Source organism: Streptomyces sp. NPDC050504 (assembly GCF_044458065.1).
Classification (GTDB): domain Bacteria; phylum Actinomycetota; class Actinomycetes; order Streptomycetales; family Streptomycetaceae; genus Streptomyces.
In genome coordinates this window covers 283,011-712,592 of sequence record NZ_JBITHO010000002.1, presented here as the reverse complement: position 1 = coordinate 712,592, position 429,582 = coordinate 283,011, and the positions used below count along the sequence as shown (strand labels likewise).

The 429,582-nt window shown below is 72.7% G+C and carries 365 protein-coding genes, 4 tRNA genes, 1 pseudogene and 1 riboswitch (1 of these 371 cut by a window edge); of the genes and pseudogenes, 177 read left to right on the top strand and 193 right to left on the bottom strand.

Annotation, left to right across the window (positions count from 1 at the left end; genetic code table 11):
• Positions 1-97: 97 nt before the first annotated feature.
• Together ACIBNE_RS08990 and ACIBNE_RS08985 are read right to left on the bottom strand one after the other, a co-directional pair.
• Positions 98-2,245 carry a hypothetical protein gene (locus ACIBNE_RS08990; protein ID WP_399270793.1) on the bottom strand — a complete coding sequence of 716 codons (2,148 nt, stop codon included), beginning with the start codon at positions 2,243-2,245 and terminating at the stop codon, positions 98-100.
• 199 nt (positions 2,246-2,444) lie between these two features.
• Positions 2,445-4,115, bottom strand: coding sequence for a glycosyltransferase family 4 protein (locus ACIBNE_RS08985; RefSeq protein WP_399270792.1), 1,671 nt, complete (start codon positions 4,113-4,115; stop codon positions 2,445-2,447).
• A gap of 291 nt (positions 4,116-4,406) precedes the next feature.
• Here ACIBNE_RS08985 and wecB (ACIBNE_RS08980) point away from each other — a divergent pair, with 291 nt between their 5' ends.
• The 4 genes from wecB (ACIBNE_RS08980) to ACIBNE_RS08965 all read left to right on the top strand — a co-directional run bounded on the left by wecB (ACIBNE_RS08980) (position 4,407) and on the right by ACIBNE_RS08965 (position 9,813).
• Positions 4,407-5,483 carry a non-hydrolyzing UDP-N-acetylglucosamine 2-epimerase gene (gene wecB, locus ACIBNE_RS08980; protein WP_399270791.1) on the top strand — a complete coding sequence of 359 codons (1,077 nt, stop codon included), beginning with the start codon at positions 4,407-4,409 and terminating at the stop codon, positions 5,481-5,483.
• A gap of 166 nt (positions 5,484-5,649) precedes the next feature.
• Entirely contained in the window at positions 5,650-6,975 is a 1,326-nt protein-coding gene (locus ACIBNE_RS08975; protein WP_399270790.1) for a glycosyltransferase, read from the top strand.
• Entirely contained in the window at positions 6,972-8,630 is a 1,659-nt protein-coding gene (locus tag ACIBNE_RS08970) for a hypothetical protein (RefSeq protein WP_399270789.1), read from the top strand. Before ACIBNE_RS08975 ends, ACIBNE_RS08970 begins: the two co-directional genes overlap by 4 nt.
• A 7-nt stretch (positions 8,631-8,637) precedes the next feature.
• Positions 8,638-9,813, top strand: a complete 1,176-nt coding sequence (locus ACIBNE_RS08965; RefSeq protein ID WP_399270788.1) for an acyltransferase family protein — start codon at positions 8,638-8,640, stop codon at positions 9,811-9,813.
• A 68-nt stretch (positions 9,814-9,881) separates the two neighbouring features.
• Here the strand turns inward: ACIBNE_RS08965 and galE are convergent, their stop codons facing one another.
• The 17 genes from galE to ACIBNE_RS08880 all read right to left on the bottom strand — a co-directional run bounded on the left by galE (position 9,882) and on the right by ACIBNE_RS08880 (position 34,473).
• Positions 9,882-10,850: a UDP-glucose 4-epimerase GalE gene (galE, locus tag ACIBNE_RS08960; RefSeq protein WP_399270787.1), complete on the bottom strand. Its 969-nt coding sequence runs from the start codon at positions 10,848-10,850 to the stop codon at positions 9,882-9,884.
• A gap of 75 nt (positions 10,851-10,925) precedes the next feature.
• Entirely contained in the window at positions 10,926-12,209 is a 1,284-nt protein-coding gene (locus ACIBNE_RS08955; protein WP_399270786.1) for a nucleotide sugar dehydrogenase, read from the bottom strand.
• Positions 12,206-13,816, bottom strand: coding sequence for a glycosyltransferase family 2 protein (locus tag ACIBNE_RS08950; protein WP_399270785.1), 1,611 nt, complete (start codon positions 13,814-13,816; stop codon positions 12,206-12,208). The genes ACIBNE_RS08955 and ACIBNE_RS08950 overlap by 4 nt, the downstream gene beginning before the upstream one ends.
• Positions 13,813-14,826: a Gfo/Idh/MocA family protein gene (locus ACIBNE_RS08945; protein ID WP_399270784.1), complete on the bottom strand. Its 1,014-nt coding sequence runs from the start codon at positions 14,824-14,826 to the stop codon at positions 13,813-13,815. The genes ACIBNE_RS08950 and ACIBNE_RS08945 overlap by 4 nt, the downstream gene beginning before the upstream one ends.
• Positions 14,823-15,950: a DegT/DnrJ/EryC1/StrS family aminotransferase gene (locus ACIBNE_RS08940; RefSeq protein WP_399270783.1), complete on the bottom strand. Its 1,128-nt coding sequence runs from the start codon at positions 15,948-15,950 to the stop codon at positions 14,823-14,825. The genes ACIBNE_RS08945 and ACIBNE_RS08940 overlap by 4 nt, the downstream gene beginning before the upstream one ends.
• Positions 15,951-16,300: 350 nt before the next feature.
• On the bottom strand, positions 16,301-20,404 hold the full coding sequence (locus tag ACIBNE_RS08935) for a ribonuclease E/G (protein WP_399270782.1): 4,104 nt from the start codon (positions 20,402-20,404) through the stop codon (positions 16,301-16,303).
• Positions 20,405-20,642: 238 nt separating this feature from the next.
• Positions 20,643-21,425, bottom strand: a complete 783-nt coding sequence (locus ACIBNE_RS08930) for a TIGR03936 family radical SAM-associated protein (RefSeq protein ID WP_399270781.1) — start codon at positions 21,423-21,425, stop codon at positions 20,643-20,645.
• Positions 21,426-21,814: 389 nt separating this feature from the next.
• The gene (locus tag ACIBNE_RS08925; RefSeq protein ID WP_399270780.1) at positions 21,815-23,776 is read right to left on the bottom strand and encodes a TIGR03960 family B12-binding radical SAM protein; all 1,962 of its coding nucleotides are present in this window, start codon (positions 23,774-23,776) and stop codon (positions 21,815-21,817) included.
• Positions 23,777-24,068: 292 nt separating this feature from the next.
• On the bottom strand, positions 24,069-25,580 hold the full coding sequence (locus ACIBNE_RS08920; RefSeq protein ID WP_399270779.1) for a CHAD domain-containing protein: 1,512 nt from the start codon (positions 25,578-25,580) through the stop codon (positions 24,069-24,071).
• 39 nt (positions 25,581-25,619) lie between these two features.
• Positions 25,620-26,813 (bottom strand): rod shape-determining protein RodA, encoded by a 1,194-nt coding sequence (gene rodA / locus ACIBNE_RS08915; protein ID WP_399270778.1) that lies wholly within the window; start codon positions 26,811-26,813, stop codon positions 25,620-25,622.
• Positions 26,813-28,996 (bottom strand): penicillin-binding protein 2, encoded by a 2,184-nt coding sequence (gene mrdA / locus ACIBNE_RS08910; protein ID WP_399270777.1) that lies wholly within the window; start codon positions 28,994-28,996, stop codon positions 26,813-26,815. The genes rodA and mrdA overlap by 1 nt, the downstream gene beginning before the upstream one ends.
• Complete coding sequence (gene mreD, locus ACIBNE_RS08905) at positions 28,993-29,649, bottom strand: rod shape-determining protein MreD (RefSeq protein WP_399270776.1); 657 nt, start codon at positions 29,647-29,649, stop codon at positions 28,993-28,995. Before mreD ends, mrdA begins: the two co-directional genes overlap by 4 nt.
• A 16-nt stretch (positions 29,650-29,665) precedes the next feature.
• Positions 29,666-30,610 (bottom strand): rod shape-determining protein MreC, encoded by a 945-nt coding sequence (gene mreC / locus ACIBNE_RS08900; RefSeq protein WP_399270775.1) that lies wholly within the window; start codon positions 30,608-30,610, stop codon positions 29,666-29,668.
• A 141-nt stretch (positions 30,611-30,751) separates the two neighbouring features.
• Positions 30,752-31,771, bottom strand: a complete 1,020-nt coding sequence (locus tag ACIBNE_RS08895) for a rod shape-determining protein (RefSeq protein WP_399270774.1) — start codon at positions 31,769-31,771, stop codon at positions 30,752-30,754.
• A gap of 335 nt (positions 31,772-32,106) precedes the next feature.
• Positions 32,107-32,520, bottom strand: a complete 414-nt coding sequence (ndk, locus tag ACIBNE_RS08890; protein WP_399270773.1) for a nucleoside-diphosphate kinase — start codon at positions 32,518-32,520, stop codon at positions 32,107-32,109.
• Positions 32,521-32,614: 94 nt separating this feature from the next.
• Complete coding sequence (locus tag ACIBNE_RS08885) at positions 32,615-32,953, bottom strand: DUF4233 domain-containing protein (protein ID WP_399270772.1); 339 nt, start codon at positions 32,951-32,953, stop codon at positions 32,615-32,617.
• 5 nt (positions 32,954-32,958) lie between these two features.
• The gene (locus ACIBNE_RS08880) at positions 32,959-34,473 is read right to left on the bottom strand and encodes a bifunctional folylpolyglutamate synthase/dihydrofolate synthase (RefSeq protein WP_399270771.1); all 1,515 of its coding nucleotides are present in this window, start codon (positions 34,471-34,473) and stop codon (positions 32,959-32,961) included.
• A gap of 100 nt (positions 34,474-34,573) precedes the next feature.
• Here ACIBNE_RS08880 and ACIBNE_RS08875 point away from each other — a divergent pair, with 100 nt between their 5' ends.
• Positions 34,574-35,581, top strand: a complete 1,008-nt coding sequence (locus tag ACIBNE_RS08875) for a rod shape-determining protein (protein ID WP_399270770.1) — start codon at positions 34,574-34,576, stop codon at positions 35,579-35,581.
• 152 nt (positions 35,582-35,733) lie between these two features.
• Here ACIBNE_RS08875 and ACIBNE_RS08870 read toward each other — a convergent pair whose 3' ends face one another.
• Positions 35,734-36,885, bottom strand: a complete 1,152-nt coding sequence (locus ACIBNE_RS08870) for a sensor histidine kinase (RefSeq protein WP_399270769.1) — start codon at positions 36,883-36,885, stop codon at positions 35,734-35,736.
• Positions 36,886-36,985: 100 nt separating this feature from the next.
• On the opposite strand from ACIBNE_RS08870, the gene ACIBNE_RS08865 reads away from it, so the two are divergent.
• The 4 genes from ACIBNE_RS08865 to ACIBNE_RS08850 all read left to right on the top strand — a co-directional run bounded on the left by ACIBNE_RS08865 (position 36,986) and on the right by ACIBNE_RS08850 (position 41,599).
• Entirely contained in the window at positions 36,986-38,230 is a 1,245-nt protein-coding gene (locus ACIBNE_RS08865; protein WP_399270768.1) for an ATP-binding protein, read from the top strand.
• Entirely contained in the window at positions 38,227-38,955 is a 729-nt protein-coding gene (locus ACIBNE_RS08860; protein WP_399270767.1) for a response regulator transcription factor, read from the top strand. The genes ACIBNE_RS08865 and ACIBNE_RS08860 overlap by 4 nt, the downstream gene beginning before the upstream one ends.
• A gap of 168 nt (positions 38,956-39,123) precedes the next feature.
• Positions 39,124-40,248, top strand: a complete 1,125-nt coding sequence (gene wecB, locus ACIBNE_RS08855; RefSeq protein ID WP_399270766.1) for a non-hydrolyzing UDP-N-acetylglucosamine 2-epimerase — start codon at positions 39,124-39,126, stop codon at positions 40,246-40,248.
• Between the two features lie 7 nt (positions 40,249-40,255).
• Entirely contained in the window at positions 40,256-41,599 is a 1,344-nt protein-coding gene (locus ACIBNE_RS08850; protein WP_399270765.1) for a glycosyltransferase, read from the top strand.
• Positions 41,600-41,660: 61 nt separating this feature from the next.
• On the opposite strand, the gene ACIBNE_RS08845 is transcribed toward ACIBNE_RS08850, so the two are convergent.
• Positions 41,661-44,282 carry a valine--tRNA ligase gene (locus ACIBNE_RS08845; protein WP_399270764.1) on the bottom strand — a complete coding sequence of 874 codons (2,622 nt, stop codon included), beginning with the start codon at positions 44,280-44,282 and terminating at the stop codon, positions 41,661-41,663.
• 138 nt (positions 44,283-44,420) lie between these two features.
• Between ACIBNE_RS08845 and ACIBNE_RS08840 the strand changes: the two genes are divergently transcribed.
• Positions 44,421-45,386: a hypothetical protein gene (locus ACIBNE_RS08840; protein WP_399270763.1), complete on the top strand. Its 966-nt coding sequence runs from the start codon at positions 44,421-44,423 to the stop codon at positions 45,384-45,386.
• Positions 45,387-45,485: 99 nt separating this feature from the next.
• Here ACIBNE_RS08840 and ACIBNE_RS08835 read toward each other — a convergent pair whose 3' ends face one another.
• The 6 genes from ACIBNE_RS08835 to ACIBNE_RS08810 form a co-directional block, all read right to left on the bottom strand.
• Positions 45,486-45,776 (bottom strand): hypothetical protein, encoded by a 291-nt coding sequence (locus ACIBNE_RS08835; protein WP_399270762.1) that lies wholly within the window; start codon positions 45,774-45,776, stop codon positions 45,486-45,488.
• Positions 45,777-45,947: 171 nt separating this feature from the next.
• The gene (gene clpX, locus ACIBNE_RS08830; RefSeq protein WP_399270761.1) at positions 45,948-47,243 is read right to left on the bottom strand and encodes an ATP-dependent Clp protease ATP-binding subunit ClpX; all 1,296 of its coding nucleotides are present in this window, start codon (positions 47,241-47,243) and stop codon (positions 45,948-45,950) included.
• A 147-nt stretch (positions 47,244-47,390) separates the two neighbouring features.
• Positions 47,391-48,071 (bottom strand): ATP-dependent Clp protease proteolytic subunit, encoded by a 681-nt coding sequence (locus ACIBNE_RS08825; protein ID WP_399270760.1) that lies wholly within the window; start codon positions 48,069-48,071, stop codon positions 47,391-47,393.
• A gap of 47 nt (positions 48,072-48,118) precedes the next feature.
• On the bottom strand, positions 48,119-48,739 hold the full coding sequence (locus ACIBNE_RS08820; RefSeq protein ID WP_399270759.1) for an ATP-dependent Clp protease proteolytic subunit: 621 nt from the start codon (positions 48,737-48,739) through the stop codon (positions 48,119-48,121).
• A 249-nt stretch (positions 48,740-48,988) separates the two neighbouring features.
• Positions 48,989-50,377, bottom strand: a complete 1,389-nt coding sequence (gene tig / locus ACIBNE_RS08815; RefSeq protein ID WP_399270758.1) for a trigger factor — start codon at positions 50,375-50,377, stop codon at positions 48,989-48,991.
• A 126-nt stretch (positions 50,378-50,503) separates the two neighbouring features.
• Positions 50,504-50,580, bottom strand: a tRNA-Pro gene (locus tag ACIBNE_RS08810).
• Between the two features lie 130 nt (positions 50,581-50,710).
• On the opposite strand from ACIBNE_RS08810, the gene ACIBNE_RS08805 reads away from it, so the two are divergent.
• Positions 50,711-50,784 (top strand) — tRNA-Gly (locus ACIBNE_RS08805).
• An 89-nt stretch (positions 50,785-50,873) separates the two neighbouring features.
• On the opposite strand, the gene ACIBNE_RS08800 is transcribed toward ACIBNE_RS08805, so the two are convergent.
• The 3 genes from ACIBNE_RS08800 to ACIBNE_RS08790 all read right to left on the bottom strand — a co-directional run bounded on the left by ACIBNE_RS08800 (position 50,874) and on the right by ACIBNE_RS08790 (position 54,603).
• Positions 50,874-51,068, bottom strand: a complete 195-nt coding sequence (locus ACIBNE_RS08800) for a hypothetical protein (protein ID WP_399270757.1) — start codon at positions 51,066-51,068, stop codon at positions 50,874-50,876.
• A 200-nt stretch (positions 51,069-51,268) separates the two neighbouring features.
• Complete coding sequence (locus tag ACIBNE_RS08795; RefSeq protein WP_399270756.1) at positions 51,269-53,743, bottom strand: ABC transporter permease; 2,475 nt, start codon at positions 53,741-53,743, stop codon at positions 51,269-51,271.
• Positions 53,743-54,603 carry an ABC transporter ATP-binding protein gene (locus ACIBNE_RS08790; RefSeq protein WP_399270755.1) on the bottom strand — a complete coding sequence of 287 codons (861 nt, stop codon included), beginning with the start codon at positions 54,601-54,603 and terminating at the stop codon, positions 53,743-53,745. Before ACIBNE_RS08790 ends, ACIBNE_RS08795 begins: the two co-directional genes overlap by 1 nt.
• A 234-nt stretch (positions 54,604-54,837) precedes the next feature.
• Between ACIBNE_RS08790 and ACIBNE_RS08785 the strand changes: the two genes are divergently transcribed.
• A complete protein-coding gene (locus ACIBNE_RS08785) occupies positions 54,838-56,058 on the top strand; it encodes a cation:proton antiporter (protein WP_399271270.1) in 1,221 nt (406 codons plus the stop codon).
• A 24-nt stretch (positions 56,059-56,082) separates the two neighbouring features.
• Here the strand turns inward: ACIBNE_RS08785 and ACIBNE_RS08780 are convergent, their stop codons facing one another.
• Complete coding sequence (locus ACIBNE_RS08780; protein ID WP_399270754.1) at positions 56,083-57,228, bottom strand: PP2C family protein-serine/threonine phosphatase; 1,146 nt, start codon at positions 57,226-57,228, stop codon at positions 56,083-56,085.
• 106 nt (positions 57,229-57,334) lie between these two features.
• Here ACIBNE_RS08780 and ACIBNE_RS08775 point away from each other — a divergent pair, with 106 nt between their 5' ends.
• A complete protein-coding gene (locus ACIBNE_RS08775; RefSeq protein WP_399270753.1) occupies positions 57,335-58,570 on the top strand; it encodes a GNAT family N-acetyltransferase in 1,236 nt (411 codons plus the stop codon).
• A 232-nt stretch (positions 58,571-58,802) separates the two neighbouring features.
• Here ACIBNE_RS08775 and ACIBNE_RS08770 read toward each other — a convergent pair whose 3' ends face one another.
• Complete coding sequence (locus ACIBNE_RS08770) at positions 58,803-59,612, bottom strand: Fpg/Nei family DNA glycosylase (protein ID WP_399270752.1); 810 nt, start codon at positions 59,610-59,612, stop codon at positions 58,803-58,805.
• A gap of 6 nt (positions 59,613-59,618) precedes the next feature.
• Positions 59,619-60,110: a ribose-5-phosphate isomerase gene (locus ACIBNE_RS08765; RefSeq protein ID WP_399270751.1), complete on the bottom strand. Its 492-nt coding sequence runs from the start codon at positions 60,108-60,110 to the stop codon at positions 59,619-59,621.
• A 172-nt stretch (positions 60,111-60,282) separates the two neighbouring features.
• Here ACIBNE_RS08765 and ACIBNE_RS08760 point away from each other — a divergent pair, with 172 nt between their 5' ends.
• Positions 60,283-61,761: an amino acid permease gene (locus ACIBNE_RS08760; RefSeq protein WP_399270750.1), complete on the top strand. Its 1,479-nt coding sequence runs from the start codon at positions 60,283-60,285 to the stop codon at positions 61,759-61,761.
• Here ACIBNE_RS08760 and ACIBNE_RS08755 read toward each other — a convergent pair.
• Entirely contained in the window at positions 61,725-63,524 is a 1,800-nt protein-coding gene (locus ACIBNE_RS08755; RefSeq protein WP_399270749.1) for a protein kinase, read from the bottom strand. The genes ACIBNE_RS08760 and ACIBNE_RS08755 overlap by 37 nt on opposite strands.
• Positions 63,525-63,790: 266 nt before the next feature.
• Here ACIBNE_RS08755 and ACIBNE_RS08750 point away from each other — a divergent pair, with 266 nt between their 5' ends.
• Both ACIBNE_RS08750 and ACIBNE_RS08745 read left to right on the top strand, forming a co-directional pair.
• Complete coding sequence (locus ACIBNE_RS08750; protein ID WP_399270748.1) at positions 63,791-64,468, top strand: hypothetical protein; 678 nt, start codon at positions 63,791-63,793, stop codon at positions 64,466-64,468.
• Between the two features lie 100 nt (positions 64,469-64,568).
• Complete coding sequence (locus tag ACIBNE_RS08745; protein ID WP_399270747.1) at positions 64,569-65,993, top strand: FAD-binding oxidoreductase; 1,425 nt, start codon at positions 64,569-64,571, stop codon at positions 65,991-65,993.
• A gap of 4 nt (positions 65,994-65,997) precedes the next feature.
• Here the strand turns inward: ACIBNE_RS08745 and ACIBNE_RS08740 are convergent, their stop codons facing one another.
• Positions 65,998-66,585: a biotin transporter BioY gene (locus ACIBNE_RS08740; protein ID WP_399270746.1), complete on the bottom strand. Its 588-nt coding sequence runs from the start codon at positions 66,583-66,585 to the stop codon at positions 65,998-66,000.
• 267 nt (positions 66,586-66,852) lie between these two features.
• On the opposite strand from ACIBNE_RS08740, the gene ACIBNE_RS08735 reads away from it, so the two are divergent.
• The 4 genes from ACIBNE_RS08735 to ACIBNE_RS08720 all read left to right on the top strand — a co-directional run bounded on the left by ACIBNE_RS08735 (position 66,853) and on the right by ACIBNE_RS08720 (position 71,733).
• Positions 66,853-68,223, top strand: coding sequence for an amino acid permease (locus ACIBNE_RS08735; protein WP_399270745.1), 1,371 nt, complete (start codon positions 66,853-66,855; stop codon positions 68,221-68,223).
• 140 nt (positions 68,224-68,363) lie between these two features.
• Complete coding sequence (locus ACIBNE_RS08730; RefSeq protein ID WP_399270744.1) at positions 68,364-69,788, top strand: amino acid permease; 1,425 nt, start codon at positions 68,364-68,366, stop codon at positions 69,786-69,788.
• A gap of 174 nt (positions 69,789-69,962) precedes the next feature.
• On the top strand, positions 69,963-70,973 hold the full coding sequence (locus ACIBNE_RS08725) for a 2-hydroxyacid dehydrogenase (RefSeq protein WP_399270743.1): 1,011 nt from the start codon (positions 69,963-69,965) through the stop codon (positions 70,971-70,973).
• Positions 70,974-71,088: 115 nt separating this feature from the next.
• The gene (locus ACIBNE_RS08720) at positions 71,089-71,733 is read left to right on the top strand and encodes a superoxide dismutase (RefSeq protein ID WP_399270742.1); all 645 of its coding nucleotides are present in this window, start codon (positions 71,089-71,091) and stop codon (positions 71,731-71,733) included.
• 134 nt (positions 71,734-71,867) lie between these two features.
• Here ACIBNE_RS08720 and ACIBNE_RS08715 read toward each other — a convergent pair whose 3' ends face one another.
• Both ACIBNE_RS08715 and ACIBNE_RS08710 read right to left on the bottom strand, forming a co-directional pair.
• The gene (locus ACIBNE_RS08715) at positions 71,868-72,698 is read right to left on the bottom strand and encodes a hypothetical protein (protein ID WP_399270741.1); all 831 of its coding nucleotides are present in this window, start codon (positions 72,696-72,698) and stop codon (positions 71,868-71,870) included.
• 632 nt (positions 72,699-73,330) lie between these two features.
• The gene (locus ACIBNE_RS08710) at positions 73,331-73,975 is read right to left on the bottom strand and encodes a DsbA family protein (RefSeq protein ID WP_399270740.1); all 645 of its coding nucleotides are present in this window, start codon (positions 73,973-73,975) and stop codon (positions 73,331-73,333) included.
• A gap of 116 nt (positions 73,976-74,091) precedes the next feature.
• On the opposite strand from ACIBNE_RS08710, the gene pepN reads away from it, so the two are divergent.
• Entirely contained in the window at positions 74,092-76,629 is a 2,538-nt protein-coding gene (gene pepN / locus ACIBNE_RS08705; protein WP_399270739.1) for an aminopeptidase N, read from the top strand.
• A 378-nt stretch (positions 76,630-77,007) separates the two neighbouring features.
• Complete coding sequence (locus tag ACIBNE_RS08700; RefSeq protein WP_399270738.1) at positions 77,008-78,060, top strand: hypothetical protein; 1,053 nt, start codon at positions 77,008-77,010, stop codon at positions 78,058-78,060.
• On the opposite strand, the gene ACIBNE_RS08695 is transcribed toward ACIBNE_RS08700, so the two are convergent.
• The 4 genes from ACIBNE_RS08695 to ACIBNE_RS08680 all read right to left on the bottom strand — a co-directional run bounded on the left by ACIBNE_RS08695 (position 78,036) and on the right by ACIBNE_RS08680 (position 80,629).
• Positions 78,036-78,509, bottom strand: coding sequence for an NUDIX hydrolase (locus ACIBNE_RS08695; RefSeq protein WP_399270737.1), 474 nt, complete (start codon positions 78,507-78,509; stop codon positions 78,036-78,038). The two genes, ACIBNE_RS08700 and ACIBNE_RS08695, sit on opposite strands and share 25 nt — an antisense overlap.
• Positions 78,510-78,546: 37 nt before the next feature.
• On the bottom strand, positions 78,547-79,065 hold the full coding sequence (locus tag ACIBNE_RS08690; protein ID WP_399270736.1) for an HPP family protein: 519 nt from the start codon (positions 79,063-79,065) through the stop codon (positions 78,547-78,549).
• Positions 79,062-79,952 (bottom strand): pyridoxamine 5'-phosphate oxidase family protein, encoded by an 891-nt coding sequence (locus tag ACIBNE_RS08685; protein ID WP_399270735.1) that lies wholly within the window; start codon positions 79,950-79,952, stop codon positions 79,062-79,064. The genes ACIBNE_RS08690 and ACIBNE_RS08685 overlap by 4 nt, the downstream gene beginning before the upstream one ends.
• 221 nt (positions 79,953-80,173) lie before the next feature.
• A complete protein-coding gene (locus ACIBNE_RS08680; RefSeq protein ID WP_399270734.1) occupies positions 80,174-80,629 on the bottom strand; it encodes a VOC family protein in 456 nt (151 codons plus the stop codon).
• Positions 80,630-80,764: 135 nt separating this feature from the next.
• Between ACIBNE_RS08680 and ACIBNE_RS08675 the strand changes: the two genes are divergently transcribed.
• Positions 80,765-81,316, top strand: a complete 552-nt coding sequence (locus tag ACIBNE_RS08675; RefSeq protein ID WP_399270733.1) for a CGNR zinc finger domain-containing protein — start codon at positions 80,765-80,767, stop codon at positions 81,314-81,316.
• Positions 81,317-81,559: 243 nt separating this feature from the next.
• Here the strand turns inward: ACIBNE_RS08675 and abc-f are convergent, their stop codons facing one another.
• From abc-f to ACIBNE_RS08620, 11 genes are all read right to left on the bottom strand, one after another.
• The gene (abc-f, locus tag ACIBNE_RS08670; protein WP_399271269.1) at positions 81,560-83,104 is read right to left on the bottom strand and encodes a ribosomal protection-like ABC-F family protein; all 1,545 of its coding nucleotides are present in this window, start codon (positions 83,102-83,104) and stop codon (positions 81,560-81,562) included.
• Positions 83,105-83,303: 199 nt separating this feature from the next.
• A complete protein-coding gene (locus tag ACIBNE_RS08665; RefSeq protein ID WP_399270732.1) occupies positions 83,304-84,695 on the bottom strand; it encodes a sensor histidine kinase in 1,392 nt (463 codons plus the stop codon).
• Positions 84,692-85,420: a response regulator transcription factor gene (locus tag ACIBNE_RS08660; protein ID WP_399270731.1), complete on the bottom strand. Its 729-nt coding sequence runs from the start codon at positions 85,418-85,420 to the stop codon at positions 84,692-84,694. The genes ACIBNE_RS08665 and ACIBNE_RS08660 overlap by 4 nt, the downstream gene beginning before the upstream one ends.
• 95 nt (positions 85,421-85,515) lie before the next feature.
• Entirely contained in the window at positions 85,516-86,508 is a 993-nt protein-coding gene (locus ACIBNE_RS08655) for a S1C family serine protease (RefSeq protein WP_399270730.1), read from the bottom strand.
• Positions 86,509-86,632: 124 nt separating this feature from the next.
• A complete protein-coding gene (locus tag ACIBNE_RS08650) occupies positions 86,633-86,830 on the bottom strand; it encodes a DUF3099 domain-containing protein (RefSeq protein WP_399270729.1) in 198 nt (65 codons plus the stop codon).
• Positions 86,831-86,921: 91 nt separating this feature from the next.
• Positions 86,922-87,209, bottom strand: coding sequence for a DUF1416 domain-containing protein (locus ACIBNE_RS08645; RefSeq protein WP_054232391.1), 288 nt, complete (start codon positions 87,207-87,209; stop codon positions 86,922-86,924).
• Positions 87,210-87,250: 41 nt separating this feature from the next.
• The gene (locus tag ACIBNE_RS08640; RefSeq protein ID WP_399270728.1) at positions 87,251-88,096 is read right to left on the bottom strand and encodes a sulfurtransferase; all 846 of its coding nucleotides are present in this window, start codon (positions 88,094-88,096) and stop codon (positions 87,251-87,253) included.
• Between the two features lie 147 nt (positions 88,097-88,243).
• The gene (locus ACIBNE_RS08635) at positions 88,244-88,327 is read right to left on the bottom strand and encodes a putative leader peptide (RefSeq protein WP_369689033.1); all 84 of its coding nucleotides are present in this window, start codon (positions 88,325-88,327) and stop codon (positions 88,244-88,246) included.
• 229 nt (positions 88,328-88,556) lie between these two features.
• On the bottom strand, positions 88,557-89,246 hold the full coding sequence (locus ACIBNE_RS08630) for a DUF2993 domain-containing protein (protein ID WP_399270727.1): 690 nt from the start codon (positions 89,244-89,246) through the stop codon (positions 88,557-88,559).
• A gap of 158 nt (positions 89,247-89,404) precedes the next feature.
• Positions 89,405-90,655 carry a hypothetical protein gene (locus ACIBNE_RS08625; protein WP_399270726.1) on the bottom strand — a complete coding sequence of 417 codons (1,251 nt, stop codon included), beginning with the start codon at positions 90,653-90,655 and terminating at the stop codon, positions 89,405-89,407.
• Positions 90,656-90,665: 10 nt separating this feature from the next.
• On the bottom strand, positions 90,666-90,920 hold the full coding sequence (locus tag ACIBNE_RS08620) for a MoaD/ThiS family protein (RefSeq protein WP_399270725.1): 255 nt from the start codon (positions 90,918-90,920) through the stop codon (positions 90,666-90,668).
• 566 nt (positions 90,921-91,486) lie between these two features.
• Here ACIBNE_RS08620 and ACIBNE_RS08615 point away from each other — a divergent pair.
• The gene (locus tag ACIBNE_RS08615; protein ID WP_399270724.1) at positions 91,487-92,269 is read left to right on the top strand and encodes a response regulator transcription factor; all 783 of its coding nucleotides are present in this window, start codon (positions 91,487-91,489) and stop codon (positions 92,267-92,269) included.
• A 24-nt stretch (positions 92,270-92,293) separates the two neighbouring features.
• Positions 92,294-93,316 carry a LacI family DNA-binding transcriptional regulator gene (locus ACIBNE_RS08610; RefSeq protein WP_399270723.1) on the top strand — a complete coding sequence of 341 codons (1,023 nt, stop codon included), beginning with the start codon at positions 92,294-92,296 and terminating at the stop codon, positions 93,314-93,316.
• A 61-nt stretch (positions 93,317-93,377) separates the two neighbouring features.
• Here the strand turns inward: ACIBNE_RS08610 and ACIBNE_RS08605 are convergent, their stop codons facing one another.
• On the bottom strand, positions 93,378-93,743 hold the full coding sequence (locus tag ACIBNE_RS08605) for a DsrE family protein (protein ID WP_399270722.1): 366 nt from the start codon (positions 93,741-93,743) through the stop codon (positions 93,378-93,380).
• A 304-nt stretch (positions 93,744-94,047) separates the two neighbouring features.
• On the opposite strand from ACIBNE_RS08605, the gene ACIBNE_RS08600 reads away from it, so the two are divergent.
• The 3 genes from ACIBNE_RS08600 to ACIBNE_RS08590 all read left to right on the top strand — a co-directional run bounded on the left by ACIBNE_RS08600 (position 94,048) and on the right by ACIBNE_RS08590 (position 96,132).
• Entirely contained in the window at positions 94,048-94,620 is a 573-nt protein-coding gene (locus ACIBNE_RS08600) for an FABP family protein (protein WP_399270721.1), read from the top strand.
• 110 nt (positions 94,621-94,730) lie between these two features.
• Positions 94,731-95,156 carry a Fur family transcriptional regulator gene (locus tag ACIBNE_RS08595; protein ID WP_399270720.1) on the top strand — a complete coding sequence of 142 codons (426 nt, stop codon included), beginning with the start codon at positions 94,731-94,733 and terminating at the stop codon, positions 95,154-95,156.
• A 10-nt stretch (positions 95,157-95,166) separates the two neighbouring features.
• Positions 95,167-96,132: a YgfZ/GcvT domain-containing protein gene (locus ACIBNE_RS08590; protein WP_399270719.1), complete on the top strand. Its 966-nt coding sequence runs from the start codon at positions 95,167-95,169 to the stop codon at positions 96,130-96,132.
• A gap of 46 nt (positions 96,133-96,178) precedes the next feature.
• Here the strand turns inward: ACIBNE_RS08590 and dtd are convergent, their stop codons facing one another.
• Positions 96,179-96,604 (bottom strand): D-aminoacyl-tRNA deacylase, encoded by a 426-nt coding sequence (dtd, locus tag ACIBNE_RS08585; RefSeq protein WP_399270718.1) that lies wholly within the window; start codon positions 96,602-96,604, stop codon positions 96,179-96,181.
• A gap of 125 nt (positions 96,605-96,729) precedes the next feature.
• On the opposite strand from dtd, the gene ACIBNE_RS08580 reads away from it, so the two are divergent.
• Positions 96,730-97,353 carry an ABC transporter substrate-binding protein gene (locus ACIBNE_RS08580; RefSeq protein WP_399270717.1) on the top strand — a complete coding sequence of 208 codons (624 nt, stop codon included), beginning with the start codon at positions 96,730-96,732 and terminating at the stop codon, positions 97,351-97,353.
• A gap of 46 nt (positions 97,354-97,399) precedes the next feature.
• Entirely contained in the window at positions 97,400-98,371 is a 972-nt protein-coding gene (locus ACIBNE_RS08575) for an asparaginase (RefSeq protein WP_399270716.1), read from the top strand.
• A gap of 108 nt (positions 98,372-98,479) precedes the next feature.
• On the opposite strand, the gene ACIBNE_RS08570 is transcribed toward ACIBNE_RS08575, so the two are convergent.
• Positions 98,480-99,454: a zinc-binding dehydrogenase gene (locus ACIBNE_RS08570; protein WP_399270715.1), complete on the bottom strand. Its 975-nt coding sequence runs from the start codon at positions 99,452-99,454 to the stop codon at positions 98,480-98,482.
• Positions 99,455-99,581: 127 nt separating this feature from the next.
• Here ACIBNE_RS08570 and ACIBNE_RS08565 point away from each other — a divergent pair, with 127 nt between their 5' ends.
• Positions 99,582-100,307 carry a TetR/AcrR family transcriptional regulator gene (locus ACIBNE_RS08565; RefSeq protein ID WP_399270714.1) on the top strand — a complete coding sequence of 242 codons (726 nt, stop codon included), beginning with the start codon at positions 99,582-99,584 and terminating at the stop codon, positions 100,305-100,307.
• A gap of 32 nt (positions 100,308-100,339) precedes the next feature.
• Positions 100,340-102,472, top strand: coding sequence for a HelD family protein (locus ACIBNE_RS08560; RefSeq protein ID WP_399270713.1), 2,133 nt, complete (start codon positions 100,340-100,342; stop codon positions 102,470-102,472).
• Positions 102,473-102,562: 90 nt separating this feature from the next.
• Here ACIBNE_RS08560 and ACIBNE_RS08555 read toward each other — a convergent pair whose 3' ends face one another.
• The 3 genes from ACIBNE_RS08555 to ACIBNE_RS08545 form a co-directional block, all read right to left on the bottom strand.
• Positions 102,563-103,009 (bottom strand): pyridoxamine 5'-phosphate oxidase family protein, encoded by a 447-nt coding sequence (locus ACIBNE_RS08555; protein WP_399270712.1) that lies wholly within the window; start codon positions 103,007-103,009, stop codon positions 102,563-102,565.
• 55 nt (positions 103,010-103,064) lie between these two features.
• Positions 103,065-104,564, bottom strand: a complete 1,500-nt coding sequence (locus ACIBNE_RS08550) for an MFS transporter (protein WP_399270711.1) — start codon at positions 104,562-104,564, stop codon at positions 103,065-103,067.
• Between the two features lie 101 nt (positions 104,565-104,665).
• A complete protein-coding gene (locus ACIBNE_RS08545) occupies positions 104,666-105,148 on the bottom strand; it encodes a MarR family winged helix-turn-helix transcriptional regulator (RefSeq protein WP_399270710.1) in 483 nt (160 codons plus the stop codon).
• Between the two features lie 322 nt (positions 105,149-105,470).
• On the opposite strand from ACIBNE_RS08545, the gene ACIBNE_RS08540 reads away from it, so the two are divergent.
• The 6 genes from ACIBNE_RS08540 (at position 105,471) to ACIBNE_RS08515 (ending at position 110,935) form a co-directional block, all read left to right on the top strand.
• Complete coding sequence (locus ACIBNE_RS08540) at positions 105,471-106,625, top strand: alkene reductase (RefSeq protein ID WP_399271268.1); 1,155 nt, start codon at positions 105,471-105,473, stop codon at positions 106,623-106,625.
• Between the two features lie 123 nt (positions 106,626-106,748).
• A complete protein-coding gene (locus ACIBNE_RS08535; RefSeq protein ID WP_399270709.1) occupies positions 106,749-108,035 on the top strand; it encodes an NAD(P)/FAD-dependent oxidoreductase in 1,287 nt (428 codons plus the stop codon).
• An 83-nt stretch (positions 108,036-108,118) separates the two neighbouring features.
• On the top strand, positions 108,119-109,105 hold the full coding sequence (locus ACIBNE_RS08530) for an RNA polymerase sigma-70 factor (RefSeq protein WP_399270708.1): 987 nt from the start codon (positions 108,119-108,121) through the stop codon (positions 109,103-109,105).
• 108 nt (positions 109,106-109,213) lie between these two features.
• Positions 109,214-109,720 carry a helix-turn-helix domain-containing protein gene (locus tag ACIBNE_RS08525; protein WP_399270707.1) on the top strand — a complete coding sequence of 169 codons (507 nt, stop codon included), beginning with the start codon at positions 109,214-109,216 and terminating at the stop codon, positions 109,718-109,720.
• A gap of 33 nt (positions 109,721-109,753) precedes the next feature.
• Positions 109,754-110,374 (top strand): hypothetical protein, encoded by a 621-nt coding sequence (locus ACIBNE_RS08520; protein WP_399270706.1) that lies wholly within the window; start codon positions 109,754-109,756, stop codon positions 110,372-110,374.
• A 216-nt stretch (positions 110,375-110,590) separates the two neighbouring features.
• Positions 110,591-110,935: a DUF2516 family protein gene (locus ACIBNE_RS08515; RefSeq protein ID WP_399270705.1), complete on the top strand. Its 345-nt coding sequence runs from the start codon at positions 110,591-110,593 to the stop codon at positions 110,933-110,935.
• Positions 110,936-110,988: 53 nt separating this feature from the next.
• Here the strand turns inward: ACIBNE_RS08515 and ACIBNE_RS08510 are convergent, their stop codons facing one another.
• From ACIBNE_RS08510 to ACIBNE_RS08500, 3 genes are all read right to left on the bottom strand, one after another.
• Positions 110,989-112,401: a PP2C family protein-serine/threonine phosphatase gene (locus ACIBNE_RS08510; RefSeq protein WP_399270704.1), complete on the bottom strand. Its 1,413-nt coding sequence runs from the start codon at positions 112,399-112,401 to the stop codon at positions 110,989-110,991.
• Between the two features lie 207 nt (positions 112,402-112,608).
• Positions 112,609-113,673, bottom strand: coding sequence for an NlpC/P60 family protein (locus tag ACIBNE_RS08505; protein WP_399270703.1), 1,065 nt, complete (start codon positions 113,671-113,673; stop codon positions 112,609-112,611).
• Positions 113,674-113,912: 239 nt separating this feature from the next.
• Positions 113,913-114,713 carry a class I SAM-dependent methyltransferase gene (locus ACIBNE_RS08500; RefSeq protein WP_399270702.1) on the bottom strand — a complete coding sequence of 267 codons (801 nt, stop codon included), beginning with the start codon at positions 114,711-114,713 and terminating at the stop codon, positions 113,913-113,915.
• A 169-nt stretch (positions 114,714-114,882) separates the two neighbouring features.
• Here ACIBNE_RS08500 and mshA point away from each other — a divergent pair, with 169 nt between their 5' ends.
• Together mshA and ACIBNE_RS08490 are read left to right on the top strand one after the other, a co-directional pair.
• Positions 114,883-116,247 (top strand): D-inositol-3-phosphate glycosyltransferase, encoded by a 1,365-nt coding sequence (gene mshA, locus ACIBNE_RS08495; protein WP_399270701.1) that lies wholly within the window; start codon positions 114,883-114,885, stop codon positions 116,245-116,247.
• Positions 116,240-116,728, top strand: coding sequence for a YbjN domain-containing protein (locus tag ACIBNE_RS08490; RefSeq protein WP_399270700.1), 489 nt, complete (start codon positions 116,240-116,242; stop codon positions 116,726-116,728). Before mshA ends, ACIBNE_RS08490 begins: the two co-directional genes overlap by 8 nt.
• A gap of 63 nt (positions 116,729-116,791) precedes the next feature.
• On the opposite strand, the gene ACIBNE_RS08485 is transcribed toward ACIBNE_RS08490, so the two are convergent.
• The 3 genes from ACIBNE_RS08485 to ACIBNE_RS08475 form a co-directional block, all read right to left on the bottom strand.
• Positions 116,792-117,583, bottom strand: a complete 792-nt coding sequence (locus tag ACIBNE_RS08485) for a M48 family metallopeptidase (RefSeq protein WP_399270699.1) — start codon at positions 117,581-117,583, stop codon at positions 116,792-116,794.
• 13 nt (positions 117,584-117,596) lie between these two features.
• Complete coding sequence (locus ACIBNE_RS08480) at positions 117,597-121,238, bottom strand: type I restriction endonuclease subunit R (RefSeq protein ID WP_399270698.1); 3,642 nt, start codon at positions 121,236-121,238, stop codon at positions 117,597-117,599.
• A 129-nt stretch (positions 121,239-121,367) separates the two neighbouring features.
• The gene (locus tag ACIBNE_RS08475) at positions 121,368-121,688 is read right to left on the bottom strand and encodes a hypothetical protein (RefSeq protein ID WP_399270697.1); all 321 of its coding nucleotides are present in this window, start codon (positions 121,686-121,688) and stop codon (positions 121,368-121,370) included.
• Between the two features lie 571 nt (positions 121,689-122,259).
• Here ACIBNE_RS08475 and ACIBNE_RS08470 point away from each other — a divergent pair.
• Complete coding sequence (locus tag ACIBNE_RS08470; RefSeq protein WP_399270696.1) at positions 122,260-122,574, top strand: putative quinol monooxygenase; 315 nt, start codon at positions 122,260-122,262, stop codon at positions 122,572-122,574.
• A 2-nt stretch (positions 122,575-122,576) separates the two neighbouring features.
• A complete protein-coding gene (locus ACIBNE_RS08465; protein ID WP_399270695.1) occupies positions 122,577-123,815 on the top strand; it encodes a helix-turn-helix domain-containing protein in 1,239 nt (412 codons plus the stop codon).
• A 413-nt stretch (positions 123,816-124,228) separates the two neighbouring features.
• Here ACIBNE_RS08465 and ACIBNE_RS08460 read toward each other — a convergent pair whose 3' ends face one another.
• From ACIBNE_RS08460 to ACIBNE_RS08440, 5 genes are all read right to left on the bottom strand, one after another.
• Positions 124,229-125,422, bottom strand: coding sequence for a restriction endonuclease subunit S (locus ACIBNE_RS08460; RefSeq protein WP_399270694.1), 1,194 nt, complete (start codon positions 125,420-125,422; stop codon positions 124,229-124,231).
• The gene (locus ACIBNE_RS08455; protein ID WP_399270693.1) at positions 125,412-128,150 is read right to left on the bottom strand and encodes an N-6 DNA methylase; all 2,739 of its coding nucleotides are present in this window, start codon (positions 128,148-128,150) and stop codon (positions 125,412-125,414) included. The genes ACIBNE_RS08460 and ACIBNE_RS08455 overlap by 11 nt, the downstream gene beginning before the upstream one ends.
• 122 nt (positions 128,151-128,272) lie before the next feature.
• Positions 128,273-129,016 carry an RloB family protein gene (locus tag ACIBNE_RS08450; RefSeq protein ID WP_399270692.1) on the bottom strand — a complete coding sequence of 248 codons (744 nt, stop codon included), beginning with the start codon at positions 129,014-129,016 and terminating at the stop codon, positions 128,273-128,275.
• Positions 129,016-130,293 (bottom strand): ATP/GTP-binding protein, encoded by a 1,278-nt coding sequence (locus ACIBNE_RS08445; protein WP_399270691.1) that lies wholly within the window; start codon positions 130,291-130,293, stop codon positions 129,016-129,018. Before ACIBNE_RS08445 ends, ACIBNE_RS08450 begins: the two co-directional genes overlap by 1 nt.
• A 69-nt stretch (positions 130,294-130,362) precedes the next feature.
• A complete protein-coding gene (locus ACIBNE_RS08440; protein ID WP_399270690.1) occupies positions 130,363-131,685 on the bottom strand; it encodes an MDR family MFS transporter in 1,323 nt (440 codons plus the stop codon).
• A 148-nt stretch (positions 131,686-131,833) separates the two neighbouring features.
• Here ACIBNE_RS08440 and ACIBNE_RS08435 point away from each other — a divergent pair, with 148 nt between their 5' ends.
• Both ACIBNE_RS08435 and ACIBNE_RS08430 read left to right on the top strand, forming a co-directional pair.
• Entirely contained in the window at positions 131,834-132,592 is a 759-nt protein-coding gene (locus ACIBNE_RS08435) for a phosphoglyceromutase (protein WP_399270689.1), read from the top strand.
• 10 nt (positions 132,593-132,602) lie between these two features.
• Positions 132,603-133,238 carry a histone deacetylase gene (locus ACIBNE_RS08430; protein WP_399270688.1) on the top strand — a complete coding sequence of 212 codons (636 nt, stop codon included), beginning with the start codon at positions 132,603-132,605 and terminating at the stop codon, positions 133,236-133,238.
• A gap of 139 nt (positions 133,239-133,377) precedes the next feature.
• On the opposite strand, the gene ACIBNE_RS08425 is transcribed toward ACIBNE_RS08430, so the two are convergent.
• Both ACIBNE_RS08425 and phoU read right to left on the bottom strand, forming a co-directional pair.
• Entirely contained in the window at positions 133,378-133,527 is a 150-nt protein-coding gene (locus ACIBNE_RS08425; RefSeq protein WP_399270687.1) for a hypothetical protein, read from the bottom strand.
• A gap of 157 nt (positions 133,528-133,684) precedes the next feature.
• A complete protein-coding gene (gene phoU, locus ACIBNE_RS08420; RefSeq protein WP_399270686.1) occupies positions 133,685-134,365 on the bottom strand; it encodes a phosphate signaling complex protein PhoU in 681 nt (226 codons plus the stop codon).
• A gap of 195 nt (positions 134,366-134,560) precedes the next feature.
• Here phoU and ACIBNE_RS08415 point away from each other — a divergent pair, with 195 nt between their 5' ends.
• Together ACIBNE_RS08415 and ACIBNE_RS08410 are read left to right on the top strand one after the other, a co-directional pair.
• Positions 134,561-135,844 carry a sensor histidine kinase gene (locus ACIBNE_RS08415; protein ID WP_399270685.1) on the top strand — a complete coding sequence of 428 codons (1,284 nt, stop codon included), beginning with the start codon at positions 134,561-134,563 and terminating at the stop codon, positions 135,842-135,844.
• The gene (locus ACIBNE_RS08410; protein ID WP_226734322.1) at positions 135,841-136,521 is read left to right on the top strand and encodes a response regulator transcription factor; all 681 of its coding nucleotides are present in this window, start codon (positions 135,841-135,843) and stop codon (positions 136,519-136,521) included. Before ACIBNE_RS08415 ends, ACIBNE_RS08410 begins: the two co-directional genes overlap by 4 nt.
• Positions 136,522-136,612: 91 nt before the next feature.
• Here ACIBNE_RS08410 and ACIBNE_RS08405 read toward each other — a convergent pair whose 3' ends face one another.
• Positions 136,613-137,293, bottom strand: coding sequence for a DUF461 domain-containing protein (locus ACIBNE_RS08405; protein ID WP_399270684.1), 681 nt, complete (start codon positions 137,291-137,293; stop codon positions 136,613-136,615).
• Between the two features lie 639 nt (positions 137,294-137,932).
• On the opposite strand from ACIBNE_RS08405, the gene ACIBNE_RS08400 reads away from it, so the two are divergent.
• From ACIBNE_RS08400 to ACIBNE_RS08370, 7 genes are all read left to right on the top strand, one after another.
• Positions 137,933-138,415, top strand: a complete 483-nt coding sequence (locus tag ACIBNE_RS08400; protein ID WP_003953493.1) for a CarD family transcriptional regulator — start codon at positions 137,933-137,935, stop codon at positions 138,413-138,415.
• Between the two features lie 401 nt (positions 138,416-138,816).
• The gene (gene ispD / locus ACIBNE_RS08395; RefSeq protein ID WP_399270683.1) at positions 138,817-139,566 is read left to right on the top strand and encodes a 2-C-methyl-D-erythritol 4-phosphate cytidylyltransferase; all 750 of its coding nucleotides are present in this window, start codon (positions 138,817-138,819) and stop codon (positions 139,564-139,566) included.
• Complete coding sequence (gene ispF / locus ACIBNE_RS08390) at positions 139,556-140,044, top strand: 2-C-methyl-D-erythritol 2,4-cyclodiphosphate synthase (protein ID WP_399270682.1); 489 nt, start codon at positions 139,556-139,558, stop codon at positions 140,042-140,044. The genes ispD and ispF overlap by 11 nt, the downstream gene beginning before the upstream one ends.
• A gap of 96 nt (positions 140,045-140,140) precedes the next feature.
• Entirely contained in the window at positions 140,141-140,545 is a 405-nt protein-coding gene (locus ACIBNE_RS08385) for a PPOX class F420-dependent oxidoreductase (RefSeq protein WP_399270681.1), read from the top strand.
• Between the two features lie 91 nt (positions 140,546-140,636).
• Positions 140,637-142,040, top strand: coding sequence for a cysteine--tRNA ligase (gene cysS / locus ACIBNE_RS08380; protein WP_399270680.1), 1,404 nt, complete (start codon positions 140,637-140,639; stop codon positions 142,038-142,040).
• 100 nt (positions 142,041-142,140) lie between these two features.
• On the top strand, positions 142,141-143,100 hold the full coding sequence (gene rlmB, locus ACIBNE_RS08375) for a 23S rRNA (guanosine(2251)-2'-O)-methyltransferase RlmB (protein ID WP_399270679.1): 960 nt from the start codon (positions 142,141-142,143) through the stop codon (positions 143,098-143,100).
• A gap of 138 nt (positions 143,101-143,238) precedes the next feature.
• Complete coding sequence (locus ACIBNE_RS08370; protein ID WP_399270678.1) at positions 143,239-144,795, top strand: DoxX family membrane protein; 1,557 nt, start codon at positions 143,239-143,241, stop codon at positions 144,793-144,795.
• A 99-nt stretch (positions 144,796-144,894) separates the two neighbouring features.
• Here the strand turns inward: ACIBNE_RS08370 and ACIBNE_RS08365 are convergent, their stop codons facing one another.
• From ACIBNE_RS08365 to ACIBNE_RS08355, 3 genes are all read right to left on the bottom strand, one after another.
• Positions 144,895-145,602, bottom strand: coding sequence for an NDP-sugar synthase (locus ACIBNE_RS08365; RefSeq protein WP_399270677.1), 708 nt, complete (start codon positions 145,600-145,602; stop codon positions 144,895-144,897).
• Between the two features lie 32 nt (positions 145,603-145,634).
• A complete protein-coding gene (locus ACIBNE_RS08360) occupies positions 145,635-146,048 on the bottom strand; it encodes a hypothetical protein (RefSeq protein ID WP_399270676.1) in 414 nt (137 codons plus the stop codon).
• A 262-nt stretch (positions 146,049-146,310) separates the two neighbouring features.
• On the bottom strand, positions 146,311-147,447 hold the full coding sequence (locus ACIBNE_RS08355; RefSeq protein WP_399270675.1) for an ABC transporter ATP-binding protein: 1,137 nt from the start codon (positions 147,445-147,447) through the stop codon (positions 146,311-146,313).
• A gap of 183 nt (positions 147,448-147,630) precedes the next feature.
• Here ACIBNE_RS08355 and ACIBNE_RS08350 point away from each other — a divergent pair.
• The 3 genes from ACIBNE_RS08350 (at position 147,631) to ACIBNE_RS08340 (ending at position 150,721) form a co-directional block, all read left to right on the top strand.
• Positions 147,631-147,704, top strand: a tRNA-Thr gene (locus tag ACIBNE_RS08350).
• A 107-nt stretch (positions 147,705-147,811) separates the two neighbouring features.
• On the top strand, positions 147,812-148,864 hold the full coding sequence (locus ACIBNE_RS08345; protein WP_399270674.1) for a hypothetical protein: 1,053 nt from the start codon (positions 147,812-147,814) through the stop codon (positions 148,862-148,864).
• Positions 148,865-149,131: 267 nt separating this feature from the next.
• Positions 149,132-150,721: a hypothetical protein gene (locus ACIBNE_RS08340; RefSeq protein ID WP_399270673.1), complete on the top strand. Its 1,590-nt coding sequence runs from the start codon at positions 149,132-149,134 to the stop codon at positions 150,719-150,721.
• 247 nt (positions 150,722-150,968) lie between these two features.
• On the opposite strand, the gene ACIBNE_RS08335 is transcribed toward ACIBNE_RS08340, so the two are convergent.
• Positions 150,969-152,360 (bottom strand): NAD(P)/FAD-dependent oxidoreductase, encoded by a 1,392-nt coding sequence (locus ACIBNE_RS08335; RefSeq protein ID WP_399270672.1) that lies wholly within the window; start codon positions 152,358-152,360, stop codon positions 150,969-150,971.
• A gap of 89 nt (positions 152,361-152,449) precedes the next feature.
• Between ACIBNE_RS08335 and ACIBNE_RS08330 the strand changes: the two genes are divergently transcribed.
• Together ACIBNE_RS08330 and ACIBNE_RS08325 are read left to right on the top strand one after the other, a co-directional pair.
• Positions 152,450-153,340, top strand: coding sequence for an aminoglycoside phosphotransferase family protein (locus ACIBNE_RS08330; RefSeq protein WP_399270671.1), 891 nt, complete (start codon positions 152,450-152,452; stop codon positions 153,338-153,340).
• Positions 153,341-153,374: 34 nt separating this feature from the next.
• Positions 153,375-153,848 carry a GNAT family N-acetyltransferase gene (locus ACIBNE_RS08325; protein ID WP_399270670.1) on the top strand — a complete coding sequence of 158 codons (474 nt, stop codon included), beginning with the start codon at positions 153,375-153,377 and terminating at the stop codon, positions 153,846-153,848.
• 106 nt (positions 153,849-153,954) lie between these two features.
• Here ACIBNE_RS08325 and ACIBNE_RS08320 read toward each other — a convergent pair whose 3' ends face one another.
• Together ACIBNE_RS08320 and ACIBNE_RS08315 are read right to left on the bottom strand one after the other, a co-directional pair.
• Positions 153,955-154,953 (bottom strand): zinc-binding dehydrogenase, encoded by a 999-nt coding sequence (locus tag ACIBNE_RS08320; RefSeq protein WP_399270669.1) that lies wholly within the window; start codon positions 154,951-154,953, stop codon positions 153,955-153,957.
• Positions 154,954-155,000: 47 nt separating this feature from the next.
• Positions 155,001-156,191 carry an NAD(P)-binding protein gene (locus ACIBNE_RS08315; RefSeq protein WP_399270668.1) on the bottom strand — a complete coding sequence of 397 codons (1,191 nt, stop codon included), beginning with the start codon at positions 156,189-156,191 and terminating at the stop codon, positions 155,001-155,003.
• A gap of 149 nt (positions 156,192-156,340) precedes the next feature.
• Here ACIBNE_RS08315 and ACIBNE_RS08310 point away from each other — a divergent pair, with 149 nt between their 5' ends.
• On the top strand, positions 156,341-157,030 hold the full coding sequence (locus ACIBNE_RS08310) for a pentapeptide repeat-containing protein (protein WP_399270667.1): 690 nt from the start codon (positions 156,341-156,343) through the stop codon (positions 157,028-157,030).
• A gap of 207 nt (positions 157,031-157,237) precedes the next feature.
• On the opposite strand, the gene ACIBNE_RS08305 is transcribed toward ACIBNE_RS08310, so the two are convergent.
• From ACIBNE_RS08305 to ACIBNE_RS08295, 3 genes are all read right to left on the bottom strand, one after another.
• Complete coding sequence (locus ACIBNE_RS08305; RefSeq protein WP_399270666.1) at positions 157,238-157,738, bottom strand: hypothetical protein; 501 nt, start codon at positions 157,736-157,738, stop codon at positions 157,238-157,240.
• Between the two features lie 238 nt (positions 157,739-157,976).
• Positions 157,977-158,627 (bottom strand): response regulator, encoded by a 651-nt coding sequence (locus tag ACIBNE_RS08300; protein WP_399270665.1) that lies wholly within the window; start codon positions 158,625-158,627, stop codon positions 157,977-157,979.
• Positions 158,624-159,766 (bottom strand): sensor histidine kinase, encoded by a 1,143-nt coding sequence (locus tag ACIBNE_RS08295; RefSeq protein ID WP_399270664.1) that lies wholly within the window; start codon positions 159,764-159,766, stop codon positions 158,624-158,626. The genes ACIBNE_RS08300 and ACIBNE_RS08295 overlap by 4 nt, the downstream gene beginning before the upstream one ends.
• Before the next feature lie 258 nt (positions 159,767-160,024).
• On the opposite strand from ACIBNE_RS08295, the gene ACIBNE_RS08290 reads away from it, so the two are divergent.
• The 3 genes from ACIBNE_RS08290 (at position 160,025) to ACIBNE_RS08280 (ending at position 163,196) form a co-directional block, all read left to right on the top strand.
• Positions 160,025-160,582 carry a heme-binding protein gene (locus ACIBNE_RS08290; RefSeq protein ID WP_399270663.1) on the top strand — a complete coding sequence of 186 codons (558 nt, stop codon included), beginning with the start codon at positions 160,025-160,027 and terminating at the stop codon, positions 160,580-160,582.
• Positions 160,583-160,649: 67 nt separating this feature from the next.
• Complete coding sequence (locus tag ACIBNE_RS08285; RefSeq protein ID WP_399270662.1) at positions 160,650-161,795, top strand: hypothetical protein; 1,146 nt, start codon at positions 160,650-160,652, stop codon at positions 161,793-161,795.
• A gap of 24 nt (positions 161,796-161,819) precedes the next feature.
• A complete protein-coding gene (locus ACIBNE_RS08280; RefSeq protein WP_399270661.1) occupies positions 161,820-163,196 on the top strand; it encodes a M1 family metallopeptidase in 1,377 nt (458 codons plus the stop codon).
• Between the two features lie 36 nt (positions 163,197-163,232).
• Here the strand turns inward: ACIBNE_RS08280 and ACIBNE_RS08275 are convergent, their stop codons facing one another.
• A complete protein-coding gene (locus tag ACIBNE_RS08275; protein ID WP_399270660.1) occupies positions 163,233-164,873 on the bottom strand; it encodes a M4 family metallopeptidase in 1,641 nt (546 codons plus the stop codon).
• 293 nt (positions 164,874-165,166) lie between these two features.
• Positions 165,167-165,742: a TerD family protein gene (locus ACIBNE_RS08270; RefSeq protein WP_399270659.1), complete on the bottom strand. Its 576-nt coding sequence runs from the start codon at positions 165,740-165,742 to the stop codon at positions 165,167-165,169.
• 180 nt (positions 165,743-165,922) lie between these two features.
• Between ACIBNE_RS08270 and arfB the strand changes: the two genes are divergently transcribed.
• The 5 genes from arfB (at position 165,923) to ACIBNE_RS08245 (ending at position 170,826) form a co-directional block, all read left to right on the top strand.
• Positions 165,923-166,351: an alternative ribosome rescue aminoacyl-tRNA hydrolase ArfB gene (gene arfB, locus ACIBNE_RS08265; RefSeq protein ID WP_399270658.1), complete on the top strand. Its 429-nt coding sequence runs from the start codon at positions 165,923-165,925 to the stop codon at positions 166,349-166,351.
• Positions 166,352-166,462: 111 nt separating this feature from the next.
• Complete coding sequence (locus ACIBNE_RS08260) at positions 166,463-167,497, top strand: ROK family protein (protein ID WP_399270657.1); 1,035 nt, start codon at positions 166,463-166,465, stop codon at positions 167,495-167,497.
• The gene (gene nagA, locus ACIBNE_RS08255; RefSeq protein WP_399270656.1) at positions 167,497-168,642 is read left to right on the top strand and encodes an N-acetylglucosamine-6-phosphate deacetylase; all 1,146 of its coding nucleotides are present in this window, start codon (positions 167,497-167,499) and stop codon (positions 168,640-168,642) included. Before ACIBNE_RS08260 ends, nagA begins: the two co-directional genes overlap by 1 nt.
• 116 nt (positions 168,643-168,758) lie before the next feature.
• Positions 168,759-169,685 carry a 1-phosphofructokinase family hexose kinase gene (locus ACIBNE_RS08250; RefSeq protein ID WP_399270655.1) on the top strand — a complete coding sequence of 309 codons (927 nt, stop codon included), beginning with the start codon at positions 168,759-168,761 and terminating at the stop codon, positions 169,683-169,685.
• Positions 169,686-169,980: 295 nt separating this feature from the next.
• Positions 169,981-170,826, top strand: coding sequence for a ketose-bisphosphate aldolase (locus ACIBNE_RS08245; protein ID WP_399270654.1), 846 nt, complete (start codon positions 169,981-169,983; stop codon positions 170,824-170,826).
• Between the two features lie 65 nt (positions 170,827-170,891).
• On the opposite strand, the gene ACIBNE_RS08240 is transcribed toward ACIBNE_RS08245, so the two are convergent.
• Together ACIBNE_RS08240 and cdgB are read right to left on the bottom strand one after the other, a co-directional pair.
• A complete protein-coding gene (locus ACIBNE_RS08240) occupies positions 170,892-171,914 on the bottom strand; it encodes a carbohydrate-binding protein (protein WP_399270653.1) in 1,023 nt (340 codons plus the stop codon).
• Between the two features lie 65 nt (positions 171,915-171,979).
• Entirely contained in the window at positions 171,980-173,629 is a 1,650-nt protein-coding gene (gene cdgB / locus ACIBNE_RS08235) for a diguanylate cyclase CdgB (RefSeq protein WP_399270652.1), read from the bottom strand.
• 308 nt (positions 173,630-173,937) lie between these two features.
• Between cdgB and ACIBNE_RS08230 the strand changes: the two genes are divergently transcribed.
• Complete coding sequence (locus ACIBNE_RS08230; RefSeq protein WP_399270651.1) at positions 173,938-174,495, top strand: flavin reductase family protein; 558 nt, start codon at positions 173,938-173,940, stop codon at positions 174,493-174,495.
• 38 nt (positions 174,496-174,533) lie between these two features.
• Here the strand turns inward: ACIBNE_RS08230 and ACIBNE_RS08225 are convergent, their stop codons facing one another.
• Positions 174,534-175,427: an SIS domain-containing protein gene (locus ACIBNE_RS08225; protein WP_399270650.1), complete on the bottom strand. Its 894-nt coding sequence runs from the start codon at positions 175,425-175,427 to the stop codon at positions 174,534-174,536.
• A gap of 233 nt (positions 175,428-175,660) precedes the next feature.
• On the opposite strand from ACIBNE_RS08225, the gene ACIBNE_RS08220 reads away from it, so the two are divergent.
• The 3 genes from ACIBNE_RS08220 (at position 175,661) to otsB (ending at position 178,261) form a co-directional block, all read left to right on the top strand.
• Entirely contained in the window at positions 175,661-176,926 is a 1,266-nt protein-coding gene (locus tag ACIBNE_RS08220) for an extracellular solute-binding protein (RefSeq protein ID WP_399270649.1), read from the top strand.
• An 83-nt stretch (positions 176,927-177,009) separates the two neighbouring features.
• Entirely contained in the window at positions 177,010-177,357 is a 348-nt protein-coding gene (locus tag ACIBNE_RS08215) for a DUF3263 domain-containing protein (protein WP_399270648.1), read from the top strand.
• 70 nt (positions 177,358-177,427) lie between these two features.
• Complete coding sequence (gene otsB, locus ACIBNE_RS08210; RefSeq protein ID WP_399270647.1) at positions 177,428-178,261, top strand: trehalose-phosphatase; 834 nt, start codon at positions 177,428-177,430, stop codon at positions 178,259-178,261.
• Between the two features lie 166 nt (positions 178,262-178,427).
• On the opposite strand, the gene ACIBNE_RS08205 is transcribed toward otsB, so the two are convergent.
• Together ACIBNE_RS08205 and ACIBNE_RS08200 are read right to left on the bottom strand one after the other, a co-directional pair.
• Positions 178,428-179,831: a trehalose-6-phosphate synthase gene (locus ACIBNE_RS08205; protein ID WP_399270646.1), complete on the bottom strand. Its 1,404-nt coding sequence runs from the start codon at positions 179,829-179,831 to the stop codon at positions 178,428-178,430.
• A 78-nt stretch (positions 179,832-179,909) separates the two neighbouring features.
• Entirely contained in the window at positions 179,910-180,848 is a 939-nt protein-coding gene (locus ACIBNE_RS08200) for a glucosyl-3-phosphoglycerate synthase (RefSeq protein ID WP_399270645.1), read from the bottom strand.
• A gap of 164 nt (positions 180,849-181,012) precedes the next feature.
• Positions 181,013-181,140, top strand: a riboswitch (SAM riboswitch).
• Between the two features lie 17 nt (positions 181,141-181,157).
• On the opposite strand from ACIBNE_RS08200, the gene thrC reads away from it, so the two are divergent.
• From thrC to ACIBNE_RS08175, 5 genes are all read left to right on the top strand, one after another.
• Entirely contained in the window at positions 181,158-182,450 is a 1,293-nt protein-coding gene (thrC, locus tag ACIBNE_RS08195; RefSeq protein WP_399270644.1) for a threonine synthase, read from the top strand.
• Positions 182,451-182,485: 35 nt separating this feature from the next.
• Positions 182,486-182,764, top strand: coding sequence for a MoaD/ThiS family protein (locus ACIBNE_RS08190; RefSeq protein WP_399270643.1), 279 nt, complete (start codon positions 182,486-182,488; stop codon positions 182,762-182,764).
• Between the two features lie 419 nt (positions 182,765-183,183).
• Entirely contained in the window at positions 183,184-183,387 is a 204-nt protein-coding gene (locus tag ACIBNE_RS08185) for a cold-shock protein (RefSeq protein WP_005315736.1), read from the top strand.
• A gap of 342 nt (positions 183,388-183,729) precedes the next feature.
• Positions 183,730-185,352, top strand: a complete 1,623-nt coding sequence (groL, locus tag ACIBNE_RS08180) for a chaperonin GroEL (protein WP_399270641.1) — start codon at positions 183,730-183,732, stop codon at positions 185,350-185,352.
• 229 nt (positions 185,353-185,581) lie between these two features.
• The gene (locus ACIBNE_RS08175; RefSeq protein ID WP_399270639.1) at positions 185,582-187,027 is read left to right on the top strand and encodes an alanine/glycine:cation symporter family protein; all 1,446 of its coding nucleotides are present in this window, start codon (positions 185,582-185,584) and stop codon (positions 187,025-187,027) included.
• 66 nt (positions 187,028-187,093) lie between these two features.
• On the opposite strand, the gene ACIBNE_RS08170 is transcribed toward ACIBNE_RS08175, so the two are convergent.
• The 7 genes from ACIBNE_RS08170 to ACIBNE_RS08140 all read right to left on the bottom strand — a co-directional run bounded on the left by ACIBNE_RS08170 (position 187,094) and on the right by ACIBNE_RS08140 (position 195,972).
• Positions 187,094-188,773, bottom strand: a complete 1,680-nt coding sequence (locus ACIBNE_RS08170) for a hypothetical protein (RefSeq protein WP_399270637.1) — start codon at positions 188,771-188,773, stop codon at positions 187,094-187,096.
• Positions 188,763-190,466 (bottom strand): hypothetical protein, encoded by a 1,704-nt coding sequence (locus ACIBNE_RS08165; RefSeq protein ID WP_399270635.1) that lies wholly within the window; start codon positions 190,464-190,466, stop codon positions 188,763-188,765. The genes ACIBNE_RS08170 and ACIBNE_RS08165 overlap by 11 nt, the downstream gene beginning before the upstream one ends.
• 159 nt (positions 190,467-190,625) lie before the next feature.
• Complete coding sequence (locus tag ACIBNE_RS08160; protein ID WP_399270634.1) at positions 190,626-191,540, bottom strand: S1 family peptidase; 915 nt, start codon at positions 191,538-191,540, stop codon at positions 190,626-190,628.
• 107 nt (positions 191,541-191,647) lie between these two features.
• Entirely contained in the window at positions 191,648-192,352 is a 705-nt protein-coding gene (locus ACIBNE_RS08155) for a hypothetical protein (protein ID WP_399270633.1), read from the bottom strand.
• Between the two features lie 79 nt (positions 192,353-192,431).
• Positions 192,432-193,877 carry a PTS transporter subunit EIIC gene (locus ACIBNE_RS08150; RefSeq protein WP_399270631.1) on the bottom strand — a complete coding sequence of 482 codons (1,446 nt, stop codon included), beginning with the start codon at positions 193,875-193,877 and terminating at the stop codon, positions 192,432-192,434.
• Positions 193,878-193,981: 104 nt separating this feature from the next.
• Complete coding sequence (gene murQ / locus ACIBNE_RS08145; protein ID WP_399270630.1) at positions 193,982-194,959, bottom strand: N-acetylmuramic acid 6-phosphate etherase; 978 nt, start codon at positions 194,957-194,959, stop codon at positions 193,982-193,984.
• Between the two features lie 77 nt (positions 194,960-195,036).
• Positions 195,037-195,972 (bottom strand): MurR/RpiR family transcriptional regulator, encoded by a 936-nt coding sequence (locus tag ACIBNE_RS08140; RefSeq protein WP_399270628.1) that lies wholly within the window; start codon positions 195,970-195,972, stop codon positions 195,037-195,039.
• 103 nt (positions 195,973-196,075) lie between these two features.
• On the opposite strand from ACIBNE_RS08140, the gene ACIBNE_RS08135 reads away from it, so the two are divergent.
• Positions 196,076-196,453 carry a hypothetical protein gene (locus tag ACIBNE_RS08135; RefSeq protein ID WP_399270626.1) on the top strand — a complete coding sequence of 126 codons (378 nt, stop codon included), beginning with the start codon at positions 196,076-196,078 and terminating at the stop codon, positions 196,451-196,453.
• Between the two features lie 4 nt (positions 196,454-196,457).
• Positions 196,458-196,718 (top strand): DUF4031 domain-containing protein, encoded by a 261-nt coding sequence (locus ACIBNE_RS08130; protein ID WP_399270625.1) that lies wholly within the window; start codon positions 196,458-196,460, stop codon positions 196,716-196,718.
• Between the two features lie 88 nt (positions 196,719-196,806).
• On the opposite strand, the gene ACIBNE_RS08125 is transcribed toward ACIBNE_RS08130, so the two are convergent.
• Positions 196,807-197,346 carry a GNAT family N-acetyltransferase gene (locus ACIBNE_RS08125; protein ID WP_399270623.1) on the bottom strand — a complete coding sequence of 180 codons (540 nt, stop codon included), beginning with the start codon at positions 197,344-197,346 and terminating at the stop codon, positions 196,807-196,809.
• Positions 197,347-197,497: 151 nt separating this feature from the next.
• Here ACIBNE_RS08125 and ACIBNE_RS08120 point away from each other — a divergent pair, with 151 nt between their 5' ends.
• Complete coding sequence (locus ACIBNE_RS08120; RefSeq protein ID WP_399270622.1) at positions 197,498-198,709, top strand: Cmx/CmrA family chloramphenicol efflux MFS transporter; 1,212 nt, start codon at positions 197,498-197,500, stop codon at positions 198,707-198,709.
• A 169-nt stretch (positions 198,710-198,878) separates the two neighbouring features.
• Here ACIBNE_RS08120 and ACIBNE_RS08115 read toward each other — a convergent pair whose 3' ends face one another.
• Positions 198,879-199,454: a GNAT family N-acetyltransferase gene (locus ACIBNE_RS08115; RefSeq protein ID WP_399270621.1), complete on the bottom strand. Its 576-nt coding sequence runs from the start codon at positions 199,452-199,454 to the stop codon at positions 198,879-198,881.
• A gap of 7 nt (positions 199,455-199,461) precedes the next feature.
• Positions 199,462-200,121, bottom strand: coding sequence for a hypothetical protein (locus tag ACIBNE_RS08110; protein ID WP_399270620.1), 660 nt, complete (start codon positions 200,119-200,121; stop codon positions 199,462-199,464).
• 117 nt (positions 200,122-200,238) lie between these two features.
• Between ACIBNE_RS08110 and ACIBNE_RS08105 the strand changes: the two genes are divergently transcribed.
• Positions 200,239-201,660: an MFS transporter gene (locus ACIBNE_RS08105; RefSeq protein WP_399270619.1), complete on the top strand. Its 1,422-nt coding sequence runs from the start codon at positions 200,239-200,241 to the stop codon at positions 201,658-201,660.
• Positions 201,657-201,782, top strand: a complete 126-nt coding sequence (locus ACIBNE_RS08100; protein ID WP_399270618.1) for a hypothetical protein — start codon at positions 201,657-201,659, stop codon at positions 201,780-201,782. Before ACIBNE_RS08105 ends, ACIBNE_RS08100 begins: the two co-directional genes overlap by 4 nt.
• Here the strand turns inward: ACIBNE_RS08100 and ACIBNE_RS08095 are convergent.
• The 4 genes from ACIBNE_RS08095 to ACIBNE_RS08080 form a co-directional block, all read right to left on the bottom strand.
• Positions 201,769-202,692 carry a phosphotransferase family protein gene (locus tag ACIBNE_RS08095; RefSeq protein ID WP_399270617.1) on the bottom strand — a complete coding sequence of 308 codons (924 nt, stop codon included), beginning with the start codon at positions 202,690-202,692 and terminating at the stop codon, positions 201,769-201,771. The genes ACIBNE_RS08100 and ACIBNE_RS08095 overlap by 14 nt on opposite strands.
• A gap of 588 nt (positions 202,693-203,280) precedes the next feature.
• Complete coding sequence (locus tag ACIBNE_RS08090) at positions 203,281-203,934, bottom strand: tetratricopeptide repeat protein (protein ID WP_399270616.1); 654 nt, start codon at positions 203,932-203,934, stop codon at positions 203,281-203,283.
• A 147-nt stretch (positions 203,935-204,081) separates the two neighbouring features.
• Positions 204,082-204,264 (bottom strand): DUF397 domain-containing protein, encoded by a 183-nt coding sequence (locus tag ACIBNE_RS08085; RefSeq protein WP_399270615.1) that lies wholly within the window; start codon positions 204,262-204,264, stop codon positions 204,082-204,084.
• Positions 204,261-205,115: a Scr1 family TA system antitoxin-like transcriptional regulator gene (locus ACIBNE_RS08080; RefSeq protein WP_399270614.1), complete on the bottom strand. Its 855-nt coding sequence runs from the start codon at positions 205,113-205,115 to the stop codon at positions 204,261-204,263. Before ACIBNE_RS08080 ends, ACIBNE_RS08085 begins: the two co-directional genes overlap by 4 nt.
• A 120-nt stretch (positions 205,116-205,235) precedes the next feature.
• Here ACIBNE_RS08080 and ACIBNE_RS08075 point away from each other — a divergent pair, with 120 nt between their 5' ends.
• Together ACIBNE_RS08075 and ACIBNE_RS08070 are read left to right on the top strand one after the other, a co-directional pair.
• The gene (locus ACIBNE_RS08075; RefSeq protein WP_399270613.1) at positions 205,236-205,682 is read left to right on the top strand and encodes a hypothetical protein; all 447 of its coding nucleotides are present in this window, start codon (positions 205,236-205,238) and stop codon (positions 205,680-205,682) included.
• 149 nt (positions 205,683-205,831) lie between these two features.
• On the top strand, positions 205,832-206,155 hold the full coding sequence (locus ACIBNE_RS08070; RefSeq protein ID WP_399270612.1) for a hypothetical protein: 324 nt from the start codon (positions 205,832-205,834) through the stop codon (positions 206,153-206,155).
• A gap of 41 nt (positions 206,156-206,196) precedes the next feature.
• Here ACIBNE_RS08070 and ACIBNE_RS08065 read toward each other — a convergent pair whose 3' ends face one another.
• Positions 206,197-207,129 (bottom strand): AraC family transcriptional regulator, encoded by a 933-nt coding sequence (locus ACIBNE_RS08065; protein ID WP_399270611.1) that lies wholly within the window; start codon positions 207,127-207,129, stop codon positions 206,197-206,199.
• A 92-nt stretch (positions 207,130-207,221) separates the two neighbouring features.
• On the opposite strand from ACIBNE_RS08065, the gene ACIBNE_RS08060 reads away from it, so the two are divergent.
• Both ACIBNE_RS08060 and ACIBNE_RS08055 read left to right on the top strand, forming a co-directional pair.
• A complete protein-coding gene (locus tag ACIBNE_RS08060; protein ID WP_399270610.1) occupies positions 207,222-208,142 on the top strand; it encodes an MBL fold metallo-hydrolase in 921 nt (306 codons plus the stop codon).
• A 63-nt stretch (positions 208,143-208,205) separates the two neighbouring features.
• Positions 208,206-209,231: pseudogene (locus ACIBNE_RS08055) on the top strand (MFS transporter); the annotation flags it as partial.
• A gap of 80 nt (positions 209,232-209,311) precedes the next feature.
• Here the strand turns inward: ACIBNE_RS08055 and ACIBNE_RS08050 are convergent.
• The 3 genes from ACIBNE_RS08050 to ACIBNE_RS08040 all read right to left on the bottom strand — a co-directional run bounded on the left by ACIBNE_RS08050 (position 209,312) and on the right by ACIBNE_RS08040 (position 212,286).
• Positions 209,312-210,403, bottom strand: coding sequence for a helix-turn-helix transcriptional regulator (locus ACIBNE_RS08050; protein ID WP_399270609.1), 1,092 nt, complete (start codon positions 210,401-210,403; stop codon positions 209,312-209,314).
• A 199-nt stretch (positions 210,404-210,602) separates the two neighbouring features.
• Positions 210,603-211,292 (bottom strand): copper homeostasis protein CutC, encoded by a 690-nt coding sequence (locus tag ACIBNE_RS08045; RefSeq protein ID WP_399270608.1) that lies wholly within the window; start codon positions 211,290-211,292, stop codon positions 210,603-210,605.
• Positions 211,293-211,371: 79 nt separating this feature from the next.
• Positions 211,372-212,286 (bottom strand): hypothetical protein, encoded by a 915-nt coding sequence (locus ACIBNE_RS08040; protein WP_399270607.1) that lies wholly within the window; start codon positions 212,284-212,286, stop codon positions 211,372-211,374.
• A 205-nt stretch (positions 212,287-212,491) separates the two neighbouring features.
• Here ACIBNE_RS08040 and ACIBNE_RS08035 point away from each other — a divergent pair, with 205 nt between their 5' ends.
• Together ACIBNE_RS08035 and ACIBNE_RS08030 are read left to right on the top strand one after the other, a co-directional pair.
• Positions 212,492-214,750, top strand: a complete 2,259-nt coding sequence (locus tag ACIBNE_RS08035) for a heavy metal translocating P-type ATPase (protein WP_399270606.1) — start codon at positions 212,492-212,494, stop codon at positions 214,748-214,750.
• A complete protein-coding gene (locus ACIBNE_RS08030; RefSeq protein WP_399270605.1) occupies positions 214,747-215,040 on the top strand; it encodes a metal-sensitive transcriptional regulator in 294 nt (97 codons plus the stop codon). Before ACIBNE_RS08035 ends, ACIBNE_RS08030 begins: the two co-directional genes overlap by 4 nt.
• Before the next feature lie 195 nt (positions 215,041-215,235).
• Here ACIBNE_RS08030 and ACIBNE_RS08025 read toward each other — a convergent pair whose 3' ends face one another.
• Positions 215,236-217,362 (bottom strand): HelD family protein, encoded by a 2,127-nt coding sequence (locus tag ACIBNE_RS08025; RefSeq protein ID WP_399270604.1) that lies wholly within the window; start codon positions 217,360-217,362, stop codon positions 215,236-215,238.
• Positions 217,363-217,675: 313 nt separating this feature from the next.
• Here ACIBNE_RS08025 and ACIBNE_RS08020 point away from each other — a divergent pair, with 313 nt between their 5' ends.
• Positions 217,676-217,876, top strand: a complete 201-nt coding sequence (locus ACIBNE_RS08020) for a hypothetical protein (protein WP_399270603.1) — start codon at positions 217,676-217,678, stop codon at positions 217,874-217,876.
• Between the two features lie 48 nt (positions 217,877-217,924).
• Here the strand turns inward: ACIBNE_RS08020 and ACIBNE_RS08015 are convergent, their stop codons facing one another.
• Positions 217,925-219,562, bottom strand: a complete 1,638-nt coding sequence (locus ACIBNE_RS08015) for a DNA repair helicase XPB (protein WP_399270602.1) — start codon at positions 219,560-219,562, stop codon at positions 217,925-217,927.
• A gap of 121 nt (positions 219,563-219,683) precedes the next feature.
• Between ACIBNE_RS08015 and ACIBNE_RS08010 the strand changes: the two genes are divergently transcribed.
• Positions 219,684-220,235: a VanZ family protein gene (locus ACIBNE_RS08010; RefSeq protein WP_399270601.1), complete on the top strand. Its 552-nt coding sequence runs from the start codon at positions 219,684-219,686 to the stop codon at positions 220,233-220,235.
• Here ACIBNE_RS08010 and ACIBNE_RS08005 read toward each other — a convergent pair.
• Positions 220,198-222,879, bottom strand: coding sequence for a helicase-associated domain-containing protein (locus ACIBNE_RS08005; RefSeq protein ID WP_399270600.1), 2,682 nt, complete (start codon positions 222,877-222,879; stop codon positions 220,198-220,200). The genes ACIBNE_RS08010 and ACIBNE_RS08005 overlap by 38 nt on opposite strands.
• A gap of 101 nt (positions 222,880-222,980) precedes the next feature.
• On the opposite strand from ACIBNE_RS08005, the gene ACIBNE_RS08000 reads away from it, so the two are divergent.
• Positions 222,981-224,300, top strand: coding sequence for a hypothetical protein (locus ACIBNE_RS08000; protein WP_399270599.1), 1,320 nt, complete (start codon positions 222,981-222,983; stop codon positions 224,298-224,300).
• Between the two features lie 412 nt (positions 224,301-224,712).
• On the opposite strand, the gene ACIBNE_RS07995 is transcribed toward ACIBNE_RS08000, so the two are convergent.
• The 4 genes from ACIBNE_RS07995 to ACIBNE_RS07980 all read right to left on the bottom strand — a co-directional run bounded on the left by ACIBNE_RS07995 (position 224,713) and on the right by ACIBNE_RS07980 (position 229,093).
• A complete protein-coding gene (locus ACIBNE_RS07995) occupies positions 224,713-225,663 on the bottom strand; it encodes an ABC transporter substrate-binding protein (protein WP_399270598.1) in 951 nt (316 codons plus the stop codon).
• A gap of 471 nt (positions 225,664-226,134) precedes the next feature.
• Entirely contained in the window at positions 226,135-226,980 is an 846-nt protein-coding gene (locus ACIBNE_RS07990; protein WP_399270597.1) for an ABC transporter ATP-binding protein, read from the bottom strand.
• Positions 226,977-228,089, bottom strand: a complete 1,113-nt coding sequence (locus tag ACIBNE_RS07985) for a FecCD family ABC transporter permease (RefSeq protein WP_399270596.1) — start codon at positions 228,087-228,089, stop codon at positions 226,977-226,979. Before ACIBNE_RS07985 ends, ACIBNE_RS07990 begins: the two co-directional genes overlap by 4 nt.
• A complete protein-coding gene (locus ACIBNE_RS07980; RefSeq protein ID WP_399270595.1) occupies positions 228,086-229,093 on the bottom strand; it encodes a FecCD family ABC transporter permease in 1,008 nt (335 codons plus the stop codon). The genes ACIBNE_RS07985 and ACIBNE_RS07980 overlap by 4 nt, the downstream gene beginning before the upstream one ends.
• Positions 229,094-229,229: 136 nt before the next feature.
• On the opposite strand from ACIBNE_RS07980, the gene ACIBNE_RS07975 reads away from it, so the two are divergent.
• Positions 229,230-229,874 (top strand): HAD family hydrolase, encoded by a 645-nt coding sequence (locus ACIBNE_RS07975; protein ID WP_399270594.1) that lies wholly within the window; start codon positions 229,230-229,232, stop codon positions 229,872-229,874.
• Between the two features lie 43 nt (positions 229,875-229,917).
• On the opposite strand, the gene ACIBNE_RS07970 is transcribed toward ACIBNE_RS07975, so the two are convergent.
• The gene (locus ACIBNE_RS07970) at positions 229,918-230,163 is read right to left on the bottom strand and encodes a hypothetical protein (RefSeq protein WP_399270593.1); all 246 of its coding nucleotides are present in this window, start codon (positions 230,161-230,163) and stop codon (positions 229,918-229,920) included.
• A 153-nt stretch (positions 230,164-230,316) separates the two neighbouring features.
• Between ACIBNE_RS07970 and ACIBNE_RS07965 the strand changes: the two genes are divergently transcribed.
• On the top strand, positions 230,317-230,700 hold the full coding sequence (locus tag ACIBNE_RS07965; RefSeq protein WP_399270592.1) for a cold-shock protein: 384 nt from the start codon (positions 230,317-230,319) through the stop codon (positions 230,698-230,700).
• Between the two features lie 326 nt (positions 230,701-231,026).
• Here the strand turns inward: ACIBNE_RS07965 and ACIBNE_RS07960 are convergent, their stop codons facing one another.
• Genes ACIBNE_RS07960 through ACIBNE_RS07945 form a run of 4 tightly spaced genes read right to left on the bottom strand, consistent with a single transcriptional unit; the run spans position 231,027 to position 234,404 of the window.
• Positions 231,027-231,890 carry a 1,4-dihydroxy-6-naphthoate synthase gene (locus tag ACIBNE_RS07960; RefSeq protein ID WP_399270591.1) on the bottom strand — a complete coding sequence of 288 codons (864 nt, stop codon included), beginning with the start codon at positions 231,888-231,890 and terminating at the stop codon, positions 231,027-231,029.
• Positions 231,883-232,512, bottom strand: a complete 630-nt coding sequence (locus ACIBNE_RS07955; protein ID WP_399271267.1) for a futalosine hydrolase — start codon at positions 232,510-232,512, stop codon at positions 231,883-231,885. Before ACIBNE_RS07955 ends, ACIBNE_RS07960 begins: the two co-directional genes overlap by 8 nt.
• A gap of 11 nt (positions 232,513-232,523) precedes the next feature.
• A complete protein-coding gene (locus ACIBNE_RS07950) occupies positions 232,524-233,030 on the bottom strand; it encodes a DUF2771 domain-containing protein (protein WP_399270590.1) in 507 nt (168 codons plus the stop codon).
• A 27-nt stretch (positions 233,031-233,057) separates the two neighbouring features.
• Positions 233,058-234,404: an MFS transporter gene (locus ACIBNE_RS07945; protein WP_399270589.1), complete on the bottom strand. Its 1,347-nt coding sequence runs from the start codon at positions 234,402-234,404 to the stop codon at positions 233,058-233,060.
• 311 nt (positions 234,405-234,715) lie between these two features.
• Between ACIBNE_RS07945 and ACIBNE_RS07940 the strand changes: the two genes are divergently transcribed.
• Positions 234,716-235,750: a DUF3027 domain-containing protein gene (locus ACIBNE_RS07940; RefSeq protein WP_399270588.1), complete on the top strand. Its 1,035-nt coding sequence runs from the start codon at positions 234,716-234,718 to the stop codon at positions 235,748-235,750.
• 405 nt (positions 235,751-236,155) lie between these two features.
• Here ACIBNE_RS07940 and ACIBNE_RS07935 read toward each other — a convergent pair whose 3' ends face one another.
• From ACIBNE_RS07935 to ACIBNE_RS07915, 5 genes are all read right to left on the bottom strand, one after another.
• Positions 236,156-236,998 carry a hypothetical protein gene (locus tag ACIBNE_RS07935; protein WP_399270587.1) on the bottom strand — a complete coding sequence of 281 codons (843 nt, stop codon included), beginning with the start codon at positions 236,996-236,998 and terminating at the stop codon, positions 236,156-236,158.
• Positions 236,995-237,654: an RNA polymerase sigma factor gene (locus ACIBNE_RS07930; protein ID WP_399270586.1), complete on the bottom strand. Its 660-nt coding sequence runs from the start codon at positions 237,652-237,654 to the stop codon at positions 236,995-236,997. The genes ACIBNE_RS07935 and ACIBNE_RS07930 overlap by 4 nt, the downstream gene beginning before the upstream one ends.
• A gap of 114 nt (positions 237,655-237,768) precedes the next feature.
• Positions 237,769-239,475 carry an LAETG motif-containing sortase-dependent surface protein gene (locus ACIBNE_RS07925; RefSeq protein ID WP_399270585.1) on the bottom strand — a complete coding sequence of 569 codons (1,707 nt, stop codon included), beginning with the start codon at positions 239,473-239,475 and terminating at the stop codon, positions 237,769-237,771.
• 217 nt (positions 239,476-239,692) lie between these two features.
• Positions 239,693-240,202, bottom strand: coding sequence for an NUDIX domain-containing protein (locus ACIBNE_RS07920; RefSeq protein ID WP_399270584.1), 510 nt, complete (start codon positions 240,200-240,202; stop codon positions 239,693-239,695).
• 5 nt (positions 240,203-240,207) lie between these two features.
• The gene (locus ACIBNE_RS07915) at positions 240,208-240,564 is read right to left on the bottom strand and encodes a hypothetical protein (RefSeq protein ID WP_399270583.1); all 357 of its coding nucleotides are present in this window, start codon (positions 240,562-240,564) and stop codon (positions 240,208-240,210) included.
• A 713-nt stretch (positions 240,565-241,277) separates the two neighbouring features.
• Here ACIBNE_RS07915 and ACIBNE_RS07910 point away from each other — a divergent pair.
• The 4 genes from ACIBNE_RS07910 to ACIBNE_RS07895 all read left to right on the top strand — a co-directional run bounded on the left by ACIBNE_RS07910 (position 241,278) and on the right by ACIBNE_RS07895 (position 247,225).
• On the top strand, positions 241,278-242,129 hold the full coding sequence (locus ACIBNE_RS07910) for a helix-turn-helix domain-containing protein (RefSeq protein ID WP_399270582.1): 852 nt from the start codon (positions 241,278-241,280) through the stop codon (positions 242,127-242,129).
• A complete protein-coding gene (locus tag ACIBNE_RS07905; RefSeq protein ID WP_399270581.1) occupies positions 242,104-242,316 on the top strand; it encodes a DUF397 domain-containing protein in 213 nt (70 codons plus the stop codon). Before ACIBNE_RS07910 ends, ACIBNE_RS07905 begins: the two co-directional genes overlap by 26 nt.
• 539 nt (positions 242,317-242,855) lie before the next feature.
• A complete protein-coding gene (locus ACIBNE_RS07900; RefSeq protein ID WP_399270580.1) occupies positions 242,856-246,062 on the top strand; it encodes a molecular chaperone Hsp90 in 3,207 nt (1,068 codons plus the stop codon).
• 158 nt (positions 246,063-246,220) lie between these two features.
• Positions 246,221-247,225, top strand: a complete 1,005-nt coding sequence (locus ACIBNE_RS07895; protein WP_399270579.1) for a hypothetical protein — start codon at positions 246,221-246,223, stop codon at positions 247,223-247,225.
• Positions 247,226-247,313: 88 nt separating this feature from the next.
• On the opposite strand, the gene ACIBNE_RS07890 is transcribed toward ACIBNE_RS07895, so the two are convergent.
• From ACIBNE_RS07890 to thpR, 3 genes are all read right to left on the bottom strand, one after another.
• On the bottom strand, positions 247,314-249,977 hold the full coding sequence (locus ACIBNE_RS07890; RefSeq protein ID WP_399270578.1) for a hypothetical protein: 2,664 nt from the start codon (positions 249,975-249,977) through the stop codon (positions 247,314-247,316).
• Between the two features lie 193 nt (positions 249,978-250,170).
• A complete protein-coding gene (locus ACIBNE_RS07885) occupies positions 250,171-252,588 on the bottom strand; it encodes an HAD-IC family P-type ATPase (protein WP_399270577.1) in 2,418 nt (805 codons plus the stop codon).
• A gap of 287 nt (positions 252,589-252,875) precedes the next feature.
• Complete coding sequence (thpR, locus tag ACIBNE_RS07880) at positions 252,876-253,466, bottom strand: RNA 2',3'-cyclic phosphodiesterase (RefSeq protein WP_399270576.1); 591 nt, start codon at positions 253,464-253,466, stop codon at positions 252,876-252,878.
• Between the two features lie 97 nt (positions 253,467-253,563).
• Here thpR and ACIBNE_RS07875 point away from each other — a divergent pair, with 97 nt between their 5' ends.
• The gene (locus ACIBNE_RS07875) at positions 253,564-254,151 is read left to right on the top strand and encodes a Uma2 family endonuclease (protein WP_399270575.1); all 588 of its coding nucleotides are present in this window, start codon (positions 253,564-253,566) and stop codon (positions 254,149-254,151) included.
• A gap of 60 nt (positions 254,152-254,211) precedes the next feature.
• Here ACIBNE_RS07875 and ACIBNE_RS07870 read toward each other — a convergent pair whose 3' ends face one another.
• Together ACIBNE_RS07870 and ACIBNE_RS07865 are read right to left on the bottom strand one after the other, a co-directional pair.
• Entirely contained in the window at positions 254,212-255,543 is a 1,332-nt protein-coding gene (locus ACIBNE_RS07870) for an MFS transporter (protein WP_399270574.1), read from the bottom strand.
• 28 nt (positions 255,544-255,571) lie between these two features.
• Positions 255,572-255,949 (bottom strand): MarR family winged helix-turn-helix transcriptional regulator, encoded by a 378-nt coding sequence (locus tag ACIBNE_RS07865; protein WP_399271266.1) that lies wholly within the window; start codon positions 255,947-255,949, stop codon positions 255,572-255,574.
• Between the two features lie 307 nt (positions 255,950-256,256).
• Between ACIBNE_RS07865 and ACIBNE_RS07860 the strand changes: the two genes are divergently transcribed.
• Entirely contained in the window at positions 256,257-256,445 is a 189-nt protein-coding gene (locus ACIBNE_RS07860; RefSeq protein WP_399270573.1) for a ribbon-helix-helix protein, CopG family, read from the top strand.
• Here ACIBNE_RS07860 and ACIBNE_RS07855 read toward each other — a convergent pair.
• Positions 256,438-257,892, bottom strand: coding sequence for an NCS2 family permease (locus tag ACIBNE_RS07855; protein WP_399270572.1), 1,455 nt, complete (start codon positions 257,890-257,892; stop codon positions 256,438-256,440). The genes ACIBNE_RS07860 and ACIBNE_RS07855 overlap by 8 nt on opposite strands.
• A gap of 176 nt (positions 257,893-258,068) precedes the next feature.
• Between ACIBNE_RS07855 and ACIBNE_RS07850 the strand changes: the two genes are divergently transcribed.
• Complete coding sequence (locus ACIBNE_RS07850; RefSeq protein ID WP_399270571.1) at positions 258,069-258,338, top strand: DUF2530 domain-containing protein; 270 nt, start codon at positions 258,069-258,071, stop codon at positions 258,336-258,338.
• A gap of 40 nt (positions 258,339-258,378) precedes the next feature.
• On the opposite strand, the gene ACIBNE_RS07845 is transcribed toward ACIBNE_RS07850, so the two are convergent.
• The gene (locus ACIBNE_RS07845; RefSeq protein ID WP_399270570.1) at positions 258,379-259,386 is read right to left on the bottom strand and encodes an aldo/keto reductase; all 1,008 of its coding nucleotides are present in this window, start codon (positions 259,384-259,386) and stop codon (positions 258,379-258,381) included.
• Between the two features lie 182 nt (positions 259,387-259,568).
• Here ACIBNE_RS07845 and ACIBNE_RS07840 point away from each other — a divergent pair, with 182 nt between their 5' ends.
• Complete coding sequence (locus ACIBNE_RS07840; protein ID WP_399270569.1) at positions 259,569-260,156, top strand: hypothetical protein; 588 nt, start codon at positions 259,569-259,571, stop codon at positions 260,154-260,156.
• A 190-nt stretch (positions 260,157-260,346) separates the two neighbouring features.
• Entirely contained in the window at positions 260,347-261,069 is a 723-nt protein-coding gene (locus ACIBNE_RS07835; RefSeq protein ID WP_399270568.1) for a PH domain-containing protein, read from the top strand.
• Here ACIBNE_RS07835 and ACIBNE_RS07830 read toward each other — a convergent pair.
• Positions 261,035-261,721 carry a GDSL-type esterase/lipase family protein gene (locus tag ACIBNE_RS07830; RefSeq protein WP_399270567.1) on the bottom strand — a complete coding sequence of 229 codons (687 nt, stop codon included), beginning with the start codon at positions 261,719-261,721 and terminating at the stop codon, positions 261,035-261,037. The two genes, ACIBNE_RS07835 and ACIBNE_RS07830, sit on opposite strands and share 35 nt — an antisense overlap.
• A gap of 59 nt (positions 261,722-261,780) precedes the next feature.
• On the opposite strand from ACIBNE_RS07830, the gene ACIBNE_RS07825 reads away from it, so the two are divergent.
• Positions 261,781-262,812 (top strand): WD40 repeat domain-containing protein, encoded by a 1,032-nt coding sequence (locus ACIBNE_RS07825; protein ID WP_399270566.1) that lies wholly within the window; start codon positions 261,781-261,783, stop codon positions 262,810-262,812.
• Between the two features lie 63 nt (positions 262,813-262,875).
• On the opposite strand, the gene ACIBNE_RS07820 is transcribed toward ACIBNE_RS07825, so the two are convergent.
• Positions 262,876-263,718: a TetR/AcrR family transcriptional regulator gene (locus ACIBNE_RS07820; RefSeq protein WP_399270565.1), complete on the bottom strand. Its 843-nt coding sequence runs from the start codon at positions 263,716-263,718 to the stop codon at positions 262,876-262,878.
• A gap of 138 nt (positions 263,719-263,856) precedes the next feature.
• Here ACIBNE_RS07820 and ACIBNE_RS07815 point away from each other — a divergent pair, with 138 nt between their 5' ends.
• Together ACIBNE_RS07815 and ACIBNE_RS07810 are read left to right on the top strand one after the other, a co-directional pair.
• A complete protein-coding gene (locus tag ACIBNE_RS07815; protein ID WP_399271265.1) occupies positions 263,857-264,837 on the top strand; it encodes an ATP-binding cassette domain-containing protein in 981 nt (326 codons plus the stop codon).
• The gene (locus ACIBNE_RS07810) at positions 264,834-265,658 is read left to right on the top strand and encodes an ABC transporter permease (protein ID WP_399270564.1); all 825 of its coding nucleotides are present in this window, start codon (positions 264,834-264,836) and stop codon (positions 265,656-265,658) included. Before ACIBNE_RS07815 ends, ACIBNE_RS07810 begins: the two co-directional genes overlap by 4 nt.
• Before the next feature lie 6 nt (positions 265,659-265,664).
• Here the strand turns inward: ACIBNE_RS07810 and ACIBNE_RS07805 are convergent, their stop codons facing one another.
• The 8 genes from ACIBNE_RS07805 to ACIBNE_RS07770 all read right to left on the bottom strand — a co-directional run bounded on the left by ACIBNE_RS07805 (position 265,665) and on the right by ACIBNE_RS07770 (position 273,443).
• Positions 265,665-266,285 carry a Uma2 family endonuclease gene (locus ACIBNE_RS07805; RefSeq protein ID WP_399270563.1) on the bottom strand — a complete coding sequence of 207 codons (621 nt, stop codon included), beginning with the start codon at positions 266,283-266,285 and terminating at the stop codon, positions 265,665-265,667.
• Between the two features lie 149 nt (positions 266,286-266,434).
• A complete protein-coding gene (gene serC, locus ACIBNE_RS07800) occupies positions 266,435-267,553 on the bottom strand; it encodes a phosphoserine transaminase (RefSeq protein ID WP_399270562.1) in 1,119 nt (372 codons plus the stop codon).
• Positions 267,554-267,668: 115 nt separating this feature from the next.
• Entirely contained in the window at positions 267,669-268,916 is a 1,248-nt protein-coding gene (locus tag ACIBNE_RS07795) for a cytochrome P450 (protein WP_399270561.1), read from the bottom strand.
• Positions 268,913-270,172, bottom strand: a complete 1,260-nt coding sequence (locus ACIBNE_RS07790; RefSeq protein WP_399270560.1) for a cytochrome P450 — start codon at positions 270,170-270,172, stop codon at positions 268,913-268,915. The genes ACIBNE_RS07795 and ACIBNE_RS07790 overlap by 4 nt, the downstream gene beginning before the upstream one ends.
• The gene (locus ACIBNE_RS07785; protein WP_399271264.1) at positions 270,169-270,735 is read right to left on the bottom strand and encodes a GTP-binding protein; all 567 of its coding nucleotides are present in this window, start codon (positions 270,733-270,735) and stop codon (positions 270,169-270,171) included. The genes ACIBNE_RS07790 and ACIBNE_RS07785 overlap by 4 nt, the downstream gene beginning before the upstream one ends.
• 58 nt (positions 270,736-270,793) lie before the next feature.
• The gene (locus ACIBNE_RS07780; RefSeq protein WP_399270559.1) at positions 270,794-271,159 is read right to left on the bottom strand and encodes a DUF742 domain-containing protein; all 366 of its coding nucleotides are present in this window, start codon (positions 271,157-271,159) and stop codon (positions 270,794-270,796) included.
• Positions 271,156-271,563, bottom strand: coding sequence for a roadblock/LC7 domain-containing protein (locus ACIBNE_RS07775; protein ID WP_399270558.1), 408 nt, complete (start codon positions 271,561-271,563; stop codon positions 271,156-271,158). The genes ACIBNE_RS07780 and ACIBNE_RS07775 overlap by 4 nt, the downstream gene beginning before the upstream one ends.
• The gene (locus ACIBNE_RS07770; protein WP_399270557.1) at positions 271,560-273,443 is read right to left on the bottom strand and encodes an ATP-binding protein; all 1,884 of its coding nucleotides are present in this window, start codon (positions 273,441-273,443) and stop codon (positions 271,560-271,562) included. Before ACIBNE_RS07770 ends, ACIBNE_RS07775 begins: the two co-directional genes overlap by 4 nt.
• A gap of 302 nt (positions 273,444-273,745) precedes the next feature.
• Between ACIBNE_RS07770 and ACIBNE_RS07765 the strand changes: the two genes are divergently transcribed.
• Positions 273,746-276,553, top strand: a complete 2,808-nt coding sequence (locus ACIBNE_RS07765) for an FAD-binding and (Fe-S)-binding domain-containing protein (protein ID WP_399270556.1) — start codon at positions 273,746-273,748, stop codon at positions 276,551-276,553.
• A 30-nt stretch (positions 276,554-276,583) separates the two neighbouring features.
• Here the strand turns inward: ACIBNE_RS07765 and ACIBNE_RS07760 are convergent, their stop codons facing one another.
• Complete coding sequence (locus ACIBNE_RS07760) at positions 276,584-277,447, bottom strand: LysR family transcriptional regulator (protein ID WP_399271263.1); 864 nt, start codon at positions 277,445-277,447, stop codon at positions 276,584-276,586.
• A 312-nt stretch (positions 277,448-277,759) separates the two neighbouring features.
• Here ACIBNE_RS07760 and ACIBNE_RS07755 point away from each other — a divergent pair, with 312 nt between their 5' ends.
• On the top strand, positions 277,760-278,737 hold the full coding sequence (locus ACIBNE_RS07755) for an EamA family transporter (RefSeq protein ID WP_399271262.1): 978 nt from the start codon (positions 277,760-277,762) through the stop codon (positions 278,735-278,737).
• Between the two features lie 64 nt (positions 278,738-278,801).
• On the opposite strand, the gene ACIBNE_RS07750 is transcribed toward ACIBNE_RS07755, so the two are convergent.
• From ACIBNE_RS07750 to ACIBNE_RS07740, 3 genes are all read right to left on the bottom strand, one after another.
• Positions 278,802-279,215: a hypothetical protein gene (locus ACIBNE_RS07750; protein ID WP_399270555.1), complete on the bottom strand. Its 414-nt coding sequence runs from the start codon at positions 279,213-279,215 to the stop codon at positions 278,802-278,804.
• Positions 279,216-279,277: 62 nt separating this feature from the next.
• Positions 279,278-279,712 (bottom strand): DUF4259 domain-containing protein, encoded by a 435-nt coding sequence (locus tag ACIBNE_RS07745; protein ID WP_399270554.1) that lies wholly within the window; start codon positions 279,710-279,712, stop codon positions 279,278-279,280.
• A 114-nt stretch (positions 279,713-279,826) separates the two neighbouring features.
• The gene (locus tag ACIBNE_RS07740) at positions 279,827-280,861 is read right to left on the bottom strand and encodes an NAD-dependent epimerase/dehydratase family protein (protein WP_399270553.1); all 1,035 of its coding nucleotides are present in this window, start codon (positions 280,859-280,861) and stop codon (positions 279,827-279,829) included.
• Between the two features lie 281 nt (positions 280,862-281,142).
• Between ACIBNE_RS07740 and ACIBNE_RS07735 the strand changes: the two genes are divergently transcribed.
• The gene (locus tag ACIBNE_RS07735) at positions 281,143-281,964 is read left to right on the top strand and encodes a DUF6585 family protein (protein WP_399270552.1); all 822 of its coding nucleotides are present in this window, start codon (positions 281,143-281,145) and stop codon (positions 281,962-281,964) included.
• A gap of 30 nt (positions 281,965-281,994) precedes the next feature.
• Here ACIBNE_RS07735 and ACIBNE_RS07730 read toward each other — a convergent pair whose 3' ends face one another.
• From ACIBNE_RS07730 to ACIBNE_RS07715, 4 genes are all read right to left on the bottom strand, one after another.
• Positions 281,995-282,342, bottom strand: coding sequence for a DoxX family protein (locus ACIBNE_RS07730; RefSeq protein WP_399270551.1), 348 nt, complete (start codon positions 282,340-282,342; stop codon positions 281,995-281,997).
• A gap of 219 nt (positions 282,343-282,561) precedes the next feature.
• The gene (locus ACIBNE_RS07725; protein WP_399270550.1) at positions 282,562-282,717 is read right to left on the bottom strand and encodes a hypothetical protein; all 156 of its coding nucleotides are present in this window, start codon (positions 282,715-282,717) and stop codon (positions 282,562-282,564) included.
• Complete coding sequence (locus tag ACIBNE_RS07720; protein ID WP_399270549.1) at positions 282,714-283,274, bottom strand: hypothetical protein; 561 nt, start codon at positions 283,272-283,274, stop codon at positions 282,714-282,716. Before ACIBNE_RS07720 ends, ACIBNE_RS07725 begins: the two co-directional genes overlap by 4 nt.
• 138 nt (positions 283,275-283,412) lie before the next feature.
• Positions 283,413-284,663, bottom strand: a complete 1,251-nt coding sequence (locus ACIBNE_RS07715; protein ID WP_399270548.1) for a helix-turn-helix domain-containing protein — start codon at positions 284,661-284,663, stop codon at positions 283,413-283,415.
• 764 nt (positions 284,664-285,427) lie between these two features.
• On the opposite strand from ACIBNE_RS07715, the gene ACIBNE_RS07710 reads away from it, so the two are divergent.
• The 9 genes from ACIBNE_RS07710 to ACIBNE_RS07670 all read left to right on the top strand — a co-directional run bounded on the left by ACIBNE_RS07710 (position 285,428) and on the right by ACIBNE_RS07670 (position 296,961).
• The gene (locus ACIBNE_RS07710; protein WP_399270547.1) at positions 285,428-286,264 is read left to right on the top strand and encodes a TIGR03084 family metal-binding protein; all 837 of its coding nucleotides are present in this window, start codon (positions 285,428-285,430) and stop codon (positions 286,262-286,264) included.
• A gap of 73 nt (positions 286,265-286,337) precedes the next feature.
• Positions 286,338-287,978 carry an acyclic terpene utilization AtuA family protein gene (locus ACIBNE_RS07705; RefSeq protein WP_399271261.1) on the top strand — a complete coding sequence of 547 codons (1,641 nt, stop codon included), beginning with the start codon at positions 286,338-286,340 and terminating at the stop codon, positions 287,976-287,978.
• 360 nt (positions 287,979-288,338) lie between these two features.
• A complete protein-coding gene (locus ACIBNE_RS07700; RefSeq protein WP_399270546.1) occupies positions 288,339-289,937 on the top strand; it encodes an acyl-CoA carboxylase subunit beta in 1,599 nt (532 codons plus the stop codon).
• Complete coding sequence (locus ACIBNE_RS07695; RefSeq protein ID WP_399270545.1) at positions 289,934-291,937, top strand: acetyl/propionyl/methylcrotonyl-CoA carboxylase subunit alpha; 2,004 nt, start codon at positions 289,934-289,936, stop codon at positions 291,935-291,937. Before ACIBNE_RS07700 ends, ACIBNE_RS07695 begins: the two co-directional genes overlap by 4 nt.
• Positions 291,934-293,070 carry an acyl-CoA dehydrogenase family protein gene (locus ACIBNE_RS07690; RefSeq protein ID WP_399270544.1) on the top strand — a complete coding sequence of 379 codons (1,137 nt, stop codon included), beginning with the start codon at positions 291,934-291,936 and terminating at the stop codon, positions 293,068-293,070. Before ACIBNE_RS07695 ends, ACIBNE_RS07690 begins: the two co-directional genes overlap by 4 nt.
• Before the next feature lie 48 nt (positions 293,071-293,118).
• The gene (locus tag ACIBNE_RS07685; protein WP_399270543.1) at positions 293,119-294,696 is read left to right on the top strand and encodes a 4-coumarate--CoA ligase family protein; all 1,578 of its coding nucleotides are present in this window, start codon (positions 293,119-293,121) and stop codon (positions 294,694-294,696) included.
• Positions 294,693-295,427, top strand: a complete 735-nt coding sequence (locus tag ACIBNE_RS07680; RefSeq protein WP_399270542.1) for an enoyl-CoA hydratase family protein — start codon at positions 294,693-294,695, stop codon at positions 295,425-295,427. The genes ACIBNE_RS07685 and ACIBNE_RS07680 overlap by 4 nt, the downstream gene beginning before the upstream one ends.
• On the top strand, positions 295,415-295,999 hold the full coding sequence (locus tag ACIBNE_RS07675; RefSeq protein WP_399270541.1) for a TetR/AcrR family transcriptional regulator: 585 nt from the start codon (positions 295,415-295,417) through the stop codon (positions 295,997-295,999). The genes ACIBNE_RS07680 and ACIBNE_RS07675 overlap by 13 nt, the downstream gene beginning before the upstream one ends.
• An 83-nt stretch (positions 296,000-296,082) precedes the next feature.
• Positions 296,083-296,961 (top strand): ABC transporter substrate-binding protein, encoded by an 879-nt coding sequence (locus ACIBNE_RS07670; protein WP_399270540.1) that lies wholly within the window; start codon positions 296,083-296,085, stop codon positions 296,959-296,961.
• A 254-nt stretch (positions 296,962-297,215) separates the two neighbouring features.
• Here the strand turns inward: ACIBNE_RS07670 and ACIBNE_RS07665 are convergent, their stop codons facing one another.
• Positions 297,216-298,319 (bottom strand): citrate synthase 2, encoded by a 1,104-nt coding sequence (locus ACIBNE_RS07665; protein WP_399270539.1) that lies wholly within the window; start codon positions 298,317-298,319, stop codon positions 297,216-297,218.
• Between the two features lie 269 nt (positions 298,320-298,588).
• On the opposite strand from ACIBNE_RS07665, the gene pdxH reads away from it, so the two are divergent.
• Together pdxH and ACIBNE_RS07655 are read left to right on the top strand one after the other, a co-directional pair.
• Entirely contained in the window at positions 298,589-299,281 is a 693-nt protein-coding gene (gene pdxH / locus ACIBNE_RS07660; RefSeq protein WP_399270538.1) for a pyridoxamine 5'-phosphate oxidase, read from the top strand.
• Between the two features lie 387 nt (positions 299,282-299,668).
• On the top strand, positions 299,669-301,021 hold the full coding sequence (locus tag ACIBNE_RS07655; RefSeq protein ID WP_399270537.1) for a PAS domain-containing protein: 1,353 nt from the start codon (positions 299,669-299,671) through the stop codon (positions 301,019-301,021).
• A 177-nt stretch (positions 301,022-301,198) separates the two neighbouring features.
• Here ACIBNE_RS07655 and ACIBNE_RS07650 read toward each other — a convergent pair whose 3' ends face one another.
• Positions 301,199-301,954 carry an SIS domain-containing protein gene (locus ACIBNE_RS07650; protein WP_399270536.1) on the bottom strand — a complete coding sequence of 252 codons (756 nt, stop codon included), beginning with the start codon at positions 301,952-301,954 and terminating at the stop codon, positions 301,199-301,201.
• A gap of 145 nt (positions 301,955-302,099) precedes the next feature.
• Here ACIBNE_RS07650 and ACIBNE_RS07645 point away from each other — a divergent pair, with 145 nt between their 5' ends.
• The gene (locus ACIBNE_RS07645; RefSeq protein WP_399270535.1) at positions 302,100-302,792 is read left to right on the top strand and encodes a metal-dependent transcriptional regulator; all 693 of its coding nucleotides are present in this window, start codon (positions 302,100-302,102) and stop codon (positions 302,790-302,792) included.
• Between the two features lie 490 nt (positions 302,793-303,282).
• Positions 303,283-304,152: an alpha/beta fold hydrolase gene (locus tag ACIBNE_RS07640; protein WP_399271260.1), complete on the top strand. Its 870-nt coding sequence runs from the start codon at positions 303,283-303,285 to the stop codon at positions 304,150-304,152.
• Between the two features lie 125 nt (positions 304,153-304,277).
• Here ACIBNE_RS07640 and ACIBNE_RS07635 read toward each other — a convergent pair whose 3' ends face one another.
• The 3 genes from ACIBNE_RS07635 to ACIBNE_RS07625 all read right to left on the bottom strand — a co-directional run bounded on the left by ACIBNE_RS07635 (position 304,278) and on the right by ACIBNE_RS07625 (position 307,582).
• Positions 304,278-305,885: a transporter gene (locus tag ACIBNE_RS07635; RefSeq protein WP_399270534.1), complete on the bottom strand. Its 1,608-nt coding sequence runs from the start codon at positions 305,883-305,885 to the stop codon at positions 304,278-304,280.
• Positions 305,882-306,769: an ABC transporter ATP-binding protein gene (locus ACIBNE_RS07630; RefSeq protein WP_399270533.1), complete on the bottom strand. Its 888-nt coding sequence runs from the start codon at positions 306,767-306,769 to the stop codon at positions 305,882-305,884. Before ACIBNE_RS07630 ends, ACIBNE_RS07635 begins: the two co-directional genes overlap by 4 nt.
• A 135-nt stretch (positions 306,770-306,904) precedes the next feature.
• Entirely contained in the window at positions 306,905-307,582 is a 678-nt protein-coding gene (locus tag ACIBNE_RS07625; RefSeq protein WP_399270532.1) for a bifunctional DNA primase/polymerase, read from the bottom strand.
• Between the two features lie 295 nt (positions 307,583-307,877).
• On the opposite strand from ACIBNE_RS07625, the gene ACIBNE_RS07620 reads away from it, so the two are divergent.
• Positions 307,878-309,272, top strand: coding sequence for a transcriptional regulator (locus tag ACIBNE_RS07620; protein ID WP_399270531.1), 1,395 nt, complete (start codon positions 307,878-307,880; stop codon positions 309,270-309,272).
• Positions 309,273-309,467: 195 nt separating this feature from the next.
• Here the strand turns inward: ACIBNE_RS07620 and ACIBNE_RS07615 are convergent, their stop codons facing one another.
• Positions 309,468-310,049, bottom strand: coding sequence for a hypothetical protein (locus ACIBNE_RS07615; RefSeq protein WP_399270530.1), 582 nt, complete (start codon positions 310,047-310,049; stop codon positions 309,468-309,470).
• A gap of 36 nt (positions 310,050-310,085) precedes the next feature.
• Between ACIBNE_RS07615 and ACIBNE_RS07610 the strand changes: the two genes are divergently transcribed.
• A complete protein-coding gene (locus tag ACIBNE_RS07610; RefSeq protein WP_399270529.1) occupies positions 310,086-311,261 on the top strand; it encodes a hypothetical protein in 1,176 nt (391 codons plus the stop codon).
• A gap of 129 nt (positions 311,262-311,390) precedes the next feature.
• Here the strand turns inward: ACIBNE_RS07610 and ACIBNE_RS07605 are convergent, their stop codons facing one another.
• Positions 311,391-312,692, bottom strand: a complete 1,302-nt coding sequence (locus ACIBNE_RS07605) for an ABC transporter substrate-binding protein (protein ID WP_399270528.1) — start codon at positions 312,690-312,692, stop codon at positions 311,391-311,393.
• 183 nt (positions 312,693-312,875) lie between these two features.
• Between ACIBNE_RS07605 and ACIBNE_RS07600 the strand changes: the two genes are divergently transcribed.
• Together ACIBNE_RS07600 and purU are read left to right on the top strand one after the other, a co-directional pair.
• Positions 312,876-313,313, top strand: coding sequence for a hypothetical protein (locus ACIBNE_RS07600; protein WP_399270527.1), 438 nt, complete (start codon positions 312,876-312,878; stop codon positions 313,311-313,313).
• A 77-nt stretch (positions 313,314-313,390) separates the two neighbouring features.
• Positions 313,391-314,242, top strand: a complete 852-nt coding sequence (gene purU, locus ACIBNE_RS07595; RefSeq protein WP_399270526.1) for a formyltetrahydrofolate deformylase — start codon at positions 313,391-313,393, stop codon at positions 314,240-314,242.
• 66 nt (positions 314,243-314,308) lie between these two features.
• On the opposite strand, the gene ACIBNE_RS07590 is transcribed toward purU, so the two are convergent.
• Both ACIBNE_RS07590 and ACIBNE_RS07585 read right to left on the bottom strand, forming a co-directional pair.
• On the bottom strand, positions 314,309-315,529 hold the full coding sequence (locus ACIBNE_RS07590) for a maleylpyruvate isomerase N-terminal domain-containing protein (protein WP_399270525.1): 1,221 nt from the start codon (positions 315,527-315,529) through the stop codon (positions 314,309-314,311).
• Entirely contained in the window at positions 315,526-316,104 is a 579-nt protein-coding gene (locus tag ACIBNE_RS07585; RefSeq protein WP_399270524.1) for an RNA polymerase sigma factor, read from the bottom strand. The genes ACIBNE_RS07590 and ACIBNE_RS07585 overlap by 4 nt, the downstream gene beginning before the upstream one ends.
• Before the next feature lie 228 nt (positions 316,105-316,332).
• Between ACIBNE_RS07585 and ACIBNE_RS07580 the strand changes: the two genes are divergently transcribed.
• Positions 316,333-316,707 (top strand): STAS domain-containing protein, encoded by a 375-nt coding sequence (locus tag ACIBNE_RS07580; RefSeq protein ID WP_399270523.1) that lies wholly within the window; start codon positions 316,333-316,335, stop codon positions 316,705-316,707.
• A gap of 151 nt (positions 316,708-316,858) precedes the next feature.
• Entirely contained in the window at positions 316,859-317,377 is a 519-nt protein-coding gene (locus ACIBNE_RS07575; RefSeq protein ID WP_399270522.1) for an EF-hand domain-containing protein, read from the top strand.
• 395 nt (positions 317,378-317,772) lie between these two features.
• On the opposite strand, the gene ACIBNE_RS07570 is transcribed toward ACIBNE_RS07575, so the two are convergent.
• A complete protein-coding gene (locus tag ACIBNE_RS07570; RefSeq protein ID WP_399270521.1) occupies positions 317,773-319,314 on the bottom strand; it encodes a class I adenylate-forming enzyme family protein in 1,542 nt (513 codons plus the stop codon).
• Between the two features lie 157 nt (positions 319,315-319,471).
• Between ACIBNE_RS07570 and ACIBNE_RS07565 the strand changes: the two genes are divergently transcribed.
• From ACIBNE_RS07565 to ACIBNE_RS07550, 4 genes are all read left to right on the top strand, one after another.
• Complete coding sequence (locus ACIBNE_RS07565; RefSeq protein WP_399270520.1) at positions 319,472-320,662, top strand: amidohydrolase family protein; 1,191 nt, start codon at positions 319,472-319,474, stop codon at positions 320,660-320,662.
• Entirely contained in the window at positions 320,662-321,795 is a 1,134-nt protein-coding gene (locus tag ACIBNE_RS07560) for an acyl-CoA dehydrogenase family protein (RefSeq protein ID WP_399270519.1), read from the top strand. Before ACIBNE_RS07565 ends, ACIBNE_RS07560 begins: the two co-directional genes overlap by 1 nt.
• 8 nt (positions 321,796-321,803) lie before the next feature.
• The gene (locus tag ACIBNE_RS07555; RefSeq protein ID WP_399270518.1) at positions 321,804-322,718 is read left to right on the top strand and encodes an acyl-CoA dehydrogenase family protein; all 915 of its coding nucleotides are present in this window, start codon (positions 321,804-321,806) and stop codon (positions 322,716-322,718) included.
• 422 nt (positions 322,719-323,140) lie between these two features.
• A complete protein-coding gene (locus ACIBNE_RS07550; protein WP_399270517.1) occupies positions 323,141-323,620 on the top strand; it encodes an ATP-binding protein in 480 nt (159 codons plus the stop codon).
• Positions 323,621-323,728: 108 nt separating this feature from the next.
• On the opposite strand, the gene ACIBNE_RS07545 is transcribed toward ACIBNE_RS07550, so the two are convergent.
• Positions 323,729-324,655 (bottom strand): cyclase family protein, encoded by a 927-nt coding sequence (locus ACIBNE_RS07545; protein WP_399270516.1) that lies wholly within the window; start codon positions 324,653-324,655, stop codon positions 323,729-323,731.
• A gap of 96 nt (positions 324,656-324,751) precedes the next feature.
• Between ACIBNE_RS07545 and ACIBNE_RS07540 the strand changes: the two genes are divergently transcribed.
• The 4 genes from ACIBNE_RS07540 to ACIBNE_RS07525 all read left to right on the top strand — a co-directional run bounded on the left by ACIBNE_RS07540 (position 324,752) and on the right by ACIBNE_RS07525 (position 329,295).
• Complete coding sequence (locus tag ACIBNE_RS07540) at positions 324,752-325,666, top strand: SDR family NAD(P)-dependent oxidoreductase (protein ID WP_399270515.1); 915 nt, start codon at positions 324,752-324,754, stop codon at positions 325,664-325,666.
• 132 nt (positions 325,667-325,798) lie between these two features.
• Positions 325,799-326,932, top strand: a complete 1,134-nt coding sequence (locus ACIBNE_RS07535) for an acyl-CoA dehydrogenase family protein (RefSeq protein WP_399270514.1) — start codon at positions 325,799-325,801, stop codon at positions 326,930-326,932.
• A complete protein-coding gene (locus ACIBNE_RS07530; RefSeq protein ID WP_399270513.1) occupies positions 326,929-327,981 on the top strand; it encodes an alcohol dehydrogenase catalytic domain-containing protein in 1,053 nt (350 codons plus the stop codon). The genes ACIBNE_RS07535 and ACIBNE_RS07530 overlap by 4 nt, the downstream gene beginning before the upstream one ends.
• 90 nt (positions 327,982-328,071) lie before the next feature.
• Positions 328,072-329,295: an MFS transporter gene (locus ACIBNE_RS07525; RefSeq protein WP_399270512.1), complete on the top strand. Its 1,224-nt coding sequence runs from the start codon at positions 328,072-328,074 to the stop codon at positions 329,293-329,295.
• A gap of 64 nt (positions 329,296-329,359) precedes the next feature.
• On the opposite strand, the gene ACIBNE_RS07520 is transcribed toward ACIBNE_RS07525, so the two are convergent.
• Complete coding sequence (locus tag ACIBNE_RS07520; protein ID WP_399270511.1) at positions 329,360-329,794, bottom strand: VOC family protein; 435 nt, start codon at positions 329,792-329,794, stop codon at positions 329,360-329,362.
• A 10-nt stretch (positions 329,795-329,804) separates the two neighbouring features.
• Positions 329,805-330,842, bottom strand: a complete 1,038-nt coding sequence (locus tag ACIBNE_RS07515) for a GlxA family transcriptional regulator (protein ID WP_399270510.1) — start codon at positions 330,840-330,842, stop codon at positions 329,805-329,807.
• A gap of 95 nt (positions 330,843-330,937) precedes the next feature.
• Between ACIBNE_RS07515 and ACIBNE_RS07510 the strand changes: the two genes are divergently transcribed.
• The 3 genes from ACIBNE_RS07510 (at position 330,938) to ACIBNE_RS07500 (ending at position 334,235) form a co-directional block, all read left to right on the top strand.
• Entirely contained in the window at positions 330,938-332,335 is a 1,398-nt protein-coding gene (locus tag ACIBNE_RS07510) for an MFS transporter (RefSeq protein ID WP_399270509.1), read from the top strand.
• Between the two features lie 418 nt (positions 332,336-332,753).
• Complete coding sequence (locus ACIBNE_RS07505) at positions 332,754-333,161, top strand: hypothetical protein (RefSeq protein WP_399270508.1); 408 nt, start codon at positions 332,754-332,756, stop codon at positions 333,159-333,161.
• A gap of 204 nt (positions 333,162-333,365) precedes the next feature.
• On the top strand, positions 333,366-334,235 hold the full coding sequence (locus ACIBNE_RS07500) for an alpha/beta hydrolase (protein WP_399270507.1): 870 nt from the start codon (positions 333,366-333,368) through the stop codon (positions 334,233-334,235).
• A gap of 84 nt (positions 334,236-334,319) precedes the next feature.
• Here the strand turns inward: ACIBNE_RS07500 and ACIBNE_RS07495 are convergent, their stop codons facing one another.
• Positions 334,320-334,937, bottom strand: coding sequence for a flavin reductase family protein (locus tag ACIBNE_RS07495; RefSeq protein WP_399271259.1), 618 nt, complete (start codon positions 334,935-334,937; stop codon positions 334,320-334,322).
• A 151-nt stretch (positions 334,938-335,088) separates the two neighbouring features.
• Here ACIBNE_RS07495 and ACIBNE_RS07490 point away from each other — a divergent pair, with 151 nt between their 5' ends.
• Positions 335,089-336,069 (top strand): hypothetical protein, encoded by a 981-nt coding sequence (locus tag ACIBNE_RS07490; protein WP_399270506.1) that lies wholly within the window; start codon positions 335,089-335,091, stop codon positions 336,067-336,069.
• Here the strand turns inward: ACIBNE_RS07490 and ACIBNE_RS07485 are convergent.
• The 3 genes from ACIBNE_RS07485 to ACIBNE_RS07475 form a co-directional block, all read right to left on the bottom strand.
• Entirely contained in the window at positions 336,066-336,842 is a 777-nt protein-coding gene (locus ACIBNE_RS07485) for an enoyl-CoA hydratase/isomerase family protein (RefSeq protein ID WP_399271258.1), read from the bottom strand. The two genes, ACIBNE_RS07490 and ACIBNE_RS07485, sit on opposite strands and share 4 nt — an antisense overlap.
• A gap of 119 nt (positions 336,843-336,961) precedes the next feature.
• A complete protein-coding gene (locus ACIBNE_RS07480; RefSeq protein ID WP_399270505.1) occupies positions 336,962-339,196 on the bottom strand; it encodes an acetate--CoA ligase family protein in 2,235 nt (744 codons plus the stop codon).
• 518 nt (positions 339,197-339,714) lie between these two features.
• Positions 339,715-340,977, bottom strand: a complete 1,263-nt coding sequence (locus ACIBNE_RS07475; protein WP_399270504.1) for a flavin-containing monooxygenase — start codon at positions 340,975-340,977, stop codon at positions 339,715-339,717.
• Between the two features lie 219 nt (positions 340,978-341,196).
• Between ACIBNE_RS07475 and ACIBNE_RS07470 the strand changes: the two genes are divergently transcribed.
• Positions 341,197-341,649: a DoxX family protein gene (locus tag ACIBNE_RS07470; RefSeq protein WP_399271257.1), complete on the top strand. Its 453-nt coding sequence runs from the start codon at positions 341,197-341,199 to the stop codon at positions 341,647-341,649.
• The gene (locus ACIBNE_RS07465; RefSeq protein ID WP_399270503.1) at positions 341,646-342,083 is read left to right on the top strand and encodes a Zn-ribbon domain-containing OB-fold protein; all 438 of its coding nucleotides are present in this window, start codon (positions 341,646-341,648) and stop codon (positions 342,081-342,083) included. Before ACIBNE_RS07470 ends, ACIBNE_RS07465 begins: the two co-directional genes overlap by 4 nt.
• Positions 342,084-342,108: 25 nt before the next feature.
• Here the strand turns inward: ACIBNE_RS07465 and ACIBNE_RS07460 are convergent, their stop codons facing one another.
• On the bottom strand, positions 342,109-342,765 hold the full coding sequence (locus ACIBNE_RS07460; RefSeq protein WP_399270502.1) for a pyridoxal 5'-phosphate synthase: 657 nt from the start codon (positions 342,763-342,765) through the stop codon (positions 342,109-342,111).
• A gap of 97 nt (positions 342,766-342,862) precedes the next feature.
• A complete protein-coding gene (locus ACIBNE_RS07455) occupies positions 342,863-343,510 on the bottom strand; it encodes a TetR/AcrR family transcriptional regulator (RefSeq protein WP_399270501.1) in 648 nt (215 codons plus the stop codon).
• A 155-nt stretch (positions 343,511-343,665) separates the two neighbouring features.
• Between ACIBNE_RS07455 and ACIBNE_RS07450 the strand changes: the two genes are divergently transcribed.
• Positions 343,666-344,517: an SDR family NAD(P)-dependent oxidoreductase gene (locus ACIBNE_RS07450; protein ID WP_399270500.1), complete on the top strand. Its 852-nt coding sequence runs from the start codon at positions 343,666-343,668 to the stop codon at positions 344,515-344,517.
• Positions 344,518-344,660: 143 nt separating this feature from the next.
• On the opposite strand, the gene ACIBNE_RS07445 is transcribed toward ACIBNE_RS07450, so the two are convergent.
• Entirely contained in the window at positions 344,661-345,830 is a 1,170-nt protein-coding gene (locus tag ACIBNE_RS07445) for a thiolase C-terminal domain-containing protein (RefSeq protein ID WP_399270499.1), read from the bottom strand.
• Positions 345,831-346,025: 195 nt separating this feature from the next.
• Here ACIBNE_RS07445 and ACIBNE_RS07440 point away from each other — a divergent pair, with 195 nt between their 5' ends.
• Positions 346,026-347,297 (top strand): acyl-CoA dehydrogenase family protein, encoded by a 1,272-nt coding sequence (locus ACIBNE_RS07440; protein WP_399270498.1) that lies wholly within the window; start codon positions 346,026-346,028, stop codon positions 347,295-347,297.
• The gene (locus ACIBNE_RS07435) at positions 347,297-347,797 is read left to right on the top strand and encodes a nitroreductase family deazaflavin-dependent oxidoreductase (RefSeq protein WP_399270497.1); all 501 of its coding nucleotides are present in this window, start codon (positions 347,297-347,299) and stop codon (positions 347,795-347,797) included. The genes ACIBNE_RS07440 and ACIBNE_RS07435 overlap by 1 nt, the downstream gene beginning before the upstream one ends.
• Before the next feature lie 165 nt (positions 347,798-347,962).
• Here ACIBNE_RS07435 and ACIBNE_RS07430 read toward each other — a convergent pair whose 3' ends face one another.
• Positions 347,963-348,610: a TetR family transcriptional regulator gene (locus tag ACIBNE_RS07430; protein WP_399270496.1), complete on the bottom strand. Its 648-nt coding sequence runs from the start codon at positions 348,608-348,610 to the stop codon at positions 347,963-347,965.
• Positions 348,611-348,990: 380 nt separating this feature from the next.
• Between ACIBNE_RS07430 and ACIBNE_RS07425 the strand changes: the two genes are divergently transcribed.
• Together ACIBNE_RS07425 and ACIBNE_RS07420 are read left to right on the top strand one after the other, a co-directional pair.
• Entirely contained in the window at positions 348,991-349,812 is an 822-nt protein-coding gene (locus tag ACIBNE_RS07425) for a VOC family protein (protein WP_399270495.1), read from the top strand.
• 167 nt (positions 349,813-349,979) lie between these two features.
• Entirely contained in the window at positions 349,980-352,463 is a 2,484-nt protein-coding gene (locus ACIBNE_RS07420; RefSeq protein WP_399270494.1) for a PQQ-binding-like beta-propeller repeat protein, read from the top strand.
• A 427-nt stretch (positions 352,464-352,890) separates the two neighbouring features.
• Here the strand turns inward: ACIBNE_RS07420 and ACIBNE_RS07415 are convergent, their stop codons facing one another.
• Positions 352,891-353,256: a hypothetical protein gene (locus tag ACIBNE_RS07415; RefSeq protein WP_399270493.1), complete on the bottom strand. Its 366-nt coding sequence runs from the start codon at positions 353,254-353,256 to the stop codon at positions 352,891-352,893.
• Between the two features lie 138 nt (positions 353,257-353,394).
• Between ACIBNE_RS07415 and ACIBNE_RS07410 the strand changes: the two genes are divergently transcribed.
• The gene (locus ACIBNE_RS07410) at positions 353,395-353,769 is read left to right on the top strand and encodes a PadR family transcriptional regulator (RefSeq protein ID WP_399270492.1); all 375 of its coding nucleotides are present in this window, start codon (positions 353,395-353,397) and stop codon (positions 353,767-353,769) included.
• The gene (locus ACIBNE_RS07405; protein ID WP_399270491.1) at positions 353,766-354,350 is read left to right on the top strand and encodes an HAAS signaling domain-containing protein; all 585 of its coding nucleotides are present in this window, start codon (positions 353,766-353,768) and stop codon (positions 354,348-354,350) included. Before ACIBNE_RS07410 ends, ACIBNE_RS07405 begins: the two co-directional genes overlap by 4 nt.
• 317 nt (positions 354,351-354,667) lie before the next feature.
• Here the strand turns inward: ACIBNE_RS07405 and ACIBNE_RS07400 are convergent, their stop codons facing one another.
• The 4 genes from ACIBNE_RS07400 to ACIBNE_RS07385 all read right to left on the bottom strand — a co-directional run bounded on the left by ACIBNE_RS07400 (position 354,668) and on the right by ACIBNE_RS07385 (position 357,622).
• A complete protein-coding gene (locus ACIBNE_RS07400; RefSeq protein ID WP_399270490.1) occupies positions 354,668-355,159 on the bottom strand; it encodes a hypothetical protein in 492 nt (163 codons plus the stop codon).
• Positions 355,160-355,269: 110 nt separating this feature from the next.
• On the bottom strand, positions 355,270-356,034 hold the full coding sequence (locus ACIBNE_RS07395; protein ID WP_399270489.1) for an enoyl-CoA hydratase/isomerase family protein: 765 nt from the start codon (positions 356,032-356,034) through the stop codon (positions 355,270-355,272).
• Complete coding sequence (locus ACIBNE_RS07390; protein WP_399270488.1) at positions 356,031-356,468, bottom strand: Zn-ribbon domain-containing OB-fold protein; 438 nt, start codon at positions 356,466-356,468, stop codon at positions 356,031-356,033. The genes ACIBNE_RS07395 and ACIBNE_RS07390 overlap by 4 nt, the downstream gene beginning before the upstream one ends.
• Positions 356,469-356,473: 5 nt before the next feature.
• Positions 356,474-357,622 carry a lipid-transfer protein gene (locus ACIBNE_RS07385; protein WP_399270487.1) on the bottom strand — a complete coding sequence of 383 codons (1,149 nt, stop codon included), beginning with the start codon at positions 357,620-357,622 and terminating at the stop codon, positions 356,474-356,476.
• Positions 357,623-357,717: 95 nt separating this feature from the next.
• On the opposite strand from ACIBNE_RS07385, the gene ACIBNE_RS07380 reads away from it, so the two are divergent.
• Together ACIBNE_RS07380 and ACIBNE_RS07375 are read left to right on the top strand one after the other, a co-directional pair.
• Positions 357,718-359,334, top strand: coding sequence for a FadD3 family acyl-CoA ligase (locus tag ACIBNE_RS07380; protein WP_399270486.1), 1,617 nt, complete (start codon positions 357,718-357,720; stop codon positions 359,332-359,334).
• Between the two features lie 95 nt (positions 359,335-359,429).
• Entirely contained in the window at positions 359,430-359,822 is a 393-nt protein-coding gene (locus ACIBNE_RS07375) for a (2Fe-2S) ferredoxin domain-containing protein (RefSeq protein WP_399270485.1), read from the top strand.
• Positions 359,823-360,257: 435 nt separating this feature from the next.
• Here ACIBNE_RS07375 and ACIBNE_RS07370 read toward each other — a convergent pair whose 3' ends face one another.
• From ACIBNE_RS07370 to ACIBNE_RS07360, 3 genes are all read right to left on the bottom strand, one after another.
• Positions 360,258-360,437, bottom strand: coding sequence for a hypothetical protein (locus tag ACIBNE_RS07370; protein WP_399270484.1), 180 nt, complete (start codon positions 360,435-360,437; stop codon positions 360,258-360,260).
• A gap of 119 nt (positions 360,438-360,556) precedes the next feature.
• The gene (locus ACIBNE_RS07365) at positions 360,557-360,802 is read right to left on the bottom strand and encodes a hypothetical protein (RefSeq protein ID WP_399270483.1); all 246 of its coding nucleotides are present in this window, start codon (positions 360,800-360,802) and stop codon (positions 360,557-360,559) included.
• 309 nt (positions 360,803-361,111) lie between these two features.
• Entirely contained in the window at positions 361,112-364,165 is a 3,054-nt protein-coding gene (locus ACIBNE_RS07360; RefSeq protein ID WP_399270482.1) for a BTAD domain-containing putative transcriptional regulator, read from the bottom strand.
• 154 nt (positions 364,166-364,319) lie between these two features.
• On the opposite strand from ACIBNE_RS07360, the gene ACIBNE_RS07355 reads away from it, so the two are divergent.
• Positions 364,320-365,540: an amidohydrolase family protein gene (locus ACIBNE_RS07355; protein WP_399270481.1), complete on the top strand. Its 1,221-nt coding sequence runs from the start codon at positions 364,320-364,322 to the stop codon at positions 365,538-365,540.
• A 55-nt stretch (positions 365,541-365,595) separates the two neighbouring features.
• Here ACIBNE_RS07355 and ACIBNE_RS07350 read toward each other — a convergent pair whose 3' ends face one another.
• From ACIBNE_RS07350 to ACIBNE_RS07340, 3 genes are all read right to left on the bottom strand, one after another.
• Complete coding sequence (locus ACIBNE_RS07350) at positions 365,596-365,967, bottom strand: DUF4259 domain-containing protein (RefSeq protein WP_399270480.1); 372 nt, start codon at positions 365,965-365,967, stop codon at positions 365,596-365,598.
• A 71-nt stretch (positions 365,968-366,038) separates the two neighbouring features.
• Positions 366,039-367,784 (bottom strand): RICIN domain-containing protein, encoded by a 1,746-nt coding sequence (locus ACIBNE_RS07345; RefSeq protein ID WP_399270479.1) that lies wholly within the window; start codon positions 367,782-367,784, stop codon positions 366,039-366,041.
• A 68-nt stretch (positions 367,785-367,852) separates the two neighbouring features.
• Positions 367,853-368,227 carry a VOC family protein gene (locus ACIBNE_RS07340; RefSeq protein ID WP_399270478.1) on the bottom strand — a complete coding sequence of 125 codons (375 nt, stop codon included), beginning with the start codon at positions 368,225-368,227 and terminating at the stop codon, positions 367,853-367,855.
• A gap of 121 nt (positions 368,228-368,348) precedes the next feature.
• Between ACIBNE_RS07340 and ACIBNE_RS07335 the strand changes: the two genes are divergently transcribed.
• From ACIBNE_RS07335 to ACIBNE_RS07295, 9 genes are all read left to right on the top strand, one after another.
• Positions 368,349-368,762 carry a PaaI family thioesterase gene (locus ACIBNE_RS07335; RefSeq protein ID WP_399270477.1) on the top strand — a complete coding sequence of 138 codons (414 nt, stop codon included), beginning with the start codon at positions 368,349-368,351 and terminating at the stop codon, positions 368,760-368,762.
• Between the two features lie 321 nt (positions 368,763-369,083).
• Complete coding sequence (locus ACIBNE_RS07330; RefSeq protein WP_399270476.1) at positions 369,084-370,187, top strand: peptidase M10; 1,104 nt, start codon at positions 369,084-369,086, stop codon at positions 370,185-370,187.
• Between the two features lie 10 nt (positions 370,188-370,197).
• Positions 370,198-370,593 carry a DUF6281 family protein gene (locus tag ACIBNE_RS07325; RefSeq protein ID WP_399270475.1) on the top strand — a complete coding sequence of 132 codons (396 nt, stop codon included), beginning with the start codon at positions 370,198-370,200 and terminating at the stop codon, positions 370,591-370,593.
• A gap of 311 nt (positions 370,594-370,904) precedes the next feature.
• Positions 370,905-371,810, top strand: coding sequence for an LLM class F420-dependent oxidoreductase (locus ACIBNE_RS07320; protein WP_399270474.1), 906 nt, complete (start codon positions 370,905-370,907; stop codon positions 371,808-371,810).
• Positions 371,811-371,819: 9 nt separating this feature from the next.
• Entirely contained in the window at positions 371,820-372,641 is an 822-nt protein-coding gene (locus ACIBNE_RS07315; protein ID WP_399270473.1) for an SDR family NAD(P)-dependent oxidoreductase, read from the top strand.
• Positions 372,642-372,741: 100 nt separating this feature from the next.
• A complete protein-coding gene (locus ACIBNE_RS07310; RefSeq protein WP_399270472.1) occupies positions 372,742-373,860 on the top strand; it encodes an LLM class flavin-dependent oxidoreductase in 1,119 nt (372 codons plus the stop codon).
• 115 nt (positions 373,861-373,975) lie between these two features.
• Positions 373,976-375,718 (top strand): amidohydrolase family protein, encoded by a 1,743-nt coding sequence (locus ACIBNE_RS07305; RefSeq protein WP_399270471.1) that lies wholly within the window; start codon positions 373,976-373,978, stop codon positions 375,716-375,718.
• Positions 375,715-377,196 (top strand): aldehyde dehydrogenase family protein, encoded by a 1,482-nt coding sequence (locus ACIBNE_RS07300; RefSeq protein ID WP_399270470.1) that lies wholly within the window; start codon positions 375,715-375,717, stop codon positions 377,194-377,196. The genes ACIBNE_RS07305 and ACIBNE_RS07300 overlap by 4 nt, the downstream gene beginning before the upstream one ends.
• A 218-nt stretch (positions 377,197-377,414) precedes the next feature.
• Positions 377,415-378,980 (top strand): APC family permease, encoded by a 1,566-nt coding sequence (locus ACIBNE_RS07295; RefSeq protein ID WP_399270469.1) that lies wholly within the window; start codon positions 377,415-377,417, stop codon positions 378,978-378,980.
• 57 nt (positions 378,981-379,037) lie between these two features.
• Here ACIBNE_RS07295 and ACIBNE_RS07290 read toward each other — a convergent pair whose 3' ends face one another.
• Both ACIBNE_RS07290 and ACIBNE_RS07285 read right to left on the bottom strand, forming a co-directional pair.
• Entirely contained in the window at positions 379,038-379,367 is a 330-nt protein-coding gene (locus tag ACIBNE_RS07290) for a putative quinol monooxygenase (protein ID WP_399270468.1), read from the bottom strand.
• A gap of 126 nt (positions 379,368-379,493) precedes the next feature.
• Complete coding sequence (locus ACIBNE_RS07285; RefSeq protein ID WP_399270467.1) at positions 379,494-380,204, bottom strand: IclR family transcriptional regulator; 711 nt, start codon at positions 380,202-380,204, stop codon at positions 379,494-379,496.
• A 202-nt stretch (positions 380,205-380,406) separates the two neighbouring features.
• On the opposite strand from ACIBNE_RS07285, the gene ACIBNE_RS07280 reads away from it, so the two are divergent.
• Positions 380,407-381,612, top strand: coding sequence for a serine hydrolase domain-containing protein (locus tag ACIBNE_RS07280; protein ID WP_399270466.1), 1,206 nt, complete (start codon positions 380,407-380,409; stop codon positions 381,610-381,612).
• Between the two features lie 28 nt (positions 381,613-381,640).
• Here ACIBNE_RS07280 and ACIBNE_RS07275 read toward each other — a convergent pair whose 3' ends face one another.
• Entirely contained in the window at positions 381,641-382,846 is a 1,206-nt protein-coding gene (locus ACIBNE_RS07275) for a hypothetical protein (RefSeq protein WP_399270465.1), read from the bottom strand.
• A gap of 118 nt (positions 382,847-382,964) precedes the next feature.
• Positions 382,965-384,443 carry a CehA/McbA family metallohydrolase gene (locus tag ACIBNE_RS07270; RefSeq protein ID WP_399270464.1) on the bottom strand — a complete coding sequence of 493 codons (1,479 nt, stop codon included), beginning with the start codon at positions 384,441-384,443 and terminating at the stop codon, positions 382,965-382,967.
• A gap of 150 nt (positions 384,444-384,593) precedes the next feature.
• Between ACIBNE_RS07270 and ACIBNE_RS07265 the strand changes: the two genes are divergently transcribed.
• The 4 genes from ACIBNE_RS07265 (at position 384,594) to ACIBNE_RS07250 (ending at position 392,848) form a co-directional block, all read left to right on the top strand.
• Entirely contained in the window at positions 384,594-385,421 is an 828-nt protein-coding gene (locus tag ACIBNE_RS07265) for an LLM class F420-dependent oxidoreductase (RefSeq protein WP_399270463.1), read from the top strand.
• Positions 385,422-385,717: 296 nt separating this feature from the next.
• On the top strand, positions 385,718-388,297 hold the full coding sequence (locus ACIBNE_RS07260; protein ID WP_399270462.1) for a bifunctional FO biosynthesis protein CofGH: 2,580 nt from the start codon (positions 385,718-385,720) through the stop codon (positions 388,295-388,297).
• A 216-nt stretch (positions 388,298-388,513) separates the two neighbouring features.
• Positions 388,514-391,579 carry a tetratricopeptide repeat protein gene (locus ACIBNE_RS07255; RefSeq protein ID WP_399270461.1) on the top strand — a complete coding sequence of 1,022 codons (3,066 nt, stop codon included), beginning with the start codon at positions 388,514-388,516 and terminating at the stop codon, positions 391,577-391,579.
• A gap of 138 nt (positions 391,580-391,717) precedes the next feature.
• Positions 391,718-392,848, top strand: coding sequence for an ADP-ribosylglycohydrolase family protein (locus ACIBNE_RS07250; protein WP_399270460.1), 1,131 nt, complete (start codon positions 391,718-391,720; stop codon positions 392,846-392,848).
• A 22-nt stretch (positions 392,849-392,870) separates the two neighbouring features.
• Here ACIBNE_RS07250 and ACIBNE_RS07245 read toward each other — a convergent pair whose 3' ends face one another.
• The gene (locus ACIBNE_RS07245) at positions 392,871-393,653 is read right to left on the bottom strand and encodes an SDR family oxidoreductase (protein ID WP_399270459.1); all 783 of its coding nucleotides are present in this window, start codon (positions 393,651-393,653) and stop codon (positions 392,871-392,873) included.
• 83 nt (positions 393,654-393,736) lie between these two features.
• On the opposite strand from ACIBNE_RS07245, the gene ACIBNE_RS07240 reads away from it, so the two are divergent.
• Positions 393,737-394,588 carry a hypothetical protein gene (locus tag ACIBNE_RS07240; protein WP_399270458.1) on the top strand — a complete coding sequence of 284 codons (852 nt, stop codon included), beginning with the start codon at positions 393,737-393,739 and terminating at the stop codon, positions 394,586-394,588.
• Positions 394,589-394,705: 117 nt separating this feature from the next.
• On the opposite strand, the gene ACIBNE_RS07235 is transcribed toward ACIBNE_RS07240, so the two are convergent.
• The 3 genes from ACIBNE_RS07235 to ACIBNE_RS07225 all read right to left on the bottom strand — a co-directional run bounded on the left by ACIBNE_RS07235 (position 394,706) and on the right by ACIBNE_RS07225 (position 397,003).
• On the bottom strand, positions 394,706-394,897 hold the full coding sequence (locus tag ACIBNE_RS07235) for a DUF397 domain-containing protein (RefSeq protein ID WP_399270457.1): 192 nt from the start codon (positions 394,895-394,897) through the stop codon (positions 394,706-394,708).
• 212 nt (positions 394,898-395,109) lie between these two features.
• Positions 395,110-395,979: a helix-turn-helix domain-containing protein gene (locus tag ACIBNE_RS07230; protein WP_399270456.1), complete on the bottom strand. Its 870-nt coding sequence runs from the start codon at positions 395,977-395,979 to the stop codon at positions 395,110-395,112.
• Between the two features lie 268 nt (positions 395,980-396,247).
• Positions 396,248-397,003 (bottom strand): GPP34 family phosphoprotein, encoded by a 756-nt coding sequence (locus ACIBNE_RS07225; RefSeq protein WP_399270455.1) that lies wholly within the window; start codon positions 397,001-397,003, stop codon positions 396,248-396,250.
• Between the two features lie 650 nt (positions 397,004-397,653).
• On the opposite strand from ACIBNE_RS07225, the gene ACIBNE_RS07220 reads away from it, so the two are divergent.
• Both ACIBNE_RS07220 and ACIBNE_RS07215 read left to right on the top strand, forming a co-directional pair.
• Entirely contained in the window at positions 397,654-399,849 is a 2,196-nt protein-coding gene (locus tag ACIBNE_RS07220) for a D-alanyl-D-alanine carboxypeptidase (RefSeq protein WP_399270454.1), read from the top strand.
• Between the two features lie 183 nt (positions 399,850-400,032).
• Entirely contained in the window at positions 400,033-401,871 is a 1,839-nt protein-coding gene (locus ACIBNE_RS07215; RefSeq protein ID WP_399270453.1) for an MFS transporter, read from the top strand.
• Positions 401,872-401,948: 77 nt separating this feature from the next.
• Here the strand turns inward: ACIBNE_RS07215 and ACIBNE_RS07210 are convergent, their stop codons facing one another.
• A complete protein-coding gene (locus ACIBNE_RS07210) occupies positions 401,949-403,019 on the bottom strand; it encodes a polyprenyl synthetase family protein (RefSeq protein ID WP_399270452.1) in 1,071 nt (356 codons plus the stop codon).
• Between the two features lie 415 nt (positions 403,020-403,434).
• Between ACIBNE_RS07210 and ACIBNE_RS07205 the strand changes: the two genes are divergently transcribed.
• Positions 403,435-405,594, top strand: a complete 2,160-nt coding sequence (locus tag ACIBNE_RS07205; RefSeq protein WP_399270451.1) for an MMPL family transporter — start codon at positions 403,435-403,437, stop codon at positions 405,592-405,594.
• Positions 405,595-405,733: 139 nt separating this feature from the next.
• Positions 405,734-406,246: a hypothetical protein gene (locus ACIBNE_RS07200; RefSeq protein ID WP_399270450.1), complete on the top strand. Its 513-nt coding sequence runs from the start codon at positions 405,734-405,736 to the stop codon at positions 406,244-406,246.
• Positions 406,247-406,313: 67 nt separating this feature from the next.
• Here ACIBNE_RS07200 and ACIBNE_RS07195 read toward each other — a convergent pair.
• Positions 406,314-406,386: transfer RNA gene (locus ACIBNE_RS07195), tRNA-Arg, on the bottom strand.
• Positions 406,387-407,397: 1,011 nt separating this feature from the next.
• The gene (locus ACIBNE_RS07190) at positions 407,398-417,162 is read right to left on the bottom strand and encodes a polymorphic toxin-type HINT domain-containing protein (RefSeq protein ID WP_399270449.1); all 9,765 of its coding nucleotides are present in this window, start codon (positions 417,160-417,162) and stop codon (positions 407,398-407,400) included.
• Between the two features lie 449 nt (positions 417,163-417,611).
• On the opposite strand from ACIBNE_RS07190, the gene ACIBNE_RS07185 reads away from it, so the two are divergent.
• The 4 genes from ACIBNE_RS07185 (at position 417,612) to ACIBNE_RS07170 (ending at position 424,272) form a co-directional block, all read left to right on the top strand.
• Complete coding sequence (locus ACIBNE_RS07185; RefSeq protein WP_399270448.1) at positions 417,612-419,516, top strand: tachylectin-related carbohydrate-binding protein; 1,905 nt, start codon at positions 417,612-417,614, stop codon at positions 419,514-419,516.
• Positions 419,517-419,679: 163 nt separating this feature from the next.
• Entirely contained in the window at positions 419,680-420,498 is an 819-nt protein-coding gene (locus ACIBNE_RS07180; protein WP_399270447.1) for a hypothetical protein, read from the top strand.
• A 289-nt stretch (positions 420,499-420,787) separates the two neighbouring features.
• Positions 420,788-422,446, top strand: coding sequence for a D-glucuronyl C5-epimerase family protein (locus ACIBNE_RS07175; protein WP_399270446.1), 1,659 nt, complete (start codon positions 420,788-420,790; stop codon positions 422,444-422,446).
• A 161-nt stretch (positions 422,447-422,607) separates the two neighbouring features.
• Complete coding sequence (locus ACIBNE_RS07170) at positions 422,608-424,272, top strand: class I adenylate-forming enzyme family protein (RefSeq protein ID WP_399270445.1); 1,665 nt, start codon at positions 422,608-422,610, stop codon at positions 424,270-424,272.
• A gap of 34 nt (positions 424,273-424,306) precedes the next feature.
• On the opposite strand, the gene ACIBNE_RS07165 is transcribed toward ACIBNE_RS07170, so the two are convergent.
• The gene (locus ACIBNE_RS07165; RefSeq protein ID WP_399270444.1) at positions 424,307-425,575 is read right to left on the bottom strand and encodes a M6 family metalloprotease domain-containing protein; all 1,269 of its coding nucleotides are present in this window, start codon (positions 425,573-425,575) and stop codon (positions 424,307-424,309) included.
• A gap of 294 nt (positions 425,576-425,869) precedes the next feature.
• Between ACIBNE_RS07165 and ACIBNE_RS07160 the strand changes: the two genes are divergently transcribed.
• Positions 425,870-426,526, top strand: coding sequence for a TetR/AcrR family transcriptional regulator (locus ACIBNE_RS07160; protein ID WP_399271256.1), 657 nt, complete (start codon positions 425,870-425,872; stop codon positions 426,524-426,526).
• A 76-nt stretch (positions 426,527-426,602) separates the two neighbouring features.
• Positions 426,603-428,093 (top strand): MFS transporter, encoded by a 1,491-nt coding sequence (locus ACIBNE_RS07155; RefSeq protein ID WP_399270443.1) that lies wholly within the window; start codon positions 426,603-426,605, stop codon positions 428,091-428,093.
• Positions 428,094-428,133: 40 nt separating this feature from the next.
• Here the strand turns inward: ACIBNE_RS07155 and ACIBNE_RS07150 are convergent, their stop codons facing one another.
• On the bottom strand, positions 428,134-428,700 hold the full coding sequence (locus tag ACIBNE_RS07150) for a MarR family winged helix-turn-helix transcriptional regulator (protein WP_399270442.1): 567 nt from the start codon (positions 428,698-428,700) through the stop codon (positions 428,134-428,136).
• A 109-nt stretch (positions 428,701-428,809) separates the two neighbouring features.
• On the opposite strand from ACIBNE_RS07150, the gene ACIBNE_RS07145 reads away from it, so the two are divergent.
• A protein-coding gene (locus ACIBNE_RS07145) for a dioxygenase (protein ID WP_399271255.1) crosses the window boundary here: on the top strand, positions 428,810-429,582 show its 5' portion. It continues 1 nt past the right edge of the window; the window shows 773 of its 774 coding nt (coding positions 1-773); the start codon lies at positions 428,810-428,812; only part of the stop codon is in view: it crosses the right edge, with 2 bases visible at positions 429,581-429,582.

Below are 429,582 nucleotides of genomic sequence, written 5' to 3'. Positions count from 1 at the left end.
GGTGCCCCCCCGCGCGGTTAGCACCCCGGGCGTTAGGGGGGGGGGGGGCGCCCCCCCGGGCGGGGGGCGGCGCCTCACTCGTACGTACGCGCCGTGCCTACGCCTGCGCGGGCAGCAGCAGCCTGTCGAACTCCTGGCCGACGACCGACCAGTCCCACATCGACAGCGCGTGCTTGGCGGCGGGCTCGGTGGCCGCGCGCCAGGCCTCCTCGGTGCCCGTCAGGGCGAGGATGCGGTCGGCGGCCTCCCGGGGCGTGGCGACGACCCAGTCGGCCGGGAAGAGCGTGCGCGGGCCGTTCTCCAGGGACGCGAAGAAGGGCCAGTCGCGGACGACCGGGAGCGCGCCGCTGACCGCGCCCTCGACGAGGCCGCAGTGGAAGGACTCGCGCACCGAGCTGCTGAGGATCACGCCGACGTCGGTGAGCGCGCCGGGCACGTCGGAGGTCTGGCCCACGCGGTGCACCGCGCCCGCCGCCTCCAGCTCCTCCAGCTCGGGCTGGAGCAGGTTGTCGTAGGCGCGCACGACCGGACCCGCCTTGCGGTTCAGGCCCTCGCCGATGATGACCAGGCGGTAGCGGTCGTCCTTCTGGCGCAGCAGGCGCAGCACTTCGAGCGCCCAGCGCGGGTCCTTGGCGACGGCGCTGACGCCGACCAGGCCGAGGGCGAAGCGCACGTCGGCGTCCGTCTTGTCCTGCTGGAAGCGGACCAGGTCCATGGCGTTGGCGATGACGTGCCGCGCGGGCGCGCCGGGGCCGCCGAGCTGCGGCAGGACCCGCTCGACCAGCTCGCGCAGGTGGTCGCTGACCAGGATCAGGTCGTCGATCCGGGTGAAGTCCACGACGTGCGGCCAGAACGCGAACGCCTCGTAGCTGTGCAGGCGCAGCACCATGCGGGTGGTGCCGGGGTCGATCGCGGTGAACAGGCCCGCCGCGTTGGTGCACCAGTCGATGAAGACGGTGTCGGCCCAGTCCAGGTGGGGGCGCAGGGCCTCCTCGACCTTCTCCCTGAAGGGGAGCTGGCCGCCGAGCGCGTGCTCCATGATCCGCTTGATGCCGCGGACCAGCGGGCGCAGCGTCTCGTCCTCGTTGACGTCGAGGTAGCGGATCTCGACGTTCGGGTGGTTCTCGTACCGGTCCCTGATGGACTGCAGGAAGGCCGCGTTGGCGTACGTGGTGACCAGCAGCCGCAGCGGGCGGTCCGTCGGCGCGGGGACGGCGGGCAGCGCCCGGCCGCGCGGGGCGGACAGGGCCTTGAAGGCGGCGCTGCGGCGGAAGGCCGCGAGGTAGGCGTCGGGGTCCTTGGCCATCGGCGAGGAGACCCCGTCGAAGTGGATCCCGCGGTTGAAGGCGAGCGCGAAGGCGGTCGACAGCTGGTCGGCGGCCTTGGAGACGTCCTTCTTCTTGAACCGCTCGTCGGCGACGGTCAGCGCGGCGGCGATGGCCTTGTCGCGCAGCTTGGGGTTGTCGTGGCCGCGCGCCAGGTCGGCGCGGGCGGCCTCGGCGAGCAGCGCGGCCTGGAGCGTGCGGTTGGCGGTGCGGTCGGCGGCCTGGTCGAGGACCATCGTGGCGCCGGTCCTGCGGCCGCCCTTGGCCATGGACAGGCTGACGCGGCGGGCCAGCTTGGCGCGCATCCGGTCGGGCACGCGGGGCGCGACGACGGCGGTGCGCCAGGCCTTGGCGCCGATCGCGGTGCGCATCACGGCGGGCGAGGAGGCGCGGCGCAGCACCATGCCGGCGCCCTGGCGGACGGCGCGCTTGGTGGAGCGGGCGGTCACGGCGGGCGAGGGGACGGTGCGCACGACGTCGCGCAGCGCGTAGTGCAGCGGGTTCTCGGCGCGGGCCTCCAGGGCGCGCAGCGCGGGGGCGACGCCGAAGACCGCGTCGGCGCGGCGGTTGTGCTGGGCCAGGCGCCAGACGGTGTACACGGCGTTCTGGTCGAGGGCGACGAGGACCTGGGCCTTGCGGGCGTGGCGGCGGGTCCACTGGTCGCGCTCGACGCTCACCCAGGTGCGGCGCGGCGGGGGCAGCTTGGCGGTGCGCTTGGCGAAGGCGGTGCCGCGCTCGGCGGCGGCCTCGTTCAGCGAGCGGAAGTCGAGGCCGCGCAGCGAGCCGTCCAGCTCCAGCGCGTCCCGGTCGAAGAGCCCGGCGAGCTGCACGGTCGCTCCCACGGCCCGGAACTTCTCCACGGAGGCTTTGAGCATAGAGAGCGTCGGCACCGCGCCCGCGATCAGAAGTACTTGGGTCATGCGAGGAGGTCCTCCGTGTGTTCTGCGTCGTGTTCCGGGTGGGAGCCGAGGGTCTGTGCCGGGGCCCGGGGGTTAGGCACCGGGCCCCGGGAGCCCGTGTCAGACACGGGCTCTGAGGGCGTCGGCCCGGCCGAAGACGGCGGAGCGGTGCTCCGGGGCGCCTTCGGCCGGGCCGACGGGGCAGTTCACAGCCGCCCTGTCACACACCGCTCTCCTGGCCGGAGGGCCGCAGCGCCGGGGCCGGGGCGGCCTTCTCGGCGGCCGCCGCGGGGCGCGCCGCCCTGGGCGCGGCCTCGGTGCCGGGCAGCAGCCGGCTGTAGATCGTGTCGAGGACCTCCGCCTGGGCCTCCCACGTCCACTTCTCCAGCAGACCGGGCTTGTCGTAGGCGGCGCGGTAGCGCTCGGGGTCGGCGAGCACGGCCTTGACGGCGCGGACGTAGTCCTCGGTGTCCTGGGCCTTGAAGACCTCGCCCTGGCCGGTCCTGTTGACCATCTCGGCCATGGTCTTGATGTCGCTGACCACGAGCGGCAGACGGGCCTGCGAGTACTCGAAGAACTTGTTGCTGAGCGCCAGCTCGTGGTTGGGCAGGTGCAGCAGCGGGCTGACCGCGGCGTTGGCCGTGGACAGGAACTCGGGCACCTGCCAGTGCGGCACGAACGGCAGGACGTGGACGCGGTCCTCGACGCCCAGCTCCTCGACCAGCTTGAGGATCTTGGCGGTGGCCGGGAAGGGCTTGCCGGGCGGGGTGGAGACCAGCGCGACGTGGACGTCGGGCATCAGCTTGAGGCCCTCGATCATCGTCTCGACGCCGCGGACCGGGTTGATGCCGCCGCAGAACGCGAGCAGCGGGACGTCGGGGCCGATGCCGCACATCTCGCGCAGGTCCGGCGTCGGGTCGGCGGCCGCCTCCTCCTCCGGGTCGGGGTGGCTGACCGGGGCGTTGAGGACGACGTACGGCGTCTCCTTGAGGCCGTGGCCCTCGACCAGCAGGTCGGCGAGCGACGGCGAGACGGTGATCACGGCGTCGGCGAAGACGGCGTGCTCCTTCTCCCAGGCGACGTGGCCGGGCAGCCAGCGCTCGTGGTGGGAGTGCAGTCCCGGCACGAACTCGTGGGCGTCCCAGACCAGCTTGACCGGGTAGCCGGCGGCGCGGCCGCGGACGGCGGCGCGGGCGCCGACGCCGAGCATGCGGAAGTCGTGCGCGTGGATCAGGTCGGGCTTGAGGTCGTCGATGTGCTTGGCGAACGCCAGCTCGTAGTCCCACAGGTAGGGGAGCATCTGGCGCCAGGCGCGCTCGCCCATGACGGTCTGCCACACGTTGGTGATGACGCGGTCGATGGGGGCGTCGAACTTGGCGCGCTTGCGCTTGGTGCGGCGCATCATGCCGGAGCGCAGGGCGACCCACTTGCCCATGGCCTTGGCGGTGACCTTGGGCACGATGAGGCGGGCCGCGCTGCCGCTGGCGCTGCCCTTGCCGGGGCCCTGGGCCTGCGACTGGGCCTTGGCCGCCGCGGCGCGGAAGCGCAGGTCCGCGCGCCACGCCTTGACCGCCTGCTGGCGGTAGGCGGCGATCTGCGGAGTGCGGTAGGCGAGCGGGTTGCGCAGGCGCGGGCCGCGCAGGTCCTGGCGGCGGTGCGAGAGGGGGCTGGGCTTGGGCACCAGGCGGACCTCGGCGTCGCCGATCTTCCAGCTCTGGATCTCGCGCGTCGGGGAGACGCCGAAGAGGATGACGTCCCAGCCGGCCTCGGCGGCCGAGCGGGCCGACTTCTGCACGCGGGAGTCGTTGCGCACCCCGTTGTCGACCAGCATCACGATCCGGCCTCGGGAGCCCCTGGGCCTGGTCTGCCCGTCGGTGGTGTCGAGCTCCATATGTTGTGTGCCTTTCATGATTCTGAGAGGTCTGGCACTTCAGGAGCCCGCCCGACTCGGTCGGGCCTGCAACACCAGTGCCGTTCGAAGCGGGCGTCTCGTGCATTGCACATGGGCGCAAACGGCACGGCCACAAAACCCGGCCGCATCAAAGCATAGCGCCCCTCATCCGACCAACGAGCAGCCCCCCGGACCGCCCCCGGAGGCGGCCGGGGGCCGTCCGGCACGCCCGTATGATCGGAGACCTCTCGTACGTCTGTTATTCGAAGCTTCCTTGAAGGAGCACCGCACGTGAAGGTCCTCAGTGTCGTAGGGGCGCGTCCCCAGCTGGTCAAACTCGCCCCCATCGCGGCCGCCTTCGCCGGCACGCCGCACCAGCACGTCATCGTGCACACCGGCCAGCACTACGACGCCAACCTGTCCGACGTGTTCTTCTCCGGCCTGGGCATCCCGGACCCCGACGTCCACCTGGGCGTGGGCTCCGGCGGCCACGGCGAGCAGACCGGTGCGGTCCTCGCGGCGATGGACAAGGTCCTGGAGGCCGAGAAGCCGGACTGGGTCCTGGTCTACGGCGACACCAACTCCACGGTGGCGGGCGCCCTCTCCGCGGTGAAGCTGCACTACAAGGTCGCGCACCTGGAGGCGGGCCTGCGCTCCTTCAACCGCCGGATGCCCGAGGAGCACAACCGCGTCCTCACCGACCACGCGGCCGACCTGCTGCTGGCCCCCACCGAGGAGGCCATGCGCCACCTCGCCAACGAGGGCCTGACCGAGCGCTCCACGCTCGTCGGCGACGTGATGGTCGACGTCTGCCTGCGCATCCGCGACGCCGTCCTGGCCGGCGAGCACCCGCGCCCGCAGCTGCCCGAGGGCATCGACCCCGAGGCCCCCTACCTGGTGGCGACGCTGCACCGCCCCGACAACACCGACGACCCCGAGCGCCTCGCCGCCATCGTCGGCGCGCTCGCGGCCCTGCCGGTGCCGGTGGCCCTGCTGGCCCACCCGCGCCTGGTGGCCCGCGCCGAGCAGCACGGCATCGACCTGAACCAGGGCGCGGTCCGCGTCGGCGCCCCCCTCCCGTACGCGGGCCTGGTCGCCGCCGTCCTCGGCTCCGCCGGTGTCGTCACCGACTCGGGCGGCCTCCAGAAGGAGGCGTTCCTGCTGGAGCGCGCCTGCACCACGATCCGCCCGGAGACCGAGTGGGTCGAGACCCTCGAAGGCGGCTGGAACCACCTGGTCCCCGACCCGCACGAGACCCCGGAATTCACCGCGCTCGCCACGCGTCCCGCGCCGACCACCCCGCGTGGTACGCCGTACGGTGACGGGAACGCGGCGGTGCGCGCCGTCCAGGCGATCACCGAGCGCTGAGCCGCCGCGCCGCCGGCCGCCGTGCACCGCAGTCCCCTTCTCTCCATCCATCCTCCCGGAGCACCCCTTGCGTAACGTGATCAAGCGACTCAGGCCGCCCGGCCCGGGTGGGGCCCCGTCCCGAACCAGGACGACGGGACCCCAGCCGAGCGGCATCCGGCCGCACATGATCTACCTCGCCATCGGCTTCCCGCCGGCGGCGAAGAGCTGTGCGTACCGGATGCGCGAGACCGCGAACCAGTTCGTCGAGCTGGGCTGGGACGTCACCGTGCTGACCATCGCGGAGGAGTCCTGGGAGCGCGAGTACGGGCTCGACCACACGCTCTCCGACCCGGTCGACCCCCGGGTGCGGATCGTGGAGCTCCCGCTCGCCAGGGAGGACCTGGAGACGGACATCAGGGTGTTCTCCGAGGACCGTGCGCTCGCGCCCATCAAGTGGATGACGCGGGAGCGCAACCGGCACCTGGAGCACTTCCCCGAGCCGGTGTTCGGCGGCTGGCGCGAGGCGCTGGAGCAGGGCGTCCTGGACATCCACCGGGAGTTCCCTGCGGACATGCTCGTCGCGAGCTGCGCGCCGTACGTCAACCTGGCCGCGGCCTGGAAGCTGTGGGACGCGCACAAGATCCCGTACGCGATCGACTTCCGCGACGGCTGGTCGGTGGACGTCATCGGCGGCGGCGAGGCCTTCGCCCGTGACTCCGTCTCCGGCGAGTGGGAGGCGCGCGTCCTGGGCGACGCGGTCGAGATCTGGTGCGTCAACGACCCGATCGCCGACTTCTACCGCGAGCGCTACCCGGAGCTGGCCGAGCGCGTGCAGGTCGTGCGCAACGGCTTCGACCCGGACAGCGTGCCCGCGGTCAAGGGCGCGGCCGACCCGGAGAAGGGCCTGACCTTCGGCTACCTGGGCTCGGTCAACTTCAAGCCCGCGTTCCTCGCCACGGTCCTGGAGGGCTGGCGCATGGCCCGCGAGCGCGACCCGCTCGTGGCGCGCTCGCAGTTCGAGATCCGCGGCCACATCGGGGCGGGCGCGAGCCGCGAGGCCAACGCGCACATGACCCTGATCCGGCAGGCCGAGGCCGACAACGTCGTCTTCCGCGGCCCGGTCGCCAAGGCCGAGGTCGCCGCGACGTACGGGCGCTGGGACGCGCTGGTCCTGATGCTCGTCGGCGGGCGCTTCGTGACGTCCGGCAAGGTGTACGAGTTCATGGCGTCCGGGCTGCCCGTGCTCTCCGCTCACGAGGAGGACCACGACGCGTCGTACGTCCTGGAGGGCCACCCGATGTGGACCGGGGCCTACGGCCTGGACTCGGAGAAGCTCGCCGAGTCCTTCGTCCGCGCCGCCCACATGGCGGTCGAGGCGACCGAGGAGCAGCGTGCCGCGGCCCGCGCGCACGCCGACAAGTTCACCCGAGGTGTACTGATGGCCCCCGCGGCCCGTCATCTCACCGAGGCCGTACGACCGGCCCTGCTGTCAGAGGGGAAGCGGGCATGACCGCGGACAAGAAGAACAAGGGGCTGCCGGACTCGGTGGCCCGCAAGGCGATCAGCTCGAAGGTGCTGCGCAACCCCGTGGGCGCGCGCGCCTGGCGGCTCGCCGTGGGGGCCCCCGGTCTCCCCGAGGACGTCCGCTTCAAGCTCGCCCGCCAGGTCGGCGGCGGCCTGGACAAGGCCAACCGGCCCAGCGGCGCGGTCCTCGCGCTGCGCGCCGCCGCCCAGCAGACCACCGACCCGCGCCGCCGGGCCGACCTGCTCGGCGAGGCCGCCCGCGTCGAACTGGCCCGCGGCAAGGTGCCGCGCGCGCTGGAGGCCGCGGTCCAGGCCGAGATGGCGTTCGCCGACCGCAGGTTCACCGCGTCCGACACGCAGCGGGCCGCCGCGTCCGCCGTCGCCGCGCTCCAGCTGGCGTTCCACCGGGTGCTGCACTTCGACCGGACGACGTCGCCGCTGGCCCGCGACCCGCACGCGTTCCTGGCGCCGCTGCACCGCAGCTCGACCATAAGGGCGCTGTCGCGCGGCGCGGGCCGGGCCTCCGCGCCCGCCCCCGCGCCCACCGACCGGCCGCTGCGGCTGCTGTTCGTCACGCGGGGCAACACCACCTTCCTGAAGCAGGTCCAGGAGCACTACGCGGCCCACCCGGACGTCGAGGTGCGCAACCTGGACCTCGGGGCGGAGCCCGCGCTCGACAAGCTGGCCACCGCCATGACCCGGCTCGCCGACCACCGCCTGGGCGGCGACCGGGAGTTCGGGCGGCAGGCCGAGGAGCTGCTGCGCCCGCACCTGGACTGGGCGGACACCGTCTTCGTCGACTGGTGCCTGGGCCCCGCCGCCCTGTTCACCGCCGTCGACCCGGGCACGACCCGGATCGTGGTGCGGCTGCACAGCGCGGAGGCCTTCAGCCCCTGGCCGTACCTGGTGGACTTCTCCCGCGTCGACGACCTCGTGTTCGTCGGGGCGCACCTGCGCGACCTGACGCTGGCGACGGTGCCGCAGCTCAAGTGGGACCCGTACCCGCGGATGCACGTCGTGCACAACGCCATGGACCTGGCGTCGTTCGTCCGCCCCAAGTCCGCGGACGCCCGCTTCACGCTGGCCCTGACCGGCATCTCGGCGGTCGCCAAGGACCCGCGCTGGGCCGTCGCGGTCGCCCGGACCCTGTACGCCAAGGACAGGCGCTACCGCCTGCTGCTCATCGGCGAGGACGTCGACGCCAAGCTCAGCCCGGCCTCGCGCGCCTACGCCGAGCGCTACGAGAAGGACCTCGAAGAGCTGGAGGCCGCGGGCGTGGTCCGCCGCATCGGCCAGGTCGACGACGTCCCCGCGGCCCTCGCCGACGTCGGCGTGATCCTCAGCACGTCGGTCCGCGAGTCCTTCCACTGCGCACTGGTCGAGGGCGCGGCCAGCGGCGCGATCCCGGTCGTCCGCGACTGGCCGTTCTTCGCGGCCAAGGACAACGGCGCCCGCACGCTGTTCCCCGAGGACTGGGTCGTCGGCAGCGTCCGCGAGGCCGTCGCCCGCATCCAGGAGCACACCGCGGACCAGGAGACCTGGCTGAAGACCGGCCAGGAGGCCTCGTCCCACGCCCTGACGTCCTGGGACTGGCCCGTGGTCCGCGAGGACTTCGACCGCCTGCTGCTCCCCCGGCGCTGAGCGTCCGGTGGGAAGACGGGGCATTCAGCCCGCCGCCCCGGCGGCGAGGGGCCGCGACCGGCTCCCCTCGCTGACCGGGCTGCGGTTCTGGGCGGCGCTGCTGGTGGTGCTCTACCACCTGTCGCGCCAGGTCGGGACCGTACCCGGGCTCAGCGACACCGTCTGGTACGGCCGCAGCGGCGTGACGTTCTTCTTCGTCCTGTCGGGCTTCGTGCTCGCCTGGACGTACGACGGGGCGAAGGTGCCCGCCAAGGTCTTCCTCTGGCGGCGCTTCGCCCGCATCTGGCCGCTGCTCGCCGTCAGCGTGGGGCTCTCGGTCGGCGTGTGGGCCTGGATGGGCCGCGACGTGCCGCTCTCCGCGATCGCCGCGACCCTACTGCTGGTCCACGCGTGGTTCCCGGACCCCGTGCTGTACACCGGGGGCAATCCGGCGGCCTGGTCGCTCACCGACGAGGCCTGGTTCTACCTGATCTTCCCGGCCCTGCTGGCGCTGCTCGCGGGGCGCAGGGCCAGGGTCTGGGCGTGGACGGCCGTCGCGGTGCTCGTCGCGACCGCCGTGCTGTGGCCCGCGCTGTCGGGCCTCTCCCCCGCCGACCGCAGCTGGGCGCTGGACTACCTGCCGCTGACCCGTTCGCTCCAGTTCGTGCTGGGCGTGGTGGCAGGGCTCGCGGTGAAGCGCGGCTGGCGCCCGCCCGTCCCGCTGTGGGCGGCGGTCGCGCTGGTCGCCGGCTGGCACCTGGCGCTGATCCCGTGGTCGGACGCGGTGCCCGACGCCCTCTGGTACAGCCCGTACACCGCCTCGCAGTGGCTCTCGGCGCCGCTGTTCGCGGCGCTGATCTGCGCGGCGGCCCGCGCCGACCTCGACGGACGGCGCACCGGGCTCGGCGGCGCCTGGGCGATCAAGCTGGGGCACTGGTCGTTCGCCTGGTACCTGGTGCACGAGATCGTGCTCAGGGCGGCCGTCTTCCACTGGGGCAGGCCCGCGCCCGGCGGCGACACCGCGGTGTTCTGGCTGGGCGTGCTGACGGTCAGCCTGGCGCTCGCCGCGCTCTGCTACCGGTTCGTGGAGCACCCCGCCGAGCGGTGGCTGCGCCGCATCGGCCCGTCCGTGCCGCGCCCCGCGCAGGCCGGTCCGCCGCCGGTCCCCGCGGCGCGCGCCGAGCAGCGCGCGGGACGGGTCTGAGAGCCGTCGCGCACGTACGGAGAGGGGCCCCGGAAGACGTCTTCCGGGGCCCCTCTCCGTACGTCGTCCTACGGGTGGCGCAGGCGCCAGCCCGCCCAGGCCGACTCCACCATCGCGCGTACGTCGTGCCGTGCCGTCCAGGAGAGTTCGCGGGCGATCAGGGCGGCGGACGCGACCACGCTGGCCGGGTCTCCGGGGCGGCGGGCGGTGACCTCGGGTTCGAGGTCGCCGCGGCCCGTCACCTCGTGGATGATCCCGATCATCTCGCTGACGGAGACGCCCTCGCCGCGCCCGATGTTGAGCGTGAGGGCCGCCCCGGGGTCGGCGGCGAGCCGGTCGGCGGCCGCCACGTGCGCGGACGCGATGTCCTCGACGTGGACGTAGTCGCGCACGCAGGTGCCGTCCGGGGTCGGGTAGTCGTCGCCGAAGATCCGCGCGGGCTCGTCGGCCTCCAGCCGTTCGAAGACCATCGGTACGAGGTTGAAGGCGCCCTCGTCGCCCAGCGCGGGCTCCGCCGCGCCCGCCACGTTGAAGTAGCGCAACGAGGCCGTGGCCATGCCGTGGACCCGGCCCACCGCGCCGACCAGCCACTCCCCCGCCAGCTTGGTCTCGCCGTAGGGGTTGATCGGCGCGCACGGGGTGCCCTCGGTCACCAGGTCGACGTCGGGCATCCCGTACACGGACGCCGACGAGGAGAACAGGAAGCGGCGCACGCCCGCCGCGGCGGCCCCGTCGAGGAGGACCCGCAGGCCCTCGACGTTCTCGCGGTAGTAGTACAGCGGTCGCGCGACCGACTCGGCCACCCGCTTCTTGCCCGCGAGGTGCACGACGCCGGTGACGGCGTGCGCGCGCAGGACGCGGTCGACGGCTTCCGGGTCGAGGACGGTGCCCACGTCCAGCGGGACGCCGTCCGGCAGGCGCTCCGCGCGCCCCGTACTCAGGTCGTCGAGGACCACGACGCGTTCGCCGCGGTCCGTCATCGCCTTCACCACGTGGGAGCCGATGTAGCCGGCGCCGCCAGTAATCAACCAGGTCATGGGGAGAACCATCTGCAGGTCGGCCCTGCCCCACAAGTGCGCGGGGCAGGGCCGGAGTTCGTGCCGAGGAAAGGACTAGCCGCCGATGACGACGCGGCGGACGCCCTCCCAGCGGGCCGGGTCCGTGGTGCGGCGGCCGTCGACCAGGACGGTCACGTCGGGCAGGTCCGAGGAGGCGAGCTCCTTGTACTCGACGTGGTCGGCCTGGAGGATCGCGGCGGTGACGGTCTCGCCCCGGTGGGGGGCGAGGCCGTGCGCGGCCAGCTCCTCGTCCGTGTACATCGGGTCCGAGACGAACGGCACCGCGCCGCGCGCCTTCAGGGCCTCGACGGTGCCGAAGACGCCGGAGAACGCGGTCTCCTTGACGCCGCCGCGGTAGGCGGCGCCCAGCACGAGCACGTTCACGTCCTTGAGGTCGCCGTAGGCGGCGGCCAGCAGGTCGACAGCGTACTCGGGCATCGCGGCGTTGGCCTCGCGGGCCGAGCGCACGACGGTCGCCTCCGGGTCGTTCCACAGGTACATCCGCGGGTAGATCGGGATGCAGTGGCCGCCGACGGCGATGCCGGGCTGGTGGATGTGGCTGTAGGGCTGCGAGTTGCAGGCCTCGATGACCTTCAGGACGTCGATGTCGTTCTGGTCGGCGAAGCGGGCGAACTGGTTCGCCAGGCCGATGTTGACGTCGCGGTAGGTGGTCTCGGCGAGCTTCGCCAGCTCGGAGGCCTCGGCGGTGCCCAGGTCCCACACGCCGTTGGCGCGCGGCAGGTCCTCGCGCTCGTCGAAGTCCAGGACCTTCTCGTAGAACTCCACGCCCGCCTCGGCGGACGCCTCGTCGATGCCGCCGACGAGCTTGGGGTAGCGGCGCAGGTCGGCGAAGACGCGGCCGGTGAGGACCCGCTCCGGCGAGAAGACCAGGTGGAAGTCCTGGCCCGCGGTGAGGCCGGAGCCCTTCTCCAGCATCGGCGCCCAGCGGGTGCGGGTGGTGCCGACCGGGAGGGTGGTCTCGTACGAGACGAGGGTGCCGGGCTTCAGGCCCTTGGCGATCGCCTCGGTGGCGTTGTCCATCCAGCCGAAGTCCGGGGTGCCCTCGGCGTCCACGAAGAGCGGGACGACGACCACGACGGCGTCGGACTGGGCGACGGCGGCCGCGGTGTCGGTCGTCGCGGACAGCAGCCCGGCGTCGACGGTCTCCTTCAGCAGGCGGTCGAGGTCGAACTCGCCGGGGAAGGGCTCGGTGCCGGCGTTGACCAGCTCGACGACCTTCTCGTTGACGTCGGCGCCGATGACCTTGTGGCCCTTGGCGGCGAACTGGACGGCGAGCGGCAGGCCGATCTTGCCGAGCGCGACTACACAGATATTCATCGGGTCAGTTTCCTCTTTACACGGGACAGCAGTGTGCGGACGCGCCTGCCCGTACCGGGCTCGGGCCCCCACAGGGGCGCCGTCGTGATGACCAGGCGTCCCTTGGAGTTGGAGTTGGCGGAGATGCGGTACGGGATGGTCTCGCGCCAGCGCCTGGCCAGCGGGAGCGGGACCCCGCGGGTGGGCACCGGGATCTCGTACGTCGAGCCCGCCACGTCCAGGTAGACGCGGACGCCGAGCTTGACGCTGCGGGGCTGGACGGGGATGCGGGCGAGCAGGACCGTGGAGGACCCGTCCGCCTCGCTGCCGAACTCGCCCACGGGAGCGGGGAGTTCGCTGCCGGCGGGCAGGCGGCGCCCGCCGGGCTTGTCGGCGCTCTTGGGCATGGCCTTGTCGGCGAGCCTGAGCACGGCCGACCCGGTCTCGCCGGCCACCCCGACCCGTACCGAGAGGGAGACGGCCATCTTCTCGCCGTCCTGGTCCCAGTCGGCCGAGACCAGCGAGGTGCCCTCGGCGAGCGCCGTGTGGGCCGGTTCGCCGATCAGCTCGAAGGTGCGGTCGGGCAGGCCGAGCAGCGGATCGCGGAAGCCGGGGTAGCGGGCGTACGCCCGGCCGTCCTCCAGGAGGAGCGGCGCCTCGCCCATCCGGATCGCCTCGCCGAGCTTGTCGACGGCGCCCAGCCGCGCGAGCGCGATGCGCACCCGCCGCTTGACGTCCATGGCGTCGCGCAGGGTCTCGGTGAAGTAGGCGTCGGCCAGTTCCGCTATGCCCGCGCAGATCTCGGTCTGCGTACGGCGCTCCAGGTCCAGGAAGTCGTCCTGGACGAGCTTGGCCAGCTCCCAGGTGAAGTGGCGCACCAGGACGTGGTCGCGGCCGGGGCCCGGCTCGATGAGCTCCGCGGCGTGGTGCATGATCCGCGCGGTGCACTGGAGCCGGGAGAGGTGGTCGGCGCGGTACGTGATGTTGCTGGCGTCGCCGCGCTTGACCGCGTAGTAGAACGTGTAGTCGCCCAGGACCGAGATCTTCGCGGCGCGCACGCACGCCTCGATCGTGAACGGCTGGTCGGAGCCGACCGGCAGGTCCTCGGGGAAGCGCAGGTGGTGCTTCTCGACCAGGTCGCGCCGGAACAGCTTGGTGTTGGCCAGGGCGTAGGGCAGGTCGGACGTGTAGAGGTCGATGTCCGGCTTGTTGCCCTTGTACAGCTTCTGGCGCACGTAGCGGCCGTTCGTACCGACCATCTTGCCGACGACGACATCGCTGCCGTGCTCGTCGGCGCAGGCCACCATCCGCTCCAGCGCCTCTTTGCCGAGGTAGTCGTCGGAGCCGATGAAGTACACGTAACGGCCGGTGGCCACCTCCAGGGCCCGGTTGCTGGGAGCAGCCGGGCCGCCGGAGTTGGCCTGATGGATCACCTTGACGGTGTCCGGGTACTTTTCCGCGAAGCGGTCGAGTTCCCGGCCACTGTCGTCGGTCGAGCCGTCGTCGACGGCCACGACTTCCAGCCTGTCACGCCCGATGCTCTGGTTCACCAGCGAGTTCAGACACTCGGTGAGGTACGGCATCGTGTTGTAGACGGCTACGACAACGGTGACATCGGGTGTGGTCAACTGGCCACGCCCTCCGCATCAAGTCGCACGGTCTGTCCGCTGTCGGCCGACGCGATGACGGCTTCGGCGACCTCGACCGTGCGCAGACCCTGGCGGAGCGTGCAGATGTCGTCGGACTTGCCCAGTACGGCGTCCCGGAACAGCTCGTGCTCGACGAGGAGCGGCTCGCGCTTCGGGATGGCGTACCGGATCATGTCGCCCTCGGAGACGCCGCGGAAGGCCCGCAGGGCCTCCCACTCGGTCGCGACGGCGGCGTTGGAGTAGAAGGTCAGGTCGGCGGTGAGGGTGTCCGCGATGAAGCAGCCCTTCTCGCCGGTGACCGAGGTGAACCGCTCCTTGAGCGGGCTCAGCCAGTTGACCAGGTGGTTGACCATGGTGCCGTCGGAGAGCTGGCCCACGGCGGACACCATGTCCTCGTGCGGGCGGCCGCTCTTGTGGACGGTGTGCGCGGCGATGGAGCGGTACTCCTGGCCGGTCACCCACGCGGTGAGGTCGATGTCGTGCGTGGCGAGGTCCTTGACCACGCCGACGTCGGCGATGCGGTGCGGGAAGGGGCCCTGGCGGCGGGTGACGACCTGGAAGACGTCGCCCAGCTCACCGGCCTCCAGGCGGGTGCGCAGCGAGCGCAGCGCGGGGTTGCAGCGCTCGATGTGGCCGACGCCCGCGGTCAGGCCGCGGGACTCGAACGCCTCGACGAGGCGGCGGGCGCCCTCGACGGTGGAGGCGACGGGCTTCTCGATGAGCGCGCCGATCCCGGCGTCGGCGAGCTTGAGGCCGACCTCCTCGTGGAGGTGGGTCGGGCAGGCGACGACCGCGTAGTCGACGCCGGCCTCGATGAGCTCCTCGACGGTGGAGAGCACGGGCGCGCCGTTGGCCGCGCCGAACTTGTCGCCCATCGGGTCGACGACGCCGACCAGCTGGACGCCGTCCAGGCCCGCGAGCACGCGCGCGTGGTGGCGGCCCATGGAGCCCAGGCCGACCAGTCCCGCCCGCAGCACTGCCTCGGTCACAGGTTCTCTCCCAGCTCGTTCACGGCGGCGACGATGCGCTCCAGGTCGCCCTGGCTCAACGACGGGTGCACCGGAAGCGACACGACCTCGGCGGCGGCGCGCTCGGTGACCGGCAGGTCCCAGTTGCGCCCGGCCTTCTGGTCCGGCTCCCAGTACGGCTTGAGCCGGTGGATCGGGGTCGGGTAGTACACGGCGTTGCCGATGCCGGCCTCGGTGAGCCCGGCCATCATGGCGTCGCGGGCCTCGGCGCCGCCCCGCACGCGGATCGTGTACTGGTGGTAGATGTGGCGCGCGCCCTCGGCGACGATCGGCGTCACGACGTTCGGCGCGGTGATGTTCGCGGAGAGGTACGCGGCGTTGGCGATGCGCTGCTCGGTCCAGCCGCCGACCTTGGCGAGCTGGACGCGGCCGATCGCGGCGTTGACGTCCGTCATGCGCATGTTGGCGCCGACGATCTCGTTGGCGTACCGCTGCTCCATGCCCTGGTTGCGCAGCAGGCGCAGGGTGCGGGCGATCTCGGCGTCACCGGTGGAGATCATGCCGCCTTCGAGGCTGTGCATGTTCTTCGTCGGGTAGAAGCTGAACGTGCCGCCGGTGCCGAACGCGCCGACCGGGGTGCCGTTCAGGGCCGCGGCGTGGGCCTGGCAGGCGTCCTCGACGACCGCGAGCTTGTGCTTGTCGGCGATGGCCATGATCTTGTCCATGGCGGCCGGGTTGCCGTAGATGTGCACCGGCATGATCGCGGCGGTGCGCGGGGTGATCGCGGCCTCGACGGCGGCCGGGTCCAGGTTGAAGCTGTCCTCCTCGACGTCGGCGAAGACGACGTCGGCGCCGACGAGGCGGACCGCGTTGGCGGAGGCCGCGAAGGAGAAGGACGGGACGATGACCTCGTCACCCGGGCCGATGCCCATGGCCATCAGAAGCAGGTGCAGCGCGGAGGTACCGGAGTTGACGGCGACGCAGTGGCGTCCCGCGACCAGCTCGGAGAACTCCTCCTCGAAGCCCGCTACTTCCGGGCCCTGCACGACGCGGCCGGTGCGCAGCACCCGTACCGCGGCCTCGATCTCTTCTTCACCGATGATCGGGCGGGCAGCGGGGATGGGCTGCTGCTCGTTGCTCGGCATTGGACGTCCTCCTTGAACACCGCAAGAGCTCTATGTGGCAGAGGTCAGGGGCGCGGACGTCGCATGAGGCCGCCGCGGACCCCTCCGGCGCAGTGCCGACGCCCTACCGAGGAATCTGGGACCGGTTTGTGTCCCTGTAACCGGACCGGTCGCCGACCGCACAGTCTCCGGGTGGAGAGCGAGGACGGCAGCGACCGCCGTCACATTATCAGGAATTTCTTTGTCAATTTCGGGGGTGTTAAGGGCCCTCCGCATCGATTCCGAAACAGAATCTGTGCCCCGCCCTAGCTTATCCAGGACGGGGCACAGATTGTTCAGCGGTCGCTCACCGAGCGTTCCGCCGATGTGCTTCAGCTCTCGTCGGAACCGGCCGACGCGGCCTTGGCGGAGACCGCCGCCGACTTCTGTTCGGCCGCCGCGGTCTTCTTGGCGGCCGTCTTCTTGGTGGCCGCCTTCTTGGCCGTCGTCTTCTTCGCGGCGGTCTTCTTGGCGGCGGTCGTCTTGGCCGCCGCGGTCTTGGCGGTGGCCGTCTTCTTGGTGGCCGCCTTCTTGGCCGTGGCCTTCTTGGCGGTCTTGCGGGCCGCCTTCTTGGCCGCCGGGGCCGCCTCGGCCTCGGGGGCGTCGGTGGCCTCCGCCGCCGGAGCGGACTCGGCCTTCGGCTCCTCGGCCGCGGGCTCCTCGGCCTTCGGCGCGGAGTCGACCACGATGACCGCGGCCTCACCGCCGCCGGCGGGCGAGCTGGCCGGAGCAGTCACCTTACGAGTGACACGGCGACGGCCGCGCGACGGCGCCGCCTCGACCACGGGGGCCTCGGGCTCGGCCTCGACCACGGGCGCCGGAGCCTCGGCCGCCTCGGCGACAGGAGCCGCCTGGGCCTCGGCAACAGGAGCCGCCTCGGCGACGGGAGCCGTCTGGGCCTCCTCGACCGGAGCCGGGGAACCGGCGGGGGCGGTCGCCTTGCGGGTCGCCCGACGGCGGGTCCGCTTGGGCGCGGCGTCGGCCTCGGGAGCCTCGGCCACCACGGGGTCCTCCACCGCGACGGGCTCCGCCGCGGGCTCGGCCACCGGGACGACGGCCGGAGCGGGCGCGGCCTCGACGACGGGCGCCGCGGTCTCCACCACGGCCTCCGCCTCCGCCGCGACCTCCTCGGCCACCGGCTTCGGCGCGCCCGCGGGGGCGGTCGCCTTGCGGGTGGCGCGACGACGGCCCCTGCCGCGCGTGGCGGCGGCCTCGGCCTCGGCCGGGCTGGAGTAGAACTCCTCGTCCGGCGCGACCGGCTCTTCGAGCGCCTTGGGCTCGGCCACCTCGGCGGCGACCTCCGCCTCGGTCTCGTACTGCTCCTGCGCGTCGTGCTCGTGGGCGTGGTCGTGCTCGCCCGCGCCCTTGCCGCGCTTCTTGGCGCGCTTGCCGTTGCCGCCGCCGGTGACGGCGGGCTGCTCCATGTGCACGATGACGCCGCGGCCGTTGCAGTGGACGCAGGTCTCGGAGAACGACTCCAGCAGGCCCTGGCCCACCCGCTTGCGGGTCATCTGGACCAGGCCGAGCGAGGTGACCTCGGCCACCTGGTGCTTCGTGCGGTCCCGGCCCAGGCATTCGAGCAGGCGCCGCAGCACCAGGTCGCGGTTGGACTCCAGCACCATGTCGATGAAGTCGATCACGACGATGCCGCCGAGGTCGCGCAGCCGCAGCTGGCGCACGATCTCCTCGGCCGCCTCCAGGTTGTTCCTGGTGACGGTCTCTTCGAGGTTGCCGCCCTGGCCGGTGAACTTGCCGGTGTTGACGTCGACGACGATCATCGCCTCGGTCTTGTCGATCACCAGCGAGCCGCCCGAGGGCAGCCAGACCTTGCGGTCCAGCGCCTTCATCAGCTGCTCGTCGATGCGGTACGTGGCGAAGACGTCGACCTCGCTCGTCCACTTGGAGAGCCGGTCCGCGAGGTCGGGCGCCACGTGGTTGACGTAGCCGTGGATGGTCTCCCACGCCTCGTCACCGCTGACGATGACCTTGGAGAAGTCCTCGTTGAAGATGTCGCGGACGACCCGGACGGTCATGTCCGGCTCGCCGTACAGCAGGCTCGGCGACGAGGTCGAGATCTGCTTGGACTTCTTCTGGATGTCCTCCCACTGCGCCTGGAGCCGCTCGACGTCGCGGCGCAGCTCGTCCTCGCTCGCGCCCTCGGCGGCGGTGCGCACGATGACGCCCGCGTCCTCGGGGACGATCTTCTTGAGGATGGTCTTCAGCCGCGCCCGCTCGGTGTCGGGGAGCTTGCGGCTGATGCCGGTCATCGAGCCCTCGGGGACGTACACGAGGTAGCGGCCCGGCAGCGAGACCTGGCTGGTGAGGCGGGCGCCCTTGTGGCCGATCGGGTCCTTCGTCACCTGGACGAGGACGGACTGGCCGGACTTGAGCGCGGACTCGATGCGGCGCGGCCCGTGGGCCATGCCGAGCGCCTCGAAGTTGACCTCGCCCGCGTACAGGACGGCGTTGCGGCCCTTGCCGATGTCGACGAAGGCGGCCTCCATCGACGGCAGGACGTTCTGCACCTTGCCCAGGTACACGTTGCCGACGTAGGAGGTCGACTGCTCCTTGTTGACGTAGTGCTCGACGAGGATGTTGTCCTCGAGGACGCCGATCTGGGTGCGCTCGCCGCTCTGGCGGACGACCATCACGCGCTCGACGGCCTCGCGGCGCGCCAGGAACTCCGCCTCGGTGATGATCGGCACGCGGCGGCGGCCCTGCTCGCGGCCCTCGCGGCGGCGCTGCTTCTTGGCCTCCATGCGGGTCGAGCCCTTGATGGACTGGACCTCGTCGAAGCCGGTGCCGGCCTCTTCCTTCTTGCGGGGCTCGCGGACCTTGACGACCGTGCGCTCGGGGTCGTCGGAGCCCGACTCGCCGTCCACGGCGGCGTCACCGCTGCGGCGGCGACGGCGACGGCGGCGACGGCTGCTGCTCGTGCCGGCCGAGGTGGCGTCGTCGGTGGCCTCGTCGCCGTGGTCGCCCTCGGCGTCGTCGCTCTCGTCGGCGTCGTCGTCCTCGGCCCGGACCTCGCCGGACTCGTCCGCGTCCACGGCATCGCCGCGGCGGCGGCGACGGCCACCGCGACGGCGGCGGCGCGAGGGACGGTCGCCGTACTCGTCGTCCTGGTCGTTGCCCTCGGCGTCCACGGCGTCGGCGTCGGCGGGCTCGGTCTCGGCACCGGCGTCCGCGTCGGCGGTCTCGACGGCGACGGGCTCGACGGCGGCGGTCTCGACGGCCACCGGGGCGGCCTCGGCCTGCTCGGCGGGCTCGCCGCGGCGCCGACGACGGCGGCGACCGCCGCCCGTACCGGCCTCGACGACGTCGGCGACGGTGACCGTGACGGTCTCCTCGACCTCCTCGGCCTCCTCCTCTTCGAGCACCGGCTCCACGCGCGCGGCAGCGGCAGCGGCGGCGGCAGCGGTCTCCGGCGTCTGGAACATCGGCTCGGTGAAGACCGGGGCCTGGAAGACGGCGACGGCGGGACGGGCGGCCCTGCGGCGCGTACGGCCGCCCCGCTCCTCCTCGGCGTCGGACTTCGCGGCCTGCTCCTGGCCCGCGCCCCGGCTGAACTCCGGAGTGCCGGCGGGCGCGGCGGCCCTGCGGCGGGTACGGCCGCGCGGGGCGGCGTCGGCGACGGGCTCGGCCTGCTCGGTCTCGGCGGCCTTCTCCGTCCCGGCCTTCGCGGCCTTGCGGCTCCGCGCGGTCTTCGCGGCCTTGGCGGGCTTCTCGGCCTTCTCCGCGGCGAGCTCGTCGGCGACGGCCTCGGGCAGGCTCTCGCCCGCCGCCGCTGCCGCCTCGTCGTCCTCGGTGGACTCGACGGACACCGCGGACGCGGCGGTGTCGGCGGACGCGGCCGTCTCCGTGACGGACGTCACCTCCGCCGGGGCGGGCGCACCCGCGGGCGAGGTGGCCTTGCGGGTGGCGCGGCGGCGGACGCGGCCCTTGGGCGCGTCATCGGCCGGGGCCTCGTCGGCGACGGGCACGGCCACCGGCTCGGCGACCTGCTCGGCCGGGGCGTCGGCGCTCTGGGGCGCGCCCGCGGGGGCGGTGGCCTTGCGGGTGGCGCGGCGACGGGCACGCGGCGGAGCGGCGTCGGCGACGGGCTCGGCGGCGGCCTCGGCCGCGGCGGGGGCGGGCGCGTCGGCGGCCTCGGCCTCGACCGTGATCGCGGTCCCGGCTGCCTTCGGCGGACCCGCGGGCGAGGTGGCCTTGCGGGTGGCGCGGCGGCGCGGGCGCGCCGGGGCGGCCTCGTCGGCGGCATCGGCGGCCGGTATGGCCGGAGCGGCGGCCTCGGGCTCGGGGGCCGCGGCGGCGGCGCCGGTCACCGGCGGGCCCGCGGGGCGGGAAGCGGCACGGCGACGGCGGCGCGGCGGCAGCTTGTCGCCGGGGCCTTCCTGCGGTGCGTGGACGCTCTGTTCGTTCTCGTTGTCGAGCATGCGGGCGGTTCTCCCGTCACGCTCCCGGGCGCCGCGCCTGGTTCCGGTCCGGCGGCGCTTCCCCGCGTACGGATACGCGGGGGCCGCTGTCCGGGGCGCGGGCGCCGCACGGGAGCTGATGTCTGGCTCGCCGGTTCCGTACGCGGTATTGCGTACGGCCTGGCGAAAGTCTCCTGGTCAGTGCGCTGCCCGACCCAGGTGGCTCCCGGATACGAGGGCTGCGCCAACAACGACTGCCCTACGCGGACGCCGCCCCTTCGGGCGCCTTCGCGGCGGCGGCCGCGGCTGCTGTGGGTGAAGCTGCCTCGGTCGCCTCGCGGTCGGGCGCGAGCGGGTCGGTCACCGTGCCGGACTCCTCGTCGAAGAGCCCCTGCGCCAGCCTGGTCACCGCTGCGGGGACCGGCGGCGCCAGGTCGGCCACAGCTCGGAGACCGGACAGGACGTCGTCGGGTCGTACGGCAGGTGTCAGATGCCGAACAACCAGGCGCAGTATCGCACAGGCCCCGACGCCCGGCCTATCAGCTGCGGATTCCGCTGCCCACAGGTCGGCGACGGCACCCCGGCAGTCGAAGGTGCGGATGCCGTTCTTGGTCTTGCGCTGGACCTCGACGGCCTCGGCCGCGAGGAACGTCGACACGGCCTTCTCGGCGTCCTCGACGGGCACGCCTTCGAGGCGCAGCTCCCAGACGGAGGCCTGGAGGCGGTCGGCGAGTCCCGACGTGCGCGCCTCGACGGCGTCGACGATGTCGAGCCCGGTGGGCAGCGACTCGTCGAGCAGGGCCCGCAGGGTCTCGGGGTCGCGGCTCGCGGTGAGCGCGATCTCCAGGTACTCGGCCTCGGAGCCGGTACCGGTGGGGGCGGCGTTGGCGTACGACACCTTGGGGTGCGGGGTGAAGCCGGCCGAGTAGGCCATGGGCACCTCGGCACGCCGCAGGGCGCGCTCGAACGCGCGCTGGAAGTCACGGTGGCTGGTGAACCGGAGGCGGCCGCGCTTGGTGTAGCGCAGTCGGATGCGCTGCACCGCAGGTGCGGGCGGCGGGCCTTCGGGCTGTCGCTTGCCCAGGGGTTCTTCTCCTCGGTGCGGGGCGGGCGCGGTGGCGCGCCGCCCTCGAAACTGGTGACCGTCCCTGGGGGTGCCGCCCGGCTCGCACCTGCTCGCGCAGGGAGATCTCGGGTGCGGGCGCCGCGCCTGGGACAGTGGCTCTACCACCCAGAGTACGCGCCTCGGCCCGTCGCGGTTCCACGGGCACCGCCTGCCGGGGTCCTTTGACGAGTGCGTGCCGGGCGTCGCGGCGGGGCCGGACAGGTGAACTCTCCGACGGGCCCGGCGCGTTCCCGCCGCCTCCCCGAACGCCGCTGGCCCCTTCCCCGAGCGGGAAGGGGCCAGCGGTCCGGGACGCGAACGGGCGGTTAGTGGGCGTGACCGCTCGTGGCGGGCGCCGGGGCCGCGTTCTTGACCGTCAGCGGGAGCAGCTTCTTGCCCGTGGGGCCGATCTGGATGGACGTGTCCATCTGGGGGCACACGCCGCAGTCGAAGCACGGGGTCCAGCGGCAGTCGTCGACCTCGGTCTCGTCGAGGGCGTCCTGCCAGTCCTCCCAGAGCCAGTCCTTGTCGAGACCGGAGTCGAGGTGGTCCCAGGGCAGGACCTCCTCGTAGGTGCGCTCACGGGTGGTGTACCAGTCGACGTCCACGCCGAAGGAGGGCAGCGCCTTCTCGGCGCAGGCCATCCAGCGGTCGTAGCTGAAGTGCTCGCGCCAGCCGTCGAAGCGGCCGCCGTCCTCGTAGACCGCGCGGATGACGGAGCCGACGCGGCGGTCGCCGCGCGAGAGCAGGCCCTCGACGATGCCGGGCTTGCCGTCGTGGTAGCGGAAGCCGATGGAGCGGCCGTACTTCTTGTCGCCGCGGATCTTGTCGCGCAGCTTCTCCAGACGGGCGTCGGTCTCCTCGGCGGAGAGCTGCGGGGCCCACTGGAAGGGGGTGTGCGGCTTGGGCACGAAGCCGCCGATCGACACCGTGCAGCGGATGTCGTTCTGGCCGGAGACCTCGCGGCCCTTGGCGATCACGTTGACCGCCATGTCGCCGATCTGGAGGACGTCCTCGTCGGTCTCGGTGGGCAGGCCGCACATGAAGTACAGCTTGACCTGGCGCCAGCCGTTGCCGTACGCGGTGGCGACGGTGCGGATCAGGTCTTCTTCGCTGACCATCTTGTTGATGACCTTGCGCATGCGCTCGCTGCCGCCCTCGGGGGCGAAGGTGAGGCCCGAGCGGCGGCCGTTGCGGGTCAGCTCGTTGGCGAGGTCGACGTTGAAGGCGTCCACGCGGGTGGACGGCAGCGAGAGGCCGATCTTGTCCTCTTCGTACCGGTCCGCGAGGCCCTTGGCGATGTCGCCGATCTCGGTGTGGTCGGCGCTCGACAGCGAGAGCAGGCCGACCTCCTCGAAGCCCGTCGCCTTGAGGCCCTTGTCCACCATCTCGCCGATGCCGGTGATGCTTCGCTCCCGCACGGGGCGCGTGATCATGCCGGCCTGGCAGAAGCGGCAGCCGCGGGTGCAGCCGCGGAAGATCTCGACGGACATGCGCTCGTGGACGGTCTCCGCGAGCGGGACGAGGGGCTGCTTGGGGTAGGGCCACTCGTCGAGGTCCATGACGGTGTGCTTGGACACGCGCCACGGCACGCCGGACTTGTTGGGCACGACGCGGCCGATGCGGCCGTCGGGCAGGTACTCGACGTCGTAGAACGCCGGGATGTAGACGCTGCCGGTCCTCGCGAGGCGGAAGAGCACTTCCTCGCGCCCGCCGGGGCGGCCCTCGGCCTTCCAGCCGCGGATGATCTCGGTCATGTCGAGCACGGCCTGCTCGCCGTCGCCGATGATCGCCGCGTCGATGAAGTCCGCGATCGGCTCGGGGTTGAAGGCCGCGTGGCCGCCCGCGAGGACGATCGGGTCGTCGAGCCCGCGGTCCTTGGACTCCAGCGGGATGCCCGCGAGGTCCAGGGCCGTGAGCATGTTGGTGTAGCCCAGCTCGGTGGAGAAGCTGAGCCCGAAGACGTCGAAGGCGCCCACGGGACGGTGCGTGTCCACGGTGAACTGCGGCACCGCGTGCTCGCGCATCAGCGCTTCGAGGTCGGGCCAGACGCTGTACGTGCGCTCGGCGAGGACGCCCTCGCGCTCGTTCAGTACCTCGTAGAGGATCATGACGCCCTGGTTGGGCAGGCCCACCTCGTACGCGTCGGGGTACATGAGCGCCCAGCGGACGTCGCACTCGTCCCACGGCTTGACGGTGGAGTTCAGCTCTCCGCCCACGTACTGGATGGGCTTCTGCACATGCGGGAGCAGCGCTTCGAGCTGTGGGAAGACCGATTCGGCAGACATCTCCGGACCTTCGTGGCTGACGGGGGGACGACTATTCAGCGTAACCCGGTCGAGCGCCGTCCCTTGCATCGCGCGGTGCGGCGGGGGCCGTGGGCGTCGTCCGCCCGGTGGCCGGCCCGCCCTCGGGGCCGGTGGGACGCGCGGCGCGTGCCCCGCTCTCGCGCGGTTCCCCGCGCCCCTGACGGGGCGCCCGTGCGGAACGTGCCGGGTACGGCGGACCGCCCAGGAGCGCGGGGAACCGCGCGACCGGCCCACCACCCGGCCCGCAGGGCACCAGCCGCCCCTGACCCCCTCAGAGGCGCGCCCCGCGCGCGCCCTCCCAGACTTCCGGCAGCTCACGCTCCCGCTCCGCCGCCGCGCGCTCCTCCCGCCCGTACAGCAGCCCCCAGGTGAACGCCGACTCCCCCGCCGCGTGCGCCTGGACCGCCAGCCCCCGCAGCGCCTCGCGCGCCACCACGCTGTCCTGGTGGTCGCCCAGCACCTGCTGGACGGACTTCATCGCCTTGGCGAACCCCTTCGCGGGCCCGCCGAGCGCGGCCCGCGCCGCCTCCCCCGCGTACCGCGCGCGCTTCGCGGCCTTGCGGGCGTCGTGCAGGGCGAGGTCCCGCTCCTGGCCCGGCGACAGGGCCAGCGCGTGCTCGACGCGGCCCGCGAGCCGCTCGTAGTCGCGCACGACGGCCTTCGTCAGGGTCTTCTCCGGCGCCCCGGACGCGCCCCGCAGCAGCGGCGGGTCCGCGAGCAGCGCGTCCAGCGCCCGCAGGATCTCCAGGTACCGCTTGCTGTCGAGCACCGCGACCGTCCTGCGGCGCGAGCCCGAGCGCCGGGCGGTGGACCAGATCCGCAGGCGGCCCCTGACCGGGCCGAGCAGCAGGGTGCGGGGCAGCTCCGCGACCCGGCCCCGGAGCCGCGCGGTCAGCACCTCCTGGTCCCGGTCCACGCCCAGCTCGCCCGCGAGCCACTTCAGCTCCTCGCCCAGCGGGTCGGTGACGCCCCGGTCGAGGACCTTCTCGTACGTGCGGAAGGCGCTGCGCAGCCTGCGGGTGGCGACGCGCATCTGGTGGACGGAGTCGGGCAGGTCGCGGCGGACGGCGGGGTCCAGCTCGGTCAGGGCGGCGACCTGCTCGGCGAGGTAGGCGACGACGTGGTCGCCGGCGGTGCGGGGCCGCCCGGCGCGGCGCACGCGCGGCACGGGGTGCAGCCCGGTCTCGTGGAGCGCGCGGCCCAGTTTGGACTCGGAGCCCGAGGGCCGTACGCCCGCCTTGCGCAGCCGCTTCTCGACGCGGTCGAGGAACGCGGGGTCGACGTCGTCGGCCAGCTCGACCTCGATCTCGGTCCAGGAGGCGGCCCCGTCGGCGGCGTCCGGGGCCGCGAGGTTCTCGGCGCGCACGGTGTCCAGGCTCAGCTCGGCCAGCAGCCTGCCGTCCTCGTCGACGAGGTGGCGGACGTCGCGCGAGGAGCGCAGCCGCATGACGGGGACGACCTCGTCGCCGAGCAGCCGGGAGCGGACGAGTCCGGCGAGGCCGCGCGGCAGGGTGGTGCCGAGGGGGGCGCGCACCTCGTCGCGCACGCCGGGGGCGACGGGGAGCTTGAGGTGCCAGCCCGCGTCGGCGCCGCCGGTTCTGCGGCGCAGGGTGATGGAGTCGGCGGCGAGGCGCAGGCCCGCCGTGTCGTAGTAGGTCGCGTCCAGGTCGACGACGCCCTTGTCGACGACGGACGCGACCCCGGCCACCTTGGTGAGGTCGGGCAGCCGGGTCGCGGTGTTGGCTTCGTATTTCCGCTCGATCTCGCGCTTCGTCTCCGCCATGACGTGAATCTAGACGGCCGGAGGGCGGATGTGCAGGGGTCAGGCCGCTATCGGTCGCTGCACCCTGATCGACTGGAGCAGTCCGATCGCCACCCATACGGCGAACATCGAGGAGCCGCCGTAGCTGACGAAGGGCAGGGGCAGTCCCGCGACCGGCATGATGCCGAGCGTCATGCCGATGTTCTCGAACGCCTGGAAGGCGAACCAGGCGATGATCCCGGCGGCGACGACCGTGCCGTACAGCTCGGTGGTCTCGCGGGCGATGCGGCAGGCGCGCCACAGGACGACGCCGAGGAGCACCAGGATGAGGCCCGCGCCGAGGAAGCCCAGCTCCTCGCCCGCGACGGTGAAGACGAAGTCGGTCTGCTGTTCGGGGACGAACTGTCCGGTGGTCTGGGAGCCCTTGAAGAGTCCGGTGCCGGTCAGTCCGCCGGAGCCGATCGCGATGCGCGCCTGGTTGGTGTTGTAGCCGACGCCCGCCGGGTCGAGCTCGGGGTTGGCGAAGGCGGCGAAGCGGTTGATCTGGTACTCGTCGAGGAGGCCGAGGACCGTGACGAGCACCGCGCCGAGCACGCCCGCGCCGATCAGGCCGAGCACCCAGCGGTTGGAGGCGCCGGAGGCCAGCAGCACGCCGAGCACGATCATCGCTATCACCATGACCGAGCCGAGGTCCGGCATCAGCATGATGATCGCTATGGGCAGCGCGGCCAGGCCGAGCGACTTGGCCACCGTGCGGTGGTCGGGGTGGAGCTGGTCGCCCGCGTCGACCCGGGCGGCGAGCAGCATCGCCATCCCGAGGATGATCGTGATCTTGGTGAACTCGGAGGGCTGGAGGGAGAACCCGCCGCCGACCACGATCCACGCGTGCGCGCCGTTGATGGTCGCGCCGAGCGGGGTGAGGACCGTGAGGACCAGCAGGACCGAGAGTCCGTAGAGGATCGGCACCGCGCCGCGCAGGGTGCGGTGGCCGAGCCAGATCGTGCCGATCATCAGCGCGAGGCCGATGCCGGTGTTGAGGACGTGGCGGAAGAGGAAGTAGTACGGGTCGCCGTTGTTGAGCGTGTCGCGGTTCCTGGTCGCCGACCAGACGAGCAGCGCGCCGATGCCCGAGAGGGCGAGCGCCGAGGCGAGCAGCGGCCAGTCGAGCCTGCGCAGCGTGGAGTCGCGGGCGGTCAGCCGGGACCAGGAGGAGCGCTGGGGGGCGTAGCGCGAGACGGAGAATCCGCCGGCCATCAGTCACGCCTCCAGGTGGGTGGGGGTCCGGCCAGGGGCTGGTTGCCGCCCTGCTTCTCGGGGACCTGCTGGCTCTTGGGGTCGTACGGCTTGATGACCGGGGCGTCGATCGAGCCGTCGGCCTCGATCGTCGGCAGGGCCTTCTGCGGCCGCGGCAGCAGGGCGCGCTTGAGGTCCTGGTTGCCCGCGTCGTCGAGGCCGTAGAGGGCGTCGTAGATGTTGCGCACCGCGGGGCCGGACGCGCCGGAGCCCGTACCGCCCTGGGAGATCGTCATGACGATCGAGTAGTCCTTGGTGTAGGTGGCGAACCAGGAGGTCGTCTGCTTGCCGTAGACCTCGGCCGTACCCGTCTTGGCGTGCATCGGGATCTTCTCCTGCGGCCAGCCGCCGAAGCGCCAGGCGGCGGTGCCGCGGGTGGCGACGCCCGCGAGCGCTTCCTCTATCAGGTCGTGGGTGGCCTCGTTCATCGGCAGCCTGCCGTGCGACGTGGGCGCGATCTCCCTGACCTTCTTGCCGTCGGCGCTGACGATCGCCTTGCCGACCGTGGGGTTGTAGAGGGTGCCGCCGTTGGAGATGGCGGCGTAGATGGTGGCCATCTGGATGGGGGTGACGAGGGTGTCGCCCTGGCCGATGGAGTAGTTGACGGAGTCACCGGCGCGCATCTTCATGCCTTCGAGGCAGTTCTCGTACGCGATCTTCTCGACGTAGTCGCCGTCCTTCTTGCCCTGCTTGCACCAGCCGTCCTTGTTGGCCTCCCAGAACCGCTCCTTCCACTGGCGGTCGGGGACGCGGCCCGAGACCTCGTTGGGGAGGTCGATGCCGGTCTCCTTGCCGAGGCCGAACTGGTGGGCGGTCTTGTAGAACCAGTCCTTGGCGTCCTTCTTCGGCTTGTTGCCGCCGTCCTTCTGCCACTGCTGGTGGGCCAGCGCGTAGTAGACGGTGTCGCAGGAGACTTCGAGGGCCCCGCCGAGGGTGATGTTGCCGTGGCCCTGGGACTCGAAGTTCTTGAAGACCTGGCCGCCGATGGAGTACGAGGAGGGGCAGGGGTAGCGGCCGTTGAAGTCGTACCCGGCGTTGACGGCGGCGGCCGTCGGGATGACCTTGAAGATCGAGCCGGGGGCCGCCTGGCCCTGGATGGCGCGGTTGAGCAGCGGGTAGTTGGAGCTCTTGCCGGTGAGCTTGGCGTAGTCCTTGCCGGAGATGCCGCCGACCCAGGCGTTGGGGTCGTAGTTGGGCAGCGAGGCCATGGCGACGACGCGGCCGGTCTTCGCCTCCATGACGACGACGGCGCCGGAGTCGGCCTTGTAGTTGCGGCCCGTGTTGTCGTCGAACTCGTCGCGGGCCTTCTTCATGGCCTGGTTCAGCTCGTACTCGGCGACGGCCTGGACGCGGGCGTCGATGGAGGTGACGAGGTTGGCGCCGGGCTCGGCCTTGTCGCTGGCGGCCTCGCCGAGCACGCGGCCGAGGTTGTCGACCTCGTAGCGGGTGACGCCCGCCTTGCCGCGCAGCTGCTTGTCGTAGGTGCGCTCCAGGCCCGAGCGGCCGACCTGGTCGGAGCGGAGGTAGGGCGAGTCGGTGTGCTGGGCCTTGGTGATCTCGTCGTCGGTGACGGGCGAGAGGTAGCCGAGCACCTGGGCGGTGTTGGCCTTGCCGGGCGCGGTGTAGCGGCGCACGGCGGTGGGCTCGGCGGTGATGCCGGGGAAGTCCTCGGCGCGCTCGCGGATCTGCAGGGCCTGCTGGGTGGTGGCCTCGTCGGTGACGGGGATCGGCTGGTAGGGCGAGCCGTTCCAGCAGGGCTGCGGGGTCTTGGAGTCGCAGAGGCGGACCTTGTCCATGACCTCCTTGGGCGTCAGCCCGAGCACCCCGGCGAGCCGGGTGAGGACGCCCTTGCCGTCGTCCTTCATCTTCATCAGCTCGGTGCGGGAGGCCGAGACGACGAGCTGGGTGTGGTTGTCGGCGAGCGGCACGCCCCTGGCGTCCAGGATGGAGCCCCGGACGGCGGGCTGGACGACCTGCTGGACGTGGTTGTTCTTGGCCTCGTCGGTGTACTCCTGGCCGTTGCGGATCTGGAGGTACCACAGGCGTCCGCCGAGCGTGAGCAGCAGCGAGAAGACCAGCACCTGGATGATCACGAGCCGGATCCGGACGCGGGGCGTCCGGCCCGTCTCGGGGATGTTGCTCACAGGCGCTTCACTCCCTTGATGCGTCCGACGCGGGACTTGGCGGTCTTCACGCGCATCCCGCCGCGCTGGCTGCCGATGCGCAGCCCGGTGCCGGAGGCGGAGAGCCAGCGGGACGACACGTCGACATCGCCGCTGGTGTCGGCGAGCGGGTCGTTCTCGGTGCGTCTGGCCAGCGCCATGATCAGCGGCACCGTGAAGGGCGCCAGCAGCAGGTCGTAGACGGCCGCGGTGAGCAGCAGCGAGCCGATGCCGACGTGCCGGGCGGCGGTGTCGCCGACGAGGGCGCCGACGAGGGCGTAGAGCAGGGTGGAGCCGATGGCGGCGGCCACGACCACGGCCATGGGGCCCGTCGCGGACTTGAGCCGGCCGTTCTCGGGGCGGACGAGTCCGGCGAGGTAGCCGATGACGCAGAGGACCAGCGCGTAGCGGCCCGCGGCGTGGTCGGCGGGCGGGGCGAGGTCGGCGAGGAGTCCCGCGCCGAATCCGATGAGGGCGCCGCCGACGTGCCCGTACACGAAGGCGAGGCCGAGGACGACCAGCAGGAGCAGGTCGGGTACGGCGCCGGGGAGTTGGAGGCGGGCGAGCACGGACACCTGGATGACCAGGGCGACCACGACGAGGGCCGTGGAGAGCAGCATCCGGTTGAAGCGCATGACGGCGGATCAGCTCCTACTGCTGGTCGTTCCGGCCGAACCGGTCTTCGGGCTCGGGCGTCACCGTGACCGTGACGGTCGGTGCGGGCTTCGGCTTGGCGGGCTTGGGCGGCAGGACGGAGTCGCGGGGGTTCTCGCGGGGGGCCTGGACGACGACGCCGACGATGTCGAGCTTGGTGAAGCCGACGTACGGGCGGACGTAGATGTCGCGGGTGAGCGCGCCGCCCGAGGGGTCGACGCGGACGACCTCGCCGACGGGGACGCCGGGCACGAACGGCCTGCCGTTCTGCGAGCCGAAGGTGACCAGCCGGTCGCCCGGCTTCACCTTGGCCTTGCCGTTGAGCATCTCCACGGAGAGCGGCCGGTCGCCCTGGCCGGTGGCGAAGCCGAGTTCGTCGGTCTTCTCCATGCGCGTGCCGACGGTGAAGTCGGGGTCGTTGGCGAGCAGGACGGTGGCGGTCGAAGGGCCGACGGTGGTGACCCGGCCGACGAGCCCTTCGCCGTTGATGACGGTCATGTCGCGCTTGATGCCGTCGGCGGAGCCCGCGTCGATGGTGACGGTCCAGGAGAAGCCCTGGGCCGCTCCTATGGCGACGACCTCGGCGGCCTTGATCTCGTACTGCCCCGCGCCGGCCTTCTGGAGCATGGAGTCGAGCGCGCGGACCCGGCTGCGGTTGCGGTCGTCGCTGCCGAGCTTCGCCTTGAGGGCGGCGTTCTCGCGTTCGAGCCCGGCGATGCGGTCGTGGCGCTCGCCGGAGTCGCGTACGGCACCGACGGCGTTGCCGATCGGGTCCACGGCGGCCGCGACGCCGTTCTCGACGGGGCCGAAGACGGTGGCGGCGGCCTGCCTGGCGCCGTCGACCGGTGACTCCTCCCCGCCTCGGATGTCCACCGTGATCAGTGCGAACGCGATGGCGATCAGCAGCACCAGGAGCAGCCGGCTCTCTCGTGTGTCCCTCACGTGCGGCGGCCGTGCCTTCCTCGTAGGAATTTCTCGGTCTGTACGTCTGTGTGTGTCGGTGCGCACGCGGGCGCACGTCCCTGTATGTCAACGATCCGCCGTACGGGTTGGCAGCCCCGTACGGCGGATCGAATGCGCGCGTTATCTGCGGGGCTGGGCGTCCAGCACCTGCTGGAGCGCCTCGAACTCCTCGACGCACTTGCCGGAGCCGAGCGCGACGGAGTCCAGCGGGTCCTCGGCGATGTGGATCGGCATGCCGGTCTCGCGGCGCAGCCGCTCGTCGAGGCCGCGCAGCAGGGCGCCGCCGCCGGTGAGGACGATGCCGCGGTCCATGACGTCGCCGGACAGCTCCGGCGGGCACTTGTCGAGCGTGGTCTTCACCGCGTCGACGATGGCGTTGACCGGCTCCTCGATGGCCTTGCGGACCTCGGCGGCGGAGATCACGACGGTCTTGGGCAGCCCGGAGACCAGGTCGCGGCCGCGGATCTCGGTGTGCTCGTCCTGGTCCATGTCGTACGCGGAGCCGATCGTGATCTTGATCTGCTCGGCGGTGCGCTCACCGAGGAGGAGGCTGTACTCCTTCTTGATGTGCTGGATGATCGCGTTGTCCAGCTCGTCGCCCGCGACGCGGATGGACTGGGCGGTGACGATGCCGCCGAGCGAGATCACGGCGACCTCGGTGGTGCCGCCGCCGATGTCCACGACCATGTTGCCGGTCGCCTCGTGGACCGGGAGCCCGGAGCCGATCGCGGCCGCCATGGGCTCCTCGATGATGTGCACCTGACGGGCGCCTGCCTGGGTGGACGCCTCGATGACCGCGCGGCGCTCGACGCCGGTGATGCCGGAGGGCACGCAGACGACGACGCGCGGGCGGGCCAGGTAACGGCGCTTGTGGATCTTCAGGATGAAGTAGCGGAGCATCCGCTCGGTGATCTCGAAGTCGGCGATCACGCCGTCCTTGAGCGGACGCACGGCGACGATGTTGCCGGGCGTGCGCCCGATCATCTTCTTCGCCTCGGAACCGACGGCGAGAATGCCGCCGGTGTTGGTGTTGATGGCGACGACGGACGGTTCGTTGAGGACGATCCCGCGACCCCTGACGTACACCAGCGTGTTGGCGGTCCCGAGGTCGACAGCCATGTCACGGCCGATGAACGACATTGAGTTCCTGTTCCCCATAAGGATGCGTCGGGCCTTCCAAGTGAAGCGGTAATGGCTTGTTTGGCAGGCGATGTGGGTGTCTTGGAGCGTCTTGGACCGAGTGTCGCGGACCTGTGCGGCCCGGTCCGGACCGGAGGCTTCCATCGTAGTGCCGCCTGCGCGACCACGCGCGAGGGTCCTCCGCCATTGTGGGCGGAACAGGTACCCGTTCCACTAGTGGTGACGTTGTGTCGGGGGGATGCGTTCCCGACTTCGGCATCCATATGCCGAAGGGCGACCGAATTAATTCGGTCGCCCCAGGGTGGCCGACGCTATTCGGCTGACGTGGTGAAAGGTCAGACGAGGCCGGGGAAGAAGATCTTGAGCTCGCGCTCGGCGGACTCCTCGGAGTCCGAGGCGTGAATGAGGTTCTCGCGGACGATGGTGCCGAAGTCGCCGCGGATCGAACCGGGGGTGGCCGCGATCGGGTCGGTCGGGCCCGCGAGGGTGCGGACGCCCTCGATGACGCGCTCGCCCTCGACGACGAGCGCGACGACGGGGCCGGAGCCCATGAACTCCATCAGCGGCTCGTAGAAGGGCTTGCCCTTGTGCTCGCCGTAGTGCTGCTCCAGGGTCTCCTGGGAGAGGGAGCGCAGCTCCAGCGCGGAGAGGGTCCAGTTCGCCTTGCGCTCGATGCGGCCGATGATCTCGCCGATCAGGCCTCGGCGTACGGCGTCGGGCTTGAGCAGGACGAGCGTGCGCTGGCTCACGGTGCGGGCTCCCTAGGGTGTGGTGCGGTGCGGAATCGCGGTGCGACTGAGGGTACCTGGGGCAGGGGGGTCCGCCCGCGGCGGGCCGGGAGGGTTACGCCTCCGCCCGCGCCGCCCAGCGGGCCTTCGCCTCGTCGACCTTGCGTCCGTAGTGGACCGAGGCCCACCACAGCCCCCCGAAGACCAGCCCGAGGAAGAACATGATCGGCACCACGAACCCCGCCGCGACCAGCGCGATCTGCAGCGCCCAGCCCAGCTGGACGCCCCCGGGACGGGTGATCACGCCGCAGAGCAGCACCGAGAGCAGCATCGCCACCCCGCACACCGTCCACACCGTCGCCTGCGTGAGGTCGTCGGACTTCATCGCGACGAGCCCCGCGAAGCCGATCACGAAGAACTCGCCGATCAAGGTGGAAGCGCAGAGCGTGCGCATGCGGATCAACCCCTCCCGAGCAGCAGGCGCGCCTCGCCCACCGTGATGATCGAGCCGGTCACCAGGACGCCCGCCCCGGCGTACTCCGCCTCTTCCTCCGCGAGCGTGATCGCCGCCTCCAGCGCGTCGTCCAGGCGCGGCTCGACGACCACCCGCTCGTCGCCGAAGACCTCGACGGCGACCGCGGCCAGTGCGTCCGCGTCCATCGCGCGGTGGCTGGAGTTCTGCGTGACGACGATCTCCGCGAAGACCGGCTCGAACGCTTCGAGCAGCCCGCGCACGTCCTTGTCGTCGCTCGCGCCCACGACCCCGATGAGGCGCGAGAAGTCGAACGCCTCCTGGATGCCCGCGGCGGTCACCAGCGCGCCCGCCGGGTTGTGCGCGGCGTCCAGCACGACGGTCGGCGAGCGGCGCACGACCTCCAGGCGGCCGGGCGAGGTGACGGACGCGAACGCCTTGCGGACCGTGTCGACGTCCAGCGGCCTGGCGTGCTCCGCGCCGATCCCGAAGAACGCCTCGACCGCGGCGAGCGCCACCGCCGCGTTGTGCGCCTGGTGGGCGCCGTACAGCGGGAGGAAGACCTCCTCGTACTCCCCGCCGAGGCCGCGCAGCGTCAGCAGCTGGCCGCCGACGGCGACCTCGCGCGAGACGACGCCGAACTCCATGCCCTCGCGGGCGACCGTCGCGTCGACCTCGACGGCCTTCTTCAGCATCACCTGCGCCGCGTCGACCGGCTGCTGGGCCAGGATGACCGTCGCGCCCTGCTTGATGATCCCGGACTTCTCGCCCGCGATCTCGGCCGGCGTGTTGCCCAGGCGGTCCGTGTGGTCCAGCGAGATGGGGGTGACGACGGCCACCGAGCCGTCGATGACGTTGGTCGCGTCCCAGCTGCCGCCCATGCCGACCTCGACCACCGCGACGTCCACCGGGGCGTCGGCGAAGGCCGCGTACGCCATGGCGGTCAGGACCTCGAAGAAGGAGAGCCGGTACTCCTGCGCGGCGTCGACCATCTCGACGTACGCCTTGACGTCCTCGTACGTCTCGACGAACCGCTCGGCGGGGATCGGGGCGCCGTCCAGGCTGATGCGCTCGGTGATCGACTGGACGTGCGGCGAGGTGTACCGCCCGGTGCGCAGCTCGAACGCGCCGAGCAGGCTCTCGACCATGCGGGCCGTGGACGTCTTGCCGTTCGTCCCCGTGATGTGGATCGAGGGGTACGCCTTCTGGGGCTCGCCCAGCACGTCCATCAGCGCCGCGATCCTGGCGACCGAGGGCTCCAGCTTGGTCTCGCCCCAGCGGCCCGCGAGCTCCTGCTCCACGGCGCGCAGCGCGCGGTCGACCTCGGGGTCGGCGGGGCGGGCCGGGACGGCGTCGGCCTGCGGGGGGCCCGAGCGGGCGCGCAGGGTGCGGCTGCCCGCCTCGATCACGGCGAGGTCGGGATCGCGGTCGGTCTCGGCGTCCACGATGTCGTCGAAAGCGTCGTCGGACGCGCGGTCGTCGTGCGGGGGGAGGTCACTCACGGGACCAGTCTACGTAGGACCACCGACAGGACCTTCGACCCGCCCGGTTCGGGACTTTCGGCGCACCGCGGCCGGACGCTCCCCGGCAGACTTGGCGATCATGGACATAGGCATCGATCTCGGGACCGCCAACACCCTGCTCTACGCCCGCGGCCGGGGCATCGTGCTCAACGAGCCGTCCGTGGTCGCCGTCGAGGAGGGCCGGGGCACGGCGCTGGCGGTCGGCACGGAGGCCAAGGAGACCATCGGCCGCACGCCCGGCTCGATCACCGCGATCCGGCCGCTGCGCGACGGGGTGATCAGCGACTACGAGGCCGCCGAGGAGATGCTGCGGCACTTCGTGCGCAAGGCGGTGCCGGGGCGGCGCCCGCGCACCCGGATGGTGGTGTGCGTGCCGAGCGGGATCACTCCGGTGGAGCGGCGGGCCATCGTGCACGCGGCGAAGAGCGCGGGGGCGCGGGCCGTCCACCTGATCGAGGAGCCGATGGCGGCGGCGATCGGGGCGGGGCTGCCGGTCTCGGACCCGCGCGGCTCGATGGTGGTCGACATCGGCGGCGGCACGACCGAGGTCGCGGTGATCTCGCTGGGCGGGATCGTCACGTCGCGGTCGCTGCGGGTGGGCGGGGACCGCTTCGACTCCGCGATCACGGAGTACGTGCGCCGGGAGCACGGGCTGCTCATCGGGGAGCGCACCGCGGAGGACATCAAGATCGCGATCGGCTCGGCGTGGCCCGTGCCGGGGGACGCGGAGCCGGCGGAGCGGACGTTCACCGTACGGGGCCGGGAGAAGGTCGCGGGCCTGCCGAAGACGCTGGCGCTGACGGTGGCGGAGGTGCGGGGGGCGCTCGACGAGCCGGTGGAGGCGATCGTCTCGGCGGTGCGGGCCACGCTGGAGGACTGCCCGCCCGAGCTGTCGGGCGACGTGATGGAGCACGGCATCGTCCTGACGGGCGGGGGCGCGCTGCTGCCGGGGCTCGACCTGCGCCTCGCGTCGGGGACGGGGATCCCGGTGTTCGTGGCGGACGATCCGCTGGACTGCGTGGCGCTGGGGTCGGGGAAGTGCGCGGAGGAGTACGACACGCTGACGAAGGCGCTGCGCGCGTCCTGAGGGGCGCGGGGGCGGGGTTCGGTGCGGGTTCCGCTGCGCGGGGCCGGTGGGTACGCGCGGCATCTGCCCCACCCTCGCGCAGTTCCCCGCGCTCCTGAAGGGGCGCGGGGAACTGCGCGACCAGCCCATCCCCGCCCCGCAGGGACCGCCCCCTACGGGAGGCCCGTGGGGAGCGTGGCGACCACCACGTACACGCCATCCGCCGCGCCCGCGAGCAGCGTCCCGCGCTGGCTCTCCACCCGCTCCCGCATCGACAGCATCCCCGTCCCGCTGGACACCGGCACGTGCGGCGGCGCCGCCCGGGGCAGGGCGTTGCGCGCCTCGATGCGCAGGTGGCCGCCGTCCACGGCGATGGACACCGACACCCGCTCCCCCGGCGCGTGCTTCGCCGCGTTCGTCAGGCACTCCTGGACCACCCGGTGGACCGCCGCCTGCCGCAGCGGCGAAAGGCCGTACGCCGCGTCGTCGACCTTCAGGTCGACGGGACTGCCCATGCGCTCGTTGCGCTCGGCCAGCTCGTCCAGCCCTTCGAGGCCGGGCGTCGACCCGCTGCCCCGCTGCACGATCGTCTCGTTGAGCATCAGGTGCGCCCGCCGCGCGGTCTCCGCCAGCTCCTCCAGGTCCCGCTCCCCCGCCGTGCCGCGCGCCCTGCGCACCAGCACCTCGGCGCTGATGGCCAGCCCGGACAGCTCGCGGCCGACGAAGTCGTGGACGTCACGGGCGACCGAGACCCGCTCGTCCTGCACGGCCTGGAGCGCCACGGTCTCCGCGCGCTGCGCCGCCAGCTCGCGCACCAGGTCCTGCCGGTTGGCCGCTATGCCGACGCCCGCCGCGAGGACCCCGATGGGCACCACCAGGCTGAGGAAGTCGCTCAGCGACTCGCCCCGGTGCGGCGGCCAGCCCGGCGTGAGGTAGAAGCCGTAGGCCACGGCGACGTACAGCACGGTGGCGACGCTGCCCGCGGTGCGCCCCCGGTAGCGGCCCAGCGAGTAGAGCGCGAACTGGATCAGCGTCAGCTCGTGCAGCCATCCGAGGAAGACCAGCGCGACCAGGTACGGCACCCACGGCACCGCGCGCCGCACCAGCAGCGTCGCCGAGCCCACCGCGAGGGTGAGCGTGGCGGTGATGCCGGTGAGGGAGTTGTCCGCGCGGGCGAGGCCGGGGATGTCCAGGCCCATCAGCGCGAAGCAGCTGACCGCCGTGAGCACGTCGAGGGCGCGGGGCTCACCGGCCCAGCGGTCCACCCGCAGCCGGACAGCCCGCACGGCCGTGCGGAGCGCGAGGGGTGCGGGGACGTGCGGCATGCTTCCCATCATCCAGGGCTTTTGACCCCTATCGAACTCACTTAAGACCCATAGCGCGTGATATCAGGCACTTTCCTGTTCACTCTGGTTTAACTGTTGTATGCCCGGTGCTCAAGGTCCGCTCTCCCAGGAACAGCTGCGGCTGCTCACCGCGACCCTCGAAGCGATGCCCGAGGGCGCGCTGATCGTCTCGCCCGATCTGCGCGTCGTCGCGGTGAACCGCCGGTTCACCCAGCTGTTCGGACTGGACGGCGCCGTCGACACCTCGTACGGCGCACCGACCGACCCGCTCGTCGCCCATCTGGTCGCACACCACCTCCCCCACAGCGGCGAGATGGTCGAGCTCTACCGGCAGAGCCTCAAACGGACCGCCACCGCCAGGTCCCAGGTCTCCCGGCTCGCCGAGTACCGCGTCCGCGACGGCCGGATGCTCCGCCGCCACCTCAGCCCCGTCCGGCTCGGCGGCGCCCCCGACGGCACGCTGCTGGGCCACCTCTGGCTCCTGGAGGACATCACCGACCGGCAGGCGTACGAGGACGAGCTGCGCCACCACGCCGGCGTGCTCGGCGACCTGGCCCGCGAGCGCGCCACCTTCACCGCCCGCACCCTGCACGAGCTGCGCACCCCGCTCGCCACCGTCCTCAGCTTCTGCGACCTCCTCCTGGACCCGGCGACCGGCCCCCTCACCACCGACCAGAGCGACTTCCTCACCGCGATCCACCGCAACGCCCGGCGCCTGCGGGACGCCCTCGACGGACTGCTGCACACCTTCGCCGACGACCACGCGAGGCCCCTCGCGGTCTTCGCGCCGTTCTCCGTGCCCGCGCTGGTGACCCGCGTCGCGCTGCACGCCCTGGGCCGCAGCGCCGGCTCCCCCGCCCCCTTCGTCTCCGTGAGCTGCGAGGAGGGCCCCGAACCCGTCGGCGACGAGGACCTGCTGGAGGACGCGGTCACCGCGCTGGTCAGCAACGCCGTGAAGTACACCCCGCGGGACGGCTCCGTGGAGATCACCGCGAGACCACTGCCGACCGGCCAGTGGGAGGTCGTCGTGGCGGACGACGGCATCGGCATCCCCGTCGAGTTCCAGGAGACCGTCTTCGAGCCGTTCGTACGGGCCTCCAACGCGCGCCGCTCGGAGTACCCCGGCACGGGCCTGGGCCTCAGCACCGCCCAGGACGCCGTCCGGCTGCACGGCGGCTCCCTGTGCGTACGCAGCAAGGAGGGCGTCGGGAGCGTCTTCACGATGCGGCTGCCGTTCAGCGCGGCGGTCCCGGCGGAGGCCAGGGAGCCGCGGCGGAGCAGGGAGCGCCGGGAACCGCGGGAATCCCGGGACTCCACGGCATGACCCGACTGCTCGTCGTCGAGGACGACCCCGACCTCGCGCTGGCCCTGCGGTTCCTGCTCACCCGCGCCGGGTACGAGGTGAGCCTCGCCGCCGACGGGCGCGAGGGGCTGCGCAGGCTCTTCGCCGACCGGCCCGCGCTGGTCCTGCTCGACCTCGTGCTGCCGGGGCTCGACGGCTGGGACGTCCTGGACCGCGTCCGCGACCTCACCGACCTGCCCGTGCTGATCGTCTCCGGCCTCGGCGAGAGCGCCGACCGGGTGCGCGGGCTGCGCGCGGGCGCCGACGACTACCTGGTGAAGCCCTTCGACAACACCGAGCTGCTGGCCCGCGTCGAGGCGCTGCTGCGCCGCTGCGGCCCCGCCCAGTGGGCCGGGCACTTCGTCGAGGAGGGGCTGCGGCTGGTGCCCGAGCGGCGCACGGTGGTGTGGCGGGGCCGCGAGATCCGGCTCAGCGACATCGAGTACCGGCTGCTCCAGGTGCTGGTCCGCAACCGGGGCCGGGTCGTCACCACCGCGCGCCTGCTCGACCAGGTGTGGGACGACCCGGACGCCAGCGGCAGGGACCGGGTGAAGTTCGCCGTGCTGCGGCTGCGCCGCAAGCTCCAGGTGGACGAGGCCGACCCGGCGTCCGACCCGCTGGAGGCCGTACGCGGACTGGGCTACCGCTACAAGTCCCGGCCCGGTGCGGACCAAGGACCCTGGCAGGGCCCCGACCAAAGTCCCTGACCAAGGTCCCGTTCCGGGCGTACGGGCGGCCCGGCAACCGTTCGGCAACCGTCCTCCATCCGCCCCCGCTACCCGCCCCCGGCAGGCTGCTGTGCCTCACAGCCCCCACCGACCCGGCAGGCCCGCCCCGCCGGCGCCCGGCCGGGCCCGCACGATCCGGAGCCCCCGTTGCCCTCCCCCCTGCCGCCCCGCAGCGTCGCCGTCGTCCTCGGCACCCGCCCCGAGCTGGTCAAGCTCGCCGAGCTGATCCGCATCCTGGGCCCCGCCGCCCGCGTCATCCACACCGGACAGCACTACGACGACGAGCTCTCGGGCCGCTTCCTCACCGAGCTGGGCCTGCCCGAGCCCGAGTTCCTGACCGGCGTCGGCGGCTCACCGCGCGCCGGGCAGATCGCCACCGCGCTGGGCGCGCTCGACGCGCTGTTCGCCGCCGACCGGCCGCACGCCGTCGTCGTGCAGGGCGACACCAACGCCGCGCTGTCCGGCGCGCTCGCCGCCAACGCCCGCTCCATCCCGCTCGTCCACATCGAGGCCGGGCTGCGCAGCCACGACCGGCGCATGCCCGAGGAGCACAACCGGGTCCTCATCGACCGGCTCGCCGACCTGCTCTGCGCCGCGACCCCCGACAACCGCGCCAACCTGCTCGCCGAGGGCATCTCACCGGCGCGCATCGAGCTGACCGGCAACACCGTCGTGGAGGCCGTCCAGCAGCAGCTGCCCGGCGCCGACGAGCGCCGCGCGCTCCTGGAGCGCCACGGCCTCACGCCCGACGGCTACGTCCTGGCCACCGTGCACCGCCCGGAGAACACCGACGACCCGGCCGCGCTCGGCGCCGTGCTCACCGAGCTGGCCGCCGTCGCCGCCGACCTGCCCGTCGTGCTCCCGCTCCACCCGCGCACCCGCGCCCGCGTCGAGGCCGAAGGGCTCGCCCCGCTCCTCGCGGGCCTCACGGTCCTCGCCCCGCTCGGCTACGGCGAGTTCCTGGCCCTGGCCCGGCACGCCGCGCTGCTCGTCTCCGACTCCGGCGGCGTCCAGGAGGAGACCACCGTCCTGGGCCGCCCCCTCGTCGTCGTGCGCCGCTCCACCGAACGCCCGGAGGCCATGGGCACCTTCGCCGAACTGGTCTCCCCCGGGCCCGAGTTGGGCCGGGCGGCCCGCGCGCGCCTCGCGGAGGGCAGGCTCGGGCTGCGCCGGCTTGAGGCCCAGCGGAGCCCGTTCGGCGACGGCACCGCGTCGCGGCGGATCGCCGAACTGCTCGCCGACCTCACCGCGCCCGCGCACGCGGCGGCCTGAGCGCCCCATGACGACCGCACTCCTGCTGCTGACCTTCCCGTACGCCCTGCTGGTCTGCTTCCTGCTGTACTGGGCCGGGGCCCGCCACGCCTACACCCGCCGCCGCCCCTCGCCCACCGCCGACCCGGCCGCCTTCGCCTGGCACTTCTTCGTGCCGTGCCGCGACGAGGAGACCGTCGTCGCCACCACGGTCGCCCGGCTGCGCACCGACTTCCCCACCGGCCACGTCTGGGTCATCGACGACGCGAGCGAGGACCGCACCGGCGCGATCGTCGCGGCGCTCGCCGAGGACGACCCGCGCGTGCACCTGGTCAGCCGCCGCCTGCCGAACGCCCGCGTCGGCAAGGGCGCCGCGCTGAACGCCGCGTACGCCCGGCTCGACGAGTACCTCCCGGCTGGCACCGACCGCGCCCGGGTGATCGTCTGCGTGGTCGACGCGGACGGCCACCTCTCCCCCGGCGCGCTGCCCTTCGTCAGCGGTACGGCGGGCTTCGGCGACCCCGAGACCGGCGGCGTCCAGGTCTCGGTGCGGATGCGCAACGTGGAGGACCCGCGCCCGCTGCCCGACAGGGGCCGGGTCCGCAACGCGTTCGCCCGGCTCCTGATCCGCATGCAGGACATGGAGTTCGCGGTCTCCAACGCGGCGATGCAGCTGCTGCGCGGCCGTACGGGCTCGGTGGGCCTGGGCGGCAACGGCCAGTTCACCCGCCTCACCGCGCTCGACCGCATCGCGGACGCGGAGCGCCGCCCCTGGCAGCGGGACGCGCTCCTGGAGGACTACGAGCTGGGCGTCCACATGATCCTGGGCGGCTACCGCATCAGCCACCTCACGGACACCTGGGTCTCCCAGGAGGGCCTGCCGCACCTGCGCCGCTTCCTCACCCAGCGCACCCGCTGGGCCCAGGGCAACCTCCAGTGCGTGCGGTACGCGGGCCGGATCACCGGCTCCCGGCACTACCGGGGGCGGGGCGTCCTGGAGACCCTCTACACCTTCTTCCAGCCGCTCGCGCACCTGGCGACGCTGCTGCTGACGGTGGTCATGCTGGCGCTGGTGGTCCTGCACGGTGACCTCGCGGCCCCGTTCGAGGCGTGGCCCCTGCTCCTGGGGCTGGCGGCGGCCTCGATCGTCCCGTTCCTGCTGTGGGGCCCGGTGTACCGCCGCGACTACGCCCCGAACCGCTCCCGCCTGGTCGCGCTCCTGTGGGGCCTGGCGCTGTGGCTGTACGCCTACCACCTGTTCCTGGCGTCGACCCGGGGCTTCGCCCGCATGCTGCGGGGCCGCAACGGCTGGGCGAAGACCCGCAGGAACGCGGAGGCCACCGGCGCGGGGCCGGTGGCCAAGGAGGCGTGAACGGGACGTACGGGAAGGGGCCCCGGACCAGTACCGGTCCGGGGCCCCTTCCCGTACGCGCCTAGGCGGACGGCAGGTTCGCGATCTGCGCGGAGATCCGCTCGATGTCGGCCTCCGCCTTCGCGAGCCGCCCCCGGATCTTCTCGACCACGTTGTCCGGCGCCTTCGCCAGGAACGCCTCGTTCCCGAGCTTCCCGACCGCCTGCGCCTTCTCCTTCTCCGCCGCGGCGAGGTCCTTCGCGAGCCGCTTGCGCTCCGCGGCCACGTCGATCGTGCCGGACAGGTCCAGCTCGACCTTCGCCCCGGCGACCGGCAGCGACGCGGTCGCGCTGAACGCCTCGCCCTCCGGCTGGAGCCGCAGCAGCTGCCGGATCGCGGCCTCGTGCGCGACGAGCGCCGTGCCGTCGAGCGTGAGGCGGGCCGGGACCTTCTGACCGTCGTTGAGCCCCTGCTCCTTGCGGAAGCGCCGGACCTCGGTGACGACCTGCTGGACCAGCTCGATCTCGCGCTCGGCGGCCCCGTCCCGGAAGCCGGAGTCCTTCGGCCACTCGGCGGTGACCAGGGTCTCCCGGCCGGTGAGCGTGGTCCACAGCGTCTCGGTGACGAACGGGACGATCGGGTGCAGCAGGCGCAGCATGACGTCCAGCACCTCGCCGAGGACCCGCCCGGAGACCTTCGCGCCCTCGCCGCCCGCGAAGAACGTCGTCTTCGACAGCTCGACGTACCAGGCGAAGACCTCGTCCCACGCGAAGTGGTAGAGCGACTCGCTCAACTTGGCGAACTGGAAGTCCTCGTAGTACGCGTCGACCTGCGCGACCGTCTCGTTGAGGCGCGACAGGATCCAGCGGTCGGTCGCCGACATCTCGGCGGCGTCCGGCAGCGGCCCCTCGATCGTGGCGCCGTTCATCATCGCGAAGCGCGTCGCGTTCCAGATCTTGTTGGCGAAGTTCCGGGACGCCTGGACCCAGTCCTCGCCGATCGGCACGTCCGCGCCGGGGTTGGCGCCCTTGGCCAGGGTGAAGCGCACGGCGTCGGAGCCGTAGGCGTCCATCCAGTCGATCGGGTCGACGGCGTTCGGGTTCGACTTCGACATCTTCTTGCCGAACTCGTCCCGGACCAGGCCGGTCAGGGCGACGGTCTTGAAGGGGACCTCGCCGTCCATCGCGTACAGGCCGAACATCATCATCCGGACGACCCAGAAGAAGATGATGTCGTGGCCGGTGAGCAGGACGTCGGTGGAGTAGAACTTCTCCAGGTCCGGGGTCTCCTCGGGCCAGCCGAGCGTGGAGAACGGCCACAGGCCGGAGGAGAACCAGGTGTCGAGGACGTCCTCGTCCTGGACCCAGCCCTCGCCGGTGGGCGCCTCGTCGTCGGGTCCGACGCAGACGACCTCGCCGTTCGGGCCGTACCAGACGGGGATGCGGTGGCCCCACCACAGCTGGCGCGAGATGCACCAGTCGTTGAGGTTGTCGACCCAGTCGAAGTACCGCTTCTCCATCTCCTTGGGGTGCAGCGCGACCCGGTCGTCGCGGACCGCGTCGCCCGCGGCCTTGGCGAGCGGCTCGACCTTGACCCACCACTGGAGGGAGAGGCGCGGCTCGACGGTGGTCTTGCAGCGCGAGCAGTGCCCGACGGAGTGGACGTAGGGGCGCTTCTCCGCGACGACCCGGCCCTGCTCGCGCAGGGCGGCGACGATGGTGGAGCGCGCCTCGAAGCGGTCCAGGCCCTGGAAGGGTCCCGGGACCGTGATGACACCGCGCTCGTCCATGATCGTCATGGACTCCAGGCCGTGCCGCTGGCCGATCGCGAAGTCGTTCGGGTCGTGGGCGGGCGTCACCTTGACGGCGCCGGTGCCGAACTCCGGGTCGACGTGCGTGTCGGCGACGACCGGGATGGTCCGGTCGGTCAGCGGCAGCTTGATCCGCTTGCCGATGAGGTGCGCGTACCGCTCGTCGTCGGGGTGGACGGCGACGGCCGTGTCGCCCAGCATCGTCTCGACGCGGGTGGTCGCGACGACGACGGTCTCGTCGCCCTCGCCGTACTTCAGCGAGACCAGCTCGCCGTCGTCGTCCTGGTAGTCGACCTCGATGTCGGAGATCGCGGTGAGACAGCGCGGACACCAGTTGATGATCCGCTCGGCGCGGTAGATCAGCTCGTCGTCGTAGAGCTTCTTGAAGATCGTCTGAACGGCGTGGGACAGGCCCTCGTCCATGGTGAAGCGCTCGCGGGACCAGTCGAGACCGGCGCCCAGGCGCTTCAGCTGGCCCAGGATCCGGCCGCCGTACTCGTCCTTCCACTGCCAGACGCGCTCGGTGAACTCCTCCCGGCCGAGGTCGTGCCGGGACTTGCCCTCCTCGGCGAGCTGCTGCTCGACCTTGTTCTGGGTCGCGATGCCCGCGTGGTCCATGCCGGGCAGCCACAGGGTCTCGAAGCCCTGCATGCGCTTGCGGCGGGTCAGCGCGTCCATGAGCGTGACCTGGAAGGCGTGGCCCAGGTGGAGCGCGCCGGTGACGTTCGGCGGCGGGATGACGATGGTGTACGGGGGCTTGTCACTGGTCGCGTCGGCGGTGAAGTACCCCCGGTCCACCCAGCGCGCGTACAGCTTCCCCTCTACCTCGGCCGGCGCGTACTGGGTCGGCAGTTCGGGGTCACTGGCTGGCGTCTGCTGAGTGTTCTCGGTCACGGGCCCAGTTTAGGGGTGTCACGGGCCGGTACTGAAACGGGAATGTTCGGTAACGGTGTGACCCCCGCCTCGCCAAGATTCGGCCGTTTCCGCGAGGATGTTCGCTACGCACGAATCCCTGGAGGGGGAACCCAGAACATGAGCTACAACCAGCCAGGCCCGTACGGCGGCCAGCAGCCCCAGCAGCCCGGCCCCTACGGCCAGCAGCCTGGCCCGTACGGCGGCGGCCAGCCGAACCCGTACGGCCAGCAGCCCCCGCAGGGCCAGCCTGGCTACGGCTACCCCCAGCAGGCCCCGCAGGGCGCCCCGCAGCAGGGCTGGAGCCAGCCCCAGCAGCCCGCCCCCTACGGCCAGCAGCCCCAGTACGGCGCCCCCGGCTTCCCCCCGCCGGCCCCGGCCCCCAAGAAGAAGACGGGCCTGATCATCGGCGCGGTCGTGGTGGCCCTCGCGGTCGTCGGCGGCGGCGCGTACTTCCTCTTGGGCAACGGGGGCGGCGCCAGCAACAGCGACGTCGCGGACAGCACCAAGGGCTACAAGCTGGCCCCCGCGGCGACGATCGGCGAATTCAAGAAGGACGCGTCCGGGGACAAGTCCGCGCCCATGTCGTCCGAGGAGAAGAAGAAAGCCGAGGAGCTCGGCGTCAAGAACCCCGTGTCGGTCGGCGCGAGCTACGCCGCGGGCACTCCTGACCCCAGCAACCCCCTCACCGGCAAGGCCCTGAACCTCCAGGGCGTCTGGGGCGACGTCACGGACCCCGCCAAGGTCATCGACGCGTCGTTCAACAAGATCGACGAGGACAAGAGCAAGGACCAGGGCGTCAAGATGGAGCGGGTCGGCAGCCCCAAGGCCGTCACCCCCTCGGGCTTCTCCGGCGCTCTCATGAAGTGCCAGGAATTCAAGATGAGCAGCGCCAAGGGCGAGCCCGTCACTCCCGGCGGCCCCAAGGAGATCAAGATCTCGGCCTGTGCCTGGGCCGACTACAGCACCTACGCGGTGGTGACCGTGGTCGACATGGCCAAGATGGCCACGGGGGGCGGCGTGTCCCAGGACGAGGTGGCCGAGCTAACCGCCAAGGCGTACAACTCCTCGCGCCAGAAGGCCTGATACGAAGGATCCCACATGAAAGGGGGGCCCGACCGCATCGCGCGGTCGGGCCCCTTCTTCCGTTCCTCTCGCAGGAAGAGCGGGAGGAAGTGATCCGGATCAGCCGTGGGCGCGCTCACAAGCCGCCATGGCCACCGACCCCGACACGCGAATGTTGATGAGCCCCCTCACACACGCCTGATTGGGGATCCACTGGAAACCAAGCTTCGTCGCCTTGTTGGCGCAAGCGTTGTACACCTTGGGACCGTCGATGTAGCCGCTGCTCTTGACATAGTTCATGCACCCGGAATACATGGCCGACGCCGGAGCCGCCATTCCGACCTGTGCAATGATCGCGGCCGCAGCGACACCGGTTGCCGCCAGCAGTCGGACAGGCTTGATCGCCCTCATCTTTTTCCCCTCGTGCAAAGCTCAAAAAACACAACGCGCACAACGAAACCCCAGGTCGACACCGAGACACAAGATCTTTTAAGCCAACTGGAGTGGCTGGCGAAACAAAGGGGGCCCGGCCGCATCGCTGCGGTCGGGCCCCCTTTCGCGTGCCTCGCGGTCTGCGGCCGCCTACGCGGACTTCTCGTGGCGGCCGTCGTTCTTGCCGATGCTGCGCGGCTCGCGCGGCACCAGCGTCGGGTTCACGTTGTCGCGGACGACGTCCGCCGTGATGACCACGCGCGCCACGTCCTTGCGGGACGGGACCTCGTACATCACCGACTGGAGGACCTCCTCCATGATCGCGCGCAGGCCGCGCGCGCCCGTGCCGCGCAGGATCGCCTGGTCGGCGATGGCCTCCAGCGCCGGGCGGTCGAAGTCCAGCTCGACGCCGTCGAGTTCGAAGAGCCGCTGGTACTGCTTCACCAGCGCGTTGCGCGGCTCGACCAGGATCTTCAGCAGCGCCTCGCGGTCGAGGTTGTGCACGCTCGTCAGCACGGGGAGGCGGCCGATGAACTCCGGGATCATCCCGAACTTCACCAGGTCCTCCGGCATGACCTCCTGGAACTGGTCGCTCGCCTCGATCTCCCGCTTGGAGCGGATCGTCGCGCCGAAGCCGATGCCCTTCGCGCCCGCGCGCGACTCGATGAGCTTCTCCAGGCCCGCGAAGGCCCCGCCCACGATGAACAGCACGTTCGTCGTGTCGATCTGGATGAACTCCTGGTGCGGATGCTTCCGGCCGCCCTGCGGCGGTACGGAGGCCGTGGTGCCCTCCAGGATCTTCAGCAGGGCCTGCTGGACGCCCTCGCCGCTCACGTCGCGGGTGATCGACGGGTTTTCGCTCTTACGGGCGACCTTGTCGATCTCGTCGATGTAGATGATCCCGGTCTCGGCCTTCTTGACGTCGTAGTCGGCCGCCTGGATCAGCTTGAGCAGGATGTTCTCGACGTCCTCGCCGACGTAGCCCGCCTCCGTGAGCGCGGTCGCGTCGGCGATCGCGAACGGGACGTTCAGCATGCGCGCGAGCGTCTGCGCGAGGAGCGTCTTGCCGGAGCCCGTGGGGCCCAGCAGGAGGATGTTGGACTTGGCGAGCTCGATCGCGTCCTCGCGACCCGCACCGCCACCGTTCTCGCCGGCCTGGACGCGCTTGTAGTGGTTGTACACCGCGACCGAGAGGGCCTTCTTGGCGGGCTCCTGGCCCACCACGTAGCCCTCCAGGAATTCGTAGATCTCGCGAGGCTTGGGAAGCTCCTCCCAGCGCACCTCGCTCGTCTCCGCGAGCTCTTCCTCGATGATCTCGTTGCAGAGGTCGATGCACTCGTCGCAGATGTACACACCGGGGCCCGCGATGAGCTTCTTCACCTGCTTCTGGCTCTTTCCGCAGAACGAGCACTTGAGCAGGTCGCCGCCATCACCGATGCGTGCCACGAGGTGCTTCCCCTTCGCCTGGGAGCGGCCTTGGTACAGCCGACTCCTGGTGCCTCATATCTGACGGTACCTTGCCTGGCCCCCCGTACGGGCCCCCCTTGGCACGGTTCACTTTGACGTGCACCGCGCCAAGGGGACGGACCGGCGTCAGGCGGCCGCGGCGGCCGTGGTCTTGCGGGTGGAGACGATCTGGTCGATCAGGCCGTACGCGAGGGCGTCCTCGGCCGTCAGGATCTTGTCGCGCTCGATGTCGTCGCGGATCTTCTCGATCGGCGTCGTCGAGTGCTTGGCCAGCATGTCTTCCAGCTGGGCGCGCATGCGCATGATCTCGTTGGCCGCGATCTCCAGGTCGGAGAGCTGCTCGCGGCCGGTGCCGCCCGAGGGCTGGTGGATCAGGACGCGGGCGTTCGGCAGGGCCATCCGCTTGCCGGGCGTGCCGGCGGCGAGCAGGACCGAGGCGGCGGACGCGGCCTGGCCCATGCAGACCGTCTGGATGTCCGGCTTCACGAACTGCATCGTGTCGTAGATGGCCGTCAGCGCGGTCATCGAGCCGCCGGGGCTGTTGATGTAGACCGAGATGTCGCGGTCCGGGTCCATCGACTCCAGGCAGAGCAGCTGCGCCATCACGTCGTTGGCCGACGCGTCGTCGATCTGCACACCGAGGAAGATCACGCGCTCTTCGAAGAGCTTCGCGTACGGGTCGTACTCGCGGACGCCCTGCGAGGTGCGCTCGACGAAGCGCGGCACGATGTAGCGGTTGTCCACCTGGGGGCCCGTGTAGAGGCCGCTCGCGGAGAAGTTCGGGGTGGTCATGTGGGTGTTCACCATCCTGGTGGCGTGGCGTTCAGTGGGCGGGGAAGTACGGGCGGCAGGGCTCAGGCGCCGGTGCCGCCGCCGCCGGGAACGCCCGAAGCGGCACTGATGATCTCGTCGATGAGGCCGTACTCCTTGGCCTCCTCCGCGGTGTACCAGCGGTCGCGGTCGCCGTCGCGGATGATGGCCTCGACGGTCTGACCGGAGTGCCGGGCGGTGATCTCGGCCATGCGCTTCTTCGTACGCAGCAGGTACTCGGCCTGGATCTTGATGTCCGAGGCCGTGCCGCCGATGCCGGCGGAGCCCTGGTGCATCAGGATGTCGGTGTTCGGCAGCGCGAAGCGCTTGCCGGGGGTGCCGCCGGTCAGCAGGAACTGGCCCATCGAGGCAGCCATGCCCATGCCGATGGTCACCACGTCGTTCGGGATGTACTGCATGGTGTCGTAGACCGCCATGCCCGCCGTCACCGAGCCACCGGGGCTGTTGATGTACAGGTAGATGTCCTTCTCCGAGTCCGCGGCGGCGAGGAGGAGCATCTGGGCGGTGATCTTGTTGGCGATCTCGTCGTCGACCTGCTGGCCGAGGAAAATGATGCGGTCGTTGAGCAGCCGGCTGTAGACCTGGTCGCCGAGGCCGCCACCGAGGGACGGGTCACCGGCGACGTAAGGCATCAGATTCGTCACGTATCCACCTGCTCGTCTCTGACGGCTCCGGCCGTCTCAGCGTCTTTGTACGGGAGGGCGGGTACTCCCCTGCCCTCCTACTCATGGACCCTAACGCGCAGGTGGGACAACGCCATCCCGCTTCCCGAACTGTTCGCTGGGAGCGCAAGGGGGCCCGGATCCGTGGTATGGGCGAGGGGCCCGGACACACGGTGTGCGTCCGGGCCCCTCGTGCGAGCTCGGGGCTCAGAGCGAGGTGGGAACCTCGGCTCAGGCCTCGGACTTCTCGGCCTCGGCGGCCTTGTCGTCGGACTCGGCGGCCTCGACCGTCTCGGCGGCCTCGTCCTCGTCGTCCTCGAGGTCGACGACCTCGCCGTTGGTGTCCTTGACCGTGGCGGCCTCGACGACGACGGCGAGCGCCTTGCCGCGGGCGACCTCACCGACGAGCATCGGGACCTGGCCGCCCTCGACGACCGCCTGGGCGAACTGGTCGGGGGACATGCCGGAGGACTGCGCGCGGCGCATGAGGTGCTCGGTGAGCTCCTCCTGGTTCACGTTCAGCTTCTCCTTGGAGACCAGCTCGTCCAGGATGAACTGGGTCTTGATGCCCTTCTCGGCCTGCTCCTTGGTCTCGGCGTCGAACTCCTCCTCGGTCTTGCCCTGGATCTCCAGGTACTTCGCGAGGTCGAGGCCCATCTGGCCGAGCTGGTGGTGCTCCAGGTTGTGCTTGCGGGTGCGGATCTCGTCCTCGAGGAGCTTCTCGGGCATCGGGACCTCGACCAGCTTCAGCAGCTCGTCCAGGACGCGCTCCTGCGCCTGGGTCGCCTGCTCGTACTGCTTCATGTTCTCGAGGCGCTTGCGGCTGTCGGCCTTCAGCTCGTCGAGGGTGTCGAACTCCGACGCCAGCTGGGCGAACTCGTCGTCCAGCTCGGGCAGTTCGCGGGCGGCGACGGCGGTGACCTTGACGGTGACCTCCGCGTCCTTGCCCTCGGCGGAGCCGCCCTTCAGCTGCGAGGTGAAGGTGGCCTCGCCACCGGCCTCCAGGCCCTTGACGGCCTCGTCGATGCCGTCGAGCAGCTCGCCGGAGCCGATGGTGTACGAGACGCCCTCGGCGACGCCGTCCTCCAGGACCTCGCCGTCGACCTTGGCCTGCAGGTCGATGGTGACGACGTCACCGTCGGCCGCGGCGCGCTCGACCGGGTTGGTGGAGGCGAAGCGGGCCCGCAGGTCCTCGACGGCCTTCTCGACGTCCTCGTCCTTGACCTCGACGGCGTCGACCTCGACCTCGATGCCGGAGTAGTCCGGGATCTCGATGGTCGGGCGGATGTCGACCTCGGCGGTGAAGGAGAGCAGCTCGCCGTCCTTCAGCTCCTTGATGTCGACCTCGGGCTGGCCGAGGACGTTGAGCTCACCCTCGTTGACGGCCTCGGTGTAGAACTTCGGGAGCGCGTCGTTGACGGCCTCCTCCAGCACAGCACCACGGCCGAACCGCTGGTCGATGACGCGGGCCGGGATCTTGCCCTTGCGGAAGCCCTTCACCGTGACCTGCTGGTTGATCTTCTTGTACGCCGCGTCGAGGCTGTCCTTGAGCTCCTCGAAGGGCACCTCAACAGTGAGCCGAACCCGAGTCGGGTTCAGGGTCTCCACGGCGCTCTTCACGGTTCGGTCTCCTTGGTGGGCTGACTTCTGGGATTCTGCCCGGTTCAGAGACACACGGGCACGCAGCTTGCATAGTAACGGCAAGCAGGAGGAGACCCACAATGCGATCTTGCTGACAAGATCGGCTGGTCGGGGTGGCGGGATTTGAACCCACGGCCTTCCGCTCCCAAAGCGGACGCGCTACCAAGCTGCGCCACACCCCGTCGGTGCGACACGTAGGGTACATGCCCTCAGGGAGTGAGTCGGCCCCATTTACGGGGTGTGCGGGGAGCGGGTGCGACCCGCTAGGATGCTCTTCGTGCCGCGGTCGCGCTGACCTGCGGTGCACTGCGTGCGGGCGTAGCTCAATGGTAGAGCCCTAGTCTTCCAAACTAGCTACGCGGGTTCGATTCCCGTCGCCCGCTCCATTCGGCTCGGGGCCGGTCCGGAGGTTCGCCTCCGGACCGGCCCCGAAGTCTTTTCCGACCGTCCGGGGTCCGAGCGTCCGGCTGTCCGGCTAGAACTTGATCTCGCTGATGGTGTCGGCCACCTGGTCGAGGAAGTTGTTTATGGTCGGCGCCATTCCGCTCGAAGCGAGGAAGAAGCCGAAGAGGACCGCGGCGACGGCGGGTCCCGCCTTCAGCGAGCCGCTGCGGATCAGCACCACGAGGATGACCGCCAGCAACACCACCGCGGACAGTGAAATGGCCACAACTGATCACACCCTCGATCGGTACACGTCGTCGGCCGGGCGCGCACCGCGCGGCACGCTCCCGCGGGGACCATCGTGCCATCAACTGGCCCTCTCCGGCTGCACGGTGACGGGATGACGTGTCCTGATATTGCCAAACACGGGTGACGCCCGGGTCCTTGGGGGACCCGGGCGTCGTGCGGGGCGCCGCCCCGGGGCTTTCAGCCGCGCGGGGCGCGCAGTGCCGCCCTGGCGGGGAGGGCGGTCGCGGCGAGGCCGAGGAGGACGACGGCCGCGGCGAAGGAGCCGTACAACACCGGTGGCACGTAGGGGGCTTCGCCGGTGAGGCCCTTCATCATCGGGACCAGGGTGGCCATCGCGATGCCGGTGCCGATGAGGATGCCGGCGGCGGCGACCAGCAGGGCCTCCCAGCGGACCATGCGCAGCACCTGGCGGCGGGTGGAGCCGACGAGGCGGAGCATGGCCAGCTCGCGGCGGCGGTCGAGGACCGTCATGACCAGGGTGTTGGCGGCGGCGACCGCGGCGAACCCGCCGAGCACCGCGGCCATCACGGTGTTGGCCCAGGCGCCGACCTCGCGCTGGGTGTCCTCGGCGGCGGCGTGGCCGGCCGGGGTGGTGACGGTGACGCCGGGCCCGGCGAGGGCCTCCAGGGCCTCGGGCTCGTCGGCACGGACCAGGACCTCGGTGGGGCGGGGGTCGGTGACGTGCGCCGCGAGGTCGGCCGCGGGGAGGGTGACCTCGGCGAGGCCGAGGCTCCTGCTGTAGACGGCGACGACGCGCGGGGCCGCCTCGGTGCCGTCGGGGAGGTGGAGCTCGATGCGGTCGCCGACCGAGACGCGGGCGGCGTCGGCGAGGTTGTCGCCGATGGCGACCGTGCGGGAGCCGGGGGTCAGGGCGGTGAGGGAGCCCTTGCCGACGCCCAGGTCCTGGACCCGGGCCAGGTCGGCGGCCGTGCCGGTGAAGCCCTGGGCGCTCCTGGTCTGGAGGCCCCGTTCCCCGACGCTGATCGAGGGCGCGACCACGGAGGTGCGCAGCAGTCCGACCGCGGCGGTGACGCCGGGCGTGTCGGCCGCGCGGGCGGTGGCGTCGGAGGTGAGGGCGCCCGTGACGACGCGGTCGGCCGTGATGCCCTCGCGCTGCTGGTTCTCGCGGGCCCGCTCCTCGCTGGAGTGCATGAAGACGAGGGTGGAGGAGAAGGCCATGGCGAGCACGATCGGGGTGATCGCGGAGGCGAGGCGGCGGGAGTTGCTGCGGGAGTTGGCGGCGGCGAGCGAGGCGGAGGCCCCGCCGCCGCGCAGGGGCAGGCCGAAGAGTCCGGCGCACAGGCGGGCGATCAGCGGGCCGAGGAGGGCGACGGCGAGCATGTAGAGCATGACGACGCCGAGCGCGGCGTTGGCGGCGTCCTCGCCGGTCTCCTGGGCGGCGACGCCCGCGAAGACGGTGCCGCCGACGAGGGCGGCGACGCCGAAGCCGGTGCGGACCCAGCCGGTCGTACGGCGTTCCACGGCGGACTCCGCGAGGGCCTGGCCCGGCTTGGTCCTGGCGGGGCGGCGGGCGGCGCAGAACCCGGCGAGGAGGGCGGTGAGGACGGCCGCCGCGGTGGCGGCCAGGGGCGGGAGGGCGGAGACCGTGAGGTCGACGGTGCCGGGGATCGCGCCCTTGTCGCGGAGCTGGCCGAACCACCAGGTGGCCAGGGCGATGCCGGGCAGGCTGCCCAGCGCGCCCGCGAGGGGCGCGACGAGCAGGGCCTCGGTGGCGATGGAGCGGCGCAGCTGGCGCGGGGTGGCGCCGATGGCCCGCAGGAGGGCGAACTCCCGGGCGCGCTGGCCGACGGAGAGGGCGACGGTGCCCGCCGCGGTGAAGACGGCGACCATGGCGGCGATGCCGCCGAAGGAGCCGCCGATGCCGGTCAGGAGTTCCTTGGCGGAGGCGAGGGCGGGCTCGCCGACGGTGCCGCGGTCCTTCCCCTCGTACACCTTGGCGCCGGTGCCCTTGAGCGCCTTCTCGACGCGGTCGGCGAGGGTCTTGGCGCCGGTGCCGGGCTCGGGGAGGACGGCGACGGCGTCGATCTGGCGGGGGTGGCCGGAGACGCGGGCGGCGTCGGCGTCGGCGAAGTGGGCGGCGTCGGAGCCGGTGAGGGCGGCGACGCGCAGGGTGCGGACGCCGGTGGGCGTGTCGACGCGGACGCGGTCGCCGGTCTTGGCGCCGGTGGCGGCGGGGAGGGCGATCTCGCCGGTGCGGGGCGGGGTGCCGTGCTGGGCGCGCTCGCCGGTGAAGGCGGTGGAGGCCCAGTTGTGGGCGGTGAGCGGGGCGCCGCCGCGGCTGACGAGGGTGATGGGGAACGCGATGTCGGGGACGGCGCGGGCGGCGCCTTCGACGGCCGCGGCCTTGGCGACCACCGCGCTGTCGAGGCGGGCCTTGTCGCCGTACGGGACGGACATCTCGGTCCTGTCCTCGCCCGAGCCGGTCGTGTAGTGCGCCTGCTGGTCGGCGGCGGCCACCACGGGCGCGGCGGCGTAGCGGCCCGCGGGGGCGGTGGCGCGTATGCCGGTCTCCAGGAGGATGCCGCAGGCGGCGACGATCGTCGAGGTGAGGAACAGGGCCACGAACGTGCCGACGAACGCGGAGGGCTTGAAGCGGACCGCCGCGCGGGCCAGGCCGTTGGGGAGGAACATCAGGCTGCCGCTCCGGCGTAGGTGTGGGGGTGGGCGTGGGCGGCGGAGGGGGCCGCGAAGCGCGCGGTGAGGGCGGCCATGCGGGCGGCGACCTGGTCGGCGGTGGTGCGCGGCAGGCTGTCGGCGATCTGGCCGTCGGCGAGGAACAGGACGCGGTCGGCGTAGGTGGCGGCGACGGGGTCGTGGGTGACCATGACGACGGTGGCGCCGAGGGCGTCGACGGCGTTCCTGAGCAGGGCGAGGACCTCGCCGGCCGTGGTGGTGTCGAGGGCGCCGGTGGGCTCGTCGCCGAAGATCACGTCGGGCCGGGTGACGAGGGCGCGGGCGAGGGCGACGCGCTGCTGCTGGCCGCCGGAGAGTTCGGCGGGGCGGCGCCCGCCCTTGTCGCCGAGTCCGACCTGGCCGAGGACTTCGGCGGCGCGGCGCCTGTCGGGCCGCTGTCCCGCGAGGCGCATCGGGAGCAGGACGTTCTGCTCGACGGTGAGCGAGGGCAGCAGGTTGAACGCCTGGAAGACGAAGCCGAGCCGGGTGCGGCGCAGTTCGGTGAGCCGGTTCTCGTTCATGCCGGTGATCTCGGTGCCGCCGAGGCGGACGGATCCGGCGGTGGGCTGGTCGAGGCCGGCGGCGCACTGGAGGAAGGTGGACTTGCCGGAGCCGGAGGGGCCCATCACGGCGGTGAAGCTGCCGCGTTCGAGGACGAGGTCGATGCCGCGCAGGGCGTGGACGGCGGAGCCTCCCCTGCCGTACTGGCGGCGGACGCCGCGCAGTTCGACGGCGGCGGTGGGGTGGCCGGATCCGGCGGTGCCGCCGTACTGGTCCGCTCCGTCGTTCCGGTTCCGCTTGCCGCGTCGCAGCCCCATGGTGTCCGTTCCCCTTTTAGCCGTTCGTGCTGGTCGATGGCTTAGACGCTACGGATCCGGGGGGTACGCGGACCATGGCGCGCGCTTCCCTGTTCATGGTGGGGGAAACCCCACCATCGTTCTTCCGTAAATCATTCGGTAAACTAATTACTGACGTCTTCTTGACGCTCCCTTGACCCTCTCTTGACGTACAGGAGGAACAGGCCCATCGGACACGCGGACACCCTCATCGCCATGGGCGGCGCCTTCCTCGCCGCCGCCTTCCTCGCCCGTCTCGGCGGCCGCATCGGCCTGCCGACCATCCCGCTCTTCATCCTGGCCGGGATCCTCCTCGGCCCCCACACGCCCGGGATCGTGCTCGTCTCCGACCCGCACGAGCTGGAGATGCTCTCCGCGCTCGGCCTGGTCCTGCTCCTCTTCTACCTGGGCCTGGAGTTCCACCTCGACGACCTCAGGACCGGCGGCCGCAAGATGGCGCTCGCCGGCGGCGCCTACCTCGCGCTGAACGTCGGCGCGGGCCTCGCCTTCGGCTTCGCGATGGGCTGGGGGACCTCCGAGGCGCTGGTGCTCGCCGGGGTGCTCGGCATCTCCTCGTCCGCGATCGTCACCAAGGTCCTGGTCGACCTGGGGCGGCTCGGCAACCCCGAGACCAGACCCGTCCTCGGCATCATCGTGGTCGAGGACGTCTTCCTGGCGCTCTACCTCGCCGCCCTCCAGCCGATCCTCTCCGGCGCCGACAGCCTCTCGGCCGCCGTGCTCGACGCGGGCAAGGCGTTCGGCTTCCTGCTGCTGCTCGCGCTCGCGGCCCGCTACGGCACCCGGGTCGTGAGCCGCCTCATCAACACCAAGGACGACGAGCTGCTCGTCATCTCCTTCCTCGGCGCGGCCGTCTTCGTCGCCGGGGTCTCGGAGTGGTTCGGCGTCGCGGACGCGATCGGCGCGTTCATGGTCGGCCTGATGCTCGGCAGCACGGCGTCGGGCGACCGGATCCGCACGCTGGTCCACCCGCTGCGGGACGCGTTCGGCGCGATCTTCTTCTTCGCGTTCGGCCTCTCCATCGACCCGGGCGACCTGCCCGTCGTGCTCTGGCCGGTGCTCGCCGCGGTGGCCGTGACGCTCGCGATGAACGTGCTGGCGGGGCTCGCCGCCGCGCGGGTGTACGGCTTCGGGGCGGGGCCCGCCGCGAACATCTCGACGACGCTGCTGGCGCGCGGCGAGTTCGCGCTGATCCTGGCGACCATGGCGGCGGGCGCGGGCCTCGACTCCAGGCTCTCGCCCTTCATCGCCGGGTACGTCCTGATCCTCGCGGTGCTCGGGCCGCTGGCCGCCGGGCGCGCGCACTGGCTGGCGCGGCTGCTGCCGGGCGGCCGGGACGGCGGGGGCGACGGGGGCGACGGTTCGGACACGGGTGCTCCGCAATCCACCCGTACCGGCGAAGTGACCTCCGTCGGTTGACGCGGCGGGCGGCGAACGGGGGGATCAGGCCCGGCGGCTGATCAGGAGCAGCGCGCGGTCGTCGTTGACGTCCTTGGCGCACGCCTCGATCAGGTGCCAGGCCGCCCCCTCGAATCCGGTCGCCACATAGCGGTCGGCCTCGCCCGTGAGCCGGTCGATGCCCTCGGCGATGTCCCGGTCGGCGGCCTCGACCAGGCCGTCGGTGAACAGCATCAGCACGTCGCCGGGGCGCAGGGTGCCCTTGACCGGGTGGAACTCCGCCCCGTCGTACACCCCGAGCAGCGGACCCTCGGCGTCCATCTCCTCCCAGCGGCCGCTGCCCGCGTGCAGTTGGAGCGCGGGCAGGTGGCCGGCCGAGAGCAGTTCGTAGTCCCCCGACTCCAGGTCGAGGACCAGGTGGATCGAGGTGGCGAAGCCCTCGTCCCAGTCCTGGCGCAGCAGATAGCCGTTGGCCGCGGGCAGGAAGCCGTGCGGCGGCAGCGAGCCGAGCAGCCCGCCGAAGGCCCCGGACAGCAGCAGCGCGCGGGAGGCCGCGTCCATGCCCTTGCCCGACACGTCGGTGAGGACGACCTCCAGGGTGCGTCCGCCGTTCGTCCTGGCCGCCACCACGAAGTCCCCGGAGAACGACTGCCCGCCCGCCGGGCGCAGCGCCATCTCGCGGTGCCAGGCGCCGGGCAGCCTGGGCAGCGCGCTCTGCACCCTGATGCGTTCGCGCAGGTCGAACAGCATGGTGCCGCCGCGCCGCCAGGGCACCCCGACGCGCGCCCTGAACTGCGCGATGAGCAGCCCGAAGAAGCCGCAGGCCGCGACGGTCAGCACCGTGCCGGGGGTGACCGTCGGCGCCCCTTCGGTGTACGGGCCGAGCTTGACCGACTCCACGATGAGCGCGACCGCGGCCGCCGCGTACAGGCCCAGCAGGCTGGCCGGGCGCAGCAGCAGTCCGCCCGCGACGATCGGCAGGACGAGCGCGGTGGGCGCGCACCACACGGGCGTCGCGAGGGTGGCCAGGGTGATCGCCGGGATCGTCAGCAGCAGCCCGGCGAACGCGATCCAGTCGGAGCCGTCGCCCCTGAAGTAGTCGACCCCGGACTTGCGCACGGCGACGCGGGCCCGGTGCAGCGCCCTGCGCGTCCGGGCCTTGAAGGAGTCTGTCGCAGCACCTTTGGCCATTGCGGGGACCTTATCCACCCCTAGGCCGTCCGTGCAGGGGTACCCCCGAGACATTGCGTTCGAAATCGGGTCGCTTCATCTACGTACCCCCTGATAGGGATGGCATATGACAACAGAGCTGCGGGTGCTGGAGCCGTCCGAATGGAAGCCGTGGTACGCCACGCTGGAGCGCGCCTTCGGCGGGGTGCCCGAGGCCGACGAGGAGAAGGAGCTCTGGGAGGCGCTGACCGAGCCCGAGCGCTCGCTCGGCGTCTGGGACGGCGCCGAGTGCGTCGCGACGGCCGGGGCCTTCTCCTTCCGGATGACCGTGCCCGGCGGGGCGCTGCTGCCCGTCGCCGGAGTGACGATGGTGGGCGTCGCGGCGACGCACCGGCGGCGCGGACTGCTCACCTCGATGATGCGGCGCCAGCTCGACGACGTGCGCGAGCGCGGCGAGTCGGTGGCCGTGCTGACCGCGTCCGAGCCCGCGATCTACGGGCGCTTCGGGTACGGGATCGCCACGCAGCAGATGTACGTGGAGATCGACACCGTGCGCACCCGGCTGAACGTGCCCGACGGCACCGACGCGGTGCGCGTGCGGTACGCGGACCCGGGCGATCCGGCGGTGCGCGCGGCGACCGAGGAGGTGTACGCGCGGCAGGTGGCGCGGCGCCCCGGGGCGTTCGCCCGCACGCCGGGCTGGGAGGCGCTGCCCTTCCTCGACCCGCCGGGCGAGCGCGGGGGCGCGTCGCCGCTCCAGTGCGTGCTCGCGGAGCGGGACGGGGAGGTCGTGGGGTACGCGCTGTACTCCGTGAAGCCCGAGTGGGCGCTGGGCTCGCCCGACGGCACGGTGCAGGTCTCGGACCTCGACGCGCTCGACCCGGCGGGGTACGCGGCGCTGTGGCGCTTCCTGTGCTCGGTCGACCTGACGGCCCGGGTCTCCGCGCGGAACCGGCCGTCGGACGACGCGGTGCAGCACCTCGTCTCCGACGTGCGGCGGGCCGGGCTGCGGCTGCGGGACTCGCTGCACGTGCGGCTCGTGGAGCTGGGCGCGGCGCTCCAGGCGCGGACCTACCGGACGCCGGTGGACGTGGTCCTCGACGTCGAGGACGCGTTCTGCCCGTGGAACGCGGGGCGGTGGCGGCTGAGCGGGGACGCGAAGGGGGCGTCGTGCGAGCGGACGTCCGACGCGGCGGACCTCGCCCTGTCGGTACGGGAGTTGGGGGCGGCGTACCTGGGCGGGGTGTCGCTCTCGTCGCTGGCCGCGGCGGGGCGGGTGCGGGAGGTTCGGGAGGGGGCGCTCGTCGAAACGGCGCGGGCGTTCGGTTCCGACGTGGCGCCCTGGCTTCCGCACGGCTTCTGACGGAGCCGTTCGCCCCGGGGGGGGGCGGGGTGCCGGGCGGCGCGGGTTCCCGTTGCACGGGGCGGGCGCCTTTCGCCTGCGGCGGGCAGCACCCCACCCCGCCCCTTCCCGAAACCCTGCGGGGCCCTGCGGGGCAGTGGGTACGTTGCGCGTGTGCCCCACCCTCGCGCCGTTCCCCGCGCCCCTTAAAGGGGCGCGGGGAACGGCCCGCGCGGCGGAACCGCGGTCCGTCTCAGGGTTGTTGGCAGCTCGGGCACCAGAAGAGGTTGCGGGCCGCCAGGGGGGCCGTGCGGATCTCCGTGTGGCAGATCAGGCACGGGAGGTTCGCGCGGCGGTAGACGTACACCTCGCCGCCGTGGTCGTCCACGCGGGGCGGCCGGCCCATCGCCTCGGGCGTGTGCTCGGGGCGGACCGTGTCGATGCGGTTGAGGCGGACCCCCTCCGCCATCAGCCCCACCAGGTCCGTCCAGATCGCGTCCCACTCGCGCCGCGTCAGGTCGCGCCCCGCGCGGTAGGGGTCGATGCCGTGGCGGAACAGGACCTCCGCGCGGTAGACGTTGCCGACGCCCGCGACGACCTTCTGGTCCATGAGGAGCGCCGCGACCGTCGTGCGGGAGCGGGAGACGCGGGCCCACGCCCGCTCGCCGTCGTCGGCCGGGCGCAGCGGATCGGGGCCGAGGCGGTCGTGTATCGCGGCCTTCTCGCCGTCCGCGAGCAGCGCGCACGTCGTGGGTCCGCGCAGGTCCACGTACGCCTCGGGGTTGGCGAGCCGCAGCCGGACCGTGTCCGTGGGCGGCGGCACGGGCGCCCCGCCGAAGTTCACCTTGCCGAACAGGCCGAGGTGGATGTGGACCCACTCGTCGCGCGGGAAGCCGAGGAAGAGGTGCTTGCCGTGCGCCTCGGTGGTCTCCAGGACCGAGCCGTCCAGCAGCGCCGCCGAGTCCGCGAACTTGCCCTGCGGGCTGCTCGCGCGAACGGGCCGGCCGCCGAACCGTTCCCGGTAGTCGGCGGCCAGCCGGTGGATGGTGTGCCCTTCAGGCATCGGGCGTCAGGCGTCCTGCTGCGGGTGGTGGGCCGGGATCGGGGGCAGCTCGCCGGTCGTCTCGTACGCCGAGAGCATCTCGATGCGCCGGGTGTGGCGCTCCTCGCCGGAGTACGGCGTGCTCAGGAAGATCTCGATGAACTTCGTCGACTCCTCGACGGTGTGCATCCGGCCGCCGACCGCGACGACGTTGGCGTCGTTGTGCTCGCGGCCGAGCGCGGCCGTCTGCTCGCTCCAGGCGAGGGCGGCCCTGACGCCCTTCACCTTGTTCGCGGCGATCTGCTCGCCGTTGCCGGAGCCGCCGATCACGATGCCCAGGGACTCCGGGTCAGCGGCCGTCCTCTCGGCGGCGCGCAGGCAGAACGGCGGGTAGTCGTCCTGGGCGTCGTAGATGTGGGGACCGCAGTCGACGGGCTCGTGGCCGTGGGCCTTGAGCCACTCCACGAGGTGGTTCTTGAGTTCGTAACCGGCATGGTCGGATCCGAGGTACACGCGCATGGTTCCGAGTGTGGCACGGCGATCTCCGGGTAGCGGTCAGCGGGGTCGGGCCCCAGCCTGGAGCCGGGCCCCGTACAACGATCCGGAAACGGGGTCTTTCGTCCCAAGCCGGTCCCGGGTTCCCATGTACGGGCTCGTCACCCGAGCGACTCGAACACGTAAGGAATCGTCCATGACCTCGCAGCCCACCCTTGCGAAGGAAGGCGGTACGGCCGGAGACCCCGGTAATCCGCAGCCTTCCGGCGGTCTCCAGGCCGGTCTCAAGAACCGTCACCTCTCCATGATCGCCATCGGCGGTGTCATCGGGGCCGGCCTCTTCGTGGGGTCCGGATCCGGCATCGCCGCCGCTGGCCCGGCGATCCTCCTCTCGTACGCGCTCGTCGGCGTCATGGTCGTCTTCGTGATGCGGATGCTCGGTGAGATGGCCGCCGCGCGGCCGACGTCCGGCTCCTTCTCCACCTACGCCGACCAGGCGCTCGGCCGCTGGGCCGGGTTCTCCATCGGCTGGCTGTACTGGTTCTTCTGGGTCGTCGTGCTGGCCGTCGAGGCGACCGCGGGCGCGGTGATCCTGGAGGGCTGGATCCCGGCCGTGCCGCAGTGGGCCTGGGCGCTCATCGTGATGGTGGTGCTGACCGCGACGAACCTCGCGTCCGTCTCGTCGTACGGCGAGTTCGAGTTCTGGTTCGCCGGGATCAAGGTCGTGGCGATCGGCGCGTTCGTGGTGATCGGCCTGCTCGCCGTGTTCGGCGTGCTGCCGGGCTCGGACAACCCGGGGGCCGGGTTCGCCCACCTGACCGATTCCGGGGGCTTCTTCCCCAAGGGGTACGGGGCCGTCCTGACCGGTGTGCTGATGGTCGTCTTCTCCTTCATGGGCAGCGAGATCGTGACGCTGGCCGCGGGCGAGTCCGAGGACCCGCAGCGGGCCGTGACCAAGGCGACGAACAGCGTGATCTGGCGCATCGCGGTCTTCTACCTGGGCTCGATCTTCGTCGTGCTGACGCTGATGCCGTGGGACTCCCCGGAGATCGTGAAGGACGGCTCGTACGTCGCCGCGCTCAACTCGATCGGCATCCCGCACGCCGGGCAGGTCATGAACGTGATCGTGCTGACGGCCGTGCTGTCCTGTCTGAACTCCGGCCTGTACACGGCCTCCCGCATGGCGTTCTCGCTCGGCCAGCGCGGCGACGCGCCGAAGGCGTTCGCGAAGGCCAACGCGCGGGGCGTGCCGACGGCGGCGATCCTCGCGTCGGTGGCCTTCGGCTTCGTCGCGGTGTACTTCAACTACGCCTTCAAGGACACGGTCTTCACCTTCCTGCTGAACTCCTCCGGCGCGGTCGCGCTGTTCGTGTGGCTGGTGATCTGCTGCACGCAGCTGCGGATGCGCGGGATCATCCTGCGCGAGTCGCCGGAGAAGCTCGTCGTGAGGATGTGGCTCTTCCCGTACCTGACGTGGCTGACCATCGGCATGATCACCTTCGTCATCGGCTACATGCTCTACCAGGGCGGTGACGCCCGCGAGCAGGTGGTGCTCTCGCTGGCCGTGGCGGCGCTGGTCATCGTGGTCGCGGTGGTGCGGGAGCGGACCGGGGCCGGTCGCGGTCCCCTGGACGGGGATCAGAGCGGCGTGAAGGACTCCGTCACCAAGTCGTAGGTGCGCAGGGCCAGGGGCTCGGTGGCGGTCTCGTACCAGATGTTGATCTGGTACGACTTCCCGCCGGAGTTGAAGCCCAGCTGGCGGCCCTTCCAGGGGGTGGCGTCCTGCTCGTCCTTGAGGAAGGCGTACTCCCAGACGATGGCGGGGCCGCCCCGGAAGGTGGTCCGCTCCAGGCGGATCCTGCGGTAGCCGGGGACGTCGTGGGAGCCCCGTTCGAAGTTTTCCCACTGCGGCAGGAGATCGCCGCCTCGTGCGAGTGCGTACGAGGCGGCGATCTCTTTTGTGCCGTCGGGCGAGTGGTAGTGCACGTTGGACGGGCTCTTGGCGCTGCGGGTCCAGCCGGGGGGCGGGGCCCAGGAGAAGCCGGTCTCGTTGCGGGCGCCTGGCGCCTGCGACGCGCCGGTGGGGGGCGGGGTCGAGGCCGGGGGTGAGGGTGAGGCTGAGGCTGGGGGTGAGGACGGGGTCGGGGACGGGGTCGGGGGTCGGGCGGTGCCCGCGACGGTCGGGGCGCGGGAGGCGCCGGCTTCGGGGGTGGAGGCGGGAGTGGGAGCGCTCGGGTCGTCGGCGGTGAGGGCCAGCACGACGGCGGCGGCGGCGGCCGCGGCTGCGGCGGTGAGGGCGAGGGCGGCGGTCAGGAGGGGCCGGGGACGACGGGGCTGGCGGGGCTGGCGGGGGGATTGAGTGCGCAGGGGGTGGGTGGGGGTCGGGTCGGGGGCGGGGGGCTTGGGGGCGGCGGGTCCGGTGGGGCCAGTGAGGGTGGTGGAGGCCGCAGGTCCGGTGGGGGCGGTGGGTTCGCCGGGTCCGGTGGGGGCTTCGCGGGCGGGGGTCAGGGGCGTGGTGTCGGGGTCGCGCGGGGGTGCGGGTCCCTCCCGCTCCCCGGGGCCCGGCGCGGGCTCCCCCGGGTCGTCCGCGTCCGAACGCGGCTGCGGCGCCGGGGCTTCCGGGGACGGGCCCCCGGCCAGTGGGGTCGCCAGTGGGGTCAGCGCCTCCGCCAGCGCTTCCAGCGTGGGCCGGGACTCCGGGGGCTTCAGGAGGAGCGCCGCCAGGACGGGGGCCAGGGGTCCCGCCTCCTCCGGGATCTCCGGCTCCTCGTACAGCACCGCGTGCAGCGTGGCGAGGGTCGTCGCGCGGGAGAACGGGGACCTGCCCGCCAGCGCCGCGCACAGCGTCGCGCCGAGCGACCAGAGGTCGGACGGCGGGCCCTGGGGCCTGCCGCCGACGCGCTCGGGCGCCATGTAGTCGGGCGAGCCCACCAGCATCCCGACCGCCGTCAGCTGCTGCGCGTCCTCCATCGCCGCGATGCCGAAGTCCGTGAGGACCACCCGGCCCGTCGGGCCCAGCAGGACGTTGCCCGGTTTGATGTCCCGGTGCAGCACCCCCACCGCGTGCACCTCCCGCAGCGCGGCCGCCAGCCCGAGGCCGATGCGGGCCGCCTCCCGCACCGAGCGGGGGCCGTCCGCCGCGATGACCTGTTCGAGGGAGCGGGACCGCACCAGCTCCATCACGATCCACAGCCGGTCGCCCTCCTGCACCACGTCGTAGACGCGCACCACGTTCGGGTGGTCGATCCGCGCGGTGGCCCGCGCCTCGCGCATGGTCCGCTCGCGGCGGATCCGGCTGTCCTCCACGTCCAGGCCGTCCATCCGCATTTCCTTGATCGCGACGGCGCGGTCCAGTACGCGGTCCACCCCGCGCCACACCTTCCCCATTCCTCCCTGGCCAATTGCGGAGTCCAGCCTGTAACGGTCGGCCACAAGCATTCCCCGAACCCCACCGCGCCCACGTCCATCGAATTGCCCCGGCATTTACTCCCACCTCCCGGAACCCGAAGAATTCCCCCACGACCAGGAAAGACAACTGAACTTATCGCGAGGAAAGCATAGTTCGACGGAATCTTGTGGAACCCTTTCCTGACCGGCGCAATCCGACGCCACAAGGGGGTTGGGAAATGCACAGCAAACGTTCTGGGTCACCCATTGGGTCGTTGGTCGCCACATTAATGTCGGCGTTTTTGATCCTTCTCTTCGTGCCTTTCGGATCGGCCTCGGCCGACGATCCGGCGCCGGGCAGCGGCCAGGGCGGAAAGCCGGGTCCCTCCGCGCCTCCCGGGCTCAAGGTCACCACCGAGCTGCCGCAGCGGATCGAGGTGGACAACAAGACGGGGAAGACCACCCTGAACGCAAAGGTCCGCAACGGCGGCACGAAGGCCAGCGGCCCGGTCACGCTCTCCGTCGTCGGCTTCGACGGGCTGCGGATCGACGCGGTCGACGGGTGCGTGCGGATCCCCGGGGCCCGGCTGCCCAAGGGCTCCAACAGCGGGTTCGCCTGCGTCCTGGACAACCTCGCGGCCGGCAAGGACCGCTCGTACGCGGTCTCGGCGACGTACGACCTCAAGAAGACCGGCAAGATCTGTCTGCCCGTCACCGTCGGCACCACCGAGCAGCTGATCTGGCAGCAGGGCCCGGTCGCGTTCGGTACGACGTCGCCGACGCCCAACGCCCCCGACACCCCGCTGCTGCTGGGCACCGAGAACGTCCCGTTCGGACCCGACCGGAGCGCGAAGCCCGCACCGCCGAAGCCGGGCGCGCTGCCGTCGACCGGCGCGCCGGACGGCACGCTGCCGCTCGCGCTCGCCGCGGCCGGTCTCCTCGTGCTCGGCGCCGCCGGGGTCTGGTGGACCTCCCGGCCCCGCAAGGACCGGTAGGAGGATCGGCGGACGGAAGTAAACCTGACGGACCCTGTCAGGTTTGAGCGGGAAGCTCTCCGTGTCAGACAGCACGACGACCTGGACGGGGAGCTTTCCCATGAGCGGCACCAGCGGCACGAGCGACACGAGCAGCAGGACCGGCACGGCGGGCACGCGCGGTACGAGTGAGCACGCTGACGGGCGGACGGTGGTGCTCCGCGCGGGCGACGCCGGGTACGCGGACGAACTGGCGGGCTTCCAGACCGGGTTCGTCCAGCGGCCCGACGCCGTCTTCGCGGTCACCGACGCCGAAGGGGTGCGCGCGGCCGTCGCGTACGCCGCCGGGCGCGGCCTGCCCGTCGGCGTGCAGGCCACCGGGCACGGGCTGCCGGGCGCGAGCGAGGGCGGGGTGCTGATCTCCACGCGGCGGATGGACGCGGTGCGCGTCGACCCCGCGACCCGCACCGCGCGCATCGAGGCGGGCGCCCGCTGGGGCCGGGTCGTCGAGGCCGCCGCCGAGCACGGCCTCGCCCCGCTGAACGGCTCGGCGCCGAGCGTGGGCGCCGTCTCGTACACGCTCGGCGGCGGGCTCGGGATCATGGCGCGGCGCTTCGGCTACACCGCGGACCACGCGCGGGCGGTGGAGTTCGTGGCCGCCGACGGGCGGCCGCGGCGCGTGACCCCCGGCAGCGACCCCGAGCTGTGGTGGGGGCTGCTGGGCGGCGGCGCCAACCTCGGCGTGGTCACCGCGATCGAGGTCGGCCTCGTGGAGGTCCCCCGGCTGTACGGCGGGATGCTCCGGTTCGACGGGGCCGAGCACGGCGAGGAGGTCGTACGGGGCTACCTGGCGTGGACCGAGGGGCTGCCCGACGCGGTCTCCTCGACGCTCTCCTCCCTCGTCCACCCGGACCTGCCCGTCCTCCCGCCGCACCTGCGCGGGCGCCACGTCGTCTCCGTGCACCTGACGTTCACCGGGAGCGCGGCGGAGGGCGAGCGGCTGGTGGCGCCGCTGCGCGCGCTGGGGACCGTACTGAACGACGAGCTGCGCGAGATGCCGTACACCGACTCGCACACCGTGCACAGCGACCCGCCCTTCCCGCACGCCTACCTCGGCGACGCCGTGGCGCTGGGCGCGCTGGACCCGGACGCGGCGGTGCGGGCGCTGGAGCTGACCGGGCCCGGGGCCGGCTCGATGCACGTGCTGAAGATCAACCACCTGGGCGGGGCGCTGTCGGCGGAGCCCGCGGCGCCCAACTCCGTACCGCACCGGGAGGCGCGCTACTCGCTGCTGGTGCTCTCCCCGCTGGAGGGCACGGACGCGGCGGCCGTACGGGCGGTGCACGCGGAGGTCTTCGCGGGGCTGGCCCCGCACGTGCTGGGACGGCTGCTGAACTACGCGTTCGGGGGCGGGGAGCACGGGACCGAGGGGCTGTACGGGGGCCCGGAAGCGCGGAAGAGGCTCGCCGGGCTGAAGTCGACGTACGACCCGGCGAACCTCTTCAGGCGGAACTACAACATCGGCCCGGGGGCCGGCGGCTCCTGAGGCGTCAGCCCCGGCGCCCGAGGAGCTTCCACGCGGCGGGCAGCGCGCCCATCGCCAGCGCGGCCTTGAGCGCGTCGCCGATCAGGAACGGGGTGAGCCCGGCCGCGACCGCCGCGCTCAGCGACATGCCGGTGGACGCCGCGAGGTAGGGGACGCCGACCGCGTACGTGATCGCGGTGCCGACCGCCATCGTGCCCGCCGTCCGCAGCACCGAGCGGTCGCCGCCGCGCCTGGCGAGCTCGCCGACCGCGGCCGCTGCCAGCATCATGCCGATGACGTAGCCGAAGGAGGCGCCGCCCCAGCCCGAGGTGCCGTTCGCGAACCACGGCACGCCCGCCATGCCGACCAGCGCGTACAGCGCGAGCGAGAGCAGGCCGCGGCGGGCCCCGAGCGAGGTGCCGACCAGCAGCGCGGCGAAGGTCTGGCCGGTGACCGGGACGGGCGAGCCGGGGACCGGGACGGCGATCTGGGCGGCGATGCCGGTGAGCGCGGCGCCGCCGACGACCAGCGCGATGTCACGGGCGCGGGCGGCCGGGAGGAGGTCGGCGAGGACCGCTCCGGAGCGGGGGGCGTTGATCGAGGCAGTGCTCATCGGGACTCCGCGGTGGGGACTGGGGACGGTGGGGACGGTGAACACCGTGACGTTAGTCGAAGGCCCCGCCGCGATCACCGTCAGCCGTCCACAAAGCGGACGTCGGGCGGTTGGTGGAGTGTTCACAACTGTCACCCCCACACCCCTCCCCCGCGTGACGCTCGTCACTGGAGGTGGCGCCACGAGTGATCGTTTTTGCGGAGGCGGGAGGGAGAGGGGGAGACTGTAGGTTCCCCATAACTCTCAGAGTGACGAGCACCGACGCACATGCACGACGCGACCACCGCCCCCGAACCCCTCGCCCACGGGTTGAAGCAGCGCCACCTGACCATGCTGGGCCTCGGCGGGGTGATCGGCGCGGGGCTCTTCGTCGGCTCCGGCGCGGGCATCGCGGTGGCGGGCCCCGGCATCGTCGTCTCGTACCTGCTGGCGGGCGCGCTGGCGATGCTGGTGATGCGGATGCTCGGGGAGATGTCGGCCGCGATGCCCGCGTCGGGCTCGTTCTCGGTGCACGCCGAGCGGGCGCTGGGCCGGTGGGCCGGGTTCAGCGTCGGCTGGCTCTACTGGTTCCTGCTGGTCGTGGTGCTCGCCGTGGAGGCGACGGCCGCCGCGCAGATCGCCCACGGCTGGGTGCCTGCGGTCGCACAGTGGGCCTGGGTGCTGGTCTTCATGGTGGTCTTCACGGCGGCGAACCTCACCGCGGTGAAGAACTTCGGCGAGTTCGAGTTCTGGTTCGCCGCGCTCAAGGTCGCCGCGATCGTGCTCTTCCTCGTCCTGGGACTGCTGGCGGTCTTCGGGCTGCTGCCGGACACCGACCCGGTCGGCCTGACCAACCTCACGGGTCAGGGCGGCTTCCTGCCGAACGGCTGGGACGGCGTCGTCTCGGGCGTGCTCACGGTGGTCTTCGCCTTCGGCGGCCTGGAGGTCGTGACGATCGCGGCCGCCGAGACCGACGACCCGGCGCGCGCGGTGGGCCGGGCGGTGCGCAGCGCGGTCTTCCGGATCCTCTTCTTCTACGTCGGCTCGATGCTGGTGATCGTGACCGTGCTGCCGTGGACCGCGCAGAAGGCGGGCCTGAGCCCGTACGTGACGGTGCTGGACGAGATCGGGGTGCCGTCCGCCGGGCAGATCATGAACATCGTGGTGTTCGTGGCGCTGCTGTCGGCGCTCAACGCCAACCTGTACGGCTCGTCCCGGATGGTCTTCTCGCTGGCCGAGCGCGGGGAGGCGCCCAAGGGGCTGCTGAAGGTGGCAGGCGGCGGGGTGCCGCGGCGGGCGGTGCTGGCGTCGGTGGCGTTCGGCTTCGTCTCCGTACTGCTCAATCTGAAGTGGCCCGACACCGTCTTCCTCTACATGCTCAACTCGGTCGGCGCGGTGCTGCTCTTCGTGTGGGGGCTGATCGCGGCCTCGCAGCTGCGGCTGCGGCGGCGGATCGAGCGCGAGAGCCCGGAGCTGCTGACGCTGCGGATGTGGGCGTTCCCGTACCTGACGTGGGTGACGCTGGCGGGACTGGCGGCCGTGCTGGTGCTGATGCTCCTCGACGACGCGGCCCGGCCGCAGGTGCTGTGGTCGGCGGGGGCGACCGGACTGGTGCTGCTGGTGTCACTTGTGCGGGAGATGTGCACGAGTCGTACGTGATTCTTCACGTTGTGTAAGTCGAATGTCCGTATACCGGTCAGCTGTTCCCTGTGAGCGGTGAGCGCCCCCAGACTGTGGGCCTTTCCGCACCCCCCGCAAGCAGCCCATGACCCGTATCAGCTAGTGAACAGGGCACGCCCATGTCTCGGACTTCCGCGCCCCCGCCGCCGACCGGCAAAAGCGAGAACAAGGTCGACTCGGCGCTCACCCACGGCCTCAAGCAGCGCCATCTGTCGATGATCGCCCTCGGCGGCGTCATCGGCGCGGGGCTGTTCGTCGGCTCCGGCGCGGGCATCGCCGCCGCCGGCCCCTCGATCGTCGTCGCCTACGCCATCTCCGGCCTGCTCGTCATGCTCGTGATGCGCATGCTGGGCGAGATGTCGGCGGCCAACCCCGCGTCCGGCTCCTTCTCGGTGCACGCCGAACGCGCCATCGGCCCGTGGGCCGGCTTCACCGCGGGCTGGGCGTTCTGGTTCCTGCTCTGCGTGGCCGTCGGCCTGGAGGGCATCGGCGCCGCGAAGATCATGGTGGGCTGGTTCCCCGACTCGCCCGAGTGGGCCTGGGTCGCCCTCTTCATGGTGGTCTTCTGCGCCACCAACCTCGCGGCCGTGAAGAACTTCGGCGAGTTCGAGTTCTGGTTCGCCGCGCTCAAGGTCGCCGCGATCACCCTCTTCCTGGTCATCGGCATCCTCGCGATCCTCGGCGTCCTGCCGGGCTCCGACGCCGACGCGCCCGGCATGACCAATCTGACCGGCGACGGCGGCTTCCTGCCCAACGGCGTCGACGGACTGATCGTCGGCCTGCTCGCCTCGGTCTTCGCGTACGGCGGTCTGGAGACCGTCACCATCGCCGCCGCCGAGTCCGAGCACCCCGTCAAGGGAGTGGCGAGCGCGGTGCGCACCGCGATGTGGCGCGTGGCGATCTTCTACGTCGGCTCGATGGCGGTCGTGGTCACGCTGCTGCCCTGGGACGACCCGAACGTCGTCAAGGCCGGTCCGTACGTCGCCACCCTCGACCACCTCGGCATCCCCAACGCCGGCGAGATCATGAACGTCGTCGTGCTGATCGCCCTGCTCTCCGCGATGAACGCCAACATCTACGGCGCGTCCCGCATGGCCACCTCGCTCGTCGCGCGCGGCCAGGGCCCCAAGGCGATCGGCACGATCTCCGGCGGCGTGCCGCGCGTCGCGGTGCTGCTCTCCTCGGTCTTCGGCTTCGGCTGCGTGCTGCTCAGCTACTGGAGCCCGGACACGATCTTCATGTGGCTGCTCAACATGATCGGCGCGATCATCCTCGTGGTGTGGTTCTTCATCGCCGTCTCGCAGCTGATCCTGCGCCGCCGCACGGAGCGCGAGGCGCCCGAGAAGCTGGTCGTGAAGATGTGGCTCTACCCGGGCCTCACCTGGGTCGCGCTGGCCGGGATGGCCGGGGTGTTCGTCCTCATGCTGCGCCAGGAGGACACCCAGAAGCAGCTCCTCGCCACGGGCATCCTGACGCTGGTGCTCGCCGCCGTCGGCTACGCGCGCCAGCGGACGCGTCCGGCGGACGCGGCGGAGCGCGCGTAACTCTTGGCGCGTAGCTCTTACGCTCGCAGCTCGTAGCGACCTCGTGCGCACAGGACCCCCGGACCGCCTCCCTCGCGGTCCGGGGGTTCGTGCGCGGGGCCCCGTACCGGCCACATCGCAGCTCGCCGCTGCACGGGGATTGACGCCCAACGGCCGCTGTTTCAGTCTCGGTTGATGCGAATCCTGGCCGCAGGAGACCACTTCGTCCTCAACTCCCTCATCGTCGACGCACTGCGCCACGACCTGCCCGACGCCTTCGAACTGCGCGAACTCACGCTCCCCTGGCCCGTCGAGCCCCACGGCAAGGTCGCCGAGGTGGACGAGGCCAGCGGTACGGAGGACGCGCTGATCGCCGCCCTCGACGGGGTCGAGGTGTGCGTGACCCAGGCGGCGCCGTTCACCGAACGCGTCCTGGCCGCGGCCCCCGACCTCCGGCTGCTCGTCGTCTGCCGGGGCGACACCGCCAACGTCAACGTCCGTGCCGCGCGGGAACGCGGCGTACGGGTCTGCCACGCGCCGGGCCGCAACGCCACGGCCGCGGCGGAGTTCACCGTCGGGCTGCTGCTCGCCGCGCTGCGGCGGATCCCCGACGCGCACAACTCGCTGATCCAGCGGCGCATCTGGGACGGCGACGCGTTCACCTACGAGCGCTGCGGTCCCGAACTGGAGGACACGCCGGTCGGGCTCATCGGGTACGGGGCCGTGGGCAGCCGGGTGGCGCGCGTACTGGCCGCGTTCGGCGCGGAGGTGGAGGTGTACGACCCCTACGTGCGCGGCGACGTGCGCGGGATGCGGGCGCCCTCGCTGGACGCGCTGCTGTCCCGGTCGCGGATCGTGACGCTGCACGCCCGGCTGACGCCGGAGACCCGGGGCATGATCGGCGCGCGCGAGCTGGGGCTGCTGCCCAGGGGCGCGGTGCTGGTGAACGCGGCGCGCGGCGCGCTGCTGGACCACGAGGCGCTGTGCGACGCGCTGGAGAGCGGGCAGTTGGCGGCGGCGGCGCTCGACGTGTACCCGCAGGAGCCGCTGTCGCCCGACTCCCGGCTGCTGACGACGCCCAACCTGACGCTGACGCCGCACCTCGCGGGGGCGAGCCGGGCGGTCGCGGAGAAGGCCGCGCGGATCGGGGCGGCGGAGGTGGCCAGGTACGCGAAGGGCGCACCGCTGCGGCACGCGCTGCCGTAAGTCCTAGGGCCGCCCTAGGACCAATGGCCGATGATCTCCATGACCCTCCTGCTGCTAGCCTGCACTTGCATATAGGTTGCAATAAGGCAGACTGCAGTCGGAGGGCTCGGAGAACATGGCCATTTACACGCTTCCTGAACTTCCGTACGACTACGCGGCGCTCGAACCGGTCATCAACCCGCAGATCATCGAGCTGCACCACGACAAGCACCACGCGGCGTACGTGAAGGGTGCCAACGACACCCTGGAGCAGTTGGAAGAGGCGCGCGACAAGGACCAGTGGGGTGCCATCAACGGTCTGGAGAAGAACCTCGCGTTCCACCTCTCCGGCCACATCCTGCACTCCATCTACTGGCACAACATGAACAGCCCGAAGGACGGCGGCGGCGGCGAGCCGACGGCCGCGGACGGCGTCGGCGAGCTGGCCGACGCGATCACCGAGTCCTTCGGCTCGTTCGCCAAGTTCAAGGCGCAGCTGACCAAGGCCTCCGCGACGACCCAGGGCTCCGGCTGGGGCGTCCTCGCGTACGAGCCGGTCAGCGGCCGCCTGATCGTCGAGCAGGTCTACGACCACCAGGGCAACGTGGGCCAGGGCTCCGTGCCGATCCTGGTCTTCGACGCCTGGGAGCACGCCTTCTACCTGCAGTACAAGAACCAGAAGGTCGACTTCATCGACGCCATGTGGCAGGTCGTCAACTGGCAGGACGTGGCGAAGCGCTACACCGAGGCCAAGGGGCGCACGCCGCTCATCACCCCGTGACCCACGGGAACCCCGTGACCCACGGGACCTGAAGCGTCCTGCTCGTGATCGTCTTCTCAACCTTCACTTGCGGACGGAACGACGGAGGGCCCCCGCGAGGACGTGACTCGCGGGGGCCCTCCTGCACGCGGGGGCTACTTCGCGCCGGTCAGCCGCACCGTGCTGAGCACCTGGCGGACCGTCGCGTCCGGCACCTCGTCCTCCACTCCGCGCACCCCGACGAAGGTCCAGGAGCCGATCGAGCCCGTGCCGTCCTCGAAGGCGAAGACCAGCGCCTTGCCGTCGGTGTCGCAGCGGCCCTCGCGCGGCACGCCCGACGAGGTCGCCGTCACCACCGTGCCCTTGAGCCCCGACGGCGTGGTGTACCGCTCCACCGGGCCGTTGGCCACCTTCTTCCTGTCGGGCTGGCTGTACGCGCCGTACACCCAGAGCGCCGAACTGCCGCGCGCCGCCTCCTCGGTGTCGCGCGCGCCCTGCTCGCGGCGGACCCCCGTCTCGGCGAGCGACGCGGCCTCGTCGCGGCCGTCGCGGTCGGTGTCCGACAGGCACCACTTCTCCTTGAACACCGCAGTGGCGGAGAAGCCGATGAGCGGCTTCTCCTCCGGGTCGCGCTCGTCGGCGACGTAGCTGGCCCAGTCGGCGGACCTGCGGGTCCACTCGGGCGGCACGTCGTAGGCGACGCCCCGCTTCGCGTCGAGCACGGTCTTCCAGCCGGACACGGCCGGCTTGAGCCCCGGGTCCGCCGCACGGGGGTTCCCGCTGACCGCCGGGGCGGGCGCGGGGCCGGGGCGCGCGGAGTCCTCGGAACCGTCGTCCCGCAGCAGCAGCCAGGCGGTCACCGCGCACGCGACGACCACGGCCGACGCGAGGACGACCGCGACGGTGGCGGCCCGTCCGCTCCCCCGGCCCGAGGGCTCGGGCGGCTGGTACGGATCCGGCTGTCGGTCCTGCTGTCCTGGCCACATGGGAAGCAACCATAGAAGGGGGCCGGATTCCGGCGGCCGCCGGGCTCCCCGGCCCTCCGGCCGGGCCCGGGACAGCGTCCGTGCCGCTTTGGTTGCGGTCGATCCGGCCGATTCGTCGCGCGACGGCGGCGGTCGGGGAGCGTGCGGCCCGTGAGACGGGAGCGCCACGGGGAGCGTCCGCTGTACGGAGGGTATGCGGAGGCCTCACTCTCCGTACGGCAGTCGGGGCCTGCGGAGGGCCCCGGGGACGACGGGCCCCGCAGGTTAATCCAGCCGAACGGCTCGCGCACCCCGGTTTCTCGACTGGATCACGACTGCTCGACTGTCAGTCCCTCCTGCCATGCTTGATACATGAACTACACACACTGCCGGAAGCAGAAGGATGTGGCGCTGGACCCCGGTTGGGACTTCACCGGATGACGACGGCCCGCCCCCGCTGACCCAGCCCACCGCTCCCACCCCGCCGTTCCCCCCACACACACCCGGCCGCCCCGTCGCGGCCGGACCACACCCCGCAGGACCGCCCCCGCCGAACCGCTCTCCCGCCGCCCCGTCCGCTCCCGGCCTCCGGACCGCCCGGCCCCGTGCCGGGGCCGGGCGGGGGCCCCGGACGCGGGGCCGGACAGCGGGGCTCACTCGAAGCTGGGGTCCGCCGTGCGCGTCCGCTTGATCTCGTAGAAGCCCGGGGTCGAGGCGACGAGCAGGGTGCCGTCCCACAGCCGCGCCGCCGCCTCCCCCGTGGGGGCGGGGGTGACGACGGGCCCGAAGAACGCGATCTGCTCGCCGTCCGCGCCGGGCACCGCGATGACCGGCGTGCCGACGTCCTGGCCCACCTTGTCGATGCCCTCCTGGTGCGAGGCGCGCAGCTCGGTGTCGTACGCGTCGGAATCGGCGTACTCGATCAGGTCCGCCGGGAGGCCGACCTCCTCCAGCGCCTCGGCGACCGCCTCCTTCACGGGGCCGCGGCCCTCGTTGTGGAAGCGCCTGCCGAGCGCCGTGTAGAGCGGGCCCACGACCGCGTCGCCGTGCTTCTGCTGCGCGGCGATCACCACCCGCACCGGCCCCCAGGCCAGCTTCAGGCCCTCGCGGTACTCCTCGGGCACCTGGTCCAGCCTGTCCTCGTTGAGGACCGACAGGCTCATCACGTGCCAGCGGACCTCGACGTCGCGGACCTTCTCCACCTCAAGCATCCAGCGGGAGGTCATCCAGGCCCAGGGGCAGACCGGGTCGAACCAGAAGTCGACGGGCGTCCTGTCCGTCGCGGTGTTCTCGGACATCTCTCTCCTCATGGGTCGGACTTGGTGAGCGCAACACCGGCGGACAGCCCGGACATTCCCGCGAAAGGTCACGTGGGAGGATCGAAGCTGTTCGAACGAGACACGAAGGAGTGCCCGTGCCCGGTGAGAATCTGTCCCGCGACGAGGCCCGCGAGAGGGCCGAACTGCTGTCCGTCGACGGGTACGACGTGGCCCTCGACCTGCGATCCGCGGTCGGGGAGAGCGGCGACGCCATCCGTACGTTCCGCTCGCTGACCACGATCCGGTTCCGCAGCGCTTCGGCGGGCGGGTCGACCTTTGTCGACCTGCTCGCGCCGAGCGTGAGCGCGGTGACCCTGAACGGCGCGGAGCTGGACCCGAAGGCCGTCTTCGACGGCTCGCGCATCACCCTGGAATCACTCGCCGAGGGCGAGAACGTGCTGGTCGTGGACGCGCAGTGCGCCTACAGCCGGACCGGCGAAGGCATGCACCGCTTCGTCGACCCGGAGGACGGCGAGGTCTACCTCTACACGCAGTACGAGCCGGCCGACGCGCGCCGGGTGTTCGCCAACTTCGAGCAGCCGGACCTCAAGGCTCCGTTCCGCTTCGAGGTGACCGCGCCCGACGGCTGGACCGTGTGGTCCAACGGGGCCGAGGAGGCGCGGGACGGCGACACGTGGCGCTTCGCCGAGACGAAGCCGATCTCCACGTACATCACGGCCGTCGTGGCCGGTCCCTACCACCACGTCACGGACACCTACCGCCGCGGCGACCTGGAGATCCCGCTCGGCGCGATGTGCCGCAAGGGCCTGGCCAAGCACTTCGACGCGGACGACGTCTTCCTGATCACCAAGCAGGGCCTGGACTTCTTCCACGACAACTTCGACTTCCCCTACCCCTTCGGGAAGTACGACCAGGCGTTCGTGCCCGAGTACAACCTCGGCGCGATGGAGAACCCGGGCTGCGTCACCTTCCGCGAGGAGTACATCTTCCGCGGCAAGGTCACCGCCGCCGCCTACGAGCGCCGGGCCAACGTCATCCTGCACGAGATGGCGCACATGTGGTTCGGCGACCTCGTGACCATGGAGTGGTGGGACGACCTGTGGCTCAAGGAGTCCTTCGCGGACTTCATGGGCTCCTTCTCGATGACCGAGGCGACCCGCTTCACCAACGGCTGGGTGACCTTCGCCAACAACCGCAAGGCCTGGGCCTACCGCGCCGACCAGCTGCCCTCCACGCACCCGATCACGGCCGACATCCGTGACCTGGAGGACGCCAAGCTCAACTTCGACGGCATCACCTACGCCAAGGGCGCGGCGGTGCTCAAGCAGCTCGTGGCGTACGCGGGCCGGGACGCGTTCCTCGAAGGCGCGCGGCGCTACTTCAAGCGGCACGCGTACGGCAACACGCGCCTGGGCGACCTGCTGTCCGTCCTGGAGGAGACCTCGGGCCGCGACCTGAAGGCGTGGTCGCGCTCCTGGCTGGAGACGTCCGGGGTCAACTCGCTGACGCCGCTGGTGACGTACGACGCCGAGGGCCGCGTCACCGAGCTCGCGGTGCTCCAGGAGGGCGACGAGCTGCGCCCGCACCGGGTGGCCGTGGGCCTGTACCGGCGGGACGACGAGGGCGCGCTGGTGCGCTACGCGCGCGCCGAGGCGGACGTCGCCGGGGCGCGGACCGTCGTGCCGGAGCTGGCGGGCCGGGAGCGGCCCGAGCTGGTCCTGGTCAACGACGACGACCTGACGTACTGCAAGGTCCGCTTCGACGCGGGCTCGCTGGAGTCGCTGCGGGCGCACCTGGGCGACATCACCGACCCGCTGGCGCGCGCGCTGTGCTGGTCGGCGCTGTGGAACCTGACGCGCGACGCGCTGATGCCCGCGCGGGACTTCATCGCCCTCGTGCTGGCCCACGCGGGCCGCGAGAGCGACATCGGCGTCCTCCAGATGCTGCACTCCTGGTCGCAGACCGCGCTCGTGCACTACGTGGTGCCCGCGTGGCGCGAGGAGGGCGGGCGGGCGCTCGCCGAAGGGGCGCTGGCCGAGCTGCGGCGCGCCGAGCCGGGGAGCCAGCACCAGCTGACGTGGGCGCGCTTCTTCGCCTCCGTCGCCTCGTCCGACGCCGACTTCCAGCTGCTCGAAGGGCTGCTCGAAGGGTCCGCGAAGATCGACGGGCTCGACGTCGACCAGGAGCTGCGGTGGGCGCTGCTGTCGCCGCTGGCCTCGCACGGCCGGGCGGACGAGGCGCGGATCGACGCGGAGCTGGCGCGCGACGACACCGCGTCAGGGAAGCGGCACCAGGTGCGGTGCCTCGCCTCGCGTCCTTCCGAGGCGGTCAAGGCCCAGGCGTGGGCGGCCGTCGTGGAGTCGGACGCGCTCTCCAACGCGCTGGTGGAGGCGACGATCGCGGGCTTCGTGCAGGCGTCGCAGCGGGAGCTGATCGCGCCGTACGCGGCGAAGTACTTCGACGCGATCGAGCGGGTGTGGACCGAGCGGTCCATCCAGATCGGCATGGACGTCGTACGGGGGCTGTACCCGGGTCTCCAGGCGTCCCCCGAGACGCTGGCCGCGACGGACGCGTGGCTGACGGCGCACGAGTCGGCGGCGCCGGCGCTTCGGCGACTGGTGCTCGAAGCGCGGGACGACCTGGCGCGGGCGCTGCGCGCGCAGGGCGCGTAGGTCGGGGACGGGGTTCCCGGGGGCGTCGTCGCCCCCGGGGCCCCGTCGCCCGGGGCGGGCCGCCTTTCGCCTGCGGCGGGCGGGGTGGCGAGCCCGCCGGGCGGGGGCGGTGCCCTGCGGGCCGGTGGAGGCTTACTCGCGCAGTTCCCCGCGCCCCTGACGGGGCCCTGTGCGGAACGGCCCCGTCCGGCACAGGTGCGCCCCTTTAGGGGCGCGGGGAACTGCGCGACCAGCCCACCACCGGCTCGCCGCCCCACCCCGTCACGCGCAGCGATCCTCGGCAGTCGAACGTGCGTACTTTAGGACGGGAACGTCCGGTTTTGTCGACGAGCGTGTAACACGCGTTAGCGGGGCCCCGTACAGCGGCATATCCCGCGCATGAACCACAACACCCCGCTCTCCCCCCGCCCCCTCCGTCACCTCTCCGAGGTCCAGAGCCGCGTGCTGAGCGCCGCCCAGCTCAAGGCGCACGGGGTCTCCGCCGCGCGGACCTCGGCGCAGTGCCGGCCCGGCGGCCCCTGGCAGCAGTTCCTGCCCGGCGTGTACCTGCTGCACCCCGGCCCGCCCACCAGCGAGGAGCGCCTGAAGGCCGTGCTGCTCTACGCGGCGGCGCGCGAGAAGGGCCCCGTCCCCGGCCAGTGCGGCGAGAACGGCGTCCGCAAGCCCGACGCGGTGATCACCGGCCTCGCCGCCCTCGCCCTGCACCGCTTCTCCTCCGCTCCCCCGCTGCGCTCGCTCGACCACATCGACGTCCTCGTCCCCCGCACCCGCCGCCTGCGCTCCACCGGCTGCGCGCGGCTCGTGCGGGCGCACGCGGTGCCGCGGGCGCAGGAGATCACCGGGGTGCCGGTCGCACCGGTGCCGCGCGCGGTCGCGGACGCGGTCGCCGAGCTGGTCGACGCCGATGCCGTACGTCGGCTGCTGACCGAGGCGGTCCGGGGCGGGCACTGCGAACCGGTCACTCTGGTACGGGAGTTGACCCGGGCCAGGCTGCTGAGCCGGCCCCACGTGGTGGACGCCGTGGAATCCATCCTCGCCGAGGGGCGGGCCATCGCCGAGGACCGGCTCTACGAGATGGTGCGGTCCTGCGGGCTGCCCGACCCGATCTGGAACGTCGACCTGCGGCTGCCCGGCGGCCCGCACCTCGGGGGCCTCGACGCGTACTGGCCCGACCAGGCGGTAGCGGTCGAGCTGGACACGCGGGCGCCCAGGCAGGACGAGGACGTCAACGCGGTCGAGCGGGAGCTCGGGGAATGGTCGGAGTACGCGCGCAAGCGCGAGCACTTGGAGCGGCTCGGCATCACCGTCGTCCACATCACGCCGAAGAAGCTGCGCGACAGCCTGGAGCAGCAGGCGACCGTCGTGCGGACCGCGCTGATGGCGTCGACGGACCGGGACCCCGCCGCCTACGTGGTCGTGCTCCCCCGGTAGCGCTCGGCGGCGCGGCCCAGCGGGGGCTTGCCCCGCCACAGGTCGAGGCCGATGTCGACCAGCTCGACCCGCTCCAGGGCGGCCACGCCGGAGAGTTCGTGCCAGGCCGCCAGGTCCGTCGAACCGCCCTGCTCCGGGCGCAGTTCGCCGCCGGTGACCCGGCCCTCGTAGACGATGCGCAGCCCCTGGAAATCGGCGAACGTCCCCAGCCTGCGGGGGTATTGGCGCTTGATGGAGTCGAGGCCGAGCAGCCTGGTCGGCTCCAGCGCGTAGCCGGTCTCCTCCGCGACCTCGCGGACCACCGTGTCGAGCGGATCCTCCCCGTGGTCCATGCCGCCCCCGGGCAGCGTCCACCGCTTGGCGCCGTCGCGCGCCACCCAGCGGGCCAGCAGGATCTTTCCGTCGCGTACGCACACGGCGTACGCGGCAACTCGCAACTCCTTGTTCATTCAGTGAGGTTAGAGCAGTGGGGCTGAAAGTTCGTGGTCAGAACCAATATGTGGGGTAGCGGCGGCCCGTCAGGCGGGAGCCCGCCGCGCCCGCCGCGACCAGCAGTGCGGAGGCCAGGGCCAGCAGGCCGAGGAAGGGCCAGGCGGGCGGGGCCTGGAGGGCGACGATCACCGCCGTGGCCGCGGCGGGCGAGTGCGGGGTGCGGGCGAGCAGCATCACGCCGAGCGCGAGCCCGCCCGCCACCGCCGCGGCCCAGGGGCCGGGACCGGCGGCGGCGAGGACCGCGAAGCCCGCCCCGGCGGAGAGGAGTTGACCGCCCAGGACGCTGCGCGGCTGGGAGAGCGGCAGCTCGGGCGCGCCCGCCACCAGGGCCATCGACGCGGCCAGCGGGGGTATCAGGAGGGGCTGGTCGAGGAGGGTCCCGATGCCGACGAGCGCGAGGAGGGCGAGGGTGCTCAGCGCGGTGGCGGCGAGGGCCGCGGGGACCGCGGTGCGGGGGCGGGCGCGGGACGGGGCGGGGTGCCCGGTGGGGGCGGTGGTCTGCACTGCGGTCACTGCTGTGTTCCTTGCGGTACGGGAGGGTTGACGGGCGAGTACGAGGGCGGCGACCAGCGGAGGGGGCTGGCCGCCGGGGTCTCGACGACCTCGTCGACCGCGAACCGGGTGGTGCGGCCCGTGTCGGTGTAGTCGGTACGGGCCGTACCGGTCAGCTGGAGCGTGGTGCCCGTCTCCCAGTCGAGGAAGAGCAGTCCGGTGCGGGGGTCGCGCTCCAGGTTGCCGAGGGTCAGGAACATCGCGTTGCCCGGGTAGTCCTGCCAGGTCAGTTCGGAGGGGGACGCGACCCGGACGAAGCCGGGGTTGCCGCCGCGGTGGCTGGCGTCGACGCCGTCGGCGGTGCCGGTGCCGATGAAGAAGGTGTCGGCCGCGCGGAGGAACGCCCGCTGGTCGGGGGTGAGGTGCGGGGTGCGCCGCGCGGCGGGGGCGGCGGCGGGGGTAACGGGGGCCGGGTCCAACAGCTCGCGCTTCTGGAGGTACTTGGGGCAGTTGGCGAAGACCCGCTCGGCTTCGACGGTGAGGCCCCGGGGGGACGGGGACGCGATGCCGTTGAGGCGCATGCGGCGCCTGGTGCGGGGGTCGAGGGCGATCGTGCCCACGGGGGTGCCCGCGGGGAGGTCCCGGGCCGGGTGGGACGCGTCCTCGACGGCCACGGACACGGTGTGCGGTCCCGTGGCCCGTACGAAGCCGGGGGCGCCCGTGAGGAGCGAGGTCCACATGCGGCCGTCGGGGGCCGCCGCGGCGAGGACCAGCATGGGCTGGAGTTCGAGGAAGGCGGCGGCGACGGGTTTGATGCCGGGGCCTATGGAGCGGCCCACGTGGGCGGCGGCGTCCCGCACGCCCACTCGGTCCTGCACGGCGAGGGAGCCGTGGTGGTACGCGGTCATGGACGGTGTCCGTTCGTCGTATGGGGTTCCGTCGCGCAGGGGTGGGTGGGTACGTGCGGCACCTGCCCCACCCTCGCGCAGTCCCCCGCGCCCCTATCGGGGCGCCCGTGCTGGACGGCCCCGGTGCGGCGGACCGCCTAGGGGCGCGGGGAACTGCGCGACCGGCCCGCCGCCGGGCCGCGGGTGATCGCCCACCCACCCACCCGTTCGCGGGGCAACGTCTAGAAGAACCCGCACGTGGGCGCCGATTCCTTGGGCGCGCCAGCGCCCTCCGCGCCGGTCGCCGCGTAGATCTCCAGGCGCGTGCCGTCCGGGTCGTGGAAGAAGATCCCGCCGGACGCCGCGCCCTCGCGGTGGGCGACCACTCCCTCGTAGGCGAACTTCACGCCCTCCTCCTTGAGGCGCGCCTCCGCGGCCCGTACGACCTCGATCGACTCGGCCTCGAAGGCGAGGTGGTGCAGGCCCGCGCGCGTCGGGTCGTACGCCGCGTCCGCCTGCTCCCAGAGCGTGACGACGAGGCGGCCGTTCTGTCCGAGGAAGGCGAAGCGGCTGCCCTCCTCCTTGCCCTCGTTGAGGAGTTCGAGGCCCAGCGCCAGCTCGTAGAAGGCGATGGAGCGGGAGATGTCGGTGACGTTCAGGCCGACGTGGCCGGTGGACAGCGTGCTGGTCGCGCTCATGGGACGCCTCTCTCGATGTCTGCCCGATGCCGTTCGGGGCTAACCGTTGAAAGTGACTTTAGAGGTTAGAAGTCGAGGGCGTCAACCGGTCACGTAGCCTTGAGGGGTTAGCCGACAGCCGGAAGGGAGCCCTCCATGATCGCCGCGCCCCACGCAGCCGACCCCCGGCCGCTCATCGGAGAGCCGCTCTCCCTCGACCTGCTCAACACCCGGTGGAACCACGACGGGACGCCCCAGGACCTGCTCACGGGGGTGGAGGGGCTGGCCGTCTGGCTGGCGAGCGCGGGGCTCGCGGAGCGGTTCGCCGCGGACGGGCCGACGCTGGAGCGCACCCGCGTCGCACGGGACGCGCTGCTCGCGGCGGTGGACGGGCCCGGGGACGGGGCGAGCCTCGCGCGGGTGGACGGGGTGCTCGCGCACGGGCGGATCAGGGCGACGCTCGACGCGGCGGGGCCCGGGGAGCGGGCGGAGTTCGCGGAGGCGTCGTGGGGGCCGGGGTGGAGTGCGGCGCGGGACTACCTGGAGCTGCTGCGGGCCGCGCCCGACCGGATCAAGGCGTGTGCGCACGAGGCGTGCATCCTGCACTTCTTCGACACCTCGCGGAACGGGACGCGGCGGTGGTGCTCGATGGCGGCGTGCGGGAACCGGGCGAAGGCCTCGCGGCACTACGCGCGGACCAAGGGGTGACGGGGGTCGAGGGGGGGGCGCCGCGCCCCCCCCCCCCCCCCCGGGGGCCGGCCCCGCGCCCCCCCCCCCCCCCCCGCGCCCCCCCCCCCCCCTGGGGGGGGTGGGCCCCCCGCCCCCCGCCCCCCCCCCACCCGCGCCCCCCCCGGGGCGGGCCCGCCGGGGGGGGGGGGGGGCCGCCCCCCCCCGGCGGCCCCCCCCCCCCCGCCCCCCCTCTTTTCCCTACGGGAGTTCCTGCGGGTTTCCCTACGGGAGTTCCAGCCGCTTCCCGGTGAAGCCCGCCCGCAGCCGCCTGTCGTGCGAGACGACCACCAGCGTGCCCGCGTAGTCGGCCAGCGCCGCCTCCAGCTCCTCCACGAGCAGGGGCGCGAGGTGGTTCGTCGGCTCGTCGAGCAGCAGCAGGTCGTGCTCGTCCGTGACCAGCCGCGCCAGCTCCAGCCTGCGCCGCTGTCCGACGGACAGGTCCCGCACCGGCACGGTCAGGTCCGCCGCGCGGAACAGCCCGAGTGACAGCAGCTCATCGGCCCGCTCCTCGCCCCCGAACGCCGCGAGCAGCGTCCGCCCGTCCTCCGGCGCCGCCACGTCCTGGCGCAGGAACCCGACCCGCTCGGGGCGGCGGACCTCGCCGCCCGCCGGGGCCAGTTCGCCCGCGAGGACCTTCAGCAGCGTCGACTTGCCCGCCCCGTTGGCCCCGGTGACCAGCAGCCTGCCGCCCGCTGCCAGCTCCAGGGAGACCGGTCGCAGCCTGCCGGGCACGACGACGTCGTGCACCGCCACCGCGCCGGCCGCGCCGCCCCCGATCCGGGCCGCGAAGCGCAGCGGCTCGGCCGGAGCCGCCACCGGGTTCCCGGTCAGCCGCTGGAGCTGTTCCCTGGCCGAGCGGATCCGGCTCATCGCGCCGTGCGCCCGTGACCTGGCCCGGAAGGCGCCCGCGCCGCTGAACGCGGCCGGGGCCTTGCGGGGGATCGCGGAGAGCAGCCCGATGTTGCGGTCGGCCAGCTCGGAGTGGCGGGCCACCTCGGCCTTCCACCGCTCGTGCTCGCGCTCCTGGGCGGCGCGCGCTGCGGCCTTCGCGGCGAGGTACCCCCGGTAGCCGTTGCCGTAGCGGCGGACGGTCTTCGCGTCGCCGTCCACCTCCAGGACGGTCGTGGTGACCCGGTCCAGGAACGCCCGGTCGTGGGTGACCGCGACGAGCGTGCCCCGGTGGCCGCGCAGGTGCCGCTCCAGCCAGCCGACCGCCTCGTCGTCGAGGTCGTTGGTCGGCTCGTCGAGCAGCAGCAGCTCGGGCGCCGACGCGAGGGTCGCGGCGAGCGCGAGCCGGGAGCGCTGCCCGCCGGAGAGCGTGGCCAGCGGCCGCGTGCGGTCCAGCGGGCCGCGCTCGCCGATCCTGCTCAGGATCACCTCGACGCGGCGGTCGGCCTCATGTCCGCCGCGCGCCTCGAACTCGGCGAGCAGCTTCTCGTACGTCGTACACGCTTCGTCTCCTTCCAGTCCTTCGGTCTCCAGCGCGCGGATGCGGCGCTCCAGCGTGCGCAGCTCGGCGAGCGCGAGGTCGATCGCGTCGCCGACGAGGGCGGTGCCGGGCAGGTCCAGCGTCTGGGCCAGGTGTCCGACGCCCCCGGGCGCGGTGACGGTGAGGGTGCCGTTGTCGGGGAGGTCCTGTCCGGCGATCAGACGCAGGAGCGTGGACTTCCCCGAGCCGTTGTCACCGATCACGCCGACCTTCTCGCCGGGGCGGACGGTGAACGAGGCGCGGTCGAGGACGACGCGGTCCTCGTACCGCTTGCTCATGCCGTCCGCGGCGAGCTGCGCGACGGGGGCGGTGGTGCGGGCGGTGGTGCGGGCGGCGGGGGCAGCAGGAGCACGGAACAAGTGGGACCTCTTCCCTGGGGGACATTTACTTGATGAGACGAGACGGTCCGTCTCGCTTCATGGATGTGAAGGTAACAGCGCCCGTGCCCCCGCGCAAGACCTTCTTCTAAAAAACTTTCTACGGCGTCCCCGGCGGTGGCGTCGGCGCCCCCGGCAGCCGTAGCGCCACGACCGTGCCGACCCCGTCCGGCGCGGGGCCGAGCCGCACCTGGCCGCCCGACTGCTGGACCGTACGGGCCACGATCGACAGGCCGAGCCCCGAGCCCGGCAGCGCGCGGGCGGACGGGGAGCGCCAGAACCGCTCGAAGACGTGCGGCAGCTCGTCCGCCGGAATGCCAGGACCGTGGTCCCGCACCGTCAGTTCACCGCTCCGCAGCGCCACCTCGACCGTCCCGCCGGGCGGCGAGAACTTCACGGCGTTGTCCAGCACGTTCACCAGCGCGCGCTCCAGCGCCGCCGCGTCCGCCCTGACGAACCACGGCTTCAGCTCCGCCGCGAACGTCAGCTCAGGGCCGCGCAGCCTGGCCCGCTCCAGCGCCGTGCCCACGACGTCGTGCAGCGCGACGACCGCCAGCGGGCCGTGCGCCGCCGCGTCCGGCCGCGACAGCTCCTGGAGGTCCCCGATCAGCGAGGCCAGCTCGGTCATCTGCGCCTTCACCGACGCCATCAGCGCCTTGCGGTCGTCCGGCGGGATCGCCCTGCCGGTCTCCTCGCTGCGCGCCAGCAGCTCGACGTTCGTACGCAGGGAGGTGAGCGGGGTCCGCAGTTCGTGCCCCGCGTCCGCGATCAGCTGCGCCTGCCGGTCGCGGGACGAGGCGAGCGCGGCGGTCATCGAGTTGAACGACCGGGACAGCCGGGCGATCTCGTCCTCGCCCTCGACCGGGATCTGCACGGCCAGGTCCTCGGTGCGCGCCACGTGCTCCACGGCCCCGGTCAGCCGGTCGACCGGGGTCAGCCCGGTGCGCGCCACCCACAGCCCGGCGGCCCCCGCGCCGACGACGCCGATCCCGGAGAGCAGGAACAGCATCCACGCGAGGGAGGACAGCGGGTCGTCGACCTCGCTCATGGGGCGCGCCAGGGAGAAGGCGACGCCCCGCATGTCCGTCCGCTGGGTGTAGACGCGCATGGACTTGCCCGAGGAGTCCTTGGTGGTGTGCAGCGCCTCGTCCAGCTCGCCGTCGGCCACGGCGACGTCGCTCCGCTGCACGGGGACCGCCGCCGCCTGCCGGAACTGGCAGTACCGCCCGTCCGCGTACACCAGCTGCACCGTGTACGCGCTGGGGAACGGCAGCGCGGAGACCGCGCCCTGCGTGGCGCACGAGGCCCGCATGCTGCTCGTCGCCGCGGCGTCGAACTTGGCGCCCCGCAGCGCGTCGTCCAGCTGCTCGGTCAGCTGCGCCCGCGTCACGAACCAGCAGGACGCCGCGACCGCCGCGACCGCCACCGCCACCGCCGCCGTCACCAGCAGCGCGAGCCGGGAGCGCAGCGGCAGGGACCTGAGCCGTCTCACTCGGCGCCCTCCGCGCGCAGCGCGTAGCCGACGCCGCGCACCGTCTGCACGAGGCGCGGCTCGCCGCCGGCCTCGGTCTTGCGGCGCAGGTACATCACGTACACGTCGAGGGAGTTCGACGAGGGCTCGAAGTCGAAGCCCCACACGGTCTTGAGGATCTGCTCGCGGGTCAGCACCTGCCGGGGGTGGGCCAGGAACAGCTCCAGGAGCGTGAACTCGGTACGGGTCAGCTCCACGCGCCGCGCGCCCCTGGTCACCTCGCGGGTCGCCAGGTCCATCCGCAGGTCGGCGAAGGCCAGCACGTTCTCGTCGGCGGGCGCGTCCGCCGCGGCCCTGGCGTACGCGGAGCGGCGCAGCAGCGCGCGGATGCGGGCGAACAGCTCGTCCAGCTCGAACGGCTTGACCAGGTAGTCGTCGGCGCCCGCGTCGAGCCCGGTGACGCGGTCGCCGACGGTGTCGCGCGCGGTGAGCATCAGGATGGGGGTGGTGGACCCGGACTGCCGGACGCGGCGGGCCGCGGTCAGCCCGTCCATGCGGGGCATCTGGACGTCGAGGACGATCAGGTCGGGGGCGTGGGCCGCCGCCTTGGCGAGGGCGTCGAGGCCGTCGACGGCGGTCTCGGTGTCGTACCCCTCGAAGGCGAGGCTGCGCCGCAGGGCCTCGCGCACGGCGGGCTCGTCGTCGACGATGAGGATGCGGTCGCGGTGGCCTTCGCCTTCAGTCATGGTCCAAGGCTCGCACGCGGCGGGGGCGGGTACGGCGGGGGCGGGTACGGCGGGTACGGCAGGGGCGGGCACGGCGGGGCCGGGTACGGCGTCGGTCACACGTTGCCGCCGCTGCCGCCGCTCCCGCCGCTCCCGCCGCGCAGGCCCGCCAGGTCGGCCTTGACGGTGTCGACCGGGATGGCGAAGCCGAGGCCGACGCTGCCCGCGGTGGAGCCGGAAGCGGAGCTGGGGGAGTACATCGCGGAGTTGATCCCGATGATCTCGCCGGCCATGTTGATCAGCGCGCCGCCCGAGTTGCCCGGGTTGAGCGAGGCGTCCGTCTGGATGGCCTTGTACGTGGTCTTGGAGTCGCCGGTCTCGCCGTTGAACCGCTGCCCGCCGAACTCGAAGGGCCAGCCGTCGCCCGCCCGCCGCTGGTCCTGCTGCTCCTGCCCCTGCCCGTCGTCCTTCTTGACGGTGACGTCGCGGTCGAGCGCGGAGACGATGCCGCTGGTGACCGTGCCGGTCAGGCCCTCGGGGGAGCCGATGGCGACGACCTGGTCGCCGACCTTCACGCCGCTGGAGCTGCCGAGCTCGGCGGCCTTCAGGCCGGTGGCGCCGCGCAGCTTGATCAGCGCGAGGTCCTTGTCGGGGTCGGTGCCGACGACGTCCGCGGTGTACGTCCTGCCGTCGCTGGTCCTGACCTTGACGGTGTCGGCGCCCGCGATGACGTGGTTGTTGGTGACGATCTCGCCGTCGGCGGTGATGATCACGCCGGAGCCGGTGGAGGCGCCGGATGCGGTCGCGGCGTTGATCTCCACGATGCTGGGCGAGACGGCCTGGGCGACGCCGGTGACGGTGTTGCTGCTGGTGCGGGAGACGTTGGTGCCGCTGATCCCGGTGGACGCGTCGCCCCCGTGCCGGTCGGTGAGGCTTCCGACGAGGGTGGCGGTGCCGCCCCCGACGGCGGCGGCCGCGATGGCCACGGCGGCGAGCAGGGCGAACGGCTTCTTCACGCGGGGTGCGGGCGGGTACCCGGGAGGGGGCGGGTACGCGGAGGGCTGCGGCTGGTGGGGCGGCTGGGGCTGCGTTCCGTGGAAGTCCGTCATGGATACGACGATGCGCGCGGAAGATGAGAGCTCCCTGAGGACCCCCTGAGAAGCCCGACAGAACCAGATGCGCCCGGGACGGATCCCGTCCCCCGGGCAACGGGGTCCGGCAGGGGACCCGGCCCTACTCGTCCCACCAGTGGTCGTCCGGCCCCCGCCGGTTCGCGACGATCGCCGCGACCGGCGGAATCACCATCGCGACCACGCACATCCCCACCGCCACCGGCACCGACCAGAGCCGCACGAAGGCCCAGGCGGAGACGAAGAGCAGCAGGCATCCGCCCATCAGGAGGAAGTAGGCATGGCGCCGCCGTGCGTACATGCCTCCACAGTACGACCGAAGGGCCGCACCCGGATCCAAGTGGCGTCCAACCCCCTGGGGTGCGGCCCTCCGGCCTGCTCGTGGAAGGGACTCAGACGGCGATCGCGACCTCAGCGAGCCCGCCCGTCTGCGCCACGACCGTACGGTCCGCCGTGCCCCCGGGCACCAGCGCGCGCACGGTCCACGTGCCCTCCGCCGCGTAGAAGCGGAACTGGCCCGTCGCCGAGGTGGGCACCTCGGCCGTGAACTCGCCGGTCGAGTCCAGCAGCCGGACGTAGCCCGTCACCGGCTCGCCGTCGCGGGTCACCTGGCCCTGGATGGTGGTCTCACCGGGCTTGATCGTCGAGGCGTCGGGGCCGCCGGCCTTCGCTCCGCACATGGTGTTCTCCTGAGGGGTAGGGGGAGTGTCGAGGAAGGTGGTTACTTGTTGGCGCCGAGCTCGATCGGGACGCCGACGAGGGAGCCGTACTCGGTCCACGAGCCGTCGTAGTTCTTGACGTTCTCCACGCCGAGCAGCTCGTGCAGCACGAACCACGTCAGGGCCGAGCGCTCACCGATGCGGCAGTAGGCGATCGTGTCCTTCGCGAGGTCGACCCGCTCGTCCTCGTAGAGGGCCTTCAGCTCCTCGTCGGACTTGAACGTGCCGTCGTCGTTGGCGTTCTTCGACCACGGGATGTTGCGCGCGGACGGCACGTGGCCGGGGCGCTGCGACTGCTCCTGCGGGAGGTGCGCCGGGGCGAGCAGCTTGCCGCTGAACTCGTCGGGCGAGCGGACGTCGACCAGGTTCTGGTTGCCGATCGCGTTCACGACGTCGTCGCGGAAGGCGCGGATCGAGGCGTCCTGCGGCTGGGCCTTGTACGCGGTGGCCGCGCGCTCGGGCACCTGGGAGCCGTCGACCAGGTCGCGGGAGTCCAGCTCCCACTTCTTGCGGCCGCCGTCGAGGAGCTTCACGTCCTGGTGGCCGTAGAGCTTGAAGTACCAGAAGGCGTACGAGGCGAACCAGTTGTTGTTGCCGCCGTAGAGCACGACCGTGGTGTCGTTGGCGATGCCCTTGGCCGAGAGGAGCTTCTCGAAGCCCTCCTGGTCGACGAAGTCGCGGCGGACCGGGTCCTGGAGGTCCTTGGTCCAGTCGATCCGGATCGCGTTCTTGATGTGGTTCTTCTCGTACGCCGAGGTGTCCTCGTCGACCTCGACGATGGCGACCTTCGGGTCGTCGATGTGGGCCTCGACCCAGTCGGCGTCTACCAGGACGTCGCTGCGGCTCATGTCTGTTCTCCTCCGGGGCAGTTGCGGCGGTGGTGCGCGTGCGGCTGTACGGGGTACGCGAAAGGGACGCGCGTACGGCGGTACGGAGCAGCCCCGTCCCGATCGGGACCAGGGCGCGGGGAACGGAGCGCGGGGAGGCGGCTTCCGTCAGACGGTGCGACAGAGCATGGCGGCGACGCGGCACAGGTCTACTGCCCGCCGCTTCGTGAGGTCCGCCTGTCGCTGCTGCATACGTCCGATCGTAGGGACGTGCGGGCGGACATGTCACCGGTGTGTCGGATTTTGAGACGCGATCGTCCGGAATGCGGGACGAGGGAGGGGTTCCGGGACCCCTCCCTCGTGTCGTGACGGGCCGGTACGGGCCTGCCATCTGCGGATCGGACGCGACCGTCTCAAAAAGCGGACGCCGGGGATCCCGCGGGCCCTCCGGAGGCGTTCGGGCGCGGGCGCTCGGCTCAGCTCAGCTCGCGAGCGAGACGTCCTTGCCGGTGACCGTGATGACGATCCCGTCGGCCGTCGGCTCGACGGACGAGAGCTTGAGGCCGATCGGCAGGCCGCCGATCCTGCTGTCGAAGTCGGTCTTCTCGCGGACCAGGTTCTCCACGCCGGGGATCTCGCCCGCGGGGATCTTGTCGGCGCGCACCCGGATCGTGCTGCCGTCGGCCACGCTGACCGTCGAGAGCACGCTCTGTGACAGCGCGCGGTCCTTGACCCGGATCTCGCCGGACACCTTGACCTTGCCGTCGCCGCCGTAGGAGACGGTGAAGCCTTCCTCGGACGCCTTGGTCAGCTCCTCGTACGAGATGCGCGCGGTGCCCTTCGCGCGGGCCGCGACGGCGCCGGAGAAGTTGCCCTTGATCTCCACGTCGTTGAGCACGGCCTCCAGCTTCCCGATCAGGACCCGCTGGCCCGACGCGGTGGCCTCGACGTCGGTGAGGTCCACCTCGACCTCGTCCAGCTGACGGCCCGCGGCCTGGGTGAGGAAGGGGAAGCCCTTGATGGAGACCGAGGCCGAGCCCGACAGGTTCTGGGTCTTCTTGATCTGGTCGGCGACCTCGGACTCGGCGAACCAGACGGCCGCGCGGTCGGCGGCGACGAAGAGGCCGCCCAGGACCACGGTGATGACCAGCAGTATTCGCAGTGCGCGCATAGGTGACGAGTCCCCCGCTGTTGTGGTGCGTGCCGACCGTCGGCGTGCGCGAGCCTAACGTTCCGGCTCTCGCGCGCATCCGACGGAGAAAGACGAACGGGCCCCGCGAGCGGTTCCTCGCGGGGCCCGCGGGCCTCGTGGTGCGGCGGCCCGCCGGGTCAGGCGATCGCGCGGCCGATCAGGTAGACCGCGGGGGCGGCGACGGCGAGGGGCAGCGCCACTCCGGCCGTCATGTGCACGAACTTCGACGGGTAGTCGTAGCTGGCCACCCGCAGCCCGATCAGCGCGCAGCCGCCCGTCGCGAGGCCGAGCAGCGCGCCCTGCGAACCCAGGTCCGTCAGCCCGCCGACCGCGATGCCCGCGCCCGCGGCGGCGGCCAGCGCCACCAGCACGGAGACCGCGCCGGGCAGCGGCACCGCGCGGGCGAGCGTCGCCACGGCCACCGCGGCGCAGCCGACGGTCACCGCGTCCGCGTCGGCCGCGAGGTGCCCGGTCGCGACGATCGCCAGCGCCGCCGAGACGACGGTCGCCATCAGCCCGTACATCCGCTCGTCGGCCCCGGCCCGGGAGCGCAGCTGGAGCACGAGCGTGAGCAGCACCCAGACGCCGAGCGTGCCGACGATCGCGGCGGGCGCGTGCTCCCGGCCGACGCCCAGCAGGACGGCGTCGGCGGTGAAGCCGCCGAGCGCGGCGAGCGCGATGCCCTGGCGGGCGGGCCACATGCCGTTGAGCCGGAACCAGCCGGCCGCGGTCAGGGCCTGGAGCAGGACGAGCGGGACCAGCAGCCCGTACTGCCCGAGGGCCGCGCCGCCCGCCATCAGCAGACCGAGCGCGGCGGTGAGCGCGGCGGGCTGCATGCCGGGCGCGATGATCGGCGACCGGCCTTCGGCACGGGCGCGCTGGGCGTCCGTGATCCGGGCGTTGCCGCCGACGGTGGGCGGGCTGTAGGCGGGGCCGCTGTCCGCGGGCACCGGCACGGGCGTGGGCTCGGGCGCGGGCTCGTACGTGGTCGCGGGCTCGGGCGCGTACGCGGGCTCGTAGGAGGCCCGAGTGCCGTACGCGCTCTGCGGGGCCTCGGGCGGAAGGGGGTACGAAGCGGCGGGGGCCGGGGCCTGGGGCGGGAGGTAGGCCGTCTCGTCCACGAGCGGGGCGGCGGAGACCTGCGGCTGGTACTGGGTGTCCCAGGTGGGCCCCGACCAGGTCTGGGCGGCTCCGGAGTCGTAAGGCCCGTGCCCGTTGCCGTGCCCGTTGTCGCCGTGCCCGTTGTGCGGGGCCTGCGCCTGGGGGTCGTAGTACCCCTGCTGTCCGTACCTCTGCTGCTGGTGCTGCTGGTACTGGTGGTGCTGCTGCGCCTGCTGGGGGTCGTACGGCTCATAGGGCTCGTACGGGTACTGCTGGTCGTTGCTCATGATGTGCGGCTCACCCTCCTGCGAACGGCGGGAGCACCTCGACCGTGCCGCCCTCGGCCAGCCGTACCGTCTCATGTTCCCGGGTCCCCACGGGGTTCCCGTCAACGAGGAACGAGCACCGCAGCAGCACGCGCGTGAGCTCCCCCGGGTGCCGCCGCCTGACGCCGTCGAGCGCATCGGCGAGCGTCTCGGCCGCGTACGGCTCCTCCGCGGTGCCGGCCGCGGCCTTCGCCGCAGCCCAGTAGCGGATCGTTCCCGCTGCCATAGCCGCACTTCCTTTCGTCCGGCTACCCATGATGGGCCACGGGCGGGGCGCCGCCGACGGTTCCGCGGACACGGCGCTCGCCGCGGTCTCGGCCACCGGCCGCGCCTCCGTGCGCCCCCTGTGCGCCATCGGGGGCGTTCCGGAGGAGCGGGGTCCGGCGCCCGGAAGATCCGGAAGGCGCGGCCCCGGATCGGGGCGGATCGGCGTATCCGCAGATGGGAGCGGGTTCGCGAGGGGCGGCTTCGGCCCCTTCCGGCTTCCTACCGGACGGCCGGGACGTGATCCAGGAAACATTCGGAGTGTGAAATGGGACTCCTGGCGCGGAAGCAGCGTGGGCTAAGCTCGTCCGCGAAGGATCCGGGCAGCGTTGCCCCCGGGTCCTTTTGTGTTTACGGCCTGTTGTAACAGACAGGTGAACTCGGCTCCCGGGGCGCGGGGGCCACAGCCGTACGAGCGCAGTACAAGCAGTGCCGCATATGTCCTCGCAGGGACCGAGGAGGAACCGACGTCATGGGCAAGCGATCCGCGCACGATTCCAGGCCGACCACCCGGGCGGGGGGTCGGCGATGAGTTCTCTGCTGCTGCTGACCAACGCCCTCCAGCCGTCGACCGAGGTGCTTCCCGCCCTCGGCCTGCTGCTGCACAGCGTGCGGGTCGCCCCCGCGGAGGGCCCCGCCCTCGTGGACACCCCCGGAGCCGACGTCATCCTCGTCGACGGCCGTCGCGACCTGCCGCAGGTGCGGTCGCTCTGCCAGCTGCTGCGCTCCACGGGCCCCGGCTGTCCGCTGGTCCTGGTGGTCACCGAGGGCGGCCTGGCGGCCGTCACCGCGGACTGGGGCATCGACGACGTCCTGCTGGACACGGCGGGCCCCGCCGAGGTCGAGGCGCGGCTGCGGCTCGCGACGGGCCGCAGGCAGCTCGGCTCGGACGACTCCCCGATGGAGATCCGCAACGGCGACCTGTCCGTGGACGAGGCGACGTACAGCGCCAAGCTCAAGGGCCGGGTGCTCGACCTCACCTTCAAGGAGTTCGAGCTGCTGAAGTACCTCGCGCAGCACCCGGGCCGGGTCTTCACGCGCGCCCAGCTCCTCCAGGAGGTGTGGGGGTACGACTACTTCGGCGGTACGCGGACGGTCGACGTGCACGTACGGCGGCTGCGCGCCAAGCTCGGGCCCGAGCACGAGTCCCTGATCGGCACCGTGCGCAACGTCGGCTACCGCTTCGTCACGCCCGAGAAGCCGGAGAAGTCCGAAAAGCCGGTGAAGGCGGCGAAGAAGGAGGCCCCGGCGCGGGCCGACGAGCACGCCAAGGTCCCCGAGGATGCGGGCGTACGCCCTGCCCAGGGGTAGTTCCATCCGCGTAGACTGCCGCGCGTGGCCAAGGTGACGCGGGACGATGTGGCGCGACTGGCGGGGACTTCGACCGCGGTCGTCAGTTACGTCATCAACAACGGACCCCGGCCGGTCGCCCCGGCCACGCGCGAGCGTGTCCTCGCCGCGATCAAGGAGCTGGGGTACCGGCCCGACCGGGTCGCCCAGGCGATGGCCTCCCGCCGCACGGACCTCATAGGCATGATCGTCCCGGACGCGCGGCAGCCCTTCTTCGGCGAGATGGCGCACGCGGTCGAGCAGGCCGCCGCCGAGCGCGGAAAGATGGTCCTGGTCGGCAACTCCGACTACCGGGGCGAGCGCGAGGTCCACTACCTGCGGGCCTTCCTCGGCATGCGGGTCTCCGGCCTCATCCTGGTCAGCCAGGGCATGAACGAACAGGCCGCGTCCGAGATCGAGGCGTGGGACGCGCGGGTCGTGCTGCTGCACGAGCGGCCCGAGGCGATCGACGACGTGGCCGTCGTCACGGACGACGTCGGCGGCGCGCAGCTGGCGACGCGGCACCTGCTGGAGCACGGGCACGAGTACGTCGCGTGCCTCGGCGGCGTCGAGTCGACGCCCGCGGTGGGCGACCCCGTCGCGGACCACGTCGAGGGCTGGCGCCGGGCCATGCAGGAGTCCGGGCGGTCCACGGAGGGCCGGCTGTTCCAGGCCCCGTACAACAGGTACGACGCCTACCAGGTGGCCCTGAAGCTGCTCGCGGGGCCCGAGCGGCCGCCCGCGATCTTCTGCTCCACGGACGACCAGGCGATCGGGGTGCTGCGGGCCGCGCGCGAGCTGCGGATCGACGTGCCGGGGGAGCTGGCGGTGGCCGGGTTCGACGACGTGAAGGAGGCGGCGCTCACGGATCCGCCGCTGACCACCGTCTACTCGGACCGGCCCGCGATGGCACGGGCGGCGGTGGACCTCGTCCTGGACGACGCGCTGCGGGTCTCCGGCTCGCGCCGGGAGCGGTTGAAGCAGTTCCCCTCGGCCCTGGTGGTCCGCCGCTCCTGCGGCTGCGGCTGAGGGATCCCCACGCCCCCGAAGGGGCGCGGGGAACCGCGCCGGAGGCGGGGGACCGCCCCGCCTAGTACACGAGCGACTTCGTGTCCTCGCCCATTACCTCCTGCACGAACACCTGCGCCCCCGCGATCCGCGCCCCCGCGATGAGGTCCTTCTCCTCGACCCCCCGCCGCGCCGCGCACTGCGTGCACACCGTGATCGTGCCGCCCCCCGCGAGGATCCCCGCGATCAGGTCCGGCAGCGGAGCGGCGTGCGGCAGTTCGAACTCCTCGGCCTTCCCCGGCAGCGCGAACCACGTCGACTCGCCGGTCAGCCAGAGCGAGACCCGGACCCCGCTGGCCGCGGCCACCGCCGCGACCGTGAACGCCTGGGAGCAGCGCTCGGGGGCATCGGCCCCCGCGGTCACCTTGAGCACGAGCTTCTTAGCCATGCCGTGAACTGTAATCGGCCCCGGGACGGCCTCCGCCGCGCCCCGGAACCGCCCGCGCGGCCGACCTCACAGAGAGCGCCGGGCCCCAACCCATTAGGCTGGGACCCGGCCGTAAGACCCAGCCCCGATACCGCTCACGCGAGGAGCATCCCGTGCTTGAGGCATTCTTCACTTCCCTGCTGGTCCTGGTCTGCGTCGGCGTCCTCGCCTTCTCCGGCCTGACCGTGAAGAAGCTGTACCAGGGTCAGCGCTAACCCCCCGTACCTGTACCCGTACCCCACACAGATCGCCAGAGCAGCCACTCATGATCGAGATTCCGTCCGACCTGAACCCGGGCCTCGTGCCCCTCGCCTTCCTCCTCGGGACCTGGGAGGGCGCGGGCGTCACCGACTTCCCCGGCGCCGAGAAGGCGAACTTCGGGCAGTCCGTGACCTTCAGCCACGACGGCCGCGACTTCCTGGAGTACGTCTCGCACTCCTGGATCCTCGACGCCGACGGCAACAAGGTGAAGCCGCTGGAGTCCGAGTCCGGCTACTGGCGCATCGACGCCGACCGCAAGGTCGAGGTCGTGATGGTGCGCGACCAGGGCATCGTGGAGATCTGGTACGGCGAGCTGGCCGACCAGAAGCCGCAGATCGACCTGGTCACGGACGCCGTCGCGCGCACCGCGGCCTCCGGCCCCTACACCGGCGGCAAGCGGCTGTACGGCTACGTGAAGAGCGACCTGATGTGGGTCGGCGAGAAGGCCACCCCCGAGGTCGAGCTGCGGCCCTACATGTCGGCGCACCTGAAGAAGGTCGTCACGCCCGAGGACGTCGCCGCGATGGCCAAGAGCCTCGGCGACCTCCCGGACGACGGAATCGCCTTCTTCAAGTAGCCCGCCCGCTTGTGGACCGCCCACAAGCGGCCCGCCCCGAAGCGGATCGCGCTCAAGCGGATCGTGTTCTTCCCGGGGGGCGAAGGGCCCGCCGCGCCTAGACTGGGCGCGTGGAGAGCACCGACTGGAAGAGCGATCTGCGGCAGCGCGGCTACCGGCTGACACCGCAGCGGCAGCTTGTCCTGGAAGCGGTGGACGCGCTGGAGCACGCCACCCCGGACGCCATCCTCAGCGAGGTGCGCAAGACGGCGTCCGGGGTGAACATCTCCACGGTCTACCGCACCCTGGAGCTGCTGGAGGAACTGGGGCTCGTCTCGCACGCCCACCTCGGGCACGGCGCGCCGACCTACCACCTCGCCGACCGGCACCACCACATCCACCTGGTGTGCCGGGACTGCACGAAGGTGCTGGAGGCGGACGTCTCGGTCGCCGCCGAGTTCGCGGCGAAGCTCCGCGCGGGGTTCGACGGCTTCGAGACGGACATGAAGCACTTCGCCATCTTCGGCCGCTGCGGGGACTGTTCGAAGCGGTCGTAGGCTTCTTCGTATGAAGAGCCCTCTGCTGTCACTGCCCGGTGCCGTCCCCGCCGAAGGCACGGACGAAGGCGTCGCCGCCCACTACGGCGAACTGTTCCGCGAGCAGCGCGCCCTCGCCGAAGGCGCCGGCCTGGTCGACCTCTCCCACCGCGGCGTCGTCACCGTCACCGGCGACGACCGGCTGAGCTGGTTGCACCTGCTGCTCACCCAGCACGTCAGCGAGCTGCCCGCGGGGCGGGCCACCGAGGCGCTGGTGCTGTCCGCCAACGGCCACATCGAACACGCGGTGTACCTCGTGGACGACGGCGCGACGGTGTGGCTGCACACCGAACCGGGCAAACAGCAGGAGCTGATCGCCTACCTGGAGTCGATGAAGTTCTTCTACCGGGTGGAGGTCGCCGACCGCACCGCGGACTTCGCCGTCGTGCACCTCCCGGCGGGTTCCGTCGCGGAGGTCCCCGCGTCCGTCGTCGTGCGCGAGACGCCGCACGGCCGCGACCTGTTCCTGCCGCGCGGGGACCTGGAGCCGTACGCGAAGGAGAACGGCCCGCTCGCCGGGATCTGGGCGTACGAGGCGCTGCGCGTCGAGGGGCACAGGCCCCGGCTCGGCTTCGAGACCGACCACCGCACCATCCCGCACGAGCTGGGCTGGATCGGCACCGCCGTGCACCTCCAGAAGGGCTGCTACCGGGGCCAGGAGACCGTGGCCCGCGTCCACAACCTGGGGAAGCCGCCGCGCCGCCTGGTCTTCCTGCACCTGGACGGCAGCGACGTGCACCTGCCGCCGCACGGCACGCCCGTACGGCTCGCGGCCGACGGGCCCGAAGGCCGTCAGCTGGGCTTCGTCACCACGGCCGTGCGCCACCACGAACTGGGGCCGATCGCGCTGGCCCTGGTGAAGCGGAACGTCCCGGTGAACGCGCCGCTGCTCGCGGGGCAGACGGCCGCGTCCCAGGAGGTCGTGGTCGAGCCGTAGGGCCGTAGAGCTGTAGAGCCGTAGGGCCCTTCGGGGCCCGAGGGCCTCAGACGTCGATGACCAGCGTGAACGGGCCGCTGTTCGTGAGCGAGACGCGCATGTCCGCTCCGAACCGGCCCGTTTCCACGCGCGCACCCAGCGCCCGCAACCGCGCCACGACCTCGTCCACCAGCGGCTCGGCGACCTCGCCCGGAGCCGCCGCGTTCCACGTGGGCCTGCGCCCCTTACGGGCGTCCCCATACAGGGTGAATTGCGAAATAACGAGCAAGGGGGCATTCAGGTCGGAACACGACTTCTCGCCCTCCAGGATCCGTACGGACCAGAGCTTGCGGGCAAGCTGTGCCGCCTTGTCCGCCGTGTCCGTGTGCGTGGCTCCGACCAGCACACACAGCCCTTCGCCGACGATCTCGCCGACCGTCTCCCCGTCCACGACGACGCTCGCGCCGTCCACCCGTTGCACCACCGCACGCATGCGGATCAGCCTAACCGGGGCTGAACGGGTGTAGAGCGCCTGCGTCGAGCCCGTCCGGAGTGGCACGATGCACTGCACGCGGCGGCTGCGACGTCAGCGCCGCACCGGTCGAGGGGACGGACACCATGAGCACAACTGGCGCCGGGCGGCCGCCCGGTCCCGTACCGGCGTCGCGCGGCTTCGCGGACCACACCGACGCGGCGGGCGCGGAGGCCGCACCGCCCCTGCGGACGCCCCACCAGCGCAGCGGCGAGGCGCTGCCGTCGGCCAGGGAGCACGACCTGAAGCAGCTGCGGCTGCCCGAGCTGCGGGTGCTGCGCCGCGACTCGCAGCGCGACGAGGCCGACCTCAGCTACGTGCGGCGGCTGCTGCACGGGCGCATCGACATCCTCAGGGCCGAGCTGGGACGGCGTACGGGACCGCAGGCGCCGGTCGTCGACCGGCTCTCCGAGATCCTCACCGACGCCCCCTCCACGCACCGCCAGTCGGCCCGGCACGTGACGCTGTCGACGCCGCGCAGCGAGGAGTACCGGCTGCTGGCCGCCGAGATGCTCGCCGAGGTCGAACTGTCCGACCTCGGTGCCCGCACGGACGAGGAACTGCACCAGGGGATGGGCCGCCTCGTCCGCTACGAGCAGCAGGTTTCCCGCAGCAGGCAGCAGCTCCAGCGCACCGCCGACGATTGCAGCGCGGAGATCGCGCGCAGGTACCGTGAGGGAGAAGCGCAAGTAGACGACCTGCTGACCTGAAACGACCTTTCCGGGGCGGGGCGTCCGTTCCGGAAGGCCGAGCACCATGACCTCCTCCACCGCCGACGTCCCCGGCATAGCCCCCGTACTCGCCGAGGTCGTCAGGTCCGGCTTCGTGGAGGGCCGCCACCGGGGCTCCCTGGTGGTGCTGGCCGCGGACGGCTCGGTCGAGCTCGCGCTCGGCGACCCCGCCGCGCCGGTCTTCCCGCGCTCCGCCAACAAGCCGATGCAGGCGGCGGCGGTGCTGCGCGCGGGCCTCGACGTGCTCTCGGGCGAGCGGCTGGCGCTGGCCGCCGCCAGCCATTCGGGCGAGCCCTTCCACCTGGATCTCGTACGGAAGATGCTCGCCGGGTTCGAGCTTCCCGAGTCCGCGCTCCAGACCCCGCCAGACCTGCCGCTCGACCCGGTCGAGGCGGAGCGGTACCTGGCCGAGGGGCAGGTCAGGGACCGGATCACGATGAACTGCTCGGGCAAGCACACGGCGATGCTGGCGGCGTGCCGGCTGCGGGGCTGGGACCGGGCGACCTACCTCGCGCCCGACCACCCGCTCCAGCGGCTGGTCCTGGAGTCGGTCGAGTCCGCCGCGGGCGAGAAGGTCGCGGCGGTGGGCACCGACGGGTGCGGGGCGCCGCTGATGGCGATCAGCCTGACGGGCCTCGCGCGCGCCTTCCGCGCCTTCGTGCTGGCGGACCCCGCGTCGCCCGAGGGGCGGGTCGCGGCGGCGATGCGGGCGCACCCGGAGTACGTGGCGGGCACCCGGCGCCCCGACACCTGGCTGATGCGGGCGGTGCCCGGCGCACTGTCGAAGATGGGCGCGGAGGCGGTCCAGGCGGTGGCCCTCCCGGACGGCCGCGCGCTCGCCTTCAAGATCGAGGACGGTGCGGGGCGCGCGCTGGGCCCGGTCCTGGCGCGGACGCTGGGACTGATGGGCGTGACCGATCCGGTGCTCGCGCGGATCGGCGAGGCGGGACTGATGGGCGGGGCGGAGCGGGTGGGGGAGATCAGGGCGGCGTTCTGAGGGGGACGAGGAGTACCAGGGGTACGGGAGGCCGGGGGTGGCCCCCGTGGCCCGGGGCGGGGCCTTCGCCCGGGGCGGGGCCCTGTCGATTCCGTTCCGTACGGAGTGCTACGGGACCGTGAGCACGACCTTTCCCAGCAGGCCGCGCCCCTCGATCGCCGCGTGCGCCGCCCCCGCCCGCTCCAGCGGGAACGTTCCGCCGATCACCGTCCGCAGCCGCCCCGCCGCCGCCTCCGCGAGCGCGCGGGCGGCCAGCCGGGAGCGGTCCGCCTCCGACAGCTGCACGTCCCCGATGCCGAGCACCGCGATCCCGCGCCGCTCCGCGTCCGCCGCGTCGACCCGCGCGAAGTCCCCGGTGGGCGCGCCGTGCGCGGAGAACCGGCCGCCGTCGGCGGTCAACGCGTACGCGGCGCGCCCCACTTCGCCGCCGACCCCGTCCAGCACGACGTCCGCGCCCGCACCGCCCAGCGCCTCCCGCGCCGCCTCCTGCCAGCCCGCGCGCCCCGTGTCGACGGCCGCGTCGGCGCCCAGCTCCCGTACGAGAGCCAGCTTCCGCCCGCCCCTGGCCAGCGCCACCACCACCGCGCCCGCCGCCTTCGCCTGCTGGACCAGGAGCGTGCCCATGCCGCCCGAAGCGCCCACGACCAGGACGCGCTCGCCGGGCCGCACGGCGACCAGTTCCAGCAGCCGCGCGGCGGTCACCCCGTCGTGCACGAGCGCGGCGGCCTGCTCGTCCGCCAAGCCGTCCGGCACCGGCGTGAGCCCCGCCGCGGGGGACACCGCCAGCTCCGTGTAGCTCCCGTCGGTGACCGACGAGGAGACGACCCGGCGCCCGATCCAGCCGGGGTCGACCCCCGCGCCGACGGACCTGACCGTCCCCGCGACGCCGCTGCCGGGCACGTACGGCGGTTCGAGCCGGAAGTAGTCGCCCAGGTCGCCCGCCCGCAGCTGGGTCTCCAGGAAGATCGTGTCCACGGCGGAGACCGCGATCACGACCTCGCCGGGGCCCGCGGCCGCGTCGGGGACCTCGGTGGGGACCAGGACCTCGGGACCGCCGAACTCCGTTGCATGAATGACGCGCATGATTCCCGCTCCTCGTAAGGACGTTGACGGCGCTGGTGAGCGCCGCTGACGCGCCGAGTCTGAAACATCAAGCGCGGTTGAGGTCAAGGGGCGTTCCGGCTGACCCGGGCCGTGCCATGCTCGTGGCATGAGTGGTGTGCCAGGTCTTCGCGAGCGCAAGAAGCAGCAGATGTACCGGACGATCTCGGAGACCGCGATCGGTCTCTTCCTGGAGAAGGGCTTCGACGGGGTGTCCGTCGCGGAGATCGCCGAGGCCGTCGGGGTCTCCAAGCCGACCCTCTTCCGCTACTTCCCCGCGAAGGAGGACATGGTCCTGCACCGGTTCGCCGACCACGCCGACGAGGCGGCCAGGGTCGTCGGAGGCAGGGCGGCGGGCGAGACCCCACTTGCCGCGCTGCGCCGCCACTTCCTCGCGCGACTTGAGGCGCGCGACCCCGTGACCGGGCTCAGCGACGAGCCCGCCGTGCTCGCCTACCTGCGGCTGCTGTACGGCACTCCCGCGCTGCTCGCGCGGATGTACGGCTACCGGACGAGGTCCGAGGAGGCGCTGGCCGGGGCGCTGGGCGGCGGGGTCGCGGCGCGGCTGGCGGCGGGGCAGATCGTGGCGGTGCAGCGGGTGCTGGCCGAGGAGAACTGGCGGGCGATCGAGGCGGGCGCGAGCGTCGAGCAGGTGCACGGCGTTGCGGTGGAGGCCGCCGAGCTGGCCTTCGTGCAGCTGGACGCGGGGCTCGCCGGGATGCCGGGCGCGGGGTCCGGCGATGGGCCCGGCACCGGGTCCGGCGGTGGGCCCGGCACCGGGTCTGGCGGTGGGCCGGGCGGAAGGCCTTTCGTGGAGTTTTCCACAACCGAGTAACTTTTTTTACTCGGTCACGTTATCTTTGGTGCATGACAGCACTCGATCGTGAGCTCATCAGGGAGCGGGAGTACCACGACGCCTGCCGTGCGGCCCTGACCGGCATGGTCGAAGGGGCCTCGGAGCGGGTCGTGACCGGCGAGAACGCCTTCGCGTCGGGTGCCGACGCCGAGGTGCTCGGCTATCAACTGCGCAGCTGGGCGAAGGAGTTGCGGGAGCTGCCCGAGGGTCCGCTCTTCTTCGGCAGGCTCGACTTCCGGCCGGACGGGTCTGAGGGGGGCGAGGGCGGGGCCCCGGGCGGGGCCCCGGGCGGGCGGGGCGAACACGCGGGGCAGAGCTACCACATCGGTCGCCGCCGCATCAGCGAGCACCCGGCCGCGCCACCGCTCGTCGTGGACTGGCGGGCGCCGGTCTCGCGCGCCTTCTACCAGGCGGGGGCGCGTGATCCACAGGGTGTGGAGGTGCGGCGCAGGTTCGGCTGGGCGCCGTTCAGCAAGGGGGCGTCGGACGACCTGACGGGCCTGGAGGACGAGCGCCTGGACGGCGAGCCGCCGGGCGGGCCACCGCCGGGCGGGGCGTCGTCGGACGGGGTGCCGCTCGGCGGGAGCGCCATCCTCGCGCGGGAGATCGAGCGCCCCCGCGTCGGCCCCATGCGCGACATCGCCGCGACCATCCAGCCGGAGCAGGACGATCTCGTACGGTCCGGGCTCGCCCGGTCCCTCTGCGTGCAGGGCGCTCCGGGCACGGGCAAGACCGCCGTGGGGCTGCACCGCGCCGCGTACCTCCTCTACACCTACCCGCAGCGCATCCAGCGCTCGGGCCTGCTGGTCCTCGGCCCCAACCGCACGTTCCTGACGTACATCTCCGAAGTGCTGCCCTCGCTCGGCGAGTTGGACATCCGCCAGTCCACCGTGGACGACGAGATCGCCCGCCACCCGGTGCGCGCGGTGGACGAGGAGGCCGCCGCCCGCGTCAAGCACGACGCCCGGATGGCGGGGGTGCTGCACCGCGCGCTGTACGGCAGGGTCGGGGCGCCGACCGAGGACGTCGCGGTGCCCGACGGCTCGTACCGCTGGCGGATCGGCGTCGACGAACTGGCCAGGATCGTGGCCGAGGTGCGGGCCGAGGCCCCGCCGTACGGAGTGGGGCGCGAGCGGGTCCGCGGCCGCGCCGTCCGGGCCCTCCAGCTCCAGGCGGAGCGCCGGGCCGGGCCGATGGGCAACGTCTGGGTGCAGAAGGTCGGTCGGGCCCGCCCGGTCTCCGCGTTCGTCGACGCGGTGTGGCCCAAGGTCCGCCCGGAGGAGGTGCTTTCGGAGTTCCTGGCCGACCCCGCCGACCCGGAGCTGACGGCCGCCGAGCGGGCCGCGCTGCGCTGGGCGAGGCCGCCGCGCTCCTTCAAGTCGGCGAAGTGGACCGCCGCCGACCTGGTCCTCCTGGACGAGCTGGCCGGACTGATCGAGCGGCCGGACGGATACGGCCACATCGTGGTGGACGAGGCGCAGGACCTCTCGCCGATGCAGGCGCGGGCGGTCGCGCGGCGGGCCGGGTTCGGCTCGCTGACCGTTCTCGGGGACCTGGCGCAGGGCACGACGCCCTGGGCGGCGGACAGTTGGCCCGAGCTGTTGCGCCACCTGGGCAAGGAGGACGCGGAGCTGGTCCCGCTCACCACCGGGTTCCGGGTCCCGGCGGTGATCGTCGACTTCGCGAACAGACTGCTCGGCTCGCTGGGGGTCGACGTGGAGCCCGGTCGCTCGCTGCGGGCGGACGGCGAGCTGCGGATCAGACCGACCGGGGACCGCACGGCCGAGACGGTCACGGCGGTACGGGAGGGGCTGGCCCGGGAGGGTTCGATCGGCGTGATCGCGGACGCCCCGCAGGTGGCGGGGTTGCGCGCGGCGCTGGAGGCGGCGGGCATCCCCACGTCGTCGCCGGACGGCCCCGCCGCGGCGCAGGCCCGGGTGACGGTACTGCCCGCATCGGTGGCCAAGGGGCTGGAGTACGACCACGTGGTGGTGGTCGAGCCGACGGCGATGGCCGAGGCGGAGGCGCGCGGCGCCCACCGTCTGTACGTGGCCCTGACCAGGGCGGTCTCCCGGCTGGACGTGGTGCACGCGGACCCGTTGCCCGCGGCGCTCGCGGGGCCGCGGGCAACGGGTCCGCGTTAGGGGCGCGGGGCTGTGTCTGAGGTGCGGCTCCGCGGCGTGAGCGCGAGAGCGGGCACGCGCCGGGCGAACCCACCCGCCCGTCCCCGCGTCCTAGGGCGCGACCGCGCCGGGCACGGCCAGAGCGGTCCCGTAGAGGCGCCCGACCTGGATCGTGATCCAGACACGACGATCAGGAAGGAGGGCCCCGTCCTTCACCGGACCCCCGTCCCCCACCCCGTCCCCCACCACGTCCCCGTCCAACTCCTCGATCCTCGCCTCTCCCTCGGCCACGGCGAACGACCAGGGGTCGGGCCCGGCGATGTGCAGCGCGACGCGCGGCTCGCGCAGTATCTGCCGGACCTTCAGACGGTCCGCCGTGGCGGAGATCCGCAGGGTGCGGGCGTCCGCGTCCCAGGTGTAGACGACGGTCGAGAGATGGGGGTGACCACTGCGCTTGACGGTGGCGAGCGTGCCGAACTGCTGGCGCTGCACGAGGCGTACGAGCTCGGCGTCGGAGAGGGAGCGAGGAGCGGGGCCGGGGTTCTCGGTCTTGGCCATGGCGTGACGAACCTTTCGGTGGAGAGGAGATGAGAGGAGAGGAGAGACAGCCGGGTCAGGCGACGGTCATGTGAGGGGACGCGGCCTCCGGGAGTGCCGCAGCCTCCGAACCCTCCGTCGCGCCCCCGGTGCGGCGCAGCACGGTCAACGCCACACCGAAGGCGACGACCAGCAGCCCCGTGCCGACGGCGAACGCCAGGTGGTACCCGCCGGTCAGTGCCTCCGCCTCCGGGAGCCCCCGGGAAGCGAGGCTCTCCGTGCGCGACGCGGCCAGCGTGGAGAGGACGGCGACGCCCAGCGCCATGCCGATCTGCTGCGTGGTGTTGAAGAGCCCGGAGGCGAGCCCGGCGTCCTCCTCGCCGGCGCCCGACATGCCGAGCGCGGTCAGGGCGGGGAGCGCGAGGCCGAAGCCGGCCGCGAGGAGCATCACGGGCAGCAGGTCGACGGCGTAGTTCGCGTGGACGGGAAGGCGGGTGAGGAGACCGAGGACGCCGACGAGCATCGCGAGGCCGGTGAGCAGCACGGCGCGTTCGCCGAAGCGGCCGATCAGCCGGGCCGAGGCGCCGAGCGAGACCGCGCCGATCACCGCGGCGGCGGGGAGCATCGCGAGGCCGGTCTCGGCGGCCCCGTAACCGAGGACCTTCTGGAGGTGGAGGGCGACGAGGATCTGGAAGGAGAAGAGCGCGGCGACCATCAGCATCTGGACGAGGTTGGCGCCCGCGACGCTGCGGGAGCGCAGGACGCGCAGCGGCATCAGCGGGGTGCGGGCGGTGGCCTGGCGGGCGAGGAACGCGACGAGGAGCAGGACGGAGACGGCCCCGAGGCCGAGGGTGTGCGGTGAGGTCCAGCCGTACTGCTCGACCTCGACGACGGTGTAGATGCCGAGCATCAGACCGGCGGTGACCAGCAGCGCGCCCAGCGCGTCGGCTCCGGCGCGCGGTCCGAGGCCGCGGTCGGCGGGGAGCACCCGCAGGGCGAGAACGATCGCGGCGGCGCCGATGGGCAGGTTGATGAAGAAGATCCAGTGCCAGCTCAGGGCATCGGTGAGGACGCCGCCGAGCACCTGCCCCAGGGAGGCCCCGGCGGCTCCGGTGAAGCTGAACACGGCGATGGCGCGGGCGCGTTCGCGCGGTTCGGTGAAGAGCGTGACGAGGATGCCGAGGCCGACGGCGGAGGACATCGCGCTGCCGACGCCCTGGAGGAAGCGGGCCGCGATGAGGACGCCGGGTCCGGTGGCGGCCCCGGCGAGCAGCGAGGCGGCGGTGAAGACGGCGGTGCCCGCGAGGAACATCCGCTTGCGGCCGATGAGGTCGCCGATGCGCCCGGCGAGGAGGAGGAGGCTGCCGAAGGCGATCAGGTACGCGTTGACGACCCAGCTCAGCCCGGCGGGCGTGAAGCCCAGGTCGTCCTGGACCGCGGGCATCGCGACGGTGACGATCGAGCCGTCGAGGACGGTCATCAGCAGGGCGCTGGCGAGCACTCCGAGAGCGAGGTTCCGGGAGCGGGCGGCGGATGGAGGTGCGGCGGGCGGAAGGGGCGCGGTGGACGCGGACATCTCGGTCTCTCCTGTCGTGGGAGGGCAACAGGAGAGACCGTAGCAGATAGTTCCGTTGCAGACTATCTATCTCGGATTAAGTTGTGGGGCGGGTGGCCCGCTCAGCGCTGGCGGGCCCTGCGGGCCTGGGCGGGGGAGCTCTCCGGCGTGCCGAGGTGGCCCTGGGCCAGGCCGGTGAGGGCGCGCAGCAGCACGACGCGGTCGGCGTCCGGGACGGCGCCGAGGGCCCGCTGGTGCACGCCGTCGGCGATCCTCTGGCTCTCCGCCGCGACGGCGGCGCCCGCCTCGGTGACCGCGATGATCCGGGCCCGGCGGTCGGTGCTTGAGGGGCGGCGCTCGGCGAGGCCCGCCTTCTCCAGGGCGTCGACGGTCACCACCATCGTGGTCTTGTCCATGTCGCCGATCTCGGCGAGCTGCGCCTGGGTGCGCTCCTGCTCCAGGGCGTGGACCAGGACGCAGTGCATCCGCGCGGTCAGCCCGATCTCGGCGAGGGCCGCCGCCATCTGGGTGCGCAGGACGTGGCTGGTGTGGTCCAGGAGGTAGGAGAGGTCGGGCTCGGTGCGGGCGGGAGTCAGGGCGGTCATGTCTGCCAGGGTAACCATTCGGTCCGTGGCGGATTATCCGTAAGCGGACATTCGGCGAGGCGGGGTGGGGCGAGGCGGGGCGGGATGGGATGGGGTGGGGCGTCAGTGGACCGTCAGCGGCCCCGAAGCGCCCGCGAGCAGAGTCGTTCCCGTCAGACAGCGAGCACCGCGCAGCAGGGAGCAGACCATGACCGAGTACGCCGCCCAGGAGACCACCGCAGCCGCCGCCGTAGCCACCGTCGCCGCCGCGAGCACCGCGACCGCGTCCCGGCTGTTCGAGCCCGCCCGGGTCGGCCGCGTCGACCTGCCGAACCGCCTGGTGATGGCCCCCATGACCCGCAACCGCGCGGCGGCCGACGGGGTGCCGCTGCCGATGATGGCCACGTACTACGCGCAGCGCGCCACCGCCGGGCTGATCGTCGCCGAGGCGTCCACGCCGAACGCCGTCGGCCAGACGTACCCGAACATCACCGCCATCCACACCGACGCGCACGTCGAAGGCTGGCGGAAGGTCACCGACGCCGTGCGCGACGCGGGCGGCCGGATGTTCCTCCAGCTCCAGCACGGCGGCCGGGTCGGCCACCCCGACAACAGCGGCCACGTCCCGGTGGCGCCCTCGCCCGTACCGCTCCCGGAGCCGATCCACACCCCGGGCGGCCTCCAGGAACCGGTCGTTCCGAGGGAACTGACCGTCGAGGAGATACGCGCCACGGTGGCCGACTTCGCGGCGGCGGCGCGCCGCGCGGTCGACGCGGGCTTCGCGGGGGTCGAGGTGCACGCGGCCAACGGGTACCTGCTCCACCAGTTCCTCGGGCAGGGCAGCAACCGGCGCACGGACGAGTACGGCGGCCCGGTCGCGCACCGCGTCCGGTTCGTCGTGGAGGTGGTCGAGGCGGTCGCGGCGGAGATCGGCGCCGAGCGGGTCGGGGTGCGCGTCTCGCCGGGGAACACCGTCAACGGCATGGCGGAGGGGGACACGGAGGAGATCTACCGGGCGCTGGTCGCGGAGCTGGCCGAGATCGGTACGGCACCGGGCGTGGGCCGGGGCGCGGGGCAGGTGGCGGAGCCGGTCGCGGGGCCGGGGGCCGTCGCCGGGGGACTCGCGTACCTGCACCTCGTCTGGGCCGACCCCGACGAGCCCCTGTTCCACACGATCCGCGCCGCCTGGCCCGGCACGCTCATCGCCAACCCCCGCCTCCCGTGGGACGCCTTTCCCGAGGACGGCGGCCGCCCCGAGGCCGAGCGGCTGCTCGCCGAGGGCGCCGACCTCGTCTCGCTGGGCCGCGCGTTCCTCGCCAACCCCGACCTGGTGGCGAGGCTGCGGCAGGACGCGCCGCTCAACCCGCTCCAGGGCAAGGGCCTGATGTACGTGGGCGGAGAGGCGGGCTACACCGACTACCCGACGCTCCCCGCCCCGACCCCTGTCCCGGCCCCCGCCCCCGTCCTGGCCCCCGCCCCCGCGCCCAGGGCGGCGTGACCAGCGCGCCGGCCCGCCGCCCCGCCCGTCCGGGTGACCTGCGCCACAACGCGTCACAGGTTCGTGCCCCCTGGTGTCTTGAGGGCGAACCCGCGAAAGCGGCCCCTGAAAACGGAGGACACCATGGCTGAGAACGTGCAGGGCACCGACGTGGTCGCGAACGCGCAGGGCGGCACCGCCGTGGTCGTGATCGGCGGCGGGTACGCGGGCGTGATGGCGGCCAACCGACTGACCCAGCGGGCCGACGTGACGGTGACCCTGGTCAACCCGCGCCCCGCCTTCGTCGAGCGGATCCGCCTGCACCAGCTGGTCGGCGGCTCGCACAGCGCGGTCGTCGACTACCGCAAGGTCCTGGCCGAGCGCGTACGGCTGGTGGTCGACACCGTCACGCGGATCGACGCGGCCGGGCGCACCCTGCGGCTGGCGGGCGGCGACGAGGTCGGCTACGACTACCTGGTCTACGCGGTGGGCAGCGGCAGCGCCGACCCGCGCGTGCCAGGGGCGGCCGAGTTCGCGTACCCGATCGCGACCCTGGAGGAGGCGGAGCGGCTGCGTCCGGCCGTCGCCGCCGCGCCCGCTTCGGCCCCCGTGACGGTCGTCGGGGGCGGCCCGACCGGCATCGAGACCGCGGCCGAACTGGCCGAGGAGGGCCGCGCGGTGACCCTGGTCTGCGGCGACGTGCTCGGCCCCTACCTCCACCCGAAGGGCCGTCGCGCGGTCGCCGGTCGGCTCGCCGCGCTCGGGGTGACCGTGGTCCAGGGGGCGGACGCGAAGGTGGCGGAGGTGACGCGGGACGCCGTACGGCTCGCCGACGGGCGGCGGTTGGCGAGCGCGGTGACCATCTGGACCGCCGGGTTCGGCGTGCCCGACCTGGCCGCGCGCAGCGGGCTGAGCACGGACGAGCTGGGGCGCCTGCGCACGGACGAGACGCTGACGAGCGTGGACGACGCGCGCATCGTCGCGGCCGGCGACTCGGCCGCGCCTTCGGGGCTGCCGTTCCGGATGAGCTGCCAGGCGGCCGTCCAACTCGGCCCGCAGGCCGCCGAGACGGTGCTGCGCGGCATCGCGGGGGAGCGGCCCGCGCCGATCGACGTGGCGTTCGTCAGCCAGTGCCTCAGCCTGGGGCGTCGCAAGGGCCTCCTCCAGCTCGCGTCGAAGGACGACGTGGCGAAGAAGACCCACGTGGGCGGCTGGACGGGCGCGCGGATCAAGGAGCTCATCTGCAAGGGGACCGTGTGGCAGCTGGGTTACGAGGCCCGCAAGCCGGGCGTCCGCACCTGGTGGGGCAAGGACCCCAAGCGCGCGGAGCTGCTGGCGGCGGCGGGCGCGGACGGCACGGACGGCATGAACGGCACGGACGGCGTGGAGGGCGCCGGGGCCCGGCGGGTGCGCGAGGGGCAGGCGGCTTAAGGTCAACGGGCCCTGGCCGAAAGCCGATAGCCGGTGACCGAATGTCGCGGTCGGGGCCGAACGCCGACGAAAAGGACCCAGCAGTGGACACACCCGTGAACGCCCCCGAGGACAGAACCGGAAACGGAACCGGAACCGGAACCGGCAAGGGCACCGGAACCGGAACCGGGAGCGCGAACGACCGCGCCACCGAAGCGGCGACGGAGAGCTTCGTCGCGTACCGGAACCTGCTCTTCACCGTCGCGTACGAAATGCTCGGCTCGGCGGCCGACGCCGAGGACGTGCTCCAGGAGACCTGGCTGCGCTGGGTCCAGGTCGACGCGGAGCAGGTGCGGGACGAGCGCGCCTACCTCGTGCGGATCACGACCAGGCAGGCGCTCAACCGGCTGCGCACGATGTCGCGCCGCAAGGAGGCGTACGTCGGCCAGTGGCTGCCCGAGCCGCTGCTCACCGCGCCGGACGTGGCGGACGACGTCGAGCTGGCCGAGAGCGTGTCGACGGCGCTGATGCTCGTACTCGAAACGCTGTCGCCGACCGAGCGCGCCGTCTTCGTCCTGCGCGAGGTGTTCGACGTCGACTACGCGGAGATCGCGGCGGCGGTCGACAAGACACCCGACGCCGTACGCCAGATAGCGCACCGCGCCCGCAAGCACGTCGACGCCCGCCGCCCGCGCGGCCCGGTCTCCCCGGTCAAGACGCGCGCGGCCCTCGCCTCCTTCCAACGTGCCCTGGAGACGGGAGACTTGCAGGGCCTCCTGGACGTACTGGCGCCCGATGTCGTCCTCGTGTCCGACGGCGGCGGATTCAAGCAGGCGGCGCTGCGCCCGATCATGGGCGCGGACAAGGTGAGCCGCTTCATCGCCGGCGGCCTCGCCAAGTTCGGCGTGGTGTTCACCATGGAGCACACGACGGCCAACGGCGGCCCGGCCCTGGCCGTCCACATCGACGGCGAACTGGACGGCATCATCACGGCCCGCATGGACGACACCGGCATCACGGGCCTGTACTACGTCCGCAACCCCCAGAAGCTGACCGCGGTCGAAACGGAAACCCCCCTGACGCGCCACTGAACCGGACGGCCCGGCGGAACGCCCCCGCCCCGCCGGGCCCGAGTGGCGTGGCGCACTTTTGCAAGCGGGTGCTTGCAAGAGTTAGCGAGGGTGGTGCACCATCGGGGCATGGCATCACTCAACGTCGGCAGTCTCGGTGAGTACCTGCGGGAGCAGCGGCGCAGCGCGCAGCTGTCGCTGCGGCAGCTCGCCGATGCCGCCGGGGTGTCCAACCCGTATCTGAGCCAGATCGAGCGCGGCCTGCGCAAGCCGAGCGCCGAGGTGCTCCAGCAGGTCGCCAAGGCGCTGCGGATCTCCGCCGAGACGCTGTACGTACGGGCCGGGATCCTGGACGAGAAGGAGCGGGACGAGCTGGAGACGCGCGCCGTCATCCTGGCCGACCCCTCGATCAACGAGCGGCAGAAGCAGGTGCTGCTCCAGATCTACGAGTCCTTCCGCAAGGAGAACGCGCTCGACGCGGCCGCGGCCGCGGCAGAGGGCGCACCGGGCACGCCGGGCGCACCTGGCGCACCGGGTGAGGACACCGCCGAAGACGGCCCCCGTACGGCCGGCCCGGGTGATGCCGACCGCGCCGGGAGCGGTCGCACCGAGAGCGCCACGCGCGACACGGACTGAACCACAGATCTGCGATCCGGGAGGACCACCCTCATGGCCATCATCGACGACCTGCGCAAGACCCTCGCCGACCCGACCCCCCTCTACTTCGTCGCCGGTACGGCCGACCTCGCCGCCCAGCAGGCGAAGAAGCTCGCCGAGGAGGCGCCCGAGCGCTTCGAGCGGGTGCGGCAGACCGACCCCAAGGCCGTGCAGGAGAAGGTGACCAGCCAGGCCAAGGAGGCCCAGGCCACCTTCCAGGCCAAGGTCACCGAGGTGTTCGGCGCGTTCGACACCGACCTGAAGAAGCTCGGCGAGACCGCCCAGGACCTGGCGCTGCGCAGCGTCGGCGTCGCCGCCGAGTACGCGGTCAGGGCCCGCGAGACGTACGAGAAGGTCGCCGAGCACGGCGAGCAGGCCGTGAAGCAGTGGCGCGGCGAGGCCGCCGAGGAGATCGCCGAGATCGCGGTCGCCGTCGAGCCGGACGCCGAGTCCGACGCCGGGTCCGACGCCGAGTCGAAGGGCGGGACGGCCAAGGCCGAGGACGAGGCCGCCCGGGACGAGGCGGTCGAGGGCGACGCCGCCGAGAGCGCTCCCGCCGCGAAGAAGGCGCCCGCCAAGAAGACCACCGCCCGCAAGACCGCGGCCAAGAAGACCGCGCCCTCGGCCGAGTAGTTCCGTCGGCCGAGTGGTCCCGCCCGCCTCGCGGTCCCGCCCGGTACCGCGCGACGCGGTGCGGTGCGACGCGGCGCGAAGCGGTGTGACGCGGTCCGACGCGGTCCGGCGCGGCCGGGGCGAACGCCCCCCGGGCACCTTCCAGGGTGCCCGGGGCGTTCAGCGGGTACCTTGGCCGCGAGGCGCTTTACCCACTCTTGAGGCGGTGCACTTCACATGCTGCGCGAATCGTTCGACTTCGGTCTCTGGCTGATCCTCGACCTGCTCTTCCTCGGCTGCGCCGTGGTCGCGCTGATCATGGCCGCAGTGGCCCGCGAGGACGCGTACCGCGCCGCCGACAAGCAGACCAAGAACTTCTGGCTGATCATCCTGGGCATCACGACCGCCGTGAACCTGATCCCGCTGGGGCCCATGGCGCTGACCCTCCAGCTCGCCGGTCTCGTCGCGTCGATCGTCTTCTTCGTCGACGTGCGCCCCGCGCTCAAGCGGGTCTCGGGCGGCGGCCGGCGCGGCGGCTCCAGCAGCGACGGGCCCTACGGCCCCTACAACGGCGGCCGCTGAGCCGAGCCGGGGCCGATCCGGAAACCGCGCCGGGGGCCGCGCCGAGGGTTGATTCAGAGAGCCGGGCCGATGGCCGATCCGGCCGGTCGCCGCGTCGACCCGGCCGCCGTGGGCCCCCGGTCCAGCAGCAGGAGCGCCACGTCGTCGGTCAGCTCCCCGCCGTTCAGCTCCCGCACCCGCGCCACCGCCGACTCCAGCAGCTCCTCGCCGCGCAGCCCGCGCGCCAGCTGCCCGTCGATCATCTCGACCATGCCGTCCTGGCCGAGGCGCCGGTTCCCGTCCCCGATCCGGCCCTCGATCAGGCCGTCGGTGTACATCAGCAGCGACCAGGCCCCGCCCAGCTCCATCTGGCGGCGCGGCCAGCGGGCGTTCGGCAGCAGTCCCAGGGCCGGTCCGCCGTCCTCGTACGGCAGCAGCCGCGCGGCCTGGCCGTGGCGGGCGATCAGCGGCGCGGGGTGGCCCGCCAGGCAGACGCCCGCGCTCCTGCCGTCGGGCGCGATGTCGACCGTGCAGACGGTCGCGAAGATCTCCTCGCTCTCCCGCTCGTGCTCCAGGACCTGCTGGAGGGTGGAGAGCAGCGCGTCGCCGCAGAGCCCCGCGAGGGTCAGCGCGCGCCAGGCGATGCGCAGCTCGACGCCGAGCGCCGCCTCGTCGGGGCCGTGCCCGCAGACGTCGCCGATCATCGCGTGGACCGTGCCGTCGGGCGTGCGGACCGTGTCGTAGAAGTCCCCGCCGAGCAGGGCGCGCGAGCGGCCGGGCCGGTAGCGGGAGGCGAACCGCAGCGACGAGCCCTCCAGCAGCGGGGTCGGCAGCAGGCCGCGCTCCAGCCTGGCGTTCTCCTCGGCGCGCAGCCGCGACTCGGTGAGGGCGCGCTGGGCGTGGTCGGCGCGCTTGCGCTCGACCGCGTAGCGGATGGCGCGGCCCAGCTGGCGGCCGTCCAGCTCGTTCCTGAAGAGGTAGTCCTGCGCGCCCGCGCGCACGGCCGCCTCGGCGAGCTCCGCGCCGTTCTCGCCGGTGAGGGCGAGGACCGCGTGGTGCGGGGCCAGGCGCAGCACGTGCCGCAGGGCGCCGAGGCCGTCCCTGCCGCAGTCGGCGGGTGCGGGCAGCGCGAGGTCCAGCAGGATGCAGTGCACGTCGTCGGTGAGCAGCCGCTCGGCCTCGGTGAGGTTGCGGGCGGCGCGGATGCGGATGCGGATCCGGGTGCCCGCGGCGTCGAGCAGCTCGGGGACGGTGAAGGTGCCCGCGGGGTCGTCCTCGATCACCAGGAGGGTGAGGTCGCCCGAGGGGCCCTGCGCGCGGGTGCCGTCGTGCTCCCCGTGGCGCTTCGGCGCGGCGGGGGTGGCGGGTGCGGCGGCCGTGGTCAGTGGCGGCGGTGGTGGTGGCGGTGGTGCGGGCATGGGGCTGGTGGTCCTTCCCTCCCCCCGAGGGCGTGCGGGGGCACAGGTCTGGACCCCGCCGAGGGACATTAGCGGTACGGGGCTCGGATGCGGAACGGAGCGCGGGGCGAGGATGGTGGCATATGCCGCGTCCCGTGACGGATCAGGCGGGGCGGGGGCGTGGGCGGCCCATGACAAAGATCACGGCGCGTACGGGGCACGGGGGAGCCCCCGCCCCCGTCAGGAGCCCCGCCCCCGTCAGGAGTCCAGCCCGCTCCCGCCAGGAGCCCCGCCCCGCTAGGGGCGGACCACCCCGAGGATCGCCATGGACCCCGCCCCCGCGACCGTCACGTTCCGGCCCGGCCTCGGGGAGTGGATGATCGAGCCGCTGCCGATGTACATGCCCACGTGGCTCGCGTCCGCGTGGTAGATGATCAGGTCGCCAGGGCGCATGTCGCTGACGTCGACGCGCGGCAGCAGCCGCCACTGCTCCTGCGAGGTCCGCGGGATCGGCTGCCCCGCCGCCGCCCACGCCTGCTGCGTGAGACCGGAGCAGTCGAAGGTGTCGGGACCCTCGGCCCCCCACTCGTACGGCTTGCCGATCTGCGCCGTGGCGAAGGCGATCGCGGCCCTGGCCCGCGCGGTCGCGTTCGCCCCGCTGCCGCCGATGTCCTTGAGCACCCCGGAGCCGAGCCACGCCGCCTGTGCCCGGGACGCGCTGTCGCGCTCCAGTTGGGCCAGGCGCGCCCGCTGCTCCGCGGCCAGCTCCGACTCCAGCTTCTTCGCCGCGGCTATCTGCTTGTTGATCTGCTTCTTGGCCTTCGCCTGCCGGAGCCTGGTGTTCTCCAGCTTCTGCCAGTTGGTGCTCGCGTCCGAGGTGTACGTCTTCAAGTCCTCCTGGGTCTGGGTCAGTTGACCCAGGAGGTCCTTCGCGGCCTTCTGGCTCTGCTGGGCGAGGTTCACCCCGTCGAGGAAGAGCTTCGGGTCCCCGGAGAGCATCAGCTGGGCGCCCGCGGGCAGTCCGCCGCTGCGGTACTGGGCGCGGGCCTGCGCGCCCGCCTGGTTCTTCAGCGCGGCGATCCGCTTCTCGCCGTCCACGATGGACTTCGCGAGCTTGACGATCTCGCCCGACTGCTTCTTCGCCTGCTCCTCGGCGAGGTTGTACGCGTCCGTGGCCGCGCCCGCCTTCTGGTAGAGCGTCTCCATCTCCAGACGCACTTCCTCCAGGCTCTTGCCCGAGGCCGGGGGCGAGACGGGGGGCGGCGGGGGCTCGGCGGCCGCGATGCCCGCCGACGACACCAGCACGGTCAAGGCGCACGCCGCCGTGAGCGCGGCGGCAACTGCGGTACGGCGACGTTCCACCGATCCCCCTCCAGTTCCAGGCGAATTGAACAAACGCCACAAAAGTAAGAAATCCAATATCTGACTAACCGTCAGTAACTTATTGGGTCAGACGTGATGGTGCCATGCCCCCGGACAAAGAAACAGGGGTCGGTGGCATCGCACGGGTCGCCCGGTGCGTCACGTTCCCACGTGTGGGACGAGTGATGGGGGTGTGGCGTTCCCCCGGTGACGTTCGTCCGGGGAGGTTTGTCCCGCGTTCAACGGGCGTTCGGCCGCAGGGCCGCCCAGGCCACGGTGATCTCACCCTGGCGCAGGCGCCGCGCCCCGCCCCCGTGCGCCCCGTCCGCCAGCGGCCAGTCCGCCGACAGGTCGCGCGCCGTCCTGAGCCACCGCTGCCGCGCGCCCAGCGAGGCGTACGGGGCGGCCGCCGCCCACGCCCGGTCGAAGTCCCGCAGGAAGGCGTGGACCGGCTCGCCCGGCACGTTCCGGTGGATCAGCGCCTTGGGCAGCCGCTCCGCGAGGTCGGACGGGCGGTCCAGCGAGCCGAGCCGGGTCGCGAACGTCACCGTGCGCGGCCCTTCCCCGTCCAGCGCCACCCACACGTGCCGCCGCCCGATCTCGTCGCAGGTCCCCTCGACGAGCAGCCCGCCGGGGGCCAGCGCCCGGCACAGCCGCGCCCACACCTCGGGCACCCGCTCCTCGTCGTACTGCCGCAGCACGTTCGCCGCCCTGATCAGCAGCGGCGGCCGGTCGAGCGGCAGCTCGAAGCCGCCGTGCCGGAAGGTCAGCCCGTCGCGCTCGTACGGCTTCGCGGCGGCGACCCGCGCGGGCTCGATCTCGATGCCGGTGACCTCCGTGCGCGGATCGGCCCCCGCGCGCAGCCGCGTCAGCAGTTCGACGGCGGTCCAGGGCGCGGCGCCGTACCCGAGGTCGACGGCGAGCGGCGGCGCGGCGCAGCGGCGCAGGGCGGGGCCGTGGACGGCGGCGATCCAGCGGTCCATGCGGCGCAGCCGGTTCGGATTGGTGGTGCCGCGGGTCACGGTGCCGACGGGGCGCATAGTGCGAGGGTACGCGCCCAACCGGAACGTAATGATTCGGCAAAGCGGTGGCGGGGTCGGAAATGAAAGGAAGCATTCCGCTGTTCGAGGTCTCGGAGGGGGCGCGTGCGCCCCGTCCGTGCCGTGCCCGGAGCCAAGGCCCATGCCTGGAGCGAGGAGGACCGACCACGTGAACCAGTACGTGTCCCGGCTCGGCGGCAGCATCGTGGCGCCACGCATCCGCTTCCCCGGCCAGCACCTCGCCCACGGCAGGGGCGGCCGGCACAGGCCCCGGCGCATCGCCATGCTCAGCGTCCACACCTCCCCCCTGCACCAGCCCGGCACGGGCGACGCGGGCGGCATGAACGTCTACATCGTGGAGCTGGCCAGACGCCTCGCCGACCTCGGCATCGAGGTCGAGGTCTTCACCCGCGCCACCGCCGGCGGCCTGCCGCCCACCGTGCAGCTCGCGCCCGGCGTCCTCGTGCGGCACGTCGACGCGGGCCCGTACGAGGGACTGGCCAAGGAGGAGCTGCCCGCCCAGCTCTGCGCCTTCACGCACGGCGTGATGCAGGCCTGGGCCGGCCACCGCCCCGGGTACTACGACCTGGTCCACTCCCACTACTGGCTCTCGGGCCACGTCGGCTGGCTCGCCGCCGAGCGCTGGGGCGTGCCGCTCGTCCACGCGATGCACACCATGGCCAAGGTCAAGAACGCCGCGCTCGCCGAGGGCGACACCCCCGAACCCGCCGCGCGCGTCATCGGCGAGACCCAGATCGTGCGCGCCGCGGACCGGCTGATCGCCAACACCGCGGGCGAGGCGGAGGAGCTGGTCGGCTTCTACGACGCGGACCCGGCGAAGGTCGCCGTCGTGCACCCCGGCGTGAACCTGGAGCGCTTCCGCGTCGCCGACGGCCGCGCCGCGGCCCGCCACCGCCTCGGGCTGCCGCAGGACGCGCTGATCCCGCTCTTCGCGGGTCGCATCCAGCCGCTCAAGGCGCCCGACGTGCTGCTGCGCGCGGCGGCCGAGCTGATCGACCGGGACCCCTCGCTGCGCCGGCGCATGGTCGTGCCCGTCGTCGGCGGGCCCAGCGGCAGCGGCCTCGCCAAGCCCGAGGGCCTGCAGAAGCTGGCCGCGCGGCTGGGCATCGCGGACGTGGTCCGCTTCCACCCGCCGGTGAACCAGGACGGGCTCGCCGACTGGTTCCGGGCCGCTTCCGTGCTGGTCATGCCCTCGTACAGCGAGTCCTTCGGGCTGGTCGCGATCGAGGCGCAGGCGACCGGCACGCCGGTGGTCGCGGCGGCGGTCGGCGGCCTTCCGGTGGCTGTACGGGACGGGGAGACGGGCTTCCTGGTCGAGGGCCACGACCCGGCGGACTACGCCACGGCCCTGCACCGCTTCGTGGCGGACCCCGCCCTCGTCGACCGGATGGGCGCGGCGGCCGCTTCGCACGCGAAGGCGTTCGGCTGGGACGCGGCGGCGGCGGCCACGGCGGAGGTCTACACCGACGCGGTGCGCGAGCACCGCCGTCACGTACGCTCGCACCATGGCTGAGGCACGGGACATCCTCGAAGCGACCCTGAAGGACGCGGAGCTGGAGTGGGAGAGCCCGAAGCCCGGCTCGTACGTGGTGAAGCTGCCGGGCACCCGCAAGCTCTCCACCACGGTCTCGCTGATCGTCGGGAAGCACTCGCTGTCGCTGAACGCCTTCGTGATCCGCCACCCCGACGAGAACGAGGCGGGGGTCCACCGCTGGCTCCTGGAACGGAACCTGCGGCTGTACGGGGTGGGGTACGCGGTCGACGGCCTGGGTGACGTCTACCTGACCGGCAAGCTCCCCCTGTCGGCGGTGACCCCCGCGGAGATCGACCGGCTGCTCGGGGTGGTCCTGGAGGCGGCGGACGGCGCGTTCAACACGCTGCTCGAACTGGGGTTCGCGAGTGCGATCCGGCGGGAGTACGAGTGGCGGGTGTCGCGCGGGGAGTCCACGCGAAACCTGGACGCGTTCACCCACTTGACGCGCCCGCGTGCCTGACGCGGCAGTATGAGCCGAACAGCCCGCACGGTTGACAAACCGCCACTAGAGCACCGGAAGGGCTCAGGGGCCGCCTCCCAGCCACACCCGCCGCCCCATCTCGTCCAGCTCCGCCTTGAGCTGCTCGCACTCCGGAATGGCCCGGCGGAGCAGCCGCCAATAGTCCGGCCCGTGCCCGGACACCCGAATGTGGGCCAACTCGTGCGCGATGACGTAATCGACCAGCCGTATCGGGAGCTGGAAGACGGCCCAGTGCAGTGCCATCTCGCCTTCCTGCCCGGCTCTCCCGGGCAGGAAGGTACCCCACCGCTGGCCGAGATCCCGCACCTTCACCACGGGCTCGGCGACGCCGAGGCGCCCGGCCCACGGCTGGAGCCGGCCCCGTGCCCAGTCCGCCCCCACCCGCCGGTACCAGCCGACGAGCGCCGTCCGCCCGACCACCGGATCGGTTGCGTCGGCCCTGGCCAGTTGCAGCCGTCCGGCCCTCAGCCGTACGCCATCCCCCGCGTTCTGCCCGTCCACCAGCAGCAGCCGGTAGGCCCGTCCCAGATAGCGGAACTCGGTCCCGTTCAGTAGTTCCCGCGAGGGGTGGGCGGGCCGGAACCGGTCCCGCAGGCGTGCCTTCTCCGCGATCCACCCCGCGTGCGCCTCCACGAACTGCCGGGCACGCGCCTCCCCGCATTCCACCGGGGCGCGTAGCGTCACTGCCCCGTCCCGTTCGACGGTCAGACCCAGCCGGGTGCGCCTGGTTGTCACTCGGACCCGTAGAACCACCTCTCCGACGGTGAGGAGGTCACCGTCGGAGAGGTGGCGGGCAGGCAGGGCGGCAGGCATCAGCGGATCGGAGGACGGCACGCCGCCATTGTGCCTACCGCTCGCTCTTGAACGCCTGAAGGTGTTCCTGGACGTGATTCACGATGTGCCGGGCGACCACCTTCACCTCCACCTGCGTGTCACCGGTCGTCGCGCTCAGTCCGTCCCCGCGGAGCCGCTCGGTCAGATGGGCGGTCAACAGGGTCACATGCTTGGACTTGCCCTGGTACGAAACGGGCCGCACCGTCTTGCGGACCACCTCGTACACTCCCGCCGACAACCTGCGCAGCTCGGCCGGTTCCGGCTCCACGATCGAGGGAGCGGCGTCGATCCCGCCCTTCAGCCAGCTGTGTACGCGCCTTTCCAGCGGCCCCGCCCCGGCCAGCAGCGGATCGTCCTCCTCTTCCTTCCTGGCCTGGTCGATCAGCTTGGCCAGCTCGTCCACGCGCCAGCGGGCGTCCATGTTCTCCAAGACGTCCTTGAGCGCCTTGGACAACGCCCGGTACTTCGTCTCGTCCTCCCGGCGGGTGTGCTCCTCCAGGTGGAAACGGAGCGCGTGCTCCATCTCGGCCGCCGCCTCACGTGGGTCCTCGATGTCCCGTACGTCGGAGTCGAACGCCGACGAGAGGATGGACACCGGCGGAATGACCTGGGTGATCTCCGGAGCCTCCAGGTGCTCAGCGATGAGCGCACGCACCTTGCGCCCGTAGTCCCGCAGCGGGAAGCCACCGCCGGGAGTGTCCCGGTAGTGCTGGCGGACGCGCTGCTGGAGCAGTGCCCACCGGGTGGCGTCTTCGAGGAAGGCGAGCGATTTCTCGTGCGGCAAGACGAGCTCCAGGAAGCCGAGGAAGTCCTTCAGACGCTTGTCGAAGAGAGCCCGGTCGTTCTCGTCGTTCAAGGCGAGCATGGCGCGCGCCCGGCCGCCCCGACTGTCCAGGTCGGTGATGTCCATGCCGGAGAGGAATTCGCGAACCTTCGTGGCCGCCGTCTGGGCGTCCACGATCGCTTTCTCGATGCCCGGCAGGCTCGCCCGTACGGCAGTGGCTTCCCTGCCGTACCCGGACAGGGCGTCGCTCAACGGGGCGAGCACCCCGTAGTAGTCGACGACCAGGCCGCCCTCCTTGCCGGGCGCGGGCCGGTTCACACGGGCTACGGCCTGCAACAACTCGGCGTCCCGGATCGGGCGGTCCAGATACAGCACCTGCTCGATCGGCGCATCGAAGCCGGTCAACAGCATGGACTTCACGATGAGGAAGGCGACCGGGGCGTCCTCGGGAATCCCAGGCCGTACGGGCGGGTCCGGAACGGCCTTGCTCCACGGCAGGCCGGCACCGGCGGCCGGGCGCGCAGGGGCGGGCTGAGCCACGTGCGTGAGCGCCCAGGGGTTGTCCCGGGGAAGCTCCGGCAGGTCTTCGAGGAACCGTTCGATGTGCGCCTGCTGCCGGGACTCGTCCGTCCACTGGCTCCAGCCGCCGTCCTTCTTCTTCCCGGCGGAGATGACCGGTACGAACTCCATCCGCCGGATGACGGCCTGGTTCCGCCAGGCCCAGTACAGGACCCGGTCCTCCGGACTGAATTCCTTCAGCGGCACTCCCCTGAACCGCTCGGGAAAGCGCCCGTCGGGCGCGAACACGGCCACCCGCTCCAGCAGTTCCGCCCGGGCCTCGTTCAGCGCGTCCCGGTAGGCCACCACCGCCGGGCGGCTGACCGCCGCCACCTGCGCCTTGAACCCGTCGGGCAGAACCCGGGTCACATAGTGCTCCAGCATGTCCTTCGCCTTCGCCCGGATCATCGGCAGGGACTCGGCGACATCGCGCTCGGTGGGCTGGCTGTACTTCTTCCGGAGAGCCTTGCGCTGCTCTTCGGTCCGGTCGGCGATCAGGTTCTCGAACTTGACGTCGAGCGCCTCGCCCTTGCGTACGTCGGCGGGCCCGGTCCGGCCTTCGTACCGGATCGGGACGACGACCTTGTCGAGCTCGGCCTCCGCCATCTTGTACGTGTCGATGAACGGCCCGAAGATCCGCTCGGTGTCGCGGAGCTTGCCCTCCATGATCGGAGTTCCGGTGAAGCCGATCCGTGCCGCGTTGGGGGCGGCCTGGCGCAGGCAGGCGTGCAGCATCGAGGTGTGCGAGCGGTGCGCCTCGTCAACCAGGACGAGGACCTTCGTACTGTCCGTGCACAGGGGGTAGTAGGGCGGTACGACGACCTGCCCCGCCTTCTCGGAGCTGCCCTGCGCAGCTTCCGCTGCCTGCTTCTTGCGTGCCTTTCGGTACTCCTCACCGAACTCCCGGTCGTCCCCGCCGTCCTGCCCAATGCTCCCGGGGAAACCAAACTTCTGGATCATCGAGAAGATGACATGGCGGCCACCATCCCGCAGCATCCCCTCGATCTCGTTCCGCTTCTGTGCGGTCTTCACCGACCGCCCGCCGCCGGTCCTGATGGCCGCGTCCAGCTGCCGCTGGAGCTGGGTGCGGTCGGTGACCACCAGCAGCGTGAAGGAGTTCAGCTCCACATCCCGGCTCATATGCAGCCGTCGCGCCAGGAAAGCCATGGTGAGGCTCTTTCCGGAACCCTGGGTGTGCCAGATGACCCCACCGCGCTCGTCATGCGTGGCACCCGGATCGAGCGGCGTACGACGCTCACGCAGCCGCGCCACCATCTTCTCCACGGCGCGGTACTGCTGATGCCGGCAAACCACCTTGATCTTGGGCGCCCCACCGCTGGCTCCGGTACCGCCACCGTCCCGCTTCTTCTTCGCCTTCTTCTGCTTCAGCGGCATCGGAAATACGTAGTGCCGCAGGATGTTGAGCAGATTCACTGGCTTGAGGACGGCAGCCACCAGCATCTGCTGCTCACTCGGCTCCTCCCCGGCCTCCAACAGCCGCGGCTCACAGCCCACCTGCCGCAGTGCGTTCCTGAGGTCGCCCACCTTCTCGTAGTCCGGCTCCACGCTGCGCCACGGCGCGTAGTCCCGCTCCCGCGAGGTGATCGTCCCCAGGTACGCGGTCTTGCCGGATGCCGCGATCAGCAGCTGCACGGTCCGGAACAGCTCCGGAATGCCACGCGGCGCGGTGCGCGTATCGCGCTCCTCCTCGTCGTGCTCCGGCTGGAGTCCGGCGTACGCACGCAGGTCCCGTACGGCAGCCCGGACCGGATTCTGAAGGTCCGGGCTCTTGCACTCGACGACACCCACCGGAATACCGTTGACGAACAGCACAAGGTCCGGAATCTCCTCGAACCCGGCGGCGGTCCGCACGCGCAGCTGCGAGACCACCAGAAACTCATTGCGGCTGGTGGCCTTCGCCTCGTCCTCGATGTCCCAGTCGATGTACTGGACGAAGACGTCCTGCGCCTTGAGCGCGGCAGGCCCGCGCATCTTCTTCGAGCCGTGCAGCAGCAACTCGGTCGCCGCGAAATTGCCTTCCTTCAGGTTCCGCCCCTGCGGCCCGATGTCGGTCCCCGCGAGGTCGGCGATCGCCTGCGCGGCCTGCACCTCCTCGACCCACTCGGCGTCGGTCTCGGCTATCCGGTTGACCCGCCGCACGGCAGCACGCAGCCGTCTTTTGAGGAGTACGTCCGTATACGCGCGCCCCTCGTCAGCGAGATCCTTGCCCCGCACATGAGTCCAGCCCATCGACTCCAACTGCTGGATGAACGGGCCCTCGACCTCGTCCCGCTCGACCTCACTGCGCGCCACGCCCCGCACCCTCCGCCGCTTCTTCACGTGGAGCCATTGTGCGGCAGAGGCACGGAAGCTGAACGTGATCACACCAAACCGAGGCCACCGGGATGCGGACCGGTGACCTCGGCGGACGTACGGCTTGCCCTACTCGACCTCTTCCTCGCCTGCCGTCTCCGGGCCTTCGGGAAGCCGCGCTCCCCTGCTCTCCGCGACCCGTACGGCGTCGGACAGCGCCTCGGTCAGTCGCGCGGACAGAAACCGGAGCTGGGCGGCGTCGACCTTCGGGTCGTCGATCAACTCCCTTGCATGCCCAAGAAGTTCATTCCCCATCCCCAGCTGTACGGCCTCGACCTGATCGGCGATCCGCGACACGTACCCGCCCGCGTCATCGGTGAGCACGTAACAGGGCTTCCCCTCCGGTCCGGCCCACGGCAGCAGCCGCGCGATGCGCTCTTCGGTACCCATCAGGCGGCCCCCACCCAGTGGATGTCCCGCGTATCGAGATCGATCCCGAAGGTCGCGAACCAGAGCGCTTGCCGTCGCTGCTGCCGCAGCCGGTCCTCGTTCGTCACGTGTTCTTCGTGAGACCGCAGATACGGGCGTACGAGGAACGAGTCCTCGCCCCGCAGTGGTGGGGCCGGAGCGGGAGAGGGTCGGGTCGCGCCCAGGAGTACGGTGCGGTGATCCGGGGCCTGTGCACGGCGGGCGCGGTACGCCACTCCCACGCGCCTGTGCCGCCCTCGGGCGGGGATGAGCAGCCTCAGCAGCTGCTTGAAGAATCGGGCGATACCTTGGTACATGTCGACCTGCTTTCTCAGGTTGTCCATGCCTCCGGGCCGTTGACGCGGCCGCGGGGGTTTTGCGTAGGTACACGTGGCACGCGGTGACGCCGCCCGGTAGCTCGCCCACAGGGAGGTCACCCTGCATGCCGCCACGGCTACGAGTGTACTAGCAGAAACTCTGCGAGTTGAGAAATTCTACGACTCGTAGCCTAGTTGTGCGCCTGGCAGACTCGTCAGGACGAGGAGGAGGGCTCATGAGCATGGGATATGCCTTGGTGGTGCGCTTCGTGCTGCACGATCAGCGGGCAGCAACCGCCTTTGACCAGTTGTGTGTTCGAACCTTGGAGGGCATCAGAGAAGCCGAGCCCGGAACGTTGTCGTACGTGATCCACGAGCCGGTGGGCGAGCCGCTCGTCCGCGTCTTCTACGAGCTGTACCGGGACCGCTCTGCGTTCGAGGCGCACGAAGAGCAGCCGCACACCCGGTACTTCCTCAAGGAACGGGAGCAGTACCTCTCCGAGGTCGAAGTAACGTTCCTCAACCAGATCGACGGAAAGGCGGCGGCGTAATCGTGTCCTCGGAGAGACGCCGGGCCTTCGGTAGGCGAGTGGCCGAACTGCGAGGGCAGCGTGGTCTCACGCAGATCGAATTGGCTGCCCGGATTGGGCGCACGGCAAGCTGGATGTCCCAGGTGGAACGGGGAATCCAGCCGGTCAACCGACTTGATGTGCTACGGCTGCTCGCGGACGGTCTCGGTGTCTCTCTTCAGATACTCCAGCCCGAGGCAACCGGCTCCGCTGAGCCCGGACCCGCGGACGGGAGTACGCCGAGCGACCTGGACCAAGCTCGCTTGTTGATCTCCGGGCACGCAGCACTCGATGTGCTGCTCATTCCGCGCGAGGACACCCGTCCTGAACTGTTGTCGGAATTGCGTGAGGAGGTCGACGAGATCTGGGAGCTCACGCATGCCGGTCGCTTCGCCGAACTGAGCGCGTCTCTCGGGCTGTTGGTGCCTCGCCTGGAACGCGCTACCCGCACTACGTCCGCTGCGGACCAGCAGACGGCTCACAGCCTGTTGGCTCGTACCTACCAGGCACTTGCAGCCGCTTTCGTGCGACAAGACGAAGGCGACGCGGCGTGGGTAGCGGCAGACAGGGCGATCAGGCAGTCCGAGCTGGCCGGCGACCCGCTCGGAGTCTTCGTCGGCGTTTTCCGTTTGGTCCACGCCTTCGTGCGGCTCCAACACCTGGACCAGGCCGAGCACGCGGCGGCCACCGCCCTCAATGCCCTTGCCCCACATGCTGAACCTGACACGACGCCGCCCGAGGAGCTGTCGGTACTCGGCTCGCTTCACCTTGCGTTGGCGCTGGTTCATGCGCGAGCCGGAGAGCGGACGAGCGCACGCAGCCAGGTCGACAAGGCGCGAGCGGTAGCAGCACGCATCGGTGCCGAACGGAACGACTTCAATTTGGAGTTCGGCCCGGCCAACGTTGAGGTCCAGGCGATCTCCACGGCAGTGGACCTGGGAGACGCCGGAGAGGCCCTCGACCTCGCCAAGAACTTCAACTCCGAACCACTCTCCGCCGAACGCCGCTCCCGCCTACTCCTGGACGTCGGCCGCGCGCACGCCCAGCGCCATCAGGGCGGCGACGCGCTGGAGTGTCTGCTGCGGGCGGAGGAGATCTCCCCCGATTTGATCCGCGGGCATGTGGCTGCGCGGAACGTCATTCGCGAACTGATGTTGCTGGAGGGGCGGGGTGCTTCGCCGGAGCTGAGAGGCCTGGCGGAGCGGGCGGACGCGATGGCGTGATCCAGCGGGTACGCAATGTCAGTACCAGTCAAACTCGACCTGTGAGCCCGCCAGATCGTCTCGAAACTATCTTTCTGAGCCACGAGTTTCGGTCTTAAATATTCCTCGAAGAGAAACGGGCAGTGCTTGGCCTTGCTGTCCATGGAAGAGGAGTGTGGCCCATGGGGAAGAATGTAGCTCGCTACAAGAAGGCTCTGTTGCGGCGTGCAAGGTTGATTGCTTCCCAGGTCGGAAGCGGAATGGGGCAGGCGATAGGGTCAGGTCTGATCCTGGTTGCACTGACTGGTGGCTCGCAAACGGTTATTGCAGTGAACTCGGTAAATTGCGGCATCCAGTCGGCGTCCCTCGGTTAGTCGGTTTGCGATTGGTGAATGAGTTTATCCCCCCTCTCTGTCGCAGGGGGGATAAACCGGTTAGTGATCCATCAGGAGATCAGCCAAGATTCCATTTCTGATTGCTTTGAGCTTTGCCTGCTCAGATCGCATGGCGGCTTGGTGCTCTTTTGCCGCTTCGGAAAATTCGATAACAGTTCGTTGGGTTGCGGGTGGAGGGCAGGGGATCGGCATTTCTTTTAGTTGCGTGGAGTTAATTGATGCCAGATTGGTCGTCTGTTTGGCGACCTTCAGAAAGTATCGACGCCCAGGCCGGGAAGATGTGTAACGTTCGAGGAAGCGTGGGTCCAGAGGTGACTCGCAGGTGACTCGAAATACGTGATTCTGGTGGAGGCACGGGTCGATCCTTCCATCCCACAGGGCGCCTCGTCCCAATTTGTCAATATCTCCCCCTTCGGTGAGTAGGAGATCTCCTTTTTTGACTCGGTATCTCTCGACTTCGCTGCTGAGTACCTGGGTCGACTTCATGTCGGTGCAGTCGATGTGTCCATCTTGGACGTTAGCCACGCGCAAGTAGGGGAGGCTGATAGCGGCACCTGCTGGGATGTCGCGACCTAGAGTTACTCCGCCAGACACTCTGGCGATGTTGCTCAGGAGGGTGTACTGGGATGCTGGAATTTTGGCAATTAGCTGCTCGATGGCTTCTGAGGAAATAAGAGACCTTTTGTGGGTCTCTGTGCTGATGAGTAGCTCGCTTTCTGTGAGTGATTTAGAGATCTTTGCGATTCTATTCTGATGTTCCATCGGGATGACCGGGAATTGCAGGGCGGAGAATCGGTCTCCGCCTAGATGTGCGATGCTCGTGGTCTTCTTGGCGATAGACGCAAAGACGCCAGTGGCGAGCCAGTGGCTGAAGATGATCTGTGCGTAGTTGGGGAGCACTTGCGGGCCCGGCCTGAATCTCACCAGAGTGTTCTGGAAGCAGAAAGCCCCCGCCGGCCCGTCGTAAATTGCGCTGCGGCCGACGAGTTCGAGACTTTGCCCCTCGTTCAAGAGGATGTCTCCAGGGCGAAGGCTGTACGTCTTGCGCTCAGCAGACGTGAACCCCATCGTGTTCACGTCGGAGTAGTCGATACGGCCGTCGAACACGTTCGCCACGCGCAGGTATGGGTACTGCTGCCCGGTGGTCCGGCTGGCTGGGGAGAGCTGCTTGCCCATGCGAACTTCGCCGAGTTCCCGGATCGGGACCCAAGTGACCTCAGAATTAGTCCGCATAACCGAGCTCCTTCAGGAAGTCCTCCAGCGTTGCGGTAGCCTTCGCGCGCCGCGCTTCGATGTCTCGCAGCGACACCACGTACTTCTCCTCCCATGCTTGGTAGGCCGTTACCAATTCACGTCGCCTGCGAGACATGTGACCTTCCAGCTTTGACGCGAGGTCGGCGCGGAGGATTCCCAGGACTACCCCGCGCTCGCCCCGCGCCTCTGCCAGTGCGACGCGTGCCTGCGTCAAGCCGGGATCGGGGAGGGCCTTCGTCGGCTCGGGAGGTACGTCCATCAAGGCCTGCTGGGCGTCCGAGGGGGAGGGCGTCGATGCTGCGGCAGCAGGTTTCTTCGGGTGGTGGGCCGACTCCAGAGGCCAGAAGTCGTTCTCCAGCTTCTTCACCGCCGCGTTGGCCTTCGTACGGTCCTTCTTCAGGGCGGCCAGGTCCTCCGCGCTGAGGAGCGGTACGGGCAGGGCCAGGTCCGCGTCCGGTGAGGAGTCCGATTCGTCAGAGGCGGAGGCAGAGGCGGAGTCGGAATCAGGGTCGGTGTCCGCTGCCGACGCCGCAGCGGCTGCAAACGCCGCCTCCGCCTCCTGCGCCTGCTTCCACTTCCCGTCCAGCTCCGCCTTCCGCGCGTCCGCCTCCGCCAGCTGACGCAAGAAATCGGGGGCGATGGCCGCGACCACCTTGTGGTCGTACGCCTGCCGCCGCTCCGCCCCCGTCCGCTTGCGCGTGCCGCCCGTTCGTGGGTCGCGGTCGGGCTGGAGCATGCCCTCGACCGTTTCGACCCAACCGTTCACGACTTCCCCGAAGCCGTTCCCGGCCAGCGCCATCAGCTCGTACTTCGCCTCGTGCCACCAGCCCGCGACCGCGCCCGCCAGCGCGTACCGGTCGAGCAGGCCGACCTTGCCGAGGCGCTGCGTGAAGGTGCTGATCAAGTCGGCTCGCAGGCGGGCGAGTTGGGCCTTGCGCTCGCTGTCCGTGCGGTCGTCCTCGGGGCCCTCCGGCGGAGCCAGATTCGCGATGGCGTCCGATTCCGTCGTCCACCACTCCTCGAACGCCTCCAGCAGCTCCTTCTCGCGCGGTGCCGCCAGCTCGGCCAGCCGGGCTGCGTCCGGACGTTCGCCCTCCGGCAGGAAGTCGACGTACGCCTCGCCGTCCGCACGCGGGACGAAGAGGGCGGTGTTTCGGATTCCGTACGCTCCGAGGATTTCCGATCGCGCCTCGATCTCTGCGACGGGCACCCCACCCTGTAGGTGTGCGCGTACGTCCTGCGGTTCTGGCGGCGGGGTGTTGTCCACGTACCGGCGGATGTTGAGGTTGTAGTTGTTCTCGCGGATTTCGTCGAGCGGGACCAGGCGCGCGAAGTCGGTCCCGTGCTGGCCCGGCTTCGTCGCGTGGTCCGTGGCGTGGAAGGTGGAGACGATCTTCTCGACGTGTTCGGGGAGCAGGATGTTCTGTGCGCGCTCGGAGTGGAATTCGCGGTCCGCGTTGATGAAGAGGACGTGACCGGCCCGGTCGCTCGTCTGCGGCTTGCCGCCCGCACGCAGGACGAGGACGCACGCCGGGATGCCCGTGCCGTAGAAGAGGTTCGGGGCGAGGCCGATGACCGCCTCGATCAGGTCGGCCTCGATCAGCTTCGCCCGGATCTTCTCCTCCGTGCTGCCCCGGAAGAGCACCCCGTGCGGCATGACCGTGAAGACGGACCCCTCGGCGTCTGCCGCCATCGCCAGCATGTGCTGGAGGAACATCAGGTCGGCCTTGCCGCGCTCCGACGTCTCCCCGTACGACATCCGGTCTTTGATGTCTTCGATCGCGGAGGCGTCGTAGTCCATCGAGAAGGGCGGGTTGCTCAGCACGAGGTCGAAGTCGCGCTCCTCGTGCAGGGGATTACTGAGGGTGTCCCCGGTGTGCAGCTCGAAGTCGTGAGCCCCGTGGAAGAGCATGTTCATGGTCGCCATCACCCATGAGCCGCTGTTCGCGTCCTGGCCGGCGAGGAAGAGGTCCTCCGAGTCGCCGCCGTGCTCGTCGATGTACTCCTTGGCGTGGATGAGCATTCCGCCGGAGCCGACGCACGGATCGTAGATCTTCATCTTGGCGTGCGGTCTGGCCAGCTCCACCATCATCCGCACCACCGCACGCGGGGTGTAGAATTCGCCGCCCTTGCTGCCCGCCGAGTCCGCGAACTCCTTGATCAGGTACTCGTACGCCGCACCGATCATGTCGGGGAACTCGAAGTCCTCGCCGCGTAGCCGCAAGGTATTGAAGTGCTGGATCAGGGCCGCCAGCCGCTGGTCGGCGAGCTTCGCCGAAGCGGCGCCGCTGCCGGAGCCGCCGCCGATGCGGTTGAAGTTCACGTGCTGGAAGAGTCCTGCCAGCTTTTCGTTGCCCTCCTGGGCCTCCAGCTTGTCCAGCGCATCCCGGAGGTAGGAGGTGGCAATGTCATCGACCGCCCCCAGCAGGTGCTCCCAGCGGGCCTTCTCCGGTACGTACAGCACACGGCGGACGACGTACTTGTCGACGTTCTCGGCCTCCTTCGCGGCAGCCTCGGGAGAGACCCCACGGGCGAGCTCCTCGTGGAGGATTTCCTCGTGCGCGGCCTCGAACTCGTCATTGACCCGCTTCAGGAACAGCAGGACGAAGATGAAGTCCTTGTATTCGGCGGCATCCATGGTGCCGCGCAGAATGTCCGCCGCCGCGAAGAGGTGGCGCTCAAGTTGGGCGAGCGTGAGCTTTGCCACGGAAGGAAGCTCCCTGCGCTGTTGTCCGGTGGTCTTCGTACGGGCGGAAGCGTACGGCCGACCGGCCCCGGCAGGGAAACTCTCCGCAGTGATGCGTAATGCGTAATCCGTGACGCGAGCGTCTAGTAATCCGTGACGCGCAGGCCGTCCTCCACGAAACGCCAGACGTCCGTGTAGGGGTCGCGCCGGCTGTGGGGGACGTGCGCGGCGTGCTTAGCGTTGATCCGCTGGGCGCGCTGCTTGGCCAGCTTGTACCCGTCCTTGATCTGTTCGGTACGCACGATCTTGGCCTGATCCTTGGTGGTGAAGAAGGGAAGCCGCTGGGCGGCGGCGTCGCAGTTCCGGCCAAACGTGCTCGTGTAGTCCTGGTGGTGCAGCAGTCGCCACAGCTCGAAGCAGGGGTGGGAATAGGCGACCCGCAGGCTCGCGTCCCTGATGTCGTCCACGCCCTCGGCCTTCCACTCCTCATCGACCCGGCGCATGATGTCGTCCACGCCTTTGTGGTCGTCCCGGTCGAAGAGACACCACACCGTGGTCCACCGGTAGCCTGTGGGCGGCTTGGGCCACCTCTCCTTTCTCTCCTTGCGCTTCTCCTCGCGCAGCTTGTCCAGGGCCTGGTCCAGGAGGTCCAGCGGCTTGCGTGAGTGCCGTGAGTTCTTCGGGCCCTTAGTGCCACCGTGAGTGCGCTCGTCGTTGGCGATGTGCACGGAGAGACGTACCGAGGGGTCACGCCACTGGCGGACGATGTCGACGTACTGGGGCTCGGTGACCGTGCCCTCGGTGTACACCCACACCGTGGGCTGCCGCAGGGACGCCCGCTGCTTGCGGTCCGTCGCCGAATCCTTGCCTCTAGCCCGTGCTGCCATCAGTCCCGCTCCGCCCCCATCGTGGCTGCCTTGTCCGCCGTGGAATCCGTGAGGAGACGCGTCGCCAGCAGACGGCGGGCCACCTGACCCTCGGTGACATCCGGTACCGCACCGAACGACCCCGCCAGATACGAACTCATCAGGTCTTCCAGCTCACCGGGCTCGGCCGCTGTCAGCGGATACAGCTCGGTGGCACCGTTCTGGTCCTTCTCCGTCAGCCACACCTGCCCGGGGTCCAGCAGCCGGCCTCCCGCCGGGGTGCGCAGCAGCGACGGGTCGTGCGAGGTGAAGACCAACTGCGCGCCGCGCGGGTTGACGTCCGGGTCGTGGAAGATACGTACGACCTCGGCTGCGAACCGGGGGTGCAGGCTGGCGTCGAGTTCATCGACCAGTAGTACCGCCCCTTCCTCCAGGGCGAGCAGCATCGGGCCCAGCAGTGCGAACCAGGACCGGGTTCCGTACGACTCAAGGTTCCAGTCGAGCAGCGTGCCTGAGCCGTGCAGGAGCTGGACAGTGGGCGGCCGGCCCGGTTCCTGGTCGATCTGCGTGCCGCTGATGCCGAGGTCCGCCACCCGCAGCAGTTCCTCGATACGCAGTCGCGACTGCTTGCTTTCCTGGAGGCGGCGCGCGGTGAACTGCTCGCGCTCGCGCCGCTCGGTCTCCGGAGTGATCAGCCACAGATTGCGCTCGAACCAGTGATAGAGCGGCGAGAGCTGGGGGTGGTTGTCCGTGGCGGCACGGGAGAGGAAGAGCGCGTTGGACCGGGTGGTACGGGCCAGCAGCGCGCGATCCTGAATGCGGCCACCGGGGAAGTCGTACTCCTCCGGGCGTGCGGCGTCCCGGTCGAGCCAGACCTGGCGCCGTCCCTTCGGATACGAGTGCAGCCACTCCGCCTCGACGCGGGTGGCACCGAGCTCGAAACCGTAGGTCCAGCGAATGCTGTCCGCATCGAGGAAGTCGACCTCGTAGAAGGAGGTGTCGTCCGCCGACTTCTCGTCCAGCGCGAACTCCTCGCGCGGGATGCCCCGGTACGACGTCCACCTGGAATACGAATCGAGGACGGCGTCCCGCATTCTGGAGAGTGCGGTGAGGACGTTGGACTTGCCCGACGCGTTCGCGCCGAAGATGCCGACCAGCGGGTAGACCTCAAGAGTCTTGCCGTCCGATGTCTCCACCCCGTGGGCGGGACCTGGCGGGTGGCCTGCGGGAACGGTGAAGGACAACTCCTGCTCGTCGCGCAGGGACCGTACGTTCGCCACACGGAACCTCAGCAGCACAGCGCCCTCCTCTCCTCGCGCACAGGCTAGTGGCGTAGGCAGCGTCCTGCCCACTGGGAGTGGTGGTGATCAGGCTGGCTGGGCCTCCGCTTTTTGGCCTCCAGTTGTTGGCGACTGCGACACCAGGACTGTGTTCTGGTTGTTCTGGTTCTCAACGACGTCCATCGGCAGCCTCCGCAGCAGCACCCAGAACCCCACCGCCGCCACGCTCCCGATCGCCGCGCACAGCGCCCACAGCCAGCCCGCCCCGAGCCGGTCGATCACCGTGCCCGACACCAGCGGGGCGAGCATCGCGGCGACTCCCCAGGCCATCGTGTACATGCCCTGGTAACGCCCCCGCCCGCGCGTCGGCGAGAGCCGCGCCACGAGTCCGGCCTCCGTCGGCGAATTGATCATCTCGCCGAGCGTCCACACCAGCACGGCCACCGCGTACAGCGCCATCGAGGACCCGGCGAAGGCCGTGAGCCCGAAGCCGTACCCCGCGAGCAGCGCGGAGACGACCAGCGGCCCCCGGGGTTCGCGGTGCTGGATGAAGCGCGTGACGGGGATCTGGAGGGCGACGATCAGCAGACCGTTGAGCGCGATCACGGTCCCGTAGTCCGAGCTGCTGAACCCCTCCTCGCCCATCACGATCGGCAGCGCGACCCCGCCCTGCTGGAGCACCAGCGAGACCAGGAACGACAGTCCGACGACGCTCATGAAGCGCCCGTCGCGCAGCACGGTCCCGAGCCCGACCGAGGGCTCGCCGCCCGGATCGCCCTTCGCCGCGCCGGCCCCCGCCACCCCGCCCTCGGCCGCCGGCCGCGTCTCGGGGATCTTCACGAACACCAGCACCGCGCACACCATCGTCAGCACGGCCTCGCCGAGGAACCCCGCGAGGTAGGAGTACTCCGCGACGAACCCGGCCCCGGCCGCCGACAGCGCGAACCCCAGGTTGAGCGCCCAGTAGTTCAGGGAGAACGCCCGCACGCGGTCCTCGGGCGGCAGCAGGTCCGCCATCATCGCCAGCACGGCGGGCCGCGAGGCGTTGCTCGCCACGCCGACCAGGCACGCGACGGCGGCGATGGCGACCGGGTGCTCCATGAACCCCAGCAGCGCCACGGACACCGCCGTCGACGCCTGCGCGACCACCAGCGTGGGCCGCCGCCCGAGCCGGTCGGCCATGACCCCTGCGCCGATCGCCGCGACGATGCTGCCGAGCCCGTACAGCGAGGCGACGAGCCCCGCGTACGCGGCGGAGTAGCCGCGCTCGACGGTCAGGTACATGGCCATGAAAGTCGATACGAAGGCGCCGAGCCGGTTCACCAGCGTGCTCGTCCACAGCCACCAGAACTCCCGTGGCAGTCCGGACACGCTCTCCCGTACGGCCCGCGCCATACCGGCGACAGACATGGTGGTCCCCCTGAGCGACGAGAAGTGAGTGATGTAAGTGGTGCAACCGCGATGCGCACATTACTCACGCGGGGGCCCCGACCGCCAGACAATTGACGGCAACCGTCAAGCGTCGCCCGCCTCTCCGGGGTCGATTACGCTCGTACGCATGGCCGACGCACCGTACAAGCTGATCCTCCTCCGCCACGGCGAGAGCGAATGGAACGCGAAGAACCTGTTCACCGGCTGGGTGGACGTCAACCTCACCGAGAAGGGCGAGAAGGAGGCGGTCCGCGGCGGTGAGCTGCTGAAGGCCGCGGGGCTCCTCCCCGACGTGCTCCACACCTCGCTCCAGAAGCGCGCCATCCGCACCGCGCAGCTCGCGCTGGAGTCCGCGGACCGCCACTGGATCCCGGTCCACCGCAGCTGGCGCCTGAACGAGCGGCACTACGGCGCGCTCCAGGGCAAGGACAAGGCGCAGACGCTCGCCGAGTTCGGCGAGGAGCAGTTCATGCTCTGGCGCCGCTCGTACGACACCCCGCCGCCGGTCCTTGAGGACGGCACGGAGTTCTCGCAGTCCGACGACGCGCGCTACGCGGCGATCCCGCCGGAGCTGCGCCCCCGCACGGAGTGCCTGAAGGACGTCGTGGAGCGCATGCTCCCGTACTGGTACGACGGCATCGTCCCGGACCTCCTCGACGGCAGGACGGTCCTGGTCGCCGCCCACGGCAACAGCCTGCGCGCGCTGGTCAAGCACCTCGACGGCGTCTCGGACGAGGCCATCGCGGGCCTGAACATCCCGACGGGCATCCCGCTCTCCTACGAGCTGGACGAGAACTTCAAGCCCCTCAACCCGGGCGGCACCTACCTCGACCCGGACGCGGCCGCCTCCGCCATCGAAGCGGTCAAGAACCAGGGCAAGAAGTAACGCGTACGCCATGGGGCTCCCGGGCGCGCAACCCCCGCGCCCGGGAGCCCTCCCTCCGGCGGACCGCCTCTGGTACGCCGCGTACGGCTCCAACACTCATCTGACCCGCCTCGCGCGCTACCTCGCGCACTGCCGCGACCGCACGCCGCCCGTGTGCTCGCGCGCCCTCGAACTGCCGGGGGCTGTCTACTTCGCGACCGAGTCGGCGGTGTGGGGCGGCGGCCGGGCCTTCTACGATCCGGCGGCCGACGGGCGGGCGTTCTTCCGGGCGCACCTGATCACCGCGGGGCAGTTCGCCGACGTCGCGGCCCAGGAGATGTACCGCGCACCGGGTGCGGACCTGGACCTCACCGCCGTACTTGCGCACGGGCGCGCGACGCTGGGGGAGGGGCGCTACGAGACGCTGGTCCGCGCCGGGACCCTGGACGCGCTGCCCGTGCTCACCTTCACCGCGCCCTGGCGCGCCGCCGACGTCGACCCGCTGCCGCCGTCCGCCGCCTACGCCCGGCACATCGCGCTCGGCCTGCTGGAGGCCGGCGCCTGGAGCGCGGCCGAGGTGGCGGCGTACGTCGCGGGCCGCCCGGGAGCGGCCGGGCACTGGAGTCCGGAGGCGGTGGCGGAACCGCTGGCCCGCCCGGAGCCGTAGCCGCGGGCCCGACTCCGGGCAGCCGGAGCCGGATCCGGAAACCCGACCCCGCCCCGAGCCGTAGCCGCGGGCCGGGGCGCGTACGGCGAAGGGCCCCGTCCTGGTGTGGACGGGGCCCCTCGCGACGCACCGCGACGAATCAGCCGCAGCAGCCGCCGCACTGGCACGGCGCGCCCGACTGGCAGCCGCACCCGCAGCCCGAGCCGCAGCCGCAGGCGCCGAGGACCGTCAGGTGCACCACTTCGACAGAGGTCTCCGACTGGGGGTCGGTGATGGGGGAATCGGCCATGGGGTCCCTCCCGGGTGGGCAGTCAGAAGTTGCCTTGCCCATTGCATGCCCGTTCTCCCGGGCGCATCAACGGCGCACTGGGTCAGGACCCCGACGAGCCCCCGCGCGCGCCCCCTCGGGGCCGCCCCTCGGGACCGCCCCTGGGGAAACCCGTTCCTCAGGCGCCCTCGACCTGCGCGGTCGGCGCCTGGAGCTCGTCCGCGTGCTCGCCCGTCACCAGGTACACCACGCGCTTGGCCACCGACACCGCGTGGTCCGCGAACCGCTCGTAGTAGCGGCCCAGCAGCGTCACGTCGACGGCCGTCTCGATGCCGTGCTTCCAGCGGTCGTCCATCAGGTGCTGGAAGAGCGTCCGGTGCAGCAGGTCCATCTCGTCGTCGTCCTGCTCCAGCTGGAGCGCCAGGTCGACGTCCTTGGTGATGATGACCTCCGCCGCCTTCGCCATCAGGCGCTGCGCGAGCTGACCCATCTCCAGGATCGTCGCGTGCAGGTCGCGCGGGACGGGGGAGGCGGGGAAGCGCAGCCGCGCGAGCTTCGCGACGTGCTGCGCGAGGTCGCCCGAGCGCTCCAGGTCGGCGCTCATGCGCAGCGACGTCACGACGATGCGCAGGTCGGTGGCGACCGGCTGCTGCCGCGCCAGCAGGGCTATGGCCCGCGCCTCCAGGTCGTGCTGGAGGTCGTCGACCTTCTGGTCCGCCGCGATCACGTTCTCGGCGAGCTTGAGGTCGGCGTCGAGCATGGCCGTGGTGGCGCGCCCGATCGCGGACCCGACCAGCCGGGCCATCTCGACCAGGTCCTCGCCGATCGAATCCAGTTCCTCGTGGTACGCGTCACGCATGGGTGTCGTCCCTCTCTTGGTACCGCCGTACGGGGCCCTTCGACCCCCACGCTCCCACGTTCGGCCCCGCACGCGTCCGGTTCCGGCATCCCAGGTGAATCACCCCTTGCCCTTCGGTGAACTCTGGGCGACGAGTGTTCGAGCAGCCCCTCGTATGGCTGGGAGAGTGTCGGCGACCCCGCATAACCTGGACACATGGACGTGAACGCGGCGGTCGCCGCAGCAGCAGCGATCGCCGGGTTGTGCACCGGCGTCATCGCCATGCTGGCGTTCCGCTGGAGCGAGCGCGACCAGGCGCGGCCGACCCGCACATCCCTGCACACCGATGCCGTACTGCCCCCGGGCGTGGACACGGTCCTTTCGGTGCTCAGGTCGTCGGCCGTCGTCCTCGACGAGAGCGACTCCGTCGTGAAGGCCAGCTCGGCGGCGTACGCCCTGGGCCTGGTCCGCGGCGGCAAGCTCGCCGTCGAACCCATGCTGCACATGGCGCGCGACACCCGGCGGGACGGCGAGATACGACAGGTCGAGCTCGACCTCCCCAGACGCGGCACGGGCCGCGGCGAGGCGCTGGCGGTCTCCGCCAGAGTCGCCCCGCTCGGCTCCCGGCTGGTCCTGCTACTGGTGGAGGACCTGACGGAGGCCCGCCGCATCGAGGCGGTGCGCCGCGACTTCGTGGCGAACGTCAGCCACGAGCTCAAGACCCCGGTCGGCGCGCTCTCGCTGCTCTCCGAGGCCGTCATGGACGCCTCGGACGACCCCGAGGCGGTCACCCGCTTCGCGGGCCGCATGCAGATCGAGGCGACCCGGCTGACCAACCTCGTACAGGAACTGATCGACCTCTCCCGGGTCCAGAACGACGACCCGCTGGAGGACGCCGAGCCCGTCCGGGTCTCCGAGCTGGTCGCCGAGGCGATCGACCGCTCCCGGCACCCGGCGTCGACCAAGCAGATCACGATGGCCGCGGGCGGCTCGGGCGAGCTCTACATCTGGGGGAACAGGGGCCAGCTGGCCGCCGCCCTGGGCAACCTCGTGGAGAACGCCGTCAACTACTCCCCGGCCCGCACCAGGGTCGGCATCGCGGCCCGGCGCGTCCCGGCGCCGGGCGGCGACCTCATCGAGATCGCGGTCACCGACCAGGGCATCGGCATCTCCGAGAAGGACCGCGAGCGGGTCTTCGAGCGCTTCTACCGCGTCGACCCGGCCCGCTCCCGCGCCACCGGAGGCACCGGCCTGGGCCTGGCGATCGTCAAGCACGTGGCCGCCTCGCACGGCGGGGAGGTCACCGTCTGGAGCTCCGAGGGACAGGGCTCCACCTTCACCCTGCGGCTGCCGGAGGCCGGTGCCGTACGGGACCGCTCTTCGGGATCCTCCCGCTCATCCCGGTCCTCCGGGGATCCGACGGCTCGCGACGAGGCCGCCGCCGACCCCTCGGACCACACCACCTACGAACCGCTCCCTGCCCCGGAGGTCCTTCCGTGACCCGAGTGCTTGTCGTCGAGGATGAGGAATCCTTCAGCGACGCCCTGTCCTACATGCTCCGCAAGGAGGGCTTCGAGGTCGCCATCGCGGCCACCGGGCCCGACGGGCTCGACGAGTTCGAGCGCAACGGCGCCGACCTCGTCCTCCTCGACCTGATGCTCCCCGGCCTGCCCGGCACGGAGGTCTGCCGCCAGCTGCGCGGCCGCTCCAACGTCCCGGTCATCATGGTGACCGCCAAGGACAGCGAGATCGACAAGGTCGTCGGCCTGGAGATAGGAGCCGACGACTACGTCACCAAGCCCTTCTCCTCGCGCGAGCTGGTCGCCCGCATCCGCGCGGTGCTGCGCCGCCGCGGCGAGCCGGAGGAGGTCACCCCGGCGGCCCTGGAGGCCGGCCCGGTGCGGATGGACGTCGACCGGCACGTGGTGACGGTCGCGGGCGCCAAGATCGACCTCCCGCTGAAGGAGTTCGACCTCCTGGAGATGCTGCTGCGCAACGCGGGCCGCGTGCTCACCCGCATGCAGCTGATCGACCGCGTGTGGGGCGCGGACTACGTGGGCGACACCAAGACCCTGGACGTCCACGTGAAGCGCCTGCGCGCCAAGATCGAGCCGGACCCGGGCGCGCCGAGGTACCTGGTGACGGTCCGCGGCCTGGGCTACAAGTTCGAGCCGTAAATCGACATCGCGCATGCGCAGTGCGTACGTGAAGGGGGGCGCCCCGCAGGAATCCTGCGGGGCGCCCCCCTTCACGTACGCGGGTACCGGGTCAGTGGCCCGCGCCCTGGGTCGCCGTGGAGCCGTCGGACGGCTTGCCGGACTCCCCGCCGGCCGCCGGGCTCTCGCCCTCGCCCGGCTTGGTGGAGGCCGCGTCCGACGCGCCGCCGGAGGGCTTCGCCGTGCCCGACGTCGGCTTGGCCTCGGGGGCCTTCGGCAGGCTGGTCGGGCCGACGCCCTCGAAGTAGCTGGTGGCGGGCACCACGAGGGCCCGCAGCTGCACGTTGCCCGTCTTGCTCAGCTGGAAGACGACGCGCTGCGCGACGCCGTTCTTGGCGGCCTCGCTGCCGTTCTCGATCACGGCGGACGCGTTGCCCTTGCCGCCGATCGCGACGGAGCCGCCCGCGGGGACGATGATGGGGCCCTTGCCCTTGGCGGCGCTGAGCTTCACCGTCGCGCTGGTGCCCGGCAGCGAGATGGAGTCCAGGGTCTCCGGCTCCTTGCCGTTGTTGAAGATCGTGCCGGTGACGACGGCGGGGCCCGCGGCGTCGGCCTTGGGCTGGGTGACGACCGTCACGTTCTGGATCTTGATCTCGTCGACCGCGGTGGCGGCGGCGTCCGGCTTGACGCCGAGCGTCTGCGCGTCGTTGCCCGCGCCGCAGGCGGAGAGCGAGGCGATCGAGATCGCGATGGCGGTGGCGGCGAGGGCGCCGCGTCGAAGGCTGCGGCTCACGGCGGCGGCAACTCCTTGGACGTACGGACGGGGAGGGTGCGGGCGGCCGGGTTAAAGCCGTCCTAAGTAACTGTCAGCTCGCTTAGGTTACCGAGCCTCCTCGCGGCCCCCGCACCCGACCCGCCCCCCGAGTCGCACCGCGTCCCGAACCGGCGGCGCACGGCTCCCGGGCACGGTGCGGATCCCGCGATTTAGCGTGCCGTTCACATAACGCCGCAGTTCAAACGACTGTTCATCGGACCAGCGCGCCAGTGATCAATTAGCCGGAAGGCGGGGAAGGTGCGGAAGGGCCCGCGCATTCACCTCGGAAAATGCCCTGCTTGATCAATTCCTATGCCACGCGGATGTCATACGCGCGCTTGCACGACATCCGAACGGAGTACGGGAAGATCCACCGGGGGAAACCGGCAAAACGGGACGTTCGACCCCTTCGTGCGCCGGTCGGGTGTGTGCGGCACGTCCGTTTGGGCCCGCCCGGACAGCCGCTCCGACCTGCGAATACCCCCTTCCGGAAGGCCTCCGCAGCACGTTCCTGTTGCTGTTGTCAAGCCCCGAGATATGCCCTGACCTGCGAAAACGCCATTCAGAAGAAGCCGTATCCGTGTTACCCTGGATAGCCACGGAAGGGGTACCTGTCACATGACGTTCAAGGTTGGCGACACCGTGGTCTATCCCCATCACGGGGCCGCGCTGATCGAGGCCATCGAAACTCGCCAGATCAAAGGCGTGGACAAGACCTACTTGGTGCTCAAGGTCGCCCAGGGCGACCTGACTGTTCGTGTACCAGCGGACAATGCGGAGTTCGTCGGTGTACGCGACGTCGTCGGTCAGGACGGGCTGGACCGGGTCTTCGAAGTGCTGCGCGCGCCGTACGCGGAAGAGCCCACGAACTGGTCCCGTCGCTACAAGGCGAATCTCGAAAAGCTCGCGTCGGGCGATGTCATCAAGGTCGCCGAAGTAGTGCGTGACCTGTGGCGCCGTGAGCGTGAGCGCGGTCTCTCCGCAGGTGAGAAGCGCATGCTCGCGAAGGCGCGACAGATTCTGGTGAGCGAGCTGGCCCTCGCTGAGAACACCAACGAGGACAAGGCCGAGGCCCTGCTCGACGAGGTCCTCGCGTCCTGACAGCAGAAGCACCCTGACAGCCGTGCATCGCCACTGCCGTCACGGTGCCGATTCTGATTGCCGCGGTGCCCGCCGACCCGCTGTGTGCCCCTCTCCCCGGGATTTCCCCCGGGACCCCTGGGAAACCCACTCTCCCCCGGAGCCTCTCCCGCAGAGGAAGCTTCTCCTGTGGAGCGTGGGACACAGTCGTTGCCGGGCACTGCGGCATGTTCGTATTTCGGCCACGGCGTTCGGGTGCGTTCGGGTGTTCTGTGTGCCGGGCTCGGGCCGCAGGCTCGACCGGTCGTCACGGAAGGGTCCGGTCAAGGCATCGTGCCCGGCACGCTTGAGGCCATACCCAAATCGGCTGCGGCCACAAACCTGTGGGCAGAAACCTGCCAAATCTCCACGGAGTGCACCCGATGTCTGACGTCTCCGATGTACCGCGGCAGGGCCGTACCGCCGCTGTGATCCCCGCCGCCGGCCGGGGCGTGCGCCTCGGTCCGGGCGCCCCCAAGGCACTGCGCGCGCTGAACGGCACCCCCATGCTCATCCACGCGGTGCGCGCCATGGCGGCCTCCCGCGCCGTCTCCCTCGTGGTCGTCGTCGCCCCGCCGGACGGCGCCGCCGAGGTCAAGAACCTCCTCGACGAGCACGCGCTGCCCGAGCGCACCGACTACCTCGTCGTCCCCGGCGGCGCGACCCGCCAGGACTCCGTGCGCGCCGGCGTCGAGGTGCTGCCCGAGGGCGTCACCACCGTCCTCGTCCACGACGCGGCCCGCCCGCTGGTCCCCGTCGACACGGTCGACGCGGTGATCGAGGCCGTACGGGACGGGGCGCCCGCCGTCGTCCCCGCGCTGCCCCTCGCCGACACCGTCAAGCAGGTGGAGCCCGCGGCCGAGAAGGGCGCGCCCGAACCGGTCGTCGCCACTCCCGAGCGCGCCAGGCTGCGCGCCGTACAGACCCCGCAGGGCTTCGACCGCGACACGCTCGTGCGCGCGCACCGGACCGTCACCGGCGACGTGACCGACGACGCGAGCATGGTGGAGCAGCTCGGGCTGCCCGTCGTGGTCGTGCCGGGGCACGAAGAGGCGTTCAAGGTGACCAGGCCGCTGGACCTCGTCCTGGCCGAGGCGGTACTCGCACGGAGGAGGGCCAACGATGGCTTCTAGCAACCTGCCGCTCGTCGGCATCGGCACCGACATCCACGCCTTCGAGGAGGGCCGCGAGCTGTGGCTCGCCGGGCTGCGCTGGGAGGGCGAGGGCGACGGCCTGGCCGGCCACTCCGACGCGGACGTCGTCGCGCACGCCGCCTGCAACGCGCTGTTCTCGGCCGCCGGGATGGGCGACCTCGGGCAGCACTTCGGGACCGGGCGCCCCGAGTGGTCCGGCGCCTCCGGGATCACCCTGCTGACCGAGGCCGCGCGCATCGTGCGCGCCGCCGGGTTCGAGATCGGCAACGTCGCCGTGCAGGTCGTCGGGGTCCGCCCCAAGGTCGGCAAGCGGCGCGACGAGGCCCAGAAGGTGCTCTCCGAAGCGGTCGGCGCGCCCGTCGCGCTGTCCGCCGCGACCAGCGACGGCCTCGGCTTCACCGGGCGCGGCGAAGGGCTCGCGGCGATCGCGACGGCCCTCGTGGTCCGTACGGACTGATTTGGCCGACAATGACGGTGGGTCGCGGGGGAGCGCGGCGGTCGGCCCGGGTAGTCGTACAGGGGTCAACCACCGAGCATCCCCCGGAGGCCCACCATGTCCGCCGCACTCTCCGACGACCTCAAGGCGCTCCTCGACACCCCGGTCTTCGTCTCCGTCGCCACGATCCAGCCCGACGGCAGCCCGCAGGTCTCCCCTGTCTGGGTGAAGCGGGACGGCGACGACGTGCTGATCTCCACCACGATCGGCCGCCGCAAGGAGCAGAACCTGCGCCGCGACCCCCGCGTCACCGTCCTGCTCCAGCCCTTCGACGCCCCGTACACCTACGCGGAGATCCGCGGCACCGCCAGCATGACCACCGAGGGCGGCCGGGAGCTGATCGACGAGCTGTCGCTGAAGTACACCGGCAAGGAGTACGCCGATTTCAACCCTTCGTCCGTTGACGACGCCCAGCGCGTGGTCGTCCGGGTGACGCCCAGGAAGATCGTCGGCTCGATCTGATCGGTACCCATCGGGAAATTGGGTCACAAAGTTGTCCCGCGGCCCGGGAAAGGGTCGCGGGGCACTGCGCCGGGCCCACTACCCTTGAAGCGTGACTATTCGCCTGTACGACACCAGCGCCCGGCAGATCCGTGACTTCTCCCCGCTCGTCCCGGGCTGCGTCTCGATCTACCTCTGTGGCGCGACCGTGCAGGCCGCCCCGCACATCGGCCACATCAGGTCCGGGCTGAACTTCGACATCATGCGCCGCTGGTTCGAGTACCGCGGCTACGACGTCACGTTCGTGCGCAACGTGACCGACATCGACGACAAGATCATCGCCAAGTCGAAGGACCAGGGCCGCCCCTGGTGGTCGATCGGTTACGAGAACGAGCGGGCCTTCAACGACGGCTACGACGCCCTCGGCTGCCTGCCGCCCACCTACGAGCCGCGCGCGACCGGGCACGTCACCGAGATGGTCTCGATGATGCAGGGCCTCATCGAGCGCGGGCACGCGTACGAGTCCGACGGCAGCGTCTACTTCGACGTGCGCTCCTTCCCCGAGTACCTCGCGCTCTCCCGGCAGGACCTGGACAAGATGATCCAGCCCGCCGAGGACGGCATCAGCGGCAAGCGCGACCCGCGCGACTTCGCCATGTGGAAGGCCGTGAAGCCGGGCGAGCCGCACTGGGAGACCCCGTTCGGCCCCGGGCGCCCCGGCTGGCACCTGGAGTGCTCGGCCATGGCGCACAAGTACCTCGGCTCCGCCTTCGACGTCCACGGCGGCGGCCTCGACCTGATCTTCCCGCACCACGAGAACGAGATCGCCCAGGCCAAGGCCTTCGGCGACGACTTCGCGAAGTACTGGGTGCACAACGCCTGGGTCACCATGAGCGGCGAGAAGATGTCGAAGTCGCTCGGCAACTCCGTGCTGGTCAGCGAGATGGTCAAGCACTGGCGCCCCATCGTGCTGCGCTACTACCTGGGCACCCCGCACTACCGCTCGATGATCGAGTACAGCGAGGAGGCCCTGCGCGAGGCCGAGTCCGCGTTCGCGCGCATCGAGGGCTTCGTCCAGCGGGTCGTCGAGAAGGCCGGGGGCGTGGTCGCCCCGGCCGACGAGGTCCCGCCCGCCTTCGCCGAGGCCATGGACGACGACCTCGGGGTGCCGCAGGCGCTCGCGGTCGTCCACACCACGGTCCGGCAGGGCAACAGCGCGCTGGCCGCCGACGACAAGGAGGCCGCCATCGCGCGGCTCGCCGAGGTCCGCGCGATGCTCGGCGTCCTCGGGCTCGACCCGCTGGCCCCGCAGTGGGCGGGCGGCGCGGGCGACCAGGGCGAGGACCTGCACGGCGTCGTCGACACGCTCGTACGCCTGGTGCTCGAACAGCGCCAGTCGGCCCGCGAGCGCAAGGACTGGGCCACGGCGGACGCGATCCGCGACCAGCTCCAGCAGTCCGGGCTCGTCATCGAGGACAGCCCCGACGGCCCCCGCTGGACGCTCGGGCCGCGTTAGTCCCGCCCCCGCGATGTGCCGCCCGGTCCGCCGGGCGGCACACTTCATTTACGTACACACGCTTGCACACGCTTTCGCAGCTTGAGGAAACAGGTAGGTCATGGCCGGGAACAGCCAGCGCAGGAACCGCCGCACGTCCAACAAGAAGGGCGCCACGGTCGGCAGCGGTGGCCAGCGTCGCAAGGGCCTGGAGGGCAAGGGCCCGACGCCGCCCGCCGAGGCCCGCAAGAAGCACAAGAAGAACCGCATCGCCACCGCCAAGGCGAAGCACGCCGCGAACCGCCGCCCGGCGCCCCGCCGCGGCGGGGTCAAGGGCACGTCCGAGATGGTCGTCGGCCGCAACCCGGTCTTCGAGGCGCTGCGCGACGGCGTTCCCGCGACCACGCTCTACGTCCAGCAGTTCATCGACAACGACGAGCGGGTGCGCGACGCGCTCCAGCTCGCGGCCGAGCGCGGCAACGTCAACCTGATGGAGGCGCCGCGCCCCGAGCTGGACCGCATGACGAACGGCCTCAACCACCAGGGCCTCGTCCTCCAGGTGCCGCCGTACGAGTACGCGCACCCCGAGGACCTGGTGGAAGCCGCGCACGACGCCCACGACGAGCCGCTGATCGTGGCCCTCGACGGGGTCACCGACCCGCGCAACCTCGGCGCGATCGTCCGTTCGGTCTCCGCGTTCGGCGGCCACGGCGTGGTCGTGCCCGAGCGCCGCGCCGCCGGCATGACGGCCGGCGCCTGGAAGTCCTCCGCGGGCACCGCCGCCCGTACGCCGGTCTCCCGCGTCACCAACCTGACGCGCGCCCTGGAGAGCTACCAGAAGGCCGGGCTGACGGTCGTGGGCCTCGCGGCCGACGGCGAGCACACCGTGCAGGACCTGGAGGCGCTCGGCGGCCCCGTCGTCATCGTCATCGGCAGCGAGGGCAAGGGCCTGGGCCGTCTCGTCGGCGAGACCTGCGACTACCTGGTGCGCATCCCGATGCCGGGCGGCGCCGAGTCGCTGAACGCCGGTGTCGCGGCGGGCATCGTGCTGTACGAGGCTGCGGCGCGCCGCAGGGGCTAGCCGGAAGCGGGGGGCGCGCGCCTTCGTGCGCGCGCCCTCGGCGTGCTGCGGCACGCCCCGTGTCGCAGCGTGTCTTGACTGGCCTCGGACACTATTCGGGCGTCAAGGCAGTGTCCTAAACACAAGTCACTCGGTTAGATGAGTGTGGACACCAGAACACCCGGGTTCGACGAGCAGCCCGCACTGAGCATGATCAAGGTGGACTGCGACCCCGCGCAGGTCATCGTCAATCACGCCAGCTTCCGCGTGCAGCTCGCGCCGAGCGCTGCCGCCAAGGTTCCGGCCATGGGGCGTCGCCGGGCGCCCGTCGTGTGGAGCGGGAAGTCCGAGCCGGGGGACCCCGCGGCGTCGGGCCTGCTCCAGGCCGTGCGGAACAACGCGACCGCGAGGGCGACCGCAGGCGCGACCGCCACGGCGACCGCGACCGCCACGCGGTACGGCGGTGGCGGCGCGTACGAGGGCGACACGCAGGTCATCCCGCGCATCGACGACACCATGCCGACGCCGCTGGTGGGAGGCGGCTCCGGCACGGGACCGCTGCTGCCGCCGATGCGGCAGGCCGTCGGGGCGTACGACGACGAGGTGACGGTCGTCGGGGGAGCGCCGGGGAGCGGGGCGCACTCCAGCGACGACGACAACGACGACGACCGGGCGCGGCACGCGTACTACCCCGGGCGGCGGATGAACCTCGGCGTGGTGCTCCTGCCCATGCGGGTGTTCCTCGGCTTCATCTCCATCTACGCGGGCATGGGCAAGCTCTGCGACCCCGTCTACTTCGACGGCGGCGAGCGCGGCTCCATGGTCAAGTGGCTCAACTCGCTGCACCCCTGGGCGCTGGCCGAGCCGCTGCGGGACTTCGCGCTCTCGCACCCGGTGGGCGCCGGGCTCACGGTGGCGTTCCTCCAGGTCGTGGTGGGCGTGCTGACCGTCCTCGGGCTCTGGCAGCGGGTCGCGGCCTGCGTCGGGACGCTGCTGTCGGCGGCGCTGCTGATGACGGTGAGCTGGAAGACGGTGCCGGTGTACGACGCGCCGGACATCATCTACCTGGCCGCCTGGTCGCCGCTGATCATCGCGGGCGCCCCGGTCTACTCGGTCGACGCGCGGCTCGCCGGCGAGGCGTGGCGGACCCTCGGTCCCCGCTCCGAGCTGTGGGACCTGCGGCGCCGGGTGCTGCGGCGCGGCGCCGTGATGGCCGCGGTGGTCGTCGGTCTGACGCTGCTGATCGGTTCGGTACTCGGCGGCGCGGTGCGCTCCGCGGACGTGGTGACCGTGCCCGGTCCCAACGACGACCCGACCAACCACCTGCCGGGCGCCCCGCTGCCGCGCGAGACCGGCGAGCGGCGGGCCTCCGAGGGTCCTTCGGGCGAGCCGCGGGACGAGGAGGAGACGCCGGAGCCGACCGCGAGCAGCAGTGGCGCGGGCGCCCCGTCCGACGAGGAGTCCGAGCCGAGCGAGGACACCGCGCGGGAGGGCGGCGGGCAGTCGTCCGCCGGTCGGCCCAGCGAGACCCAGGGCACCGGGACGGGCCCGGCGCGGCAGGAGCAGGAGAGCGCGCCCGAGCCGCCGCAGCAGCAGTCGGAGCCGGAGCCGCCGCCGTCCAGCGCGGGTCCCACGTCCAGCGGCGGCACCGGCGGGTCGGACTCGCCCGACGACGGGGACGACGCCCCGGGCCCGATCGGCGGGCTGCTGGGCTGAGGCCCGCACGGACAGCAGGACCCACGCATGCGTAAGGGGCGCCGACCACTGGTCGGCGCCCCTTACGCATGCGGGTCGTTCAAGGCCCTGTACGGCCGCTCAGGAGGCCAGCTCCTTGGCGGCCTCGGTCAGGTCCTTCGCGGTGTCGATCGCCCGCCAGTACGCGCCCTGCGGCAGCGGGAACCCGGCGAGGCTGCGCTCCCTGGCGAGGCGCGGGAAGGTGGTGCGCTCGTGGTCGCCCGTGTCGGGCAGCAGCGGGGTGAACGAGGGGGCGAAGACGTAGACGCCCGCGTTGATCAGGTACGGGGACGGCGGCGACTCGATGAAGTCGGTGATGTGGCCGAACGCGTCGGTCTCGACGGCTCCCCAGGGGATGCGGGGCCTGGCCAGGGCGAGCGTCGCGGTGGCGTCGCGCTCGGCGTGGAAGGCGGCCATCTCGCGGAGCGAGAACCGGGTCCAGATGTCGCCGTTGGTGGCGTACCAGGGCTGGTCCGGGTGGGGGAGGTGGGCCGCGGCGTACTTGAGGCCGCCGCCGCGGCCGAGCGGCTCCGTCTCGACGACGGTGGTGACGCGCAGGGGGAGGTCGGCGCCCGCCAGCCACTCCTGGAGGACCTCAGCGAGGTGGCCGCAGGAGACGACGGCGTCCGTCACGCCTTCGGCGGCGAGCCAGGAAAGCTGATGGCCGATGATCGGGGTCCCGGTTCCCGGGATCTCGACCATCGGCTTGGGGCGGTCGTCGGTGTACGGGCGCAGTCGCGAGCCCTGGCCGCCCGCCAGGACCACGGCCTGCGTCGGATACGTAAGCATGCAGGCACGATATGCGGTGCTCGGGGCAGGGGTCAGCTGGCCTTCGCGACGGCCGACGCGAACGAGGTGTCGCAGACGGGCCGGGAGTAGGAGTGGGCGCGGGCGGGACCGTACTGCTGGACGGCGGCGCGGCCCAGGGCGCGGGCGATGGACATGCAGTGCTTGGCGAGCGAGGGGCGATCCTCTACGGTGCGCTGGAGGCTCGTCAGCGCGCTGCCGGGGTCCTTCTCCTGGAGCTCGACCAGGAGCCGGTCGCGCAGGACGTCCTGCGGGGCGCGGGGCTTGGCGGCGACGGACACGTCCGTGGATGATGCGGTGAGCATCGAGCTGTCGGAGTTGCTTCCCGCCCACGGGACGTAGGTGACCGCGAGCGTTCCTGAGAGCACCAGGACGACGGGCAGGACGAGGGCGAGGGTTCGGCCGATTCGGCGGGCTGTGTGGGTCACGCGAGTGAGCGTAGCGCTCAGTGGTGATATGGCGACATTTAGTCACCCCTGCGGGGGATGGTTCGACTGCCGCTTTCGAATCGGGTGTTGACGCACAGCGGTCGAAATGGGCGTTCTGCCGGGGTATTTGTCTACAGCCGCTAAACATACGTACGGCCCCGCACCGGACAAGTGCGGGGCCGTGCGCGAGAACTGACGGAGCCTCGGGAAGGCCGGGGCCGCCGGGGCGGCGGGCCCGGGGGCCCGCCCGAGCCGCCTTCGGTCAGTCGGCCAGGCGCTCGCCGGTCGACGTCGAGAAGACGTGGATCTCACCCGGACGCGGGACGACGTGCAGCTGCGCGCCCTTGTCGGGCACCTGGCGGCCACCCACACGGACGACGAGGTCCTTGTGCTCGCCGCCGACCTCGGCGGAGCCGTACACGTAACCGTCGGCGCCGAGCTCCTCGACGACGTTGACCGAGACGGCCAGGCCCGCCGGGGCGTCCGAGGACTCCTTGGACAGGGACTTGGCGGCGCCGCCGTTCAGCTCGACCACGTCGAAGTGCTCGGGGCGGACGCCGACCGTGACGGTCGTGTCGCCCTTGTCGGCGGCGGCCGACAGGGCCTCGCGGGAGACCGGGACGACGCTGTTGCCGAACTTCACGCCGCCGTCGGTGATCGGGACCTCGACCAGGTTCATCGCCGGGGAGCCGATGAAGCCCGCGACGAAGAGGTTGGCGGGGCGGTCGTACATGTTGCGCGGCGAGTCGACCTGCTGGAGCAGACCGTCCTTGAGCACGGCCACGCGGTCGCCCATGGTCATGGCCTCGACCTGGTCGTGGGTGACGTACACCGTGGTGATGCCCAGGCGGCGCTGGAGCGAGGCGATCTGCGTACGGGTCGAGACGCGGAGCTTGGCGTCGAGGTTCGACAGCGGCTCGTCCATGAGGAAGACCTGCGGCTCGCGGACGATCGCGCGGCCCATCGCGACGCGCTGGCGCTGACCGCCGGAGAGCGCCTTGGGCTTGCGGTCGAGGTAGTCCGTGAGGTCGAGGATCTTCGCGGCCTCCTCGACCTTCTTGCGGATGTCGCTCTTGTTGACGCCGGCGATCTTGAGGGCGAAGCCCATGTTGTCGGCGACGGTCATGTGCGGGTAGAGCGCGTAGTTCTGGAACACCATGGCGATGTCCCGGTCCTTCGGCGGCAGGTGCGTGACGTCGCGGTCACCGATGCGGATCGCGCCGCCGTTGACGTCCTCCAGGCCCGCGAGCATGCGCAGGGAGGTGGACTTGCCGCAGCCGGAGGGGCCGACGAGGACGAGGAACTCGCCGTCCTCGGTCTCGATCTCCAGCTGGTCGACCGCGGGCTTCGTCGAGCCCGGGTAGATCCGGGTGGCCTTGTCGAACGTGACGTTTGCCATGGCTGTGCGTCTCCTTCACCGGCAGGAACGTGCCGGACGATCCGAGTAAGGGAGTGAAGTGGTTTAGTCCATTTGGGCGGACTGGCAGTTGACGCTACCCGGCCGGTTCCGTTCTGTCAGTACCGGAGAGGTGACGAAATTTTCGGCCACCTGGCGAGGTCGGGCGGTTACACTTCTCGCGCTGCCTCCTTAGCTCAGCTGGCCAGAGCACCGCTCTTGTAAAGCGGGGGTCGTCGGTTCGAACCCGACAGGGGGCTCTGCGCGAAACGCCCCGAACCGGGTTGCCTCCCGGCGAAGGCGTTCCCACCGGCCCCGGACGCGTCGTCGTCCGGGGCCGGTTTCGTGATCGGTTCGACGCCGGACCATGACGGAGGCCACCGTGGACGACGCGATGCGGACGAACTCCTACCCGGGCCGCTGCACCAGGTGCGGCGCGGGGGTCGAGGCCGGGGCAGGTGTGCTTCTTCGCAGCGTGTGGGGCGGGCGGGTGCTCTACCACCCGGACCACGCGCCGGTCCCCGATGCCGACGGCACCACGTCGGACGTCTCCGCGCTGCGTCCCAACCGGCGGGACGGCGAGTGCGAGACCTGCGGCTCGACCGTTGCCGCAGGGCTGGGAGTGCTGGTGAGGACGGTGTTCGGCGGCTGGGAGGTCTACCACCGCGAGCACGTCCGTGAGCCCGCGCCGCCGCCCCGCAGTTGTCGCGAGGGATGGCACCGGCGCCGCCTCCTGTCCCTGGACATCGCCACCACCGGCAACCGCTACGGCGTCGACCGGATTCTCGGCGCGGCCGTTCGCGCCAGTGACGGAACGCGCCGGTCCTGGCTCCTGGATCCGGGCCCCGGACCGGTGTCGGTCGCGCCGTCGAAGGGCCACGGCATCTCGGTGGAGCACGCACGGACCGACGGGCAGCCCGCCGCCGACGCGCTGGAAGACCTGGCGACCGTGCTCGCCGCGCACCTGGCGGGCAAGGAGGTCCTCGTTGCCTGGCACGCCCCTTTCGTACTCACCACGTTGGAGAGCGAACTGCTCAGGCACGGACTCGTGCCGTTGGCCGACCGCCTGGCCAACGGGCTGTCGCCGGTCTGCGACCCGCTCGTCCTGGACCGGCACGCCGAACCCTTCCGGACGGGAGGGCGCGCACTGGAAGCGGTCGCCGAGTGGTACGGCATCCCGCACGAACGACCGGGGGATCCCGCCTGCGACGCTCAGACCGCACTCGTCCTCGCACAGGTGGTCGCGGCCTGCCATCCGGCGGTCGGCCGCCTGTCCCGCCCCGCGCTCCACCGGGAACAGGTGCGGTGGCACGAGCAGTACGTACGGGAGGCCGGAGCGCGGCGTCCGGGCGGGAAGGGGGACCGCTGGCCGCTGGCAGAGGTCCGGGTGCTGGACTGGGAGGAGCACCGTTCCGTATGACGCGTGGCGGTCCGGCGAGGGCGTCGCGCTAACGGGGTGACGCACCGGTAACAAAGGTCTGGTCAGGGGGAGAAGGGGCAGGCTAGCCTGTGGCCCCCTACCCCGCTCGTGCGGCGGGGGCACCGGTTCGAAGCCGGTTACGGGTCAGGCGCGAAGGCCCCACCCTGTGCGCAGGGTGGGGCCTTTTCACGTCTCCGCAGTTCGTGTGCGTTCGTTCCGACCGATTCCGCCGACGCGCTGTCGGCGCCGCCATCCCCAGAAGGTGTTGTGACCAACCAGGCCATACGAAGATCCATCGCAGCCCTCACCCTGACCGGCGCCACCGTCGCGACCGGCCTCGTCCTGCCCTCCGCCGCCCAGGCGGCCGGCTGCGCCTCGCCCAAGCTCACCGGGCTCTCCGCGCCGACCCCCTTCGAGGGCGGCAAGACCGTGGTGTTCCGTGCCGCGCTCGACTGCGCGCCCAGGGCCGAGACCTGGGTGGCGCTCAAGTCCACGTCGGCCGCCGTCGAGGCGCCCGCGCGCATCCGCTTCAAGGCGGGCCGCTCCGTCGTCACCTTCACGGTGCCCACGGCCCTGGTGAAGGCGCCGGTCGACGCGACCGTCAAGGGCACGCTCCGCAGTAGCTCCCGCACGACGCCCGTACGCCTGCTGCCGCAGTGCGCGACGCCGCGCGTGGTCGCCGTCTCGCTCAAGGCCACCGCCGCGTACAGCGGCGACCGGATCCCCGGCGCGGTGCGCCTGGCCTGTGCGCCCTCGCGCGGACCGATCACCGTCTCGCTGTCCAGCGCGCCCATGACCTCGGTGCTCACGCCCAAGGCCGTCGTCGTGCCGGTGGGCAGCAAGTACGGCTACTTCACGGCCGTCGCCGGTGAAGTGCGCGACCTGCGGGACGCCGAGCTGACCGCCAGGACCCCGGGCACGCCGGGCAAGCCCGACTCCCTGGTGACCACGCGGCTCGCGATCAGCCCCGGGCTCATGCACTTCGGCGGCGCCGACGAGGTCGTCGGCGGGCGCGCCTTCAAGATCCGGGCCAGCCTGACGGGCACGGCGCCCGCGAACGGCACGAAGGTCGCGCTGCGCAGCTCCAGCCCGCTGGTGAAGGTGCCCGCGGCGGTGACCGTCTCGCAGGGCAACACCGACGCCACGGTCTCCGTCGAGACGCTGCCCGTCGAACGGGAGACGACGGTCACCGTGACCGGCACGCTCGGCACCGTCACCGAGTCCTTCCGGATCGTCCTCCACCCGCAGGCCTTCGACCCCGGCGCCTGGTCGCTCGACGGGTCGTACGGGCTGCTCGTCGGCGAGAGCGCGGAGTACCGGGTCGCGATCTCGAACCCCGCTCCCGCCGGGGGCCTGAAGGTCGCGCTGCGCGAAGAGCGGGGCGTTTCGTGGGTGCACGTGCCCGCACAGGTCGTGATTCCCGGGGGCGCGAAGTCCGCGACGTTCTCGGTGACCGTGGACCCGAACGCCAAGACCGGGCGGCACGACGGGCCCGTGATCACCGCGGCCGTGCCCGGTGGCGGTGAGCGCACGATCCAGCCGTCGATCCTGCCGCGGCTCCTGAGCGTCACCGGGGCGCCCGCGGTCGTCGAGGGCGGCAAGTCCTTCGACCTGACCGCGACGTACACCTCCGGGTCGGAGCGGGGGCTCTCGCTCAACGTCACCAGCAGCGGGTCCGCCGCGCGGGTGCCCGCCGCGGACGAGTGGGGGACCGTGAACGACCGCGGGGAGGACGGGACGTTCACGTTCTCCGTCGCCACGGAGGTCGTGGCCGTGGACACGCGGGTGAACCTGCTCATCACCTACCCGGGCAAGACGGTCGTCGTGCCGCTGCTCGTGAAGGCGCCGGTCGCCTAGGGGTGGTGGGGTGGGGTGGGGTGCCGTTTCGCCTGCGGCGGGCGGTTCCCCACCCCGCCCCTTCCCGAAACCCTGCCGGGGGCTGGGTGGGGGGTTCTGGGGCGAGCACGCTCGGGTGGGTGGGTTGGTGCGGCGTGTGCCCCACTCTCGCGCAGTTCCCCGCGCCCCTATCGGGGCGCACCTGTGCCGGGCGTGCCTGTGCCGGGCGTGTCTCTGTTGGGCGTGTCTGTTGTTGGGCGCTCTTGTTTTAGCGGCCCGAGATTTTGTCTGCCGCTCTTGCCACTCTGTTCGTCGTCGTTGTCGTCGACGTGGACTCCTTGCGGTCCGCGTAGCGGTACGCCGCGTACATCGTCTGGACTCCCAGCCAGCGCAGCGGCTCCGGTTCCCACTTGCGGACCTTGTGGTTGACCCACGGGAGCGTCGTCAGGTCCGTCGGGCCCGACTGGCCCGAGTCCTGCTGGATCAGGTCGCGCAGCGTCCGCGCCGCGAGGTTCGCCGTGGCGACGCCCGAGCCGACGTAGCCGCCCGCCCAGCCCAGGCCCGTGGAGCGGTCCAGGGTGACCGTGGCGCACCAGTCGCGCGGCACGCCCAGGACGCCCGACCAGGCGTGGGCGATGCCCGTGCCGGCGAGGGCGGGGAAGAAGGCGACCAGGATGTCGCGCAGCGCCTCCACCGTCGCGGCCTGCGTGCGGCCGTCGTTGTCGGTGCGCGAGCCGTAGCGGTACGGGACGCCGCGCCCGCCCAGCGCGATGCGGTCGTCCGCGGTGCGCTGCGCGTACATGTAGGCGTGCGCCATGTCGCCGAGCGTCTCGCGGCCCTCCCAGCCGATCCGCTCCCACAGCTCCGCCGGGATCGGATCGGTGACGACCATCGAGGAGTTCATGGGCAGCCAGGCGCGCTTCTGGCCCTTGAGCGCCGCCGTGAACCCCTCGGTGCAGCGCAGTACGTACGGGGCGCGGACCGTGCCGTACGGCGTGACCGCGTGCTTGGGGCGGATCTCCGTGACCGGCGTCGACTCGTGGATCGTCACGCCCAGCGCCTCGACGGCGTCCGCCAGGCCCTTCGCGAGCTTCGCCGGGTGCAGCCGGGCGCCGTGCGGGGTCCACGCGGAGCCGACCGCGCCCGTGACGCGGATCCGTTCGGCGGTCTCGCGGGCGCCGAACAGGAGGCGGTCGTCCTCGCCGTACGCCAGCTCCGCCTCGTGGAAGGCGCGCAGGCGGGCGAGTTGGGCGGGGGTGCGGGCGACTTCGAGCACGCCGCCCCGGTGCACGTCCGCGTCGATCTCCTCCTCGGCCGCGACCCGGACGACCTCGTCGACCGTGGCGTTCATGGCCCGCTGGAGGCGGGTCGCGGACTCCTTGCCGTGCAGGCGCGCGTAGCGGTCGCGGCCCGCTACGCCGTTGTAGAGCCACCCGCCGTTGCGCCCCGAAGCGCCGTACCCGCAGAACTTCGCCTCCAGCACGGTGATGTTGAGGAAGGGCACGGCCTTCTTCAGGTAGTACGCCGTCCACAGTCCGGTGTAGCCGCCGCCGACGACGCAGACGTCGGCCGAGACGTCGCCTGACAGCGGTTCGCGGGGTGCGGGGGTGCCGTCCTGGGCGTACCAGAAGGAGATTCCGCCGTTGATCGTGCTGGTCATGGGGGTTTTCGTACACCTGAGCCCCCGCGGATGTCCAGGGTCGGGGAAATCGGGATGAGGCGGGGCGCGGACCTTCGTACGATCCGGGGGTGATCGACATTCCGGAAGAACTCGCACGGACTCAGATCGACATCAACGGCGCCGAGGGGCGCGCCTTCGTCGAAGGGCTGCCCGAGCGGGCGGCGCACTTCCTGGACCGGTGGGGCCTGACCGTCACCGGACCCTCCATGCACGGGATGGCCTCGCTGGTGCTGCCCGTGACGCGCACGGCGGACGGGGTCCGTGCCGCGCTCAAGATGCAGATCCGCGACGAGGAGTCCGAGGGGGAGCCCGTCGGACTGCGGATCTGGGACGGGAACGGGATCGTACGGCTCCTGGACGACGACCCGGAGACCGGCACCATGCTGCTGGAGCGGCTGGACGAGAAGCGGCACCTGTCGGCGGTCGCGGACAGCCGGGAGGCCGTACGGATCCTCGCCGAACTGCTGGCCCGGCTGGTCGCCGTTCCGGCGCCCGCGGGGATGCGGACGCTGGGCGACATCGCCGGGCAGATGCTGGCGGACGTGCCGACGGCGCTGAAGTCCGTCGAAGACCCGGAACAGCGGCGCCTGTTGGAGGATTGCGCGGCCGCCGTACGGGAGGTGGTGGGCGAGCCGGGCGACCGGCTGCTCCACTGGGACCTGCACTTCGACAACGTGCTGGCCGCCGAGCGCGAGCCGTGGCTGGCGATCGACCCGAAGCCGCTCGCCGGGGACCCCGGGTTCGACCTGTGGCCCGCGCTCGACAACCGCTTCGAGGCCGGTGAGGTGCTGTGGCGCTTCGACCTGATGACCGAGGTGCTGGGCCTGGACCGGGAGCGGGCGAAGGCGTGGACGCTGGGGCGGCTGCTCCAGAACGCGCTGTGGTGCGTGGAGGACGAGGACGACTTCGAGGAGAGCGAGTTCGAGATCGCCCGACGGCTGCTGGGGCGGCGGGGGTAGCGGGCGCGACGCGGGCCGCGGGTAGCCTGCGCCCATGATCCGTACCGCTACCCCCGCAGACGTGCCCGTGATCCTCGACATGATCCGTGAGCTGGCCGACTACGAGAAGGCGCTGCACGAAGTGCGCGCCACCGACGAGCAGTTGCGCGCCGCGCTCTTCGGCGAGCGGCCCGCCGCGTACGCGCACGTCGCGGAGAACGGGGCGGGCGAGGTCGTCGGGTTCGCGCTGTGGTTCCTCAACTTCTCCACCTGGCGCGGCACGCACGGCATCTACATGGAGGACCTGTACGTACGGCCGGGGAACCGGGGCGGCGGGTACGGCAAGGCGCTCATGGCCGAGCTGGCGCGGATCTGCGTCGAGCGCGGCTACGAGCGCCTGGAGTGGTCCGTACTGAACTGGAACGCGCCGACCATCGACTTCTACAAGGCGCTCGGCGCGGTCGCGCAGGACGAGTGGTCGGTGTACCGGCTCACGGACGGGGCGCTCGCGGAGTTCGGCGGCGCGTAGGGGGCGGCGGTTCGCGGGAGGGCCCGCGGTATACGAGAGGGCGGGCCCGCGGGATGCGAGGGGGCCCGGTCCGGACCCCTGTGCCGGACCGGGCCCCCCGTCCCGCTCAGGGCACCAGCACGACCTTGCCCATCGTGCCCCGGGTCTCCAGCGCGCGGTGCGCGGCGGCCGCGTCCGCGAGGGGGAAGCGCTGCACGGCGGGGCGCGCCCGGCCCGCCGCGAGGTCGTCCAGCGCGCGCAGTTCGAGGTTGCGCACGCTGCCGCCCGCCTTCTCGATCATCACGGGGCCCAGCACCGACTCCGACGTGATGGCGCGCTCGGCCAGCTCCTCGTCCGTGAAGGTCAGCGGCTCGCCGTCGTGCGGGCCCTGCCCCGACCAGCCGAACACCACGTGCTGTCCGCCCACGCCGAGCAGGTCGACGGCCGCGCGCCCGGTGTCGCCGCCGACCGAGTCGAAGACGACCGTGGCGGCGCGCCCGCCCAGGAACGCGCGGACCCGCTCGGGCCAGTCGGGGAGCTTGTAGTCCACGGCGAGGTCGGCGCCGTTCTCCGTCACGCGGGCCACCTTCTCGGGGCCGCCCGCGAGGCCGACGACGGTGGCGCCCGCGTTCTTCGCGTACTGCACGAGGAGGGTGCCGATGCCGCCGGCGGCCGCCGGGACGATCGCCACGGACTCCGGGGTCAGCTCGGTGAACTGGAGGATGCCGAGCGTCGTGCGGCCCGTGCCGATCATGGCGACGGCCTCGCCGGGGTCGACGCCTCCGGGCAGTTCGTGCAGCCGGTCGGCCTCGGTGACGACGAGGGCGGCGTAGCCCCCGGGGTTCATGCCGATGTGCACGACGACGTGCTTGCCGAGCCAGGCGGGGTCGGTGCCGTCGCCGAGCGCGTCGACCGTGCCCGCGACCTCGCGGCCGGGGATCGTGGGCAGCTCGGCGGGGGCGGGGAAGGGGCCCTGCATGCCCTGGCGCAGCGCGGTGTCCAGCAGGTGCACCCCGGCCGCCGCCACGGCTATCCGGACCTGGCCGGGGCCGGGGACGGGGTCGGGGACCTCTTCGTAGGAGAGGTTCTCGGCGGGGCCGAAGGCGTGGAGGCGGATGGCGTGCATGACTGGCTCCCCTGATGTCCGGTGGTTACGGAGATCAGCTTCCGACCTCAAGCGCGCTTGAGGTCAAGCCTCTTCGTGCGGATCGCGAGGGTCGCCGCCTCGATGCCGCTGTTGAAGGACACCTCGGTGAGCAGTCCGGGCGCCGCGACCTGGTCGCCCGCCAGGTAGATCCCGTTGCCCCGGTCGATCGCCGGGCGGTCCCGCCAGGTCGTGCCGACCGGGTCCACCGCGCCCGTACGGCCGTTGCTCACCGACTCCCTGCGCCACACGACGCGCTCGCGCCAGCCAGGGAACCCGGCGTCCAGCAGGCGCTCGGCGCGGGCCGTGCCGTCGGCCTTCGACTCGTCCGGCGCGATCGGGACCTGCCCCTGGACCAGCGACTCGCCCTCCGGCGCGAGCGTCCTGTCCTGGGCGGTGAAGCGCTCGATCCAGCCGGGCGCGTCCAGGTCCGACACGACGAACGGGTCCCCCTTGCGGGTGCGCAGCGCCAGGTCGATCAGCATCGTGCGGCCGCTCGGCCAGGTCAGCGAGGGGTCGTCGAGGATGCGGCGGGCCGCGCTCAGGGTGGTCGCGACGATCACCGGGTGGTCGTCGGGCAGTTCGTCCGGGCCGATCCGGCTGCCCGTCTCGATCCGTACGCCCATGCTCCACGCGTGGTCGGCCATCCGTTCGACGAGGTTGCCCCAGCCGCCGCGCGGGTAGTGCGCCTCGGGCGGGAGGGCGGTGGCGCGGCGGAACCGCTCCTGTACGAAGCGGGCCGAGAGGGAGCCCGGGTCGTGGTGGAAGAGCGCGACGCCGACGTAGTGCGCGGCGGCCCGCGCGCCCTCCGCGCCGACCTGCTCGGTCGCCCAGGTCAGGAAGTCCGTGTCGACGGGCGCGGACTCCGCCGTGCGGCGGGTCAGGCGGAGCATCGCGAAGGGCGGTACGCGGTGCAGGGTGCCGTTCCTGTGCAGCCTCAGCCGCATGCCCTCGGCGGGCGGCAGGGGCGCCATGGGGCCGAGGAGCCCGCGCTGCTTGAGCCAGGTCCAGTGCGGGCCGCCGTTGTAGAGGGCGTGCGGGCCGTCGTTGGTCAGGTACGGGCCGTCGGCGGTACGGGCCCGGCCGCCCAGGGTGCGGTGGGCCTCGTGCACGGTCACTTCCGCGCCGGACTCGGCGGCGGTGATGGCGGCGGTGAGACCGGCGAAGCCGCCGCCGACGACGGTGACGCGGGTGCGGTCCTGGGTGCGGGCGCGGTGCATGGGGTGTCTCCTGCGGGCTCGTGGGGCGGACGGTCGGTGGTTGGTGCGGTGGTTCGTGGCCGGTTTCCGGGTGGTTCACGCATGGGACGGGCGGGGGCCCGGATTTGTGACACGGATGGACTGTCAGTGGCGTACGTCACGATGGGGGCATGGCACAGAAGAAGGCGGTTCCCCCGGTACGGCGGCCGGACGTACGGCTTCCGCCGCTCGTCCCGCACGACGGAGGGCCGCTCGTGCCCGACGGGGACTACGACGGCGTCGAGTTCGCGGGGCTCGACCTGTCGGGGCAGTCGGGACCCGGAGCCCGCTTCCTGGACTGCGCGCTGCGGGAGTGCGCGCTGGACGGGGCTGAGCTGGGGCGGGCCCGGTTCATCGACAGCGTGCTGTCGGGCGTACGGGGCGTGGGCACGGACCTCGCGGAGGCGTCGCTGCGGGACGTGGAGGTGCTGGACGCGCGGCTGGGCGGGGTGCAACTGCACGGCGCGGTGCTGGAGAGGGTCGTGGTGCGCGGCGGCAAGGCGGACTTCCTGAACCTGCGCGGGGCCCGGCTGAAGGACGTGTCGTTCGAGGGGGTGGTGCTGGAGGAGCCGGACTTCGGGGGCGCGGTGCTGGAGCGAGTGGAGTTCCGCGAGTGCGTGCTGCGCCGGGTCGACTTCGCCGGGGCGCGGCTGAAGGACGTGGACCTGCGCGGGGCGGTGGAGGTGGACGTGGCGCGGGGGGTGGACCGGCTGTCGGGGGCGGTGATCAGCACGGGGCAGTTGTGGGAGCTTGCGGGGGTGTTCGCGGCGGAGCTGGGTGTGCGGGTGGAGGAGTCAGGGGCGGGGGGAGGGGGACGGTAGCGGTTGCCCGGGGGCGCTTTTCGCCTGCGGCGGGGCTTGTGGGCTTCCTGGGCCCCGGGGCGGGTGGGTTCGCCCGGCGTGTGCCCCACTCTCGCGCAGTTCCCCGCGCCCCTGAAGGGGCGGACCTGTGCTCGCGCCCGCGCGGCGGAGCCGCACATCGGACACAGTCCCGCGCCCCTGTCGGGGCGCACCTGTGCGCGGCGGGGGCTACGGAATGCGGGGGAACTTTGCCTGGAGGGTCCAGATCACCGGGTTCTCCGCCAGGTCCTCGTGCATGTCGGACAGGTCGGCGAGCAGGTCGTGCAGGAAGTCGCGCGCCTCGCGCCGCAGCACCTGGTGGTTGAAGGTGATGGGCGGCTCGTCGGCCTTCATCCAGTCCGCCTCGATGTCCACCCAGCCGAAGCGGCGCTCGAAGAGCATGCGGTCGCTGGACTCGGTGAAGTCCAGCTCCGCGTACTGGGGGCGGGAGGCGCGGCTGCCCTTGGGGTCCTGGTCGAGCTGCTCGACGATGTCGCAGAGCGCCCAGGCGAAGTCCAGGACGGGCACCCATCCCCAGGCTGTGGACACCTCGTGGTCCTTCTCGGTGTCCGCGAGGTAGACGTCGCCGCAGAAGAGGTCGTGGCGCAGGGCCCGGGTGTCCGCGCGGCGGTAGTCGGTTTGCGGGGGGTCGGGGAAACGGTTGGAGAGGGCGTAGCCGATGTCGAGCACGTAGGGATGGTGTCACGGAGGGGAGGTGCGGTGCGCGGTGCGGGTGGGCTGGTGGGCGGGTGTTCTGGGGCGGGCCCGCTCGCGCCGGGTGGGCACGTGCCGCGTGTGCCCCACTCTCGCGCAGCCCCCGGCACACCACCCCCGTGACCGGGTCACCCCGTCCACCCAGGGGCGCGGGGAACTGCGCGAGCAACCCACCACCGGGCCGCAGGTGCAACGAACCTCCACCCGCCCCGCCTCACCCCAGCAGCCGCTGCTCCTTCGCCACCGCCACCGCTCCCGCCCGCGTGTCCACGCCCAACTTCGCGTAGATCCTGCCCAGGTGCGTCTTCACCGTCGCCTCGCTGATGAACAGCGCCCGCGCGATCTCCCGGTTGCCGAGCCCCTGCGACAGCTGGCCCAGGATGTCGCGTTCGCGGTCCGTGAGCGTCGGCAGCGGCTCGCGCATCCGGGCCATCACCCGGCTCGCGACCGGCGCGGAGAGCGCCGTCCGCCCCTGCGCGGCCGAGCGGATCGCCGCGAACAGCTCCTCGGGCCGCTCGGCCTTCAGGAGGTACCCCGTGGCGCCCGCCTCGATCGCCCGGGTGATGTCGGCGTCCGTGTCGTACGTGGTCAGCACCAGCACGTGCACGCCCGTCGGCGCGATCCGCCGCGTCGCCTCGACGCCGTCGATCCCGGCCCCGAGCTGGAGGTCCATCAGGACCACGTCGGGCCGCAGCTTCGCGGCCAGCGCCACCGCCTCCTCGCCGCTGCCCGCCTCGCCGACCACGTCGATGTCCGGCTCGCTGCCGAGCAGCGCGAGCAGACCGGCGCGCACGACCACGTGGTCGTCGCACAGGAGGATGCGTACGGGAGGTACGGGCTGCGCGGGCGGAACGGACTGCGTCATGAGGTCTCCAAGGGGATCGCGGCGGAGACTACCGTCCCCTCGCCGGGCGCCGATTCCACGGTCAGGGTGCCGCCGAGCTGCTGGACGCGCGCCCGCATCGCGGGCAGGCCGTGGCCCCGTACGCCGGGCCCCGCCGTCGCCTGCGCGAAGCCGCGCCCGTCGTCCGCGACGTCCAGCACCACCTGGTCGTCCAGGTGGGTGAGGGTCACGACGACGGACGCGGCGCCCGCGTGCTCGACGGCGTTGGCCACCGCGCCCTGCGCGATCCGCAGCAGCGCCGACTGGGCGCGGTCGGGCAGCGGCGCCTGCGGGACCCCGTCCTGCTGGAAGCGGACGGACAGCGCTTCGGTCGACTCGCGGGACGCCAGCGCGCGCAGCGCCTGTGCGAGGCCGCCGCCCTCGGCGAGGTCCGCGGGGGCCAGGTCGTGGACGAAGCGGCGGGCCTCGGCGAGGTTGCGCTCGGCGATGGACCCGGCCGTACGGACGTGGCGGCGCGCCGTCCCCGGGTCGGTCTCCCAGAGCCGGTCCGCCGCCTGCAACAGCATCTGCTGGCTGGACAGGCCCTGGGCGAGCGTGTCGTGGATCTCCATGGAGAGCCGCTGCCGCTCGGCCAGCGTGCCCTCCCGCCGCTCGGTCGCCGCCAGTCGCTCCGACTGGCGCCGCATGTGCAGGAAGACGGCGGTCGCGACGGCCGCCACGGCGGGCGGCGCGATGACCAGGTTCGGGTCGAAGCCGTCGGCGAGCTGGAGCTGGGCGGTCACCACGAACGCGGTGAGCAGCACGACCAGCAGCAGCGCGGGGCGCGGGCTGAGCGTCGCCAGGCCCGTGTAGAACAGCGGGACCGCGCACCACGCGAAGCTCGGCGCCATGACGACGAGCACCACCCACGCGGCGACCACCGCGATCAGCCAGACGTGCCGGAAGCGCGGCCGGGGCGTGGGTTCCAGCAGGTAGAGCAGGGACAGCGCGGCGCTCAGGCCGATGATCCAGGGGGTGTGCGGGTCGCCGGGGTGGCGCAGCAGGAAGCGGATCAGGGACGCGCCGAGCAGCAGGAAGAACGCCGCGTGCATGACGGCGGCGAGCCACCGCCCGTCCGGGTCGGCCGGGGTCCGGCCCGCGTCTTCCGTACTCCCCTGCACCCTGCCGCTCCCTCGCGATTTCCGTTCGCACCTGCGCCGAACCGGTGCTGACCTGCACCTATCCCTCCATGGTGACCCGGGCGGACCACCCCCGCATCAACCGATCGGCTGACCGAAGGCAGCCGGTCCGCCGACCGTGGGGCCCCGGTACCGGACCCAGGATGGATCTCAGAGCGAAACGCCCCGGCGCAAGAGCTTCCGGCGCAAGAGCCCCCTGCCGGTGCCCGTCAGCGTCCCGATCCTCCCCAGGAGCCCACCATGAAGAAGACCTCCTTCCGCACCCGTGTCATCACCGGCGCCGTCGCCGCGGCCGCCCTCTCCGCCGGCACCTTCGGCGCGATGTCCGCGAACGCCTCCGCCCCCGCCGCGGCCCCGGCCGCCGCGGTCAAGGCCGACGCCTCGAACCGCAACCTCGTGCAGTCGACGCACCTGACCGTGGCCGCCGCCACCAAGGCCGCCCAGGCCACCCTCGACGCCGCCAAGAAGGAGAACCAGCGCGTCTCCGTGGCCGTCGTCGACCGCAACGGCAACACCATCGTCACCCTGCGCGGCGACGGCGCGGGCCCGCAGTCCCCCGAGTCCGCCGTGAAGAAGGCGTACACCGCCGTCTCCTGGAACGCCCCCACCTCCGAGCTGGTCAAGCGCCTGGAGCAGGCCCCGAACCTGAAGGACATCCCGGGCACCCTCTTCCTCGGCGGCGGCGCCCCGGTCCAGGCCAAGGGCGCCCCGATCGCGGGCATCGGCGTGGCGGGCGCCCCGAGCGGCGACCTGGACGAGAAGTTCGCCCAGGCGGGCGTCGCCTCCCTCAACCGGTAAGCACGCAAGGACAGTACGGACAGTACGGACAGGCACGGAGAGATACGGAGAGGTACGGAGAGACATGATGAGTACGCGTCGCGCCGGAACGCTTCTTCTCGCCGCCCTCCTCCTGTCCGGCTGCGCGACCGGGAACGGCGGCGGGGGCGGCGGTGACAGCGCGGCGGCCGCCTCCGCCGCGCCGTCCAGCCCCGCCCCCGCCCCCACCCCCGATCCCTCCCCTGGCGTGCGGACCCCCGAAGGCACCCTCCTCGTCGCCGACTTCGGCGGCGACACCGTCACCTTCGTCGACCCCGCGCGCGGCCCCCTCGCCTCGGTGCGCGTCGGCACCGCCCCGTACGGCCTGGCCGTCGGCGCGGACGGACGGGCCTGGGTCGCCACGGCCGAGGGCGTCGCGATCGTGGACACCACGACCCGCGAGAACCTGGGCCGCGTCCCGTACGAGACCGGTTCGGGCCCCGCCACGACCGGCGAGTACCGGGGCGGCGGCATGGGCATCGCGCTCTCGCCCGACGGCGGGCGGGCGTACGTCGGGGTCAACGTGCCCGGCGGGAAGGGCGTGCTGGAGGTGATCGACACGGCGTCCCGCCAGGTCACGGACACCGTGCCGGTCGGCCGCCGCCCCTTCGACGTGGACGTCTCGAAGGACGGCCGCGAGGTGTACGCCACGGGCCACGACTCGTACGACGTCACGGCCGTGCGCACCGACACGCTCAAGGGCCGCCGCCTGGTCGTCGCGCCCTACGGCGAGCAGGGCCTCGGCTCCTGGCTGAAGCCGCACTACGCGGTGGTGCGCCCGTCCGACGGCCGTCTGCTGCTGCCCTTCGAGGGCGAGCGGCTCGCGGTCCTCGACCCGGGTACGGGACGCGTCACGATCGAGCGGATGACCGCGGGCGTCCACCAGCACGGCGCCGCCCTCACCGCCGACGGCACGCTGCTCGCGGTCGGCGCGGACGAGGGCGGCGAGGGCTCGCTGACGGTCCGCGCGCCGGACGGCGAGGAGCGCGTGATCGGGCTCGAAGGGCCGCACGAGGACGTGGCGGTCTCGAAGGACGGCCGCACGGCGTACGTCACGGGCGGCTTCACCCGGGACGGCTACTGGAACGGGATCACGGTCGTGGACCTGGAGAGCGGCGACGCACGGCGCCTCGCGGCGGGCGCGCGGCCCCTGGGAATCGCCGTCCTACAGCGGACAAGCGGCCACTCCGCGTGACATTCCGCGCATAGGATCTTTCGTGTGACTCGTCGAACCCTCGTACCCTTCGTCGCGGCCCTCCTCCTGGTCACCGGCTGTACGGGCGGCACCGGCGGCGTCACGGGCAAGCCGGGCGCCGCGGGCCTGCGCGACCCGTACTTCCCGAAGCTGGGCAACGGTGGCTACGACGTACGGCACTACGGCCTGACCCTCGACTACGACCCGGACGGCAACGTGCTGAAGGGCACCGCGCTGATCACCGCGGTCGCCACGCAGGACCTGAGCGCCTTCAACCTCGACCTGGACGGACTGACCGTGCGGGGCGCCGAGGTCGACGGCGCGCGGGCGTCCGTCCAGCGCGCGGGCCGGGAGCTGACGCTGCGTCCGAAGAGGGACGTGCGGAAGGGCCGGACGTTCACCGCGCTCGTACGGTACGAGGGCGAGCCCAAGGCGCTTCCCGACGAGGGCTGGCGCGAAACGTCGAACGGGGCGGTGGCGCTGGGCCAGCCGACCGGGTCGACGACCTGGTTCCCCGGCAACCACCACCCCAGCGACAAGGCCGCGTACGACATCACGGTGACCGTCCCCAACGGGTACACGGCCGTCTCCAACGGCGAGCTGCGCGAGAAGGCGGTGGGGGCGCGGACGACCTCCTTCGTCTGGCACGAACCGGGCCCGATGGCGAGCTACGTGGCGACGGTCGCCGTGGGGAAGTACGCGGTCCAGGAGGGCAGGGCCGCCGGGGTGCCGTACTACACGGCCGTCAACCCCGAGCTTGAGGCCCGCGGGTCCGCGTACCTGGCGAAGCTGCCCGCGGCGATGGAGTGGGGCATCGAGAACTTCGGCCCCTACCCCTTCACCACCACCGGCGCGATCGTGGACGAGGACCCGGACGTCGGGTACGCGCTGGAGACCCAGACGAAGCCGTTCCTCCCGGAGGGCACGGACGAGTCGACGTTCGTCCACGAGCTGGCCCACCAGTGGTTCGGCAACTCCGTCACGCCCAGGACCTGGCGGGACATGTGGCTGAACGAGGGCTTCGCGACGTACGCGGAGTGGCTGTGGGCCGAGGACTTCCACGGCAGGCCGGCGGGGAAGTCCTTCGCGGAGGCGTTCGACGACGAGGACAACTGGGCCTTCCCGCCCGCCGATCCGCCGAACGCCGCCGAGCTCTCCGACCCCCCGGTCTACGCCCGGGGCGCGATGGTCGTCCACCGGCTGCGCGAACTGCTCGGCGATGACGACGCGTTCGGCGCGCTGGTGCGGGGCTGGCTGAAGGAGTACCGGCACGCCAACGCCTCGACCGAGGACTTCACCGACTACGTCGCCGAGCACACCGACGCCTCCGACGAGGAGCTGGACGAGCTGTGGGACACCTGGCTGTACGGCGAGGAGCGCCCCGCCCCGCCAGGGGAGTGACGGGGCGGGGCGCCTCCTCGGGTCAGCGGCGGTGCGTCACTTCACGTTGACCGCGGTCCACGCCGCCGCGACGGTCCGCGCCTCGGTGCCGTCCGCGCCGTACAGGTCGTTCGCCGCCTTCAGGGTCGCCTCGCGGGCGGCCTTGTAGTCGGTGGTCGAGGTCATGTACGCCGACAGCGCCTTGTACCAGATCTTGTACGCCTTCTCCCGGCCGATCCCGGTGACCTCCGAGCCGTCCTTGGTCGGGGAGTCGTACCGCACGCCGTTGATCTCCTTCTGCCCGCTGCCCTCGGCCAGCAGGTAGAAGAAGTGGTTGGCGATGCCGGACGAGTAGTGGACGTCGACGTTCCCGGCGTTCTCGTCCCAGTAGTCCAGCGATTGGCCGTCCTTGCTGGGCTGGTCCATGTACCGCAGCGGCGAGCCGTCGCCGTTGATGTCGATCTCCTCGCCGACCAGGTAGTCGCCGACGTCCTCCTTGTTGTTCGCGAAGAACTCGACGGAGGAGCCGATGATGTCGCTGGTCGCCTCGTTGAGGCCGCCGGACTCGCCCGCGTACTCCAGGTTGGCGGTGGCGGAGGTCAGGCCGTGGGTCATCTCGTGGCCCGCGACGTCGATCGAGGTCAGCGGCTTCTTGTCGCCCTCGCCGTCGCCGTACGTCATGCAGAAGCAGCTGTCGTCCCAGAAGGCGTTGACGTACGCGTTGCCGTAGTGGACCCGGCTGTACGCGGCCCTGCCGTCGCCCGCGATGCCGTTGCGCTGGAGCTCCGACTTGTAGAAGTCCCAGGTCAGCGCGGCGCCGTAGGCGGCGTCCACGCCCGCGGTCTGGGCGTTGGCCGGGGTGCCGTCGCCCCACTTGTCGTCGTCGTCCGTGAAGAGCGTGCCCTTGCCGCTCTGCCCGTGCTTCAGGTCGTACGTGGAGTGGCCGCCGCGCCCGGCGTCGGTGAGCGCGAAGCCGCCGCGCTTGCCCTTCTTGATGCCGGGTGAGGTGCCGAGGGTGACGGTGCCGCTGTACTGGCTGGTGCCCTCGCCGGTCATGACGGCCTCGAAGCGGCGCAGTTCCTTGCCGGTCGCGGCGTCCGTGACGACGTGCAGCTTGCTGGGGGTGCCGTCGTGCTGCGTTCCCGTCTTCACCGTCTCGTACGCGAGGACGGGCTTGCCGTCGCGCGCCCAGACCACCTTGCGGGCCCCGGCGGCGGACGCGGTGGTGCGCGCGGCGGCGGTGGTCGGCGCGACGGTGGTGGTGGGCACGGATATCGGCGCGTCGGTGGCCCTGTCGACGCCCTTGACCCTGCCGTTCTTCGCGGTGTGCGTGACGAGGTCGCCGCCGAGGACGGGCAGGCCGGCGAAGGTGCGCTCGTAGCGGGTGTGGACGGTGCCGTCGGCGTCCTTGACGACGTCGCGGACGACCAGCTCCTCCTTGCCGCCGAGCCCGATGGTCCGGGCGGCGGAGGGGGCCTGCTCCTGGGCGGCGGCGATGGCGGCGGCGCGCGGGGACGCGGCGAGGGGGAGGGCGGAGGCGCCGGTGGGGGCGGCGGCCTGCGCGGTGGCGGCGGTGGTGGCGGGGGTGGTGGCGGTGTCGGGCGCGGCGGTGGCGGTGCTCTGGACGGCCACGGTGACGACCATGGCCGCGGAGGCGATGAGGGCAGCGCTGAGCCGGGTGTTCTTGTGGGGGGTCATGCGGTCTCCAACACTTGTTTCGTGGGGGGTTGTTGGGAACGTTGGTGCGTGCGGGAGACAGTGCCACCGAGGTCGTCGATTGTCAGTGGACGTACAAGTTATTTGACCAGCTCTTGTCCGAGGGGCGGTGCGTGATGTCCGTTATCCGGCGGTCGGCCCGGAAAAGGCCGTCTGGCCTGGACCTTTGAGCGGGTGTCAGGGCCCGGGGAACGGCCGAGGGGCCCCGGTCGGCGAACCGACCGGGGCCCCTCGGGGGGTACTGCTCAGGGGTACCGCTGGTGACGCGCGGCGACTCAGACGCTGACGCCGAAGTCCTGCGCGATGCCCGCGAGGCCGGAGGCGTAGCCCTGGCCCACGGCGCGGAACTTCCACTCCGCGCCGTTGCGGTACAGCTCGCCGAAGACCATGGCGGTCTCGGTGGCGGCGTCCTCGCTCAGGTCGTAGCGCGCGAGCTCGGTGCCGCCGGCCTGGTTGATGATGCGGATGTAGGCGTTCCGCACCTGGCCGAAGTTCTGGCTGCGGTTCTCGGCGTCGTAGATCGAGACCGGGAAGACGATCTTGTCGACGTCGGCCGGGAGGCCCGCCAGGTTGACGTTGATCTGCTCGTCGTCGCCGTCGCCCGCGCCGGTGACGTTGTCACCGGTGTGCACGATGGTCTGGTCCGGCGTCGACTTGTTGTTGAAGAAGACGAAGTGGGCGTCGGAGTAGACCTTGCCCTGCGTGTTCACCGCGATCGCCGAGGCGTCGAGGTCGAAGTCCGTGCCGGTGGTGGTGCGGACGTCCCAGCCGAGGCCCACCGTGACGGCGGTCAGGCCCGGGGCCTCCTTGGTGAGCGAGACGTTGCCGCCCTTGGACAGGCTTACAGCCATGGGAGTCCCTTTCCTCGTTCTCGTGTGTCGGGCTTCGTGCCGTCACGAAGCTACCGTCACCCCTCCTAACGCACGCGGAGGACCCCGGGGTTCCAGGACCCTTTACTTTCTTTACGTTTCCTGTGCGGCCCGGGGCAAAAGGGGATGACGCCGCCCCGGGCGGGCGGGGAACATGGAGGCATGTCCGGTCCCTATGTCATCCGCGGCTCCGTCACCCTTCCGGAGTCCGAACTCACCTGGCGCTTCTCCCGCTCCTCAGGGCCGGGCGGCCAGCACGTCAACACCAGCGACTCCCAGGTGGAACTCCGCTTCGACCTCGCGGCGACCGACGCCCTGCCCCAGGTCTGGAAGGACCGCGCCCTGGAACGCCTCGCCGCCCGCCTGGTGGGAGGCGTGATCGCGGTGCGCGCGTCCGAGCACCGCTCCCAGTGGCGCAACCGCGAAATGGCGGCGGTGCGCCTCGCGTCCCTGCTCGCGGAGGCCACCGCGCCCCCGCCGAAGGCCCGCCGGGCGACGAGGATCCCCCGGGGCATCAACGAACGGCGGCTGCGGGAGAAGAAGCAGCGCGGCGACACGAAGCGCGGCCGCTCGGCCCGCGGCTGGGACTAGCCCGGCCCGCCCCCGACCCGCCGCCACCCCGCCCCCGATTTTGTATGCGACCGCAACAATCCCGGGCAGGTGGACTAGACCTTTCATGGGCGAACGCGCAAACTGTCCCCCGTGAGACACGTCATCGCCCTCGATGTGGGCGGCACCGGCATGAAGGCCGCCCTCGTCGGGTCGGACGGCACCCTGCTCCACGAGGCGCGCCGAGCCACCGGCAGGGAGCGCGGCCCCGAAGCGGTCATCGAGACCATCGTGGACTTCGCCGCGGAGCTCCGCGCGGTGGGGGAGGAGCGGTTCGGCACCGCCGCGGAGGCGGCGGGCGTAGCCGTGCCCGGCATCGTCGACGCCGAGAACGGCATCGCCGTCTACGCCGCGAACCTCGGCTGGCGCGACGTCCCCCTGCGCGACCTCCTCAGCGCGCGCCTCGGCGGCGTCCCCGTGGCCCTCGGCCACGACGTCCGCACGGGCGGCCTCGCCGAGGGCCGGATCGGCGCGGGCAAGGGCGCGGGCCGCTTCCTCTTCGTGCCCCTGGGCACCGGCATCGCGGGCGCCATCGGCATCGAGGGCCGCATCGAGGCCGGCGCGCACGGCTGCGCGGGCGAGATCGGCCACGTCGTCGTCCGCCACGGCGGCACCGAGTGCGGCTGCGGCCAGCGCGGCTGCCTGGAGCGGTACGCCTCCGCCTCCGCCGTCACCCTCGCCTGGGCCGGGGCCAGCGGCGACCCCGACGCGGACGCCGCCGACTGCGCGAAGGCCGTGGAGTCCGGCGACCCCCGGGCCGTGCGCGTGTGGCAGGACGCGGTCGACGCGCTCGCCGACGGACTCGTCATGGCGCTCACCCTGCTGGACCCCGACACGCTGATCATCGGTGGCGGACTCGCCGAAGCCGGGGAAACCTTGTTCACACCGCTGCGGGCCGCGGTCGAGGAGCGGGTCACGTTCCAGAAGCTGCCCACCATCGTCCCCGCGGCCCTCGGGGACACCGCGGGCTGCCTGGGCGCGGGCCTGGTCGCCTGGGACCTCGCGGCGGAGACGAACGGCACCACCGAACCCGTGACCACCGATCCCGCGACCACCGCCCCCGCAACCCCCGACCCCGGCACCACCGATCCCGGAAACGGACACGACACCACGGAGGTACGCGCCTGATGGCCACCAGCAAGGTTCTGTCGGGCGCCCGCGTGGTGCTGCCCACCGGCACGGTCGACGACGGCCGCGTCATCGTCGACGGCACCCGCATCGCCGGCTCCGCCCCCGAGGGCGCCGAGACCGTCGACCTCGCGGGCCACTGGCTCGTCCCCGGCTTCGTGGACATGCACAACCACGGCGGCGGCGGCGCGTCCTTCACCTCGGGCACCGTCGACGAGGTGCTCCAGGGCATCCGCACGCACCGCGAGCACGGCACGACCACCGTCGTGACCTCCCTGGTCACCGGCGACATGGACTTCCTCACGCAGCGCGCGGGCATCCTCTCCGAGCTGGCCGAGCAGGGCGAGACCGCGGGCATCCACTTCGAGGGCCCGTTCATCTCGCCGTGCCGCAAGGGCGCCCACGACGAGACCCTGCTGCGCGACCCCGACCCGGCCGAGGTCCGCAAGCTGATCGACGCGGCGCGCGGCCAGGCCAAGATGGTCACGCTCGCCACGGAGCTGCCCGGCGGCATCGACTCGGTGCGCCTGCTCGCCGAGCACGGCGTGCTCGCCGCGATCGGCCACACCGACGCCACGTACGAGCAGACCGTCGAGGCGATCGACGCGGGCGCCACCGTCGCCACGCACCTCTACAACGCGATGCCCGCCATCGGCCACCGCGCCCCGGGCCCGGTCACCGCCCTCCTGGAGGACGAGCGGATCACCGTCGAGCTGATCAACGACGGCACCCACCTGCACCCCGGCGCCTTCCAGCTCGCGTACCACCACGCGGGCGCCGGCCGCGTCGCGCTGATCACCGACGCGATGGACGCGGCGGGCTTCGGCGACGGGCACTACGACCTGGGCCCGCTCGCGGTCGAGGTCAAGGACGGCGTCGCGCGCCTCGTCGAGGGCGGCTCCATCGCGGGCTCGACCCTCACCCTGGACACCGCGTTCCGGCGGGCCGCGACGATCGACCGGATCCCCGTCGAGTCCATCGTCCAGTCCATCTCCGCCAACCCGGCGAAGCTGCTCGGCGTGTACGACCGGGTGGGCTCGCTGGAGCCCGGCAAGGACGCCGACCTGGTGGTCCTGGACGCGGACTTCGCGCTCAAGGGCGTGATGCGCAAGGGCGAGTGGATCATTAAGCCCCAAGTGGCCTGATTTCGCCCCGAATTACGGCAAGACGGCTGGCCCTGACCCCTGGGCCAGCCGTCTTCTTTTTGGCATGATCGGGCCCCGTAGGCGACCGGGTACCGAGGTGTGCGGGGGTGTGGCGGGTGATCCTCACGGTCACGCTCAACACCGCGCTCGACATCACGTACCGCGTCCCCGCCCTGCTCCCGCACGCCTCGCACCGCGTCGACGAGGTCACCGAGCGCCCCGGCGGCAAGGGCGTCAACGTCGCCCGCGTGCTGGCCGCCCTCGGCCACGAGGTGACCGTCACCGGCTTCGCGGGCGGCGCCACCGGCGCCGTACTGCGCGAACTGCTCGACCCGCTGCCGGTGCGCGACGCGCTCGTCCCGATCGCCGGGACCACCCGGCGCACCCTCGCCATCGCCGACGCGAAGACCGGCGACACGACGCAGCTCAACGAGGCGGGCCCCACGGTCACGCCCACCGAGTGGGCGTCCTTCACGCTCTCCTACGGCGAACTCCTCGCCGACGCCTCCGTGGTGGCCCTCTGCGGCAGCCTCCCGCCCGGCATCCACGTCGCGGCGTACGCGGAGCTGATCCGCCAGGCGCGGGCGGCGGGCGTGCCCGTGCTCCTGGACACCAGCGGCGATCCGCTGCGGCGCGGCATCGCGGCCCGCCCCGACCTGGTCAAGCCGAACGCCGACGAACTCGCCCAGCTCACCGGCTCCCGCGACCCGCAGCGCGCCGCGCGCGACGCGCGGGGGAGGGGCGCGCGGGCGGTGGTCGCCTCGCTCGGCCCCGAGGGACTGCTGGCGACGACCCCGGACGGCACCTGGCAGGCCCGCCCGCCCGCCGCGGTGCGCGGCAACCCCACGGGCGCGGGCGACTCGGCGGTGGCGGGCCTGCTGGCGGGCCTGGTCGCGGACGAGCCGTGGCCGCAGCGGCTGCGGCGGGCGGTGGCGCTGTCGGCGGCGACGGTACTGGCGCCCGTGGCGGGCGAGTTCGACGCGGCGGCGTACGAGGGGCTGCTCTCCCGGGTCGCGGTGACCGAGCATCCGTCACCGCTGTGAGGCAGGGGGTTGCTTCTACGGGCCCCGTCGCCCGGGGCGGGCCGCCTTTCGCCTGCGGCGGGCGAGTCCCCGACCCGCCCCTTCCCGAAAACCCGCCGGTGGCGAGCCCGCTTTCGCGGGGTGAGTACGCGCGGCGTGTGCCCCACCCTCGCGCAGTTCCCCGCGCCCCTAACGGGGCGCGAGCCCCGTAGGGGCGCGGGGAACTGCGCGAGCAAGCCACCACCGGCCCGCCCCGCACCCCCACCCCACCCGCGCCCCGCGAAAAGCACCACCCGCACGGAGTGAAAGGCCCACCATGCCCCTCGTCACCACCGCCGACCTCATATCGACCGCCACCGCCGCCCGCCAGGGCCTCGCCGCGTTCAACGTCATCACCCTCGAACACGCCGAGGCGATAGCCGAGGGCGCGGAAGAGGCCGGCGCCCCCGCCGTGCTCCAGATCTCCGAGAACGCGGTGAGGTTCCACGGCGGCGACCTCACCGCCGTCGCCGCCGCCACCGCCGCGGTCGCCAGGGCCTCGTCCGCGCCCCTCGCCCTCCACCTCGACCACGTCGTCTCGGTCGACCTCCTGGAGCGGGCCCACGCGGCGGGCTTCGGCTCGGTGATGTTCGACGCGTCGAAGCTCCCGTACGGCGACAACGTGAAGGCCACGGCCGAGGCCGTCCGCTGGGGCCACGAGCGCGGCATCTGGATCGAGGCCGAGCTGGGCGAGGTCGGCGGCAAGGAGGGCGAAGCGCCCCTGGACGCCCACGCCCCGGGCGTCCGCACGGACCCCGCGGAGGCCGCCGCCTACGTCGCGGACACGGGGGTGGACGCCCTCGCGGTCGCGGTCGGCTCGTCCCACGCGATGACCGAACGCACCGCGTCCCTGGACCACGGCCTGATCGCCGCCCTGAAGTCCGCGGTCCCCGTCCCCCTGGTCCTGCACGGCTCGTCGGGCGTCCCCGACGAGGAGATCCGCAGGGCGGTCGCCGCGGGCATGGTCAAGATCAACGTGGGTACGGCCCTGAACACCGCGTTCACCACCGCCGTACGCGCCTTCCTGGCCGCCGACCCCACCGCGGTCGACCCCCGCAAGTACCTCGCCCCGGCCCGCACCGCGATGACCGAAACGGTGGCGGGTTTCCTGCGTCTGCTCTGAAACGGGACGGGCCCCCGTTCCCCGGCCGGGGAACGGGGGCCGTCGCCTGCCCGGACGGGCACGGCCTAGCCGTGACCCTTCGTCAGCCAGACCTGGTCCAGGTTGACCTCGCACTGGTCGCCCTGCTCGCAGGAGAGCTTCAGGGTGTTCTGGCCCTTGCTGAGCTTCACGTAGGAGTAGGTCCTCGTCCAGCCCTTGTCCCAGGCGCCGTCGGGGGCGTTCGCGAAGTTCTTCATGTTTATGCCGCGCGGCTGCTCGGAGTTGACCGTCAGGGACGTCTTCGCGTCCTTGCCGGGCACGCCGTAGGTCACGTGCAGCGTGTAGTCGCCGTCCTCGGGTGCGTCGAAGGTCCACGAGGCCGACGCGCCGACCGAGTTGAAGCCGCCGACGTAGGCGCCGTCCGCGCCCTTCGCGCCCGTGATGTCGCGGGCGAGCGCCGCGGTGCCGCCCAGCTTCAGGGTCGCCGCGTCCTGCCTGGGCAGCTCCGCGGGCTCTTCCTTCTTCTTGTCGGACGAGGACGGGGCGGGCTTCGGGGACTCCTTGACCTCGGTGCCCGCCGAGGACTTCGTCTCGTCCTTCTTGTCCTTGTTCTTGTTGCTGTTGTTGATCAGGGCCACGCTGATGCCGATCACCACGACCGCGACCACCGCGACCGCGCCGATCAGCAGGCCCTTGGTGTTGGGGCCGCCGCCGCGCGGGGCCGGTGCCTGACGGGCGGGCTGCTGGCCGCCGTAGGTCTCGGGCGCCGCGTACTGCGCGGTGGGCTGCCCGTACCCCTGCTGGCCCTGCTGTCCGTACGCCTGCTGGCCCTGCGGCCCGTATCCCTGCTGGGACGGGAGCTGGGCGTGCGGCTGGTGGTGGCCGTACTGCCGCTCACCGACCGTGCGGACCTGGTTGTACGAGGTCCTGGGCACTCCGGGCTGCTGCTGGCCGCCGCCGACCGGGCCGGGGTAGCCGTAGCCGCCACCGCCCTGGGGCGGCTGGGCGCCCGCCGCCTGTCCGTCCGCGTACAGATAGCCGAACGGATCATCGTCCTCAGGCGTGCTCGCGCCGTTGCTTCCGTTGTTACCGGGGCCTCCGGCCGTCATCCTGGGTCACTCCTCACCATGGCTCGCCAGCCGTCGCCGACCGGGCTGAGCCTACCCCGAACGCCTCAGCCCGCCCGGCGGTGCACCTTCGACCTGGAACGCTTCTCGACGTACATGCGCTGGTCGGCGGAGCTGAGCACCTCGTCGACCGACATCCCGCAACTGGCCCAGCCGATGCCGAAACTGGCCCCGACCCGGACCACCCTGCCGTCGACCCGCAGCGGCGGGATGATCGCGTTCCGCAGGCGTACCGCCAGGTCAGCGGCGTCCGCAGTGCCGAGGCCGTCGGCCAGGACCACGAACTCGTCGCCGCCGAGCCGGGCGACCGTGTCCCCGTCGCGCACCCCGGCCGTGAGCCGCCGGGCGACCTCGGCGAGGACGCCGTCCCCGGTGTGGTGCCCGAACCTGTCGTTGATCGACTTGAAACCGTCGAGGTCGCAGAAGAGCACCGCGAGGCCCTTCGCGCCCTCCTCGGCGCCGACCTCGTCCGGCGCGACCGTGTGCACGTGGTGGTCGTAGCCGCCCGCCGGGTCGTGGCCGTAGTCGTGCCGCTGGCCGTCCTGGCCCTCGTACGCCCCGCCCTCGTACGCCGCGTCCAGCGCCTCCACCGGGGTCGCCGTCACCGAGTGCGGCCGCTCGCAGAGCCGGGCGCTGAGGCGGGCGCGCAGCTCGGCGTTGTTGGGCAGTCCGGTGAGCGCGTCGTGCGAGGCGCGGTGCGCGAGCTGGAGCTCGTGGCGCTTGCGCTCCTCGATGTCCTCGACGTGCGTGAGCAGGAAGCGGGGGCCGTCGGTGGTGTCGGCGACGACGGAGTTGCGCAGGTTGACCCAGACGTACGTGCCGTCGCGCCGCCCGAGCCGCAGCTCGGCGCGCCCGCCCTCGGCGGAGGTGCGCAGCAGGGTGCCGATGTCCTCGGGGTGGACGAGGTCCGCGAAGGAGTAGCGGCGCATCACGGACGCGGGGCGGCCCAGCAGGCGACAGAGCGCGTCGTTGGTGCGCAGCAGGCGGCCGTGCTGGTCGCCGCCCATCTCGGCGATGGCCATGCCGGACGGGGCGTACTCGAAGGCCTGCCGGAACGACTCCTCGGAGGCGCGCAGGGCCTGCTGCTCGCGCTCCAGGCGGACCAGTGCACGCTGCATGTTTGCTCGCAGACGCGCGTTGCTGATCGCAATCGCGGCCTGGGAGGCGTACATCTGGAGCGCCTCGCGGCCCCACGCGCCGGGTTTGCGGCCGCCGCGCGGGCGGTCGACGGAGATCACGCCCAGCAGCTCGGGGCCGCGGCCGCCGGAGGTGTACATGGGGGCGTAGAGGCGGTCGGCCGGGTGCCACTCGTCCTCGAAGCGCGGTTCGGGGCCCTCGGTGTGCCACTGCGGGACGTCGTCGTCGTTGAGGACCCAGCCGTCGGTGTGCGGGATGTACCGCAGGTCGCCCCAGCTCTCGCCCATGACGAGCCGCCGCTCCCAGGACGCGCGGGAGCCGACCCGGCCGGAGATCAGGGCCTCGGCGGTCTCGTTGCCCGCGAAGGCGGCGACGACGAGGTCGCCGTCAGGCCTGACGAGGTTGACGCAGGCCAGCTCGTACCCGAGGCCGGTGACGATGCCGTCGGCCACGGTCTGCAGCGTGTCCGCGAGACTGCGGGCAGTGTTGAGGTCGGCTACGACCTGGTGCAGCTGCCGCAGGGTCGCAAGACGGACGTACGGCTCCGACTCGGCCTCCATTGCTCGCACTCCCCGAGACCTCGACAGCAACTCCAGTTTTGATATCGGTGTTCTTGTTGCAGTGTCCCCGCCACTGAATCACAGCGAGCTGTCCACTCGGTACACAGGGTCAACAAATACCTCCCTCTGTGACTCAAGTCACAACTCAGGGTGAGGAGTTGGAAACGGTGCGTGGGAGCGCTCCCCGCGGCGGCCCGATGTGTTGTGAACGCAAAGCGGCAAAGGAGGGCCGTCGGCGGAGGTCCTAGGACCCGGTTGGTCCCCTGGTCCGATGTGCCCCGCGGGCGGCCGGGGCTAGCTTGTGCGACGTGCCGCAGACGACCACCGCCTCCGTGTCCACCGGAATCCCCCATCCTGATGGGGTGAGCAACGACGAGTTCCGCGCCGCCATGTCCCGGCTGGCGGCGGGTGTGGTGCTGGTGACCGCGCACTCCCCGGACGAGGGGCCGTACGGCGAGGACGTCGGCATGACCGCGACCGCCTTCATGTCGGTGTCCCTGGACCCGCCCCTGGTGCTGGTGAGCCTGCGGAACGGCTCGCGCATGGACGACCTGCTGGACGAGCAGCCGCTGTGGGCGGTCTCGGTGCTGTCCGAGAGCCAGCGGCACATCGCGGGGCGCTTCGCGATGAAGGGGCGCGTGAGCGACCGGCTGCTGTTCGAGGACATTCCCTACGTACGGGGCGAGGTGAGCGGCGCGCCGCTGGCGGGGGGCGCGCTGGCGAACCTGGAGTGCAGGACGCAGGAGCGGGTGGCGGCGGGGGACCACACGCTCGTGATCGGCCGGGTGCTCGGGGTGCGGCTGCCGCAGGACGGGGACGGCGGCCCGCTCACCTACTTCCGGGGCCGGTACCGGCAGCTGGGGTAGGCCCTGGGCCCCTCGCGGGGGCCCGGGGCTCCGCCCGGTCAGGAGAGGATCACGCTGCGCGTCAGGTTCTTCGGGCGGTCCGGGTCGTAGCCCCGCTCCTCCGCCACCGCCACGGCGAGCCGCTGCGCCCGTACGAGGTCCGCCATCGGGTCCGCGCCCTCCAGGGCGACGAGCGTCCCGCCCACCCCCGCGACGTCCGCCGCCATCCCCTCGGGCACCTCGCCGAACACCCACGCCACCCGCCCCGGGCCGGTGATCGAGATCGGGCCGTGGCGGTACTCCATCGCCGGGTACGACTCCGTCCACGCCCCCGCGGCCTCGCGCATCTTCAGACCGGCCTCCTGGGCCAGCCCGTACGTCCAGCCGCGCCCCAGGAACGTCCACTGCTCGGCCGTGAGCGCCGCCTCGGGCAGCGCCTGGGCGATCGCCGCCTCCGCGTCCACCGCCGCGTCCGCCACCGACTTCACGCCGGGGACCTCCCCGAGGCCCGCCCGCAGGAACGCCAGCGCGGTCGTCGCGAACCGGGTCTGGACCACCGACTCCTCGTCCGCCCAGTCGAGCACCGCGACCGCGTCGGCCGCCTCCATGACGGGCGTCTTCGGGTCGCCGGTCAGCGCGACGGTGGGGACCGTGCCCTTCAGCGCGCGGAGCAGGTCGAGCACCTCCGTCGTCGTACCTGACCTGGTGATGGCGACCACCCGGTCGTACCGCCGCCCGAGCGGGAACTCCGACGAGGCGAACGCGTCCGTCTCGCCCTGCCCCGCGGCCTCGCGCAGGGCCGCGTACGCCAGGGCCATGAACCACGAGGTGCCGCACCCGGTGACGGCGACCCGCTCACCGGCCCGGGGCAGTCCGTCGAACTCGGCGGCGTACTCGGCGGCGCGGCGCCAGCAGGCGGGCTGGGTGGCTATCTCTTCTGCGGTACGGGACATGCCGTGCGACTCCTCGGGCGGTGCTGGCGGATCTCGGAACGGGTTCAGGACGTGGATAACAGCCCCTTCGGCGCCGCCGCAATGGACTTCCCCGCGCGGCACATGGACCTTGCGGAGCCGTCCGGGACCAGGGGGGCGCCTTGGGCGAAGTGCTGCCCGTGGTGTAGACCTCATATTCGAGAGTGCTTGGAAAAATTCGGCTTGTCCGATCGGTGAGGGTAGGAAGTGCAGCTGTGCAGCGGCGTTACTTGGGTCTGACCGCGGCGGTGGCCGCACTGGGCATGTCGGTGACACTCGCGGCCTGTGGCGGCGACAGCGGTCCGGAGGACGTCACGCTCAAACTCGTCGCGGCCGACTACGACCTGACCGGCGGCGACACGACCAAGCAGTACTGGGCGAAGCTCACCGACGCGTACGAGAAGAAGAACCCCGGCATCAAGATCGACGTCCAGATCCTCCCGTGGACGGACGTCGACGCGAAGGTCAAGGCGATGGTCGAGGCGGGCGACGCCCCGGACATCGCGCAGATCGGCGCGTACGCGGACTACGCGGCGGCCGACAAGCTCTACAAGGTCGACGACCTGCTCTCCATCCCCGTCCAGGCGAACTTCCTGGCGCCGCTCGCCGACGCGGGCGAGATGCGCAGGGCGCAGTACGGGATGCCGTTCGTCGCCTCGACCCGGCTCCTCTTCTACAACAAGGCGCTGTTCGAGAAGGCGGGCATCGACGCGCCCGGCAGCTGGGAAGAGGTCGTCAGCGGAGCGGAGAAGCTCAAGGGGAAGGGCGTGAAGACGCCGTTCGCGCTGCCGCTGGGGCCCGAGGAGGCCCAGGCCGAGACGCTGATGTGGCTGCTGAGCAACGACGGCGGGTACATGGACGCCACGGGCACGTACACGATCGACTCGACCCAGAACGTCGAGACGTTCGAGTGGCTGCAGAAGAACCTCGTCGGCAAGAAGCTGACGGGCCCCGTCGCGCCGAGCAAGCTCAACCGGAAGCAGGCGTTCGCCGCGTTCGCCGCGGGCGAGGTCGGGATGCTCAACGGGCACCCCTCCCTGCTGAAGGAGGCGGCGAAGAACAAGATCGAGGTCGGCAAGGTGGCGATGCCCACCGCGGACGGCGATCCCAAGTCGACGATGGGCGTCGCCGACTGGATCATGGGCTTCAAGGAGAAGGGCCACGAGAAGCAGATCGGGCACTTCCTCGACTTCGTCTTCGAGGACGAGAACGTCCTCGCCTTCGCCGGCCAGAACGACCTGCTGCCGGTGACGGCGAGCGCGTCGCGGCAGATGGAGCAGGACCCGGAGCACAAGGACCTCAAGGAGTTCCTGGAGGCCCTGCCCAACTCCCAGCTGCCCCCGGTCGGCAAGACGTCGTGGGCCCGGGTCCAGGAGCTGGTCAAGCGGGACATCGGCAGGACGGTGGAGCCGGGCGGCGACCCCAGGACGGTCCTCCAGGGCATCGCGAGGGCGGCGACGACCGCGGAGAACGCGGAGTAGGCGAGGAGTGGGCGCGGAGCGGGTGTGGGGCGGGTACGGAGCGGGTGTGGGGCGGGTGCGGGGCGCGGAGTAACTTGGCCGGTATGAACCCCGGCCCCGAGTCACCCGACCCCGCGCTTCCCGGGGAACCCCAGGCGCCCCCGGTTCCCCCAGAGGATCCGGCAGCTCCGGCGGATCCGGCAGCTCCGGCGGGCGGTCCCGGGGCGCGCGGGCTCTCCGGGCGGGAGCTCGGGGTGCTCGGGGTCGAGCGGGAGTCCTGGACCGGGCCGGGGGCCAAGGAGCGGGCCGTCAGGGAGCGGCTGGGGATGTCGCCCACCCGGTACTACCAGCTCCTCAACGCCCTCCTCGACGACCCCAGGGCCCTGGCGCACGACCCCGTCACCGTCAACCGGCTGCGGCGCGTGCGGGAGGCCAGGCGCGGACTCCGCTGAGCGGCGCCCCGGCCTGCCGGGTGGGGCGGTGCCATGGCCCTGTCCCCGCGGGCGCCGATAGGGTCGGCCCATGGGCAGCATCCCCTTCCTGGAACCGTCCACCCCCGCCGGCCGAGAGGCCCTCGCGGCGATCGTCGCCCGGCCCGGCCGCGCCGTCGTCGCACTCGACTTCGACGGCACCCTCGCGGAGGTCGTGCCCGATCCCGAACGGGCCCGCGCCCACCCCGGCACCGTGCCCGCGCTCGCCGCGCTCGCCCCGAAGGTCGCGTCCGTCGTCGTCGTGACCGGGCGCCCCGCGGGGGTCGCGGTGCGGTACGGCGGCTTCGCCGGGGTCGCGGGGCTGGAACACCTCGTCGTGCTCGGGCACTACGGCGCGGAGCGCTGGGACGCGGTGACGGGAGTGGTACGGGCGCCCGCGCCGCACCCGGGCGTCGCGTCCGTCCGGGCCGAACTCCCCGGATTCCTCGACCGGTTCGGGGCGTGGCGGGGCACCTGGATCGAGGAGAAGGGGCGGGCCCTCGCGGTCCACACCCGGCGCGCGGCCGAACCGCAGGCGGCGTACGAGGCGTTGCGGGGGCCGCTGGCCGAACTCGCCGCGCGGCACGGGCTGATGCTCGAACCCGGCAGGCTCGTCCTCGAACTGCGCCCGCCGGGGACGGACAAGGGCGTGGCGCTCGCGGAGTACCTCAAGGAGGCGGGCGCGGAGTCCGTGCTCTACGCGGGGGACGACCTGGGGGACCTGCCCGCGTTCGGGGCGGTGGAGAAGCTGAGGTCGGACGGACTGCCGGGGCTGCTGGTGGCGAGCGACACGGTGATCGCGGAGCTGGCCGCGCGGGCGGACGTGGTCGTGGACGGCCCCGCGGGGGTGGTCGATCTTCTGGAGGGCCTGGCGGCGAGGCTCTAGGGGGGGCCGCTGCGCGGGGCAGTCCCCACCCCGCCCCTTCCCGAAACCCTCCGGGGGCCCTGCGGGGCGGTGGGCACGTTGCGCGCGTGCCCCGCTCTCGCGCGGTTCCCCGCGCCCCCCGATGGGCGCGGTCTTCGGCGCCCCCGGGCCCCGTGAAGGCCCCGGCCTAGCTCGCCCCCGGGGCCTCCAGGGCCTTCAGCTGCTCCAGGAACCACTGCTGCGGCGGCAGCGCGGTGGCCGCCGCCACCAACCCCCGGTTCCGCCCCGCCCGCTCCTCCGCCCCCATCGACAGCGCCGCGTGCAACGCCTCCGCCGTCCCGCTCACGTCGTACGGGTTCACTCCCACCGCGTCCGCGCCCAGCTCCTCGTACGCCCCCGCCTCCCGCGAGAGCACCAGCGCGCACCCCTCGTCCGAGACGACCGGGATCTCCTTCGCGACCAGGTTCATCCCGTCCCTGATCGGGTTCACCAGCGCGACGTCCGCGATCCGGTACGCCGCCAGCGACCGTGCGAAGTCGTCCTTGACGTGCATCACGACGGGCGTCCAACTCGGCGTCCCGAAGGTGGAGTTGATGTCCGCGGCCACCCGCGCGACCTCCGCCGTGTACTCCCGGTACACCGCGAGGTCCTGCCGCGACGGATACGCGAACGCCACGTGCACCACGCGCCCGCGCCACTCCGGCCGCCTCTCCAGCAGCTCCCGGTACGCCAACAGCCCCCGCACGATGTTCTTCGACAGCTCGGTGCGGTCCACCCGTACGATCGTCCGCCGCGCCGTCCCGTCCCGCGCCGCGCCCACCTGCTCGCGCAGCGCCGCGATCCGCTCCTCCACGTCCGCCTCGCGCGAGCGCGCCCGCAGGAACTCCGCGTCCGCGCCGAGCCCGTGCACCCCGATCGCGGTCCCGCCGGTCCCGCCCGCCAGCGCCGTACAGCACGCGGTGAACGCGTCCGCCCAGCGGTGGGTCAGGAATCCCAGCCGGTCCGCGCCCAGCATGCCCCGCAGCAGCTGCTCCGCGACGTCGTCGGGCAGCAGCCTGAAGTAGTCGACGGGCGCCCACGGCGTGTGCGAGAAGTGGCCGATCCGCAGGTCGGGGCGGAGGGCGCGGAGCATGCCGGGCACCAGCGCCAGGTGGTAGTCCTGCACCAGCACCGACGCGCCCTGCCCCGCCTCCTGGGCCAGCGCGTCGGCGAAGGCGCGGTTGTACGCCTCGTACGCCGCCCACCGGCGCCGGAACTCCGCGTCGAAGACCGGTTCCCGCGGCGTCTGGTACAGCATGTGGTGGACGAACCAGAGCACCGAGTTCGCGATGCCGTTGTACGCGGCGGCGTGCACGTCGGGGTCGATGTCGAGCATCCGGACGCCGGGCTCGGCGGCGCCCGAGCGGACCGCCGCCCGGTCGCCGTCGGTCAGCGCCGAGCACACCCAGACCGAGCCGTCCGAGCCCACCGCGCTGAGCCCGGAGACCAGGCCGCCTCCGCCGCGGCGGGAGCGGAGGGTCCCGTCGCCGTCGAGGGAGTAGGTGAGGGGGCCGCGGTTGGACGCGACGAGGATCCGGGCAGCAGCAGCCATGTGCCGAAACCTAGCCCGTGGGGCTTCCCCCCAAACGTGGCGGCGCCCCGCCCCTCGCGGGGCGCCCCGCCCCGGGGGCTACGCGGCCCGGCGCTTCGCGTATTCCGGGACCTCCCGCATCGGCGGCCTCTCCTCCGTGTCCACGGCGTGCGTCCGCGGCACGAAACCGTCCTCCCCCCGCTCGAACTGCGTCAGCGCGGGCCGCACCAAGTGCCCCCGGGACAACCGCAGTTGCGCGGTCCGGTAGATCGCCGCCGCCATCCGCCCCAGCGCCTGGCTGTCCTGGTGGCGGTGGATCCGCACGCCCACGTCGACCTGTGCCAGCGCGTCGAGCCCGACCGTGTGCAGCGCGTCCACCAGCAGCCCCAGCTCCACTCCGTAACCGACGGGGAAGGGCAGCTGCTCCAGCAGCTCCCGCCGCGCCGCGTACTCACCGCCCAACGGCTGTACGAAACCCGCCAGTCGGGGCCAGTGGAGGTTCAGCAGCGGGCGCGCCACCAGCTCGGTGACCCGGCCGCCCTGACCTGCGGCGGCGCCGAACGGCCGGTCGTACATCGCCTTGACGAAGGAGACGTCGGGGTCGGTGAGGAGCGGCCCGACGATCCCGGACACGAAGTCCGCCGAGAAGTCCTTGAGGTCCGCGTCCACGAAGGCGACCACGTCCCCGGTCGTCACCAGGAGCGACCGCCACAGGACCTCGCCCTTGCCCGGCACGGCGGGCAGCGCGGGCAGGATCGCGTCGCGGTGCACCACCCGCGCGCCCGCCGCCGCGGCCACCTCCGACGTCCGGTCGGTCGAACCGGAGTCGATCACCACCAGCTCGTCCACCAGGGGGACCGCGTCGACCAGCTCCCGGCGGATGGTGCCGACGATCTCGCCGACCGTCTCCTCCTCGTTCAGCGCGGGCAGCACCACGCTGATTTTCGTGCCCCGCTTGGCGGCCATCAGGTCGCCCAGCGAACGGTCGGCCGCCGCCCAGGAACGCCTGGTCAGCCAGTGCTCCACCTCTTCGAGCACGTCCCGCACTCCCTGCTGTGTGATCGCCGTGTGACCCATCTCGCGGTCCGGACGGCTGTCTCGACCGTCCGGGGCTTCGGTTACAGTCTTGAACAACGCGAACGGCCACCGCATGTCGGGGGTCGGTACGCCGACAAACGCCCGAGCCCCGCTCGGTGCCACAGCGCTCATCCAGAGGGACAGAGGGAACGGCCCGTTGAAGTCCCGGCAACCCTCCCGCCGACCGCGAGGTAACGGTGGGGAAGGTGCCAATTCCGGCTCGTGGCGAAGCGCGTCACGAGGAAGATGAGGAGAAAGGGCCTCGCCATCATGGCTGTGCAGACCGTCGCGGAGAACACCACCGCCACCCCCGTAGACCTCGGCCCCGCCGTCGCGCTGTCCTGCCGCGAGTGCGGCGAGCGCTTCGAGCTCGGTCCGATCTTCGCCTGTCAGCTCTGTTTCGGACCGCTTGAGGTCGCCTACGACCTGCCCGTCGGGGACCCGGACGCGCTGCGCGCCCGGATCGAGGCCGGTCCGAACAGCATCTGGCGGTACGCGCCGCTGCTGCCGGTCCCCGCGGACGTCGCCGAGAAGCCGAACCTGAACCCGGGCCTCACCAAGCTGGTCAAGGCCGACAACCTCGCCCGCGAGCTGGGCGTCACCGGCGGCCTGTACGTCAAGGACGACTCCGGCAACCCGACGCACTCCTTCAAGGACCGCGTCGTGGCCATCGCCGTCGAGGCCGCCCGCGCCTTCGGCTTCACCACGCTCTCCTGCTCCTCCACGGGCAACCTCGCCGGTGCCGTCGGCGCCGCCGCCGCCCGCGCCGGCTTCCGCTCCTGCGTCTTCATCCCGCACGACCTGGAGCAGGGCAAGGTCGTCATGGCCGCGGTGTACGGCGGCGAGCTGGTCGGCATCGAGGGCAACTACGACGACGTCAACCGCTTCTGCTCCGAGCTCATCGGCGACCCGCTGGGCGAGGGCTGGGGCTTCGTGAACGTGAACCTGCGGCCGTACTACGGCGAGGGCTCCAAGACCCTCGCGTACGAGATCTGCGAGCAGCTCGGCTGGCGCATCCCGGACCAGATCGTCATCCCGATCGCCTCGGGCTCGCAGCTCACGAAGATCGACAAGGGTCTCCAGGAGCTGATCGGGCTCGGGCTCGTCGAGGACCGGCCGTACAAGATCTTCGGCGCCCAGGCGGAGGGCTGCTCGCCGGTGTCGACGGCCTTCAAGGCCGGTCACGACGTCGTACGGCCCCAGAAGCCGAACACCATCGCCAAGTCGCTGGCGATCGGCAACCCGGCCGACGGCCCCTACGTGCTCGACATCGCGCGCCGGACCGGCGGTGCGGTGGAGGACGTGAACGACGAGCAGGTCGTGGACGCCATCAAGCTGCTGGCCCGCACCGAGGGCATCTTCGCGGAGACCGCGGGCGGCGTGACGGTCGGCGTGACGCGCAAGCTCATCGAGGCGGGCGTGCTGGACCCGGCGCTCACCACGGTCGTGCTGAACACCGGCGACGGTCTGAAGACGCTGGACGCGGTGGCGGAGACGTCGCAGGCCACGGCGACGATCAAGCCGAGCCTGGACGCGTTCCGCGCGGCCGGCCTCGCGCACTGACAATCCCCCCAGCAGCAGGAACGGAGAAACCCGACATGAGCGTGAACGTCCGCATCCCCACCATCCTCCGCACCTACACCGGCGGTCAGTCCGAGGTCTCCGCCGAGGGCGCGACCCTCGCCGAGGTCATCGAGGACCTGGAGAAGAACCACGCGGGCATCGCCGCGCGCGTCCTGGACGACCAGGGGCAGCTGCGCCGCTTCGTGAACGTGTACGTGAACGACGACGACGTGCGGTTCGAGCAGGGCCTGGGGACCGCCACGCCGGACGGCGCGGGCATCTCGATCATCCCGGCGGTCGCGGGCGGCTGCTGAGCCGTTCCGCGGTACCTCAGAGTCACCGGCATTGCCCCCTCCGCGAGAGAAGCGGAGGGGGCAATTCTGCATGGTTGAAGGCGGTAGAGTTGGGAACTAACGCTTCCCTCGGGCGTGTTGTCGGCGCGTGAGTGCGCCCGGCGCACATGGGAAAGCGGCCTCGCTGCGACAAGAAGCAGCCAAAGTGCGCGTGCGATTTGCCCCTTGGGTCCCTGATGTCCGGGCCGACTTGCCCTGGAACATGGGGAGTTCTCCTCATTCGGCCGTTCGGTCATGCCCAGAATTCTCGTCCGATTGACCTGTTGCAGAGGGCAGTTGGGCAGATACATTCAGCCGCGGTCGACGCGTTCCGACGCAAGGTCTGACCCGGGTCCGCGAAGTGCGGTCCTGTGCAAGGGCCAGTAATAGGGGAGTTAGGCATGGCTCAGGGCACCGTCAAGTGGTTCAACGCGGAGAAGGGGTACGGCTTCATCGCGGTCGACGGTGGTGCGGATGTTTTCGTCCACTACAGCGCGATTCAGATGGACGGTTACCGCACCCTTGAAGAAGGTCAGCGAGTCGAGTTCGAGATCTCGCAGGGCCAGAAGGGTCCGCAGGCGGACATGGTCAAGCTCGCCGTCTGATCTCGGCGCGATCGGCCACCGGCGCGAATCGTTCCGTGGGCCCGCACTCCGTTGATACGGAGTGCGGGCCCACGCGCATGTCCGGGGGCCTTTCCCGGCGGTCCGCGAGGTCCCCGTCCCAGGGGGTTTAGGGGGGCGGATGTGGACACTCGCTTGCACTCGCATGGGTCGAGTGCTAATCATTGGCGTTAGCACTCTCCAGGTGAGAGTGACAGAACTTGGATCGGTTCGGTGAGGTCCGGACGCCGGGTGGGGCAGGGAACCACGCGGCGCGCGGGCCGTCCGTCGCGGGCACCGGGAGCGATCCGGAGCAATCCACCCCGTCCGGGAGGACCACTTCACATGGCCAAGATCATCGCGTTCGACGAGGAGGCCCGGCGCGGTCTCGAGCGTGGCATGAACCAGCTCGCCGACGCCGTCAAGGTCACCCTTGGCCCCAAGGGCCGCAACGTCGTCCTTGAGAAGAAGTGGGGCGCCCCCACGATCACCAACGATGGTGTGTCCATCGCCAAGGAGATCGAGCTGGAGGACCCGTACGAGAAGATCGGCGCCGAGCTGGTCAAGGAAGTCGCCAAGAAGACGGACGACGTCGCCGGTGACGGTACGACCACCGCGACCGTCCTCGCCCAGGCGCTCGTCCGCGAGGGCCTGCGCAACGTCGCCGCCGGCGCCAACCCGATGGCCCTCAAGCGCGGCATCGAGAAGGCCGTCGAGGCCGTCTCCGCCGCCCTGCTGGAGCAGGCCAAGGACGTGGAGACCAAGGAGCAGATCGCTTCGACCGCCTCCATCTCCGCCGCCGACACCCAGATCGGCGAGCTCATCGCCGAGGCCATGGACAAGGTCGGCAAGGAAGGCGTCATCACCGTCGAGGAGTCGCAGACCTTCGGTCTGGAGCTCGAGCTCACCGAGGGCATGCGCTTCGACAAGGGCTACATCTCGGCGTACTTCGCCACCGACATGGAGCGCATGGAGTCGGCTCTCGACGACCCGTACATCCTGATCGTCAACTCCAAGGTCAGCAACGTGAAGGACCTCCTTCCGCTGCTGGAGAAGGTCATGCAGTCCGGCAAGCCGCTGCTGATCATCGCCGAGGACGTCGAGGGCGAGGCCCTGTCGACCCTGGTCGTCAACAAGATCCGCGGCACCTTCAAGTCCGTCGCCGTCAAGGCCCCGGGCTTCGGCGACCGCCGCAAGGCCATGCTCCAGGACATCGCCGTCCTCACCGGCGGCACGGTCATCTCCGAGGAGGTCGGCCTCAAGCTGGAGAACGCCGGTCTCGACCTGCTCGGCCGCGCCCGCAAGGTCGTCATCACCAAGGACGAGACGACCATCGTCGACGGTGCCGGTGACAGCGAGCAGGTCCAGGGCCGCGTCAACCAGATCCGCGCCGAGATCGAGAACTCGGACAGCGACTACGACCGCGAGAAGCTCCAGGAGCGCCTGGCGAAGCTCGCCGGCGGCGTCGCCGTCATCAAGGCCGGTGCCGCGACCGAGGTCGAGCTCAAGGAGCGCAAGCACCGCATCGAGGACGCCGTCCGCAACGCGAAGGCGGCCGTCGAGGAGGGCATCGTCGCCGGTGGTGGCGTCGCGCTGCTCCAGGCCACGGCCGTCTTCGAGAAGCTGGAGCTCTCGGGCGACGAGGCGACCGGCGCCAACGCCGTGAAGCTCGCCCTGGAGGCCCCGCTCAAGCAGATCGCCGTCAACGGTGGCCTTGAGGGCGGCGTCGTCGTGGAGAAGGTGCGCAACCTGGCCGTCGGCCACGGTCTGAACGCCGCCACGGGCGAGTACGTCGACATGATCGCCGAGGGCATCCTGGACCCGGCGAAGGTCACGCGCTCCGCGCTGCAGAACGCCGCGTCGATCGCCGCGCTGTTCCTGACCACCGAGGCCGTCATCGCCGACAAGCCGGAGAAGGCGTCCGCCGCCGCTCCGGGCGGCATGCCGGGCGGTGACATGGACTTCTGAGCCTCCTCGCAGGCTCGGTAGGACCACGAGGGCGGCACTTCCCGTACAGGGAGGTGCCGCCCTTCGGCGTACCCGGAAAGGGGCGGGCCTGGGCAAACCCGTGCATGCTGTGAGAAGGACGACCCGCACCTTTCGCCCCGAGAGGACCAAAGGCCCTGTCACTGGCCGTAAGGCCCTTGTGAGACTTCAGCGACGCCGCCCCCTGCCCGCGACTCCGAGGTTCCGCCACGTGTCTTCCTTCGACTCACTGATCGTCGACGTCAACGACGTCTTCTGGACGTACCTGCTGATCCCGCTCGTCGTGGTCGCGGGGCTCTACTTCACGATCAGGTCCAAGGCCGTGCAGCTGAGGCTCTTCCCGGAGATGCTGCGCGTACTGAAGGATCCGGCGCCCGCGGGCAGGGACGGGCGCAAGGCCGTCTCCTCCTTCGGCGCGTTCACCATCTCCGCCGCCGCCCGCGTCGGCACCGGCAACATCGCGGGCGTCGCCACCGCCATCACGCTCGGCGGCGCGGGCGCGGTGTTCTGGATGTGGGCCATGGCCCTCGTCGGCGCCGCCTCCGCGTTCGTCGAGTCGGTGCTCGCCCAGCTCTACAAGGTCCGCGGCGCCGACGGCGAGTTCCGCGGCGGCCCCGCGTACTACATGCGCAAGGGCCTGGGGAAGCCCTGGCTGGGCGCCCTCTTCGCGGTCGTCATCACCGTGACCTTCGGCTTCGTCTTCAACGCCGTGCAGTCCAACACCATCACCGCCGTCGCGGGCGGCTCGCTGGGCGCCGCCGACTCGGACTGGTTCGCCCCCGTCTGCGGCCTCGTCGTCGCGGGACTCCTCGGGCTGGTGGTCTTCGGCGGCGTACGGCGCATCGCCTCGGTCACGCAGCTGCTCGTGCCCGTCATGGCCGTCTGCTACCTGCTCCTGGGCATCGCCGTCGTCGTCCTCAACGTCGAGGACGTCCCGCGCGTCCTCGCGGACATCGTCGGCGGCGCCTTCGGCGTGCGGGAGGTCGCGGGCGGCGCGGTCGGCGCGGCGATCCAGCACGGCATCAGGCGCGGCATGTTCTCCAACGAGGCGGGCCTGGGCTCCGCGCCCAACGCCGCCGCGACCGCCGACGTCACCCACCCCGTCAAGCAGGGCCTCGTACAGTCGCTCGGCGTCTTCTTCGACACGCTGCTGATCTGCTCGATGACCGCGTTCATCATCCTGACGACCAACCCCGAGCTGTCCGGCAGGCAGGGCGCCGACCTCACGCAGACCGCGCTGACGACCACGCTGGGCGGCTGGGCCGGGCACGCGCTGACCGCCATCGTCTTCATGCTCTGCTTCTCGACGCTGATCGGGAACTACTACTACGGCGAGTCCAACATCCGCTTCATGACGCGGCGCGCGTGGATCCTCCCCTCGTACCGCGTCCTGGTCCTGGTCACCGTCGTGCTCGGCGCGCTCGGCTCGGTGAGCGTGGTGTGGAACCTCGCGGACGTCTTCATGGGCGTGATGGCGCTGGTGAACCTGCTCTCGATCCTGCCGCTCTCGGCGGTCGCCCTCCGCCTCCTCGACGACTACCTCGCACAGCGCGCGGACGGCCTGGACCCGGTCTTCACCAACGACCGGCTGCCCGGCCTGCCCGGCACCTCGGAGTGCTGGGACCGGGAGGGCGCGCGGGAGGACGCGCGCGTCTAGGCACGGGTACGGGAAAGGGCGGCGCCCCTCGGCAGGGGCGCCGCCCTTCGTCACGTCCGCGTCCGGTCAGCGCACGTCGACGAAGTCACCGACCCCGGTCGAGTCGAAGTGCGTGGCGTCGCCCAGGTACTGGATCAGCCACGTCCCGTCCACGCCCGCCTTGCCGCGCAGCGACGTCCTGCCGTGCGCGCCCGACGTGCCCTTGGTGACCAGCTTCCACTTCGTGGTGCCCCTGGCCCGGAACCACAGCTGGACCGGCTTGCCCGCCATGGCCTTCCACTTCGTGCCGGACCGCTCGGCGAGCACCCCGGTGACCGTGACCGTCGCACCCTTGCGGACCGGCTCGGGCGCCGCGTTCACGGAGGTGACCCTGGTCGCGGTGCGGGACATCCGGAACACCTGGCTGGAGCTCTCCGCGTACTCGTCGGTCGTGGGGTGGTACACCCGGTAGTAGCCGGAGGTGCCGCCCGAGCCCCTGACGGTGAACGACTCGTTGAGCCAGTGGTTCATGCCGGTGAGCGCGGCCTGTCCGACGCCGAGCACCTTCCAGCCGGTCCTGCCGTCCGCGGAGCGCTCGACCCGTACCTTCTCGTGCCCGTACTCGGGGCCCGTCGTCTGGTAGGTGGCGCGGAACAGCCCGCTCACGGTGACCTGGCCGTTCGCCGCCAGCGTGGCGCGCAGGGCCTGGACGGTCGACTCCCTGGGCATCACCAGCGGGCCCTCGGCCGAGCCGGCGAGGAAGCCGTTCTCCGGTGCGATCCGCCAGTTGTCGACGCGGAGGCCGGGGAGCGCGGGGAGCCGTACGGTGAAGCGGCCCCCGGCGTCCGTGACGATCCGCTGGCTGTACGCGCTGCCGCTGCCCCGGCCGATCGTCGCCCGCAGGGCGAGCCCCGCCGCGGGGGCCGTGCCGTCGAGCACCTGCCCGGTGACCGTGGCCTGCTGGCCCGGCAGGACGCGCGTGCGGTCGGCGGTCGCGGTGATCGTGACGGGGTGGCTCCGGTAGTCCCACACCCTGCTCTCGGTGGTCGAGGTGCCGTGGACCTGCGCGCCGTTCTCGGTGAACGTCGCCCGGAACGTCCCGGCGGGGCCGTCCAGCGGGTACTCGCCGGCGGTGAACTGGCCGCTGTCCGAGGTGACGGCGGTGCGGCCCGCGGCATCCTCCTGGTCGGTGCGCCGCACCTCGACCGTACGGCCGGGCAGCGCGACCTCGTCGCCCGAGCCGGGCTGGACGCCGACGAGCCTGCCCTGCGGGCGCGCGGTCGGGTCGTCGAGGCCGGGGGTGCCCACGGCGAAGGAGAGCACCGGGCGCAGCGTGAAGTCGAGCGTGCCCGCGTCGCGCCGGGTGAGGGTGTTGCCCTTGCTGTCGGTCGCGGTCACGTCGATCGCGTACGCACCGAGTTCCGGCAGCGGGCCGCCGTCCTCGGTGAGCTTCAGCGGCGCGCCGTCCGGGAGGCCGAACCTGCCCCTGTCCCAGGGGGATTCGGTGAGGGCGGGCAGTTCGGCGACGACGGCGTCGCCCCTGCGGAGCCGCGCGGACACCTCGGTGAGCACGGCGCCGTCGGCGTCCGTCCAGGCGGCGACGGCGAAGGAGCCGCGCTGGCTCGGGTGGGTGAGGGCCGCGCCGATGCCGACGGTCGCCGGTTCGGCGGCGAGTGCGGTGGGCGCGGCCGCGAACGTCAGGGCGCCCGCCGCCAGGGACAGTGCCAGGGCGGAGGCGACGAGGGGGATCCCGCGGTCAGCGCGCATCGATGTACTTGCCCTTCGTCTCGCTGTAGAAGTGGCCGCCCGCGGGCTCGGTGATCACGGCCCAGGTGGCGTCGCTGTAGGCCGTGCCCCCGAGGCGGTACTTGCCGCCGCTGCCGGTCTTGCCCTTGGTGGCCCAGTACCAGGTGTTCTCGCCCCTCGGCTTGACGACGAGCATCACCTTGGCGCCGACGTACGGCTTCCAGACGCCGCCGACCTTCCGCTGGAGCACGCCGCTCGCGGTCAGCGGGCCGTTGACCCGCGGGCGGTCGGGCGTGAAGGAGTACGAGGAGAACCGGGTGAGCGTGCGGGACAGGTGCACGGCCCTGCCCGCGGCGGCCGTGAGCCAGTCCGACTCGGCGTGGTACACGCGGTAGTACGCGGAGACGTAGCCCATCGTCTCGACGGTGAAGGGGCAGTGGCCCGCGGTGCCCGATTCGAGCGTGCCGGTCTTCAGGTTCTGCCAGTGGCGCCCGTCGAACGAGATCTGCAGCTGGACCCGGTTGTCGTCCCAGCAGCTCCCGGTGAGCCTGCCGACCGCCTTGACCTCGCCGTAGGGCGACAGCGTGATCTTGACGTTGGTGAAGGCGGCGGGCCGGGGGACCGCCAGCTGGCTCCAGTCGTGCGTGGGGGTGTAGCTGTCCCCGAGGTACAGGGAGGGCCGCAGGAAGGTGTACACGCCCTCGGTGCCCGCGTAGCGGGGCCTGGCGGCGTACGCGAACGAGCCGTCGGCCGCCGCCGGGGCCCCGCCGATCGTCTCCACCGAGTCCGGGTGCTGCCCGTCCGGCGGGCGCTGGGCCGAGACGACCGGCGCGCCCGCGAAGGGCCGCCAGCCCTCGGCGGTCAGCCGCTCGACGCGGCCCGACACCTTGGTGGTTCCGCCGAGGAGGAGCCGGCGCTTGTCGATCCGCGTGCCGATCCGGTACTCGGTCCTGGTGACCGTCACCGCGGGCACCGGGTACGCGTCCGTCGGGACGGTGTCGGCCGCGGGCTCGACGACGGTGGCAGTGCCGCCCCTGATCTCGGCGTTCGGCGTGAACGGCAGCGAGAAGGCGCCGTCCGCGCCGGTGACGGTGGTGGCGGTGACCTTCCGCCAGTCCCTGCCGTACGTGGAGAGCACGACCTTGACCTTCGTGCCCGCGCGGGCGGGCGTGTGCTCGCCGGTCGACGGATCGGCCGTGGTCGCCCTGCCGGAGAGCGTCACGTCGCGGTGGTCGTAGTCGGTGCTCGCCCGGTCGAAGGAGAGCGCGGAGACGCCGGTGCGGAGCTTGTGGCTGTACGAACCGCCGTTCCAGTGCTGGACCTTGCCGTCCCACAGCCGGTAGTCGACGCTCACCGGGTAGTCGCCGAGCGCGGTGCCCTCCGGGAGCCGCACGGGGTTCCGGGTCGTCCAGCCGCTGGGCCGTTGGGTGGTGGAGTCGTAGTCGTGCCAGTTCAGTTCCTCGCTGGTGGCGAGGACGGGGGCACCGGGCTGGTCGGAGGCGAGGACGCTGACCTTCGCCCAGAGGGTGTTGTACGGCAGCCCGACGTCGAGGCGGCCGTCGTCGAGGGTGGTGGTGCGGGTGACGTCCGCGGGCGCGGGCGCCGCGTGCGCGGCGGGCGCCGTGACGAGGGCGGGCGCAGCGAGGCCCGCCGAGAGCGCGAAGACGGTTGCCGCACGCACGAGGGCGTGCGGCAGCGTGCGCGTTGAGCGCATGGAAGGGACCCCCCACAGGTCATGAAGCGGTCACCGGGTCGCGGCGACCGCGAACGATCGTGTGCGATCGCGTGCCCGAACGATAGCGGGGGGCGGGAGGGGTTTCGCGGGGCGGGTGGGGTACCGCCCTCCGTGGGCGAACCCCACCCACGCGCGCGGTCAGTTCACGTTGCCGTGCGGCCCCGCCGCCGTCCTCGCGAACGCCGCGGGCCGGTTGTGCTTCATGGTCTTGTGGATCCACCCCGCGTAGGCGGGCGCGCTGGTGTACAGGCCGGGCCCGCCCGAACACGGCACGTTCGGGGCGCCCGGCCCCGAAGTGACCCCAATCAGCTCCCACTTCCCGTCCCGGCCCTTCTGCACCTGCGGCCCGCCCGAGTCCCCGAAGCACGCCATCGCCTTGGGCACGGTGCTGATCGTGCACAGCCGGGTCCGGTCCGCGTACCCCGGCGCGCACTCGGACGCCGCGCCCCTGCGGGTGTTCAGCTCCTGGAGCCTGTTCGGGAAGGTGAACTCCCCGTCGACCGTGGTGCCGAAGCCGATGAGCCGGGTGGGCGTGCCGGGCTTCCCCGGCCGCGCCGCGATCCTGATGGGCGTCTCGCGGACCGGCCTGTCGAGCCTGATCAGCGCGAGGTCGTCCTTGTTGGCCTTCTCGTTCTCGCCGTTCACGTAGCCGGGGTGGGCGATGATCCGGTCGATCTTCCGGACCGTACCGCCCGACTTCCGCTGCTCGCTGCCGATGCGCACGATGCCGTCCAGCTTCAGGCCCTCGACCTTCACGCAGTGCGCCGCGGTCAGCACCCACTGCGGGTCGATGAGGGAGGCGCCGCAGTTGCCGTCGAAGAGCCCCTGTTCGGGGGCGGACTCCGGGATCACCGCCATGAAGGGGTACTTCTCGGTGGAGTCGGTGCCGTTGACGATGGCGCTCGCACTGCTGACGGTGAGGGTGGTGCAGGCCGCGGCGGCGAGTGCGGTGACGGCGAGGGCGCGGGTGGTGCGTCGGCTGAACACGTCGGTCCTTTTCGGTCGGGGGATCCGTATGTGTTCAGCCTGGTCGGGCGGGGCGCGCGGAACCATCCGGGCAGCGGGAGAGCGGAGGGTGCAGCCAGCTCCCCTGTTGTTGCGGGAGGTGGAACCCCCCCTGTCGCGGGAGGTGGACCGCCCGGCGCCGCATGCCCCCGGACTCACGCCCCCGGCAGTGCCTCCGGCCATTCCTCCGGCGCCTCTCCGAACGCCCGCCGTCCCGCCTTCACGGCGAACGCGGCGACGGCCGCGTTCGCCCCGCCGCCGATCACCGCGCCGATCCCGAACGGCGCCACCCGCCCCAGCACGATGATCCCCTGCTTGGTCCCGTACTTCGTGACGAAGTTCCGCCCCAGGACCTTGTTGATCTGGCGCAGCGTCTCGACGGGCACCTTGGCCACGATCTGGCGCCCCCAGTGCTGCCCCGTGCGCTCGGCGACCTTGGTGATCGTGGCGGTGCCGCTCCCGCCGAGCATGATGCCCATCACGATGGTCCTGCGGCGCTCGACCTCGTCGATGGGCACGCCGTGCACCTCGGCGATCGACAGCGCGAAGAGGGCGCTCAGTTCGAGGGACGACAGGGTCTCGCCCGCCGACAGGGCCAGCGCGACCCCCGTGCCTACGCCGGGCGCGGCCGCGGTTCCGCCGACCGCGGCGCCCGTGCCCGCCAGCGCGCTGACGTACATCCGCTCCAGGGTGCGGACCACCTGGGCCGGCGTCGCTTCCGGGTTCCGCTGGCGGGCCCGTGCGATGTTCTTGCGCACCAGGGGGCTCTGGGCGGCTATCGCCCGGTCCAGGAGGTCGAGGGCGCGCTGCCCGTGCCCGGCCGGGGTCGGGTCCGGCTCGCCGGGGGCATCTGTCGTCATGCGGTGAACTCCCCAAGTCGTCGTGTTCCGCACGAGTTTCCCACTCAGCCGGGCGTACGGATCCGACGGAACGCCTCCCTCAGGCGAGCGCCGGGGGCGCGGGCTTCGTTCCGGGGGCCGCGTCGAACTCTTCGAGCATGTCCTTCGTGAAGCCGAACCAGTACGTCGCCAGGAAGCCGGTGACGTATCCGGCCAGCAGGCCGCCCGCGTAGACGGCGGCCGTCGTGCCGAGGCCGCGGTTGCCGTCCAGGAGCGGGAAGAGGGCCCAGCCGGAGGGGCCGATCGCCGCCGAACCGACCTTGTCGCCCAGCATGTTGAAGAGTCCGACGAACGCGCCGCCGACCGCGCCGCCCGCGCAGGCCGTGACGAACGGGCGGCCCAGCGGGAGGCTGACGCCGTAGATCAGCGGCTCGCCCACGCCCAGGAGGCCCGCGGGCAGCGCCGACCTGATCGTGCGGCGGATCGAGGGGTTGCGGGGCAGTCTGACGTAGACGGCCGCCGCCGCGCCGACCTGGCCCGCGCCCGCCATCGCGAGGACGGGCAGGAGGACGGTGTACCCCTGCTGCTCGATGAGCGTGGTGTGGATCGGGATCAGGGCCTGGTGCAGGCCCAGCATGACGAGGGGGAGGAAGAGCCCGCCGAGTACGAGGCCGGCCACCGCGCCGCCGTTCTCCAGCAGCAGGTTCGCGAAGTCTCCGACGGCGGTGGAGACTTCGCCCGCGAGGAACATCAGGCCGAAGACCGTGACGAGGCCGGACACCAGGACCGTGAGGGTCGGGGTGAGGAGGACGTCCAGGGACTCGGGGACGCGGCGGCGGCACCACTTCTCCACGCGCACCGCGAGCAGCGCGGCGGCCAGCGCGCCCAGCACGCCGCCCTGGCCGGGCGAGAGGTGCCGGCCGAACGCGTCGATCCTCTCGACGCCGGGGAAGACGACGATCGCGGCGACCGCGCCGCCCAGGACGGGCGTGCCGCCGAACTCCTTCGCCGTGTTGTGGCCGACGAAGACCGCGATCAGCGCCATGAAGCCGCTGGAGATCGCGGCGAGCGCCGGGGTCACGGACGGCAGTAGGCCCAGGTTGACCAGCAGGCCGTTCAGTCCCGCGATGACGCCGCAGCCGATGAGGGCGGGGATCAGCGGGACGAAGACGTCGGCGACCTTGCGGAGGAAGAGTTTGAAGGGAGTCGCGTTCCTCGCCGTGCGGGCCGCCTTGATGGCGGCGCCCCGCACGGCGAGGCCGTCGGCCGTCGCGGGCGCCGCCGCGCGCTCCGCCTCGACCAGCGCCTCGAACTCCGGGGTGACCCGGGCGACGGTGCCGGGGCCGAGCACGATCTGGTACGTGTCGTCCTCGACCACGCCCAGGACGGCGGGGAGCGCCTTCAGCGCCTCGTCCTGGACGAGCGAGCGGTCCCGCAGGCCGAGGCGGAGCCGGGTCATGCAGTGTGCGACGGCGGTGACGTTCGCCCCGCCGCCGACGAGCGGAAGGATCGCGGCGGCGGTGGCGCGGTTCTTGTCTGGTGCCATGGTGCGTGGTGCCTTGCTGTGCTGTGGGGGGAGGGGCCGTGCGGTGGGGAAGGGCCGTGCTGTGGGGAGGGGCGTGGCCGTGGGGGAGGGCGGGGGCGCGCGGGTCAGGGGGCCGTGCGCAGTGCCTCGCGCAGGTGGCCCCGGCTCGCGGCGAGGCGGCTCGCGGCCTCGGGCGCGTCCACCCCGCCCAGGAGCACCAGGATCGCGTTCTTCACCTCTCCGTCGGTCGCGGTCAGCGCCGCCTCGATCTCCGCGTCGGACGCGCCCGTGGCGAGCGCGACGATGCGCCGGGAGCGGGCGCGCAGCTTCTCGTTGGAGGCCCGCAGGTCGACCATCAGGTTCCCGTACGTCTTGCCGAGCCTGATCATCGTGACCGTCGAGATCATGTTGAGCACGAGCTTCTGCGCCGTGCCCGACTTCAGGCGGGTGGAGCCGGTCAGCAGCTCGGGTCCCACGACGACCTCGACGGGGTGCTCGGCCGCGGCGCCGAGCGCGCTGTCCGCGTTGCAGGACAGGCCGATGGTGAGGGCGCCGACGGCGCGGGCGTGCTCGACGGCGCCGACGGCGTAGGGGGTGCGGCCCGAAGCGGAGATGCCGATGACGGTGTCGTCGGCGGTGAGCTTCAGGGCGGTGAGGTCTTCGGCGGCCAACTCCTTGGAGTCCTCGGCGCCTTCGACGGCCCTGGTCATTGCGCCTGGGCCGCCCGCGATGAGTCCGACGACCTCGGCGGGGTCGGTGTTGAAGGTGGGCGGGCACTCGGACGCGTCCAGCACGCCCATCCGTCCCGCCGTGCCCGCGCCCGCGTAGACCAGCCGTCCGCCGCGCGCCATCCGGGCCGCGGTGGCGTCGATCGCGGCGGCGATGGCGGGCAGGCACGCGGCGACGGCCGCGGGCACGGTCGCGTCCTCGGCGTTCATCAGCCGGGCGATCTCGGCGGTCGGCAGCCGGTCGATCTCGGCCAGCTCGGGGCGGAACGCCTCGGTGGTGAGGGTGTCGAGCTGGGCGCGCAGCCCGGCGTAGGTGGGGTCGGTGGTGGACGTGACCTGGGCCTGTTCGGCGGCGGCCGGGTCGGTGGTGGTCATGTGACGCTGCTCTGCTTTCTGATCCTGGCTGCTGCGAGTGGGGGGTCTCAGTCAGCGGTACGGACGTGCGGGGCGGTTCAGCGGGTGCGGGGGCTGTGGCGGTGCGCGAGTGCTTCGTACGAGGAGGCCAGCGCGGGCGCCGCCGTGTCGTACGTGCGCTGCATGACGCCGACGAACAGGCAGTCCACGACGAGGAGTTGACTCGTGCGGGACGACATGGCGGCCGGGCGCAGCTCGCTCTCGCGGGCGGTGGAGGTGGTGAGCACGTGGTCGGCGTACTGCGAGACCGGGCCGTCGGGGCGGCCGGTGATCGCGACGGTGGTCGCGCCCCGGTCGAAGGCGACGCGCAGCGGTTCGATGGCGTCCCCGGTCGAGCCGGAGTGGGTGATGGCCAACGCCACGTCTCCGGAGCGGAGTTGGACGGCGTTGGTGACGGCGAGGTGCGGGTCGCTGTGGGCGTGCGCGACGAGGCCGATGCGCAGCAGCTTCTGGGCGAGGTCCTGGCCGACGAGGGCGGAGGCGCCGACGCCGTAGATGTCGACGCGGCGGGCCGCGGCGACGGCGGTGACGGCCGCGCCGAGCTGGACGGTGTCGAGCCCGGCTGCGGTGTCGGCGAGCGTCTGCTGTTCGTCGTACGCCAGCTTGGCGACGACGTCGGCTATGGGGTCGTCGAGCGCGATGTCGGCGGTGACCGCGGGCGCGCGGCCCGACTGCTGCTGGGCGGCGAGGCCGGCGAGGGCGAGGCGCAGGTCGCGGTAGCCGGGGTAGCCCAGGATGCGGGCGGTGCGCACGACGGTGGCCTCGCTGGTGCCGGTGAGTTCGGCGAGGCCGGTGACCGTGAGGGCCGCGCAGCCCGCGGGGTCGCCCGCCACGGCCTCGGCGACGCGCTGCATGGAGCGGGTCATGGAGGGGGCGAGGGTGCGGACCTTCGCGGCGAGGGCGGCGGGGGCGGGGACGGCGTGGGCGGCGGTGCCTCCCGGCTCGCTGAAAATTTCCTTCACTTTGTCGGTCACTATTGAAAGGTATTTTCAGAAAGGGCGGCGGGTCAACCCCTCCCGGGTCCCCGATCCCACCGGGACTGGTGGCCCCCGCCGCGCCGCGCGCGACAATGGCCCCATGAGCGACACGGATGCCAAGGGCACCTCGGACCCCCTGGAACAGGCGCTGCACCGCGCACGCGCGCTGGTCCTCGCCGACCTGACGGCGCGCGACGTGGCCCAGGCCGACGTCGTCTCGCTCGTCGAGGACGCGGTCACGCACCGGCGCTGGTGGGTGGAGCAGTGGCCGGAGGGCGTCGCGTACGTCACCGGGCTCGTCGCGCAGGACGTGCAGGACGCCCTTCTGGAGAAGTACGGCCGCTGGCCGCTGTGCCCGGTCTGCGACGCGGGCGGTCCGCACGCGCTGGAGGTCGAGCCGGAGCTGGGGGCCGATCCGCACTGGGTGTGCGCCAAGGCCGCGGTGATCGTCGCGCCGGTGGGCGGGCTGGGGCGGTGACGCGGTGACGCTCTACATCGATCCGCCGACGTGGCCCGGACACGGGCGGCTCTGGTCGCACCTGGTGAGCGACGCGTCCTTCGAGGAGCTGCACGCCTTCGCGGCGTCCATAGGGTGCCCGCCGGTCGCCTTCGAACGCGACCACTACGACGTGCCCGCGGCGCGGTACGGGGCGGCGGTGGCCGCGGGGGCGGTGGAGGTGGGCTCCAAGGAACTCGTACGGCGCCTCACCGAGGCGGGGCTGCGGCGCAGGAAGTTCGCGTAGCGGGCGGGGCGTAGCGGGCGGGGCGGGGCGGGGCGGGCGCCGCGCCGCGCCCCGCCGAACGGGGCGCGGCCGCGCCGGACGGCCCCGGTCAGGCCCTCCGTACCGCGAACCACTGCTCCGCCCCGTACTCCTCGAACCGCTCCACCTCCACGAACCCCAGCTTCTCCGCCAGCCGCACCGCCCGGCCGTTCGCGCTCTGCGTGGTGAGCACCACCGGCTCCCCGGGCAGCGCCCCCGCCACCCAGTCGAGCGCCCCGGCGCACGCCTCCGACGCGTACCCCCGCCCCCACGCCTCCGGCAGGAGCAGGTACCCCAGCTCGACCTCGTCCCCCTCCGGGCGGACACGCCCCCTGCGCTCCTTCCCGCGCCGGTCGAGCGTGATCACGCCGACCATCTCCCCGTCCAGCTCCACCACGAACAGGCCGAAGCGCTGCCCCGGCACCCGGGGCATCGCACGGTCCAGCTCCTCGCGCGGCCGCGCGCCGCCGACGTACGTCCCCACCTCGGGAGACGAGAACAGCTCGACGAACGCCGTACGGTCCCGGGCCTCCGACGCACGGAGCACGAGCCGTTCGGTGCGTATCGGGGCGGGCGGCCAGGTCGCTGTCACCGCTTCGTGATCAGTCATGGCGGGGAATCTAGCCGAGGCCCCGGGGCGCCCGCGCAACACAACGTTCACGTACCGGCCACCCTGTCCGGGAATGTGTCCCCGCTCCTGTCCTGTTGAACCGTTCATGCCCGCTCCAGCCCCCGTCGACCGCGCAGGTCACCGCACCCCCATGCCCCTCGCCGTGTACATCCTCGGCCTCTCCGTCTTCGCGCTCGGCACGAGCGAGTTCATGCTCTCCGGCCTCCTGCCGCCCATCGCGGACGACATGGACGTCTCCATCCCGCAGGCCGGCCTCCTCATCTCCGCCTTCGCGATCGGCATGGTCATCGGCGCCCCGCTGCTCGCCGCCGCCACCCTCCGCCTGCCGCGCAAGGCGACCCTCATCGCGCTGATCACCGCGTTCGGCCTCGGCCAGGTCGCGGGCGCGCTCGCCCCCTCGTACGAGGTCCTCTTCGCCTCCCGCATCGTGAGCGCCCTCGCCTGCGCGGGCTTCTGGGCGGTCGGCGCGTCCGTCGCCGTCGCGATGGTCCCGGTCAACCAGCGCGCCCGCGCCATGGCCGTGATGATCGGCGGCCTCTCCATCGCGAACGTGCTCGGCGTCCCCGCGGGCGCCTTCCTCGGCGAGCACCTCGGCTGGCGCTCCGCGTTCTGGGCGGTCGGCGCGGCCTCCGCGGTCGCGCTCGTCGGCATCGTCACGAAGATCCCGAGCATCCCGCTGCCCGCCGAGCAGCCGCAGCTGCGCCGCGAACTGTCGATCTACCGCGACGGGCAGGTCTGGCTCGCCGTCGCGGTCACCGCGCTCGCGGGCGGCGCGGTGTTCTGCGCGTTCTCGTACCTCTCCCCGCTGCTCACCGACGTCTCCGGCCTCCCCGAGAGCTGGGTGCCGTCCGTGCTCGCGCTCTTCGGCCTCGGCGCGCTGATCGGCGCGACGGTCGGCGGGCGGGTCGCGGACGGGCGGCTGTTCCCCGTGATGGTCGGCGGGATCACCGCGACGACCGTCTTCCTCGCGGCGCTCGCGCTCTTCGCCGAGTCCCCGGTCGCGGCGATCGTGCTGTCGTTCCTGATCGGGGTGTCGTCGTTCTTCACCGCGCCCGCGCTGAACGCGCGGATGTTCAACGTGGCGAGCGCGGCGCCGACGCTCGCGGGGGCGACGGCGACGTCCGCGTTCAACTCGGGCAACACCGTCGGGCCGTGGCTCGGCGGGCGCGTCATCGACGCGGACCTCGGCTACCCGGCGACCGCGTGGGCGGGGGCCGGGATGGCGGTGGTCGCGCTGGCGTGCGTGGCGCTCGCGGTGCGGGTGCACCGGCGGGGCGGAGGGTCGCGGGTGGTGGCCTCCGCGGGGGCGGGCGCGCCCGCCGAGGTGCCGGTGGGCAGCTGATCGGACGGGGGCCTCGTGGCGGGCCCGCCCGGAGTGGCCGGGCCCGCCCGGGGTTCGTGGGCACGTCGCGCGCGTGCCCGATCGCTCGGGCGGTTCCCCCGTGCCCCTGAAGGGGCGCCCGTACCCCTGAAGGGGCGCTCCTGCGCGGGAGCACCCCGCGGTGCCCGTCCTACGGCGCGGGCAGCTCGAACAGGTACTGGTCCTCCCGGTCGCCGACCGGCCCCGCGCCGCCCACCTGCCGGAACCCCGCCCGCTTCAGCACGTTCTGCGAAGCGGTGTTCGGGACGTCCGTCGTCGCGAACACGACCCGCACCCCCTCCTGGGCGAACGCCCACGCGCACAGCGCGCGTACCGCCTCCGTCGCGTAGCCCTTGCCGCGCGCCGCCTCCGCCAGGTCGTAGCCGATCTCCGCGCGGCCCTCCACGGGCGGCCCGTGGAAGCCGATGCCGCCGATCGCCCGCCCGTCCTCGACGCGGACGATGGTGTACGCGGCCCAGCCGGGCGTGTGCCGCCCCTCGGTGATCGCCGCGGCGATCCGGCCCGCGACGAAGCGGCTCCCCTCGTACGGTCCCCCCGGCACCCAGTCCCAGCCCCCGCTGCCGCCGCCGTGCAGATCGGTCGCGGAGTCGAGGGTGAGTTCGTCGAGCCGCACCACGCCGTTGCCTATGGAGTCAGCGCTTGCCGCATCGGTGCTTACCGCGTCGGTGCTCACTGCGTCGCTGCTCACTGCGTCAGTCTTGGTCACGCCCGGATTATGGGCCGATCAGCGCGAGTTCGGTAGCGAGATTGTGCCGGGCCGCCGCCTCCCAGTGCGCCGCCCCGTACGGCGTGCGGAACAGCCTCGGCAGTGCGAGCAGCTGCCGCAGCACGTCCGCGCGCCCCGCGCGGAACGCCCCGTCGGGGACGAAGCCGTACTCCTCGCGCACGGCGGCGGCGTACGCGGCATACCCCTCGGGGGAACCCGCGAGCACCGCGAGGTCCGCGTCGCACAGCACCTCGCCGTTCGTGTCGCCGGGCGCGGGGTCGTGGGTGACGGTGAGGCGGACGAGGCGCGCGACCTCCGCCGTGCCCGCCAGGTCGAGACCCGCCTCGGGCAGGGCGCGCTCGGCCAGCGCGGCGGACCGCTCCTCGTTCTCGGAGCGGTCGGGGCGGTAGACCGCGTCGTGGAACCAGGCCGCGAGGCGGACCAGTTCGGGCCCGGCCGCGTGCCCGGCGAGCGTGTCGACGCGGTCGAGGACCGCCTCCAGGTGGGCGGTCGTGTGATAGCGCCGCTGCGGTTCGGCCCAGCGGGCGAGGAGGTTGTCGGCGTAGCGGTACGGGTCGGCGGGGCCCGTGTCGCCCGCGCTGTCCGCAGGCGCCTGAGCTCCCGCCGCCGTCAGCGCGGCGACCCAGCGCTCCCGGAGATCGGTCATGGCCGGAGCCTAGCCCGGCGGGGGCCTCCCCTCATCTATTGCATACCCCTAGGGGGTATGTTAACTTCCCCTCCCGTAAGTACCCCCCAGGGGTATGTAGAACGGAAGGGCGGGGTCATGTCGAACGTTCCCAACCCCCGGCGGTGGTGGGCCCTCGCGGTCCTCGCCACCGCCCAGTTCATGGTGATCATGGACACCTCGATCATCGGGGTCGCGCTCCCCGAGATGCAGAAGGACCTCGGCTTCTCGCAGGGCGAGCTGCAATGGGTCTTCAACGCCTACGTCATCGCCTTCGGCGGCCTGCTCCTCCTCGGCGGCAGGCTCTCCGACCTCCTCGGCGCCCGTAAGGTCTTCGTCGCAGGCTGGACCGTGCTGATCGCCGGATCGGTCGTCGCCGCGGCGGCGCAGAGCGCGCTCGTGGAGATCGTCGGACGCGGCGTGCAGGGCGTCGGCGGGGCGCTGATCGCACCCGCCGCGATGACCCTGCTGATGATGCTCTTCGGGCACGACCCCAAGGAGCTGGGCAGGGCGATGGCGCTGTACGGCGCGGCCGCCCCGGCCGGCGGCACCGCGGGCGTCTTCCTCGGCGGCGTCTTCACCGAGTGGCTGAGCTGGCCCTGGGTCTTCATCGTCTACGTGCCGATCGGCCTCGCGACCCTCGCCGCGACCAAGCTGCTCCCGGCGGTCGAGGGCAGGCGCGGCGGCGTGGACGTCCTCGGCGCGATCGCCGTCACCGCGGGTCTCGCGCTCAGCGTCTTCGCGGTCGTCCGCGCCCCCGAGGTCGGCTGGTCCGCCACCGGCACCGTCCTCCAACTGCTCGGCGCCGCCGCCCTGCTGGGGCTCTTCCTGCTCATCCAGAAGAACGCGGACGAGCCGCTGATGCCGCTGAAGGTCTGGCGCGTCCCGCGCCTGGGCTCCGCGAACCTCGCGATGGCGCTGCTCGGCGCCGCGTGGATCCCGATGTGGTACTTCCTCAACCTCTACCTCCAGCAGGTCCTCGGCTACGGCGCCTTCGCCTCCGGCGCGGCCCTGCTGCCCATGACCGGTCTGCTGATGGTCTTCATGACGGCCGTCACCGCCCGGCTCCTCGGCCGCTTCGGCGCCAAGAACCTCATCGGGGCGGGGCTGCTGGTCCTCGCGCTCGGTCTGCTGTGGCTCTCGGCCGTCGAGCCCACCGGCTCCTTCCTCGTCGACGTGCTGCCCGCCTCGCTGGTCGCCGCGCTCGGCATGTCCCTGGCCTACATCCCGGCGATGATGGCCGCCATGTCCGGCGCCCCGCAGGAGCAGGCGGGCCTCGCGTCCGGCATCGTCAACACCACCTACCAGGTCGGCTCGGCGCTCGGCCTCGCCGCCCTCACCGCCCTCGCCACCTCGCGGGGCGCGGGCGAGCTGGGCGACCTGCCCGCCCTCACCGACGGGTTCTCCTCGGCGTTCCTCGGCGCCGCGGCCGTCGCGGCGGCGGCCGGACTCTTCACGCTGCTGGTGATGCGCGGAGAGAAGGCGGCGGCGGGCGGGGCCAAGCACGAGGAACTGGTGTGAGCTGCGCGGCCGCCTGCCGGGCGGTCGCCCGGCACGGCACGGTCGAGATCGCCGAAGTGGCGCTGGTGCGGCGGGTGTTCGGGGTCTGTCTGCGGCTGACCGTACGGCTCAGCGCGGGCTGAACCACGCCTCGGCCAGCGCGTCCAGGTTCGGCTCGGGCGGGGCGGGCAGTTCGCGGAGGTACCAGGGCAGGCTGCTGTAGACGTGCAGCAGGGTGTACGCCAGGACCTCGCGCGGCGCGAACTGCCCGCCGTACGCCTTGGAGAACCGCGCCAGCAGGCCCGGTTCGGCGCGGGTCACGAAGACCCCGACCCCGACGAAGTCGTACGCCGGGTCGCCGACCATCGCGGGCTCGAAGTCGAAGAGCCCGGTGAGGCGGCCCGCCGCGACGTCGACGGTGAGGTGCTGGCGCATGAACTCGGTGTGCAGCAGGGCGGGTCGGGGCAGCACGGGCAGCGCGACGGAGTCCAGGAACTCCGGTATCTGCTCCAGCCAGCGCTCGTCGAGCCCGCGCGAACGCTGCCGCTCGACGGCGCCCGCGCGCTGCCCCGCGAGGAACGCCGCCCAGTCGCCTGGGCCCAGCCGGTCCGCGAGCGGCGCCGGGTCCAGCGCGTGCAGCGCGGCCAGCGTCTCGCCGGCCTCCTCGACGACCCGGTGCCGGTTCGCCTCGGAGAGGCGCGGCCAGGCGGGGGCCAGGTCCTCGCCCTTGAGGCGGTCCATCAGGACGTACCGCCAGCCGTTCTCGTACGCCCCCGTCGCGTGCACGCGCGGGGTCGGCACGGGCAGCCTGCCCGCGAGGTGTTCCAGGACCAGTGCCTCCCGCACCCCGTCGGCGGCGGACGCGGCGGGGAACAGCTTCAGGACGAGCGCGTCGCCCACCGCGTAGACGGGCTGGGAGCCCTCGGCGAAGCGGACCAGGTCGGCGCCGGGCAGCCCGAGCCTGCGGCACAGGTCCTCGGCGCCGGGCCGCATGACCGTCTCGTTCGGGACGATCGCGTCCCACTCCTGATCGGTCTCCACGCGGGGCAGCATGCGGCGGACGGTAGGCGGAGGGCGGTCCGCTCGGCAACGGGTTTTGCGGGGTGCGGGGTGCGGGGTGTGGGGGCCTTGTTGGGGTCCCGTTGCCTCGGGGGCGCCGTCTTTTTGCGCAGTTCCCCGCGCCCCTAGGGGGATGGGGTGATCCGGTCAAGGGTTGGTTGCCCAAGGGGCCGGGGGCGCTCCAGGGTGCACTCCTCAGATCACGAGCCGGAACCGTTTCCAGTCCTGGGTAACCCCGGTCTTGGCTCGTGCTCCTGCGGGGAGCACCCTTCCGACCCCCACCCCGGGGTACCCATTACGCCCTCGGTGTGATCGGGCCCCGTCAGGGGCGCGGGGAACTGCGTGAGAGTGGGGCACGCGCGCAACGTACCCACGCGCCCCGGGCCCTCCCGCGCAAGCGGTGCGCGCCGCCCGGCAGCAGGAAGCCCCGTCGTCCGGAGGTGGCGCGTGAGATGCCCATTTCGGCGGCCACGTGAGTGGCAGGGCGACCGGCACGCATCCGTTCCACGAGCAGTCGCCTGCCATGAACGGTCAGCCGGGCGTTACGGAGGTCTTCGCCAACAACGCTCGTGACCAATGCTCCTAGGGCCTGGCGCTAACGTGTTCGCGGGCTTGGTCGACCCACCCCGACACGGCCTGGGCGCCACAGCTTTCAGCGACCGACTGGGCCTCGTCGAGGTGGCGGACCGCCGTCGACGGGTCGCCGGTCTCGGCCGCGAGGTAGGCCAGCGCCACCAGGCCGGCCGCTTCCCCCGGCCTGAAGCCGATCTCCCGGCGCAGCGCCACCGATTCGGTCAACCGCTCGCGCGCCTGGTCGAAGCGGCCCGCGTCCCTGTCGGTGAAGCCCAGGTGGCGAACCGCGTACGACATCGTCATCCGGTCGTCGACGGACGTCGCCAGCGCGTACGACCGCTCGAAGTACGGCCTGCCGGTGGCGCCGTCGCCCTTGACCACCTGGTGCCAGCAGCCGATCCAGAACAACGCGTCCGCCTCGCCCGACGCGTTGCCCAACCGCCCGTACAGCTCGGCCGCGCGCTCGAACAGCACCAGTTCCTCGCTGTTCTCCTCGCGGTCGTTCAGGAAGCGGACGTGCAGCACCTTGCCCCGCGCCATGCAGAGCGGCGCCTCGACCGCGCTCAGCACGTCGTCGGACCGGTCCAGCGCGGTCGTGTCCCCGCCGAACATCGCCGCTTCGAACAGCTCTCCCGCGCGTTCGATCCAGTCCTGTCCCCGCATGTCCCTACCCCTCCCGTTGAACGATGGCAGCGCCGAGGCTATCTCTGCGTCCTGATGGGAGGAGGGGTTTGAGCGGCCGCCAACTTCTCCCTGAGAGGGCTGCTTTGGGCGGGCGAGCCCAGCCGTCCGCGGCTTTCGCAGCAGGCCCTAGCCCTGCTTCGCGTCCGATATGAAGGCAGTCCAAGCGGCGGGGCTGATCTCCAGGCGGCCCGCGCCGTGGTCCTTGGTGTCGCGCACCAGGATTCGCGGCATGTTGTCCGCAACCTCTACGCACGCATCGTTCTCGTTCCCGCTGTAAGTGGACTTCCGATAGCTGGGCTTCTCGTTCACTCGAACCTCTTCAGTGCTTCACGGATCAGGTCTGCGGACTGCCTGGCGCTCAGCGCGTCCTCTGCGAGCCGATCATAGACTCGCTGGTATCTCATGACTTGGGCGATCTCCTCGACGTACGAGCCTGTTGAGTAGCCCTCCATGTAGGCCGAGCGGCTGTTGTCGGGGAACGTCAGCAGCGTGAGCGAGCCGGCTACTGAGGCAGCACTGAGCGGGAGCACTCGTACCTTGATGTTGGGTTCCTGCTGAGGACGCTCCAGTAGCTGCTCCAACTGCCCTCGTACAGCCCCAGGGTTCCCCATGTCGCTCCGTAGAACCGCCTCGGAGACGATGGCGGTCATCCACGGCGGCTCGGGCTGCGCCCAGACCCGTCGTGACCGGTCCATTCGGCCTTCGACGTATCGCTGTACGTCACGGCTGTCTCCCGCCTGCCCGGCCAACACCAGCACGCCCGCGTACTCCGGTGTCTGCAGCAGGCCGGGAACGATCGGCCCGAAGGCGCTGATCATGCGGGCCATCGGCAGACGGCTCACGAAGGTCTTGGCGTAGTCCTTGACACCCTCTTGGTTCAGGATCTTCACCAGATTCCTGATGGTCCCGTGCTGAAGGCCCAGGACCCGTTCGAGGTCGCTCGCAAGGCTCAGGTCGGGTGGGTCGTCGCCCGTCTCCACTCCGGAAATGCGGGTCTGGCTCGTGAGGGCGCGCTCGGCCAGGAATTCCTGGGTCCAGGTTTCCTCTTCCTGCCCCTTGTTCCGGGCGTCAGCCCTTCTCTTCAGGCGCGCATCTTGGATCAGGCTTCCGATGTACTGCTCAAGATTCTCGCCGGGGTCCGGCTCCTTCAGCCTTGGCATATGCCGTTCACCTCGATCACGCTCCGGTACTCAGCCACTAGTGATCGTAGCTCTCCGGAGTCAATCTGGTTTCCAGATAGGCGAGTTCATGCGAGCACGGCGAGAGGAGTGGCGCCAATCATGAGCATCACAACCACGACCAGGACCACCCGCGTGTTCTGCGCCGAGGTGGTCGCCGTGGGGCCCGTGGACGGCGGGACGGTTCGGGTTGTGCTCGGGTCTTTTCGGAGTTCGTACGTGGGCTTGGTGGTCAGGTGGCTGGTTGTTCAGGCGCATCGTGTGGCGGACGGGCTTGATCCTGCTCCTGATGTTCGGTGGGTTCGTCCTGGGCATCGGGGTGTGCTGGTGTCGTCGCCGGTGTGGGACCGGTTGCCGAGTGCTCCGGGTGCGTTGCGTGCCTGGTGTGGGGACCGGGTGGGGCGGCGGGTGGTGTGCGGGCGGCTCCGGGAGGGGCTGCCGGTGGTGGTCGAGGTCGCGGACCACACGGGGGCGTACGCGTTGCGGGTGGTGCCGGTACGGGTGCGGCGTACCGGTCGTGCGCTCGCCGATGCGGGGCGCATTCCGTGAGGCACGCGCGTACCGCCCTGGTCATGGTCGCCGTGTTCGCCGCGTGGGCGGTGGTCGGGTGGCTGCTCGCCGTGCCCCTCGCCCGTCCCTGAATCAATTCCTCATCACGCAAGGAAGAATCTTCTGTGGCTCAGTGCTGTGCTCTGCTCGTGGCGTCCGCGCTGGCGGAGAGCGCCGTTGAATTGGCGGGAGGCGGCGACGCTTCCGAGGACGTACTGCCTTGTTTCACCTGCGAGTTGGGCGACAAACATGCGGGTGCCGATCACGCGGCGCTCGTGCTGTTCCTGCCCGGACCCTCGGGGCGCGCGGTGTGGGTGCGCTGGCAGCGGTTCGATCCCCGGTTGTCGGTCGTGGACCCCTGTGTGGGGGAGGAATCGGGCGGTGACGTCTGCCTGTTGTTCGCTGGGCATCCCGGAGGCCATCTGTGGCCCGAGGACATCGACCCCGTACGTGACGGTCGTGGTCTTCCGTAGCCCCGCGAACGGTTTCCGCTCCCTGCCGTACGCACGGAGCCCTACGCCCGCCCGGCCGCGCCCCGTGGATCCCCCGCCCGGTACCGGCCCGGTGTCGTGCCGAACTCGCGGGTGAACGCGTGGGAGAACGCGTACGGGCTGCCGTAGCCGACGTGGCGGGCGATCGTCGCGAGGGTGTCCTGCGTGTCGCGGAGCCGTCCCGCCGCGAGGCTCATGCGCCACCACGTGAGGTACGCCATCGGCGACCGGCCCACCCGCGCGCCGAAGCGCCGGGTGAGCGTGGGGCGGGAGACGCCTGCGGCGGCCGCCAGCCGGTCGGCGCTCCAGGCCGCCGCCGGGTCCGCGTGCAGCGCGCGCAGCGCCGCCGCGGTCACCGGGTCGTTCAGGGCGCCGGGCCAGGTGCCCGCGTCGGCCCCGGCCACCCACGCCCTGACCATGTACACGAGCAGCAGGTCGAGCAGGCTCGGCAGCGCCACCCCCGCACCCGGCCGCCGCGCGTCCAGCTCGCCGCTCAACAGGTCTACGGCGGCGCGGAGTTCGGGGTGTCCTTCCGGGTCGTACGGGAAGTGCGCGACCGTGGGGAGTTCGGCGAGGAGGGGGTGGGCCCGGGTGCGGTCCAGGCGGTACTTCCCGCACAGCATCAGGGTGCCGGTGCCGTCGGTGTTCTCGGGGTCCGGGGTGCCCCTTCCTGCCCACCGCTCGAACGGTGCCGCCCGCCGTGCCTGCGCCGCGTCGCGCGGCGCGTCGGCCATGACGTGGCCCGTCCCGTGCGGCAGCAGCACCGCGTCGCCCGCGCCCAGGGCGACGGGCTCGCCGCCGTCGGGCAGCAGCCAGCAGCGGCCCGCGAGGACGACGTGGAAGCCCGCCCCCTCGTACGGCGCCAGCCGGGTGCACCAACTCCCCGCCACCCGTACGCGGTCGGACGACGGGCGTCCGAGGCGTACGGCCGAGATCGCGTCGCTGACCACGTCCATGGGACGGAGCCTAGCGGGAGTGAACCGATCGCGTATTCCGGTGAGTCGGTCGGGTATCGATCGGCTCACACCGTCTCCGTACCGTCGTACGCATGACGAACGAGAGCGTGCAGAAGACCGTCCTGGGGGACGTCGAGGTCATCAGGGTCGTCGAGTGGCAGGGTCCCTTCGGGCCGGCCGCCGACATCGTGCCGGGGGCGGGCGAGGAGGTGTGGCGGGAGAACGAGGCGCTGCTCGCGCCCGACCACTGGGACCCCGCGAGCGGTCTCGCGGTGATGGCGCTCCAGAGCTGGGTGCTGCGCAGCGGCGGGCGGACCGTGCTGATCGACACCGGGGTCGGGAACGGCCGCGAACGGCCCGAGTCCCCGCAGTTCCACCACTGGCGGGGGGACTTCCCCGGCGGCCTCGCGCGGGCCGGGATCCGGCCCGAGGACGTGGACGTGGTGGTCAACACGCACGTCCACGCGGACCACGTGGGCTGGAACACCAGGGAGGGCGGCGCGCCCGGTGAGTGGGTGCCCACCTTCCCCAACGCCCAGTACCTCGTTCCCGCCGCCGACGACGCCCACTTCGGGAAGGCGGGCGGGGAGGACCGGCTGGTGTACGCGGACAGCGTCGCGCCCGTGCACCGGGCGGGGCAGGCCGTCCTGTGGGACGGCCACCACCGGATCGACGAGAACCTCGTACTGGAGTCCGCGCCCGGCCACACCCCCGGGTCGTCGGTGCTGCGACTGGCGTCGGGCGGGGAGCGGGCGGTGTTCGTGGGGGACGTGCTGCACAGCCCCGTGCAGGTGCTGCGGCCCGACTGCAACAGCTGCTTCTGCCTCGCGCCCGCGGAGGCGGCGGCGACGCGGCGGCGGGTGCTGGGGAGGGCGGCGGATGAGCGGGAGCTGGTGGTTCCCGCGCACTTCGGCGGGACGGGGATCGCGGAAGTGCGGAGGGCGGGGGCGGGGTTCGCGCTGGGGGAGTGGCGGGGTGCCGACGGGGACGGCGGTGCGCCCGAGCTTCACTGACAGGAGCGGTGCGCCCGAGCTTCACTGACAGGAGGTGTCAGGGGACCTGCGGACAGTGGTGGCATGATCCCCAGCCACCACTCCCGCCGGGCCGAGCGGCTGCTCGTGCCCGCCGCCTTCGCCACCGCTCTCGGCAACAACGTCCAGCTCATCGTCGGTGCGCTGCTCATGATCAGGGAGCAGCACACCATGATGGCCGTCGGCTGGCTCTTCATCGCCGTCGCCGGGCCGCAGGCGCTGCTGTCGCCCTTCTTCGGACGGCTGGCCGACCGTTTCGACCGGCGAGCCCTGTGGATCGGCTGCGACGCCATCAGTGCGGCGCTGGCCCTCGCGCTGCCGCTGTGGCTGGTCTGCGGCGGCGCGACGGGGCCCGGCATCTACGGCGCCAACCTGGCGCTCGCCGTGGTCGGCGCGCTGTTCTTCCCGGCGAGTGCCGCGCTGATCAAGGAACGGGTCCCGGCGGACCGGCTGCGGCGGTTCAACGCCCGCTACGAGATGGGCACCCAGGCGGGGATGCTGCTGTCGGCCACGGTCGGCGGACTGGCCGTGCAGGCGTTCGGCGCCGTGCCGCTGCTGGTGTTCAACGCCGGGACGTTCGTCGTCTCCGCGCTCTGCGTCGTCGCGGTGGGGCGCCGCCCGGAGCGGGCGCCGAAGGCGGCCGCCGCCACCGGCGGGCCGGTGCCGACGGCGGGTCCGCGCGAGCCGCTGCGGATGCACCGCTTCATCCTGCTCTACGCCCAGGGGAGCGTGGTCGTCACGGTGTTCAACGCGCTGCTGCCCGTCGCCGTCATCGGCGAACTCCGGCTGGGAACGGCGACGTTCGGCATCGTGGACGCCCTCGGTTCCCTCGGCTTCCTGGCGGCCACGGGCGCGTACCGGATCGTCAGCAGGCGCACTCCCGACCTGCGCATCGCCGTCGTGGGCTTCCTGCTGTGCAACGTTGGCCTCGTGCTCCAGTCCCAGTTCGGGATCGTCGGCTTCCTCGTCGGGGTGCCGCTGGGCGCGTTCTGCTTCGGACAGGCCAGGATCGCCTCCAGGAACGTGCTGATGGCCTCGGCCGACGAGGCTTCGGTGGGCAGGGTCTTCGGGCTGGCGAACGGCGGCGGGCTCGCGGCCACGGTCGGGGTGATGCTCCTGGTCGCGACGGTCACCGACCACAGCGACACGCGCTACGGCTTCGGGGTGCTCGCCGCCCTCGGGCTGCTGGCGACCCTGTCCGCCGCGCTGCTGCTGAGGTCGCCGTCCCTGGCCCGTGCCGGGGAGTCCACCGGTCGTGCCGGGGAGTCCGCCGACCGGTACCGGTCGAGTACGGCCGCCGCCCTCTCCGCGAGCGCGCGGCGCAGTTCCCCGGGTGCGAGCACCTCGATGTCGGGGCCCAGTGACAGCAGTACGGGAACCGCCAGTTCGACCGACTCAAGCGGCACCGTCGCCGGTACCCAGCCGTCCGGCCCCGGCGGTCCCGCCGAGTCCTCGACGGCGCGCACCAGTGCCGCGTCCAGGCGGTCGGGCAGCGCGGACAGCAGCGCGGGAGAGATCCGGACGGAGGCCTGAAGCCGCAGCCTGCGGGCGTCGTAGGCGGCGAGGTAGTCCCGCCAGTGGGCGGCCAGGTCGAACTCATCGGGGCGCTCGAAGACGGCCTCCCCGACGTCCAGGCGGAGGATCGACGACACCCGGTACGTCCGCACCGCGCCGTCCACCGCCGCCACGAGGTACCAGACGCCCGCCTTGAGGACCAGGCCGTAGGGGTCCAGTTCCCGCTCGACCTCCTGCGGCCTGGCCCAGCGCCGGTAACGCACCCGGATGCGCCGCTGGTTCCACACCGCGTCGGCGAGCGCGACGAGGTCGGGCGGGGAGTCCTGTTCCCGGTACCAGCCGAGGGCGTCGAGGTGGAACCGCTCGCGGATCCGCCCCGCCCGGTCCCGCAGCGGCGCGGGCAGCGCCGCGGTCAGCTTCAGCTGCGCCGCCGCCAGCACCTCGCCCAGCCCCAGGTCGTCCGCCGCGCCCGGCAGCCCGGCCAGGAACAGGGACTCCGCCTCGTCGGCGTGCAGTCCGGTGAGCCGGGTCCGGTAGCCGTCGAGCAGCTGGTACCCGCCGCCGTGCCCGGCGTCCCCGTAGACGGGGATGCCCGCGCTGTTCAGCGAGTCGATGTCCCGGTAGACCGTCCGGACCGAGACGTCCAGCTCCTCGGCGAGCTCACCGGCCGTCAGCCTGCCCCGGTTCTGGAGCAGGAGGACGAGGGAGATCAACCGGGGCGCGCGCACCGACCGATCGTTCCAGGGCGGGGCCGGGCCGGGCAACGGACATACGGACGGACGTGCAGACGGACATGCGGACGGACATGCGGGGCGCGGGATACGGCATCCGGGGCGCGACGGGCCCCGGGAGCCACGACGCCCCAGGAGTCACGGGCCCCGGGAGCCACGCGCCCCAGGGCCCCGTACCCCGCCCCCGTGCCCCGTCCTATCCGTCGAGCGCCGCGCGCCACTCCCGTACCGCGTCCGCGTCCACCGGCGCCGCCCAGCCCCCCGGCCGCGCCGCTCCGCCGATGTGGAAGCCGGTCACCCCGCCCGCGCGCAGCGCGGGCACGTGCTCCAGGCGGAGCCCTCCGCCCACGAGGATCCGCGCCTCGTACCCCGGATCCCCCTGCCGCGCCGCCTCCGTGAGCAGCGTGGACAGGCCCTCGTCCACGCCCCCGGCGGCGCCCGCCGTGAGGTAGGTGTCGAGCCCCGGCAGGTCCGCGAGCTGCTTGCGGGCCGAGTCCCGGTCCGCGGCGCGGTCGATCGCGCGGTGGAAGGTCCACACGCACCCGTCCAGCTCGGCGACCAGGCGCTCGACGGCCACGAGGTCCGGGTTCCCGGCCTCGTCGAGGAAGCCGAGGACGAATTCCCGCGCGCCCTCGGCGCGCAGCTCGCGCGCCCGCGCGACCAGGACATCGATGTCGCCCGCGGCGAACCCGTCCGCGACCCTGAGCATCACGCGCAGCGGGACGTCCACGGCTTCCCGGATCCGCCCGAAGGTCTCGCGGGACGGCGTCAGCCCGTCCGCGGCCATGTCGGTGACCAGTTCAAGCCGGTCCGCTCCTCCGGCCTGCGCGGCGATCGCGTCCTGGGGGTCGAGGGCGATCACCTCCAGGACTGCGCGCTCGCTCATGGTCGCCATCTCTCCTCGGGGGGACGTGGGGGTACGTGGGGATACGTGAAGGCCACAAAGGTCTAGTCCAATGGCCAGCCTAATGGGCGTGCACCGTAAAGGCAGCCGTACGGACCTTCCCCTCGTGCTGGAAGTCCAGGAACAGACGGTACGTACCCGGGCTGGGGGCCGTCGCGCCGAAGGCCACCTCGGGCCCCGGACCTCCGTCGTTCGGGTGGACGTGAAGATACGCCAGGTCACCGGAGCGCAGTGCGACCAGATGCCCGTACGCCCCCAGGTATGGCTGGAGGTCGCTCACCGGCCTGCCGCCCTTCGAGACCGTCAGCCGCAGCGTCGAGGGCTTCCCGGGCCGCAGCGGGTCGCCGCCGAGCCGCACCTCGTACCCGTCGACCCGGGCGGTCGGCGCGGGGGCGGGCGGTGCGGCGGGGGCGTACGCGCCGGAGACCGCGAGGTCCGCGCCGAGCGTCACGTTCTCCTTGCCCGCGCCCGAGGGCGTGAAGTCGGCGAACGCGCGGTAACCGCCAGCCTTCGGCAGCGTCACCGGCACCGACCAGGTCCCGTCGGCGGCCCGTACGGGGTGCAGGTGGCGGTACTCCGTCAGATCGCGCGACGCGACGATCAGGTGCAGTTCCTTGCCGTGCTCCTTCTCGTACGCGGTGACCGCGCGGCCGCTGCCGTCCCGGATCGAGAACGCGATCTCCGTACGGGATCCGGCGGCGAACGTCGGCGTCCTCAGCGCGAAGGTGTAGCCCTTGTCGGAGACCTGGAGGCCACCGGGGGTCCCGTCGGCGGCCGGCGTCCCGGCGCCCTCCTCCGTGCCGTGCCCCGCATGTCCGTCCGCGGCGGACTCCTTCTCCTTGCCGTGCTCCGCCGCGTGCCGCGGCTTCTCCTCCTTCGCGACCACGGGGTCCGCGGCGGTGCCCACCCCGTACGCGGTGCCGAAGGTGGCGGCGAGCGCGGCGGCGAAAGCGGCGATCTTCACGCCTGTGTTCATGACGACTCTCCTCGTACGGGGGTGCCGGACGCGGCGCCCGAGCGGCTCCGCTGCACTCGAAGATACCCCCAGGGGGTATTAAGTCAAGCCCGGGGCCGCCCTTGCGTCGGATAGGGGAGGGGGGTATACATGAGTCATCGCAGAGATACCCCCCTAGGGTATTTCGAAGTCCACCCCCGAGAGACCACGAGGAGAGCGGCACGCCATGAGCGCCACCACAGCAACCGATGCCCAGGTCGAACTCGCGATCGGCGGCATGACCTGCGCCTCCTGCGCGGCCCGCATCGAGAAGAAGCTCAACAAGCTGGACGGCGTCGAGGCGACCGTCAACTACGCCACAGAGAAGGCCAAGGTCACCTACCGGGGCGGGGACGTCTCCGTACAGGACCTGATCGCCACCGTCGAGGCGACCGGCTACACCGCGCAGGAGCCCGCCCGGGACCGTACGGAGGGCGCCGCCGACGCCCCCGGGGACGAGCGGGCCGACGACGAGCTGCGGCCCCTGCGGCAGCGGCTGGTCACCGCCGTGCTGCTCTCCGTGCCGGTCATCGCGATGGCGATGGTGCCCGCGCTCCAGATCGAGTACTGGCAGTGGCTCTCGCTCACGCTCGCCGCCCCGGTCGTCACGTACGCCGCCTGGCCCTTCCACCGCGCCGCCTGGACCAACGCCAGGCACGGCGCCGCGACGATGGACACGCTGATCTCGGTCGGCACGTCGGCCGCGTTCCTCTGGTCGCTGTGGGCGCTGTTCTTCGGCACCGCCGGAACGCCCGGCATGACCCACCCCTTCGAACTGACGATCTCCCGCAGCGACGGCGCGGGGAACATCTACCTGGAGGCCGCCGCCGGAGTCACCGCCTTCATCCTCGCCGGGCGCTACTTCGAGGCCCGCTCCAAGAGGAAGGCGGGCGCCGCGCTCAAGGCGCTGCTCGAACTGGGCGCGAAGGAGGTGACGGTGCTGCGGGGCGGGCGCGAGGTCCTGATCCCGACCGCCGAACTCCAGGTCGGGGACCGCTTCCTGGTCCGCCCCGGCGAGAAGATCGCCACCGACGGCACGGTGGTCGAGGGCTCGTCGGCCGTGGACGCGTCCATGCTGACCGGCGAGTCCGTGCCGGTCGAGGTCTCCGCGGGCGACTCCGTCACCGGCGCGACGCTCAACGCGGGCGGCCGGCTCGTCGTCGAGGCGACCCGGGTCGGCGCCGACACCCAGCTCTCCCGCATGGCCAGGCTCGTCGAGGACGCGCAGAACGGCAAGGCGGCGGCGCAGCGGCTCGCGGACCGGATCTCGGCGGTGTTCGTACCGGTCGTGATCGCGCTGGCGCTCGGCACGCTGGGCTTCTGGCTCGGCAACGGGGCCGGTCTGACCGCCGCGTTCACGGCCGCCGTCGCCGTACTGATCATCGCCTGCCCCTGCGCCCTGGGCCTCGCCACGCCGACCGCGCTCATGGTCGGTACGGGGCGCGGCGCCCAGCTCGGCATCCTGATCAAGGGACCCGAGGTCCTGGAGACCACCCGCCGCGTCGACACGATCGTCCTGGACAAGACCGGCACCGTCACCACCGGAAAGATGACGCTGCTCGACGTGCACGTCGCCGACAACGCCACCGAGGACGAGGTGCTGCGGCTGGCGGGCGCGCTGGAGCACGCCTCCGAGCACCCCATCGCACAGGCCGTCGCCGCGGGCGCCGCCGAGAAGGTCGGGACGCTGCCCGCCCCCGAGGACTTCGCGAACGTCGCGGGGCTCGGCGTGCAGGGCGTCGTGGACGGGCACGCGGTGCTGGTGGGCCGCGAGCGGCTGCTCGCGGAGTGGGCGATCGGACTCCCGGTCGGGCTGGAGCGCGCCAAGGCGGAGGCCGAGGCGGCGGGCCGCACGGCGATCGCGGTCGCCTGGGACGGCGAGGCGCGGGCGGTGCTCGTGGTCGCGGACGCGGTGAAGGACACCAGCGCGGAGGCGATCCGGCGGCTGCGGGGCCTCGGACTGACCCCCATCCTGCTGACCGGCGACAACAAGGCGGTGGCGGACGCGGTCGCGGCGGAGGTCGGGATCGACGAGGTGATCGCCGAGGTCATGCCCGAGGACAAGGTGTCCGTGGTCAAGCGCCTCCAGGCCGAGGGCCGTTCGGTCGCGATGGTCGGCGACGGCGTCAACGACGCGGCGGCCCTGGCCCAGGCCGACCTGGGGCTCGCGATGGGCACGGGCACGGACGCGGCGATCGAGGCGGGCGACTTGACGCTGGTACGGGGCGACCTGCGCGCCGCGGCCGACGCGATCCGCCTGTCGCGGCGCACGCTCGGCACGATCCGCTCGAACCTCTTCTGGGCCTTCGCCTACAACGTCGGCGCGCTGCCGCTGGCCGCGGCGGGGCTGCTGAACCCGATGATCGCGGGCGCGGCGATGGCCTTCTCCTCGGTCTTCGTGGTCGGCAACAGCCTGCGGCTGCGCGGCTTCAAGGCGGCGGCGTGAGCGGCGGGGCGGGCGCCACGGGCACACGGAAGGCGGACGTCGCCCGGCGGCTGAAGCGGATCGAGGGGCAGGTGCGGGGCCTCCAGCGGATGGTCGACGAGGACACGTACTGCATCGACGTCCTGACCCAGATCTCCGCGACGGGCGCGGCCCTGCGGGCGACGGCGCTGGCCCTGCTGGACGACCACCTCAACTGCTGCGTGCGGGAGGCGCTTTCGGAGGGCGGGGAGGGGGCGCAGGAAAAGGTGGAGGAGGCGAGCCGCGCGATCGCCCGCCTGGTGCGGGCGTAGGGGGCGGGGACGGTTCGGGGCCCCGGGGTGAGCATCACCCCGGGGCCCTCCGCGTGCGCGGGGCGGGGTTCCCCGCGCCCCTGAGTCGCCTGTGCTGGACGGCCTCGTTCAGGCGGACCACCTAGGGGCGCGGGGAACTGCGCGAGAGTGGGGCACACGCGCAACGCACCCACCCGCCCCGCTCCCCGCGGAGGGTCACGCCAGTTGGCCCGGTACGGGGGACGCGTGGCAGACGGTCAAGCCCGAGACCGCCCTCGTCAGCGCGACGTACAGCCGCCGCAGCCCGGTCCGCTCGTCGGGCTCCCCCGCCACCACCTCCGCGGGCTCGTCCAGCACGACGTAGTCGTACTCAAGGCCCTTCGCCAGCGACGCGGGCACCAGCGTCAGACGGGACTCCGCGGTGGTCTCCTCACCAGGGGAGAGATACGAGTACCCCGCCCCCGAAAGCGCCGCGCCCAGCGCCGCCACCCGCGCGTCCGCCGCGATCAGCCCGATCGACCCCTCCTGCTTCAGCGCCTCCGCGCACGCCGCCACCACCTCCGCGTCCCGCGTCCCGGCCGCGACCTCCCGCACCTCAAGCGAACCGGGCGACTCGCGCACGGACTTGACCTCGGCGAGGCCGGGCGACATGTGCGGCAGGAGTCGCGAGGCGTACGCGATGACCTCGCGCGGCACGCGGAAACCGGCCGTCAGCTCCTCCACCACCGCGTCCGGCTTGCCCAGGTGCCCCAGCGCCTCGGCCCAACTCGCCGTCGCCCAGGGCGTCGTGCCCTGCGCGAGGTCGCCGAGCACCGTCACGGACCCGGTCGTGCAGCGCCGCCCCACCGCGCGGTACTGCATGGGGGACAGGTCCTGCGCCTCGTCGAGGACGACGTGCCCGAGCGAGTGCGTGCGCTCCACGAGGTCCGTCGCCTCGTCGATCAGCACCGCGTCCGCCGCCGACCACTTCGCGGACCTCACCGACCGCGCGGGCTTCGCCCACAGCACCGTCTCCTGCTCCCGCTCGCTCAGCACGCCCTCCGCGTGCTCCGCCAGGAACGGGGCGTCGGAGAGCAGCCGCAGCACCAGCTTCGCCGGATCCACCGCCGGCCAGATCGCCTTGACCGCCGCCTTCACCGCGGCGTTGCGCGCGACCGAGTCCTGCACGCGGTCGTCGGGCGCCTCGCCCGCCTGCTCCATCCGGACCAGCACCGCGTGCGCGATCCGCTGCGGCAGCGCCTCGCGCGCGGCGCCGTACCGCATGTCGCGGCCCTGCAACTCCTCGACGATTTCGGTGAGTTCGTACGACGGCACGCGCCAGCGCCGCGATCCGCGCACCACCACGAGCCCCTCGGTCGGCGGCGTGACGTGCGAGCGCACCGCCCTGCGCAGCACCTCGGCCATGCGCGCGTCGCCCTTGACGACGGCGGCGGGCGCCGGGTCCTCGCCGCGCACCTCGACCCGCCCCACGAGGTCCGCGACGGTCGCCTGCTTGACCTCCAACTCGCCCAGCGCCGGGAGGACCTGCTCGATGTACCGGAGGAAGGACGCGTTCGGCCCGATGACCAGCGTGCCGGTGCGAGCGAGGCGCTCGCGGTGCGCGTACAGCAGGTACGCCACCCGGTGCAGGCCCACCGCGGTCTTTCCGGTGCCGGGCCCTCCCTGCACGCAGATCGAGCCGCCCAGCCCGCTGCGGACGATCTCGTCCTGCTCCGGCTGGATCGTCGCGACGATGTCCCGCATGGGGCCCACGCGCGGCCGCTCGATCTCCGCCTGGAGCAGCTTGCTGGTCTGCTCGGCCTCGCCGGGGTCGGTCAGGTGCTCGTCCTCGTACGCGGTGAGGTCGCCGCCCGTGTAGCCGAAGCGGCGCCGCAGGCCGACGTCGAGCGGGTCGTTCTTCGTCGCGCGGTAGAACGGCTGCGAGACGGGGGCGCGCCAGTCGATCACCATCGGGTCGCCGTCGGCGTCGTGCACGTGCCGCCGCCCGATGTAGAACTGCTCGCCCTCCGCGCCCTCCGCCCGGTCGGCGCCGACGCGGTGCAGGTAGTCGAGGCGGCCGAAGAAGAGCGGGGTGTGGGAGAGGTCAGCGAGGGCCTTGATCCGCTCTTCGATCTGCGCCTCCAGGACGGCGGCGTTCACCCAGTTCGCGGTGACGTCGCGGATGTCGAGCGCCTCGACGTCCTCGCGCATGGCGCGCAGCGCGGTGCGGGACGCGGCGAGGTGCGCGCGCTCCCGGGCGAGCGGGTCGTCACCGGGGGCCGCGCCGGGTGCCGTGCTGGGTGCCGTGCCGGGGGATGCGCCGGGGGCGTCGTGGGGGGCGTCGGACTGGGCGTGCGCGGACACGGTGCTGCCTCCGGAGTGGGTCGTACGAGGTGAGACCTGGCGGCCGTCCGGTTTCCGTCCGGGCGGCGGCGCTCCACGGAGGGAGGCGGGGAAGGCGCGATTGTAGCGGTGGGGGGCCGGGGCGGGCCAACGTTTTACGCCCTTCGGGGCGGGCGCCCCGGATGGGGCGCCCGGGGCGCCGACCCTGAGACGCCCCCTACGTCCCGTAGGGGATCAGGCCCCCCGCCGTCTGCCTCAAGTCGTACGTGCGCGGCGCCGCAGTTCCCTCCCGGGGCCGACGCCCCGAGGGGGGTCGCTTCGGCACGATGGACACATGAGCACCGCAGCCTTCACCCCGGCCCAGACCGGTCGCCGTGCCGCCCTCCGAGGCGCCACCGCCATCGGTACCACCCACAAGCAGCACCGCGTCGGCAGCGCCCTGCGCGCGGTCAAGGTCTTCGCGGGCGCCGCGTTCAGCGTGGCGGTCCTCGGCGAATACGGCGAGGAAGCGGGCGTCCGCCGCAGGACCCACTGACCGGGGCGGGCTCCTCCGGGGGAGGGGCGGCCCCGTCCCGCCCGCCCCCTACCCCAGCAGCTCGTCCGCGTCCACGATCCGGTACGCGTAGCCCTGCTCCGCCAGGAACCGCTGCCGGTGCGCCGCGAAGTCCTGGTCGATCGTGTCCCGCGCCACGACCGAGTAGAAGTGCGCCTGGTGCCCGTCCGCCTTCGGCCGCAGCACCCGCCCCAGCCGCTGCGCCTCCTCCTGCCGCGACCCGAACGTGCCCGACACCTGGATCGCGACCGTCGCCTCCGGCAGGTCGATCGAGAAGTTCGCGACCTTCGAGACGACGAGCACGCTGATCTCGCCCTCCCGGAACGCGTCGAACAGCTTCTCCCGCACCGCGTTCGACGTCTCGCCCTTGATCACCGGCGCTTCCAGGTGCTCGCCCAGCTCGTCGAGCTGGTCGATGTACTGCCCGATGACCAGGATCTGCTGCCCGGCGAACTTCCGGACGATCGCCTCCGTGACCTTCCGCTTCGTCGCGGTCGTCGCACAGAAGCGGTACTTCTCCTCCGCCTCGGCCGTCGCGTACGCGAGCCGCTCGGAGTCCGTCAGGTTGACGCGGACCTCGACGCAGTCCGCGGGCGCGATGTACCCCTGCGCCTCGATCTCCTTCCACGGCGCGTCGAACCGCTTCGGCCCGATGAGCGAGAAGACGTCGGACTCGCGCCCGTCCTCCCGCACGAGCGTCGCCGTCAGGCCGAGCCGCCGCCGGGCCTGGAGGTCGGCGGTGAACTTGAAGACCGGCGCGGGCAGCAGGTGCACCTCGTCGTAGACGATGAGCCCCCAGTCCCGGGAGTCGAACAGCTCCAGGTGCGGGTAGACGCCCTTCCGCCGGGTCGTCAGGACCTGGTACGTGGCGATGGTGACCGGCCGGATCTCCTTCTTCGTACCGCTGTACTCGCCGATCTCGTCCTCGGTCAGCGAGGTCCGCTTCACCAGCTCGGACTTCCACTGCCGGGCGGAGACGGTGTTCGTGACGAGGATCAGCGTCGTGGCCTTGGCCTGCGCCATCGCGCCCGCCCCGACCAGCGTCTTGCCCGCGCCGCACGGCAGCACGACCACGCCGCTGCCGCCGTGCCAGAACCCCTCGACGGCCTGCTTCTGGTACGGCCGCAGGGTCCAGCCGTCCTCGGCCAGCTCGATGGGGTGCGCCTCGCCGTCCACGTACCCGGCGAGGTCCTCGGCCGGCCAGCCCAGCTTCAGCAGCGTCTGCTTGATCTGGCCGCGCTCCGAGGGGTGCACGACGACGGTGTCGGCGTCGACCCGCGCCCCGACGAGCGGCTGGATCTTCTTCGACCGCAGGATCTCTTCGAGGACCGGCCGGTCGGTGGTCGTCAGGACCAGGCCGTGCGCCGGGTGCTTGGAGAGGGTGAGCCGCCCGTACCGGTCCATCGTCTCGGCGACGTCGACCAGCAGCGCGTGCGGCACGGGATAGCGGGAGTACTCCACGAGGGCGTCCACGACCTGCTCGGCGTCGTGCCCCGCCGCCCGCGCGTTCCACAGGCCGAGCGGGGTGAGCCGGTAGGTGTGGATGTGCTCGGGGGCGCGCTCCAGCTCCGCGAAGGGCGCGATGGCGCGGCGGCAGGCGTCGGCCTGCTCGTGGTCGACTTCGAGGAGGAGCGTCTTGTCGCTCTGGACGATGAGAGGCCCGTTCACGCGAGGAGCCCTTTCTGCCGTTCTGCCGGAGATCGGCCTGTCGGCCAAACCTCCAGTGTGCCGCACGGCCGGGGGAGGTGCGGAGGGGTTCGTCGCGGGGACACGGGGTACCCGGGTGCGCATGCCCCAGGAGGAAACACCGCCGCCCCTTCAGAGACGCAGCACGGGAGCGCTCGTCGCCCGCTTCCTCGTGCTGGCGCTCGGCTTCGTCTGCATGGTGGGCTTCGCCGCGCTGCTCGCGCGCGCCACGCTCGTGCCCTCGCCGGAGTCCGCCGACCTCACGCACACCAATCTGCGCCCCGGCGACTCCGTGCGCGCCTATCTGGAGCGGCCCGAGCTGCGCGACTCCGTCAAGCAGCTCGGCGGGAACCTGCTGCTCGGGCTGCCCTTCGGCGTGCTGCTGCCGGTCATCGCGCCCGGGGCGCGCGGGCTCCTGCGGGTCGCCGCCGTGACCGCCGCCGTGATGCTGCTGGTCGAGGCCGTGCAGGGGGTCGTCGTCACCGGGCGCGCCTTCGACGTCGACGACGTGCTGCTCAACACCGCCGGGGCGCTGGCCGGTTACCTGGTCGCCGGGCGGCGGCTCGGGCGCGCGCTGCACCCCAGGCGCCGCCACTGGTGGCACCGCTGGACGGCCCCTAGGCCGGGTCCTCCGCAAGCTCCGCCACGCCCGTGATGCGGTGCAGCGGGTACGTGCGGACCTCGTCCGCCGTGTGGTCGTACCCCGTCACGAAACCGCCCTCCACCCGCACCGGCGCGATCACCCGCTGGCTGGCCGCGCCGTCCGCGTTGACGTAGCCGATCCAGACCGCCGAGCCCGTCATGGCCGCCGCCTGGACCGTGGCCAGGGTCTCGGCCGCCGAGGTGCGCGGCAGGTCGCCGCCGGTGCCGCCGGAGGCGGCGGAGGGCTGCTCCTTGCGGGCCACCGTCGCCGCCGTGTCGCCCGCCCTGATCGCCCGTACGGCCGCCGCGAGCAGCGTCGCGTCGGGGACCGGCGGGCCCTCGGGGACCGGCACGGGTGCGGTGCGCGGCGGGGTGCGGTACGCGCCCGCGCGGGTGATCAGCACGTCGCCGTCCGCCGACTCGGCCGCCGGGGCGTACCCCATCTGCCGCAGCCCGTCGAGGAGTTCGGCCGGATCCACGCGCGCGGCCAGGACCGTCGGCGCGAGCCGCCGCACGCCGAGCGCCGCCGAGCGCTTGTCCGCGACGATCTCCCCGAGGACCGTCTCGTCGTCGCAGCGCACGTACGAGGAGGCGGCGCCCACCCGCAGGTGGCCGTGGCGCCGCGCCACGTCGTCGATCAGGTACGTCAGCGGCTGCGGCACCGGCGTGCGCGAGTGCCGCGCGAGGAAGGCGTGCAGGTCGGAGGCCGCGCGGCCGGCGTCGAGTGCCCTGCGTACGGAGCCGGGGGTGAAGCGGTAGACCGTCGCACCGCCCTTGGACTCGACGTCCGCCAGCACCGACAGCGTCTCCGCCAGCGGCCGCAGCAGCGGCCCCGGCGCGACGGCCGTCAGGTCCGCCTGGAGCAGCACGTGGTCCACCGGCTCCGGCAGCAGCGGCGCCAGCCGCTGCGCGGCCAGCGCGCCACGCAGCGCCAACTCCGCAGGAGAGCCCGGCAGTTCGCCGATGAGTGCCCGGCCGTGCGTGGTCAGCGCGCCGCGCCCCGTGACCCCCAGCAGCTCCGCCTCGTTCAGCGTCCACAGCGCGAGCCGCGCCCGCAGGTCCACCGCCGAACCGCTCGCCCCGCGCAACGGACGCTCCCAACGCAGCCGCGCCAGCAGCGACTCCGGGTCGGGCGAGGTGCCGTCGGGCAGCGCGGCCAGCAGGGCCAGCACCCTGCGCCGCACCTCGGGCGCCGCCGAGCGGTCCAGCTCGGGGCCGAGCGCCGAGAGGGTGCGCCCCTTGGCGTCCTGCCCGCCGACCAGCCCCGACGTGCGGGTGCCCGCCAGCCAGGTCGTGGCCAGCAACGCCCAGCGGGTCGCGGGCGGCCCTTCGAGCCATTCGTCGTACGTGGGCGTGGGGCAGTACCGCTCGTCCGCCTCGCCGTCGGAGGCCAACAGGCCCGCCCCGTAACTGAGTTCGAGCCAGAACGCGGCGAGCTGCTCGGTGGTGTCCAGGGCGGCGGCGGTGCGCTTGAGGTCCCGTACGGACAGGCCGCCCGCGCGCAGCACGGGCGGACCGCCGCCGTTCCAGGACTTCAGCAGGTCCTCGACGGTGGCCGGGGCGCCGAGCGCCTGCGCGGCCGCCGCGTTGTCCACAACCTGGGGACGGTACTCGGTGCGCGCCGCGACCAGCGGCGCGTCCGGCTCCGGGTGCCGGTGCGCCCGGCCGCCGCGCAGGTGCAGCGCGACCTCGCGGGGCAGCACGACCGTGCGCGCCGACGCGGGGAGCAACAGCCCCCGGTCGCGCAGCCATCGCACGGGCGGCGCCGGGCTCGCGCTCACCTCGCCGTACGGCGGCCCCCACACCAGCCGGTCCAGCACCGCCAGCGCCTCGGCCGGCGCGGTGTCCAGCAGCCCGGCCATGCGCCGCCGGTCGGTGAACAGCCCGGTGAGCGCCGCGACCGCCGAGACCGCGTCGTGCGTGGACGGCAGCCCCGTCGCGGCGATGACCTCCTGGATGCGCCCCGGCGACATGCCCGACGTCGCCTCGGCGACGGTCGGCCCCAGCCCGGTGGGCGAGGGGTGCTGCGGGGACGGGGTCAACAGCTCGCGCGCGGTGCGCACGAGGCGCAGCCGCTCGTCGTCGCCCCACAGGACCGCCTGTTCGCGGAGCGTCGCGACGGCGCCGGGCAGCGCCCTCTCGACGGCCGCGTCGCCGTCGTCCCCGGCGAGGAGCGCGCGCAGCACGTCGTACGGAGCGGGGTCGGGCGCCACCGCCAGCGCCTCCGCGACCTGGAGCGCGAACCGGTCCAGGTGCTCCAGCGCCCGCACGACGGACGCCCGGGTCCCGGCACGGGTCGCGAGCTGCGTGAGGTCGTTCGGTACGGGCCCCAGCAGGTCGGGCCGCGCCCGCAGCAGCGCGGCGAGCGAGGCGTCGTCACGGGCGCGGAGCGCCTCGGCGAGAGTGCGGGGCGGGGCGGACGCGGGTGCGGGTGCGTGGGTGCGGGCGGGAGGGGGTGCGGGGGTGCTCGCGGGTACGCCGGTGGGCGCCGCGTCGGTCGGTGCGGTGGCGGCCTGCGCGGTGTCGGCCTGTTCCGCGTCGGCCGGTGTCGCGTCGGCCTGTTCCGGGTCGGCCGGCGCGGGGCCGGGCCGTGCGGAGCCTGACTGGGCGGAGTCGGACTGGTCGGACTGAGTGGTACCCGTCGGTGTGGTCCCCATCCGCCCCACGGTAGTGCCTGTGGCGCTACGGTCGGGGCAGGGCGGGTGGCAGTACGGTCCGGGGCGGACCTGGCAGGGCAGGGCAGAGGGAGAACGACGCGGTGGGGATCGAGAGCGACCAGCTCGTCTACGACTATCTGAGCCGGGTCGGCGACCTGGCCCAGCAGAACCAGCTGCCCTCGGGCACGCGCATGAGGCTGGTGACGAAGCTGCGCGCCGAGATCGACCGGCAGCGCGGCGGGCTCGGCACGGCGGACAGCCCCGCGACGGTACGCCGCCTCCTCACCCGTCTGGGCTCCCCGGAAGCGGTGGTGGCGGCGGCGTCGGACGGCACGGTGGACGTGACGCCGCTGGGCGAGGAGGAGCCCCCCGAGCCGAGGGGGCTGGGGGGATTCCTCGGGCTGGGCCGGGGGCCGGGCTCGGGGTCCGGGTCCGGTTCGGGGGCTGGGCGTGGCGCGGGGGCGGAGGCCGGGCCCAGGTTCAGGAAGGGTTCCGGCGCTGCTTCCGGCGCTGGGCGCGGCGCGGGCGGCGGCTCGGATGCGGCGGCAGGGCGGGGTGACTCGGGTCCGGGTCCGGGTTCTGGCGCGGGTCCGGGTTCGGGCGCGGGCGGCGCCGGTTCGGGGCTGGGGGCCGGGCTGGTGCGGGGGCTGGGCAAGGTCGTGCCCCGGCCCCGGCGCGGCGACGGGGCGGAAGGCGGCGGCTCCGGGAGCGAGGGCGGGGCGCGCGGTACGGGTGGGGCGCGCGGTACGGAGGAGAGCGCGGAGTTCGCCGTGTTCCCGCCCGCCACGGGCGGCGCGCCGCCGCACCTCGCCGGTTCCGACGAACTCGGCCCGTCCGACGGGGTCGACTGGTGGCGCCTGGAGGCGGGGCCGTTCTCGTCGGGGGCGACCGGGGTGCCCGGGTTCGTCGGGGGCGTGGAGATCCCGGAGATACTACGGCCCCCGGAGACGGACAAGCCCGGGAAGGGCGGTGCGGAGGGCGAGGAGGAGCCCGACGAGGAGTCCGACGAGGCGGACGGCACGGAGGCGGAGGCCGGGGCCGACGGGGACGCGGAGGAAGGGGCGCGGACGGGCCGGAGGTGGCGGTTCCAGTTCCGTAACCCACTGCTCTGGCTGGCTGCCGCGCTGCTGGTCGCGGGGGTCGTGACGGGTTCGGTGTTCGCGCTCGGCGGCGGTTGGGTACTGGCGTACTTCTCCCGGAAGCTGAGCCGCGCCCAGGCGAAGTGGGCCGCGATGGGGCTGCCCGGGGTCGCGGTCGCCGGCGGCGCGGTGTGGCTGTGGGGCCGCGTCGAGGGGCGCTGGGGGGCGCCCATCGCGGAGGGCGCGATGAAGGCGGCGATGGCGGAGACGTGGCCCTGGGTGGTGCGGGGGGCTGCGCTGGGGTCTGCGGCGTATCTGGTGTGGCGGGCGCGGAAGGTTTGACCGGGTGGTCCTGTGGTGGGCCCGGTCCTTTGGGGTCCCGTTGCCTCGGGGTGCCGTCTTTTGCGCGGCACGGGGTGCCCGGTCCTCTTGGGTTCCCGTTGCACGGGGGTGCCGTTTTTTTGCGCAGTTCCCCGCGCCCCTAGGGGGATGGGGTGATCCGGTCACGGGTTGAGTGCCCAAGGGGCCGGGGGCGCTCCAGGGTGCACTCCTCGGATCACGAGCCGGAACCGTTTCCAGTCCTGGGTAACCCCGGTCTTGGCTCGTGCTCCTGCGGGGAGCACCCTTCCGACCCCCACCCCGGGGTACCCATTACGCCCTCGGTGTGATCGGGCCCCGTCAGGGGCGCGGGGAACTGCGCGAGCAATTGGGTACCGGGCCGCACATGCCCACCCACCCCGCCCTGCGGAACCCCTCACTTCGTCAGGAAGGACTCCAGCTCGTCCAGGAGCTTGTCCGCCGCCGTGTAGCCGATCCCCTGGATCCACAGCTCGTCGTCCACCACGTGGACGTTCCCCGTCCTGACCGCCCGCATGTTCTTCCACAGCCCGCCGCCCACCGTCTGCGTCTCCTTCGCCTTCTTCGGATCGCCGTACGTCGACCGGAAGATCACATCGGTGTCCGCGAGGTCGATCTTCTCGGGCGAGAGGTCGTACGAGAACCCGTCCTTCGCCTTCGCGGAGATCGGCGCGCGCCCCAGGCCGACGTCCTTGAGGACCGTCGCGATGTAGCTCTTCTCGCCGTAGACGCGGATGTCCGCGCCCTCCATGAACCGGACGACGTTCACCTCGGTCGCCTTCGCCTTCGCGGGGCCGCCGAGCGCGGCGGTCACCTTCTTCGCGTGGGCCCCGTACGCGGCGACGGCCTTCGCCGCCTCCGCCTTCTTGCCGAGCGCGTCCGCGTGCAGCTGGAAGTTCTCCTTCCAGGGGTAACCGGTGGTCTCCGTCATGACGGTCGGCGCGATCTTCTTCAGCTGCTCGTACTTGTCGGCGTGCCGGATCTTGCTGGTCAGGATGAGGTCGGGCTTGAGCGCGGCGACGGCCTCCAGGTTGGGGTTCATCATCTCCCCGACGTCCTTGACGCCTTCGAGCTTCTCCCTGGGCACGTAGCTCAGGAAGCCGTCCGAGGTCTCCACGTGGGTGGCGCCCACGGGCTTCACGCCGAGCGTGATCACCGAGTCCAGCTCGGCGGTGTCGAGGACGACGACACGACGAGGGGCGTCCTTGACGGTGACGTCGCCCATCGCGGTCTTGACGGTGTGCGTGTCTCCCGAGGCGGTGTCGCCGTCGTCGGACGACCCGCAGGCGGAGAGCGCGAGGACACCGGCAAGAGCGAGGGCGAGGGTACGGGCTGAGGTGACGGTCATGGGGCTGGCCTCTCGGTCGGCTGGCGGCGGAACCGGTCACGGAAGTCCCTACCCAGCGCGCCCCCAAAGGGCCGCTTCTCCGCGAGGGCCGTGTCCCCGGGACCGCCCCGGCTCCCCAACCTGCCGGTGGCGAGCCCGCTTACGCGGGATGGGTACGCGCGGCATCTGCCCCACCCTCGCGCAGTTCCCCGCGCCCCTATCGGGGCCCGTTCACACCGGGGGCATATGGGTACCCCGGGGTGGGGGTCGGAAGGGTGCTCCCCGCAGGAGCACGAGCCAAGACCCGGGTTACCCAGGACTGGAAACGGCCACGGCTCGTGATCTGAGGAGTGCACCCTGGAGCGCCCCCGGCCCCCCGGGCACACCATCCCCGTGACCGGATCACCCCATCCACCCAGGGGCGCGGGGAACTGCGCAAAAAACGGCACCCCGAGGCAACGGGACCCCAAAAGGCCCCCGAAAGACGGGCGCCTACGGCGCCCAGGGCGCCGCCGGCACCACCAACGGCAACCCCGTCACCGGATCCGGCACCACCACCGCCTCCAGCCCGAACACCTCCCGCACCAGCCCCGCCGTCACCACCTCCGAAGGCCGCCCCTCGGCGACGACGCGCCCCGCCTTCATCGCGACGAGGTGGTCGGCGTACCGGGCGGCCTGGTTGAGGTCGTGCAGGACGATCACCACCGTCCGCCCCCGCTCGTGGTTCAGCTGGCGCACCAGGTCCAGGACCTCCACCTGGTGGGAGATGTCCAGGTACGTCGTGGGCTCGTCGAGCAGCAGGAGGTCCGTCTCCTGCGCGAGCGCCATCGCGATCCACACCCGCTGCCGCTGCCCGCCGGACAGCTCGTCCACGGACCGCTCGGCGAGCGCCGCGACGTCGGTGCGTTCCATCGCGTCCCGTACCGCCCGCTCGTCCTCGTCCGACCACTGCTTCCACCACGCCTGGTGCGGCTGGCGCCCGCGCGAGACGAGGTCGGCGACGGTGATCGCCTCGGGGGCGGCCGGGGCCTGCGGCAGCAGCCCGATCGACCGGGCGATCCGCTTCGTGGGCAGGGTGGACAGTTCCGCGCCGTCCAGGAGCACCGCGCCGCCGCGCGGCTTCAGCAGCCGTCCCAGCGCCCGCAGCGTCGTCGACTTGCCGCAGGCGTTGGGGCCGACGATGACGGTGACGCGCCCGTCGGGGACCGCCAGGTCCAGCTCGTGGACGACCGTGCGGTCGTCGTAGGCGAGCGTCAGCGCACGGGCGGCGAGCCGACTGCCGCCCCCCGCCTCCGCCCCGGCCTCAGGCGCCTTCTCCTGTCCCCGCCTCATGCTCATGCCTTGCCTCCGCCCACACCGACGCCACGGCTCCGCACGATGAGCCAGATCAAGTACGGGGCGCCGACGGCGGCCGTCAGTACGCCCACCGGAAGCTCCGTGGGCGAGAAGAGCCTGCGGGCCAGCAGGTCCGCCAGGACCACGATCACCGCGCCCGTCAGCGCGGACGACAGCAACGGGATCTGCGCGGTGCGCGTCGTGCGCCGCGCGATCTGCGGCGCCAGCAGCGCCACGAAGTCGACCGGCCCCGCCGCGCCCGTCGCCACCGACGCGAGGACGACCCCGAGCAGGACGAGCCCGAGGCGCACCCTGTTCAGGCGTACGCCGAGCGAGGTCGCCGTGTCGTCGTCCAGGGCCACCGTGCGCTGCGCGCGGGCCGCCCACAGGATCGCGGGCAGGAGCAGCAGGAGCACCCAGGAGAGCGGCGCGGCCTCCTCGTAGCCCCGGCCGTTGAGCGATCCGGTCATCCAGATCTGGGCCTGCTGGGCGACCAGGTAGTCGCCCTTGGACATGAACAGGGTGGTGATCGAGCGCAGGGCGATCGCGAAGCCGATGCCGATGACGACGAAGCGCGTGGCGTGCAGGCCGCCGCGCCAGGCGAAGAGGTGGACGAGCGCGGCGGCGGCGATGCCGCCCGCCACTGAGAGGTACGGCAGGACGGTGTACGAGGTGACGCCGAAGGTCAGCGCGCCGACGGTGACCGCGCTCGCGCCCTGGCTGACGCCGATGATGTCGGGGCTGGCGAGCGGGTTGCGGGCGACGGTCTGGATGAGCGCGCCGGCGATGCCGAAGGCCGCGCCGACCAGCAGGCCGACCGTCATGCGGGGCAGCCGCAGCGTGCCGACGACCAGTTCGTCGGGGGACGGCCGCCCGGCGGCGACCTTCAGGACCTCGGCGGGGGAGACGAAGCCCTCGCCGACGCAGAGGTACGCGACGCAGACCGCCGCGAGCAGCGCGGCGAGGCCGCCCGCGGCGGCGAGCGAGCGGCGGTGCACCAGGAACGTCGCCCTGTTCAGCCGTACGCGGGAGTACCCGGCGGGACGCACCCGCGCCGCGCCCCCGGCCCCCGCGCCGTCCGCGGCCGTGTCGTCGACGGCCGTGCCGCTCATGCCGGGACCGCCTTCCGCCGCACCAGGACCACCAGGAACGGCACCCCGATGAGTGCCGTCGTCACGCCCGCTGGCACCTCGCTCGGCGGGAACACCACCCGGCCGACGACGTCCGCGACCAGCAGCATCACGGGGCCGATCAGCGCCGCCATGGGCAGTACCCAGCGGTGGTCGCCGCCGACGACGGCGCGCGCGACGTGCGGGACGGCCAGGCCGACGAACGCGATGGGGCCGGCCGCCGCCACGCCCGCCCCGGTGAGGACCGTCGCGCCCAGGCCGCCCACGATCCGCACCGTCGCGACCCGCTGCCCCAGGCCCTTCGCCACGTCCTCGCCCAGCGCCAGCGCGTCGAGTCCCCGGGCGACGGAGAGCACGAGGACGACACCGGCCAGCAGGAACGGCCAGATCTGGCCAATGACCTCCGCGTCGCGTCCGGCGACCGAGCCGACCTGCCAGAACCGGAACTCGTCCAGCGCGGACGCCCGGGTCGTCAGGACCCCCGTCGTCACGGACACCAGCAGCGCGTTGATCGCCGCGCCGCCCAGCGCGAGCTTCACGGGCGTGGCCCCGCCCCGCCCGCCTGACGCGATCGCGTACACCGCGACGGCGGCGAGGGCCGCGCCCGCGAAGGCGAACCAGACGTAGCCGGAGAGGGTGTGGACGCCCGCGAACGCGATCGCCAGGACCACGCCGACCGACGCGCCCTGGCTGATCCCGAGGATCCCGGGGTCGGCGATCGGGTTGCGGGTGATGCCCTGGAGCGCCGTGCCCGCCAGGGCCAGCGCGACGCCGACCAGCACGGCCACCGCGGTGCGCGGCACCCGCAGGCCGCGCACCACCTCGGCGTCGTTGCCGCCGCCGTGGCCCAGCAGCGCGTCGAGCACCGTGGCCGGGGCGACGGCGCGGGCGCCGACGGCGAGGCTGAGGAGCACGGCCAGCAGCAGCGCCACGACGGCGACCGCCGTCGCGACAGCGCGTCTGGAGCTGCGGGGAGCGGCAGACATCGTTTCCCGTCGGGAGGAGTGCGGGAGGTACGCGGAGACGTGCGGGGACGTGCGCGGAGACGTGCCGGAGGTGCGCGAGATGCTGGTAAGGCCCGGCTAAGTCTAAGCAGCGGCCTTGCCGCGGCGGCTGGGGACAATGGTCCGCATGGCCACTACACAGACCCCGCGGTTCACCGTCGGCTTCGACCTCGACATGACGCTGATCGACTCGCGCCCCGGAATCCGCGCCGTCTACCAGGCGCTTTCCGAGGAGAGCGGCACCTTCATCGACGCCGACCTCGCCGTCACCCGGCTCGGCCCGCCCCTGGACCAGGAACTCTCCGAGTGGTTCCCCGCGGAGCGCGTGCCGGCCATGGCCGAGCGGTTCCGCGAGATCTACCCCACACGCGCCATCGCCCCGACGCCCGCGCTGCCCGGCGCCCGCGAGGCCGTCGAAGCGGTACGGGCCCTGGGCGGGCGCAGCATCGTCGTCACCGCCAAGTACGAGCCGAACGCCAAGCTGCACCTCGCGCACCTGGGCATCGAGCCGGACGCGGTGATCGGCTGGCTGTGGGCGGAGGCGAAGGGCGAGGCGCTGCGCGAGTACGGCGCCTCGGTGTACGTCGGCGACCACACGGGCGACGTCAGGGGCGCGCACGCGGCGGGCGCGCACGCGGTGGCCGTGCCGACGGGCCCCTGCTCGGCGGACGAACTCCGCGCGGCGGGCGCGGACACGGTCCTGCCGGACCTGGGCGCCTTCCCGCAGTGGCTGCGGGAGCACGCGGCCCGGCCCGGGGCCTGACCGCCCCCGAAAAGTCCCCGCCCGAGCCCCGGCCCGAGCCCCGCTAGGACGCCCGCGCCTGCCTGCGCTGCGCCGCCACGGACTTCAGCACGCCCGCCCCGGAGATCGCGAAGCCGACCCCCATGAGCATGCAGATCGCGTACGCGACCGGCGGGAACGGGTCCGTGCCGAGGAACAGCGGGGCGACCGTGACGAGGGTCGCCACGGCGCCGACGAGGAAGACGATCGCACCGACGCGAACAAGCCGATCACCGGCAGCGGGCTGGTCGTGCTGGGTTTCACTGGTCACCGGGTCAGGGTAGTTCCCCGTGGCGCAGGAACCACCCGGCGACGTCTTGTCACCAGCCAGCGGACCATTAGCCTTGGGGGTGGCGGGTCAACGTTGACCCGCTGTAGTGCTATCCAGAGCCGTTTTTCACCGAGTACGAGGACGAGGACAGACGTGCCTACCGGCAAGGTCAAGTGGTTCAACAGCGAGAAGGGCTTCGGCTTTCTCTCCCGGGACGACGGCGGGGACGTCTTCGTCCACTCGTCGGTGCTTCCGGCCGGGGTCGAGACGCTCAAGCCCGGACAGCGCGTCGAGTTCGGCGTCGTGGCCGGACAGCGCGGTGACCAGGCGCTCTCGGTGACCGTCCTCGACCCGACCCCGTCCGTCGCGGCCGCGCAGCGCCGCAAGCCGGACGAGCTGGCGTCGATCGTGCAGGACCTGACGACGCTCCTGGAGAACATCACGCCGATGCTGGAGCGCGGCCGCTACCCCGACAAGGCGGCGGGCAAGAAGATCGCGGGCCTGCTCCGCGCGGTCGCCGACCAGCTGGACGTGTGACCTGGCGTACGCGCACGAAGAGGGGCGGGGGGGGGCCCCCCGGGGGGGGGGGCCCCCCCCCCGCCCGCCCCCCCCCCCCCCCCCCCCCCCCCCCCCCCCCCCCCCCCCCCCCCCCCCCCCCCCCCCCCCCCCCCCCCCCCCCCCACGTTACGGGGGGGGGGGGGGGGGGGGGGGGGGGGGGGGGGGGGGGGGGGGGGGGGGGGCGCCGGGGGGGGGGGGGGGGGGGGGCGCGCGCGCCGGGGGGGGGGCCCCCCCCCCCGCGGCCCCCCCCGCCCCTCTTCGCGTACGCACCCGGAACCGCACGCCCGGAACCGCACGCCCGGAACTCAGACGAAGTCCAGCGCCCCGGGCTTCACCGGCGGCACCAGGCCCTCCGCGGCCGCCCGCTCCAGCAGTCCCCGCACCGCCGCGTACCCCGCGTCCCCGAGGTCGGCGGTGAAGTCGTTGACGTACAGCGCGATGTGCTGATCGGCCACGGCCGGGTCCATCTCCTGCGCGTGCTCGCGTACGTAGGGCCGCGACGCCTCCGGGTCGGCCCACGCCGCCCCGACCGAGGCGCGCGCGGAAGCGGCGAGCCGCCGCAGCGCGTCGTCGCCCAGCGAGCGCCTGGCGACGATCGCGCCGAGCGGGATGGGGTGGCCGGTCGTGGCCTCCCAGTGCTCGCCCATGTCGGCCAGGCAGCGCAGCCCGTAGTCCCGGTACGTGAAGCGGGCCTCGTGGATGACGAGCCCGGCGTCCACCCGGCCGTCCCGCACGGCGGGCATGATCTCGTGGAACGGCAGCACCACGACCTCCCCGACCCCGCCGGGCACCACGTCGGCCGCCCACAGCCGGAACAGCAGGTAAGCCGTGGAGCGCTCGCTCGGCACCGCGACCGTCTTCCCGGCCAAGTCCAGACCGGGCTCCCGGCTCAGCACCAGCGGCCCGCAGCCGCGCCCCAGCGCCCCGCCGCAGGGCAGCAGCGCCCACTCGTCGAGGATCCAGGGCAGCACCGCGTACGACACCTTCAGGACGTCGAAGTCCCCGGTGCCGGACTCCGCGACGCCGTTGGTGACGTCGATGTCCGCGAACGTCACGTCCAGCGGCGGCGCGCCCGGCACCCGGCCGTGCGCCCACGCGTCGAAGACGAACGTGTCGTTGGGGCAGGGGGAGTACGCGATCTTCAGCGGGCCGTTCGCCGGGTCAGTCATGCCGGTGCCAACCTTCCAGTACGGGGAGCGTCTTCCCGAAGGCCTCGGTGAGCGCCGCCAGGGCGTCCCCGATGCGCCAGGCGGCCCGGTCGCGCGGGCCCACCGCGTTGGAGACCGTCCGCAGCTCCAGGGCCGGTACGCCCGCCTGCGCCGCGGCCTCCGCGACCCCGAAGCCCTCCATCGCCTCGGCCACCGCGCCCGGGTGCGCGGCGCGCAGCTCGGCGGCGCGCCCGGCGGTGCCGGTCACGGTCGAGACGGTGAGCAGGGGGCCGGTCGCGGCGCCGGTCGCGGCGGCCAGGTCACGGACGAGCGCGGGCGGCGGGACGTGCGTGTCGGTGCCGAAGCCCAGCGAGGTGACCGGGGCGAAGCCCTCGGGGGTCCGCACGCCCAGATCGGCTGCGACGATCGCGTCCGCGAGGACCGCGGAGGCGAGCGGCACGTCGAAGCCGCCCGCGATGCCGGCCGAGACCACCAGGTCGTACGGGGCCAGCGCGAGCGCCCGCGCCGCGCCCGCCGCGGCCGCCGCGGGGCCGACCCCGGCGGCGATCACCTCGGCCAAACCGGGCGCGAACGCACGCGTGACCGCGTCCCGCTCTGCGGGGACCGCGGTCACGACGAGGATGCGGGGAGGAATCAGGATTCCTTGTTCTTGAGGGTGAACTGCCAGATGCCGTAGACGGTCTTGTTCGGCTCGCCCGCGACGATCGCGATCTTCCGCTCCTTGGGAGCCTTGCCGGGCTCGCCGGTCATGCTCTGCGGGGCCTGGAAGAAGGCGGCGGCGACCTCGGTGCGGTACGTCTTCTTGAACGCCTCGCGCTCGGCCGGCTGGCCGTCGAGGAAGAGCGACCAGCCCTTGTCCGCGACCTCGGGGTCCACGCCGAAGCGGATCTGCTCCTGGAGGTCCTCGATCGAGATCGTCATGCTCTCGCCGCTCTTGAGGCACTGGGCGACCTTCTTGGGCTCCAGCTGCTTGCCGTCGTTGTAGCAGGCGGCCTCGCCGCTCACGGAGTCCCTGCCGACCGTCACGGTCGCGAACGGCGACGGCTTGTCGCAGGCGGAGAGGACAAGGAGCCCGGCGGAGACGGCACCAAGTGCGATGCCGATTCGGCGGCCCTTACCGGAAGTGAACGCAACGGTCATGGGGCGAAGGCTATCGGGCCCGTCCACTCACGCCACGCGCGGGTGGGCCGTGCCGTGTCGCGCCGCGCTCAACAGGCCCCGAACGGACATGGCCGCGCCGGTCGCGAGGAGGGTCGCGGCGACCGACATGCCGAGCACCCCGTTGAGCGGCAGCGCGATGCCGATGCCGCCGCCGACCACCCACGCCATCTGCAACAGCGTCTCGGAACGGGCGAAAGCGGACGTACGGACCTCCTCCGGCACGTCCCGCTGGATCACCGCGTCCAGCGACAGCTTCGCCAGCGCCTGGCAGAGCCCCGCGGTCGCGCCCAGCACCGCCATCAGGATCCCGCTGAAGAACACCGCGGAGCAGATCGCGACGCTCAGCGCGATGCCCAGCACCGTGGCAATGATCACTTCGGGGCCGCGCTCCCGCAGCCACGCGCCGACCGCCGTGCCGCACGCGTTGCCGACCCCCGCCGCCACGCCGACGATGCCCAGCGACACCGCCGCGCTCTGCCCCGCCAGCGGGTGCTCGCGCAGCAGGAACGCCAGGAAGAAGATCAGGAAGCCGGAGAGCGAGCGGAGCGCGGCGTTGGCCTGGAGGCCGTGCAGGACCGACGGGCCGACGTTGCGCAGCGTGGGCTTGCGGCCGCCGTGCGGCACGAGGTGCGCGGTGCGCTCGCCCTTCGCCGAGTCGACCTTGTGCGGCAGCGTGAACGCCAGGACCGTGCCGCCGACGAAGACCGCGCAGGCGCCGTACAGCGGCCATTCGGGGCCGATCCTGTGCAGCCCCGCGCCGATCGGGGCCGCCGCGCCCGTCGCCAGCAGCCCGGCGAGGGTGACCCGGGAGTTCGCCTTCACGAGTGAGAAGCGGGGCGGCAGGAGACGCGGCACGACGGCGCTGCGCACCACGCCGTACGCCTTCGAGGAGACCAGCACGCCGAGCGCGGCCGGGTACAGCTCCAGGCCCCCGGTCGCGACCGCGCCCGACATCGCCAGCGCCAGCAGGGCCCGCGCCAGCATCGCGCCCGCCATCGCGGCGCGCCGCCCGTGCGGGATCCGGTCCAGGAGCGGGCCGATCACCGGCGCGAGGAGGGTGAAAGGCGCCATCGTGATCGCGAGGTAGAGCGCGACCCGGCCGCGCGCCTCGTCGGTCGGCACCGAGAAGAACACCGTCGAGGCCAGCGCCACCGTGATCATGACGTCGCCCGCGCCGTTGACGGCGTGCAGCTCGATCAGCTTGCCCAGGCCCGACTCGCCCGCGCCGTGCGCGTGCGTCGCCTTTCTGATGCCCTTCGCCGTGCCCGTGAACGGCAGGTGGAGGGCGCGCCCGACCGCCCGGCCCGCCCTCGCGAGGGCCCCGGGTCCGTCCGACGACCTTGCGGCTGCCACCCCGTCATAGTGCCCCAACAGGCCGCCGTCCATCACGTTCCATCACGTTCTCCGAACCGGGATTCGGACGGGCATGTGGGCGGGGGGCGGTTGAGGGGGTAGCGTGCGTAGCGCGCCACCGGCGGTTGTTCTTGGCCGCGCGCCTCTCCGTCATCCAGCAGAATGGGTGCCAGAAGGTGCGCCCGAGTCAGTCATCGCGGGTGCGCGGACGTCGACGCGGCCCTCAGGTCCGCTCCGCCCGCCACCACCCGCACGGAACAGCCGACTGTCCGGCGCGCTCGTGAGACGGCGTATGGAGAGAAGCGAGACCTGTGAGTGCTGCGACGACGCGAAGCCGTACTGCCCGTACTGCCCGTGCCCCCCGTACGCCCGTACCCGACCGGCTGTGCGCCGAGGCGGTAGACCTTGCCCGCGAGGCGGCCGAGGAGGCCGCCGCGCCCGGAGTGGTGGGCGAGCACGTCTCGGTGGTCTCCGAGGGTGACCGGGTCGTCACGCACTTCTTCGAGTGCAAGGAGCCCGGGTACCGGGGCTGGCGCTGGGCGGTGACCGTGGCCCGCGCGTCCCGCGCGAAGGTCGTCACGCTCGACGAGGCGGTCCTGCTGCCGGGCGCGGACGCCCTCCTGGCACCCGAGTGGGTGCCGTGGAGCGAGCGGCTGCGGCCGGGCGACATGGGCCCCGGGGACCTGCTGCCGACGGAGGCGGAGGACCTGCGGCTCGAACCCGGGTACACGGGCGAGGAGGAGCCGCCGCCGAATTCCGCGGTGTCCGCGGAAGCCGCGGAGGCCGCGGCGCTTTCGGGTGAGGTCGGCTCGGGCGCGGTCGGCTCTGACGCGGCTGCCCCGGGTGCCGGGGACGCGGTCGAGCGGGTGCTCGAATCCGAGGACGCGGTGCTGACGACGCGGCCGTCCGCCGCTGCCACGGACCGGGGCTCCATCGCGGCGCTCGCCGACGAGCTGGGCATGCGCCGGGCGCGGGTGCTCTCGCGGTACGGGCTCCACTCGGCGGCCGACCGCTGGGAAGAGGCGTTCGGCCCGAAGACCCCGATGGCCCAGGCGGCGCCCGCGTCGTGCGTGTCGTGCGCGTTCCTGGTGCCGCTCGCGGGGTCGCTGCGGCAGGCGTTCGGCGTGTGCGCGAACGAGTTCGGTCCCGCGGACGGGCGTGTCGTGTCGCTGGCGTACGGGTGCGGTGGGCACTCGGAGGCGGCCGTGATGCCGAAGCCGACCCGGCCGGCGGAGCACGTGCTGGATTCGATGCGGGTGGACGCGTTCGTGCTGCGGCCCGAGCGGGACTCGGGTTCGGTCCCGGAGGCGTCCGACGCGCCGCCGGAGGACCTGGGCCACTCGTAGGGTCCCGTTGCCCGGGGGCGGCGTCTTTTGCGCAGTTCCCCGCGCCCCTGGGTGGATGGGGTGATCCGGTCACGGGTTGGTTGCCCAAGGGGCCGGGGGCGCTCCAGGGTGCACTCCTCGGATCACGAGCCGGAACCGTTTCCAGTCCTGGATAGCCCGGGTCTTGGCTCGTGCTCCTGCGGGGAGCACCCTTCCGACCCCCACCCCGGGGTACCCATACGATCCCGGTGTGGACGGGCCCCGTCAGGGGCGCGGGGAACTGCGTGAGGGTGGGGCAGATGCCGCGCGTACCCATCCCGCGTAAGCGGGCTCGCCACCGGCAGGTTTTCGGGAAGGGGCGGGGAGGGGCCTGCCCGCCGCAGGCGAAAGACGCGTGCCCCGCCGCAGGCGAAGAGCGGTGCCCCCCTACCCCCCGTACACCAACTCCTCCGCGCCCGCCTCGCTGAACAGCGACACCCTCAGCCGCCCCACCCCGGAGGGGAACCCCGCTCCCAGCGACACCCGCACCTCGTGCGTCCGCGAAGCGCCCGCCCCGAGGTCGCCCCCGTCCGCGCCGGTCAGCCGCGCCTCGTACCCCTCGGGCGTCGTGCGGCCCACCGGCCGCCACCCGCCCGCCCCGTCCCGCACGGAGACGTTCACGTCGCCGGGGCGCAGCGAACCGCCTTCGGGGACGATCGTGAGCATGTCGGTCGCGCCGAGCACCGCCTCGCCGAGGTTGTTGGTGACCGTCGCCGACAGGGACGCGACCCCGCTGCCCGTACGCAGGGCGAAGGTCTGGTTCCGGGTGCCGTACGCGACCGTGACCGTACGGGAGGCGGGGTCGGTGGAGGACTCCGACGAGTCGGGGGCGTCCGGGTCCGGGGCGCCCGACGAGCCCGAGGGGTCGGGGGAGCCCGTCGCGCCGGGCGACGCGCTCCCGCCCGGCGAAGGCGACGGCGAAGGCGACCCGGAGACCGGCGCGGGCGGGGACGGCTCCCCGGCGACCGGCGCCCGCTCGGGCGCGGCCCGGTCGAAGTACGACACCGCCGCCCCGCCGACCAGCGCCACCGCCGCGACCCCCGCGGCCAGCGCGAGCACCAGCGGCCCGCGCCCGCGCGCGGCCCAGTTGGGCGAGGGCGGCGCGCCGGGGCGCAGCGAGTGGTGGGTGACCTGGTCCGCGCGGGCGGCGAGCGCGCGCGTGAGCCGGTCCTCGATCTCGGTGGGGGCGCGGCCGCCGAGGCCGGTGCCGTCGTTGTCGTGAGGGCTCATCGCGCTGATCCCGGCTCCAGCTCCTGGGCCTTGAGGGCCCGTTCAAGCGCGTCCAGCGCGCGGCTCGCGGTGGACTTCACGGCGCCGCGCGACAGGCCGAGCGTCTCGGCTATCCGTGCCTCGCTCAGGTCGGACCAGTACCGCAGCACCAGCACTTCGCGCTGTCTGCCGGTGAGTCCGCCGAGCGCGGTCAGCACCCGCCGGTGCTCGTCGCCGAGGATCGCGTGGTCCTCGGCGGACGGCGCGTCGGCCTCGTGCGGCGGTACGTACTCCCGCGCGGTCTTGCGGCGGCGCAGCACCGAACGGGCCGTGTTCACCACCGACGTACGCAGGTAGCCCAGGGCGTTGTCGACGTCGGCGAGGTGCTCCCCGTGCCGCTTGTAGAGCGCGACGAAGGCGTCCTGTACGACGTCCTCGGCGGCCGACCGGTCGTCCACGAGCAGGACGGCCAGCCGGACCATCGCCAGGCGGTGGGAGTGGTACAGCTCGGTGACGGTGGGCTTGGGGCCGTACGGAGCGGAGGACGCCCCTGCGGTCGCGGAGCCGTGCCCCCCGTCCCGTCGGCCCGCCCCGCCCGCGGCGAACGCGGCGAGTCCGGCGAGCAGTCGCCGCAGCGAGGGCCACGGGGCGAACGGCAGTGCGAGGGGAGCGGTCATGGCGGCGGTACCTCCGGAACACACGGCGTTCGTGCTGGAGCGTCCGGTGATCCCCACCCCCGTAACCGACTTCAGCCCGCGCAGGCTACTTCATGATCCACACTTTTTCGTACGTCAGTGCGCACGGCGGCGGGCGATCAGCAGCGCGCCCGCGCCGCCCGCGACCAGCATGCCCGTCGCGCCGATCAGCAGCGGCGTGGAGCTGCCGCCGCCGGTCTTCGCCAGCCGCCCGCTCGCGTCCGCGCCGGTGCCGGTGCCCGTGGCGGTCTTCACGCCCGTACCGGTTCCCGTGCCGGTCGCCGAGGTGGTGGTGGCGGTGGTGGTGCCGTGCGAGCCCTGAGCGGTCTTGCCCGCGTCGATCCGGTACGGCAGCGACGCGCGGGTCGAGGAGCGCTCGGCGCGCGCTTCGAGCGCCACCGCGAACCCCTTGGCCGCGACGGCCTTGGTGGCCGCGATCCGCAGCTGGACGGTGACGCTCGCGCCGGGCGCGACGGTGGGCAGCCGTCGGCCGTCGCGCGGCTCGACCTCGGCCACGAGGTGGCCGCCCGCCTTGGAGTCGGCCAGCCGGACGGGCTTCCAGCCCGAGCCGGCCGCCTTCACGTACTGCTCGACGCGGAGTTCGCCGGCCTTCAGGCGGCGCTTGGCGTTCTCGTCCGTGACCTCGACGAAGAAGTGCGGCCGCTGCGAGATGTTGCCCCGGTTGGTGACGGTCGCGGTCAGCTCCTTGGCCGCGCCGCCCGGCGCCAGCACCGAACCGGCCGCGCCCGCCGCGCGGTTGAGGGAGACCTTCAGCTCGCGGTTGGTCTCCGGCCCCGTGGCGCCCCCGCCGGTGCTGCCGCCGCGGCCCGGGGTGAAGTCGAAGCCCACGTTGGTGTTCTCCGGCCCGTTGAAGGCGAACCTGCCGCCCTTCACGGCCTTCGGGAAGTGCTTGGTGAGGCCGAGGCGGAGGGTGTACGTGCGGGTCGCGCCGTTCTTCAGCACGGTCGAGTCGAGGTTGCCCAGCACCGACTGGTCCTGCGAGCCGAGCTTCACCTGCCGCCAGGCGCGGCCCGCGCCGAGCCGCTCGACGGTGACGTGCTCCGGGTCCAGGTCCGCGGCCTTCGGCATGACGAAGAAGAAGTCGCTCGTCGCCTGGTCCCTGCCCGAGCGGTTGGTGAGCTTCACGTCGAACTCGACGGGCTTGCCGCCGAGGGCGAGCTGGATCGCGCCGTCCACGCCGGTGATCTTCGCGTCGAAGCCGGTGTCGTGGGAGGGGTTGCGGTTGATGCCGAAGCCGACGGCGTCGGCGTGCGAGCCGTCGGCGTACGCGCCGATGGCCACCTCGCCCATGTCGACCGTCGCGGGGATCGACCGCTCGATGCGGACGGCGAACCGCTCGGTGGCGGTCCCGCCCGGCGCGACGGTTCCCGCGATGCGGTACGTCGCCTGGAGGGCGCCGTTCTGACCCCGCGTCAGCGGCAGCCGCACCCGCTCGCCGTTCACGACCTGCTCGACGGTGACCTTGGAGAGGTCGGCGGGTACGGGCTCCAGCGCGGCGTTGACGTGCTTGCCGTACGCCACCGTGATCAGGCCCGTGGCGTTCTTGACCGGAGCGGTGGAGCCGTTGCGGATCTCGGCGCGGAAGATGGAGCGCTCGCCGAGCGTGAAGCCGCCCTCGGTCTGGACGTTGGTGACGAGGGCGGACGCGGGCGCCTTGGCGGTGACGGCGACCGCGCCGGTGCTCGCGTTCGCCACGGCGGCGGGGGCGATGGCGGAGAGCGCCACGGTGATGGCGATGGCGGCGGTACGGGTGATGAATCGGGACGAAAGGTGCGTCTTCATGGTGCGGGACCCCCTGGCGTGTCGGACCTGTGGAAAAGCGGGCTGCTGGGCCTCGTCCCGGTTCCCCCCGGTGCCGTTGGCCGTATCGCTGCCTTCATTGGGATAGACGTGCGACCCCCACGGGGGTTGCAGGTGACTTCAGAAATATTTTCGGGCGGGTGGGGAGGGTGCGTTTTCCGGGTGCGTCGGGCCCCTGGGGCGATTGCCCGGGGGCGTCCTACGCCCTGGCGGGTTCGCCGCGCCGGTAGAGCGGCAACCGCATGCCGAACTCGTACGCGCGGGCGGCGGCGCGGATCCGGGCGGCCTGGTACGGCAGGGCGTGCTTGTCCAGGTCGCCCATGGGCACCCACCGCAGCGCGGACAGCTCGGCGACGGCGCTCTCCGGAAGGCGCACGGCACGGGCCTCCTGCGGGGTGAGGATGCCCCCGTCGACGACGATGTTGATCCCCTCGGCGCTGTCCTCGCTGGCGGGCATCTGGTCGATCATCAGCGCGTGCGAGATGTGGCGGCGCAGCCCGGTCTCCTCGTACAGCTCCCGCGCGGCAGCCGCCGCCACGGTCTCGTCCGGATGCGCGCCCCCACCGGGGAGTTGCCACCCGAGGCGGTTGTCCGCGTGCTTGTACGTCGGCTTCACCAGGAGTACGGACCCGTCCTGGTCCCGCACCAGTACCACCGCGCCGATACGGCGGCGGGGCGGACGGGCGGGGTCGATGTCGGCATGCGCCATGAGTTTCATCCGTTCTCTTCAGAGGGGTGGGCTCCCCGTACGGGGTCGATGTCCTCGGGCCACAGATGGCCTCCGGGATGTTCGGCGAACAACAGGCAGACGTCGCCGCCCGATTCCTCCCCCGCGCAGGGGTCCACGACCGACAGCCGGGGATCGAACCGCTGCCAGCGCACCCACACCGCGCGCCCCGAGGGTCCGGGCAGGAACAGCACGAGCGCCGCGTGATCCGCGCCCGCGTGCTTGTCGTCCAACTCGCAGGTGAGGAGGGAAGGTACGTCCTCGGAAACGTCACCGCCTCCCGCCAGTTCGACGGCGCTCTCCGCCAGCGCGGACGCCACGAGCAGGGCATGGCACTGAGTCACAGGGGCTTCTTCCTCGGACGATTCAGAGACAGGGGTCAGGGGCGGGCGAGGGGCACGGCGAGCAGCCACCCGACCACCGCCCACGCGGCGAACACGGCGACCACGACCAGGGCGGTACGCGCGTACCTCACGGAATGCGCCCCGCATCGGCGAGCGCACGACCGGTACGCCGCACCCGTACCGGCACCACACGCAACGCGTACGTCCCCGTGTGGTCCGCGACCTCGACCACCACCGGCAGCCCCTCCCGGAGCCGCCCGCACACCACCCGCCGCCCCACCCGGTCCGCACACCAGGCACGCAACGCACCCGGAGCACTCGGCAACCGGTCCCACTCCGGCGACGACACCAGCACACCCCGATGCCCAGGACGAACCCACCGAACATCAGGAGCGGGATCAAGCCCGTCCGCCACCCGATGCGCCTGAACAACCAGCCACCTGACCACCAAGCCCACGTACGGACTCCGAAAAGCCCCGAGCACAACCCGAACCGTCCCGCCGTCCACGGGCCCCGTGGCAACCACCTCGGCGCAGTACACGTGCCGGGGGAGCTGGTGTCTGCTTCGCATGAGGGCGCTTTCCATGGTCCAGCACCACACCTTTCCGCTGGCGGTCCATTTACTGATCGGACTTCCACCATGGCAATTCACGCGTACGCTCAAAAGGGGCCGACCCATGCCAACGGGTAGGGAATAGATGGGAGTTGAACAGGTGAACGAAACCGTCGGCGGATCAGACGGACCATCCAACGCGGCGGAGTACTTCGGGGAAGAGGCCAAGCGGCTGCGCGAAGCCTTGGGGTACTCCCAAGACGGATTCACCGAAGTGATCCACTACGGGCAGTCGCATATCAGCAAGGTGGAGAACGGCCTGGTCCTCGCCTCGGCACCCTTCGCGGACGCCCTCGACAAGGCGGCCGGAACGCCGGGGGTGTACGCGCGGCTTCGGGAACGGCTGAGCAACGTAGGCGGCCATCCCGAGTGGTTCGTACCGTACGTCGAGTTGGAGAAGACTGCCGCTCTGGTCGAGGACTATTCCATGGCCTTTGTAATGGGCGCGCTCCAGACGTGGCAGTACGCGGAGGCCGTTTATCGAGCGGCGCATCCGCGTGAGACAGACGAGCAGATCAAAGCACGAGTGGAAGCCCGTCTACGTCGTGCGGAGACCATTGAGCGGGAAGATCCACCGCTCTTGTGGGTCATCGTCCATGAGGCTGCACTGCGTGCCGTCGTCGGAAGCCCTTCCGTCATGGAAGGCCAGTTGCAACATCTGTTGCAACTGGCCGCCAGCCCCCACGTCACGCTACAAGTTTGGCGGCTCGGGGCAGGCGCTCCCCCAAGCGGCCTGCCGTTTACCCTGCTTACGCAACCCGATGGAGCGAAGGTCCTGTATTCAGAGGCGGTAGGGCAGGGGTACGTGACGGATTCCGTGTCTGGCGTGCGCGCCGGGACAGCCATGTACGACCGGCTGCGCGCGTCGGCGGAGTCCGAAGTCAGGTCGCTGCGCCTCATCCGTTCGATCATGGAGGAACACGCGAATGAGCAACACGCAAGCCCCGCGTGAGACGCGCTGGGTCAGCAGTACGTACAGCGACGGTCAGGGCGGCCAGTGCGTTCAGTGGGCGCCGGAGTACGCGGCGGCCACCGGTCGAGTACCGGTCCGGGACAGCAAGACGCCTGCCGCGCCGCACTTCACGGTGACGGCCACCGCCTGGTCCGCGTTCGTGGACTTCGCCCGGCACAACGGCTGAGGCACCCTTCCAGCAGCCGAAGCCCCGCCGTTCCCCGGACGGCGGGGCTTCCTGCTGCCGGGCGGCGCGCACCGCTTGCGCGGGAGGGCCCGGGGCGCGTGGGTACGTTGCGCGCGTGCCCCACCCTCGCGCAGTTCCCCGCGCCCCTGACGGGGCCCGATCACACCGGGATCGTATGGGTACCCCGGGGTGGGGGTCGGAAGGGTGCTCCCCGCAGGAGCACGAGCCAAGACCCGGGCTATCCAGGACTGGAAACGGTTCCGGCTCGTGATCTGAGGAGTGCACCCTGGAGCGCCCCCGGCCCCCCGGGCAATCCATCCCCGTGACCGGATCACCCCATCCACCCAAGGGGCGCGGGGAACTGCGCAAAAACGGCGCCCCCGGGCAACGGGACCCCAAAAGGACCCCGCACCCCCGCCGCACCCCGCCCCCTACCGAGGCGCCACGCGTTACCCCCGCCCCCTCCCGGGCAGGCGCACCCCCGCACACGCGATACCTTCGGGCGCGTCAACCACGAGGAGCGGAGGCACAGGGTGAGCATGAGGGCGACAGCTGTCGAAGGGGGCGCCGACCCCTTCGGTACGGCGCGGCTGCGACGCGGCGTCCTCGACTCCTGGGGCGCGAGCCCCGCCCGCTTCAGGGAGGACGCCAACTCCGAGGAGGACCTCGTCCTCGGCGGCTACCGCGACCGCCTCGTCGTCGAGCTCGCCCAGAACGCCGCCGACGCCGCCGCCCGCGCGGGCGTCCCCGGCCGCCTCCGGCTCACCCTGCACCCGGCGGGCCCCGACCACCCCGCCCTCCTCGCGGCGGCCAACACGGGCGCCCCGCTGGACGCGACCGGAGTCGAGTCCCTGTCCACGCTCCGAGCCTCGGCGAAACGCGAGGCCCCCGCCCCCGACGGCACCCCCGCCCCCGGGACCCCCGGCCAAGCCCAAGCCCCCGACGGCACCCCCGCCCCCGCCCCCGTAGGGGCGGTCGGTCGCTTCGGCGTAGGCTTCGCCGCCGTCCTCGCCGTCAGCGACGAACCCGCCGTCCTCGGCCGCCACGGCGGCGTCCGCTGGTCCCTCGCGGAGGCCCGCGACCTCGCCCACCAGGCCGCGCAGGCCAGCCCCGGCCTCGGCGACGAGCTGCGGCGCCGCGACGGCCACGTACCGCTGCTGCGCCTCCCGCTGCCCGCCGAGGGCACCGCGCCCGACGGGTACGACACCGTCGTGGTGCTGCCGCTGCGCGACGCCGCGGCCGAGGCCCTCGCCGAGCGGCTCCTCGCGGACGTCGACGACGCGCTGCTGCTGACCCTGCCGGGCCTCGCGGAGCTGGTGGTCGAGACTCCGGAGGGCGTACGCGAGCTGCGCCGCACGACCCCGGACGCGTACGTCCACGTCCACGACACGGGCACGCTCCCGGCTCCCGTCCCCGGCGCGGGCACCACCCGCCGCTGGCGCACCGTCAGCCACCACGGCCCCCTCGACCCCGCCCTCCTGGCCGACCGCCCGGTCGAGGAGCGGCTGCGGCCGTACTGGTCCGTGACCTGGGCCGTGCCCGTGGACGAGCAGGGCGCGCCCACCGCACCCCGCACCGCCCCCGTCGTGCACGCGCCCACCCCCACCGACGAACCGCTCGGCGTCCCGGCCCTGCTCATCGCCTCGTTCCCGCTGGACACGACCCGGCGCCACCCCGCGCCGGGACCGCTCACCGACTTCCTCGTGGAGCGCGCGGCCGACGCGTACGCCGAACTGCTCGGCGCCTGGCGGCCCGTCTCCACCGGCACCCTCGACCTGGTCCCGGGGCCGCTCGGCAAGGGCGAGCTGGACGGGGCGCTGCGCGCCGCCGTCCTCCAGCGGCTGCCGCGCGTGGCGTTCCTCGCGCCCGCGGTGCCCGGTGAGGAGCTGACCGCGCTGCGGCCGTTCGAGGCGGAGGTCGTGGAGGGGGCGGGCGCCGGGACCGTCGGCGTGCTCGCCGAAGTGCTGCCCACCCTCGTGCCGGCCGGTCTTGAGCGCCGCGTGGAGCTGCGCACCCTGGGCGTGGGCCGCGTACCGCTCACCGAGGCCGTCGACCGGCTCGCCGGGGCCGAGCGGGACCCCGCCTGGTGGCACCGCCTCTACGACAGCCTCGCGGGCGTCGATCCGGACCGGCTGACCGGCCTGCCGGTGCCGCTCGCCGACGGCCGTACGGTCATCGGGCCCCGGCAGATCCTGCTGCCGCTCCCCGACACCCCCGCGGACCTCGCCCGCCTGGGCCTGAAGGTCGCCCACGCGGACGCGGCGCACCCGCTCCTGGAGAAGCTGGGCGCGCTGCCCGCGACGCCGCGCGCGGTGCTGACGACGCCCCAGGTGCGGGCGGCCGTCGCCGCGTCGCTGGACGACGAGGCGTGGGCGCCCGACGCGGACGGGCTCGACGCGGAGGAGCTGGCGGAGGCCGTCCTGGCGCTCGTACGGGCCGCCGACCTCGCCCCCGGCGACGAGCCGTGGCTCGGGGCGCTCGCCCTGCCCGACGAGGACGGCGAACTCGCCCCCGCGGGCGAGCTGGTGCTCCCCGGCAGTCCCTTCGCGCGCATCATGCGCGCCGACGAACTCGCCCTGTGCGACGAGGAGTTGGCGGAGCGCTGGGGTGAGCAGCCGCTCACCGCGTGCGGCGTGCTGGCCGGTTTCGCGCTGGTGCGGGCCACGGACGTCGTCCTGGACCCGGACGAACTCGACCCGCGCGACGGGGACTTCGCCGAGCCGGACGACGCGGGGCTGCTGGACGCGGTCGACGTGTGGTGCGAGGACGTGCTGGACCGGCTGCCCGACGGGCCGGTGCCGCCGGTCGCCACCGAGCTGGTCGCCGTGCGCGACCTGGACCTCGTCGACGACGACGCGTGGCCCGAGGCGCTGGCGCTGCTCTCCGAGCCGCCGCTGCGCGACGCGCTGACGCAGCCGGTGCGGGTGCTGCTCCCGGACGGCACCACCCAGTCCGTGCGCCCGTACACGGCGTGGTGGCTGCGCGGCCACCCCGTCCTGGACGGCCGCCGCCCGGCCGGCCTGCGCAGCGCGAGCGGCGATCCGCTGCTGGCGGGGCTCTACGACCCGGTGGACGCGACGGGCTTCGACGACGCGCAGGTGCTCTCGGCGCTCGGCGTCCGCACCTCCCTGTCGGCGCTCCTCGCGGAGCCGGGCGGCGCGGCCGAGCTGCTGGCCCGTCTCGCGGACGACGAGCGTGAGGTGGACGCGGCCCAACTCCACGCCCTCTACACGGCGTTGTCGACGCTCGACCCGGAGCAGGTGACGCTCCCCGACGAGCTGCGCGCGGTCGTGGACGGCGAGGTGCGCGTGGTGGACGCGGCGGACGCGGTGGTGGCGGACGCCCCCGACCTGCTGCCGCTGGCGGCGGGCCGCCCGCTGCTGCCGGTGGCCCCGGCGGGCGCGGCCGACCTCGCGGACCTGCTTCAGGTGGGCCGCCTGTCGACGGCGGTCCGCGCGCCCGTGACGACGGAGGGCGAGGAGCACGAAGTCCCGTACGCCGTGCGCGTGCTGCTGGGCGACGCGACCCCGGAGACGTACGTCGAGCACGAGGAGCTGATCGCGGGCGGCGCCGAGCTGACCTGGCGCCGCACCCCGGACGGCACGCTGCACGCCGCCACGGTCGAGGGCGTCGCGGCGGCCCTGGCCTGGGCCACGGACCAGTGGCCGCGCCGCTTCGAGGTCGCGGCGCTGCTCGAAGACCCTTCGCGCACGGGTGAGTTGGAGCGCGACAGGTGGTTCGACTGACGGGCGGCGCCCCGGCGCACCACTGGGGCGGCCGGCACCCTGCGTAACCCTCGCCGGCCCGCGCCTTGGCGCAAATCCGTGGGAGCTGTCCGACCCCCGTGCCATGATTCTGCGGCGCACGTTATCCGTGCGCTGTACATGCTCTGGGGGGCTGGATCTTGTCCGAACGTTTGTATACGACCGCGAGACCCGCGGCGTACGCCACATCGCTCCTGCTCGCGCTGTCGGTCCTGCTGACAGTGCTGCTGCCGACGGAGAGGGCGGCGGCGGCACCGGTGGGGGGCCGGTCCGTCGAGCGCGCGCCCATGCCGGTCGCGTCCTTCGGGGACCCCGACGAGCCGAAGGTGACCGACGTGAGCCCCATGACCGGGGAGACGGGCCGCAAGGTGACCGTCAAGGTGACGGGCGCCGCGCTTCGACAGGAGGACTACGTCCAGCTCATCGAGTTCGGCAGGACGGTCGAGAAGGGGACCACCGTCTCCGTCTCGCCGGACAGGAAGACCCTGACGGCCGTCCTCGACCTCACGGGGGTGGCCCCGGGCAGCTGGTCGCTGAGCGTCTACGCCCACAACCGCTACAACTACTTCGTGGACAGCTTCGAGGTCACCCCGGCCAGGCGCCTGCGGAACACCGCCCCGCCCACGCTCACCGGCACCGCCCGGGTCGGCGCCAAGGTGTCCGTTTCGGCAGGGAGCTGGTCACAGGTCCCCGACTCGTACGCCTACCAGTGGCGCGCGGGCGGCGTGCCGGTCCCCGGGGCCACCGCCGCCACCTACACCGTCCCGGCCGCCCTGCGCGGCAAGGCGCTCTCGGTGACCGTCACCGCGCGCCGCGCCGGTCTCGCCGACGGGACCGCGACCACCGCCGCCGCGACGGTCGCGGCGGGCGCCGCCCCGAAGGCCGTCAAGGCGCCCGCGATCTCGGGCACCGCCAAGGTGGGCCGCACGCTCTCCGTCGTGCGCGGCACCTGGTCGCCCGCGCCGACCGCGTACACCTACCAGTGGTACGCGAACGGGCGGGCCATCGCGGGGGCGACCGGCTCCACGCTGGCCCTCAAGGCCGCCCAGCGCGGTCTGAAGATCACCGTCCAGGTCGCCGCCGCCCGCACGGGCCACCTCACGGGCAAGGCCCTGAGCAGGGCGACCGCCCCCGTGGCCCGCTGACGCGCGGCCCAAGCGAGAGGCCGGTGTCCGGGCGGGGTTTCCCCGTCCGGGCACCGGCCTCAGCCGTCGTGCCGCGGTGCCGTCCGCGTCAGCGCACGTCCACGAAGGACAGCGGGGAGACCGCCGCGTCCGCTCCGGCCGTGCGCGCCAGCAGCCAGCGCCAGTGGCCGTCGTACACCGCCTTCGGCGTCGCCTTCAGCGCGCCCGTCGCCGCGGACTTCGCCGTGGTCGACGTGGAGAACCGTTGCGTGCCCCGCGCGCGGACCTCCAGCTTCACGGCCTGCGCCGCGTTCGCGCGGAACGTGCCCGTCGCCCAGTCCAGGACGGTCGCCCGGCCGGTGACGGTGAACGCCCTGTTCCGCACGGCCGTCGCGGGCGCGGACACCGTCAGCCGCGTCGCGCGCAGGATCCGCGCGGTGCCCGCCGCGCTCGCCACCGCGCGGCCCCGCCCGTCGAGCGAGCGCGCGCCCACCGCGACCTTCCACTCCCCGGCCAGGTCGTTGCGGCCCAGGGACTTCAGCACGTCGAGGGTGAGGACGGTCGTGCAGGTGTACGTCCCCGGGGCCGCGCCCGCGCCCGCCGCCTTCGCGCACGTCGGCCGCCACACGTCCAGGACGGCGCTCGGGCGGGCGTACGCGCCCTTGTAGAGGTACGCGTAGGCGTCCGCGACGCCCGCCGGGTCGGTCACCGTGAACGTCACGGGGTACTCGGAGAGGTCGTACGCCTGCGGGACGACCGGCTTGCCGCCGTTGACGACCGCCTTCGAGACCTTCGTACCGCCGGTCGCCTCGTCGGTGACGGTCCGCGCGGCGGGGCCCGCGAAGGCGCGCATCAGGGTGCGCCGCACGGTCGAGCCCGCGGCGTCCTTCGCGCTCGCGCGCAGCGACACGAACCGCGCGTCCTGCGGGACGTCCAGCGCGACCGACGCCCGGTCGAGGGCGCCGGAGGGATCGGCGGAGGGATCGGCGGAGGGATCGCCGGAGGCGTCGGGCAGCGGCAGCGCCGTCCACGTCGCGCCGTCGTCGGTCGAGTACTCCAGGCCCGTCAGGGTCTCGTCCGCCGCCGCGTCGCGGGACACCGCGAGCGCCCGTACGGTGACGGGCGCCGTGCCCGAGGTGTTGCGGACGTCCAGGCCGTCGACGGCCAGCCGGACGTCGACCAGCGGGAGCGTCACGGAGGCGCGGGCCGGCTGGTACCCGTCGGAGTCGAAGCCCCACTCGGTGGTCTGCCGGGACGACAGGCGGGCGTGGCCCGCGTGCCGCTCGACGGTGTGCGTCAGCTCGTAGCGGGCGCGCGGCAGCGGCACGCCCTTGGCGGTCCAGAAGGCCGTCTTCCTCAGCTCCTTGCCCTCGGCGAGGGTCACGCCGCCCGAGGCGAGCCTGAAGGCGTACCGCGCGTCGCTGTCGGTGCCGAGGTGGCCCGCGCCGTCGCTGAACGTCGTCGGCTCGTACACCGCGAGCTCGGCGCGGCCGCGGTACGCGCCGGACAGCGGGTGGGGCCGCACCTCCAGCGGGGCCGCGCCGAAGGTCTCGCCGGGGCTCGTGCCCCTGGGGAGCGTGCGCACGTCGGCGTCGAAGCGCCCGTTGCCGTACGACACCGAGCGGTGGAAGGGCTGTCCGGGCGTCACGTACTCGGTGACGGTGCCGGGCACCCGCAGGGGCGTCGGCGACAGGACGGCGTCCTCGCCGGTGACGGGCGCGCTGGCCAGGTGGCCCGTGGTGTCGGCGCCCTGCGCGCGGACCGTGGTCAGCGTCTTGGCGAGGTTCGCGGTGACGACCTTGGCGACGGGCGACGCGGGGACGGTGCCGTTGAAGGAGTGGTAGAGGTCGTAGCGGTACGGGCTCGGGGTGTGCGCCGTCGCCCCGCTCTTCAGCAGGACGTCGTGGACGCGCAGCGAGGCGCCGGGGACCGCGAAGGGCGTGACGTACACCTTGTTGCCCCAGCCGCCCGCGAACCCGGCGATGGAGCCCCTGGGGGTGCGGATCCAGACGGCGGAGGTGGAGCGGCGCGCGCCCGGGTCGTCCGTGACGATCCCGGTCTCCTTGGCGGCCTTCGCGTCCAGCGGGACGGACAGGGCGCGGTCCTTGACGGTGAAGGCCTTGGTGAGGAGGAGATCGGGGCGCTGCCAGTTGCTGAAGAGGCCAACCGCGACGTAGTCGCCCGGCGGCAGCGTGACGGTGCCGCGCGAGTACCACTGCTCCTCCGCGACGTCGAAGTACGTCCACGTCCTGCGGTTCCAGACGTGGATGAGGGGGTTGTGGTAGTTCTCGGCGCCGGTGAGGCGCAGGTCCACCCTGTACGCGCCCGCGGCGGCGGCCAGGGGCGCGGATGGCGCGGCGGCCGAGAGCCTCGCGGGGCGTCCCGCGGGCTTCGTCAGCCGGGTGGAGGCCAGCGGCCGCTTCCCCGCGACGGGCCGGACGTCGACCTGGTCGCCGAGCCGCGCGAAGGCGTAACGGCCGGGCTGCCCGCCGTCCTCGCCGGTGACGCGCAGCGCGTCCCCGCGCCCGCCGCTCGCGGGCAGGTCGAGCAGGTCGCCGTTGGCGAGCCGGACGGGCCCGGGGGCGCCCGCGGGCGCGGGGGACGTCGTACGCGGGGGAGCGGCCGGATCCCGTCCGTCGGCGGCGAGCGCGGTGCCGGGCGCGGCGAGCGCGCCGCCCGCCAGCGCGAGGGCGAGTGCGGTGCGCAGGCCGAGGGCGCGCGCCCCCGGTCTCCGTACCGGCTTCCGGGCACGGCTGAATTCGGACAACTCCACGTCTCCCACCCCTTTTTGCCGCCCCGGCGTCTCCCGCGCCCCGGGCGTGCACAAGACCAGTGGCGCCAGGGTAAGCGGGAGGCCCGCGCGGGCCTCTGCCCGGGGCCCGCCGTGGGGGACCCGACGAACGCCGGAGGGGCCGGTGCGTGGACGTTTCCGTCCGTGCACCGGCCCCTTCCGCGTCCGCCGGACGCTAGTCCGGGAAGCGGCGCTCCACCCACCTCCACGCCAGCTCCAGCAGCCCCGCGCCCGCCACCGCGATGGCGACCGCCGTCCACGGCATCGTCGTGCCGACCAGCTTCAGGGCGAAGAACTCCTGGAGCCAGGGGACCACCAGCACCAGCAGGAAGCCCAGGCCCATCGCCGCGACGAGGCCGATCCGCCACCAGGTGTACGGGCGGGCGATGATCGCCAGGACCCACATCGAGACCAGGAACAGCGTGAGCGTCGCCGCGCTCGTCTCGGCCGCCAGGGCGTCCTCGCCCGTGTAGTGGTGGCGGGCCAGCAGGTACGTCGCGAAGGTGGCGGTCGCCGCGATGACGCCGCTCGGGATCGCGTACCGCATCACCCGCTTCACGAAGTGCGGCTTCGCGCGCTCCTTGTTCGGCGCCAGCGCCAGGAAGAACGCCGGGACGCCGATCGTCAGCGTGGAGAGCAGCGTGAGGTGGCGGGGGAGGAACGGGTAGTCGACCTGGCTGCACACCACCAGGATCGCGAGCAGGACCGAGTACACCGTCTTCGTGAGGAAGAGGGTGGCGACCCGGGTGATGTTGCCGATGACGCGGCGGCCTTCGGCGACGACCGAGGGGAGCGTGGAGAAGCTGTTGTTGAGCAGCACGATCTGGGCGACCGCCCGGGTCGCCTCCGAGCCCGAGCCCATCGAGACGCCGATGTCCGCGTCCTTGAGCGCGAGGACGTCGTTGACGCCGTCGCCGGTCATCGCGACGGTGTGGCCGCGCGACTGGAGCGCCGCGACCATGTCGCGCTTCTGCTGCGGGGTGACGCGGCCGAAGACCGCGTTCTCGTCGAGGACCTTCGCCAGCTCCTCCTTGTCGGTGGGCAGGGTCCGCGCGTCCACGGTGTTCTCCGCGCCCGGCAGCCCGAGCTTGGCGGCGACCGCGCCGACCGAGACCGCGTTGTCGCCGGAGATGACCTTGGCCTGGACGTTCTGCGCGGCGAAGTACGCGAGGGTGTCCGCCGCGTCGGGGCGCAGCCGCTGTTCGAGGACGACCAGCGCGGTGGGCGTGGCGCCCTCCGCGACGCCGGGGGCGTCCAGCTCGCCCGCCGCGCGGGCCAGCAGCAGCACGCGCAGGCCCTGCTCGTTGAGCGCGTCGATCTCGGCGAGCGCCGGGTCGCCGGCGGCGAGGAGCACGTCGGGCGCGCCCAGCAGCCAGGTGGAGTTCTCGCCGTCGCCCTCGCTGAAGGACGCGCCGCTGTACTTGCGCGCGGAGGAGAACGGCAGCGACTCCGTGCAGCGCCAGTCCTCGCGGTCCGGGTACGCGTCGATGATCGCCTGGAGCGAGGCGTTGGGGCGCGGGTCGGACTCGCCGAGCGCGCCGAGCACCTTGCGTACGTACGCCTCGTCCGCGCCGTTCAGCGTCCGCAGCTCGGTGACGTCCATGCCGCCCTCGGTGAGGGTGCCGGTCTTGTCGAGGCAGACGGTGTCGACGCGCGCCAGGCCCTCGATCGCGGGCAGCTCCTGCACGAGGCACTGCTTGCGGCCCAGCCTGATCACGCCGATCGCGAAGGCCACGGAGGTCAGCAGGACCAGGCCCTCGGGGATCATCGGGACGATGCCGCCGACGGTGCGGGCGATGGAGCCCTTGAAGTCGTTGTCCTTGACGACGAGCTGGCTGATGATCAGGCCGGTGGCCGTCGGGACCATCATCCAGGTCACGTACTTGAGGATGGTGGAGATGCCGGAGCGCAGCTCGGAGTGGACGAGCGTGAAGCGGGATGCCTCTTCGGCGAGCTGCGCGGCGTACGCCTCGCGGCCGACCTTGGTGGCGGTGAAGGCGCCGCCGCCCGCGACGACGAAGCTGCCGGACATGACGACGTCACCGGGCTTCTTGAGGACCGGGTCGGCCTCGCCGGTGAGCAGCGACTCGTCGATTTCGAGGCCGTCGGCCTCGACGACCTCGCCGTCCACGACGACCTTGTCGCCGGGGCCGAGCTCCACGAGGTCGCCGAGGACGATCTCGGACGTGGAGATCTCGGCGGCGGTGCCGTCGCGGCGGACGGTGGGCTTGGCCTCGCCGATGACCGCGAGGCCGTCCAGGGTCTTCTTGGCGCGCAGCTCCTGGATGATGCCGATGCCGGTGTTCGCGATGATCACGAAGCCGAAGAGGCTGTCCTGGATCGGGGCGACGAAGAGCATGATCACCCAGAGGACGCCGATGATGGCGTTGAAGCGGGTGAAGACGTTCGCGCGGACGATGTCCGCGGTGGAGCGGCTGGAGCGTACGGGGACGTCGTTGACCTCGCCGCGGGCGACCCGCTCGGCCACCTCGGCGGTGGTCAGCCCGGCCGCACGGGCCGCCGGGGTGGGTGGCTTCACGGGGTGGACGGGATCCAGTTCCGCCCCCGCGTCGATGTTTGCCCGCTGCGTCATGCATTCGACGGTAAGCGCGGAAGGGGAGCTTCACCCCTCGAAAGGGGCGAAGATCAGACCTCGGTACGAGGCGAATGGTCCCGTGGCTGTACGTAGGGCCCGCCGCCCAGGGACTTTCGCCCCTTGCGGATCCGCCCCGTCAGGGGCGCGGGGAACCCCGCGGGGGCCTAGCCGCCGAACGCCGCCGCGAGGGCAACGATCGCGAACATCACTACGAGCGCACCGGCCATGATCCGGTTCCTGGTCTTCGGGTCCACGCCGTCGAGGTTAACCGCTCCCCGTGACGATCACCCGCCCGCCCCGAGGGTCCACGCCCCCACGGTCTCGTACCGCGGCCCTTCCCCCCGCACTCCGCCCACCGGCAGGTTGCTCCGCACCAGGGACAGCTCGGAGACCTCCCAGGGCGTCCCCTCGAAGGCGTCGAGCGCGGCGACGTACGGCCGGAGGTCGACCGTGTCGGGGCCGGGCTCGGCCGCGCGCCGGGTGCGGCCCAGGGTGAGGTGGGGCGCGAACCTCCGGTGCTCGTCCATCGGCACGCCCGCCCGCCGGGCCGCCGCGTCCGTCCGCTCCGCGAGCATCCGCAGCGCGTCGAGCCCGCCCGCGGCCCCCGCCCACAGGGCCCGCTGCCCGAACCGCCCGCCGCCGTGCACCCGCAGCGCGAAGGGCTCGGTGCGCCGCGCGGCCCGCGCGAGGCGTTCGCGCAGCTCGGGCAGGAGCACGTCGTCCACCTCGCCCATGAAGGCCAGCGTGAAGTGCCAACCGGCCCGCCCGGTCCACCGCAGGGACCCGGCCTCCGGCAGCGCGTGCAGCCGGTCGACGGCCGCCCCCAGCTCGGCGACGACGGACGCGGGCGGCAGCACGGCGGCGAAGAGTCGCATGCCGCAGATTCTGGCACCCGCCGCACCCGGCACACCGTGCGTATCGTTGTACTACGCGGCTGCCCGCGCCCACGCGGCAGCGGGGAGGAGCGGCACGATGACCGTCGTAGGGACCGACAGGATCGAGATGGCCGACACCAGCGCCGAGCAGACTCTGGACATGATGTTCGAGTGGCTTGAGCCCACCCCCGAGGGATTCAAGGTCGAGATCGTCGAGGGGGTCGTCTACATGTCGCCGCAACGGGACACGCACTGGGACATCGCGCTCAACGTCATTGAGCAGTTGCGCGCGAAGTACCCGCGGAAGCGGATCAAGTCCGACGTGCGTATCGACTACCCGGGACACCTCAACGGCTTCGCCAGCGACGTGACCCTGGTCGCGGAGGGCGCCGAGCGGAACGAGAAGGGGCGCTGGCGCTGCCAGGACGTCCTCTTCGTCGCCGAGGTGATCTCCAGGAGCACAGCCGCCAACGACGACGGCTCCAAGCTCGCCACGTACGCGACCGCGGGCGTCCCGGTCTACCTGATCGTCGACCCTTACACGGCCGAGTGGCACCTGCACACCATGCCGAAGGGCAAGGAGTACCGCTCGGTCCTGACCCTCGACTTCGGCGACGACGTCGACCTGAGCGCCACCGGGCTCGACCTCAAGGAGCTCAAGACCGACGAGTTCCCCCGCGACTGACCGGGTCCCGATCGGGGGCGGGGTACGGGGCCTCAAGGCCCCGTACCCCGCCCCGCACCCTCAAGCCGCCGCCGCCAGCTCGCCGCGCTCCTCGCGGGGCACGAAGCGCACGTGCTGCCGACCCGGGCGCAGGTCGAGCTTCATGCGCAGGCCGCCGACCCGGGCGAGCACCACGCCCACCCCGACCGCCGCCAGCGCCGAGAACGCGCCGCCCGCCGCGAAGCCGACGCGCGGGCCGTACGTGTCGGTGATCCAGCCCAGCAGCGGCGCGCCCAGCGGCGTACCGCCGGTGAAGACCATCATGAACAGGCTCATCACCCGCCCCCGCATCGCGGGATCCGTCGCCAGCTGGACCGAGGAGTTCGCGGTGACGTTCACCGTCAGGCCGAACATCCCGATCGGGACCAGCAGCATCGCGAAGATCCAGAACGTCGGGGCGAAGGACGCCACGACCTCCAGGACGCCGAACGCGAGCGCCGCGCCGACCAGCAGGCGCAGCCGGGACGTGCCGCGCCGGGCGGCGAGCAGGGCGCCCGCCAGGGAGCCTGCCGCCATCAGGGTGTTGAGCCAGCCGTACATCCCCGGGCCGCCCTCGAAGACGTCGTCCACGAACGCCGAGAGCCAGATGGGGAAGTTGAAGCCGAAGGTGCCGATGAAGCCCACGAGGACGATCGGCCAGATCAGCTCGGGGCGCCCGGCGACGTACCGCAGCCCTTCCCTCAGCTGGCCCTTGCCGCGCGGCGCGCGCTCGACCTTGTGCAGTTCGGCGGTGCGCATCAGCAGCAGTCCGGCGACGGGCGCGACGAAGGACAGGCCGTTGAAGAGGAACGCGTAGCCGCTGCCGAACGCGGTGATCATGGCACCGGCCACGGCCGGGCCGATCAGCCGCGCCGACTGGAAGTTCGCGGAGTTGAGCGAGACGGCGTTGCGCAGGTCGTCGGGGCCGACCATCTCGACCACGAAGGACTGCCTGGCCGGGTTGTCGACGACCGTGACGAGTCCGCCGACGAAGGCCGTGGCGTAGACGTGCCAGACCTCGACGTTCCCGGAGAGCGTCAGTACGGCCAGCGCCAGGCCCGTGACGCCCATCGCGGACTGGGTGGCGATCAGCAGCGGCCGCTTGCGGCAGCGGTCGGCGATCACGCCGCCGTACAGACCGAAGAGCAGCATCGGCAGGAACTGCAGCGCGATGGTGACGCCGACGGCGGAGGCGGAGCCGGTCAGCGAGAGCACCAGCCAGTCCTGGGCGATGCGCTGCATCCACGTGCCGGTGTTGGAGACGACTTGCCCGCTTGCGAAGAGCCGGTAGTTCCGGTTCCTGAGCGAGCTGAACATGGACGTAGTGGTGGAAGTCGGTGCGGGGGCGGAGTCTGCTCCGGATCCCGTACTCAAAGTGGGTTCGCCTCCTCGGCGCGCGTACTTACAGGTGGGCGAGCTTCTCCAGGACGGGGGCGGCAGCGCGCAGCTTCGCCCACTCCTCCTCGTCGAGGCCCTCGGCGAGGGAGGCCAGCCAGGCGTTCCGCTTGCGGCGGCTCTCTTCGAGCATGGCCTCGGCCCGCTCGGTCTGGCTGACGACCTTCTGGCGACGGTCGTCGGGATGCGGCTCCAGCCTGACCAGGCCCTTGGCTTCGAGCAGCGCCACGATGCGGGTCATCGACGGCGGCTGTACGTGCTCCCTGCGGGCGAGCTCGCCGGGGGTGGCGGAGCCGCAGCGGGCGAGGGTGCCGAGCACCGACATCTCGGTGGGGCTCAGCGACTCGTCGACGCGCTGGTGCTTGAGCCTGCGCGAGAGGCGCATGACCGCGGAGCGGAGTGCGTTCACGGCGTCGGCGTTCGCCGCGGCAGCGGCAGCGGCCGCAGCGGCGTCGGCCGCAGCGGCGTCGGTGTCGGCCGCGGTGGCCGCTGTGGGCCGCGCGGCCTCTGTGGCCTCCGAGTCGAGGTCACGGGTCTGGTCGGACATGTAGTTAGCGTAACTCATTACCTAGGCTAACCACCAACGGATATCTCACGACTCGAACCCGTGTCGGCACCGCTGTCACCCATATGAGTGAGCCGAATCCGGAAAGTGACACACGCCTCCGCGCGCTGCGGCGACCCTGATGCACATGGACATGGGATCGACAGTGCTCAGCCTGCGCATAGACGGTGAGCTGCTCGACCGGCTCCGCAGTCACGCCGCCAAACGCGGAATGAGCGTCCAGGACTATGTCGTCCGGACGCTCATTCGCGATGACTTCGACGAGCGGTTCAAGACCGCCGTCGACGAGACGGAGAAGTTCTACGGGGTCACGTGAGGCCGAGCGCCGGCATCGCGTAGTAGAAGACGAAGACCGCCGACACGACGTACATCGCCACGGGGACCTCGCGGCCCCGGCCCACGGCGAGCCGCAGCACGCTGAAGGCGACGAAGCCGATGCCGATGCCGTTGGTGATCGAGTACGTGAAGGGCATCATCACCATCGCGAGGAACGCCGGTACGGCGATGGTGAAGTCGCTCCAGTCGATGTCCCGCACCGAGCCCGCGAGGATCAGGAAGCCGACCGCGAGCAGCGCGGGGGTCGCCGCCTGCGAGGGCACCATGGTGGCCAGCGGCGTGAGGAACAGCGCGACGGAGAAGAGCCCGCCGGTGACGACCGAGGCGAGGCCGGTCCTGGCCCCCTCGCCGACGCCCGCCGTGGACTCCACGAAGCAGGTGGTCGCGGAGGACGAGGTGGCGCCGCCGGAGGCGACCGCGATGCCGTCGACGATGAGCACCTTGTTGATGTTCGGGAAGTTGCCGTCCTTGTCGATCAGCTTGGCCTCGTCGCCGACGCCGAGGATGGTGCCCATCGCGTCGAAGAAGCAGGACAGCAGGACGGTGAAGACGAAGAGGCAGCCGGTGAGGACGCCGACCTTCTCGAAGCCGCCGAACAGCGAGACCTCGCCGACGAGCCCGAAGTCGGGGGTCGCGACCGGGTTGCCGGGCCACTCGGGGGTGGTCAGGCCCCAGGACGGGATGTCCGCGACGGCGTTGATGACCATCGCGACGGCCGTCATCACGACGATGGAGATCAGGATCGCGCCCGGCACCTTGCGGATGATCAGCGCGAGGGTGAGCAGCGCGCCGACGACGAAGACGAAGACCGGCCAGCCGTTGAGGTGGCCGTCCGAGCCGAGCTGGAGCGGGACGGTGGTGTGCGCGGCGTCCGGGATGCGGGAGACGAAGCCCGAGTCGACGAGGCCGATCAGCATGATGAACAGGCCGATGCCGATCGCGATGCCCTTGCGGATGCCGACGGGCACCGCGTTCATCACGCGCTCGCGCAGCCCGGTCGCGACCAGCAGCATGACCACGAAGCCCGCGAGGGCGACCATGCCCATCGCGTCCGGCCAGGACATCTTCGGCGCGAGCTGGAGCGCGACGACGGTGTTGACGCCGAGGCCGGCGGCGAGCGCGATCGGCACGTTGCCGATGACGCCCATCAGCAGGGTGGAGAACGCGGCGGTGACCACCGTCGCGGTCACCAGCTGGCCCCCGTCGAGCTGGTGGCCGTACATGTCCTTCGCGCTGCCGAGGATGATCGGGTTCAGCACGATGATGTACGCCATCGCGAAGAAGGTCGCGAATCCGCCACGCACCTCGCGGGCGACCGTCGAGCCCCGCTCGGAGATCTTGAAGTACCGGTCGAGGCCGCCGACCGGCTGACCGCCGGGAGTGGGCGGCTGCTTGGCGTCGACCGGAGTGGTGGCCGAGGGGGTCATCAGGGACCTCAGACGTTCTCTTTTTGTACGCTTCTACGAAACGAACGAGCCAAAAGTGAGCCGTTTCAGTATGAATATATAAGGGGAAGATCGCTATCTCCGCGCGTAGAGCCAAGGGGCGCTTGGGTTCCGTGCGGTCCCGGGGCACGGGTCGGGGTGCCGCCTACACTGATCGCATGGCGAAGTGGACCCCCAGGCACGAGGCACCGGAGCCCCTTGAAGGGCCCGTCGTCGCGACCATCACCGGCGGCACGCTCCTCTGGTTCGCGCTCTTCCTGGTGCAGGTGCCGTTCTACGGGTGGTTCGACGAGCGCGACCTCACGTGGTGGGTGTGGACGTGCCTCGCGGGGGCGGGTCTCGGGCTCATCGGCATCTGGTACGTACGGGGCCGCGACGCCGCGATCAAGCGGGCGGCGTCCCAGGAGCCGGCGGGGGCGCCGGAGTAACGCGGCGTTCCGGGCCCCGCCGGGCCCCCTCAGGGCGGGGCTACCAGGCGAACGCCTCCGGCGCCGCGCCCGGCCCCGGGAAGACCTCGTCCAGCGAGGCCAGCAACTCCTCCGACAGCGTCAGCCCCACCGCCCGCAGCGCGGACGCCAGCTGCTCCTCCGTCCTCGGCCCCACGATCGGCCCCGTCACCCCGGGCCGGGTCAGCAGCCACGCCAGGGCCACCTCGCCCGCGTCGAGACCGTGCTCGGCCAGCAGGTCCTCGTACGCCCGCACCCGCTCCCGCACCGCGGGCCTCGCCAGCTCCTGCGCCGCGCGCCCCGCGCTGGTGCGCTCGCCGCCGCCGCCCTCGCGCTCCTTGCGCAGCGCCCCGCCCAGCAGCCCGCCGTGCAGCGGCGACCACGGGATGACCCCCAGCCCGTACTCCTGGGCCGCCGGGATCACCTCCAGCTCCGCGCTGCGCTCCGCGAGGTTGTACAGGCACTGCTCGCTGACCAGCCCGTACGACCCGCGCCGCGCCGCCGCCTCGTTGGCCTGGGCGATCTTCCAGCCGGGGAAGTTCGACGAGCCGACGTACAGCACCTTCCCCTGCTGCACGAGCACGTCGACCGCCTGCCAGATCTCGTCCACCGGCGTGTTCCGGTCGATGTGGTGGAACTGGTAGAGGTCGATCCGGTCCGTCCCGAGGCGCTTGAGCGACGCGTCCACGGAGCGGCGGATGTTCAGCGCGGAGAGCTTGTCGTGGTTGGGCCACGCCGGGCTGTTGTCGTCGTTGGTGTTGCCGTACACCTTCGTCGCCAGCACCGTCTTGTCGCGGCGCCCGCCGCCCTTGGCGAACCAGGACCCCAGGATCTCCTCGGTCCTGCCCTTCGAGGTGCTCGGGCCGCCGCCGTAGGTGTTCGCGGTGTCGAAGAAGTTGACGCCCGCGTCGAGCGCGGTGTCCATGATCGCGTGACTGGTGGCCTCGTCGGTCTGGGGGCCGAAGTTCATCGTGCCGAGGACGAGCCGACTGACCTTGAGACCGGTGCGACCGAGCTGTGTGTACTTCATGTCCATGGCGTACAGCCAAGGCGTTGGAGGGCACTCCAGGCAAGGGGCGGGGGGCGGTGCGGGCTCCGCCGCCGGGAATCTGCCGATCGGCAGATGTGGGGGACCCCGCCCCCTTCCTACGCTGATCCCATCAGCCCGAACGAACTCGGGGACGAAGGCACCCACCCGCCCAGGAGCCCGCCATGAGCACCACCGCCGCAGGAAACGCCACCGGAATCCACGCCGCGAGCACCAACCTCACCGGCGCCGCGCGTTCGCCCAAGACGCTCCCCGGCGTGCCGCGCTGGGCGGAGCTGGCGGCGCAGGCGGCGGCGTGGGCGAACGTCCCCTCGGGCCTGTGGCGCCTGGCCATCGCGGTCGGCATTCCGGTGGGCCTCGCGCAGGTCGAGTACGACCGGATGCACGCGCCGGGCTGGGGCTCGTTCTACCTGCTCTTCCTCACGGCGCTCTCGGAGGGCCTGGCCCTGCTCACCCTCGGCCTCATCCGCCAGTGGGGCGAGACCTGGCCCCGCTTCATCCCCTTCGTCGGGGGCCGCCCCGTCTCGGTGAAGGTCGCCACGGGCCTCGGCGCGTTCGGCGCGGTGGCCACCACGATCTACGGCGCGGCGTTCATCTACAGCACCTTCCACGCGGACATGGAGGGCGCGCGGTGGGCCATCTGGCTCCTGAACGCCACGTACGCCCCGATGATCCTCTGGGGTCCCGCGCTGGGGGCGGTCACGGTCCACTACTACCAGCGCAGGACGCGCGGGGCGCGCGGAGAGCTCTGAGCACGGGAGGCGGGCGCTCAGGCGGCGCTTCCCGGGGAAACGATCCCCGGGGAGCGCCGCTTCCGTGTGCGGTGGCTCTCACGGGCCCGCCGCTCCGCCCGAGAACTCGTCGCTCCTCAGGGGGTCACGGTGGCCCCGCACGCCCTACTCTGTGCTCCGGCCGGTCGGAGTGAGCCTCAGGGGTGAGGGAATGTCACAGCAACTTCCGCTGCGTACCTACAAGTTGAGAGACGGTCGCCGCAACGCCCTCGTCGGGGCCGTGGTCGTCGGCGCGCCCGTCTCGCTCTTCCCGGTCCTCACCGGGGAGTTCATACCGGGCTGGGTGAAGCTCCTCGTCACCGTCCTCGTCCTCGTCTTCTTCGGGTGGCTGGTCGTCGCAGCGCAGCGCTGCGCCACGCTCGTCGACCGGGGCGGGCTCACCGTCAAGGGGTTCGGGCGCACGCGGCGGCTGCGGTGGGCCGAGGTGCAGGACATCCGGGTCGAGCCCAACCCGTCCGCCGGGATGCAGAAGGGCGCGCCCACCCTCCTGTGCTACGCGTACGGGGACGGCGGGCGGCGCGTGCAGCTGATGTACGTGGACGACGCGCACGTCTCCGTCGACCGCGAGGCCGAGCACCTGCGTACGCTCTGGGCCGAGCACCGCGGCCCCACCTGGGCCGCGTCCCCCGACGACGCGCGGACCATCGCGCGCGGCGCGGCCCGGCGCACGGCGCTGCTCAGCGGCTTCGGCTGGGCGATGCTCAGCTACGTGCCGTTCCTCGCGCTGATGGTGTTCGTGATGGTCGGCGACTCCGTGCCCGCCGGCGTCGAGGACGCGCTGAACCCCGTCGTCATCTGCGCGGGCGGACCCGCGCTCGTCTTCGTGCTCGCCTTCTCGCTCAGCTACCGGCGCGCGGTGCGGTCCCCGGAGTAGGAGCCCCGCGGTAGGGGCCGCCCACGCCCCACGCCTGGTGCAGGGCCGTCGCGAACGCCGCCGCCAGTTTGTGCTCGCCGCTCGGGCCCGGGTGCGTCCCGTCGTAGGTGTCGGTGTGGATGTCGTACGACGCCGGGACCGACGCCAGCAGGAGCGGCGACGCCGGAGCGTCCGCGTCCGCGACGGTCTTCGCGAGGAGTTCGTTGAACCGCGCGACCTCCGCGGCGAACGGCGCGTCGGTCTCCGCGCGCACGTTGGGGATCACCGGCAGGACCACCATCCGGATCCCGGGCGACGCGGCCCGCGCGGCGGCGAGGAACGCGCGGACGTTCTCGTCGGTCTGCCCGGCGTCGGTGTAGAAGCCCAGGTCGATCAGGCCCAGCGAGATCAGCAGGACGTCCGGGCGGTGCTCGGCCACCGTCCCGCCGATCAGCGGCGCCATGTGCAGCCAGCCCTCGCCCCACCCGGCGAGGTGGCGGCGGGCGTGCGGCGGGAAGTCCGGGTCCGCGTAACCGTCCGCCGAGTCGTGCAGGGCCGTGCGCGGGCCCACCACCTCCGCGCCCTCCCCGAGGTGCTGCCACATGCGGTAGCGCCAGGTCCAGTCCCCGGCGCGCCCGATGGTCATGGAATCGCCGACGAACATGAAACGCATGCGCCACATCATCGCCGATCGGCGCACGGCTGTGCGATGTGACCATGGACACTGGGGTCATGCGTTCGTTGCGTACGACCCCGGCGGCCCCCGGTCCGGCTGCCGCCTCCGCCGCCGTCCTGCTCGCGCCCGCCCTCGCGGGCCTCGTGCTCGCCGCCGCCGGGCCCGCCCGCGCCGACGACGGCGGGTTCACCCTCCAGGACCCCCGGATCACCGAGTCCAGCGGCCTCGCCGCGAGCCGCGCCCACCCCGGCGTCTACTGGACGCACAACGACCAGGACGAACCCCGGGTGTTCGCGGTGGACGGGAGGACGGGGAAGACCGTGGCGACGGTCACGCTGCGCGGGGTCGGCACGCCCCGCGACATGGAGGCGATCTCGGTCGGGCCCGACGGCGCGGTGTACGTGGGGGACATCGGCGACAACCTCAACGGCTCCTGGGACCACGTGTGGATCTACCGCTTCCCCGAGCCGAAGGAACTGCGCGACCAGACGGTCACGGCGCGGCAGTTCGTGGTGAAGTACGCCGACGGGCCGCGCAACGCCGAGGCGTTGATGATCCACCCCAGGACCGGCCGGGCCTACATCGCGTCGAAGAACGAGGACGGCGGCGGGCTCTACGAGGGTCCCGCGAAGCTCTCCGCGTCCGGCACCAACGTGTTCCGGCGCGTCGGCGAGGTGCCGTGGGTGACCGACGGGGCGTTCTCGCCCGACGGCCGGGAGGTCGTCTTCCGCTCGTACTTCAGCGCGCGGGCCTACGAGTGGAAGGACGGCCGCCTCGGCGCCGACCGCCGGGTGCGGGCGCCGATCCAGGGGCAGTCGGAGTCGGTGACGTACACGCTCGACGGGAAGTCGATGCTCTTTGGCTCGGAGGGCGAGGGGAGCGGCGTCGAGAGCGTGCGGGTCGAGGGGCGGGGCGGGGGCGGCTCGTCGCCCTCCGGGGACGCGAGCGGTGACGGCGGGAGCGGCGACGGGGGCGGCGACGGCGGCGGGGGAGAGAAGGGGAGCGTCACGCTGGGCGCGCTCGTGCTCGCGGGCGCGGCGGTGGTGTTCGTGGGGCTGAAGCGGCTGTTCGGGAAGCGGAAGGCGTAGCCTTCCCGGGCCCTACCCGGCCCTACCCGGCCCTACCCGGCCCTACCGGGGGTCACGCGGGCGTCACTCGGGGGGCCGGCAGGCGGAGGGCGCCGCGCCCGCGCCGCCCGCGCCGTCCGTACCGGCCGCGCCGTCCGCACCGACCTCGGCGCGCTGTGCCACCAGCCTCTCGAACCCCTCGACCAGGCGGCGCAGCCCGAACGCGAAGTGGTCGAAGTCCCGGGAGAACGTGTCCTCCTCCAGCGCGGCCATCAGCGGGTACGCCCCGCTGACCATGACCCGCGACAGCACGGACTCCTGCGCCGCGTAGAACGCCTCGTCGCTCATGCCGGTCTCCTCGGCGGCCCGCGCCGCCAGGATCTCCATCCGGGCCATGCCGAACGCCCAGTTGTTCACCGTGATGACCACGGAGATCTTCTCCGCGTCGCGCAGCCCCATCCCGCGCAGCCCGCCGAGGGCGATCTCCAGGCCGCGCACGGCGGACGGGCCCAGGACCGTGCGGGTCTCGTTGACGTGCAGCAGCCAGGGGTGGGCGTGCAGCAGCCCGTGGTACGTGCGGGCCATGCGCTCGATCGCGACGCGCCAGTCGTCGGGCGGGGCCGCGCCCTCGGCGTCGTACGCGGCGAAGGGCTCGGCCTGCACCCGGTCGAGCATCAGGTCGAGGAGTTCGGCCTTGCCGGGGACGTACCGGTAGAGCGACATCGTGCCCGTGCCCAGCTCCGTGGAGAGGCGGCGCATCGACACCGCGCCGATGCCCTCCGCGTCGGCGACCGCGACGGCGGCCGTGACGATCCGGTCCAGGGTCAGGCCGGGCTTGGGGCCCCGGGTGGGGCGCTCTCCGGTGCCCCAGAGCAGTTCGAGGCTCTTGGGGATGTCACCGCTGCCGGCGGTCTCCGTGCTGGTCATGAGGGCCAGGGTAGTCCCTGCCGGAAAAACTGGGTACGGTGTACTCGCATTCGGGTACGGTGTACTCAGTTAGCCGGGTGCGGGAGTCCCGGGTGCGGGAGCGCGGGGCGGTGCCGGAGGGTGGAGAGGGACGTGGTCGTGAACGAATACGCCGTGATCGCCGAGGGGCTTGAGAAGAGGTACGGGGACAAGCGCGCGCTGGACGGCTTCGACCTGGAGGTGCGCAGGGGGACCGTCCACGGACTGCTCGGGCCCAACGGCGCGGGCAAGACGACCGCGGTGCGCGCGCTGGCGACGCTGCTGCGGTTCGACGCGGGGCGCGCCGAGGTCGCGGGCGTGGACGTGGCGCGCGACGCCCGGGGCGTACGGCGCAGGATCGGGCTCGCCGGGCAGTACGCGGCGGTCGACGAGACGCTGACCGGGCGGCAGAACCTGGAGATGTTCGGGCGGCTCTTCCACCTCGGGGGGCGGCGCGCGAAGCTGCGGGCGCAGGAACTCCTGGAGCGGTTCGACCTGGTGGACGCGGCGGAGAAGGGCGCGGGCAAGTACAGCGGCGGGATGCGCCGCCGCCTGGACCTGGCCTCGTCGATGATCCTCGCGCCCGACGTGCTGTTCCTGGACGAGCCGACGACCGGGCTCGACCCGCGCAGCAGGGGCGAGGTCTGGGACGCGGTGCGGGCGCTGGTGGCGGGCGGCACGACGGTGCTGCTGACGACGCAGTACCTGGAGGAGGCCGACCGGCTCGCCTCCCGCGTCACCGTCATCGACCAGGGCCGCGCCATCGCCGACGACACCCCCGACGGGCTGAAGGACCGGGTCGGCGGCGACCGGATCGAGGTCGTCGCGGCCGAGGCCGCCGACCTGCCGGCCGTCGCCAAGACCGTCGCGCGGGTCTCGGTGGCCGAACCGGAGGTCGACGAGCTGGAGCGGCGGGTGCACGCCCAGGTCGAGGACCGGGTCGCGGCGCTCACCGAGGTCGCGCGGACCCTCCAGGACGAGGGGATCGCGGTCGAGGACATCGGGCTGCGCAGGCCGAGCCTGGACGACGTCTTCATGCGCCTGACCGGACACCGTACGGAAGAGACCGCGGAGACCGAGGAGAAGGGGGCCGCGGCATGAGCGCCGTCGACCTGAACGTGGACGAGCGGCACGGCCGCGCCTACTGGGCCGTCGCCGACTGCCTGAACCTGGTGCGCAGGGGCCTGACCTACTACCGGCGCCAGCCGGTGCTGATCGTGTGGCAGCTGGGCTTCCCGATCCTCTCGGTGCTGCTGTACGGGTACGTGTTCGGCGGCGCGATGAAGGCGCCCGACGGGGGCAGCGTCCGCGACTTCCTGATGCCCGGCATGTTCGCGATGACGATGGCCTTCGGCTTCATGAACACCGCGATCGCGGTGGTGACCGACGCGAACAAGGGCGTCATCGACCGGTTCCGCTCGATGCCCATGGCGCCGTCGGCGGTGGTCACGGGGCGCGGCGTCAACGACCTGATCGTGGCCGCGGCCGAACTGACGATCCTGGCCCTGACGGCACTGGCGATGGGCTGGCGCGCGGACGGCGGCGTGCTCGCCTCGCTGGGCGCGTTCGGCCTGCTCCTGCTGCTGCGGTTCTGCCTGATCTGGGTGGGCATCCTGCTGGGCCTGCTGGTCCCGACCCCGGAGGCGGCGGGCTCGCTCTACGCGGTGGCGTTCCCGCTCACGATGATCTCCAGCGTCTTCGTCCCGCCGTCCACGATGCCGGACTGGCTGGGCACGGTCGCGGCCTGGAACCCGATCTCCTCGACGGCCGCGGCGGCCCGCGAACTGTTCGGCAACCCGGTCGCGAGCGACGGCAGTTGGGTGCAGGAGAACGCACTGCTGATGGCGGTGGTGTGGCCGCTGGCCATCACGGCGGTGTTCCTGCCGCTGGCGGTGCGCAGGTTCCAGCGGCTGAGCAGGTGAGGCCTGCTACTGGCGGACCCGCCGCCGGGCCCCGGCCTCGATCAGGGCCTCGACGTCGAGGGTGACCTTGGCGCCGATGGAGTCGGGAAGGGTGACCTGCTCACCGGGGGCGTGGACGCGGTGGCTGCCGTACTCGGTGCCGTCCGGCTCGGTCAGGACGTGGACGCGCTGGTGCTTGCGGTCGACGATCACGTAGACCGGGATCCCGGCGCCCGCGTAGGCGGCGACCTTGTTGCGCAGGTCGTTGTTGTAGTTGCTGGAGGTGACCTCCAGGACGAGGCGGAAGCAGGCCGGGTCGGCACCGCCGTCATCGATCATGTGGTCGTCGATGTCCGCGTCGACGATCGCCAGGTCGGGAATGACGTAGTCCGAGGGGCCGCTCGGCAGCCAGACGCTGATGGCCTGGTGGATCTCGGTCTCCCCGTCGTGCAGACCGGCTGCGAGGAACGGCCTCATGAGCTTGGTCAGCACACGCGAATGGCGGATGTCCGCCAACGGGGTCACGGTGATGACGCCTCCGATGATCTCGACGCGATAGCCGGGGTTCCGCTCCATGAGCCTGTCGGCCGTTTCGAGCAGGGTCTCCGGCTCGCCGTCGCAGGGGTGCTCGACTGCTGCCGCAGACATGGGGCCTCCTGAATGGCTTGGGTCGAGAGCATCGTCGTAGGGCGGGGCGACCCCATGTGTCCTGTACGTGACCGTTCACCCTGTCGAGGGAGCGCGAAGGGCCCCGGCGCACGACCTGTGCGGCGGGGCCCTTCGTACGTGCTGCGGGGTTACAGCTGCTCGATCACGTAGTCGACGCACCGCGTCAGTGCCGCCACGTCCGCCGGGTCGATCGCCGGGAACATCGCGACGCGCAGCTGGTTGCGGCCCAGCTTGCGGTACGGCTCGGTGTCCACGATGCCGTTGGCGCGCAGCGCCTTGGCGACCGCCGCCGCGTCGACCTCGGCGTCGAAGTCGATCGTGCCGATGACGTTCGAGCGCTTCGCGGCGTCCGCGACGAACGGGGACGCGTACTTGGACTCCTCGGCCCAGCCGTACAGCGTGCGGGCCGACTCGGCGGTGCGGGCCGTCGCCCAGTCCAGGCCGCCCTGGGAGTTGAACCAGGTCAGCTGCTCGTTCAGGAGGAAGAGCGTGGACAGCGCCGGGGTGTTGTATGTCTGGTTCTTCAGGGAGTTGTCGATCGCCGTCGGCAGGCTGAAGAACTCCGGGACGTGGCGGCCCGAGGCGTGGATCCGCCGGGCGCGCTCCAGGGCTGCGGGGGAGAAGGCGGCGATCCACAGGCCGCCGTCCGAGGCGAAGGACTTCTGCGGGGCGAAGTAGTAGACGTCCGTCTCGGTGATGTCCACCGGGAGGCCGCCCGCGCCCGAGGTCGCGTCGACCAGGACGAGGGCGCCCTCGTCGGCGCCCGCGACGCGCTCGATCGGCGCCGCGACGCCCGTCGAGGTCTCGTTGTGCGTGAACGCGTAGACGTCCACGCCCGCCTCGGCGACCGGGTCCGGGTGGGTGCCCGGGTCGGAGGAGATGACGGAGGGGTCGGCGAGCCACGGGGCGAGCTTGGCGGCCTTCGCGAACTTCGAGGAGAACTCGCCGAAGGAGAGGTGCTGCGACCTGTTCTCGATCAGGCCGTGGGTCGCGACGTCCCAGAAGGCGGTGGAGCCGCCGTTGCCGAGGATCACCTCGTAGCCGTCGGGGAGGGAGAAGAGGGAACGGATTCCCTCGCGCACCGAGCCGACCAGGTTCTTCACCGGAGCCTGGCGGTGCGACGTGCCCAGGAGGGACGTGCCGGTGGCCGCGAGGGCGTCCAGCGCCTCCGTACGCACCTTGGAGGGGCCCGCGCCGAAACGGCCGTCGGCGGGCTTGATGTCAGCGGGAATCCGGATCTCAGCCACGGGCGGAGCCTAGCGGCTCCGGGGGGTGCCCCGGAGATCGCGTCCGCCCGGTGAGACCGGGGCGTCCGGGGCGGGGCGGGCACGCGCGGCGTGTGCCCACCCCGCCCCCGCAGCGCTACGGGGCCAGGCGGACCGGGAGGTCGTAGAGGTCGTTCTGGGTCAGGACCGGCTTGTGGCGGAGCTCGGCCGCCGGGACCGCCAGGTCCAGCGAGGGGAACCGCGCGAACAGCGCGGGGAGCGCCACGGACGCCTCCAGGCGGGACAGCGCCGCCCCGGGGCACACGTGCGGCCCGTGCCCGAACGAGATGTGCCGGTTCGGGCTGCGGGTCGCGTCGAACTCGCCCGCCGTCTCCCCGAACTGCGCCGCATCGCGCCCCAGCGCCGCGAACGAGATCATCAGGCCCTCGCCCGCCGGCAGGACCCGGTCCCCGACCGCGATGTCCTCCGTCGCGAACCGGATCAGGACGTGCGACGTCGGCGTCGACCACCGCAGCGTCTCCTCGATGACCCCCTCCCAGGGGATCTCCCCGGCCAGCACCCGCGCCAGCTGCTCGGGGTGCGTCCGCAGCGCGACCACCGCGTTGACGATCAGGCTGATCGTCGTCTCGTGGCCCGCGACCATCATCACCTGGAGGGTGTTGAGGATCTCCTCCGCCGACAGCCGGTCCCCGTCCTCCGACGCCTCGATGAGCGCGCTCGTCAGGTCGTCGCCCGGAGTGCTCTTCTTCTCTTCCAGGATGCGGGAGAAGAGTTCCCGCATCTCCGCGAGGACCCCCAGCACCTCGGCGGGAGGCGTCTGCGTGGAGAAGAACTTCTCGAAGAGCGTCTTGAGCCGGGGGTGGTCCGCCTCGTCCACGCCCATCAGCCGGGACACGACCTGCATCGGCAGCGGCCAGGCGAACTCCGCCTTGAGGTCCACCACTTCACCCGCCGGGTGGGACGCGAGGCCGTCCAGCAGCGCGTCCGTCATCTCCTGGATGGACTCGCGCAGCAGCTCCACCCGCTTGGGGGTGAGCGCCTGCGCGACCAGCGTCCGCAGCCTGCGGTGCTCGGCGCCGTCCGCCGTCAGCATCGAGGGGCCCGGGTTGACCAGCCCGATCAGCGGCCAGTCCAGGGGTATCTCGCCGCGCTGCCACTTGCCCCAGACGTCGATGTCCTTCACCAGGCGCGGATCGGTGAGGAGCTGGCGGGCCTCCGCGTAGTGCGTGACCGCGAACACCTCGACGCCGCCCGGGAGTTCGACCCGCGCCAGCGGGCCGGCGGCGCGCAGGGTCGCGCTCTCGCCGTCCAGGTCGCGGACGAAGGGGTCCAGTACGACGGGCGCGCCCGCGGCGTGCGGGCAGGCGGCGGACGCTTCGGTCATCTGGTGCCTCCGATGGCGGGGGTCGGGCTGAAGGTGACGGGCAGGGAGGTGAGTCCGCGCAGCCACGGCGAGGGGCGGCGGGTGAGGGACTCGGCGGGGACGGCCAGGTCGATGTCCGGCAGCCGGTCGAGCAGCACCTCGACCGCCGTACGGGCGATGACCTCGGCGACCTCCTGCGCGGGGAACGGGCAGCGGTGCTCGCCGTGGCCGAACGAGAAGAACGCGTTGTTGCCGCCGGTGAGGGACGAGCCGTCGGTGCGGACCTGCGGGTCGGCGTTGGCGGCGGCCAGGCCCAGGAGCAGCAGGTCGCCCGCCTTGATGTGGCGTCCGCCCAGGTGGGTGTCGCGGGACGTCCAGCGGCCCGCGACGTTCTGGGTGGGCGTGTCCTCCCACAGCACCTCGTTCATGGCCTCGCCGACGCTGTGCCGGCCGCCCGAGAGGGACGCGGCGAAGCGGGTGTCGGTGAGCATCAGGCGCAGCGTGTTGCCGATCCAGTCGGCGGTCGGCTGGTGTCCTGCGGCCATCATGACCATCAGGTCCTGGGCGATCTCCTCGGGCGAGAACTCCGGGGCGCCGTGGGTGAGCAGGTGCGACGCCACGTCCTTGCCGGGGCGCGCGGACTTCTCGGCGATCAGGGCGCCGATCGTCTCGACGACGTGGCCCTGGCCCTCCAGGGCCCGCTCCTTGCCGTCGATCATGTCGTTGAGCGCGGCGACCAGGCTGGGGCCGCGCTCGTCGGGGATGCCGTAGATCTTGGCGAGCACCCGGACGGGGAGCAGCATCGCGTACCGGCTGACGATGTCGACCTCGCCGATGCCGCAGAACGCGTCGATGAGCCCGTCCGCGAACTCCTCGGCGTACCGCTTGAGCGCGAAGGGGTCGACCTCTTCGAGCGCGTCGCCGATGAGCCCGGCGCGGCGGGTGTGCCGCTCGCCGACCGTGTAGAGGATCGACGGCTGCTTGCGGCCGATCATCGGGAGCAGCGGCCAGTCGGCGGGGATGCGGTCCCACTGGTTCCACAGGTCGGAGTCGCGCGAGAAGAGCACCGGGTCGCTGGTGACCTGGTGCAGCTCGCGGTAGCCGACGACCAGCCAGGCCGGTACGTCGCCGTCGAGCACGACGGGCACCACCTGGCCGTGGTCGCGGCGCATCTCGCGGTACAGCCCGCCCGGTTCGGTGGCGAAGCGGGGTCCCGACAGCGGGACGGCGTGCTGGACCGGGCAGATGCCTGGGGTGGGCGCTGCGGGGGTGGTCATGTGGCCTTCCGGGAGAGCGACTGGAGGTGCTCCAGGAGCGTGATCAGTACGTACTTGCTGGACGAGCGGTCCCGGGCGTCGCACTCCACGAGCGGCACGTCGGGCGGCAGGTCGAGCGCCTCGCGGATCTGGCCCTCGGTGTGGACGGGGCCGCCGAAGTCGTTGCAGGCGACGATGAAGGGCGTGCCGTGCCGCTCCAGGCGGTCGATCGCGTACCAGGAGTCGGAGAGCCGGCGGGTGTCGACCAGGACGACCGCGCCGAGCGTGCCGGAGAAGAGCCGGTCCCACAGGAACCAGAAGCGCTCCTGGCCGGGGGCGCCGAAGAGGTAGAGGACGTTGCGCTCGTCGACGGTGATCCGGCCGAAGTCGAAGGCGACGGTGGTGGCGGTCTTGGTGTGCACCGACGCGGTGTCGTCCACGCCCGCCGCCTCGCCCGCGCGGGTCATCGTCTCCTCGGTGTTGAGGGGGCGGATCTCGCTGACCGAGCGGACCATGGTGGTCTTGCCCGCGCCGAAGCCGCCCACGATGACGATCTTGAGGCCGTTGTCCGCGGTGCTGCGCAGCGGACGGCGGCCGGTCGACGCGGGAACCGGGGCCTGGGCCGGGGCCGGCGTGGTGGGGTCAGAGGTTGCGGAGTGCAACGAGCACCTGCTCAAGGAGGTCGGGGTCGGGGACGGCCGATGCGTCGAGCGGCCGCGGGTGGCGGGCGCTGATCCGGCCGGTGTCCAGCAGGTCGCACAGCAGGATGCGCACGATGCCCACGGGCAGGCGCAGCTCCGCCGCGAGCTCCACGACGGCGGTGGGCGCGTCCTGGCAGAGCCGCAGGATCGCGGTGTGCTCCGACTGCATGCCCGGTGCGGGGCCGCTCTCCGCGACGACCAGGGTGACCAGGTCGAACCGGTCCGCGTCGGTGGCGCGGCTGCGGCCGCCCGTGACGGTGTAGAGGCGGTCGGGGGACTCGTCCCTGATGCTTCGCGGGGGCGTCATGAGCGGGGCGGTGCGATCAGGTGCTCGCCGAGCTGCTCGACGAGCTCGCTCATGTTGTGCCCGACGAGGCCGACGTCGGAGTCCTCGTCGGCGACGACGGCGAGGTGCGCGCCGTCGCCCGCCTCGACGATGAGGAGGATGCCGCCGTAGAACTCGGTCATGGCGGAGCGCACTCCGCCGGTGCCGTTGCCGAACTCGACCGAGGCGCCGTGCGAGAGCGACTGGATCCCCGCGGAGATCGCGGCGAGCTGGTCGGCCTGGTCGACGGAGAGCTCCGGGGTGCGGCAGAGCTTCAGCCCGTCCCGGGAGAGTACGAGGGCGTGGCGGGTGCCTGGCGTGCGCTCCAGCAGGCTCTCCAGGAGCCAGTTGAGCTGCTCGTCGGTGGTGGCGGGTGAGGCGGTCATGCGGCGGGGTTGCCTTCCGGGGACGGGGAGGCGGTGGGCGCCTCTGAGGTGGGCGTGGGGGAGGGCTGCGGGGCCTCGGGAGCGGGGGCCGCGGGGGCGCCGTTCGGCGCCTGGGTGGGGGCTTGGGCGGGGGCCTGGGCGGAGGCCGCGTCGGCGCCGGACGCACCGGGCGCACCGGCCGCGCGCGCCACCGTGCTGGGCGCATTCGTGCTGGGCGCCACCGTGCCGGGCGCACCGGCCTCGCGCGCATCCGTGCCGGGCGCATCCGTGCTGGGCGCCACCGTGCCGGGCGCATTCGTGGCGGACGCATCCGTGCCGGGCGCCTCGGCCGCCGGCGCCTCGCTCGCGGCGCGGACCGCGTCGCGGAAGCTGCTGAAGCGCAGGGCCTGCGTACGGGCGTTCTCGGCGTCGTCGGACGCGCTGCGGCGCTGGGGCTCGGCGTGCGCGGCGGCGCGGGCCTCGGCGGCCGCCAGGGTGCGGCCCCTGCGGCGCTTGGGCAGGCCGCTGTCGCCGATGACCGGGAGGGTGCCCGAGGTGTCGGACGCGCCGGACAGCGGGGCGCGCTCGGACCCCGAGGCGTGCTCGGGCTCCGGCTCGGGGCGCGGGGCGGGCGCGACCGGGGCCTGGGCGACCGGGGCAGGGGCGGGCGCGGCCTGGACGGGCGCGGCCGGGGCCGCGGGGATCGCCGGGGGCACGGGCGCGGCCGGGATGGCGGCGGGCGCCGGGGCCGTGGCCCTGGGGGCGCGGGTGATCAGCGGCTGGGGGACCAGCAGCAGGGCGCCCGTGCCGCCGCGCGCCGACGGGCGGAAGGAGACCTTCAGGCCGTGCTTGCGGGCCAGGCGGCCGACGACCGCGAGGCCCAGGCGGGTGCCGGAGAGCGCGGTGAGGTCGGTGGACTCGGCGCAGACCGCGCGCTCGGCGCGGCGCAGCTGCACGTCGCTCATGACCAGGCCGCTGTCCTCGACGGTGAGGACGACCCCGGCGGGCACCTCCTCCACGTACACGTGGACCTCGGCGGTGGGCGGCGAGAAGTTCGCCGCGTTGTCGAGCAGTTCGGCCAGGGCGTGCATGACGCCCTCCGCCGCGTGCCCGGCGATCGCGATGTCGCTCGCGGAGTGGATCCGGATGCGCTGGTAGCCCGCGATGCGGCCCATGGCGCCGCGCAGGATCGACTCCATCACGATCGGCTTGGCCCAGCGGCGGCCCGAGCGCGCCCCGGTCAGCACGGCGATGGAGTCGGCGAGGCGGCCCGCCTGGGCGGTGCGGTGGTCGAGGTGCAGCAGGTCGCCGAGCACGTCCTCGTCGGCGTGCCGGTGCTCCATCTCGCGGAGGTCGGCGAGCATGCTCGTGGCCAGGGCCTGCATGCGGCCCGCGGCGTTCGCGCAGGCGGACACGGCGGCGGCGCGCGCGGACTCGCTGCCGGCCGCGGCGGCCGAAAGGCGCTCCACGTCGGCCGCCAGGGCCCGCGTACGGGCGGTCAGTTCGGCGTCGCGGGCCTCCGCGCGGGCGCTCACGTCCGCGACCCTGGCCTCGGCGCGGCCCGTCACGTCGGCGACCCGGGCCTCGGAGCGCGCGGTCACGTCCGCGACGCGGGCCTCGGCGCGGGCGGTGACCTCGGCGTACTGGGCCTGGGCCCGCGCGGTCAGTTCGGCGTGCTGGTGCTCGACGCGGCGCGTCAGTTCGGCGTTGGCCGCGCGCAGTGCCTGCGCCCTGGAGCGGTGGTGCGCGGCGAGCGTCACGGCCGAGGTCACGGCCACCGCGGCGGCACCGACGGCCCACGCGGTGTCGGGCGCGGCCACCGCCGCCCAGAGGCAGAGCAGACCGGTGACGGCCGCGGATATCAGCAGGACGAGCGCTGTCGGCCGGGAAGAGGGGTGCAAGGTGGGTCCTTGGGAGCGGACTGCGGCGGGCGGCGGAGACGTCGGACACGGCGGGCGGAGCTGGTCGGGCGGGGTACGGCGGGTTGCGGCGGGGTGAAAACTGACGGAAAAGCAGGGCCGTGAACTGGAGTGAATAGTTCCCGGTTAATTCGGGGTCACTATAGGAGAGTTATTGATCGGTTTGGCAGGCCCCCCGTGCATGCTTCCGATGAACGCTGTCGACATTCGTACACCGGAACCGCGACTAAATAGGTTCAAGTCACATCTAATCAGGTGCGTCCCGGTCGGAGCATCCTGGTGGCATGACAGAACTGGCACGGGCGCTCCGTCAGGCCGTACGCGGGGACGTGGAGTTCGACCCGGCCGCCCGCGCCCTGACGACGATGGACGCCTCCAACTACCGCCGCGTCCCGCTCGGCGTCGTCGCCCCGAGCGACGCGGACGACGTCGCCGCCGCCCTCGCCGTCTGCCGCGCGCACGCCGTGCCGGTGGTGGCGCGCGGCGCGGGCACCTCCATCGCGGGCCAGGCGACCGGCACCGGCGTCGTGCTCGACCTCACCCGCCACATGCGTGCCGTCGTCTCGATCGACCCCGAGGCGCGCACGGCCGTCGTCCAGCCCGGCACCGTCCTCGACGAACTGCGCGGCGCGGCCGCCGCGTACGGGCTGACCTTCGGCCCCGACCCCGCCACGCACAGCCGCTGCACCCTCGGCGGGATGATCGGCAACAACTCCTGCGGCGCGCACTCGGTCGCCTGGGGCACCACAGCCGACAACGTCGAGGCACTGACCGTCGCCGCGTACGGCGGCACCACCCACCGCATCGGCAGCGGCGGCTGGCAGGGCGCGCCGGAGGGCCTGCGCGACTTCACGGCCCGGCACCTCGCGCCGCTGCGCACCGCCTTCCCCGACCTGCCGCGCCGCATCTCCGGCTACGCGCTGGACGCGCTGCTGCCCGAGCGCGGCACGGACCTCGCGCGGGCGTTCTGCGGCAGCGAGGGCACGCTCGGGGTGGTGACGGAGGCGACCGTGCGCCTCGTGGCGCCGCCGCGCGCCCGGGTGCTCGCGGTGCTCGGGTACGCGGACGAGAGCGCGGCCGCGGAGGCGGCGCCCGGCATCCTGCCGCACGGGCCGCTGACCGTCGAGGGCATGGCGGCGGACCTCGTACGAGGCGGCGGGGGCGGCCTGCCGAGGGGCGGGGCGTGGCTCTTCGTCGAGGTCGGCGGCGCCACGGCGGCCGAGGCCGGGGACCGCGCGGCGCGGATCGTGCGGGCGGCCGACGCGCTGGACGCCGCGGTCGTCGCCGACCCGGCGGGGCAGCGCGCCCTGTGGCGGATCCGCGAGGACGCGGCGGGCACGGCGACGCGCATGGCGGACGGCACGGAGGCGTGGCCCGGCTGGGAGGACTGCGCGGTCCCGCCCGCCCGGCTGGGCGGCTACCTCCGCGAGTTCCGCGCGCTGCTCGCCGCGCACGGGCTGCGCGGGGTGCCGTACGGGCACTTCGGGGACGGCTGCGTCCACGTCCGCGTCGACTTCGACCTGATGAGCACGGCGGGCGTGGCCCGCTTCCGCGCGTTCTCCGAGGAACTGGCCGACCTGGTCGTCGCGCACGGCGGCTCCCTCTCGGGCGAGCACGGCGACGGGCAGGCGAGGGCGGAACTCCTGCCCAGGATGTACGGCCCCGAACTGGTCGCCCTCTTCGGCGACTTCAAGGACCTGTGGGACCCGGAGGGCGGCATGAACCCCGGCGTCCTCGTCCGCCCCGCGCGCCTGGACGAGAACCTGCGCTTCGACGTGCTGCCGCGCGGGCCCGTGGACGTGGTCTTCGGCTATCCGCAGGACGGCGGGGACTTCGGGGCGGCGGTCCGCAGGTGCGTGGGCGTGGCGAAGTGCCGTACGGCGCCGTCCGCCTCCTCGCCGTCGGACGTGATGTGCCCGTCCTTCCGCGCCACGGGCCTGGAGGCGCACTCCACGCGCGGCCGGGCCAGGCTGCTGCACGAGATGCTGGCGGGCGAACTCGTCACGGACGGCTGGCAGTCGGACGAGGTGCGCGAGGCCCTCGACCTCTGTCTGTCCTGCAAGGGGTGCAGGTCGGACTGTCCGGTGGGCGTTGACATGGCCACGTACAAGGCGGAGTTCCTGCACCACCACTACGCGGGCCGGCTCCGCCCCGCCGCGCACTACGCGATGGGCGGGCTCCCGGTGTGGCTGCGCGCGGCGGCCCCGTTCGCGGCCCCGCTGAACGCGCTGGCGCGGGTGCGCCCGCTGGCGGCCCTGGCGAAGCGCGCGGCGGGCGTGGCCCCGGAGCGGGACCTGCCGGTGCTGGCGACGCGGACCCTTCGGCAGGTGCTGAAGGGCCGGGACGCCGCGGATCCCCGGGCGGTCCTGTGGCCGGACACCTTCACCGACCACCTCTCGCCGTCGGTCGGCGAGGCGGCGCACCGCGTCCTGGCGGCGGCGGGCATCGGGGTCGCGCTGCCGCCCGCCCGGGTCTGCTGCGGCCTGACGTACCTCTCGACCGGCCGGCTCGACGGGGCGCGCAAGGTGCTGCGGCGCACGCTGGACCGGATGGAGCCGCTGCTGGCCGCGGGCCTCCCGGTGGTGGTCCTGGAACCGAGCTGCGCGGCCGCGCTCAGGTCGGACCTGCCGGAGCTGCTGTCCGACGACGGGCGCGCGGCCCGGCTGTCCGCGTCGGTGCGGACGTTCGCGGAGGTGCTGGAGGAGTGCGCCCCGCACTGGCGCCCGCCGAGGCTGGACGCGCCGGTCGCGGGCCAGACGCACTGCCACCAGCACGCGGTGCTGGGCGACGGACCGGACCGCAGGCTGCGCGAACGGGCGGGCCTGACCGGTGGATTGAGCGGCGGCTGCTGCGGCCTGGCGGGCAACTTCGGCTTCGAGAAGGGCCACTGGGAGGTGTCGGTGGCGTGCGCGGAGGACCGCCTGCTCCCGGCGGTGCGGGAGGCGGCGAAGGACACGGTCCTCCTGGCGGACGGCTTCTCGTGCAGGACACAGCTAGCCCAACTGGCGGGAGCACGGGCCCGGCACGTGGCGGAGGTGCTGGCGGAGGGTCTGGGGGAGGGGCTGGCGGAGCCGGAGGGGGAGCCGGGGTAGGGGGGTGTACGGGGTCGGGGGCGGTCCGGGTCAGTGGGGCGGGGGGTCGTGGGACAGTTCGCGGGCCAGGTCGCGCAGGGCCGTGAGCGCCGGGTGGCGGGGGCCCTCGCGGTGGGTGAGGAGGACCTCGACCCGCGGGGCGTCCGGCAGGGGGACGTACGTCACGTCCGGGTGCGGGTGCTGGTCCGCCGTGGAGGCCGACGAGACGCCGACCCCGGCGCCCGCGGCGATCGCGGCGAGCCAGTCGTCGGTGTTGGCGACGGTCAGCGTCGCGGTGGGGCGGGCCGCGGCGGGCCACAGGCCGAGGGTGGTGTTGCCCGAGACCGTGTTCAGCACGATCGTGGCCGACGCGAGGTCGGCCAGCGCCAGCGCGGGTCGCGCGGCCAGCGGACCGTCCGCCGGGACCGCCGCGATCCTCGGCTCGGTGAACAGCAGCTCGGTGCGCAGTCCGGGCTCGGTCACCGGTCCCCGCAGCAGCGCCGCGTCCACCGCGCCCCTGGTCAGGCCCGCCGTACGGTCGTCGATGCGGCGCAGCTCCAGCGGGGTGTCGGGGTGCTCGCGCCGCCAGCGGCGCAGCAGCGGCGTCGTGTACGGGCCGAAGGCCGACCACGCGTGTCCGATGCGCAGGGGCGCCGGGTGCAGCAGCCGCCCCGGGGCCAGCGCCTCGTCGAACGCGGCGACCACGGCCGAGGCCCGCGTCCGGAACGCCTCGCCCTGCGCGGTCAGTACGAGGTGGTGCGTCGAACGGTCCACCAGGCGCACGCCGAGGTGGCGTTCGAGCGCGGCGAGGGTGCGGGACGCGGCGGGCTGGGTGAGGTGGAGGCGGGCGGCGGCCCGGGTGACGTTGCCCTCGTCGGCGACGGCGAGGAAGCAGCGGAGGTGGCGGATCTCCATGCTGCCCGCGGGGCGGTCGTGCTTGGCGGGGAACGGTGCGTTTTCGGTGCTTTCCGCGCCCTTGGAGGCGGTCATGTCTGGGGAGCATAACGGGAGGGTCATAGGCATTTCACGCAACACCACAGGTGCAGTACGTTGGCTTGGTCGGTGCAGTGTGATGCACTCTCGCGCGGCGGGGGTGGGGAGAGGTGGAGCCCGGTGAGTGAAGTGCGTACCGCCCAGGGAGGGTTGGGGACGACCGTCGCTCCCGGCACGCCTCCGGCGGCGGGGCCGGGGACGGGCCGGGCGGCGGGCCGCGCGACGGGTCGCGGAATGGCCCAGGGGCCGGGGCAGGCGACAGGTCAGGGCGCGGGCGTGGGCCAGGGTGCGGCCCCGGACTCGGGCGCGGGCGCGGACTCGGGCGCCGGGGGCGGTGCCTCGCGCGCGCCGGGAGCGGTGCGCCGCGCGGCCCTCGGGCCCGTGGGCCTGGTCGTCGCGGGCGGCCTCTCCGTACAGATCGGCTCGGCCTTCGCCGTACTGCTCATGCCGCACGCCGGCGCGTTCGGCGTGGTCACGCTGCGGCTGGTGGCGGCGGCCGTCGTCCTGCTCGTCGTCTGCCGCCCGAAGGTGCGCGGTTACGGCCGCGCCGACTGGGGCACGGTCCTCGCCTTCGGCCTCGTCATGGCCGCGATGAACACGCTGCTGTACCAGTCGACGGCCCGCATCCCGCTGGGCGCCGCGGTCACCCTCGAAGTGCTCGGCCCGCTCGCCCTCTCGGTGATCGTCTCGCGCCGCTGGGTCAACGTGGTGTGGGCGGGCCTGGCCCTGGGCGGCGTCGCGCTGCTCGGGAGCGGCGGCTTCGACCGGCTGGACCCACTCGGGGCGGCGTGCGCCCTGGGGGCGGGTGCGTGCTGGGCCGCGTACATCGTGTTCAGCGCCCGTACGGGCCGCCGCTTCCCGAAGGCCGACGGGCTGGCGCTCGGCATGGCGTTCGCGGCGGTGCTGAGCCTGCCGATGGGGATCGCGGAGGCGGGCACGGCGCTGCTGGAGCCCCGGACCGTCGCGCTCGGCGTCGCGGTCGCGCTGCTGTCCTCCGTCCTTCCGTACACGCTCGAAATGATCGCCCTGCGCCGCATGCCCGCGCCGACCTTCGCGATCCTGATGAGCCTGGAGCCCGCGATCGCGGCGGGCGCGGGCTTCTTCGTGCTGCACCAGGCGCTGTCGCTGACGGACGCGGCGGCGATAGCGCTGGTGATCGGGGCGAGCGTGGGGGCGGTGCGGACGCAGGTGGGCGGGGGCGGGGCGAAGTAGCCCCGGGGGTGCGGGAGTCGATCGCGCGCCTTGGCGGTCGATCGACTCCCGCGCCCCGGGGCGTTCACCGCCCCTCGGTGCCCCGGGAGCCGGCCACCTGGTCGCGGTACGCCTGGAAGGACTGCCAGCCGTTCGGCCCCTGCGGCGTGATCAGCGCTCCCGCCGAGCAGTCCAGCACCTTGCAGCCGAGGACGGCGGCGAGCCGGAAGACGGGTTCGAGGACGTCGTCGCCCGAGCCGCGTATGTGGAGCATGATCGACTCCACCGGGTCCACCTGGCCGATGCTCAGCTCGATGGACCAGGTCGGCCCGTAGAGCACGCCCCAGGCCGGGTCCGAGAGGTCGGCGGGCACCGCCCGGCGCACGGCCGCCAGGACGTCGTCGAGTCGCCCGAGCGGGGGCGGGACGCAGTCGTCGGGCACGTCCGCGACGGAGTCGACTCCGTCGGGCAGGTGGAGAAGCAGGACGTCCCAGCTCATGAGGTCTCCAGAGGGGTGGCGGTCGTGGGGCGGCGCCCGGCCCCCGGGCCGGGCACGGGCTCTCAGCTCGGTTCGGGCCGCCCGCCCGCCGCCTCGCCCGCGAGGGCGCCGCGGAGCCTGCCGATGCTCGCGTGCCAGGGTCCGTCGGCGGACTCCTCCCAGAGCTCCAGCATCTCGGACGGCTCGGTCGTGACGCGGTCGAGCGCCCGCAGGGCGAGGGTGCGCAGGCCGGCGAGGTCGGCGAGGGCGGGAACGGTCCCGTCGGGGCCGTACGCGGAGTCGACCGGATCGCCGCCGGGGCACTGCGCGGCGATCAGCGCCGCCGCGGCGACGGCCTGGGCGGCGAAGTCCGAGTCGAGGTAGTCGGCGGTGTCGACCGTGACGACGAGCGCGTCCCGTATGAGGCCCTCGCGCGCCTCGGGCAGCGCGTCGTCGAGGGAGCCGCACCAGTCGGCCGCGGTGTCGTTGTCGAAGGGGCCGACGTCCCAAGTACCCATGTGTATCTCCTGATCGCGAAGGTGTGGGTGCATCGTGACAGGGGGCACTGACAACGGGGTGCGGTGCTCACCGGCTCCACGCGCTGTGACCGGTCGAGACGCCTGCCACCGGGCTCAGGCCTTCGTCCCCCCGTCACGGTCGCGCGCGATCTCCGTACCGCCTCGTCCCCATGCCTCCAGCAGTTCCCGCTCGCGCCCGCTGCTGAGGCCGGCCCGGCGGGGCCGGTCCAGACCCTGCGCCCGCTCCCAGCGCAGGGTGTCCGCGAGCATCTCCACTCGGGGCCGATGCCGTAGGCCGGCCGCGCCGGCCGCGGACCCGTTGCGGGCACTGAAGCCGGTCCAGTCCGGGTCGGCCATCCACATCGCGAGCGACTCCGGGCCCATGAACTGGCCCACCTCCTGCCCGCGCAGCCAGTCGGCGTCGGCCTCCACCACCGGCCCGGTGTGCCCGCCGATCTCCCTCGACAGCGCGACCCATTCGTCGAAGGGCACGATCGGGCCGACCGCGTCGTACGTTCCGGTCGTCCCCTTCTGCGCACAGTCGAGCAGCCACGCCGCGAGGTCCCGCGCGTCGACCGCCTGCGTCGTGATGCCGGGCGCGGCGGGCACCAGCAGCGGCGCCAGCGGCTCGCGCGCCGCGCGGCCGACCCAGTACCCGGTGCGGCCGCTGTGGTCACCGGGACCGCCGATCAGTCCGGCCCGCGCGATGAGGAGCCGGCCGCCGACCGCGGCCACCGCGGCCTCCTCGCAGGCCACCTTGGCCTCCCCGTACTCTTCGCGGTCGACCTCGTCCCGCCCGGTCGCCGGGAGCAGTTCCGCCGACTCGTCCGCGCCCGGCTGCGCATGCGTGGCATACGCGCTGATCGAGGACACGTACGACCAATGGGCCGCCCGCTCGCCGAAAGCCGCCAGTGCCTCGCGGACGAATGCCGGCTGCCACGACACCTCGACCACAGCGTCCCAGTCGCGGCCCGCCAGGCTTTCGTACGCAGACGGGTCGCGCCTGTCCGCGACGACCGCTGTAGCGCCCTCGGCCACTTCGCCGCTCTCACCGCGGGCCAGGCAGGTCACCCGATGTCCGCGTTCCAGTGCCTGCCGCGATATCTCGCGGCCCACCCATGCTGTTCCGCCCAATACCAAGATCTCCATCGGCTCACCCAAACACGGACGGTGATTCTGCGAGCCCCTGGTTCGCCGCGGGCGTAGCGATCCGCGACGAGCCGCCGGAGTCGGCCACGAATCCGGTGACAGGCGTCTCGCCCGGTCACCGGCGCCATGGCAGCCAGTCAGTCAGTCAGGTCGGAGTCAGGAGTCGGGGGGGCGACCGAACCACCTTGAGGGGAAGAGGAATTGGGATTCTCCTGCTCTGTCGCCCGTGAACGCGGGGCCCACATAATGAGGCTCTTGATGCCGGGTGGGGGAGGGCGCGGATGTCGTCGGAGCACAGTGCCGCAGTGGTCCCGGCCGCGTTGCGCGTCGCGGCTCAGGAGTACGGGCTGGGACGCCGCGAGGGGCTCGTGCGCAACGATCCGAAGCGCTTCCCGTGGGCCGCCGTACTGCCGATCGGCCTGCTGGGGGTGCTCCTCGGGTGGCTGGCCCTGTCGTTCGCGATCGAGGACCAGCGGGAGCAGGGCGCCTGGTACTACTCGCTTCCGCTGATCGTGCTCGCGGCGCTGCCGCTGGGGTTCGTCGGGTACTTCCTGTTCATCTGGCTGCTCCGCCCCCCGCCGCCCCAGACCTGGGTGGCCCGGCACGAGCACGGCGTCGTCTGGCAGGTCGGCGGCGGGGAACCGTGGGCGTACACCTGGGACGAGATCGCCTCGGTCACCCGGCAGGGCACCAAGGTGAGCAACGGGATCACCAGCGCCACCATGCACCAGCTGACCGTGTGGTCGCAGGACGGCGCCGAGATCGTGCTGGGGGACGAGTACGGCGGGCTGGCGGCGTTCGCCGAGGGCCTCGACGAGGCGTTCAGCCGCGTGCGGGTGCCGCAGGACGCCGAGCGGCTGGAGGCCGGTGCGCGGGTCGAGTTCGGGCTGGTCCGCATCAGCACCTCCGGCATCGAGCTGGGTGACAACCGCATCGCCTGGCGGGAGGTGGAACGGGTCGACGTGAAGCAGGGCCGGGTGGAGGTGCGCCGCCGGGGCGAGCGGAAGCCGTGGCTGACGCTTCCGGCGCCGGGCTTCCCCAACCTGCTGGTGTTCGTGACGCTCGCGGACGCGTTGCGGCGGCGGGGCGCGGACGGGGGCTGAGGGGCGCGTCCGGGGGCGGTGTTCCCCGGCTCAGGCCGCGTACCCGAGGACGAGGGCGCCGACGACGGGGGCGGCGTAGACCACGGGGAAGGGGACGTGGGAGTACGCGCGGGCGCGGATGACGGTGATCACGGCGCCGGTGAAGTAGAGGACGAGCCCGATGCCGGCGAGTACGCCGATGAACGGTACGGCGAGCCCGACGAGGAGCCCGAGGGACCCGGCGGCCTTGGCCAGGCCGAGGAAGGTCCACCAGGTGCGGGGGACGGAGTACTGGGTGAGGGCTTCGACGACCCACGCGGCACCGGAGAGGACCGCGTAGCCGGAGTACCCGGCCATCAGGGCGGCGACGACGGTGACGACGGTGTGGGCGGTGCTCATGACGGCCTCCGGGGCGGGTCGGTTCGGCTGCGGTACGGCTTCGGTTCGGCGAGGCGTCCCGTGCGGGCGCTTCTGGTGGTCTGACCCGGGGGGAGGAAGGTGTGTGACAGGCGCGCGGAAATTTCTTTCGGCGGGTAGACGGGGAGCGCCCGGCTGAGCCGCGAACGCCGCCGGACTACCCGGACGCCCCGGACGATCCGGATGACTCAGTCCGGCGTTTCAGTCCGGCGTTTCCTCGCCGCGCGGATCCAGCACCGCGCGGTGCGCTTCGCACGCGTGCACCGCGCGGGGCGGCCCCGAGGCCGAGTCCACGTACGCCACCACCCGCACGTCCCGCAGCCCCCCGCACCGCACGCAGCACGGCGACTCGGTCACCGCTCCACCCCCACCGCGCGCCGCGCCCGTTCCAGCAGCCGGACCACGTCCCGCGCCGCACACGCCGCGCCGATCCTGCGGGGCGGGACGGCCCAGTAGATGCCGCACGAGGTCCAGGCCGGGTGGGGCACGTACAGCCAGGTCCCTTCGCCCACGCACTCCGCGTCGGTACGGGTCCATGCCGCTTTCGTGCCGACGGGCACGAGCGCGTGGTACCAGCGGTACCCGTTGCTGAGCACGGGCCCGCCGCTCAGCAACTCCTCCAGTGCCAGGGCGATTTCGCGGTCGTCCTCGCTCCCGGCGACGGCCCGCACCAGCCGGATGGGAATCCGGACGGCGTCGAAGTGCACGCCGAGCGGCAGGAACGCGACCCCGCCGAGGCTCGCGGACCAGTCCTCGTACGCGGTGTCCGGCGCGGGCGCGGTCGAAGCCAACCAGGCCGCGACCGCGGCGACGGGGTCGGTCGGTACGGGCCTGGTCGCTCCGGACCGGGTAGGTCCGGACCCGTCCGGTTCGGGTCCCGTCGCTCCGGACCCGTTCGGGTCGGTCTTGGTCATGGGTGTGCTCCGCTCTCCGGTCTCGGCAGCGGCCTGCCTTCTGCCTGCCGACGACCGTAGGAGCGGGGCACGCCCGGTGAGGGCACAGATCGTGTCCCCTGCCCGGCCCCGGCCCCGGCCCTGGGCCCTGCCCGCTCCTTACGCGGCGAGGAGCCCGATCCGCCCCGCCAGTTCGGTGGCGCGCCGACGCCGGGGCGCCGATTTCGACTCGGTCCCCTCCAGCACGATGCTCCTCGCGTAGCCGTTGTACTTGATCGTCTCGGGGGCCACCGCGTACGCCCTCTCCAGCGTCGCCAGCGCCGCGTCGCGCTGCCCGTCGAGCCGGTATCCGCGCGCCTCCTCGACGTGGTGCCTGGCCCGCCTGGGCCGGGAAGGGATCGCCGTCGCGTCCGCGCGCGTCGCCTGCCGTACGGACTCCGGTCCCGCGTGCAGCTCGACCGCGATGGTCACCGCGTGCGCGCCCATGACGGCGCGCGAGAAGCTGCTGACCGGGTGGTAGTAGTCGGCGGGCAGCCGCTCGGCCATCGCCCGCGCCGCGTCCCAGTGTCGCCACGCGGTCCCGTGCTCGCCGCGCCGCGCGGCCGTGTACCCCGCTTCGAACGTCAACGCCCCCGCGACAGCCAGCACTTCGTGCGAAGCGTCGGGCAGCAGCGGCGCCAGATACCGCAGCGCGTCCATCGTCACCGCGTCCGCCGCGTCGAAGTGCGCGGGCCCCGTGTCGCGGTGCGCCTGCGCGAGCAGCCACGCCGATACGCCGATCGTGTGCGGGTCCCCGGACTGCTGCGCGGTCAGCATGCCGCGCTCGGCCACCCGCCACAACAGCGAGGCGTCCGGCTGGTACGCGATGAAGAACTGCGCCAGCGAGTAGACCTCCGAAGTGACCGCCTGCGCCTCCCGCCACGCCACCGGATCCTGCGCCTGCTGTACGGCGAGCGTGGCGTCACGGATCAGGTCGGGCAGCAAACCGCCGACGACGTCACGGTGGTTGGGGGCCTCGTGCCGCGCCTTCCACGCCTTCGCGAGGCGCGCCCGCAGGTGCGCGATCGACGGGGCCTCGCGGTCCGCGCCCAGCGGCAGCGCGTCGACCGCGGCACGGACCGCGCCGAGGCGGGGGTGGCCGGGGCCGACGAAGAGGTCCACCCGCATGTCGGGCCGACCTGTCAGATCCGCGAGGTTTCCCACGCGCAGCGCCTCGGCGATGCGGAGCACCATGTCGATCCCGGGCGGCTGGAGTTGACCGTTCTCGATCCGCTTGACCCAGGACGGCGACATGCCCAGCAGGCCGGAGAGCACGGTACGGCTCATGCCCCGGCGTTCGCGGAGGATCTGCATCCGTTGGCCGAAGCACAACGGGTCGGCGTACGGGTCCGGGGTGGCTTCGGTAGACATGAGACCTGCCCTTCTCTGCCTCGCTCTGCGGCGCGTCACTGGCAGGGTAGGCCGCAGATCCTCTTCCTCGTGAGGCCGTAAGGGGACTTATCGCCTCGCTGCTGGCGACGGATGCCAGTGCGCGAGCCGTTGAACTGGGCGATCGATCGCGAGAGTTCGATTGACCTCCTCCTGCTGGTGCCCGGCCGGAGAATCGGCCGGGCGCCAGCGCGTGGTCAGCCCCCTAACCTGTGCACCGGCTACCCCATCGCACACGCCATTCACTGGACACGCCCTAGGGTGGTGCTCGGTTGGAGGAGAGAGGGAGGGAGCCGCGGTCGAGGGCGGACTCGTCCACCTTCAGCGCGCCGGAGGCGTCCCCGCACTTGCGGGGCTGGTCCGGTCTCGGGCATCTCGGCGAGCACGCAGAAGGCGGCGTCCCCGCCTGCGCGGGGCCGGTCCCATGCCTCGGGGTTCGCCGAGAGGCCCCGCGGCGGACATGAGTGAAGCGGCGCGACGCCGTACGCCCGTTGTCGTGGGTCACAGGAGGCTGCCCACGACACGGGTGGTGCGCCGACCAGCGGTGTAACGCCCGGCTTGGCGGTCGACCGTACGGTCGGGGCCGCGCGTGCCCGGTCACCGGGGCCGCACCCCTCCCGCCCCGTCCCTCCCTCCCCCTCCCGCGCCCCGCCCGAAAAACTGAAGCAAGCATGCTTGATTGTTTTCTTGGGGGCTGCCATGCTCCCGGGCACAGACGTGTTGTCGTACCCCAGAGGGAGCGCACCGTGTCCGAACTCGCCGACCTGCTCGATGACTTGCGGGACGAGAGTGATCAACTAGATTTGATCTTGGGTGAGTTGGAAGCGGAGCGCTGGAGCACGGGCACCCCCGCCGACGGGTGGACCGTCGCCTACCAGATCGCCCACCTCGCCTGGACCGACGAAGCCGCGCTCCTCGCCGTGACCGACCCCGAGCGGTTCAACGGCGACCTGCTCGCCGTGGTCGCCGCCGCCCCCGACCCGTACGCCCTCGTGGACGACGGCGCCGCCGAGGGCGCCGCGCTCCCGCCCGGTCGGCTCCTCGACCGGTGGCGCACCGGCCGCACCGCCCTCGCCCGCGCCCTCGCGGACGCCCCCGCCGGACACCGTTTCCCCTGGTTCGGGCCGCCCATGAGCGTCGGGGCCATGGCCACCGCGCGCATCATGGAGACCTGGGCCCACGGCCAGGACGTCGTCGACGCGCTCGGCGTGCGGCGCCCGCCCTCCCCGCGCCTGCGCCACGTCGCCTGGATCGGCGCCCGCGCGCGGGGATTCGCCTATGCGGCGCACGGGTTGACCGCCCCCGGCGAAGAGTTCCGGCTGGAGCTGACCCTTCCCGAAGGCGCCGGGACCTGGACCTACGGCCCCCCGGACGCCGCGCAGCGCGTCACCGGGCCCCTCCTCGACTTCTGTCTCCTCGCCGTGCAGCGCGCCCACCGCGACGATCTCTCCCTCCGGGCCGAAGGGTCCGACGCGGACCAGTGGCTCGACATCGTGCAGGCCTTCGCGGGGCCCGCGGGACCCGGCCGCGCGCCCCGGCCGCAGTCGCCCCGGGCCCAGTCGCCCCGGCCGAAGGGGGCGTGAGGGCGTGACCCGGGTGACGGCACCCCTGCGCATCGGCAACGCCTCCGGCTTCTACGGCGACCGCTCAAGCGCCATGCGGGAAATGCTGACCGGCGGCGAACTCGACGTCCTCACCGGCGACTACCTCGCCGAGCTGACCATGCTCATCCTCGGCCGCGACCGCATGAAGGACCCCGGCCTCGGCTACGCCAAGACCTTCCTCCGCCAGCTGGAGGAATGCCTGGCCCTCGCCCACGAGCGGGGCGTGCGGATCGTCGCCAACGCCGGTGGGCTCAATCCCGCCGGACTGGCCGCGAAGGTACGGGAGTTGGCGGCGCGCGTCGGCGTCCCCGTGACCGTCGCGCACGTCGAGGGCGACGCCCTGCCGCTGCCCGATGGCGCGCTCACCGCGAACGCGTACCTCGGCGGCCTGGGCATCACCGAGTGCCTGCGCTCGGGCGCGGACGTCGTCGTGACCGGCCGCGTCACCGACGCCGCGCTCGTGTCGGGCCCGGCCGCCTGGCACTTCGGGTGGCGCCCCGACGCGTACGACCGCCTCGCCGGGGCCGTCGTCGCCGGGCACGTCCTGGAGTGCGGCACGCAGGCCACCGGCGGCAACTATTCCTTCTTCACCGAGCACGACGTGCGCCGCCCCGGCTTCCCGCTCGCCGAGGTGTACGAGGACGGGTCGTCGGTCGTCACCAAGCACCCCGGTACGGGCGGGGCCGTCGACGTCGGCACGGTGACCGCGCAGCTGCTGTACGAGACGGCGGGCGCGCGGTACCTCGGGCCCGACGTGACCGCGCGGCTGGACACCGTACGGCTGACGCCCGACGGGCCCGACCGGGTGCGGATCTCCGGGGTGACCGGCGAGGCGCCGCCCGGCACGCTCAAGGCCGGGGTGACGCGGCTCGGCGGGTTCCGCAACGAGGTCGTCTTCGTGCTGACCGGGCTCGACGTCGACGCCAAGGCGGAGCTGGTGCGGGCGCAGGTCGAGGAGGCGTTCGGGGCACGGCGGCCGAAGAGCGTGCGCTGGGAGCTGGCCCGTACGGACCGGGCCGACGCGGCGACCGAGGAGACCGCGAGCGCGCTGCTGCGGCTGGTGGTGCGCGATCCGGACGCGGATGCGGTGGGGCGGGTGGTGAGCGGCGCGGCGATCGAGCTGGCGCTCGGCAGCTACCCCGGTTTCCACGTCACGGCCCCGCCGGGGAAGGCGGCGCCGTACGGGGTGTTCGAGGCGCGGAGCGTGCCCGCGGGGGACGTGGCGCACGTGGCGGTGCTGGGGGACGGGGAGCGGGTGGCGATCTCGCCGCTCGGGGGCGCGGCGCCCGCCGGGCCCGTACCCGACCCCGCGCCGCCTGTGCCCGACCCCGCGCTGCCTGCGCCCCTTCCCGGCGGCGGGCCCCTGCGGAGGGTTCCCCTCGGGACGTTCGCGGGCGCGCGCAGCGGGGACAAGGGCGGGGACGCGAACGTCGGGGTCTGGGCGCGCTCCGACGCGGGCTGGCGCTGGCTCGCCCACGAGCTGACCGTGGCGCGGTTCCGTGAACTCCTCCCGGAGTGCGGGGACTTGCGGGTCGTGCGGCACGTCCTGCCGAATCTTCGGGCGCTGAACTTCGTGGTCGAAGGGTTGCTGGGCGAGGGCGTCGCCTCGCAGGCGCGGTTCGATCCGCAGGCGAAGGGAGTGGGGGAGTGGCTGCGGGGGCGGTACGTGGAGGTGCCGGAGGCGGTGTCGTGAGGGGCTCCCTGTCGGGAGCGGTGTCCCGGGGCGGCTCCCCGGGAGCGGTGTCCCGGGGCGGCTCCTCGGGAGCGGTGTCCCGGTACGGCTCCTCGGGGGCGTGCCCCTTGTGGATCCCCGTTGCCCGGGGCGGGCGTCTTCCGCCTGCGGCGGGCAGCCCCCACCCCGCCCCTTCCCGAAAACCTGCCGGTGGCGAGACCGCTGCCGCGGGGTGGGTGTGCGCGGCAGCTGCCCCACCCGCGCGCAGTTTCCCGCGCCCCTGACGGGGCCCGTTCACACCGGGGCCGTACGCGCCCCCGGGCAACCAGCCCGTGACCGGATCACCCCGCAACACCCCGCCCCGCCCACCCAAGGAGCCCCGTGCCCGCCCTCCCCACCGCCCTCGACCCCGCCGCCCCCGAGTACACCGCCCACCGCACCGCCATGCTCGCCAAGCTCGACGAACTCGGCGCCGCCCACGCCCAAGCCCTCGCCGGCGGCGGCGAGAAGTACGTCGCCCGCCACCACCACCGGGGCAAGCTCCTCGCCCGCGAGCGCATCGAGCTGCTCCTCGACCCCGACACCCCGTTCCTGGAACTCTCGCCGCTCGCGGCGTGGGGCTCGGACTACCCCACCGGCGCCTCGATGGTCACCGGCATCGGCACCGTCAGCGGCGTCGAATGCCTCATCACCGCCAACGACCCCACCGTCAGGGGCGGCGCCTCCAACCCCTGGACCCTCAAGAAGGCCTTCAGGGCGCACGAGATCGGGCACGCCAACCGCCTCCCCTCCATCCACCTCGTGGAGTCCGGCGGGGCCGACCTCCCCTCCCAGAAGGAAATCTTCATTCCGGGCGGCGCACTCTTCAAACACCTCACCCAGTCGTCCGCCGCCGGCATCCCCACCATCGCCGTCGTCTTCGGCAACTCCACCGCGGGAGGCGCGTACGTCCCCGGCCTCTGCGACCACGTGATCATGGTCAAGGAGCGCGCGAAGGTCTTCCTCGGCGGGCCGCCCCTGGTCAAGATGGCGACCGGCGAGGTCAGCGAGGACGAAGAGCTCGGCGGAGCCGAGATGCACGCCCGCACCTCCGGCCTCGCCGACCACCTCGCCGCCGACGAGCACGACGCGATCCGCCAGGCCCGCCGCACCGTCGCCCGTCTCAACTGGCGCAAGGCGCACGGCGATCCGGCCCCGGCGCCGCCACCCCTCCACGACCCCGAAGAGCTGCTGGGCATCGTCCCGAGCGACCTCAAGACGCCCTTCGACCCCCGCGAGGTCATCGCCCGCGTCGTCGACGCCTCCGACTTCGACGAGTTCAAGCCGCTGTACGGGCCCAGCCTCGTCACCGGCTGGGCGAGCCTGCACGGCTACCCCGTCGGCATCCTCGCCAACGCCCAGGGCGTCCTGTTCTCCGCCGAGTCGCAGAAGGCCGCACAGTTCATCCAGCTCGCCAACCAGCGGGACGTCCCGCTCCTCTTCCTGCACAACACCACCGGCTACATGGTCGGCAAGGAGTACGAGCAGGGCGGCATCATCAAGCACGGCGCGATGATGATCAACGCGGTCTCCAACTCCCGCGTCCCGCACCTCTCCGTCCTCATGGGCGCGAGCTACGGCGCCGGGCACTACGGCATGTGCGGCCGCGCCTACGACCCCCGCTTCCTCTTCGCCTGGCCATCGGCGAAGTCCGCCGTGATGGGCCCGCAGCAGCTCGCGGGCGTGCTCTCGATCGTCGCCCGCGCCTCGGCCCAGACCAAGGGGCAGCCGTACGACGACGACGCGGACGCCGCGCTGCGCGCCATGGTGGAGCAGCAGATCGAGGCGGAGTCCCTGCCGATGTTCCTCTCGGGGCGGCTGTACGACGACGGGGTCATCGACCCCCGCGACACCCGCACCGTCCTCGGGATCTGCCTCTCCGCGATCCACACCGCCCCCGTCGAAGGCGCCCGCGGCGGCTTCGGAATCTTCCGGATGTGAGACACGTGACCGTCCACCACCTCCCCGGCGACCCCGGCACCGCCCACGCCCCCGTCACCACCCTCCTCGTCGCCAACCGGGGCGAGATCGCCGCCCGCATCTTCCGCACCTGCCGGACCCTCGGCATCGCCACCGTCGCCGTGCACTCCGACCCCGACGCGGAGGCCCTGCACGTCCGCGAGGCCGACGCGGCCGTACGGCTCCCGGGCGCCACGTCCGCCGAGACCTACCTGCGCGGGGACCTCGTCGTGAAGGCCGCCGTCGCGGCGGGCGCGGACGCCGTCCACCCGGGGTACGGCTTCCTCTCCGAGAGCGCCGACTTCGCCCGGCAGGTCGCCGACGCCGGGCTGACCTGGATCGGCCCGCCGCCCGCCGCGATCGAGGCGATGGCCTCCAAGACCCGCGCCAAGGAGCTGATGGCCGCGGCCGGAGTGCCCCTGCTCGCCCCGCTCGACCCGGCCGCCGTCACCTCGGGCGACCTGCCCGTCATCGTGAAGGCGGCGGCGGGCGGCGGTGGGCGCGGCATGCGCGTCGTACGCGAACTCGATCTGCTCCAGGAGGAGTTGACGGCGGCCCGCGCGGAAGCGAGGGCCGCGTTCGGGGACGGCGAGGTGTTCGTCGAGCCGTACGTGGAGCGCGGGCGCCACGTCGAGGTGCAGGTCCTCGCCGACGCCCACGGCACCACCTGGGCGCTCGGCACCCGCGACTGCTCCCTCCAGCGCCGCCACCAGAAGGTGATCGAGGAGGCCCCGGCGCCGGGCCTGGACGACGCGCTGCGCGAGTCCCTGCACACCGCGGCCGTGCGCGCCGCCGAAGCGGTCGGCTACCGGGGCGCGGGCACCGTGGAGTTCCTGGTCGCCGAGGGCGGCGACCGGGCGTACTTCCTGGAGATGAACACCCGACTCCAGGTCGAACACCCCGTCACCGAAGCGGTGTTCGGCATCGACCTGGTCGCCGAGCAGATCCGCGTCGCCGAGGGCGCGGCCCTGGACCCGCGGCCGCCGCGCCCCCGCGGGCACGCCGTCGAGGCCCGGCTGTACGCCGAGGACCCGGCCGCGGGCTGGCAGCCCCAGACCGGCCCGCTGCACCTCCTCGACGTCCCCGTGGGCCTGCGGCTGGACACCGGCTACGAGGGCGGCGACGCGATCGGCGTCCACTACGACCCGATGATCGCCAAGGTCGTCGCGCACGCCCCGACCCGCGCCGAGGCCCTGCGCAGACTCGCGCACGGCCTGGAGCGCGCCCGGATCCACGGCCCCGTCACCAACCGCGACCTGCTCGTGCGCTCCCTGCGCCACCCCGGCTTCACCGACCCGGCGGCCCTGGAGACCGGCTTCTACGACCGTCACGTCGAGGCGCTCACCGCTCCCGCACAGGACGCCGAGCGCCACGCCGCCGTGGCCGCCGCGCTCGCCGAAGCGGCCCGCCGCTCCGGCAGGTTCGGCGGGGCCTGGCGCAACCTCCCCTCGCAGGACCAGGTCGCGCGCTACCGGGGCCGCCAGAGCCGTCAGGAGTACGAGGTCCGCTACCGCACCACCCGCGAGGGCCACCGCGCCGACGTCCCCTGCGCCCGCGTCGTCACCGTCACCCCGCACCGCGTCACCCTCGAACTCGGCGGCACCGCACGCCACTTCGACATCACCCGGTACGGCTCCGACGTCCACGTGGACACCGCCACCGGCGCGTACGCCCTCACCGCCCTGCCCCGCTTCCCCGAACCCCGGGACGCCACCGTCCCCGGCTCGCTGCTCGCGCCCATGCCCGGCACCGTCGTCCGCGTCGCGGACGGCCTCGCCGTGGGCGCGCGGGTCGTCCAGGGGCAGCCCCTGGTCTGGCTGGAGGCCATGAAGATGGAGCACCGCGTCACCGCTCCCGCCTCCGGCACGCTCACCGCGCTCCACGTCGCCCCCGGCCACCAGGTCGAGGTCGGCGCCCTGCTCGCCGTCGTCACCGAGACAACCGACAGCACCACGGACGCCACGGAGGAAACGCCGTCATGAGTGTCATCGAAAGCCAGGAGAACAAGGACCTGCGCGCCGCCGTCGCCGCGCTCGGCGCCCGGCACGGCCGGGGCTTCGACCGCGCCGCCCTGTGGTCCGAGGCCGCCAAGCTCGGCTACCTCGGCGTGAACCTCCCCGAGGAGTACGGCGGCGGGGGCGGCGGACTCGCCGAACTCTCCATCGTCCTCGAAGAGCTGGGCGCGGCGGGCTGCCCGCTGCTGATGATGGTCGTGTCGCCCGCGATCTGCGGCACGGTCATCGCCCGCTTCGGCACCGACGCGCAGAAGCGCGCCTGGCTGCCCGGCCTCGCCGACGGCAGCCGCACCATGGCCTTCGGCATCACCGAGCCCGACGCGGGCTCCAACAGCCACCGCATCACCACCACCGCGCGCCGCGCCGAAGACGGCGGCTTCCTCCTCACCGGCCGCAAGGTCTTCATCTCCGGCGTGGACATCGCGGACGCCACGCTGATCGTCGGCCGCATGGAGGACGCGCGGACCGGTCGGCTCAAGCCCTGCCTGTTCATCGTCCCGCGCGACGCGCCCGGCTTCCAGCGCACCCGGATCGACATGGAACTCAACGCCGCCGAGAAGCAGTTCGAGCTGGTCCTGGACGACGTCCGGCTGCCCGCCGACGCCCTCGTCGGCGACGAGGACGCGGGCCTCCTGCAACTCTTCGCCGGGCTCAACCCCGAGCGCGTCATGACGGCCGCCTTCGCGATCGGCATGGGCCGCTACGCGATCGACCGGGCCGTCGACTACGCCAGGACGCGCCAGGTCTGGAAGGACGTCCCGATCGGCGGCCACCAGGCCATTGCCCACCCGCTCGCCCAGTCCCACATCGAGCTGGAGCTGGCCCGCCTCGCCATGCAGAAGGCGGCGGCCCTCTACGACGCGGGCGACGACGTCGGCGCGGGCGAGGCCGCCAACATGGCGAAGTACGCGGCGGCCGAGGCCTGCGTCAAGGCCGTCGACCAGGCCGTGCACACCCTCGGCGGCAACGGCCTCACCCGCGAGTACGGCCTCGCGCAGCTGATCACCGGCGCCCGGGTCGCCCGCATCGCGCCCGTCAGCCGGGAAATGATCCTCAACTACGTTTCCCACCAGTCCCTGGGTCTCCCCAAGTCGTACTGACACCAGCGATTCTGTCCTTCCGACCACCGCCCAAGGGGAGCGATCGCCATGGTGTTCCGCAGTGAGTACGCAGCAGTTGAGCCCGTAGAACTCCCCATCCACGACGCCGTGCTGGGCGGTGCGTCGGCGCGCGGCGACGCGCCCGCGCTGATCGACGGCGTCAGCGGCGCCACGATCGACTACGCCCGGCTCGACGCCTCCCACCGGCGCTTCGCCGCCGCGCTCGCCGACGCGGGCGTGCGCAAGGGCGACGTACTGGCCCTGCACAGCCCCAACACCATCGCCTATCCGGTGGTCTTCTACGGGGCCACGCGCGCCGGGGCCTCGGTCACCACCGTCCATCCGCTCGCCACGGCCGAAGAGTTCGCCAAGCAGCTGCGCGACTCCTCGGCCCGCTGGATCGTGACGGTCTCCCCGCTGCTGCAAGTGGCCCGCAGAGCCGCGGAGCTGACGGGGCAGATCGAGGAGATCTTCGTCTGCGACCAGGCGGAAGGACACCGCTCGGTGCGGGACATGACGGGCTCCGAGGCCCCCGAGCCGGTCGTGGACATCGACCCGTGCGAGGACGTCGCCGCCCTCCCGTACTCCTCCGGGACCACCGGCGTCCCCAAGGGCGTGATGCTCACGCACCGCTCCATCGCCACCAACCTCTCCCAGCTCGTGCCGGTGATGCCGATGGGCCCCGGCGACCGGATCCTCGCGGTCCTCCCGTTCTTCCACATCTACGGCCTCACCGCCCTGATGAACGCCCCGCTCAGCAGGGGCGCCTCGGTGGTCGTGCTGCCGCGCTTCGACCTCGACCAGTTCCTGAAGGCGATCGAGACCCACCGCATCAACGGCCTGTACGTGGCCCCGCCGATCGTCCTCGCCCTCGCCAAGCACCCCACGGTCGCCCGGTACGACCTCTCCTCGCTGGAGTACATCGTCTGCTCCGCCGCCCCGCTCGACTCCGCGCTCGCGGACGCCTGTTCGCGGCGGCTCGGGCTGCCGCCGGTCCGCCAGGCGTACGGCATGACCGAGCTGTCGCCCGCCACCCACGTCGTTCCGCTGGACGCGCAGGACCCGCCGCCCGGATCCGTCGGCAAGCTCCTGCCCGGCACCGAGATGCGGCTCGCCCCGCTCGACGCGGACGCCGGGAAGGAAGTGGCGCCCGGCGAGCCCGGCGAGATCTGCATCAGGGGCCCGCAGGTCATGAAGGGCTACCTCGGCCGCCCCGACGAGACCGCCGCGATGATCGACGCGGCGGGCTGGCTGCACACCGGCGACGTCGGCCGGGTCGACGAGGACGGCTGGCTGTTCGTCGTCGACCGCGTCAAGGAACTCATCAAGTACAAGGGCTACCAGGTCGCCCCCGCCGAACTCGAAGCCCTGCTGCTGACCCACGAGGGCATCGCCGACGCCGCCGTCATCGGGGTGTGCGACGCCGAGGGCACCGAACTGCCCGTCGCGTACGTGGTCCGCCAGCCCTCCGCGTCCGACCTCACCGAGGAAGAGATCGTGGCGTTCGTCGCCGACCGGGTCGCCCCGTACAAGAAGATTCGTCGGGTCACCTTCATCGACGCCGTCCCCCGGGCGGCGTCGGGCAAGATCCTGCGCCGTGAACTGAGGGAGCGAGCGACCGCATGACCCATGTCCTGACCGCGCACCACCGGGGCGTCACCACACTGACCCTCGACTCGCCCGCCAACCGCAACGCGCTCTCGGCCGGCCTCGTCGCCGAACTGGCCGACGCGCTGGAGCGGTGCGCCGGGGCGCCCGACGTACGGGCGGTGGTGCTGACCCACACCGGGTCGACGTTCAGCGCGGGCGCCGACCTGAAGGCGCCGCCGAGCCCCTACACCTTCGTGGCGCTGCTGCGCCGCATCGTCGAGCTGCCCAAACCGGTCGTGGCGCGGGTGACGGGGCACGTACGGGCGGGCGGCCTCGGGCTGCTCGGCGCGTGCGACCTCGCGGTGGCGTCGAAGGACTCGGACTTCGCCTTCACGGAGGTGCGCATCGGGGTGGCGCCCGCCGTCATCTCGCTGCCCCTGCTGCCCCGCCTCGCCCCGCGCGCGGCCGCCCGCCACTACCTGACGGGCGAGGTGTTCGGGGCGGCGGACGCGAGGGAGCTGGGGCTGCTGACGGAGGCGGCGGCGGACGTGGACGGGGCCGTCGAGGCGCTGCTCGGCGCGTTCCGGCGGGCGTCCCCGCAGGGGCTCGCGGAGACGAAGCGGCTGCTGACCGGGTCGGTCCTGGCCGCCTTCGACCGCGACGCGGAGGAGCTGGTGCAGCGCTCCGCCTCGCTCTTCGCGTCCGCCGAGGCCCGCGAAGGAATGGCCGCGTTCGTCGAACGGCGGGACCCCGCATGGGTGTTGTGACCCCGCCCAAGCAGGACCGCAGCCGCGCCACCCGGCAGCGGCTGCTCCAGGCCGCCGTGGACTGCCTGGCCGAACACGGCTGGGCGGGCTCCACCGTCTCCGTCGTGGCGGAGCGCGCGGGCGTCTCGCGGGGCGCGGCCCAGCACCACTTCCCGACCAGGGAGGACCTGTTCACGGCGGCCGTGGAGTACGTGGCGGAAGAGCGCTCGACCGCGCTGCGCGCCGTGGCGGCCGAGGACCGGAGGGCGGTGGTCGCGGCCCTGGTGGACCTGTACACGGGCCCGCTGTTCCGCGCGGCGCTCCAGCTGTGGGTCGCGGCGTCCAACGAGCCCCAACTCAGCCCGCGCGTGGCGGAACTGGAGAGCCGGGTGGGCCGCGAGACCCACCGGATCGCGGTGGAACTCCTGGGCGCGGACGAGTCCGTGCCCGGCGTGCGGGAGACCGTGCAGGGCCTGCTGGACATGGCGCGCGGCCTCGGCCTCGCGAACGTCCTCACCGACGACGGGGCGCGGCGGGGGAGGGTGGTGGCCCAGTGGGCGCGGCTGGTGGAGGACGCACTGTCGGTGTCCTGAAGTGGCCGTAAATCAACCTCGGTTGACCGCTTTTCGGCCGCCCGTGCCGTGAAATCCCGCCTCCGGCGGGGAAGCCTGAGGGCATGGACGCAGAGGCAGGCACAGCGGCAGACGCAGCGGCAGACGCGGGTACGGGCTGGGAGTTCACCGACGACCGGGGCCACCTGATCGTGGCCCCGCGCCCGCCCGGGAGCGTGGTCGCCTACATCCAGGCGGCGGCCGCGCTCTGGGACCACGGCATCCGCCCCACCGGGATCTTCGGCTCCGCCCACGACGGCGACGCGGCGGATCCGGCCAAGGCGGGCACGCTCCCGCTGGGCGAGGTCCCCTGGCTGGGCGCCGGCCCCGCGCTGGACGCGCAGACCCTGCTGGCGCCCGAGCCCGCGCCCGAGCTCGTGGTGGCCGTCAGCTACGGCGGCGGCCAGGTGTACGGCCTGGACCCGGGCACGGCGAAGAGCCTGGAGGAGCAGGTGCCGCTGGCGGTCCTAGAGGTGGGGGGCCGCTCGCTCGACGCGGTCAGGGGGCGCTTCGCGGAGCTGGCGGGGACGCTGGGCGCGGCGGGGTCCGCCGTGGCGGCGGGGGCCCTGGAGGCGTCCAGGGACCGCCTGCGGGCGGCGGCGGCCGGTTCCGCCCACCGGGTGCTCGCGCTGTCCCCCGCCGGTCCTGACGAGGTCCACGTGGCGCGCCCGGGGATGTGGCCGGACCTGGCGGCGCTCCTCGAACTGGGCGTACCGCTGGTGGAGCCGCCCGCGGGGCCCGGCGCGAACTGGTTCACGACGGACTGGGCGACCGCGGGGGCGCTGGGGGCGACGCTGCTCCTGGTGGACGCGCGGGGGAACGCGTCGGAGCTGCCGGGGGGCGTGGGCGCCGTGGCGGCCCCCTGGAACCCGGAGCTCGCCCCGAGCGCGCGGGCCCACGAGGAATGGTTCACCCGAGTGACCCAGGCCCTTCGGGCGCGGTAGGGGGTACGGGTCCCGCGCCCCGTCAGGGGCGCGGGGAACTGCGCGGGAGTGGGGCACACGCGCAACGTGCCCACCCACCCCGAGCGGGCTCGCCACCTCCGCCGCACCCGCCCCCGGCAGGGTTTCGGGAAGGGGCGGGGTGGGGGAGAGCGCCGCAGGCGGCGGCCCACCCCGGGCAGCGGGACTCCACCCGGGGACCCCAGGACCCCCAGAGACCCCAGGGACCGCCCCGGGACCCCACCCGGGCGCCCGCCCTACCCCACGTACCCCGGGATCTCGCGGGGGTCCCGGGCCGGAGGCCCCACGTACCGCGCGGACGGCCGCACCAACCGCCCCGTCCGCTTCTGCTCAAGGATGTGCGCCGACCACCCCGCCGTCCGCGCACACGAGAACATCGACGTGAACATGTGCGCCGGCACCTCCGCGAAGTCCAGCACGATCGCCGCCCAGAACTCCACGTTCGTGGCGAGCACCCGATCGGGCCGCCGCGCGTGCAGCTCAGCCAGCGCCGCCTTCTCCAGCGCCTCCGCGACCTCGAAGCGCGGCGCCCCCAGCTCCCGGGCGGTCCGCCGCAGGACCCGCGCGCGGGGGTCCTCGGCCCGGTACACCCGGTGCCCGAAGCCCATCAGCCGCTCGCCCTTGTCCAGCGCCTGCTTCACGTACGCCGTCGCGTCCCCGCTCCGCTCGATCTCCTCGATCATGCCGAGGACCCGGGACGGCGCCCCGCCGTGCAGCGGCCCGGACATCGCGCCGACCGCGCCGGACAGCGCCGCGGCGACGTCCGCGCCGGTGGACGCGATGACCCGCGCGGTGAACGTCGACGCGTTCATGCCGTGCTCGGCGGCCGACGTCCAGTACGCGTCGACGGCCTTCACGTGCCGCGGGTCGGGCTCCCCGCGCCAGCGGATCATGAACCGCTCGACGACGGACTCGGCCTTGTCGATCTCCTTCTGGGGCACCATCGGCAGCCCCTGCCCGCGCGCCGACTGGGCGACGTAGGACAGGGCCATCACGGCGGCCCGCGCGAGGTCGTCGCGGGCCTGCTCGGCATCGATGTCGAGCAGCGGCCGCAGCCCCCACACGGGCGCGAGCATCGCCAGCGCGGACTGCACGTCGACGCGGATGTCCCCGGAGTGCACGGGGATCGGGAAGGGCTCGGCGGGCGGCAGGCCGGGGTTGAACGCCCCGTCGACCAGCAGGCCCCACACGTTGCCGAACGACACGCGACCGACCAGGTCCTCGATGTCGACCCCCCGGTAGCGGAGGGCGCCGCCCTCCTTGTCGGGTTCGGCGATCTCCGTTTCGAACGCGACGACTCCTTCGAGTCCGGGTACGAAGGAGGGGTCGAAGTCGGACATCAGGCGGCTCCTCTGCTGAGCGACACGGAGTGTCGAGTCGATGGGTCCCGATGGTGATGCCCCGTGTGGTCTGTGGTCATCCAACCAACCGGGCCATCAGATCCTGGCGGGTCCGTGGGGTGCGGCGGAAGCGTGACATCCGGCACACGGCCTCTTTTGAGCGAGAATAAGGTGGCACGCAGTGCCGCGCGAGTGCGGTGGGAGCGCGGTCACGGCGGTCTGGTGGCGGCCGCGGGGGCGGGCTGCGGCAGACTGCCCCTGTGCCCGACATGAACCCAGACCCCGCTGTCGTTCCCGCACCCGACCCCGCCGCGGCCGACCCCGCGTCCATGCGCGAGCAGTACCGCACCGCCGAACTGGCCGAGTCCTCGCTCGCGCCCGACCCCGTGCGACAGTTCGCGCTCTGGTTCGAGGAGGCCGCCGCCTCCGGCCTCCAGGAGCCGAACGCCATGGTGGTCTCCACCGCGACCCCGGACGGCCGCCCCTCCTCCCGTACGGTCCTGCTCAAGCGGTACGACGAGCGGGGCTTCGTCTTCTTCACCAACTACGGCTCCCGCAAGGGCCGCGAACTGCACGCCAACCCGTACGTCTCCCTGCTCTTCCCGTGGCACGCGATGGCCCGTCAGGTCATCGTGACCGGCGAGGCGTTCAAGGTCGGCCGGGACGAGACGGCCGCGTACTTCAGGGTGCGGCCGCACGGCTCGCAGCTCGGCGCGTGGGCCAGCGAGCAGTCGACCGTGGTCGGCTCGCGCCAGGAACTGCTGCGCCGGTACGAGGAGTTGGAGGCCCGCTACCCGGAGGGCGAGCAGGTGCCCGTGCCGCCGCAGTGGGGCGGCTTCCGGGTCGTGCCCGACGCGGTGGAGTTCTGGCAGGGCCACGAGAACCGGCTGCACGACCGGCTGAAGTACGTCCGCAAGGGCGAGGGCGCGCAGACCTGGCAGGTCGAGCGGCTCTGCCCGTAACCCCCGGGCCCGCGGGGCGGATCGGGCCGGGCACGCAGAAACCCGCGGGCTCTGGTTCCCCTTTCGTGAGGGCCCTCACGAGGGGGAGCCGGCCGGATGTGCCGGCGAGCCCGCGGGTCGGTGACTGCTGGGAATTTCGGCCGACGGTTCGTCGGCTGCACACAGAGTGCGACGACGGGCCGTCAGCCCGCGGTCACCTCACGCATCCGAAACGAAATCACTTTCCGGATCACCTCCTTTCGTGTGTACGGCACACCCTAGGAATCCGCGCGGCGCTCCACAACCGAATTTCCGACGGGCAACGATTTGGTCGAACCAGGTGTGTGCTGCGTCACGTTCGAGTTGAATGATCCGACGCGTGTATCCGTCCTGCCAGGGGGGTCCAGGATGAGTGCTTCCAGCAGCAGCGGGGCGACCAGTGCGCTGGGCCCCGACGAGCCCGAGCGGGCGGGCGCCGAGCTGCTCGCCGCACTGCTGGACGGGATGGACGCGGCGCTGTGCGCGTTCGACGCGGGCGGGGTGGTCACGCACTGGAACCGCGAGGCGGAGCGGATCCTGGGCTGGAGCGCCGAAGAGGCCGTCGGGCGGCGGGGGTTGGCGGACTGGGCGGTGCGCTCGGCCGACGCCGAGGACGTCGAGGCGCGGCTGCTGGCCGCGATGGAGGCGCAGGGGCGCCAGGTGCACGAGTTCGCGCTGCTGACCAAGGACGGCGGGCGGGTGCTCGTCCGGATGCAGTCGGCGGGCGTGCGGGGCGCGGACGGCAAGCCCGCCGGGGTGTACTGCGCGTTCAGCGAGGTGCACGCGCAGATCGACCTGGAGCGGTCGATCGCGCTGAGCGAGGCGCTGTTCGAGGACGCGGCGTGGGGCGTGGTCCTCGTCGACGTCGACCTGCGGCCCACGGTCGTCAACGCGCACGCGGCGCGGATCTTCGGGGCGGGGCGCAGCACGCTGCTCGGCCGCCCGCTGGGCGAGACGGTCGTGCAGGGCGTCGAAGAGCTGGAGGGCGCGCTGCACCACGTACTGGCCGAGGGGGCGCCGCCCGCGACGGCCGAGCAGTGGGTGACGCTGCGGACGGCCGAGGGCGAGCGGCGGCGCTGCTGGCGCAGCGGCTTCCTGCGGCTCGCCTCGCCGCTCGCGGAGGAGCCGGTGCCGCTCGGGGTGGGCTGGCTCTTCCGGGACGTCACGGAGGCGAAGAGGGCCGAACAGGACGCGGACAGGCTGCGGTTCAGGGCGAACCAGCTGCACCGCGCGGAGCGCGCGGCGGCGGACTGCGTGGACGCGATGGAGGCGGCGACGACGCATCTGGACTTCGCGCTCGCGGGCTTCGCCGACCACGCGCTGATCGACATCTGCGCGGAGCCGTCCGGCGCGGGGGCGGAGGAGCGGCTGGTGCGGCTCGCCCAGACGCCGTCCGGGGAACCGGGCCCCTGCCTCCCCTCGGGCACGGGCGGCGCGCGGCTGCCGGTGCGGTACGGGGACGGGCACCCGGCCCTCCAGGCACTGGCCCGCACGGGCTCGGTGCGGTCCAGCGCGGGGGCGGACGGGTGGGCGGGCGAACGCCAGTGGCCCGAGGGCGCGGCGCACGCGCTGTGCGCGGTGCTGCGGAGCAGGGGGCGGACGCTGGGAGTGGTGACGTTCCTGCGGAGCGGGACGCGAACGGCGTTCGAACGGACGGACACGATGTACGCGGAGGGCGTCGCGGCCCGGGTAGCGGCCTGCCTGGACCTCGCGGGGGCGTGAGCGGAGGGCGTACGGGGCCCGGGGGCCGTTCCGCACAGGCGCGCCCCTTCAGGGGCGCGGGGAACTGCGCGAGGGTGGGGCACACGCGCAACGTGCCCACCCACCCCCGAGCGGGCTCGCCACCCCGGGCACCCGCCCCCCCCGGGGCACCCGGGCCCGCCGCCTACCCCCTACCGCCTACCGCCGGTAGAAGATCCGCTCCCCGTACTCCGTCATCACGCGCCCGTTCCACTCGTGCCCGCCGTCCACGTTCCCCGACCGCAGCATCGGCGGCTCCACGCCCCGCGCCACCAGCGCCTCCGCCGCCGCCGCGACCATCGCCTGCATCAGCGCGCTGGTGACGACCGTCGACGCCGGGGCGAACGGCGCCTCGATGCCCTCCGCCGTCAGCTCCGCGTCCCCGACCGCGATCTTGCTGTCGAGGACGACGTCGCAGTGGTCCTTGAGGAAGGTCCCCGACACGTGCCGGGACTTCGTCTCGGCGGCGTACGCCACCGACGTGACCCCGATCACCTTCAGCCCCAGCGCCCGCGCGTTCATCGCCATCTCCACGGGCAGCGCGTTCCGCCCGGAGAGGGAGATGATCACGAGTACGTCCCCGGCCTTCACGGGCGAGGAGTCGAGCACCGCCCCCGCCAGGCCGTCCACGCGCTCCAGCGCGGAGCCCAGCGTCGCGGGCATCACGTCGACCCCGACGACGCCCGGCACGGCCAGCAGGTTCATCAGGGCCAGGCCGCCCGCGCGGTACACGACGTCCTGTGCGGCCAGCGAGGAGTGCCCCGCGCCGAAGGCGAAGAGGCGTCCCCCGTCGGCGACCGTGGCGGCGATGGCCTCGCCCGCGGCGGCGACGTTCCCCGACTCCTCGTCCCGTACACGCCGCAGCAACTCGATCGCCGCGTCGAAGAACTGCCCGGACAGCTTGCTCTCGGTCATCCCGGAGGGCTCCTTCCCGTCGTGTCGCGGATCACGGTGCGGTCTGTACCTTTGCCCTGTCAACACGGCCGGGCACGGTTGTCGGTGGTATGCGTCAGAATTGGTGCAGGGCCAGCGCACGCACGATTTCCATCGAGGGGCACGTATGTCCGGACTGATCGACACCACCGAGATGTATCTCCGCACCATCCTTGAGCTCGAAGAGGAAGGTGTCGTCCCCATGCGCGCCCGTATCGCCGAGCGGCTGGACCAGAGCGGTCCCACGGTCAGCCAGACCGTCGCGCGCATGGAGCGGGACGGCCTCGTGCAGGTCGCGGGGGACAGGCACCTGGAGCTGACCGACGAGGGCCGCCGCCTGGCGACCCGCGTGATGCGCAAGCACCGCCTCGCCGAGTGCCTGCTCGTCGACGTGATCGGCCTGGAGTGGGAGCAGGTCCACGCCGAGGCCTGCCGCTGGGAGCACGTGATGAGCGAGGCCGTCGAGCGCCGCGTCCTGGAGCTGCTGCGGCACCCGACGGAGTCGCCGTACGGCAACCCGATCCCGGGCCTGGAGGAGCTGGGCGAGAAGGCCGAGGCCGATCCGTTCCTGGACGACAGCATGGTCAGCCTGGCCGAGCTGGACGCGGGCCCGGACGGGAAGAACGTGGTGGTGCGCCGCATCGGCGAGCCCATCCAGACCGACGCCCAGCTGATGTACACGCTGCGCCGCGCGGGCGTGCAGCCCGGTTCCGTGGTGTCCGTGACGGAGTCCCCCGGCGGGGTGCTCGTCGGCAGCGGCGGCGAGGCCGCCGAGCTGGACGCGGAGATCGCGTCCCACGTTTTTGTCGCGAAGCGCTGAGTTTTCCCGCGGTGTGCGGCCCCCGCGGCCGCACACCGACGATTTCCGGCCGGAACGGCAGCGGCCGCACGGATCGCGTGCGAGGCTGTCGCCGAGGCATATGACGTAGCGCGTCGCGGCCGTGGAGGGAGCGAGGATGCGCCTGTCGTACCGGCACGTGCTCCGGCGCCCGCCCGCCGTGAGCGGTTCCCCCGGACGCCGTTCCCCCGAACAGCAGGAGGGCCCCGGCGCCGCGCGGCGCCGGGGCCTGTCCTCCCCCTTGCTGACCTGGAGCCCCGAGCTCTCAAGGTCATCCCCTCGGACCGGTTTCCCCGAGCGGTCCGCCTCCCGAAAGAAGATCTCCCCTCGGCGGCGAGCGCCAATCCTTGAGCGTGGTCACTCGAACGAGGGGTGTTGGGCGCGGGAACGGGGTCATCGAATAAGAGTTCGATAGTGTGGCGGGGCTGACCGTTCGGGAGAACGAAGGGATCAGAAGGGGGTGCCAGGACACATGGTGCGGCGCATCGACGTGACCGGAACCGGCGGCGTACGCCTCGCCGCCTGGGAGTTCGCGGACCCGCCCAAGGGGCGCCCCGACCCCGAGCGCGCCCCGGGGGTGTTACTGCTCCACGGCCTGATGGGCCGCGCGGCGCACTGGGCCCCGACCGCCCGCTGGCTCTCCGAGCGGCACCGCGCGATCGCCCTCGACCAGCGCGGCCACGGCCGCAGCGAGAAGCCGCCCGAAGGCCCTTACGGCCGCGAGGCGTACGTCGCCGACGCGATCGCCGCCATCGAGCAGCTCGACCTCGCGCCCGTCACCCTCGTCGGCCACTCCATGGGCGCGCTCACCGCCTGGCAGCTCGCCGCCCGCCGCCCGGACCTGGTCCGCTCCCTCGTCATCTGCGACATGCGCGCGTCCGCCCTCGGGGTGGCCTCCCAGCGGGAGTGGGAGGACTGGTTCAAGTCCTGGCCCGTCCCCTTCGCGACCCTCGCCGACGTCCGCAGGTGGTTCGGCGAGGACGACCCCTGGGTGGAGCGCCCCTCCCCGTCGCGCGGCGCGTTCTTCGCGGAGGTCATGGTCGAGCGCGCGGACGGCTGGCGCCCGCTGTTCTCCCGGCGGCAGATGCTGACGGCGCGCGAGACGTGGGTGTACGACGCGCACTGGGACGACCTCGCGCAGGTCCGGTGCCCCGCGCTGGTCCTCCGGGGCCTGGACGGGGACCTCGGGCGGGCGGAGGCCCAGGAAATGGTCCGCGTGCTGCCCAGGGGGCGGTACGCGGAGGTGGCGGACGCGGGGCACCTCGCGCACCTCGACCAGCCGGAGAGCTGGCGGGCGGCGGTGGAGCCCTTCCTGGAGGAAACCTCCAGGACCCGGGCCTGACGGTTTCCTCGTGCAGCTTCCTCGTGCCGTTTCCTCGTGCCGGGTGGGTACGCGCGGCAGCCGCCCCGCTCCCGCGCGCCTCCCCGCGCCCCTGACGGGGCCCGATCGCACCGGGGCCGTACGGGCTACCCCTTGCTGACCGCCGCCAGGATCTCCGGCCCCCGCCCCGCGACCTGCGGCGCGGCCAGCCGTACCCCGCCCCACGCCACCCCCGCCCCGTACAGCGCGCCCACCGGCAACAGCAGCCACAGCAGATCCGTCGCCCCCGACACGTGCAGCCAGATCGTCAGGGCCAGCACCGGCGCGCACAGCAGCCCCGCCGCCACCATCCCCCCGACGATCGACATCCAGGCGAGCCCCGCCTGCCCGGGGGCGACGTTCTTGTACGCGCTGTCCTGCGGGATTGAGTACGGGAACCGCGCCGACGTCACCGCCCCCGTCGCCAGCATCGCGCCCAGCAGCGCGAACGAGAGCCCCAGCGCCTCGGGCAGCGCCGCCCAGTCCCCGATCAGCCCGGCGGTCAGCGCCGTGACCAGCACGCTGTACGGCACGGTCAGCACCAGCAGCGCGTACGCCCGCGCCCGCAGCTCCTCGTACGCGTCCCGCGTCCCCGCGATCGTCTGCGCGACCATCCAGAACGCCGAGGTGTCCTGGCCGAACTGGTTGTACATCATCGTGCCGAGCATCCCCGCGGCGAAGCACGCCAGATAGATCGACCCGGTGCCCTGCAACGCGTTGAAGACCGGCACGATCAAGCCGATCGCCAGCGAAGTCGCCCACGCCATCTTGGTCTTGGGATCCCGCCACACGTACCGCAGCGACCGCAGCATCACCGCCCCCGTACGCCCCTCGGGCAACAGCGAGGCCAGCGCGGCCCGGCCGCCGACGGCCCCTTCGCGCGCCCCGGAGGGATCCGCCGCCCCCACCGTGGAGCCGTCCGGCTCCGTCATCAGCCGCACCAGGCTGTGCCGCCAGAACCCAAGCAGCGCCACCAGCGCCAGCACCGAGAGTCCCAGCTGCGCCGCGACCTCCCCGTACGCGCCCCGCCCCGCCGCGTCCACCGCGCCGATAGCCGAGGCGGGCGGCACCCACCGCAGCACGTCGCCCGCCGGGTCCAGCGCCGCGACCCCGCCGGCCTGCCCGAGCCGCTGCACCCCGAAGTTCACCACCTGCGCGCCCACCGCGATCAGCAGCCCGCTCAGCACCGCCAGGTCCCGGCCCCTGCGCGAGGTCAGCAGCCGGATGTTCGCCGTGGCCACCGCCCGCGCCAGCGCCACGCACACCAGCAGCGCCAGCGGCACCGCCACCACCGCGAGCACCGCCCCCGCCGCACCCCGCGCCACCGCGATCACCGAACCGAGCAGCAGACAGAGCGAGAACAGCGGCCCGATCCCGACCAGCGACGCCGCGAGCAGCGCCCCCACCAGCGGCCGGGGCCGCAACGGCAGCATCACCAGCCTGCCCGGGTCCAGCGTCTCGTCCCCGCCGGGGAAGAACAGCGGCATCACCGCCCACCCCAGCGCCAGGATCCCGGTCAGCAGCACGGTCACCGTCGCCGCGTGCGCGTCGCCCCGCAGCAGGACGAGTCCGACGAGCTGCCCCGCCGCGACCAGCACCGCGAAGACGGCGGACGCCACGTAGGCCGCGGTGCGCCCGGACGACTGCCGCAGCCCGTTCCTGAGCAGCGACAGCTTGAGCCGTACGAAGAGAGGGACCAGCGCCGCGGTGTTCACCGGGCACCAACCCCGTCCCCGGCCCCGCTTTCGCCTTCGCCCCCGTTCCCCTTCCCCTTCCAGGCCCCCGTACCGCCGCCGCCCAGCCAGTCGAGCGACTGCCCCGACCCGCGCCCGTTCGCGCCGACCAGTTCGAGGAACGCGTCCTGGAGGGTCGCCGCGGACCCCCGTACCTCCGCGAGCGTGCCCTGCGCGCGGATCCGGCCCGCCGTCATCACCGCGACCCAGTCGCACAGCGACTCCACCAGCTCCATCACGTGGCTGGAGAAGACGACGGTGGCGCCCGAGGAGGTGTACCGCTCCAGGACGCCCCGGATCGTCTGCGCCGACACCGGGTCCACGCCCTCGAACGGCTCGTCCAGGAACAGGACTTGGGGATTGTGCAGCAGCGCCGCCGCGAGCCCGATCTTCTTCCGCATGCCGGTCGAGTAGTCCACGACCAGCTTGTGCTGGGCGCCCGCCAGGTCCAGTACGTCCAGGAGCTGGGTCGCCCTGCTGTCCACCTCGGCGCCCGGCAGCCCGCGCAACCGCCCTGTGTAGCCGAGGAGTTCGCGCCCGGACAGCCGCTCGAAGAGCCGCAGCCCCTCCGGCAGCACCCCGATCCTGGACTTCGCCTCGACCGGATCGCGCCACACGTCGTGCCCGGTGACCTCCACCCGGCCCCGGTCCGGTCTGAGCAGCCCGGTCACCATGGACAGCGTCGTGGTCTTGCCCGCCCCGTTCGGCCCGACCAGGCCGATGAACCTGCCCGCGGGGAGCGTCAGATCGACGCCCGCGACGGCCACCTGCTCCCCGAAGCGCTTCCACAGCCCCTCGACGCGAACGGCGGGCGGAGCGACCTCCGCTCCGCCCGCCGCCGCACCGCTCTCGACCTGACCCGGCATGTCCCACTGCCTCTCGGTGTCCCCGCACAGGCCCGTTCGGCGAGGGTGGGGACACCTTAGAGCGTGGGCCCGAGCCCCGGCCCTGTCACGCCCGGCCCGGCCCCGTCGCTCCCGGCCCTGTCGTGCCCGGCACCGTCACGCCCGGCGCGCCCGCTCCGCCGCCGCCTCGCGCCCGCACGCGTACGCCAGCGGGCTGATCAGCTCCTCCGCGTCCGGCAGCCAGCGGTTCGCCGGGGTCGGACGGCGGGCCCACTGGACCGCGCCGTGCCCGCCGACGCGGGTCGGGGGCGCCGCCACGTAGTCGCCCTCGCCGCGCGCCACCAGGTCGATCGCGGTCGGCGCCCAGCCCAGCTTGCGCACGAGGTCGGGGACCTTCACCGCGCCGCCCGGCAGGACGAAGAACAGCATCCTGCGGTCCGGGGTGCAGGTGACGGGGCCGAGCGTCAGCTCCATCCGCTCCATGCGGGCCAGCGCCAGGAAGCCGGCCGTCTCGGGCACGTCGATCGCGTCGAAGGTGCGGCCCGTCGGCAGCAGGATCGAGGCCCTGGGCTGCTTCTGCCACATGCGCCTGGCCACCGTCGCGCTGCCCGTCGCCTGGGTCGCCCAGTCGGGCTTGACGGCGTGCGCCCCCGGCACGGCACAGGCGGGGTCGCCGCACGAGCAGTGCTCGGTGCCGTCGGTCGCCTCCAGCCACGTCCCGGGGAACACGTCCCAGTGCCGCTCTTCCGCGTATCGCACGGCGCTGTCCAGCAACTGCTCGTTGCGCTGCTGGGGGATCTGGACGGCTTCCGTGCCTGAGATGGTCTCTTCCACGAACAACTCAACTACCGCCACCACCTCGGGTTACGGGCGCACGCCGCCCGGTCGCGGTGCATCGATCCTGCATCCGGGGCGCACGGGTGCATGGGCGGGGGCGCGCGTGGGGACGGGGAGCGGTGGCCGGGTAGCCACGAGTCGAGAACCGCTTTCATTCTCGTCGGGCTCCCCCCAAGGGGCCCGATCCGTTGCAGAACGACCGAAGTTGCGCACTTCTGTGTTACTTCGCATTTCTCGCATATCTGCCGGGCAGTGATCGAGGGTAGCGATCACTGCGGTCTCAGGGGGAAACATGGCAGCCAGGCCACTCGTAGCCCGCCAGCCGAACGAACGGTTGCAGGCCCTCATCCAGGAGGCCGGGTGCTCCAACGCCGGTCTCGCCAGGCGGGTCAACATGGTCGGCGCGGAGCGCGGCCTCGATCTGCGCTACGACAAGACGTCCGTCGCCCGCTGGCTGCGCGGCCAGCAGCCGCGCGGCAGGGCGCCCGGCATCATCGCCGAGGCGCTGGGGCGCAAGCTGGGCCGCACGGTCACGATCGACGAGATCGGCATGGCCAACGGCAAGAACCTCGCGTCGGGCGTCGGCCTCCAGTTCTCGCCGACCGTGCTCGGCGCGATCGAGCAGGTCTGCGAGTTGTGGCGCAGCGACGTGGGGCGCCGCGACTTCCTCTCCGGGTCGACCGTCGCCGCGTCCGCGCTCGTCGAGCCGAGCCGCGACTGGCTGATCACGGCGGCTGACACGCAGGTCGCGCGCGCGGCCGGGTCGCGGGTCGGCGTCTCGGACGTGGAGGCGGTACGGGCGATGACGCACGCGCTCGTCGAGCTCGACCACCGCTTCGGCAGCGGGCACGTCAGGCCCGTGGTGGTGCACTACTTGAACAGCGTCGTCTCGGGGCTGCTCTCCGGGTCCTACCGGGAGGCGGTCGGCCGGGACCTCTTCGCGGCGGTCGCGCGGCTCACGGAACTCGCGGGGTACATGGCCGTCGACACCGGGCAGCCGGGGCTCGCCCAGCGCTACTACATCCAGGCGCTGCGCCTGGCCCAGGCGGCGGGGGACCGGGGGTACGGCGGGTACGTACTGGCCGCGTCCATGAGCCACCTCGCGGCGCAGCTCGGCAATCCGCGCGAGATCGCGCAGTTGGCGCGGGCCGCGCAGGAGGGCGCGCGGGGGCGGGTCACGCCGCGCGTCGAGGCGATGTTCTTCGCGGCGGAGGCGCGGGGGCACGCGCTGCTCGGGGACGCGCGGACCTGCCAGACGGTCGCCGGGCGGGCGCTGACCGCGCTGGACGCGGCGACGCCGTCGTCGGCGGAGGAGACGGGCGACGATCCCGTGTGGATCCGGCACTTCGACCACGCGTACCTCGCGGACGAGCTGGCGCACTGCCACCGGGACCTCGGGCAGGCGGAGGCGGCGGCGCGGACGGCGGAGGAGTCCTTGGAGGGGCACCCCGAGTCGCGGGCGCGGCGCCGCGCGATCGGGCTCATCCTGCTGGCGACCGCGCAGGTGCAGCAGCGGGAGGTGGAGCTGGCGTGCCACACCGGGACGCTGGCGGTGGAACTGCTGACGACCGTGCGGTCGAGCCGGGGGGCGGAGTACCTGGAGGACTTCCAGGCGAGGCTGGAGCCGTACCGGGAGGAGCCCGCGGTACGGGAGTTCGGAGCACGCCTCGAAACACAGGCGGCGTAGGAAGGGCCCGGGGGCGCGGGCTTCCTGGGGGCGGGGCGGGGGCTTGCCCGCCGCGGGCGAAACGGTGCCCCGGGACGCGTCGCGTCACCCCGCGTCCCCTTAAACAGCGTTTCCCCTGCGGTAACTGTTACTGCGCCTGACTCCGTGGCACGTCCCCAGACTCACCCGGTAGCGTGAACCGACCATTTCGTAGGTTCACGCGTAGGAGTCCTGGTGACGCAGAGCGGACAGGGTGACGAGCAGCGGCTGCCGGCCGCGCGGCCCGCGCACGAGGGTGTCGTGCTGCCCGCAGAGGCCGACGCCCCCGGCAACGGACCGGCCGGTCCAGCGGGCGGCCAGCCGTGGGGGCAGCCCTGGGGGCCAGGACACCGGACGCAGGCCCAGCCCCTGCCCCCGGCGCAGCCGCTGCCCCCCGAGCAGCCCGCGCCCACCGCCCAGTTCCCGCCGCAGGGACCGGGCCAGGGTCAGGGCCATGGGCAGGGTCAGGGCCATGGGCAGGGTCAGGGCCATGGGCAGGGTCAGGGGCAGGGTCAGGGGCAGGGCTACGGGCAGTACTCCGCCCAGCCCCCGTACCCCGCTGCCCAGGCCCACGCGCCGTACCCGGGTCAGCCGCCGTACCCGGCCCAGCAGCCCCCGTACCCGGCGCAGGCCCAACCCCCGTACTCCGACTCCGGTGCGCAGTCGACACCCGGTCAGGAGCCGTTCCCCGCGCAGCCGTTCCAGGGGCAGCCGTTCCAAGGGCAGGGTGCCGCCCCCGCACAGCCGTTCCCCGGTCAAGGGGGCGCCTCCGCGCTGCCGTTGCCGCCCGAGGCCGTGTCCGGCGGGGGCGACGCGGATGCCACCCAGTACATCCCGCACGTCCCCGCAGAGACGCCCGCCGAGTCCACCACCTTCCTCGGCACCGCCTCCCTCCAGCAGGCTTCCGCCCCGGCCCCGGCTCCCGCCCAGGCCCCTGCTCCCGCCCCCGGGGGCAGTGACGACGCCACGCAGTACATTCCGCCCGTCCCCGGCGGCTCCCCCTACGGCATCCGGCCCGGCGCCCCCGGCGACCGGCAGCCGCCCGCCGAGTTCGACAGCCTCTTCCGGGACGACAGCGGCACGGGCAACGCCCCTGCCCCCGCCCCGGGCCGCCGCGCCGCCCACGGCCACCACTCCGTCACCGGCGTGGGCCCCGGCGCCCCCGCCCCGGGGCACGGCGCTCCCGGGTACGGCGCCCCCGTCCCCGGCGCTCCCGGCCAAGGGCACGGCCCCGGCGCCCCCGTCCCCGGCGGCATCCCCGACTCCACCCAGCAGATGCCCCGCTTCGTCAACGCCCCCCAGCGCGACGCGGAAGAGCCCCGTAGCCCCCGCAAGCGGCCCTCGCACGTGCCGCTCATCGCGGCCGTCGTCGTCGGGTGCGCCGTCCTCGGTCTCGGCGTCGGCGCCGTCATGAACAGCGGCGACGACGACGAGCCCGCCAAGGACGACGACAAGCAGGTCGTCGCCGACGGCCGGGAACCCGCCGCCAAGCCCACCGACCGGGCCGCCGCCGACCCCGCGAAGCCGCAGGCCGAGGCGCTCGACAAGCTGCTCGCCGACAGCGGCAACAGCCGCGGCGCGGTGATCCGTTCCGTCGAGGCCATCAAGTCCTGCGGCGACCTGGACAAGGCGGCCGCCGACCTGACCGACGCGGCCCGGCAGCGCAGGGACCTGGTGACCCGCCTCCAGGGGCTGACCGTCGACAAGGTGCCGCAGCACGCGCAGCTGTCCGCCGCGCTCACCAAGGCGTGGAACGCCTCGGCGTCCGCCGACGACCACTACGCGGCCTGGGCGAAGCAGGCCAAGAGCAAGAAGGTCTGCCGCCACGGCAAGGCCCGCGGCACCGACCGGGCGGCCGAGGGCAACCGCGCCAGCGGCGAGGCGACCGGGGCCAAGCAGGAGGCGTCCCGGCTGTGGAACGCCGTCGCGGGCAAGTACGGGCTCAGCAACCGGCAGCCCAGCCAGCTGTGACCGGGAGGCCGGAGCCCTGTTGTCGGGCCCGGCCGCAAGGGCCCGGCCACCGGTCCCGGCCACCGGTCCCGGCCACCGAGCCCGGCCGAAGGGGCCCGGCCGCAAGGGCCGGGCCGGGGGCGGAGGTCCTCAGGGCGTGGCGTCGGTCAGTGCCTTCGTCACGTCCATGAACCCCCCGCCCTTGCGCTCCGCGATGAGCTGGCCGTTCCGTACGACCTGCGGGACCACCTGGCGGTTGACCAGCCGCGGGTACTCCGTCGACGGCAGCATCGCGTGGAAGTCCCAGCGCAGGGTGGGGGTGAGCCCGCCCGTGGTCACCTGGGCGCCGCGGTCGAGGACCCGGGAGATCTGCCGGGCGCCGACCTCGTCCGAGTCGGCGCCCTCCACGGCGGCCTTGAGCACGGAGTACGCGATCCAGGTGGTCTGCACGCCCGTGTCCGCCGCGTCGATGCGGTTGTCGCTGAACGCGTACTTCCTGATCACCTCGCGCATCGGCGCCCAGCGCGGATCGCCGGAGTCCGGGTACCAGCCGGTGACGGACGCGCCCTCCAGGGGGCTGTCCTTGCCGCCCGTACGGTCGATCAGCGGCTGGCCGACGCTGCCGAGCACCGAGGAGATCCGGATCTCCCGCTCCTTGGGCTCGGCCTCCCGCAGGCGCCGGAAGGAGTCGAAGAACGTCTCCGTGCGGTCGCCGAGCACCGCGCTCACACAGCCCTTGCCCGCCAGCGCGCGGCGCGCCGACTCCTCGTACTCCGCGGCGGACTCCGGTGCCTTGACGTCGGTGACGTCGGCCTTCGGGCTGCCGCCCTCCGCGAGACCCGAGGCGAGGATCAGCGGGTAGAAGTCGCCCTCGGCGCTGTCGGGGCGCACCATCGAGATCTTCTCGCAGGCGCCCGCGAGCTGCCGCCCGCTGCCCGCGATCAGCGCGGGCTGGCCGCCGTTGACGGGGTACGACAGGTAGCTGGAGAACTCCGAGTCGGCGACGCCGTACCCGCCGATGTACGGGATTCCCGCGGACTCCAGCGGTCCCATGAAGGAGTGGGCGTCGCGGCTGTACGAGCCGACGACCGCGGCCACGCCCTTCTTGACGGCCTTGCGGGCACAGGACTCGGCGGTGTTCATGGCGTCGTCCGGCTCGTCGCAGGTGATGACGCGCAGTTCGTGGCCGTCGATGCCGCCCCGGTCGTTGATCCAGCGGGCGTAGGCCTTGGCCATGGCCGGCATGCCGGCCTTGTGGACGGTGGTGGTGTTCTGCGGTGCCCAGGTCATCACGGTGATGGGCGCTCTGCCGCCGTCACCCGTGAGGCTCGACACCGTGCCACAGCCGCCGGTGCCGATGAGGGCGAGCACGGTGGTCGCGGTGGCGGCCGCCGCGAGGGCGGTGGCGCGGTGTCGGTGTCGTCGTCCGGTGACGGTCCCTGTCACGGTCATGGACCCAGACGCTTCCGGACCCCGGTCAACTCTGCGGTGAGCGGTGCGCAACAGAGGGTGACGGCGAGGTGAATTGCGGGGGGCGGTACGGCCAAGCGGAAAGGGAACGTACGATCGACGACCGTGCAGCAAGGTTCCCCGAACTCTTCCCGTCGCGGCCGTCGCTCCTCCACCATGGGCGGCATGCCGCTCAATGACATGCCGTGGTGGCGCTGGCGCAGCAACGTGCGCTCGGCGCTGCACATGCTCTCCGACCCGACGTTCCACCAGGAGTACTGGCTGCCGGGGGTGGAAGGGTACGGAGACGTGACCGACGCCGTCTACCGGCTGGTCGAGGACACCTGGCTGGACAACTGGTCGGCGGAGAAGTACGTCGGGACGATCTTCCGGGACTCCGGCGAGGCCGCGCTGGTGGACGTCGCCGTGCTGCGGGTGCTGCGGATCATGCACCAGGTCGGCGCGGACGCCCCGGTGACCGCGTACCTGGAGCACCACGGCTGGCCGGAGGCGGTACGGGCGGCGCGCGACGCGCACGTACGGCTCGCGGAGGCGGACGGGGACGACCCGGACGCGGTGCCGCGCTCGCTGGACGTGCTGCGGATACTGACCCGCTCGGCGTGAGCCCCGGCGCGCGGGCGCGCCGGTCCGGGTGACGGACGCGTTCGGGGCGCGGCGCGGCGTTGTGGCACGCTACGGGAATGACCGACCAGTACGTCCTCACCATCTCCTGCCCGGACAAGCAGGGCATCGTGCACGCCGTGTCGAGCTACCTGTTCATCACGGGTTGCAACATCGAGGACAGTCAGCAGTTCGGGGACCGCGACACCGGCCTCTTCTTCATGCGCGTCCACTTCTCGGCCGAGCAGCCCGTGACGGTGGAGAAGCTGCGCGCGAGCTTCGCGGCGGTCGGGGACGCGTTCTCGATGGACTGGGAGATCCACCGCGCGGACGAGCGCATGCGGATCGTGCTCATGGTGTCGAAGTTCGGCCACTGCCTGAACGACCTGCTGTTCCGCTCGCGGATCGGCGCGCTGCCGGTCGAGATCGCGGCGGTCGTCTCCAACCACACGGACTTCCGGGAGCTCGTGGAGTCGTACGGCGTCCCCTTCCGGCACGTCCCGGTGACCCGCGACACCAAGGCGGCCGCCGAGGGCGAGCTGCTGGAGCTGGTGCGGGCCGAGAGCGTGGACCTCGTGGTGCTCGCCCGGTACATGCAGGTGCTCTCCGACGACCTGTGCAAGGCGCTGAGCGGGCGGATCATCAACATCCACCACTCCTTCCTGCCGAGCTTCAAGGGCGCGAAGCCCTACCACCAGGCGCACGCGCGCGGCGTGAAGCTGATCGGGGCGACGGCGCACTACGTGACGGCGGACCTCGACGAGGGGCCGATCATCGAGCAGGAGGTCGAGCGGGTCGGGCACGAGGTGACGCCGGAGCAGCTGGTGGCGATCGGGCGGGACGTGGAGTGCCAGGCGCTGGCGCGGGCGGTGAAGTGGCACGCGGAGCACCGGGTGCTGATGAACGGCCACCGCACGGTGGTCTTCGCGTAGCGCCCCCGCCCCGCACGGCCCCGCACCGCCCCGCCCTGACCCTGGCGGGGCGTCCCTCCCCGCCGCCTACAGCCTGCTCAGGCTCGCCGCCGCGAACAGGACGTCCCTGATCGCCTCGCGGTCGCCGATCTGTCCCGCCGCGGCCTCCTCCGGTGATACGTGCCCCGCCACGAGCTGGCAGAACTCCACCCCGTCGAGCGCCACCTCCGCCACCGCCAGCTCGGGGGAGCCGATCGCCGCCGGCGAGTCCAGGGCGATGTACCAGTGCCCGCCGCCCGTGCCCTCCACGTCGAGGTGGAGCGACCGGCCGGGCGTCCCCGCCGCCGCCAGCCGGTGCGGCGGCCCCGCGCGCCCCGACCTGCGCCGCTCCGCGAGCACGGCGGGCAGCAGCCGGGCCGCGAGGTCGATCATGTCGTTGAGGTGCGCGCCCGACGGCGGGTCGTACGGATAGTCCACGGCCCGCGCGATGTCCCCCGCGTGCACCCAGCACTCGAAGGCCCGGTCGACCAGCGAGTCCTGGAGCGGCAGCGCGAAGTCGCCGTACGACACGGACAGCTCGGCGACGCCGCGCCCCGCGAAGGAGACCGTGCGGACCAGCGCGTGGCTCTGCTCCCGCCACGGGTCGCGGACGTCCCGCGTCGGCGGATGGCCGCCGTGCGCGGTGCGCCAGTACGCCTCCGTGCGCGCGGTCGGCGAGTACGGGCCGTCCGGTCCCAGCGGGTCGTCCATGCCGAGCGCGGCCGAGACCAGTCCGTCCACCGCCATCAGGTGCCCGATCACCGAGGCGACCGTGGTGCGCCGGTGCACCTGCCGGTCGTCCTCGAACCACTTGAGGCGCACCGGCGCGTGCCACTCCCCGTCCCCGATGTCGCGCAGCAGCGCGTCGAGCCTGGCGGTCTCGGCGTCGTACGGCGTGGCCCAGCCGGGCACCGGGACGCGGGCCGGGCGGCGGCCCAGACAGGATTCGAGCACCCGGGAGCGGAGCAGCGGGTCGAGGTCCAGGCTCTGCTCGGCGTGCAGCAGCCCGACCGCGTCGCGCAGCCGCAGCGCCTCGTCGGCGCAGGGCGCGCAGTCGGTGAGGTGCTCCTCGACCGCGGCGGTCTCGTCGGCGGAGCAGGCGGCCAGGGCCCACGCGCCGAGCAGGGACTTCAGGATGTCGTGGTCGTACGCACCGGCGTGCGCGCCGTCGCCGGCGGCAGTGCCGGCGCCGGTGGCAGTGCCGGCATCGGTGCCGGTTTCGGTGCCGGTCTTCGCGCCCGTACCTTCGTGATCGGCTTCGTCGTTCACAGGGCCTGTCCGTATCCGGGGGACGGTCCGTCCAGCGGGCGGTTGTTGGCGGTGGCCAGGAGCTGGAGCCCCAGCCGTAGTCTGCGCCGCGCCTCGGCCTCCGTCACCCCCAGGTCGGCGGCGGTCTGGCGGTAGTCCCTGCGCTGGAAGTACGCGAGCTCCAGCGCGGCCCGCAGCGGGGCGGGCATGGACGTCACGATGTAGTCGGCGCGGGCGGCTATCGCGGCCCTGCGGACCTGCTGCTCCAACTCCTCCGACGTGCCCTCGCCGCCGTCGGCGAGCGCCGCGGCCCCGGTCTGGCGCAGCCGGTGCACGGCCTGCCTGTTGGTGATCCGCGCCACCCACGAGCGGAGGTTGCCCTGCTTGGGGTCGTACGCGTCGGGGTTCTCCCATATGTACCCGAACACCTCCCGCGTCACCTGGTCCGCCGCGGAGTCGTCGTCGAGCACGCGGTGCGCGAGGCTGTGCACGAGCGAGGCGAACCTGTCGTACAGCTCCCCGAGCGCGGCCGCCTCGCCGCGCGCCAGCCGCTGCTGGATGCGGCGGTCCCAGCGCGGTGCCGTGTCCTTCGCCATAGAACCCCCCATCTCCCCTCACTTCTCCTCGAATGTAGTCGGGGGCGCCGACAAAGCACTTCTCTTTGCGTCAAGAGAGCCCTTGTCACGAGCGAAGATGATAGGGACGCGGGCCGGAAATGATCGGTCGGGGTGGTGTGCGGGACATTCCGTTGGGTGTTGCACAGGTTGCCGGTGTTTCATGGACGGATGCCGGGGCAGCCGCGAGGAGGAAGGAGGTCCGGTCGCGTGTCACTGATGGTGGACGGGAGCGAGCACGGCCCGTGGACGGTGCTGTGCATCTCCGGTGAGCTGGACCTGGTGAGTTCTCCCGCGGTCCGGCAGCATGTGCACGACGCGGTGGCCGCGGGCCGCCGCGACCTCGTGCTCGACCTTTCCGACGTGCTGTTCTGCGATTCGAGCGGGGTCGGGGTGCTGATCGCGGCGCGTCGGCTGATGCGGTCCTGCCAGGGGCGGCTGCGGCTGATCCTGCCCGCGCAGGGGGCGGTCGACGGCTCGCACGTGAACCGGGTGCTGGCGGCGCTCGGGGTGCGGCGGCTGTTCGACGTGTACGTCGACGTGGAGTCCGCGACGGGCGGGGCGGGCGAGCCGCTGTCCGCGTGAGCGGTGTCCGCGTGGGCGGTGGCGCGGGCGGTGTTCTGGCGGCGCGTCGGCGGCGCGCTGACGGGCGCGCACATACCGTACGGGGCACCTGTCCAGGGCTCTTGTGCGCATTGAGGGTGTCTCAAGGGCCCGCGCGTCGTACCCTCCCGGCATGGACAGCGCAGAGTACGAGCGCAAGATCGCTCACCGCTTCGCCGCATTCGACCAGGACGGCAACGGGTACATCGACCGCGCCGACTTCAGCTCGGCGGCCGCGCGGCTGCTGACGGAGTTCTCCACGGCCGCCAGATCGGAGCGGGGCCAGGCGCTCTACTCGGGCGCCGAGGCCTTCTGGCAGGGCATGGCCGGGATCGCCGACGTCGACGGGGACCAGCGGGTGACCCGGAGCGAGTTCGTGGGCGGGGCGGTGAAGCGGCTGCGGGACAACCCCGAGAGGTTCGCGGAGATCGCGCGGCCGTTCCTGCGGGCGGCGCTCGCGGTCGCCGACGAGGACGGGGACGGGGTGACGGAGACCACCGCGGTGGAGCGCGCGCTCCAGGCGCTGGGGGCGGATCCGCACGTGTCGGTGTTCGTGGCGGAGGCGTTGGACGAGGGGCGGGAGGGGCGGGTGTCGGAGGACGCGGTGGTCGCGGCGTTCGCCCGCTACTTCACTGTCGTGGAGCCGGGGTAGGTCGCGCGTCCTGAGGGGTCCCGTTGCCTCGGGGTGCCGTTTTTTGCGCAGTTCCCCGCGCCCCTGGGTGGATGGGGTGATCCGGTCACGGGGATGGTGTGCCCGGGGGGTCGGGGGCGCTCCAGGGTGCACTCCTCGGATCACGAGCCGGAACCGTTTGCAGTCCTGGATAGCCCGGGTCTTGGCTCGTGCTCCTGCGGGGAGCACCCTTCCGACCCCCACCCCGGGGTACCCATACGATCCCGGTGTGAACGGGCCCCGTCAGGGGCGCGGGGAACTGCGCGAGGGTGGGGCACACGCGCAACATGCCCACCCGGCCACCGGCAGGTTTTCGGGAAGGGGCGGGGAGGGGCCCTGCCCGCCGCAGGCGAAAGACGGCACACCCCGGGGGCCCGCTACTCCGGTGCGAAGCGCTCTCGCAGTCGGTACTTCAGGACCTTGCGGAGCGTCTCGTTGCGGGGGAGTTCCGGCAGGACCTCCAGGCGTTCCGGCAGCTTGTGGCGGGCCAGGCCCGCCGCGCGCAGGTGCGTGACGACCTCCGGCAGCGTCAAGGGGGCCTCCGCCTCCACCACCGCGCACACCAGCTCGCCGCGCTCCGCGTCGGGGAGGCCGATGACCGCCGCGTCGCGCACCGCGGGGTGGGTGTGCAGCAGGTCCTCGATCTCCTTCGCGGAGACGTTCTCGCCCTTGCGGATGATGATGTCCTTCAGGCGCCCCGTCAGCACCAGGTGTCCGCTCTCCCGCAGGTGCCCCACGTCCCCCGTGCGCAGGAAGCCGTCCGCGTCGAAGGCCTCCGCGGTCTGGGCCGGGTCCAGGTAGCCGGTGCACACCGTCTCGCCGCGCAGCCGCACCTCGCCGTCCACGCCGGGGGGCAGCGCCGTGCCGTGCTCGTCGGTGACGCGGATCTCCATGCCGGCCGGGGGGCGCCCCTCCGTGTGGGCCAGGTGCTCCGCGGTGTCCTCGGGGTCGCCCATCGTGATCATGGGGACCTCCGTCATGCCGTACCCGTGCGTGAGCGCGCACCCCAGTTCGCGCACCACCACGTGGTACACCTCGGGCGGCTTCGGCGCGCCGCCGCCCGCGAGCAGCCGCAGCGAGGGGAGCACCGGGCGGCCCGCGGGCTCCGCGCGCTGCGCCGCCAGGAACATCGAGTAGAAGGCGGTCGAGCCGCCCGCCACCGTCACCCCGTGCCTGCGGTACTCCGTCAGCGCGTCCGGCATCGCGAAGTGCTCGAACATCACCGCGGGGAGGCCGTACAGCAGCAGCATGACCGTGTAGTCGGGGCCCGCGATGTGTGCGTACGGGAAGGCCATCGAGCCCACGTCGGAGGGCCGCAGCCGCAGCGCGTGCGCCAGGCAGGCGCCGCCCGAGATCAGCGAACGGTCCGTGTGCAGCACGCCCTTGGGGTCCGAGGTCGTGCCCGACGTCCAGTAGATCCAGCGCACCGCCGTGCCGTCGGCGGGCGGTGCGGGGAGCGTCGCGGGGTCGCCCTCGGGGAGGTCGCCGTACGCGTCGAAGACGCCCCGCGCGCCCAACTCCCCTGCCATGGCGGTGTGGTCGAAGCCGCGCCACACGCCGGGCACCGCGAAGAACTCCGCCTTGGACTCGCGCAGCGCGAAGCCGACCTCGCGCTCCCGGTAGAAGGGGATGACCGGGGACTGCACCGCGCCCAGGCGGGCCAGGGCGAAGGAGAGCAGCGCGGTCTCGATGCGCGTCGGGAGCTGCCAGGCGACGACCGTGCCGGGCCGCACGCCCATGCCGTACAGCCCGGCGGCGACCCGTTCGGCCCGCTCCCGCAGCCCGCCGAAGGTCAGTGTCCTGTCGCCCTGGAGGAGGACCGGCGCGTCGGGGGTGAGCGCGGCGCGGCGTTCGACGAGCGACCAGAGGGTGGGGGAGGCGCCCAGTTCGTACGGGGTGGGGTCGACGGTCTCGGGCACGGCGTACCTCCGGTCGTCCGGCGGGATCTGATGGTGTGTCAGTTCGCGCGGGAAGCGTACGGCGCACCGCCTTGTCGGTCCAGGGGTGCGGGGCTAGCCTGATCTGACGATCCATCAGATAAGTCGCCGGACACATCGTGCGCCCCGGAGGGGACCCATGACGGAACTGCCTCGGATCATCAGCGTCGACGACCACGTGATCGAGCCCGCCCACCTCTTCGAGACCTGGCTGCCCGCCAAGTACCGCGAGCGCGGCCCCAAGCCGCTGACCGCCGGGATCGGCGAACTGGCCTACGTGGGCGGCAAGTACCGGATCACCATGGACCCCGAAGGGCCGCCGGCCGACTGGTGGATCTATGAGGACCTGAAGTTCCCGTACAAGCGCAACATCGCCGCCGTGGGCTTCGACCGCGACGACATGACCCTGGAGGGCATCACCCGCGCCGAGATGCGCCCCGGCTGCTGGGACCCCAAGGAACGCCTCAAGGACATGGACCTCAACCACGTCGAGGGCTCCCTCTGCTTCCCGACCTTCCCCCGCTTCTGCGGCCAGACCTTCGCCGAGGCGCACGACAAGGAGGTCGCCCTCGCGTGCGTGCGCGCCTACAACGACTGGATGGTCGAGGAGTGGTGCGGCGACAGCGGCGGGCGGCTCATCCCGCTCTGCCTCATCCCCCTGTGGGACGTCGGCCTCGCGGTCGCCGAGATCCGGCGCAACGCCGCGCGCGGCGTGAAGGCCGTCACCTTCTCCGAGATCCCCACCCACCTGGGCCTGCCCTCCATCCACTCCGGCCACTGGGACCCCTTCTTCGCGGTCTGCCAGGAGACCGGCACGGTCGTCAACATGCACATCGGCTCCAGCTCCCAGATGCCCGCCGCGTCCCCCGACGCCCCGCCCGCCGTGCAGGCCGCGCTCTCCTTCAACAACGCGATGGCCTCGATGACCGACTTCCTCTTCAGCGGGGTGCTGGTGAAGTTCCCGACACTCAAACTCGCGTACAGCGAGGGGCAGATGGGGTGGATCCCGTACGCCCTGGAGCGCGCCGACGACGTCTGGGCGGAGCACCGCGCCTGGGGCGGGGTGCGCGACCTGATCCCCGAGCCGCCCTCCACGTACTACTACCGGCAGATCTTCTGCTGCTTCTTCCGCGACAAGCACGGCGTCGCCTCGCTCGACGTCGTCGGCCGCGACAACGCCACCTTCGAGACCGACTACCCGCACGTCGACTCGACCTTCCCGCACACCAAGGAGGTCGCGCTCGACCACGTGAAGGGCCTCGACGACGAGACGGTCTACAAGCTGATGCGCGGCAACGCCATCCGCATGCTCGACCTGGGCATCGTCTGATGGACCTGGCGCACACGGAGGAAGAGGAGGACTTCCGGGCCCGGCTGCGGGAGTGGCTCGCCGCCGCCCTGCCCAAGCTGCCGCCCCGCCCCGACTCCCTCGACTGGCCCGCCCGCCGCGCCTACGACACCGGCTGGCAGCGCATGCTGTACGACGCCGGATACGGCTCCGTGCACTGGGAGGCCGCCCCGGCCGTGCGGCTGGTCTTCCTGGAGGAGACCGAGCTGGCGGGCGCGCCCTACGTCGGCGCCAACTTCGTCGGACTGCTGCACGCCGGGCCCACGATCGCCGCCGAGGGCACGCCCGAGCAGCGGGCGCGCTGGCTCGACCCGGTGCTGCGCGGCGACGAGGTGTGGTGCCAGGGCTTCAGCGAGCCGGACGCCGGATCCGACCTCGCCTCCCTGCGGACCAGGGCCGTGCGGGACGGCGACCACTACGTCGTGACCGGCTCCAAGATCTGGACCTCGCACGCGGAGGTCGCCGACTGGTGCGAGCTGCTCGTGCGCACCGACCCGGCGGCCCCCAAACACCGGGGCATCAGCTGGCTCGCGCTGCCCATGGACGCGCCGGGCGTCACCGTACGGCCGCTGCGCACGCTCGCCGGGTCGGCGGAGTTCGCCGAGGTGTTCCTGGACGAGGTGCGGGTGCCGGTCGCCAACCGGGTGGGCGCGGAGAACGACGGCTGGCGGGTCACGCTGGTGACGCTCTCCTACGAGCGCGGCACCGCGTTCGTAGGAGAGGTCGTCGCCTGCCGCCGGGTGCTGGGCGAACTGGCCGCGCGGGCGCGGGCCGACGGCCGCTGGGACGACGCGGCGCTGCGGCGCCGACTGGGCCGTCTGGGCGCGGAGTTCGGCGCGCTGTGGCGGCTCATCCAGTGGAACGTGAGCGAGGCGGCGCGGGCCGGGGGGCCGCCCGGCGTCGGCGCGTCCGTCTTCAAGCTGCGGTACTCGCACGCGCGCCAGGAGCTGTACGACGCGGCGGCCGACGTGCTGGGCGCGGGCGCGCTCGACCTGGGCGAGGCGTGGACCGGGGAGCGGCTCTCCGCCCTCTCGTACACCATCGCCGCAGGCACCTCGCAGATCCAGCGGAGCATCGTCGCCGAGCGCGTGCTCGGCCTGCCGAAGGGGCGGTGAGGGCGGCCGTGGACTTCCAACTGAGCGACGAGCAGAAGGCGTTGCGGGCGGGGATACGGGAGCTGCTGGCGCGGCGGTTCGTGCTGCGGGACGCGCTGCGCCGCGCCGAGGCGGGTGGCGGGCTCGACGCGGGCGCGTGGCGGGCGCTGGGGGACGCCGGGTTCTTCGCGCTGCGGCTGCCCGAGGCGGACGGCGGGCTCGGGCTCGGGCTGCCGGAGGCCGTGCTGCTCTTCGAGGAGGCGGGCGCCGCGCTCCTGCCGGGGCCGCTGGTGGCGACCTTCCTCGCGGCCGGACGGGTGCCGGGCGCCGCCGAAGGGCGGACCGTGGTCACCCGGGCCGACCCCGCGTCGGGGCTCGTGGAGTGGCTGGAAGCAGCGGATGCGATCGAGGGAATCGAGGGGACCGGGGAGCCGGAGGGGCGCGCGGGGCGCGCGGTGCCGCTGCGGTCGGTCGACCCGCTGACCCCGCTGCACCGGGCGGCGGCAGCGGCGCGGGCCGGGGCGGAGGCCGCCGCCGACACGGCGGACGGCGTCCTGCTCACCGCCGCTCTCCAGCTCGGCAGCGCGTCGGCGACCTGCGCCATGGCCGCTCAACACGCCCGGGAGCGCGAGCAGTTCGGACGGCCCGTCGGCGCCTTCCAGGCCGTCCAGCACCTCTGCGCCGACCTGCTGGTACGTACTGAAGTGGCCCGCGCGGCGGTCTACGCGGCGGCCGTCACCGGGGACCCCGTCGAGGCGGCGGGGGCCAAGCTGCTCGCCGACGACGCGGCCGTCCGGGGAGCCAGGGACTGCCTCCAGGTGTACGGGGGGATGGGCTTCACCTGGGAGGCGGACGTGCACCTCCACCTCAAGCGCGCCTGGGTGCGGGCCGAGCAGTGGCAGCGCGCTTCTGAGGCGGAGGAGACGCTGGCGGCGGCGCTGTAGCCGAGGGACGGATGTGATCTGTGTTCGGGTGGCACGTAACCCTGAGCGATTACCTCGCGCCGATATCGGGTTGTGTCCTTCGCGGGACTCGTCACGGGCCGAAGTCGGGGTTCCGCTCGGGTACGCTCCGTCGGGTGCGAGTGGTACTGAGACCGGGATGCGGCGGAGTGGCCTGCGGGGCGACTCCGAGCCCGGAATCGCGCGCCGTTCGCGCCGCACGGAGGCGCTTCGCGCGTCGTCGTTCGACTCCCCGCAGCGTGCGTCGCGCAGTATGGGCCATGCGTACTCCTTCGCGCTGGAATATGCCCGAAGCGCTTGTTGCGGTGACTGTACGTCAACCATGCTGTCTCGCAAGGGGATCACGGTCTGTTGTCCCTACGCGACGCGAGGCGATGTGTCCGCCGGTTCGGATGGTGTGAGCGGTGCAGGTGCTTCAGGTTCAGTTGGAGGTCGGGGCGGACCCCGCGGAGGTGGGACGCGCCCGTAGATGGGCCCGCTCCCGGCTCGTGGGCTCGGGGATAAAGGACGACGAGCCGATCGCCGAGACGCTGATCCTGCTGATCTCGGAGCTGGTCACCAACGCCGTCGTGCACACCGGCTGCCCGGCCGTGCTGCGGATGCTCTTCGGCGACACCGTACGGGTCGAGGTCGCCGACTCCAGCAACCGCCCGCCGCGGCCCCGGCACGCCGAGGGCGACGACACCAACGGACGCGGCCTGGAACTGGTCGACGGCCTCGCCGACCGCTGGGGCTGGCAGCCCGAGGGCGCGGGCAAGTCCATCTGGTGCGAGGTGGACAGGGGCGGTGCGGGAGCGGGCGCGGGGGGCGCGTACGGCGCGTCCTGCGAGCCGTCGCGCGACCCCGTCCGCGAGCCGTCGTGCGCCGTCACGCAACGGCTGTAGGGCGGATCCCTCCGACGCGGTGTTGACGGGCCGTGCCGTGCCCGTGGCACGTACGGGCGCGCCGCCGCCCGGGGTTCCGCCGCGCGGACGCGGGCGGTGCGCGGGAGGTCAGAGGACCGCGACCGGGGCGACCGGAGTGCCCGTGGCGCCCACGAAGGGCTCGGGCGTGGCCGACAGCAGGAAGCTGTGGCGCCCCTCTTCCGCACAGGCTGTGGACAACTCTTCGAGGTTCCAGTTCTGCCCCTGGAGCATGCCCATCTCCACCAGGTCGAGCGCGTGCACCGGCAGCCACAGGTCCTCGACCTCGGGCGGGAAGATCTCGAAGGTGAGCGTGTCGTTGGCGACCGCCGCGACGTCGCGGGCGTGGAACCACTCGGGCGTGCGCAGCGACAGGCCGGGCGAGGGGTACGCGTAGCCGTGCTTGTCGCCCGCGAGCAGCGTCCGGACCTGACCCGTCCGCACGAGCACGACGTCGCCGGGGCCGACCCGCAGCCCCGCGTGCTCCTCCGCCTCCGCCAGGTCCTCCGGGGTCACCGCGTGGTCGCCCGGCAGCCGCTCCAGGCCCTTGGCGCGGGCCACGTCCAGGAGCACGCCGCGCGCGACGAGGGAGCGGACCTTCTCGATGCCGCAGAAGCGCGCGCCCGCGTGGGCCGTGATGGTCCCGGCGGGGCGGCCGTTGTAGATCCGCCCCGAGTGCGAGGCGTGCGTGAGCGCGTCCCAGTGGGTGGCCGCCTGGAGCCCCATGGTCACGGTGTCGTCGCTGGTGGCGACCGTGCCGGGGCCGAAGAGCTCCTGGTTGATCTGGACCATCGTGTGCAGCGGGTTGATCCGGCCCGGGATCACGCCCGTCTGCGGCCCGTCCTGGTGCAGCGGGAGCGCGAGGGGGACGCGGCGGCCGGTGCGGACCGTCGCGGCGGCGGCGCGGACGGTGGCGCCGGTGATCAGGTTGAGGGTGCCGAGTTCGTCGTCGGGGCCCCAACGGCCCCAGTTGTTCACGCGCTTGGCGATGTCGTGGAACTCCGGCGGCAGCGGCATGGGGTGCCTTTCGCGGACTGTCGGGGGGTTGTGTCGGGGTGGCTGGCTGCCCATAAAATCTAACGGTCCGTCAGAAACCGCGGGAAGGGGCCGGGCATGGGGAACTTCTTGGCAGGCAAGGTCGTCGCCGTGACGGGAGCGGGGCGCGGCATCGGGCGCGCGGTCGCCCTCGCATCGGCCGCGGCGGGGGCGAAGGTCGTCGTCAACGACTACGGCGTCTCCGTGGCGGGCGGCGAGCCCGGCGGCGAGGTCGCGGCGGAGGTCGTCGAGGAGATCGGGGCGGCGGGCGGGAGCGCGGTCGCCGTCGCGGACGACATCTCGACGATGGCGGGCGGGCAGCGCGTGGTGGACACGGCGCTGCGGGAGTTCGGGCGGATCGACGGGGTGGTGTGCGTCGCGGGGATCCTGCGGGAGCGGATGCTCTTCAACATGTCCGAGGAGGAGTGGGACCCGGTGATCGCCACCCACCTGAAGGGTACCTTCACCGTCTTCCGGGCGGCGTCGGCCGTGATGCGCAAGCAGGGCGCGGGGACGCTGATCGGGTTCACCAGCGGCAACCACCAGGGGTCCGTGTCGCAGGCCAACTACTCGGCGGCCAAGGGCGGGATCATCTCGCTGGTGCGCAGCGCGGCGCTCGGGCTGCACAAGTACGGCGTCACCGCGAACGCGGTCGCGCCCGTCGCGCGCACCCGGATGTCCGCGAACGTCCCCGTGGAGCTCACGGAGATCGGCGAGCCGGAGGACGTCGCGGCGCTCGTCGTCTACCTGCTCTCCGAGCGGGCCAAGGAGGCGGGGGTGACCGGGCAGGTCTACACGGTCGCCGGCCCGAAGATCGCGGTCTGGGCGCAGCCCAGGGAGCTCCGGGCGGGGTACGCGGAGGGGGGCGCGTGGACGCCGGAGCGGATCGCGGAGTTCCTGCCGGGGGCGGTGGGGGTGGATCCCATGCCGCTGCTGGGGGCGGTGGGGGAGATGGCTCGGGCCGCCGGGGAGGGGCGGCGGCCCAATGGGTAGACGGGGGCGGCGGGCCCGCGGACGGGGGCGGCGGGCCCGCCCGCGCCGGTCGGAACGCGCGGCACCCGCCCCGCTCCCGCGCAGTTCCCCGCGCCCCTGACGGGGCGCACGCACTCCTGCCAGGAGGACACCGTGGACTTTCGTTTCCCGCCGGAGGACCTCGACTTCCGGCGCACCGCCGCCGCGTGGCTCGACGCGCACCTGCCCACCCGCCTCCCCCCGCGCGAGTGGGAGCGCGAACTCGGCGGGGGCGGGTGGGTGGGCATCGGCTGGCCCCGCCCCGCCCACCGCCCCGACTACGGCAACCGCACCGCCACCCTCACCCAACAGGTCGCCTGGGCCGAGGAGTACGCCCGCTCCGGCGCCCCCGCCCGCGCCGGGCACATCGGCGAGAACCTCCTCGCCCCCACCCTCGTCGCGTACGGCACCCGCGAGCAGTGCGACAGGTTCCTCCCCCCGATCGCCCGGGGCGAGGAGCTCTGGTGCCAGGGGTACAGCGAGCCCGGCGCGGGCTCGGACCTCGCGGGCGTCAGGACCGTCGCCGAGCGGGACGGGCGCGGGCACCGCGTCACGGGGCAGAAGGTGTGGACCTCGCTCGCGGCCGACGCAGACCGCTGCTTCGTCCTCGCCAGGACCGAGCCCGGCTCGCGCCGCCACCGGGGGCTCTCGCTGCTGCTGGTGCCGATGGACCAGCCGGGCCGCGTCGAGGTGCGGCCGATCCGGCAGATGTCGGGCGACAGCGAGTTCAACGAGGTCTTCTTCGACGGGGCGCACGCGGACGAGGTCGTCGGGCGGGAGGGCGAGGGCTGGCGGGTCGCGATGGGACTCCTCGATCTGGAGCGCGGAGTCTCCACGCTCGCCCAACAAGTGGGCTTCGAGGTCGAGTTGGCGGACGTCGTGCGCGGGCTCGGCGCGCCCCGCGACCCCGTGCTCCGCGAACGCCTCGTACGCCAGTGGTGCGAGCTGCGCGTCATGCGGTGGAACGCCCTGCGCACCCTCGGCAGCGGCGAGCCCGGCGCCGCCAGCGTCGCCAAGCTGCTGTGGGGCCGCTGGCACCAGCGCCTGGGCGAGCTGGCCGTGGAGGTACGCGGCGCCGCCGCCACCGTGGGACCGGCCCCCTGGCAGGGCGGCGACGCGTACCGGATCGACGACGCACAGCGGCTGTTCCTCTTCTCGCGGGCCGACACCGTCTACGGCGGCTCCGACGAGATCCAGCGCGACATCATCGCCGAGCGGGTGCTCGGCCTACCCAGGGAGGCACGATGAAGGGCGTCGTGTTCGACGGCAAGCGGGCCGAGGTAGTGGACGACCTGGAGGTGCGCGGTCCCGGACCCGGCGAGGTGCTGGTGGGCATCCGGGCCGCGGGCCTGTGCCACAGCGACCTCGCGGTCGTGGCGGGCGTCATCCCCTTCCCCGTGCCCGTGGTGCTCGGCCACGAGGGCGCGGGCGTCGTCGAGGCCGTCGGGGACGGGGTCGGGCACGTCGCTCCCGGCGACCACGTCGCGCTCGCCACCATCGCCAACTGCGGCACCTGCCCCGACTGCGGCCGGGGCCGCCCCACCATGTGCCGCAAGGCGATCGGCAGGCCGGACCGGCCCTTCACCCGGTCCCTCGGCCCCGTCCAGCACCAGTTCGCGGCCACCTCCGCCTTCGCCGAGCGGACCGTCGTCAAGGCCGTGCAGGCCGTGAAGATCCCCGAGAGCGTGCCCTTCCCCTCCGCCGCGCTCATCGGCTGCGGCGTCCTCACCGGCGTCGGCGCCGTGCGCAACCGCGCCCGCGTCGGCCTCGGCGAGAGCGTCGTCGTCATCGGCACGGGCGGCGTCGGGCTCAACGTCCTCCAGGGCGCCAGGCTCGCCGGGGCGTCCCCGATCGTCGCCGTGGACGTCAACCCGGCCAAGGAGGCGCTCGCCAGGAGCTTCGGCGCCACGCACTTCACGACCGGTACCGAGCACGTGCGCGACGTGCTGCCCACCGGCGCCGACCACGTCTTCGAGTGCGTCGGCCGCACCGCCCTCGTGCGCGCCGCGATCGACCTCCTCGACCGGCACGGCCAGGCCGTCCTGCTCGGCATGTCCGCCGCCGACGCGGAAGCGGCCTTCGTGCCCGCCTCGCTCTTCCTCGACAAGTCCGTGCTCGGCTGCCGCTACGGCTCGTCCCGGCCCCAGCGGGACGTGGAGCTGTACACCCGGCTGTACGGGCAGGGGCGCCTGATGCTCGACGAGCTGGTCTCGCGGACGTACGGCATCGACGACTTCGACCGGGCCGTCGACGACCTGGAGAACGGGCGGGTCGCGCGGGGCGTGTTCGTGTTCTGAAGCCCCCGGGGCCCGTCGTCGACCGGTTGGAGCGGGGCCTGTCGTTAACCGGTTGAGAGGGGGGCCGGGGGCCGGGATACGGTCGCCCCCATGGCGTACCGCGAGATCATCACACGACCCGTGATCGGCTGGGGAGCGGTCGCCGTCGGCGCCCGGATGCCCGTCGCCATGGCCCCGCTCGCCCTGGTCTTCCTGGTCCGCGAGCGGCCCGGCGGCTACACGCTCGGCGCGGTGCTCGCCGCCGTCTACGTCCTCGGCGAGATCATCGGCGCCCCGCTCCTGGGGACCAGGCTGCGGCCCGAGCGGGCCAGGCCGCACCTCGCGGCCGGGCTCGCCGTCGGCGCCGCCGGATTCCTCGGCGTCGGCCTCGCGCACGGCGCCCACCCCGTCGTGCTCGGCGTCTTCGCCTTCGCCGCGGGCGCGGGACCCTCCGCCGCGCCCGGCGGGCTGCGCGCGATGCTCACGGACCTGGTCCCCGAGCGGGCCGCAGCGCAGGCGATGAGCCTGGAGTCCGTCCTCACCTTCGGCATCTGGGCGGTCGCGCCCGCCCTCACCGCGGGGCTCGCGCTGGGCGCGGCCCCGTACCTGCCGCTGCTCCTCGCGGGCCTGCTGATGGCCGCGGCCACCGCCGGGCTCTGGGGGCTGCCGCAGGGCTGGCGCGCGGACGAGTCCGACCGGGGCGACGACTCGATGGGCCGGATCCTGGCGCGCGCCTGGCCGGTGTACGTGACCGGCGCGGCGAGCCTGTCGCTGCTCGCGCTCGCCGAGCTGATCCTGCCCGCGCTCCTGGAGCAGCGGGACATCGGCATCGGCTGGTCGGGCCCGCTGCTCGCCGGGTTCTCGGTCGGCTCGGCGGCGGGCGCGTTCGTGTACGGACTGCGGAGCTGGCCGGGCCGCGTCCACGTCCAGAGCCTGGTCCTGATGCTGACGGTGTCGGGCTGCGTCGCCGTCGTCGCCGTCCTGCCGTGGGCCGCGGCGATCGCGGCCGGGCTCGTGGTGGCGGGCGTCGTCCAGGCGGGCACGATGCTCACCCGCAACCTCACGCTGCGCGCGACGCTGCCGCCGAGCGCCCTGGCGGCGGGCTACTCGGTGATGTACGCGGCGGTGGGCGCCGGATACGCGGCGAGCGGGACCCTGGCAGGTGCGCTGCTGAAGGTGGTCGCGCCGTCGACCGCGATCCTCGCGGGGGTCGGGCTGACGCTGGTGCTCACGGTGGTCGGCGCGGTGGGCGAGCGGCGGATCGTCCGGCCCGCGGCGGCCGCGCCCGTCCCGGGCCCGGCGGTCAGGGTCCCCTGCGAGGACGGGGCGGCGTAGCGGCCCGTGCGGGCCGCCGCACCCGTCCCGGGCACGGGCCTCGGTCGAGGCCTCGGTCGAGGCCTCAGTCGAGGCAGAACTCGTTGCCCTCGACGTCCCGCATGTTGATGCACGACTCGTTGACGCCGTCGGCGAGCAGCACCAGGTCCTCCACCGCGCCGAGCGCGACCAGCCGCGCGGACTCGGCCCTGAGCACGGCCAGCCGCTCCTCGCCGACGAGCCCGGCCCCGGCCCGCACGTCGATGTGGACCCGGTTCTTGGCGACCTTCCCCTCGGGAACGCGCTGGAAGTACAGGCGCGGCCCCGCCCCGGTCGGATCGCCGCACGCGAACCACGCGTCCCGCTCGTCGGCGGGCAGGGTGAGGTTGTACGCGTCCCAGCTGTCGAACCCTTCGGGCGGGGAGACCGGGTCGTACCCCAGCACCTCGCACCAGAACCGGGCGACGCGCTCGGGCGAGGCGCAGTCGAAGGTGATCTGGACCTGCTTGATCGTCGGCATTCGGCGCACCCTAGCCGATGTCGGCGGACCCGCACGGAGAATTTTCCCGCAGGGCCGGAGAACCGGCGTGCGGCGTGCGGAACGTGCGGCGGTAGGTGGTGGGGGAGACGCCGAGCGCCGCCTGCAGGTGCTGCCGCAGCGACGTCGCCGTGCCGAAGCCGCTGTCGCGCGCGACGCGGTCCACCGACAGGTCGGAGGACTCCAGGAGCTGCCGCGCCCGCTCCACGCGCTGCTGGGTGAGCCACTGGCCCGGGGTCATGCCCACCTCCTCGCGGAAGCGGCGCGTGAACGTCCGTACCGACATCGACTCCTGCTCCGCCAAGTCCCTCAGTTGCAGGGGCTGTTCGAGGCGCGCCAGTGCCCACGCGCGGGCCGACGTCGTCGTGGCGAGCTGCGGTTCGGGGACGGGGCGCAGGATGAACTGCGCCTGACCGCCGTCCCGGTGGGGCGGCACGACGGTGCGCCGCGCGACCTCGTTGGCGATCGCCGTCCCGTGGTCGCGGCGCACGATGTGCAGGCACAGGTCGAGCCCCGCGGCGACCCCGGCCGACGTCAGCACGGAGCCGTCGTCGATGAACAGCACGTCCGGGTCGACCCGTACCGAGGGGAAGAGCCGCTGGAAGTGGTCGGCCGACGCCCAGTGCGTGGTCGCCGGGCGGCCGTCGAGGAAGCCGGCCGCGGCCAGCACGTAGCCGCCCGTGCAGATGGAGACCAGCCGCGTCCCGGGCCGCACGTGCGCGAACGCGGCGGCCAGTTCGTCGGTCAGCCGCCCCTCCTCGTACACGGGACCCAGCTCGTACGACGCCGGGACGACGACGGTGTCCGCGTCCGCCAGCGCCTCGGGGCCGTGCGGGACGTCGATGGAGAAGTCCGCGTCGGTGCGCACGGGCCCCGGAGGGCGTACGGAACACGTGACGATCTCGTACAGCGGCCGGCCGTCCACGGGGTCCTTGGCGCGGCCGAAGACGCGGTGCGGGATGCCCAGCTCGAAGGGGAGGATGCCGTCCAGCGCGAGGACGACGACGCGGTGCGGGCGGTGTGCGGACATGGCTCCATCGTACGAGCGGCCGTGGCCAGATCTCTGCGGTGCATGTCACTTCGGCCACTCGTGGGCCCCGGCCGCCGCCCCCGAAGCTGTGTGACGTGACCCAGACAAGCAACGCCCGCAAGGCGCCCGGCGCCCCCGAACCAGGTACGCCCGAATTCGATGCGCCCGAATCAGGAGCGCCCGAGCCCGGTGCGCCCGCGCCCCGCCGCCCCGGCCGCGTCCACCGCGCCTGGTTCGTCGCGGCGGTCACCTTCGTCACGATCATCGGCGCCGCGGCCTTCCGCTCGCTGCCCGGCATCCTCATCGACCCGCTGCACGACGAGTTCGACTGGTCGCGCGGCACGATCGGGCTCGCCGTCTCGGTCAACCTCGCGCTGTACGGGATCACCGCGCCGTTCGCCGCCGCGCTCATGGACCGCTTCGGCATCCGCCGGGTCGTCGCCGTCGCGCTGGCGGTCATCGCGGCGGGCTCGGGGCTCACCGTCTTCATGACCGCGGCCTGGCAGCTGATCCTGTACTGGGGCCTGCTCGTCGGCCTCGGCAGCGGCTCCATGGCCCTCGCCTTCGCGGCGACGGTCACCAACCGCTGGTTCACCGAGCGGCGCGGGCTGGTCACCGGCATCCTCACCGCCGCGTCCGCCTCCGGCCAGCTGATCTTCCTGCCGCTGCTGTCGTGGCTCGTGGAGCACCACGGCTGGCGCCCCGCCGCCGTGACGGTCGCGCTGGCGGCGCTCGCCGTCGTCCCGTTCGTCTGGCTGCTGCTGCGCGACCACCCGGCGGACGTGGGGCTCGCGCCGTACGGCTCCGACGAGTTCGTCCCCAAGCCGCCGCCCGCCAGGGGCGCCGCGCGGCGCGCGGTCACGGTGCTCCTCTCGGCGGCGCGGACCGGCCCCTTCTGGCTGCTCGCCGGGACGTTCGCGATCTGCGGCGCGTCCACGAACGGGCTGATCCAGACGCACTTCGTGCCCGCGTCCCACGACCACGGCATGCCCGTCACGGCCGCGGCCGGACTCCTCGCCGTCATCGGCGTCTTCGACGTGATCGGCACGATCGCGTCGGGCTGGTTCACCGACCGCTTCGAGGCGCGGCGCCTCCTCGCGGTGTACTACGCGCTGCGCGGCGTCTCGCTGCTCTTCCTGCCGATGCTGCTCGCGCCGTCCGTCCACCCGCCGATGGTCTTCTTCATCGTCTTCTACGGCCTGGACTGGGTCGCCACCGTCCCGCCGACGATCGCGCTCTGCCGCGAGCACTACGGCGAGGACTCGGCGATCGTCTTCGGCTGGGTCCTGGCCTCGCACCAGGTGGGTGCGGCGGTCGTCGCGTACGCGGGCGGAGTGGCCAGGGACGTGTTCGGCTCGTACGACGTGGTCTGGTACGCCTCGGGCGGGCTGTGCGCGGCGGCGGCGCTGATGGCGCTGGTGATCAGGAAGCGGGGCGGGGCCGGCGGGTCCGGCGGAGCCGGCGGTTCGCGGGGGGAGGTCGCGGCGGCCTGAGCGGAACCCCGGGTCGCGTGCGCCCCTCTTCCCGGCAGGGGGTGCGCGCATGCGGAGGAACGTACGGCTGACGGGTGTGGCCGCGGCGTCGGCGGTGACGATGGCGGGGGCGCTGCTGCTGGGTGCCTGCGGCACGGACGGGACGCGGTCGGCGGGTCCGGTGCCGCCGGGGGCGGTGTCGGCGCTGGGCGGGGAGGAGTGCGGAGGCGGGGGCGGCGGTCCGGGGGACCGGACGTCGGACGATCAGGGGGCGGGGCCGGATCGGACGTCGGACGATCAGGGGGCGGGGCCCGACCTCACGTCGGACGATCAGGGGGAACAGCCGGATCTGACGTCCGACGATCAGGATGCGTTGCCGGACGAAACGTCTGACGATCAGGGGGCGTTGCCCGACGAGACCTCTGACGACCAAGGTGCGTTGCCGGACGGGACCTCTGACGATCAGGGGGTCCTGCCCGACGAAACCTCTGACGACCAGGGCGAGTCGCCCGATGCGACCTCCGACGACCAGGGCGGCCCTTGCGCCGCCGCTCCGACCGCCGGGCCCGAGCGGTGGTTCCCGATGCGCGGTGCCTTCCTCGACTTCCTCGCGTCGAACGCCACCGGTGACGACGACGCGATCGCGTCGCACGTCACCGAGGTCCGGGTGCGGAAGGCGGGGGGCCGGGGCTTCGCGGAGGTACGGGTCACGTACGGCGCCGACGAGGCCGTGGAGGCGCGGCGCGTGGCGCGGGCGTTCGCGCAGTGGCGGCACACGGGGTACGGGGACGCGGGGCGCGTGCGGGTGCTGGGGCCCGGATGGGCGGGGGTCGAGCGGGACTGGTAGGGGCCTCGGGGCCGCGCGCGACAAATCGGTGGCGGGTGCCACCGGGCGGGGGCTAGGGTCCCGATCATGTACTCAGGAATCCACAACCGGCATTCTCTGCGCATCCGTTCGGCGTCCCTGACTCGGTGCTGACCCGAGCGTTCGTCGGCACCCGGTCATCCGCGAACCGTTCGCCTTTCGCCTCAGGATGACGAGGGATTTCCCATGAGCACCACCCACCGCCCCACTTTCGTTTTCGTTCCCGGCGGGTCGAGCAACGCCCGCGCCTGGGGGCCGTTGCAGAACGAGCTGGCACTGCACGGCCACCGGTCGTACGCCGTCGACCTGCCCGGTCACGGCGACGGCGCCGACCACCCGGCCGCCTACTACCGGCAGCCGCAGGACCTGGCGGCGCTGGCCGCCGCCCCCTCCCCGATGCGGGGCGTCACCTTGCGGGACAACGTGCGCCACGTGGTGGACGTCCTGCGCGGGCTCGCCCCTTCGGGGCCCCTGGTCCTGGTGGGCAACAGCTTCGGCGGCCTGACCGTCACCGCGGTCGCCAACGCCGTGCCCGAACTCCTCGACCGCGTCGTCTACCTCTCCGCCGCCTGCCTCGGCGACCCGTCGATGGTCACCGACGCGTGGGACGTCGTCGACGACAACCTGCTGGACGCCGCGGCGGCGCGCATCGCCGTGCCGATCCCGGACGCCCAAGGCGTCGTACGGCTCAACTGGCGTGCGGCGCACGCCGATCCCGGGCTCTTCGCCCAGCTCAAGGAGGCCGTGATGGCGGACGGCACCGACCACCAGTTCCGGATGCTGCTGGACTCCATGGACCCGGACGAGAACCACGCGGTCCTGGAAGAGGGGGCGGTGGCCAGGGCCGAGTCGTGGGGGAGGGTCCCGCACACCTTCGTGCGCCTCTCCGAAGACCGGAGCATGCCCCCTGCCGTGCAGGACTACATGATCCGCACGGCGGACGCGCTGACGCCCCACAACCCGTTCGACGTCCACACGCTGGCCGCCTCGCACGTGGGCTACTTCAGCCGTCCGCGTCCCTTCGCGGAACTCCTGACGTCCCTGGCGCCCCGCTAGGCGCGGCGTCGAGGTCCGGCTCCGTCGTGCGCCCGCACGGCGGAGCCCCCGGGGCGGCGCGGCTCGGCAGCGGGCGCCGCCGCCTCACCGGGCGAGCCGGCCGAACCGTCCCCGGTGGAACAGCAGCGGCTCCCCGCCCTCCCCCTCCGTACTGCCGAGCGCCTCCACCCGCCCCACCACGATCAGGTGGTCCCCGCCCGTGTGCACCGCGTGCACCCGGCAGTCCACCCACGCGGGGACCCCGTCCAGCAGCGGGGCGCCGGTGACGGGCGCTTCCCCGTACCCCACCCCCGCGAACTTGTCCGCGCCGCTCACCGCGAACCCCCGGCACAGCCCGCCCTGTTCCGCGCCCAGCACGTTCACGCAGAAGAACCCCGCGCGGGCGATCCGCGGCCACGTCGTGGACCCGCGGCCGACCATGAAGACGACGAGCGGCGGATCGAGGGAGAGCGAGGCGAAGGACTGGCACGCGAACCCCGTGGGCCCGTCCTCGTCGCGCGTCGTGACGACGGTGACCCCGCTCGCGAAGTGCCCGAGCACGGCCCGGAATTCGGCCGGGTCGACCCGTACCCGATCCCGTGCCCGCTCGTCGTCCCCCACGGCCCGCAGCCGTCGGCGTGGCCGCGGGTCGTAGGGCTCCGAGGGCTCGGCCGTCGTGGCCGCGCCCACCGACCGGAGGTATCGGACGGCGGTGGCCGCCATCCCCGCATGTCCCATCACACCGCCCATTGAAGCTGACGGACCGTCAGATGGGAAGGGGGGCGGAGGCCGGGAAGGGCCGGGGCGTACTGTCCTCGGCATGGGGCGGGACACGGGGTGGGACGATGGGTTGCAGGGCATACAGGGGCTACCGGTGTACCCCGGACCGAGGGGCTATCCACCGGGCCCGAAGTCGCGCACCTTCAACGAGGTGGCGCTGGCGACGAGCGTGACCTCGGCCGCGCAACTGGTCACCTTCGGGACGGCGTACCAGGTCGTCTCGGCGGCCCGGGACGACTACGACATCGGGTACGCGGGCGAAATCCTGTTCGCCGGTCTGTGCAGTGTGTTCGTCTTCGCGCCTTTCATCCTGACCGCTCTGGGCGTCGTCCACTCGCTCCTGCTCACGCTGCCCGCGAAGTGGGCCGGGGAGCGGCTGGCGACGCGCTCGCCGTTCAAGGGCTCCAAGGGCTCCAAGGGCTCCGAGGTCTCCAAGGGCTTCGGGGGCTTTGGCGGAGTGCCGCTGCTCTGCTCGGTCGGGGTCTCACTGGCGCTGGGCGCCGCGTACGCGACCGCGATCGGCTGGGCCGACTGGTGGTGGGTCGCGCTCAGCGGCGTGCTCCCGCTGCTCGGCGCCGCGTACGCGGAGCGCCGCGAGATGTCCGTGGCGGACACGTGGGGCTTCGGCGCGATCCTCGCCTTCACCGGGGTCGCGCTGACGCTCGGCTGCGCGCTGGGCGCCGCGAAGACCGGGCACTACAGCGCGTACGAGCCGCCGAAACTGTCCAGGACGCAGTACGTCGGGGTGTGGCGCGGCGAGGACGGCACCGAACTGCGGCTCGACGCGGACGGCGGGGCCGCGTTCAGGAACCTCCCCCACGACGGCCGGGACGAGGACGCCCCCGCCTGCGACGGCGACGGCACCTGGAGCTTCTCGCCCGACACCGGGCGCAGCCGGGACGGGGCGGCCGTGCGGGGCCCCGGATGCCGGGAGCGGATCTGGCAGATCACAGGGACGGCCGACCGCCCCGGACTCTTCCTCCGCGTCGGCAACTCCGAGGACGACGGCGTACTGGTCCTCCACAAGGAGACCGGGGAGGCGAAGGGGACCGGGGAGGCCGGGGGGAAGGGTTAGCGCCCCCGGTACGTCGGCGTGCGCCGCTCCACGAAGCCCGCCACGCCCTCCCGCGCGTCCGCCGTCGTCATGTTGACCTCCTGCGCCGCCGCCTCCGCCGCGAACGCCGCCGACCTGTCGCCGTCCAGTGAAGAGTTCACCAGATGCTTGGTGAGCGCGAGCGCCCGCGTCGGCCCCCGGGCCAGCCGCTCGGCCCACTCGCGGGCCGTCTTCTCCAGCTCTTCCGCCGCCACGACCCGGTTGACCAGCCCGAGCCGCTCCGCGTCCGCCGCCGGGAGCGCGTCGCCGAAGAACATCAGCTCCTTGGCGCGCTGCGGCCCGATCAGGCGCGGCAGCAGATAGGCGCCGCCCCCGTCGGGCACCAGCCCCCTGCGCACGAACACCTCGATGAACCGAGCGCCCTCGGCCGCGATCACCAGGTCGCAGGCGAACGCGAGGTGCGCGCCGAGCCCGGCGGCCGTGCCGTTCACTGCGGCGATCACCGGCTTCTCGCAGTCCATGACGGCCGCGACGAAGCGCTGCGCGCCGCGCCTGATGGTCCGCGCCACGTCGCCCGCGACGCGCTCGCGCCCGGTGTCGGGGCCGCCGCGCAGATCGGCGCCCGCGCAGAAGCCCCTGCCGGTCGCGGTGACGACGACCGCGCGCACGTCGGGGTCGGCGGAGGCGTCGGCGAGCAGCCCGATGACGCGCTCGCGCTGGTCCCAGGTGAGGGCGTTCATGGCGGCGGGCCGGTTGAGGGTGATCCAGGAGACGCCGTTCTCGACGCGGTGCAGTACGTCGGAGTCGGGGGCAGGGGCGGCGCCCGACGTGCCCGCCTCCCCGACGGCCGCGCCCTCCCCACCCTTCCCGCCTTCCCCGCTCTTCCCGCCTTCCCCGCTCGCCACGCGGCCGCTCACCGGCACACCGCCAGCGCGTCCAGTGCCACCGCGCCCTGCCCCCGGGGCAGCACCATCAGCGGGTTGATGTCCAACTCCGCCAGCTCGTCGCCCAGTTCGAGCGCCATCCGCTCCACCCGCAGCACGACCTCCACGAGTGCGTCCACGTCCACCGGCGGTCCGCCGCGCACGCCGTCGAGCAGGGCGCGGCCCCGCAGCTCCTCCAGCATCGCCCGCGCGTCCCGCTCCCCGAAGGGCGGTACGCGGACCGCCGCGTCGCCCAGCACCTCCACCAGGACCCCGCCCAGGCCGACCGTGACCGTCGGGCCGAAGAGTTCGTCGTGCGTGACGCCGACGACCATCTCCACGCCGCGCTCCACCATCTGGCACACCAGGATGCCGTCCAGGTCGATCTCCTCGTACCGCGCGATGTCCATCAACTCGCGGTAGGTGTCGCGCACTTGGCTGGCCGATGTCAGGCCGACCCGGACCAGGCCCAGCTCGGTCTTGTGCGCGATGTGCGCGCCGGACGCCTTCATCACCACCGGGTAGCCGACCAGCCCGGCCGCCCGGACGGCCGCCGCCGCGCTGGTCACCAGCTGCTCGCGCGGCACCCGTATCCCGTACGCCCGCAGGAGCTGCTTCGCGGAGTGCTCGCTCAGCTGCCTGCCGGGCCGCATCAGGGCCTGGGCCTTGCGGAAGGACGGGGAGGGGGTGCGCGGGGCCTCGTCGAAGGGGGAGCGGTAGCCGCTGGTGAAGCGCCGGTGGCCGAGGTGGGCGCGCACGGCCGTGACGCAGTTGGCGAAGGTGCGGAAGGTGGCGACGCGCGAGGAGCCGAGGAGGGTGGTGCGGTACGCCTCCTCCGTGCCGACCGGCGAGCCCCACACCACGCACACGAGCTTGTCGGTCCGCTCGGCCGCGTCCACCAGGTCCCGCGCGAGCCTGTCGCTCATCGGCGGGAAGGGCCCGGTGATGGGGCAGATCAGGACGCCGATCGAGGGGTCGGCGAGGAGCGCGTCGATGATCCTGCGGCCCCGGTGGTCGCCGACGGGATGGCCGCCGCAGTCCACGGGGTTGGCGACGTTCAGGTAGTCGGGTATCCACTGGTGCAGCTCGTCCTGCTTGGCCGCGGAGAGGGTCGGCAGGTCGAGTCCGGCGGCGGTGGCGAGGTCGGCGAAGTGGGCGCCGGTGCCGCCGGAGATGGAGTAGACGGCGACCCCGTCGGCGCCGCCGCCCGCAGGCTTCCTGGCGCGTGCCAACAGGGTCGCGGTGTCCTGGAGTTGGTCGAGCCCGTCGACCCGGATCACCCCGAACTGCCGCATCGCCGCGTCCACCACCTGGTCGGCGCCGGTCAGCTTGCCGGTGTGCGAGGCGGCGGTGCGGGCACCGGTCTCGGTGCGGCCGACCTTCACGGCGACGACGGGCACGCCGCGGCGGGCGGCGCGGTCGGCGGCCAGCAGGAAGGCGCGGCCGTCCTTCAGCCCTTCCACGTAGCAGGCGACCGCGCCGACCTCGGGCCTCTCGGCGAAGTACGAGATGAAGTCGGCCGTCTCCAGGTCGGCCTCGTTGCCCGTGGGAGCCCAGTGGGAGAGCCGTACGCCCAGCTCCTGGAGGGCGTAGACGGGGCGCCCCTGGTGCCCGGACTGGGTGATCAGGGCGATGGCGGGGCCTTCGAGGTCCTCGCGCAGCGGTTCGAAGGCGTTGAGGTTGGTGTTGGGCCCGAGCAGCCGCAGGCCGTCCGCGCGGGCGACGGCGGCGGCCAGGTCGGCCTGGGCGCGGGCGCCCTCCTCGCCGGTCTCGGCGTATCCGGAGGCGAAGGCGACCGCGAACTTGACCTTGGCGTCGGCGAGTTCGTCGACGAGCGGCAGCGGGTCGCGGACCAGCAGCACGGCGAGGTCGACCGTGCCGGTCAGCTCCCCGACGGCGCGCGCGCAGGGCAGCCCGAAGACCGTCTCGCGGGTGGGGTGCACGGGGTGCAGCCGGGCCCCGACGCGCTCGGCCCAGGCGACGAGCTGGCGGGTGATGCCGGTGTTGGGGCGGCCTTCGGTGTCGGACGCGCCGATGACGGCGACGGACTCGGGCCGGAAGAACCGGTCGAGGTCGGGGACGGGTGCGTACAGCGGGCGGCCGCTGACGTCCAGGTCGCCCTCGGCCGCCGCCAGGCCGTGGACCGCGCCCGGCGGTTGCTCGCCGCAGGCCACGACCCGGGCGCGGAGGTCGGTGGTGAACGTGCCGTGAGTCGATCCAAGCATCGCCGATCCCACTCCTGGTCGTCGCTCCAACGGGTACCTGACGTGATGTCAGATTACTGAACTGACTACCCGTCAGGAACACTCGTGCAGGCAAAGACCGGCAGGCGTGCAGGGTCCCTACCCGCCGGTCGGCCTCCCAAGGGGGCGATTACCGGACCTAGTCGGGGGCGGGCGGGACGATTCTCTGGCCGGGAGTCGCCTGGCGGCGGGCGCGGGTATCCCGCGAGGGCGGGTCCACCCGGGGTGCCGTTTTTGCGCAGTTCCCCGCGCCCCTGACGGGGCCCGTTCACACCGAGGGCGCTCCGGCTCCCCGGGGTGGGGGTCGGAAGGGTGCTCCCCGCAGGAGCACGAGCCAAGAGCGGGGCTATCCAGGACTGAAGACGGCCACGGCTCGTGATCCGAGGAGTGCACCCTGGAGCGCCCCCGGCCCCTTGGGCAATCAACCCGTGACCGGATCACCCCATCCACCCAGGGGCGCGGGGAACTGCGCAAAAAAACGGCCCCCCGGACCCGGGCCACTACGAGAGCGCCCGCGCCACCCGCGGCGCGTCCCGCGCGATCTCCCGCAGCATCCCGCTGATCGGGTTCGTGAACCCCACGAAGTGCAGCCCCGGCACCTTGGCCGCGCCCCGCGCCCGCGCCCGCGCCCGCGCCCCCGTCCTCACCCCCGCCCCCGCCCCCGCGCGCACCGCGCGCCCCGCGCCCCGCACCACGGGCAGTCCCCGCGCGTCGAGCACCCCGAGGTGTCCCACCAGCGCTTCGAGCCCCCGTTCGTACCCGGTCGCCGCGATCACCGCGTCGGGCGCGATCCGGGACCCGTCCGCGAGCACCACCTCGCCGCCCTCGAATGAGTCGACCGCCGCGACCGGCTCGACCTTCCCCTTCCGCACCGCGTCGACCAGCCCGACGTCCTGCACCGGGATCGCCCCCTCCCGCGCCCGGGAGTACAGGCCGTGCGAAGGCCGCGGCAGCCCGTACTCCGAAAGGTCCGGCACCGACACGCGGCTCACCACGTTCCCCGCCCGGTCCACCAGGCCGACCGGCAGCCGCCGCACGAGGATGCCGGTGCGTTGCGCGGGCCAGCCCGCGGTGGAGCGGCGCAGGATGTACGGGGGCGTGCGCACCGCGAGCCGCACCCGCGCCGCACCCCCTTCCGCGAGGTCCGCCGCGATCTCCGCGCCGGTGTTGCCGACGCCGACGACGAGGACGTCCCGGCTGGCGTACGGGCGGGGGTTGCGGTACGCCGACGCGTGCGTCAACTCCCCGGTGTACTCCTCGCGTCCGGCCCAGTCGGGGACTTTCGGCGTGTGGTTGTACCCGGTGGCGACGACCACCGCCCGACCGGTCAGCTCCCGTCCCCCGCTGGCCCGGAGCAGCCAGTCGCCGGAGCCCGCTCCCGCCCCCGCCCCCGCCCCTGCCCCCGCCTCCGGGCCAGGCGCGGGCTCGATGCGGGAGACCTCGACCCCGGTGACGACGTCGAGCGAGTGGTGCTCGACGTACTTCTCCAGGTACCGGACGACGTCGTCGCGCGCCACCCAGCGCCCGAAGCGGCGCGGCATCGGCAGGCCGGGCAGCGCGGAGAGCCGCCGCGTGGTGTGCAGCCGCAGCCGGTCGTAGTGGCCCCGCCAGGACGCGGCGACGTCCCCCGACTTCTCCAGCACGACGACCCGGACGCCCCGCGCGCGCAGCGCGGCCGCGGTCGCGAGTCCGGCGGGCCCGCCGCCGACGACGTAGACGGGGCGTCCGTCGGTGCGGTCCAGGCGGTCCAACTCAGCGGTCATGAGCCGTGAGCGTAACCGCGTGACTACTTGATGGGTATCGGACAAGGAGGGATCCGGTTGCGAATTGATCACGCACAGCCACCGTACGGCCACCGCACAGCCATCACACGGCCGCCGAGCGCCGGTCGCGCCCCGGCTCTTGCGCGGCGCGCCCCCGTCCGCTGAACTGACGTACCGTCAGATTCATTGAGGGAGATTGAGGGAGAGCGGGACCCGACCATGCAGACGATCTGGCTCGCCGGCGCCGAATGGGGCGCCGTACTCCGCATCGGACTCGGCCTGTGGTGGCTGGAGAGTTGGCGGCACAAGGACAGGAAGGGCTGGTTCGAGCGCGGCACCGGCATCGCCTGGGCCGCGGACGTCGCGGCCAAACACCGCTGGGAGCTGGTGCGCAGCGGCTTCGACACGGTCGTCCGGCCCCGCCCGAAGACGATGGCGTACGTCGTCGTGTACGCGGAACTCGCCCTGGGACTCGGCCTGGTGGCCGGCCTCCTCACCCCCGTCGCCCTCGTCGGCGGGCTGCTCCTCAACCTCCTCTACCTCGTCCTGATGATCCACGACTGGGCCGAGCAGGGGCAGAACGCGATGATGGCGCTGATCTCGCTGGTCGCGCTCTTCACGATGTCCTGGCAGACCTGGTCGCTGGACGACGCGCTGGGACTCTTCACGTGAGCGGGGAGCAGGGGAAGAGTCGGGGGCGGGGGAGCGCGGCGGTCCCGGACGTCGACGCCTTCACCCGTACGTACTGGGAGGCCGCCGCCGGGGGCGAGCTGCTGATCCGCCGCTGCCGCGCCTGCGGACGGGCCCACCACTACCCCCGGGAGTTCTGCCCGCGCTGCTGGAGCGAGGAGGTGGAGTGGGAGCGGGCGAGCGGGCGCGCGGTGCTCTACACCTGGTCGGTGGTGCACAGGAACGACCTGCCGCCGTTCGGCGGGCGCGTCCCGTACGTCGCCGCGGTGGTCGACCTGGCGGAGGGGCCGCGCATGATGACGGAGGTGGTGGGGGTCGCGGAGGAAGAGTTGGAGATCGGCATGGAGCTACGGGTGGAGTTCCGGGCGGAGGAGGGCATGACGGTCCCGGTCTTCACCAAAACCGCCGAGGGCTAGGCCTGGGGCCTGCCGGGCCCCGTGCTCACGGCCAGAGCAACTCCTGTGTCCAGGCGTCGCCTTCGCGCCGGTAGCGCAGGCGTACGTGGCGGCGGTGGGCGTCGCCCTGGAAGAACTCCACCTCGACGGGGTCCAGTACGTACACCGTCCAGCTCTCCGCGCGCGCGTCGGGCTCCGCCTGGGCGCGGGCCCAGGCGGCGGCGGAGGCCTTCGCCAACTCCTCCTCGCTGCCCAGCGCCTCGCTCTGCCGCCCCACCAGCGCGGAGGCCAGCGCGCCCGTGGAGCGGGCGTGCAGGTCCGCGTACGCCTCCTGGGGCGTACCCGCCGCGACCGCGCCGCGCAGCCGGACCTGGCGTCCGCGCGCGGCCCAGTAGAAGTGCAGCGCGGCGTGCGGGGCGGCGGCCAGCTGGCGGCCCTTCGCGCTGCCCGCGTGCGAGGCAAAGTGCCAGCCGCGTTCGTCGGCGTCGTGCAGCATCAGGGTGCGCGCGTCGGGCCGCCCCTCGGCGTCCACCGTCGCGAGCGTCATGGTGTGCGGCTCGGCCTGCCCGGCAGCGGCGGCGTCCAGGAACCACTCCTTGAAGAGGGGGAGGGGCGTCGGTGGTGCGGTGGCGGGGGTGAGGGAGGGGAGGGGGACGTCCCAGACGCGGAGGGCGTGCAGTACGGAGTGGAAGTCATCGGCCATGCGCCGATTGTCGCGCGGGGCACGCGGCGCGGGGTGCGGGGCGCGGGGCTCGGGGCACGCGGCGCGGGGGCGCGTCCCGGCCCCGTGGCGGTCGGCGTCAGGCCGCGTCCTCGGGGCCGGGCAGCGGCCCCTGGCCCGGCTGGGCGCGGAGCCCGTCGAGGACGATCGCCAGATAGCGTCGCCACGTCCCGGACGGCTGCTCCCCGGGCAGCGACAGGACCGCGTCGATCATCGCGGCGATCGGCGCGATGTCGTCCTCGGTGACACCGGCGCGCAGCGTGCCCTCGGCGTGGGCGCGCGCCACGAGGTGCGCGCAGTGCGCTGCGATCTCCTGCCGTGCGCGCAGGGGGCCGATGCCCTCGACGGCGCCCTGGCGCATCAGTTCGCGCAGCCCGCGGTTGTCCGCGGCGCGCGCCAGGGCCCTTTCGAGGAACTCGGCCAAGGCGCCGAAGGCGTCGCCCTCGCCCCGGGGCCCCCGGGCCTCCCTGGCCATCGCCGCGATCTCGTCGAGCTCTTCGCCGAAGACGGCCTCGGCGAGCGCCTGCTTGTCGGGGTACTTCCGGTAGACGGTGCCGACCCCCAGGCCCGCGTGGTGCGCGACGTCGTTGAGGGTGGCCCGCAGGCCCCGTGCGGCGAAGACCTCGCGCCCGGCCCGGAGGATCCGCCGGCGGTTGAGTTCCGCGTCCCGCCGCAGCGGTCGCCCGCCTGCCGCGGCGGCTTCCCCGGCCTCCGACTGACTGCCCATGAACGACTCCTCGCGGCGACCCGAACGAACCGGATAGGTGATATCCGCTTCCATGGTACGGTCCCAGAAAAGCGGATACGCCTTATCCGCATAGCGATTCGGGGGTACCGGGCCGCACGGCTGCCGTCCGGGCCCGAGAGGGAGGGGATCCAGGGATGCGGACCGTGGTCATCACCGGGGGCACGGACGGACTCGGCAAGGGGCTCGCCCTGCACTACCTGCGGCAGGGGGCGCGCGTGATCGTCGTCGGCAGCACTCCCGCCAAGGGGGAGGCGCTCCTGGCGGAGGCGGCGGCCGTCCCGAGCGACGGCCACGTCACCTTCTTACGGGCGGACCTGACGTCGGTCGCGGCGACCGGGGGAGTCGTCGCCGGGATAAAGGGCGCCTGCTCATCGGTCGACAAACTCGTCCTGTGCGCCCAGCGGTACCGCCTCTTCGGCCCCCGCGCGGTCACGGACGAGGGGCTGGAACACAGCTTCGCGCTCTCCTATCTGAGCCGGTTCCTCCTGAGCCACGGTCTGCGCGACGTGCTGGAGGCCGCGCGGCGACCCGTCATCATGAACGTCGGGACTCCCGGCGTCCCCCTGGGCCGGATCCACTGGGACGATCCGCAACTCGCGCGGCGCTACGGCGGCACCAAGGCCACCTTGCAGTCCTTCCGCGCCAACGACCTGCTGGGCGTCGCCTTCCCCGCCGTACACGCCGACACCCGGATCCGCTACGTCGGCTACAACCCCGGCGTCGTGGCGACCGGCATGCCGGACCACCTCCCGCAGCCGCTGCGCACGCTCACCAAGGCGTCCTTCGCCGTGCTCGCCACCTCCGTGGCCAAGGCCGTCGCCCCGATGGCCCGGCTGCTGGACGCACCGCCTGCCGAACGGTTCACCGCGCATCGCGGCAAGCGCGAACTTCCGCTCAAGGGAAAGCCGTTCGACCCGGACGCCGCGATGCGGCTGCACCGTCTCACCGAAGACCTGTTGCGCGACCTGCCCGTACGGCGCACGTGACCGGGGAAGGCGGGGGGCCGATGCGCGGGGCGGGAGCGAGGCGCCCGGGAGCGCGGAGCCCACTCCGACGCGCCCGGCCCCGTACCTCCGCCCCCGGACCCGTACCCCTGCCTCCGGTCCCGTACCTCCGCCCCCGTACCCCGCTATCCCCTCCCCAGCACCACCGTCCCCGACGAGCAGAACCAGCCGCCCGTCCCCGACGCCACCCCCACCTCGGGGAGTCCGCCGCCCGACCCGCGCACCTGCCGGGCCCCCGCCTCGCCCCGTAGCTGCCGCACCGCTTCCACCAGGAGGAACAGGCCCCGCATCCCCGGGTGGCACGCGGAGAGGCCGCCGCCGTCCGTGTTCACCGGCAGCTCGCCGTCCCGCAGCAGGCGGCCCTTCTCCACGAACGCCCCGCCCTCCCCCTTCGCGCAGAAGCCGAGGTCCTCCAGCGTCACCAGCGTCATGTACGTGAACGCGTCGTAGACCTCCGCGAAGTCGACGTCACCCGGCCGCACCCCCGCGCGCTCGAAGGCGAGGCGGCCGCTCACGGCGGCGGGGGAGACCGTGAAGTCGTCCCACTCGGACATCGTGGCGTGCGAGACGTGCTCGCCGGTGCCGAGGATCCACACCGGCGCCTTCGCCGTGTCGGGCACGCGGTCCTCCGCGACGAGCAGCACCGCGCAGCCCCCGTCGCTGCGGACGCAGCAGTGCAGCTTGGTGAACGGGTCGGCGACGACCGGGCCGCCCAGCACGTCGTCGACCGTGATCGGATCCCGGAACATCGCATCCGGGTTCGCCCCCGCGTTCGCCCGTGCCTGCACCGCCACCTGCGCCAACTGCTCGATCGTCGTGCCGTATTGGTGCATGTGGCGGCGCGCGGCCATCGCGTACTTCGCGATGAGGGTGTGGCCGTACGGCACCTCGAACTGGAGCGGTCCGTGCGCGCCGAACGAGAGGTTCGAGGTGCGGCGACCGGCCTTGACGTCGGCGCGCGCGGTGGAGCCGTACACGAGGAGCACCGCGTTCGCGTGCCCGGCCGCGATGGCGTCGGCGGCGTGCGCGGCCATCACTTCCCAGGTGGCGCCGCCGACGGAGGTGGAATCGACCCAGGTGGGGCGCAGCCCCAGGTACTCGGCGACCTCCACGGGCGCGAGCGTGCCGAGCCCCGCCGACGCGAACCCGTCGACGGCGCTCCGGTCGAGCCCGGCGTCCGCGAGGGCCCGGCGCGCGGCCTGGGCGTGCAGTTGGTAGGGGGTGGCGTCGTCCACGCGACCGGTGTCGGAGAGGGCTATGCCTGCGACGGCGACTCTGCGGCGGGGTGAGGACATAGATCTGACGGTACATCAGATACGGTCGACAGGGGTCGTGTGCACGGTGGTTCGCGTACGCCGGGGCTCTGGGCATCTCGCCCGCTCCCACCTAATATGACGCCCCGTCAGATCCCGGCCGCGCCGGATCCCAGCTCCGACAGATCCCGGCTCCACCAGATCTCAGCTCCGCCAGGCCTCAGGGAAGGAACGCCCATGGACGCCGCCTTCACCGTCGAACAGGACGAGATCCGCCGCACGCTGCGCGAGCTCCTCGCGAAGCGCTGCGGGCCCGACGACGTCAGGGCGGCCGTCGCGACCGGCCCAGGCCACGACGCCGCGCTGTGGCGGGAGTTGGCGCGCGACCTCGGGCTGCCGGGGCTCGCGGTTCCGGAGGCGTACGGCGGCGTCGGCTGCACCGCCACCGAGCTGGCCCTCGCCTGCGAGGAGACCGGGCGCGCCCTCCTGCCCTCCCCGCTCCTCGCCACCGCCTGCCTCGTCGCGCCCCTGGTCCTCGCCCTGGGCACCGAGCCGCAGCGCACCTCCCTGCTGCCGCGCATCGCGGCCGGCACCCTCACCGCCGCCCTCGCCGTCCCCGGCGCGTCCCTCGCCACCGCCCTCGGGCTGACCGGCGACAACGCCCGCGGCGACTGGGCGGGCGGCGGGCGCGCCGGGGGCGTGCAGGCACGGCGGCAGGGCGACGCGTGGACGCTGTACGGGGAGGTGGACCAGGTACTCGACGGGCACTGCGCTGACCTGCTGCTCGTCGCCGCCCACGCCGGAGGCTTCCCCCGGAGCCGTACGCTGCTCTTCCTCGTCCGGGCGGACGCCACCGGCCTCACCCGCACCCGTCTCACCGCCCTCGACGCGACCCGCCCCCAGGCCCGCGTCGAACTCCGCGACGTGGCGGCGCGGTTGCTGGGCGCGGAGGACACCCCGGAAGCGGTCCCGGAGGAGGCCCCGAAGGCGGTCCGGGGCGCCGCCCCTGAGGCCACCGCCCCTGAGTCCGCTGCCCCCGCCCCCGTCCTCGCCGCCCTCGCAGCCGTCGGCCGCACCGCCTCCGCCGCCCTCGCCGCCGAGGCCGTCGGTGCCGCCTCGCACGCGCTCGACGGGACCGTCGCGTACGTCAAGGAGCGCGAGCAGTTCGGGCGGCCGATCGGCTCCTTCCAGGCGGTCAAGCACCGCCTCGCCGACCTGTACGTACGCGTCCAGGCGGCCCGCTCCGCCGCGTACTACGCCGCCTGGGACCCGACGGAAGGGCCCCTCGCGCTCGCCACCGCCGTCGAGGCGCTGCGCGTCACCACGGGCGAGGCGATCCAGTTGCACGGCGGCATCGGCTTCACCTGGGAGCACGAGGCGCACCTCTACTTCAAACGGGCCGCGTCCGACGAGCTGCTCTTCGGCCCTGCCCACCGCATCCGCGAGCGCGCCGCCGACCTCGCGGGCCTGTTCCACGAGGCGGCCGTCCGATGCCCAGGGGCCGTCTGATGCCCCGGGGCCTGCGCCTCGTGCAGAAGGTCTCATCGACCCGGCTGTTCGCGCGGACCGCGCCGCACTTCGTGCCCGCACTCGACCGCGCCGTGCACCGCCTCACGCGCGGCCGGGTGCTGCCGAGCGCCCGGATGCTGCCCGGCGTCGTGCTCACCGCGCGCGGCGCCCGCAGCGGGCTGCCCCGGGCGACCCCGCTGGCCTGCATGCCGCAGGAGGGGCCCGACGGGACGGCCGGCACCTGGATCCTGATCGGCTCCAACTTCGGCCGTCCGGGTCATCCCGCCTGGACGGGCAACCTGCTCAAGCATCCCGACGCGGAGATCAGTTGGCGGGGCCGCGACGTCCCGGTCCGCGCGCGGCTGCTGGCGGGGGAGGAGCGGGCGGCGGCGTGGCGGGCGGTGCTGGCGTTCTGGCCGCCGTACGCGACGTACCAGTCGAGGATCGAGCGCGAGATCAGGCTGTTCCGCCTGGAGCGGAGGGACCCGCCGGCCCCGTAGCCCCGCCTGCCCCGGCTCCGCCCTCCACGGCCCCGCCCGGCGCCTCCCTCCCCTGCCCCGCCCTGCCCAGCCCTCCCCGGCTCCGGACAGCAGAGCGCCGACGGGGGTACCGCGGTCGCGGTACCCCCGTCGGCGTGACAGGAGCGCCCGTAGCTGCTGCGCCGACTACTTCGTCGGCTTCTTGCCCGTGATGCCCAGGTGGACCAGGAGCGCCAGGTTCGGCTTGAGCTCGGCCTGCTTGACGCCCCAGGTCTGGAACCCCTTCTGGTGGGAGGCCACCGCCGCGAGCATCGCGACCAGGGAGCCCGCCATGGCGGCCGGGCTGACGTCCTTGTCGACCTTGCCCTTGGCCTGGAGTTCCTTCACCGCGTCCGTAAGGGAGTTGGTGACGGAGTTCAGGATCTTCATGCGGATCTTGTAGAACCGCTTGTCGCCCTCGGCCGCGCCGAGGTCGACGACCCGCAGGATCGCGTCGTTCCGGCGCCAGAAGTCGAGGAAGCCGTCGACGAGTTCTTCGGCGGTCTGCCATCCGGCCTTGCCGACCCAGGAGCGCCCGGCGACCAGTTCGGTCAACCCTGCGCCTTCCTTGGCCATTTCCTCGGCGATTTCGAGAACGGCGCCCTCGACGTCCGGGAAGTACTGGTAGAACGTCGCAGGCGAAGTCCCGGCCTTCCGGGCCACGTCGATGACTTTCACGTCCCGGTACGGGGACGAGCTGAGCATCTCGCTGAGGCAGTCGAGCAGCTTCTGCCGCGTCGCCTGCCCGCGCCGACCGGCCACGCGGCCGTCGACGGTGCGTACTTGTCCTGTCATGCCGTCAGCTTACCGAGGGGTGATCGGAGCGCGATTCGGCCGACTGCAAATGGGGACATGCGCATGCGCTACGGGGCATCAAAGGCATCAGCCGCATCAAAGCCAACGGCTGCCATCACCTGTCATCACCCCCCAATGCGGCCCATCGCATACGGCAATGGGCATCGGGCCTATTCATTCCATCCGGCGCATCCGTGATATCCATCGGGCCGGTGAATTCCGGTTCTCCCCGTGCGGCGGGTCCGCTGTGGAAGAAGCGGCCGGACGGCCGGTCTTATCAACAGCCTGTGGACAACTTCGGTGGACAACCGCACGGCGCGGCGGTCAAATGTTCTATTTGTTCCGCTGCGGGGAACGCGCGACGCCGTTAGCTTGATGACATGGCCCCACAAACGGAACATTCGGAACTCCCGGTGTTCACCGAATCCACCCCCTGCTGGGTGGACGTCACGCTGCCCGACCTCGCGGCGGGCAAGCGCTTCTACGGGGAGCTGTTCGGGTGGTCCTTCGCCGACGAGGTGAACGAACCGCACGCCAGGTTCGCGGACGCCCTCAGCGGCGGCAGGCGGGTCGCCGCCCTCGCCGCCAAGCGCGACGGGCGCATGCCCACGGCCTGGGGCGTCTACTTCGCCACCTCCGACGCCGGGGCCGCCGCCGCCCGGGTCCAGGAGGCGGGCGGCCAGGTCGTCACCGCCCCGCTGCCGGTCGGCGGCGCCGGGGTGATGGCCCAGTGCGCCGACCCGGGCGGCGCGGTCTTCGGGCTGTGGCAGGCCGGGGAGCGCACCGGCTTCGAGAAGTGGCGCGAGCCCGGCTCCTTCTGCTGGGCCGAGGTGTACGTACGGGACAAGGCGAGCGCCGACCCCTTCTACGAGGAGGTCTTCGGCTTCCAGGGCACCGACCTGCCGCCCGACGAGCTGGGCGTGGGCGTCGACTTCCGCATGTGGTCCCCGGCCGGGACCGACCCCGGGCCCGACAGTGCGGTCGGCGGGCGCAGCGTCTTCGACGACGCCTTCCCGCTGGAGATGCCGGGGCACTTCCTGGTCTACTTCGCCGTCGACGACTGCGACGCGGCCGTGGCGAGTGCCGTGCGCCTCGGCGGCCGGGTCACCACGCCCCCCTTCGACATTCCGTACGGCAGGGCGGCCGTGCTCCACGACGACCAGGGTGCCTCTTTCGCCGTACTGGCCGAACCGCGATCCTGAACGGGTGACCGATACGGGATGAGACACCCCATTCCGTACCCGGGTTCGCAACCGCCGCCCCGGACAGGAAGAATCGGGGGTGCGCACCGCCGGGTGGTGCCCAGCGGTGAGACGCGGCACGGGGCCGTCTCGGAGCACGGTCCTTACGGGGAGGCAGGTAGCAGGCGATGGAGCAGCTGACGCAGCATGATCCGAGGCGCATCGGCCCGTTCGAGGTGCTGGGGCGGCTCGGCGCCGGTGGCATGGGCCTGGTCTACCTCGCGCGCTCCGCGTCCGGGCGCAGAGTGGCCATCAAGACGGTGCGGACCGAGCTCGCCGAGGACCAGTTGTTCCGCCACCGCTTCTCCCGCGAGGTCGAGGCGGCGCGGGCGGTCTCCGGCTTCTACACGGCGGCCGTCGTGGACGCCGACGCCAAGGCGGCCGTGCCCTGGCTGGCCACCGCCTACGTCCCGGCGCCCTCGCTCGAAGAAATAATCAACGAGTGCGGGCCGCTGCCCGCCCAGGCCGTGCGCTGGCTCGCCGCGGGCATCGCCGAGGCCCTGCAGTCCATCCACGGGGCGGGCCTGGTCCACCGCGACCTCAAGCCGTCCAACGTCCTCGTCGTCGAGGACGGGCCGCGCGTCATCGACTTCGGCATCGCGTCCGGCGTCTCCAACACCCGGCTGACCATGACCAACGTCGCCGTCGGCACGCCCGCGTACATGTCGCCCGAGCAGGCCCGCGACTCCCGCAGCGTCACCGGCGCCAGCGACGTCTTCTCGCTGGGCTCCACGCTCGTCTTCGCGGCCACCGGCCACGCCCCGTACCACGGCGCCAACCCGGTCGAGACGGTCTTCATGCTGCTGCGCGAGGGCCCCGACCTGGCGGGCCTGACCGACGAGCTGCGCCCGCTCATCGAGTCCTGCATGCAGATGGACGCGACGCGCAGGCCCACGCCCGAGGACCTCCAGGCGCAGCTCGCGCCGCACCTCTTCGCGGCGGGCGGCGACGACACGGGCACCGTGGCGGCGTGGCTGCCGCACCGGGCCACCGCGATGATCGAGGAGCGGCGCGGCGGCGGACGCACCCGGGCGCCCGAGCAGGGGCGCGGCGGCGCGTCGGGGCAGTCCAGGTCGCAGCGCAGGCCGACCGACCCGCGTCCGGGCCAGGGCCCCGGTCACGGCCAGGGCCCCGGTCAGGGCGGGGCGGTTCCGCCGCCTCCGCCGCAGGCCCCGCCCGTGCGGCCGTCCCACGCCCCGTCCCACGCCCCGGGGCGCGCCCCCGCCCACGCGTCGGTCCACGCCCCGTCCCACGCACCCGCGGGCGGCCCGGTGCGGCTGCCGGGCGCGCAGGTTCCGATCGGTCCCGGCCCCCGGGTCGCGGACGGGCAGGCGCGCGGCCGGGTGGGCTCGGAGCCCGCGCCCGCTTCGGGCTGGGTGCGTCCGCCGGGCGGCGGCCCCGCGGGCGGCGACCCGGCCCCCGTACCGCAGCCGACGCGGGCCCCCGGCGCCGCCGGTGCCGCCGGGGCCCAGGCGCCGTCGTCACCCGACCGGTGGCGGCCGTGGCGGTTCCGCATGTCGAACGACGTGTGGGGGACCCCGGTCGTCGAGGGCGACCTGCTGTACGTCACGTCCTTCGAGGTCCACGCGCTGGACGTGGCGAGCGGCCGGCGCCAGTTCAAGACGCGGGACGTCGCCTGGGCCATGGCGGTCTCCGGCGGCCGCATCCACGCCTCCGACGGCCCCTCGCTGTACGCGCTGGACGCCACGACCGGCGCCGAGCGCTGGCGCCTCCAGACGGACGCCTGGGTGTACGCGCTCAAGGTCGACCGGGGCACGGTCGTCACCGGGACGCGCGGCGGCGGCGTACAGGCGTGGGAGGCCGCGAACGGCGAGAAGCTGTGGGAGGCCACCGGCGCCCAGACCGACTTCGAGACGCCCGAGGCGGGGCCCGTCATCCACGACGGCACCGTCTACCTGTGGCGCGACGCCCGCCTGTGGGCCCTCGACGCGCGCACGGGCGCGGACCGCTGGTCGTACCCGATCGGCGACGCGGCGTCCTGCGGCGGCGTGCCGGTCCGGGTCACCCCGGCGGAGGACGGCTACGTGTACGTGGCGGCCGGCACCCGCGTCCTCGCGATCGACATCGGGTCGGGCCACGTCCGCTGGCACTTCGAGGCGCCCGCGGTCTTCCTCTGCCCCCCGACGTTCGTCCCCGGCCCCGCGGTGACCGGCGGCGGCGTGTACATCGCCGACTACCTCGGCACGGTGTACGCGCTGGACGCGGCCAACGGCAAGGACCGCTGGCGCATCGCGACGGAGTCCCGGCAGTCGGTGGAGCCGGTGCTGGTGGCCGGGGGCCATGTGTACGTGGGCAGCGGCAGCGCGCTCTACACGCTGGACGCGGTCTCGGCCACCCCCAAGTGGCGCTTCGCCGCGGGCGGCGAGGTGGTCGGGGCGCCGGTGGTGGCGGACGGCCGGGTGCACTTCGGCTCCGCGGACCACGTGCTGTACACGCTGGACGCGGTGGGCGGGCAGCTGCGCTGGAAGCTCTCCACGGGCGGCGAGATCACGGGCTCGCCCGTGGCTAAGGGGGGCGTGGTGTACGCGTGCAGCAAGGACCGGTGCGTGTACGCGCTGGACGCGGTGAAGGGTACGGGTACGGGGCGGTAGCGGGCGGGGCCCGCGGGGCGGGGTGCTCTTGGGGTCCCGTTGCCCGGGGGTGCCGTTTTTTGCGCGGCACGGGGTGCGGGGGCCTCTGGGGGTCCCGTTGCCCGGGGGCGGCGTTTTTTGCGCGGCACGGGGTGCCCGGTCCTCTTGGGCCCCGTTGCCTCGGGGTGCCGTTTTTGCGCCCACGCGGCGGAGCCGCACATCGATACAGCCCCGCGCCCCTAGGGGGATGGGGTGATCCGGTCACGGGTTGGTTGCCCGAGGGGCCGGGGGCGCTCCAGGGTGCACTCCTCGGATCACGAGCCGTGGCCGTTTCCAGTCCTGGATAGCCCCGGTCTTGGCTCGTGCTCCTGCGGGGAGCACCCCTCCGACCCCCACCCCGGGGGAACGGAGAGGTGCCCGCAGGACACGGCCCTCGCGGAGGCCTACGTCAGCACTGTTCGGAGACGCCGCCCGTCTCGTTGCCGTTGAGCAGGCCGCCCCAGATCCACTCCTCCGGGCCGAGCTTGACCCACTTGTTGTGGGAGACGCCGTTGGCGCTGACCCAGCCGCCTTCCTTCCAGCAGAGGCCGGTCGAGGTGAATCCCGCGGCCACGGGGTAGTTGATGTCGTGGTCCGTGGACGGCCCGTATCTGACGTTCCCGTTGATCCAGGTCGTCACTATGGAGCTCTGGACGCCCGTGCTGCCGGGCTGCGGTGCGGCGGTGGCGGGGGCCGTCATGGCGGTGGCCACGAGCACCCCCGCCCCGATCGCCGTGACCAGTCCGGTCGTGGTCCGCTGATGCCTGATGCGCATGAGTTCCCTCCGAACGAGGCTCCGGGCCGTACCGGTCGGGCACGGCCCGACGGTATCCATGCTCACTGCAACCACTTCCGACACCTCCGCCCCCCCTGAATTTCCGCATCACTTGCGCCGCCTGGTATCTTGCATCGCATGGAACCAGGTGATTCGACCAAGCAGGCCCGCGCAGCCGCCCAGCTGCGCAAGGGCGTGCTGGAGTACTGCGTACTCGCCCTGATGAGGGACAGGCCCCGCTACGGCGTCGAGCTGCTCCACGCGCTGGAGGAATCCGGGGCGCTGGCCACCAGTCAGGGCACCGTCTACCCGCTGCTCTCCCGGCTCCGCCGCGAGGACCTGGTCACCACCACCTGGCAGGAGTCCACCTCGGGACCGCCCCGCCGCTACTACGCGCTCACCGACAGCGGCCGGGCCGCACTGGACGAGTTCACCCGCGTCTGGCCGGGATTCCGCGATGCCGTCGACGCCTTCCTGACCACCCCCCACCCCATCCCCGGAGCCCGCTCATGAAGACCACCGCCGACCCCGTACGCGACTACCTCGCCGCCGTCGAGCGCGAGGCCTCCGCGCTCCCCGCCGACCGCCGCCAGGAGCTCCTGGCGGACCTCGCCGAGCACATCGAGGTGACCCGCGCGGAGCGCCCCGAAGCGGCGCTCGGCGAGGTGCTCGCGGAGCTGGGGGATCCCCGTACGATCGCGGCGACCGCGCTCGCCGAGGCGGGCGGGGCGGCTCCCGCACGGCGGGGGAAGGTGCACCCGGCGGTGCCGCTGCTGCTGCTCACGGTGCCGTTCGCCCTCCTGGCGGCGCTCAACCACTTCGTCGTCGGGGACTTCTCCGGGCTGGAGATCATCGGCGTTCTGGCCCGCATCACCGGGGCGGTGCTCCTGTGCACCTCGGTGTACTGGACCGTCGTGCAGAAGGTCGTCGGCGCGGTGTTCACCGCGGTGCTGCCCATGGTGGGCGCGTACGTCTGGAACGAGACCACGGTGGCGCCCGCGGGCGAGCTCCCGACGCTCTGGGCGAACCTGATCGCGTTCACGGTGATCCTCGCCGCGACGGGCTGGCTCTGGCGGGTCCGCCGCCGCGCATAGCCCGCGAGGGCCGTGTCCTCCGGGCGCCCCGGCTCCCCGGGGTGGGGGTCGGAAGGGTGCTCCCCGCAGGAGCACGAGCCAAGACCGGGGCTATCCAGGACTGGAAACGGCCACGGCTCGTGATCCGAGGAGTGCACCCTGGAGCGCCCCCGACCCCTCGGGCACCCAACCCGTGACCGGGTCACCCCATCCCCCTAGGGGCGCGGGGAACTGCGCAAAAAACGCCGCCCCCGTGCAACGGGAACCCAAAGAGCGCGCTGCCCCCGGGCAGGACGGCACCCCCGAGGCAACGGGGCCCGAGGGCGCGACGCCCACCGCTACCGCCACCCGTCCAACGTGGGCACCCCCGTGGGCGCCGACACCTCATCCGACGGGTCCACCCGTCCACGCCCCGCCATCACCACCGCCCCCAGCAGCACCGCCACGCCCCCACCCACCGCCCCCGCGACCCCGGCCCCCAGGCCCGAGCCGTCGCCGCTCACCACCAAGCTGCCCTCGGCCATCCCCACCCGGACCATCCACAGCACGGCGAACCCGACGCACGCCACCCCCGCGAGCGCCACCACCCACCGCCGTCGCAGCAGCAGTCCCACCACCGTCAGCAGCGCCACGAAGGCGAACGGCAGGAAGAGCGATCCAGGCAGGGACCCCGGCAGTGAACCGGCCCGGCTCCCTACGTCGCCGCCGAACAGGCCCTCGATCCGGTAGGTCCGTCCGAGGCGGCCGTCGTACCAGGCACGGAAGGGGCTCAGGACGGCGGCCGCCGCTCCACAGAGAGCGAGGAGCCCGCCGAGGACGTTGCGGATCATCCCGGCACCTCCTGGTTCGGCTCTCGATCATGACGCTACGCCCGGTGCGCAGCACCCGCCACCAGGGCCGGACCGCCCCTACGAACCCCGCCACCAGGGCCGGACCGCCGCTACGAACCCCGCCGCCGCCCCGCGAACAGCTCCGCCTGCCGTTCCGCCGACGCGTTGCCCAACGCGATCAGCAGCGGCGCCTGCGCCACCGCGTGCGCCCGCGCGGCCTCCCGCGCCGACCACACCGCCCGCACCGTCCCCTGCACCGCCTCCGTCGGGTGCGACGCCACGATCCGCGCCGCCCGGACCGCCGCCTCCTCCGCGCCCCCCGGCGCGGTCAGCTCCGAGACCAGGCCGATCTCGTACGCGCGCCGCGCCCCGAGCCTCTCCGCCGTGCCCATCAGGGCCATCCGGGCGATTTCCCCCAGCGGCATCCGCTGGGCCATCGAGATCGCCTCGTACGCGCTGACCATGCCGTACGTCGTGTGCGGGTCGAAGAACGACGACGTCTCCGACGCCACCACGAACTCGCTCTCGCCGATCAGGTAGAACGCCCCGCCGCACGCCATGCCCTCGACCGCCGCGACCACCGGCTTCCACAGGTCGTTCGCCTTCGGGCCGATCGTCAGGAGCGGATCGTCGACGCTGTACGGGGACGAGGGCTGCGGCACCTCCGCCGTACGGTCGATCCCCGTGCAGAACGCCTTGCCCCCGGCCCCGGTCAGCACCACCGCCCGTACCGCGTCGTCGTACCTCAACTCCTGCCACACGCGGGTCAGTTCACCGGCCATCGCCAGGTCGATCGCGTTGTGCCTCGCCGGGCGGTCCAGGGTCACGACTGCGACCCCGGTCTTCTCCTCGACGGCCAGCCGCACCCCGCTCACGGCCGCTCCAGCAGCCAGCACGGCAGGAACAGCCCGTCCCCCGCCTCCCGGAAAGCCACCCGCACCGCGGCCCCGATCCGCAGCCGCGCCGGGTCGACCGAGTTCAGTGCCGCGCCCGGCGCCGCGACGACGTTGCCGACGAGCCGGACGCGCGGCGCGTCCACCGGCTCGACGAGCACCGCGTTGTACGGGGCCTGCGCGGCGTACGCGGGCAGCAGCGGCGGATGCGGCAGCACGTACGACCAGATCCGGCCCCGCCCGCTCAGGCGGCACCATTGGCTGTCGAACGACTGGCAGTGCGGGCAGCACGGGCGCGGCGGGAAGCGCGGCTCGGCGCAGGAGCCGCACGTCTGGACGCGCAGTTCGCCGCGCGCCGCGTACTCCCAGAACGGGGCGCCGTCGTCGTCCACGACGGGCAGCAGAAGGGCATCCATACCGGTCAACTCCTCAGCAGCAGCGCGGAAGTGGGCACCCCTTCGCCCGCCGTCACCAGGCACGTCGCCGCGCCAGGGACCTGGGCGGTGCTGCTGCCGCGCAGCTGCTTCACGCCCTCGGTGATGAGGTTGAAGCCGTGGACGTACGCCTCGCTGAGGCCGCCGCCCCCGGTGTTGAGCGGCAGCCGCCCGCCGCTCTCCAGCGCGCCGCCCTCGGTGAAGGCCGCGCCCTCGCCCCTGGCGCAGAAGCCGTACCCTTCGAGGGAGAGCGGGATCAGCGGGGTGAACGCGTCGTAGATCTGCGCGACGTCCACGTCGTCGGGGCCGAAGTCGGCCTGTTTCCACAGCTGTCGGGCCGCCGTCCACGCGGGGCCCGTCAGCGGGTCGTCGTTCCAGTAGTTGACCATCCCGTGGTGTTGGGCGGGCAGGCCCTGGGCGACGGAGTGGACGTACACCGGCGCGCGGCGGCAGTCGCGGGCGCGTTCGGCGGAGACCACCACGCACGCCAACGCCCCGTCCGTTTCGAGGCAGTTGTCGAAGAGGCAGAGCGGTTCGCTGATCCACCGGGAGGTCATGTACATCTCGCGGGTCAGCGGGCGCTCGTACATGATCGCGGCGGGGTTCTGGTTGGCGCGGTTGCGGCAGGCGAGGGCGACGTTGAAGAGGTGGTCGCGGGTCGCGCCGTACTCGTGCATGTAGCGCCTGGCCAGCATGCCGATCTCGTCGGCGGGGCGCAGCAGCCCGAAGGGGCGGGTCCACTGGGCGGGCGTGGGGAGCTGGACGGCGGTGTTCTTCCAGGGGCGCGGGCCGCTGCCGCGCTTGCGCGAGCGCCAGGCGACGCCGACCGAGGCCTGTCCGGTGGCGATCGCGGCGGCGAGGTGGGCGACGGTGGCGCACGAACCGCCGCCGCCGTAGCCGACCTTGGAGAAGAAGGTGACGTCGCCCGCGCCGATCGCCTTGGCGACCTCGACCTCGTCGGTCTCCTCCATGGTGTACGAGGCGAAGGCGTCGACCTCGCCCGCCGCGATCCCCGCGTCGTCGAGCGCGGCGGTGATCGCGCGGCAGGCCAGCGCCTTCTCGGATTCCGGGAGTCGTTTGGCGAAGGCGGTCTGGCCTATCCCGACTATCGCCGTCGCGTCCTTCAGCGTGCCCACCGGCGGCACCTCCGCGCTCGTCGTGACTGCTGACAGCCGCGAAGGCTACAGCTAATCTGACGGATAGTCAGCTACCGCGTGCGGGAGGGAAAGCGATGGCCGAAGACACCTCAGCTCCCGGGGACGCGCTTCCCCTGGACGCGCTTCCCTGGGACACGGTCCCGGAGTTGGTCCGCTGGTCCGCCGCGCGCCACGGCGACCGGGAGGCGGTCGTCGAGGGCCGGACCCGCGTCTCGTACGCGGAGCTGGGCGAGCGCGTCGAGCGCGCCGCCGCCGCGTGCGTCGCCTCCGGAGTCGAGCCGGGCGACCGGGTCGCGGTCTGGGCGCCCAACACCCTGGACTGGATCGTCTGCGCGCTCGGCGCGGTGGGCGCGGGCGCGGTCCTCGTCCCGCTCAACACCCGCTTCAAGGGCGCCGAGGCCGCCGACATCCTGGCCCGCTCCCGCGCCAGGCTGCTCTTCGTCACCGGCACCTTCCTCGGCACCTCCTACGTCGCCTCGCTGCGCCGCGCGGCCGTCCCCCTGCCGCACCTGGAACGGGTCGTGGTGCTCTCCGACTCGGCCCCCGACGAGTACCTGACCCGGAAGGACTTCCTGGCGTCCGGGGAAGGGGTGTCGGCCGCCGAGGTGCGGGCCAGGGCGGCGGAGGTCACCGCCTCCTCGCCCTCCGACATCGTCTACACCTCGGGCACCACGGGCGCCCCCAAGGGCGTGGTCGTCACGCACGCCCAGACCCTGCGCGGCTACGCGATCTGGTCGGAGCTGGCGGGCCTGCGCGAGGGCGACCGCTATCTGATCGTGAACCCGTTCTTCCACACCTTCGGCTACAAGGCGGGCATCATCGCCTGCCTGATGCGCGGCGCGACGATGATCCCGCAGCCCGTCTTCGACGTGGACGCGGTCCTGGCGAACATCGCGGCCGAGCGCGTCTCCGTGCTGCCGGGACCGCCCACCCTCCACCAGTCGCTCCTTGACCACCCGGCCCGCGCCGCGCACGACCTGAGCGCGCTGCGCCTGGTGGTGACCGGCGCCGCGGTGGTTCCGCTGCGGCTGGTCGAGCGGCTGCGCGGCGAGCTGGGGGTGGGCACGGTCCTCACCGCGTACGGCCTCTCCGAGGCGAGCGGCATCGTCACGATGTGCCGCAGGGGCGACGACCCGGAGGTGATCGCCGCGACCTCGGGCCGCGCGATCCCGGGCACGGAGGTGCGGGTCCTGGCCGGCGCGGGGGAGGGGCCGGCGGCTCCCGGCGAACCGGGCGAGATCCTGGTGCGCGGGTTCAACGTGATGAGCGGCTACTTCGAGGACGCGGCCCAGACCGCGCGGGTCATCGGCGCGGACGGCTGGCTGCGCACCGGGGACGTCGGCGTCCTCGACGCGGCGGGCAACCTGCGCGTCACGGACCGGATCAAGGACATGTTCATCGTGGGCGGCTTCAACGCCTACCCGGCGGAGATCGAGCGGCTGCTCGGCCTGCACCCGGGCATCGCGGACGCGGCGGTGATCGGCGTCCCGGACGCGCGGCTCGGCGAGGTCGGCAGGGCGTACGTGGTGCGGCGGCCGGACGCGGAGGCGCTGACGGCGGACGACGTGATCGCCTGGGCGCGGCGGGAGATGGCGAACTTCAAGGTGCCCAGGGAAGTGGAGTTCGTCGCCGAGCTGCCGCGCAACGCGAGCGGAAAGGTCGTGAAGGGTGCGCTGAGGGCACGGTGTTGAGCGGCGGGAGGTACGCCTAGGCTGGCCCCTGACCTGCCGGTCCTTGTCCGGTCCGCAGGACCCGAAGCCGCCGCCGACCCCGAGGACGTCGCCCCATGAAGCACGCCCGCCCCGCTCCCGCCGCCCCGCGCCCGACCGTGAGCGTGTGCCGCGACTGCTGCTGCGGCACGTACAAGGTGCCGGGCGTCGACCACGCCGCGCAGCTCGCGGGCCTGAAGTCGGCGCTCGCGGAGGTCGCGACGGTGCGGCGGACGGACTGCCTGGACGCGTGCGAACGCGCCAACGTGATCGTGGTCCAGCCCTCGCCCGAGGGCCGCAGGGCGGGCGGGCGCCCGGTCTGGCTGGGGCTGGTGAACGACCCGGACGCGGCGGACGACATAGCCGACTGGGTCCGTGCGGGCGGTCCCGGGCTGGCGGACCCGCCGGGGATCCTGGAGCTGTACGAGTTCACGCCGACGCGCCGGATGCGCCAGGAACTGGGCAACTAGCCCGGTAGGCCCAGGCAGGCCCAGGCAGGTCCCGGTGGGTTCGGGCAGGCCCCCGTACGCACGAGTGGGCCGCGCGGGCCCCGACCCGCGCGGCCTCCGCATCCCCCGATGCGGGCCCTCGTGATTCCCTCGTGGTCCGCGTCCCCCGACACGGGCCACGATGACCCGCGTCCCCCGACACGGATCCCGTGCTCACCCGACGACCCGCGTCCCCCGACACGGGCCCCGGTCCCCCGTTCCTCCCTCCCCCGATTCCCCCGTTGTTCCCCCGTGGTTCCCCCGTTCCCGCGCGCCCCGTCTCCCCCGTGCGCGCGGCCCCCGTACGTTTCCCCCGTGGTCCGCACCCCCCCGATGCGGGCCCCGTTCCCCCGTGCTTCCCCCGTCGTTCCCCCGTGCCCGCGTCCCCCGACACGGGCCCCCGTCGGCCCTTGCCCGCTAGGGGCGGTGGCCGTCCGCGGGCGGTCCCGCCTGCACGCCGGTGCCGCCGGTGACCGCCGAGTCCCGCGGAGGGGCGGGCTGGTGGCTGTCGGCCGCTGCCGACTGCGTCATGGCCACGGCCACGGCGACCGCACCGGCCAGTACCAGCGCGACTAACGTCTTCTTCTTACGGGTCATGCGGAACTCCAGGAATGAGCGAGGCGTGCGGGGAGTTCGACGGCTCGTGGCGGCCGCGACGGCTTCCCCTCCGCGCCGCCGCGGCCGCACCCCCGTCGAGGTGTGGGTGGGTGTGGCGGTCAGTCGTTCGGCGGGCTGGGCCGGTGGCTGTCGTCCTGGACGGTGACGTCCGTGGGCGCGATGGGCCGGTGGCTGTCCTTGGGCGCGATGGGCCGGTGGCTGTCCTGCGGGACGATCGGCCGGTGGCTGTCCTGCGGAACGATGGGACGGTGGCTGTCCGCCTGGACGACGATGTCCGCCGGCGGGCTGGGCCGGTGGCTGTCGCCCTGGACGACCGCCTCGTCCTTCCCCGTGATCTCGCTCATGTTCTTGCTCCCCTGGATAACAGTGTTGGGACGTGAGTGCCCGGTCGACAACTCCCCCGAGGGTCGTCGACCGGGCACTGCGGGACGCTCACCCTAAGGGGCTGCCTCCTGCGGTGAACCGTCTGCCCCCCGACGCGACGGTTCGATGTGAAGGAGGCTGCCATGTCTGCATAAACGAATGCTGAACGCGCTCGTTAGAGCCCTGCGGCGCGCCTTGTAGCGCCGTTTCGGGCGGTACGGAGCCCTCCGCTCGGGCAGCCCCGATTCCCCCCGGGGACACCGGGGGACCGGCTCGCGTTCGCCGAGGGGTCAGTTCGCGGACACCGGCGACAGCAGCGACCGTACCTCGGCGGCCTCGGTGGCGCCGGACGCCTCGTGGATCGAGAGCGCCTCGCGCCAGCAGGCCCGCGAACGGTCGAGCTGTCCCAGGCTGTCGAGCGCCCTGCCGAGGACGGTCAGCACCTTCGCCCGCATCCAATCACCGCCGATGCAGCCCAGCGCCAGGGCCTGCTCGGCGTGTTGCGCGGCGCGTGCGGGCGCGTGGGCCGCGAGGTGCGTCTGGGCGATCCTGAAGTGGGTCGTGCCCTGCCACAGCCGCTGCCGGTTCTCGCCGAACCCGCGCAGCGCCTGGTCCAGCCTGGCCAGCGCCTCCGGGTGCCGGCCCGCGTGCGTGAGGGCGATGCCCAGCGCGAAGCGGCCGTTGGCCAGCCGCAGCGCGAGCCCCATCTCGTCGTAGATCGCGATGCCCTGCTCGGCCAGCTCGACGGCCTCCTCGGGGTGCCGGGTCGACACGAGCATCCGCGACAGGTTGCACAGCACGCTGGCCTCGCCGGGACGGTTGCCGTCCTTGCGGAACTCCGCGAGGGCCGAGCGCAGGTGCGGCCCGCTCTCGGCGTGCTGGTCGCGGCAGCCCGCCACGATGCCCCGCTCGTTGGGGGCGTTGCCCGAGATCCACGGGTCGCCCGCGGACAGGGCCAGGTCGATCGCGGCGTCCGCCTCCTGCTCGGCGAGCAGGAACCGGCCCGTGCGGCAGTGGACCTGCGCCAGCGTGGTGCGCGCCCGGCCCTCCACCAGTACGTCGCCCTGGGCCGCCGCCGCGTCTCTCGCCGACACGGCCGCCCGCTCGTACCGCAGCGAGCTGGCCCCCGACTCGGCGAGGTCCTTCGCGGCCAGCAGCAGGTCCATGGCCCGGCGCAGCGTCGTCCTGCCGAGCGACTGCTGGACGCACGCCAGCAGCGGCTCCGCCTCCGCGTGCAGCCAGGACAGCGCCTCAGCGCCGGAGACGAAGTCGATCCCCGGGTACTCGGTGGCCGCCAGGTGCGCCACCGTCCGGTCCCCCGGCCGCTCGATCGCGTACACGCCCGCCGCGGTCGCCAGGTAGAAGTCCAGCAGCCGCGACAGCGCCCGCTCGCGCTCCTCGGGCGGCTGCTCGTCGCGCTCGGCGCAGGAACGCGCGTAGAGGCGTACGAGGTCGTGGAAGCGGTAGCGGCCCGGTGCGGCGGACTCCAGCAGGGACGTGTCGACCAGGGCCTCCAGCAGGTCCTCGGTCTCCTGCGTGGCCCGGTCGAGCACGGCCGCCGCGGCCCACAGCGAGATGTCGGGACCGTCGGCCAGGCCCAGCAGCCGGAACGCGCGCGCCTGCTCGGCCTCCAACTGGCCGTAGCCCAGCTCGAAGGTGGCCTTGACGGCGAGGTCGCCCGCCTGGAGCTCGTCCAGCCTGCGCCGCTCGTCCGCGAGCTTCGCGGCGAGCACCGAGACCGTCCAGGTGCGCCGCGCCGCGAGCCTGGAGGCCGCGATGCGGATCGCGAGCGGCAGGAAGCCGCAGGCCGCGACGACGTCGAGCGCCGCCTCCCGCTCCGCGGCGACCCGCTCGGCGCCCACGATCTTCGTGAAGAGCTGGAGCGCCTCCTCGGGCGACATCACGTCCAGGTCGACCAGGTGCGCGCCCGCCAGGTCCACCATCCGCACCCGGCTGGTGACCAGCGCCGCGCAGCCCGCGGTGCCCGGCAGCAGCGGACGGACCTGCGCCGCGTCGTGCGCGTTGTCCAGCAGGACCAGCACGCGCCGCCCGTCGAGCAGCGAGCGGTACAGCGCGGCCCGCTCCTCCAGGGTGTCCGGGATCGCGGGGTCCGAGGTGCCCAGCGCCCGCAGGAACGCGCCGAGCACCGTCTCCGGCTCGGCGGCCCGGGAGCCGGCGCCCTGGAGGTCGACGTACAGCTGTCCGTCGGGGAAGTGCTTGCGCGCCTCGTGCGCCACGTGCACCGCCAGCGTCGTCTTGCCGACGCCGCCGATGCCCGCGAGCGCGGAGATCGTCATCACGGAGCCCTCGGCGGTGGCCAGACGCGCGCCCAGGTCGCGCACGAAGGAGACGCGGCCCGTGAAGTCGGGGACCGTCGCAGGGAGCTGCGCGGGGCGGACGAGGTGCTGGGACGGGCCTGCGCCGTCGACCGGGTGGGCCAGTTCCTCGTCGGCCTGGAGGATCCGCTGCTGGAGCTGGGCCAGTTCGGGGCGCGGGTCGACGCCCAGCTCGTCGGCGAGCAGCCGCCGGGTGTCGGCGTACACCGCGAGCGCCTCGGCCTGCCGTCCGCTGCGGTACAGCGCGACCATCAGCAGTTCGCGCAGCCGCTCGCGCAGCGGGTGCGCGGCGGTCAGCGCGGTCAGCTCGGAGACGGCCTCGGCGTGGTGGCCCGCCTCCAGGTCCATGTCGAGCCGCGTCTCCTGGAGCTGGAGCCGCCACTCGGAGAGCCGGGCGCGCTGGGTCTCGGCGTACGGACCGGGCACGCCCGCCAGGGGCTCGCCGTCCCACAGCGCGAGGGACTGGTTGGCCAGGTCGCGGGCGAGCGTGCGGTCGCCGGACGCCCGCGCCTTCTCGGACTCGGTGGCCAGGTCCTGCGCGGTGTTGAGGTCGAGCGAGCCGGGCTCGACGCGGATCGCGTACCCGCCGGATTCGGTGACCAGGACGCCCGCGCCGAGCGTTTTGCGCAGCCGTGAGGCATAGGTGCGGATGGCGGCGAGTGCCTGGGAAGGCGGCTCGTCGCCCCAGATCGCGTCGATCAGCTCGGACGCGGTGGCGGTGCGGCCCTCGCGCAGCAGGAGCGCGGCGAGCAGGGCGCGCTGCTGCGGGGAGCCGGTGGACAGCGGGGTGCCGTCGCCGGCGTCGTCGGCCGGGTCCGTGCGGCGGGCGCGGACCGGTCCGAGCACGCCGAAGCGCAGGTCGGGGGCGGGTTCGAGGCGTCCGGCCGGGGGCGGGCCCGGGGGCGCCTGCGGCTCACAGGGCACGTCGGGGCCCGCGTCGGCGGCACTGCTCGCCGCCTCGGCCGGAGTGCGCTGCTCCGGTACGCGTGGCCCGTGATCACGGTCCATACCTGCCCCCTGCCCCGTACCGCTGGTTAGCCCTGGCCAGTCTGCCTTGTCCTGGGGCGTGCGTCAGCAAGGGGTGTCTAGATGCACAGCTCTTCTCCACGGAACCTGCCAACCACTAGCTGACGGACCGTCAGATCGGCGGTACCGTGACGGCATGGAGACCTTCCCCAAGATCATCTCGGTGGACGACCACACGGTGGAGCCCCCGCACGTCTGGCAGGACCGGCTCCCGTCCAAGTACAAGGACAGCGGTCCGCGCATTGTCAGGGCGCCGCTCAAGGAAATGACCTTTATGGGCGGAAAGTTCGCGCCCGTGATGGGGGAACCGGGGGACGAGGGGCCGGTGGGGGACTGGTGGGTCTACGAGGACCTGCACCGCCCGCTGACCCGCCTGGACACCGCCGTGGGCTACGCCCGCGACGAGATACGGCTGGAAGTCATCACGTACGAGCAGATGCGTCCCGGCTCGTACTCCGTCCCGGACCGCCTCGCCGACATGGATGTGAACCACGTCCAGTCCGCTCTCTGCTTCCCCACCTTTCCTCGATTCTGCGGACAGACCTTCACCGAGGCGAAGGACAGGGAACTGGGCCTCCTGGCGGTGCGCGCCTACAACGACTGGATGGTCGAGGAGTGGTGCGGGCCCGAGGCGCGGGGAAGGCTGGTACCGCTCACGCTGGTCCCGCTCTGGGACGCGGAACTCGCGGCGGCGGAGGTACGGCGCAACGCGGCGCGGGGCGTGCGCGCGGTGGCGTTCTCCGAGATCCCCCCGCATCTCGGACTGCCCTCAGTCCACACGGACGACTGGGACCCCTTCCTCGCGGCCTGCGCCGAGACCGGCACGGTGATCGCGATGCACATCGGCTCCTCCAGCAGGATGCCCTCCACGTCGGCCGACGCCCCGCCGGCCGTCGGCTCCACCATCACCTTCGCCAACTGCTGCTTCTCCATGGTCGACTGGCTGATGAGCGGCAAGTTCGAGCGCTTCCCCGGCCTGCGGATCATGTACGCGGAGGGCCAGATCGGCTGGATCCCGTACATCCTGGAGCGCGCGGACGTGGTCTGGGAGGAGAACCGCGCGTGGGGCGGCGTCGCGGACAAGGTCACCCGGCCCCCGTCGGAACTCTTCGCGGAACACGTCTACGGCTGCTTCTTCGACGACGCGTTCGGCCTGCGCAACCTCGACGCGATCGGCGCGGGGAACGTCCTGTACGAAACGGACTATCCGCACTCCGACTCGACTTGGCCGAAATCGCGCGAGGTCGGCGAGGCGCAGATGGGACATCTCGCCCCGGAGGTGGTGGAGCGGATCGTGCGCGGCAACGCGATCGAACTCCTGGGCCTGACGGAGGACGGCCTCTGGGCGCCCTGCTAGGGGCGCGGGGCCGTCGTCGACGCGCGGCGCCCCGGAACGGCGTACCGCCCTGCGCCTACGCCACGGGCGCGACCGCGTCGGCCAGCTCGTCGAAGGTGCGTATGAGCACCGCGCGCCGCTCCTCCTTGTAGTCCGGCGTGGGCTCCAGGTCGTCGATCGTGTCCTCCCAGACGGTCAGGAACTTCTCCTTCCACGCCTTGACCGTGTCCGGGCTCAGCAGGCTGTCGTAGGTGTGCCCCGCCCGTACGAGGACGGTCAGCAGCTCCAGCTGGCACGGCACGGCCACGCCCCAGTACTCGTCGGGCTCCAGCTCGACCGGGTCGCCGTCCATCACCTCGGCGACCTCCGAGACGATCCGGTCCAAGAAGGACGCCAGGTAGTCCCAGGCGGCGTCGCTCTCGAAGTTCCCACTGCCCCACGTACCCACGAATTCTCCTCCGCACGGTGGTGCCCGCTCTCGATGTGACCATCGAAGCAGGCACCACTGACAGCGCGGTGTCAGCCGCCGTTCCAGGAGTGCTTGATCTGGGTCGGGTCGCAGGCCCACTGCACGATGTTCGCGCCGTTGCCGGCGCTTCCGGCGTGCGACGTGAGGCAGAGCTTGCTGCCGTCGCTCACGATCTGGGCGCCGCCGGCGGCGGAGGCGCGCAGGGTCCAGTCCTGGTACGGGCTGCCGTTGCAGGTCCACTGGGTGATCTGGGCGCCGTTGGAGTCGCTCGCGCCCTCGACGGTCAGGCAGAGCCTGCTGGAGAAGTTGCGGATGGTCCTGCCGTCCCAGTACCAGTTCTGCGGGCTCTTGCCGTTGCAGTCCCACTGGGTGGCGTTGATGCCGGGCTTGATGAGCGCCCCGTAGGGGGCCAGGCACTTGTCGCTGCCGATGTTCTTGAAGCGGACGGCGGTGACGGGCGTGACGGTGGGCGCGACGCTGAAGACCAGCCGGTTGCGGACCTCGAAGTACCGCTCGCTGATGCCCCAGACGCGCTTCTCGGCCGGGTCGTAGGCGAGGTTCTGCGTCATGTCGGGCACGGCCGTCAGGACGCTGGGGGCGCCGCCGGGCGCGGCCTTGTGGATGCAGGCGTTCTCACGGGGGATGGGCGTGCCGTCGGCCTTGTAACGGATCTCGCCGCCGTTGTCGAAGCTGGCGGGACACTTCCCGGAGATGAACAGGCTCCCCTCGGCGAGCAGGGCGCCCTGCATGCTGTGGACGGGGGAGCGCCAGACGGCCGTGGCGGTGGTCGCGGCGCCGCTCTTGAGGTCGGGCCACTGGACGATGCGCCCGCCGGAGGCGTTCGGCACGTACTCGCTGGAGACGAGGGACCGGCCGTCGCCCGAGTAGCTGAGCGAGGTGACGCAGGTGCCGCTCGCGGTGCCGGGCACGTCCTTCGCGCCCTCACCGGCGAGGCAGGCCTCCGACGCCTGGTTCGAGCTGATGTACGTCTCGCTGATCGGCAGGATGTAGTTGTGGAACTTCGCGGAGGCGTTGCCGCCGACGATGCCCACCCGCTCGTCCTGCGTGTTGACCCGCATCAGGTTCCTGGCGTCGAACTCGAAGACGTACCTGCCGCTGCCCAGGAGCAGCCGGTCGCCCTTCCAGACGATGCTGTCCGCGTGGGAGGCCAGCGCGCTGAACCCGGTGGTGCCGCCGGGCGTGACCAGCAGGACGTGGTTGAAGCGGGGGGCGGCGGCGGAGCGGTCCACGAAGGTGAGGCGGGCGAACTTGTTGTCGCCCGAGTGCCAGGAGGCGACCTGCCAGGAGGGGCGGTCGACGCGCGGCGAGAGGCCCTGGGGCGTCCAGCCGACGGGGCCGCCGGTGGCGTCGTCCTCGTTGTTCCAGCAGTAGCCCGAGGCGTCGGCGCCGGGGTGGAAGGCGGCGGGGTAGCAGGTCCCGGCCTTGCCCTGGTGGCCGGTGCCCGCGAGGGTGCCGAGGGGGTCGGGGAGCGGCGTGATGCCGGGGGAGGCCTTGATCGCGGCGATGGCGTCGGCGTACTCGCCCGCTTTGTTCAGGGGTTTGATCTGGAAGCGGCCGGGGGCGTCGGTCGAAACGCGCACCAGCTCGTCGCCGGGGGCGGCGTGCGCGGTCCCGGCGCCCGGACCCGCGAGGAGGGCGCCGGGGGCCGTGAGGAGGGCGGCGGGCAGGAGGAGGCCGAGGGCGGCCGTCTTCAGCGCGCGCAGGGGGCGGAGCGCGCCGAGGGGGCGCGTGGTGCCGGGGGCGCGTGCGGGGCGTGGTCGTCCGGGAGTTCCCATGATCTTCACCCTAGGCGCGGCCCGCGGCCCGGTCACGGGGGTGTCACGGGGGTGGCCCGCAGGGGCGGCTACGCGCGGTCCAGTGGCGTCACGAGGCAGAAGGGGTGGCCGACGGGGTCGGCGTACACCCGGTACCCGATCGGCTTGTCCGACCCGTCGAGCAGGGTCGCGCCCAGCGCGAGCACCTGCGCCTCGGCCACGTCGAGATCGGCGACCAGCACGTCGACGTGCGCCTGCGGGGGACGCGCGGGGTCGGGCCAGCGGGGCGGCCGGAAGTCGGAGACCTTCTGGAACGCCACGACGGGGGAGTCCGCGGTGGCACCGAGCACGACGAAGTCCGGGTCGTCGTCCGACCGGCGGAGCGACAGCAGCTCCTCGTAGAAGCCCGCCAGCGCGGACGGGTCGGGGCAGTCGATGACGATGGCACACAGCTTTCCGATCATTCCGCCGACTATGCGGCGTGCCCCCGAAATTCGCCACGTCGACGTAACCGTGCGGGTGCGCGGGGGAGACGCCCCCCGGTGGGGGATTGCCCCGCTGCCCCCGCGCCCCCACCATCGCCCCATGACCCTCACCCCCGCCGACGCGGACAAGCTGCTCGCCGACAACTTCGCTCCCTGGGTGCTCGCCCTCGGGCTCCGTACCGAGGAGGTCGGGGAGCAGCGCGCGGTTCTCCGCCTCCCCTGGTCCGACGCGCTCGCCCGGGAGGGCGGCGCGTTGTCCGGGCAGGCGCTCATGGCCGCCGCCGACACCGCGACGGTCGTCGCCGTCTCCGCCGCGCGCGGCGGGTTCGTGCCGATGACGACGGTCCAGCAGTCGACGACGTTCGAGCGCGCGGTGGTCGGTGCGGACGTGCTCGTGGAGGCCCGGATCACCAAGCTCGGCAAGCGCATGGCGTTCGCCGACATCACCATGACCGCCGAGGGCGCGGAGGGAGCAGCCGCACGGGCCTCCACCGTGTACGCGCTGCTGGGGTGAGGCCGCCCGGAGCGGCCGCACCTCGTGGGGGCCGGGGGCCGGGCGCCGATCGTCGAGGCGGGCGCGGCCCCGGCCGCATGGCGTTCGTAGTCCTCACCATGACCGCCGGGGGAGCGGAGGGAACCGCCGCGCGGCCTCCACCGTCCCAGCACCGCTGGGTTGACGGGCGGGGACCCGTAGGTGGGGCCAGAAAGTACGGCAGACGCGGCCGAATCGCATGATTCTCTGCCCTTAAATCAGGTAAAACCAGGGTGAGTTGAAAGCTAATCTCCAGAGGGTCTGATCAATTCCCGCATGGCGGGACGACCCGGGGGGTGAAGAGTGGCTGGGGCCAACCCGAAGCTCATAGGTAGATCGATCATTGCCTTCGCACTCGCGACAACGTTATCGACGATCGCGGGCAGCGCCCAGGCGGAGACGCCTGGGACGGACGTCTGCATGCTCGAAGACGGTGATCTGGCCGTTGACGATCTGCCGGACGGCTCGTCCGTGATCAAGTGCGACGCGGTGGGGCGCGTCGTGACGTACGACGGAACCGGTGTCACGGTGCCCGAGCCGGGTACGACGGTGAGCGTCCACGCGCTGAGCGCCGACGGCACGACGCACGGGTTCACACTGGAGGTCGCCGTCGACGGCACCGTTTCCTACGACCTTGCCGATGGCGCTGCGGATGCCTCCGTCGCCGGTTCGGACGTGCCGGACGCGTTGTCGACCCCGGTCCGGACGCCGGGCGACCTGTCGCAGGAATCGGAGACCGTCGACGCGGACGCGTCCGACACCAGCGCGGGGCCCGAGGTGCCGGCCGTGGAAGCCGCAGGCTCCCCCGCCGCGTGCAGCGACAGCGCCTACAAGACTGACGACCTCAAGGAGTACGGCACTTACAACTGGTACCTCGGCGACGGTGGACTACCCGGAGGGCTGTCCCAGACCGCTGCCAAGTGGGCTTTCTGGGACGCCATCGACAACATCACCGAGAGCTATGACGACTGCGGCCTCGGCGACGCGGTCGACGCCAAGTCGAACTACTTGGGCATCGGCAGCTTCGAGGCGGACATCAACACCAGAGGCCAGTGCACCGCGCGGGACGGGGTGAGCACCTGGGACGCGGGAGACATCAAGGACACTGCTGTGGCCACGACCTGCACGTGGAGCTGGCCCATGCTCGGCGTCAAGAACGACCTGCGGGAAGCGGACGTCCGCTTCAACACGCATGACTTCGACTTCACGAACACGGTGACCAGCGGCTGCTCGGGCAAGTACGACATCCGCTCTGTCGGTACGCATGAGGCCGGGCACGTCTTCGGGATGGGGCACGTCGGGGCAGGGCACGGGAACCTCACCATGTACACGAACTCAATCATGTGCTCGACGAAAGCCAGGACCTTGGGCAAGGGAGACGTCCTCGGTCTTCGGAGCGTCTACTGAGGAGGGCTTGATGGGCCGGGCTGAACGATCCGCGGCGCTGGTGGTGGCCGCGATGGTGGCGGCCGTCGGGTGTACGGCGGACGGCAACAGCGGCGCAGGGGGCGAGAGTTCCTGTGTCTTCGAAGTCCATTACCAGGGCAGGGCGTACCGGGACGTCGCGAACGTGGAGTTCACGGTCGGGGCGAAGCTGGGTGATGCCACCAAGCCGCCCTGCGACGACACCGGTGGCAGGGGTGACGACGGGGAAGCGGAAACGGAGACCGCCTACGCGGTGAAGGGTCTCGCTCCCGAGGTCGCCCTCGCGGTAGGGACCGCTCCCGACGATGTCGTCTTCGTCGCGCTCCACGCCGGGAAGGGGAAGGGCGTCCCTCCAGAGGTACAGAAACTGATTGACAGTCAGAAATGAAAATGCCCCGGCACCGGGAGGGGCGGGCGGTAGCCGGTCCCTCCCGGTGCCGGGGAGCTTCGGTGGACCGCCTGGCGCATGGCCTTCGCCGACATTGCCGTGTTTGCCGAGGAGGGGCTGAATGGTTCGGGCAGGGGGGATCGGTGTCGCGCTCCCGAGGTAGGCCATCGCCGTCGGGGCCACGCCCGGCGAGGCCGAGTTCGTCGCGGCCTGCCCCGCCCCCGCCCTTGTCCGACGGGCCGTCAGGCTGGAGTATGTGACGGTCCATCAGATCGACGTCGGGCGGGGTGGTTCGGGTGGTCTCGTACGGGATGCAGCTTCCGATACAGGCGCTGAGCGCCCTCTTCGCCGAGCCCTGGGAGGCCGCCGCAGGGCCCGGTGACCTGCTCGACGTCGCCCGCACCGCCGACCGCTGCGGCTTCGACTACATCGCCTGCTGCGAGCACGTCGCCGTGCCGCGCCGCCTCGCCGACACCATGTCGACCGTCTGGTACGACCCCGTCGCCACGCTCTCCTTCCTCGCCGCCGCCACCGAGCGCGTACGGCTCCTCAGCCACGTCGCGGTCGTCGGGCTGCGGCACCCGCTGCTCACCGCCAAGCAGTACGCGACCCTCGACCACCTCTCCGGCGGGCGGCTGGTCCTCGGGGTCGGGGCCGGGCACGTGCGGGAGGAGTTCGAGGCGCTGGGCGTGGACTTCGAGCGGCGCGGGGCGGTGCTCGACGAGACCGTGGACGCGTTGCGGGCCGCGCTCGGTGCGGACGAATTCCCGGAGCACGACGGGGAGTTGTTCTCCTTCGGCGGGCTCGGGCAACGGCCGCGGCCCGCCCAGGCGCGGGTGCCGCTGTGGGTCGGCGGGTCCTCGCCCGCCGCCGTGCGCAGGGCCGCGCTGCGCGGGGACGGGTGGCTGCCCCAGGGTGACCCGAGGGACCGGCTCCCCGGGCAGATCGCGCGCGTGAGGGCGCTGCGCGAGGAGGCGGGCATCGAAGCGCCGATCGCCATCGGGGCGATCGCCGAGCCGCTGTACGTCGGCGACCCGGCGTGGAGTGTCGGGCGGCGCACCCTCACCGGCAAGCCGGAGGCGGTCGCCGAGTCGCTGCGGGCGTACGGCGAGATGGGCGTGGACCGGATCCAGGTGCGGTTCCGCAGCCGGAGCCGTAGAGAACTCACCGATCAGATGGCGGAGTTCGCCGCGAGCGTGGCGCCGCATCTGGGATAGGAGACCGCCGTGGGCGAGGCAGTGGGCAAGGCCGGGGGCAAGCTGGACGGGCGCGTCGTGATCGTGACGGGCGCGGCGCGCGGGCAGGGCGAGCAGGAGGCGCGGCTCTTCGCCGCGGAGGGCGCGCGGGTGCTCCTCGCGGACGTGCTGGACGAGCCGGGCGGGCGCGTCGCCGGGGAACTGGCGGACCAGTACGGGCCCGGGGCCGTGCGGTACGTCCACCTGGACGTGACCCGCGAGGACGACTGGGCCGCCGGGGTCGCCGCCGCGAAGGACGCCTTCGGGAAGGTCGACGGGCTGGTCAACAACGCGGGCATCCTGCGGTTCAACGAGCTGGTGAACACCCCGCTGGAGGAGTTCCAGCAGGTCATCCAGGTCAACCAGATCGGCGCCTTCCTCGGCATCAAGGCCGTGGCCGGCGAGATCGAGGCGGCGGGCGGCGGCACGATCGTCAACACCGCCTCGTACACCGGGCTCACCGGCATGGCGTACGTCGGCGCCTACGCCGCGACCAAGCACGCGGTCGTCGGCCTGACGCGGGTCGCCGCGCTGGAGCTGGCGGGCAAGGGGATCCGGGTCAACGCGGTGTGCCCCGGTGCGGTGGACACGCCCATGACCAACCCGGCGGCGCTGGTCCCCGGCACGGACCCGGACGAGGCGCGCGCGTCGGTGGACGGGCTGTACGAGAAGCTCGTCCCGCTCGGCCGGATCGGCAGGCCCGAGGAGGTCGCGCGCCTCGCGCTCTTCCTGACCGGCGAGGACTCCTCGTACATCACGGGGCAGCCGTTCGTCATCGACGGCGGCTGGCTGGCGGGCGTCACCCCGCTCTGAGCTGACGGTCCATCAGGTATTGACGCCCGATGGGCTCGGTGGAACAGTCGGGACATCGAATCTGACGGTCCGTCAGGGATGGATAGGGTGGTGAACCCCCTTGGAATTCGGGATATTTGTGCAGGGGTACGTCGGCAAGCGCGCCGAGGCCGACCCCGAGGCCGAGCACAAGGCGCTGATCGAGGAGACCGAGTACGTCATCCAGGCGGACCAGTCGAACTTCAAGTACGCCTGGGCCTCCGAGCACCACTTCCTGGAGGAGTACTCGCACCTCTCGGCGAACGACGTCTACCTCGGCTACCTCGCGCACGCCACGGAGCGCATCCACCTCGGGTCCGGGATCTTCAACCCGCTCGCCCCGGTCAACCACCCGGTGAAGGTCGCGGAGAAGGTCGCCATGCTCGACCACCTCTCGCGCGGCCGCTTCGAGTTCGGCTCGGGCCGCGGGGCCGGATCGCACGAGATCCTGGGGTTCATGCCGGGCATCACCGACATGAACCACACCAAGGAGATCTGGGAGGAGACGATCGCCGAGTTCCCCAAGATGTGGCTCCAGGAGGAGTACCAGGGGTTCCAGGGCAAGCACTGGTCGCTGCCGCCGCGCAAGGTGCTGCCCAAGCCGTACGGGAAGTCCCACCCGGCGATGTGGTACGCGGCCGGTTCCCCGTCCTCGTACGCCATGGCGGGCAGCAAGGGGCTCGGCGTCCTGGGGTTCAGCGTCCAGAAGGTCTCCGACATGGAGTGGGTCGTCGACTCCTACAAGACGGCGGTCGAGGAGGCGCGGGCGGTCGGGGACTTCGTCAACGACAACGTGATGGTCACGTCGACGGCGATCTGCGCGGAGACGCACGAGAAGGCGGTCGAGATCGCGGTGGGGGGCGGGCTGAACTACCTGCAGTCCCTGCTGTTCCGGTACCACGACACGTTTCCCCGGCCGGAGGGGATTCCGGAGTGGCCCGAGCTGCTGCCCGAGTACTCGGCGGAGATCATCGAGCTCCTCATCGCGGAGGAGCTGATGATCTGCGGGGATCCGGGCGAGGTGCTCCAGCAGTGCAAGCGGTGGGAGCAGGCGGGGGCGGACCAGCTTTCGTTCGGGTTGCCGATCGGGGTCTCCTACGAGGACACGATGCGGACGATCCGGCTGATCGGGGAGCACGTGATTCCGCAGATCGACACGGACCCGGTGCACCGGACGACCCGCTTCCGCGAGGCGGCGTAACGAGGGTCCCGTCGCGCCCGCTCCGGACGGGTTCGCCCGGCGTGTGCCGTGCCCCACTCTCGCGCGGTTCCCGGGCGACGGGACCCACAAGACCGCCTCCGAAGGGAGCCGCACCATGTTCGATCACCTCTACCGCAACGCCACCCTCGTGGACGGCACCGGCGCCCCCGCCCGTCCCGCCGACGTCGCGCTCCGCGGCGGGCGCGTCGTGGCCGTCGCCCCGCCGGGCGGCATCACCGGGGACGCCCGTACCGCCGAGGACGCCACCGGCCTCGTCCTCGCCCCCGGCTTCGTCGACCCCCACACCCACTACGACGCCCAGCTCTTCTGGGACCCCTACGCCACCCCCTCCCTCAACCACGGCGTCACCACCGTCGCCGCGGGCAACTGCGGCTTCACGCTCGCCCCGCTCCACCCCGACCGTCCGGGCGACGCCGACTACACGCGCCGCATGATGTCCAAGGTCGAGGGCATGTCCCTCGTCGCGCTCGAAGAGGGCGCGCCCTGGAACTGGCACACCTTCGGCGAGTACCTGGACGCACTCGACGGCCGCACGGCCGTCAACGCGGGCTTCATGGTGGGCCATTGCGCACTGCGCAGACACGTCATGGGCGCGGACGCGACCAGTGGCGAGCCGCCCACCGACATCCAACTCCGGGACATGGTGCGGCTGTTGCACGACGCCATGGCCGCCGGTGCCTGGGGCCTGTCCACCACCCGGTCCACCACCCACTCCGACGGCGACGGCGCCCCCGTCGCCTCCCGCCACGCCGAGCCCGGCGAACTCCTCGCCCTGTGCCGCGCCGTGGGCGAGCACGAGGGCACCCAGCTGGAGGCCATCGTCGCGGGCTGCCTCGACCGGTTCGACGAGGACGAGATCGACCTCCTCGTCGAGATGAGCGCCGCCGCCGGACGCCCCCTCAACTGGAACGTCCTCACCGTCGACGCCGCCGTCCCCGACCGGGTCCCGCGCCAGCTCCTCCCCGGCGAGCGCGCCCGTGCGGCCGGCGGCCGCGTCGTCGCGCTGACCATGCCGATCCTCACCCCCATGAACATGTCCCTGGGGACGTTCTGCGCGCTCAACCTCATCCCCGGCTGGGGCGAGGTCCTGGCCCTGCCCGTCCCCGAGCGCATCGCGCGCCTGCGCGACGCGGACACCCGCGCCGAGCTGCTGCGGCGCGCCCACTCCGAGGAGGCGGGCGTCTTCCGGCGGCTCACGGACTTCGCGCGGTACGTCGTCGGGGACACGTACTCCGAGGCCAACGAAGGCCTCTCGGGCCGCGTCGTGCGCGACGTCGCCGCCGAGCGCGGCCTGGACCCGTTCCACTGCCTCGTCGAGATCTGCGCCGCCGACGGACTCCGTACGGTGCTCTGGCCGATGCCCACCGACAACGACCCCGCGTCCTGGGCGCTGCGCGCCGAGACCTGGCGGCACGAGGACGTGCTGCTCGGCGGCTCGGACGCCGGGGCCCATCTGGACCGGATGTGCGGGGCCCCGTACACCACCCGCTTCATCGGCGACTGCCTGCGCGGGCGGCGGCTCGCCACCCTGGAGGAGGCCGTGAAGATGCTCACCGACGACCCCGCCCGGCTCTTCGGGCTGGTCGACCGGGGCCGGGTGGCCGAGGGGTACCACGCCGACCTGGTCCTCTTCGACCCCGGGCGCATCGACGCGGGCCCGGCGACCCTCGTCCACGACCTGCCGGGCGACAGCCCGCGCCTGGACTCCAAGGCGGTCGGGATCGTGTCGGTACGGGTCAACGGCGTCGAGGTCGTCCGCGACGACCGCGTCACCGGGGCCGTACCGGGGAAGGTGCTGCGCTCGGGCACCGACACGAGGACGGTGAGCACCAAGTGAGCGGGCGCCAAGCGGGCGGGGAGCAGCGGCTGTTCATCGGCGGCGAGTGGGTCGAGCCCGCCCGCGGGCACTACGAGGTCGTCAACCCCGCCACCGGGGAGACCGTGGGCCTCGCCCCCGAGGCGAGCCGCGACCAGGTGCACGAGGCCGCCGCCGCGGCCCGCGCCGCCTTCGACGGCTGGTCGCGCACCGCCCCCGAGGAGCGCGCCGCGGTCCTGGACCGGGCGGCCAGCCTGATGCGCCGCGACTTCGAGGTCAACGCCGCGCTCGCCCGCGCCGAGACCGGCGCGACCACCGCCACCGCGCGCGGCATGCAGGTCGCGGTGGGCGTCGCGCGCTTCGAGCGGTACGCGAAGGGCGCGCTGGAGCCGGTCGAGACCGCGCTGGTGCCGCAGGTCAACGAGGCGGGGCCGCTCGGCCCCGCCGCGGCGCTCGGGGCGCTGGTGGTCCGGCAGCCCGTGGGGGTCGTCTCCTGCATCACCTCGTACAACAACCCCTGGGCGAACCCGGCGGGCAAGGTCGCGCCCGCGCTCGCCATGGGCAACACGGTCGTCGTGAAGCCCGCCCCGCAGGACCCGCTCTCCGTCTACCGGATGGCCGGTGCGCTGGCGGAGGCGGGCGTGCCGCCGGGCGTGGTGAACGTCGTGACGGGCACGGCGGCGGCCGTGGGGGAGGCCGCCGTGGACTGCGCGGACGTCGACATGGTCTCCTTCACCGGCTCCACCGCCGTCGGCCGCCGCATAGGCGAGGTGTGCGGGCGCACGATGAAGCGCCAGCTGCTGGAACTGGGCGGGAAGGGCGCGGCGCTGGTCTTCGACGACGCGGACCTCGGCTCGGCGGTGCGCGGCATCGGCACGACCTTCGCGTTCTACAGCGGGCAGATCTGTACGGCCCCGACGCGGGTGATCGCCCAGCGCGGGATCTACGAGCGGCTGGTCGAGCAGCTGACGGGCTACCTCGCCTTCATGAAGGTCGGCGACCCGGCCGCGCCCGGCACGGTCGTGGGCCCGGTGATCTCGGCCGCGCACCGCGACCGGGTGGAGTCGTACGTCGAGCTGGGCCGCAAGGAGGGCGCGCGGGTCGTCGCGGGCGGCGGGCGGCCCTCGGGCCCTCCGTACGAGAAGGGGTTCTACGTCGCCCCGACGCTGCTCGCGGACTGCACGAACGACATGCGGGTGGTGCGCGAGGAGATCTTCGGTCCCGTGGTGGCGGTGGTGCCCTTCGACGACGAGGAGGAGGGGATCGCGCTCGCCAACGACTCCGACTACGGGCTGATCGACTACGTGTGGTCGGGCGACGCGGCCCGCGCGTTCCGGGTCGCGCGGCGGCTGCGGGCGGGCGGGGTCGGGGTGAACACGGTGGGCCGGAACATGGAGGCCCCGTTCGGCGGGTTCAAGCAGAGCGGGGTGGGGAGGGACGTGGGGTCGTACGCGCTGCATGCGTACAGCGAGGTGCAGTCGGTGGTCTGGACGACGTGAGGAGAACCGGGGCGGGAAACTTTGAAACGGGGCAAAACGGGCCGGGGTGCGGTTTCCGTATCGCGGAGAAGGGCTCTCGAACCGAATGATTGAACGCCGTACGGGCCACCTGGCTTCGCTATGCCTGCCCGCACCCCCCTACCCCCGGTAAATCCAAGGCGGGCAAGGCGGATTCATGTACTCCGGATGTGGAAAGCGCAGGCGTTAACGTCCCGTTCATGACTCAGACGGAAGCGCGGCCCCAGGCCGGAGCCACGGTAACGGGACGCCCCGAAGGGGGCGGCGTACGCACTAAGGGCCTCGGCGGGAACTCCGTCGGGCTGGTCGGCAGCGCCGTCATCGGCATCTCCACCGTCGCCCCCGTCTACTGTCTGACCTCGACGCTGGGCTCCACCGCCGGCGAGGTCGGGATCCAGATGCCCGCGGTGTTCCTGGCGGGCTTCCTCCCGATGCTCCTGGTCGCCTTCGCGTACCGCGAGCTGAACCGCTCCATGCCGGACTGCGGCACCTCCTTCACCTGGACCGTGAAGGCGTTCGGGCCGCGCGTCGGCTGGATGTGCGGCTGGGGCCTGGTGATCGCCACGATCATCGTCCTGTCCAACCTCGCGGGCGTCGCGACCTCGTACTTCTGGCTGCTCGCCGGGGAGATCACCGGCAAGGCGTCCGTCGCCGACCTCGACGGCAACAAGGCCGTCCACATCGTCACCTGCCTCGCCCTGATCGCCGCGGCGACCGCGATCAGCTACCGGGGCATGACGGCGACCAAGGGCGTGCAGTACGCCCTGGTGGGCCTCCAGCTCGTCGTCCTCGTGCTCTTCGTCGCGATGGCCTTCGCCAAGGCGGGCTCGGGCGGCGCCGACTTCGCGGGCTCCCTCGACTTCTCCTGGTCCTGGCTGAACCCCTTCGCCGTCCAGTCCTTCGCCGCCTTCACGGCCGGACTCTCCCTCTCGATCTTCATGTACTGGGGCTGGGACGCCTGCCTGACCGCCAACGAGGAGACGACCGGCAGCGAGAGGACCCCGGGCCGGGCCGCGCTCATCGCGATGGTGGTGCTGGTCGGCTCGTACCTCGCGACCGGCGTCGCCGCGCAGATGGCCGTCGGCTCCGGCGAGAGCGGGCTGGGCCTCGCGAACCCCGAGACCTCCGACAACGTCTTCGCCGCGCTCGCGGGTCCCGTCATGGGCCCCGGGCTCGGCATCCTGCTCTTCGTCGCGGTCCTCGCGTCGGCCGCGGCCAGCCTCCAGACGACGTTCATCCCGGTCGCCCGCACGGTGCTCGCGATGTCCGCCTACGAGGCGCTGCCCGCCTCGTACGCCCGCGTCCACCCGCGCTTCAAGACGCCGGGCCGCGCGACGGTCACGGCGGGCGTGGCGACGGGCGTGTTCTACACCGTGATGACGCTGGTCAGCGAGCACGTCCTGGTCGACACGATCTACGCGCTCGGCCTCATGATCTGCTTCTACTACGCGATCACGGCGTTCGCCTGCGCCTGGTACTTCCGCGGGGAGCTGCGCCGCTCGGTGCGGGACCTGGTCTTCAAGGGCCTGTTCCCGGTGGTGGGCGGCCTGCTCCTGGCGGCCGTCTTCGGCAAGACCCTGTACGACATGTGGGACCCGGCGTACGGCAGCGGCTCGGAGGTCTTCGGCGTCGGCTCGGTCTTCGTGATCGGGGTGGGGCTGCTGGGGCTCGGCCTGGTCATCATGGTGGCGATGCAGCGCCGGAGCCCGGCGTTCTTCCGCGGCGAGGTCCTGAAGAAGGACACGCCTTCACTGGTGGTGGACTGAGGGGCGCCCTCCTGAAGGGGCGCCCTCCTGAAGGGGCGCCCCCGCCCCGTCCAACGCTCAGTCGCGCGGCGACAGCTCCGCCATCGCGCCCCAGCCCTGCTGGTCCGGGATCTCCACGTTGATGATCTCGGGGGTCGTGGCGATCGCGCCCGCCATCGCCTCCAGGCCCGCCGCGAAGTGCGCGGACCGCACGTGCGCCGCGCCCGCGTCGGAGTCGGCGAAGGCCTCCAGGAGGACGTACTGGTTCGGGTCGTCGGCCGAGCGCGACCAGTCGAAGAAGAGGTTGCCGGGCTCCGCGCGGGTGGCGCGGGTGAAGTCGTCGACGAGCGTCAGCCAGTTCTCGGCGTGCTCGGGGCGGGCGGTGAACCGTACGGCGATGAAGATCATGCGATCCAGGGTGCGGGAAGGGGGACCGGCGGGCCAGACGGGGACCGGACGATTCCGGCAGGGCCGGAAAACGGCTCCGGCGGGGCGTGGGCAGGGCTCCGGCGGGGCGTGCGGCCCCCGGGAGCGCTACGCCCCCGCCAGGCCCAGGAGCGCCGCGCGCAGCGCGCCGTGCCGCGCCCGGAACTCCCGCGTCGGGAGCGCGACCGACAGCGCGTGGCCCTCCGGCAGCGGTACCGCCAGACAGGTGTACGCCGGGTCCGCCTCGCCCATCGAGACCGCCACGCCGCCCCCGCGCACCCGTACCGCCTCCGCCTCGAAGCGCTCCGCGCTCGTGATCGTCCGGTCCGTGAAGCGGGCCATCCCGTGGTCGGCCAGGTAGCGGGCCCGTTCGCGGCGGGGGAGCGAGGCCAGCAGGACCTTGCCGTGCGCGGTGGCGTGCGCCCGGGTCTCGGGGCCCGGCGTGAAGGGGTCCGTGGTGTCGGTGACCGGCGCGGTCGAGTCGATCACGGCGATCCGCCCGCCCCGGTACGTCGAGAAGTACGCCTCCGCCCCGGTCGCCCGCCGCGCCGCGAGCAGCAGCCCCGCCACGTCGGGCGCGCCGCCGAGCTGCCGCCGGAACGCGCGGTGCAGGGCGGGGGCGCGGTGCCCGAGCACGTACCCGCCCGGGGCCCGTACGACGTGCCCGCGCTCGGTCAGCGGGCCCAGCAGGTGGTACGCCGTCGACAGCGACACCCCCGCGCGCCGCGCCAGCTCCTTCGCCCCCACGGGCCCGTCCGCCTCCGCGACGAGGTCGAGGAGCGCCAGGGCGCGGTCGACCGACCGGGGGCCGGGGGTCATGGGGCGGGTCCTTCCTGAAGAGGCGGGACCTACGAGCGTACGTCCCCTGCCGCCCAGGGACCTGGGCGCCAGGGGACCTGGGGACCTGGGGACCTGGGGGCAGCCCCACCGTGCGACGGAGGCCAGCAGGATCGTCCGGGACCCCCGTACCCGGAAATGCTTGCACCTGACAGCGATCCCTTCCTCCCCCTAGGAGTGGCACGTGCGTGAACAGGCATCGAGGCAGAGGTCCCGTCGGGCGCGGCGGCGCGGAGCCCTCGCGGTGGCGGTGGCGGCGGCGGGGGCCGTGGGACTCCTCGCGGCGCCCGCAGCGAGCGCGGCGCCCGCAGCGAGCGCCGCGCCCGCCGCACTCCCCGCCCCCGCCTCCACCCCCGCCGCCGCGTACGACCCCGTCCAGCGCGGACTCGACTCCCTCGTGCGCCACTACGGCGTCCCCGCGGCCCTCGCCGGCGTCCGGAGCCGCGACGGAGCGACCCGCGACCGCACCTCGGGCGTCGGCGACCTCGCGACCGGCTCCGCCGTCCCCGTCGACGGGCAGGTGCGCGTCGGCAGCAACACCAAGGCGTTCACCGCCGTCGTCGTGCTCCAGCTCGTCGACGAGGGCAGGCTCGGCCTGGACGACCCGGTCGAGGACCACCTCCCCGGCCTCCTGCGCGGCGACGGCATCGACGGGAACGACATCACCGTCCGCCAGCTCCTCCAGCAGACCAGCGGACTGCCCAACTACACCGAGTACGAGGACCTGCGGCCCCGCCCCTACGACCCCCGCGAACTCGTCGCGCTCGCCCTGCGGCACAAGGCGGAGTTCGAGCCCGGCAAGAGCTGGAAGTACAGCAACACCAACTACGTGGTGGCCGGGCTCCTCGTCGAGGCGGTCACGCACCGCCCCTTCGCCGACGAGCTGGAGCGGCGCGTCGTCGAGAAGGCCGGGCTGCGCCACACCTACTTCCCCGCCTCCGGCGAGGCGGGGATCCGGGGGCCCCACCCGCACGGCTACTACCCGCTGGAGCCCGGCGCCCCGCTGAGCGACGTGACGGAGATCGACCCGTCGTGGGCCTGGGCCGCCGGGCAGCTGGTCTCCACCAACTCCGACCTCAACCGGTTCTTCGGCACGCTGATGTCGGGCGGCCTCGTCTCGAAGGGCGCGCTGGCCGAGATGCGCAGGACCGTGAAGGCCGAGTACTTCGGGCCCGGCGCCCGCTACGGCCTCGGCCTCGTCAGCAGGCCGCTGTCGTGCGGCGGGCGCTACTGGGGGCACGGCGGCAGCTTCCCCGGGTACGAGACCCGGGGCGGCGCGACCCCCGACGGACGTCGGGCGGCGAACGTCGCGGTGACCACGCAGCCCGCGGACAAGGGGTACCTGAAGCGGATGGAGGCGGTCGTGGACGCGGCGCTCTGCCACCGCTGAACCAGCTGGAACCCGCTGTACGGGCCCCTCAGGAACGCGACGCCACGTAGCAGACCGCGCTCGGCCCGCGACGCGCGTCGTCCGAGCCCCGCGCGCCGTCCCACTGCGTCCAGTACCCGTCCCCCTCCGAGGTCCAGGCGCGCGGCGCCCGCCCGTGGGCGTCCGCGCAGGCCGCGTTCGCCGCGCTCATCGAGTTCTCCCCGGACAGTTCGACACGGTCGAACATCCGCCCGTCGTGCTTCCCTCCGCACGGGACCTCGACGACCGCGTGGTTGGTGCGCAGCCCGGTGTCGAAGTCGACGCACCTGCCGGGCTTCACGTCCTGCGTCCGCACCACGGACTTCTCGGATGCGAGCACCCGCTCGCCCTCGGCGGGCGGCGCGGGCGGCGAAGCGCTGTGCCCGGAGAGCACCAGTTCCGCGCGCACCGACGTCAGTTGCCTCAGCGGCCCCTTCGTCGGGCGGACCGCCGACAGCTCCACCGTCGCGCCGGTGATCCGCCCCCGTGCGTCGACGGTCAGGGAGAGCGGCGCGGGGGGCCGGGAGGCGTCCGGGATCCAGACGGGTGCCAACTCCTCGTGCAGGTCCGAGGGGATGAGGCGCCCGGCGTTGTCGACCGCGACCTCGGCCGTATAGCGCCGCCCGCCGCCCGGCGCGGGGGACTGCCGGGTGATCCGGGCGCCGCTCACCACTTCGAGGAGGGTGCCGCCGATCGCCGCCTCGGTGCCGTGCAGTTCGGTGACGGGGCCGCTCTGCTCCCAGGCGCCGCCGATGCCTCCGGCCTTGAACTCCAGCCAGTAGCCGGCCCGGCCCGCGCGCACCTTGACGTGCTGCGCGTCGGCCTCGATCCGCATCGACGGCGCGGGCCTGGAATCCGTCGGGGTGCTGCCCAGGAAGGTGTCCTTCGCGTCTTCGCCGAACCCGTCCGCGACGCGCCACGCGCGCGTGGCCGTGCCCCGCTCCTCGGTGAAGTCCAGGCGCCCGGCCGTCGTCAGGACGGCGTCGCCCTTCTTCGACCCGAAGGTCACCTTCTGCTCGAAGACCGCGTTGCCGCTCTGCTTGGTCTGTTCGAGCGCGGCGAGCGGCTGGAGGTCGAGCGGCTTGGAGAAGACGGGGTGCGCGGCGGCGGACTTCGCCTTCCCGTCGGCGGGTTCGTCGCCGTCCGTGCAGGCGGTGAGCAGGAGCAGCGGTACGACGGCGAGGGCGGCGGTGAGGGAGGTGCGGGATCTTGGCATGCCGGGTACGACCCGGTGCCGCGCCCCGGGGTTGCGCCGTGCACCGGCCATGCCTGCCGCACGTGTCCGGATTCCGCTCCGCCCCGGGCGCGGCGCCCGCCCCGCCGCCCGATGGGGCCTAGCCGCCCAGGAAGATCGGGTTCGTCAGCGCCACCAGGGCCCCCGGCAGCCCCGGCACCGTCGGCGGGCGGCGCACCTCCGCGCGGACGTACGCCGCGTACTGCGGCGTGGTGGTCCACTCCGCCACCCCGCCCCGCCCGGTGTGCAGCGTCCCCTGGTCGGTGACCAGGTGCAGCGTGCAGTCCGCCGGGGCCCCCGTCACCTCCAGCCGCACCGCCACCGGCGCGTCCCGTTCCACCCGCAGCCGCTCCCCGATGCCGGCCTGCCGCGCGCGGCCCCCGGTGGCGGTGAAGGCGACCGTGACCGCCGACGACTCCGTGATGTACGAGTGCCCCGCCCTGATCCCCGCGAGGATCGCCTCGCGCGTCAGGTCGTCCGCGAGGACGACCGTCTGCGGCATGCCCACCAGCTGCGGCTCCCGGTGCGCGTCGCTGTTGCCCATCGCGGGCGTCCAACCCCGGCCGCTGGTCAGCGTGTTGTCCCAGGAGGCGAGGGCGATCTCGTCCTCGGGGGAGTACGGCCCGTTCCACACCTCCACCGCGTCCGCCTCGCCGAAGCCGAACTTCCAGTTGCAGCCGATGCAGGTGGCGTGCGGATGCGCCGGGACGACGAGGCCGCCCGCGCGGCGGATCTCCCGCGCGTAGTGCCCGAAGCGGTTGTCCCGCGCCCGGTAGCGCCAGTCGACGAACGTGCCGGGGTCGGTCGAGACCGCGACGACGTGGCCGTTGCGCGTGGTGACCTCTTCGCCGGTGAGGATCAGCAGGTCGTCGCCCCACAGCCCGTCCCACGCGCTGTGCCCCGCATGGGTGTTGTGCTCGGAGGAGTTGATGAAGTCCAGGCCGGCCGCGCGCGCCGCCGCCGCGATCTCGGCGGGGGTGCGGCGCCCGTCGGAGTGCACCGAGTGCAGGTGGCAGTCGCCCCGGTACCAGTCGCGGCCCCGGCCCTTCGCCCGGTCCGGCGGGTAGACCGGGCGCGGCGTCTTTCCGGGCGCGCCGAAGCGCAGCGTGACGGTGACGGTGTACGGCAGTCCGGTCGGCGCGGTCGTGTACGGGCCGAGGACCACGTGCCACAGGCCCGCGCGCACCGGCCCCGCGACGTACCCGGGCGTCGCCGCGTCCGCGCGGACGAAGAACTCCGTGCGGGCCCCGCCCGACCAGCCCCGGAAGCCCCGGCCGCCCAGTTCGGTGCCGCGCTCGTCGAAGATGCCGATGTCCAGCGCGTTGGACTGGGTGCCGGGCGGCACCTGCGGCTTCTCGTACGCGTACGAGACGTGGATCTCCCGCACCCCGCGCGGCACCTCGACCGGCAGGTAGACGTAGTCGGGCGAGCCCGGCGGCAGCGTGCCGCGCACGGTCCGCACCCGGTCGGCGCCGGTCCCGGAGCCGGAGTCGGACTCCGCCGCCTCCGCGAAGCTCACGGTCCCCAGGGTGAGGGCGCCCGCCGCCCCCGTCACGATCAGTCCGCGTCTACCCATCATGTGTCGGCTCCCAGCCGTGCGCGAGTGAGTGCGAGTGAGTGCGTGTGATGTGCGTCGACTCTCGTATTGAGCCGTTAACTCCCGTGCAAGGGAAGGGAAACGGCGTGGGTGCGTTGACCGGACGGTCCCCGCGCGGCCACCCTCGACGGCATGCGCATCTCCGTCACCGCCTTCCTCACCGACCGCACCGTCACCCCCGTCGGCCTCGCCCGCGAGCTGGAGCGGCGCGGCTTCGCCGGGCTCTACCTGCCCGAGCACACCCACATTCCCGTCGAGCGCCGCACGCCCTACCCGGCGGGCGGCGAGCTGCCCGAGGAGTACGGCCGCACCCTGGATCCGTTCGTCGCGCTCGGCCAGGCGTCGGCCGTCACCGAGCGGCTGACGCTGGGCACCGGCATCACGCTCGTCGCCCAGCACGACCCGATCGACCTGGCGAAGCAGGCGGCCACCCTCGACCACCTCAGCGGCGGCCGCCTCACGCTCGGCGTCGGCTTCGGCTGGAACCGGGAGGAGGCCGCGGACCACGGCGTGGACTGGGCCTCGCGGCGCGAACTGGTCCGTGACCGGATGGGCCTGATGAAGGCCCTGTGGGCGGCCGAACCGACCGCCCACAAGGGCGAGTTCGCGTCCGTGCGCGCCTCGTTCGCGTACCCCAAGCCGGTCGGCGACGGGCCGCGCGTCCTCGTCGGGGGCGCGGCGGGCCCCAAGCTGTTCGCGCACGTCGCCGCGTACGCCGACGGCTGGCTGCCGATCGGCGGGCGCGGCCTCGCCGATGCGCTGCCGCGACTGCGCGCGGCGTGGGCGGACGCGGGCCGCGACCCCGGGAGGCTCCAGGTCGTGCCGTACGCCGTGGTGCCGAGCCCCGGCAAGATCGAGCACTACGCGGGGCTCGGCATCGAGGAGGTGGTCCTACAGCTTCCGTCCAGCGGGGAGGCCGAGGTGCTGCGGGTGCTGGACGACTACGCCCAGTACCTCTGAACCACACGGACGGGTCGTGCCGGCGGCACTTCCCCACGGGACGTGCCGCCGTCCCGTGAGCGTCCAGTATCCGCGTGCGGACGCAGCGTCACCAGACGGGTGCGGGGCGCCGGTCGGGACCCGGCCGAAAATCCCGTGCCGGACGGCCCGTTGACGGCCCGTTGACGGCCCGTTGACGGCCCGTCGGCGGGGCGGGGCGGGCGCGCGGCGGGGAGGCGATTGGCCGGAATGCCACCCCCCGCGACCTGCGCGGGAGCAGCCGGAACCGCTTCGGCGGCCCGCCGTATGCTCAAGGGATGACGACGAGCGCGCAGACCGGACCCACCGCCAACTCGATGCGCCGTGCCCTCAAACGCGCCCGTGACGGCGTCGCGCTCGACGTGGCCGAGGCCGCCGTCCTGCTCCAGGCGCGCGGCGCCGACCTGGACGACCTGACCGCGTCCGCCGCCCGGGTGCGCGACGCGGGCCTCGAAGCCGCCGGTCGGCCCGGTGTCATCACGTACTCCAAGAGCGTCTTCATACCGCTCACCCGGCTGTGCCGGGACAAGTGCCACTACTGCACCTTCGTGACCGTCCCCGGCAAGCTGCGGCGCGCCGGGCACGGGATGTTCATGTCGCCCGACGAGGTCCTGGACGTCGCCCGCAAGGGCGCCGAGCTGGGCTGCAAGGAAGCCCTCATCACCCTCGGCGACAAGCCCGAGGACCGCTGGCCCGAGGCCCGCGAGTGGCTGGACGCGCACGGCTACGACGACACCATCGCGTACGTACGGGCCATGTCGATCCGCATCCTGGAGGAGACGGGCCTGCTCCCGCACCTCAACCCGGGCGTCCTGTCCTGGACCGACTTCCAGCGCCTGAAGCCCGTCGCGCCCTCCATGGGCATGATGCTGGAGACGACCGCCGAGCGGCTGTGGTCCGAGCCCGGCGGCCCGCACCACGGCTCCCCCGACAAGGAACCGGCCGTGCGGCTGCGGGTCCTGGAGGACGCGGGCCGCTCGTCGGTGCCCTTCACCTCGGGGCTGCTCATCGGGATCGGCGAGACGTACGAGGAGCGCGCGGACTCCCTGTTCGCGCTGCGCCGCGTGGCGCGGTCCTACCACGGCGTCCAGGAACTGATCATCCAGAACTTCCGCGCCAAGCCGGACACGGCGATGCGCGGCATGCCCGACGCGGACCTCGACGACCTGGTCGCCACGGTCGCCGTCGCCCGCCACATCATGGGCCCGGCCGGCAACATCCAGGCGCCGCCGAACCTGGTCGCCGGCGAGTACGCGCGCCTCATCGGCGCGGGCATCGACGACTGGGGCGGGGTGTCCCCGGTGACGATCGACCACGTCAACCCCGAGCGGCCCTGGCCGCAGATCGAGAACCTGGCGGCGCGGTCCGCCGACGCCGGGTTCGAGCTGCGCGAACGGCTCTGCGTCTACCCGGAGTTCGTCCAGCGCGGCGAGCCCTGGCTCGACCCGCGCCTGCTGCCGCACGTGCGCGCCCTGGCCGACCCGGCGACCGGCCTCGCCGTGCCCGACGCGCCCGTCGTGGGCCGCCCCTGGCAGGAGCCCGACGAGGGCTTCACCGCCACGGGCCGCGTCGACCTGCACGCCACCATCGACACGACGGGCCGCACCGGCGACCGCCGCGAGGACTTCGACGCGGTGTACGGCGACTGGGAGGCGCTGCGCGAGGCGGCGGCGCCCGGCATGGTGCCCTCCCGCATCGAAGGCGACGTGCGCGAGGCGCTGGGGCAGGCCGCCGACGACCCGACGAAGCTCACCGACGCGCAGGCGCTCGCGCTGTTCCACGCGGACGGGCCCGCGCTGGACGCGCTGACCCGGATCGCCGACCAGCTGCGCCGCGACGTCGTCGGCGACGACGTCACGTACGTCGTCACGCGCAACATCAACTTCACCAACGTCTGCTACACCGGCTGCCGCTTCTGCGCGTTCGCGCAGCGGCGCACGGACGCCGACGCGTACACCCTCTCGCTCGACCAGGTCGCGGACCGGGCGGCGCAGGCCTGGGACGTCGGCGCGGTCGAGGTCTGCATGCAGGGCGGCATCCACCCCGACCTGCCGGGCACGGCGTACTTCGACATCGCGAAGGCCGTGAAGGAGCGGGTGCCCGGCATCCACGTGCACGCCTTCTCGCCGATGGAGGTCGTCAACGGCGCGACGCGCACCGGGCTCTCGTTCCGGGAGTGGCTGATCGCCGCGAAGGAGGCCGGGCTCGGGTCGATTCCCGGCACGGCGGCGGAGATCCTCGACGACGAGGTGCGCTGGATCCTCACGAAGGGCAAGCTCCCGGCGGCGGAGTGGATCGAGGTGATCAGGACGGCGCACGAGGTGGGCCTGCGGTCCTCGTCCACGATGATGTACGGCCACGTGGACCAGCCCAGGCACTGGCTCGGCCACCTGCGCACGCTGGCCCGCATCCAGCAGGAGACCGGCGGCTTCACGGAGTTCGTGACGCTGCCGTTCATCCACACCAACGCACCGGTGTACCTGGCGGGCATCGCCAGGCCCGGCCCCACCGACCGCGACAACCGGGCGGTCACCGCGATGGCCCGCCTCCTCCTCCACCCGCACATCACCAACATCCAGACGAGCTGGGTGAAGCTCGGCGCGGAGGGCGCCGCCGAGATGCTGCGGTCGGGGGCGAACGACCTCGGCGGGACCCTGATGGAGGAGACCATCTCCCGGATGGCCGGGTCGGGTTACGGCTCGTACCGCTCGGTGCGGGACCTGGTGGCGATCGCGGAGGCGGCGGGGCGGCCCGCGCGGCCCCGGACGACGCTGTACGGAGAGGTGCCCGAGGAGCGGGTGGCGGCGGCGGAGGCCTCGGACGGCCACCTGCCGCGGTTGCTGCCGCTGGCGGAGTAGGGGGCGCGGGCCCCGCGGGGGCGCGGGGAACCGCGCGGGCGAGCCACCACCGGGCCGTGGGCGACCACCCGCCCCCGAGCGGGCTCGCCACCCCGCCCCGCAGGGCCCCCGGAGGGTTTCGGGAAGGGGCGGGGCGGGGGGACGCCCGCCGCAGGCGAACCCCCGCCACCCCCGGAACCGCCCCGCGCGGCGGCGGCCGATGCCAGACTGGCCCCCATGGGTGCATCCGGGGGGCGGCCGACCATGCAGGACCTTCTCCAGCGCCGCAAGCGCGCGGCCTTCATCGGCAGGGACGCCGAACGCGCCCTCTTCCGGGCCAACTTCGACCTCCCGCCCGAGGACGACCGGCACCGCTTCGTCTTCCACGTGCGCGGCACCGCGGGCGTGGGCAAGACCTCCCTCGTCCACCAGTGGGAGCAGACCGCCCGCGACCGCGCCGCCCTCACCGCGTACGTGGACGACACGGTCGCCAGCGCCCCCGAGGCGATGGCCGCGATCAGCGCGGCCTTCGCGCAGCAGGGCGTGGTCCTGAAGAACCTCGACCGGCAGCTCGCCACCTACCGCCAGCGCCGCCACGAGGCGGAGTCCGCCCTGGCGGCGCCCGCGCCCCAGGACGAACCCCAGGAGGCGCCCGCGGGCCCGGGACCCGCCCCCTCGCCCGGCGCGACGCTCCTGGCCCGGCTGCTCCTCGCGGGCGGCGGCGCCCTCCCCGGCGCCGGCCCCTTCGTGGGCGCCCTCGACCCCGTACAGCTCGCCGCGCAGGCGGACCAGCTGCGGCGCGTGCTCAGTTCGAGGTTCCGCAACCAGGAGGACGTGCAGCTGGTCCTGGACCCGGTGCGCGCGCTGACGCCCGTGTTCGTCGCCGAGCTGGAGAGGGCCTGCGCCGCCGCCCCCTGGATCGCGCTCTTCTTCGACACGTACGAGCGCACCGCCCCGTTCCTCGACCCCTGGCTGCTCTCCCTCTACACCGCCAGGGACCACGGCGGCCTGCCGCTCAACGCGGTCGTCACGCTCGCCGGGCAGTCCAGGCTCGACGCGGCCCGCTGGGGCGACTGGGCGGAGCTCGTCACGGACCTGCCGCTGGGCGAGTTCACCGAGGACGAGGCGCGCGCCCTCCTCGCCGCCAGGGGCGTGCGCGACGAGCCCGTCGTGCAGGACGTGCTCCGGCTCTCCGGCCGCCTCCCGGTGCTCGTCTCCACGCTCGCGGAGAACCCGGGCGACCCGCACGCGCCCAGCGCCACCGCCGTCGACCGGTTCCTCAAGCGGGTCCCCGAGCCCGCCCACCGCGCCGCCGCCCTGGCCTGCGCACTGCCCCGCCGCCTGGACGCGGACGTCTTCGACGTGGCGTCCCCCGAGAACCCGGGGCTCTACGACTGGCTGTGCGCGCTGCCGTTCGTGTCGGTGCGCGGCGGCCGCGCGCAGTACCACGCCGTCGTGCGCGGCCCCATGCTGCACCTGTCCCGCACCCGCTCGCCCCGCGGCTGGCGCGCCGCCCACACCCGCCTCGCGGCGGCGTACGAGGAGTGGGGCGCCGCGGACGACGCGACGTACCACCGGCTGTGCGCCGACCCGGCCGGCGCGCTCCCGGACGCGCTGCGCGCGGGCGTCGCCGCCTGCGACGGGGGCACGGCCCGCGCCCGCCGCTGGGCCAGGACCCTCGCCGAGGCGGGCGACGACGCCGACGACGCCGCGCTGCGCCGCTGGGGCGCGCAGTGCCTGACGGCGCTGGGCGAGGAGGAGGGCGACGGGCTCGTACGGGTCCTGGGGCTGCTGCTCGCCCGGGGCCGCCTGGCCGACGCGGACCGGGTGCGGGCGCTGCTCGTGCGCTCCCGCAGGCACCGCGCCGCCAAGCGCCACCGGGACTCGGCGGCCGACTGCGAGCGGGCGCTCGAACTGGACCCGGAGAGCTGGGAGGCGTACGTGGCGCGGGGGGTCGCGCGCCGGTACGCGACGGAGTACGAAGGCGCCCTCGCGGACCTGGCGCGCGCGGAGGAGCTGAGCGGGGGCCGGCAGGCTTCGGTGGCGGGCGAGCTGGGGGAGACGTACCGGCTCGCGGGACGGCTTGAGGAGGCGCTGGCCGCGCTCGACCGGGCGCACGCGCTCGACCCGTCCGAAGCGGTGGTGCTGGGCAGCAGGGCGACGACGAAGGCCGCGCTCGGCCGGACGGACGAGGCGCTGGCGGACGCGGACCTGGCGCTGGAGATCGACCCCGAGTACCGCTTCGGGCTCTACCACAGGGCCCGCATCCTGCGCGGCTCCGGCGACTTCGAGGGCGCGCTGCGGGACGTGCGGAGCGCGCTCGAACGGGACCCGGACGACGCGTGGTTCGTGAGCGAGCTGGGGGAGACGTACCGCTTCGCCGGGCGGTACGAGGAGGCGGTCGCCGCGTACGACCGGGCGATTGCCCTGGACCCCGAGTACGCCTGGGCGTACGGCAGCCGCGCGATGGCCCGGCACGCGCTGGGGCGCACGGACGAGGCGCTGGCGGACCTGGACAGGGCGCTGGAGCTGCGGCCCGGGTACCGGTGGGCGGCGCTGCGGAAGGCGGAGGTCCTGGAGGAGCGGGGGGACTTCGATGGGGTGCTCGCGGTGTGGGACGCGCTGGTCGCCGCCGACCCCGACGGGGCCTGGCCGCGCATCAGGCGGAGCACGGCCCTCCATCGGCTGGACCGGTTCGAGGAGGCGCTGGCCGACCTGGGGCGGGTGCCCGACGACGACCCCGAGTCCGACCGCGCGCTGTCCCTGACCATGCTCGTGCACACCAGCCTGGGCAGGCTGGAGGAGGCGCTGGCGGTCTGGGACCGGACGGCCGGGACGCGGTCCGGCGCGCGCGACCGGCCGACGCGCTGGCTGCACGCGTACGTGCTCCTGCTGGTCGACCGCCCCGCGGAAGCCCTGGCCGCGCTGCCGGAGGACCCCGACCCGAACACCCTCGCCCTGGCCCTGCGCCGCGCGGGCCGCCTCGCGGAGGCGGAGGCGGTGGAGTGCGGCGCGCTCCAGCGGGCGCTGACCCTGCGCCGCACCGGCAGGGACACCCCCGAGCTGTGGCGGGAGGCGGCGCGCGCCGCCGACGAGGACGAGAGCGACGACCTCCTGACGGCCGCCTGCGCGCTCGCCGACTGGCCGCGCGCCGACGCGCTCGTGGACGACCTGCTGGCGAGCCCCCGCTGGACCGGGCGCAAGGAAGCCGCCCAGTACCTCGCCGAACTCCTCGCCTGCCCCGACCCCGACCGCGAAGCCATCGAACCCCGGCTCCGCAAACTGACGGAAACCCTCAACTGATGTCCCGAAAAAGGCGTTTGGCCCCCTGATCAACAGCACCGCCGTTCGATTAAAGTGCGCACCCGAGCGCATTCCGTACCGCAGTCACGCACCGCAGTTCCGTACCGCACTCCGACCGCCCCGAGGGGGAGGCCCAGCATGAGCACCACCGCTCCCGGCAGCGCAGCCGCCATCTGGGGCCGCACCGAGCAGCAGGACTTCCGCAGCCGGGTCCGCGGCGCCCTCGTCGGCGGCGCCGTCGGCGACGCGCTGGGCGCCCCCGTGGACGGCCTCGCGTACGACGAGATCCGGGCCGCCCACGGCCCCGAAGGGCTGACCGACTACGCACCGGCCCCGCACCGGGGCGCCGTCACCGCCGCCACCCAGCTGACGCTCTTCACGGTCGACGGCCTGATACGCGCCCAGGTCCGCCGCGACACGGGCGCCTGGCACCCGCCGACCGACGTGCACCGCGCGTACCGCCGCTGGGCCGCCACCCAGTCCGACTGGGGGCCCGACGAGCGCCGCGCCGACAACGGCTGGCTCGCCGCGCAGGAGTGGCTGTACGCGCGCCGCGCCCCGGGCCGCGCCTGCCTGAGCGGGCTCGGCGACGAGACGATGGGCACCCTGGAGGAGCCGAAGAACCGGGACGCGGCGGACTCCGCCGCGCTGACCCGCTCCGCGCCGTTCGGGCTGCTGGTCGGCTGGGAGCCCGGGCTCGTGCTGCAACTGGCCGTGGAGTGCGCCGCGCAGACCCACGGCCACCCCACGGCGACGCTGGCCGCGGGCGCGTACGCCGTGCTGGTGCACGGCCTGAGCAGGGGCGACTCCCTGGACGGCACGGTGCAGCGCGCGCTCGGCCTGCTCGGCGCGCGACCGGGCCACCAGCCGGTGACGGACGCGTTGCAGAGCGCGCTGGGGGCGGTGCGCCAGGGCATACCGGGCCCGGCGAGGACGGCCGCGCTCGCCGGGGACGGCCCGTCGGACGCGGCGGGCGACCTGGCGGTCGCGGTCTACTGCGCGCTGGTCGCCGAGGACGTGCGCCACGGGCTGCGCCTGGCCGTCAACCACGACGGCAGGTCCGCCGCGACGGCCGCGCTCACCGGGGCGCTGCTGGGCGCGCAGCACGGCGAGACGGCGCTCCCGCCGGGCTGGGTCGCGGAGCTGGAGGGCCGGTCCACGGTCCTGGAGCTGGCGGACGACTTCGCGATGGAGATGACCCAGGGCCCGGCCCTGCACGGCCCGACGGCCTCGGCCCCGGGCTGGCTGACCCGCTACCCGAGGGGCTGACCCGCACCGGACACGGGCGTCCTCAGCGCATCAGCTCGCCCGCGTTCACCAGCAGCGACTGCCCGGTGATCGCCCGCGCCCCGTCGGACGCCAGGAACGCGGCCGCCTGCGCCACGTCGCCGTCCGTCGCCAGGTCGGGCAGCGCCATCCGGTCCGTGAGCCGGGCCAGCACCTCGGGCTCGGGGACGCCCTCCGCGTCCGCCGTGAACCGTACGTACGCCTGCACCGGCGGCCCCCACATCCAGCCCGGCAGGACGGAGTTGACCCGGATCCGGTACGGGCCCAGCTCGCGCGCCAGCGAGTACATCGCGGAGGTCAGCGCGCCCTTGGACGCCGCGTACGCCGCCTGCCTGACCTGCGTGGGCGCGGCCACCGCCGACTGCGTGCCGATGAACACCACCGAGCCGCCGCGCCGTTTGAGCGCCGGCACGCAGGCCCTGGTCATCCGCAGCGTGCCCAGCAGGTTCACGTCCAGGACCCCCTGCCAGGTCGCGAAGTCGGCGTCCTGAAGGCCCCCGAAGTGGGAGTCCCAGGCCGCGACGTGCACCACCGCGTCGAGCCGCCCGAAGCGCTCCAGCGCCAGCGCGGCCAGCGCCTCGCACTGCGCCTCGTCGGTGATGTCCGTGGCGAGGTGCGCGGTGTGCGCGCCTTCCGGGTCGATCGCGGCGGCGGACTTGGCGAGGTTGTCCGCGGTGCGCGCGCCGAGCACCGCGTTGCCCCCGTCCCGTACGACGGCCGCCGCGACCTGGTGCCCCAGACCCGCGCCCACCCCGGAGACGACGACGGTCCTGTCCGCGAGCAACATCGGCGCCTCCGGCGTCTGGTGGTATTCCTGACGGTCCGTCAGAGTAGGGCGGTCGACCGACTTCCGGAAGGGGAACGCACGCGATGAGCGAGGACACCAGGCCGGACGCGTACGCCGAGCTGGCCGCCGTCGGCCCGTACGGCACCCACCCGGGGCACGCCCTGATCACCATGGTCGAGCCGCACCCGGGCTTCGAGCGGGCCTACAACCGGTGGTACGAGGACGACCACTTCTACGCGGGCGCGATGGCGATGCCCTGGATGCAGGCGGGGCGCCGCTGGGTCGCCACCCGCGACCTGCAACTCCTGCGCGGCCCCGCGAAGTCGGCGGTGGCCGACCCGGTCACGGCCGGCTGCTACCTCTCCACGTACTGGATCACCGAGGGCCGCTACGCCGAGCACATGAAGTGGACGGTGGCCGTCAACAAGCGGCTCAACCGCGACGGCCGGGTCCACCGGGAGCGCACCCACGTCTTCACCGCGTTCCAGGACCACGAGGCGACGGTCTACCGGGACGGCCCCGAGGGCCCGCGGGACCTGCACGCCCTGGACCACCCGTACGCGGGTCTGGTCCTCCAGGTGATCGACGCCGAGGAGGCGGACGGCCGGGCCGCCCTGCTGGAGCGGCTGCGCGACGACTGGCTGCCGGGCCGTCTGGCGGGCTCGCCTGCCGCGCTGGTCACGGTCTTCGGCCCGACCCCGCTGCCGGGCGACCGGATGACCTACGTGAAGCAGGTCGAGGGGGTCGGGACCCGGCTGACGCTGCTGTGGTTCCTGGAGCGGGATCCCAGGGAGTGCTGGGGGGAGCACTTCGCCGATCTGACGGATCCGGCCGCCGGGGCGTCCCCCGGCGGCCGGACCGAGCTGGTCGCGCCGTTCGTTCCCACGCTTCCCGGAACGGACCGCTACGTGGACGAACTGCGCGATCCGAGGTGAGTGGTGTGTGGGGGGTGAGAGCCAGACACGGGCTCTGGGGCCGAGCCCCCTCGGCCGGGACGGCGGACCAGTCGAGAGGGCTCTGCGGGTTGTCGGTTCGCCGGACGGGCAGTCTGCCTAGTGGCCGACCTCGGTGACGAAAGCGTTCCACGCCGCGGGGTCGAAGGAGAGGTTGGGGCCCGAGGGGTCCTTCGAGTCCCGCACCGCGATCTCCCGCACTACGGGAGACTTGACCTCTACACATGCGCCGTTTCCTGCGGAGTACGAGGACTTGGTCCAGGTGTCCAGGGCGCCCTGCTGAATTGCCATATCTGCTCCGGTGTCACGGTAGTTGCCTGTACTGCCGTCACCTGCTTGTCGGCGACGTGATCGACGCTACTCGCCGGGCCGGGTGCGTGAACCAGTCATTCACTCGACTGGATGGCATATTCCATGCGGGTCTTCCGTGCCCGGGTGACAAAGGTGTACCGTGCGCCACCTTCATCAACCAGTGTGTCAAATGCCGGAGTTGAGGCGGTTCGTCATCCGGCGTACTCCTTCGCCACCTCGGAGATGAACTGGCGCGTCTCCTCCACGCTGAGCGCCTGGGCGCGCAGGTGCTCGTACATCACGCTGTACTTCTGTACGTCCGGCGCCTTCTCCAGGTACAGGTCGCTGGTGACGCCCTCGATGTAGACGACGCTCGAATCCGTTGCATCCGGGAATTCCAGGATCGCGTACTGGCCGGTGACGCCCGGGTGCGCGCCGTTCTTGAACGGCATGACCTGCACGGTCACATGGGGCTGCTGGGACACTTCGAGCAGGTACTCCAGCTGCTCGCGCATCAGCTGCCTGCTGCCGACGACCCGGCGCAGCGCCGACTCGTCGAGCACCGCCCACAGCCGCAGCGGCGCGGTCGGGCTGTCCGCGGGCGGCTGGATGCGCTCCTGGCGGCGCATCCGCACCTGGACGCGCTTCTCGATGTCGCCCGTCGAGGTCTCGGGCATCGCGCCGACGATCATCGCTTCCGCGTACGGGCGGGTCTGGAGCAGCCCCGGGATGATCTGCGACTCGTACACCCGCAGCGAGGCCGCGTCGGTCTCGAAGCCGATGTAGACGCTGTACGGGATGTCGCCGAAGGCGTGCCACCAGCCCTGCTGGCGCGAGTCCTTGGCCATCTGCATCAGCGAGTCGACCATGCGGCCGTCCGACACCTCGTAGACCTCGCAGAGGTCGCGGACGTCGCGCTGGCTGATCGACCGGCGGCCGTTCTCAAGGCGGCTGATCTTCGACTGGGAGACGAGGAGCCGGTCGGCGACCTGCTCGGCCGTCATGCCTTTGTCCTCTCGGAGCTTGCGGAGCTCCATGCCCAGTCGGCGTCGCCTGACAGTGGGGTTGACGTTGGACGCCACGGAACGGCACCTCCGGCTGCGTAGCTGGCATAGCTGTGCGTATCTACTGCCGAGCAGACTGCCACCAAATGCCGTGTCCGCGCTGGAGAATGCGCGCATGCGCGCACGGGACAGCCCTGTGGCGGCTGCCCCGTGCGATGGTGCGGCTCCCGGACCGGGTCTTGGGGACGTCGGCGCGGCGGTTGCGGTGCTGGGTGGTACGGGGTGGTGCCGGTCGCTGCGCGTGCCGATCACGGCGCGCGCCGCGCGTGCCGCGGTGCGGTGCCGCTCAGTGCACCGCCGCGCGGGCCATGCTTCCGCGGTGCTGCGGTTGCATCGGCATGGCCGTGGCCGTGGCGGCGGCGCCCTGCCGGGGTCCGCCGCTTCCCTGGCCGACTGCCTGGCTGCGGCGGGGCTGTGCCGCCACGCCGTTCTGAACGTCCATCACGGCGTGCGCCACGAGGCCGTTCATCGGGTCGTGCCTGATCAGATCCCGGAGCCTGGAGCGCGACGAGCGCCCCTCGTTCCCGGGATACAGGTGCTTGCCGAGACCGACCGCGTGGGCCAGGGCGGCGAGCGCGGCGGTCCGCGGGTCCGGTGGGACCCCCGTGCGGATCGCCGAATCCAGCCTGGACCTGATGTCCCGGCTGATCGCCGTGTCCGTCGCCTGGTAGCGAGTCGTCGGCAGCACTCCGCACATCTGGCCCGCCACGGCATGCACCATGCCGCACCGCTCCAGATGCGAGAGGTAAATCTGGCGGAGCCCCAGTCGGGGTCCACCGATCCAGTGGACGGCCCGAACCGGGCTGCCGCGCCTGCGCAGCAGCTCCAGTGCGGAGTCCAAAGTCGGATCTCCGGTCGGCCGTGGCATCACCACGGCGATACGATCCCCGTCTGGGGCTATCCGTCCTGCCAGAGCCAGCTCCACTAGCTGTGCTCCGGCGAGGCCGAGGTCGAGCGACTGCGGCTGCGCTGTGGTACCCGTGGCCGGGTCCAGAGCGAGCAGCAGAAGCTCCTCCGGAAGTGTTCTGCGGCTCCTGCCCATCCATGCCTCCCCGCGTGGATGAATGACAGGGTGACCCCTCTCACATTCATCTGTCGAGAGTGCCTGGGCGCTTCGTACGGGAACCAGTAGGTATGTCGTTCTCGTCTAGCGGGTGGGCCAAGTACTCACAGCAGGACACTGGTACACGGTTCGGACAGGGCGGGGGTGTCCCGCAACGGCATGAGGAGGCATCGGTGGCGGGCCAGTCCCCGGACAAGTCGGAGCAGCGCAGTCCCTCGGGTGAGACCCAGGGTGAACGCGATCCCCGGCTGTCGGTATTCCGTGAGTCGGGCGACGGCCCGGGGGACAGCCCCACGCGGGTGTTCAAAGCGGTCCCGGAGCCGGACCCGGACGCGCAGGGCGCTCCGGACGGCGACGCGCGCCTGAGGGCGGCGGTGGCGGCGTGGGCCGCGACGGCGGAGGAGGGCTCCGACGGGCCCGACGGGCCCGACGGGCCCGACGGGCCCGGTGAACCGGGTGAGCCGGAGGGGTCGGACGCGTCTGGCGAGTCGGATGCGTCCGGTGAGCCCGATGGTTCCGATGCGTCTAACAGGTCTGACAGGTCTGACAGGTCTGACAGGTCTGACAGGTCCGATGAGTCCGGTACGCCGGAGGAGTCGGGTGCATCCGGTAAGTCCGGGGAATCCCGAGTGTCCGGCGGGGCGGAAGGTTCCGCCGGATCCGACGAGGACGAGTCGGGCGCGCCGGAGAAGTCGGATGAATCGGGCGGGTCCGAGGCCGGGGAATCCCCGGCGGCGGGCTCTCTGGAGGCGGGGTCCCCGAAGGCGGAGCCCCTGACTGCGGAGTCCCCGAAGACCGTGGTCCTGACCGGTGGCGCCGGGCAGTCGCGCGCCGCCGAGGAGGAGTCGGTAGTCACCGCCTCGACCGGTGACGACGAGGCGCCCCGCGAGCCGGAGGGCGAGGGCTCCCCGAAGACGATGTTCCTGAACCGCAACGCCCTGGCCGCCGCGCCGGAGGCCGCGGAGACCGAGGGCGACGCGGACGCCGAGGGCGGGACCGCCGGGTCCGTCGCGCCCGCGAAGGGCGACTCCGGGGCCAGCGCCCCCGAGGAGGACGACGCTCCCGAGCCCGAAGGTAAGGTCACGCCCTCCTGGGCCAAGAAGGGCGCCGCCCCCGCCGTCGACCAGCCGACCGCCGTCTTCAAGGCGCTCCCGCCCCCCGCGGACCCCGCTGACCCCGCGGAGAAGCCGCGCGTCGACCACGCGACCACGGCCCTGAAGATCACGCCCCCGAAGGGTGACGAGAAGGACGGGGCCGGGAAGTCCGGCGCCGCCGGCGGGGCCGGGAAGCCCGAGTCCGACGCGGAGCGCACGAGCACCTTCGTACCGCTGCGCTCGGACGACGTGCGCCCGGCCGCGAAGACGGCCGACCCCGCGAAGGCGGCCGCCCCGGCGAAGGCGACCGGCCCCGCGAAGGCGGCCGCCCCGGCCCCGGAGGAGCCCGCCGCCGCGAAGGCCGCGGCCTCCGCTCCCGTACCGCCCGCCCCCGTTCCCTTCCCCGAGGCCGAGCGGACCCGGCAGCAGCCGATGCCGCCCAAGCCCCCGCTCGACCTCCTCGCGGAGCTGACGAACACCCCGGCCCCGCCCCCGACCCCGGTCCGCAGCACGCTCCGCAGGATCAAGATCTGGACGCCCCTCGTCCTGCTCCTGCTCATCGTGTTTGCGATCGTGCAGATCTTCCGCCCGCTCCCCGAGCCGAAGCTCGCGCTCTCCGCCGAGCCGACCTTCGCCTTCAAGGGCAGCGCGCCCGACCTGCCGTGGCCCAAGGAGGGCCAGTCGGCGATCGACGTCGAGGGCGTCGGCCGCATGGGCCAGTCGGGCACGCAGACGCCCGCGCCGATCGCCAGCATGGCGAAGGCCATGACGGCGTACGTGATCCTCAAGGAGCACCCGCTCAAGAAGGGCGAGGGCGGTCCGAAGATCAAGGTCGACGCGCGCGCCGAGGAGGAGTCGAACCGCCCCGACGAGTCGACGGCCCAGGTCAAGGAGGGCCAGGAGTTCACGCAGCGCGAGATGCTCCAGCTCCTGATGATCCCGTCCGGCAACAACGCCGCGCGGCTCCTCGCCCGCTGGGACACCAACTCCAAGGACGAGGCCGAGTTCGTCAAGAAGATGAACGCCGCCGCCAAGGACCTCGGCATGACGAACTCCACGTACACCGACCCGAGCGGGTACGAGCCGACGACCAAGTCCACCGCCGACGACCAGCTGAAGCTGGCCGCCGCCGTGATGCGGGACGAGACCTTCGCCGAGATCGTGAACATGCCCGACGCCACCATCCCGGGCATCGACGGCCGCATCTACAACAACAACAACATCCTGCTCAAGCCGGGCGTGGGCGGCATCAAGACCGGCTCCTCCACGCCCGCGGGCGGCAACCTGCTGTGGTCGGCCGCCACCGTCGTGGACGGCAAGGAGCGCCGCGTCCTGGGCGTCGTCATGGGGCAGAAGGACGCGGTCAAGCTCGCGGACAAGCTCCAGCTCGCCATCGACAACAGCTACAAGCTGATCGTGCCCGCCAAGGACTCGGTGACCTCCGCGACCGTGATCAAGAAGGGCCAGGTCGTCGGGTACGTGGACGACGGGCTCGGCGGCGAGACCCCGGTCGTGGCGACCAAGGACCTGAAGGCCCTGGGCTGGCCCGGTCTGAAGGTCTCGATCGGGATCGACGACGCGGGCAAGAAGGTGCCGGGATCGGCGAAGGCTGGCACGGTGGTAGGACAGCTCACCGTCGGCACGGGCCCCGGGAAGCTGACCGCGCCGGTCGCGCTCCAGTCGGACCTGGCGGCGCCCGGGTACGGAAAGAAGCTCACCCGCATCGGCTGAGCCGCCGGCCGGCCCCAGGGGCCGAGCAGCGGAAGTGGGGGGGAAGCGGCGCCGGTCTCCCGGCACCCCTTCCCCCTACATGTACGTGTTAGCGTCCCCGGGCAACTCAACGGCGCGGGGAAAGCGTCCTTGCAGATGCCAGTGAAACGCAATCGGGGACGGGAGAAGACGGGGAGTGCCGCAGTGACCACCGCGGAGCCGAAGCCCACCCGGGACATGGACGGCGGGGCGCGAATACGCCTGCCGCAGCCGCGCCGCGCCCACGGCCGGGTCCCCGCGGCACCGCCCTCCTCCGCCCCGGCGGCGGAGCGCCTGCGCTGGCTGCTCAGGCACCCCGTGACGATCGCCACGGTCGTCGCCGCGGTCCTGCACGTCGTCTGGTTCTTCTTCCTCGCGAACAGCGGCGGGGACCTGGCCGCGCAGGACGCCTGGGCGGAGTTCGTGGGCCGGCACCCCGGCTCCGCGTACAACCTCGCCTGGTACGGCGGCATGCACCCCGTCTCGTACAGCGTGATCTCGCCGTACCTGATGTCGGTGTTCGGCGTGCGCACCACGATGATGATCGTCGGGACGGTCTCGGCCGGTCTGACCGCGCTGATCCTGACCCGCATCAGGGCCGTCCGCAATCCGCTGGCCTGCTCGCTCGCGGGCGTCTTCGCCTTCTTCTGCAACGCGCTCTCGGGCCGGGTCACCTTCGGCCTCGGCATGATGTTCGCGGTCGGCGCCGCCGCCGCGGTCTTCGCGTGGCCGCACCGCTGGCGCCACAAGCGGTGGGCCAAGGCCGCCGTCGCCGCGCCGCTCGCGGGGCTCGCCACGGCGGGCAGCCCGGTGGCCGGGCTGTACCTGGGGGTCGTCGCGGCGGCCCTGTTCCTGAACAAGCGCCGCCCCGGCGCGTACGCGCTGGGCCTGGCGCCCGTCGCCGTCGTCGCCGCCTCGCACTTCCTGTTCCCCTTCTCGGGGACGCAGCCGATGTCCCTGTGGACGCTGTCGCTGCCCTTCCTGTACGCGGTGCTGGTCTACGTCCTCGTACCGAAGAACTGGCGCACCGTGCGCACCGCCGCCGCCGTCTACGGCATCGGTACCGTCCTGACCTGGATCGTCGACTCGCAGATCGGGTCGAACGTGTCGCGCATGGCGATGCTCTTCGCGGGCATCGCGCTGATCGCGGCGCTGCCGTACGCCGTGCCGAAGTCCCGCAAGTGGTACGCGCTGCTCGTCGCGTTTGCCGGGCTGAACTTCTGGATCGGCTTCAAGGGCGTCGACGACATCATCCGCACGGCTCCCACGGCGTCCTGGACCCGTGAGCTGGCCCCGCTGGTCGACCAGCTGAAGCGGCTCGACGCGGAGAAGGGCCGGGTCGAGGTCGTGCCCGCCAGCAGCCACCGGGAGGCGTCCGCGCTCGCCCCGTACGTGAACCTGGCCCGCGGCTGGAACCGGCAGGCAGACATGGAGCGCAACCCGCTCTTCTACGACGACACCCTCAACTCCGTGAACTACCGGCAGTGGCTCGACCGCTGGGCCGTGCGGTACGTGGTGCTGCCCAAGGGCGACCCCGACTCGTCGGGCGCCGAGCAGGAGGCGGAGCTGGTCAAGGAGGGGCAGCCGTACCTGAAGCAGGTGTGGGGCGACGCGAACTGGCAGCTCTTCGCCGTCCAGGACCCGACGCCGATGGCCGAGCCGCCCGCGACGGTCGACGAGGCGGGCGCGGAGAAGGTCGTCATCCACGTCTCCGAGCCGGGCCGGGTGCTGATACGGGTCCCGTACTCGCCGTGGCTGAGCCTCGTCGACGAGAAGGGCAAGAGCGTCGACCCGCCGGAGGAGACGGAGGAGTCGAAGCGGCGGGACGGCGACGGGCCGAAGACGTTCACGAACCCGAACGGCTGCCTGATCAAGGTGGAGAAGAACTCGGCGGGCGACGAGTGGACGGAGCTCGTGGCGCCGAAGGCGGGCGTGTACCGCCTGGGGGCCCCGTACAAGATGCCGCGGGGCACGGCCTGCCCGGACGAACTCCGCCAGCCGTAGGGACCCTGTCGCCCCGGGCGAGTACGGCGCCCCCGGCGGGTACGGCGCCCCGGGCGCCGTACCCGGCAGGGACGCGCCTAGCCGGTCCGTACCGCCACGAACGCGCAGAGCGCGAGCAGCGCCCGCCGCGCGGGCACGTCGGGCAGCGCCTCCAGCGCGGACCTGGCCAGCCCCAGCCGCTCGTCCCGCAGCTCGCGCGCCCGCTCCATCGCCGAGGACGTCCGCAGCAGCCCCAGGGCCTTCTCCCGCGCCGCGGGGTCCGTGGGCGCGGCCTCCAGCAGCGCCCGCAACTCATCCGCCTCCGCGCGCCCGGAGCCCGCCGGCCCCTCCGCGCTTCCCGAGAGCGCCAGCAGTACGGGCAGGCTCGCCACCCCCACCGCGAGGTCCTTCCCCTGCTCCTTCCCGGACGCCTCCGCGGGCGCCGTGACGTCCAGCAGGTCGTCGGTCATCTGGAAGGCGATGCCCAGCTGGGTCCCGTACTCCTCCAGTGCCCGCCCGGTCTCCTCGGACGCCCCGCCCTGCACGGCGCCCAGCCGCAGCGCGAGGGAGAAGAGGGCGGCGGACTTGTCGGACGCGACCCGTACGTAGTGCGCGAGCCGGTCCTCCCCGGGCGCGGGCCCGATCAGCTCGGCCATCTGCCCGCGTACGAGCCGGTCGGAGCCCGTCGCCTGGAGGGGCACCGCCTCGGGCCCCAGCTCGGCGGAGAGCCGGGTCGCCCTGGCTATCAGCCAGTTGCCGGCCATGACCGCGACGCCGTTGCCCCAGCGGGCGTTGACGCTGGGGACGCCGTGCCGGATGGTCGCGCGGTCCATGACGTCGTCGTGGTAGAGCGAGGCGAGGTGCACCAGCTCGGCGACGACCCCGGCCTCGACGACCCCGTCGCGGGCGCCCTCCGTACCGGGGCCGGCCCGCTCCCCGAACTCCCCACCCAGCAGCGCGAGCAGCGGCCGCATCCGCTTGCCGCCCGATCCGACGAGGTGCCCCACTATTTCGACGAGATACGGATCCCCGGATTCCGCAACGCACGCCAGCAGGCGCGATTCGACCCGCTCCAGATCCCGGAACAGCCGCTCTTCCAGCTCCGGTTCGCGCATTTCGAGCCGGGAGACAATGGAACGTACCCGGATCCCTGCAACCGATGCGGACATCCGCCCCTCCTCATCAACGTGACGGCATTCACCGCCAGTGAATCACCAGGGCTTACCGGGCGGCGAAATCAGGTCCGAATTGGGCGAGGTCATCGGCTCAACCCCCTTGTGCGAACGGTGGATTGGGCGTTCTATTCTCGACAGGGCGGCGCCGGACCCCCACGGGCCGACCAGGCGTTCTCCGCCCTTCTCATCCCCAGGTGCCATGCTCATGACCTCCGTGTACACCGAGGCGAGTAGGCGGGTCTCCACCGTGCGGGGGATACCCCTCGGTCTGCGGGTCGATTTAACGGGTTCTTCGTTGCACGGCCCAAATGAAGCCCCATAGCGTTTCGTTGCCGCCTGAATACCTGACCATCAGACATGCGTCAGGCACGCAACAGGCAGGCAACGGAATACGCATCGAAGGAGCGTCATGTTCGGACGGGTAGGACGGTTCTCCGTCAACCGCCCTTGGCTCACCATCGTCGCCTGGATCCTCGCGGCGGTGGCGCTCTCCGCCTTCGCGCCGAAGCTCCAGTCGAGCACGGACCAGTCGGACTTCCTGCCCTCGCACTACGAATCGGTGCGGGTGTCGAAGATCGAGGAGAGCGCGTTCCCCAAGAAGGAGACCACGGCTGCCATCGTGGTCTACCAGCGGGCGGACGGGGGCAAGCTGACCGCCGCCGACAAGGCGGACGTCCTGAAGGTCACCCAGGGCCTCCAGGCGAAGAAGTACAAGACGTTCGCGAAGGTGGAGACCAACCCGCAGTCGGTCTCCCAGGACGGGCTGCTGGCCCTGGCGAACGTCTACTCCACGGAGAAGGACCCGATGGCGCAGAGCGAGGAGGCGTTCGACGACGTCGACGCCCTGCGCGAAGCGGGCAAGGGCCTGATCAAGGGCACCGACCTGGAGATGGGCGTCACCGGCAACGTCGCGCAGTCGGCGGACGCCACCAAGTCCGCGGGCGACACCGACGCGATGATCATGTCGGCCACGCTGCTCCTGATCATCGTGCTGCTCGGCGCGATCTTCCGCAGCCCGCTGATCGCGCTGCTGCCCGTGGTGATGATCGGCGTGATGTTCGCGGTGGCCAACGGCTTCATCGCGACCGTCAGCGACGCCTTCGGCATGGAGGCCGACTCCAGCGTCACGCCGATCCTGATCGTCGTCCTCTTCGGCGTCGGCACCGACTACATCCTGTTCCTCCTCTTCCGCTACCGGGAGCACCTGCGCCAGGGCATGGAGCCCAAGGAGGCGCTGATCCTGGCGGTCTCCCGGGTCGGTGAGACCATCGCGTCCGCGGCGGGCGCGGTCATCGTGGCCTTCCTCGCGCTGGTCCTGTCCACCATGGGCAGCATGCGCGCCATGGGCCCGTCGCTGGCGATCTCGGTCGCCGTGACGCTGGTCGCCGCGCTGACGCTGGTCCCGGCGGTCTTCTCGTTGCTGGGCACGAAGGCGTTCTGGCCGTCCAAGGCGTGGAAGACCACCCCGAAGAACGCCATGGCCAACAGCGTCGGCCGGATGACCGCGCGCCGCCCTGCCCTGGTCGCCGCCGTCTCCGGCGGCGTGCTGGCGATCCTCGCGGTGGGCGCGCTCGGCTTCAAGGCGGAGTTCGACCAGTCCAGCTCCCTGCCCAAGGACCTGGAGTCCGTACGGGTCATGGACGACGTGCAGAAGAGCTTCTCGGCCGGCCAGGCCGACCCGGCCTTGGTGTACGTCAAGTCGCAGAACGGCGCGGCGCTCGACAAGGCCCAGCTGGCCGCCTTCGAGAAGAAGGTCGCGGGCTTCGAGGGCGTGGGCAGCGTTTCGCCCGCGACGCCGAACGACAAGGGCGACGTCGTCATGTACAGCGTCGTGCTGAAGCACAAGCCCGCGTCCGAGAAGGCGATCGAGCTGGTCGGCGGTGACCTGCGCAGCGAGATCCACGACGCGGCGCCGCAGGGCTCCAAGGCGTACGTCGGCGGCATGACGGCGGTCCTCGCCGACATCGAGACGGCCGTGACCCACGACTACAAGCTGGTGTTCCCGGTCGCGGGCCTCGCCATCATGATCATCCTGGGTCTGCTGCTGCGGAGCATCGTGGCGCCGCTGTACCTGATGGTCGCGGTCGGCCTCGGCTTCACCGCGACGCTCGGCTCCAGCGTCTGGCTCTTCCAGGACATCAAGGGCGAGAGCGGCATGCTCTTCATGCTCCCGGTGATCGTCTACCTCTTCGTGGTGGCCATCGGCACGGACTACAACATCCTGATGGTGGCCCGACTGCGCGAGGAGATCAGGCAGGGCCACGGCCCGCGCGAGGCGGTCCGCCTCGCGGTCTCCCACTCGGCGCCGACGATCAGCGCGGCGGCGATCATCCTGGCGGGTACGTTCGGCGTGCTGATGCTCGCGGACAACTCGATGCTCCAGCAGATGGGCTTCGCGGTGGCGTTCGGCATCCTGCTGACGGCGTTCGTGATGGCGCTGCTGCTGGTCCCGACGGTGACGAGCCTGCTCGGCCCGAAGGTCTGGTGGCCCGGCCACCGCCCCGAGCCCGACGCGGGCACGGTGCCCCGGGCGCACGAGGCCCAGGAGCGCATCCCCAGCAACACCTGACGCCCTCCGGCACGACCGTCCGGCGCCCCGCCCCCTCCCGAGGTGGCGGGGCGCCGGTGCGTGCCCGCCGGTGCGTGCCCGCCGGTTGGTGCGTGCCTACCCGTTGGGGCGCGCCGAGGCGCCGGTTAGGCTCGCGCGCATGGGAGCAGCCACCGCCGCCATGGTCACCGCAGTCGTCGGCGTACTCGGCACGCTCGCCGCGCCGTTGGTCCTGACGTGGGCGACGCGCCGCCAGCGCGCGCAGGAGGTGGCGGCGGAGGACGGGCGCAGGCTGTACGAGGAGCGGCGCGCCGCGTACACCGCGATGAACCGCTCGGCGCGGCACTTCCACACGATGCTGAAGGACGCCCTGCACCGCCTGCGGGACGGCGTCTACGCCGAGGCGGACCGCGCCCAGGTCGAAGAGGCCCGCCGCGACTACCGCGACCGCTACGCAGAGGCCCAGATGATCGTCCCGGAAACGGTCCTGCGGGCGTCGCGCGCGGTCAACAAGGTCCTGGCGGACGTGGACGCGAAGACCAAGCGCATCGACCGGGGCCTGGCGAGGGACGGCGAGAGCGCGGAACAGACCCTCCGCGACCTGAAGGCGGCGGAACCGGAGCTGACGGCGATGCGCCGCATCATGCGCGAGGACCTGGGCGTCTCGGACTGACCCGGGGCGGGGGAGACGAAGAAGAGGGGCCGCCCACGGATCCCCGCGGACGCCCCCTCCTTCCCTGTGCCCCCGGCAGGATTCGAACCTGCGACACCAGCTTTAGGAGAGCTGTGCTCTATCCCCTGAGCTACGGAGGCGGGGCCTCGCGCGGAACGCATCCGCAACAAGGTCCAGGACTGCTGGTGAGTGCAGCCCAGGACAGCGTAGCGGATGGGAGCGGCGGCTCGTGATCGCGGTGGGGTGTTCCGCGGCCGAGCGCATCCGGGGTGGGTACGGGCTGCGGTATTCCAGGATGGGGCGGGGAGGTATCAGGCAGAGAGTGCTTGGTGTTGAAGACGGCGCCTGAGCGGGCTGTATTCCGTTCTCTCTCATGGGCGGCTACGGCTAGGTGTGGACGGGCCTGCCGCGTCGCACCGGCGTCGCCCAGGATGATGGCATTCCCGATGCCTGTCAGGCGGGCAGTGAGCGTTCTGGAGGGTGGTCCGGTGCCGGAAGAGAGATCCGGGGCGCTCCTAGCTGCGGCGGCTGCGACGGTGGGGCTCAACTTGGTGGTAGTGGCAGGCCGTCCGGGGCAGTTGTTTCGCCGTATGGCTGCCGCAGTGCGCGGGGCTACCCGTCTCCCAGGTCGTGCACTCGTCCGTTGCCTCGTGAGACTCTGCCTGCGGTGTGAGCCATTTCTCGGGTGCGATCACTTGGCCTCGGGCCTGCCCTGCGCCTTTCGTTTTGCAGGTGCAGGGCAGACCCGTGCAGCGAATTGGAATATTTATTCCAATTTGTAAACTGACAGGTCCGGCTCAGCCCAAGATGCGTAGCCGAGGATGTTCCTGTGCGTCAGCTTTTCGGTGGAGTCGTCCACTAGTACGCGACGTACTCGAGGTGAATAGCGAATCCGGTATTTAATGCCCTCGATCAAGACGGATCCGAGGTCTGTCGAATCGTCAGGGTTGCGGTCCTCGGGTGTCTCGATTACTTCCCATCCGGCCTTGCGCGCCAAATGAACCCAGACCTCAAACGCCCTTTCGGCGTCTCGATCTCTTCTAATGGCCCCGCCGACGCGTGCAAGGATCTGTACAGGGTCCATGCGATCTTCCAGCATTCTCTTCCCTATGTAGTTCCGAGGTGAAAGGTTGAGATCGGACTAATTCGGCCTATCCGGACGCGCTCCACCAAGCCGCCTTGCCTGAATTATCCCATATATAAGTAAATGTTGATCCCGTGTCTTCGGCCGCACGTCTCATGGCGCCCATGCAGCTCGGGCAAGGCGGCGCGGTTCCGTCGATGACTACGTAGCCATTCAACGGGACTGGTGTGTCCATGAAGAACTCGTCGTCCTTGGAGATCTTCTTGCCATAGCTCGGAACTCCGCCGGCCATGCGGGCGGCCCGGTTTTCGGTGTGGCTAAGGGCCTCGCCTCCCCGAAGTCCCATTGCCTTCTCCGAAGGCCTCTGCGCGCCACTGCGAATGTCGTATTCGTGCAAGACCTTGCCGCGCGAATCATGCACCGTCACGCTCGCAAAGTGTGTTTTTTTGGTGGCGGGGCAGGCGTTAAGAGCATCGAGGTCGACGTTATGAACGAGGACCGGCGTGGTGCCCGCCAGCACATAGTACGTATGGGCCGTGTCGACGCTCAGGTTGTAGACCGCGGCCTGTTGGGTCCAGGCGCGGGCCGCGTCGAGCTGGACCCAGGTGCCGGTGCCGGTCTGGAGCCACTGGCCGGGCCGGAGTTCGCCTGCGGTCAGCCACTTCTTCAGGCTGGGGACCCAGAAGGGGTGCCCGGTCGTCGCGGTGATCTTCTCGGTGGCGTCGCCCTTCTCGCCGTCGGTGTCGACGGTGAGCTCGACCAGGTGCTTCTCGCCCTTGCCGACGATCGTGTCCGTGACCTCCTGGGGGGAGGTCTTCCCGGTCGTGGGGTCCGTCGCCAGGACGACGTCGCCCTCCTCGACCTGCTCGATCGGTTTGCGGCTGCCGTCGGCCATGACCACTTCGGTGCCCGCGACGAAGCTGTTGCCGACGGCCGCGCTCGCCGCCACTGAGCAGGAGACCGCGGTCTCGACCCTGCTGATCGCCGTGTCGACCTTCTCGACCGCGTTGCCGACCTTCGTGGCGACGTTCGCGATGTCGTCCGCGTGCTTGGCGGCCTTCATGCCCATCCGGCCCGCCTTGGCGGAGCGGACCAGCAGGGCGCCCGCGCCGCCCGTGGCGGCGCCCGCCACGGTTGCGAGCGCCCACGCGCAGGACTCCATGTCGCCCTGCGTGACGCACCGCTTCATGTCGTTGAAGCCGGTGGCCTCGCCGATGGCGTTGCCGATGGTCTTGACGCCCTCCCAGGCGGCCGGGGCCAGGTCCACCGCCGCGTCGACGATGTCCTTGACGTCCTCAACGACACTGCCGATCTGCTGGACCGCCGCGTCGCGGAGCCGGTCCGCGGCGGCTCCCAGGTCCTTGACGACGTCACGGGTGGCACTGACCAGCGCCGCGGGCGCGTTGACCGTGGCGCTCACGATGGCCGTACCGATCGCCATCAGGGGCTTCGTCGCGGCGGCGATGTGCGGCATCGGGTTCAGCTTGGCCGCCTTGGCGAGCACCGCCTTGGTGTTCCGGGTGATCGTCTTCTTGATCTCGACGGCCTCCCGCATGGCCTGCTCGGCCTGCTGCTTGGCCCACCGTTTCGCTTCCCCCGACGTGAAGAAGCGTGCGGTGTCCCTGCCGAAGTCGACCAGCTGCTTGGCCCCGGGGGTGTTCCTGTAGAGGGATTTGAGGCCTCCCCAGCTTGTCTTGAGCGCCCAGGAGATGCCGGACGAGGCATAACGAAGGCCCGTCTGGATCCCGCCCCACACGTACTTGGCGCCCTTGGTGATGTAGCCCCAGGTCGCCTTGGCTCCGCCCGCGACCTTGTTCCCGACCCAGACGGCGCCGTCCTTCACGTAGCCGGCGCCCTGACGCGCCTTCTTCGCCCCCCAGCCGAGGGCGCTCGTGCACCAGCCGCAGCCCCAGTTCCCGTCGGGGTCGGTGAAGTCGAGCGGTGCTCCGTTCCCGTAGGTGTAGCGGTTGGCGAGGATGGAGGCGCCGGACGAGTACTGGTAGGTGTCGCGGGAGTCGAAGGCTCCGGTGCCGGGGTCGTACCAGCGGGCGCCCATGTTCACCTGGTCGGTGTCCGGGTCGGTGTAGTCGCCCTGGTAGCCCACGTTGCCCGAGACGCCGGTCGTGCCGCGCTTCTCGCCGAAGGGGGCGAACGCCGCCTTCTCCTCCAGGGAGGACGCCGCGCCGTCCGTCGCCGACATGCTGCCGACGACGTCGCCGTGCTGGTCGGCGATGGTGAGCCGGGCGGGCCCCGATCCCTCGGCCACGGCCAGGAGTTCGTCGCCCGGACCCCTGCCGTAGGTCGCGGAGTTGTCCTTCACCGGGTCGGGCGAGGCGCCCGCGTACGTGAAGTCCGTGCCGTTGCGGGAGAACACCCGGTCCAGCGCGTCGTAGGTGTACTCCGTCCCGCTCTCGCCCGCCTTGGTCATGCGGTCGAACGCGTCGAAGGTGAACTCTTCCTTCAGGCCGGAGCTGGTGCGCGAGGCGAGGGTGCCGCGCTCGGTGTGGTCGTAGGTGTAGTCGCCGTCCGACAGGACGCGGTTGCGCTCGTCGAAGGTCGCGGTCTTGGCGCCGTTCTTGACGCGGTTGCCGCTGTCGTCCCAGGCGTACTCGGTCCTCTCGCCCTCGGCCTCCCACCCCGTGAGGCGGCCCGCCTGGTCGTAGTCGTACGTCTCCTTGCCCGGCTTGGCGGTTCCGGCCGAGGTCTTGGCCGTCAGGTGGTTGTCGATGCTGTAGTCGTAGTCGGTCGACATGACCGCGGCTCCGGTGCCGCTCTTGAGCGTGTCGGTGTCGACGCGGCCCAGTTCGTCGTAGGTCAGCTCCCGGTTCTGTCCCGCCCCGTAGCCGATCTGCTTGATGAGGCCGGCCGCGTCGTAGCCGAAGCTCTGCCGCGTCCGGGTGAGCGGGTCGGTGCTGGACGACAGACGTCCGCTGACGTAGCCGAAGGAGGCCGTCCCGGCCGCGTCGGTGCGGGAGGTGAGCTGGCCGTCGCTGTTGTACTCGTAGGTCGCGTCGCCCGAAGGGCCCGTCGCCTTCAGGAGCAGCCCGCGGTCGTCGTACTCGTAGGAGTTGTCGCCCTTGGGCGTGGACGCCTTGGTCACCCGGCCCAGGACGTCGTACGCGAACTTCTTCTCGGGCGTGGCGGTTTCGGCGCCGGAGCCCGTCGCCCGGGTGACGAGACCGGCCTTGTCGTACTCCTGCTCGGTGACCACGCCGCCGGGTGCGGTCGCCTTCACCTTCCGGCCCGCCTGGTCGTACGCGACGGTCCAGGTGCGGGCCTGCGGCGCGGGGTCGCGCTCGGTGGCAGGCTCGATCACCGACTCGGGCAGGCCCAGGGTGTTGACGGTGTAGTAGGTGGAGTTGCCGCGCCCGTCGGTGTAACGGGTGCGGTTGCCCGCCGCGTCGTAACCGAAGGACGTGGTGATCGACTTGGTGTCGGAGACCGGCTCGGTCTGGGTGGTGAGCCGGCCCAGCGCGTCGTAGGAGTAGGTCGTGGTGCGCTTGAGCGCGTCGGTGGACGAGGTGAGGTTGCCGACCTTGTCGTAGCCGTAGCGGACCTCGCGGAGCAGGTTGTTGGTGCTGTCGAGGCTCTCGTCCCGGACGAGCCGTCCCAGCACGTCGTAGGTCTTGGCGGCCGTCCGCCGCATGCCGTCGGTCTGCCGCACCTGGCGGCCCAGGGAGTCGTACCCCAGCTCCGTGACGACGCCCGCCGGGTCCACCAGCCGCGTCGGCTGGCCCAGCGCGTTGTACCTGACCTGGGAGTAGGCCCCGCCGGGCGCGGTCTGCTTGAGGACGTTGCCCAGGTCGTCGTACTCGCTGCGGCTGGTGAAGGCCGCGGGGACGGGCTTGCGTTCGATCTGGGTGCTGGTGACCATGCGGTCCAGGTCGTCGTACGTCGCCTCGGAACGGCTGCCCGTGGGGCTGACGACCGACAGGAGCTGGCCGGTGCGCGTGTAGGAGTACTTCCACCGGGCCCGCTCGTCCCCGCTGCCGACGGGCACGTCCTTGGCCGTCATGCGGTTCTGGCGGTCGTAGGCGAACGTGGTGACGCGGCCCAGCGGGTCGGTCGTCTCCAGGACGTTGCCGAGCGCGTCGTAGCGGTTGGCGATGCTCGGGGTGACCGACGTGTCCGTCCCCGGTGCCTTGTAGGCGGGGGAGGACGCGGACACGGCCCGGCCGAGCTGGTCGTAGGCGGTGCGGCTGACGTTGCCCAGCGCGTCCTGGGTCTGGGTGACGGCGCCGAAGGTGTCGTAGCCGGTGTAGCTCGAAGGACGCGCGGCGACCGGGGCGGAACCGCTGGTCTCCGTCTGCACGGAGGGCGCGGTGGCGGACAGGGAGCGCCCCAGCTCGTCGTAGGCGTAGTCGGTGACGTTGCCCTCGGGGTCCTTGGCCCACGTGGTCAGGCCGCGCTGGTCGTAGCCGTACTCGGTGGTCTGCGGGGCCGTGCCGTTCTCGACGGTCTGGGACTTGAGGTTGCCGACGGCGTCGTAGACGTAGCTGGTGTTCTTGGACGCCACGGTGACCGGCCAGGGGACGTTGGACGGGTTGCCCGTCTCCCTGGAGGTCAGCACGTTGCCCGCGAGGTCGTAGGTGTACGAGGTGCCGCGGTGCGTTCCGCCCGGGTCCGCGACCGTCGACGCCACGCGGCCCACCGCGTCGTAGGTGTACTTCGTGACGGCCTTGCCGTTGGCCGCCGTCTCCGTCAGGACGTTGCCCGCGCCGTCGTACTCGTTGGACTCCAGGACGATGTCGCGCTTGGTGCCGTCGGGGTCGTGGAAGTCCGTCAGCGTCGTCGACTTGACGAGGTCGTCGCCGAAGTACTTGTAGACCACGGAGCGGCCCATCGAGTCGGTCTGGCGCGCGACCCGGCCGCCCGCGTCGTAGGCGACCGACTGGAGGACGGTGTGGTCGTCGTCCCCGCCGTCGTCGTCCCAGTCGTGCAGACGGCTCTCGGCGAGCATGTTGCGCGCGGTGTAGAGGTAGCTGAAGCGGTTGCCGTTGCCGTCCACCATCGACGTCTTGTTGCCCGCGGCGTCGTAGGCGTACGTCGTCTCGTTGTCCTCGGCGTCCCTGACCTTCTCCGGGCGGCCGTGGTCGTCGAACTCGAAGGTCATCACCCGCGGCTCGTCGCCGCCGAGCAGGTCGCTGACCTCGGTGCGCACCACGTTGCCGTCCGCGTCGTAGGCGGAGGCGGCCTTCTGCTGGTGCTTGCCGAGGGTGATGACGTTGGTCGCCGCGGGATCCGTGGTGGAGGTGAGCCGCGAGAGCTTGTCGTAGGTGTAGGTGGTCGTGAGGCCCGCGGGCTGGGCGTCCGTGACCAGGGTCTGGGTGAGCTTGCGGCCCAGTTCGTCGTACGTGAACCTGGTGACCGCGCCCGAGGGGTCGGTCACGGCCGCCAGGTCGCCGTTCTTGACGTACTGGTAGCGGGTGACCGCGCCGCGCGGGTCGGTGGTCGTCAGCGGAAGGCCCGCGGGCACGTTGCCGCCGCCCACCGCCGCCTGGGTGCCGTCGGTGTAGCTGTGGCGGACGCTGCCGCCGTCGGGCGCGGTCTGCGTGGCGAGCGCGCCGGACGGCGTGTAGGTGTAGCGGGTGCGGTAGCGGTTGTCGGTCGCGCTCGTCGAGCGGCCGTCACGCGATTCGGAGGGCTGGTCGGCACGCAGGTCGAAGTCGTCGGCGCCGACCGGGTAGGTGGTGTACGCCGTCTGGCAGTCGCCCGGGGCACGGCACGTCGTGCGGCTGGTGATGTTGCCCCGGTCGTCGTGGCCCAGGGTGACCGTGTCGCCGTTCTCGCTGTGCACCTCGGTCTGGAAGCCCTGGTTGTCGTACTTGAAGGTCCGGATGGCCACGCCGTCGAGCGGGAACTCGATGAACTCGGGTTCACCGCCTCCCCCGCCGATCGGGGTGGTGCAGAACGTCGGGTCCTGCGGGTCGGGCTTGCTGCACGTCGGAGACGGGGTCGGCGAGGGGGAGGGGGACGGGGACGGCCTGGACGCGCGCGGGCCGATGCCCAGGGGGGCTCCGTAGCGGAGCATGCGCGAGGTCAGTCCGTCGTACTCGTAGAAGTACGGCGAGCCGAGCGGGTCCTGGACCTGAACCGTGCGGCGCAGGTCCTTGTCGTCGCCGAAGACGGCCGGGGCGCCGACCTTCCAGGCGCCGCCGTTGCGGTCGGTGTACTCCTCGACCCGGTCGCGGGAGACGTCGTACCGCACCTCGGACGCGACGTTGCCCGAAGGCAGCGTGGTCTTCGTCAGGACGTCCGAGGCACGCAGCGCCTCGCGGTAGTGGCCGGCGACGGCCGCCGTGCCCAGCGGGTGGTGGTAGACGGCGACGTCGTCGATGGTGCCCGCGAAGGAACGGGCGCCGGTGGACCCCCAGCCGGGCCAGGACGCGGGGGTGGTGGCGTGGGCGGCACCGATCTGGTTGAAGGTGAGGTCGCCCTGCACCACCTGCTTGCCGGTGATCGTCCCCGACAGCTTCCCGTCCAGGTAGAGGCTCTGGGTCGAGCCGGAGACGGAGAGCACGGCGTGGTGCCACCTGCCGTCGTTGACGTTCTTGGTGCCGTCGGTGATCGGGGCGACGGTGCCCGTGGCGAACTGGCCGCGCAGCTTGCCGTCCGTACCCACGTAGAGCAGCGGGACGCCGACTCCGGGAGCGGTGCCCCACGCCTTGTTCTGGTAGCCGATCAGCGGTCCGCCGACTCCGGTGGCGATGGTCTTGAACCACACCTCGACGGCCTGGTCGCGGCTCTTCTTCACGGTGCCCGACGGCAGGCCGACCCGGGACGTGGACCCGTTGAAGACGGCCGCGGTGCCCGGGTCGCCCGTGATCGCGCCCGCCGCTCCCAGCTTCACGTCGACGTACGTGCCGCGGTCCTTGCCGAGGTTGCTCTCGTTGGCACTGGCGGCCGCGGTGCCCTCGTCCTCGCCCAGGCGCCAGTACGACTCGGGGCGGGCGTCCAGGACGGTGGTGCGGTAGTGGCTGCCCTGCTCGTAGGTGTACAGGGTGCAACCGCCGGTCGGATCGCAGACCTTGTCCAGCAGGTCGCCGGTGTAGCCGTACGTCCAGCTCAGCGGTGCCCCGTCCACCGGGTTCGTCGACACCTTCGTGACGTGGGCACCGGTCCAGGTGAACGTCAGCGAGCGGCCGGTGCGGGAGTTCACCGCGGTGGAGAGCCTGCCGCCCGTGTAGGTGTGGTTGACCGACCCGTTGAAGGGATCGGTGACCTTCACCAGCAGGCCGGTGTTGCTGAAGTCGTACGTCGTCCCGGCCTTGTCCTGGAGCTTGTACGTGCCGCTCGGCGTGGCCAGGGTCAGCTTGGCGAAACGGCCGGACGGGGGCGCGAAGGTGCCGTCGGCGTTCTTGCCGAACCGCACGTCCTGCCCGTCCGGGTAGCGGATGACGACGTTGCCCGTCCCGTCGTCGTCCGGGGTCAACCGCATGTCGTACCGCGTCGACCAGCCCGCGCCGAACGCCAGGTCACGGCGCGGATCCAGGCTGTTGTAGGTGCGCACCAGCGTCATGTCGGGCCCGACGCCGGTCACGGACGAGTCGATCGCCGACGTGGTGAAGTTGCCGATGTTCGGGTCGAACTCCTGCCCGCCGGACTGCGCGAGACGGGAGGTGATCTCGGGCTGCGGCACCGAGGTGAGCAGGGCGACCCGCGCGGTCGGCACCTCGGTGGACGCGTCCTTGACGAACCCGCGCCACAGATACGTCTTGCCCCACTTCAGCCGCCCGGCGGGAACGGGGTGGGCCGAAGTCGTCTGGTAGGCGGAGGTGGTGCAGGCCGTCGGCTTGTCCGCCTCGTCCGCCTCGCAGATCTCGAACTTGTACTGGAGCTTCGACCCGGCGGGGGCGTCGATGTCGACGCCGGCGGCCCACAGCTGCGGAGTGAGGGTCTGCGCCTGGTAGCCGTTGGGCGGGAACTGCTCCTTGACCACCGGCGCGATGTCGTACACCTGGATGGTCAGCCGGCCCGGCGGCACCTGCTCGTCGGTGAAGACCTTGCCGCCGGTGCGGACCATGGTGAAGTCGAGCAGGTAGCCGCCCGGCGGCAGCGCCTTGATCGTCGCGTCCACGGTCGCCTTCGCGCCGTGCGCGACGCTGCCGGGCAGGGCGCCGGCGCGCTGCTGGGAGACGAGCTTGCCCTTGGAGTTGTAGAGCCGGTACGCCAGGTAGTAGGTGGCCGGGGTCCAGGTTTCGGCGCCCCGGTTGGTGACGACGACCTTGACCCTGCCGTTCTGGTTCTGCAGAACGGGCGGATCCGGCACGGGCTTGGGGAAGGCGTAGGCCGCGTCGTACGGGGAGTGCGTGACGTACAGCTTCGGCGGGTTGGCCGTCGAGTGGCCGGTGAACTTCTTGTACGCGAGGGGGTCGGTGGCCGAGGCGCGCACGGACAGGCCGTGGTTGGCCCTGGTGCCGCTCACCCAGCCCTGCACGAGGTCGCGGCCGGCCTTGCCGAGGTCGAGCAGTTCGGCCGCGGGAGGGCACCCGGACTGCGTCTGGCCCAGTCCGACGTATCCGTAGGAGAAGGACTTGGACACCATGGCCGGGCCCACCGAAGGCCCCGGGTAGGACGTGCCCGTCCCCGCCGTCCACGCCTCGGTCACGGGGTGCACCGAGACGGAACGCGGCTTGCAGGTGCCGGAGTCGTAGTTGACCAGCTGCAACTGCGCACCGAAGACCTTGTGGTGCTTCAGCTCCTCGTCGAGACCGGGGAAGCCGAGGTAGGCGGCGCTGGCGCCGTTCGGCCCCTTGCCGATCTCCAGCTCGCTGGAGCCGACGACCGAGCCGCCGCCGCGGACGCTCATCGAAGTGGAGGCGTTGGTGGCGTCGACGGAGGGGTCGACCCGGACGGGGAAGGCGCGGGCGGGGTCGCGCAGCCACGCGGCGTCGACGGAGACGCGCAGCGCCTGTCCGCCGTCGGCCCCGACCAGCTCGTAGCGCACGGCCTGCGAGACCGTCTTGTTCGCGTCCTCCATGTACCCGGCCGGGACGACCGCCTTCGTGCGGCCCCCGGCGTCGAGGAGCAGGATCGCGCCGTTCTCCTGACGGGCCGTCAGGCCCGACAGCCTCAGCGGGAACAGGAAGTCGGTGGGCGCCGCGGCCGAGCGCAGGACCAGGGTCTCCTTGACGCCCCCGGCCTGGGAGTCCAGCCACAGGTCGGTCTCCGGCAGCACGTCCGGGTAGCTGACCCGGCTGCCGTCGGCGGTGCCCGCGCTGGGGGCGGCGCCGTCCAGCGCGTACCCGAAGGTCTCGCCCGTGGGGAAGGCGAGCGCGGCCAGCTCCGCGCTGTCGGCGCGTCGGGCGATGCGCACGCCGACCGCGTCGGCCGCGTTCGTCCAGCTCCCGTCCCGCTCGACGAGGCTGGTGTCGATGGGCTGCCAGTCGCCCTTGCGGTCCCGGTAGTTGATGGAGGTGGTGGCCAGCTCGGTCGTGCGCGTGCCGTCCTCGTTGGCGTACGTGCGGCTGCGCTCGTCCCGCTCGGCGGTCAGCTCGCGGCTGGTCCTCCGGTCGAACCCGGTCGTCTCCGGCGCGGGCGCGGCGGCCACGGCGACGGTGTTGACGCGCGGTGTCGGCCGGGCCGCTGCGGGCGTGGTCAGGGGGTACTTGGACCGCAGGGATTCGGGCAGCTCGGTGTTGCGCGGCCCGTCGACCAGGTGGTCGCGTCCCTCGGCGCTGCCCCACCGCTGCCCGGGGCCCTTCGCCCCGGGCAGCGGGTCCGGGTACAGCGGGAATCCCACGTCGGCCACGGCGAGCGAGACCGTCGCCATCAGCATCGCGAGAACGAGGCCGATCGCGCGGCCCCACTTACTGCGGCGCAACCTGGTCATCAGGAAATTGCGCGCGAGCCGCCGATACGAAGGCACAGTCCCCCCACAGGACAAGAACAGAAAATTCCAAGCTTCCGTATGGGAACCCACTGCTCGACGCTTGTACAGGCCACCCAGGGGACTGTTATGCCCTCGTTATCGCACCTCGCTTCCCCTAGGGAAAGTCGCCCGCAATGTCAAAACGTTATCTTTGGTGGACGTGCCTGGCGGGTTGCGTTGCGGAGTTCATTTTTCAACCCTCCTTCAATAAGTGGCTGTCGGCGGGTTTCCACCTCGTGTCTGCCGCCGACTGGTGCGCTGCACCTTTTGGAGAAGTCGGCCTGTTGTGTGATACATCGATGGGGATTGGCGTCAGCGTCGCCAGTCGATCCTGTGCTTGCATTTCCATTCCCTGGGGGCTCGTCTTGTCCAAATCCGTTTCCCGTTCGCGCCGCCGCGCCACGGCGCTGATGACCGCAGTGGCTGCCGCGCTGCCGCTTCTCGCGGTCACCCACGGCACCGCGCAGGCCGCTGATTCCGCGCAGTGCGCGACCAACGGCCGTACCTACATCACGAATTCGGCCGGAGATCTGTATCAGTACACGATGCCGACGCCGCTGACCGGTGCCACATTGATCTCGGCCACCAAGATCGACAGCGGTTGGGGCGGCTACGGAAAGGTCATAGCGGGCCCCGGCGGTCAGTTCTACGGCTTCAAGAGCGACGGCACTTACTACGCCCACCGCACGTCCGGCGGTGTTTGGGACGTGAAGCCCACGCGCATCAACACGCCGCTCACCCTGGCGAATTTGGGCAACAAGAACCTGGCCACCGTGGACCGCAACGGCTGGCTCTGGATCGTCGACAAGCTGGGTCAGCTCTACGCCTACAAGTACGACGAGACCCAGGGCCTGCTCTCGCTGCGCGTCCTCGACGCGGACTGGGACCGCTACAACCTGATCACCGCGGGCGACGGGGGAGTCCTGTACGCGCGCGCCGCGGACGGTCGGCTCTACCGTTCCCGCTTCGACGTGACGAGCCAGCGGTGGATCGAGCGGCACAAGCTGGTGGGCGCGGGCTGGGAGGGCTTCAAGTCGATCAGCGGGGGCGGCGGCGACACCCTGCTCGGGGTGAAGGCCGACAAGGGCGACGCCTTCTACTACCGCTACGACGAGAACACCGAGAAGTGGGTCGTGCTGGCCAAGCAGGTGGTGGCCGCGGGCTGGGACGCCTACACCAACGTCATGTCCGCGCCCGACACCTGCCGACTGCTCTCCAACGTCACGCCCGCCAAGCCCGCCCTCGCGAAGGAGCAGTACAGCCGTACGGCGGCCATGCAGTCCGCGAGCGGCCACCTGGAGTTCGCGTACGCGGACAACATCGGGCGCCTGAGGCACGGACGCTCCGACCCCTCCGACCCTTCCCTCGTCCAGTGGCAGGACATGCAGGTGAACGAGGCCTTCACCGGGCAGCCCCAACTGGGCTCCCAGGAGAACGGCCGAGTCACCCTCACCGGGCACACCATCGCGGGCAACGTCCTTGAGGGGAACCGCAAGAAGGACGCCCCCGCGGACTGGGAAACCTGGCGTGAACTGGGTGGCTACATGCCGCACCGCGCCACTCTCGGCACCACCCCGTCCAAGCTGCTCGTGCAGTTCGCCCTGGACGGTGAGGGCAAGCCCTGGTACCGGGCCCAGGCAACCGCGAACGGTCCCTACAAGGGCTGGATACAGCTGGCGGGTTCGGGCTTCGACGGCCCGGTGACCACCGCGACCGTCCGCGACGGCATCCAGCTCTTCGCCAAGGACGCCACCGGGAAGCTGTTCACCGCCCTGTTCAAGCAGGACGGCACCCTCACCCGCTGGTCCGGCCTGGGCGGCCCGGCGATCAAGGGCACCCCCGCCGTCGTCACCTACCCCGGCTTCGTCCTCCGCGTCGTCGCCACCGACTCCGCGGGCAACGTCGTCACCACCGCGCAGAGCGTCGAGGGGATGGCGTACGGAGCGTGGAGCACCGTCCCCGGGGTGACCGCGCAGGGTGCGCCCGCCGCGCTGATCGCCCCGCAGTCCGGCCTCACCGAAATCATGGTGCGCGGCACCGACGGATTCATCTACAACACCGGCGAAACCCTCCAGGGCAGCGGCACGTGGCGCACCTGGCGCAGCCGCTCGGAGGAAGTCTCCGCCACGGATCCCACGGTGCTCTCCTACTCCAACGCGGACGGAATGACGTGGGGAGCCGTATTCCGCACCGCTGACAACCGGAACATCCTGCTCAGGGCGGAGTACGGCACCTTCAGTGCTCAGCGCGGCGCACTGGCCGAGACCCCGGAGTTCGCCCACCAGAAGCTGACCGCCGCCCCCGAGGCGCCGTAGCCCTCCGGGCAGGGGGGGCGGGCGCCCACCCCGCCCCCTCTCCGGAGATACCGGCTGCGACCGAACGCGCGGCCCGTCTCGGCAGTTTGCGTGCAGCACGCTGGAGACCCCCATTGCCCTGTACGGGCTCGGTAATGAAACTCGATGAGAACGGGAGAGGCGCATGATCGCCAACCGGAAGATGAGGCTGATCGCGGCGGCGTCGGTACTGGCAGTCGCCGGAATCAGCGGCTGCGGACCGGAAGGCGAAGGAAAGAGCGCCTCCGGCAAGGCGGCTGAGAGCGCCGCCCCCACTGAAAGGCCGGAGAAGCCCTCCCCGCCCGCCGAGCCGTTCGCCGGGCTGAGTGCAGAACAGATCGCCGAGCGCGCCTTTCAGGCCACCAAGAACCTCTCCTCGCTCAGAGCCTCGGGCTCGGGTCTGATGGAGGGCAAGAAGATGACGTTCGACTTCGCGTTCAACAACAAGGGCGCGTGCACCGGCAAACTCACCCAGGCCGGCATGGGCCAGGCGGAGGTCCGGATCAGCTCCACCAAGCGGACCTACATAAAGGGCGACGAGCAGTTCTACCGCAGCACTATGGGCAAGGAAGCGAATCCCGAGGAACTCGATCTCCTCCTGACGATGTTCAAGGGGCGTTGGATGAAGGTCGAGAAGAAGGACGCCCAGGAGCTGGGTTCCCTCTGCGACATGGAGGACCTGTTCGACGAGATGGATGTCGACAGGACCAAGGGGCTGGTCAAGGGTGCGCCCGCGCAGGTCGGTGGGAAGCGGGCCGTCACGCTCGTTCGCAAGAGCGGTGCGAAGAGCATCACCTACTACGTCGCTGCCGAAGGCAAGCCGTACTTCCTGCAAGTCACCAAGAAGGCGAGCAGCGAAGGCCCCGACCACTTCGTGTTCGGTGAGTTCGATCGGCCGGTCGTCGTTCCCGATCCGCCCGCCGACAACGTCCTCGACACGAGCGAGTTCACCGACGCGGGCTGAACCAGGGGCCCTTGGCCGTCGGGCCGGGTTCGGCGCGCGGTCACCGTCCGGCCTCGTGAGGTGTCGGGGCAGGCGGATTCCGGCCGATGCGTTCCCGGTGGTTCCACGCGTTCCCGGAGAACGTACAGTCCTCAATGAGCTCCGTGAGTCTCGAACGCCTCTCCGGTAGTCGTTCGTCCCGTCGTGCCCCGAGGGGCGTCAGGTGCCATCCGCGCGAACCGCGCACCCGACGCCCCTCGCGGCCGGTCTCCACACCACCGCAAGTCATCCCACAGGAGAAGTTCCTTCCATGCGCATATCCGGCCCCGGTGCCACCCCCGTCGACCGTCGCAGGCTGTTCAAACTGACCGGGGCCATGGCGGCCGGTCTCGCCGTGGCCGGTCACGGGGCCGCTTCCGCCGCCGCTCGTACCTCGCCGGCGAACGAGGTGTTCGTCGGCGCTACGGGACCGTCCCTGCCCACGATCCCCGTCACCCCGCTCCCCGACCCGCTGCTGGAGGGCACGGCCTCCGCACCGGCGGCCGCCCCGCACATCCCGTACGCGAGCCCGGCCGCGCCGAGCGCCGCCGCGGCGAAGGCGCCCCGGGTGCCCGAGAAGCTGCCGTTCGCGTTCAAGCGCAACGGCTACACCTGCAAGGACGTCCCCGACGCCATGCGGCCCTGGCGCGACCGGCTGGCGCCCTACGTCGACAAGGCGGCGCACGACGCGCAGGGCGTGCGCATGTACAAGCTCGACGGCAAGCTGTACGAACACCCCGTGGGCCAGGCGCAGTTCGGCCTGGAGAACCTCGCCACGTACCGCGTGGGCGGTGACGCGTTCTACTTGCAGCGGGCGAAGGCGCAGGCCGACCGGCTGGTGGCCAAGCGCATCGAGAAGGACGGGGCCTGGTACTTCCCCTACCCCTTCAACTGGAAGAGCCCCTCGCACGGCCTGAACTACAAGGCCCCCTGGTACTCGGGCATGGCGCAGGGCGAGGCCCTGAGCCTCTTCTCCCAGCTGGCCCTGCTCGACGTGCTGCCCGAGGCCGAGCGCGCGGCGTGGAAGCTGGCCGCCGACGGCACGTTCGCCTCGCTGCTGCGCGTGGCGACGGTCAAGCCGTGGGTCATCAACAAGGACGCCGCGGGCTTCCTGTGGATACAGGAGTACCCGCAGGAGCCGGTGCCCAAGTCGGACTACACCTTCAACGGCTACATGTTCGCCGCGCTGGGCCTGTGGGACTACCACCGCCTCACCGCGAACAAGCTCGCCGAGCAGCTCTTCGACGGTGCGCTGACCACCCTGAACCAGTACTTCAGCGGGCTGCGCAACAAGAACTGGTACTCCTTCTACTGCCAGGTGCACCGGGCCCCGACGGACCACTACCACGTGATCCACATCGACCTGCTGCGTCAGCTGCACTGGCTGTCGGGGAACATACGGTTCGCCTACCTGTCCGAAGTGCTGATGGACGACTACCCCTACCCGGGTCTCGGGAAGGTCGGCACCGTCCAGCTGGCCGCCGGGCGCCACGTCTTCTACGACTTCGACGACAACGGGGCGGTGAGGTCCTCCAAGACCGTCCAGCTCAACAGCCCGTCCACCGCCCCCACCGCGAGGCGCGTGCGGATCAAGGGGCGGGGCATCCACTACCTGGTCTCGGCCGGCCGCCTCAAGGGCCTGTACGTCGCCGAGTCCTACCCCAGGTGCTACCTGGCGGGCGAGTGGTTCCGCGCCGAGTACCTCCCCCAGCGCAAGGCCACCTTCCCGGCCGGGGTCTCGATCACCCTCCACAAGATCAAGGACACCGGCAAGGTCACCGCGAGCAAGACCGTCAGGTTCGCCAAGCCGTCGGTCGCGTCCTTCGACCGCAGGTCGGTCGTGAACGGCCGCACCATGATCCGCATCTCCGCGGGCAGCCTGACCGACTACTGGGCCCCCGTCCCGCAGGTCGCCACCGACCGCGCCTGAGGCACGGACCGCGCCTGGGGTACGGGCCGCGCCTGAGGCGCCGACCGCGCCTGGAGTACGGGCCGGGGGTCCCGCACGCACGCCGTGCGGGGCCCCCGGCCCGCAGCGCCGGACCCGAGGGGCGCTTGACCGGAGTCTCCGGGCGGTCCTAGCTTCGGGCGGTGGCCGATCTCGAAGCGCTGAGCAGACTGCTGACCTCGCCCGGTGCCCCCTTCGCCGTGCGGCGGGGCGACGACGGGCGGCTGGAGTACGCCGACGGGCCGCGCACCCTGCGGGAGTTCGCCGAGACCACCTGGGCGTACGGCGAGCGGCCGTTCCTGATCGCGGCGGGCCGCACCCTGTCGTACGGGGAGTTCTTCGCCGCCGCCTGCGCGCTCGCCCGGCGTTTCACCGAGGTGTACGGGCTGCGCCCCGGGGACCGGGTCGTCGTCGCGATGCGCAACCACCCCGAGTGGCAGATCGGCTTCTGGGCCGCGCAGTTGGCCGGGCTCGTCGCCGTGCCGCTCAACGCCTGGTGGACCGAGGCCGAGTTCGCGCACGCGCTCGACGACTGCGCGCCGCGCGTCCTGTTCGTCGACGGGGAGCGGCTGCCGCGCGTCGCGGCGTGGGCCGCGCGGGCGGGCGCGCACGTGCTCGTCGCCCGTCACGACGGGGACGCGGTGCCCGCGCGCACCGAGCGGTACGAGGACCTGCCCGCCCCCGACCCCGCCGCGGGCCCGCCCGACGTGGACGTCCTGCCGTCCCACGACGCCACCATCCTCTACACCTCGGGCACCACGGGACGCCCCAAGGGCGCCGTCGCCACCCACCACGCGCACGCCGCCGCCCTCGCCAACCCCCGCTACTTCGCGGCCCTTTCGGCGCTCGGGCGCGGCCGGATCCCCGGCCAGGGGCCCGCGCCCGTCTCGCTGCTCACCTTCCCCTTCTTCCACGTCGCCGCCTTCACCGGCTTCTACGCGACGATGGCGGTGGGCGGAACGCTCGTCCTGCTGCGCAAGTGGGACCCGGACGAGGCGCTGCGCGCGATGCGGGCGCACGCGGTCACCCACTACGCGGGCGTGCCCACCACCGCGCTCCAGCTCCTCGACGCGGCCGAGCGCTCTGGCGACCCACTGGAGACGCTCGCCCTGTTCAACACCGGGGGCGCGGCGGCCCCGCCCGATCTGGTCGGCAGGCTCACCGCGCGGCACGGCGAGCGCATCGAGCCGCGCAACGGCTACGGACTGACCGAGACCCTGGGCGGGGTGACCGCCAACTTCGGCGCCGAGTACCGCGCGCACCCGGGCAGCGTGGGTCGCCCCTCGCCCGCCACGGAGGTGCGGATCGCCGGGGCGGACGGGCGGGCGGTGCCGGACGGCGAGGTGGGGGAGCTGTGGCTGCGCGGGCAGTCGCTGGTGCGCGGCTACTGGCGCGACGGGGCGGCCACGGCCGAGGCGTTCACGGCCGACGGGTGGTTCAGGACCGGGGACCTCGCGGTGCTCGACGAAGGCCGGGTCTCGGTGGTCGACCGGATCAAGGACATGGTCGTCAGGGGCGGCGAGAACGTGTACTGCGTCGAGGTGGAGGCGGTCCTGCACGCCCATCCGGACGTGCTCGACGCGGCGGTGCTGGGCGTGCCGCACCCGGAGCTGGGCGAGGAGGTCGCGGCGGTGGTGCGGCTGCGGCCCGGCGCGCGGACCGGGGACCCGGAGCTGCGGGCGCACGTCGCGGAGCGGCTCGCGGCCTTCAAGGTGCCGGCGCGGATCCACGTACGGGACGCGGAGCTTCCCAGGAATCCGACCGGGAAACTCCTCAAGCGGACGCTCAGGGACGAGCTGGCGGGCTAGCCGCAGGGCCGGTCGCGGGGCCGGCCGCGGGGTTTCACGACCGCGTCACCCGCACCCGGTGCGTCCCGTCCGGCGCGTCGGCCAGCACCGCGATCCGCACCCCGTTCGCCCGGTCCACGAAGGTGTCGCCCGGCTGGTAGGGCGCGTCCGACAGTTCGGCGTTCACGTTGGGCCGCCTGGTGCACCCGCCGCTCTCGCGCTCGCTGTCGGAGACGGTCACCGGGCCCTGGCCCGTGTCGACGTCCGACTCGACGCGGTAGATCAGCACGCCGGGGCGGCAGACCGCCTCGTCGTTGCCGCCCCTGGTGCGCACCTCGACCGCGTACCCGGACTCGCCGTCCAGCGGGACGAACGCCAGCTTGGCGCCGCCGCGCCCGGCCAGCGGGGTCAGCCGGTGCTCGCTGGTGCCGGGCGCGGACGCGCAGCTGATCTGGTCCGAGTCGAGCCAGCCCAGCTTCCACTTGTGCCAGCCGAGCAGGTCGTTGTTGGCCCCCCAGTCCTCGGACATGATGTCCCAGTGCCCGACGGAGCCGCCGCCCTCCATCGTGTAGAGGTCGGGCAGCCCGAAGACGTGGCCGTTCTCGTGCGGCAGGACGCGGTAGCCGGTCTCGCGGTACGTCCCCGAGCCGTCGTCCTGGCGGCTGTAGACGAACGAGGTGTTGGTGAGCGGCACGCCGTCGGCGTGCGGGGCGTCGGTGTTCCCCGAGAAGGTCACGGACAGCACGGTGTCCAGCGCCGAGGGCCCGGCGTTCGGCGTGATCAGCACGTTGAGCAGGTCGTACGCGGAGAAGTCCACCCGCCGGTCGGCGGCGGCCACGATGTCCTCGACGAGGCCGCGGTAGCCGGGCTCGTAGGGCGCGCCGCGGTCGAGTCCGTACTCCGTGAAGGCCTTCGGCATCCGCAGCCACTTCCGCAGCGGGGCGTAGGGGCGGTAGTCCATGCGCCCGTACGAGCTGGTCCTGAACCACTGCGAGGTCTGCGGGAAGAACTCGCCGAACCGTTCCATCGCCGTGCCCTCGCCCGGCGCGTCGGGGAAGTCGACCATCAGGTTGAGCGCGCGGACCCGGCCCGTGGAGGGGGCGTAGCCGGGCGGGGTCGGCAGGCCCTCCGACATCTGGATGCCCGTGGTGGCCGCGATCCGGCAGGGCGCGAGGGCCCGCTCGCCCTCGGGGGCGGCCTGGGCGGGGCCGGCCGTCGGCTGCGGGGGGAGCGGGACGGCCGAGCTCGCGGTCAGGGCGACGGCGAGGGCGCAGCCCGCGACGAGACCGCTGCGTATCCGGTGGTGGCGGGGCCGCTGCCGCATGTCGCGCGCCTTCCGGTCGAAGTGCCACCGCAGGTCAGCGGTGTTCGCGTACGGGCTCTCAGCCTGTGTCGGGTGCGGCGGGGGCGCGCGCTGGGTGGCCCGATCGTGGCGCCGCGCAGGCGTGTGACTCAGGTCACGTCGAACGGCGGAAATAACCGGGGAGCCGTTCCCCGTTTGGACCTGTGTCTCCGCGAAACGGGGACGGACTCCCCGCTTACCGGGAGTTCCCGCACACGTACGAGGAGTGCCGCAGTGAAGGCCGTACCGACCGCCTCCACCGGGGCGAAGAGCCCCGTGGGGACCCCGGCCGCGCAGGACGCGGGCCCGCGTCGCGTACCGCGACCCCGGGCCGACGCCCTGCGCAACCGGGAGCGGATCGTCACGGCCGCGCGCGAGATGTTCGTGGAGTTCGGGCCCTTCGCCCCGCTCGACGACGTCGCGCGCCGGGCGGGCGTCGGCAACGCCACGCTCTACCGGCACTTCCCCGACCGCGACGCCCTCGTCCACGGCGTCGTGCTCGCCGTGATGTCCAGCGTCAACGACCAGGCGGAGCGCGCCGCGGCCGAGGAGGCCGACACCTTCGACGCGCTCGTCCGCTTCGCCCACGCGGCGGCCGGCGAACGCATCGGCGCCCTGTGCCCGATGCTCAGCAGCGGCTTCGACGGCCACCACCCCGAGCTGGTCGCCGAGCGCGCCCGCCTTGAGGTGTCGGTCCAGGGGCTGGTGACCCGGGCCCAGGAGGCGGGACGGCTGCGCACCGACGTCGCCGTCGGCGACCTGATGGTCGCGCTCTCCCAGCTCACCCGCCCGCTGCCCGGCGTCGGCTGCCTGGACATCGACCAGTTCGTCCACCGCCACCTGGCGATCTTCCTGGACGGGCTCCAAGCGCCCGCACGCTCCGCGCTGCCCGGCAAGGCGGCCACCTTGGAGGACCTGCGCAGCGACCCCTGAGCGACGCCCGCCCCCACTTCACTTCCCGCTCTTCCACATCCTTCGCGATCCTTCGCACCACAAGGTGGCTCCACGCATGTCTGAAACAGATCCCAGGCGCTGGAAAGCGCTGATATTCATCGCGCTCGCCCAGCTGATGGTCGTCCTCGACTCGACCATCGTGAACATCGCGCTGCCCTCCGCCCAGCAGGACCTGGGCATCTCGGACGGCAACCGCCAGTGGGTCATCACGGCCTACGCCCTGGCCTTCGGCGGCCTGCTGCTCTTCGGCGGCCGCATCGCCGACCTGTGGGGCCGCAAGCGCGCCTTCGTGGTCGGCCTGGTCGGCTTCGCCGCGGCCTCCGCGCTCGGCGGCGCGGCGACCGGCGAGGCGGCCATGCTCGGCGCCCGCGCGCTCCAGGGCGCGTTCGGCGCGCTGCTCGCGCCCGCCGCGCTCTCGCTGCTCGCCGTGATGTTCACCGACGCCAAGGAGCGCGCCAAGGCGTTCGGCATCTACGGCGCCATCGCGGGCGGCGGCGCGGCCGTCGGCCTGATCCTCGGCGGCTTCCTCACCGAGTACCTGAACTGGCGCTGGACGTTCTTCGTCAACATCCCGTTCGCCGTGATCGCCGCCGCGGGCGCGTACTTCGTGATCCGCGAGCCCGAGGGCGGCCGCAACCGCTCGCCGCTCGACATCCCCGGCGTCCTGCTCTCCACCCTGGGCCTCGCCGCCCTGGTGTACGGCTTCACCCGCGCCGAGTCCCACGGCTGGACCGACGGCTCCACGCTCGGCCTGTTCGCCGCGACCGTCGTCCTGCTCGGCGCGTTCGTGCTGGTCGAGGCGAAGGTCAAGCACCCGCTGCTGCCGCTGCGCGTGCTGACCGAGCGCAACCGCGCGGGCGTCTACCTCTCGCTGGGCCTCGCGATCATCGCGATGTTCGGCCTGTTCCTCTTCCTGACCTACTACCTCCAGGTCGTGAAGGGCTACTCGCCGGTCAAGACGGGCTTCGCGTTCCTGCCGATGGTCGTCGGCATGATCATCGGCTCGACGCAGATCGGCACCCGGCTGATGACCCGCGTCCCGGCGCGGATGCTGATGGGCCCCGGCTTCCTGACGGCCGCCGTCGGCATGCTGCTGCTGACCCAGCTGGAGGTCGGCTCCTCGTACGCCGGTCTGATCCTCCCGGCCCAGCTGCTGCTCGGCCTCGGCATGGGCACGTCGTTCATGCCGGCCATGTCCCTGTCGACGCACGGCGTCGAGCCCAGGGACGCGGGCGTGGCCTCCGCGATGGTGAACACCTCGCAGCAGGTGGGCGGCGCGATCGGCACCGCCCTGCTGAACACGATCGCGGCGTCCGCCACCACGGCGTACATCGAGTCGCACAAGGCGACCGCCACCGACCCGAAGACGCTCACGTTCGAGTCGATGGTGAGCGGCTACTCCGCGGCCATCTGGTGGGCCGTCGGCATCCTGGTGGCCGCCGCCGCGATCGCGGCGACGTTCATCAACGCGGGCAAGCCCGACCTCCACGAGAAGGGCGGCGACGGCGCCGAGGACGAGCTGAAGGTCCCGGTGATCGCGCACTGAGCCCCGTACCCGTACGAGGCCGTTCCTGCCCTGGTTCCGCTCAGCGGAGCCAGGGCAGGTCCGCGTCCGGGTGGCTCTTCTCCGGCTGGAGGGCCTCGGCGACGATGTGCATGATCTCGCCGAGCTGCCGGGTCTGCTCGGGGGTGAGCCGGTCGAAGATCGCCTGGCGCACGGCGGAGACGTGGCCGGGCGCCGAGCGGCTGAGCATCTCGAAGCCCGCGTCCGTGAGCACCGCGTTCTGCCCGCGCTTGTCGGACGGGCAGTCCTCGCGGCGCACCCAGCCGTTCTTCTCCAGCCGCGCGATGGCGTGCGAGAGCCGGGACCGGGTGATCTTGGCGTCCTTGGCCAGCTCCGTCATCCGTCTGCGGCGGCGCGGGGACTGGGAGAGCTGGACGAGCAGTCCGTAGTAGATGTGCGGCATGCGCGCGTCGCGCTGGAGCTGGCGGTCGAGGTGGTCCTCGACGAGTGTGGTGGCATGGCGGTAGGCGCGCCAGACGCACTGTTCTTCGTCGGTCAGCCAGCGCGGCCCGGCGCCCGGATCCGTGTCCGGATCCGTCCCGGGTCCTTCGTGCGCCCTGCCGCCGCCCTCGGTAGGTGCCGTATTCATGTAACCCACTCTACGGGTTGTTCTTGAAAGTTGAACTAGCTACGATCTGTTGAAGTAAAGCTTGAAGTTTCAAGAAGGCCGGACGGCCTTCAGGAAGGTCGTGGTCGCCATGGCCCGCATGCCCGCGCTCTACCTCTCCCACGGTGCTCCGCCCCTGGCCGACGACGCCCTCTGGCCCGGCCAGCTCGCCGCGTGGTCCGCCGAGCTGCCCCGCCCCACCGCGATCCTGATGGTCTCGGCGCACTGGGAGGAGGCCCCGCTCGCGCTCTCCGCGACCGAGGACGGAGTGCCGCTCGTCTACGACTTCTGGGGCTTCCCCGAGCACTACTACCAGGTCAGGTACGACGCCCCGGCGGCTCCCGGCCTCGCCGAATCCGTCCGCAAGCTGCTGCGCGCCGCCGGGCGCCCGGTCCAGGACGTGCCCGACCGGGGCCTGGACCACGGCGCGTACGTACCGCTGGTGGAGATGTTCCCCGGCGCCGACGTCCCCGTCCTCCAGGTGTCGCTGCCCACGCTCGACCCGCAGGAGCTGATGGAGATCGGCCGGAGGCTGGCGCCGCTGCGCGACGAGGGCGTGCTGATCGTCGGCAGCGGCTTCTTCACCCACAACCTGGCGGCGCTGCGGTCGGCCGGGGTGCCCGGCTGGTCGACGGAGTTCGACGCGTGGGGGCGCGAGGCGCTGGAGCGCGTCGACGTGGACGCGCTCCTGGACTTCGAGCACCGCGCCCCCGCGGGCCGTCTCGCCCACCCCCGCACCGAACACTTCGCGCCGTTGTTCGTGACGCTGGGCGCGGCGGACGCGGCGGGGGAGCTGGGGACGGCGAAGTCGGTCATCGACGGGTTCTGGATGGGTCTCGCGAAGAGGTCGGTGCAGTTCGGCTA

What these genes read in the sequence shown, in the direction of transcription:
- ACIBNE_RS08990 (WP_399270793.1), bottom strand. Translation starts at nt 2,245, where the DNA reads ATGACCCAAGTACTTCTGATCGCGGGCGCGGTGCCGACGCTCTCTATG.
- ACIBNE_RS08985 (WP_399270792.1), bottom strand. Translation starts at nt 4,115, where the DNA reads ATGGAGCTCGACACCACCGACGGGCAGACCAGGCCCAGGGGCTCCCGA.
- ACIBNE_RS08975 (WP_399270790.1), top strand. Translation starts at nt 5,650, where the DNA reads ATGATCTACCTCGCCATCGGCTTCCCGCCGGCGGCGAAGAGCTGTGCG.
- ACIBNE_RS08970 (WP_399270789.1), top strand. Translation starts at nt 6,972, where the DNA reads ATGACCGCGGACAAGAAGAACAAGGGGCTGCCGGACTCGGTGGCCCGC.
- galE (WP_399270787.1), bottom strand. Translation starts at nt 10,850, where the DNA reads ATGACCTGGTTGATTACTGGCGGCGCCGGCTACATCGGCTCCCACGTG.
- ACIBNE_RS08955 (WP_399270786.1), bottom strand. Translation starts at nt 12,209, where the DNA reads ATGAATATCTGTGTAGTCGCGCTCGGCAAGATCGGCCTGCCGCTCGCC.
- ACIBNE_RS08940 (WP_399270783.1), bottom strand. Translation starts at nt 15,950, where the DNA reads ATGCCGAGCAACGAGCAGCAGCCCATCCCCGCTGCCCGCCCGATCATC.
- ACIBNE_RS08935 (WP_399270782.1), bottom strand. Translation starts at nt 20,404, where the DNA reads ATGCTCGACAACGAGAACGAACAGAGCGTCCACGCACCGCAGGAAGGC.
- ACIBNE_RS08925 (WP_399270780.1), bottom strand. Translation starts at nt 23,776, where the DNA reads ATGTCTGCCGAATCGGTCTTCCCACAGCTCGAAGCGCTGCTCCCGCAT.
- ACIBNE_RS08920 (WP_399270779.1), bottom strand. Translation starts at nt 25,580, where the DNA reads ATGGCGGAGACGAAGCGCGAGATCGAGCGGAAATACGAAGCCAACACC.
- rodA (WP_399270778.1), bottom strand. Translation starts at nt 26,813, where the DNA reads ATGGCCGGCGGATTCTCCGTCTCGCGCTACGCCCCCCAGCGCTCCTCC.
- mreD (WP_399270776.1), bottom strand. Translation starts at nt 29,649, where the DNA reads ATGCGCTTCAACCGGATGCTGCTCTCCACGGCCCTCGTCGTGGTCGCC.
- ACIBNE_RS08895 (WP_399270774.1), bottom strand. Translation starts at nt 31,771, where the DNA reads ATGTCGTTCATCGGCCGTGACATGGCTGTCGACCTCGGGACCGCCAAC.
- ACIBNE_RS08885 (WP_399270772.1), bottom strand. Translation starts at nt 32,953, where the DNA reads ATGCGCACGCTCTGCGCTTCCACCTTGATCGGCGAGTTCTTCGTGATC.
- ACIBNE_RS08875 (WP_399270770.1), top strand. Translation starts at nt 34,574, where the DNA reads ATGGACATAGGCATCGATCTCGGGACCGCCAACACCCTGCTCTACGCC.
- ACIBNE_RS08870 (WP_399270769.1), bottom strand. Translation starts at nt 36,885, where the DNA reads ATGCCGCACGTCCCCGCACCCCTCGCGCTCCGCACGGCCGTGCGGGCT.
- ACIBNE_RS08865 (WP_399270768.1), top strand. Translation starts at nt 36,986, where the DNA reads ATGCCCGGTGCTCAAGGTCCGCTCTCCCAGGAACAGCTGCGGCTGCTC.
- ACIBNE_RS08860 (WP_399270767.1), top strand. Translation starts at nt 38,227, where the DNA reads ATGACCCGACTGCTCGTCGTCGAGGACGACCCCGACCTCGCGCTGGCC.
- ACIBNE_RS08850 (WP_399270765.1), top strand. Translation starts at nt 40,256, where the DNA reads ATGACGACCGCACTCCTGCTGCTGACCTTCCCGTACGCCCTGCTGGTC.
- ACIBNE_RS08840 (WP_399270763.1), top strand. Translation starts at nt 44,421, where the DNA reads ATGAGCTACAACCAGCCAGGCCCGTACGGCGGCCAGCAGCCCCAGCAG.
- ACIBNE_RS08835 (WP_399270762.1), bottom strand. Translation starts at nt 45,776, where the DNA reads ATGAGGGCGATCAAGCCTGTCCGACTGCTGGCGGCAACCGGTGTCGCT.
- ACIBNE_RS08825 (WP_399270760.1), bottom strand. Translation starts at nt 48,071, where the DNA reads ATGGTGAACACCCACATGACCACCCCGAACTTCTCCGCGAGCGGCCTC.
- ACIBNE_RS08795 (WP_399270756.1), bottom strand. Translation starts at nt 53,743, where the DNA reads ATGTTCCTCCCCAACGGCCTGGCCCGCGCGGCGGTCCGCTTCAAGCCC.
- ACIBNE_RS08790 (WP_399270755.1), bottom strand. Translation starts at nt 54,603, where the DNA reads ATGGGGCTGCGACGCGGCAAGCGGAACCGGAACGACGGAGCGGACCAG.
- ACIBNE_RS08785 (WP_399271270.1), top strand. Translation starts at nt 54,838, where the DNA reads ATGGGCGGCGCCTTCCTCGCCGCCGCCTTCCTCGCCCGTCTCGGCGGC.
- ACIBNE_RS08780 (WP_399270754.1), bottom strand. Translation starts at nt 57,228, where the DNA reads ATGGCCAAAGGTGCTGCGACAGACTCCTTCAAGGCCCGGACGCGCAGG.
- ACIBNE_RS08775 (WP_399270753.1), top strand. Translation starts at nt 57,335, where the DNA reads ATGACAACAGAGCTGCGGGTGCTGGAGCCGTCCGAATGGAAGCCGTGG.
- ACIBNE_RS08770 (WP_399270752.1), bottom strand. Translation starts at nt 59,612, where the DNA reads ATGCCTGAAGGGCACACCATCCACCGGCTGGCCGCCGACTACCGGGAA.
- ACIBNE_RS08765 (WP_399270751.1), bottom strand. Translation starts at nt 60,110, where the DNA reads ATGCGCGTGTACCTCGGATCCGACCATGCCGGTTACGAACTCAAGAAC.
- ACIBNE_RS08760 (WP_399270750.1), top strand. Translation starts at nt 60,283, where the DNA reads ATGACCTCGCAGCCCACCCTTGCGAAGGAAGGCGGTACGGCCGGAGAC.
- ACIBNE_RS08755 (WP_399270749.1), bottom strand. Translation starts at nt 63,524, where the DNA reads ATGCTTGTGGCCGACCGTTACAGGCTGGACTCCGCAATTGGCCAGGGA.
- ACIBNE_RS08745 (WP_399270747.1), top strand. Translation starts at nt 64,569, where the DNA reads ATGAGCGGCACCAGCGGCACGAGCGACACGAGCAGCAGGACCGGCACG.
- ACIBNE_RS08740 (WP_399270746.1), bottom strand. Translation starts at nt 66,585, where the DNA reads ATGAGCACTGCCTCGATCAACGCCCCCCGCTCCGGAGCGGTCCTCGCC.
- ACIBNE_RS08735 (WP_399270745.1), top strand. Translation starts at nt 66,853, where the DNA reads ATGCACGACGCGACCACCGCCCCCGAACCCCTCGCCCACGGGTTGAAG.
- ACIBNE_RS08730 (WP_399270744.1), top strand. Translation starts at nt 68,364, where the DNA reads ATGTCTCGGACTTCCGCGCCCCCGCCGCCGACCGGCAAAAGCGAGAAC.
- ACIBNE_RS08725 (WP_399270743.1), top strand. Translation starts at nt 69,963, where the DNA reads ATGCGAATCCTGGCCGCAGGAGACCACTTCGTCCTCAACTCCCTCATC.
- ACIBNE_RS08720 (WP_399270742.1), top strand. Translation starts at nt 71,089, where the DNA reads ATGGCCATTTACACGCTTCCTGAACTTCCGTACGACTACGCGGCGCTC.
- ACIBNE_RS08715 (WP_399270741.1), bottom strand. Translation starts at nt 72,698, where the DNA reads ATGTGGCCAGGACAGCAGGACCGACAGCCGGATCCGTACCAGCCGCCC.
- ACIBNE_RS08710 (WP_399270740.1), bottom strand. Translation starts at nt 73,975, where the DNA reads ATGTCCGAGAACACCGCGACGGACAGGACGCCCGTCGACTTCTGGTTC.
- ACIBNE_RS08700 (WP_399270738.1), top strand. Translation starts at nt 77,008, where the DNA reads ATGAACCACAACACCCCGCTCTCCCCCCGCCCCCTCCGTCACCTCTCC.
- ACIBNE_RS08695 (WP_399270737.1), bottom strand. Translation starts at nt 78,509, where the DNA reads ATGAACAAGGAGTTGCGAGTTGCCGCGTACGCCGTGTGCGTACGCGAC.
- ACIBNE_RS08685 (WP_399270735.1), bottom strand. Translation starts at nt 79,952, where the DNA reads ATGACCGCGTACCACCACGGCTCCCTCGCCGTGCAGGACCGAGTGGGC.
- ACIBNE_RS08680 (WP_399270734.1), bottom strand. Translation starts at nt 80,629, where the DNA reads ATGAGCGCGACCAGCACGCTGTCCACCGGCCACGTCGGCCTGAACGTC.
- ACIBNE_RS08675 (WP_399270733.1), top strand. Translation starts at nt 80,765, where the DNA reads ATGATCGCCGCGCCCCACGCAGCCGACCCCCGGCCGCTCATCGGAGAG.
- abc-f (WP_399271269.1), bottom strand. Translation starts at nt 83,104, where the DNA reads ATGAGCAAGCGGTACGAGGACCGCGTCGTCCTCGACCGCGCCTCGTTC.
- ACIBNE_RS08660 (WP_399270731.1), bottom strand. Translation starts at nt 85,420, where the DNA reads ATGACTGAAGGCGAAGGCCACCGCGACCGCATCCTCATCGTCGACGAC.
- ACIBNE_RS08655 (WP_399270730.1), bottom strand. Translation starts at nt 86,508, where the DNA reads ATGACGGACTTCCACGGAACGCAGCCCCAGCCGCCCCACCAGCCGCAG.
- ACIBNE_RS08650 (WP_399270729.1), bottom strand. Translation starts at nt 86,830, where the DNA reads ATGTACGCACGGCGGCGCCATGCCTACTTCCTCCTGATGGGCGGATGC.
- ACIBNE_RS08645 (WP_054232391.1), bottom strand. Translation starts at nt 87,209, where the DNA reads ATGTGCGGAGCGAAGGCCGGCGGCCCCGACGCCTCGACGATCAAGCCC.
- ACIBNE_RS08640 (WP_399270728.1), bottom strand. Translation starts at nt 88,096, where the DNA reads ATGAGCCGCAGCGACGTCCTGGTAGACGCCGACTGGGTCGAGGCCCAC.
- ACIBNE_RS08635 (WP_369689033.1), bottom strand. Translation starts at nt 88,327, where the DNA reads ATGCAGCAGCGACAGGCGGACCTCACGAAGCGGCGGGCAGTAGACCTG.
- ACIBNE_RS08630 (WP_399270727.1), bottom strand. Translation starts at nt 89,246, where the DNA reads ATGCGCGCACTGCGAATACTGCTGGTCATCACCGTGGTCCTGGGCGGC.
- ACIBNE_RS08625 (WP_399270726.1), bottom strand. Translation starts at nt 90,655, where the DNA reads ATGAGCAACGACCAGCAGTACCCGTACGAGCCCTATGAGCCGTACGAC.
- ACIBNE_RS08620 (WP_399270725.1), bottom strand. Translation starts at nt 90,920, where the DNA reads ATGGCAGCGGGAACGATCCGCTACTGGGCTGCGGCGAAGGCCGCGGCC.
- ACIBNE_RS08615 (WP_399270724.1), top strand. Translation starts at nt 91,487, where the DNA reads ATGAGTTCTCTGCTGCTGCTGACCAACGCCCTCCAGCCGTCGACCGAG.
- ACIBNE_RS08605 (WP_399270722.1), bottom strand. Translation starts at nt 93,743, where the DNA reads ATGGCTAAGAAGCTCGTGCTCAAGGTGACCGCGGGGGCCGATGCCCCC.
- ACIBNE_RS08600 (WP_399270721.1), top strand. Translation starts at nt 94,048, where the DNA reads ATGATCGAGATTCCGTCCGACCTGAACCCGGGCCTCGTGCCCCTCGCC.
- ACIBNE_RS08590 (WP_399270719.1), top strand. Translation starts at nt 95,167, where the DNA reads ATGAAGAGCCCTCTGCTGTCACTGCCCGGTGCCGTCCCCGCCGAAGGC.
- dtd (WP_399270718.1), bottom strand. Translation starts at nt 96,604, where the DNA reads ATGCGTGCGGTGGTGCAACGGGTGGACGGCGCGAGCGTCGTCGTGGAC.
- ACIBNE_RS08580 (WP_399270717.1), top strand. Translation starts at nt 96,730, where the DNA reads ATGAGCACAACTGGCGCCGGGCGGCCGCCCGGTCCCGTACCGGCGTCG.
- ACIBNE_RS08575 (WP_399270716.1), top strand. Translation starts at nt 97,400, where the DNA reads ATGACCTCCTCCACCGCCGACGTCCCCGGCATAGCCCCCGTACTCGCC.
- ACIBNE_RS08570 (WP_399270715.1), bottom strand. Translation starts at nt 99,454, where the DNA reads ATGCGCGTCATTCATGCAACGGAGTTCGGCGGTCCCGAGGTCCTGGTC.
- ACIBNE_RS08565 (WP_399270714.1), top strand. Translation starts at nt 99,582, where the DNA reads ATGAGTGGTGTGCCAGGTCTTCGCGAGCGCAAGAAGCAGCAGATGTAC.
- ACIBNE_RS08560 (WP_399270713.1), top strand. Translation starts at nt 100,340, where the DNA reads ATGACAGCACTCGATCGTGAGCTCATCAGGGAGCGGGAGTACCACGAC.
- ACIBNE_RS08555 (WP_399270712.1), bottom strand. Translation starts at nt 103,009, where the DNA reads ATGGCCAAGACCGAGAACCCCGGCCCCGCTCCTCGCTCCCTCTCCGAC.
- ACIBNE_RS08550 (WP_399270711.1), bottom strand. Translation starts at nt 104,564, where the DNA reads ATGTCCGCGTCCACCGCGCCCCTTCCGCCCGCCGCACCTCCATCCGCC.
- ACIBNE_RS08545 (WP_399270710.1), bottom strand. Translation starts at nt 105,148, where the DNA reads ATGACCGCCCTGACTCCCGCCCGCACCGAGCCCGACCTCTCCTACCTC.
- ACIBNE_RS08540 (WP_399271268.1), top strand. Translation starts at nt 105,471, where the DNA reads ATGGCCCCCATGACCCGCAACCGCGCGGCGGCCGACGGGGTGCCGCTG.
- ACIBNE_RS08535 (WP_399270709.1), top strand. Translation starts at nt 106,749, where the DNA reads ATGGCTGAGAACGTGCAGGGCACCGACGTGGTCGCGAACGCGCAGGGC.
- ACIBNE_RS08525 (WP_399270707.1), top strand. Translation starts at nt 109,214, where the DNA reads ATGGCATCACTCAACGTCGGCAGTCTCGGTGAGTACCTGCGGGAGCAG.
- ACIBNE_RS08520 (WP_399270706.1), top strand. Translation starts at nt 109,754, where the DNA reads ATGGCCATCATCGACGACCTGCGCAAGACCCTCGCCGACCCGACCCCC.
- ACIBNE_RS08515 (WP_399270705.1), top strand. Translation starts at nt 110,591, where the DNA reads ATGCTGCGCGAATCGTTCGACTTCGGTCTCTGGCTGATCCTCGACCTG.
- ACIBNE_RS08510 (WP_399270704.1), bottom strand. Translation starts at nt 112,401, where the DNA reads ATGTCCCTCGGCGGGGTCCAGACCTGTGCCCCCGCACGCCCTCGGGGG.
- ACIBNE_RS08500 (WP_399270702.1), bottom strand. Translation starts at nt 114,713, where the DNA reads ATGCGCCCCGTCGGCACCGTGACCCGCGGCACCACCAATCCGAACCGG.
- ACIBNE_RS08490 (WP_399270700.1), top strand. Translation starts at nt 116,240, where the DNA reads ATGGCTGAGGCACGGGACATCCTCGAAGCGACCCTGAAGGACGCGGAG.
- ACIBNE_RS08475 (WP_399270697.1), bottom strand. Translation starts at nt 121,688, where the DNA reads ATGGGTACCGAAGAGCGCATCGCGCGGCTGCTGCCGTGGGCCGGACCG.
- ACIBNE_RS08470 (WP_399270696.1), top strand. Translation starts at nt 122,260, where the DNA reads ATGAGCATGGGATATGCCTTGGTGGTGCGCTTCGTGCTGCACGATCAG.
- ACIBNE_RS08460 (WP_399270694.1), bottom strand. Translation starts at nt 125,422, where the DNA reads ATGCGGACTAATTCTGAGGTCACTTGGGTCCCGATCCGGGAACTCGGC.
- ACIBNE_RS08450 (WP_399270692.1), bottom strand. Translation starts at nt 129,016, where the DNA reads ATGGCAGCACGGGCTAGAGGCAAGGATTCGGCGACGGACCGCAAGCAG.
- ACIBNE_RS08440 (WP_399270690.1), bottom strand. Translation starts at nt 131,685, where the DNA reads ATGTCTGTCGCCGGTATGGCGCGGGCCGTACGGGAGAGCGTGTCCGGA.
- ACIBNE_RS08435 (WP_399270689.1), top strand. Translation starts at nt 131,834, where the DNA reads ATGGCCGACGCACCGTACAAGCTGATCCTCCTCCGCCACGGCGAGAGC.
- ACIBNE_RS08430 (WP_399270688.1), top strand. Translation starts at nt 132,603, where the DNA reads ATGGGGCTCCCGGGCGCGCAACCCCCGCGCCCGGGAGCCCTCCCTCCG.
- ACIBNE_RS08425 (WP_399270687.1), bottom strand. Translation starts at nt 133,527, where the DNA reads ATGGCCGATTCCCCCATCACCGACCCCCAGTCGGAGACCTCTGTCGAA.
- phoU (WP_399270686.1), bottom strand. Translation starts at nt 134,365, where the DNA reads ATGCGTGACGCGTACCACGAGGAACTGGATTCGATCGGCGAGGACCTG.
- ACIBNE_RS08415 (WP_399270685.1), top strand. Translation starts at nt 134,561, where the DNA reads ATGGACGTGAACGCGGCGGTCGCCGCAGCAGCAGCGATCGCCGGGTTG.
- ACIBNE_RS08400 (WP_003953493.1), top strand. Translation starts at nt 137,933, where the DNA reads ATGACGTTCAAGGTTGGCGACACCGTGGTCTATCCCCATCACGGGGCC.
- ispD (WP_399270683.1), top strand. Translation starts at nt 138,817, where the DNA reads ATGTCTGACGTCTCCGATGTACCGCGGCAGGGCCGTACCGCCGCTGTG.
- ispF (WP_399270682.1), top strand. Translation starts at nt 139,556, where the DNA reads ATGGCTTCTAGCAACCTGCCGCTCGTCGGCATCGGCACCGACATCCAC.
- ACIBNE_RS08385 (WP_399270681.1), top strand. Translation starts at nt 140,141, where the DNA reads ATGTCCGCCGCACTCTCCGACGACCTCAAGGCGCTCCTCGACACCCCG.
- rlmB (WP_399270679.1), top strand. Translation starts at nt 142,141, where the DNA reads ATGGCCGGGAACAGCCAGCGCAGGAACCGCCGCACGTCCAACAAGAAG.
- ACIBNE_RS08370 (WP_399270678.1), top strand. Translation starts at nt 143,239, where the DNA reads ATGAGTGTGGACACCAGAACACCCGGGTTCGACGAGCAGCCCGCACTG.
- ACIBNE_RS08365 (WP_399270677.1), bottom strand. Translation starts at nt 145,602, where the DNA reads ATGCTTACGTATCCGACGCAGGCCGTGGTCCTGGCGGGCGGCCAGGGC.
- ACIBNE_RS08355 (WP_399270675.1), bottom strand. Translation starts at nt 147,447, where the DNA reads ATGGCAAACGTCACGTTCGACAAGGCCACCCGGATCTACCCGGGCTCG.
- ACIBNE_RS08345 (WP_399270674.1), top strand. Translation starts at nt 147,812, where the DNA reads ATGACGGAGGCCACCGTGGACGACGCGATGCGGACGAACTCCTACCCG.
- ACIBNE_RS08335 (WP_399270672.1), bottom strand. Translation starts at nt 152,360, where the DNA reads ATGACCAGCACGATCAACGGCGGAATCTCCTTCTGGTACGCCCAGGAC.
- ACIBNE_RS08325 (WP_399270670.1), top strand. Translation starts at nt 153,375, where the DNA reads ATGATCCGTACCGCTACCCCCGCAGACGTGCCCGTGATCCTCGACATG.
- ACIBNE_RS08320 (WP_399270669.1), bottom strand. Translation starts at nt 154,953, where the DNA reads ATGCACGCCATCCGCCTCCACGCCTTCGGCCCCGCCGAGAACCTCTCC.
- ACIBNE_RS08315 (WP_399270668.1), bottom strand. Translation starts at nt 156,191, where the DNA reads ATGCACCGCGCCCGCACCCAGGACCGCACCCGCGTCACCGTCGTCGGC.
- ACIBNE_RS08310 (WP_399270667.1), top strand. Translation starts at nt 156,341, where the DNA reads ATGGCACAGAAGAAGGCGGTTCCCCCGGTACGGCGGCCGGACGTACGG.
- ACIBNE_RS08300 (WP_399270665.1), bottom strand. Translation starts at nt 158,627, where the DNA reads ATGACGCAGTCCGTTCCGCCCGCGCAGCCCGTACCTCCCGTACGCATC.
- ACIBNE_RS08290 (WP_399270663.1), top strand. Translation starts at nt 160,025, where the DNA reads ATGAAGAAGACCTCCTTCCGCACCCGTGTCATCACCGGCGCCGTCGCC.
- ACIBNE_RS08285 (WP_399270662.1), top strand. Translation starts at nt 160,650, where the DNA reads ATGAGTACGCGTCGCGCCGGAACGCTTCTTCTCGCCGCCCTCCTCCTG.
- ACIBNE_RS08275 (WP_399270660.1), bottom strand. Translation starts at nt 164,873, where the DNA reads ATGACCCCCCACAAGAACACCCGGCTCAGCGCTGCCCTCATCGCCTCC.
- ACIBNE_RS08270 (WP_399270659.1), bottom strand. Translation starts at nt 165,742, where the DNA reads ATGGCTGTAAGCCTGTCCAAGGGCGGCAACGTCTCGCTCACCAAGGAG.
- arfB (WP_399270658.1), top strand. Translation starts at nt 165,923, where the DNA reads ATGTCCGGTCCCTATGTCATCCGCGGCTCCGTCACCCTTCCGGAGTCC.
- nagA (WP_399270656.1), top strand. Translation starts at nt 167,497, where the DNA reads ATGGCCACCAGCAAGGTTCTGTCGGGCGCCCGCGTGGTGCTGCCCACC.
- ACIBNE_RS08245 (WP_399270654.1), top strand. Translation starts at nt 169,981, where the DNA reads ATGCCCCTCGTCACCACCGCCGACCTCATATCGACCGCCACCGCCGCC.
- ACIBNE_RS08240 (WP_399270653.1), bottom strand. Translation starts at nt 171,914, where the DNA reads ATGACGGCCGGAGGCCCCGGTAACAACGGAAGCAACGGCGCGAGCACG.
- cdgB (WP_399270652.1), bottom strand. Translation starts at nt 173,629, where the DNA reads ATGGAGGCCGAGTCGGAGCCGTACGTCCGTCTTGCGACCCTGCGGCAG.
- ACIBNE_RS08225 (WP_399270650.1), bottom strand. Translation starts at nt 175,427, where the DNA reads ATGTCCCGTACCGCAGAAGAGATAGCCACCCAGCCCGCCTGCTGGCGC.
- ACIBNE_RS08215 (WP_399270648.1), top strand. Translation starts at nt 177,010, where the DNA reads ATGAACCCCGGCCCCGAGTCACCCGACCCCGCGCTTCCCGGGGAACCC.
- otsB (WP_399270647.1), top strand. Translation starts at nt 177,428, where the DNA reads ATGGGCAGCATCCCCTTCCTGGAACCGTCCACCCCCGCCGGCCGAGAG.
- ACIBNE_RS08205 (WP_399270646.1), bottom strand. Translation starts at nt 179,831, where the DNA reads ATGGCTGCTGCTGCCCGGATCCTCGTCGCGTCCAACCGCGGCCCCCTC.
- thrC (WP_399270644.1), top strand. Translation starts at nt 181,158, where the DNA reads ATGGCTGTGCAGACCGTCGCGGAGAACACCACCGCCACCCCCGTAGAC.
- ACIBNE_RS08190 (WP_399270643.1), top strand. Translation starts at nt 182,486, where the DNA reads ATGAGCGTGAACGTCCGCATCCCCACCATCCTCCGCACCTACACCGGC.
- ACIBNE_RS08185 (WP_005315736.1), top strand. Translation starts at nt 183,184, where the DNA reads ATGGCTCAGGGCACCGTCAAGTGGTTCAACGCGGAGAAGGGGTACGGC.
- groL (WP_399270641.1), top strand. Translation starts at nt 183,730, where the DNA reads ATGGCCAAGATCATCGCGTTCGACGAGGAGGCCCGGCGCGGTCTCGAG.
- ACIBNE_RS08170 (WP_399270637.1), bottom strand. Translation starts at nt 188,773, where the DNA reads ATGCGCGCTGACCGCGGGATCCCCCTCGTCGCCTCCGCCCTGGCACTG.
- ACIBNE_RS08165 (WP_399270635.1), bottom strand. Translation starts at nt 190,466, where the DNA reads ATGCGCTCAACGCGCACGCTGCCGCACGCCCTCGTGCGTGCGGCAACC.
- ACIBNE_RS08160 (WP_399270634.1), bottom strand. Translation starts at nt 191,540, where the DNA reads ATGGTTCCGCGCGCCCCGCCCGACCAGGCTGAACACATACGGATCCCC.
- ACIBNE_RS08155 (WP_399270633.1), bottom strand. Translation starts at nt 192,352, where the DNA reads ATGACGACAGATGCCCCCGGCGAGCCGGACCCGACCCCGGCCGGGCAC.
- ACIBNE_RS08150 (WP_399270631.1), bottom strand. Translation starts at nt 193,877, where the DNA reads ATGGCACCAGACAAGAACCGCGCCACCGCCGCCGCGATCCTTCCGCTC.
- murQ (WP_399270630.1), bottom strand. Translation starts at nt 194,959, where the DNA reads ATGACCACCACCGACCCGGCCGCCGCCGAACAGGCCCAGGTCACGTCC.
- ACIBNE_RS08135 (WP_399270626.1), top strand. Translation starts at nt 196,076, where the DNA reads ATGAGCGACACGGATGCCAAGGGCACCTCGGACCCCCTGGAACAGGCG.
- ACIBNE_RS08125 (WP_399270623.1), bottom strand. Translation starts at nt 197,346, where the DNA reads ATGACTGATCACGAAGCGGTGACAGCGACCTGGCCGCCCGCCCCGATA.
- ACIBNE_RS08120 (WP_399270622.1), top strand. Translation starts at nt 197,498, where the DNA reads ATGCCCCTCGCCGTGTACATCCTCGGCCTCTCCGTCTTCGCGCTCGGC.
- ACIBNE_RS08110 (WP_399270620.1), bottom strand. Translation starts at nt 200,121, where the DNA reads ATGACCGATCTCCGGGAGCGCTGGGTCGCCGCGCTGACGGCGGCGGGA.
- ACIBNE_RS08105 (WP_399270619.1), top strand. Translation starts at nt 200,239, where the DNA reads ATGTCGAACGTTCCCAACCCCCGGCGGTGGTGGGCCCTCGCGGTCCTC.
- ACIBNE_RS08095 (WP_399270617.1), bottom strand. Translation starts at nt 202,692, where the DNA reads ATGCTGCCCCGCGTGGAGACCGATCAGGAGTGGGACGCGATCGTCCCG.
- ACIBNE_RS08090 (WP_399270616.1), bottom strand. Translation starts at nt 203,934, where the DNA reads ATGCGGGGACAGGACTGGATCGAACGCGCGGGAGAGCTGTTCGAAGCG.
- ACIBNE_RS08080 (WP_399270614.1), bottom strand. Translation starts at nt 205,115, where the DNA reads ATGCCAAGGCTGAAGGAGCCGGACCCCGGCGAGAATCTTGAGCAGTAC.
- ACIBNE_RS08075 (WP_399270613.1), top strand. Translation starts at nt 205,236, where the DNA reads ATGAGCATCACAACCACGACCAGGACCACCCGCGTGTTCTGCGCCGAG.
- ACIBNE_RS08065 (WP_399270611.1), bottom strand. Translation starts at nt 207,129, where the DNA reads ATGGACGTGGTCAGCGACGCGATCTCGGCCGTACGCCTCGGACGCCCG.
- ACIBNE_RS08060 (WP_399270610.1), top strand. Translation starts at nt 207,222, where the DNA reads ATGACGAACGAGAGCGTGCAGAAGACCGTCCTGGGGGACGTCGAGGTC.
- ACIBNE_RS08045 (WP_399270608.1), bottom strand. Translation starts at nt 211,292, where the DNA reads ATGAGCGAGCGCGCAGTCCTGGAGGTGATCGCCCTCGACCCCCAGGAC.
- ACIBNE_RS08040 (WP_399270607.1), bottom strand. Translation starts at nt 212,286, where the DNA reads ATGAACACAGGCGTGAAGATCGCCGCTTTCGCCGCCGCGCTCGCCGCC.
- ACIBNE_RS08035 (WP_399270606.1), top strand. Translation starts at nt 212,492, where the DNA reads ATGAGCGCCACCACAGCAACCGATGCCCAGGTCGAACTCGCGATCGGC.
- ACIBNE_RS08020 (WP_399270603.1), top strand. Translation starts at nt 217,676, where the DNA reads ATGAGCACCGCAGCCTTCACCCCGGCCCAGACCGGTCGCCGTGCCGCC.
- ACIBNE_RS08010 (WP_399270601.1), top strand. Translation starts at nt 219,684, where the DNA reads ATGCCCCAGGAGGAAACACCGCCGCCCCTTCAGAGACGCAGCACGGGA.
- ACIBNE_RS08005 (WP_399270600.1), bottom strand. Translation starts at nt 222,879, where the DNA reads ATGGGGACCACACCGACGGGTACCACTCAGTCCGACCAGTCCGACTCC.
- ACIBNE_RS07995 (WP_399270598.1), bottom strand. Translation starts at nt 225,663, where the DNA reads ATGACCGTCACCTCAGCCCGTACCCTCGCCCTCGCTCTTGCCGGTGTC.
- ACIBNE_RS07990 (WP_399270597.1), bottom strand. Translation starts at nt 226,980, where the DNA reads ATGAGCATGAGGCGGGGACAGGAGAAGGCGCCTGAGGCCGGGGCGGAG.
- ACIBNE_RS07985 (WP_399270596.1), bottom strand. Translation starts at nt 228,089, where the DNA reads ATGAGCGGCACGGCCGTCGACGACACGGCCGCGGACGGCGCGGGGGCC.
- ACIBNE_RS07980 (WP_399270595.1), bottom strand. Translation starts at nt 229,093, where the DNA reads ATGTCTGCCGCTCCCCGCAGCTCCAGACGCGCTGTCGCGACGGCGGTC.
- ACIBNE_RS07975 (WP_399270594.1), top strand. Translation starts at nt 229,230, where the DNA reads ATGGTCCGCATGGCCACTACACAGACCCCGCGGTTCACCGTCGGCTTC.
- ACIBNE_RS07960 (WP_399270591.1), bottom strand. Translation starts at nt 231,890, where the DNA reads ATGACTGACCCGGCGAACGGCCCGCTGAAGATCGCGTACTCCCCCTGC.
- ACIBNE_RS07950 (WP_399270590.1), bottom strand. Translation starts at nt 233,030, where the DNA reads ATGACCGTTGCGTTCACTTCCGGTAAGGGCCGCCGAATCGGCATCGCA.
- ACIBNE_RS07935 (WP_399270587.1), bottom strand. Translation starts at nt 236,998, where the DNA reads ATGAGCCCTCACGACAACGACGGCACCGGCCTCGGCGGCCGCGCCCCC.
- ACIBNE_RS07930 (WP_399270586.1), bottom strand. Translation starts at nt 237,654, where the DNA reads ATGACCGCTCCCCTCGCACTGCCGTTCGCCCCGTGGCCCTCGCTGCGG.
- ACIBNE_RS07925 (WP_399270585.1), bottom strand. Translation starts at nt 239,475, where the DNA reads ATGAAGACGCACCTTTCGTCCCGATTCATCACCCGTACCGCCGCCATC.
- ACIBNE_RS07920 (WP_399270584.1), bottom strand. Translation starts at nt 240,202, where the DNA reads ATGGCGCATGCCGACATCGACCCCGCCCGTCCGCCCCGCCGCCGTATC.
- ACIBNE_RS07905 (WP_399270581.1), top strand. Translation starts at nt 242,104, where the DNA reads ATGAGCAACACGCAAGCCCCGCGTGAGACGCGCTGGGTCAGCAGTACG.
- ACIBNE_RS07900 (WP_399270580.1), top strand. Translation starts at nt 242,856, where the DNA reads ATGAGGGCGACAGCTGTCGAAGGGGGCGCCGACCCCTTCGGTACGGCG.
- ACIBNE_RS07885 (WP_399270577.1), bottom strand. Translation starts at nt 252,588, where the DNA reads ATGACGCAGCGGGCAAACATCGACGCGGGGGCGGAACTGGATCCCGTC.
- thpR (WP_399270576.1), bottom strand. Translation starts at nt 253,466, where the DNA reads ATGCGACTCTTCGCCGCCGTGCTGCCGCCCGCGTCCGTCGTCGCCGAG.
- ACIBNE_RS07875 (WP_399270575.1), top strand. Translation starts at nt 253,564, where the DNA reads ATGACCGTCGTAGGGACCGACAGGATCGAGATGGCCGACACCAGCGCC.
- ACIBNE_RS07865 (WP_399271266.1), bottom strand. Translation starts at nt 255,949, where the DNA reads ATGCGCCTCTCGCGCAGGCTCAAGCACCAGCGCGTCGACGAGTCGCTG.
- ACIBNE_RS07860 (WP_399270573.1), top strand. Translation starts at nt 256,257, where the DNA reads ATGGACATGGGATCGACAGTGCTCAGCCTGCGCATAGACGGTGAGCTG.
- ACIBNE_RS07855 (WP_399270572.1), bottom strand. Translation starts at nt 257,892, where the DNA reads ATGACCCCCTCGGCCACCACTCCGGTCGACGCCAAGCAGCCGCCCACT.
- ACIBNE_RS07850 (WP_399270571.1), top strand. Translation starts at nt 258,069, where the DNA reads ATGGCGAAGTGGACCCCCAGGCACGAGGCACCGGAGCCCCTTGAAGGG.
- ACIBNE_RS07845 (WP_399270570.1), bottom strand. Translation starts at nt 259,386, where the DNA reads ATGAAGTACACACAGCTCGGTCGCACCGGTCTCAAGGTCAGTCGGCTC.
- ACIBNE_RS07840 (WP_399270569.1), top strand. Translation starts at nt 259,569, where the DNA reads ATGAGCACCACCGCCGCAGGAAACGCCACCGGAATCCACGCCGCGAGC.
- ACIBNE_RS07835 (WP_399270568.1), top strand. Translation starts at nt 260,347, where the DNA reads ATGTCACAGCAACTTCCGCTGCGTACCTACAAGTTGAGAGACGGTCGC.
- ACIBNE_RS07830 (WP_399270567.1), bottom strand. Translation starts at nt 261,721, where the DNA reads ATGCGTTTCATGTTCGTCGGCGATTCCATGACCATCGGGCGCGCCGGG.
- ACIBNE_RS07825 (WP_399270566.1), top strand. Translation starts at nt 261,781, where the DNA reads ATGCGTTCGTTGCGTACGACCCCGGCGGCCCCCGGTCCGGCTGCCGCC.
- ACIBNE_RS07820 (WP_399270565.1), bottom strand. Translation starts at nt 263,718, where the DNA reads ATGACCAGCACGGAGACCGCCGGCAGCGGTGACATCCCCAAGAGCCTC.
- ACIBNE_RS07810 (WP_399270564.1), top strand. Translation starts at nt 264,834, where the DNA reads ATGAGCGCCGTCGACCTGAACGTGGACGAGCGGCACGGCCGCGCCTAC.
- ACIBNE_RS07805 (WP_399270563.1), bottom strand. Translation starts at nt 266,285, where the DNA reads ATGTCTGCGGCAGCAGTCGAGCACCCCTGCGACGGCGAGCCGGAGACC.
- ACIBNE_RS07795 (WP_399270561.1), bottom strand. Translation starts at nt 268,916, where the DNA reads ATGACCGAAGCGTCCGCCGCCTGCCCGCACGCCGCGGGCGCGCCCGTC.
- ACIBNE_RS07790 (WP_399270560.1), bottom strand. Translation starts at nt 270,172, where the DNA reads ATGACCACCCCCGCAGCGCCCACCCCAGGCATCTGCCCGGTCCAGCAC.
- ACIBNE_RS07780 (WP_399270559.1), bottom strand. Translation starts at nt 271,159, where the DNA reads ATGACGCCCCCGCGAAGCATCAGGGACGAGTCCCCCGACCGCCTCTAC.
- ACIBNE_RS07775 (WP_399270558.1), bottom strand. Translation starts at nt 271,563, where the DNA reads ATGACCGCCTCACCCGCCACCACCGACGAGCAGCTCAACTGGCTCCTG.
- ACIBNE_RS07765 (WP_399270556.1), top strand. Translation starts at nt 273,746, where the DNA reads ATGACAGAACTGGCACGGGCGCTCCGTCAGGCCGTACGCGGGGACGTG.
- ACIBNE_RS07760 (WP_399271263.1), bottom strand. Translation starts at nt 277,447, where the DNA reads ATGGAGATCCGCCACCTCCGCTGCTTCCTCGCCGTCGCCGACGAGGGC.
- ACIBNE_RS07755 (WP_399271262.1), top strand. Translation starts at nt 277,760, where the DNA reads ATGGCCCAGGGGCCGGGGCAGGCGACAGGTCAGGGCGCGGGCGTGGGC.
- ACIBNE_RS07750 (WP_399270555.1), bottom strand. Translation starts at nt 279,215, where the DNA reads ATGAGCTGGGACGTCCTGCTTCTCCACCTGCCCGACGGAGTCGACTCC.
- ACIBNE_RS07745 (WP_399270554.1), bottom strand. Translation starts at nt 279,712, where the DNA reads ATGGGTACTTGGGACGTCGGCCCCTTCGACAACGACACCGCGGCCGAC.
- ACIBNE_RS07740 (WP_399270553.1), bottom strand. Translation starts at nt 280,861, where the DNA reads ATGGAGATCTTGGTATTGGGCGGAACAGCATGGGTGGGCCGCGAGATA.
- ACIBNE_RS07735 (WP_399270552.1), top strand. Translation starts at nt 281,143, where the DNA reads ATGTCGTCGGAGCACAGTGCCGCAGTGGTCCCGGCCGCGTTGCGCGTC.
- ACIBNE_RS07730 (WP_399270551.1), bottom strand. Translation starts at nt 282,342, where the DNA reads ATGAGCACCGCCCACACCGTCGTCACCGTCGTCGCCGCCCTGATGGCC.
- ACIBNE_RS07720 (WP_399270549.1), bottom strand. Translation starts at nt 283,274, where the DNA reads ATGACCAAGACCGACCCGAACGGGTCCGGAGCGACGGGACCCGAACCG.
- ACIBNE_RS07715 (WP_399270548.1), bottom strand. Translation starts at nt 284,663, where the DNA reads ATGTCTACCGAAGCCACCCCGGACCCGTACGCCGACCCGTTGTGCTTC.
- ACIBNE_RS07705 (WP_399271261.1), top strand. Translation starts at nt 286,338, where the DNA reads ATGCGGGAAATGCTGACCGGCGGCGAACTCGACGTCCTCACCGGCGAC.
- ACIBNE_RS07690 (WP_399270544.1), top strand. Translation starts at nt 291,934, where the DNA reads ATGAGTGTCATCGAAAGCCAGGAGAACAAGGACCTGCGCGCCGCCGTC.
- ACIBNE_RS07685 (WP_399270543.1), top strand. Translation starts at nt 293,119, where the DNA reads ATGGTGTTCCGCAGTGAGTACGCAGCAGTTGAGCCCGTAGAACTCCCC.
- ACIBNE_RS07680 (WP_399270542.1), top strand. Translation starts at nt 294,693, where the DNA reads ATGACCCATGTCCTGACCGCGCACCACCGGGGCGTCACCACACTGACC.
- ACIBNE_RS07675 (WP_399270541.1), top strand. Translation starts at nt 295,415, where the DNA reads ATGGGTGTTGTGACCCCGCCCAAGCAGGACCGCAGCCGCGCCACCCGG.
- ACIBNE_RS07670 (WP_399270540.1), top strand. Translation starts at nt 296,083, where the DNA reads ATGGACGCAGAGGCAGGCACAGCGGCAGACGCAGCGGCAGACGCGGGT.
- ACIBNE_RS07665 (WP_399270539.1), bottom strand. Translation starts at nt 298,319, where the DNA reads ATGTCCGACTTCGACCCCTCCTTCGTACCCGGACTCGAAGGAGTCGTC.
- pdxH (WP_399270538.1), top strand. Translation starts at nt 298,589, where the DNA reads ATGAACCCAGACCCCGCTGTCGTTCCCGCACCCGACCCCGCCGCGGCC.
- ACIBNE_RS07655 (WP_399270537.1), top strand. Translation starts at nt 299,669, where the DNA reads ATGAGTGCTTCCAGCAGCAGCGGGGCGACCAGTGCGCTGGGCCCCGAC.
- ACIBNE_RS07650 (WP_399270536.1), bottom strand. Translation starts at nt 301,954, where the DNA reads ATGACCGAGAGCAAGCTGTCCGGGCAGTTCTTCGACGCGGCGATCGAG.
- ACIBNE_RS07645 (WP_399270535.1), top strand. Translation starts at nt 302,100, where the DNA reads ATGTCCGGACTGATCGACACCACCGAGATGTATCTCCGCACCATCCTT.
- ACIBNE_RS07640 (WP_399271260.1), top strand. Translation starts at nt 303,283, where the DNA reads ATGGTGCGGCGCATCGACGTGACCGGAACCGGCGGCGTACGCCTCGCC.
- ACIBNE_RS07630 (WP_399270533.1), bottom strand. Translation starts at nt 306,769, where the DNA reads ATGCCGGGTCAGGTCGAGAGCGGTGCGGCGGCGGGCGGAGCGGAGGTC.
- ACIBNE_RS07620 (WP_399270531.1), top strand. Translation starts at nt 307,878, where the DNA reads ATGGCAGCCAGGCCACTCGTAGCCCGCCAGCCGAACGAACGGTTGCAG.
- ACIBNE_RS07605 (WP_399270528.1), bottom strand. Translation starts at nt 312,692, where the DNA reads ATGACCGTGACAGGGACCGTCACCGGACGACGACACCGACACCGCGCC.
- ACIBNE_RS07600 (WP_399270527.1), top strand. Translation starts at nt 312,876, where the DNA reads ATGCCGCTCAATGACATGCCGTGGTGGCGCTGGCGCAGCAACGTGCGC.
- purU (WP_399270526.1), top strand. Translation starts at nt 313,391, where the DNA reads ATGACCGACCAGTACGTCCTCACCATCTCCTGCCCGGACAAGCAGGGC.
- ACIBNE_RS07585 (WP_399270524.1), bottom strand. Translation starts at nt 316,104, where the DNA reads ATGGCGAAGGACACGGCACCGCGCTGGGACCGCCGCATCCAGCAGCGG.
- ACIBNE_RS07575 (WP_399270522.1), top strand. Translation starts at nt 316,859, where the DNA reads ATGGACAGCGCAGAGTACGAGCGCAAGATCGCTCACCGCTTCGCCGCA.
- ACIBNE_RS07565 (WP_399270520.1), top strand. Translation starts at nt 319,472, where the DNA reads ATGACGGAACTGCCTCGGATCATCAGCGTCGACGACCACGTGATCGAG.
- ACIBNE_RS07560 (WP_399270519.1), top strand. Translation starts at nt 320,662, where the DNA reads ATGGACCTGGCGCACACGGAGGAAGAGGAGGACTTCCGGGCCCGGCTG.
- ACIBNE_RS07545 (WP_399270516.1), bottom strand. Translation starts at nt 324,655, where the DNA reads ATGCCGCTGCCGCCGGAGTTCCACGACATCGCCAAGCGCGTGAACAAC.
- ACIBNE_RS07540 (WP_399270515.1), top strand. Translation starts at nt 324,752, where the DNA reads ATGGGGAACTTCTTGGCAGGCAAGGTCGTCGCCGTGACGGGAGCGGGG.
- ACIBNE_RS07530 (WP_399270513.1), top strand. Translation starts at nt 326,929, where the DNA reads ATGAAGGGCGTCGTGTTCGACGGCAAGCGGGCCGAGGTAGTGGACGAC.
- ACIBNE_RS07525 (WP_399270512.1), top strand. Translation starts at nt 328,072, where the DNA reads ATGGCGTACCGCGAGATCATCACACGACCCGTGATCGGCTGGGGAGCG.
- ACIBNE_RS07520 (WP_399270511.1), bottom strand. Translation starts at nt 329,794, where the DNA reads ATGCCGACGATCAAGCAGGTCCAGATCACCTTCGACTGCGCCTCGCCC.
- ACIBNE_RS07515 (WP_399270510.1), bottom strand. Translation starts at nt 330,842, where the DNA reads ATGTCCGCACACCGCCCGCACCGCGTCGTCGTCCTCGCGCTGGACGGC.
- ACIBNE_RS07500 (WP_399270507.1), top strand. Translation starts at nt 333,366, where the DNA reads ATGAGCACCACCCACCGCCCCACTTTCGTTTTCGTTCCCGGCGGGTCG.
- ACIBNE_RS07495 (WP_399271259.1), bottom strand. Translation starts at nt 334,937, where the DNA reads ATGGCGGCCACCGCCGTCCGATACCTCCGGTCGGTGGGCGCGGCCACG.
- ACIBNE_RS07480 (WP_399270505.1), bottom strand. Translation starts at nt 339,196, where the DNA reads ATGCTTGGATCGACTCACGGCACGTTCACCACCGACCTCCGCGCCCGG.
- ACIBNE_RS07475 (WP_399270504.1), bottom strand. Translation starts at nt 340,977, where the DNA reads ATGACCGCTGAGTTGGACCGCCTGGACCGCACCGACGGACGCCCCGTC.
- ACIBNE_RS07470 (WP_399271257.1), top strand. Translation starts at nt 341,197, where the DNA reads ATGCAGACGATCTGGCTCGCCGGCGCCGAATGGGGCGCCGTACTCCGC.
- ACIBNE_RS07460 (WP_399270502.1), bottom strand. Translation starts at nt 342,765, where the DNA reads ATGGCCGATGACTTCCACTCCGTACTGCACGCCCTCCGCGTCTGGGAC.
- ACIBNE_RS07455 (WP_399270501.1), bottom strand. Translation starts at nt 343,510, where the DNA reads ATGGGCAGTCAGTCGGAGGCCGGGGAAGCCGCCGCGGCAGGCGGGCGA.
- ACIBNE_RS07450 (WP_399270500.1), top strand. Translation starts at nt 343,666, where the DNA reads ATGCGGACCGTGGTCATCACCGGGGGCACGGACGGACTCGGCAAGGGG.
- ACIBNE_RS07445 (WP_399270499.1), bottom strand. Translation starts at nt 345,830, where the DNA reads ATGTCCTCACCCCGCCGCAGAGTCGCCGTCGCAGGCATAGCCCTCTCC.
- ACIBNE_RS07440 (WP_399270498.1), top strand. Translation starts at nt 346,026, where the DNA reads ATGGACGCCGCCTTCACCGTCGAACAGGACGAGATCCGCCGCACGCTG.
- ACIBNE_RS07435 (WP_399270497.1), top strand. Translation starts at nt 347,297, where the DNA reads ATGCCCCGGGGCCTGCGCCTCGTGCAGAAGGTCTCATCGACCCGGCTG.
- ACIBNE_RS07430 (WP_399270496.1), bottom strand. Translation starts at nt 348,610, where the DNA reads ATGACAGGACAAGTACGCACCGTCGACGGCCGCGTGGCCGGTCGGCGC.
- ACIBNE_RS07425 (WP_399270495.1), top strand. Translation starts at nt 348,991, where the DNA reads ATGGCCCCACAAACGGAACATTCGGAACTCCCGGTGTTCACCGAATCC.
- ACIBNE_RS07420 (WP_399270494.1), top strand. Translation starts at nt 349,980, where the DNA reads ATGGAGCAGCTGACGCAGCATGATCCGAGGCGCATCGGCCCGTTCGAG.
- ACIBNE_RS07415 (WP_399270493.1), bottom strand. Translation starts at nt 353,256, where the DNA reads ATGCGCATCAGGCATCAGCGGACCACGACCGGACTGGTCACGGCGATC.
- ACIBNE_RS07410 (WP_399270492.1), top strand. Translation starts at nt 353,395, where the DNA reads ATGGAACCAGGTGATTCGACCAAGCAGGCCCGCGCAGCCGCCCAGCTG.
- ACIBNE_RS07405 (WP_399270491.1), top strand. Translation starts at nt 353,766, where the DNA reads ATGAAGACCACCGCCGACCCCGTACGCGACTACCTCGCCGCCGTCGAG.
- ACIBNE_RS07400 (WP_399270490.1), bottom strand. Translation starts at nt 355,159, where the DNA reads ATGATCCGCAACGTCCTCGGCGGGCTCCTCGCTCTCTGTGGAGCGGCG.
- ACIBNE_RS07390 (WP_399270488.1), bottom strand. Translation starts at nt 356,468, where the DNA reads ATGGATGCCCTTCTGCTGCCCGTCGTGGACGACGACGGCGCCCCGTTC.
- ACIBNE_RS07380 (WP_399270486.1), top strand. Translation starts at nt 357,718, where the DNA reads ATGGCCGAAGACACCTCAGCTCCCGGGGACGCGCTTCCCCTGGACGCG.
- ACIBNE_RS07375 (WP_399270485.1), top strand. Translation starts at nt 359,430, where the DNA reads ATGAAGCACGCCCGCCCCGCTCCCGCCGCCCCGCGCCCGACCGTGAGC.
- ACIBNE_RS07370 (WP_399270484.1), bottom strand. Translation starts at nt 360,437, where the DNA reads ATGACCCGTAAGAAGAAGACGTTAGTCGCGCTGGTACTGGCCGGTGCG.
- ACIBNE_RS07365 (WP_399270483.1), bottom strand. Translation starts at nt 360,802, where the DNA reads ATGAGCGAGATCACGGGGAAGGACGAGGCGGTCGTCCAGGGCGACAGC.
- ACIBNE_RS07360 (WP_399270482.1), bottom strand. Translation starts at nt 364,165, where the DNA reads ATGGACCGTGATCACGGGCCACGCGTACCGGAGCAGCGCACTCCGGCC.
- ACIBNE_RS07355 (WP_399270481.1), top strand. Translation starts at nt 364,320, where the DNA reads ATGGAGACCTTCCCCAAGATCATCTCGGTGGACGACCACACGGTGGAG.
- ACIBNE_RS07345 (WP_399270479.1), bottom strand. Translation starts at nt 367,784, where the DNA reads ATGGGAACTCCCGGACGACCACGCCCCGCACGCGCCCCCGGCACCACG.
- ACIBNE_RS07340 (WP_399270478.1), bottom strand. Translation starts at nt 368,227, where the DNA reads ATGATCGGAAAGCTGTGTGCCATCGTCATCGACTGCCCCGACCCGTCC.
- ACIBNE_RS07335 (WP_399270477.1), top strand. Translation starts at nt 368,349, where the DNA reads ATGACCCTCACCCCCGCCGACGCGGACAAGCTGCTCGCCGACAACTTC.
- ACIBNE_RS07325 (WP_399270475.1), top strand. Translation starts at nt 370,198, where the DNA reads ATGGGCCGGGCTGAACGATCCGCGGCGCTGGTGGTGGCCGCGATGGTG.
- ACIBNE_RS07320 (WP_399270474.1), top strand. Translation starts at nt 370,905, where the DNA reads ATGCAGCTTCCGATACAGGCGCTGAGCGCCCTCTTCGCCGAGCCCTGG.
- ACIBNE_RS07305 (WP_399270471.1), top strand. Translation starts at nt 373,976, where the DNA reads ATGTTCGATCACCTCTACCGCAACGCCACCCTCGTGGACGGCACCGGC.
- ACIBNE_RS07295 (WP_399270469.1), top strand. Translation starts at nt 377,415, where the DNA reads ATGACTCAGACGGAAGCGCGGCCCCAGGCCGGAGCCACGGTAACGGGA.
- ACIBNE_RS07290 (WP_399270468.1), bottom strand. Translation starts at nt 379,367, where the DNA reads ATGATCTTCATCGCCGTACGGTTCACCGCCCGCCCCGAGCACGCCGAG.
- ACIBNE_RS07285 (WP_399270467.1), bottom strand. Translation starts at nt 380,204, where the DNA reads ATGACCCCCGGCCCCCGGTCGGTCGACCGCGCCCTGGCGCTCCTCGAC.
- ACIBNE_RS07275 (WP_399270465.1), bottom strand. Translation starts at nt 382,846, where the DNA reads ATGCCAAGATCCCGCACCTCCCTCACCGCCGCCCTCGCCGTCGTACCG.
- ACIBNE_RS07270 (WP_399270464.1), bottom strand. Translation starts at nt 384,443, where the DNA reads ATGATGGGTAGACGCGGACTGATCGTGACGGGGGCGGCGGGCGCCCTC.
- ACIBNE_RS07265 (WP_399270463.1), top strand. Translation starts at nt 384,594, where the DNA reads ATGCGCATCTCCGTCACCGCCTTCCTCACCGACCGCACCGTCACCCCC.
- ACIBNE_RS07260 (WP_399270462.1), top strand. Translation starts at nt 385,718, where the DNA reads ATGACGACGAGCGCGCAGACCGGACCCACCGCCAACTCGATGCGCCGT.
- ACIBNE_RS07255 (WP_399270461.1), top strand. Translation starts at nt 388,514, where the DNA reads ATGGGTGCATCCGGGGGGCGGCCGACCATGCAGGACCTTCTCCAGCGC.
- ACIBNE_RS07250 (WP_399270460.1), top strand. Translation starts at nt 391,718, where the DNA reads ATGAGCACCACCGCTCCCGGCAGCGCAGCCGCCATCTGGGGCCGCACC.
- ACIBNE_RS07245 (WP_399270459.1), bottom strand. Translation starts at nt 393,653, where the DNA reads ATGTTGCTCGCGGACAGGACCGTCGTCGTCTCCGGGGTGGGCGCGGGT.
- ACIBNE_RS07240 (WP_399270458.1), top strand. Translation starts at nt 393,737, where the DNA reads ATGAGCGAGGACACCAGGCCGGACGCGTACGCCGAGCTGGCCGCCGTC.
- ACIBNE_RS07235 (WP_399270457.1), bottom strand. Translation starts at nt 394,897, where the DNA reads ATGGCAATTCAGCAGGGCGCCCTGGACACCTGGACCAAGTCCTCGTAC.
- ACIBNE_RS07225 (WP_399270455.1), bottom strand. Translation starts at nt 397,003, where the DNA reads ATGGGCAGGAGCCGCAGAACACTTCCGGAGGAGCTTCTGCTGCTCGCT.
- ACIBNE_RS07210 (WP_399270452.1), bottom strand. Translation starts at nt 403,019, where the DNA reads ATGTCCGCATCGGTTGCAGGGATCCGGGTACGTTCCATTGTCTCCCGG.
- ACIBNE_RS07205 (WP_399270451.1), top strand. Translation starts at nt 403,435, where the DNA reads ATGTTCGGACGGGTAGGACGGTTCTCCGTCAACCGCCCTTGGCTCACC.
- ACIBNE_RS07200 (WP_399270450.1), top strand. Translation starts at nt 405,734, where the DNA reads ATGGGAGCAGCCACCGCCGCCATGGTCACCGCAGTCGTCGGCGTACTC.
- ACIBNE_RS07190 (WP_399270449.1), bottom strand. Translation starts at nt 417,162, where the DNA reads ATGACCAGGTTGCGCCGCAGTAAGTGGGGCCGCGCGATCGGCCTCGTT.
- ACIBNE_RS07185 (WP_399270448.1), top strand. Translation starts at nt 417,612, where the DNA reads ATGACCGCAGTGGCTGCCGCGCTGCCGCTTCTCGCGGTCACCCACGGC.
- ACIBNE_RS07180 (WP_399270447.1), top strand. Translation starts at nt 419,680, where the DNA reads ATGATCGCCAACCGGAAGATGAGGCTGATCGCGGCGGCGTCGGTACTG.
- ACIBNE_RS07175 (WP_399270446.1), top strand. Translation starts at nt 420,788, where the DNA reads ATGCGCATATCCGGCCCCGGTGCCACCCCCGTCGACCGTCGCAGGCTG.
- ACIBNE_RS07165 (WP_399270444.1), bottom strand. Translation starts at nt 425,575, where the DNA reads ATGCGGCAGCGGCCCCGCCACCACCGGATACGCAGCGGTCTCGTCGCG.
- ACIBNE_RS07155 (WP_399270443.1), top strand. Translation starts at nt 426,603, where the DNA reads ATGTCTGAAACAGATCCCAGGCGCTGGAAAGCGCTGATATTCATCGCG.
- ACIBNE_RS07150 (WP_399270442.1), bottom strand. Translation starts at nt 428,700, where the DNA reads ATGAATACGGCACCTACCGAGGGCGGCGGCAGGGCGCACGAAGGACCC.